This window comes from Micromonospora sp. WMMA1996 (genome assembly GCF_002573675.1).
Taxonomy (GTDB): Bacteria; Actinomycetota; Actinomycetes; order Mycobacteriales; family Micromonosporaceae; genus Micromonospora; species Micromonospora sediminicola.
In genome coordinates this window covers 736,764-1,182,302 of record NZ_PDHU01000001.1, presented here as the reverse complement: position 1 = coordinate 1,182,302, position 445,539 = coordinate 736,764, and the positions used below count along the sequence as shown (strand labels likewise).

Sequence of the window (445,539 nt, the reverse complement as noted above, 5' to 3'; positions counted from 1 at the left end):
GACTGGCCGAGCCGGCGCGCACCGTCGGCGCGATGTTCGACGCCAACGCCTTCCACCCCGGCCACACCGCCCGCGACCACCTGCGGGTCTACGCCGCGATGAGCGGCTGCCCGGACGGTCGGGTCACCGAGCTGCTGGACCTGCTCGGCTTCACCGGGGCCGCCGACCGCCGTACCCGTGGGTTCTCCACCGGCATGCGGCAGCGGCTCAACCTCGCCACCGCGCTGCTCGGCGACCCCCGGGTCCTGCTGCTCGACGAACCGGGCAACGGGCTGGATCCGGCGGGCATGTCGTGGCTGCGCGACCTGCTGCGCCGACTCGCCGACGAGGGGCGCACCGTCCTGATCTCCAGCCACGTGCTCAGCGAGGTCCAGCAGCTCGTCGACGATCTGGTGGTGATCCGGCGGGGTGAACTCGTCGCCGCCGGGCCGCTGTCCCGGCTCGCCGGCCCGCCGACCGTGCTGGTCACCTCGCCCGACGCCGCTGCGCTCGCCGCCGCCCTGCCCGCCGGCGCCGTCGAACCCGCCGGGCCCGGACAGCTCCGGGTACGCGGACTGGACGCGCCGGCCGTCGCCGACCTCGCGGCCGCCCACCGTCTCCGCGTCCACGAGCTGGTCACCGCGCACGCCGACCTCGAACGCCTCTTCCTGGACCTGACCAGCGACCCGGTGGCCGCCCGATGACCTCCCTGATCAGAGCGGAGTCCCGCCGGTTGCTGGCGACCCGGATGTGGCGCGGGCTGCTGCTCGCCGCCGTACTGCTCGGCGGTGGACTGGTCGGCCTCATGGCGCTGGTGGGTCCGGAGAACTTCGACCCGCCCCTGCCCGGGCTGGACACCGAGGTCGGCCTCCGCGCGGTCCTCGGCATCCTCGGCTACACCGCGTTCGTGCCGGCCGCCGCCGGCACGCTCGCGGTCACGTCCGAGTACCGGCACGGCACCGCCGCCGTCACGTTCCTGTTCGCGCCGCGCCGCGGGCGCGTGCTCGCCGCCAAACTCGCCACCCACGCGGTCGTCGGCCTCGCCTACGGGGTCGTTCTCGCCGGCTCCGCCGCGGTGGCGCTGTTCGCCGTCACGGCCGCCCGTGGCGTACCGCTCGGGCTGCCCGCGCCGACCGTGCTGGCGCTGCTCGCCCGGATCGGGCTCGCGATGACGGTCTACCTGCTCGTCGGCGTCGGCGTGGGCGCGCTCCTGCGCAACCAGGTCGCCGCCCTCGCCGTCGTGGTCGGCTACCTCTACCTCGGCGAGCCGGTGCTCATGATGATCCCCGGGGTCAGCGCGCTCTATCCGGTCCTGCCCGGTGGGGCGACCGCCGCGCTGACCGACTTCACCTACCTCGCCGACGCCATGTCCGACCAGACCGGCGGCGACGCCGTCCACCTCCTCCCGCCGGCCGGGGGAGCGCTGCTGCTGACCGCGTACGCGCTGGTTGCCGCGGCGGTGGCGGTGATCGTCCCGATGCGCCGGGACGTCACCTGACCAACCGTGCCGGGGCACGCGAACCGCGAGCGGTACGACGCCTCCGACGTGCACCGAGCGGTGGCGCTCGGGGGCCGACCTCCGAAAGTTTCGGAGCCACTTCTCGAACCGGGTTCCGGTGCTGCCCGGGGCCCTTCTCGCCGTGATCCGGGTGGCCATCGACGTTGACCGATCACGGACCCGCGAGTATCTTGCTGGGCAAGTTACCGGTACGTTTCCGAAAAGTTTCGGAGCCGGGGTCCGAGAATCCTCGCGGCACCGGCTCCCGCACGGCAGGTACGCGGGCCCGCGTTTCCTCATGACCTTGCACATCCCCCGATATGCACAGGAGTGTCATGAAACGTCTACTGAAGCACGGCCGTTACCGTCTGGCTGCGGCCGCCGCCGCCGGCGCTCTGACCCTGGCCGGCGCGGCGCTGATCGTGCCGGGTCCGGCCCAGGCGGCGAGCACGCTGGGTGCGGCGGCGGCGCAGTCGGGCCGCTACTTCGGCACCGCGATCGCGGCGAACCGGTTGAACGATTCGACGTACAGCACGATCGCGGCGCGTGAGTTCAACATGATCACGGCTGAGAACGAGATGAAGCCGGATGCGACGCAGCCCAACCAGGGTCAGTTCAACTTCTCCGCCGGGGACCAGATCTACAACTGGGCGACCCAGCGTGGCCTGAAGGTTCGCGGTCACACCCTCGCGTGGCACGCGCAGCAGCCGGGCTGGATGCAGAACATGCAGGGCAGCACGCTGCGCAACGCGATGATCAACCACATCAACGGGGTGATGGCCCACTACAAGGGCAAGCTGGCCGCGTGGGACGTGGTCAACGAGGCGTTCAACGAGGACGGCAGTCGGCGTAACTCCAACCTGCAGGGCACCGGCAACGACTGGATCGAGGTGGCGTTCCGCACCGCGCGGGCGGCCGACCCGTCGGCGAAGCTGTGCTACAACGACTACAACATCGAGAACTGGTCGTACGGCAAGACGCAGGGTGTCTACCGGATGGTCCAGGACTTCAAGTCCCGGGGTGTGCCGATCGACTGTGTGGGGTTGCAGACCCACTTCACCGGCGGCAGTTCCCTGCCGGGCAACTTCCAGACCACGCTGTCGAGCTTCGCCGCGCTCGGTGTGGACGTGGCGTTGACCGAGGTGGACGTCACCAACGCCTCCACGTCCCAGTACGCCGGGTTGACCCAGGCGTGCCTGAACGTGCCGCGCTGCATCGGCATCACCGTGTGGGGCGTGCGCGACAGCGACTCCTGGCGTTCCAACGAGAACCCGCTGCTGTTCGACGGCGGGGGCAACAAGAAGGCCGCGTACACCTCGGTCCTCAACGCCCTCAACGCCGCCGGCCCGGCGCCGACCGGCACCCCGACGGCGACGCCGACCTCCACGCCGACCACGCCGCCGCCGTCCGGCGGCGCCAACCGGATCCTCGGCAACCAGTCCGGCCGGTGCGTCGACGTGCCCAACGCGTCGCAGACCAACGGCACCCGGGTGCAGCTCTACGACTGCCACGGCCAGACCAACCAGCAGTGGACCTACACCGCGAGCAGGCAACTGACGGTGTACGGCGGCAGCCGCTGCCTGGACGCCGCCGGCTCCGGCAACGGCGCGGCGGTCCAGATCTACAGCTGCAACGGCCAGACCAACCAGCAGTGGAACGTCAACTCCAACGGCACCATCACGGGCGTCCAGTCCGGCCGCTGCCTCGACGTCTGGGGGACCGGCAACGGGCAGCAGGTCCAGCTCTACGACTGCAACGGACAGGCCAACCAGCGGTTCCAGCTCGTACCCGTCTCCTGATCCTCGTCCTTGGTGGGGTGACGGACAGGTGGTGGCTCACCGTCGTGGCCGAGGCCGCGACGGTGAGCCGCTGTCCGAGCCGAACCGCGCGTCACCGGAGATCGCCGGACTCGTACATCGCGATCACGATCTGTGCCCGTTCTCGAGCCCCGAGCTTGGCGAGAACCCGGCTCACGTGGGTCTTCACGGTCCAGATGCTGAGGAAGAGCGCGACGCTGATCTCCTCATTGGTCAGCCCACGGCCGACCAGCCGGGCGATCTGCCGCTCGCGGGGGGTCAACAGGTCGACGGCGCGCACGGCGGAGGTCCCGGCGCCCGCCGTCGGCTCGGTGACGGCCGCCGGGGCCGCGAAGCGTTCGATGACCCGGCGGGTCACCGCCGGGTCGAGCAACGCCTGACCCTCGGCGACCAGCCGGATCGCCCGACGCAGATCGTCGGGGGCCACGTTCTTGGTCAGGAAGCCGCTGGCACCCTCCCGCAACGCACCGAAGACGTACTCGTCGTGGTCGAAGGTGGTGAGCACGATGACCCGCGGCGCCCGGCCCGCCGAATCCGACGCCACGATCCGGCGGGTGGCCGCGATACCGTCCCGACCGGGCATCCGCACGTCCATGAGGACGACATCCGGCCGTAGGTCCGCCGCCAGCCGGACCGCCGCATGCCCGTCGGTCGCTTCGCCGACCACCACGATGTCGTCGGTCCGTTCCAGCAGGGCCCGGATTCCGGCGCGCACCTCCGGATGGTCGTCGGCGATCACCACGCGCACCATCAGGCGTCCCCCACCGGCAGCCAGGCGTCCACGCGGAACCCGCCGCCGTCCGGGCCGGCCTCCAACCGACCGCCCACGCCGCGCGCGCGTTCCCGCATCCCGACGATGCCGTGGCCGCCCGGCGGCTGCCCGCCGCCGCCGGGTGCCGAGGTGCACCTGACCGAACCCGTCGGCACGACACTCACGCCGCCCGGATCGGCGAACCGGAGGTGCAACGCCCTGCCCTCCCGGCGCAGTGTGAGCGACGCCTGGGCGGCACCGGCGTGCTTCAGCGTGTTGGTCAGCGCCTCCTGGGCGATCCGGTACGCCGCCTGAGCCACCGACGCCGGAACGTCGCGCCCCCCGTCGATGTCCACCCGCAGCTCCAGCCCGGCGCGCCGGGCCACCTCCGGCAACAGATGCAGGTCGGCGAGCGTGGGCGCGGGCCGCAGCGGGGCCGGGGTGGGGTCGCGCAGCAGGTGAACCGTCCGTGCCGTCTCGCGGACAGCGTCGTCATGTCCGGCCAGCGCCGCGGCGATGGCCGCCCGGCATGCCTCCGGTTCCGTGTCCACGGTCTCCTCGGCGAGCCGCAGCTGGAAGCCGATCACCACCAGGCTGTGCGCCACCACGTCGTGCAGGTCGGCCGCCACCGACAGCCGCTGCTCGGCCAGCCTGCGCTCGGCCTCCCGGCGCGCCTCCTCGTCGGCCCGGGCCACGCGTCGGCGCACCTCCTCCGCCCAGCGGCGCCGTTGCCAGACCGCCTCCCCGACCGCCAGAGCCAGGCCGAGCACCACGAGATCCCGCGCTTCACCGACGAGCACCCCGAGCGGCCACTCCCGCTCGACCAGCACCCGCCACCCGACGTTGGCCACCGACAACGCCGCCACCAGCGGCACCGCGTACCGCAGGTGGCCCCCGGCGGCCGCACCCAGGAACGGCAGCAACAGCGGCCACGCCGTCCCGACCGCCGGGTATCCGAGCACGTGGTACGCGACGACGACGGTGGTGGACACCAGCAGCACGGCCAGCGGACGCCGTCGGCGGGCGAGCTGGAGTCCGCCGAGGACCGCTCCGACAAGCCAGCCGGCCGGGCCGAGCGGAAGCGACGCGGGTTCCTCCGCCAGCGCCGTGACCGCCCACACCGACACCGCGACGGCTGCCGCCAGAGCCGCGTCCCGGGCGCGTCGGCGGGTCTGCTCAGTCATGGTGAGGAGAATTGTGGTCGACGACCGGGGACGGCGCGACCACCCTCGGGTCCGTGCCCGGCGGGACGAGGACGAACTGTCCCATCATTCCGGCGTCCTCGTGCGCCAACAGATGGCAGTGGAACATGAACGGCCGCGTGGGGGACGGGTACGCCCCGAACTGTACGAGAAGCCGGACCTCGGTGTCGGGTGGCACGTACACGGTGTCCTTGCGTCCCCACCACGCCGCTCCGGGCGGCCGACCCGCGACACCCAGCACCTCGAACGCGGCGTTGTGGATGTGGAAGTTGTGCGGCGTGCCGACGTCGTTGCGCAGCCGCCAGATCTCGGTGCTCCCCAACGGCACCACCGCGTCGATGCGGGACAGGTCCATGGTCCGGCCGTCGATGAGGAAGTCACCGAAGCGCAGCACGCGCTCGCGACGCCCGGCGAGCGGCGGGGCCAGCCGAGGCGGCGCAGGCAGGGCGACCGGTAGCGGTGGAGCCGGACGTAGGGACGGCGTGGCGCGCAACTCCAGGACGTCGAACTCGTCGGCGCCGCCGGCCAGTCGGTCGACGGCCAGGTTGGCACCGAGATCCGGCGGGCGGCTCCGCAGCCGGACCCGCTCGTCGGGACGCAACTCCACCAGCAGCTCGGCCCGCTCCCCGGGGCTGAGCCGCAGGTGGTCGACCGGGACCGGCGCCGGCAGCAGACCGTTGTCGCCGGCCACGACGTGGAAGCCCCGCCCGTGGTCGAGGACGAGGTCGTAGATTCGCGCGTTCGAGGCATTGAGCACCCGTAGCCGCACCCGCTCGGTACGCACGTCGAGCACCGGCCCCCAGACCCCGTTGACCAGGATCTCCGAGCCCAGCAGGCCGGTGACCGACAGTCCGCCGAAGGCGATGCCGTCCTCGTCGAGCCGGCCCTGCCGGGTGAAGTTCCGGTCCTGCACGATCACCGGGATGTCGTCGACCCCGTAGTCGTCGGGGAGCAGACCGTCGGCCTCGCCGTCGTCCACGTACAGCAGGCCGGCGACGCCACGGTAGACGTGCTCCTTGGTGCGCCCGTGCGGGTGCGGGTGATACCACAACGTCGCCGCCGGCTGGTCCACCCGCCAGGCCGGCTGCCACAGCGCGCCGGGGCGGATCATCTGGTGCGGTCCACCGTCGCACTCGGCCGGCAACTCCATGCCGTGCCAGTGCAGGGTGGTCGCCTCCGGGAGGTCGTTGCGCACCCGAGGGGCCAGCACGTCGCCCCGGTTCACCCGGACCGTGGGGCCCAGGTAGCTGCCGTTGATTCCCCAGGTGTCCGCCTGCCTGCCCGGTAGCAGCTCGGTCCGGCCGCTCTGCAACCGTAGGTCCACCAGGAGCCGGCCGTCCGCTGCGCGCACGCCGGCAGCCAGCGGCGGAATGGCCAACGGCCGGTCGAACGACACCCGGCCGACGTTGCTGCGGCGCGTGGTGGTCCACACGTAGCCGGCCAGGCCGGCGGCGGGCAGCCCCACCGTCGCCCCGACGACGGCCGCACCCCGCAGGAGCGCCCGGCGAGAGAGGCCCATCACCCACCGCTGCCGGCGGACCGCCGTCGAGTCGGCCAGACCGCGATCAGCAGACCCATCGCGATGATCCAGATCGCCAGCCAGGATTCCGGCGCAGGCACCACCCGCGGATCTCGCAGGATCACCCGGATCGGTACGAACAAGCCCCCGAACAGCGAGAAGACACCGAAGAGCATGACCGCCACCCCGGCCAGGCGGCGCACCGGAACAGCCCGAGATCGACGTTGCGTCATGAGATCGACGCTATGCCGGCACCGCCCCGCGTCGCATCGCTCCGCAGAGCGATCCGGGTCGCCCGCCAGGGACGCTGTGGTTCCGCCACCCGGGTGACACCACGGTCCGGACCGTCACTCCGTCAGCCACGAGTGGGGCTCGACCGACCACGGCTGGCCGGGGTCCTCCCGGTAGGCCACCTGGCCGAGCGGGAGGTCGGCCAGCCCGGCCACGGCCGCGTCCCGCTCGGCGACGTGCTGGATGCACGTGACGACCACGGCATCCGGCTCGTTCGGATCGTTCACGCCGTCGCCGACGATCCACGCGTTGTCGTCCGTGTGGATGACCTCCCGAGCCGGTTCCACGCCCTCCAGCACGGTGCGTTGCACGACCGCACCGAGCTGGTCCGGGAACCGGTCGTCGGTGAAGGGGAAGGGCAGGGACCGGAACACCTCGTGCTGGTCGTCGTGCTCGTACGACTCGACTGCGTGATCGTCCACGGCGACACCCTAGACCCGACGCGGCGCATCACCGGTTCGCCGTGTCGGTCGCCGTCGCTAGGCTGCTGCCCGTGGAAGACGATGGTCGCGCCCTGCCGGTCGCGCTGACGGAAGCTCACGAGGTCGGCTTCGACTACCGGGACGGGGACGGCGTCGACTTCGAGCCGTACGACCGGTTCCTGGACCCCGGCGAGACCGCCGAGTGGTGGCGGGCCTGGACCGGGAACGCGGCCCAGGACGGATCCGAGTTCCGGGTGTTCGGGCAGGACGGCACCGGTGGCCTGGCCGCGTTCTGGCTGGTGCGTGCCGGCGAGCCGATCGAACGCCAGCCGGTGGTGTTCCTCGGCTCGGAGGGCGAGACGTCCGTCGTGGCGCGGGACCTGTCTGCCTACCTGTGGCTGCTCGCCGACGGCTTCGGCCCCTGGGAGGCAACGGCGTACCCCGATCACGAGCATCAGCCCCGCGCGGACGCCCGCCTCGCCGCGATCGCCCAGCGGTGGGCGGCCAACCGCCGCGCCTCCGCCGAGGAGGTCATCGCGGCGGCGAGGGCGGAGTTCCCCGACTTCGACGACATGATCGGCGGGCTCTGCCGCTAGGTGGCCCCACCTGACCAGGAGCGGGACCACACCCCGAAGGCGCGAGTTGCGTACGAGTGGGGCCGCCCATCCGCTCACCAGTTCCGATTGGCGATCAGCCGTTCGGTGTCCGCGTCCGCGAACCCGTAGCTCGTCGCGACGACCCAGAAATCCTCGCCTATCGCTTCGCGCGCCACCGTCTCGATCTCGCTGCCGGCCGCCTCGAACTCCGCCTCCAACAGGTTGAACTCATCGGTCGCCGCATCGGTCAACGCGTAGAGGGCCGTCAGGTCCTGCGGGCGCTCCGCCTCGATGCGCTGACACAACCGCAGCAGGATCGCCCGGCCCTTGTCGACGACGTGGTCCGGGAAGTAGCCGTCCGCGTACAACTCCTCCAGAAAGGCGTGGCGGGCCATCTGCTGGTTCGCGAGGGGCGCGGTCATCTGTTCCTTCAGGGATTCCACGAACCGATCCTGCGACACGTGACCGACACTTCTCATCGCCTGAAGGCGGCCGCTGCGGACCGGCGGGCGCGGCTCCGCCACCGCGCCGCACGGCGGACTCGGAGCCGGAGTCGGGGAGTGTCAGGCCGGAGTCTGCGGCCAGGGCCGCAGCGCCTCCAGCCGGGTGCCGAGCCGGCCGAGGAAGTCACGGAACCCCGCCTCGCCGTGCGGCGTGTCGATCTCGTCGGTCAACGGGCCGTCGTACCGCAGCGCCTGGACGATGGCGTCCGCGTACGCGTCGGGGCCGGCGCCGAAGTAGCGCCGCTCGACCATCGCCGCGGCCATCTGGCCGGCGGTGTCGTCATCCAGTTGGGGGGTGAACATCAACCCGTACAAAATCTGGTTGACGATGCCCTTCCAGTCGTCACTGGCCACTCGCAGACACCCTTTCCGATTCCGACAGTCAGTTCAGCCGGGTACGGCCGTCGAAGCCGAAGAGCGGAACGTTGTTGACGCCGTTGCGGCCCAGTTCGTCGGTGACCTGTCGCATGTGCTGCGGAGTCGGCTGGTAGTGCCCGCTCGCCGAGGTCACGTACTGCACCTTACCGTCGACCACCGCGATCTCACCGGCCGCGGCGACCGGCTTGCCGTTACCCAGCGTGGAGTGGTGGAACTTACCGACCTCCTGGTAGGTCGACGCGTAGATGTTGCCGCGCTCGTCCATCACGAAGATCGCCCGGCCCCCGTCCTGGCTCCAGTGCGTGCTGGCGTTGCGGGTGTCGAACGGCTGCCCGTCCCGGGCACTGCGCATGATGCCGTCCGAGTCGACGTAGACCCGGTGCTGCTCCAGTTGCGCCTCGTCGAGCCGGCGTACGGAGCTGGGCCGGAACGGGTTGCCCGGGTGGTCGCCCATGGTCTCGTACCGGTACTTGTCCAGCATCGGCTTGCCCTGGTAGCGGATGTCCCGCAGCGGCCCCGGCACCTTGGGCGGCCGCCCCGGGCCACGGCCCGGCTTGCGGGTGAACCGGCGGAGCAGCGTCTTCGCGCGACGGAGCAGCCGCGGAATGATCTCGTTGACGACCCGGTCGATGACTTCCTTGATGATCCGGCGGATCGCGACCCGGGCCAGGCCGATCGTGACCGGGATCTGCGCCAGCGACCCGCCCAGCGTGGGAGCGGCCGCCGCCAGGGCCATCGCGACCTGGACCACCACGATGATCAGCTGGACGATCGTGAGGATCTTCTGGGTCAGCGTGATCACGGCCATCACCAGCAGCGCGGCGGCGATCAGCTCGGCGGCCTCGGCACCGTCCTCGACGCGCCGGGTCGGACCCTCCTCACCCCGCCACATGGTGTCGAACGCGGTGACGTCCCGGCCACGGTTGGCGACGCCGACCGTCGCGGCGCCGGCGTTCGCCTCGGCGCCCGCCGCGCGCAGCGTCCCGGCGAAGGCCGTCCACGCCTGGGCCGCCTCGACCAGCAGTTCCTCGTCGGCCTCGGGCCAGGTGAAGCCCACCCAGTTGAGGGCCTCGGCCAGCTCAGGTGGTAACTGCAGGCCCACCGGGCAGCTCCAGTCCTTTGAAGAGGGCGGCGTTGTCCATGTCGGTGCGCTCGTGGTCGGCGGCGACCGTGTCGAGTCGCCCGGCCACGTCCACCAGCTGGTCGGCCGTCGAGGCGTACACGTCGAGGGCATGCTGGAGCACCTCGGTGTAGGCCATCCCGAAGATGCTCCCGGCCTCGTCGCCGCCCCACGGGTTGCCCGAGCCGCTGACCGTGCCCTGGAGCCGCTGCACCTCGCCGGCGAGCCGCTCGCCGCCGCCCCGGATGGTCCGGGCCGCCGAGCGCAGCGTGACGACGTCGACCTCGATCCCGTCGGTCAACCGGTCACCGCCGATCGCGGTCGAGTCGGCGGACCATCGCGTCCAGGTCACCGATCATCCCGTCGAGCCCTCGCCAGGCCTGCTCGGCGACCCCCTCGAGCTGCCGGTGCAGCGCCGCCTGGTCGACCTCACCGCCGAGCGCCTCCTGGCGCTGCCGCCGCTCGTCGTCCTGGGCGGCGGTCACGGCCTCGACCACGTACTGGGCGATGGCCGTCGTGCCGGAGCGCAGCAGGGTCGGGTTGATCTCCAGCGACTCCAGCCGCCCGTAACCGCCGACGACCGCCTCGACCAGGCCGTCCCCGCCCGTGCCGCGCCCGCGCAGCGGGGTCTCCTCGACCGGGGAGGTGGGATCCGCCGACCTGGTGGGCCCGGTCGCCTGGCCGAGCAGGCGCATGGCGGCCTCCAGGGACCGGCCGACCGCAGCATGATCCGTACGCTCTTGATCCGCCATTCGCACCGCCCCGATCTCCGGCTCGACGAGCAACCCGGCGGATCTTACCGACGTGAACGGCTCGGCACGAGCCCGGCCGGCATGTCCACAATGGTCCATGGTGTGGTCCGGGTGTAACGCTTGTGGACACCGGGACGCCTGACTGACCGACTGGGAAAGATCCCGAACGACTGGCCGACTCCTCCAGTGCGTCCTCGGCCGTCGTCCCATCCCGACCAGACGGGGAATTCATTGTTCAACCACAACGTGGGTACCGGGACCCTTCGCGCGCTGCGGGCGGGGTCCCTCGCGACCGCTGTCGTCGCGTCACTGCTCACCGCTCTGCCGGGCGCGGCCACCGCCGCGCCGCATCCCGCCGACGTCGTCGTGGGCCTCACCACCGACCCGGGCGAGGTGGGACCGGCCGGCGGTCGCGTACGCCTCACCGTTCCGGTACGCAATGCGGGGGGCTCCGAGGCCAGCGACACCACCCTCAAGCTGACCCTGCCGTCCGGTGCCACTCTCGACCTCGGTGACTCCCTCGGCGGCTGGACCTGCGACGCCACGGCCGCCAAGTGCAGGTACGGCACCCTCCCGGCCGGCGCCGACACCGCCCTCGTCCTGAACGTCACCCTGCCGGCCGGCACTGACGGCCACCAGACGACGGTGACGGCAACCGCGTCGACGCGGAGCCGCGAGTCGTCGATCACGAACAACACAGCGTCGGCGACCGTCGAGTACGTCGCCAAGCCGGACCTCGCCTTCTCGTGGGAGTTCGGCAGCGGCGAGATCTCCTACCTGGGCGGCAACGGCTCGCGCGGCTTTGTCCAGGCCAGGGCGACCAACATCGGCACCACGCCGGCGCCCGGCGCCCGCTTCACCTTCCAGATGCCGCCGGACGCCTTCGCCGGTGCGTCGACGGCGGACCCGGAGTGGAACTGCGACTTCTCCACCTCCACCTGGGTCTGCACGAACGACCGGGAGATCCCGGCGGGCGGGATCGCCTACCTGAACTTCTACCCCTACTTCCCGGCCGGGACGGTGGGCGACACCAGGACGGTGACCGGCTCGGTGTCGACCTCGGCCCCCGAGCGGTCGCTGGCGAACAACAGCGGCACCACCACCTTCACCTACGTCGTGCCGACCGAGGGCGATGTGGACCTGTACGGGGCCGACGTGGTCGGCCGCGTGGACGTGCGGGCCGGCGAGGAGTTCGAACTGGCCGTCGCCCTCGGCGTCCGAGGCGGCAGCCCGTCGGAGAACGTCGCCGTCCGCGTGCCGCTCCCGGCGACGGTCGAGCCGACCTCCCTCGACCCCGGCGACGCCAACTGGACCTGCCGACTCGACGACGCGGCGGACGCCCGCTCCATCGGGTGCACCCGCCCCTTCTGGGACATCGGCACGGACGAAGCCCACCTGCACCTGAAGCTCAAGGCGAACCCCGGCACCACTGACGGGCCACTCAGCTTCACCGCGACCGCGTCCGCCACCACCCCCGAGTCGTCGCTGGACAACAACACCGCCACCGGCAGCGTCACCTACATCGCGGAGGGGGTCATTACCGGCCACGCCTGGATCGACACCGACCGCGACGGTCAGCGCGACGCGGACGAACCGAACGCGTACGGGAAGATCGGCAAGATCGAGTTCGTGCTGGAGGGCACCCAGCCGAGCTGGGACGTGCCGAGGGGTTACCCCAACGACAGCGACGGCACCTACTTCACCCGGCTCAAGCCGGGCCGTTACGTGGCGAACGTCTACCTGCAGGACGGGGTGCCGTACAGCTTCACCACCCCGGATGTCGGCGACGACGCCACCGACTCGGACGTCATCGGCAGCACCGGCGGCTACTACAACCGGGGCTGGAGCGCCGTGGTCGAGGTGAAGGACGGCGGGGAGACCGTCGTCGACATCGGCCTCGCCCCGACCGCGTAGTCCTGACCCGTACCGGATGAACCGGCCCCGGCGACACACCGTCGTCGGGGCCGTTCGCATCCACCGGCGGAGGGGCGTACGAGCGCAGCTTCGCCAAGCTGTGCGCGTATCCGCCGGAAGCGGCGCTGGCCACTCCCCGTCGACCAGGCGTACGACGGTCAGCGCGACAGCATCCGGCGGACCCGGCTGCCCACCGCCTGCTTGACCTGCTCGCGCAGTGGCTGCGCGCGGCGTGTCTTGAGCTTCTGCTGCAGCGTCTGGTTCTCGTCCCGCAGCCACTGGATGCGCGTCAGCAGTTCCTCCGCGGTGTAGGCGGAGGCCGGCCGGACCGCCTGCGGGTAGACGGTCTGGCGGACCTGCTCGTCGAAGCGGGTGGCGCTGTCCCCGTCGGCGAACGAGAGGCCGAGGTCGTGCTTGGCGAGGAACGCGGTGATCCGTGCGAACCGCTCCTTGTGGCCCTCGTTCAGGGCCGTGTAGTCGGCTTCCTCATAGAGTTGAGCGGCGTCGACGTCGGCCGGTACGGCGCGCATCAACCGGTGCGGGATGTCGAAGTAGCGGGCCAGTTCCAGGGTGCGCGAGTCGTGTGCGAGGAGATACCCGGGAGTGCCGGAGATCAGCGCCGTGATGGTGCCGTGGATCCGGGTGCCGAAGGCGAAGTCGAACCCGGCGAGATACTCCATCCAGGGCCACGGGTCCATGAACATCCGCACCTTGTCCTCGACGAAGAGCGGGTGTGAGGTGTGGATCGGCATGTCGTCGGTCTTGCCGCGCAACTTCGGTGCGTCGCCGTAGAGCAGGGTGCCGAGGGTGTACAGGCCCTGCGCCACGTAGCACAGGTTCGGGTAGCGCTGGTGGTGGTGGCGGACGATCGGGGCCAACGCGCGGACGTACGGCGAGATGACGAACGCGAGCCGGTCCTCGGTGCCCAGGGTCGCCTTCGCCTTCTCCACCCGGAGGCTGTCGCCGTGCAGGAACATCGACGGGCAGCCGATCTGCTCGACGGCGGAGAAGCCCAGCGTACGCAGATAGCTTTCGGTGATCTCGCCACGTACGCCGATGCTGTGCGATCGGTCCAGCACCGCCCGGCAGAACGCCTTCACCGGCTCGTCGATCGGGCGCAGGTAGTCCCGGTCGCCGTCCACGTCGGTCTGCGCCCCGACCCCGAGCACCACCACCGGGATCTTGAGCCGCTCGATCAGCCGGGTCATCGACTCGAGCCGGTTCACGTAGTCGTGGCGGAACGCGTTCGCCAGCGGGATCACGAAGGCGTCGTACTTCTCGTTGATCTCGTCGGCATCGCGCGGGTCCGTCCGAAACCGCGACGGGGTGATCTCCGCCGTCGAGGTGGCCAGGAGCTTGTGCGCGGCGTGGCTGAAGACCAGGTTGCCGCTGTTCTTGCCGATCCAGTCCCGCTCGTAGGTCTCCTCGGCGGTGACCACGTCGAACGGGCCCTTGCGGGCGCGCAGCAGGATCCGCTGGTGCATCCGGGGTGTCCACCCTTCGTCCCGGACGCCACGGCGCCCGGCGAGGCCGAAGCGGCGCGACCGGCCGAGTCACGGCCCCAATCCGTGCAGGAGCAGAAATCCTACGCCGTCTCCACGCCGGTCCGGATCCCACCTGCCGGCCGTCACGTCCGCCCGGCCCGGTAGAGGGCCGCTGAGCTGGAGCGGAGTGCTGTGGCCAGCGTCGACCTGGACGCTTTCGGTTCCGGCAGTGGAAACACCTCTCGGCACCTCACACCGCTCCCCCGCCTACCGACGACCTTTCGCGGACCAGATGCCGCCGTGGCGGCGACCTGGAGATCGCCGCCTGCCACGGCCACTACCTCGACAAGTAGAGGTGGTGCACGGCGGCGCCCTGCTGCTCCGAGCCCCGGGCAGCCCGACCGATCGTCGATAGGATGCCGCCGTGATTCGTGAGATGCGCTTCGTCGTGTCGGTGCCGGATCAGGTTTCGGCCTATGCCGTCGCCGAGAAGCTGGCCGAGCGCGGCCACCTGCTGGTCGCGGTACGGGAGGTGCCGATCGACCCGCTGGAGAGTCGCTTCGCCGGTTGGTGGCGAGCCCACTCGCTGGCCGTGGACCCGCCCTACGAGGGTCCGCTGGAAGTCTCACCAGCCGAGAAGAAGGCCGTTGCGGCCATTGCCCAGAAGTACGGCGGGCAGGTCAACTCGGCGTGCGGCCAGTTTCCGGACAAGGCGATCGAACGCTTCTCCCGGGAGGGCCTCGCGCATGAGCTCGACCGTACCGAGGCCGACCGGATCCGCGCGGAGGTCGTCGGCGGGCAGACAGCCGCCGTGCCGTCTCTGCCCGCGCCTCCCGGACTCAAGTGCGGTGGTTTCCGTCGCCCTGCCGCCGATCTTCGCGCGGCCGCCGAGGTGGTGCCCTTCGAGGGCCGCACCTTCGACGGTGTGGGCGATCTGATCGCGGCGATCGCGAACGACGCGTTCCCGCAGGGCTCGGTGGTGCCCGCCGCCCCGGGCGCGGTGCCGCGGCTGGCCGCGCTGGCGGGTAACGACGGGGTGAGTGACTTCCACCGGGCGATGACGCTCATGGTGCTGTTCCAGATGAGCACCGCGGGTCGGCGGCGGCTGGCCTATCAAGCGGACGCCCCGGAAGACGGCGGCGCCGAGACGCCCGCGGAGACGGCGACCCGGGCCGCGGTCGCGGCGGTGCTGCCCGGTCTCGCCGTGGGCCGCAGCGAACTGGCCGAGTTCCTCCTCGCCGGGCTGTCCGCGGCCATGCGGGAGGCGGGGGCCGGAATGCCAGCCGGCTTGGAGCGGATCGCCGGGCGGTACGCGGGCACCGCCCGCATCACGGTGGTGAACCTGATCCGGGCCGTGGCCGACGGCGCCGAAGAGCCCCTCCGGACCGCCACCGCAGCGGTGGTGGCGGCCCTGCCCGAGGTGATTGACGGCCTGCAGAGCACAAAGGCCACGGTCGAGGGGCGGGCACTCGACACGCTCGATACCGTGCTGCAGTGGGAGTTGGACAACGCTCGGCTGTCCAAGCTGGGCACGGTCTTCGGCCCCCGCTGATGACCGCCGGCCCACCGCCGCTGGGGCGGCTGGACAACGCCGGCAATCGCGAGGCCGCCCGCTCAGCCGCCTACGAGGTGTCCCGCGTCGCCGTGGACGATGCGGTCGCGGTCACTCCGGCAGCCCCGCCCCGGCGAGATCATGCAGCAGCGCCGCGCGCCTGCGTTGCTCGACGTCAGCGCCGCGGCACCGTCGCCCGCATCAGCGACCACCTCAGCACCATCATGGAGCCATTTTTCATCGTGACGGTGCAGGTCACGGGCGGTACGGGAGGCCGGTGTCCAGGTAGGACGAGGCTCCCCCAGTAAGACAGCAATCGACCAAGATCAGACGCCCCAACCGGGAGCCTCGCTGTGCTGTCTTACCCTGCCGCGATTCCGTTGTCCACCCGCAGCCTGAACCACCTCGCCGACCTCATCCGAACCCGCCGCCAGCAGCGACGGTCCCGATGGCGACGCCTCGACCCCGGCCAGCAAGCCCAGCTCGCCCTGGCCCAGCTGCGCAACGGCGACACCCTGACCCGCCTGGCCGCCGGATCCGAGATCGGCGTCACGACGGCCTGGCGTTATGTCCGCGAGGCCATCGACCTGCTCGCCGCGACCACCGACGACCTGGCCACGGCCATGACCAGGGCAAGCCGGAGCAACTCCGCGTTATGGCCCGAAGACCCCTCCGTTTGAGTATCCGTTTCAGTGGGCCGCCAGGGACTCGAACCCTGAACCTATGGATTAAAAGTCCACAGCTCTGCCATTGAGCTAGCGGCCCGCAGAGCACAGGCTACCCGAAGCGGATGAGCCGGGCGGGCATCGTACGCCGGGCCTCTCGATCTTGTCGACGCTGTCATCCGAGCCGCGCGGGGGCCCTCCGGGCCGTGCGCGGACGGCTACGCTTCGGCCATGTCGAGCTGGCGGTGGCGCGACCGCGCGGCGACGGTGGCCCTGGTGCCGGCAGTCGCCCTGGTGGCCCTCCTCGGCCTGCTGGTGCAGGCGGACGGCCTCGACACCCCGGCCGAACTGGTGGCGCTGCTGGTCGTGCTGGCCGCCGCCGGCGCGCTGTACGCCCGCCGGCGGTATCCGGTGGCGGTGGGGGCGGCGGCACTGGTCGCGGTCAGCGCCTACGGGGTGCTGCTGCACCGGCCCGGGCCGGTCATGCTGGTGTTCGTCGTCGCGTTGTACACGGTCGTCGACGAGGGGCACCTCGCTGTCGCGGTGGGGCTCGGCCTGGCCTCGGTCGTCTCCTTCGCGGTCGCCGACAGCTGGACCCGGACCGGTGCCGGGGGGAACGGGGCGACGCTGCTGCACGCCGGGTGGCTGGTCGCGGTGATCGTCGGGGTGACCCGTAACCGCCGGGCCTACCTGGCCGAGGTGCGGGCCCGGGTGCGCGCCGCCGAGCAGGGCAAGGAGGAGGAGGCCCGGCGCCGGGCCACCGAGGAGCGGCTGCGCATCGCCCGCGAGCTGCACGACCTGCTCGGTCACCATCTTTCGTCGATCAACGTGCAGGCGAGCGCGGCGCTGCACCGCCCGGATCCGGAGCGGGCCGAGGCGGCGCTCACCGCTATCAAGCAGACGAGCAAGGAGACGCTGCGGGAGTTGAGGACGACGCTGGGGATCCTGCGTGCGGAGGCCGCGCCGCCCGCCCCCGGGCTGGACCGCCTCTACGAGCTGGTCACCTCGGCCGGGCGGTGCGGGCTGGTGATCCGGACCGAGGTGGCCGAGACCCGGCCGCTGCCGTCGGAGGTGGACCTGACGGCGTACCGGATCGTCCAGGAGGCGCTGACGAACGTGACCCGGCACGCCGCCGCGACCACCGCGACCGTCCGGGTCCGACCGGACCGCGACGACCTGCTGGTGGAGGTGGAGGACGACGGCGCCGGCACCTCGGCCCCGCCCGGGAACGGGATCCTCGGCATGGGTGAGCGGGTCCGGGCGCTGGGCGGCTCGCTGACCACCGGTGCCGGGTCGGCCGGCGGTTTCCTGGTGCGTGCCCGCCTCCCGCTGCGGCCGGGCCCGCCGCCGGTCCGGGTGCCGGTGGCCCGGTCGGAGCCGGAGGGCGCGGCGTGATCCGGGTGCTGCTCGCCGACGACCAGAACCTGGTCCGTGCGGGCTTCCGCTCCATTCTCGACGGCGAGGACGGTATCGAGGTGGTCGGCGAGGCCGCCGACGGCGCCGCCGCGGTGCGGCTGGCCCGGCAGCTGCGGCCGGACGTCGTCCTCATGGACATCCGGATGCCGCATCTCGACGGCCTGGCCGCCACGCGGGAGGTCACCGCGCGCGGTGACGGCCGGGTGATCATCCTGACCACCTTCGACCTCGACGAGTACGTCTACGACGCGCTGCGGGCCGGGGCGAGCGGCTTCCTGGTCAAGGACACGGAGCCGGCGGAGCTGATCCACGGGGTGCGGGTGGTGGCGCGGGGCGACGCGCTCCTCGCGCCGGCGATCACCCGTCGGCTGATCGCGGAGTTCGCCGCCCGCGCCCGGCACCCGGAGCCGGGGCCACGGCTCAACGCGCTCACCGAACGGGAGCGTGAGGTGCTCGTGCTGGTCGCCGCCGGCCTGTCCAACGACGAGATCGCGGCCCGGCTGGTGCTGAGCCCGGCCACCGCGAAGACGCACGTCAGCCGGATCATGACCAAGACCCGGGTCCGGGACCGGGCGCAACTGGTGGTGCTCGCGTACGAGTCCGGGCTCACCGTGCCCGGCTGGCTCACGTCCTCCTGACCGCGTCGCGGTCAGGTGGTGCGGCGGGCCCGGGCCGACGCCCACCCGCCCAGGCCCGTGCCGACGACCCCCAGCACCACGCCGACGATCGCCCCGGCCCGTCCCTGCCCGTTACCGAACCCGTCGGAGGTCAGGGCCAGGTGCACGGCGCTGAGCACCAGGCCGACCAGCCCAGCCGCCAGCGCCAGCAGGGCCCGGCCACGCCCGCCCGAGGTCGGGCGGGCCACCGCCAGCCCACCGATGATCGCGCCGGCCAGGCTCACCGCGGCGAACGTGGTGGCGCCGAACCGTCCGGAGCCGCCGATCCCACCCGCGGCGACCGAGACGTGCGCCGCGGCCGGGGCGGCGAACCCGAGCCCGCCGGCCAGGGCGGCGGCGGTGGTGGTGGCGAGCAGATGACGGACGGGCATCGGAACTCCCTCGGATCGGGGGCGGCAGGTACAGGCGGCAGCGTATGGAGGGGACCGGCCCCGGGTCGTCCTGCCGGAGTTGCCGATCGGGTTACCACCCTGGGCGTACGCGCCCGGTCGTCCGTACCCCGGTGGTTGTGGTCGGACGAACCCCCGTCCGTGAGCGGTTGCTGTCCGCTTCAGCGGGTACCGCACCGAGTATGCGCATCGTGATCGTGGGGGCCACCGGCAACGTGGGCACCGCCGTGCTGCGTCGGCTGCGGCGGGAGGCGGGTGCGGAACTGGTCGGGGTGGCCCGCCGGCTGCCCGGTCCGGACGCCGGTGAGCCGTACGACGACGTGGAGTGGCACTCGTGCGACATCGGCGCGCCCGGCGCGGCCGACGAACTCGTGCGGATCTTCGCCGGGGCGCGGGCGGTGGTGCACCTGGCCTGGCAGATCCAGCCCAGCCACGACCGGCGCACGCTCTACCGGACCAACGTCGGCGGCAGCCGCGCGGTGATCGAGGCCGCCGTCCGGGCCGGCGTTCCCGCAGTGGTGTACGCCTCGTCGGTCGGCACCTACGCGCCCGGCCCGAAGGACCACCCGGTCAGCGAGAACTGGCCGGCGACCGGGGTGGAGACCTCGTCGTACAGCCGGGACAAGGCCGAGGTGGAGGCGCTGCTGGACGGCGTGGAGCGGGAGCACCCGGGGCTGCGCGTGGTCCGGCTGCGGCCGGGGCTGATCTTCCAGCGCGAGGCCGGCACGGAGATCAGCCGCTACTTCCTCGGCCCGCTGGTGCCGGTGCGGCTGCTCCGCTACGGCCGGATCCCGCTGGTCCCGGCGAACCGGCGACTGCGGATGCAGGCGGTGCACGCCGACGACGTCGCGGACGCGTACGCCCGGGCGGTCGTGGGGGACGCGCGGGGCGCGTTCAACGTGGCGGCCGACCCGGTGCTGACGCCGGAGCTGGTGGCCCGGCACTTCCACGGCTGGACCGTGCCGGTGGCGGTGCCGGTGCTGCGCGCGGCGGCGGCGGTGACGTGGCGGGCCCGGCTGCAACCGGTCGACACCGGCTGGGTCGACCTGGCGCTGAACGTGCCGCTGATGTCGAGCGGACGCGCCGAGACCGAGCTGGGCTGGAAGCCCCGGGTCGACACCGTGACCGCCCTGCGGGACCTGATCGCCGGCATGTCCACCAGGGCCGGCACCGACTCCCCGCCCCTGTCGGCGGACCCGAGCCTTGCCGGCCGCCCCGCCGCCCTCGCCAAGGGCCGCCTCCCCGGCCACCCCAACCCCTACTGACCGGCCCACCGCTCCTTGTTGATCAAGGAGTTCGCGTCCCGGTGGAGATCGACAGGGACGCAAACTCCTTGATCAACGCGCGCGGGAGGCCCGGGGTTAGGACAGGCGGGAGGAGGTGACGGTCGGGGGGCGGGCGCCGAGGAAGAAGATGCCGGGGAAGCCCTTCGTCTCGAAGCCCCGGCTGGGGTTCTTCCGCAGGGTGCTGCCCTCGATGGTCATCGTGCCGGTGCGGTTGTTGCTGACGAAGAAGACCGCGCCGCCGCCCTCGTTGGCGCTGTTGTTCTCGACGACCGTGCCGGCGAGCCGGACCGTGAACTCGTTGCCGTCGCAGTAGATCGCGCCGCCGCTGCCGCCGCCCGGGGTGCCGCCCCGGGCCGGGTTCGCGCCGGTGCCCACCGCCCGGTTGTCGCGGAAGACGCTGTTCAGCACCGTCCAGGAGACGCCGATGCTGCTCAGCGCCGCGCCGTTGGCGCACACCCCGCCGGTGAAGGTGCTGCTCACCACGTACACCGGCTTGTTCTCGAACTGGCTCAGCACCCGCACCGCGGCGCCGCCGAGGTCGGGGCCGGTGCGGTCGCAGCGGTTGTCGACGAACCGGGAGTTGACCACCTTGAGCCGACCGCCCCGGACGAAGATCGCGCCGCCCCCGCCGCCCTCGGCGGTGTCGCCGGTGGAGTTGCCGTCGGCGAACGTCAGGTTCTGCACGGTGAGCTGCGGGTGGTCCTGGTTCTGGCAGTGCGAGGTGGTCCAGCCCTGGGCCTGGTCGCAGGTGTTCATGTAGAGGATCCGCCGGCTGCCGCCGCCGCTCAGCGTGACCTTGCCGCCGCCGTCCAGCACGACGCGGGGGCCGTGCGAGTTCACCACCTTGGCGGTGGCCTTCATCGTGATGGTCACCGGCGCCGGACCGCAGTCGAAGGTGATCACACCGCCGGCCGCGACCGCCTTCACCACCGCCGCGGAGGTGCAGCTCGCCGGCGTACCGCTGCCGACCGTGCGGGTCGGGCGCGAGGTGTCCACCGCCCGCGCCTCGGCCGGTACGGCGGCGCGCCCGTCCGGGTTGCCGGCGCGGAACGCGACAGGGGCCGTGCTGGGGCTCGGTGTGGCGCTGCCGAGGCCGGCCCGGGCGCTCGGCGAGGCGGCCGGGGCAGCGGCCGGACCGGTCGGTGCGCCGGAGCCGGTGGCGGCGGCCGGCGCGGGCGTGCCGCCCGGGTCGTCGCCGCCGCACGCGGGCAGCGTCGCGGTGGCCAGGGCGAGGGCGAGCAGGGAGACAGCGGACTTCACGCGCACCGCCCGATGCTAGGAGGCCCGGCCGTCCCGGCACGACTCCGCCGGCGATCCTTAACCCGCCGCTAAGCCGTCAGGTGTGCGAGAGGGCGAACGCCACCAGGAAGCCGAGCACGGTGATCAGGCCGACCAGCAGGTGGGCGTCCTCGAACGCCTCCGGCACCATGGTGTCGGTGATCATGGCGAGGATCGCGCCGGCCGCGAGCGCGGTGATGGTGGCCAGCACCTCGGGCGGGGCGCCGCCGAGCAGCGTGTACCCGGCCAGCGACGCGGCGCCGGAGAGCAGCGCGATGGCGGTCCACAGCCCGAAGACGTAGCGCCGGGTCCGCCCGGCCTGGCGCATGCCGGCCGCGCTGGACAGCCCCTCCGGCACGTTGCTGAGGAACACCGCGATCACCGTGACCAGGCTGACCGGGCCACCGGCCAGCAGGCTCGCGCCGATCACCACCGATTCCGGTACGCCGTCGAGCAGCGCGCCGACCGCGATGGCCGACCCCGAGCCGGGCTGCTCCTGCTCGGACGGCTGCTCGTCGCCGGAGCGCTTGCGGTGCCGCGCGCCCCGCCGGGCCAGGAGGACGTTCGCCCCGGTGTAGGCGAGCGCGCCGGCCGCCGCACCGATCGCCACCGGCAGCAGGCCGCCCTGCTCGTGCGCCTCGGCGATCAGCTCGAACGAGACGGCGGAGAGCAGCACGCCCGCGCCGAACGCCATCACCGACGCGGTCATCCGGCGCGGCACCCGCGCGAAGAACCCGACGGCCGCCCCGATCAACAGGGCGGACCCGGCGAGCAGGCCCCAGAATCCCGCTTGCAACCACTCCGGCACGCGCAGGACCCTACCCCCGGCCGGGCGCCCCCAACCGGGTCAGAAGTCGGCGAACAGGTAGGGCAGCTCACGGGGGAAGAGCCGGCGCAGCTCCACCGCGGCGTCCACCGGCACCTCGCCGAGGCCGCGCACGGCCACCTCGGCCGGGTCGAGCACCCCGTACGCCAGGGCGGACAGCCCGGCGGCGGTCAGCCGGGCGGCCGGCACGCTGCCCTCGGCGGCGGTCTCCGCCGGCAGCACCGCCAGCTTGCCGGTGGCGCCGTCGAGCAGGTGCCGGCCGGCGAGCCAGCGGTCACCGACCAGCTCGACGAGCGCCCGGCCGACGCCGACCGGCTGGTCGGCGAGCGCGTCCAGACTGAGCAGGCGGGCCATCGGCGCGGTCGGGTCGGGCCGCGACACCCGCGCCTCGACGTGCACGTCGAGGTCGGTGAGCCACAGCTCGGGCAGTTCGTCGGGCGGCAGCTGGACGCTGACCCGGGCCACCTGGTCGACGTGCCGGGCGAAGAACTGGAGCAGCGACGCCCGGGCGTACGGGTCGTCGAAGAGCAGGTCGTCGGCGATCAGCGTGCCGGCGTGGTCGTCGATCCGGTAGGTGACCGCGCCGACCGTCTCACCGTCGCGCACCACGCTGGCCAGCCAGCGGTCGTCCCGGTCGCGCAGCCCGACCGCACGGAAGTCCGGGAAGACCGCGAACCCGTGCCGCTCCCGCAGGCACCGGTCGGTGTAGGCGCGCCACCGCGGGTAGCCCACGCCGATCCGCTCCCAGACCAGCTCGTCGGGCAGCTCGGCCCGCAACAGCGGCGCCAGGTCCGCCGGGGCGAACACCGCGGTACGCCGCCGGGGCAGCCCGACGTAGCCGAAGCGCTCGTAGAACGAGGCGCGGAACGGGTGCAGCGCGGTGAGCTGGTGCCCCTCGTCCCGCATCCCGTCGAGGAGCTGGTGCATCAGCGTCCGGACGTGCCCGCGCCGGCGGGCCAGCGGGTGGGTGGCCACGCCCGCGACACCGGCCATCGGCAGCACCGCGCCGCGCAGGTTCTGCCGCATCGGGATCGCCGAGACCGCCGCCGTGGTGACGTCGTCCTCCTCCACCACCAGCGTGGTGTTCCCCGCGTTGTAGGGCAGGTAGGCGCGGAACTCGTCGGTCCGGGCCGCCGCCATGGGGGACGCCTCGAAGGCGTACGCCTGGAGCGGGAAGCTGGTGGTCAGTCGTTCCTCGGCGGCCAACCGGCGGATGCGCATCCGTTCATCCCAACCCGGGGCGGCGGGCGTCGCAACCCGAATCGGCGCGGATCAGGCCTCGGCGACGTCGGAGATGACCACGGTGACGTTGTCCGGCGCGCCGGCCTGGTGGGCCAGCTTCACCAACTGCTCGCCGCACTGCTGCCGGTCACCGTAGGTGGCGAGCGCCGCGGCGATGGCGGCGTCCTCCACGTAGTCGGAGAGGCCGTCGCTGCACAGCAGCAGCCGGTCGCCGGCGAACACGGTGAGCGCCCCGACCGCCGGGGGCGCGTCCGAGCCCTGCACGGCCCGGGTGACCAGCGAGCGCTGCGGGTGGTGCCGGGCCTGGTCGCGGGAGAGCGCGCCCTGGTCGACCAGCGCCTGCACGAACGTGTCGTCGCGGGTGAGCTGGGTCAGCTCGTGGTCGCGCAGCAGGTAGCACCGGGAGTCGCCGACCTGGGCGAGGACCAGCGTGTCCCCGGCGAGCAGGGCGGCGGTCAGCGTCGTGCCCATGCCGTCGCGGGCCGGGTCGACCGTGATGGCGGCGCGGATGCGCTGGTTGGCGGTGCTGACCACGGCGCGCAGCGCGTCGGCTGCCTCGTCGGCGCCGGTGGGCGGGGTCAGCTCGTCCAGGATGCGGATGACGATCTCGCTGGCCACCTCGCCGGCGGGCAGACCGCCCATGCCGTCGGCCACCGCCACCAGGCGGTCACCGGCGAGGGCGGAGTCCTCGTTGTTGGTCCGGACGAGGCCGACGTCGTTGAGGATGGCCGAGCGGAGGATGAGCGTCATGGGTCAAGCTTGCCAAGAAGACCGGCCCCGCGTCTGCACGCGCTGGCTGGTCGGCTGAAAGAAATGTCATCCGCTTGCATCCTGGGTATGCGTCAACTGTCCGGTGTGGACGGACGCGGATAGCGGAGCAGGAGGCTCGCCCGGACCTCGTCGTCGCCCACCGCCGCGTAGCTGTGCGGCATGTCGGAGGTCCAGCGCAGGTATTCGCCCGGCCCGGCGGTGGACGGGGCGTCCACCGGCCCGGCGCGGAGCACGCCGGAGAAGACCGTCACGTGTTCGGTGACCCCGGCCTGGTGCGCGGGGGAGAGCTGGGCCGGCCCCGGGCTGACCCGCATCCGGTACAGCTCGTAGGTGGCGTCACGGTCGTGGAAGACCTCCAGCAGCGTGGCGCCGACCGCGGCTCCGCGTACGGTCGGCGTCTGCTCGGGCGCGGACAGCACGGCGGTCAGCGGCACGCCGAGCTGCGCGGTGATCGCGTACAGGGTCTCCAGCGTGGGGTTGCGGACGCCGTTCTCCAGGCCGGACAGCGTGGCCTTGCCGACGCCGGCCAGCCGGGCCAGCTCGGACAGGGAGATCCCGCGTTCCATCCGGAGGGCGCGGATGCGCCGGCCGACGTCCATCGGGTTATCGTGCTACATCGCGTCGTTCCGTAAACGGAACACCCGGAGGGGGATGCATGGCCGGTCGACTCCAACCCGTCCTGGCCGGCGTGGTGACCGCCCTGGTCGGCTTCGCCAGCTCGTTCACCGTCGTCCTGGCCGGGCTGCGCGCGGTCGGCGCCGACCCGCGCCAGGCCGCCTCCGGCCTGCTCGCGCTCTGCGTGGCCAGCGGCGCCTGCGCGGTCTGGCTCGGCCTGCGCCACCGGCTGCCGCTCGCCATCGCCTGGTCCACGCCGGGCGCGGCGCTGCTGGTGGCCACCGGGCCGGTCCCCGGTGGCTGGCCCGCCGCGGTCGGCGCCTTCCTCCTCGCCGGCCTGCTGATCGTCGCGGCCGGCCTGATCCCCGCGCTCGGCCGCGCGGTCGCCGCCATCCCCGGGCCCATCGCCTCCGCCATGCTCGCCGGGGTGCTGCTGCCGCTCTGCACCGCGCCGGTACGCGCGCTGGTGGAGGTGCCCCGCCTGGCCGGGCCGGTGGTGCTCGTCTGGCTGCTGCTGCACCGGTTCGCCCGCCGCTGGGCGGTCCCCGGCGCGCTCGCCGTGGCCGTGCTGGCGATCGCGCTGACCACCTCCGGGCCGGCCCGGCTGGACGCGGCCCCCGTGGTCGCGCTGACCGCGCCGGCCTGGACGCTGCCCGCGGTCGTCGGCCTCGCGCTCCCGCTGTTCCTGGTCACCATGGCCGCGCAGAACGTCCCCGGCGTCGCCGTGCTCGCCGGCTACGGCTACCGGGCCCCGCTGGGCTCCGCGCTGCGGGTGACCGGGCTCGCCACCGCACTCGGCGCACCCGCCGGCGGCCACGCGGTGAACCTGGCCGCGATCACCGCCGCGCTCGCCGCCGGCCCGGACGCCCACCCCGACCCGGACCGGCGCTGGATCGCCTCGGTCACCGCCGGGATCGGCCTGGCGCTGCTCGGCCTGGGCGCCGGCGTGGCGACCGCGCTGGTGCTGCTCTCCCCGCCGGTGCTGGTCGAGGCGGTGGCCGGGCTCGCGCTGCTCGGTGCGCTGGCCGGAGCCGTCACGGCGGCGGTCGCCCAGCCGGACGCGCGGGAGGCGGCGGTGGTGACATTCGTGGTCACCGCCTCCGGGGTGAGCCTGCTCGGGGTCGGTGGCGCGTTCTGGGGACTGGTCGCGGGCTGCCTGATGCTGCTGCTCTTCCGCCGCCGGGCCGTCGTATCCGCGCCGGTCGAGCCGCCCCGGACCGAATCCGCTCCGTCGCTTCCCAGCCGGACCGGGTGACGAACTGTTAACCTGGAGTGCGCAGGAGGCCTGCGAGGGTTCCCGCAACCGCCTTAGGGCCCGCTTTCACGCGGGCCCTTCGTGCGTCGGCCGTCCGGTCGGATGCCAGCACCAGGAGTGGTACCGGCGCGGCTCGACCCAGGACCACAACCGCGTGTTGGTCGTCGCCTCCCGAGGATTCGCACCCGCCCCGCTCGCCATCCTTCGGAACAGGAAAGTGACCAGGTCGACGGCCTGTACCAACCGGGAGGCGTGCGACGGGGCGAAGTGCAGGGTGTCCACGATCCGGCTGAGCCGCCGCGAACGGTAGCCCCCGGTTCCGTCGACCCGGTAGCGGGTCAGGTCCGAGCGGTGAGTGGCAGGGTTGTCGACCTCGTCCGCGATCACCAGGGCCAATTCGTCCCGCATCGCCGCGTATCCGTCCACCCGTTCCAGAAGGTGTGACAGCACCACCTCGTGGGCGGGGCGGGTGAGCCCGTAACGCCGGGCGAGGCCGTGCCGGTCGACACCGCGCAGGATGACAGTGACGTCGTAAGTGCCGATCGCCTTGAGTGCCGCGTTGTAGACGGCGATCCGGGCGCGTGGCGGCACGCTCGCCCAGGACATCCGCCCCTGGAACAGGTCGTACCCGTGGAGTTCGGCGGCTCGACCGATGCCGTACGCCTTGGCCGCATCCGTCATCACCTCGTCGAGCGCGGTGCTGAGCGGGATGGCCACAGCCTCCGGGACCAGAAGCGCGCCGACCCAGTACCAGCGATCGGTGTACGACTCGTCCACATAGGTCAGCAGCACCCGACGAGCGTAGGCCGGTTTCCGAGCGTGGCCGGCCTCGACGCGCAGGACCGCCGAAACGGCGCATTCGGCCCTGGCGGTCACTCCTCGGCGGGTAGCTCCGCGGCCGGGACGGTGAGGCGTACCGCGCCGTCGCTCACCCCGGCGATCCGGTCGGCCAGCACGTAGACCGCGCCGGTCGGGGTCAGCTCGGTGGAGACCTTGAGGTAGCCCTCGCGCAGCAGTCGGGCGGCCAGGTCGGCCGGCACCTCCGGCTCGTCGACGGCGGCCGACTCGATCAGCTCGTCGAGGCTGCCGCCCGGGTCGACCGGGGTGGGCGCCTGCACGGTCACCGCCGCCGGGTCGCCGCGTTGGACGAGATCCACGGTGCCCACCTCGACGCCGGTGGAGTCGACCACCCGCATGCCGGTGGTGACGCGGGAGACGGTGTCCTGCTGCTGGCTCATGCAGGAGCGGTTCCCGGGGCGCGCGGGCGCTAAACGGAGGGGGCCCAGCCGCCCGGCGGGCGGGGGGACAGCTCGCGCCAGGTGTCCGGCCCCTCCAGCAGCGCCCGGACTGTCTCCTCGGCCTCCTCCACGCTGGCGTGCTCGTAGAACCGGGAGACCCCCTCGGCGCCGCCGGCGCGCTGCTCCACGTGCCAGCGGTCGCCGTCCACCCGGAGGAAGACGTCCCGCCGGGCGAGCCGTCCCCACTTCCCGTTCCACCAGTGCCTGCGCTGCTCCATGCCGGGACTCTATCGAACATGTGTTCGATACACGTCGGCCCCCGCGGGATTCCCACGGGGGCCGATCGGCTATGGCGTCAGCGCGGGGTCGGCGGCTCCTGCCGGCGGCCGAGCACGTCGTCCAGCGCGCCGCGCTGCGCGGGCGTGCCGTGGCCGCCGGCGAGCAGCGCGTCCCGGATCTCGGTCAGCAGCTTCACCTCTTCGCTGGGCGCGGAGGGCGGGGGCTCCTCGCCGCGCTTGCGCCGCTCGGCGAGCCGGTTCATCGGGTACACGACCAGGAAGTAGAGGGCCGCCGCGGTGAGCACGAACGTGATCGCCGCGTTGACGAACGCCACCCAGTCGAACGGGATGCCCCGGAACTTGGGCGTCGAGCCGCTGAGGCCGTCCTTGCTGCCGGTGATCAGTGCGATGAACACCCGCACCAGCGGTTCCAGGAACGACTTGGTCAGCTGGGTGACCACGCCGGTGAACGCGGCGCCGATGACGACGCCGACCGCCAGGTCGACGACGTTGCCGCGCATGATGAAGTCTTTGAAGCCCTTGAGCATCAGCTCTCCCGTGCTGTCCGAATCTCCGTCGGGGACAACCTATGCCCGGGAGGGTCCTTCGAGAAAAGCACCGGCCTCGATCGCCGCCCGCTGCGGATCGCCGGCCCGGATCGCCTCCACCAGTCGACCGTGGTCGACGTACCGCTCGGGGGTCAGCGCGGTGCCCATGGCCTGGGCGACGGTGCTGCGCAGCGCGGCGCCGACCGAGGCGTAGAGCTCGGCGAGCATGGCGTTGTGCGCGGCGGCCACCACCACGGTGTGCAGCGCGGCGTCGGCCTCGACGAACTCGTCCACCCGGCCGGAGCGCCACGCGGCCTCCCGGGTGGCGAGCGCACCGTCGAGCGCCGCCAGGTCGGCCGGGGTACGCCGCAACGCGGCGAGCCGGGCGGCCTCCACCTCGAACGCGCGCCGGACCTCGATCACCTCGGCCATCCGGTCGTCGGTGAGCCGGCGGGCCACCACCGGGGCCAGCTCGTCGGTCGACACCACGTAGGTGCCGGAGCCCTGCCGGCACTCCAGCACCCCGGCGTGCACCAGCGCGCGGACCGCCTCGCGGACCGTGTTGCGCCCGACGCCGAGCGCGGCGACCAGTTGCGGCTCGGTGGGGATGCGCCCACCGACCGGCCACTCGCCGCCCAGGATCCGCTCCCGGAGCTGCTCGATGGTCTGCCGGACCCGGTGACCGCGCGGTGGCACGGCGACGGAATCCACGGCGGGTGTCACCGGTTACACCTCCTGCCGAAATTCATCCCATGATTGTAGGTTCGAGGTCATGACCCCGCCACCCGTGCCCACCGCGACCGCGCCCACCACCGACGTCACGCCCGGTCCGGCCCCGGCGGCCGCCCCGGCCCCCGGCGTGGGTCCGGCGCGCGGCGGGCTGCTCGTGCTGGCCGGGATGCTGCTCGTCGCGCTGAACCTGCGGGCCGCGGTGACCAGCCTGGGCGCCCTGCTCGACGAGATCCGCGTCGGGCTCGGCCTCTCCGGTGCCATGGCCGGCGTGGTCACCACACTGCCCACCGTCGCGTTCGCCGGGCTGGGCGCGCTCACCCCGTGGCTGGTCCGCCGCTGGGCGGCGCCCCGGGTGCTCGTCCTGGCCATGATCGCGCTCACCGTCGGGCAGGTGCTGCGCGCGGTCACCGGGTCGGCGGCGGTCTTCGTGCTCACCAGCGCGCTCGCGCTGGCCGGCATCGCGGTGGCGAACATCCTGCTGCCGATGCTGGTCAAGCAGCACTTCCCGCACCGCACCGGACTGGTCACCGGGGCGTACACGATGGCCCTGACGGTGGGCACGACGGTGGCCGCCGCGTCCGCCGTGCCGGTGGCCCACGCCTTCGGCTCCTGGCGGGCCGGGCTGGGCGTCTGGGCCGGGCTGGCCGCGCTGGCCGTGATCCCGTGGGTGCCGCTGGCGCTGCGGGCCCGCGCGGCGCGACGGGCCGCGCCCCCGGCGGCGGCGGTCGCCACCCCGACCCGGGTGCGCCCCGGGCGGACCCGGCTCGGCTGGGCCATGGCGGTCTACTTCGGGGCGCAGTCGCTCAGCGGGTACGCGATCATGGGCTGGCTGGCCCAGTTGTTCCGGGACGCCGGCTACCGGCCGGAGGCCGCCGGACTGCTGCTCGCCGGCGTCACCGCGCTGGGCGTGCCGGTGGCGCTGATGATGCCGGCGCTGGCCGGCCGGTTGGCCACGCTGCGACCGCTGGTGCTGTCGCTGACCGTGTTCTCCACCGCCGCGTACCTCGGGTTGGCGCTCGCGCCGCGCGGCCTGGCGCCGCTGTGGGTGCTGCTGCTCGCGCTCGGCCAGGGCGCGTTCCCGCTGATCCTGACCACGATCGGGCTGCGCGCCCGGACCGCCGAGGGCACCGTCGCGCTGTCCGCCTTCGCGCAGAGCACCGGATACGTGATCGCCGCGCTCGGCCCGCTGCTGGTCGGCATCCTCTACGAGGCGACCGGCGGCTGGACCGCCCCCATCGGCTTCCTGCTGGTGGCGCTCGCCGTGCAGACGACCGCGGGCATGGTGATCGCCCGTCCCCGCTACATCGAGGACGAGCGCTGAAAAGTTTCAGTCAGGAGGAGGCCGGGGTGGGGTCGCCGGCGACGGCCTGCTCCACCGTCGGGTAGGTGTGCAGCACCTCGACCAGGCCGCTGACCTCGAGGATGCGCAGCACGCCGCGCTGCGGGGCGGCAAGCCGGACCACGCCGCCGGCCTCGTCGCAGCTGTTCTTGGCGCGGACGAACACCGACAGCCCCGTCGAGTCGCAGAACGACACCTCGGCCAGGTCGAACACGAGCCGGCTGCGCCCCTTGTCCAGCAGATCCGTGATCTGATCCTGGAGCTGCGGTGCCGTGGCCATGTCCAGCTCGCCCGCGACCGACACGACGACCACGTCGCCGCGCTGTTCCGTGTGCACCGTCAGGGACATTCGTCGACCTCCTGTGTTCGGAGGAACGGTATCCCACGACGGGCGTCTCGCGCAGAACGGGAGCCGGCACAGGTGCCGTCGATCATCTCTTTGCTCCGCGACAACTAGTGCGGTGACCCCCGGTGATAGAGTCCGCCCGTCCAGATCAGGGAGGTCACCATGGCGTTGAGCGCCGAACAGGGTGGTCGGCTCGCCCACCTGCTGAACGAGCACGCCGACCGGCTGGCCGAGCGCTGGACGGAGATCGTCGCCAGCTCGCTGCGCGGCCGGCTGAGCCGGGCCGAGCTGAACCGCCAGGTGCAGGAACTCCACCGCGCGCTGGTCGAGGCCGGCCGGCACGGCGTGACCGACCTCGCCGGCGAGCACGGCGGTGAGCTGCGTGCCGTGCTCTCCGAGCTGTCCACCAATCGGGCCCGGCAGGGGTTCAGCGCCACCGAGACCGCGATCAGCGTGTTCGCGCTCAAGGACGTCCTGCTGGAGCTGATGGAGGAGGGGCGGGACGACAACACCCTGCGTGACTTCGTCGCCTTCTCCGCGCTGATCGACCAGATGGGGCTGTTCACCTTCGAGACGTTCGTCCGCGCCCGGGAGAGCCTCATCGCCGACCAGGCGGAGCAGTTGCTGGAGCTCTCCACGCCGGTGGTCAAGCTCTGGGAGGGCGTGGTCGCCGTCCCGCTGGTCGGCACGCTCGACTCGGCCCGCGCCCAGGTGGTGATGGAGCGGCTGCTGCAGACGCTCGTCGACACCGGCTCGCCGTACGCGATCATCGACATCACCGGCGTGCCGGCGGTGGACACCCAGGTCGCGCAGCACATCCTCAAGACCGTGGTGGCCGCCCGGCTGATGGGCGCCGACTGCATCATCTCCGGCATCCGGCCGCAGATCGCCCAGACGATCGTCGCCCTCGGCATCGAGTTCGGGGACATCGCCACCAAGGCGAGCCTGGCCGACGCGCTGCGGCACGTGCTGCGCCTGACCGGGGTCGAGACCACCGCCCGCCGCGCACGCCGGGAGGCGTGATGGAGCGGGTGCCGATCCTCAAGATCGGCGACATCCTGCTGGTCTCGATCCAGGTCGACATGTCCGACCAGACGGCGGTCCAGCTCCAGGAGGACCTGGCCGAGCGGATCGTCGCCACCGGCTGCCACGGCGTGATCATCGACATCACGGCGCTGGACATCGTCGACTCGTTCGTCGGCCGGATGCTCTCCACCATCGCGTCCATCTCCAAGGTGCTGGACGCCGAGACCGTGGTGGTCGGCATGCGTCCCGCCGTCGCCATCACCCTGGTCGAGCTGGGCCTGTCGCTCAACGGCATCCGTACCGCGCTCAACGTCGAGCGGGGCATGGAGCTGATCGCGGCCAGCCGCGCCGACGACTGGGACGAGGCGCCCGGCGACGAGGACGCCGAGACGACGGCGACGCCATGACCACGGGCGTCGACCTGGGGGTGCCGGCGACGCAGGCGATCCGTAGCGACGAGGACGTGGTGCGGGTACGGCAGTTGGTGCGTACCACCGCCGTCGCGGTCCGGCTCTCCCTGGTCGACCAGACCAAGCTGGTCACCGCCGCCAGCGAACTGGCCCGCAACACGCTGATCTACGGCGGCGGGGGCAGCGCCGAGGTGAGCACCGTCTCCGACGGCCGCCGGCGCGGCGTCCGCATCGTCTTCGCCGACCAGGGTCCGGGCATCCCCGACCTCGACCTGGCGCTCACCGACGGCTACACCACCGGCGGCGGACTGGGTCTCGGCCTCAGCGGCGCCCGCCGGCTCGTCGACGACTTCGACATCCGGACCGCCGTCGGCGAGGGCACGACCATCACCGTCACCAAGTGGTCGCGATGACCGCCGACGTGGTCCCCGACCACGGCGTCTGGTTCCGGGTCGACAACGGCGCGACCGCCGGTGGCGTACGCCGGGCGGCCGAGCGCCTCGGTCGGCAGCTCGAACTGAGCGCGGACCGCGTCGCGGACCTGGCCATCGTCACCGCCGAGATCACCAGCAACCTGGTCAAGCACGCCCGCGAGGGCACGCTGCTGCTGCGCCCGGCGCGCCGCAACGGGCGGGCCGGGGTGGAGCTGGTGGCCATCGACGCCGGCCCCGGCATGGCCGACCTCACGCTCTCCTCGACCGACGGTCACTCGACGGCCGGCACGCTCGGCATCGGCCTCGGCGCCATCGTCCGGCAGGCGAGCCGGTTCGACGGCTACTCGCTCAGCGGCCGGGGCACCGTCCTGACCGTCCAGGTGTGGGACGGGCCGCCGCCGGAGCCGGACTGGGCCGGCGGGCTGGCCCGGCCGATCACCGGCGAGCAGGACAGCGGCGACGGGTACGCGGTGCGCGAGGTCGACGGCCGCCGGCAGGTGCTGGTCTGCGACGGGCTGGGGCACGGGCCGCTGGCCGCCGCCGCCACCGGCGCCGCGGTCGCCGCGTTCCGCTCGGCGCCGGCCGGGCCGCCGGACGCCGTGGTGCGGCACCTGCACGCGGGCATGTCGCACACCCGGGGCGCGGCGCTCGCGGTGGCCGAACCGGACCCGGCGGCCGGGCTGCTCCGCTACGCCGGCCTGGGCAACATCGCCGCCATGATCGTCGCGCCGGGCGAGCGGCGGCGGGGCCTGGTCTCCCTGCCGGGCATCGCCGGCCACCAGCGTCCGGCGGTACGCGGGTACGAGTACCCGTTCGCGCCCGGGTCGACCCTGGTCATGCACAGTGACGGCGTGGTGGACCGCTGGGACCTGGACGACTACCCCGGGTTGGCCGGGCGGGCGCCGCTGCTGGCCGCCGCCACCCTGCTCCGGGACGCCGGGGTCCGCCGTGACGACGCCTGCGTCCTGGTCGCCCGGGGCACGGCATGAGCGAACGCACCGAGCGGAGCGAGGGCCGTGAGCGCATGCCCGGTCGGCTCGGCATGAGCGAACGCACCGAGCGGAGCGAGGGCCGTGAGCGCATGCCCGGTCGGCTCGGCATGAGCGAACCCCTTCTGCATCTGGCGCTCCGGGTCGAGCAGGACATCTTCCTGATCCGGCAGCGCGGCCGGGAGGTCGCCGCGGCCGTCGGCCTGGAACACCAGGACCAGGTACGGCTCGCCACCGCGCTCAGCGAGGTCGCCCGGGAGCTGCTGCGCGGGGTCGACGGCGCGGACGTCACGTTCGCGGTCGACCGGGACGTCGCCACCGGCCGGCGGGTGCTCCGGGTGGACCTGGCCCCGGTACGCCCGCTGCCCGAAGGCCGGTACGAGCCGCAGTCCGGCGCGGTGGCGCGTCTGGTGGACACGTTGCAGGTGGTGACCGTCGAGAGCGATACCGTCGTGAGGATGTCCAGACGAGTACCGGACCACGCCGAGGAGCTGACGCCGGACCGCGTCGCCCAGCTCCGCGCCGAGCTGGCCGAGCGCGCTCCGGGCTCCGCGTTGGACGAGTTGGCCGCGCAGAACGCCCAGCTCATCGCCGCGCTGGACGAGGTGCGCAGCCAGCGGGACGAGCTGGCGGTGCTCAACTCCGAGCTCCAGGAGACCAACCGGGGCGTGATGGCGCTCTACAACCAGCTCACCGAGGAGCTGGAGGAGACCAACCGCGGCGTGGTGGCGCTCTACGCCGAGCTGGACGAGAAGTCCGCCCAGCTGCGGGCCGCCAGCGAGTCGAAGAGCCGGTTCCTGGCCAACGTCAGTCATGAGCTGCGCGCCCCGGTGACCGCGATCATCGGCCTGGGGCGGCTGCTGGCCGACTCCGCCTCCGACCCGCTCACCGGTGAGCAGGCCCGCCAGGTGGGCCTCATCCGGTCCTCCGCGGGCGACCTGCTGGCCCTGGTGAACGAGCTGCTCGACCTGGCCAAGGCCGAGTCGGGCCGGATCGAGCCGGACTGGTCCGACGTCGACCTGCGCGCGGTGTTCGGGCAGTTGCGCGGCACGTTGCGGGCGCTGGCCACCCGGCCGGAGGTGGAGCTGGTGGTCGAGGAGCCGCCGGCGCCGGCGACGGTCCGCTCGGACGAGGTGCTCCTCGCCCAGGTGCTGCGCAACCTGCTGCACAACGGCCTGAAGTTCACCGAGCGCGGCGAGGTGCGACTGCGCGCCGAGCGCCGCGACGGCATGTGGACGCTGTCGGTCACCGACACCGGCGTGGGCATCCCGGCGGAGCTGCACGAACGGATCTTCGAGGAGTTCTACCAGGTCCCCGGCACGACGCGGGTCGGCGGCACCGGCCTCGGCCTGCCGTACGCCCGGCGGTTGGTCGCCCTGCTCGGCGGGACGCTGGAGCTGACCAGCGAACCGGGCCGGGGCAGCACGTTCACCGTCGTCCTGCCCGTGGGCGGAGCGTGACGGTGGACGGCGGGCCGGCGACGGTGCTGGTGGTCGACGACAGCGGCCCCAAGCGGTACCTGCTGGTGAACTGGCTGAACCGGGCCGGTTTCGTCACCGTCGAGGCCGAGAACGGCACCTCGGCGCTGGACCTGGTGGCCCGGAAGTCGGTCGACCTGGTGGTGCTCGACGTCCGGCTGCCGGACATGAGCGGTTTCGAGGTGTGCGAGCGGATCAAGGAGGCGCACCCCTCCACCCCGGTCATCCACGTCTCGGCGCACGCGGTGGACGTGGTCGACCGGGCGCAGGGGCTGACCCGGGGCGCGGACGCCTACCTGGCCGAGCCGATCGAGCCGGAGGAACTGGTCGCCACCGCGCACGCGGTGCTGCGCTACTACCAGGCCCGGCGGCGGGCCGAGCAGCTCGCCGAGCGGCTCGCCGCGCTGGCCGACGCCACCGTGGAGATGCACGCCGCGCCGAACTTCGTCCGGCTGCTGGAGGCCGCCGCCAGTGGCGCCGCCCGGATCTTCCGGGCGCCGGCGGCGGTGGTCGCCGAGACGTTCGACGGGGACTGCCTGGCGGGCGTGGCCGCCGACCCGCACACGCCGGCCCGGATCGTGCCGTGGGTGGTGGACGACACCGGCGTGCCGATCGGCACCCGCGTGCGGGTCGACGAGCCGGGCGCCTGGTCGCTCGCCGACTGGCCGGACGGCGACACGGTGACCGTGGCCGCCTCCCGGCTGCGCGAGGACCGGGCCCCGCTCTACGTGGTGGTGCCGACCGCCACCCAGACCGTCCGTACGCCGGTGCTGGTGCAGCTCGCCCAGGCGGTCGCCTCGGCGGTGGAGGCGCAGCGCTCCTTCGACGAGGAGCACCGGATCGCGGTGACGCTCCAACGCAGCCTGCTGCCCCGGCGGCTGCCCGAGGTCGCCGGCCTGGACCTGGCCGTCCGCTACGAGCCGGCGAGCGCGCAGACCGAGGTGGGCGGCGACTTCTACGAGCTGGTGATGCTCGACGGGCACCTGCTGGTGGCGATCGGCGACGTGGCCGGTCACTCGTTGCACGCCGCCACCGTGATGGCCGAGCTGCGGCACGCGGTGCGCGCGTACGCGGTGGAGGGGCACCAGCCCGGCATGATCCTGGACCGGGTCAACGAGCTGATGCGCGCCCTGCTGCCGACCGAGCTGGCGACGATCTGCGTGCTGCTGCTCCATCCGCCCACCGGGCTGGTCCGGCTGGCCAGCGCCGGTCACCTGCCGGCGTTGCTGAGCCGGGACGGGCGGGTGGAGTTCGTGACCCAGTCCGCGCCGCTGCTCGGCGTCCGCGCGCCCCGCCCGCCCGACCTGGAGTTCGTGCTGCCGCCCGGGGCCACGCTGGTGCTCTACACGGACGGGCTGATCGAGCGGCGGGACGCGACCATCGACGACGGCATGGCGGCGCTCGGCGTGGTGGCCACCCGGGTCGACGACAACCTCGACGACTTCTGCCAGCGGCTGCTGGTCGAGCTGGCCCCGCCGGAGATCCACGACGACGTCGCGGTCGTCGCGGTCCGCCGCCGCTGAGGCGGTCGTCCGCCGGGCGTCACCGCCGCATGGTGGCCAGCGAGCGGGCGTACGCCGCGGGGGAGACACCGGCGACGGCGGTGAACTCGCGGACCAGGTGCGCCTGGTCGGCGTACCCCAGGTCGGCGGCGACCCGCGACCAGTCCAGCGGCCCGGCGGCGGCCTGTTCGATCGCCTCCTGGAGCCGGTAGCGGCGGATCACCCACTTCGGACCGACGCCGACCTGGTCCAGGAACAGCCGCTGGAGCCGGCGGGTGGAGACGGCGTGCCGCCGCGCGAAGTCGGCCACCCGCAGCACGCCCCGGTCGGCGCGGATCTCCTCGACCAGCGCGGTGACCTCGGCGGTGAGCGAATCCGGGACCGGTGACGCGGCGGCCAGCAGGTCGTCCAGCCGGCGGCACCGCTCGTCGTCGGTGCCCGGGCAGACCGGCCGGTCCGGCCCGGGCAGGTGCGTCGCGGCGAGCGGGACGCGGCGGCCGGTCAGCTCGGCCACCGGACGCCCCCAGAACGGGCGGAAGCCGCCGGGACGGAACTGGACGCCGGTGACCCGCCCGGCGCCGTGCAGCGTGACGGTGAACAGGCCGGTGTCCACACCGGCCACCACGGCGTGCTCGATCCCGCCCTCCTGCGCCTGGAACACCAGGTTGACCGCCGGGTGCGGCACCACCCGCTGGTCGAACGGCTCGGCCAGGTCCCAGTCGATCAGCCAGTAGTGCTCCACCCAGGGGCGCAGCGCCGGCGCGGGCAGCCGGCGCCGGAACCGGACCTGCCGCAGCAGCCGGTCGGGATCGAGGATCCCCCGGCTGTCCCGCCGCGGTTCGTGTCGCATTTCTTCAAGACCGTCCTCATACGCTGGCCCTATGAGCACGAAGACTAGTGAGCTGCTGTCCGTCGCGTCGCCGGGCACGACGGCGGTGGTGCGTGGCGTCGCCGACGACCAGCTCGACCTGCCCACCCCCTGCCCCGACTACAGCGTGCGCGACCTGCTGAACCACGTGACCGACGTGGTGGTCAACTTCCAGGCGATGGCCCGGCGGGAGGAGGTCGACTGGTCGGGCAAGACCGACCACCTGACCGAGGGCTGGCGGGACCGGTTCGCCACCGAGGCGGCGCGGCTGGTCAAGGCGTGGTCGGACCCGGCGGCGTTGGAGGGTGTCTCGCCCGGCCTGGGCCTGCCGCAGGAGACGGTCGGGCTGATGGCCCTGATCGACCTCACCGTGCACGGCTGGGACCTGGCCCGGGCCACCGGGCAGGAGCTGGTGGTGGACCCGTCCGTGGTGGCGGCGGGGCACGACTTCATGGACCGGATGGGCGACATGGGGCAGCGGATGGGCGCGTTCGGCGCTCCGGTGCCCACCGACGCGGCCCCGACCACGCTGGCGGCGCTGCTCGCCCGCACCGGGCGCGACCCGGCCTGGGCGCCTCCTGCTTGACGGTTCTATTCACTGAGTGAATAGTAGGGGCGTGTCCACCCAGCACGTCCTGCTCGGGCTGCTCGCCGCCGGCCCACGCCACGGCTACGAGCTGAAACGCGCCCACGACGAGCGGCTGCCCCGGGCCCGGCCGCTCGCCTTCGGGCAGGTCTACGCGACGCTGGCCCGGCTGCACCGGGACGGCCTGGTCGCCCCCGCCGGTCAGGCCCGCGAGGGCGGCCCGGACCGCACCGCCTACGCGCTCACCGGCGCGGGCCGGGCCGCGCTCGACCAGTGGCTGGCCACCGTCGAACCGCCGATGCCCTACGTGGCCAGCACGCTCTTCGCCAAGGTGGTGGTCGCGCTCCTGGTGGCCGACGCCGACCAGGCGCGCGCCTGGCTGGTCGCCCAGCGCCGCGCCCACACCGAGCGGCTGCGCGAGCTGACCGCGGTCAAGAGCGCCCCCGGTGCCCGCCTCGACGAGGTGGTCGCCGCCGACTTCGCCATCGCCCATCTCGACGCCGATCTGCGGTGGCTGCACACCACCCTGGACCGGGTCGCCGACTGGCACCGGGAGGTGCACTCGTGACGTTCCTGGAAGCGCGCGGCGTGGTCCGGGCTTACGGCCCGACACCCGCACTGCGCGGCGTGACGCTCGACGTGGCCGAGGGCGAGATCGTGGCCGTCACCGGCCCGAGCGGCTGCGGCAAGTCGACACTGCTGCACTGCCTCGCCGGCATCCTGCGCCCCGACGCCGGTCAGGTCACCTGGCGCGGCGAACGGATCGACCAGTGGTCGGAGGCGGCCCGGTCCCGGCTGCGCCGCACCGACTTCGGGGTGCTGTTCCAGTTCGGCCAGCTCGTCGCCGAGCTGACCGCGGCGGAGAACGTCGCCCTTCCGTTGCTTCTCGCCGGCACGGGGCGGCGAGCGGCACGGACGGCGGCGCTCACCTGGCTGGAACGGCTCGGCGTGGCCGAGGTCGCCGACGCCCGACCGGGCGAGATGTCCGGCGGCCAGCAGCAGCGCTGCGCGCTGTCCCGGGCGCTGGTCACCGAGCCGCGGGTCCTCTTCGCCGACGAGCCCACCGGCGCGCTCGACACGCTCGCCGGCGAGCAGGTGCTCACCCAACTGGTCCGGCTGGCCCGCGACCAACGCACCACGGTCGTGCTGGTCACCCACGAGCCGCGGATCGCCGCGTACGCGGACCGGGAGGTGAGCCTGCGCGACGGGATGGTCGACCACACCGGGCTGGGCCTCGACCCGGCGGTGCCGGGCGGCACGCGGTGAGGCCGGCGACGCTGCTGCGACTCGCGCTCGCCGGCACCCGCACCGATGGCGCGCGGGTGGCGTTGACCGCGGTGAGCGCCGCGCTGGCGACGCTCGCCGGGCTGGCCGCGCTCACCGTGCTGGCCGTGGCCAAGCCGCCCGGTAACGCCTGGACGCAGTCCGAGCAGTACACCAACGCCCTGCTGCGGGAACCGGGCCTGCGCCCCGGCGTCGCCTTCGCCCTGCTGCTGCTCTGCATACCGGTCCTCGGGCTGGCCGGGCAGTGCGCCCGCCTCGGCGCGCCGGGCCGGGACCGGCGGTTGGCCGCGCTCCGGCTGGTCGGCGCCACGCCCGGCCAGGTCACCCGGATCGCGGTCGCCGAGACCGGCGTGGCGAGCCTGCTCGGCACCGTCACCGGCCTCGCCGTCTTCCTGGTCGGGCGCCGGCTGCTGCACCGGCCCGACGCCACCGGCCGGCTGCCCCTGCCCACCGACGTGCTCCCGGCCCCGGCCGCCACGACCGCCGTCGTGCTCGGCCTGCCGCTGGTCGCCGCGCTGGCGAGCGCGCTGCTGCTGCGGCGGGTCACCACCACCCCGTTCGGCGTCGTGCGCCGGGTCCGCACCCGCGCCCCCTGGCCGTGGCCCGGCGTGCTCATCCTGGCCGCGCTGGCCATCTTCGCGGCGATCCGCCCGGTCCTGCTCTGGTACGAGCAGCGCGACGTCGTCGAGCCTGACTGGGTGGCTCCGCTGATGCTGATGGCCGGCGGGCTGACCGCGATGATCGGCGTGGTGTCCGGCACCGGCTGGATCTCGTACCAGACCGGGCGGGTGCTGCACCGGCACGGGCGCGGCGCCGCCGCGCTGCTCGCGGCGCGCCGGCTCACTGCCGACCCGTGGGCCGGCAGCCGCACGTTCGCCGCCCTGCTCGCCGCGCTGATCGTCGGTGCCGGTGCCGCCGGGATCCGCGCCGACTTCCTGGCCCAGGCCGAGCTGACCCGCCGCACCGGTGCGGGGCTGTCCGACCCGGACTTCTACCTCAACGCGATGGGCCTGGTCGACCTGGCGATCGTGGTGGCGATGGCGATCGCCGGCGGTGGGCTGCTCGTCGCCGTGGTCGAGGGCATCACCAGCCGGCGTCGGGCGTACGCGGCCCAGGTGGCCACCGGCGTGCCGCGCGCCACCATCGGCCGGTCGCTGCTCTGGGCGTCGCTCGCCCCGGCCGTGCCGGCGGTCGGGCTCGCGCTGACCGTCGGTTACCTGCTGGTCCGGGGACTGTTCCCGGACCCGAGCGGCGGCGGCTACCGGACCACGGTCTGCGACGCCGGTCCCGACCTGTGCGGCGATCCGGCCACCAGCGCCCGCTACGCCCGTACCGAATGGGTGCCGGAGGTGGTCGTCCGGCCGGACGTGCCGTGGGAGCAGCTGGCCTGGCTCGCGGCGGGTGGGCTGGCGGCGGTGCTGGCCACCGCCGCCGCCGGCCTGCTGGTTCTGCGCGCCAGCACCTCGGTGGAGGAACTGCGCACCACCTAGGACCGGCCGATCAGCGGCCGAGCAGCCCGGCCGAGCCGGCCACGGCCAGCCCGATCACGGTGGAGCAGCAGCAGACCGCCAGCGCGGCGGCGACCACCAGGAAGATCAACCAGGTCGGCCCGCGCCGCGCCGCCGGCTGCTCCTCGTCGGTCATCCCGGCAGTCTAGGTGCGGGCAGGATGGTGCGATGGAGCTGATCACGATCGCCGACGTCCGGACCGCCGCCGACGACCTGGCGGGCACCGTGGTGCGCACCCCGCTGCTGCCGGCGCCCTGGGACGAGGAGCTGTGGCTCAAGCCGGAGAACCTGCAACCGGTGGGGTCGTTCAAGCTGCGCGGCGCCACCCACGCCGTGGCCCGGCTCGCCCCGGACGTCCGGTCCCGGGGCGTGGTCACCCACTCCTCCGGCAACCACGGGCAGGCGCTGGCGTACGCGGCCCGCGCGTTCGGGGTGCCCTGCGTCGTGGTGGTGCCCGCGGGCGCGCCCGAAGTCAAGGTGGCCCGGATGCGGGCGCTCGGCGCGGACGTGCGGACGGTGCCGCCGGCCCGCCGGCTCGCCGAGGCGGAGCGGATCGCGGCGGAGACGGGGGCGGCGCTCGTGCCCCCGTTCGACCACCCGGCGGTCATCGCCGGGCAGGGCACCGTCGGGCTGGAGATCGTCGCCGACCTGCCCGACGTCGACGTGGTGCTGGTGCCGGTGGGCGGCGGCGGTCTCGGCTCGGGCGTCGCCACCGCGGTCAAGGCGCTGCGCCCGTCGGCCGCCGTGATCGGGGTGTAACCGGAGCTGGCCGCCGACGCCGTGGAGTCGCTCGCCGCCGGCGAGGTGGTGGTCTGGGATGTCGACCGCACCTACCGGACCTGCGCCGACGGGCTGCGGACCAACCTGTCCGCGCGGACGCTGGCCCACCTGCGGGAGCGGCTCGACGGCATCGTCACGGTCACCGAGGACGAGATCATGGCGGCCACCGGACGGGTGCTGCGGGACGCGCGCCTGGTGGCCGAGCCGAGCGGCGCGGTCGCGCTGGCCGCCCGGCTGTTCCACCGCGACGAGCTGCCGGGCGGGCGTACCGTCGCGGTGGTCACCGGCGGCAACGCCGACCCGGCAGTGCTCGCCGCCGCGCTTGCGGTGTAAGGAAGGGCCCCTTCTTAACGTCTCCGGTAGAGGAAGGGCCCCTTGTTAACAGGTGCCTGTTAACAAGGGGCCCTTCCTTGCACGGAGGGTCAGGCGCGGCCGAGGCGGTCGAGGGTCCAGGCGTTGACGAACGCCTCCTCGCGCCAGGCGTCGTACCGGCCGCTCGGCCCGCCGTGCCCGGCGCCCATCTCGGTCTTCAGCAGGTAGTCGCCCTGCGGCGCGAGCGCGCGCAGTCGGGCGACCCACTTGGCCGGCTCGTGGTAGAGCACCCGGGTGTCGTTCAGGCTGGTCACGGCCAGGATCGCCGGGTAGTCGGCGGAGGTCACGTTCTCGTACGGGGTGTACGACTTCATGTACGCGTAGACCTCGGGGTCGTCCAGCGGGTTGCCCCACTCCTCCCACTCGGTCACCGTCAGCGGCAGCGACGGGTCGAGGATCGAGGTCAGCGCGTCCACGAACGGCACCTGCGCGACGATCCCGGCGAACGCGTCCGGGGCGAGGTTCGCCACCGCGCCCATCAGCAGGCCGCCGGCCGAGGCGCCCCGGGCGACCAGCCGGTCGCTCGCCGTCCAGCCCGCCTTGACCAGGTGCCGGGCGCAGGCCACGAAGTCGGTGAACGTGTTCTTCTTGGCCAGCAGCTTGCCCTCGTCGTACCAGCGCCGGCCCAGCTCGCCACCGCCCCGGATGTGCGCGACCGCGAAGATGACGCCACGGTCGAGCAGGCTCAGTCGGGCGATCGAGAACCAGGGGTCCATGCTCGCCTCGTACGACCCGTAGCCGTAGATGACCGCGGGCGCGGAGCCGTCGCGCGGGGTGTCGCGGCGGCAGACCAGCGAGATCGGTACGCGGGTGCCGTCGTCGGCCAGCGCCCAGTCCCGGTGCTGCTCGTAGTCGGCCGGGTCGTACGCCCGCCCGTCCGGCCCGGGCCGTACCGGCTTCTGCCGGCGCAGCGTCAGCTCCCGGGTGACCAGGTCGTAGTCGTAGACCGAGTCGGGGGTGACCAGCGAGGTGTAGCGCAGCCGCACCGTGCCCGTGCGGTATTCCGGGTTCGCGTCGAGCCCGACGCTGTAGATCGGCTCGGGGAAGTCGATGTCCCAGCTGTCGTCGCTGCCGACCGGCAGTACGCGCAGCCCGGTCAGCCCGTTGGCGCGCAGCGAGACCACGAGGTGGTGCTCGAACGCGTCGACCGCCTCCAGCCGGGTGCCCGGGGTGTGCGGGATCAGCGGCGTCCACTCGCCCGGCGCGTCCGCCGAGGTGTACGCCAGCGCGAAGTCCTCCGCACCGTCGTTGTGCAGGATCAGGAAGCGGTGGCCGTGGTGCTCCACCGCGTACTCGACGCCCTGGCGCCGCGGGGCCACGACGGCGGGTTCGCCGGTCGGGTTCGCGGCCGGGATCACCCGGACCTCACTGGTGATCTTGCTGTGGATGTCGATGACCACGAAGCGCTCGGACCGGGTCAGCTCGACGCCGACCCAGAACCGCTCGTCGTCCTCCTGGTGGACCACCACGTCCTCGCTCGACGGGGTGCCCACCGTGTGCCGCCACACCCGGTTCGGCCGCCACGCGTCGTCGACCGTCACGTAGAACAGCGTCGAGGCGTCGGCGGACCACGCCGTGCCGTAGAACGTGTCCGGGATCTCGTCCGGCCGCACCTCGCCGGTGACCAGGTCCTTGATCCGCAGCGTGAACCGCTCGTCGCCGGAGAAGTCGGTGGAGTAGGCCAACCACCGCCCGTCCGGGCTGACGTCGAACGCGCCCAGGGAGAAGAAGTCGTGCCCCTCGGCGAGCTGGTTGCCGTCGAGCAGCACCTCCTCGCCGTCGAGCGGGGCGCCGTCCGCGCTGACCGGGGGCGCGGTCTCGTCCGGGCGGACCGCCCGCCGGCAGTGCACGCCGTACTGCTGCCCCTCGACGGTGCGGGTGTAGTACCAGTGGCCGTCCTTGCGGGTCGGCACCGACAGGTCGGTCTCCTGGGTGCGCCGGCGCGTCTCCTCGAACAGTTCCGCGCGCAGCCCGGCCAGGTGCGCGGTGCGCGACTCGGTGTGGGCGTTCTCGGCGTCCAGGTAGGCGATCGTGTCCGGGTCGTCCTTGGCGGCGAGCCACGCGTACTCGTCGACGACCGTGTCGCCGTGGTGGGTCCGCTCGGCCGGAACGCGCTTGGCAACAGGTGGTGGGGTCGTGGTCACGGCGCCACGTTACCGGTCGGCGGGCCACCGCCGGGCGACCGCGCCGCACCGATCCGCCACCAGGTCTTTCGAACATGTGTACGATAACCGCCATGGCGGCTGCTGCACGTTCCACCGACCGACCCGGAGCCCTCGACATCACCCGGAAGCTGGCCGAGATCTGCGGTCCGCCGTTCGCCCGTTTCGCCGGGCCGGCCGACGAGGTGGCCGGCCGCACCGCCCGGTGGGTGGCCGTGCCGGGCGGCCCGCACGCCGCGGCCGAGGTGCTGCGGCTGGCCGCGGCGCACGAACTGACGGTGGTCCCGCGCGGCGCCGGCACGAAGATCGACTGGGGCGCCGCCCCGGGCCAGGTCGACATCCTGCTCGACACCGGTCGGCTCGCCGGGGTGTGGCACGAGCCGCAGGCCGCCGCCGTGGCCGAGATCGGCGCGGGCACCCCGTTGCGGGCGGTCCAGGCCGCACTCGGCCGCACCGGCCGGCGGCTCCCGGTCGACGCGCCCTCACCCGGCGCGACGCTGGGTGGGGTGCTCGCCGCCGACGAGGCGGGCCCGTTGCGCCACCGGCACGGCAGCCCGTGCGCGCAGCTCGTCGGCGTTCGCTACCTGGACGCCGACGGCGAGCTGGTCAGCGTGGGTGAGTCCGGCACGGCGCGGCTCGGGCGGGCGGCGCCGGCGGGCGCCTTCGACATCGGCGGGGGTGCGCTCACCGGCGGTGGCCCGCTGGGCGGGGGTTCCCTGGGCGGGGGTTCCCTGGGCGGTGGTCCGCTGCGTGGCGGTTCCCTGGGTGGCGGGGAGTCGGCGGTCCGGGGTGGTCCGCTCGGTGGAGGTTCGTCCGCTGGCGGTGCGCCGGCCGGGGGCGGCCCGCCCGTCGGCGCCGGCGGTGATGCCGTGCTCGGTCGGGGTGAGTTGCCGGGGCTGGACGTGGCCCGGCTGCTCTGCGGCTCGCAGGGCGGGCTCGGCGTGCTGGTGTCGGCCACCATGCGGGTGCAGGCGCTGCCGGCTGGCCGGCTCTGGGTGTCCCGTCCGGTGTGGACCCCGCTGGAGGTGCACGACCTGGTCCGTGCGGTGCTCGCCGCCGGCGTCGAGCCGGCCGCCGTGGAGCTGGACCTGCCGGTGCCGGTGTCCCTGCCCCGTCGTCGGATTCCGGCGAGCCACCCCTCGGTCGCCGGTCGACCCGACCACCCGGCGGTGACCGGCCGGCCCGCGGCGGGCAGCCTGGTGGTGCTGCTGGAGGGCGGTCCGGCCGACGTGACCGAACGGGCCCAGCGACTGACCGCCGTGCTCGGGGCCGAGGCCGTGGTCAACCACCACGCGCCCGAGTGGTGGGGGCGCTATCCGTTCGCCCCGGGCGACACCGCGCTGCGCATCGAGGTGCCGATCAACGACCTGCACGCCGCCGTCTACGCGCTGCGCGACGCGGCCGGCACGCCCGTGCCGGTACGCGGCTCCGCCGGGGTCGGCGCCGTCCACGCCGCTCTGCCCGGCGCGCTGCCGCCCGCGCGGGTCGCCTCGATCCTCACCGCGGTCCGCAGCGTGCTGATCGCCCGGCAGGGCCGGTGCGTGGTGGTGGCGGCGCCCGCGCCGGTGCGCCACGCCGTCGACCTCTGGGGCGAGTTGCCGGCGCTGCCCCGGCTGCGCAGCGCCAAGGCCCACCTGGATCCGCACCACCGCCTCGCCCCCGGTCGGCTCCCGGGCGGCCTCTGATCACCGTGCTGCGTGCTCGACGGCCGCCCCGGCCTGCTCTTTTCCCGTGACCCGGCGAACGACCGCCCCCACCCGCTCTGGGTGCCATCGACGTCTCGACGCGTTTCAGTTGTGGTGGCGGGCTGACGCCACTCCGGCGGCGTGGTGGCACGCGCCCGGTCGGCGGTGGTGGTCGCGCTCGCCGGGCCGGTGGTGCTGGTCGCGCGCGCCCGCTCAGTTCGGCGGTACTGGTCGCGTGCGCCCGCCAGTTCGGCGTGGTGGCGGTGTCCCGATGGTGGGGATGCCGCCGCTTCGGCGAAGTGGTGTCGGCTCGCGCGAGTTCGGTGCGGGCGGTCGGGGCGATTCATGCGGCCAACTTCATGATCGACCGGCAGGGCTGGGCCGAGGCGGGCTGAACCGGGCTGGGCTGGGGTGGGACCAGGTGGGTTGGGCGGGGAGGAGGGCTGGTCAGGGGGTGTCGTTGCGGAGGACCAGGACGGCTATGTCGTCGCGGGGCGGCTCCACCGAGAACGCGATGGTGGCGGCGCGCAGCCGTGCCGCGACCACGTCGGCCGAGTAGCCGGCCAGCGGCGCCGCCGACTCGCGCAGCCGTTCGGTGCCGAACAGCTCCCGGCCGCGCCGCCGCTCGGTGACCCCGTCGGTGTAGAAGATCAACGAGTCACCGGGCTTGAGCGCCAGCTCGGCGGTGGGGGTGGTGATCGTGTCGAGCAGGCCGAGCGCGGTGCCGCCGGTGCCGACGAACGTCGCGCCGCCACCGCCGTGCAGCAGCACCGGCCGATCGTGGCCGGCCAGGTGCAGGGCCACGTCGAGCTGGTCGCCGTCGCCGGGCGCGACCGCCGCCAGGGCCAGCGTGCAGTAGCGCCCGCCGCCGCGTTCGACGAGCGTCTCGTTGAGCCGGCCGAGCACCTCCGGCAGGGGCTTGCCGTCGCCCACCAGGACCCGGATCACGTCCCGGACCAGGCCGGTCACGGCCGCCGCCTGCACGCCCTTGCCGGACACGTCACCCACGACCACCAGCCAGCGGCCGTCCGGCAGCGGCACCACGTCGTAGAAGTCGCCGCCGACCTCGGCGTCGTCGCCGGTCGGGACGTACTCGGCGGCGAAGCCGATGCCCTCGACCACCGGGAGCACCGGCGGCAGCAGCGACTGCTGGAGCGTCTGCGCGACGCGGCGGCGTTCGGCGTGGATGCGCGCGTTCTCGATGGCCAGCGCGGCCCGCCGGGCCACGTCCTCCAGCACCGAGACCTCGTCCGGGTCGTGCCGGTGCCGTTGGTGCCGGCCCACCGCGAGGGTGCCGAGTCGCTGGCCACGGGCGATCAACGGTACGGCGATGCCCTCCACCGGCCCGGCCAGCGGCACCTGCGCGGCACTGCGGGACGCCTCGCGCAGCCGGGACTGGACCGAGTCCGGGCCGGTCTCCTGGAGCACCCGGTGCAGGTGGGGCAGCATCGCCTCGTCGGCGTGGCTGGACGCGGCGAGGCGCAGCCGCCCCCACTCGTCGGTGGTGTGCACCGCGCACCACTGGCCGAGCCGGGGCACCACGAGCTGCGGGACGAGCGCCATGGTCAACTCGACGTCCAGGGACTGGGCGAGCAGCTCGCTGGCCTCGGCGAGGAACGTGAGCCAGGCGGAGCGGCGTACGTCGGCCCGGCGCAGCCGGTCGTTCTCCAGGTGCAGCGAGAGCCGCTCGGCGGCGAGCACGGCCAGCGGCCGGGCGTACGTCGACGGCGCCGCGTCCAGCTCCAGCTCGCCGGCGTACGGGCGGTGCACGGCGAGCGGGACGCGGAGCAGCTCGTTGCCCTCCCGGGGTTGCCGGCCGTAGCGGGCGAAGACCTGGGTGCCCAGCCCGTCGCCCCGGTCCAGCCGGACGGTGCCGCCGGCGGCGCCCACCATCTCGGCGACCCGGGTGAGCAGTCCGGTGGCGAACTCCGGCAGCGGGTCGTCGGCGTACGGGTCGGGGGTGGTCTGCATCAGCTCGCTCATGGCGGCGGCGCTCGGCGTACCGTCGTCGGACCGTTCCGTCCCGGCGGTCGCCACCCAGGCCCGGGCGCCGGCCGGCCGGCCGGGTCCGCGCGGGCCGGGGCGGTCGAGCCGGAACCAGACGCCCTTGCCGGTGGGGAGGTAGGTGGTGCCCCAGCGGCTGGCGAAGTGGTCGACCAGCAGCAGGCCCCGTCCGCGCGCGGCCACCTCGGTGATGTCGGAGGTGGTGTTGCGCACACCGACGGTCAGCTCGTCGACCGGCCCGGAGGCGAAGTCGGTGACGGTCACGGTGAGGCCGGCGTGGTCGGCCTCGACCTCGATGTCCAGTTCGGTACGCGCGTGCTCGACCGCGTTGGTGGTCAGCTCGGTGGTGAGCAGCAGCGCCTCGTTGAGCAGTTCGGGCAGGCCGGCCTCGAGGAGCATGGCGCGGACCAGCGCCCGGGCGGCCGCGGGCGTGCGCCGGTCGGCGGGGAGGCGGACGCGTCGGACGTGCTCGTCCGTGCCGCCACTCAGGGTCGGCCCCACCTCCGCTGACACCTTCGTATCCTCTACCGCCGCCGCCCCGGGTGCCAAGCGCCCCGGCCGAACCGACCAGTCGGGCGAATACGGCGCGTGACGCGCTGTCGGCGGGCGGTGACCTCGACGGAACGCGCGGCACAATGATGGGATGGCCGCGTGTCGGCACGACCCGGTGGGCCCCGAGCTGAGCGAGGAATGATGACCACGGCGAAACAGTCGGTGACCGCGGATCCGTCCGCGTCCGACCACGAGGTGCTCCTCGGCGAGCTGGTCGAGGCGCTGCAGCGGGTGGCCCGCGGTGACCTCCGGGTCCGCCTGCCCCGGCGGGCGGGTCTGTCCGGCGAGGTCGCCGACGCGTTCAACGACGTGGTGTCGATGCAGGAGCGGCAGCACCTGGACCTGCGCCGGATCAGCCGGATCGTCGGCCGGGACGGGCGGCTCACCGAACGCCTCGACGACGAGGGGCTGGACGGCTCCTGGGCGGAGGGGCAGCGGGCGATCAACTCGCTGATCGACGACCTGGGTCGGCCGACCACCGAGATCGCCCGGGTGATCGTGGCGGTGGCCGACGGCGACCTCTCCCAGCACATGGCGCTGGAGATCGACGGGCGCCCGCTGCGCGGCGAGTACCTGCGCATCGGCCGGACCGTGAACACGATGGTGGACCAGCTCTCGTCGTTCGCCGACGAGGTGACCCGGGTGGCCCGTGAGGTGGGCACCGAGGGCAAGCTGGGCGGTCAGGCCGACGTGCGCGGTGTCGCCGGCACCTGGAAGGACCTCACCGACTCGGTGAACACCATGGCGTCGAACCTCACCGGTCAGGTGCGGTCGATCTCCCAGGTGGCGACCGCGGTGGCGAAGGGCGACCTGTCGCAGAAGATCACGGTCGGGGCGCGCGGCGAGGTGGCCGAGCTGGCCGACACGATGAACTCGCTCACCGACACGCTGCGGCTCTTCGCCGAGCAGGTGACCCGGGTGGCCCGCGAGGTGGGCACCGAGGGCAAGCTCGGCGGCCAGGCCGAGGTGCCGGGCGTGGCCGGCACGTGGAAGGACCTGACCGACAACGTCAACTCGATGGCGTCGAACCTGACGTCCCAGGTGCGCAACATCGCCCAGGTGTCGACGGCGGTAGCGAAGGGTGACCTGTCGCAGAAGATCACGGTGGCGGCGCAGGGCGAGATCCTGGAGCTGAAGGACACCGTCAACACGATGGTGGACCAGTTGTCCTCGTTCGCCGACGAGGTCACCCGGGTGGCCCGCGAGGTCGGCATCGAGGGGAAGCTGGGCGGCCAGGCGCAGGTGCGCGGCGTCTCCGGCACCTGGCGTGACCTCACCGAGAACGTCAACCAGCTGGCCGGCAACCTGACCAGCCAGGTCCGCAACATCTCCCAGGTCTCCACCGCCGTGGCGAAGGGCGACCTGGGTCAGAAGATCACGGTGGACGCGCAGGGCGAGATCCTGGAGCTGAAGAACACCGTCAACACGATGGTGGACCAGCTGTCGTCGTTCGCCGACGAGGTGACCCGGGTGGCCCGTGAGGTGGGCACCGAGGGCAAGCTGGGCGGCCAGGCCCAGGTCAAGGGCGTCTCGGGTACGTGGCGGGACCTGACCGACAACGTGAACTCGATGGCGTCGAACCTGACCAGTCAGGTGCGGAACATCGCGTCGGTCACCACGGCGGTGGCGAAGGGTGACCTGTCGCAGAAGATCACGGTGGACGCCCGGGGCGAGATCCTGGAGCTGAAGTCCACGGTGAACACGATGGTGGACCAGCTGTCGTCGTTCGCCGACGAGGTGACCCGGGTGGCCCGCGAGGTGGGCACCGAGGGCAAGCTCGGCGGTCAGGCCCAGGTGCGCGGCGTGGCGGGCACGTGGCGCGACCTGACCGACAACGTGAACTCGATGGCGTCGAACCTGACCGCGCAGGTGCGCAACATCGCCCAGGTGTCGACGGCGGTGGCGAAGGGCGACCTGTCGCAGAAGATCACGGTGGACGCGCAGGGCGAGATCCTGGAGCTGAAGTCCACCGTGAACACGATGGTGGACCAGCTGTCGTCGTTCGCCGACGAGGTGACCCGGGTGGCCCGCGAGGTGGGCACCGAGGGCAAGCTGGGCGGCCAGGCGCAGGTGAAGGGCGTGTCGGGCACGTGGCGGGACCTGACCGACAACGTGAACTCGATGGGGTCGAACCTGACCAGTCAGGTCCGCAACATCGCGTCGGTCACCACGGCGGTGGCCCGGGGTGACCTGGGTCAGAAGATCACGGTGGACGCGCAGGGCGAGATCCTGGAGCTGAAGAACACCGTCAACACGATGGTGGACCAGCTGTCGTCGTTCGCCGACGAGGTGACCCGGGTGGCCCGCGAGGTGGGCACCGAGGGCAAGCTGGGCGGTCAGGCCCAGGTGAAGGGCGTCTCCGGCACCTGGCGCGACCTCACCGAGAACGTCAACCAGCTCGCCTCGACCCTGACCACGCAGTTGCGCGCCATCGCGCAGGTCTCCACGTCGGTGACCCGTGGCGACCTGACCCAGCGGATCAACGTGAAGGCGCAGGGCGAGGTCGCCGAGCTGAAGGACAACATCAACCAGATGATCGTCACCCTCCGGGAGACGACCAAGAAGAACGCCGAGCAGGGCTGGCTCGACTCCAACCTGGCCCGCATCGGCGGCCTGTTGCAGGGCCAGCGGGACCTGGGCGAGGTCTGCCGCATGATCATGCAGGAGGTGACGCCGCTGGTGGACGCGCAGCTCGGCGCGTTCTTCCTGGCGGACAGCTCCGAGGGCAGCATGCGGCTGCGGCTCACCGCCTCCTACGGGTACGTGGCCCGCGGCCACGACGTGACGTTCGGCCCCGGCGAGGGGCTGGTCGGCCAGGCCGCGCTGTCCCGCCGGACCATCCGGGTCAAGGCCCAGCCGGACGGGCGGCTGGTGGTGCGCTCCGGGCTCGCCGACACGCCGCCGGCCGACCTGGTGGTGCTGCCGGTGCTGTTCGAGGGCGAGCTGCTCGGCGTGATCGAGTTCGCCGGCGTGACCACCTTCTCCGAGTTGCACCTGGCGTTCCTGGAGCGCCTGGTGCTCACCATCGGCGTCGCGGTCAACACCATCCAGGCCAACCGGCGTACGGAGGAGCTGCTGGCGCAGTCGCAGCGGCTGGCGCACGAGATGCAGGACCAGTCGGCGGAGTTGCAGCGCACCAACGCCGAGCTGGAGGACAAGGCGAAGCTGCTGTCGGAGCAGAAGGCCAACATCGAGACGCAGAACCGGGAGATCGAACTGGCCCGGCTCGGCCTGGAGGAGAAGGCGCAGCAGCTGACCCGGGCGTCGGCGTACAAGTCGGAGTTCCTGGCCAACATGAGCCACGAGCTGCGGACGCCGCTGAACTCGCTGCTCCTGCTGGCCCGGCTGCTGGCGGAGAACCCGGAGCGCAACCTCAGCGCGAAGCAGATCGAGTTCGCCCGGACCATCCACGGTGCGGGGTCGGACCTGCTGTCGCTGATCGACGACATCCTCGACCTGTCGAAGATCGAGGCGGGTCGGATGGACGTGGAGCCCACCGAGATCCAGTTCGCCGAGATCCGCGGCTACGTGGAGCAGGCGTTCGCGCCGCAGGCCGAGGAGAAGGGCCTGGACTTCCAGGTCCGGGTCAGTCAGGACCTGCCGTCGGCGCTGGTCACCGACGCGCAGCGGTTGCAGCAGATCCTGCGTAACCTGCTCTCCAACGCGGTGAAGTTCACCGACAACGGCGCGGTGACGTTGCGCATCGGTCCGGCGGCCGACAATGCGGTCTTCGACGTGCCGGCGTTGACCAACGCCCAGCACGTCATCGCGTTCACCGTGATCGACACCGGCATCGGCATCTCGGACGACAAGCTGTCGCTGATCTTCGAGGCGTTCCAGCAGGCCGACGGCACGACCAGCCGCCGCTACGGCGGCACCGGCCTCGGCCTGTCGATCAGCCGGGACCTGGCCCGCCTGCTCGGCGGCACGATCACCGTGTCGTCCGCGCCCGGTCAGGGCTCGACGTTCACCCTCTTCGTACCGGACGTGCTGGCGCCGGACGCGGTGGTGGCGCCGGCACCGCCGTCGCCGAGCCGCGCGGGCCTGCCGTCGTCGCTGCTCATGCCGATGGAGCTGCCGCAGCCGCAGGAGACGCCGACGACCCGGCGGCTGGACGGCGTGACCGTCCTGATCATCGACGACGACGTGCGGAACGTGTTCGCGCTGACGTCCGCGTTGGAACTGCACGGGATGACCGTGTTGTACTCGGACAACGGGGTGGACGGTGTCCGCCAGCTCGCCGAGCATCCGGAGGTGGACATCGTCCTGATGGACGCCATGATGCCGGACCAGGACGGGTACGAGACGACCGCGCAGATCCGCCGCAACCACCGCTTCGCGGACCTGCCGATCGTCTTCCTGACCGCCAAGGCGATGCCCGGCGACCGGGAGTCGGCGCTCGCGGCCGGCGGCAGCGACTACATCACCAAGCCGGTGGATCTGGACGAGCTGATCGAGCTGATGGCGTCCTGGATCGGCCGGAGTCGAGGCGAGGAGAGCGCGTGACGCAGACGGCCAAGGCCCTGCTGGTGGACGACCGGCGGGAGAACCTGATGGCGCTGGAGGCGATCCTCCAGGGTCTCCCGGTGCAGTCGGTCGCGGTGGAGAGCGGGGAGGCCGCGCTCAAGCAGCTCCTGGTGGACGACTTCGCGGTGATCCTGCTCGACGCCCAGATGCCGGACATGGACGGCTTCGAGACCGCCACCCACATCAAGCGGCGGGAGCGGACCCGGCACGTGCCGATCATCTTCCTCACCGCGGCGGACAAGGACGCCCAGCTCGCGCTGCGCGGCTACGCGGTGGGCGCGGTCGACTACCTGACCAAGCCGTTCGACCCGTGGGTGCTGCGGGCCAAGGTGTCGGTCTTCGTCGAGCTGTGGGTGAAGACCCGGCAGCTCGCCGCCCAGTCGGACCTGGTGCGGGAGCGGGACCTGCAGTGGCGGCACCTCACCGACGCGGTCGACGAGGCGACGACGCTGCTGCGGACCGACGACGACCCGGCGACCCGGGAGCGCGCGGCGGACCTGCTGGAGCAGGCCCGCTGGGGCAACACCCGCTGACGGCTCAGCCGTCGGCCGGGCCGCCGTGCCCGGCGGCGGCGCGTCGGGCCCGCCACCGGTCGCCGAGGGCCTCCACCTCCTCCTGGACGAAGAGGAAGAAGTCACGCATCTCGGCGACCCGCTCGCCGGCCGGGGTGCTCCGGCCGCGCAGCGCGTCCACGCCGCCGCCGGCGATGTCGATGAAGGTCTTGTAGAGCGTGGTCTTGGTGATGGTCGCCTCGTACCAGGGGTTGTCCGGCATCCGGTAGCGGTCGCGCCGGGAGCCCTTGACCGGCTCGCGGACCAGCATGGCGAACTGGGTGAGGTAGCGCACCGCACCGCTCACGGCCGCCGCGCTCACGCCCAGCCGTTCGCCGATCTCGCCGGCGGTGAGCGGGTCGTCGGCGCTCATCACGGTGAACAGCACCCGGGCGGCCATCCGGGGGAAGCCGACGTCGGCGAAGGCCATCGCCATCCGCTCGACGAAGAGGTGGACCTCCTCCTCGTCGTGGTGCGACGGCTGGCTCATGGTCGTCTCCTCGGCGCTCATCCCCGCGATCGTCTCTCACGTCTCACTGTCTTCACAAGTTTGTGAAATGAGCGTAGCTTCCGAAGCATGGAAACCACAATCGAGGTGTCCGGCCTGGTGAAGACGTTCGGCCGGACCCGGGCGCTCGACGGACTCGACCTGACCGTCCGCACCGGGGAGGTGCACGGCTTCCTCGGCCCCAACGGGTCCGGCAAGTCGACCACCATCCGGGTGCTGCTCGGTCTGCTGCGGGCGGACGCGGGGGCCGTCCGACTGCTCGGCGGTGACCCGTGGCGGGACGCGGTGGCCCTGCACCGCCGCCTCGCGTACGTGCCGGGCGACGTCACGCTCTGGCCCAGCCTCAGCGGCGGCGAGGTGATCGACCTGCTCGGTCGCCTGCGCGGCGGGCTCGACCCGAAGCGCCGAGCCGAACTGCTGGAGTCGTTCGAGCTGGACCCGCGCAAGAAGGGCCGCACCTACTCCAAGGGCAACCGGCAGAAGGTCGGCCTGGTGGCCGCGCTCGCCTCCGACGTCGAACTGCTCATCCTGGACGAGCCGACCTCCGGGCTCGACCCGCTAATGGAGGAGGTCTTCCAGCACTGGGTCCGCCGGGCCCGCCAGGACGGCCGCACGGTGCTGCTCTCCAGCCACATCCTGGCCGAGGTGGAGGCGCTCTGCGACCGGGTGACGATCATCCGGGCCGGCCGCGCGGTCGAGTCCGGCACGCTCGGCGACCTGCGTCACCTGCACCGCACCGCGATCGACGCCGAGGTCGCCGCCCCGCTCGACGGCCTGGCCGATTTGCCCGGCGTGCACGACCTGCGGGTGGACGGGCAGCGGGTGCGCTTCGACGTGGACGCCGCCGCGCTCGACGCCGCGTTGCGCCGCCTCACCGAGCTGGGCGTCCGCAGCCTGGTCAGCACGCCACCGACGCTGGAGGAACTGTTCCTGCGGCACTACGAGACGACGCCCGAGGGGGTGGCCCGGTGAGCACGCTCACCGGGACCCGCCACCTGGCCCGGCTGATCCTGCGCCGGGACCGCGTCCTGCTGCCGCTCTGGGTGCTGGTCCTCGCCGCGCTGCCGATGTCGTACGCGGCCAGCTTCTTCGAGCTGTTCCCGACCGCGGCCGAGCGGGCCGCGTACACCGAGGGCACCGCCCGCAACCCGTCCATCGTCGCGCTGCTCGGCCCGGTCTACGGCGACAGCGTGGGCGCGCTGACCGCCCAGCGCAGCGGCTTCCTGCTGGTGATCGTCGGCCTGGCCAGCCTGCTCACCGTGATCCGGCACACCCGGACCGAGGAGGAGGCCGGCCGGCGGGAGCTGCTCGGCGGCAGCGTGCTCGGCCGGTACGCCGGGCTGACCGCCGCGCTGCTGGTCACGTACGCGGCCGACCTGCTGCTCGGCCTGCTCACCGCCGCCGGCCTGGCCTCGACCGGGCTGCCGGCCGCCGGCTCGTACGCGTACGGCCTCGCCGTGGCGCTGACCGGGATGGCGTTCGCCACGCTCGGCGGGCTGGCCGCGCAGCTGACCGAGACCGCCGGCGGGGCACGGGGGATCGGCATCGCGGGTCTCGGCGCTGCCTTCGGACTGCGCCTGGTCGGGGACACCGCCGGCAACGACTGGCCGAGCTGGCTGTCGCCGCTGGGCTGGGCGGCGCGGGTGCGCGCGTACGAGGGGGACCGGTGGTGGGTGCTGCTGCTGCCGCTGGCCGCCACGGTGCTGCTCGCCGCGCTCGCGTACCCGGTCTCGGTCCGCCGCGACCTGGGCGCGGGGATGCTCCCGCCCCGGCTCGGGCCGGCCGCCGCGGGCGGCGCGTTGTCCGGCCCGTTCGGTCTGGCCTGGCGGCTGCACCGGGGGCAGATCCTCTGGTGGTCGGTCGGGTTCGGCCTGCTGGGGCTGATCCTCGGTGGCGCCGCCGAGGCGGCCGGCCGGTCGGTGGAGGGCAATCCGCAGTTGGAGCAGATCATGGCGCGGCTCGGTGGGGCCTCCGGGCTGGCCGACGCCTACCTGGGCGCCACGCTGAGCCTGGCCGGTCTGGCCGCGGCCGGGTACGGGATCCAGGCCGCGCTGCGGATGCGCGCCGAGGAGTCCGCCGGGCGGGCGGAGCCGGTGCTCGCCACCGGGACGCACCGGTCGACCTGGCTGCTCTCGCACGTGGTGTTCGCGCTGCTCGGCCCCGTGGTGGTGTTGGCGACGACGGGCCTGGCCACCGGCCTGACCTACGGGTTCAGCGTGGGCGACGTGCCCCGGCAGTTGGGCCGGATGCTCGGCGCGGGCCTGGCCCAGATGCCGGCCGCGTGGGTGCTGGCCGGGCTCGCCGTGCTGCTCTACGGCCTGCTGCCCCGGCTCGCCCCGGCCGCCTGGGCGGTGCTGGCGGTCTGCGTGCTGCTCGGCCAGCTCGGCGCGGTGCTGGAGCTGGACCAGTGGCTGCTGGACCTGTCGCCGTTCACGCACACCCCGCAGGTGCTGCGTCCCACCTGGACCGCGACGCCGTTGGCCGTGCTCACCGTCCTGGCCGCGACCCTGACCACCACCGGCCTGCTCACCTTCCGCCGCCGCGACCTCCCCGTCACGTGACGCCAACCCCGCCGATCTTGCACTTGCCGCCCCGACAAAGGGGGTGAACGCCCCACACCGGGGGCTCGACGTGCAAGATCGGCGAGGGTTGGGGGATCAGCGGATCATCAGGGCGCTGCGGAGGCCGGTGATGTCCAGGACGCGCAGCAGGAAGTCGCCGACGTTGGTGAGGATCAGCAGGCACTGCGTGTGGCTGGCCTTGCGGCTGAGCACCACGAGCGTGCCGAGGCCCTGGGAGTCGCAGAAGGTGACGCCGCCGAGGTCGAGCACGATGCGCGGGGGCGGATCCGCCAGCACCTCGTTGACCACCGTCGAGAGCTGGGCGGCCGTGAGCATGTCGATCTCACCGGCCAGGCGAAGCACGGCTTCGTCACCCGTCCGGTGTACGGTGATGGACAGTTCGGCACGATCCACCCGGTCAGCCTATCGCGATCTCGACGACCGGGCCTGTCGAGCGGTCCGTCGGTCGGTCCTCCACGCCGGCCCGACCAGGCGTGAGCCGGGTAACCCCCGTTGCGGGGTGGCTGCCGGCCACCGGCCGGGCGCTGACACAATGGCCACATCGTGACCGAGACCTTTTCCGCCGGATCCGGCCGTTACCCGGCCGACGCCCCGGCCTCCGAGGCCCTGTTCGACCGCGCCAAGGCCGTCGTGCCCGGCGGGGTGAACTCCCCCGTGCGCGCGTTCCGTGCCGTCGGCGGCACGCCGCGCTTCATGGTCCGGGGGGAGGGTCCCTGGCTCTTCGACGCCGACGGTCGCCGTTACGTCGACCTGGTCTGCTCCTGGGGCCCGCTGATCCTCGGCCACGCCCACCCGGCCGTGGTGGAGGCGCTGCGCGAGGCCGCCGCGCTGGGCACCAGCTTCGGCACGCCCACCCCGGGCGAGGTCGACCTGGCCGAGGAGATCATCGCGCGCACGCCGGTCGAGCAGGTGCGCCTGGTCAACTCCGGCACCGAGGCGACCATGTCGGCGATCCGGCTGGCCCGGGGCTTCACCGGCCGCGCCAAGATCATCAAGTTCGCCGGCTGCTACCACGGCCACTCCGACGCGCTGCTCGCCGCCGCCGGCTCCGGCGTGGCCACGTTCGGGCTGCCCGACTCGCCCGGCGTCACCGGCGCCGCCGCCGGCGACACGATCGTGCTGCCGTACAACGACCTGCGCGCGGTCGAGGAGGCGTTCGCCGCCGAGGGCCCGCACATCGCGGCGATCATCACCGAGGCCGCCGCCGGCAACATGGGTGTGATCGCCCCGCGCGACGGCTTCAACGCCGAGCTGGCCCGGATCGCCCACGCGAACGGCGCGCTGCTCATCGTCGACGAGGTGATGACCGGGTTCCGGGTCTCCCGCGCCGGGTGGCACGGCCTCGACGCCTCCGACGCCGACCTATGGACGTACGGGAAGGTCATGGGTGGCGGCCTGCCCGCCGCGGCGTTCGGCGGGCGCGCGGAGATCATGGCGAGGCTGGCCCCGGCCGGCCCGGTCTACCAGGCCGGCACGCTCTCCGGGAACCCGCTCGCCTGCGCGGCCGGGCTGGCCACGCTGCGGCTGGCCGACGACGCGCTCTACCGCCGGCTCGACGAGACGTCCGCGGCGCTGGGCAAGCTCGCCACCGAGGCGCTGTCGGAGGCCGGTGTGCCGCATCGCCTCTCCACCGCCGGCAACATGTTCTCGATCTTCTTCACCGACGCCGACGTGCGCGACTACGACAGCGCCCGCACCCAGCAGGTGCCGGCGTTCAAGGCGTTCTTCCACGCGATGCTCGCCGCCGGCGTCTATCTGCCGCCGAGCGCGTTCGAGTCGTGGTTCGTCTCGGCGGCCATCGACGACGCCGCGTGGGAGCAGATCGCGGCCGCCCTGCCGGGGGCGGCGCGAGCGGCGGCAGCGGCCGGACACGGGGGGTAACCATGGCGGAGACGGTGGTACACGTGCTGCGGCACGGCGAGGTGCACAACCCGGACGGCATCCTCTACGGCCGGCTGCCCGGGTTCCGCCTCTCCGAGCTGGGCGTGCAGATGGCCAAGGCCGCCGCGCAGGCGCTGGCCGAGCGCACCGTGGTGCACGTGGTGGCCAGCCCGCTGGAACGCGCCCAGCAGACCGCCGAGCCGATCGCCGCCCAGTTCGGCCTCTCCGTCGGCGTCGACGAGCGGCTGATCGAGAGCGCGAACTGGTTCGAGGGCAAGAAGGTCTCGCCCGGCGACGGTTCCTTCCGCGACCCGCGCAACTGGTGGGTGCTGCGGGACCCGGTCACCCCGTCCTGGGGTGAGGCCTACCAGGTGATCGCCGAGCGGATGTTCGCCGCGCTGCACGCCGCCCGGGTGGCCGCCGAGGGGCGCGAGGCGGTGCTCGTCTCGCACCAGCTGCCGATCTGGACGCTGCGCCGGCACGTCGAGCGCAAGCGGCTCTGGCACGACCCCCGCCGCCGGCAGTGCGGTCTGGCCAGCCTGACCTCGTTCCACTTCGACGGGGCGAAGATCGTCGGCATCGGCTACTCCGAGCCGGCCGCCCACCTGATCGCGATCTCGCCGACCGCCCGGACGGCCAAGGGGGCCTGATGCTCACCCGGAGGCTCGCCGCCGCCCTGCTCGCCGCCGTCACCGCCGGTACGGCGCTGGTCGGCTGCTCCTCCAGCACGCAGGAGAGCCGGTGCTCCGCCGACGGCTCCGTCGTCACCTGCGCCCCCGACCAGCGGTCGAAGACCCCGAAGGTCAGCGGTGAACTGCTCACCGGCGGCAGCTACGACATCTCCCAGGACCGGGGCCAGGTCGTGGTGGTCAACTTCTGGGGCTCCTGGTGCGCGCCCTGCCGGGCCGAGGCGGACGACCTGGAGGCCACCTACCAGGCCACCAGGGCCGCCGGCGTGACGTTCCTCGGCATCAACGTGCAGGACAGCAAGGACAAGGCGATCGCGTTCGAGGAGGGGCGGGTCACCTACCCGAGTGTCTTCGACCCGCCCAGCCGCCAGGCGCTCAACTTCGACATCCCGCCGAACACCACGCCGGCGACGGTGGTGCTCGACCGCGACGGCCGGATCGCCGTGGTGATCCGGCGCGCCGTGACCCGGGACGAGCTGCGGCCGATCGTGGAGAAGATCGCCGCCGAGCGGCCGGCGCCGAACGGCTCCCGCTGATGGGCGAGACGTTCGCTGAGCTCGCGTCGTCCGGGCCGTTGCTGCTCGCGGTGGGTGCGGCGGTCCTCGCCGGCCTGGTGAGCTTCCTCTCCCCGTGCGTGCTCCCGCTGATGCCCGGCTACCTCTCCTACGTGACCGGCCTGGCCGGCTCCGACCTGGAGGGTGCAAGGAAGGGCCCCCGCTTAACGCCTCCGGTAGAGGAAGGGCCCCCGCTTAACACCGGGGGCGGCGCCGGGGTGGGCGTCGTGGAACGGGCGCCGGAGCGGACCACCGTCGCCGTCAAGGGGCGGGTGCTCGCCGGCACGCTGCTCTTCATCGCCGGCTTCACCGCCGTGTTCGTCGCCACCGCGATCCTCTTCTCCGGCGTCGGCAAGCTCTTCTTCCGGTACGAGCGCACGCTGGAGATCGTCATCGGCGCGCTGGTGGTGGTGCTCGGGCTCGGCTATCTCGGCCTGGTCCCCGGCATGCAGCGCGAGTTCCGGATCCGCTGGCTGCCCGCCGCCGGTCTGCTCGGCGCGCCGGTCCTCGGCGCGGTCTTCGCGCTCAGCTGGCTGCCGTGCACCGGCCCGACGCTCGGCGCGGTGCTCGGCATGGCGGTCACCGAGGGCGGCACCGACCGGGCCGTGGTGCTCGCCGTGGCGTACTGCCTCGGGCTGGGGGTACCGTTCGTCGCCTTCGGGCTGGGCTTCCAGCGCCTGCTCGGGGTGTTCCGCGCCGTCCGGCGCAACAGCCGCTGGGTCACCCGGATCGGCGGCGCGCTGCTGATCGTGATCGGCCTGGCGCTGGTCACGGGCGGCTGGCAGAACGTGGTGATCTGGTTGCAGACGCACGTCGGGGTGGGCGAGGTGAGCATCTGATGACGACCGTGGACGACCGGCCGGCCACCCCGCCGGCCGAGGCGCCCCGGCGACGGGTCAACCCGGTGCTGGCCCTGCTGCGCAACTCGTGGCGGCAGCTCACCAGCATGCGTACCGCCCTGATCCTGCTGTTCCTGCTCGCGGTCGCCGCGATTCCCGGCTCGGTGCTGCCGCAGCGCGGGGTCAACCCGGAGAAGGTCAACGAGTGGTTCGCCGACCACCCCGACCTGGCGCCCCGGCTGGACCAGATCGGCATGTTCGAGGTCTTCGGCTCGGTCTGGTTCTCCGCGATCTACCTGCTGCTGTTCACCTCGCTGATCGGCTGCATCCTGCCCCGGGCCCGCGACCACGTGCGCGCGCTGCGGATGCGCCCGCCGGCCGCCCCGAAGCGGTTCGACCGGCTGCCCCAGCACGCGGTGCTGGAGGCCCCGGCCGCCGCCGATCCCGAGGCGATCGCGGCGGTGCTGCGCCGCTGTCGGTGGCGGGTCACCGTCCGGGGCAACGAGGTCTCCGCCGAGAAGGGCTACCTCAAGGAGACCGGCAACCTGCTCTTCCACGTGTCGCTGGTCGCCGTCCTGCTCGGGGTGGCGCTCGGTTCCTGGTACGGCTGGCACGGCAACCGGATCCTGGTCGCCGGCGCGGACAACGCGTTCTGCAACACCCGCCAGCAGTACGCCGAGGCGTCGCTCGGCCCCCGCGTGGACAGCGCCGACCTGCCGCCGTTCTGCCTCACGCTGGAGAAGTTCGAGGCCGACTACCTCGACTCCGGGCAGGCGTCCCGCTTCTGGGCCACCGTGTCGGTGGACGAGCCGGGCCGGGACGCCCGGAGCGCCGGTTTCTCGGTCAACTCGCCGCTGCGGCTCGGCTCGGCCAACGTCTACCTGCTCGGCAACGGCTACGCGCCGGTGCTGAAGTACACCGACCGGTACGGCAAGAGCCAGACCAGCGACGAGCCGTTCCTGCGCACCGGCGACCCGAACGCGACCGAGGAGGGGGTGGCGATCTTCCCGGACGCGAACATCGATCCGAAGACCGACACCCGAGCCCCGGACCAGCAGGTCGCCTTCGACGGCCTCTACCTGCCCACCGCGCCGGAGAGCGCGCCGTTCGTCGCGTCGCGGTTCCCGGCCGAGCGGGACCCGGTGGTGAACCTGACCGCCTACCGGGGCAACCTCGGGCTGGACGCCGGCATCCCGGGCTCGGTCTACCAGCTCGACCAGCGGCAGGTCGCCAACGGCAAGCTCAAGCAGATCGGCACCAAGCTGCTCCGGCCGGGCGAGACGTGGACCCTGGACGACGGCAGCACGCTGGAGTTCGTCGGCACCGAGCCGTACGTCACGCTCGCCGTCCGGCACGCGCCCGGGCAGACGCTGCTGCTGGTGGCCAGCGGCACGCTGCTGCTCGGCCTGATGGGCTCGCTGTTCGCCCGCCGCCGCCGGGTCTGGTTCCGGGTTTCGCCCCCCGAGGGTGGATCTCCGACGAGCGGTAGTAGTTTGGTGGAGGCCGGTGGGCTGCCGCGCACCGAGCACCCAGGGTTCGCCGACGAGTTCGCGCAGCTCGTCGCCGCGGTCAGCGGCGGCGGGTCGGACGACCGGCGGGCGCGAGAAGGAGACGAGTGATGTCCGCACTCTCCGACCAGCTGGTCACGTTCGCGATCCTGGCGTACCTGGTCGCGATGATCAGCCACGCCGTCGAGTTCGCGGTGGGCAACGCCCGCAAGGTGGTCGCGGCCTCCCCGGCCCGGGAGCTGGTCGGCGCGGGTGTCGGCGGCGCCGGCGGGAGGGTGGACGAGCCGGTCGCGCCGCAGCGCCCCGACCGCTCCGCCGCGCGGGCCGCCCTGGCCGGGCGGATCGCCGCCTGGCTCACCACGCTCGCCGCCGCGCTGCACCTGGGCGCGGTGGTCACCCGGGGCCTCGCCGCCGAGCGGATGCCCTGGGGCAACATGTACGAGTTCGTGCTGACGGTCACCTGGATCGGGGTGGCCGCCTGGCTCGTGGTGCTCTGGAAGCAGCCGTCGCTGCGCCGGCTCGGGCTGTTCCTGACGCTGGTGATGGTGCTGCTGCTGGCGTTCGCCGAGCTGAAGCTCTACGTGCAGGTGCAGCCGCTGATGCCGGCGCTCCAGTCGTACTGGTTCATCATCCACGTCTCGACGATCATCTTCGCCTCGGGCATCTTCCTGCTGGGCGTGGTGCCCGCCGCCGCGTACCTGATGCGGTCCGGCTGGGAGCAGGGCCGGCGCAGCTTCCCGTACACCCTGGCCCGCCGGCTGCCGGCGGCGGCCGGCCTGGAGCGGCTGACCTTCACCCTGCACGCCTTCGCCTTCCCGATCTTCACCTTCGCGGTGATCGCCGGGGCGATCTGGGCCGAGGCGGCCTGGGGCCGGGCCTGGGGTTGGGACCCGAAGGAGACCTGGGCGTTCATCTCCTGGGTGGTCTACGCGGGCTACCTGCACGCCCGGGCGACGCCGAGCGTGCGGCGCAACGTGGCCACCTGGATCGCGATCGTGGGCTTCCTGACCGTGCTGATGAACCTGTTCGGGGTCAACTTCTTCTTCACCGGTCTGCACTCGTACGCCGGCGTGAACTGATCCCGCTCAGCACCTCGTCCACCCGGCGGGTGACCTGGTAGGCGACCTCGGGCAGGTCGGCCAGGTCGAGGCGGTCGGCCCGCAGCGCGAACTGGGCGTGCAGCTCGCGGGCCACCGCGTCGCGGATCTCGGCCTGGAGCGGGGTCAGGCCGTCCGGATCTCCCACCACGTACGCGTCGTCCATCCGTCCATTCGGCGCCCGCTCCGGACCGCCGGTCAAGGGGTGGAGGATTTCCTCACCCGCCGAACCAGCCGGGCACGTCGAGGCGGAACACGTCGGCCGGGACCATCCGGCGCAGGTCGTCCTCGATGGCCGTGACCCGGTCGGCGCCGAGCGTGGCGGCCCACCGCCCGCGCAACTGGTCGAAGACGGCCGCGGAACGGTGCAGCCCGTCGCGGCCCTTCGCCGTCACCCGGACCAGTTTGCGGCGCGCGTCCGCCGGGTCGTCGACCCGTTCCAGGTAGCCGAGCGCGACCAGCCGGTCCACCGTCTTCCCGGCGGCCTGCTTCGAGACGCCGAGGCGTTGCCCGAGGTCGGAGGCGGTGGTGCCGGCCGGGCCGACGGCCTGGAGGACGAAGCCGTGCGCCGGGCGCAGGTCGGGGTGCCCCTGGCGGGCCAGCTCGGCGTGCAGGTCGTCGACGAGCGTGCGGAAGCCGGCGAGCAGGAGCAGTGGCAGCACGAAGCCGGGGCGGTCAGGCGTTGTCATGTTCGACAACCTCGTTTACTATTTCGTCAACCACGTTGACCATCTTACGAGAGGGGCCCTCCGATGTCCCACTTCACCGCGTACGAACTCGACACCGCGCCCGACGCCGCCCGGCCGGTGATGACCGGCGTCCGCCGCGCCCTGGGCCACCTGCCCGCCGCCGTCGGCCTGATGGCCGGATCGCCCGAGCTGCTCAAGGGCTTCCTCGCCGCCAACGCGGCCTTCGAGGCCACCGACCTCGACCCGGTCGCCCGGGAGGTGGTCGTGCTGACCGTGGCCACCCGCACCGGATGCCACCTCTGCGTGGCCATGCACACCGCGACGCTCACCCGGCACGACGCCGACCCGGCGCTGATCAAGGCGCTGCGCGACGGCACGACGCTGCCCGAGCCCCGGCTGGAGGCGCTGCGCCGATTCACCGTCGCCGTGCTCGACCACCGGGGCGCGGTCGGAGACGCCGAGCTGAACGCGTTCCTCGCCGCCGGCTGGCAGCCCCGGCACGCGCTCGACGTGGTGCTCGGCGTCGGCACGTACACCATCTCCACGTTCGCGAACCGGCTCACCGCCGCGCCGCTCGACGAACCCCTTCAGGAGTACGCCTGGGCGCCGGCCGCCTGAGCCGGGACCGCTGCCCCGGCACTGACCTGCCCGGGCGCTCGTCAGCCCCGCAGGAAGGGAAGCAGCAGGGCGGCGAGCTTCGCCGGTTGCTCCTCGAAGAGCCAGTGGCCGCACTCCTCGACCACCTCGCCGGTGACCGTGTCGGCATAGCGGCGCACCTGCTCGGCCACCTGCCCGCCGAGGCTGGCCTGCGCGCCGACGGCGAGCACCGGCATCGGCAGCTTCGTGGCCCGGTACGCCATGTTGTCCGCGATGTCCTGCTCGAAAGCGCGGAAGTAGGCGAAGCTGGCCCGCAGGTGCGCCTCGTCGCGCAGGTGGCCCGCGTACTCCTCGACGTCGTCCGGGCCCAGGCTGCCCTTGTTGACCATGATGGAGTCGGTGAACCGGTCGACCCAGAGCGCCTCCCGGCCGGCGACGAGCTGCTCGGGCAGGCCGTTGGGGACGTTGAAGAAACCGAAGTTCCAGACCGCCGGGCCGGCGGCGGTCAGCGCGGGGATCGTGTAGATGCCCTCATCGGGGATCGGCGCCTCGCTGAGCACCAGCCGGGCGACGGAGTCGGGGTGGGCGGCGGCGTAGGCGTACGCGACCATGGTGCCCAGGTCGTGACCGACCAGCCGGATGTCCCCGGCCAGGTCGAGCCCGGTGAGCAGCCCGTGCAGGTCGGCGGCGACGGTCTTCTTGTCGTACCCGCCGGGCGGAGCGTCGCTGTCTCCGAAGCCGCGCAGGTCGGGGGCGATCACCTCGTACGACCGCGCCAGCTCCGGCAGCAGGTGCCGCCACATGCGCCAGCACTGCGGATAGCCGTGCAGCAGCACCAGCGTGGGCCCTCGGCCGCCCCGGACGTAGTTCCAGGTCACCTCGCCGACCCGTACCCGCTGCTCGGTGAAGCCCGCTGGCACCCGTTCCCCGCCCATGCCGCGGACTACCCGGCTGACCCCCGTCCATGCGGTCGGGGTGTTAAGAGGGGGCCCCGCCTCTACCGCAGGCGTTAAGAAGGGGCCCTTCCTTGCACCTGAGGGGGTTGGGGGAGGATGGAGGCATGGCGCGTGGCTTCCCGTACACCGATCTCAAGGACTTCGTCGCGGCGCTGGAGCGCGCGGGCGAACTGCGGCGGGTGAGCGTCCCGGTCGACCCCACCCTGGAGATCAGCGAGGTGGTCACCCGGACCGTCCGCGACGGCGGGCCGGCGCTGCTGTTCGAGCGGCCCACCCGGGGCGAGATGCCGGTGGTGATCAACCTGTTCGGCACCGAGAAGCGGATGGCCATGGCGCTCGGCGTCGAGCGGCTCGACGAGATCGGCGAGCGGATCGGCGAAATGCTCAAGCCGGAGCTGCCGCAGGGCTTCGCCGGCATGATGGGCGGGCTCGGCAAGGTCATGCAACTCAAGTCCATGCCGCCGAAGAAGGTCAAGACCGCCCCCTGCCAGCAGGTCGTCTACCGCGGCGACGACGTCGACCTGAACCGGCTCCCCGGGCTCCAGGTCTGGCCCGGCGACGGCGGGATCTTCCACAACTTCGGGCTGACCCACACCAAGCACCCGGAGACCGGCAAGCGCAACCTCGGGCTCTACCGGCTTCAGCAGCACTCGCGCAACACGCTCGGCGTGCACTGGCAGATCCACAAGAACTCCACCGCGCACCACGCGGTCGCCGAACGGCTCGGGCAGCGGCTACCGGTGGCCATCGCCATCGGCGCCGACCCGGCCGTCGCGTACGCGGCCAGCGCGCCGCTCCCCGCCGACATCGACGAATACCTGTTCGCGGGCTTCCTGCGCGGGGAGCGGGTCGAGATGGTCGACTGCCTGACCGTGCCGCTCCAGGTGCCGGCGCACGCGCAGATCGTGCTGGAGGGCTACCTGGAGCCGGGCGAGCGGCTGCCCGAGGGGCCGTTCGGCGACCACACCGGCTTCTACACGCCGGTGGAGCCGTTCCCGGTGCTGCACATCGAGTGCATGACCACCCAGCGCGACCCGGTCTACCACTCGATCGTCACCTCCCAGCCGCCGCAGGAGGACCACGGCCTCGGCAAGGCCACCGAGCGGATCTTCGCGCCGCTGCTGCGCTTCCTGATCCCGGACATCGTCGACTACGACCTGCCGGCCGCCGGGGTCTTCCACAACTGCGCGATCGTGTCGATCCGCAAGCGCTACCCGAAGCACGCGCAGAAGGTCATGAACGCGATCTGGGGCGCGCACATGATGTCGCTGACCAAGCTGATCGTGATCGTCGACGAGGACTGCGACGTGCACGACTACAACGAGGTCGCGTTCCGCGCCTTCGGCAACGTCGACTACGCCCGCGACCTGATGGTCACCGAAGGGCCGGTGGACCACCTGGACCACGCGTCCTACCAGCAGTTCTGGGGCGGCAAGGCGGGCGTCGACGCGACCCGCAAGCTGCCCGAGGAGGGCTACTCCCGGGGCTGGCCGGAGGAGATGCGGATGTCACCCGAGGTGGTCTCGCTGGTCGACAAGCGCTGGAAGGAGTACGGGATCCGATGACGGCGGCAGTTCAGGAGCGGCCCGGCCGGGTCTCGTCCTTCCTCAAACTCGTCGCCATCGAGCACTCGGTCTTCGCGCTGCCGTTCGCGTACCTGTCGGCGCTGACCGCGATGCGGCTCGACGGCGGCCGGGTGCGCTGGCTCGACCTGCTGTTGATCACGGTGGCGATGGTCGGCGCGCGGACGTTCGCCATGGCCGCGAACCGGATCCTCGACCGGCGGATCGACGCGCGCAACCCGCGTACGGCGAACCGGGAACTGGTCACCGGGGCGGTGAGCGTGCGGACGGCCTGGACCGGCGCGGCTGTCGCGCTGGTGGTCTTCCTGGCCGCCGCCGCCCTGCTCAACCCGCTGTGCCTGGCGCTCGCCCCGCTGGCCGTGGTGCCGCTGGTGGTCTACCCGTACGGCAAGCGCTTCACCAACTGGCCGCACGCCATCCTCGCGGTGGCCCAGGCGGTCGGCCCGGTCGGCGCCTGGCTGGCGGTCACCGGCACGCTCGCCGGCTCCGGGCCGGCGTGGCTGCTCGGCGCCGCGGTCGGCCTGTGGATCGGCGGGTTCGACCTGATCTACGCCTGCCAGGACTCCGAGATCGACCGGCAGATCGGCGTGCACAGCGTCCCCGCCCGGTACGGCCGGCGGTTCGCGCTGCACGCCTCCACTGTCGCGCACGTGGTGACCTTCGCGTTGTTCATCTGGTTCGGCGCGCTGGTCGGCTTCGGCTGGCTCTGGTGGATCGGGCTGGCGCTCACCGCGGTCGCCTTCGCCTACCAGCACCTGGTGGTCAGCCCCACCGACCTGAGCAAGGTCAACCGGGCGTTCTTCACCGCCAACGGCTTCGTCGGCATCGCGCTGTTCGTCCTCGCGCTGCTCGACCTCGTGGTGCGGCTCGGCCTGCGTCCGTGACCCGGCCGACCGATCGACGGGTGGCTCAGGTCGCCACGGCGGCCGGGTAGCGGGCGCTCTCCAGCGTCCAGTCGATGGTGCCGCGCACGGCGGCGGCCACCCCGTCGAGATGGGCGGTGACCGCCTCGTCCAGCGCCGGGCCGAACGACGGGACCGCCGCGCGCAGCGCGCTGAACCGGCTCATCTCGGCACGCCAGTGCCCCGCGACCAGGTCGACCGCCACCGGCAGCGGCACGCCCCGCTCGGCGGCCACCGCGAGCACCAGGTTGTGCCCGCCGCCGGTGGCGCGGTCGCGTTCCAGCGAGGCGATGTCGTTGAACCACGACAACAGGTCGTTGGCCAGTTCGGCGAGGCGGCGCAGCGCCGGGTGGTGGTAGACCGCGTCGGGCAGCGGTCGCCGGGCGGCGAACTCGATCAGCGGGTACGACACGAACGCCGCCGAGGTGGCCCGGCGCAGCCGCACGTACTCGGCGACGCCCGGCGGCCGGCCCGCGGTAGTGGCCGCCGACTCCCGGGCGACGCCGTCGAGGTGGTCGGCCACGGCGTCGGCGAACCGCAGCCGCCAGCGCGCCGGCATCCGGCGACGCGGCTCGCGCCAGGCCTGGACCAGCAGCCGGCGCAGCGGGCCGGAGAAGCCGGGATGACGGGCCCGGGGGCCCTCGCGCAGCAGCGCCAGCGTGCCGTCACGCAGCGCCCGGATCTGTTCCGGCGTCAGTCGGTCCGGCCCGTCGCAGGCGTCGTCGACGAGGAAGAACCAGGTGAACAGCGCGGTCAGCACCCGCAGGTCGGGTTCCGTGGCGTCCGGGTAGAGCCGGCCGGCGTAGCGGGCGAAGCCGGCCCGGACGAGCCGCTGCCGGGTGGCCGGGTCCAGTGGCAGGCCGAGCCGGTCGAGTTGACCGACCAGCCAGCCCTGCACGACGTCGGCGTGCGGCGAGATCCCGGGCGCGATGGGGCAGTCGGAGCGCAGCGCCCGCAGCACCGCCGCCGTCATCACCGGGCCCTTCCATGGATGTGGATCGCCGATCAGAGAATCCCATGCCGTGGAAAGGTCCGCCGACCCGGTGGACATCCGGGCCGGGCACGCCGAAAGCGGGACGGTCCGGGCCGCGGTTCCGGGGTCGCCTTCCGGCTGTCCCCGGCGACCAGGCAGGCTTGACGGCATGCGCGAACCATGGGTGGTGGGCGTCTCCGGCGCCTCCGGCACACCGTACGCGGCGGCGGTCGTCCGGGGCCTGCTCGACGCCGGCCAGGCGGTGGACCTGATCGTGTCGCGGGCCGCCCGGCTGACCGTCCTGGACGAGACCGGCCGGCCGTTCCGCGACGCGCACTGGGCCGAGGACCTGGCCGCCTGGCTCGGCCGCGACCTCGCCGGCGCGGACCTGCGGCACTGGCCCGCCGGCGACCTGGCGGCCGGCCCGAGCAGCGGCTCCTACCCGGTACGCGGGATGGCGGTCGTGCCGGCCAGCACCGCGGCCTGCGCCGGCATCGCGATCGGGCTCTCGAAGGACCTGCTCCAGCGCGCCGCCGAGGTGAACCTGAAGGAACGCCGGCCGGTCGTGGTCGTGCCCCGGGAGACCCCGGTGACCCGCAGCCACCTGGAGCACCTCATCGCGCTGCACGACGCCGGCGCCGTGGTGCTGCCGGCCAGCCCGGGCTTCTACGGCGCCGGGGCGGCGGCCTCGGCCGCGCAGCTGGTCGACTTCGTGGCCGGCAAGGTGCTCGACGCGCTCGGCGTCCCGCACACGCTGTTCCGGCGGTGGTCCGGTGAACTGGCCGCGGCCCGGCGGGACGCCGACCCGGCCTGACCGACCCCGGGGACACCGGACGGGGCGCGGCCCGGCCCACCGGCCGCACCGCGCCCCGCTCGTTCAGTACATGCCGGCGTTCGCCGGGCCGGGGCCGGTGGAGGCGGTCGGACCCATGTTGCGGGCCTTGCCCATGTCGTCCGCCTCGTCCAGCATGCCCTCCCCTTCCAGCAGGGCTCGCACCTCGGATTCCCGAAACCGGCGATGCCCGCCTGGAGTCCGGATGCTGCCTATCCGGCCGGCCGCTGCCCATCTGGTCACGGTCTTCGGGTCAACCCGAAACAGCGCAGCGACCTCACCCGGTGTCAGCAGGCGATCTCCAGTGTCCACAGCCCCCTCCTCGCGTCGACGAAGCCCCCGGCTGAACACACTGCCCCCGGCCGGTGCGAGCCCAGAGCCGTCATGAGGGACGTATGGCAATTACAGCACCAGCGACCGGGCGTGTCCGCCAAACGCGAAAAACGCACACACTGAGAAGTTAGTAAATGGTACCGGCGTAGAACCCCCGTGACCGCACGTTTGTGAATGGCGACGTGACGTCATGTTCAACGGGTGCCGAGCGCGTCCGGTGACGCCCAAACGGATAGGGTCACTCTCCGTGGACACGATCGACCTGAGCCTCGTGGAGCTGCTGCGGGGCAACGCCCGCCTGTCGTACGCCGAACTGGCCCGGCAGGTCGGCCTCTCCGCCCCGGCCGTGCACGAGCGGGTCGGCAAGCTGGAGTCCAGCGGGGTGATCCGGGCCTACCGGGCCGAGGTCGAGCCGGAGGCGATCGGGCTCGGCGTGACCGCGCTGATCGGCATCATCGAGGACTCCGACGCGGACACCGACGACGTGCTCGACGCGTTCCGGCAGATCCCCGAGATCGAGTCCTGCTACTTCATGGCCGGCGTCGAGTCCTTCCTGCTCAAGGCCCGGGTGGGCACCATCGCCGAGTTGGAGCAGCTGATCGTCCGGCTCAACCGGACCCCGGGCGTCGCCTCCACCCGCACCGGCATCGCGCTGTCGACCAAGTGGGAGAACCGCCCGCAACCACTCGAACCGCCGCCCGCCTGACCGCCACCCCTGGCCCGGAGGTGGTGCGGACGGCTACGGTGCGCCGATGACGACCTCGGGACGGGGCGCCGCCGTGGTGACCGGGGCGGCCGGCGGGCTGGGTCGGGCGACCGCCGCCGCGCTGCACGCCGACGGCTGGCGGGTGCTGCTCACCGACGTGGACGCCACGGCCGTGGCCGCCGCCGCCGAGCCGCTGGGCGGCTGGTCCCACCCCCTCGACGTACGCGACGAGGCCGCCTGCGCGGCGGTCGCCGCCGAGGCGGCGGACGCGCCGGGTGGCCTCGGTCTCTGGGTGAACAACGCCGGCATCCTGGTCACCGGCCCGTCCTGGGCGCACGACGCGCCGACCCGCCGACGGGTGGTCGAGGTGAACACGCTCGGCGCGATGAACGGCACCCAGGCGGCGTTGGCGGTCATGCGGCGGCAGGGCCGCGGGCACGTGCTCAACATCGTCTCGCTGGCCGGGCTGATCGCCGCGCCCGGGGAGACGGTCTACGCGGCCAGCAAGCACGCGCTGCTGGCGTTCAGCCTCGGCACCCTGGCCGACCTGCGGATGGCGGGCGTCCGGGGCGTACACGTGTCCTGCCTGTGCCCGGACGGGATCTGGACGCCGATGCTGCACGACAAGCTGGACGACCCGGGCGCGCTGGCGTCCTTCACCGGCGCGCTGCTCACGCCGGAACGGGTGGCCGCCCGGGCCGTTCGGCTGGCCCGCCGGCCCCGCCCGGTGGTCAGCCTGCCGCGCTGGCGCGGCGCGCAGGTCCGTCTCCTCGACACCTTCCCCCGGTTGGCCCTGGCCCTCACCCCGGTGGTGCGGGCGGCGGGTCGGGCCGGCCAGCGGCGGCAGGCCCGCCGGGTCCCGGCCGATCCGAGCCCACCTCGCTTGTAACGTTGCCGGCGTGACTCATCTCGACCGGTGCGACGAGGCCAGCCGGCGCTGGGTGACCGAGGCGATCGCCGCGGTCGAGGCGGACGCCAACCGCTCCGCCGACACCCACCTGTTGCCCTTCCCGCTGCCGCGCGAGTGGGGAATCGACCTCTACCTCAAGGACGAGTCGGTGCACCCCACCGGATCGCTCAAGCACCGGCTGGCCCGCTCGCTGTTCCTCTACGGGCTGTGCAACGGCTGGATCGGCCCGGACACCACTGTCGTCGAGGCGTCGTCCGGTTCGACAGCGGTCTCCGAGGCATACTTCGCACGGATGCTCGGCCTGCCGTTCATCGCGGTCATGCCCGCCTCCACCTCGCCCGAGAAGATCGCCCAGATCGAGTTCCAGGGCGGGCGCTGCCACCTGGTCGAGGACCCGGGCAAGGTGGTGATCGAGGCGCGTTGGCTGGCCGAGGACGCCGGCGGCCACTACATGGACCAGTTCACCTACGCCGAGCGGGCCACCGACTGGCGGGGGAACAACAACATCGCCGAGTCGATCTACGCCCAGCTCGCGCTGGAACGGCACCCGGTGCCGGCCTGGGTCGTGGTGGGCGCCGGCACCGGCGGCACCAGCGCGACCATCGGCCGGTACGTCCGCTACCGCCGGCTGCCCACCAAGCTCTGTGTGGTGGACCCGGAGAACTCCGCGTTCTATCCCGCCTGGCAGGCCCGCGACTGGTCGGTACGCACCGACCGCGGCTCCCGGATCGAGGGCATCGGGCGGCCCGGCGTCGAGCCGTCCTTCCTGCCCAGCGTGGTCGACCGGATGGTCCAGGTGCCGGACGCCGCGTCGCTGGCCGCGATGCGGGCCGGCTCGACGGTGCTCGGCCGCCGGGTGGGCGGCTCCACCGGCACCAACCTCTGGGGCGCCTTCGGGCTGATCGCGGAGATGCGCGCCGCCGGCCGCACCGGCTCGGTGGTCACGCTGATCTGCGACCCGGGCGACCGCTACGTCGACACCTACTATTCCGACCGGTGGGTGGCCGCGCAGGGGCTCGACCTCGCCCCGCACCTGGCCACCATCGACCGGTTCCTGGCCGACGGCGTGTGGCCGGCCTGACCGCTCAGCGCGGGTCGACCCGCTCGGCGAGCCCGGGATAGCGCACCACGAAGCCCTCCGGGTCGACCTCCAGGTCGGCGGTGAAGCCGTCGCTGGCGAAGCGGACCCGGCCGGGACCGAGCGACGTGTAGACCTGCTCGGCGGGGATCACGGCCAGCGAGGGCAGCAGCACCCACGCCACCTTCACGCCGGTGGCCAGGTCGGCGGGGAGCCGGCCCAGCCCGATCCGGCGGATGGGCAGCGTGTTGGTCAGCGGGGAACCGCCCAGGTCGACGTCGAGCGCCTCGGCCAACCGGTCCGGGTCGTCCGTGCCGGGCAGGCCCGCCGTGGGGTGCCCGGCCGCGCGCAGCGCCGCGTCCAGGTCACCCTCCTCGCCGGTACGCACGCGCCACCCGTCGCCGGCCCGCTCCAGGCGCACGCTCCGCGACCAGCCGGCGCCGTCGGCGTCGACCTCCAGCCGGCTGGTCGACCAGTCCGGCGCGAGCGTCAGGCGGTAGCGGCAGGTGTAGGGGATCGGGTCCACGGCCAGCGCCACACCGTGCGCGGTCAACCCCTGAGGCTCGTCGAGCACGACGTGTTCGGAGCCGGCGGTGTCGGTCCGGACCCAGAAGAGCGACTTCGGCATGCTCCGGACGTTACGCGAGCCGGCCGGCACCGGCAGCGGATGCGCGAACGCCGCCGCCGAGCGGGTGCTCGACGGCGGCGTTCGCGGTGGTGTCGGTCGTCAGTGGGTGCGGGCCGGCGGGCGCCCGCCGAATCCGCGCCGGTCGTCGCGCGGCCGGTCGTCCCGACCCCGCCCTTCCGGCCGGAACCCGCCCCGACGCTCCGCCGGGCGGAAGTCGCCCCGGTCGCCGTAGCGCCGCTCGCCCTGGCCGTCCCGGTCGCCGAAGCGCCGCTCGCCCTGCGGGCGGTCCTCGTGGCGGCGGTCGCCGAAGCCGTGCCCACCGCTCGGCCGGTCGTCACGCCGCCGGTCGGTGCGGGCGTCCCGGTCGTAACCGGGCCCGCCCGCCGGACGGTGCCGGTCGCCACCGAACGGACGGTCGCCGCCGGTCCGGCCGCGCTCCGCCCGGTCGCCGAAGCGCCGGTCGTCGGACTGCCGGGCGCCGAACCGGTCGTCGGGCCGCCGATCGCCGAAGCGCCGGTCGTCGCGGGCGGGCCGGTCACCGAAGCGGCGGTCGTCCCGACCCTCGGTCCGGTCGAAGCGGCGGTCGCCGCCGAAGCCGCGCTCGCCGGTGGGACGGTCGTCGTAGCGCCGCTCACCGGTCGGCCGGTCGCCGTAGCGTCGCTCGCCCGTGGGCCGGTCGCCGAAGCGTCGCTCGCCCGTGGGCCGGTCGCCGAAGCGTCGCTCGCCCCGCCCGTCCCGATCGCCGGCACCCCGGCCGCCGCGGTCGAAGCCGCGCCCGTCGCGGTCGCCCCGGTCGAAGCCGCGTCCGTCGCGGTCGCCGAAGCGGCGCGGGCCGCCCCGCCGCGGCTCCGGCTCCTCCCGGACCGGCACGCCGCTGGGCTCGCGGGCGCCGGTCAGCTCGGCCAGCACCGCGTCGCCCGCGCGGACCCGCGTCTCGGCCGGCTCGACGCCCGCCTTCTCCAGCATGGCCAGCGTGGTCCGGCGCTGCTTCGGCAGCACCAGCGTCGCCACCGCGCCCGACTCGCCCGCCCGGGCGGTGCGGCCGGCCCGGTGCAGGTAGTCCTTCGGGTCCTTCGGCGGGTCCACGTGCAGCACCAGCGTGACGCCGTCGACGTGGATGCCGCGGGCCGCCACGTCGGTGGCGACCAGCACGTTCGTCCGGCCCTCGCGGAACTCGGCGAGCGTCTTGGTGCGCATCCGCTGGGTCTTGCCGCCGTGCAGCCCACCGGCCCGTACGCCCACCGCGGCGAGCTGCTCGACCAGCCGGTCGACGCCCAGCTGGGTGCGGGCGAAGAACATGGTGCGTCCCTCACGGGCGGCGATGGCCGCGGTGACCGCGAACTTGTCGTGCGGCGGGATCAGCAGCAGGTGGTGGTCCATGGTGGACACGGCGGCGGTCGCCGGGGCGGTCGAGTGGGTGACCGGGTCGGTCATGAACCGCTTGACCAGCGTGTCGACGTCGTTGTCCAGAGTGGCCGAGAAGAGCAGCCGCTGGGCGTCCGCCGGCGTCTTCGCCAGCAGCTCGGTGACCTCGGGCAGGAAGCCCATGTCGGCCATCTGGTCGGCCTCGTCCAGCACCGTGATCTCGACGTCGTCGAGCCGGCAGACGCCGCGCTGGATCAGGTCGCCGAGCCGGCCCGGGGTGGCCACCACGATCTCCACGCCACGGCGCAGCGCGTCGATCTGCCGGTCGTAGGGCACGCCGCCGACGGCGGTCTTGAGGAAGATGCCGACCGCCTTGCCGAGCGGCATCAGCGCGTCGTTGACCTGCATGGCCAGCTCACGGGTGGGCACCAGGACCAGGGCGCGGGGGTGCAGCGGCCGGGCCCGGTTGCGGTCGGCGAGCCGGGCGATCACCGGCAGGCCGAAGGCGAGCGTCTTGCCCGAGCCGGTCTGGCCCCGACCGAGCACGTCGCGACCGGCGAGCGCGTCCGGCAGCGTGGCCCGCTGGATCTCGAACGGGGTGGTGATGCCCTGGCGGGCGAGCGCCTCGACCACCGGCCGGGGCAGGCCGAGGGAGGCGAAGTCGGTGACCTCAGGGATCGGGTCGGTGGACGGGGACGTGCCGGGGGCAGCGAAGGTGGTCAAGAAATGCCTTTCGAGCGGGGCGCATCTTCGCGATGGCCGCCGCGGCAGTCATGCCGTCGAATCGCCCGCAAGATCGCCCATGGGCGCGTAGTCGGTCGCGCCGGGTCAGTGATCCCGACAAGTGTACGGCGCTCCGCCGCACCGGCCACCTCGACGCGAGGTGGTAGTGGGCGGACTCACCCCCGGGTCAGCCGGTCAGCCCGCTCAATGCGTCGTTGGCCAGGAAGACCACGAGCAGACTGATCGCGATCAGCATGGTCAGCGCGACGGCCAGCACGATGATGACCTTGGCGTTGCTGGCCCGGGTGGTCGGGGAGTCCTCGGCCCAGCCCTGGGCCAGGATGTGCCCGGTCAGCGAACCGGAGGTCTCCGAGGGGCCGCCCTGCGGCAGCGAGACGGTGGCGAAGCCGGGGCCTTCGGTGCCGCCGTACACGGTCGAGGCCAGGTCCTGAACACCCGACTGCTGGCGTACCGGACGGGTCGGTTCGGCCTGGTGGGCGGCCGGCGGCGGCCAGGTCGGCAGCGCCGGCGCCGGCACCACCGGGGGCGCGGCGGGTGGTGGCGGCGCCGACACGGGTGCGACGGCCCAGGCCGGCTGCGCGCCGGCCATGGCGGGCGGCGGCGGGAACGGCGGCGCGGGCATCGGGCCGGGCGGCAGCGGGGGCGGGGGTACGGCCGGCCCCGGCGGCGGCGTGGGCGGCCCGGGGATCGGCGGGACCGGTCCGGGTGGGTTCGGCCCCGGAACGGGCGCGGGCGCCGGCGGCGTGGGCACGGGCGGCGCGGGCGTGGGCGCCGGGGGAGCGGGCAGCGGCGGCTCCGGACGCAGCGGCGGCTCCGGCTCGGGCACGGGCGGCGCGGGCGAGGGAGGCGTCGGACCCGGTACCGGGGTCGGCGCCGGCTCGGGCTCCGGGCCGTGCGGCGTCGGGGGCTCCGCCGGCTCCGGCGGCTGTGCGGGCTCCGGCGGTTCCGGGTTGACCGGTCCCGCCCGGTAGATCCGCGCGGCGGCGGGAGCGGCCGCCACCGAGGCCGCGGCCTCGTCGGCCGAGACGGGACTCAGGCCGGGTACCGAGACGCTGGCCCGGGCGTGCGCGACGCCGGTCGGCGGCGGGGCCGTGGCGGTGGGACCGGCCGGCTCGGGCGACGGGTCGCGTCCGGCCGGCACCTCGGCGGCGGCGGAGGTGCCCGGTTCTCCCGACCGGTCGGCGGTGCCCCCGGCGCTCGCCGGGCCGTCCCCCGCGGCCGGGCCACCGGTCGGGGTCTCCGTCCGCGGCGCGGGCACCCGGGCCGAGGCGGAGGCCCGTGGTGGCGGGACGGCGGCGGGCGGCTCGTCGTCGGGTGCGCCGGCCGGGTCGGCGGGCGGCTGGTCGGCCGGTTCGGTGGACGTGGCCGGGTGGTCGGCCGCCGCGAAGGCGGACCAGCTGGACGGCGGGACCGTCGCACCGGGGCGGCGCCGGTCCAGGGGTGGCGGCGCGTCCGCCGGGGCGCCGGCCCGGTAGGTGGTGGCGGTGGCCGGCGGCGCGGGCAGATCCTCGTCCGGTGGCGGCACGGCCGAGCCGGCGACGCTCACCCGGGCCCGGGCGACGGCCACCTGGCCCGGCTGTGCCCGTTCGGCCTGGTCAACGGCGGGGTCGGGCGTGGATCCCGGGTGGACCGTCTCCGCCGGAACCTCGTTATCGCCCATCTCGCCCTCCGCACCCGCGCTCGGCCCCGACCGTGGCGTCGGCCGGAACTGCCCGGATCTCACCGTGCCATATTCCGGCCCGGGAGCACAGCCGGAGTGGACGGTTGGGTCAGTCGGCGCTGCTCGGGCTGGCGGATCCGCTGCCGGACGGCGCGGCACTGCTCGTGCTCGGCTCCGCCGCGGTGCCGGTCGGCTCGGCCTCGGCGGTGCGGCTCGGCGTCGGGCTCGGCGAGTCGGACGGGCTGGCCGGCGGCGTGGTGCTGGTCGACGGCGTGGGCGACGGGCTGGAGGTGGTCGGCGTCGGCTTCGGCGTGTCGGTGGGCTTCGGCGAGCCGGTGGGCTTCGGCGTCGCCGTCTTCGTCGGCTTCGGCGTCGGGGTGGGCTTGGCCGGGGTGGTCGGCGCTGTCGGCACGGTCGGCGGCGGCACGGGGGTGGCCGGAGCGGGCACCGCGCCGACCACGCGGGTGGCGGCGTAGAGCCGGGACCAGCGGACCACCGAGATCTTGACGACGTCGCCGGTGCGCGGCGCCTCGACCATCTTGCCGTTGCCGATGTACATGGCGACGTGGTGGATGCTCGTCCAACTGCCGCTGGAGGCGAAGAAGAGCAGGTCGCCGGGGAGGAGGGCGTTCGGGTCGACGGTGCGGGCGCGGGTCGCGAAGTACTGGTCCCGGGAGACCCGGGGCAGGCCGCGGTAGCCGGCCGACTGGTAGGAGGCGAGCACCAGGCCGGAGCAGTCGAAGCGGTCCGGCCCCTCGGCCGCCCAGAGGTAGGGGTCACCGAGCTGGGCCAGCGCGTAGCGCACGGCGGCGAGCGCCCGCGGGTCGGCGACCATGCCGGCGATGCTCTGGTTGACCACGTACGAGTTGCCGAGCCGCTGCTCGGCCACGTCCTCGCGGCGCTCGATGTCCAGCAGCTTGGCGGCGTTGTCCCGGCGGAGCTTGAGCAGCGCCGCCTCCTGCTTGTGCAGATCCGTCTCGACCTTGGTGTATTCCGCGGTCTTCTCGGTGACCCGCCGCTGGACCGCGTCGTGCGCCTCGCGGGCGACCTGCTCGGCGGTGGTGGCCCGGAGCAGCTCGCCGGTCACCGACGTGGTGGCCGCGCCCTCGGCCCGGTCGCCCCGGGTGATCCGCTGGAGGTTGGCGAACTCACGCAGGCTGCTGCCGAACTCGCCGGGCGGCAGCGCCGCGTCGGCCTTGACCGCGTCGGCGGCGGCGCTCTTGGCGTTGTCGCTGGCGCGCACGAGCGCGTCCTGCGCCTCCTTGAGCCGGCCGGCGGCGGCGGTCAGTTCGGTCTGCGCGGCGTCGCGCTCCCCCTTGACCCGCAGGAGGTTGTCGCCGAGCTGGGCGACGAGCGCGTCGACCTGGTTGATCTGCGCGATGAGCGGGCCGTCGGCGGGGTTGGTGACGCCGGTCGTGGCGCCCGGGAGGCCGGGCGTGCGGCCCGGGCCGGTGGCGCCGGGCAAGCCGGGAACGGCGCCGGGCTGGCCCGGAACCGCGCCGGGCGCGGTGGGCAACTGGAGCGTGCCGGTGACCTGAGGCCGGGAGCCGGTGCTGGGCACGGTGTCGGGGAGCGGGTCGGCCCAGGCGGGGGTGGCGAGCGCCGCGGCCGCGACCGCCCCCAGGAGGGCGGACCAGAGCGCCGGGCGCAGGACCGGTGAGATCACCGGCTGCCGACCTCGTCGCCGTCGGGCCTTGGTGCTGTCGACCATTCCGCTCCCCGTCCGGTCTGGTGCGCGCCACGCGTCGTGGGCGTGTTGGGACAGGACGGCCCCGGTGTGTGTTCCGCCCCACCCTGTCTTACCTCACCGACGCAGCGATGTCGATGTGCGGAGGGTGACGGGAGGTGAACCGGGTCGCTGCCGCCGACCGCGTGGGCGGTCCGTCCGACCCGCGACGTACGCTCGATCGGTACCCCAGGTGGAAGGACGTGGCTTTCGGATGGACGCCGGACTCAAGCGCGAGCTCGAAGCGAAGGTCTACGCGGGGGAGCGCCTGACCCGCGAGGACGGCATCGCCCTCTACGAGAGCGACGACCTGACCTGGCTGGGCCGGCTCGCCCACCACAGGCGTACGGAGCTCAACGGCGACCGGGTGATGTTCAACGTCAACCGTCACCTCAACCTGACCAACGTCTGCTCCGCGTCGTGCGCATACTGCTCGTTCCAGCGAAAGCCGGGCGAGAAGGACGCCTACACGATGCGGATCGACGAGGCGGTGCGCAAGGCCAAGGAGATGGAGGACGAGCAGCTCACCGAGCTGCACATCGTCAACGGCCTGCACCCGACGCTGCCCTGGCGTTACTACCCCAAGGTGCTGAGCGAGCTGAAGGCCGCGCTGCCGAAGGTCAACCTCAAGGCGTTCACCGCGACCGAGGTGCAGTGGTTCGAGAAGATCAGCGGGCTCACCGCCGACGCGATCCTCGACGAGCTGATGGAGGCCGGCCTGGAGTCGCTCACCGGCGGCGGCGCGGAGATCTTCGACTGGGAGGTCCGGCAGCACATCGTCGACCACGCCTGCCACTGGGAGGACTGGTCGCGGATCCACCGGCTCGCCCACTCCAAGGGCATGAAGACCCCGTCGACGATGCTCTACGGCCACATCGAGGAGCCCCGGCACCGGGTCGACCACGTGCTGCGGCTGCGGGAGCTGCAGGACGAGACCGGCGGCTTCCAGGTCTTCATCCCGCTGCGCTACCAGCACGACTTCGTCGACTCGGCGGACGGCAAGATCCGCAACCGGATCCAGGCCAGCACCACGATGGCCTCGCCGGCCGAGTCGCTCAAGACCTTCGCGGTCTCCCGGCTGCTGTTCGACAACGTCCCGCACGTGAAGTGCTTCTGGGTCATGCACGGGCTCTCGGTGGCCCAGCTCTCGCTCAACTTCGGCGTGGACGACCTGGACGGCTCGGTCGTCGAATACAAGATCACCCACGACGCCGACTCGTACGGCACGCCGAACACCATGCACCGGGACGACCTGCTCCACCTGATCTGGGACGCCGGCTTCCGGCCGGTGGAGCGGAACACCCGCTACGAGACCGTCCGCGAGTACGACGCCGCGCCGTCGATGGCCGAGCGTCGCTCCGAGCCGCAGCAGGTCTGGGCCTGACCCGGCGATGAGCACGCGGGAGCAGCAGCGCGCGTTTCCCCGGCGGGACGCCGAGGGGCGCATCCTCACCCTCGGCGACCTGCTCGGGGTGACCCTCGCCGGCCTGGTGATCGGGCTGCTGGCGTTGCTGCTCTTCGAGTGGGCGTTCGCCACCCTGGGCGCCGGCGGTTTCGGGCGCACCAACGGGTGGCTGGCGGTGATCCTGCCGCTCTGGCTGTTCTGGGACGACTTCCGGGCGTGGGAGTTCGGCGCGGCCCGGGTGCTGGCCGCGCTGGTCGGCATCGCGGTCGGCGTCGTTGCCGGTCTGCTGGTGGCCGGGCTGGCCGCCGGCCTGCCGGCGCTGTTCACCGGCGCGCTGGCCGCGGCGGTGTTCACCGTGGTCTACGCGGTCATCTGGTTTCATGGCGTGCACTGGTTGGCCCGGCGGACGGGCTGAGGCGCGGAGAGAGTGGGAATTGCGGGCATGAGCGCGGCGGTCAAGTACACGCTGGGCCGGATCGGGCTGTTCGTCGCCGTGCTGGCAGCCCTCTGGTTCGTCGACATGAACATGTTCCTGCGGCTGATGCTGGCGTTGGTGTTCTCCGCCGCGCTGTCGTTCTTCCTGCTCAAGGGCTGGCGGGACCAGATGGCCGGGGAGATGGCCGACGCGTCGGAGCGTCGCCGCGCGGAGAAGGACCGGCTGCGGTCCGCGCTCGCCGGTGACGACCAGGCCGCGCCGGAGGGCGAGCGCCGGGACGGCTGACGCGCCTCCCGCCCGGAAACGGGGCAGCGGCTGCCCGACCCGGCCGCTAGGGTCAGCCGCCGTGAGTTTCCTGAACAAGATCGACGGATGGCGGACCAAGGTGTTCGTCTGGATCGGCCTGCCGGTGATCGCCGGCATCGGGCTGATGATGGGTGCCACCGACCTCCTGCCCACCTGGCAGGCGCACAACGGTGGCGGCACGGCGGGCACGTTCACCGCCGTGTACGAGGACTGCGGCCGGCGCAACTGCGAGTGGCGCGGCACCTTCGCCGCCGACCAGGGTGACGACCGGCGCGCCGACGTCATCCTCTACGACGCCCCGGACGGCCTCGCCGTGGGCGGCACCGCCCCGGCGCGGGACACCGGCGCCCGGGCCGGCGTCTTCTCCACCACCGGCGGGTCGACGTACCTGCTGGTCACCGGGTTGACCCTGGCGGGCGTCGCCGCGCTGGTGGCGTGGGTGGTGATCATCTTCCGGGCGGTGCGCAACCGCCGCGCCAAGCCCGAGGGCGAGCCCGTCTCGTTCGCCCCGTCCCTCTGATCGCGACGCACCGGGGCCCGGCGCGGGGAACGCGCCGGGCCCCGGTCCGGATCACCAGTTGGTCGAGCCCGGGACCGCCGGCCACGGCCGGTCTGTCGGCTTGATCAGGTACGCGATGCCGCCGGAGCCGGAGGCCACCGTGCCGTTGGCCCGGTAGCGCTTGGTGCGCAGCCAGATCTGCTCGAACTGCTCGCGCTGGTAGACGTTGCGGACCGCCTCGTTGGAGGAGGACGCGGGGTCGTTGACGATCACGTCACCGTCGGCGGTGAAACCGACGATCACGAACAGGTGCCCGGAGGTGCCGTAGTTGGCCCCGTCCAGCTCGCTGGCGAGGAACGACTGCGAGGTGACCACCGGGATGCCGGCCTTGATGAAGCGCTCGGCCTCGTCCAGCGAGTGCAGCCGGGTGACCCGCGCCTCCAGGCCGGGGAAGCCGGCCGCGTACGCGGTGTTGAACGGCCAGTTGCCGGCGCCCTCGTACTCGTGGTCGTAGGTCATCCGGGCGGCGTGGTCGACGGTCGGGTCGGGGTAGGAGGGGTCGACCCAGGAGGTGTCCTCGGCGGAGGGCTTGCGACCCCAGTACTCGACCACCATCTCCGTCGAGGTGGGCGAGCACCACGCCTCACCGCCGCCGTCGTACTCCGGGTACTCGCCGATGTGGACGTTCTGCGAGTAGCGCGGCACGGCCAGCTCGGTGCCCCAGGCGATGCCGCCCCGGCTCGGGGTGACGGTGAACCGGTCCGGCACGTTCGAGGCCATCGCGCCGACCATCCGGACCTGCGGCGCGGCGGCCTGCCCCGGCGCGCGGTAGAGGGTCAGCCGGAGCTGGTACGAGCGCAGCAGCACCCCGGCCGCAGCGTCGTCGATCGAGAACGTGTCGGTCCAGATGCTCGACCAGGGGTCACCCTGGCCGTCCAGCGTGGCGCGTTTGATGTCCTGGTCGCCGGAGGCCCAGCGGCCCATGACGTACCACGGGGTCTGCGCGCCGGTGTTGTAGGTGCCGTGCAGCTCGACCTGGATCCAGGTGCCGGCCGGGGTGCTGGCGTTCCACGACGCGACCAGTTCGGTGGCGTCGAACCCGATCCGCCGCTCGGGCGAGGTCCAGGTGGCGTACTCCCAGGTCCGGGTCGTGCCGGTGTGTTCGTCGGTGAACTCGGTCGTGCCGGCGGGCCGGGCGATGGTCAGCGCGGGGTGGCGGCCCGGGACGGCCCGGGTGCCCTGGTGGGAACCGCCGCGCCAGTCGGAGTAGCGGGAGAACTCCTGGAACGTGATCTGTTCGTCGTGGGTGACACCCGGCCGGTGGCCGTGCGCCTGGGCGGGCGCGGTGGTGCCGAGGAGAGTGAGCGCGGTGAGGCCGGCGAGGGCGACCGCGCGCAGGGGTCTTCCGAACATGGCAGCTCCACAGGGAAACGGCATCGTTGCCGTTCACTGTCGCGCTTGGCGGGAAGTTTCGCCAGATGTTCAGGCATGGAAAATCATTGCCGGCGTGACGATCCGGTCGGGATGCCCCCACAGAAAGACAGATGTTGATATGACCATGTGACTCCTGGTGAAGTGTGCGGACAACGGGATCTCCCGTACCCCCAGGAGGTTGTCGATGGCCTTCCGCACATCCCCGCTCCGCCGCCGGCTGGCGCTCGCCGCCGCCGTCGGCCTGACCCTCGTCACCGCGGCCGCCGGACCGGCCGCCGCCCGCCCGGCCCCGGAGCGGCCCGGTGAACCGGCCGCCGTCGCCTACCGGGTGCTCGGCCCGCGTACCGTCGCCGACCGCAGCGCGGTCGCCCGCACCGGCGCCGCGATCGACTACTCCGAGCACGGTGTGCTGCACGTCACGGCCACCAGCGCCGAGGCCGCCGCGATCACCCGGCTCGGCTTCCGGCTGGAGAAGGACGTCGCGCCGGCGCCGGCCGGCGGCGCGACCGCGTACGCCTTCCCGCCCGCCGACTCCAACTACCACGACTACGCCGAGCTGACCACGGTGGTGAACCAGGTGGTCGCCGACCACCCGAGCATCGCCCGCAAGCTCAGCATCGGCACCTCCTACCAGGGCCGGGACCTGATGGCGGTGAAGATCTCCGACAACGTCGGCACCGACGAGAGCGAACCGGAGATCCTGTTCAACGCCCAGCAGCACGCCCGCGAGCACCTGACCGTCGAGATGGCGATCTACCTGCTCAACCTGTTCACCGACAACTACGGCACCGACTCCCGGATCACCAACATCGTCAACTCCCGGGAGATCTGGATCGTCCCCACCGTCAACCCGGACGGCAGCGAGTACGACATCGCCACCGGCTCCTACCGCTCCTGGCGGAAGAACCGGCAGCCCAACAGCGGCTCCTCGTACGTCGGCACCGACCTGAACCGCAACTGGAGCTACCAGTGGGGCTGCTGCGGCGGCTCGTCCAGCTCGAAGTCGTCGGACACCTACCGCGGCCCGTCCGCCTTCTCCGCCCCGGAGACGGCGGCGCTGCGCAACTTCGTCAACGGCCGGGTCGTCGGCGGCGTGCAGCAGATCAAGGCGAACATCGACTTCCACACCTACTCGCAGCTGGTGCTCTGGCCGTACGGCTACACGTACAGCAACACCGCCACCGGGATGAACGCCGACCAGTACAACACCTTCGCCACCATCGGTCGGCAGATGGCGGCGACCAACGGCTACACCCCGGAGCAGTCCAGCGACCTCTACATCGCCGACGGCACCAGCATCGACTGGATGTGGGGCGCCCACAAGATCTGGGCGTACACCTTCGAGATGTACCCCGGCTCGGCCTCCGGCGGCGGCTTCTACCCGCCCGACGAGGTGATCCCGGCGCAGACCTCGCGCAACCGCGAGGCCGTGCTGCTGCTGTCCGAGTACGCCGACTGCCCGTACCGGGCGATCAACAAGCAGAGCCAGTACTGCTGACCTCACCACCGGGTGGGGACCCCGGTTCCACCCCCGCCGGGGTCCCCACCCACCCCGCCCGTCCGGACGATCTCCGCTGCTCGTGCGCTACCGTGGCACCGACCGTGCCACAGCGAAGCCGGTGCGAAACCGGCGCTGTCCCGCAACTGTGATGCCCCGTACGCGCGGCGTCGGCCTCCCGCCGGCGCCGACGGACGTGGGACGAGCCAGGTCGCCTGCGGCCCGGTCGCGACACGCGCTCTCGAGGAAGGGCGCCTCGCGGACGGGCCTTCCCTCCTGTCGGCGAAGCACCACGCTCCTCGACCGACAGGAGGATCGATGTCCCGACGTACCCCCCGGCTCTTCGCCGCCGCGCTCGCGGCCGGCGCGCTGCTGCTCGCCGGCTGTGCCGAGAAGACCGCCACCGACACCCCCGCCGCCGGCGGCTCCGGTGGCGCCTTCCCGGTCAGCGTGGGCAACCTGACACTGGAGAAGCGACCCGAGAAGATCGTCTCGCTCTCGCCGACCTCGACCGAGATGCTCTTCGCGATCGGCGCGGGCAAGCAGGTCACCGCCGTCGACGACCAGTCGAACTACCCGGCGGACGCGCCGAAGAGCGACCTCTCCGGCTACCAGCCCAACGCCGAGGCGATTGCCGGCAAGAACCCCGATCTCGTGGTGATCGCCAACGACACCAACAAGATCGCCAGCCAGCTCGTCGCGCTCAAGATCCCGGTGCTGCTCGCCCCGGCCGCGAGCACGCTCGACGACACGTACCGGCAGCTCACCGACCTGGGCAAGCTCACCGGCCACCCGGCCGAGGCGGACGCCGTGGTGCGCAAGATGAAGGACGACATCACCGCGCTCACCAAGGACCTGCCCAAGCGCGCCGAGAAGCTGACCTACTACCACGAGCTGGGTCCCGAGCTCTACAGCGCGACCAGCAAGACCTTCATCGGCACCATCTACGCGCTCGCCGGCCTGGAGAACATCGCCGACCCCGCCGACGCCGACGGGAAGAACGGCGGCTACCCGCAGCTGTCCCAGGAGGTCATCGTCAAGGCGAACCCCGACTTCGTCTTCCTCGCCGACACCAAGTGCTGCCAGCAGAACGCGGACACGGTCAAGGCGCGCAGCGGCTGGGGCGGCGTCACCGCCGTGAAGAACAACCAGATCGTGGCGCTGGACGACGACATCGCCTCGCGCTGGGGGCCCCGCGTGGTCGACCTGCTCAAGGCGATCGTCGACGCCACCGCCAAGGTCCCGGCCTGACCGTGGCCCTGCGACCGGTGGACGCCGTGCCGGCCGGGACGCCCGACGCGTCCCGGCCGGGCGGCCGGCTGCCCGGACCCCGCCGGGTCGGACCACGCGTCGGCGCGGCGGAGGTGCCGGGCCGGCCGGCCGGGCTGCGCAAGCGGTGGCTGCTCGCCGGCTTCGCCGCGGTCCTGGTCGCGCTGGTGGCCGGCGTCTCGCTCGGCCCGGTCAACCTGCCGCCCGGCAGCGTCGCGGCCGAACTGCTCAACCTGCTGCCCGGCGTGCACCTGGACAGCGGGCTCACCGAGCGGGAGGTCGCCATCGTCACCGAGCTGCGGCTGCCCCGGGTCGTGCTCGGCCTGCTCGTCGGCGCGCTGCTCGCCCTGGCCGGCGGCTGCTACCAGGGCGTCTTCCGCAACCCGCTGGCCGACCCGTACCTGCTCGGGGTGGCCGCCGGGGCCGGGTTCGCGGTCACCGTGGCGATCGTGCTCGGCGCCGGGGCCGGCGGCGCGCTGACCGGGTTGCCGGTCACCATCCCGCTCGCCGCGTTCGTCGGCTCGCTCGGCGCGGTCGTGCTGACGTACCTGCTCGGCGCGGCCGGCGGGCGGGACCGCTCACCGGCCGCCCTTATCCTCGCCGGGGTGGCGGTCTCGGCGTTCTTCTCCGCCGGGCAGACCTACCTGCTGCAACAGCACTCCGACACCATCCAGCAGGTCTACTCCTGGCTGCTCGGCCGGCTCGCCACCGCCGGCTGGCACGACGTACGGCTGGTCCTGCCCTACTTCGCGCTCACCGCAGTGGTGGTGCTGCTGCACCGGCGCGAGCTGGACGTGCTCTCCGTCGGCGACGACGAGGCCAGCAGCCTCGGGCTGCACCCGCAGCGCTCCCGCTACCTGCTGATCGCCGCCGCCTCGCTCGGCACCGCCGCCGCCGTATCCGCGTCCGGCCTGATCGGCTTCGTCGGCATCATCGTGCCGCACACCGTCCGGCTGCTCGCCGGCGCCAGCCACCGGGTGATCCTGCCGCTGTCGATGCTCTTCGGCGGCGCGTTCCTGGCCCTGACCGACGTGGTCGCTCGCACCGCCGCCGCCCCCGCCGAGATCCCGATCGGCGTGGTCACCGCGGTGCTCGGCGGACCGTTCTTCGTCCTCATCCTGCGTACCGCCCGTCGGGTGGGCCAGTGAGCGCGAGGAGTGAGCCGGGCTCGCGAGCCGGGGAGGCCGAGCCCGCCGCCGCGGTGCGGGTCCGGGACCTGCGGGTCGAGCTGGGCGGCAGCTCGATCCTGGCCGGCGTCGACCTGACTGTGGCGGTGGGCGAGTGGGTCACCGTCATCGGACCCAACGGCGCCGGCAAGTCCACCCTGCTGCGCGCCGTCGGCGGTCTGCTCACCGGCGCGGGCGAGGTCGCCCTCTTCGGTACGCCGATCCGCGCGCTGCGTCGCCGTGACCGGGCCCGGGTGGTGGCCACCGTGGCGCAGTCCCCGGTGGTGCCGGCCGGCATGTCGGTCTTCGACTACGTGCTGCTCGGGCGCACCCCGTACATCCCGCCGCTGGGCCGCGAGTCGGCCGCCGACCTCGCCGCCGTCCAAGACGTGCTGGACGGGCTGGACCTGGGTGGATTCGGCCGACGTGAGCTGGCCACCCTCTCCGGCGGGGAGCGGCAGCGGGTCTTCCTGGCCCGGGCCCTGGCCCAGGGCGCCACGCTGCTGCTGCTCGACGAGCCGACCAGCGCGTTGGACATCGGGCACCAGCAGGAGGTGCTGGAGCTGGTCGACCAGCTCCGCCGCGAGCACGACCTGACCGTGCTCGCCACCATGCACGACCTCTCCATCGCCGGCGAGTACGCCGACCGGCTGGTGCTGCTCGCCGACGGTCGGGTGGCCGCCGCCGGCCCGCCCGAGGAGGTGCTCACGGAGCACCTCCTGGGCCTCCACTACCGCGCCCACGTCCGCGTCATCCCCGGCCCGCACGGGCCGCACGTGGTCCCGCTCCGCCGGCGGTAGAAGGAAGGGCCCCTTCTTAACGCCTCCGGTAGAGGAGGGGCCCCTTATTAACGCCACCTGTTAAGAAGGGGCCCTTCCTTACACGCGGGCGGTCAGCGGAGGGTGGAGACGGAGAAGAGGGCGCCCTGGGGGTCGCGGAGGGCGGCGCTGCGGCCGGCCGGGTTGTCGCGGGGCGGGACGAGGATCGTGCCGCCCAGTTCGGTGGCCCGGGCCGCCGTGGCGTCGGCGTCCGCCACCGCGAAGTAGACCGTCCAGTACGCCGGCAGGTCGGCCGGCAGCGGCTCGGCCTGCGGCAGCATGCCGGCGACGATGCGGGCGCCGCAGCGCCACCCGACGTAGGCGACCGGCCCGGTCGGTCGCTCCTCGGGATGCCAGCCGAAGACCAGCGCGTAGAACTCCCGCGCGCCCTCCGGGTCGGGCGTGACCAGTTCGTTCCAGCACATGGCGCCGGGCACGTTGAACAGCTCCGCCCCGCGCATCGCCATCGGCTGCCAGACGCTGAACACCGCGCCCGCCGGGTCGGCGAGCACCGCCATCCGGCCCTGCCCGGCGACGTCGAACGGGGAGACCACCACCTGCCCGCCGGCCGCCTCGACCCGGGTGGCCACCAGGTCGGCGTCGTCGGTCGCCACGTACGTGGACCAGATCGGCACCTGGTCCGGCATCGCGGGCGGGCCGGCGCCGGCGACGGCCTTGCCGTCCTTGAGGAAGACCGTGTAGCCGCCGGCGTCCGGCTCGGTCGAGACCCGTCCGGTCCAGCCGAACAGCTGCGGGTAGAACCGTCTCGCGTCCTCCAGGCCGGGGGTGGCCAGGTCGGTCCAGCAGGGCGTGCCGGGCTCGACGCCGTTCACGGTTGCCCCTCTCGCCGGGGCGGCCCCCACTGGCCCGCCTGCCGGCATCGTGGCACCGTCGGATCGACCCTCGGGCCGGAACCGGACAAAAGGTCAGCTGAAGCGGCGACCCTCGTCCCGCCGGTAGGCCCAACCGGCCACCGCGGCGAGCGCCACCACCCAGACCACCAGCATCACCAGCGCCCGGGGATCGGGCTGCCAGTCGGTGACGGCCGCCCACATCAGCTCGACGGCGCCCCGGGTCGGCAGGTAGGGGGCGATCGCCTTGATGAAACCGGGTGCGTCGTCCGGCCCGGAGAGCAGGCCGCCGCCGAAGGCGAGCGGGAAGAAGACCACCTGTGCCACCACGATCGCCGCCTTGCTCGGCAGCGAGTAGCCGATCGAGAGGCCGAGCAGCGTGAACGGCACCGAGATCACGGCGACGGCGCCGAGCCCGAGCAGGAACTGCGGCGCGGTCACCCGGGCTGCGGTCGCCACCGCGGCGATCACCACCACCGGGACCATCGACAGGTACGTCAGCACCAGGCCGGCCAGGATCCGCCCGGCCAGCCGCGGTGCCGGCCCGGCCGGCAGGGTCCGGGTGTACGGGTTCCAGGGCTGGTCGCGATCCTCGGAGACACCCACGCCGTACTGGAAGATGTTGGCGGTCATCACGGCGAACGTGACCATGGCGGCGGTGGCGTAGCTGGCACCGGTGGGGTCGTCGCCGGCGAACGGCACCACGAAGAAGAGCATCGAGGCGGCGGGGAAGAACGCACTCCCCACCACGGCCACCGGGACCCGGAGGATCTCCATCAGCTGGTAGCGCGCGTGGACGAGGGCGAGCGGCACGGCGGTCTCCTAGACGGCGGGGGTGGGCGCGGGCCGGTCGTCGGCCGTGATGGCGAGGAACGCCTCCTCCAGCGAGGTGGGGCGGACCTCCAGGTCGCGGAACGCCACGCCGGCGGTGACCAGGTCCCGGACGAGTTGGTCGGCGTCGGCGGTGAGCAGGTGGACCCGGCCGTCGAGGCGTTCGGTTGCCACCACCCCGGGCAGCGCCGGCAGGTCGTCGGCGACCAGGCTGACCCGGCGCACGCCGACGATGCCGCGGACGGCCGTCACCGAGTCGTCGGCGAGCACCCGGCCGTGGCCGATCACCACCACCCGCTGCGCGAGCGCCTCCACCTCCTCCAGGTAGTGGCTGCTCAGCAGCACCGTGCCACCCTCGGCGTGGAAACCCCGGATCGCCTCCCAGAGCGCGTGCCGCGCCTCCACGTCCAACCCGGTGGTCGGCTCGTCCAGCACCACCAGTCGGGGCCGGCCGACGAACGCCAGCGCCACCGCCAACCGGCGCCGCTGGCCGCCGGAGAGACCGCCGGTCTGCCGGCGCACCTGGTCGCCGAGGCCGAACCGGTCGAGCAGCTCGCCCCGGGGCACCGGGTCGGGGAAGTGCGCGGAGACGAAGTCGACCACCTCGCCGACCCGCAACGTGCCGGGCAGGCCGGTCTCCTGCGGGGTCACCCCGAGCTGCCGTCGGCTCGCCGGGTCGCGGGGGTCGCCGCCGAACAGTGCGACCCGGCCGGCGGTGGGGCGGCGCAGCCCCACCAGCAGGTTGATCAGGGTGCTCTTGCCGGCGCCGTTCGGGCCGAGCAGGCCGACCAGCTCCCCGGACCGGACGGTCAGGTCGACCCGGTCCAGTGCCAGCACCTCGCCGTAGCGGCGGCTCACCTGTTCGGCGCGGGCCAGGATCATCGGGGGACTCCTCGGGCGGAGGGGAATGTGCCTCCTCTGTCTACCGTGCGCACGCCAGTCGCACCGCCCCGTGCCCGGGGGTGCGCGTCACCCGGTCCGGGCCCACGACCGCCACGGCCACGACCGATACTGAGCCGATGGACGAGACGGGATACCGCGACCGGATCGACCGGCTCGTCGAGCCGGGCGAGCGGGTGCTGGCCCACGCGACGGCGGGCGTCGCCAACGGCGCCCAGCCGCCCGTGCCACCGGACGCGGCTCCGCCGGAAGCGCCCGGCGGCCGGGTGCACGTCGGGGCGGTGCTGTTCAACCTGATCTCCCCGCTGATCGTCTGGGACCGGGGCGACCGGCTGGTGGACCGGGTGGTGTGGGGGGTCGCCGGACGCGGCGCGCCCGGTTCCGCCGCGTCCCGGCTGTGCCACGCGCTGAACCCGCCCAACCCGGAGCTGGCCGTCCGCGACGTCGTGTTGGCGGTCACCGGCCGGCGACTTCTCGCCTGTCTGAGCGGCCCGACGACGGTGCTGTCCAGCCGGGCCGACGACGCGCGGGCCGTGGCGCGGACCGCGGTCGTCTGGTCGGCGTCGCGCGCCGAGGTCGCCTCGGCCCGGGTGGGCTGGCACCGGCTCAACCCGAAGCGGCTGCGCGTCGACTTCACCGACGGCTCCTGGCTGGCCTTCACCGTGCCGATCGCCGAGTCGGGTCGCCCGCTGCGCGGGATCGCCGCCGCCCTCTCCGCCTGACCGGAGGGCGCGGCGTCCGGCTCAACCGGCCAGCGGCATGGGCAGCGGCTCGCGGTGCAGCACCGCCAGCCGGGAGACGGCCCGGGTCAGCACCACGTAGAGGCGGTGCAGGCCGCGCGGCTCGGCGGCCACGATCGCGGCCGGCTCGACGACCACGACGTGGTCGTACTCCAAGCCCTTCACCAGCGTCGCCGGGACCACGGTGACCCGCGCCGCGGCCTCGACGTCGTCGGCGGTCGCGGTCTCGACGCCCGCCTCGGCGAGGGCCGCGCGGAGGGCGTCCACTGTGGAGTCGGCGGCGATCACACCGACCGAGCCGTCGTGCGCGAGCGCCGCCCGCACCTCGGCCACCGTCGCGGCCGTCAGGTCCTCGGCGGTACGCACGTCGAGCGCGCCGTCGTGGCGCAGCGACCGGGCCGGGGGTACGTCGACGGCGAGCGCCGGCAGCAGCCGGTTCGCGAACGCCACCACGGCGGCCGGCACCCGGAAGCCCACGCTCAGCGGCACCACAGCGGCGTCCGGCTTGCCCAGGTGGGCCAGGGACTCCCGCCAGTCGGTCGCCGCCCACGGCGCGGTGCCCTGGGCCAGGTCGCCGAGGAGCGTGATGGAGCCGTGCTCGCTGCGCCGGGCGATGGCCCGGCACTGCATCGGGGAGAGGTCCTGCGCCTCGTCGACCACCACGTGCCCGAAGCCGGCGGGCCGTTCCAGCAGCCCGGCCACCTCGTCGACGAGCACCGCGTCCGCGGCGGTCCACCGGGTCGCCTTCGCGGTCCGCGCCACCTTCCCGGAGCGGAACAGCTCCTGCTCCTCGGCGGTGAGCAGGCCGTCGGCGGCGGCGGCGGCGAGCGCGTCGGCGTCGGTGCGCAGCCGGTGCAGCAGCCCCTCCGGGGTGAGTGCCGGCCAGACCGCGTCGAGCAGGTCGGTGACCGGCTTGATCCGGCTCATCCGGCGCAGCCAGGCGTCGCTCGGTGACTCCGCCCGGCGGGCCTCGGCCTGGCGTTGCAGCAGTCCCACCACCCGGGCCCGGACGCGCTCCCGGCCGACGGCGTAGGGCAGCCCCTCCTGCCGCGTCTCGGCGACCAGCCGGTGCAGCGGGTCGAGCCCGATCCGCCACCGGAACGAGCCGTCCGAGACCATGATCGGCTCGGTCGGCGTACCGATGTGGGCATCGACGGCGCGGCGCAGCACCTCGGCCATCCGGACGTCGTGCTTGAGCGTCGCGGCGGCCGGGTCGTCGACCGCGCGGACCGGCACCCGGGCGACCAGGTCCTCGACCGTGGCCTGCTCGACCTCGACCTCGCCCAGCGCGGGCAGCACCGACGCGATGTACGACAGGAACGCCCGGTTCGGCCCGACGATCAGCACACCCGAGCGGCGCAGCCGTTCCCGGTGCAGATAGAGCAGGTACGCGGCGCGGTGCAGCCCGACCGCCGTCTTGCCGGTGCCGGGAGCGCCCTGGACGCAGATCGAGTCGGCCAGGTCGGCCCGGACCAGCTCGTCCTGCTCGGGCTGAATGGTGGCGACGATGTCCCGCATCGGGCCGACGCGGGGGCGCTCGATCTCGGCGGTGAGGATGCGGCTGGCGGTGCCGAGTTCCTCACCCCGGTCCAGGTGCTCGTCCTCGAAGCTGGTCAGGACGCCGGCGCTGAACCCGAACCGGCGGCGTACCGCGACGCCCTGCGGGTCGCGGGCGCTGGCCCGGTAGAACGACCGGGAGACCGGGGCCCGCCAGTCCAGCACCAGCGGCTCGCCCCGCTCGTCGGTGACGTGCCGCCGCCCGACGTGGTAGTCCCGCCCGGCGTGGTCCGGGTCCGCCTCGCCGAAGTCGAGCCGCCCGAAGAAGAGCGGGGTGGTGGGGTCGTCGGCCAGTTCCTTGACCCGGCGGGCCATGTGCCGACCGAGCTGCTCGGCGGTGTAGGCGTCGCCGGCCACCTTGTCGCCGGTGGCGAAGAGCGCCTCGGCGCGTTCCCGCATCCGGCGTAACGCGGCGCGGGACGTGTCCAGGTGGGTGCGCTCGGCGGCAAGATCGGCGTCGAGGGTCGTGGCGTCTTCCAGGTCTGTTGCGGGCACTGTGAACTCCCAAGGCTCAACATGATGCTCGCTCGCGTGTCCGGGGCGGTTGGCCTGCTCCCGGCGCGGGGACGTCCGCTGCGGTGCGTGCTCACCGCGGCCGTCGGGCGGCCGTCCACGTTACGGCCCTCCGGGCTGCGGCGCCACCGATTTACGGCTGGTGAAAGGTGGCGTGATGCCCCGCCCCGCGGCGGTCAGCGATGCGCGGATCCCCGCCCGTCCGGCCCGTACGGCGGTCGGTAGACCAGGTCGACGACGTCCCGGCGCTGCTGGCCGATGCTCCAGTCGCTGGCCTGGGTCAGGTCGACGGTGACGCGCAGGGTGCCGACTCGTCCGGGGGCGAGTTCGCCGAGCACCTCGCCCTGCGGCGACACCACCATGCTGGGACAGTGCTGGGCGGGATCGGCAACGTTCACGGCGAAGACGAAGCGCTGGTTCTCGGCGGCCCGGCTGATCAGGTGGCTTCGCCACAGCCCGGCCGGGGCCTCAGGGCTTGCCGCGTTGGTCAGGAAGACGAATGCGTCCACCCCGGCCCGCGCCAGGTACTGCCACTGCTCCGGGTAGCGGATCTCCCGGCAGAGCTGCACGCCGACTTCCAGCCTTCCCTCGGGGAGGCTGAGCGTGTGCGTGGGCAGTTCGTCGCCGGCCCGCAGGACGTCCCGCTCGTTCATCGCCAGATTGATCTTCCGGTAGGTCCACCGCTGGCCGTCCGGCGCGAAGTAGAGGGCGGTGTTCCACCAGGCGCCGCCCTCGCGCATCAGGGAGCCGCAGAAGAGGTGGACGGCATTCTCCCGGGCGAGTGCGGCCAGCCGGGAGATGCCCCGTTCGAGAGCGTCGAGGTCGAGATGCGCCAGGGGTGACAGGTCCGAGGCGTACCCGGAGAGTGCGCCCTCGGGCAGGAGCACGATGTCGCCGGGCCGGGCGGCGGTCACGACCTGGGCGATGCCGGTGAGGTTGCGGGCGAGGTCCCAACCGGTGGGGACCTGGCCGATGACGACGGACGTCCGCATGGTCGGTGTCCTTTCGACGGTGAGCGGAGAGCCTAGGCGGCGCGTCGTCCCCGAGTGCCGTGAGGGACGTGCGGGCGGCAATCATGGAGGCATGACGGAGGCTCGGCCGGAGCAGCGCCGGGTGACGATCAGCGACCCGCAGGTGATGCGGGCGCTCGCTCACCCGGCCCGTATGGCGATCATGGAACACCTCAGCGCGGTGGAGGGCGGTGTGACCGCGACGGAGTGCGCCGAGATCGCCGGCCTGTCGCCGAGCGCGACCAGCTACCACCTGCGCGAGCTGGCGAAGTTCGGCCTGGTGCGGGAGGCGCCGGGTCGAGGCGACGCGCGGGAACGGGTGTGGGAGGCGGTGAACGCCTCCTACTCGGTCGACGCGGGGCCGGACGCCGACCCGGACACGCGAGCGGCCGAGGCGGCGCTGGTCGAGGCGCACCTGGTGCGCGACGCCCAGCGGGTCCGGGACTGGCTGCGTCGCGCGCCGGACGAGCCGCGCGAGTGGTACGAGGCGACCTGGCTCAGCGACAGCGTGCTGCTGCTGACTTCGGAGGAGTTGGTCGAGGTCAACCAGGCGATCCAAGAACTGATCGCGCCCTATCGGCAGCGGGCCCGGACCGATCCCCCGGCGGGGGTCCGCAAGGTCGCGATGCAGTACCGGGCGATGCCGATCGACTGAGCCGGGGTCTTGCGCACGCAGGTGTGAAGGAATATTTTCGAAGTATGTCCTTCACATCTGGTGGGTCGCGCTGGTCCGACGTCTGGCTGGCGACCGCCGCCCGGGGCGTCTCCAGCTGCGGCGACTTCCTCGCGGCCACCGCGCTCACGCTCGCGCTCCAGTCCGCCGGGGCCGGTGGCCTCGCCGTCTCCGGGCTGCTGCTCGCCGCCACACTGCCGCTGGTCGCGCTCGCCCCGCTGACCGGCCGCCTCGCCGACCGGGTGGACAGCCGGGTCCTGCTGGTCACCGCCGGCCTGGTCCAGGCGGGGATCTGCGTGGCGCTCGCGTACGCGCGGGACCCGGTCCTGGTCATCGCGCTGGTGGCGCTGCTCGCCACCGGGCTCGCGGTCACCCAGCCGGTGCTCGCCGCGCTGGTGCCGGTGATGGTCCGACCCGTGGACCTGCCCCGGGCCGGCGCGCTCAACCAGACCGCCGGCACGCTGGGCGCGCTCGCCGGGCCCGCGCTGGCCGGGCTGCTCGTCGGTCAGTTCGGCACCCGGGTGCCGCTGCTCGTCGACGCGGGCACCTACCTCGCGCTGGTGGTGGCGGGGTTGCTCATCCGTACCCGGCGGGGTGGGCGTGGGTCGACGGCGGCCGGGGCCGCGACGGCGGTCACGCCCGCGTGGCGGCTGCGTCGCGACCCGCTGCTGATGATGATGGTCGGCAGCGTCGCCGCGGTGGTCGGCGCGGTCGGGGCGATCAACGTGATCGAGGTCTTCTTCATCCGGGAGACGCTGGACAGCTCCACCACCGTGTACGGCCTGGTCACCGGCGCGTGGACGCTGGGCATCGTGGTCGGCGCCTGGGTGTTCGCCCGGGTCGCCCGGCGACTCGTCGACGACGGCGCGCTGCTCGGGGCCGGGCTGGTGCTGCTCGGCGGCTGCTGCCTGGCCGTTCTCGTCTCGGCGGCGGTGCCGGTGGCGTGGCTGCTCGTGCCGGTCTGGCTGCTGGGCGGCGTGGCCAACGGCGGCAACAACGTCTTCGACCAGCTGCTGTTGGCGCGCCGGGTGCCGGAGGAGGCCCGGGGCCGGGCGTTCGCGGTCTTCGGCGCGGCGGTGCAGGGCGCCGGGATGGGCGGCTTCCTGGTCGGCGGCCTGCTCCTGGAGGTGGCCGGGCCCCGGCCGCTGGTCGCCGGCTGCGGGGTGGTCGGCCTGCTGGTGGTCGTCGGGCTCGCCGGGCCGGTCCGCCGCGCGGTACGCGCCGACCGCTCCGCCGCCCCCGTCGCCGCGCCGTCCCCGGCGGGGGTGGGCGGTTAACAGGGGCCCCCTCCTCTACCTAATGCGTTAACAGGGGGCCCCTCCTTCCCCCCGGTGCGGCATGAACCACTTACCGGCCGGCCCGTGGGGCGGGGCGCGGGCGGCGGGGATACGGTCGGGACATGGCCGACCGCATCGCCCGCCCCCGGGTGGGGCACATCCAGTTCCTCAACTGCCTGCCCATCTACTGGGGTCTGATGCGGTCCGGCGCGCTGCTCGACGTCGACCTGCACAAGGACTCGCCGGACCGGCTCAGCGCCGACCTGGTCGCCGGTGACCTCGACATCGGCCCGATCACGCTGGTGGAGTTCCTGAAGCACGCCGACGAGCTGCTGCTCCTGCCCGATCTGGCGGTGGGCAGCGACGGCCCGGTGCTCTCGGTCAACGTGGTGTCCACCCGGCCGCTGGGCGAGCTGGACGGCGCCCGGGTGGCGCTGGGCTCCACCTCGCGTACCGGGGTGTTGCTGGCCCAGGTGCTGCTCGCCGAGCGGCACGGGGTGCGCCCGGAATACTTCCGCTGCCCGCCGGACCTGACCCAGATGCTGCTGGAGGCCGACGCCGGGGTGCTGATCGGCGACGTGGCGCTGCGCGCGCTGTACGAGGCGCCGGGCAAGGGCCTCGCGGTGACCGACCTGGGTCAGGCCTGGCACGACTGGACCGGGCTGCCGATGGTGTTCGCGGTCTGGGCGGTACGCCGGGAGTTCGCCGCCGCGCATCCCGGCCTGGTCAAGGAGGTGCACGAGGCGTTCCTGCGTTCGCGTGACCTGTGCCTGGCCGAGCTGGACCAGGTCGCCGAGGCGGCGGCCCGCTGGGAGCCGTTCGACGCGGCCACCCTGGCCACCTACTTCCGCACGCTCGACTTCTCGCTGGGCGAGCGGCAGGTGGCCGGGCTGCGCGAGTTCGCCCGCCGGGCGGCCGCGTACGGGGAGGTGCCGGCGCTGCCGGCGGGCGGCCCGGAGTTCTTCCAGGGCTGAGTGCCCGGGGCGCGGGTCAGGTCGCCGGACGCAGCAGCGCCTCGGTGATCTGCTCGCAGGCCTTCATGCCGTAGTCCCACCCGCCGACGCTGAACGGGCTCTTGACCATCACGCCCATGGTCCAGGTGTCACCGATCGCCAGGCAGTTGACGTGGTATTCCTTTTCCTTCTGCCGGTCGATCCAGCCGTTCTTGATGGCGATCTTCTTCTGCTCGCCGGCGGGGAACGCCTTGCGGATGCCGAAGTCACCGGCGCCGCGGACCAGCCGCATCTCGTTGAGCAGCCACTTCGTCCACTTCGGCCCGGCCGCCCGGCCGTCGTCGATGCAGAGTCCGAGCCGCGCGGTGTCGCGCGGGGAGAGCAGAGTCCGGCTCCAGCCACCGTCGGCGGCCACCTTGCTGTCGGTCAGCTTGCACATCGAGATGAGCCGCTTGATCGACGCCGCGCTGCCCACGCTCTCGTAGAACTCCTGGGCCCGGGTGTTGTCGCTGTCCCGAATGATCTTCGTGGCGTCGGCCAGCTTGGCGTCGCTCGGGGTCTTGCCCGCCTCGGCGCTGCGGCGCAGGTAGTCGGCGACCACCCACGCCTTGATCAGCGACGCGGTGGTGCTCGTCTCGCCCATGTTCGTCGAGCCGATGATCTTCCCGGTCCGCTTGTCCAGAACGGACCAGGCGTACCAGCCCTTGAGGTCGAGGTCGTCGAGGTCCTGGGCCGCGAACGGCAGGGGCTCCAGCGACGGCGACGGGGCGGGTCGGGGTCGGGCGTTGCGGTCGGTGGGCTGGGTGGTGGACCGGTCACCGGCCACGTCGGGGTGTGCGGTGGAGGTCGTCCGCAACGGCGAGCCGGGCACCAGCCGCAGCGAGAGGACCAGCAGACCGACCAGGGCCAGGGCCACGGCGCTGAACGCCAGCGGCCGGCGGTGGCTGCCGGGCCGTCGGCGGGCGCCGGCCATCAGAGCTTCCCGACGGGTTGCTGCGGCACCTTGAGCGCCGCGCCGGGCTGCGGGGTGACGAGCTGTGTGGCGACGCTCGCGCAGACCTTCGAGCCGTACGAGAGCCCGGCGCTGCCCGGGTAGCGCATCATCACCGCGAGGCTCCACTTGTCGGTGACCGCGAGGCAGTTGACGTGCCAGTTGTTGTCGTAGACGAGCTGGGTCCAGCCGTTCTTGATGTGCACCGGACCCTGGGCCTTGATCGAGGCGGGCAGGCCGTCGACGATGCCCCACTTGCCGCCGCCGGACTTCAACTGCTGGGTCTTGATGCTGCCCCGGACGTTGGCCATCTCGTTGAGCACCCACTTGGTCCACTTGGGGCCGGCGGCCTTGCCGTCGGCGATGCAGTCGCCCAGCCGGACGGCGTCCCGGGGTGACATCTGGGTGAAGCTCCACCAGCCCAGGTAGTCGGGGACGGTGCCGGCCCGGGTGTCGGTCAGCCCGCAGATCTTGACGGCCCGCTGGAGCACCGGGTTCAGCTTGTTGCCGGGCTGCGGCTTGTAGGACCCGCCGGCCGCCCGGTAGACCATGTTCGCGCCGTCGTCGTTGCTGTCCCGGATGGCCACGCTGGCCGCCTTCTTCAACGCGGCGGTCGGCTGCTTGTCGCCGAGCTGACGCAGGTAGTCGGAGACGATCCAGGTCTTCAGCATCGACTCGGTGGAGCTGGTGCGGTTCATGTTCTGCGCGCCGGTGACGGTGCCGGTGGTGCGGTCCATGAGGGCCCAGGAGAAGAAGTCGCCCTTGAAGTTCACCGAGACCGGGGCGTCGGCCAGCGTCGGGGCCGGCGGCGCGGTCGGGCTCGGCGCGGGCACCTGCTGGCCGCCGCCGATGCCGCCGATGCCGTTTCCGCCGTCGCCGCCGGAGAGCTTCGCGTACGCGGCGGGGACCAGCATGACGCCGCCGATGAGGACCGCCACGATGGCGAGCACCATGGTCACGCGAGGTCGCATGAGTGGGTGAGCTCCAGATGTCTGGCCGGGGGGACCGGCGCTTCCGCATGTCTTCGGCCCCGTCGCCACAAGGCCGGGGGACGGTGGCCTGAGCTGTGGCGATCAACGGCAGCCGATCGGTGTGCCGGGGGAAGTCTACTTCCGGACCGGCCGTACGCCAGACTCCGACGCCCGCCGACTCGCCGGGTGGGCGGGACATTGAACCGCTATGCCGCCCTTGGGGGGTTTCATCTTTGGCAAGTGGTCGACGTCACAGGCGTTTTCCCAGGTCAGCCGCGACCACGGCGGGCGTCCGCCCGGTCACCGAAGGTGGCCGCGGAATCCTGTTACACCCTCTGGTGTCACGCGTCGCGAGCTGTAACACTGGCCTCATGTATGGCAACGACTTCGCCCCGCCCGAGGACGGTCCGGGCGGCGGCCTGCTCGGCGAGGTGGAGGCCGCGGAGGCGGCACTGCGCGAGGCGGCGGCGCGCGCCCGGCGCGGCGGCCCGGCACCGGACGAGGACGTCGAGGCGTACTTCGCCGACGTCATCGGCGCGGACCAGAAGATCGAGCCCCGGGACTGGATGCCGGAGGCGTACCGCAAGACGCTGATCCGGCAGATCGCCCAGCACGCGCACTCCGAGATCATCGGAATGCAGCCGGAGGGCAACTGGATCAGCCGGGCGCCGTCCCTCAAGCGCAAGGCCATCCTGCTGGCCAAGGTGCAGGACGAGGCCGGCCACGGCCTCTACCTCTACGCCGCCGCCGAGACGCTCGGCATCAGCCGGGACGAGCTGGTGGACCTGCTGCTCGACGGCCGGCAGAAGTACAGCTCGATCTTCAACTACCCGACCCTCACCTGGGCCGACGTCGGGGCCATCGGCTGGCTGGTGGACGGCGCGGCAATCGTCAACCAGGTGCCGCTGTGCCGCTGCTCCTACGGCCCGTACGCCCGGGCCATGATCCGGGTCTGCAAGGAGGAGTCGTTCCACCAGCGGCAGGGCTACGAGATCCTGCACACGCTGGCGCACGGCACCCCGGCCCAGAAGGCGATGGCCCAGGACGCGCTGGACCGCTGGTGGTACCCCTCACTGGCCATGTTCGGCCCGCCCGACGGGGACTCGACGCACAGCGCGCAGTCCATGGCCTGGAAGATCAAGCGCTTCTCCAACGACGATCTGCGCCAGCGCTTCGTCGACATGTGCGTCGGCCAGGCGGAGGTGCTCGGCCTGACCATTCCGGACCCGGACCTGCGCTGGAACGACGAGCGGCAGGCGTACGACTACACCCAGCCCGACTACGCCGAGCTGATGCGGGTCATCAAGGGCGACGGGCCGTGCAACCGGGAGCGGATGGCCCACCGGCGGCGGGCCCACACCGACGGCGCCTGGGTACGGGACGCCGCCGAGGCGTACGCCGCCAAGCAGGCCCGGACGAAGGAAAAGGTCGCCGCATGAGCAAGGAATCCTCGCCGCTCTGGGAGGTCTTCGTGCGGGCCCGGCGCGGCCTCTCGCACACCCACGTCGGCAGCCTGCACGCGCCCGACGCGGAGTTGGCCCTGCGAAACGCCCGCGACCTGTACACCCGTCGCCAGGAGGGCGTCTCCATCTGGGTGGTGCCGGCGAGCGCGATCACCGCGTCCAGCCCGGACGAGAAGGACGCGTTCTTCGACCCGGCGGCCGACAAGGTCTACCGCCACCCGACGTTCTACGAGGTGCCGGACGGGGTGGCACACCTGTGAGCGCGAGGAGTGAGCCGGTTCTGCGAGCCCCGCAGTCGCGAACGGAAGGCGGCTCGGTGAGCCTCTTCGGCTTCACGCTCGGCCTCGGTGACGACGCGCTGGTCGCGGCGCAGCGGCTCGGCGAGTGGACCTCCCGCGCGCCGGAGATGGAGGAGGACATCGCGCTGGCCAACATCGCCCTCGACCAGCTCGGCGCGGCCCGGCTGCTGCTCACGTACGCGGGCGAGCTGGAGGGCGCCGGCCGGGACGAGGACGACCTGGCCTACCTGCGCGACGACCGGGAGTTCCGCAACTGCCTGCTGGTCGAGCTGCCCAACGGCGACTTCGGCGTGACCATGGCGAAGCTGTTCTTCCTCGCCGCCTGGCAGCTCCCGCTCTACACCGCGCTGGCCGGTTGCGGGGACGACCGGCTGGCGGCCATCGGCGCCAAGGCGCGCAAGGAGTCGGCGTACCACCTGGACCACGCCTCGCTCTGGGTGAAGCGCCTCGGCGACGGCACCGACGAGTCGCACCGTCGCATGCAGGACGCGGTGGACGAGGTCTGGCCGTACGTGCACGAGCTGTTCGTCCCGGACCCGGCGGCGCCGGTCGACCCGGCCACCCTGCGGGCCGACTTCGACGCCTCCGTGGCCGCCGTGCTGGACGAGGCCACGCTGACCCGCCCGGAGACGAGCTGGACGCCGGGGGGCGGCCGGGACGGCGTGCACACCGAACACCTCTCCTACCTGCTGGCCGAGATGCAGGTGCTGCACCGCGCTCACCCCGGAGCGCGCTGGTGAGCGATGTCAGGGCGGCCGTGGCGTCGGTGGTGGATCCGGAGATCCGGGTCATCACCATCGACGAGCTGGGCATCCTGCGCGCGGTCGAGGAGGAGCCCGGCACCGGTCGGGTCCTGGTCACCATCACCCCCACCTACACCGGCTGCCCGGCCATGGACGTGATCCGCGCGGACATCCGGCGGGCGCTCGCCGCGGCCGGGCATCCGGACGCCGAGGTCCGCACGATCTACAGCCCGGCCTGGAGCACCGACTGGATCTCCGACACCGGCCGGGCCAAGCTCGCCGCCGCCGGCATCGCGCCGCCCGCCCCGCGCGGCGACGACACCGTGGTGCCGCTGACCCTGGCGGTCCGCTGCCCGCGGTGCGGATCGCCGGACACCACGCAGGTCAGCCGGTTCGGTTCCACCGCGTGCAAGGCGTTGTGGCGCTGCCGTTCCTGCTCCGAACCCTTCGACCACCTGAAGGCGCTGTGACTGTCACCATCACCCGGCCGGTCCGTCGCCGGCCGGTCTTCCACCCGTTGCCCGTCGCCGCCGTCGACCGGCTCACCGACGACTCGGTGTCGATCACGTTCGCGGTGCCCGAGGAGCTGCGGGAGACGTTCGCGTTCTCCGCCGGGCAGCACCTCACGGTCCGGCGTCCGGCGAGCGCCGCCGACCCGGAGGCCGGGGAGGCGCGACGGTCGTACTCGATCTGCTCCACCCCGGACGAGCTGGCCCGGCACGGCCGGTTGCGGATCGGGGTGCGCGAGGTCCCGGGCGGGGCCTTCTCCGCGTACGCCTGCGGCGCGCTGCGCGGCGGCGACACCGTCGACGTGCTGCCCCCGCTGGGGCACTTCACCTCCGCGTTCGCCCCGGACCGGGTCCGCCGGTACGGCGCGGTGGTGGCCGGCTCCGGCATCACCCCGGTGCTCGGCCTGGCCGCGACCGCGCTGGCCGTCGAGCCGGGGAGCACCTTCACCCTGGTGTACGGCAACCGCACGGCGAACACGGTGATGTTCGCCGAGGAGCTGGCCGACCTGAAGGACCGCTACCCGACCCGGCTGCACCTGGTGCACGTGCTGTCCCGGGAGATGGGGGAGTCGGCGCTGCTGTCCGGGCGGATCGACGCCGACCGGCTGACCCGGCTGCTGGACTCGGTCGTGCCCGGCGACGAGATCGAGGAGTGGTTCCTCTGCGGCCCGTACGGGATGGTGGTGGACGCCAAGGCGGTGCTGGCCGGTCGCGGGGTGCCCGACTCGGCGGTGCACACCGAGCTGTTCCACGTGGACGCCCCGCCGGAGCCGGTCCGCCGGGAGACCGACCGGCCCGGCGCCGGCGCCGAGGTGACGATCCTGCTGGACGGCCGCTCGTCGAGCTTCACCATGGGTCGGGACGAGCGGGTGCTGGACGCGGCGCTGCGGGTGCGTGGTGAGCTGCCGTACGCCTGCAAGGGTGGGGTCTGCTCGACCTGCCGGGCCAAGGTGACCGAGGGTGAGGTGACCATGGCGCGCAACTACGCCCTGGAGCCGGACGAGGTCGCCGCCGGCTACGTGCTGACCTGCCAGTCCAGCCCGGTCACCGACAAGCTGACCGTCGACTACGACGCCTAGCGGCAACACCACAAGGTGCCGTGGCGGCGCGACCCCCGAAGCCGACGCGGCGCGCCACGTCCATTTCTTGTCCGAACGGTTCGGACAGCGGTAACCTTCAACTGCCAGGGGCACTAGCCCCGTGGAAGTGGACCCGGCAGCCTTCCGGACGGTGGGTGGGCCGGGTCTCGCGCTGTCTGCGCCTCGTCAGACCTGTCGCGACTCACTGACCATGCGACGGATGGAGTTCCTCCAGCGCCCGCCTTTGGCCCAGCACCACGCCAGCGCGTCGGGAATGGCCAGCAGGCACTCCTCGTGAGCACGCAGCTGGTCGTAACGCAGCCTCCCGTCCACCCCGCACTTCCTGACCTGCTCGAAGAGCAGGCGCTGATCGGCTTGGAAGGTCGAGTCGTCGCGTTCCAGGACGAGGCGGGCAGCCCCGATCTTTGCCGCGTGCTCCACCAGAGAGACGAGGCATGCCTCGCGAGCGACCCTGGCGTTGCGATGGTGCTTCGCGTCGAAGATGACGGCGTGCGCGGAGAGCGCGAGAAGCCCGTCGACGATCTGACGGCGCCGGTCGTCCCTCTCCTTGTGGAAGTGGATACGGCGTTGGCCGGGCAGGATGAGATCACGAATCGACCGGCGCGCAGCGGTCAGATCGGCCGGGTGCATGACCACGGCGGCGACAAGAAGCCCTCGCTCCTTGGTCTCGTCGACGAAGACGTGCGCGGTCATGGGACGAGGCCGCCTTCCTGTCGCTGCTCAGACCTGGTCAGGCGTTGACGATTTCCCTGATGCGGTCGAGCTTCTGGCGGGCGGTCAGGCCGGCGGGGTTCTTGGTGCCGATGACGTCCAGCTCTGCCCGGACGTCACAGTCGTCCGGCTGTAGGACGGCATCGATCACACGCGCTCGAGGGCCGCCGTCCCGGACGTAGATCCAGACCGTCTGCGACTGCCGTGGCTCGGCGTTGAGCGCCGCGTCGAGCCGGTGGGAGGGGAAGAAGCCGAGGCCGGTCGCCCTGAGCGTGTCGGCGATCTCGGCCAGGACCCAGCGGCCGAGCTTGCGGTAGCCCAATTCGGTCCGCAACTCGCCGAGGGTCGCTTCCGTTAGTCCTCCGTCCGCTCGGCAACGGGCGGCGATGCCTTGAGCGTTTTCCGTCTCGCTCACATCCCACTCCAGTGCGTCGATGGATCTCGACAAGATGATGCGAGATGCTAAACATCTTGTCAACAACCGCCGAACATTTTATATCGATCTTGGCGATATGATTGAGCAGGTGGGTTCGGCTCACACCGGAGGGCCCGGTACGGCGGCTTCCATCGGTGGCGACGTACGCTCGGGGATGTGACGGCGAACCGGGAGATCGACGACATCCTGCAACGCGGCGCGGACGGCGGGCGGATCACGCCCGAGGAGGCCCTGCTGCTCTACACCGACGCGCCCTTCCACGCGCTGGGCGAGGCGGCCGACGCGGTCCGGCGCCGCCGCTACCCGGACAACATCGTCACGTACCTGATCGACCGCAACATCAACTACACGAACGTCTGCGTGACGGCGTGCAAGTTCTGCGCGTTCTACCGGGCGCCCAAGCACTCCGAGGGCTGGACCCACCCGACCGAGGAGATCCTGCGCCGCTGCGGCGAGGCGGTCGAGCTGGGCGCCACCCAGGTCATGCTCCAGGGCGGGCACCACCCGGACTACGGCGTGGAGTACTACGAGGAGCTGTTCTCCTCGGTCAAGAAGGCCTACCCGCAGCTCGCCATCCACTCGATCGGGCCGAGCGAGATCCTGCACATGGCGAAGGTCTCCGGCGTGAGCCTGGACGAGGCGATCGCCCGGATCAAGGCCGCGGGCCTGGACTCGATCGCCGGCGCCGGCGCCGAGATGCTGCCGGACCGGCCGCGCAAGGCGATCGCGCCGCTGAAGGAGTCCGGCGCCCGCTGGCTGGAGGTCATGGAGCTGGCCCACCGGCAGGGCCTGGAGTCGACCGCGACCATGATGATGGGCACCGGCGAGACCAACGCCGAGCGGATCGAGCACCTGCGGATGATCCGCGACGTGCAGGACCGCACCGGCGGCTTCCGGGCCTTCATCCCGTGGACCTACCAGCCGGAGAACAACCACCTGAAGGGCCGCACCCAGGCGACCGCGCTGGAATACCTGCGGCTGATCGCGGTGGCCCGGCTCTTCTTCGAGACGGTGCCGCACCTCCAGGCGTCCTGGCTCACCACCGGCAAGGACGTGGGCCAGCTCGCGCTGCACATGGGCGTGGACGATCTCGGTTCGATCATGCTGGAGGAGAACGTCATCTCCTCGGCCGGCGCCCGGCACCGGTCCAACCTGCACGAGCTGATCGGCATGATCCGCTCGGCGGACCGGATCCCCGCCCAGCGCGACACGCTCTACCGCCGGCTCGCGGTGCACCACACGCCCGCCGACGACCCGAGCGACGACCGGGTGGTGTCGCACTTCTCGTCGATCGCGCTGCCCGGCGGCGGCGCCGGGAAGTCACTGCCCCTGGTCGAGGTGAACTGACGCGGCTCCACCGTTCGGCTGGACGGCCCGTCGATTCCGGTGAAGCTTCGGCGTGGATCTCGACGGGCCCGTCGGCGGGCCGCTAACGTGCCCGCTCGGCACCGTCCATCAGGGCCGCGAGCTGCCAGGTAACAGGTCGGCGGCGACCCGGTCGAGGGCGGTACCGCGCGCCGTCGCGGCGACTACGCTGGCGGCGTCCGGCGGACCGTCGTCCTCCATCGGCCCATGAGGGCCGTTCACATAACGCACCGCGGCAAGGGCGGGATGGGTGACCATCCCGCCCTTGCTGTCGGTGGCGGTCAGTGGGAATTGCAACCGTACGGCGCTGGCGCGTCGATGCGTCGCTCCGGTACCGTCCGTTCGTTCCGTGCCCGATCGGCACGTCCCTACCCCCGGGGGAACCATGACCTTCCGATACCGCTCCACGCTGGCCCGCGCCGGCGTGGTGGCCCTGCTCTCCACCGCCGCGCCGGTCGCGTTCGGCGTGCCGGCGCAGGCGGCCGACCTGGCCGACCTCGTCCTCGCCCCGATCAGCACCGGGCTGGCCAGGGGCGTCGAGGCGGCCCAGGCAAAGCCGGTCAAGTTCACCGTCACCAACGTCGGCACCGCCACCGCCAAGGACGTCAGCGTCCGGGTCAAGGTGGACGATCTCAACCCGAAGCGGGTGGGCTACCTGCGCCCGGCCGGCTGCCGGGTGGTCTCCCCGCAGCTCTTCGACTGCCTCCTGGGCGACGTGCCGGCCGGCACCAGCGAGGACTTCGGCATCCCGCTGTTCAGCACCGGCGGCAAGGGGGACGGCGGCGTGCTGACCGTCGGCGTCTCCACCACCACCCCGCAGCCGAACACCGCCGACGACATCGTCGAGCTGCCGATCCGGGTGACCAAGCCGGGTTACGACCTCACCGCCTGGGTGCAGGACATCCAGGACAACGTCGTGGTCAACGGCGCGGTGCGGGACGAGCCGGACCTGAAGCCGGTGCGTCGGGGCAGGACGGTCCCGCTGGACTGGGCGGCCTACAACCACGGCAGCCAGTCGGCCACCGGTGTCGTCTACGGCCTCACGCTGCCCGCCGGGGTCGCCTTCGTCGACCTGCCGGAGGGCTGCGTGCGCCAGGAGGTGCTGGGCAAGCAGCAGGCCGTCTGCGAGGACGCGGGCGCGGTGATCCGGCCCGGCCAGTACTACACCGCCGGGGTCACCGTGCGCGTCGGCGACGACGTGACCGAGACCGTGCTGCACGAGGGCGACTTCTTCGCCTACGGACTGGACCGCGCCGAGGGCACGCCGGACGAGGCGCCCAAGGCGGCCAGCCAGGCGCAACGACGCACCTTCGCCGAGGTCGACGAGCTGGACAACCACACCATCTTCGAGGCCTTCGTCGACCTGTCCGCCGAGCCCACGCCCGGCCCCAGCGGCACCCCGCAGCCGACGCCGACCGCCGAGCCGACCCCGAGCGGCGGCGCGACCGCGGTCCCGACCCCGACGGCTGGTGGCGGCAACGGCGGTGGCTCCGGTGACGGCGGCCTGCCGGTGACCGGTGTGCAGGTGGGCCTGATCGGCGGTGTCGGCGCGGTCGTCCTCGCCGCCGGTGCGGCGCTGATGATGCTGTCCCGGCGCCGCAAGGTGGTCCTGGTCGCCCCGACCGAGGAGCGCACCGAGGACTGACCGGAGTCGGTTACCGGACGAGGGCGGGGTGGGCGACCACCCCGCCCTCGTCGCGTACCCGGGGGGAGCCGGGGCCGGCGTGGCTGGCAGAGTGGAGGGGTGAGCCGTACCCCGCAGGGCCAGCGCGCCAGCCTGGACAAGCAGCCGCACGAGGTCGCCGCCATGTTCGACGGTGTGGCGGCCCGCTACGACCTGACCAACACCGTGCTCTCCTTCGGGCAGGACCGGTCCTGGCGGCGGGCCACCCGGGCGGCGCTCGGCCTGCGCCCCGGCGAGCGGGTGCTGGACGTGGGCGCCGGCACCGGGGTGTCGACCGAGGAACTGGCCCACTCCGGGGCGTACGCGGTCGGCGCCGACCTGTCGCTGGGCATGCTGCACGCCGGCAAGCGCACCCGCCCGGCGGTGCCGCTGCTGGCCGGGGACGCGCTGCGGCTGCCGTTCGCCGACGCCAGCTTCGACGCGGTGACCATCTCCTTCGCGCTGCGCAACGTGAGTGACACCGACGCCGCGCTGCGCGAGCTGGCCCGGGTGACCCGGCCGGGCGGACGGCTGGTGGTCTGCGAGTTCAGCACGCCGGTGAACCCGGCGTTCCGCACGGTCTACCTGTCGTACCTGATGCGGTCGCTGCCGGCGGTGGCCCGCGCGGTGTCCAGCAACCCCGACGCCTACGTCTACCTCGCGGAGTCGATCCGGGCCTGGCCGGACCAGGCCGCGCTGGCCGCGCGGATCGGTGCGGCCGGGTGGGGCCGGGTGGCCTGGCGCAACCTGACCGGCGGCGTCGTCGCGCTGCACCGCGCCGTCCGGGACTGATCCCTCGGTCGACTCAAACCGACCATTTCGTGAATATCCGGTTCTGGTCTACTTTGTCCCGTAGGCTCGCCCCCATGACGGGATCGGACCAGGTCGCCACCGACGACGACGCCGCCGAGCTGATCGCCCAGCTCAGGGAGTTGGCCGGGGCGGATCCCGCGGACGTCCGTCAGGTCGTCGCCGAGGTGCTGGCGGCGTTGGACCGCGCCGCCGGGGGCGCGCTGCGCGACCACCTGCCCGAGGCGATCCGCCTCGACGCCGGTCTGGGGCCGGCCACGCCGGCCCGCCCGTGACCGATATCCACATCCTTACCGGCGGGTTTCCGTGAAGTTAGGCACCCCTGGTCGCATACAGGTGTAACGCCGGTCATAGACTCCAACCCGATCGGCTTGTGAAGCATTTCACGAGCATGCGGGAGGAGGCGCGGATGACCGCGGTGGAGAACGACGCCGACGTCATCGTCGTGGGCGCCGGTCCCGGAGGATCGGCCACGGCGTACCACCTGGCGCGGCACGGCGTACGCGTGCTGCTGCTGGAGAAGACGGAGTTTCCCCGGGAGAAGGTCTGCGGCGACGGGCTCACGCCCCGCGCCGTGCGGCAGCTGATCCGGATGGGCGTGGACACCTCGCCCGAGGCCGGCTGGCTGCACAACAAGGGCCTGCGGGTGATCGGCGGTGGGGTACGCCTGGAGCTGGACTGGCCCGACCTGGCCAGCTTCCCCAACTACGGCCTGGTCCGGACCCGGCTCGACTTCGACGACCTGCTCGCCCAGCGTGCCGTCGCCGCCGGTGCGAAGCTGCGCACCGGGGTGAACGTTCTGACCCCGGTGCTCGACGCGGACGACCGGGTGATCGGCGTGCAGGCCGAGGTCGGCCCGGACAAGGAGCCGGCCACCTTCCACGCGCCGCTGGTGGTCGCCGCCGACGGCGTCTCCGGCCGCTTCCCGCTCGCGCTCGGGCTGACCAAGCGGGAGGACCGGCCGATCGGCGTCGCGGTCCGCCGCTACTACCGCTCGCCCGCCAAGCACGACGACGACTACCTGGAGTCCTGGCTGGAGCTGCGGGCCAAGGGCAACGACGCGCTGCTGCCCGGCTACGGCTGGATCTTCGGCCTCGGCGACGGCCGGGTGAACGTCGGCCTGGGCGTGCTCAACTCCTCCTCGGCGTTCGGCAAGACGAACTACCGGCGGCTGCTCACCGACTGGCTGGCCAACACCCCGGAGGACTGGGGGATGACCGACGAGGCCAACGCGGAGGGTCCGATCCTCGGCGCCGCGCTGCCGATGGGCTTCAACCGGGTCCCGCACTACACCCGCGGCGTGCTGCTCGTCGGCGACTCCGGCGGCATGGTCAACCCGTTCAACGGCGAGGGCATCGCGTACGCGATGGAGTCCGGCGAGCTGGCCGCGGAGGTCGCGGTGCAGGCGCTCGCCCGCCCGGCCGGCGCGGAGCGGGAGCGGGCGCTGATGGCCTACCCGCAGGAGCTGAAGGCCCGCTTCGGCGGCTACTACCGGCTCGGCGGCATCTTCGTGAAGCTGATCGGCCGGCCCGAGGTGATGCGGCTGGCCACCAAGCACGGCATGCCGCACCCGATGCTGATGCGCTTCGTGCTCAAGCTGCTGGCGAACCTGACCGACCCGCGCGGCGGGGACGCGATGGACCGGGTCATCAACGCGATGACGAAGGCGGCCCCGGCCGTGTAGGAGACCACCGGCCCGGGGGCCTGCCCACGGGACGGACGGAGATCGACCCCCGCCGACCGAGGTCGTGAGGGACGTGAATAGTGTGATTTTGGCCAACCACCGAGGTCAGGGAAGGACGAGCAGGGGACAACGATGACGCTCTCTCCTTACGCACCCATCATCGGGCTGTTCGCCCTCGCCGCGGGGTTCGCGCTGTTCTCCGTGGCCGCCGCCCGATTCGCCGGCCCCCGGCGTCTGAACAAGGCCAAGCTCGAGGCGTACGAGTGTGGCATCGAGCCGAGCCCGCAGCCGGTTGGCGGCGGCCGGTTCCCGATCAAGTTCTACCTGACGGCGATGCTCTTCATCGTCTTCGACATCGAGATCATCTTCCTCTACCCCTGGGCGGTCTCCTTCGACGCCCTGCCGATCTTCGGCTTCGTGGAGATGGTCCTGTTCATCGTCGCGGTCTTCGTCGCCTACGCCTACGTCTGGCGGCGCGGCGGCCTGGACTGGGACTGAGGAGGTAGCAGATGGGCATCGAGGAGAAGCTTCCCTCCGGCGTCCTGCTCACCAGCGTCGAGAAGCTGGTCAACTGGTCGCGGAAGTCGTCCGTCTGGGGCGCCACGTTCGGCCTCGCCTGCTGTGCCATCGAGATGATGGCGGCCGGCGGCCCGCACTACGACATGGGCCGCTGGGGCATGGAGGTCTTCCGCGCCTCGCCCCGGCAGGCCGACCTGATGATCGTCGCCGGCCGGGTCAGCCAGAAGATGGCCCCGGTGCTGCGGCAGATCTACGACCAGATGGCCGAGCCCCGCTGGGTCATCTCGATGGGCGTCTGCGCCAGCAGCGGCGGCATGTTCAACAACTACGCGATCGTGCAGGGCGTCGATCACGTCGTGCCGGTCGACATGTACCTGCCCGGCTGCCCGCCCCGGCCGGAGATGCTCATCGACGCGGTGCTCAAGCTCCGCGAGAAGATCATGTACGAGCCGCTGGGCCCGAACGGCCGCAAGATGCTGGAGGCCCGCAAGGAGCGCGGTGACGTGCCCGTCGTGCCGTACGGCTCGATGCCGTCGTCGTACCGCAACGACAAGGCTCGGCGCGCCGAGTGGACGAAGGCGGTCCGCGAGGGGCGCGAGGAGCAGTTGCGGATCGAGAACTGGATGAAGGCGCAGAACCACCTCCAGACGCAGGGGGGACCCAAGTGAGCGCGAGGAGTGCAGCGAAGCGGAGCCCCGCAGTCGCGATCGGAGGGCAGGCCCAGTGACCTCGCCGAACGACCGGAACAACGACGGCGGGGTGCCGGTACCGACCACCCCCGCCGGGGCCAGTTCCACCGCGCCGGCCGAGTACCCGCCGGCCTCTCCGGCCGGCAGGGGCATGTTCGGCAACCAGGGCACCGGAGACGTCTCCGGCTACGGCGGCCTGGTCCGCCAGCGCAAGCCCATCGAGGAGGCCGCCCGGCCGTACGGGAGCTACTTCGACGAGGTGCGGGACGCGCTGGAGGAGGCGTACCCGGCCTTCAGCGACGCGATCGAGAAGGTCGTGGTCGACCGGGGTGAGCTGACCCTGCACGTACGGCCGGAGCGGATCGCCGAGGTCTGCCAGGTGATGCGCGACGACCTGTCGCTGCGCTTCGAGCTCTGCTCCTCGGTGTCCGGTGTGGACTACCTGGGCGCCGACGAGCGCCGGCTGCACGTGGTCTACCAGCTGACCTCGATGACCTACCGCCGGCAGGTCCGGCTGGAGGCCGCGGTCTCCGCCGAGGACCCGCACCTGCCGAGCGTCACGGCCGTCTACCCGACCGCCGACTGGCAGGAGCGGGAGGCGTACGACATGTTCGGCATCGTCTTCGACGGCCACCCCAACCTGACCCGGATCCTCATGCCGGACGACTGGGAGGGGCACCCCCAGCGCAAGGACTACCCGCTCGGCGGCGTACCCGTCGAGTACAAGGGTGCGGAAATTCCCCCGCCGGACCGTAGGAGGTCCTACCAGTGAGCGCGAGGAGTGCAGCGAAGCGGAGCCCCGCAGTCGCGATCGGAGGGCTGACACTGTGACCACGTCGAACTACGCGACCGAGCGCGAGACCACCGAGGGCAAGGTCTTCACCGTCACCGGTGGCGACTGGGACCAGGTCGTCTCCGGCACCGACCCGATCAACGACGAGCGGATCGTCGTCAACATGGGTCCGCAGCACCCGTCCACCCACGGCGTGCTCCGGCTGATCCTGGAGCTGGAGGGCGAGACGGTCCGCGAGGCCCGCTCGGTCGTCGGCTACCTGCACACCGGCATCGAGAAGAACCTGGAGTACCGCAACTGGGTCCAGGGCTCGACGTTCGTGACCCGGATGGACTACCTCTCCCCGATCTTCAACGAGACGGCGTACGCGCTCGCGGTGGAGAAGCTGCTCGGCGTCACCGACGAGGTGACCGAGCGGGCCACCACGATCCGGGTGCTGATGATGGAGCTGAACCGGATCTCCTCGCACCTGGTCTGGCTGGCCACCACCGGCATGGAGCTGGGCGCGATCAACATGATGTTGTACGGCTTCCGCGAGCGGGAGTACATCCTCGACATCTTCGAGACCATCACCGGCCTGCGGATGAACCACGCGTACGTGCGGCCGGGCGGCGTGGCGCAGGACGTGCCGGACGACGCGATCCGCAAGATCCGCGACTTCCTGGCGCTGATGCCGAAGAAGCTCAAGGAGTACGAGAACCTGCTCTCCGGCCAGCCGATCTGGATCGAGCGCACCACGAACGTCGCGGTGCTCGACGTGACCGCCTGCCTGGCGCTCGGCGTGACCGGCCCGGTGCTCCGCTCCGCGGGGCTCGCCTGGGACCTGCGCAAGACCATGCCGTACTGCGGCTACGAGACGTACGAGTTCGACGTGCCGACCCACACCGACGGTGACGTGTGGGGCCGCTACCTGGTCCGACTGGCGGAGATCCGCGAGTCGCTGAAGCTGGTCGAGCAGGCGCTCGACCGGTTGAAGCCGGGCCCGGTGATGGTGTCCGACAAGAAGATCGCCTGGCCGGCGCAGCTCGCCATCGGCGTCGACGGCATGGGCAACTCGCTGGAGCACGTCGCGAAGATCATGGGCCAGTCGATGGAGTCGCTGATCCACCACTTCAAGCTCGTCACCGAGGGTTTCCGGGTTCCGCCGGGCCAGGTGTACGTCGGCATCGAGTCGCCCCGCGGCGAGCTGGGCGTGCACGCGGTGTCCGACGGCGGCACCCGGCCCTACCGGGTGCACTACCGGGAACCGAGCTTCATCAACCTCCAGGCCCTCCCGGCCATGGCCGAGGGTGGCCTGATCGCCGACGTGATCGCCGGCGGCGCCTCGCTGGACCCCGTGATGGGTGGTTGTGACCGATGAGTGTGTTCACTGAGGAGACCCGACTGCGGGCGCGGGAGATCATCGCCCGCTACCCGGCGGACCGGTCGCGCTCGGCGCTGCTGCCGCTGCTGCACCTGGTCCAGTCCGAGGAGGGTTACGTCTCCCCGGCCGGGGTCGAGTTCTGCGCCGAGGTGCTCGGGCTGAACAAGGCCCAGGTCGGCGCGGTCGCCACCTTCTACACCATGTACAAGCGCAAGCCGAGCGGTGACTACCTGGTCAGCGTCTGCACCAACACCATGTGCGACGTGCTGGGCGGCCAGGCGGTCTACGACGCGCTCGCCGAGCACCTGGGCGTCGGGCACGAGGAGACCACCGCCGACGGGAAGATCACTCTGGAGCACGCCGAGTGCCTGGCGGCGTGCGACTACGGCCCGGTGATGACCGTCAACTACGACTTCTTCGACAACGTGGAGCCGCAGGGCGCGCTCGGCGTGGTGCAGGAGTTGCAGGCCGGTGGCCGGCCGATGCCGACCCGGGGCGCGCGGCTCTGCACGCTGAAGGAGATGGCGGTCCAGCTCGCCGGCTTCGCCGACGAGCGGGACGGCGCGGTGGCCGACGGCGGGCCGGGCGCGCCGACGCTGCGCGGCCTGCGCCTGGCCGAGGAGCACGGCATCGCGGTGCCGGGCTTCGACCCGAAGACGCCGATCCGCAGCAAGGCCGAGGCCGACCGGGCCGCCGCCGAGGCCAAGGCGAAGGCCGAGGCCGAGAAGCCGGCCCCCGCGCCGGAGCCGGCCAAGGCCGCCGAGCCGGCGAAGGCCGACGGCGCGGACAAGACGGCCGAGCCGGCCAGGGCGGGCACGACGGCCACGACCGGCACCGCCGGCAACGCGGGCGCGGCCGAGCCGGCGACGCCCGCGGCGGCCAGCGGCAGCACCGCGCCGGACGTGAAGGCGCCGGACGACAAGTCGCCGCAGGTGCGTACCGCCGAGACCCGGCAGCCGGACGCGAGCACCCCGGTGCCCGACGCGCCGGGCACCAAGGTCCCGGTGGACGGCCCGGCACCGGCGCCGCGTGACGCGCGGGCGGCGGAGGCGGCCGGCGCGGCGGCGAACCCGCCGGCCGGCGACGGCAAGCCCGCCGGCGACGCGGCCGGCGCGCAGGAGCGCAACCTCAAGGAGGCGGAGGCCGGTACGGACGCCGACGGCGCCGACCCGGCGGACGCGAGCGGAACGGGGGTCCGGAAGTGACCACTCCTCGGCCGGAGACGTTGGCCAAGCTCACGCCGGTGCTCACCAAGCGCTGGCTGTCGCCGGACGCCTGGCGGCTCGGCACCTACGAGAAGCTGGACGGCTACGCCGCCCTGCGCAAGGCGCTCAAGGCGCACCCGGACGACCTGATCCAGCTGATCAAGGACTCCGGGCTGCGCGGCCGGGGCGGCGCGGGCTTCCCGACCGGTCTCAAGTGGGGGTTCATCCCGCAGGGCGACGGCAAGCCGCACTACCTGGTGGTGAACGCCGACGAGGGCGAGCCGGGCACCTGCAAGGACCTGCCGCTGATGACGCACGACCCGCACGCGCTGGTCGAGGGTGTGATCATCGCGTCGTACGCGATCCGGGCCAGCCGGGCGTACATCTACATCCGCGGCGAGGCCGTGCACGCCGCCCGGCGGCTGCGCAGCGCGGTGGCCGAGGCGTACGCCAAGGGCTACCTCGGCCGGAACATCCTCGGTTCGAAGTTCGACCTGGAGCTGGTGGTGCACTCCGGCGCCGGGGCGTACATCTGCGGCGAGGAGACCGCGCTGCTGGACTCGCTGGAGGGCTTCCGGGGCCAGCCCCGGCTGCGCCCGCCGTTCCCGGCGACCCACGGCCTGTACGCCAGCCCGACCGTGGTCAACAACGTCGGCACCATCGCCAGCGTGCCCTACATCGTGCTGGGCGGCGCGGACTGGTGGAAGACCATGGGCACGGAGAAGTCGTCCGGCCCGATGATCTACTCGCTCTCCGGCCGGATCGCCAACCCCGGCCAGTACGAGTGCTCGATGGGCATCACGTTGCGCGAGCTGATCGAGCTGGCCGGCGGGATGAAGCCCGGACACGAACTGAAGTTCTGGACCCCGGGCGGCTCCTCGACGCCGCTGCTCACCGCCGAGCACCTGGACGTGCCGCTGGACTTCGAGGGGGTGGCGGCGGCCGGCTCGATCCTGGGCACCACGGCCACGCAGATCTTCTCCGACCAGGACTGCCCGGTCTACGCGACCTACCGGTGGCTGGAGTTCTACCACCACGAGTCGTGCGGCAAGTGCACCCCGTGCCGCGAGGGCAACTACTGGATGGTCCGGGTCTACCGGCGGATCCTGTCCGGCCAGGGCACCCACGAGGACCTGGACACCCTGCTCGACACCTGCGACAACATCCTCGGCCGCTCGTTCTGCGGTCTGGGTGACGGTGCGACCAGCTCGGTGACCTCGTCGCTGAAGTACTTCAAGCAGGACTACCTCGACTACATCGAGGGACGTACCGCTCCGAAGCTCTCCGACAAGCAGCTGGTTGGAGCCCACTGATGACGGACGTAGCCAAGCAGACCGAGACCGTCACGCTGACCATCGACGGCGTCGAGGTCACCGCGCCCAAGGGAGCGCTGCTGATCCGGGTCGCCGAGCAGTTGGGCACCGAGATCCCCCGCTTCTGCGACCACCCGCTGCTGGCCCCGGCCGGCGCCTGCCGGCAGTGCCTGGTGGAGGTGGAGGGCCAGCGCAAGCCGGTCGCCTCCTGCACCCAGACCGTCGCCGACGGCATGGTCGTGCGGACCCAGCTCACCTCCCCGGTCGCCAAGAAGGCCCAGGAGGGGGTGATGGAGCTGCTGCTCCTCAACCACCCGCTGGACTGCCCGATGTGCGACAAGGGCGGCGAGTGCCCGCTGCAGAACCAGGCCATGTCCACCGGCCGCACCGACTCCCGCTTCCACGAGCACAAGCGGGAGTACCCGAAGCCGCTGCCGATCAGCACGCAGGTGCTGCTCGACCGCGAGCGCTGCGTGCTCTGCCAGCGGTGCACCCGGTTCTCCGAGGAGATCGCCGGTGACAAGTTCATCGATCTGATGGGACGCTCCTCGCACGAGGAGATCAACATCTACCGGGACGAGGAGTACGGCGAGGAGGGCGACGAGGGGGATGTTCCCTTCAACTCGTACTTCTCCGGCAACACCGTGCAGATCTGCCCGGTGGGCGCGCTGACCGGCGCGCAGTACCGCTTCCGCTCCCGCCCGTTCGACCTGGTCTCCTCGCCCAGCGTCTGCGAGCACTGCTCGGCCGGGTGCGCCCAGCGCACCGACTGGCGGCGGGGCAAGGTGCTGCGCCGGCTGGCCGGCGACGACCCGGCGGTGAACGAGGAGTGGAACTGCGACAAGGGGCGCTGGGGCTTCCAGTACACCCGCGCGTTCGACCGGCTCACCACCCCGCTGGTGCGGGACGAGAAGACCGGTGAGCTGCGCGAGGCGTCCTGGAGCGAGGCGTTCGCCCGGGCCGCGGAGGGGCTGCGCGCGGCCCGCGACGGCGGCACCGGCACGGCGGTGCTGACCGGCGGCCGGCTCACCGTCGAGGACGCCTACGCGTACGCGAAGTTCGCCCGGGTGGCGCTGCACACCAACGACATCGACTTCCGGGCCCGCCCGGTCTCCCGCGAGGAGGCCGACTTCCTGGCCAGCAACGTCGCCGGGGTCACCGACGTGACCTACGCGGACGTGGAGAACGCGCCCGCGGTGGTGCTGGTCGGCCTGGAGCCGGAGGAGGAGTGCCCGATCCTCTTCCTGCGGCTGCGCAAGGCGTACCTGAAGAAGAAGCTCACCGTGTACGCGATCGCGCCGTTCGCGACCCGCGGCCTGGAGAAGCTCGGGGCGAAGCTCGCCCGGGTGGTGCCGGGCGAGGAGGCCAGCGTGCTGGCCGAGCACGCCACGGTGGCCGAGGCGCTGGGGCAGCCGGGCGCGATCCTGATCGTCGGCGAGCGGCTGGGCGCGGTGCCCGGCGGACTCTCCGCGGCGGCGGACGTGGCCCGGCGTACCGGAGCCCGTCTGGCCTGGGTGCCGCGGCGCGCGGGTGACCGCGGCGCGGTCGACGCGGGCTGCCTGCCCAACCTGCTCCCCGGCGGTCGCGTGGTCACCGAGCCGGCCGCCCGCGCGGAGCTGGGCGAGGCGTGGGACATCCCGGCCGGGGTCATCCCGAGCCAGGCCGGCCGCGACACCGACGGCATCCTGGGCGCGGCGGCCGAGGGCCGCCTCGGCGCCCTGGTGGTGGCCGGGGTCGACCCCGCCGACCTGGCCGACCCGCGCCTGGCCGAGACGGCCCTGGACGCGGTGCCGTTCCTGGTCAGCCTGGAACTGCGGATGAGCGCGGTGTCCCGGCGGGCCGACGTGGTCTTCCCGGTCGCCCCGGTGGTCGAGAAGGCCGGCAGCTTCCTCGACTGGGAGGGCCGGCTGCGCACCTTCGAGAAGGTGCTGGACACCGGCGCGATGACCGACGGTCGGGTGCTCGACGCCATCGCGGCGCAGCTCGACGTGCGGCTCGGCGCCGGCGACGTGCCGAGCGTGCGCCGCGAGCTGGGCGCGCTGCCCCGGACCCGGGTCGAGCGGCCGTCCGCGCCCTCGGTCGAGCCGGCCACCGTGCCGCAGCCCGGGCCGGGCCAGGCCGTGCTGGCCACCTGGCACCAGCTCGTCGACCTGGGCAGCCTCACCGACGGCGACGAGCACCTCGCCGGCACCGCCCGCCCGCCGGTGGTCCGGCTGGGCAAGGGCACCGCCGAGGCGCTCGGCGTGGCCGACGGGGACCCGGTCACGGTCGGCACCGACCGCGGCGCGGTCACCCTGCCGGCGGCCATCACCGAGATGCCGGACGGCGTCGTCTGGCTGCCGACCAACTCACCCGGCTCGACCGTACGACGCAGCCTCGGCGCGACGTCCGGTCACGTCGTCACGGTGACCGCGGCGCCCGTCGCCGCGGACGCCGCCGCGCGCCCGGGTCCGCTCCTCAACACCGGGGGTGTATCCCAGTGAACGCCGTCATCCTCGCGGCGCAGGACCCGACGCTCGCCGACTTCGGCAAGGACCCGTGGTGGCTGGTCCTCGGGAAGATCGTCTTCGCGTTCGCCTTCGGCCTGCTGGCCACGCTGCTCGGCGTCTGGTTCGAGCGGCGGGTCGTGGGCCGGATGGCGGTGCGGCCCGGCCCCAACCAGGTCGGCCCGTTCGGCCTGCTCCAGACGCTCGCGGACGGCCTGAAGATGGCGTTCAAGGAGGACATCCTCCCGCGCGCCGCCGACAAGGTGGTCTTCTTCTTCGCCCCGACCATCTCGGTGATCTCCGCGGTCACCGCGCTGTCGGTGATCCCCTTCGGCCCGAAGGTGAGCATCTTCGGTCACTGGACGCCGCTGCAGGTCACCGACGTGTCGGTGGCGGTGCTGGTGATCCTGGCCTGCTCCTCGATGGGCGTCTACGGCATCGTGCTCGGCGGGTGGGCCTCCGGCTCGACGTACCCGCTGCTCGGCGGTCTCCGGTCCAGCGCCCAGATGATCTCCTACGAGGTCGCGATGGGGCTGAGCATCGTGGCGGTGTTCATGACCGCCGGCACGATGTCGACCAGCGGGATCGTCGCCGCGCAGGGCGACGCCACCCAACTGAGCATCGGCGGGTTCGACCTGCCCGCCCCCGGCTGGTACGCGATCCTGCTGCTGCCCAGCTTCATCATCTTCTTCATCGCCATGGTCGGCGAGACCAACCGGGCGCCGTTCGACCTGCCGGAGGCGGAGTCGGAGCTGGTCGCGGGCTTCATGACGGAGTACAGCTCGCTGAAGTTCGCGCTCTTCATGCTCTCCGAGTACGTGGCGATGGTGACCATGTCGGCGGTCACCACCACGCTGTTCCTCGGCGGCTGGCGGGCCCCCTGGCCGATCACGCTCTGGTCGGGCGCCAACGAGGGTTGGTGGCCGATGCTGTGGTTCTTCGGCAAGGTGATCCTGCTGGTTTTCGTGTTCGTCTGGTTGCGCGGCACGCTGCCCCGGCTCCGCTACGACCAGTTCATGCGGTTCGGCTGGAAGGTGCTGCTGCCGATCAACCTGGTCTGGATCCTGGTGCTCGCCGGGCTGCGCTCGATCGAGGACTGGCAGACCAACGACCGGCTGCTCGCCACCGCCATCGGCGCGGGCGTGCTGCTGCTGGCCACGCTCTTCTGGCCCGGCAAGAAGAAGCAGCCGAAGCCGTCCCCGCAGGAACAGGTGGACAGCCGGCCGTACGGCAGCTTCCCGCTGCCCCCGATGGATCTTCAGGTTCCGCCGAGCCCCCGTACCCGGCGCGTGGTCGCCGAGCGGGAGCCGGCCAACGTCGTCGCCGGCTCGGACTCCAGGGAGGTGTGACGTGGGCGCGATCACCGGAACGTTCAAGGGCTTCGGGGTCACCTTCTCGCACATGTTCAAGAAGGTCGTCACCACCGACTACCCGTTCAAGCCGCCGGTCTCGGCGCCGCGCTACCACGGGCGGCACATCCTCAACCGGCACCCGGACGGGCTGGAGAAGTGCATCGGCTGTGAGCTGTGCGCCTGGGCCTGCCCGGCCGACGCGATCTACGTGGAGGGTGGCGACAACACCGAGGAGCAGCGCTTCTCCCCGGGTGAGCGGTACGCCAGCACCTACCAGATCAACTACGCCCGGTGCATCTTCTGCGGGCTCTGCATCGAGGCCTGCCCGACCCGTTCGCTCACCATGAGCAACGAGTACGAGCTGGCCCGGGACAACCGGCAGGACCTGATCTTCACCAAGGAGCAGTTGCTCGCGCCGCTGCTCGAAGGCATGGAGCAGCCGCCGCACCCGATGCGGCTGGGCGACAGCGAGAAGGACTACTACGTCGGCGCGTTGACCAACCCGGGCACCTCGGCCGGCGCCGAGCACTCGCCGATGGGCCCGGGCCGGTACCAGGTGGAGGAGCACCCCGGCGTGACCTTCCCCGGCGCCGAGCAGGCCGCGCAGCGGTCCGAGGCGGGCAAGGGAGCAGGGGCATGACCACACAGACGGTGCTCGCCGCGGCGGGCGACGTGACCGGGGGTGAGGAGGTCACCTTCTGGATCCTCGCTCCGCTGGCCCTGATCGGGGCGCTCGGCATGGTGTGGGCCCGCAACGCGGTGCACTCCGCGCTCTGGCTGGTGCTGACCATGCTCTGCCTGGGCGTGTTCTACGTGCTCCAGGCCGGGCCGTTCATCGGCATGGTGCAGATCATCGTCTACACCGGCGCGATCATGATGCTCTTCCTGTTCGTGCTGATGCTGGTCGGCCGGGACGCGTCCGACTCGCTGATCGAGACGCTGCGTGGCCAGCGGGTCGCCGCGGTGGTGCTCGGGCTCGGCTTCGCCGGCCTGGTCGGCACCGGCCTCTACCGCGCGCTCGACGGCGTGCGGGCGGCCGGGCTCGACCAGGCCAACGCCGAGGGCAACGTGCAGGGCATCGCCCGGCTGCTCTTCACCAAGTACGTCTTCGCCTTCGAGCTGACCTCGGCGCTGCTGATCACGGCCGCGGTGGGCGCGATGGTGCTCGCGCACGTGGAGCGGCGCAAGGAGGACCGGATGGACCAGGTCGCCACCATGAAGGCGCGGTTCCGGCCCGGCAACTACCCCGGCCCGAAGCCCGGTCCGGGTGTCTTCGCCACCTCCTCCTCGGTGGCCACGCCGGCCCGCCTGCCGGACGGCCGGCTCACCGACCGCGGCATCCCGGAGATCATGCCGGTGCGCGACATGACGGCCGAGGAGACCGCACTGAAGGGGACCGACAAATGACCCCGGACTACTACCTGATCCTCGCGGCGGTGCTGTTCACCATCGGCGCCGTCGGCGTGCTGGTCCGGCGCAACGCCATCGTGCTGTTCATGTGCGTCGAGCTGATGCTCAACGCGGCCAACCTGACGCTCGTCACGTTCAGCCGGATCAACGGTGACCTAAACGGCCAGATCATGGCGTTCTTCGTGATGGTGGTGGCGGCGGCCGAGGTCGTGGTCGGGCTCGCGATCATCATGGCGATCTTCCGGACCCGGCGCTCGGCCAGCGTCGACGACGCCAACCTGCTGAAGTACTGAGGGGTCTGCGGTGGAACAGACTGTGGAATTCGCTACTGCGGATGGCCTGCTGGGCAGCGTCTGGCTGCTGGTGGCGATCCCGCTGGTCAGCGCGGCGGTCCTGCTGCTGCTCGGCCGGCGGGCGGACCGCTGGGGCCACTGGCTCGGCGTGGCGGCCATCGGCGCCGCGTTCGTGCTCGGCCTGACCTACTTCTTCCAGCTGCGCGGTCTGGAGAACAAGCAGGTCGAACAGAGCCTCTGGCAGTTCATCACGGTCGGCGACCTGAAGGTGGACTTCGGCCTGCTCTTCGACCCGCTGGCCGCGGTGTTCGTGCTGCTGATCACCGGGGTGGGTTTCCTCATCCACCTCTACGCCGTGGAGTACATGGCGCACGACGAGGGCCGGCGCCGGTTCTTCGGGTACTTCAACCTGTTCGTCGCCGCGATGCTGCTGCTGGTGCTCGGCAACAACTACGTGATGCTCTACTTCGGCTGGGAGGGCGTCGGCCTGGCGTCGTACCTGCTGATCTCCTTCTGGTACGGCCGGCCCAGCGCGGCCACCGCCGGCAAGAAGGCGTTCCTGATGAACCGGGTCGGCGACGCCGGCCTGGCCATCGGCATCTTCGTCATGTTCGCCATGCTCGGCACCACCCAGTACGACGAGGTGTTCAACGGGGTCGGCTCGCTGACCTCCACCACGGTGCTGGTGCTCGGCCTGCTGCTGCTCCTCGGCGCGGCCGGCAAGTCCGGCCAGTTCCCGCTCCAGGCCTGGCTGCCGGACGCGATGGAGGGCCCGACCCCGGTGTCGGCGCTCATCCACGCGGCCACCATGGTCACCGCGGGCGTCTACCTGATCGCCCGCTCCAACCCGATCTTCTCCGCCAACGAGACGCTCCAGCTCGTGGTGGTCAGCGTCGGCGCGCTCACCCTGCTGATGGGCTGCGTCATCGGCGCGGCGAAGGACGACATCAAGCGGGTGCTGGCCTGGTCCACGGTGAGCCAGATCGGCTACATGTTCCTCGGCGTCGGTCTCGGCGGCGGCGCGTACGCGCTGGCCATCATCCACCTGCTGGCGCACGGCTTCTTCAAGGCCAACATGTTCCTCGGCGCCGGCTCGGTCATGCACGGCATGAACGACCAGGTGGACATCCGCCGCTTCGGCGGACTGTCGAAGTACATGAAGATCACCTGGCTGACGTTCATGATGGGCTGGCTGGCCATCATCGGCATCCCGCCGCTCTCCGGCTACTTCTCCAAGGAGCCGATCATCGCGTCCGCGTTCGAGCGGGAGGGCTGGACCGCCTGGCTGTTCGGCGGGGCGGCGCTCCTCGGCGCCGGGCTCACCGCGTTCTACATGACCCGGCTGTTCGTGCTCACGTTCCACGGCCCGAAGCGGTGGACCGAGGACATCGAGCACCCGCACGAGTCGCCCAAGCTCATGACGATCCCGCTGATCCTGCTCGCCGCCGGCTCGGTGGTGGCCGGTGGTCTGATGACGCTGAACGACGGCGTGGTGTCGTGGCTGACCCCGGTGCTCGGCGAGGAGGCGGGTGGCGAGGCGCACGGCGTGCTCTCGCACACCGTGATCACCATCCTCTCGATCCTGATCACCGTGCTCGGGGCCGGGCTGGCCTGGTTCCTGTTCCGCAACGGCACGGCCACCGAGCCGCAGCCGGCCGGTGTGGTGGTCACCGCCGCCCGCCGCAACCTCTACACGGACGCCTTCAACGAGGCGGTCTTCGAGAAGCCGGGCATCTTCCTCACCCGGGCGCTGGTGTTCCTCGACAACCGGGGCGTCGACGGGCTGGTCAACGGCCTCGCCGCCGCGGTGGGTGGGGGCTCGGGCCGGCTCCGGCGGCTGCAGACCGGCTTCGTGCGGTCGTACGCGACCTCGATCCTGACCGGCGCGCTGCTCGTGGTGGCGGCGTTCCTGGCGGTGCAGGCGGGGTGGCTGGCGTGATCGACAGCAACGCGGCCGCCCCCGCCGGCGGGCCACGCAGTCACGACGGAGGTAAGGCCGAATAATGTCCAACTTCCCGTTCCTCTCGGTGCTGACCGTGGCGCCGCTGGTCGGCGCCCTGGTGGTGGCGTTGCTGCCGCGCAGCCGGCCGGACCTGGCCAAGCTGGTGGCGTTCGGCTGGTCGCTGCTGGTGCTGGTGCTCTCGGTGGTGATGTGGTTCGCCTTCTCCGCCGGCGGTGACCGGTTCCAGTTCCGCGAGTCGTACCCGTGGATCCCGAACTGGGGCGTGCGGTTCACCTTCGAGGTGGACGGCATCGCGCTGGTCATGCTGATGCTGATCGCGATCCTGGTGCCGCTGGTGATCCTGGCGTCCTGGCACGACGCCGAGTCGTCCAAGCGCTCGGTGCCGGTCTACTTCGCGCTGCTGCTCGTCCTCGAGTGCACGATGATCGGCGTCTTCGCCGCCGCCGACGTCTTCCTGTTCTACGTGTTCTTCGAGGTCATGCTGGTGCCGATGTACTTCCTGATCGGCAGCTACGGCGGCCACCAGCGGCAGTACGCGGCGGTGAAGTTCTTCCTCTACTCGCTGGTCGGCGGTCTGTTCATGCTGGCCGCGGTGATCGGACTCTGGGTGGTCGGCGGGAAGACCTTCGACTGGCAGGCGCTGAGCCAGGCGGAGTTTGCCACGAACACGGCCCGCTGGCTGTTCCTCGGCTTCTTCATCGCCTTCGCGATCAAGGCGCCGTTCTTCCCGTTCCACACCTGGCTGCCGGACGCCGGTGGCGCCGCCCCGGCCGGCGCGGCCGCGCTGCTGGTCGGCGTGCTGGACAAGGTCGGCACGTTCGGCATCCTGCGCTACTGCCTCCCGCTGTTCCCGGAGGCGTCGCGCTGGTTCGCGCCGTGGGCGCTGGCGCTGGGGGTCATCGGCATCATCTACGCCGCGCTGCTGGCGGTCGGCCAGAACGACCTGAAGCGGCTGGTGTCGTACACCTCGATCGCGCACTTCGGGTTCATCGGTGTGGGTATCTTCGCCTTCACCACCCAGGCCGGCACCGGCGCGGTGCTCTACATGCTCAACCACGGGCTCGCCACCGGCCTGCTCTTCCTGGTGGTCGGCATGCTGATCGCCCGGCGCGGCTCGGCGCTGATCAGCGACTTCGGCGGCGCGGGCAAGCTGGTGCCGGTGCTGGCCGGCGTGCTCTTCTTCGCCGGTCTGGCCTCGCTGGCGCTGCCCGGCACCGCGCCGTTCGTCTCCGAGTTCCTGGTGCTGATCGGCACGTTCACGGTCAACAAGCCGGTCGCGGTGATCGCCACGCTCGGCATCATCCTGGCCGCCGCGTACGTGCTGTGGATGGTGCAGCGCACCACCCAGGGCACGCTCAACCCGGCGCTGACCGAGGTCGAGGGCATGCGCCGGGACCTCACGCTGCGCGAGAAGGTCGTCGTCGCGCCGCTGATCGCGCTGATCGTGCTGCTCGGCTTCTATCCGAAGCCGGTCACCGATGTCATCAACCCCGCCGTCCAGGCGACCATGCAGGACGTCGGCAAGTCCGATCCCGCCCCTGAGGTCGGCAGCGTCCAGGAGGCTTCCCGGTGAGCGCGAGGAGTGAACGAGCGGAGCGAGTGAGCCCCGCAGTCGCGAACGAAAGGCCAGCACTGTGAGTGAACTGAAGCTGCCGTCGATCGACTACGCGGCGCTCGCTCCCATCCTGATCATGTTGGGCGCGGCTCTGGTCGGCGTTCTGGTCGAGGCGTTCGTGCCGCGCCGTCTGCGCAACGGGGTGCAGCTCGGTCTCGCCCTGCTGGCGGTGCTGGCCGCGATCGCCATGGTGATCCTGAACTCCGACGACCGGCTGATCACCGCCGGTGGCGCGATCGCGGTGGACGGGCCGACGCTGTTCCTCCAGGGCGCCATCCTGGTCCTGGCCGCCATGGCGCTGCTGCTCGTCGGCGAGCGCACGGTGGAGCGGGGCGGCGCCTTCGTGGCGCACGCCGCGGTCACCGCCGAGTCGCCCGAGGACCGCAAGCAGGCCGAGGGCGTCGGCGGCGCCACCGAGGTCTACCCGCTGATGACGTTCGCCATCGGCGGCATGCTGATCTTCGTGGCGGCGAACGACCTGCTGACCATGTTCATCTCGCTCGAGGTCTTCTCGCTGCCGCTCTACCTGCTCTGCGCGCTGGCCCGCCGCCGGCGACTGCTGAGCCAGGAGGCGGCGATGAAGTACTTCCTGCTCGGCGCGTACGCCTCGGCGTTCTTCCTGTTCGGTGTCGCCCTGATCTACGGCTTCACCTCCGGGATCCCGGGTCGCGGGGCCGGCGTGGACTTCGCCACCGTGCACGCGGCGGTCGGCCAGTCCTCGTCCAGCCAGGTGCTGCTCTTCGCCGGCATGGCGCTGCTCGCCATCGGTCTGCTGTTCAAGGCCGCCGCCGCGCCGTTCCACGTCTGGACGCCCGACGTCTACCAGGGCGCGCCGACGCCGGTGACCGGCTTCATGGCCGCCTGCACCAAGGTCGCCGCGTTCGGCGCGCTGCTGCGGGTCTTCCACGTCGCCTTCGCCGGCGCCGCCTGGGACTTCACCCCGGTGCTCGGCGTGGTGGCGGTGCTGACCATGCTGGTCGGCGCCGTGCTCGCGGTCACCCAGACGGACATCAAGCGCCTGCTGGCGTACTCGTCGATCGCGAACGCCGGCTACCTGCTGGTGGGTGTCCTGGCGCCGACCAAGTCGGGGCTCTCCGGCACGATGTTCTACCTGGCCGCGTACGGCTTCTCGGTGCTCGCCGCGTTCGCCGTGGTGACGCTGGTGCGGGACGCCGACGGCGAGGCCACCCACCTGTCCCGCTGGGCCGGGCTGGGTCGACGCTCGCCGTTCTTCGCGGCGGTCTTCACGTTCATCCTGCTGGCCTTCGCCGGCATCCCGCTCACCAGCGGTTTCACCAGCAAGTTCGCGGTGTTCGGGCCGGCGCTGGAGGCGAACCAGGCGTGGCTGGTGATCGCCGGCGTGCTGACCAGCATGGTGCTGGCGTTCCCGTACCTGCGGGTCGTGGTGATGATGTGGCTCTCCGAGCCGGGCGAGGCGACCCCGACGGTGGCCGTGCCGGGCGCGCTCACCTCCGCGGCCCTGGTCATCGGCGTGCTGGCCACGCTGGTCCTCGGCGTGGTCCCTGGGCCGCTGCTCGACCTGACCACCGGTGCCGCCGAATTCGTCCGATGATCGAACGCATCCTCCGGGGGCCGGTACGCCGTGGCGTGCCGGCCCTCGGCCTCCATCCCCCTCGCCGAGCAGGTCGAACGGGTGTGGCATGGTTGAAGACGTGGTGAACCCGGCTGGCGAGCATTCAGGTCAGTTCGGCGCGCTCGGCCTGCACCTCGCCGACCCGCGCGTCGAAGCCTCCGTGCTGGGCGTGCTCGACCGGGTCGAGGCGCACCTGCGGGCCAGCGTGGCCAGCGCGGACCCACTCGTCACCGAGGCGGCCCGGCACCTGCTCCAGGCCGGCGGCAAGCGGTTCCGCCCGTTGCTGGTGGCGCTGGGCGCCCAGTTCGGCGACCCGGAGGCCGCGCAGGTCGTCCCGGCCGCCGTGGTGATGGAACTCACTCACCTGGCGACGCTCTACCACGACGACGTGATGGACGAGGCGGCCGTGCGGCGGGGCGCCCCGAGCGCCAACTCCCGCTGGACCAACTCGGTGGCCATCCTGGTCGGCGACTACCTCTTCGCCCGGGCCGCGGACATCGCGGCCGACCTGGGCCCGGAGGCGGTCCGGTTGCAGGCGCGAACGTTCGCCCGGCTGGTGCACGGCCAGATCGCCGAGACGGTCGGGCCGCGGGACACCGACCCGGTCGCCCACTACCTGCACGTGATCGCCGAGAAGACCGGTTCGCTGATCGCCACCTCGGCCCGCTTCGGCGGCATGTTCGGCGGCGCGTCCCCCGAGCACATCGAGGCCCTGGCCGGATACGGCGAGATCATCGGGGTGGCGTTCCAGCTCTCCGACGACCTGCTGGACATCGCCAGCGAGTCGGTGGAGTCCGGCAAGACGCCCGGCACCGACCTGCGCGAGGGCGTGCCCACCCTGCCGGTGCTCTACGCGCTCGCCGCCGACGACTCGGACGCGGCCAGCGTGCGGCTGCGGGAGATCCTGGCCACCGGGCCGCTGGTCGACGACGCGCTGCACGCCGAGGCGCTGACCCTGCTCCGCGAGTCCCCGGCGCTCAAGCGCGCCCGGGAGACGGTGCGCAGCTACGCCGAGGACGCCCGCGCCCGCCTCGCCCCGCTCCCCGAGGGCCCGGCCCGCCGCGCGCTGGAATCCCTCTGCGACTACATCGCCGACCGCACCAGCTGACCGTCCGGCCGCTCCCGGGCCGCCCGGCCGGTCCGTCGCTTCCAAGCCGGCCGGGCCGGAACACCGAGCTGACGCCGCGGCACGCGTTCGCCACCACGGCCCGCTCCGCGGGGGATGAGGGCTGCCGGGGTCACCGGGACCAGCGCCCGCGTCGGCTCCTCCACCGTCACGGAACGTAGTCGCCGCTGAGAAGAGATCGCGTTTTGCGCGATATACCGCTGGGTCATAAATATGACCAGGCGGTATATCGCTCGAATGTGGCGTCTTCCTTGTTGCGGCGGCCGGTCACCGGCACCCCGCCCCTTGCGGCGCCAGGGCATCCCAGGGATCACGCCGCTGGCCCGGTCCGCCCGGTGCAGGCCGCCCGCCCGGGCACGCGCCCGCTCGAAACCGACGCCCACCCGCGCTACGCCGACCCCGGCACCCGCCCCCGCGCTACGCCCATCCCGGCGCTACGCCGACCCCGCGCTACGCCCACCCCGCGCCCCGCCCCCGCGGTGCCACGCCCTTCCGGCCCTCGGCCACGTTGCCGGCGCACCGCCCGGGAAGCCGGTTCCGACGACAAGCGAGCCGAGGGCGCCACGGCGGCCCCGGGCGCGGCGGGCCGCGGCGCGACACCCCGGGCGGCCCGTGGCAGGTCTCGCCGAATGCGCCGCACTCCCGGAGGGGTCGGTCAGGCGGTGCGGGACAGGCGGCGGGCGCCGAGGAGCATGAGCAGAGCGGCCAGGAGCATGGCCACGGCGGCGGTCAGCCACATCGCGGGGTAGCCGGCGGCGCCGGCCACCGTGCCGAGGCCGAGCGGGCCGAGGCTGCCGCCCGCGTACACCCCGGTCTGGGTGATCGAGGTGGCGGCGGCCGGGGCCTGCGGGTGGAGGCGGACCACCGCGAAGTTCATCAGCCCGGGCCAGGCCCAGCCGTGACCGAACCCGAGCACCACGCCGGCGACCAGCGGCACCGGGCCGGCCACCGCCAGCAGGACCAGCCCCACGGCGCCGGCCACCAGCAGGCCGGCGATCAACCCGACATGCCCGCGCGCCCGCCGGTCGGCGAACCAACCCACCCCGATCCGCGCGACCACGCACACCGCGCTGCCGAGCGTCAGGGTCAGGCCGGCCAGGGCGGGGGAGAGCCCGCGCGCGGCCGACGAGTCGACCAGGAACGTGCCCAACGCGTTCGCCGCGGCCGCCGCCAGTGTGGCGGCCAGCCCCACCACCACGAGCGGCCCCCGCCCGCCTCCGCCGCGCCCGGAGGCGGCGCGGCCGTCCCGGTTCCGCTCGGACCGGGGTACGGCCGGGAGCGCGGCCAACGCCGCCGCGGCAGCCGCGACGAAGGCCCAGCGCCACCCCGCGGTCAGCGCGACCGTGGGCACCGCCACGCCCGCGAGCAGGGTGGAGACCGGGATGGCGGCCTGCTTCACGCCGAAGGAGAGGCCCTGCCGCCGCGCCGGCACGTGCGCGGCCAGCGCGGCGTTGCTGGCGAGCTGGCCGAGGGCGTTGGCGGCGGCGCCGATCGCGAGCAGCGCCACCAGCACCGGGTACGACCGGGCCAGCGCCGCCACGGCCAGCATCGAGCCGGCGGAGAGCAGGACGCCGGCCCGGGCGACCGGGGCCGGCCCGTACCGCTCGACCAGCGCCCCGGAGGGCACCGACGCCAGGGCGCTCACGCCGAAGTAGACCGAGACCGCCAGGCCCAGCCCGGCGGGGCTGAAGCCCAGCTCGTCGCCGAGTTGCACGGCCAGGCCACCGACCAGGAAGACCGGCAGGACGCAGGCGACGGTGGTGATGGTGGCGCCGGCGCCGACCCGGACCGCTCCGCCGGCCGACGCCGGAGCGGTTCGCGAAATTGTTTCGGTCATCGTCGCCAACCTACGCCTGCCGCGTTTTGGCTGCTGATCGTGTCTGTCGGTGCACGGTGGGTGTCCGGTGATCTGGCATCCTCGATCCGAACAGGCATTTCGCACTCGGCCTGTTTTTCATATGGTGTAAGTCCCCGGCGGCGGAGGTGGTTGTGCGCGACCCCCTGGCGGAACCTTCGGACCTGATCCGCAGCGTCTCCCGCGCGCTTCGAGTGCTCGAGTCGGTCGGCCGTGCGCCGAGAGGGCTCACCGTGAAGCAGATCGCCCGCCGCTGCGAGTTGACCGTCGCCACCACCTACCACCTGGTGCGCACGCTGGCCTACGAGGGCTACGTGATCCGGCGCGAGGACGGGACGTACATCGTCGGGCTGGAGGTGGCCGACCGCTACCGCGAGCTGGTCACCGCGTTCCGGGGGCCGCCCGCGGTGGGCGAGGCGCTGCGGCGCGCCGCCGTGGACACCGGCTGGAGCCACTACCTGGGCCGCTTCGTGGGTGGGCAGGTGGCGGTGACCGCGTCCGCCGAGGGGCCGCGCTCACCGTTCATGGAGGACCTGGTCCCGGGCTTCGACGAGGGCGCACACGCCACCGCCCTCGGCAAGAGCCTGCTCGCCACGCTCACCGCCGAGCAGCGCTTCCGCTACCTGCGCGAATACGGCATGCGCCCGTTCACCACCGCCACCCTGACCACAGTCGAGGCGTTCGAGGCCGACCTGGCCGCCGGCGACCGGCGCGGCATGCAGTTGGAGCTGGGGCAGTTCCGGCAGGGCGTGGCCTGCGCCGCGGTGCTGGTCACCCCGGACAAGGACATCGAGCGGCGGGTGGTGCTGGCCTGCGCGCTGCCGGCCGGCGAGATGATGACCTCCGCCCGGGTGGTCCGCGCGAAGCTGCTCACCGCCGCGCGCTCCATCGCCGACGGGATCGCCACCGAGAACTGATCGGGCCGCCGCCGGTGGGTCCGACGACGGCCCGTCAGCGGGTGGGTCCAGCGCCGGACCCACCCCGGGGATGGCTCAGCTGCCGACCGGGCCCCCGTCGAGGCGCCAGGTGACCACCACGCCGGGCTTGGCGAAGTCGCCGTCCGGCCAGGTGGAGGCCGGGTTCTCCACCGAGGCGCCGGAGATCTCGCCCGGGTGCTGCACGGCCACGAAGACCGACCGGTTGTCCTTGGTGATGAACGGACCACAGGTCTCCGCGCCGAGCGGCACCGTGAGGAACTGCTTCAGGTGCCCCCGCTCCGGGCCCTCGACGGCGGTGGCGAAGAGCCCGTCGTTGCTGCCCAGGGCGTTGCCGTCGGTCGAGATCCAGAGATTGCCGGTGGCGTCGAAGGCGACGTTGTCCGGGCAGGAGATCGGGGAGACCCTGGTCTTGTCGTACCCGGCGAAGTAGGTCGAGGCGTCCGCCGGGTCGCCGCAGACGATCGGCAGCGACCAGGCGAAGGTCTCGGCGGTGTTGTCGCCCCGGTCCTCGACCAGCTCCAGGATCTGCCCGTGCTTGTTGGCGTTGCGCGGGTTCGCCTCGTCGGCCGGCGCCTTGCCGGCCTTGCCCCGGTCGGTGTTGTTGGTCAGCGCGACGTAGACCTTGCCGGTGAGCAGGCTCGGCTCGACGTCCTCGGGACGGTCCATCTTGGTCGCGCCGACCTTGTCGCCGGCCAGCCGGGTGAAGGTGAGCACGTCGGCGGCGGTCATGCCGTCGACGTACGAGCGGTTGCCGCTGACCAGCTTGATCCAGCGGCCCCGGCCGCCGAAGCCGCCGTCCGCGGGGAGCGTGCCGCTGCCGTCGATCTCACCCGGGCTGTCGCCGGTCAGCGCCGCGACGTAGAGCGTGCCCGACTCCAGCAGCGTCAGGTTGTGCTTGCGGGCCACCCAGGAGTTGCCCGGCATGAACTTCTTGTCCGAGACGAACTTGTAGAGGTAGTCGAAACGCTCGTCGTCGCCCATGTACGCGACCACGTGTCCGCTGCGGGCCACGATGACGTTCGCGCCCTCGTGCTTCACCCGGCCCAGCGCGGTGTGCTTGCGCGGCCGGGCCTGCGGGTCGAACGGGTCGATCTCGACCACCCAGCCGAACCGGTGCGCCTCGTTCGGGTGCTTCGCCAGGTCGAACCGCTCGTCGGCCCGGTCCCACTTGCGGCTGCCGCTCGGGTAGCGCACGTCGGTGGGGATGCCGTAGCGGGCCAGCTTCGGCTTCAGCTCCTCCGGCGCGCCGTCGCCGCCGACGAAGTACTGGTTGAAGTTCTCCTCGCCGGAGAGCACGGTGCCCCACGGCGTGACGCCGCCGGCGCAGTTGTTCAGCGTGCCGACGACCGTGCGGCCCTTCGGGTCGGCGGCGGTCCGCAGCCAGGCCGAGCCGGCGGCCGGGCCGGTCAGCTCGAACTTCGTGGCCAGCGCGGTGACCCGGCGGTTGTACTCCCGCCGGCCGCGCCGTGCCGGCCGCCACTGCCCGGTGTTCTCCACCCGCTCCAGCTCGACCACGGACATGCCGTGGGCGGCCATCGCCACCCGCAGCTGCTCCACGGTCAGCGCGTCCTGGCCGGTGAAGCCGGGGAACATCAGGTCCTCGTTGGTGTACTCGTGGTTGACCACGAGCAGCGCGCGCTTGCGGTCGATGGGCAGCACGCCGACGAAGTCGTTGTTGTAGCCGAACTGCTTGGCCTGCGCGGCGGCGCTCTGGTGGCGCACGTCGAACGCGGGCGCGCCGGGGACGACCTCGTCGCCCCACTTGATGACCACGGCGTGGTCGTAGCCGTTCGGCACGACCAGCGTGTCCAGCTTGTTCGGCGGGATGGGCTTGAAGGTCAGCGCGCCGCTGCCCGGGCGTGCGGTCGCGGCGAGGGCCTCGTCCGTGCCCGGTGCGGTCGGGGTGGCGGGCGCGGCGGCGGCGGGGGCGGCGCCGGCGAGTGCGCCGGCGGCGGCGCCGCCGAAGCCGAGCACCAGCGCGCCGACCGCGCCGGCCCGGACCACGCCGCGCCGGGTGACCTCGGCGTCGACCAGGTCGCCGAGGTACGGGTTGTCGGTGGGGTTGGGCACCGGGTGGTCGCAGGCGTTGCCGCACCGGTACAGACAGGTCATCGCGTCGCGGCTGCCGTGGCGGGTGCCACCCAGCAGCGGGAGCAGGCGAGGACGGTCGCTCATGAGGTGGAGCCTCCTGATCGGACGTCGGAAGGCGCACACGGGCGATCGGCCCGCGCGCGTACCTGCCGGACGGTGCCAGGGCGCGGTGAGCGGGTGTCGGCCCGAATGTGAACCGGACGTGAACAGCTCCGGCCTGACCTGCGGCTGAACCGTTCGGCGTCACGGCACGTATGGAAGGACGAACGCACCGCCCGCCACGGGCGGACGCATCGTCGGTCTCCCCGCCGCCGGAAGCGAGGTACCGCCATCAGTGACCACGACGCTCAGCTGCTGCGCGCGCTGCACGACGAGCATGCCGACGCGCTGTTCGCGCACGCCCTGCGACTGGTCAACGGCGATCGGCCGCGCGCCGAGGATCTGGTGCAGGAGACGCTGCTGCGGGCCTGGCGGCACCCGGAGTCGCTGGATCCGCGGCGGGGTTCGGTCCGCGCCTGGCTCTTCACCACGGCCCGGAACCTGGCCATCGACGCGTGGCGTCGCCGCTCGGCCCGGGTCGGCGAGGTCTACACCGACGAGCTGCCCGAAACCGCCGAGACGGTCGACGAGACGGAGCGCGCGGTGGAGGCGTGGACGGTGGCCGAGGCGCTCAACCGGCTGAGCCCGACCCACCGCGAGGTGCTGGTCGAGTGCTTCTACCAGGGGCGGTCGGTGGCGGAGGCGGCCGCCCGGCTGGGCGTGCCGCCGGGCACGGTGAAGTCGCGCACCCACTATGCGCTGCGCTCACTACGGTTGGTGCTGGCCGAGATGGGGGTGACCGGATGACCCGCTGCGAGTTCGCGCACGACGACGGGGCGTACGTGCTGGGCGCCCTCGCCCCGGCCGAGCGCGCCGCCTACGAACGGCACCTGGCCGGCTGCGCCGCGTGCCGGGAGGCGGTCGCCGAGATCGCCGTGCTGCCCGGCCTGCTGGGCCGGCTCGACCCGGCCGGGCTGGAGCAGTTCCTGGAGGTCGGACCGGAGACCAACCGGGTGCCCGCGCTGCTCGACGCCGCGCGGGAGCGGCGGCGCCGCGAGCGGTCCCGCTCCCGCCGGCGGTACGCGGCGACCGCGCTCGCCGCCGCGGTGCTGGCGGTGCTCGCGGGTGTGGGCGTGACGCTGGTCCGGCCGCCGGCCGAGCCGGCCACCCGGCAGGTGGCGCTGACCGCCATGCGACCGGTGGCCGGGACCGCGCCGGTGCACGCCGAGGTGGGGCTGACCGAGACGCCCTGGGGCACCGAGGTCACCATGCACTGCGGCTACGACCGGCGGGCCGGGCACCGCGAGGCGTACACGTTCCGGCTGGTGGCGCACGGCCCGGACGGCGCGACGGAGCAGATCGGCTCCTGGCTGGCCGCCCCCGGTGACGACCTGCGCTTCTCCGGCGTCACCCGGTTCACCAAGGGGGAACTGGTCCGCCTGGAGCTGCAACGAGGCACCGAAACCCCCGTCCTCGCCTACGACCTCCGCTGACCCGCCCCCCCGCCCCCACTGCGGCGATCTTGCACTTTGGGCCATCGTTTCGGGCGCATCGCCCCTTTCGTCCGGGCCGGAAGTGCAAGATCAACGCAGGGGGGTGGGGGCGGGGGTGGGTTGGGGGGTGGGGCGGGTGCGGCGGGTGTTCCGGAGGGCGTCGGCGGTGAAGAGCAGGAGGGCCAGCCAGACCAGGGCGAAGCCGGCGAGCCGGGCCGGGGGCATCGGCTCGTGGAAGATCAGCACGCCGCAGCCGAGCTGGAGGATCGGGGCCAGGTACTGCAGCATGCCGACGGTGGACAGCGGCAGCCGGTTCGCCGCGCCGGCGAAGAGCAGCAGCGGAATCGCGGTGGCGGCGCCGGCCAGCACCAGCAGCGCGGTGTGCCCGGCCGAGACATGCCCGAACGTCGAGTCGCCCCGGCCCGACAACCACGCCAGGTACGCCAGGGCCGGCAGCGCCAGCACCGCCGACTCGACGAAGAGCCCCTCCACCGCGGGCAACCCGAGCCGCTTCTTGACCAGGCCGTAGCCGGCGAAGCTGAACGCGAGCGTGAGCGCCAGCCAGGGCAGCCGGCCGTAGTCGACGGTGAGGACCGCCACGGCGAGCGCGCCGACGCCCAACGCCGCCCACTGCCCGGGGCGCAGCCGCTCCCGCAGCGCGACCACGCCGAACAGCACCGACACCAGCGGGTTGATGAAGTAGCCGAGCGCGGTCTCCACCACCCGGTCGGAGTTCACGCCATAGATGTAGGTGCCCCAGTTGACCGCGATCAACGCGGCCGCGAGCGCGATGCCGGCCAACGCGCGCGGTCGCCGGGCCAGCGTGCGCAGGAAGCCGGCGTGGCGCATCGCGGCCAGCAGCAGCGCCACGAACGCCACCGACCAGACGATCCGGTGCGCCAGGATCTCCACCGGCCCGGCCGGTCGGAGCAGCTTCAGGTAGATCGGGAAGAAACCCCAGAGCAGGTACGCGCCGACGCCGTACAGATAACCGAGGCGGAGCTGGTTCACCCGTCCACCGTAAGTGGCGAATCGGGTCCCTGATCCTTTCCGGTGACCGGCGTCACCCGCTGGTCCAGCTCCATGTACCGGTCCGCCGCGATCGGCCCGAAGCCGATCTTCCCGTATACCCCGTGCGCGTCCAGCGTGGCCAGCACGATGCGGCGTACGCCCAGCTCGGCCAGGTGGTCGCGGACGCCGCCGGCCAGCCACGTGCCCAGCCCGCGACCGCGTTCGGCCCGGTCCACGTAGACGTCGCAGAGCCAGGCGAAGGTGGCCCGGTCGGTCACCACCCGGGCGACCGCGACCTGCCGGCCGTCACCGGGCCGGTAGACGCCGAAGCCGATCGAACCGGCGAACGCGCGGACGACCGTCTCCCGCTCCCGCCCGAGCGCCCAGTAGGCGTCCGTGGCGAGCCAGGCGTGCACCCGGTCCAGGTCGAGCCGGTCCGGGTCGGTGCTGAGCTGGTAGCCGTCGGCGCGGGTCACTGTGAACACCCGGCCGACGTTAGTACCGCCGCCCGGGTCGCTCGCCAGCCAATTCCCGCTCGCTGGCCCGGCCGGCGCCGTGGGCGCCGGCCGGGCTCGCCGGGCCTCAGTCGCGGTCGAGGACGGCGCCGAGGATCCAGGTGACGATGCCGACGAAGAGCGCGCCCAGCACCGCCGCCGGCCAGAACCCGTCCACGTGGAAGGGCAGCCCGGCCTCACCGGCGATCCAGCTCGTGAGCAGGAAGAGCAGCCCGTTCACCACCAGCGCGATCAGGCCGAGGGTGAGCAGGTAGAAACCGCAACCCACGGTCTTGATGATCGGCTGGAGCACCGCGTTGACCACCCCGAAGATCACCGCGACGAGGACCAGCGTGGTCACCGTCTCGGTGGCCGAATCGGAGTCGAGCGTGATGCCCGGGATCAGCAACGTGGCGAGCCAGAAGGCCACCGCCGTCGTCGCGACCCGGATCAGTAGACCCTTCAGGAAATCCATGGCGGGGATCGTGCCACGCCCGTTCCCCGGGCGGAACCCGTGCGACCGGCTCAGCGGCGGGTCGGACGACCGACCAGTTGCGACTCGACCGGCGTCGGTGAGAGCAGCGCCCAGCGCAGTGCCCGCCGGTTGACCACCGCCACCATGTCGTCGCGGATCCGGGTGAGCCAGTCGGCGGAGCCGCCGAGGCCGAGCGCGGTGCCGGCCAGGGCGGCCTCGGCCGGGTCGAGGGGTTGCAGGACGGCGAGGTCGGCACGGGCCAGCGTCGGGGCGTCCGCCGGGGTCAGCTCGTCGCGGACCACGAGCACGGACTGCCAGGCCGCCGCCGGGCCGACCTCCGGCGGCACCGGGCCGGCGTCGACCACCAGCAGCAGCGGGCGCAGCGGCGACCCGGGCGCGCCGCCGGCCGGCCGCCCCGGCGGGAGCAGCGGCACCCCGCCGGCCGGCGCCCCGAGCCCGCGCACGAACCCCTCCCAGGCGCGCGGCCGCGCGGTCTGCACCGCCACCCGGGCGCCGAGGGCCAGCGCCCGCAGCGCCAGCAACTGTGCGGCGGGCACCCCGCCGACCAGCACCATCCGGGTCGTCGTGGGCCGGAACAGACGTACGGTGAGCGGGCCGCCGCGCCGGTTCGCGCCCACCACCAGCCCGCACCCGCCGACCGGCAGGTCCAGACCCGTCGGCGGCGAACCGGTCGCGGGCGCGCCGGCACCGCCGACCGCCAGTGGCAGGGTCGCGGCCAGCCCGGCCAGGTGCTCGCCGTCCAGTCGCCGCAACTCCGCGCCCGCGTCGCCGGCCACCCGGCGCAGCGCCCGCTCGGCCAGCGTCAACGCCGACGCGTCGTCGGTGGCGACCCGCACGGTCAACCCGGCCGGCGTCGGTGCGGAGCCGGTGTGCGGGCCGACGCAGAGCGCGATGGTGGTGGCGGTGCCCGGAGTGGCCAGCAACCGGGACAGCAGGCCCCGGGCGGCCTCGCCGCGTGGATCGGGCCACCGGCGCAACCGCCAGGTGGCCTGCGGCAGCCCGCCCACGGTGAGCAGCGGCCACGTCTCCCGGACCGGTGCGCCGGCCTCGTGGTGGGCCATCTCGGCGATCACCCGCAGCGCCGCCGGCGCCCCGAGGGGATGTCCACCGAGCGGGCCGAGCCGGCGGGCCGTGCGTCGGACGGTGCCGGCGAGCGCCCGCAGCAACTCGTCGTCCGACCAACCGTCGGCCCGGAGCACCCGGATCGCCAGCACGACCCGGGTCCGCCCGGCGGTCCGGCCGTCGGTGAGCTGCCGGTAGGACGTGCCGGCCGGACCGGCCGCGACGGCGGGCGTCGGTGCGGGCGACGCCGAGAGGACCAGTTGCAGCCGGACCGGCGGACTCTCCGGACCCGTCGGGGGAAGCAGGTCGAACGGGGACGGCAGTGCCTCCGGGCGGTCGCCGAGCAGATCGTCCGGATCGCCGAGTTCCAGCAGCGCGGTCAGCCCGGCCGCGTCGTGCAGCACGGCGGCGGGCCCGCCGGCCGGTTCCGCGGCCTGCACCACCGTGCCGGGAGCGACCAGGTCGAGCAGCGCCGCCGGATCGGCGGCCGGCGGCAGCGCACGCCGACGGCTCAGGTGGGCGGCGCCGACGCGGAGCCACTCGTGCAGCCAGCGGCCCCGGACCCGGACCCAGGCGGCGGGCAGCAGCAGCGTGGCCAGGAGCAGCGCGACGGCGGTCACCACCACGCCGCGCCCGATCGCGGCCACCAGCACGGCCGCCGCGACCTGGGTCGTCACGACCTGACCGGCGCGCACCACGGGTGCGCTCACCCGGGTCCACTGAGGAGGAGCGCCCGGCGCGGGTCGCTCGGTCGTGCTCGCGGTCACCGTACCTCCCCGCCCGGTCCGCCCTGTGACGCCGCCGTGGCTCATCGTAGTGGGAGCGTTGTCCACAGGGGAGGCCCGGGGGGTAGCAGAACTGAAGTGAGACGGCTACCGTCAGCGACGAAATCGTCGTTCGTGCGCCCCGCCGTCCCTCTTCCCCCTCCGGGGACGGCGGGCGCGCACCGGCGAGTCCACGGTGGTCACACGGTGACCGACCACGACCGAGGAGACGAGGTGACGTCCGGGATGTCCCAGACCCAGGCAGAAGCCGCGGTGATGCAGCAGACCGCCGGGAGGTTCGAGCAGGTCGACCAGTCGCTGCAGACCATGTTGAGCGGCCTGATGGCCGAGCTGGAGGTGCTGCAGCAGGCCTGGCGGGGCGCCGGCGGGCGCTCGTTCGAGCAGGTCAAGCAGCAGTGGGCGCAGGACCAGGCGACCCTGCAGCGGGCCTTGCGCGAGACCGCCACGGCGATCCGCACCGCGGGCCGGCACTACGACGTCTCCGACACCGAGGCCGCCGGCCGGGTGGCGGGCACCAACCGCGGCATCCAGCTGCCGCTCTGACCACCGGAAGGATCGAACCCATGGAGCACGGTGTGCTGGTCGTCAACTTCGCCGCCCTGCAACAGGCCGGCGCGGACATCCAACGGGCGCTGACCACTCTGGAGAGCCAGCTCGGGCAGCTCGAACGGGACGCGGCGCCGTTGGTGTCGAGCTGGAACGGCGCGGCGCGGGAGGCGTACGAGCAGCGGCAGGCCCGGTGGCGGGCCGCCTCGCAGGACCTGCAGGCGATGCTGCGTGACATCAAGCTCGCCGTGGAGGACTCCGCGGCCGACTACCTCGACACCGAGAAGCGCAACGCCAACCTGTTCCAGTGAGCCCCGGGCGCGGCCCGGGTGCGGTCCCGGGCCGCGTCCGGTGATCAGGCCGGGCCGGCCGGGTTCCAACGCCGCCGCGCCCCCCGGGGCAGCACCACCGCCAGCAGCGCCACCAGCGCCGCCGCCCCGCCGGTCACGCCGGCCACCAGCAGTGCCCGGTCCCGGGCCGTGGCGCGACGGGACCGGCGGTCGAGCGCGGCCGGATCCGGCCGCTCGGCCGGCAACGCCACGCCGGCACGAGGGCGGGCGGATGCCTCGCCGGGCGACTCGGTCACCGCGCGGTACGGGTTGAGCACCCCGGCGCCGTAGCCCTCGCCCCGCCCCGGCGCCGGATCGGTGCCGGCCACGATCCGCCCTGCCACCCCGGCCGCGCTCAAGCCGGGGCGATACTGCCGCAGCAACGCCGCGGTGCCGGACACGAAGGGCGTGGCATAGCTGGTCCCCTCCGCCCGGTGGTGGCCCTGCCGGGGCGCCGCCATCAGCACCTCGCTGCCCGGGGCGACCAGGTCGACGTAGGGGCCGGTCTGGGAGAAGGCCGCGCGTGCGCCGTCGCGACCGATCGCGCCCACGCCGAGCACCCCGTCGTACGCCGCCGGGTACGGTCGGGGGTCGCCGCTGTCGTGCAGGTTGCCGGCGGCGGCCACCACCACCACGTCCCGCCGCACCGCGTAGGCGATCGCGGCCCGGACGGCCGGGTCGTCCGCGTACAGCACGACCGACAGGTTGAGCACGTCGGCGTCGTGGTCCACCGCCCACCGGATCGCCCGGGCGAAGTCGGCCGCGTCGACCGTACGCCCCGACTCCCGCCCCTCGACCACCTGCTGCTCGCTCACCCGTACCGGGAGGACGCGCGCGTCCGGCGCGAGCCCGCGGAAGGCGACCCCGGGGCGCGGCGCGGCGGCGATGATGCTCGCCACGCCGGTGCCGTGCCCGGCGCAGTCCCGGGTGCCGTCGCCCCCCGGGTCGAGGAAGTCGGCGCCGTCGAGCACCCGGCCGGTGAGTTGCGGATGCGACCGGTCGACCCCGGAGTCGACCACCGCGACCACCACGCCGGCGCCGGTCGCGAGCGGGGCGAGCCGGTCCGGCGCGTACCGTTGCTGGGGCCACGGTTGCTCGGCCACCGGCCGGGCGGGCGCGGGCGGCGCCGCGCATCCGGACGGGGCGCGGGCCGCCGCCGGAGTGGCCGGCAGGCCGGCGACGAGGAGGGTCGCCAGGGCGGCCAGGGCCGGGCGGACGAGGGGCCGGGACATCGACGACCTCCGTAACGTGTCGACTCCGGAACGGGATGTTAGCGCCTCGCCGAGGTCACGGCCGACCGTCGATGGCCAGGCATTGTGATCTTGTTACCACCTTGTAGGTTGTAGGCGATGCCTGTGGCCTGTTCGCGGAAGGAGAGGTGGCCGTGACCGGATGGGAGCCGGCCACCGAGGCCGAGGTGGCGATGCGGGACGCGCTGCGCGCGCAGGACCAGCAGCAGTACTTCCGCGTGCTGACCCGCGTCGATCTGGTGCTGCCGGTCGCCGGCGGCTCGACCGCCGGGTGGGGCACCTGGACCTCCGGGGGCCGCACCCACGTGTTGGCCTTCACCTCCGTCGCCGCGCTACGGGCCAGTCTGGGTGAGAACGCCGGGGCGACGCGCGTCGTGGCATACCCCGACCTGGCCGCCGGCTGGCCCAATCAGGAGTGGTGGTTGGCGGTCGATCCGGGGCTGCCGATCGAGGGCTACCTGCCCGCCTGGTATGTCGCGCAGCTCGCCCGGGGAGACGTCCGGCTGCCCGGGCGGACCATGGGCGCCCGAGCCCGCCTGGACCGGGTGGAGAGCGCGGCCCGGGCCGCCCGCAACGGGGTTCCGGAGACCGCACGGGAGGCGCCGCTCCCCCGGGTGCCGGCCGCTCCCGCGCCGCCGCCCCCGGTTCCGCCGACCCGCGCTGGCCGGGTGGCGGAGGCCGAGGAGCCCTCCACCGTGCCGATGCGGACCGTGCCGGTCCTCGGTCGGCGCGTACCCACCGTGCCGCCCCGCCGGAGAACGCCGGAGGCGCCCGAGGCGGGCCGGCCCGCCTCGGGCGACGAGCCCGGCTCCGACGCCCTCGACGGTTGGCTCACGGACCTGCGTCGACGGCCGGACGAGCCGGACCCCTTCGCCGCCGGACGGGACGCGTCGGTGGACGATCCGCCCCCGGCTCCCGCGCCGCCCCCGGCCCGCTCCTTCTTCGAACCCTCCTCCGGGCGCTCCAGCCGGCGGCCCTCGCCGTTGGACGCGCCCCGCCGGTCCGCCGAACGGGCGACGCCGCCCTCCCGGTTCGCCGGTGGCCAGCCGTTTCCCCGCCGCCGCCCGCTGAACGAGCCGGTGCGGGAGGATCCGACCCGCGCCTTCCCGATCGGGGCGGACCAGCCACCCCCGGCATCGCGTCCGGACGACCCGACCCGGCCGTTCCGGCCGGCCCGCCCGGCCGAGGACGCCACCGGCACGCTGCCCCGGCGGCATGCCGGCCCCGCCACGCCCGCGCCGGACCAGTGGGCCGGGGAGAACCCGGTCGCCGACCTCGCGGAGGCGGAGGAGTTGCCGCCGTCGGTCGCCGAGCCGGTGTCCGCGCCGCCGACGCCACGGCGTGACTTCACACCGATCGTCATCGAGGGCACCGTCATCGAGGCCCGCGACCTGACCGAGCCCACGCCGGCCTGGTCCCCACCGCGCGCCGATCCCGTGGTCCCGGTTCCGGGCGGCGACGCGGCGGCGGCCTGGGCGGGCGCCACGGACCCGACCGTGCCGCTCCCCGTCGACCCGGTGGTCGACGACACCGCCGATCTCGCCGCCCACCTCGGCGCCACCGGCACGGGCGAGCCGGTCGACGGCAGGTCGCCGTTCGACCGGTCCGGCGTCGGGGACGAGCCGACGACGCCGCTCTCGCCGGCGGCCGCGCCTCCGGTGTCGCTCTTCGAGCCGTCGTCGGGAGCCTCACCGTCGTTCGCGTCGACGGCCCCGTTCGGGTCCACCGCTTCCGAGCCGACGACGGCGTTCGAGACCGCGTCGGCCTTCGAGCCCACGACGGCGCAGCCCACGACGTCCTTCGAGACTGCGTCGGCGCAGCCCACGACGTCCTTCGAGACTGCGTCGGCGCAGCCCGCGTCGGCGTTCGAGCCCGCGTCGGCGTTCGAGCCCGCGTCGGCGTTCGAGCCCGCGTCGGCGTTCGAGCCCGCGTCGGCGTTCGAGCCCGCGTCGGCGTTCGAGCCCACGACGGCGTACGGGCCGGAGTCGACGACGGCGTTCGAGTCGCCGGGATCGGGTGAACCGACGGTGTCGCTGTTCGAGCCGCCGTCATCGTCGGCCGAGCCGACGGTGTCGTTGTTCGAGTCCACGGCACCGCTCTCCGAGTCGTCGAACGGCGCCCCGGCCTCGCTGTTCGAGCCGCCGACCGAGCCGCTGTTCCCACCCGACCCGTCCCCCGCCGAACCGGACACCACACCGCTGCTCGGGACGCCGACACCCGGGTCGACGTCGGTGCCGGCCGAGTCTCCGGTGTCGTGGTCCGCCCGCTCCGATGTGGAGGACGGCTCGCCGCGCTCCACCGCCTCCGAGCGGCCGGTCGACGAGCCGACGTCGGCCGGTGCGACGACGCCCTCCGCCGGGCGGCCGGAGTTCGTGCCGGCGAACGAGGTGGAGGAGGAACTGCTCTCCGCCGCCGGCAGCGGAAACACGGACGGCTTCCTCACCACCCTGCTGCTGGCCCGGGTGCTGCTGCCGGTCGCGCCCGACTCGGTCCCCGGCAGTCGGCCGGGCGACCCCGGCTTCGTCTGGCACACCCGGTCGATCGGCGGTGGCGCGTACGTCGTGGCCTACACCTCGCCGGAGCGGCTCGCCGAGCACGCCGACGGGCCGGTCGACACCGTACGGGTCAAGTTCGTCCAGCTCATCCGCCGGTGGCCGGACGCCGCCTGGTCGTTCCTGGTCAACCCGGGCAGTCCGGTCGGTGCGGCGTACCCGGGGGAGCAGGTTCTCGCGCTCGCCAACTGGGCCGCCGAGGTGGGCCTCGGCGACGAACCGGAGCCCTCCGCCGCCGCGCCGGCCCCGGCGGCCGAGCCCCGACCGGCGGCGCCGCCGACGGACCCGAGTTTGCCGGTGACCATGCAGAAGGCGATCGCGGCGAGCCAGCTCGCCTACTACCTGGAGCGGGGCTACGACCGGGTGTCCGGGTTCGTGCACCGGGCCGGTGAACTGGCCCACCTGCGGACCCCGGCGGAGCTGTACGACGCGCTCGGCCTCGGCCATCCCGGCTCGCCGTTCTCCCGGGACGACGAGGAGGTCTACCTGCTGCGCTGGCCGGCCCACCGGCCCAGCCTCTACCGGATCCCGTACGGCGGGCAGAACGAGGCCGCCATGCGGGCGATGGAGGGCTGGGTGATCGAACGGCCCCCGTTCCGCGGCAACGGCTTCGCGCCGGGGGAGAGCACCGACGTGGTGGCGGAGTTCAAGGTGGACAGTGCCCGGCTGCCGCACGGGGCGGAGCTGTGGCGCGTCGGCGCCGACGCCGCCGCCCGGCTGGTCGCGGTCCTCGACACGGACGCGCTGGTGTGGCGGAAGGCGGACGAGGCGTGACCCGCGACGGGTATGTGGCCCGCTGGCGGGGCCGGGAGTACCAGGCCAGCCCGGACGGGACCGACGTCCGCCTCTACCAGCCCGAACCGGACGACGGCTTCGCCGAGGTACGCCCCGGCCGGTACGTCCGGGTGGTGCCGGCCGCCGAGGTGGAGGACCTGGCGTACGTCCGGACCACCTGCACCTGGCAGGGGCAGCCGTTCATCGTGCTGGCCGAGCACGAGGGCTGGCTGCGTGTGGAGTACACCGGTGGACGCTGGCCGGTGGCCGAGGCGATGGGGTTGGAGGCGTTCGACTTCGGCGTCTACCAGGGGTGGGCGCCCGCGACCGAGGTGGCCGACCTGGGCGAGCAGCGGGTCTGAGTCAGGACTTCGCCCAGCGCAGGATCTCGCCGAGCACCACGTCGCGGGCCTCCACGTGCGGGAAGTGGCCCACGTCGTCGAGCAGCCGCCACTCGTACGGGGCGGTGACGTAGCGGCCCGAGCCCTGCGCGGTGCGGGGCAGCGAGGCCCGGTCCAACGCGCCGTGCAGTTGCAGGGTCGGTGTGACCAGTGGCTTCTGCATCAGCTTCACGAACCGGTAGCCGTGCAGCCGCAGCACCGAGCGGAACGCCCAGCGGTAGCCCTCCATGGCGCAGAACGCGGCCTGCGGGATCTGCATGGCCACCCGGCAGCAGCGGGCGTAGTCGGCGAAGTCGGGTCCGTCGACCCAGCGCGGCCCGCCCCACCGGCGCAGCATGTCCTCCACCTCGGCGGCGCCGTCCCGGGTCAGCACGTGCTCGTAGCGGGGGAGCTGGAACTTCAGCGTGGCGGTGGCCGAGGTGAACTGGCCGCGCGGGTCGGCGAAGATGGCGGCCCGCAGCCGGAGCGGGTGCGGTGCGCCGAGCACCACGAGCCGCCGGACCAGGGTGGGGTGGAACGAGGCGGCGGTCCAGCCGATGAGCCCGCCCGCGCCGGTGCCGACCACGGTGGCCGACCGTTCGCCGAGTGCGCGGATCAGGCCGGCGACGTCGGCGGCCAGCGTGTAGCCGTCGTACCCCCGGGGTGGCTTGTCGCTCGCGCCGTAGCCGCGCAGGTCGACGGCGACCGCGCGGAAGCCGGCGTCGGCGACCGCCGGGAGCATCTCGCGCCAGGCGTACCAGTATTCCGGGAAGCCGTGCAGGAAGAGCACCATCGGGCCGGTGCCGGCCTCGACGACGTGGAACCGGCTGCCGTTGGCGCCGACGAACCGGTGCGTCCACGGCCCCTCGGGCAGGACGCAGGACTCGTCGGCGAACCCGCCGCGCTGGTCGGTCATGGGGCACAGCCTAGGGCCGGCAGTCGCCCGCCGGCCCCGCAGGTGCCCAGGATCAGGGGATTCTCCGGGAGAACCCGCCGGAGGGCGGGCCGGCGACGGTCGTCGCCGGCCCGCGACGGTCAACGGAGGTAGGTGCCGAACACCCGGTTCGCCACCGCGTCGCCGGTGGCCAGGCCGGCGTCGGCGTCCCAGCGGTAGTGCACGCCCAGCCAGAGCCGGCTCAGGGCGTTCTCGTTGGCGGCGGCGGAGAAGGAGGTGAAGGTGCGCTGCACCCCGACCGCCTTGGGGTCCTCGGTGGTCGCGGTGAAGGTCACCGCGTCGGTGCCGTAGAACCGTTTCATGATGCCCGCCCAGGCCCCGGCGAAGGTGGCGTGGCCGGAGATGTACGCCGGGAAGTTCGGCGAGAAGTGCGAGCCGTCGGCCGCCGTGGAGAGCGGCTGCCAGGCGGCGTTCGGCGTGGTCGCGGCGTTGCCGTCGCTCTGCGGCTCCTCGATCGCGGTGTCCGGGCGCCACAGGTCGATGGTGGTCTCGTACTTGGCGTCCCAGGCGGCGATGGCCGCGTCGGCCATGGCCATGGCGACCAGCGCGAAGAGCTTGATCGTCGGGGTGCCCTTCGCCTTGGCGATGATCTGGGTGTGGGCGAAGAGCTGGCCCGGGGGCTTGTAGGTGCCGTCCAGGTCGTTGGCCCAGAAGAAGGCCGCCTGGGTCTGGTCCGTGGTGCGGGTCGACCCGGTGGCCGCGCCCAGTTCGCGGACGTCCCTGACCTGTGCCGCGTACTCGCTGCTGGTCAGCATCCTGGTGATGTCGGTGAAGCCGCCGGGCAGCGAGGGCCGGAACTGCGAGCCGGAGGTCAGTGCGAACGGCGTGACCCGGCCCCAGTTCGGGCTGGCCGCGACGGTGTTCGGCTCGGTGGGACGCCACTGCCCGGCGGTGGTGCCAGGGGTGTAGCCGGTGTTGACCGTCGAGCGGTCGTTCGCCCTGGCGTTGATCATGTTCTGTGCCGCGCCCTCACCGACGCTGGTGCTCCAGCCCTCGGGTCCCGGGGAACCGACCGGGGGGTAGACCCGCGAGCCCTGGTAGTCGGCGGTGAAGTCTCGGCTGGGGAAGACCGACTGCAGCACCTTGAACGCCGCCATGTCGACGTTCATGTCCACGTCGTAGCTGAAGTTGGGGACCGGGGCGACCCGGGCCAGGTAGGTCGGTCCGCTGGACAGCGAGGCCGAGGCGTCGTACATGGCGAGGTGCATCATGGCGCCGGCCCGGGACAGGACGGTGGGCGGGCCGCCCACGGCCCGGTAGGTCTTGAGCAGGACGTTGTTCCAGTAGATCGTGTGGTCGAATCCGGCCGGTACGGCGGCGGCCGGGGCCTGGACGGCCACCAGCCCTCCGACCAGGGTGACGGCGCTGAGCGCGAGCGCGGCGAGCCGCCGCAGAGACGTCCTTCGCAAGGTGATCCTTCCCCGATGACCGATGGAACTTCCATCGATGTCTATCGATCATGCGGGGTGCTGGTGGCGCGGCGGCAGGGCAGAGTTGCCCGCGTCCGCAAGCTGCAAGATCAGATCCAGCCGCGGCGGACGGCGGCGATGCCGAGGGTCATCCGGTTGGTGGCCCCGAGCTGTTCCTCCAGCAGCTCGAAGTGGCGCCGGACCCACCGGGTGCTGCGTCCGAGGCTGCGGGCGATCGTGTCGTCCTTCGCCCCGACCGCCGCCAACCGCAGGATCTGGAGCTGAACCTCCGACGGGCGGTCGTCGCCGGTCGAGCGGCGCGCCCCCAGTGGGAGGGCGTCCGCCCAGGCCGCCTCGAAGAGCTGGGTTCCCAGCGCGACCAGCTCCGGGTGGCGCATCAGCAGTCCCGCCGGCCCGGCGGGCTGCTGGAGGGAGAACAACGCGACCCCGTCGGCGAGCTGCATGGTGGTGCCGAGGCGGGGCAGCACCCGGACCCGGTGCGCCGACCGTACCGCTTCCTCGACCGCCTGTCGGTAGGTGGGATCCTCCAGCCGGGCCTGGCCGACCACGCTGCGATGGCCGGCGTCGCCGGGGCTCGGGAGGGGGTGCGCGTGCGGTTCCCGATCGGCCGGGTCCCCGTGCAGGAGGCGGCAGCCCTCCGTGTCCCGGGCGCACAGCCGCGCGGAGAGCTGGCGGAACTCCCCGGCGTCCGGCACGCCGTCGACCAGGAGCGTGGTGCCCGCCTCCCGGGACGCGCGGTCGGTCCACCGGGCCAGCTCGGCACCGGCCTCGGTGAGCTGGCGTTGGGCCCGGTCCAGATCGTGCTGACTGGCGGCGATGGCCTGGCGCAGCTCGTTCAGGAGTGGCACGTTCCGGGCCGCCGCGGCGTCGCGACCACGGTCGCCCGATGGGTTCTCGGTGTCGTCGGACAACACTTCCGTGGACATGGCCGCCACCCCCCGTGGATGACGGGGGCCGGTGGCCGACGTCCTCGTGAGACGGCGGCGTGCCTGGCCCCCGAACCAGACATCCACGAGCATGGTTTCCTGTGCCGGCCGGGTCAATGGGCCGTTCCGCCCTTGCCCGCACCTGCCGGGTGTGCTTTCGGTGATCGTGCCCGCACCCGGGGTGAGGGGCTACGGGCCGACGACCCGCATCGGTACGCCGGGACCGCAGTCGACCGACCGGTCCCGCGAGGTGAGTCGCAGCGTGACGAAGTCGCCCTCGCGCAGCTCACCGGCCTCCGGGCCGTGCACGGCGTACTCCCGTCCGTTCTCGTCGACCAGGCCGTAGCACGGGCCGGACCCGCCGCGCGTGATCCACCCGGCGACGACGCCGGTGGGGCGGTTGTCGGTGGGCTTCTTCGGTGGCCCGGCGGGGCGCCGCAGAGTCGGCAGTTCGGTGGCGGAGAGCGGGGTGGGACGGTCGGCGGGGGCGCCGCTGGCGGCCGGCGCGTCCGCCGCCGGGGTGGTCGGCGCGGCCGGTGCGGCAGAGGTGGGCGGCGCGGTCGGGCTGGACGGCCGGGTCTCGTCGGGCACGGATCCTCCGTTCCCGGCGCAGCCGGCGGTGGCGAGCAGTGCCACCGCGAGGGCGGCCGGTAGGGCGGTGCGAGGTGTCACCCGGATGGGACGCGGGCGGGGGTCGGCCGGTTCCCCGCCGGAAAGGGCGATGCCCGGGCGGTCAACCGCCCGGGCATCGCTGTGGTGCGTCGATCCGTTGATCAGGAGATGCGGATCTTCATCGAGGTGCCGTTCTGCTCCACCACGCGGATCTTGACCCCGTTGTTCGGGACCTTGACGCCGTGGTTCGGCAGTTCCGGGAACCAGTACTGCTTGCTGTCGTCGAACACCGGAGCAGCGGCCTGACCGCGGATGTACTGCGGCTGGCTGTTGATGTGCAGGGTGAACGAGTCGGCCTTCTTCAGGCTGAACGGCGCGTCGTAGACCTGGACGCGGGCCCGCCAGGGCTGCCCGGTCAGGTTGTAGAGCGGCCGCGGACGCGAGTCGATGTACAGGTTCCGACCCTCACCGGGGTGACCACCCGGGTTGGTCGCCGACGCCGGAGCGGTGTTGTTGTCCGCCCAACGCAGGTTCCAGTACGAGATCAGCAGACCCTCCTGGTACGCGTAGTGGTCCACGTAGTCCGGGCGGGTGTTCGCGTAGCCGAAGTAGTACGGGCCGGTCTTCAGGTACTTGTCGTACGAGACGTACGACCGGTTGCCGGCGATGTAGTAGTTGTCGAACATGCGGGTGTAGCTCTCCTCGACGATGCTCCAGCCGGCGAGGGCCCAGTCGCCCGCACCCGCCTCGGCGCCGTCGCTGAGCAGCGTCTGCCCGTCGGCGGTCACGGTGATCGCGTCACCGAAGAAGCCGCCCTCGGAGACACCGCCGTCCGTCTGGTAGCGGAGCCGGAACTGCACGACCTTGCCGGCGACCGCGTCCATCGGGATGTTGATGTCGACCCACTGGTTGTCACTGGAGCCGTCCAGGGCGAAGCGCCCGGGCGAGATCTCCTTGAGCGCGTTGCCGTTGGCCGTACCGGGGAGCGTGGCCCAGGTCTGGCCACCGTCGGTGGACGCCTCGAAGAAGAGGTAGTCGTAGTCCTCTTCGATGCTGTAGCGACCCTTCATCGACAGCGCGGCACTGCTCTTCCCGGTGAGGTCGAGGGTGCGCGTCATCGTGGTGTTCAGGTCGTCCGCGTTGCCCGAGAAGAACTGCTTGGTGCCCTCGAACGGCTTGCCGTTGTCGAAGGTGTACTCGCGCTGCGGAAGCACGACCACGGCGGCCTGCGCCTTGGCCGAGTTGTACTCCTGCGGCCCCAGGTTCAGGGTCCGCTTCTGACCGGCGACGACCGTCTCGTAGTCGAGCCAGCCGAGCTGGAGCTTGTTCCAGGCGCCCAGGTCGCCACCGCGCTCGCCGATGCCACCGTCGTTCTTCGCGCCGAGCCGGCTCTGGGCCATCAGGGTCCAGTGCTCGTTGTTGTTGTCGGCGCTGGTGCCCACGTTGTAGTCGTCCGGCAGACCGAGGTCGTGGCCGTACTCGTGGTAGAAGACGCTGCGTCCACCGTTCTCCGGCTGGATCGTGTAGTCACCGATCCAGACGCCGGTGTTGCCGATCTGGGTGCCGCCGGCCGGGAAGTTCTCCGGGCCGGTGCTGCCCTGGTCGCTGGCGAACGCGTACCACCGGTGGCTCCAGATGGCGTCCTCACCCTGGTAGGGGTCACCGTCGGCCTGGTCGCCGCCGGCGTGGACGATCTGGAAGTGGTCGATGTAGCCGTCCGACTCGTTGAAGTTGCCGTCGGCGTCGTAGTCGTAACGGTCCCACTGGTCCATCGACTTGACGTCGGCCGCGATCTCCTCGTCGGAGCGACCCTGCGCCTTCTGGTCCTCGACCCACTGGTTGGCGGCGTCGCGGACCAGGGCCCAGGTGTTGGTGCAGACGTTCGAGGCGCACGGGTAGCCGTCGGAACGGCCGTAGCGAGCCTCGTTGTACTTCACCTTCACCCAGTTGGTGACCTCGCCGTCGACGCTGTACCGACCCGACGACTGGGCCTCGTAGTACTGCTTCAGCGACTCGTCACCCGGCTTGGTGCCGAAGTACAGCTGCCGGTAGTGATCGGCGCTGAAGTCCGGCTGCCAGACCGTGGAGTTGTCCACCGCCCGGTTGGGCTGGGGGATCTCGTTGACGCGCGGACCGTCGAACCGGGACGGGCCCGGGGTGTCCGGGTCGGTGTCCTGGTCCGGGTAGTTCGGGTGCCGCTCGTCGCCGAACTCCGCAAGGATGACGAAGATCTTGTCAGTCTGCTTGCGGGAGAGCTCGACGTACTGGTCCTTCACGGGACCCTTGCCGGCCTTGGTGCTCTTGGCGGACCTGCCCGCCGCGGCACCCTCGGCAGCCTGCTCGCCGACCTTGACGACCGTGCTGCCGTTGATCTTCTGGGCCTTCGCCCTGCCGGAAAGGACCTCGCTCAGGCCCTCCTGGCGCAGCGCGCGCCGCTTCTCTTCGAGCGGGTTGGGCAGGTCGTGCTCAGCCTGCGCAGGCTCGGCCACCGACGGGGCGGCGGCCGGGAGCTTCGGCGTCGGCGCGGCGCTGGCGGACGTGCCCGCCATCAGCCCCGTCGCGGTCAGCGAAAGCCCGAGCAGACCCACTGCGACTTTGCGCACGTGGTACCTCCGGTGTGAGGGAACCGGCCCAACTGGGGGTACGGGCCGGCGGAACGTCCCACAAGTGGGACCCACGGTGAACATAGACACTGCTGGGACTGGTGGGAAGATGTGTGCGTCGATTTGTAGCAACTTTTTGTTGGTGACGCCGTTGCCCGTCACACGTCGATCTGTTGCCGACGCGCTGACCAGCGCCGATGTCCGCCGAGCCGAAGGCAACGACATCGATGGATACAGAAGGGCCGGGAGCGCTTCCGCTCCCGGCCCTTCGGTCGTCCGGCCCGTTCAGCTCATTTTTCGGTCATTCCGGTTCCGGTTTGGCGTCTCCGATTCAGCCCTTCGGCGGGACCACCATCACGGTGGCGTACGCGTTGTCCTTGGCGGCCCGCACGAGCACGATCGAGGTGCCGTACGCGACACCCGCGTCACGCGGGTTGCCGGTGCCGAGCACGATCGCGCCGCCACCCAGCTCCTCGCCGTACCAGTCGGTCGCCGGGGAGCCGTCCGGGTTCACCACCCGGGTCGTGTACTGCTGGTTGCCCCGCGACGGGACGACCACCGAGGCGTCGTTGTCCCGGGCGTACGGCGAGCCGTCCCGGATCTCGATGCCCGGGTACCAGCCCTTGGCGTCGGTGAAGGCCCGCACCGGGGACTGCGCCGGGAACTTCGTGCAGTACGCGCTGTACGGCTCGTCCGCCGCCTCCAGGCACTCCTTGAACGGGTACGTCGGCTGGAGCGAGAAGGCCGCGTTGGACGACTGCGGACGGCTGGGCAGGTTGTCCAGCACCGACGGGTCCTTCTCGGCCGCGGTCCACTTGCGGCGCAGCGGGTCGTTGTGCGAGTCGACGATCAGCAGCCCGCCCTTGGCGCCGTAGCTGGGCAGCGCGGTCATCTGCCCGGTGACGTGGTTGACGTCGCCGAGCTGGGTGTCCCGGTACCAGACCAGCATGCCCGGGGCGTTGTAGGCGATCCGGTCGACCTTCCACGCCTCGTGCGAGTAGACGGTGTCGTAGGCGTACTTCAGGCCCTTGTCGAAGCCGTCGAAGTTGCGCCACTCGGCCAGGTAGTAGTGCGACTTGACCTGGGTGCCCGAGTCGACGTGCCAACCCGCGCCGCTGGTGTCGGTGAAGGTGCCACCGGTCTGGGTCCAGCCGGCGGTGCCGCCCTCGACGTCGTCGCTCCAGGTGGTGGCGCCGCCGCCGGTCACCGAGAAGTCGTCGGCGAACCAGCCGCGCTCCACGAACGCCTCGTCGGTCGCGTACCGCAGGCGCACCTGCACGGTCTGCCCGGCGTACGACGACAGGTCGACGTAGTCGTGCCGCCAGCCGTCGGTGGCGCCGGTCAGGCCGTACTTCTTGTTGCCGAAGTCGACCATCCGCCCGTTCGGGTCGGCGTAGCCGTCGTCGGTGGTGACCAGCGCGCCGGAGGCGTCGTACACCTTGCGTTCGGTCCAGGTGGCGCCGCCGTCGGTCGAGACCTCGACGAAGCCGTAGTCCCAGTCCTCCTCGATGACGTAGTTGTTCCACATCCAGAACTTCGCGTCGGCGGCGTTCGGGACGGTCACCGTCCGGCTCAGCTTGACGTCCGCCCAGTTCTGGTCGGCACCGGAGTACCACATGTTCCCGCCGCTGTGCGGCTCGGCCAGCGTGATCACCTTGTCCGGCAGGTCGATCTTGATGCCGTCCTCGGTGCCGACGGGCGTACGCGAGGTCTGCCCGAGCTTGACCAGCTTGGCCCGGTCGCCCGGCCCGAACGTCTTCGGCTCGGCCCAGCCGAGCACCCACTTGTCCCAGAGACCCATATGGGTGGGGAGCGCCTGGAAGATCTCGCCGGAGTGCGAGCCGGACGCCATCAGGTCCCAGAAGTCGACGTCCGAGTCGGCGTTGCCCGAGGTGTCGTAGAGGTCCGGCAGGCCGAGGTCGTGCCCGAACTCGTGGGCGAAGACGCCGACGCCGGCGTCCTCCGGCTGCACGATGTAGTTCGACACCTTCAGGTTCGTGCCGGGGATGGTGTAGCCACCGGCCACGGTGGAGGAGTGCGCCCACACCGAGTAGATGCCGACGTCGCCGCCACCCCGGGACTTGCCCTGGTTGGCGTGCACCAGCACCAGGTGGTCGATCACGCCGTCCGGCTCGTGGTAGTTGCCGTCGCCGTCGCGGTCGCTCTGGTCCTCGATGTCGTAGTCGGCCCACGGGAAGTTCGGGTCGGCGGCGGCCAGCGCGTCGATCGCGTCGGTGGCGAGGCGGCCGGCGCCCTGCGGGTTGTCCGGGTGGCCGTTCATCGACTGCTCACGCCCGGCGACCCAGTTGCCGTTCTCGTCCTGGAAGCAGCGCGAGGCCGCGTACCAGCCCTCCGAGTGCGGCACCGTGATCCACGGGCTAGCCTGCCCGTCCACGGTGTACGCGCCCTTGGACATCTCCAGGTACATGTTGTGCATGGTCCGCCCGGCGAGGCTGATGCCCGGCTTGCCGTCCGGCCCCTTGAGGTCCTTGCGGACCCGCTCGGTGATGCCCTTCTTGGTGTAGAGCATCTTGTCGTAGTGGGCCGGCGAGAAGTCCGGCACCCACATCGAGTTGTTGTCCTTGTGCGGCAGGGTGGCCGGGTTCGGGATGGTGTTGTGCCGCGGCCCGTTCTGCACCGTGCCGGGCACGCAGGTGCGGTCCTCGAAGACCGTCTTCGGGACCATCACGTCGGTGAAGTCGTCGTTGGCCTTGTCGTTGAACTCGACCAGCAGCGTCAGCAGCTTGGCGGTCTGGGTGCTCTTGGCCTGCTTGATCTTCCGCGGGCTCTGCCCGGTCCGGATCGACTTGGCCTCCAGCTTCGCCAGCTCCCGCGCGGTCATCGGGTTGCCGCCGGCGTACTTCCGGTCGTAGGCGCGGGCCTCGTCGGCCGGGGAGGAGAAGACCCCGTCCCGACCCTTGGTCTCCTTGCCGCCGGTGTCCGGCTGCACCTCGGGCTCGGCGTAGTTGATGTAGTACTCGTCCGCCCCGATGGTGGCCGGGGCGGACCGGGACGGCTGGGCCGCCGCGCTGCCCGTCACGGTCAGCGACGTGGCCGCGAGGGCGATGGCGGGCAGCGCGACGAGTAGGCGTCTGCGTGCCCTGGACTGCGAAATGAGGAGCATGCCACTCCGTTCGTAGGGAATGGTGAGGGACCGGCCGTCTCAGTGACAGATGTCGAATTGCGCCGGTGTGGCTGAACGTAGTCGACCGGGCGCGGCATAGACAGGGGTGAACAGGCCCTCTGCCCGTTCAGGTCAGTGCCTCCTCCGCCGATCGACCAACCTCGTCCCGGGTACGACGAGGGGCGGGTCGCCGTGGCGACCCGCCCCTGGTGTTCCGCGTCGATCAGTCCTCGTCGGACTTGCCCCCACCCATCCCCGAGGAGATCATCTCCATCACCGAGGAGTCCTGGAGCGTGGTCACGTCACCGAGCGACCGGTTCTCCGCCACGTCCCGCAGCAACCGGCGCATGATCTTCCCGGAGCGGGTCTTCGGCAGCTCCGGCACCAGCATGATCTGCCGCGGCTTGGCGATCGGGCCCAGCGTCTTCGCCACGTGGTTGCGCAGCTCGGCGATGAGCTGCTCGCCCGCGTCACCCGAGATCTCCGCGCTGCCGCGCGGAATGGCGAACGCGACGATCGCCTGGCCGGTGGTCGGGTCGGTCGCGCCGACCACCGCCGCCTCCGCCACCGACGGGTGGCTCACCAGGGCCGACTCCACCTCCGTGGTGGAGATGTTGTGGCCGGACACCAGCATCACGTCGTCCACCCGGCCGAGCAGCCAGATGTGCCCGTCGTCGTCCTTCTTCGCGCCGTCACCGGCGAAGTAGACCCACTCGTCGCCGGTGTTGGCGCCCGCGCCGAACCGGGACCAGTACGTCTCCAGGAACCGGTTGTCGTCGCCCCAGATGGTCCGCAGCATCGACGGCCACGGCTCCTTGAGCACCAGGTAGCCGCCACCGCCGTTGGGCACCGACTGGCCCTGGTCGTCGACCACGTCGGCGACGATGCCGGGCAGCGGACTCATCGCCGAGCCGGGCTTCGCCTCGGTCACGCCGGGCAGCGGCGAGATCATGATGGCCCCGGTCTCGGTCTGCCACCAGGTGTCCACGACCGGCAGCTCACCCCGGCCGACGTGCTGCCGGTACCAGATCCACGCCTCCGGGTTGATCGGCTCACCGACGCTGCCGAGCAGACGCAGCGACGACAGGTCGTAGCCGGCCGGGATGTCCTCGCCCCACTTCATCATGGTGCGGATCAGCGTCGGCGCGGTGTACAGGATGGTCACCTTGTACTTGTCGACGACCTCCCAGAACCGGCCCTTGTGCGGGGTGTCCGGCGTGCCCTCGTACATGACCTGGGTGGCGCCGTTGGAGAGCGGGCCGTACACGATGTAGGAGTGCCCGGTCACCCAGCCGATGTCGGCGGTGCACCAGTAGACGTCCGTCTCCGGCTTCAGGTCGAACACCGCGTGCGTGGTGTACGACGCCTGGGTCAGGTAGCCGCCGGTGGTGTGCAGGATGCCCTTCGGCCGGGCGGTGGTGCCGCTGGTGTAGAGGATGAACAGCGGGTGCTCGGCGTCGAACGCCTGCGCCTCGTGCTCCGGCGACGCCGTCTCCACCGTCTCGTGCCACCAGTGGTCCTTGCCCGACCAGGCGACCTCCTCGCCGGTGCGGCGGACCACCAGCACGTGCTCCACCGACGGGCAGTTCGCCACCGCCTCGTCCACCGTCGGCTTGAGCGCCGACGGCTTGCCCCGGCGGAAGCCGCCGTCCGCGGTGATCACCACCTTGGCGCTGGCGTCCTGGATCCGGTTGGTCAACGCGTCGGCCGAGAAGCCGCCGAACACCACGCTGTGGGTGGCGCCGATCCGGGCGCAGGCGAGCATCGCCACCGCGGCCTCCGGGATCATCGGCAGGTAGATCGCCACCCGGTCGCCGGCGGTCACGCCCAGCTCGGTCAGCGCGTTCGCCGCCTGACAGGTGAGCTTGTGCAGGTCGGCGTAGGTGACGGTACGGGTGTCGCCCGGCTCACCCTCCCAGTGGATCGCCACCTTGTCGCCGAGACCCGCCTCGACGTGCCGGTCCAGGCAGTTGTACGCCACGTTGAGCCGGCCACCGGTGAACCACTTCGCGAAGGGCGCGTTCGACCAGTCGAGCACCTGCTCCCACGGCTGGGCCCAGGCCAGCCGGCCGGCCTGGCGCTCCCAGAAGGCGAGCCGGTCGGCGGCCGCCTCGTCGTACGCCTCCGCGGTCACGTTGGCGTTCGCGGCGAGCTCGGCCGGCGGCGGGAACTGGCGCGTCTCGTTCAGCAAGTTGGCCAATGCCTCGCTCATGCGGTGACTCCTTCGTCGCGTGACCTGCGTCTCCTACTCCGGGGAAGGTTAGCCCCGGCCCCGCCGGGCCGCGACCGCCCGCCCCGCTCCGCGCGCTCAGCGGCGCCCCCTCCGCGCTGAGGTGTAAGGAAGGGCCCCCTATTAACGCTTCCGGTAGAGGAAGGGTCCCCTCTTAACACCCCGGGCGTACGCGGGGCCCGGCGGTCGCTAGCGTGACGATGTGACCGCCGATCCGCTCGCCCCGCTGCTCGCCCTCGCCGACGTCGCGCCCGCCGTCGAGCGGGCCCGCGACCTGGTCGACCAGGCCCACCGGCACCGGGCGCTGCGCCGCCAGGGCGGGCAGGTCGCCGCCGAGGTCAGCCTCCGTTCGGCAGTGGCCAGCGCCGCGCTGGAGGGCCGCGACCACGACCGCGAGGAGGTACGCGCCGGCACGGTCACCGACCCGGTGCTCCAGGGCGCGCTGCGGGTGGCCGGCGCGCTGCCCGGGCTGAGCGACCTCTGGACCAGGGCGCCCCGGCAGGTGCTGGCCCGGCTGCACGTGCTCGCCGCCCGGGACGTGCTGACCGAGGAGGAACTGGGCCGCCCGGTCGCCGACCCCGTGGTGGCGGCCCGGCTCGACGGCCTCTCCGGCCTGGTGGCCGGGGGCACGAAGGTGCCGCCGCTGGTGCTCGCCGCAGTGGTGCACGGCGAGCTGCTCAACCTGCGCCCGTTCCCGGGCCCGTCCGGCGTGGTGGCCCGGGCCGCCGCCCGGCTGGTGCTGATCTCCACCGGGTTCGACCCGCGTGGGCTGGTCGCGGTGGACGTCGGGCACCGCGAGCGGGAACCGGAATACGTCGGTGCGGCCGGCGCGTTCGCCACCGGCACCCCCGACGGCCTGCGCTCCTGGCTGCGCCACTACATGGCGGCGGTGGAGGTCGGGGCGGACCAGATCACGCTCATCGGCGACGAGATCCTCGCCGCGTCCTGACCGCCGGCCCGGCGACCCTCAGGCCGTGGGCGCGGCGGCGCGGGTGCGGCGGTGCCGGCCGTACCAGGCGATGCCGATGGCCACCCCGACGCCCACGCCGAGCGCCGCCGCCGCGACCGGCACCGCCGGCCGCTCGCGCAGCCGGCGGCCCAGCGGGATCGGGTGCCGGAACTCCAGCACCGGCCAGGCGTTCTCCACCGCCAGCTTGCGCAGCGCCCGGTCCGGGTTGACCACCGTCGGATGCCCCACGCACTCCAGCAAGGGCCGATCGCTGTACGAGTCGGAGTACGCGTACGAGTCGCTCAGGTCGTAGTCACGCTCCAGGGCCAGCTCGCTGACGCCCTCGACCTTGCTCGGCCCGGCCGCGTAGAACTCGACCTCGCCGCTGTAGCGGCCGTCGACCACGGCCATCCGGGTGGCGATCACGTCGGTGATCCCGAGCAGCTCGCCGATCGGCCGGACCATCTCCTCGCCCGAGGCGGAGACCAGCACCACGTCCCGCCCGGCCGCCTGGTGCTCCTCGATCAGGGCGGCGGCCTCGGCGTACACGTAGGGGTTGATCAGCTCGTGCAGCGTCTCCGCGACGATCTGGCGGACCTGTTCCACCGGCCAGCCCTTGCAGAGCGTGGCCAGGTAGTCCCGGGTCCGGGCCATGGTCTGCTCGTCGGTGCCGCCCAGCCGGAACATCAGCTGCGCGTACGCCGACTTGACCACGTCACGCCGAGTGATCAGCCCGTCCCGGTAGAACGGCCGACCGAACGCCAGGGCGCTCGACTTGGCGATGACGGTCTTGTCGAGATCGAAGAAAGCGGCACTGCGGCCCACGGCGCGAAAGTCTAGCCGGACAGGCTCGGTGGAGCCGCCCGGCCGGGGTCAGGAAGACCGAGGTGCACCCGGCGGAGTGACGGCGGTCACATCCGTTGCGGTGGGAATTAGCTTTGCGTGGAGTGAACACCACTCGACGTATAAGGGTCCGCTGCGGCATGCTTGTCCTCACGACAGGAGTTCACGTCCCGTCGCCGCAGGCCCTCGGCGGTTGCACCCCCCGTGACCGCTGAGTCGGTTCGGCTCGACCCCCCCGGAGCCGAACCACAGACGACCCCCGTCTCCCCCCGACGGGGGTCGTCCCTTTGTGGGCTGAGCGTTCCGCCGCAGGTCACAGGTCATCTCCGTCCCCGTCGAGCAGGCTTCCCGAGGGCGTTTCTTCGGCCGGAGGCAGCAGAGAGGCAGCAGAGCGGTTGAATGCCTCCAGGACGCGGGCGGCGTAGTCGGCGGGGGTGTGGGTGTAGCGGTTGAGTGTCGTCGACGCCTGTTCGTGGCCCATGACCCGCTGCACCAGGTTGATCGGAACGCCGTCGGTGACCAGCCAGGTTGCGTAGGCGTGCCGCAGATCGTGGAACCGCATCCCGCCGGCAGCCTTGGCCGCGACGCAGGCAACCGCTTCCCGCTCGGTGGTGAACTCGGCGGACCACTCGACGCCTTCCCGGTCCGGCCAGGTGGCGCGGTATCGGTGCGGCCCGGTGTTGGCGACCTGGCCGAGCAGCCCGGCGCGGACCAGCGACGGTAGCCACACCCGACGACGAAAGTTTGAGCGTCGGAGCGGCCGGCCGACCCGGTCGCGGAAGACCAGAGTTCGCGGATTCGGATCGTCGCCGGCGGCGTGCAGCTGGCGGAGCGCCGCCAGGAGGAAGTCGGGCAGCGGCACGGTTCGGACCCCGGCGCGACTCTTCGGGTACGGGCGGAGCACGATTCCGCCGTGCGTTTCCTCGGCTACCTGGACCACGCGCAGCGATGCGCGGTCGAGGTCCACCGACGACCACGTCAGCCCAGCGCACTCTCCCCAGCGGAGACCGGCCCCAGCAGCAGCGGAGACGATCCCACGGTGCCGAGCGGGGACAGCGGGCAGGAGCCGGCCGAAGAGGTCCTCCCGGCTGATGGTGACCGGCTTGACGTCGCGGGACCGGTCACGCGGCAGCTTGACGCCCTCGGCGGGGTTGGCCGCGATCAGCCGTGCCTGAACGGCCGTCTTGAGGATCATCGACAGCAGTTGGTAGCACTTGGCCACGGTGGCGGGGGCGAGTTCCCGACCGAGGCCGGTCACCCACTCCTGCACCGACATGAAGTCGACCTTCCCGAGCGACCAGTCACCCCACTTCGGCAGAACGTGCGTGCGGAGCATGGAGACAGTGCGCTCGGTCGTCCGCGCCTCCACAGACCGGCTGGCGAGCCACTGCTGAGCGAAGTCACCGAGACGGATACGGCCGGCGTGCGGGTTGACATACGTGCCCCGGTTGAGGCTGCCCTCGACATCTGAGAGGAACGCGTTGGCCTCCCGCTTAGTGCGGAAGCTCTTGGATCTCTGCCCGCCGGCAGGATCGCGCCAGCAGGCGCGAAAGGTGCCAGCCGGGGTCTTACGGACGAAGCCCATCAGCGCCTCCGACCGTGCTCAGTGCCGGTGGCGGCGGGTTGCTCGGTGACGCCGTCGAGCCAGGAGTGGAACCGGGCACGCGGGATCAGCCAGCGACCGCCGAGGCGGGTCGCCGGAATCGTGCCGTCGCGGACAAGCGCGTACGTGCTGCCGAGCGAGAGGCCGAGCAGCGTGGCGACCTCGCGGACGGTGTAGGTGACCGGCTCGACGACGACGGCCCCGGTACGAGGGACGAGCCGAACGACCGGCGTGGGGCGGGCGATGGCGCTCATGACGGGGTGACCTCCTCAGGTCTGTCGGATCAGGCGGCGACCGGCACGACGCCGGCCGGGGTGGTGCCGAGTTCGTGGGCGAGTTCTTCGCGGCCGGTGGTTCGTCGCTCGCGGGCCATGGCGGCTGCGCTGTTGGCGAGCAGGGCATCACCTGAGGTGTGCCAGCCGACGCCGGCAAAGGTGAGGGTGCCGACGATGAGCGTGGTGTCCTCGGCGGGCGGGTCGGCGGGTGGTCCGCCGGCGGTGGGGTGCTCGTGGTCCTGGTGCTCGTGGCGCCGGAACGCGACGCGGGTATCGCGCAGGAGTTGGAAGGTCACCGAGTAGCGGCGGGCTTTGGTGAGGAAGTGGCCGCCGTAGCCGAGCATGTGCGCCCATCGGCGCAACCGGGCGTAGGGGTTGGCCGTCGCTGGTTTCGCCGGTTCGGTGTCAAGGACGGCTTGACGCTGGGCGACGCAGACGGGGCAGGCGGCGTATCGGGTGTGGGTGCCGCAGTCGGGGCACTCCCAGCGCTGTCCGAAGCCGGGCCGGGGCCGGCGTTCCCGTGGCCGCTCGGACAACGGGGCCGGGGTGTCGGTGGGTCGGCCGATGTGCCAGCAGGCGTCGATGAGGCGGGCGGTGTGGTCGCCGTCGGGGTCGGCGTAGTCGCCGATGGTGTCGGCGGTCAGGCGGGTGGAGGTGTGCCCGGTGGCCTCGGTGCTTTTGGTGGCGTACTTGGCAAGGTAGCCGGCGACGATGCCGTCGGTGACCTCACCTGCTCCGGTGGTGCTGATGGGTCGGATGTCGAGGCCCTTGGAGGTGTCGCCCCAGGCGATGACCCAGCCGTGCGGGTTGTCCGGGTGCGGCGGCGTGCGGAAGTGGATCTGCGCGGCGGCGTGGCGGAACGCGTCGACGAGGTCATCGGTGGTGAACCCGGCTGGTGGCGGAACGATGGCGTCGGGGTCGTCGGGGTGGACGCCGTCGAGGCGGGCGATGGCGTGGAAGTGCACCGCGGCTCGTGCCTGAAGTTCGGCGACCTTACCGGGAGAGAGCCGGACCGGGGCGACGGTGCGGGTCTTGCCGGAGGCGGTGGGGATCTCGACGCGGGGGATGCCGCGCTGCTGGGCGAGCTTGGTGAGGTACCGCTGGGCGGCTTGCTTGGTGCGGTGCCACAGCTCGCCGGAGAAGAGGTTCCACACGACCTGGTGGGCGTGGTCGTAGCAGTCCAGGCACAACGGCCGCCCCAGTACGGTGTCGCCGGTTTCGTGGCGTGCCCAGCAGACCGAGGGTCGGCCGTGGGGGCAGAGGCCGGCGGCAGGGTCGGTGGCGCGGCGGGCATGGCAGGGCTCAGCGCGGCAGTTGCAGCGGCGACGGTTGCGGCAGGTGTGCCGCTTCACGTTGCGGGTGTGGACAGTGCCGAAGGATGGTGCGGTGAAGGTGGCGAACACGGCCGGATGCTGGGCGACCGATTCCGGGATGCCTTTGCCGCCGACGAGGCCGGCGCGTAGGAGTTGGAAGGCGTCACGTTGGTAGGTCTGGGCGCAGGCCGGGCAGACGGTGGCGCGTCGGTTGCCGCAGGCGGTGTAGATCGCGGCGTCGGGCATGGCGTCGGTGTGCCGGGAGGCCAGGATCCGGCCGGTGGTGGGGTCGACGGTGTGGAGGCTGCCGGACAGGCGGATGGGTCGGGTGCAGCCGGCGGCGGCGCGGACGTGTTCCAGCCAGCCGAAGTAGTCGGGGCGCGTGGCGCGTTGGAACGCTGCTCCGGCGGCGGTATAGCCGTAGACGGGCGTGATGGTGTCGGCGTTCGAGCCCACCCCCCGGGCCGAAGCGCGGGGGGTGAGGTCCAGCGTCGAGGCCATCAGGCGGCGTCCTTGACGGGACGCATGTGCTCGGGGCCGTGGTAGCCGACGAAGGTGTCGGTGATGGTCCGTTCCACGACGGTGATGCGGCAGGCGCCGCACTGGCGGTGGGTCGGCTCGTGCCGGCCGCATCGGATCTGGGTGATGGTGTCGCCGCAGCGGATGGTGATCGGGTTGCGGCAGGGGCCGCCGTCGATGACGTCGATGACGGTGCGGCGGGTGTCGTAGGGGTGGGGGAGTCGGTCGGCCGGGCAGGTGTGCACGAGCTGGGCGAGGTCGACGGTGTGGATGCTCATCGGGCACCACCGCCGATGGTGGCGAGGAGTTGCCCGGCGACGGGTGGGGTGACGTCGAGTCGGTCGGCCAGCTCGGCCGGGGTGATGGGGCGGCCGTTGGTCTGTTCGTGCTGCACGGCGGCGAAGCGGGCCATGGGCAGCAGGTGGGTGGGGACGTCGACCGGCTCCCGTGCCGGCGCGGTGACGGGTTCCGGCTCGACAGCCGGGGTGATGGCAGCCGCTGGGGTCGGCTCTGTGGTGATCTGCTCGGCCACCTGGACGCGGATGGGTTCGGCCGGTGCAGCCGGCGGGGTGATGCCTTCCCCTGACGGGGCGGGGGCGAGGACGAGTTTGACCAGGGCCATGAAGGCCAGGGCGGGGACGGCGGACAGGAGCCAGCCAGAGATTCCCGGCTTGGCGACGGCCAACTGTGCGGCCAGGGAGAGGCCGGCGGCGGCGATGAGCAGGAACAGCGGGTAGCCGATGGGTGCACCGCTGCGGCGGCGTCGGCGGATGGTCAGCAGGCAGGCGATGGGGACCAGTTCGGAGATGACAGCGTTGGCCCAGCCGAACCATGCCCCGGTCCCGGCCGGGCTGTTGGCGAGGGTCCAGTCTTTGACGTGGGTGAAGGAGGCGGCGCCGGCGAAGCCGGCGACGGCGATGAGGATGAGGACCAGGACCAGGCCCTCGATGCGCGGTGCGGCGGGTTGACGGTTCATCGGACACCACCCATGTAGGCGAAGGCGATGCCGATGAGCAGGACGACGGCGAAGGTGATCAGGGCAGCCATCAGTGGCCTCCGTGGCAGTCGAGGCAGCAGCCGTATCGGCGGGGGATGTAGTAGGGCTTCACCTGGCCGCAGTCGCGGCAGGTCCGCCGGGCAAGCAGGGCTTTGGCGATGGCCTCCCGCTGCGCGGGGGTGGCGATCCGCTTGGGCTTGGCCCAGTCGAGGCGGTAGAGGTAAGCGACGCGCTTCCCGCGACGCCACAGGATCTGCGCGACGGCGTGGTGTCCTCCGGGACGGAGGCCGGCGGCGCGCAACTGTCGACGGGTGGCCAGCCCATCGGGGGCGAGGCGGAACGGGTAGGTGGGGAACTCGTCGGCGGGGTTGGCCGGGTCGTAGGTGTAGGTGGTCATGGCCGGTCTCCCCAGCGCTGCTGGGCGGCTTGGCGGGAGATGCCGAGCCGGGAGCCGATTTCGGCCCAGGAGTAGCCGAAGGCCCGCAGACCGACGACGGCGTCGGTGATGGCGTCGTCGATGACGGCGGAGAGGGCGACGAGGTCGCGGAGGGCTTCGACGTCGCCGTCTGCGACGCGGCGGCCGTGGGCGCGGATGATGCGTCGGGCGAAGGCGGCGAAGGCGTCGTTCTCGACGACGTCGCGGCGACGCTGCCTAGGCAGGTGAGGCGTCAAGGGCTTCTTGACGGTGTTCATCGGTTCCCGCCTTCCTGGATGTGGAGGCGGTCCCACTCGTCAGCCGCGCTCTCAAGCGCGGTGATGACCTGCTCGGCGGTGCGGGCGGGGTCGTCGTTCCAGGAGTAGGGGGAGGTGTGCTCGTCGAGGAGGTAGCCGTCTTCGTCGATGTGGAAGACCGGGGCGAAGTTGTCGAGGTAGTCGACGAACGTGGCCATGGCGGCGAGGTAGTCGGTGAGGGTGTCGGGGTCGAGCTGGGAGAAGTGCTCGACCTTGTGGCCGGCGCTGGCGATGCCGATGGCCCCGGCGGCGCAGGCCGGCGGGGTGGGGTGGTCGGTGGGGAAGAGGTTGTTGTAGTAGGTGCCCTGGTGCCAGCCGTGCCGGCGCAGGTAGAGGGCAGCCATCCGGAGCAGGTCAGCGGGTGTGACCTGGACTTCGGTGGTCGGGTGTTGGGTAGCCTTCATGGCAGCCACGTCCTTTCAGAAGGGCTTGGTGGGAGGTCGGCGGAACCGGACTGCTTTCCACGGCTGAGGCCGGTTCCGTCGGCCGGTTATCGGGTGCGTAGCCGCAGGTAGCGGCGCTGTCGGGTGTCGTCGCCGCCCACCGGTTGGGGTGGGCCGAGGTAGACGAGTCGGCCGCTGGCCGAGGCGACCTGGACCATCGAGGCGATCTCGCCCGGTTGGGCGATGACCCAGATCTCGACGTATTGCGCGGCGCGCTGCTGGTTGGCTTTGGCGTATGCCTGTTCGCGGGTGGTCATGCCGCCACCTCGAAGTCCGCCCGGGTCAGGTCCGGGATCAGGGTCGGTAACGGTCGGGGTCGGCGGATCCAGGCGGCGTAGTCGGCGATGCCGGCGATCTGGGTGTCGGTGAGGTAGGCGACCTTGATGCGTTTGGGGGTGCCGCCTTCGGCGATGAGGTAGGCCGCGCCCTGGTTGGTGGGGGCGATGTCGGTGGCGGTGTAGCCCTGCTCGGCCCAGCCGTGCCCGAGGACGATGTTGGAGGTGTTCGGGGTGGTGCAGCGGAACGCGGCGCGGTAGCCGAACAGGTCCCGCAGGCTGGTGGGGATGATGTCGAACGACGGCCGCTGAGTCGCGGCCACGACGGGGATTCCGGCGGCACGGCCGCGTGCGACCAGGTCGCGCAGGAGAGCGACGAACTCTTCTTGTTCCTGCTTGGTGCCGACGGTGGCGGAGTAGTAGGCGATCTCGTCGACGAGGACGGTGATGACCGACAGGCCGTCGGCGGCGGTCACCTTGCGGCGCCCGTGGGCGCGGAGCCAGGCGTAGCGGTTGTTCATCACCAGTTGCAGCCGGCGCAGGATGTCGAGGGCGGCGGTGATGTCGGGGCCGATGAACGCGTCGGCGCAGTCCTCCCACTGCCCGAGTTCGACGAGCTTGCCGTCGAGCAGCACCAGGCGGCTGTCGACGGACAGGGCGGCGTGGGCGGCGATGGTGTTCAGGAGCCCGCTCTTGCCTCCGCCGGGTTCGCCGCCGGCGAGCAGGTTGCGGTAGGCGAGGGTGATGTAGACGGGGTGACCGAACTCGTCGATGCCGACGAAGATGGGGTCGAACATCGACAGGCCAGGCCCCACCGGAACGGGGGCCGTTTCGGCGTTCGTGGTCATGGGTGCCCTCCTTGGGCTGGGTGGGCGCGGAGAGCCACACGAACGAGCCGCATTGGCTCTCCGCGACCGGGTTGGGTTGGGTTGGGTCAGATCCAGTCGGAGACGTCGTCGACGTCGCTGGCGGTGGTGGATGCCGCGGGCTTGCTGCCGTTGGCAGTGGTGGCCGGCTTCTTGACCGCCGGCTTGCCCTGCTGGGCGGGCAGGGTGACGGTGGGCATGTCGACGTCGGGCAGGTCCAGGGCGGTGGGCACGGTGGCCGGGATCCGCTCGGTCGCCGGGACGGAGTCGTCGATGACGTCGACGAGCGGGGAACTCACCTGGGCGGTGAGGACCTCGCGGCGCTTGATGTCGAAGCGCAGGTAGGCGGCGTTGCCGTCCGAGGCCCGCTCGATCAGCGCGGTCGAGGCGTGGCAGGCGACCGCGATGCGGTCGAGACGGCCCTCCAGGTCGGCCAGGGACAGGCCGGGGCGCAGGTAGACCCAGACCCGCTCACCGACGGGCGTGGGCTTGGCCCACAGGATCAGTGGCAGGCTTCCGGACTGGTTGGCGATGATGAACTGCGCGAAGCACACGCGCAGCCGGTGCCGCACGATCAGGCACCACGTCCAGGCGACCACCGTCCGGCGCGATGCCGGCACAGCGGCCGGGACGCCGACGACCAGGACGACGACGGCCAGGGTGATGGGCATCGGGGTGTGGTTGGCCAGCTGCACCCAGCAGACACCGAGGAACGTGGTGATCCCGATCTCGGGGGTCCACCACCACAGCAGCCGCAGGACCGGCCAGATGCGGACGAGGACCCAGGCGAGGCCGCCGAGGGGAACCCCGATGAGCGCGCCGACGATGACGGCGAGGATGGGGTGGATGTAGGAAGCGGCCACCACGGCCGACAGAAGGCCGACGATGACCGCCGTGAGGATGAACGCCAACCGGGCGTTGCGTGCCGAGGACCGGTGAACCTTGGCCTCGATCACCGTGATCGTGTTGTTCGACCTGCCGCCGAACGGGCGGCGGGGGCTAGACTTGGACACGACGAGTCCTCCCAATCGCGAGTTGGGTCGGATGAGTTGGAGGGCACGGGGTCGGCAGATGTAGGAGTCGGACCGACCCCGCGCCAGCTCTTGCGGGGTTGCCACCACCACGACGTGGTGACCGGGCCGGGAGCACAGGAGTCGGAACCACTCCCGGACCGTTTCTTCACTTGTCGTTGTCAGCGGACCTCAGGCCGCTTCACGCGCGGATGCGCGTCAGACACCAGAAGCTCACGCAGCACAGATGGATCGAGGGACTACTTCGCCGCCGAGGTGCCAGCCTTCGGCTTCAGCGTGATCGCACGGAACGCGACGCCGTTGCGCCCGTTGGTCGCCCACGGGATGGCCTCCAACTGCTCGACCGCGACGAGCTGCCCCACCGTCACGTTCGGCTTCTCTCCCGCCGTGGTGATGGTGATGATCTCGCCGCCGGTCTCGTCGAGCACGAAGACCTGGGTCGACCACATGAGCCGGCCGGTGTTCTTCTCCGACCGCTGGTTGCCGTTCTGGTCGTTCTTCGGCTCCGGGTCCTTCGTCACCTGGACCTGCTTGCTCGCGGTGTCCACGTACAGCTTCATTTCTGCTCCTAAGGGAGAGGGCTTGTCGCCCCGGGTGTCCATCACCCGTGCATTCATGAAACTCCGCCGCCGCTCATCTCGGGAGACTGACGGCACGGGTCGCGAGAGACTGCGCATGGCAGATGGTGACGGGGGATGACTCATGCCTTGCATTGAGTGTGGAGAATGGTGCATGGTGAAGCGGGCAGACTCTTAAGCTGGCCACCGAATCGGGGATGAGGCATGACGCCACTACGGCAGGCTCGACAAGTGCGCGGCTGGTCAAAAGCGCGCCTAGCCCATGAGCTTGAGCGTCGAGCGGAGGGCCGGCACGCCCTCGCTACGCGCACGAGTCTATTGCGGATGATCTCGGCGTGGGAGAGCGGCGAACGGGATGCCTCTGATCCATACCGTTCCTTGTTGTGCGAGGCCTACGGAGAAGGCGCTGACCAACTCGGCCTGAGCGGAGGGACCGACCGGGCGCGCTCAGACGTCGGCCTCGCCTACATCGCCTCGCTCGGTCAGTCCGCGTCCACGCTCGGCGATCTGTCACGCTTCGACGAGATGAAGCACACGGCGGTTGTCGCCGGCAAATACGCGCCGGATGCGCTGAACGCGGCGTGCTTAGATTGGCTCTTCGGCGGTGCGGTCATGGATTTGCCAAGCGAAGGCAAGCAGGTTGCGCCTGAAGATGTAGAAGAAATTCGGACCATGACAGGCATGTTCGACGGGCTCGATCGCAGATTCGGTGGAGAGCACTGTCGGATGATGGCGGTTCGATACCTACGAGATCGAGTGCTGCCTCAAGTTCGGGCACCGAAGCCTGAGAAGTTGGAGCGTGAGGTATTCAGCGCAACGGCTGTGCTGTGCGAACTGATTGGATGGATGGCCTACGACACGTCGCGCCACTCGCTTGCGCAACGCTATTTCACGCAGGCACTACGTTTCGCCGAAGCCGCCGGCGATCGGGCTTACGCCTCGTACGTTCTGACGAGCATGGCCGATCAAGCGCTGTACCTGGGGCGATCGGCGCAGGCGCTCCGGCTCGCCCAGGTCGCACGTGACGTAAGTCTTCGCGCAGGCGTCCCGGTCGTAGTGGCGGAAGCCTCCATCTTTGAAGCGCGGGCCTACGCCGTCCAAGGTGACGAAGCCGGATGCAGGGTTGCGCTGAGCAGAGCTGAGGAGAGCTTCCACCGCATCGTGCCTCAGGAAGGACCCGACTGGGCGAAGCATTGGGGCGACGTGCTCTTCGCCAGTCACACCGGTACCTGCTGGATCGACCTGGGCCGGCCGAAGCAGGCACGCCCCCTCATGCAGTCCGTCTGGGACAGCGGCAAGGACCAGGCGCGGCGCCGGGTGTACGCCGCTTCCCAGCTGGCGCGCGTGGCGCTGCTCGACGGCGACATCGAGGAAGCCACCGCCCTCGGCACCACAGCCATCGAATCAGCCAGCGGTCTCACCTCGCACCGGTCACACCAGCAGCTCAAGCAGCTCCGGCAGAAGTTCGTTCCCCATGCCCGTCACGCATCCGTCGAGGAGTTCAAACAGCGTGCTGACGTCCTCCTGGCAAGCTGAGGCACCCATCACGCTCGTCGGCGCGGTTCAGTACGGTGATGCTGTGACGCTGGCCGACGACCTCGCCGCCGAGGGCGAACCGGAACGCGAATTCAATCCCGGCATCGCTCAGCGACTACCGCGGAAGCGGGTGGCAGGCGGGGCGCTGATCCGCGACCGAGCCGGACGAATCCTGTTCGTTGTCCCCGGCTACAAGCCCTTCCTCGACATACCCGGAGGGATCGCCGACGGCGACGAGTCACCCTTGGCCGCTTGCCGCCGCGAGATCCGGGAAGAGATTGGACTAGACCTCCCGATCAGCAGGCTTCTGGTGGTCGACTGGATCCCAGCACACGGCGTCTGGTCGGACGGACTGATGTTCATCTTCGACGGCGGACAGCTCGACGACGACCAGGCCGAGGCCCTCAGGCCTACCGACGATGAGCTAACCGGCCTCCGGCTTCTCCCCTACGAAGAGGCCATACCTCACCTGCGCCCCTCAATGGCACGACGAGTCGAGTCGGCCCTCTCCGCTCTAGCCGAGGGCCAGCCCCGCTACACCGAATTCGGCCGCTCCTAGTCCTAGCCGGCCGGCCGCCGGCGATGCGTTCAAAGTTTCTGTACGTCTTCAAGGCGGCCCTGAACGGGCCGCACGCGCCGCCGCCTGGGCGCGCGTCCGTCGCTCCGCTGGCGCTCCGACTCCGGCCACGCAACACGCCCGGCGGCTGGCGCGGAAGCGGGAAGCCCAAGGGGCCGCCGCAGAACGACAGGAGCGTTGACCGGGGCGGTGGTGGGCCGGCAGCCGGCCGGGCCGCGCGGCCACGAGCCCGCGCGGCGTAGGGGAGCGCACGCCGGCCGCGTCGGCGAACTGGCGGCGGTCGCGGCGTTGCGGTTACCGCGCCTCCGGCGGGGGCGCTCCGGCTCCAGGATGGCCGGGGCTGCGTCGGCGGGTCGCGGTCCGTGGGTGGTTGCGCTAGGCCATCCCGTCTGCCATCGACCCGGGCAAGCCGAGCAGACCACCGCCCGACCCGCCAGCGTCCGAACGTGCGTCAAGGCCGTCTTGACATGGCGGGCCGGGCGGCGGCCCGCTCCCCAGGAAGGGCGGGTCGACGGCAGACGGGATGGCAGGGCGAGGTGGTAAGGCGGTGTCACACTGCCACCGTGTCCGAATTCTGGTCTGGCGTGGCAAGTGGTCTGATCGGCGCTATTATTGGCGGTCTTTTTACTGCCGCAGGCGTCAGGGTTCAAGTCAAGGCATCTTTGCAGGCGGCCCAACTGCAGGTTAATGCCATGATCGAACAGCAGTCGATAAGCGCCGTACTCTCGATGAGGCAGTGGGCCGTAATGCAGGTAACCGCCGGTCTTGAAGCTGTCAAGACTGAAGTGGAAGCCCTGTATCAGTCGCATGAACATCCAGAGCGTGAGGCCGCAGACGGCGCGCGCTGTCGCGGGCATGACTTCCGCCGCGACGCACTTAACTATGCGCGGAATTGGCGACGTCAGTTGAACCATTCCCTGGCGGCCTACGGCGGATATCTGAATCGAGAATCGATTGCCACGGTCGATAGAGTGTTCGAGTACTTGCCGGCCGAGAATTCCGTCGATCGGATGGCCGGGAGCCTAAAAGGGGATTGCCTCTATTCGTTCTGGCTTGATCGTCTCGATGATCTCCTCTTGGAGGCTATGGATGAGATCCCGTACAGGATGGGACTCTCTAACCAGGTGCCAAGTCACGTCAGGTCCTAGCCTCCGAGGCGTTGAAGAGTGGATCTAGGAGTTGTCCCGGGATTTCTTGAACGATTCAATTTGGTCACCGATAAGGTAGACCTGAGACAAAAGCGCTACAGTGAACCTGATTGCACTTTCGGCGTCGCTGTAGGTTGTGGCGTAGTTGGTGTGGGCGACTTTATTTGTGAGCTGCAGGATTGACTTCCCCCACCGCATCAAGTCGTCATTAATTAATTTCCGGCCATTCAGGAATGCAAGTCCAGCGCTGGGCGCAGAATCGCCGTTGATTCCCTTATCGACGCAGACTACTTCCACAGCCCACCTTGTCAGGACTAGGCATGTCCTGTACTCCGATTCCCTCATGGCCCCCCACATGCTGCCGACGGCATCCAGCACGTTGGCGGGCACGCATTCTTGGAAGATGGAAATCAGTGCCTCATACTGGGCTGGCACCTGGATGCTGACGAATCCTGAAGACGATGCGGAAGGTCTCCTTCTCGACTCTTCCGCGAGTAGGACTTCCTGATAGAGCTTCCTGAAATGCTCTATGTCTCCGTTGCACAAACGCACAAAGCGCTCCACGAGATCCCACTTGGGGAGGCTTGCCCCGGTTTCTGCGGCACTAATAGAAGAAGGGCTATACCGGGCTTGCTGAGCAACTGAACGGAGCGAAACCCCCTCTTTCTTCCTTAGAGTTCGAAGCGCTTGACCGAACGCGATCCTTGCGGAATCAGCGCTATCTGATGTGCGATTTCCGGGACGACGTAAATCGGAGAGATCTGCGGCGGCAATCACCCCTTTCTGGCGCAGGGAAGCTCGCACTCGACGGGCGACCGCTGGCTCTACGCGAGTGACTGAAGACTTGAATGGGATGCCAATGTCTGTCAGTTCGCCCTTAACGACCTCCTCTTCGACGCCGAGATTGAAAGCGAGGTCGGAGATGGTGAGCGAGTCCCAGTAGACGGGCAAATCCGAAAAATAACTATTATTCATGAAGCACCTAGGGCGTTGCAGGGAGAGTGTTCGGTGATGTACGGTGTGTTCGCCGAACAGTCAGTACGGCGTCGTGAGCGTCGTCGTACTCGGCCTGTCCTCCGATGAAAGGTGTCCCAGCTGTGCTGGTCGACGTGCGCTGGATCATGCTGGTCGTAGTCTTCATGCTCGTGCTCCTGATGGTGCGCCGGCGCAAGGAGTGGGCGGAGCCTCTGCTGGTAGCAACCGCCGTGGCCACGTTCCTGATCACCATCTTGTTCTTTATTGCCGCGCCGCTGGGTGTTCCGTCTTAGCTGCTGTCGACCGAACGGACCGAACAGCACCGAACACATGGTACAGCGGCGTCTGCGGTAAGCCCGTCGGAAGCCCTGCTCATGCAGTGCGTGGTCGCGTTCAGCGGCACGCCGCGAGGCAGCAAGGAAGCAGCGCGAGCCCCGGTGCGGGTCGACTTCGTACCGGAGTCGACGGTGGGGGGTACGTGCTTGTCGATGTGGATCACTACCGCGCGACTGTGGCTGACAGCCTATGGCCGCATCCCCCCGACGGGGGTCGTCCCTTTCCGGGCTGCGCGTTGCGCCGCCGAGTGGCGGACGAACTGGTCACCCGCTCAGGGAACGGCACCTGGGTGCGGCTGCCCCCCGGACGAAGCGCCCAGAACTTACGAGCGAGCGGTGCGATGGCCGCTGTCATCGGTCGACGCCGGAGCGTTGAGCCAGGTAGCGAGGCGGGCGGGCCAGTCCTCGTCACCGAAGTCGGCGCCGACCAGGAGATCACGCCAATCGTCTCGGGCCAGACGTGAAGCATGATCGAGTTTGTCGAGTCGGCCGTGGGCGAGGCGCACCACCGCTGCGAACATCCGTTCTGGATCCTGACGAGAATCGGTGATCAGCCGATCGAGGCTGTGCAGCCTGGCCACGACCACGTCGGCGTGGCGGGGGAAGTCGCTGTCGATGCGGCGTCGTAGTCGAGGCGAGATGTCCGGCATCGATGGAGCCTACGTAGCCGCCAGGTCGAGCCGGTACCGCCAGAAGGCGACCGCACGACCCGCCGCACCGGTCTGGCTGTCAGGTGAGACGTCACCGACGATCCACGACCGGCCTCCGACGCCGCGCAGTGGTGGATCCCTGTGATCCCGGTCGGGGTCTGTCACATCGTGGCGTGCTGTCTCGACCTGTGGGTGCACGGTCCGCCGACACCAGGGAGAGGCACCCATGTTCGCCGCGTATGTCACGGTCACCGTCGTCGCCGCCGTCCTCACCGGGTCCGCGGCCGTGACCTACCTGGTCGGTCACCCGTACCCGAAGGCCCAGTTGGACATGAAGCGCCTGCCCCACTCGTGGGCGCCGGTGCTGGGCACGCTGCTCGCGGCGGGTTCGTCGGGGTTGCTGGCCGGGTTCGCCGTGCCGCTGCTGGGCACGCTCGCCGCCGTCGGCCTGGTGCTCTACTTCGTCGGCGCGTTCGTCGCCCACCTGCGGGTGGGCTCCCGCCAACTCGTCGGACCGGCCGTGTTCCTCGCCGTCTCGGTGGCTGCCCTGGCCCTGGGCCTCGGTCACCGCGGCCCGTGGTGATCCGCCGCGCCAGGTGGCAACGGTGGTGGAGCGCGACCGGATGACCCGGCCGGTCGTCAGCGGACCACGGCGCGCAGCGTCTCCCGCGCGGGTTCGAAGCAGACCAGGGCCCGCCCGCGCTCGTCGGTCACCACCCACGGATGCCCCACGTACGTCTGCTGCCGGTGGGTCTGCCCCGCCTGGAGCACCGCGTACCGGCGGCGTTGGCCGTCGTAGTCGAGCCAGTACACGACGACGGGCGCCGTCCGGGCGTTGACGAAGTCGACGAAGGTCTCCGGCCCGCCGCCGCTGGAGCGGAGGGTGGACTCGCGGGACGCCGGGAGCGGGGTGAGTTCACCGGGCCGGGGCGCGGGCGGCCGGGCGCTGGTGACCGACGGCCTCGGCGTCGGCGGGCGGCCGGTCGGGGTGGTGCGGCGGGGTGGTGCCGGCGGCCGGGTCGGCAGCGCGGCGCGGGTGGAGAGCGACACCGGCGCCGGCGAGTACGAGTCGGTCGGCAGCTCGGCCGCCGACGTGGGGTGCTCCGGGGACGCCAGGATCGCCTCGCCGCCGATCGGCGGGGGCAGGTCGGGGCGGCGGGGCATGGCGAAGAAGGTGAGCGCCCCGGCCAGCACCACGACCACGATGCCGACCGCCACGGAGGCGCGCGTGGCCGGCGACAGGTCCCGCAGCCAGGCATCCCTGTCGGCCGGCCGCGCTGCCCGGGCGTGACGCCGGGTGGGCGGGGTTCCGGTGCCGTGCGGTGGATCGGTCATGGCCTCGATTCCACGAGCCGGTGCCGTCCGTGTCGCGGCAGGGGGATCCGATTATGCGCGACGGGCGAGGGCGGACGTCAATGGCTGGCGGTGCCACCCGCCCTGTCCGGTGGGTCCGGGTGGACCGACCGCCCGGCCAGCGCTTTCGGACGATCGCCGCCGTCGGGTCGCGCGCCCGTCCTTAACAGATCCACTCGTTCGGCGCGGTCTGTCCACAACCACTTTCGTCATCCACAGGGGAGCGCCGGCGGGAGGCGCCGGCCCGTCCGGGTGGGCAGGCTCCTGCACGGCACGTCCGAGTCCGACCGATGGAGGCCGCCATGCCGCCCCGCACCCCGCTCCCGCCGTACCGTCGCCTGCCCCTGCTCGTGACGGCCGACGGTGACCTGCTCGACGAACTGCTGCGGCTCGCGGCCGCCGGCGGCACCGAGGTCGAGCTGGCGGCCGACCCGGCCGCCGCGCGGGCCCGGTGGGCGCCGGCCCCGCTGGTGCTGGTCGGCGCCGACCAGGCGGCGGCCTGCCTGCGGGCGCGCCTCCCGCGCCGCCCCCGCACGGTCCTGGTCGGTCGCGCGGGGCAGCTCGACCCGGGTACGGAGCTGGCCGAGCTGCTCGGCGCCGAACACGTGGCGACCCTGCCCGCGGCGGAGCCGTGGCTGGTCGACCGGCTCGCCGAGTGTGCGGTCGGGCCGGCCGGGGCGGCTCCGGGACGGGTGGTGGCGGTGCTGGGCGGGCGTGGCGGTGCCGGGGCGAGTGTGCTCGCCGGCGGGCTGGCCGTCAGCGCCGCCCGGGCTCGGCTGCGCACCCTCCTGGTCGACGCCGACCCGTTGGGCGGCGGGCTCGACCTGGTGCTCGGGTGGGAGCAGCTCGACGGGCTGCGTTGGCCCGAGCTGGCCGGCGCCGACGGTCGGGTCGACCCACCGTCACTGGTCCGCGCCCTACCGAGCCGGGGCGACCTGGTGGTGCTCTCGTGGGATCGGGGCGATCTGCGGCACCTGCCGGCCGAGGCGATGGCCGCCACGGTCGACGCCGGCCGGCGCGGGCGCGACATGGTGGTGCTCGACCTGCCCCGGCACCTGGACGACGCGGCCGTGATCGCCCTCCAGGCCGCCGACCGCGCGTTCCTGGTGGTCCCGGCGGAGCTGCGGGCCACCGCCGCCGCGGCCCGGGTGGCCGCCGCGGCGACCCCGCACTGCGCCGACCTGGCGGTGATCGTGCGCGGTCCGGCGCCGGGCCGGCTACGCGCGGCCGAGGTGTCCCGCGCACTCGGTCTGCCCCTGGCCGGCACGCTGCGGCCCGAGCCCGGTCTCTGCCGAGGGCTGGAACGGGGCGAGGCGCCGGGCGCCACCGGCAAGGGCCCGCTCGCCGCGCTGTGCCAGCGGCTCGTCGACGAGCTGACCGGCCGGTCCGAGGCGGGTGCGGCGTGACCGGGCCTGCCCGCCCGGCGGAGCTGGCGGTCCGTGTCCGGCACCGGTTCGTCGCCGAGGACGCCCCGGTCACCGCCGCCGCGGTCGTCTCGGCCGTACGCGCCGAGCCGTCCGCCGGTGTGCTCGGCGACACCAGCCTGCTGCGGATCGCCGACCGGGTGCACGACGACCTCGTCGGCGCCGGCCCGCTGGCGCCGCTGCTGGCCGACCCGGAGGTCACCGACGTGCTGGTGAACGGCGTCCGGGTCTGGGTCGACCGCGGGCGAGGGCTGCACCAGGTGGCCGTGCCGCTCGGCACCGTCGACGACGTACGCCGACTGGCGCAGCGGCTGACCTCGGCCGCCGGTCGCCGGCTGGACGACGCCTCGCCCTTCGCCGACGCGCGGCTGCCCGACGGCACCCGGCTGCACGCGGTGCTGCCGCCGGTGGCGACCGACGGTCCCTACCTCTCGCTGCGGACCTTCCGTCAGCGACCGTTCACCCTGGACGAACTGGTCGCCCGGGGCACCGTGCCGCGTCCGGTCGCCCCGCTGCTCGACGCCGTGGTCGCCGCCCGGCTGGCCTACCTGGTCACCGGCGGCACCGGCTCGGGCAAGACCACGCTGCTCAACACGCTGCTCGGGCTGGTGCCCGGCACCGAACGGATCGTGCTGGTGGAGGACGCCGCCGAGCTCCGGCCGGTGCATCCGCACGTGATCGGCCTCCAGGCGCGCACCACCAACGTGGAGGGCGTCGGGGCGGTCGGGCTGGGCGACCTGGTCCGGCAGGCGCTCCGGATGCGACCGGACCGGCTGGTGGTCGGCGAGTGCCGAGGCGCCGAGGTGGTCGACCTGCTGGCCGCGTTGAACACCGGCCACGACGGCGGGGCGGGAACGCTGCACGCCAACGCCCCGGCGGACGTGCCGGCGCGGCTGGAGGCGCTGGGCATGCTCGGCGGGCTGCCCCGGGTGGCGTTGCACGCCCAGGTCGCGGCCGCCCTCCAGGTCGTCCTCCAGGTACGCCGGACCGCCGAGGGTCGGGTGCTCGACTCGATCGGCCTGCTCCTGCCCGAGGGGCCCGACCGGGTGGTCACCGTCGTACCGGCCTGGATCCGGGGGCGGGGCCTCGGTCTGGCCGCCCGGTCCCTCGGCAACCTGTTGCGCGAGCGGGGTGTGTCCGTGCCGCCGGTCCTCCGCGTCGCGTGGCCCGGCTCGGCGGGCCCGTCGTGACCGGCGGGCTCTGGCTGGTGGTCGTGCTCCTGGCCGGCGCCGCGGCGACCGTCGCCTGGCCGGCCCGTACCGGCCGGATCCGGCGACGCGCGATCCTCGGCCTGCGGCCCGGCCCCAGATGTCCGCCGGCCGGCAACCGCACCCCACCGGTGGTCGCCCGGGCTGCTGGCGCGCGTGGCCGCCGCCCGGCCACCGACCCGCACGCTTCGGGATCCGGCCCCGGTCCGACACCCGTCCGGTGGCCGTTCGGTCCGGCGCTCCCCGCCCGGCACGCGTTGCCGGTGGCGGCGCTGCTCGGCGGTGGGACCGGGATGCTGCTCGGCGGTCCGGTGGCCGCACTGGTACTGGCCGCCTACGGCACGCTCGCGGCCCGGGCGGTGTTGCGGCGGCGCACCCGCCGGGCGGCCGGCCTCGTGCACCGCCGCGATCTCGACCGGCTCGGCGCGGCCGCCGCCGACCTGCGGGCCGGCCTGCCCGTCGACGGGGTGCTCGACGACGGTGCCGGGCGCACCGCCCGTCTCGCCCGGGCCGCCGTGCGGCTGGCCGACCGCACCGGAGCGCCTCTGGCCGACCTGCTCGAACGCGTCGAGGCCGACGCCCGCGCGGCCGACCGGGGCCTGGCGTCGGCGGCGGCACAGGCGGCCGGCGCCCGGGCGACGGCGTGGCTGCTCGCCGCGCTGCCGCTCGGCGGGATCGGTCTCGGCTACGCGATCGGCGTCGACCCGGTGGCGGTGCTCCTGCACACCCCGGTGGGCGGTGGCAGCGCCGTGGCGGCGGTCGTGCTCCAGATCGGTGGGCTCCTCTGGGCGGAGCGGCTCGGTGCGGGGCCCGGGCGGGCGGCCTGATGGCCCGCCAGGCGGTCGCCGCTCTCTGTCTCGTGGGCGCCGCGTCGTTCCTCGTCGTGGCCGGGCCGGTCGTCCGGCCGGTCCGGCGGCTGCGCCGGCTCGCACCCGCTCCGGTGCGGGCCCGCCCGGCCTGGTGGCCGGACCGGGTCCGCTGGGCCGCGATCCTGGCCGGGGTGGCGATGTCCGTCGTCGTCGGCGGCGTGGCGGGCCTGGCCGCCGGGTCCCTGGCCGGCGTCGCCGCCGACCGCCTGCTGCACCGGATCGAGCCGCGCGCGGCGCGGGAGCGGCGCCTGCGCGAGGTCGCCGACCTGCCGCTCGCCGCCGACCTGCTGGCCGCCGCGCTTCGCGCCGGCGCACCCGTCGACCGTTCGGCGCTCGCGGTGGCGGAGGCGCTCGGCGGGCCGCTCGCCGACCGGCTGGGCCGGGTGGGCCGCACGATCGGCCTGGGCGGTACGGCGACCGAGGCCTGGGCACACCTGCGCACGGTCGTCGGCGCGGAGGGCCTGGTCCAGGCGGCGATCCGCTCCTCGAACAGCGGCGCCGCGCTGGCCGGCGCGCTCACCCGCCTCGCCGACGACCTGCGGGCCGAGCGGTCCACCGCCGCCGAGGCGGCGGCCCGCCGCGCGGGTGTGCTCATCGTGCTGCCGCTCGGGCTGTGCTTCCTGCCCGCCTTCATTCTCGCCGGTCTGGTGCCGGTGATCGTCGCCGTCCTCGGCGACGTGCTCTGAACCATCGAGAAAGGACGTACGAGATGCGCAAGCTCCTCGCCCGACTGCGGGGCGACGCCGGCATGAACACCGCGGAGTACGCCGTGGGGACGCTCGCCGCGGTCGCCTTCGCCGGGATCCTGTTGAAGGTGCTCACTTCGGGGAACGTGCAGTCCGCGTTGACCGCCGTCATCGACCGGGCCCTGAAGTGACCGGACGCCGGTGGGCCGGCCGGCGGCGCGGTCGGCGTGCGGCTGCTCCGACGTCCCCGTCGGGCGACGTCGCGGTGCCGGGCCCCGGCCCGGCCGGTCGACGACGCTCGCGCGAGCGCGGATCGTTCACCGCCGAGCTGGCGGCCGGCCTGCCGGCGTTGATGCTCCTCCTCCTCGCCGGGCTCACCGCGGTCGACGCGGTCACCACCCGGGCGGCATGTCTCGACGCGGCCCGGGAGGCGGCGCTCGCCGCCGCGCGCGGCGGGTCCGGGTCGGCCGCCGGCGCCCGGTACGCCCCCGCCGGTGCGGAGGTGGCGGTGAGCGTGGCCGACGACCGGGTGACCGCGTCCGTCCGGGTACCGGTGCGGACGTTCGGGGCGCGGCTGCCCGGGTTGACGGTGTCCGGTGTCGCGGTGGCCGCCGTGGAGCCCGGGCTTCCCGGGCCCGTGCCGTGAGATCGCGGAGGCGGTCGTCGGCGTCCCGGCGGGCGTCGGACGAGCGGGGCGGCGCGACGGTGTGCCTGCTCGCGATCGGCCTGGTGTTCGTGCTCGTCGGGCTGTTCGGGGCCGGGCTCGGCGCCGCCCGGTGCGCCCGCCACCAGGCCCGCGTCGCGGCCGACTTCGGCGCACTCGCGGGGGCCGTCCGGGTGCTCGACGGTGTCGACGCCGCCTGTGCGCGGGCTGCCGCGCTGGTCTCGGCCAACGGCGGTCGGCTGGCCGGGTGCCGGGTCGACGGCCTCGACCTTGTCGTCACGGCCCAGGTGCGGGTGGCGCCGCTGCCGGGGCTGGCCCGCGTCGCCACCGCCACGTCGCGGGCGGGCCCGGTCCAGGCCGACGGGGGGTGAGACCAGCTCGGCCGGCGGCGCGGGTGACGGCCTCGCGCCGCCGGCCGGTGGAGGGGTCAGCGGGACTGGAGCGCGTCCAGGCCGATTGCCATGGCGATGACCAGACGACGGTCGATCTGCGGGTGCTGGATGTCGACGACGTACCGGTCACGCAGGCCCCACTTCTTGTCGACCGAGAACACCGGCTGACCGCCGGCCACGAAGTCGAAGTGGTAGGGCAGCCAGGAGAGCGAGTCGACGAAGCGGCGCAGCAGCGCCACCGGCAGGCTGCGCTCCTGACCGGTCGCGGGCGGCAGGCCGGGCTGCTCGACGTGCCAGGTGGACCGCAGCAGCGACTGGGCGAAGTCCTTGCGGAACAGGCCGATCGGGGTGCCGGCGTGATCGGTCACGTCGTAGGTGGCGCCGAGGTCGAGCCGCTGGCGGGCCTTGAAGCCGAGGAGGGGGTACTGCTTGGTGTCGTCGGTGTAGATGGTCACCTGCTCCTTGAAGGCGAGCCGCTTCTGCTGCGCGAACGCGAGCAGCCCACCCTCGGAGCCGTCCGGTGCCACAGCGTGCACCTCGTACTGGTTGACCATCATCCGGATCCGCTGACGGACGATGAACCGGTGCTGGGCCTGCAGGTTGTCGAGCGACATCTGATCTCCTTCGAGGGGTCGCCGGAGTCTCGCACAGCACGGCGACCACCGCCCGCCCGCACGTCGTCACGCCCGCCCGCACGTCGACGCGTCCGCCCGCCCGTACGTCGACGCGTCCGCCCGCCCGTACGTCGACGCGTCCGTGCGCCCGCCCGTACGTCGACGCGCCCGTCCGCGCGGTCGTCCCGGGCTGTGCGCTCCGGCGGGTCGGCGCTGCCGACCGTGCCGGGGCCGCCGGTTCGGCGAGCGGGCGGACGCGGGTCAGCGCCCGTCGACCGTGGCTTTCATGGCCCAGCTGTTCAGCACCTGGTGGATGCCGCGCAGGCGTTCGTTGATCTGTTCCAGCCGCTCCGCCTGGGCCAGGTTCGCCAGCGCCGTGCCCAGCGCGATCTGCTGGTCCGGGGTGAGGTTCTCCTGGTCGATGGTGTAGAGCAGCTCGACGGTCTCGGCGATCGTGTCGGCCACGGCGGCACCTCCGGCGGGACGGGTCTGGTTTCTCGGCGCTACCGGAATGATGCATGGAAGCGCTCCCATGCATCAATGCCCCGACACCGCCGCGGTCATGCACGCGTCCCACCCACCAGACACGGACGAGCCCCGTCCCTCATGATCGACACCGGTACGGGGATCCGGCGGGATCAGCGGCCTGTCGATATCGCCATCTCCCCGAGATGGCGGCCGGAGGTCAGGCGAACCGGTCAGTCCGGCGAGCCGGGCCCGGTGGGAGCGGGGTGGACCGTCCGTTCGCCCTGGCGAGGCAGCGAGTCGGCCCGCCCTGGGCATGGACCGTCGGACCGCTCACCCGCACCGCCGGCGGCAGCCCCGGTCGCACCGCCGGCGGCAGCCCCGGTCGCACCGCCGTCCGTTGCCGTGCCGGCGGCAGCGCCGGTCGCACCGCCGGTGGCAACCCCGGTCGCACCGCCGTCCGTCGCCGTGCCGGCCGCCTCGCCGTCTGCCGCATCGCCGGCACCGGGCCCGTCCCCGCCGGCCGTGGCGAGGTTGGCGAGCACCACGTCGAGGGCCTTGACCGCCTCCGGCTTGGCCAGCGGGTTGTTGCCGTTGCCGCACTTCGGGGACTGGACGCAGGACGGGCAGCCGGTCTCGCACCCGCACTCGACGATCGCGTCCCGGGTGGCGCGCAGCCAGGCGGCGGCCGTCCCGTAGGCCCGCTCGGCGAACCCCGCCCCGCCCGGGTGTCCGTCGTAGACGAAGACGGTCGGCGCCTCGGTGTCCGGGTGCAGCGCCGTGGAGAGGCCGCCGATGTCCCACCGGTCGCAGGTCGCCATCAGTGGCAGCAGGCCGATCGCGGCGTGCTCGGCGGCGTGCAGCGCGCCCGGTACGTCAGCCGCCTCCACACCGGCTGCCGCCAGCGACCCGGGGGAGAGCGTGAACCAGACCGCGACGGTGCGCAGCTCCCGCGCGGGCAGGTCCAGCGGGCGGGTGTCGATGACCTCGCCGGTGGTGATGCGTCGCCGCTGGTAGGACACCACCTGGCTGGTCACGTCCACCTCGCCGAGGAACAGCCCGACCGGGCCGGCGTCGACGTACGAGCGGACCGAGACCACGGACAGTGAGGTGACGTCGCGGGCGTGGGTGGACCAGTCCGGCTCCTCGGCGTGCACGAGCGCGCACCCGTCGGCCAGGTCGAGGGAGTCGACCACGTAGGAGACGCCCTGGTGCAGGTAGACGGCGCCGGTGTGCAGCAGGAAGTGCGCGGACCCGCCGTCGACGGTGCCGAGCAGCCGGCCGGTGGACTCCTCCACCACGCACACCGGGGCGCCGCCCTCACCGCGCAGGTCGACCTCGGGGCGTTCGCGGTGCCGCCAGTACCAGCCGGTGGGCCGCTGCCGCAGCGCGCCCGCCTCGACCAGCGAGTCCACCGCCTCCTTCGCGCCCTCGCCGAACAGGTCCAGGTCGGCCGGGGTGAGCGGGGCCTCGTGCGCGGCGCAGGCGAGCTGCGGCGCGAGCACGTACGGGTTGGCCGGGTCGAGCACTGTCGCCTCGACCGGCCGCCCGAACAACGCCTCCGGGTGGTGCACCAGGTAGGTGTCCAGCGGGTCGTCCCGGGCCACCAGCACCGCCAGGGCCTCGTCCCCGGAACGCCCGGCCCGGCCGGCCTGCTGCCAGAGCGACGCCCGGGTGCCCGGCCAGCCGCAGATCAGCACCGCGTCCAGCCCGACCAGGTCGACGCCGAGTTCGAGCGCGTTGGTGGAGGCGAGGCCGAGCAGGTCGCCGTGCAGCAGCGCCCGTTCCAGCTCGCGGCGTTCCTCGCGCAGGTAGCCGGCCCGGTAGGCGGCCACCCGGCCACCCAGCCCGGGCACCGCCTCGTCGAGCGACCGCCGGGCGTTCGCGGCGACCACCTCGGCGCCCCGGCGGGACCGGACGAATGCGAGTGTGCGTACCCCCTCGACGACGCTGTCGGCGAGCAGGTCGGCGGTTTCCCGCAACGCGGAGCGGCGGACCTGGACGAGGTCGGCGTCGACGGACGGGTCGGTGGGCGGCAGCAGCGGCGGTTCCCAGAGCGCGAACGTCACCCCGCCGCGCGGCGACGTGTCCTCGGTGACGGCGGTGACGGGCAGACCGGTGAGCCGCCCGGCCGCCGTCGCCGGGTCACCCGACGTCGCCGAGGCCAGGAGAAAGACGGGGGTACGCCCGAAGCGGGCGCACTGCCGCCGCAGCCGCCGCAGCACATGGGCGACGTGGGAGCCGAAGACGCCCCGGTAGGTGTGGCACTCGTCGACCACCACGTACGCGAGGCGGCGCAGGAAGCCGGACCAGTGCGCGTGCCCGGGCAGGATGCCGTGGTGCAGCATGTCCGGGTTGGTCAGCACGAACCGGGAGTGCCGGCGGATCCACTCCCGTTCGGCGCGTGGCGTGTCCCCGTCGTAGGTGGCGGGGCGTACCCCCTCCAGCTCCAGGCCGGCGACGGCGCGCAGCTGGTCGGCGGCGAGCGCCTTGGTGGGGGCCAGGTAGAGCACGGTGGCGCGCGGGTCGGCGAGCAGGGTGCCGAGCGCCGGCAACTGGTAGGCCAGGGACTTGCCGGACGCCGTGCCGGTGGCGACCACGACGTGCTGGCCCGCGTACGCCAGCTCGGCGGCCTCGGCCTGGTGCCGCCACGGGGCGGCGACGCCGCGGCGCGCGAACGCCGCCCGCAGCTCCTCGGGCGCCCAGCCGGGCCACCCGACCGGCTCGCCCGCGCGGGCCGGCACCCGCTCGACGTGGGTGACCGGGTCGGTGGCGTGCCGCAGCCGCAACCGGTGCAGCAGCTCGGCCGGCGCGCGCCGGGGGCCGGGCCTGTCGTCGGTCACGTCCTGCACTCTCGCACTGGTGTTCGGAATTGGGAACCGCAGGGTGGGGGTATGGGGAGGGCCTCGACCGGTGACCCGAGAGGTCGCACGGCGGGGATGGTTAGATGCCCAGGAGAGTTTACCGAGGAGGGGCCGATGGAGCTGTCGCTGGCGACCCGCACCGTGGGGGAGCACACGGTGCTCGAGGTCGGCGGTGAGGTGGATGTCTACACCGCCCCCCGCCTGCGGGAACGACTCCTGGAGCTGATCGACGGCGGGGCCCACCGCGTCGTCGTGGACCTGGGTCGGGTCGACTTCCTCGACTCGACCGGGCTCGGCGTGCTGGTCGGCGCGTTGAAGCGGCTGCGCGCGGCCGGCGGCTCGTTCGCCCTGGTCTGCGACAAGGAGCCGCTGCTCAAGATTTTCCGGATCACCGCCCTGGACCAGGTCTTCCCGTTGCACCCGACGGTCGACGCGGCCATCGCCGCCGACACCACCGGCGCGTGATGGCGACCGTCAAGCTGTCCTTCTCCCCGGCCCCGGTGCACGTGCGCACCGCCCGTCTGGTCGGCGTCGCGGTGGCCCGGCGGGCCGGCGTGCGCGAGGACCTGCTCGACGAGGTGCGCCTGGCCATCGGTGAGGCGTGCACCCGGGCGGTGGCGCTGCACCGGCAGTACGGGCTGGCCGAGCCGGTCTACGTGGAGATGTCCGACGGCGGCGGCTACTCGGTGCGGGTGGTGGACCGGGCCCCGATCGAGGCGGGCCTCGGGCTGGCCGCGCTCGGCCCGGACGAGCTGGCGAAGGAGTCGCTCAGCGAGGACGCGCTCACCACCGGGGTGGGCTTCGCCCTGCTCGCCGGTTTCGTGGAGGACCTCCAGGTCCGCCCGGTCGACGACGGTGTCGGCACCGAGGTCCGGATGTCCTGGCCGGCCGGCCGCGCCTGACCCGTTCCACTCGCAGGCCGCGTTCCCCGACGGGGAGCGCGGCCTCGTCGTGTCGACCGCCCTATATATCAGATTTCCTCGTATAACACAGTTACGAAGATCATCGAGACACGGTGCCCCCTCGGTGTGACCCTCACCACGCCGGAGGGCTACAGTACCCGGGTTGTCAGCAAGTGATCGCTGCCCGCAGCCAGCGGAAACGGGTGGATGGCGCGCGCTGGCGAGTTCGCATCCAGGCGTCGGCCCGTGCGTCTCCACGAGCCGGCGCGAGTGTTCGGTACAGGAGGACATAGATGTCCGGGACCTTGGCCGCCGACGGCGGCGCCCTGTCCCTTACCGGAGCCAACGTGACGTACGTCGTCATCGCCGCGGTCATCGCGCTGGTGGCGCTCGTCTTCGCGGCCGCCCTCACCAGGGCGGTCCTGGCGGCCGGTACGGGAACCACCAACATGCAGGAGATCTCCGGGGCGGTGCAGGAGGGCGCGTCCGCGTACCTGCTGCGGCAGTTCCGCACCCTGGCGATCTTCGTGGTGATCGCCGTCGTGCTGCTCTTCCTGCTGCCGGTGCACGACACCGACGGCAACGAGACCCTGGTGAAGATCGGCCGGTCGGCGTTCTTCGTGGTGGGTGCGCTGTTCAGCGCGTTCATCGGCGGCGCCGGCATGTGGCTGGCCACCCGGGCCAACCTGCGGGTCGCCGCGGCCGCCCGGGAGCGCGAAGGCGGGCGCGAGGGCGCCATGAAGATCGCGTTCCGCACCGGCGGCGTGGTCGGCTTCCTCACCGTCGGCCTCGGCCTGTTCGGCGCGGCGCTGGTCGTCATCCTGTTCCGGGGTGACGCCCCCACCGTGCTGGAGGGCTTCGGCTTCGGCGCCGCGCTGCTGGCCATGTTCATGCGGGTCGGCGGCGGCATCTTCACCAAGGCCGCCGACGTCGGCGCCGACCTGGTCGGCAAGGTCGAGCAGGGCATCCCGGAGGACGACCCGCGCAACGCCGCCACCATCGCCGACAACGTGGGCGACAACGTCGGCGACTGCGCCGGCATGGCCGCCGACCTGTTCGAGTCGTACGCGGTCACGCTGGTCGCCGCGCTGATCCTGGGCCGCGCCGCGTTCGGCGAGGACGGCCTGGTCTTCCCGCTGATCATCTCCACCATCGGCGTGCTGGTCGCGATCGTCGGCGTCTTCATCACCCGGCTGCGCACCAGCGACCGCAACGGCCTGACCGCGATCAACCGGGCCTTCTACCTCTCCGCGGTGATCTCCGCGGTGCTGGTGGCGATCGCCGCGTTCGCGTACCTGCCGGCGACGTTCGGCGAGCTGGAGGGCGGGCTGACCGACGTCGACCGCAACCCGCGGCTGGTGGCCATCGGCGCGGTCGTGATCGGCATCGTGCTGGCCGCCGCGATCCAGGCGCTGACCGGCTACTTCACCGAGACCAACCGGCGCCCGGTGCAGGACATCGGCAAGAGCTCGCAGACCGGCGCGGCCACCGTCATCCTCGCCGGCATCAGCATCGGCCTGGAGTCGGCGGTCTACTCCGCGCTGCTCATCGGCGCCGGCGTGTTCGGCGCGTTCCTGCTCGGCGGCAGCTCCATCACGCTCTCGCTGTTCGCGGTCGCGCTGGCCGGCACCGGCCTGCTCACCACCGTCGGCGTCATCGTGGCCATGGACACGTTCGGCCCGATCTCCGACAACGCGCAGGGCGTGGCCGAGATGTCCGGCGACATCGACGAGCACGGCGCGCGGACGCTGACCGAGCTGGACGCGGTCGGCAACACCACCAAGGCGATCACCAAGGGCATCGCGATCGCCACCGCGGTGCTGGCCGCGACCGCGCTGTTCGGCTCCTACACCGACACCCTGCGGACCTCGTACGCGGACGCGGGTGTGGGCGACGTCGGCACCGAGATCCTCAACGCGCTGAACGTGGCCAACCCGCGCAACCTGGTCGGTCTCATCATCGGCGCCGCGGTGGTCTTCCTCTTCTCCGGCCTGGCCATCAACGCGGTGTCCCGCTCGGCCGGCGCCGTGGTGATGGAGGTACGGCGGCAGTTCCGCGAGCTGCCCGGCATCATGGACCGCACCCAGCGGCCCGAGTACGGCAAGGTCGTGGACATCTGCACCCGGGACGCGCAGCGCGAGCTGATGACCCCCGGCCTGCTGGCCATCCTGGCCCCGATCGCGGTCGGCTTCGGCCTCGGCCCGGGCGCGCTGGCCTCCTACCTGGCCGGCGCGATCGGCGCGGGCACGCTGATGGCGGTGTTCCTGGCCAACTCCGGTGGCGCCTGGGACAACGGCAAGAAGCTGGTCGAGGACGGCGCGTACGGCGGCAAGGGCTCCGAGGCGCACGCCGCCACGGTCATCGGCGACACCGTCGGCGACCCGTTCAAGGACACCGCCGGCCCGGCGATCAACCCGCTGATCAAGGTGATGAACCTGGTCTCGCTGCTGATCGCCCCGGCCGTGGTGGCCTGGAGCGTGGGCGAGGACAAGAACCCCGCGCTGCGCATCACGATCGCCGTGGTGGCCGCGCTGATCATCGCCGCGGCGGTGGTGTTCAGCAAGCGCAAGGGCGTCGCCATGGACAACTCCGACAGCGGTGCGGGCACCCCGGACCAGCGCCCGGAGACGGTCAACGCTTGAGTGACGCGACGGTTCCCGGTCGGCCCCGGCCGGCCGGGAACCTCGTCGTCCGGTGGTCCCGTGCACGAAACCTGACCGGTGGCGGTTCCTCCCGGAGGTCGTACGCTGCAACGCATGCGTACGCGCCGGGCGGCAACCGCCGGAAAGCTCACGGTGGTCCTGGCCACGCTGGTCCTCGTCGTCGCCGGGTGCGGTGGTCCCAGCCCGCGTGCCTGGGCGGCGTCGGTCTGCCAGGCGCTCACCCCCTGGCGGGCGGAGATCTCCAAGCTCACCAGCAGCACCCAGCAGCAGATGACCGCGCAGACCACGCCGGCGCAGGCCAGGGAGAACCTGGTCCGGCTGTTCGCCGGCGCCGAACAGGCCAGCGAGACGGCCCGGCGCAAGGTCGAGGAGGCGGGCGTGCCGGAGGTCGAGCACGGCGACGAGGTGTCGGCCGGGTTCCGCGGCTCGCTGAGCAAGATGCGGGACGCGTACGGGCGGGCCCGGGACACCATCGACGGGCTCGACACCGCCCAGGCCGGTCCGTTCTACGACGGCGTGCGCGCCGCCGTGGACACGCTGAACAAGGAGTACGACGCGAGCGCGCTGGACACCAGCAAGCTCAACTCGCCCGAACTGAAAGAGGCCTTCGACGAGGTCCCGGAGTGTCGCTGACCCCTCCCACCCCGAACCCGGCCCGCCAGCCCTCGCTCTTCTCCACCGAGGCGGCCGACCCCGCGCTGGCGGATCTCGCCGGCCTGCTCGCCGGGCCGGGCGAGGTGGTGCGGATGGGCGGCACCGCCCGGATCTCCGTGGTGGTGGACGCCGCCTGGCGGGTGCACGTGCTGGTGGCCGAGCTGGGCGCGCGGGGCGTGCCGGCGAGCTGGGAGCCGACCGGGGACGGCCGGCACCGGGTGCGCACCGCGTACTCGACCACGCTGGCGCCGCTCGCGCGGGCCTGGCTGCGCGGTGCGGCGAAGCGGCCGCCGGCCCGGTTCCACCTGGACGGGCGGCGGCTGCGGCTCTGGGCGGCGGCGGCCGGGACGGCCGAACCGGCCGGGTTCCGGCTCCGGCTCGGCCCGGACGACGAGCCCTGCTGGCCGCCGGTGCGGGCGGCGCTGGCGGCGGTCGGGCTGCCGGCCGCGTTCGTCGAACCGGGCGAGGGCGGGCCCGCGTACCGGATCGGGGGACGGCGGGTGAACCGGCTCGCGGAGCTGGTCGGGGAGCGTCCGCCGGCCGCGCCGGCGGCCGAGTGGCCGGGCCCGCACGCCTGATCCACCGGCGCAACCCCACCGGCTGTCCGATCCCGGACACGCCCGGCGGTGGTTTGGGCCGGAAAACGACCGGTGCCCCCTCCGCCGGGGGTGCGCGATCGTCACAGTGACCCGCCCGGCGCCCTACCCACGGTGTACGGTGGCGCCGTCCGGCAGGGTGCGGCCGGGGCGCCGGGGGAGGCGGCCCGTTTGCCGCCCACGAAACCCGGGACGCGGACGGCGCGTTACGTTGGACATCCGGACCGCCGGCGGTCCGGAGGGGCGAAACACGGCCCGAAGCGGGCATGGCGTAGGAGTGAGGTCGGGGAGAGACGTGCCGAGCAACGCTGGAACCACCCGTCTGGTCATCGTCGAGTCACCGGCGAAGGCCAAGACGATCTCGGGCTACCTCGGCCCGGGGTACGTCGTGGAGGCCAGCTTCGGCCACGTCCGGGACCTGCCCCGCAACGCCGCCGACGTGCCGGCCAAGTACAAGGGTGAGCCCTGGGCCCGGCTCGGCGTCGACGTCGACAACGGCTTCCACGCGCTCTACGTGGTCTCCGCCGACCGCAAGCAGCAGATCAGCAAGCTGGTGAAGCTGGCCAAGGAGGTCGACGAGATCTTCCTGGCCACGGATGAGGACCGCGAGGGCGAGGCGATCGCCTGGCACCTGGTGGAGACCCTCAAGCCCAAGGTGCCGGTCAAGCGGATGGTCTTCCACGAGATCACCAAGCCGGCGATCCAGGCCGCGGTGGCGAACCCCCGGGAGATCGACCGCGACCTGGTGGACGCCCAGGAGGCGCGGCGGATCCTGGACCGGCTCTACGGCTACGAGGTCTCCCCCGTGTTGTGGAAGAAGGTCATGCCGAAGCTCTCGGCGGGCCGGGTGCAGTCCGTGGCGACCCGGATCGTGGTCGAACGGGAGCGCCAGCGGATGGCGTTCCGCACCGCCGAATACTGGGACATCCTGGCCACCCTGGCGGTGGCGAAGCCGGGCGAGGGGCCGCGTACCTTCAACGCCACCCTGGTCGCGCTGAACGGCGACCGGATCGCCACCGGCAAGGACTTCGAGCCGACCACGGGCCGCGTCCGCGCCGGCGCGGGCGTCGTGCACCTCGACGAGAGCGGGGCCCGGGGGCTGGCCGCCCGCCTCGCGGACCGGCCGTTCACGGTCACCCGGGTCGAGGAGAAGCCCTACCGTCGCCGCCCGTACGCGCCGTTCATCACCTCCACGCTCCAGCAGGAGGCGGCCCGCAAGCTGCGGTTCTCGTCGCAGCAGACGATGCGCACCGCGCAGCGGCTGTACGAGAACGGCTACATCACCTACATGCGTACCGACTCGGTGAACCTGTCGGAGACCGCCATCACGGCGGCCCGCCGGCAGATCGTCGAGCTGTACGGCGAGCGCAGCGTGCCGCCGGAGCCGCGCCGGTACACCGGCAAGGTGAAGAACGCCCAGGAGGCGCACGAGGCGATCCGCCCGGCGGGGGACAACTTCCGCACCCCGGGCGACGTGGCCAAGGAGCTGTCCGCCGAGGAGTTCAAGCTCTACGAGCTGATCTGGCGGCGCACCATCGCCTCGCAGATGACCGACGCGGTCGGCTCCAGCGTCTCGGTGCGGATCCGGGCCGTCTCCTCCGCCCAGGAGGAGGCCGACTTCGGCGCCACCGGCAAGACCATCACCGACCCGGGCTTCCTGCGCGCGTACGTCGAGTCGAGCGACGACGAGAACGCCGAGGCGGAGGACGCCGAGCGGCGGCTGCCCACGCTGGTCAAGGACCAGCCGCTGACCGCCGACGAGCTGGCCGCGCAGGGCCACCACACCCAGCCGCCCTCGCGTTACACCGAGGCGTCGCTGGTGAAGGCGCTGGAGGAGCTGGGCATCGGCCGCCCGTCCACGTACGCGTCGATCATGCAGACCATCCAGGACCGCGGATACGTGGTCAAGCGCGGTCAGGCCATGATCCCGTCGTTCCTGGCGTTCGCGGTGATCGGGCTGATGGAGCGGCACTACCCGCGTCTGATCGACTACGACTTCACCGCCAGCATGGAGAACGAGCTGGACGAGATCGCCGGCGGCGACCACGCCGCCGTCGACTTCCTCACCTCCTTCTACTTCGGCAGCGCCAACGGCACCGGCGACCAGGCCATCGCGCACGCCGGCGGGCTGAAGAAGCTGGTCACCGAGAACCTCAGCGAGATCGACGCGCGCAGCGTCAACTCCATCCCGCTGTTCACCGACGACGAGGGCCGCGAGGTCGTCGTCCGGGTCGGTCGGTACGGGCCGTACCTCCAGCGCGCGCTCCCCGGCGAACAGCAGGTTTCGACGCCGGCACCCTCGGGCGAGGGCGAGGAGGGCGGCTCGCAGGGTGACCGGGCGCCGATCCCGGAGGGCCTGGCGCCCGACGAGCTGACCCCGGAGAAGGTGCACGAGCTGTTCCTCGGCGGCGGCGGCGAGCGCAAGCTCGGCGACGACCCGTCGACCGGCGAGCCGATCCTGCTCAAGTCCGGCCGGTTCGGCCCGTACGTGGCCAGCGGCGAGCGCAAGTCGTCGCTGCTGCGCTCGCAGTCGCCGGACAGCCTCACCCTCGACCAGGCGTTGCAGCTGCTCAGCCTGCCCCGGCTGGTCGGCGTGGCCCCGGACGGCGTGGAGGTCTTCGCCAACAACGGTCGCTACGGCCCGTACGTGAAGCGGGGCGAGGAGTTCCGTTCGCTGGAGTCCGAGGACAAGATGTTCACGGTCACCCTCGACGAGGCGCTGGCCCTGCTCGCCGCCCCGAAGACGCGTGGTCGTCGCGCCGCCGCGCCGCCGCTGCGGGAGATGGGTGCCGACCCGCTGACCGAGAAGCCGCTGGTGATCAAGGACGGGCGCTTCGGGCCGTACGTGACCGACGGCGAGTTCAACGCGTCGTTGCGGCGCGGGCAGACGCCGGAGGAGCTGACGCTGGAGCAGGCGTCGGAGATGCTCGCCGAGAAGCGGGCGAAGGGTCCGGCCCCGAAGAAGAAGGCGGCGAAGAAGGCCGCCCCCGCCAAGAAGACCACAGCGGCCAAGAAGACCACAGCCGCCAAGAAAACCCCAGCGAAAAAGGCCGCCCCCAAGAAGGCGACCTCCACCCCGAAGGAATGACCCGTCCCCGAGATCTTGGAAGGAAACGGCCTCTATGGGGGCCCTTTGCTTCCAAGATCTCGTGACTGTCCACAGGGGCGGCGAGGGAGTGGCGTCGGGGGGCACCGTGGGTAGGTGGGGAACTCCTGGGCGGGGATGCGGCGGGCGCTGCCGTCGGATGACGCGGACGAATTGACCTGGCTGCTCTTCCGGCAGGAGGACGTGCTCAGCCTCCAGCAGGCACGGGCGCACTTCACCCGTAGGGCGATCCGTCACCGGGTGACGACCGGCCGGTGGCGGCAGGCGCATCGCGCGATTCTCGTCGCGCACAACGGTCCGGTCGGTCCCGCCCAGCTCCGGTGGATCGCGGTGCTGGCGGCCGGCCCCGCAGCGCTCCTGGGCGGCATGACGGCTGCTCAGGCGGGCGGCCTGCGTGGGTTCCCGGACCAGGTGGTCCACCTGCTCCTGCCCGCCACGACCCGTCGATCCCCGCTGCCGACCGGTGTCCTGGCGCACCGGGCGACCCATCTGCCCGACACCGATGTGGTGCCGGTCGCGGCGCCGCCCCGAACGGCGGCGGCCCGATCGGTGGTCGACGCGGCGCAGTGGGCGTCGACCGACACGCAGGCCCGCACGATCGTCGCGGCCGCCTTTCAGCAGCGGCTGGTGGGTGGTGACGACCTGCACGAGGTGGTGGAGCGGATGCCCAGGATCCGTCGCCGGCGTCTGATCCTGTCCACCGCCACCGATGCGGCCGGCGGTGCACACTCCCTCGGCGAACTGGACCTGCTCGGTCTCGTACGCGATGCCGGCCTGCCCGAACCGACGCGCCAGGTGATCCGTCGCGACTCCTCCGGCCGCCGGCGCTACCTCGACGCATACTTCGAGCAGTGGCGGGTGCACGTCGAGGTGGACGGCGGGCAGCATCTGGATCCGGCGCACGCCTGGGCGGACATGCGGCGGCAGAACGATCTGTGGGTCGAGGGCGACCGCGTGCTCCGCTTCCCCTCGTGGGCCCTGCGCGCCGATCCGACAGCAGTTGTCGCCCAACTCCGCGCCGCACTGAGGGCCGCCGGGTGGCCGGGATGACGACCGGAGCAGATCTTGGAAGATGAACGCCCCCTGGAGGGCCCTCCGCTTCCAAGATCTGGTCAGGAGCCGAGGACCTGGCGCAGGTAGGGGTTCGTGAAGAGGTTGTGGGGGTCCAGGCGGGTGCGGAGGGACTGGAACGCGGCGAACTTCGGGTAGGCGGTGGCCAGGGACTCCGCGTTCCGCCAGTGCAGCTTGCCCCAGTGCGGTCGCCCACCCAGCTCGGTCGCCACCTGCTCGAACGCGCGGAAGTACGGCTCGTACGGCATCCCCACGTACTGGTGCACGGCGATGTACGCGGAGTCCCGGCCGTAGGAGTGGGACAGCCAGATGTCGTCGGCGGCGGTGAACCGCACCTCGACCGGGAACAGCACCTTGAACGGCATCCGGTCCACGATCCGGCGCAGCTCGGTCAGCGCGGTGGGCAGCGCGTCGCGGGGCAGCCCGTACTCCATCTCCACGAAGCGGACCCGGCGCGGGGTGCAGAAGACGTGGTCGGAGCGGCCGGTGTAGATGCGTTCGGTGAGCGCGCGGGCGGAGACGGCGCTGATCCGGGGCGCGAGAGCGGGCACGGCGCGGCCGAGCCGGCAGGCGCCGGCGAAGACGGTGTTGGACAGGAACTCGTCGTCCAGCCAGCCGCGCCAGCGGGGCAGCGGCCGGTCGTCGGCGGGTACCCGGTCGTTGGCCTTGACCTGCACCCGGTCGGTGTAGGGGAACCAGTAGAACTCGGCGTGGTCGTGCCGCTCGTGCAGGCCCGGGAGGTCGGCGAGCACCTCGGCGAGCGGGGCCGGCCGCTCGTGCGCGCGCAGCACGAAGGCGTCCACGCAGCGCAGCGTGACCTCGACCAGCACGCCGACCGCGCCGAGCCCGACCCGGGCGGCGTCGAACACGTCGCGGTGCTCGTCGGCCGAGCAGCGCAGCACCTCACCGGTGCCGGTGACCAGCGTCAGCGCGGTCACGAAGGTGGAGAGGCAACCGAGCCTGCCGCCGGTGCCGTGGGTGCCGGTGGAGAGCGCGCCGGCGATGGTCTGGGCGTCGATGTCGCCGAGGTTGGGCATGGCCAGCCCGTGCCCGGCGAGCAGGTCGTTGAGGGTGTGCAGCGTCATCCCGGCCGGTACGGTGACCAGGCGGCGCGCCACGTCGACGGTGACGTCGGTCTCCAGGTCGGCGAGGTCGAGCCGGTGACCGTCGGCCACGGCGGTGGCGGTGAAGGAGTGGCCGCTGCCGATCGCCCGGACCGTCCGGCCGGCGGCGCCGGCCTGGCGGACCGCCTCGGCGACGTCGTCGACCGTCCGCGGACGCGTGGTGAGGAGCGCCGTGCTGTGCTGGTTGCCGGCCCAGTTGGACCAGGCGACGGGGGTACCGGTCATGACGGCCACTCCTCGACATGAATATGAACTGAATTCATATCAGGAACGTTGTGCCTGGTAAATACCGCAATCGAGCCCGGCTCGTTGTACCGGTAGTCACAGACTCGTGACGTGCAGATATGTTCATCCGTCGAAGGGGGGTGGCGCCGAGTGTCCACACCAGCCGCCACGACCGGGCCGCTGCGTCGGGTACCGGTGCAGGGTCGAAGTGTCGCGCGGGTCCAGCGGATGCTGGACGCCTGCGCCGAGCTCGTCGACGAGGTGGGGTACGAGGGGCTGACCACGACCCTGCTCGCCGAGCGTGCCGAGGTGGCGATCGGGTCGGTCTACCAGTTCTTTCCGGACAAGCGGGCGATCGTGCAGGCGTTGACGCTGCGCACCATGGAGTCCTACCTCCAGCGGCTCGACGAGCGGTTCGCCTCCGACGACCTGACCCACTGGTGGGACGGCGTCGACGCGGCGATCGACGAGTACATCTCGATGCACCGCACCGTCCCCGGTTTCCGTACCCTGCACTTCGGCGACGTGGTCGACCTGCACCTGCTGGACGACCAGCGGGACAACAACGGCGTCATCGCGGAGCAGCTCGCCCGCGTGCTCACCGAACGGTTCGGTCTGGCCGGCGTGCCCGACCTGCGGTTCCACCTGGAGGTCGCGGTGGAGGCCGCGGACGCCCTGATCAAGCTGGCGTTCCGCCGGCGCACCGACGGCGACGAGCGGGTGCTGGTCGAGGCGAAGGCGCTCATCCGGGAATACCTGCACCGGCAGGTCGACGCTCCGACGGGGGTCGTCCACCAGGGTTGAGCGGCACGCCGAGCGGCGGGTTCTGCGAGTGCGCCGGGCCCCGCCGTCGTCACGTCCCGGCCCGGTCAGAGGAAGGCCCGCCCCTCACCCCGGTAGGTGGGCACGGTCGCGACCACCGCGTCGCCCTCGACCAGGTGCACCTCGTTGACGTGCTCGCACACCTCGCCGGCCTTCGCGTGCCGGAACCACACCCGGTCGCCGACCCGCAGGTCGCTCGCGGCGTCCCCGGCCAGCGGGGTCTGCACCTCGCCCGCACCCTCGGCGCCGAGCAGCGTCAACCCGGCCGGCAGCCAGGGCCGGGGCAGCCGGCTGTCCGCCGCCGGGCCGGAGGCGATCCAACCGCCGCCGAGCACGGTGGCGATCCCCGGCGTCGGCCGGCGGACCACCGCGCAGGCGAAGAACGCCGCGGGGGTCGGCCGCCAGGCACGGTACGCGTCGAACAGCGTCGGCCCGTACAGGCCCGAGCCGGCGGTGACCTCGGTGACCGCCGGGTCCGCGCTGGTGGCGGCCACGCTGCCGGTGCCGCCGCCGTTGACGAACTCCAGGTCGGCGTGCTCGCGGACCGCGGCGACCGCCGCCGACCGGCGGGCCAGCAGTTCCCGGTACGACCCGCGCTGGGCGACCCGGATCGCCGAGCCGAGCACCGCCTTCCCGGGCGGGGCGTCGCCGAGGCCGGCGATCTGCGCCTCGTACGACATCAGGCCGACCAGCCGGAAGCCCGGCCGGCCGGCGACGGCGGCGGCGAGCGTGCCGGCCGCCCCGGCGCTGTGCACCGGGGAGCGGCGCACGCCGACGTGGACCCGACCCCGCAGCGGTCGCCAGGAGGCGTCGAGGTCGAGGCAGATCCGCAGGGCGGGGCGGCGCCCGGGCGGGCAGACCCGGTCGATCAGGTCGAGCTGCCCGGCGTCGTCGACCATCAGCGTCACCGCGTCGGCGAGGGCCGGGTCGGCGGCCAGCTCCGCGAGCGCCGCCCGGTGGGCGGTCGGGTACGCCACCAGCACGTCGTCGCTGACGCCGGTCCGGGCGAGCCAGACCGCCTCGGGCAGGGTGAAGGCCATCACACCGTGCCAGCCGGGGCGTGCGAGCGCCCGGGTCAGCAGCTCGCGGACCCGCACGGACTTGCTTGCCACCCGCAGCGGCTTGCCGCCGGCCCGGCCGACCAGCGCGTCGGCGTTGGCATCGAACGCGGAGAGATCGACCACCGCGTACGGCGGGTCGAGGTGGGCGGTCGCCCGGTCGAGACGATCGCGAAGTTCGGCACGGTCGATGGCCACGTCTGCACGCTAACTGTCTGGACGGCAATGCGAAATACCCTCGCGTCTGTCCGGGCTGCGGGCGGTGGTCCCGGCGGCCTAGGCTCGGCGAGCAGGTGAATGTCGCGGGGGGCGACGCCCTCTGCGCGACTAGAGTGTTCCACCGGGGATGCCCACATCTGGGCCGGCACGTGGAGGTACGGCCATCGAAAGCCAGAAGAACGGCGAGTCGCCCGGCGTGTCGTCGCCCGGCACACAGGCCGACCGCTCCGGGATCGCCGCCATCCGCTCGGTGCTGCGCATCCGGCCGTTCCGCCGGCTGTGGATCGTGCTCAGCGCGGCCTCCTTCGGCGACTGGCTCGGCCTGCTCGCCACCGCGCTCTTCGCCGCCTCGCAGGTGTCCGGCAGCACCGCCCAGGGCGCGGCCTTCGGCGGCGTGACCGCCATCCGGCTGCTGCCGGCGCTGGTGCTCGGCCCGGTGGCGGGCGTCTTCGCCGACCGGTTCGACCGGCGGTGGACGATGGTCATCTGCGATCTGCTGCGCTTCGTGCTCTTCGCCTCGATCCCGCTCTACGCGCTCACCGGCGCGGCCGGCGGCCTGGTGGTCGGCTGGGCGCTGATCGCCACCTTCCTGATCGAGTCGATCACCCTGATGTGGATCCCGGCCAAGGAGGCGGCGGTCCCCAACCTGATCCCGCGTACCCGGCTGGAGGCGGCCAACCAGCTCACGCTGATCACCACGTACGGGCTGACCCCGGTGGCCGCCGCCGTCGCGCTGGCCGTGCTCGACCGGGGCGTACGCGGGGCGGTCGGTGGTGACCTGCCCGACTGGGCCGAGCCGGCCCAGCTCGCGCTCTGGTTCAACGCCTTCTCCCGGCTGGCCACCGCGCTCGTGGTGGCGTTCGGGATCAAGGAGATCAGCGAGGCCCAGCGCGGCGAGGGGGAGCGCGCCGAGCAGAGCATGTTCCGCCAGTTCGCCGAGGGCTGGAAGTTCATCGGCCAGACGCCGCTGGTGCGGGGCCTGGTGCTCGGCATCTTCGGCGCCTTCGCCGGCGGCGGCATCGTGGTCGGCACGGCCAAGTTCTTCGCCAACTCGCTCGGCGCCGGCGACGCCGCGTTCTCGCTGCTCTTCGGCGCGATCTTCGTCGGTCTGGCGCTCGGCATCGGGCTCGGCCCGATGATCGTGCGGGACATGTCCCGCCGCCGCTGGTTCGGCATGAGCATCGTGCTGGCCAGCGCGTCCGTGCTGGTGCTCGCGTTCGCCATCCACCTGTCCATGGCGATCGTCGGCGCGATCCTGGTCGGCGCCGGCGCCGGCATGGCGTTCCTGGCCGGCACGACGCTGCTCGGCGGCGAGGTCGCCGACGAGGTGCGCGGCCGGGTCTTCGCGGTGGTGCAGATCGGCACCCGGCTGGTGCTGATCCTGGCCATCGCGCTGAGCAGCCTCCTGGTCGGCGTCGGCGGCTCCCGCCAGCTCACCATCGCCGACCTGGGCATCTCCATCTCGTCGACCCGGCTGCTGCTGCTCGCCGCCGGCGCGGCCGGCATCTTCGCCGGGATCAGCGCGTTCGGGCAGATGGACGACAAGAAGGGCGTACCGGTCCTCGCCGACCTCTGGGGCTCGATCCGGGGCCGCCCGCTGATGCCGGCCGAGCCGTTCGTCTCCAGCGGCCTGTTCGTGGTCTTCGAGGGTGGCGAGGGTGCCGGCAAGTCGACCCAGCTCGCGGCGCTCGCCGAGCGGCTGCGCGGCCAGGGCCGGGACGTGGTGGTCACCCGCGAGCCGGGCGCCACCGGGGTCGGCGAACGGATCCGTTCGCTGGTGCTGGGCACCACCCACGACGACGCGCCGTCGCCGCGCGCCGAGGCGCTGCTCTACGCCGCCGACCGCGCCCACCACGTGGCCACCGTGGTCCGCCCGGCGCTGGTCCGCGGCGCGGTGGTGGTCAGCGACCGCTACGTCGACTCGTCCCTGGCCTACCAGGGCGCCGGCCGGACGCTGCCGGTCGACGAGGTCTCCTGGCTCTCCTCCTGGGCCACCGGCGGCCTCAAGCCCGACCTGGTGGTCCTGCTCGACGTCGACCCGCGCACCGGTCTGGGCCGGGTGGAGTCCCGCAACGAGGGCGCCGACCGGCTGGAGGCCGAGTCGCTGGCGTTCCACGAGCGCGTCCGCTACGCCTTCCTCGACCTGGCCGCCGGCGACCCGAAGCGCTACCTGGTGCTGGACGCCTCCCGGCCGGTCGAGGAGATCGCCGACGCGGTCGCCCGGCGGGTGGACGAGTTCCTGGTCGATCCGGCCGCGATCGTGCACCCGCGCCCGGCGCAGGGCCCGGACACCTCGGTCCAGCCCGAGTTATCCGACGCGGAGCTGGTGACGATGGAGCAGACCCGCCGATGACGGACGTCTTCGGCGACCTGGTCGGGCAGGACGAGGCGGTGGCGACGCTCCGGCGGGCCGCCGCCTCGGCCGCCGCGCTGCTGCGTGCCGCCGCGCCCGTCGCGGCCCACGCGGGCGCACCGGCCGGCGCCGGGGACCCCGAGGGGCACGACGACCTCGACGCGCTCGCCGAGGAGTTCGACGAGCCCGGCGCGGACGGCCCGGTGGCTCCCCCCGCCGCCGACCCGGGCGCCGGGATGACCCACGCCTGGATCTTCACCGGGCCGCCCGGGTCCGGCCGGTCGGTGGCCGCCCGCGCCTTCGCCGCCGCCCTCCAGTGCGTCCACGGCACCGGATGCGGTCGCTGCCCGGGCTGCCACACCACGTTGGCCGGCACGCACGCCGACGTCCGGCTGGTGGTGCCCGAGGGGCTCTCCATCGGCGTCGGCGAGATGCGCGCGCTGGTGCTGCGGGCGGCGAGCACGCCGTCCGGCGGCCGGTGGCAGGTCGTCATCATCGAGGACGCCGACCGGCTGACCGAGGCCGCCGGCAACGCGCTGCTCAAGGCGGTCGAGGAGCCGCCACCGCGTACCGTCTTCCTGCTCTGCGCCCCCTCGACCCACCCGGACGACGTCTCCGTGACCATCCGCTCCCGGTGCCGGGTCGTGCCGCTGCGCCAGCCGCACGCCGGCGCGGTGGCCGAGGTGCTGGTCCGCCGGGACGGCATCGCGCCGGACGTCGCGGAGTGGGCCGCGGCGGCGGCGCAGGGGCACGTGGGCCGGGCCCGGCGGTTGGCCCGTGACCCGGAGGCGCGGCAGCGGCGGGACGCCGTGCTCGCGGTGCCGCGCCGGCTCACCGGCGTGGGCGCCGCGTTCGACGCGGCCTCGGCGCTGATCGAGGCCGCCGAGGCGGAGGCCGCCGCCTCGGTCGCGGAGGCCGACGAGGCAGAGCGGGCGGCGTTGCAGACCGCGCTCGGCGCGGGCGGCACCGGCCGGGGCGCCGCCGGCGCCATGCGGGGGGCCGCCGGCCAGCTCAAGGACCTGGAGAAGCGGCAGAAGTCGCGGGCCACCCGGGCCCAGCGGGACGCGCTGGACCGGGCGCTCGTCGACCTCGCCGGGTTCTACCGGGACGCGCTCACCATGGCGCTGCGGGCGCCGGTCGCCCCGGTGCACACCGACACCGCGGCGCTGGCCGGGGCCGGTGCGCAGAAGTGGGAGGCCGAGGGCGCGCTGCGCCGCCTGGAGGCGGTGCTCGAGTGCCGGGCGGCGATCGAGGCGAACGTCAAGCCGCGGATCGCGGTGGAGGCGATGATGCTGTCCCTCTGGCGGGGCTGACCCCACCCCACCCCGGGCCTGTCCACAGGGCATCGACAGGCGCGATTGACGTGCGGTACGGTCCGGTGATGCCGTGGTGACGAAGGCGGCACGCTCAGTAAGGGCGACGCCGGGGGCCGGCGCCGCCGACCGGCCGGGAGGAGTCCGCCGATGCCGCGGGGGGAGATCGACGAGGCCTGGGTCGAGGAGGCGGTGCGGCGCTACCGCCGCATCGAGACCCTGCAGGCCGAGTTCGACCAGGCGGTGGCCACGGTCGAGGTCACCGTCCGCTCACCCGACGGGCTCGTCGAGGTGGTGGTGACCGCTGGGGGGCGGATCACCGACGTGCGCTTCCTCGGGCCGCTGCACCAGCGCAGCCCGCGCGACGTGGCCGGCTCGGTGCAGGCCGCGGTGACCGCCGCCGCCGACGCGGCGCAGTGGGCCCGGGAGAAGCTGCACAACGAGACCTTCGCGGCCTACCGGCCGCTGGCGGGAGCCTGACATGGAGACGCTTCGCGCGCTCGCCGCCCGCCTCGACGAGGCCGGCGCGACCCTCGCCACGCTGGCCCGCACGGTGACCGCCACCGACCCGCCACACCCCGCGTTCGGCGCCCACGCCGCCGGCCGGCCCGGTGAGGTGGGGCGCGCGCTGCACCGGCAGTGGACCGCCGCCACCGCCGACCGGGCGCGCGAGGCCCAGGCCGCCGCCAACCGGCTGGCCGCCGCCGCGGCCGCCCTGCGCAGTGCCGCCGACCGTTACGCGGCGGCCGACGACGCGGTGGCCCGCCGGCTGGCCCGGGAGGCCTGATGGACGCAGTCGACCGCCTGGCAGAGCCGGGCCTCGACCTGCTCGCCCGGGTCGACGCGCTGCTCGCCGCCGGCGCGCCCGAGGGGCACCGGCTCTGGCCGTTGCTGCGCCGGATGCAGGTCCTCCCCGGTGCGGCCGTGCGCGAGTTCCTCGACCTGCACCCCGCGCCGCTGACCGGCGCCGGCCACGCCGTGCGCCGGCTCGTCCGGGGCTACGACGACACCTGCGCCCTGCTCACCGACCAGGTCGCCTGGTCCGGGTCGGCCGCCGCGGCCTACGACGAGGCCCGTGGCGCACTGCTGCGGCACCTCGACGAGGGGCCGGAGAGCCTGGTCGGGCGGCTGGAGTCCACCGCGGGCTACGCCGACGCGCTGGCCGGCTGGGTGGAGAGCAGCCGGGCCGCCCTGGCCCGGGTGCTCGCCGAGGTGCTGGGTTCGGCCGAGGCGGTCACCGTGCACGCGGCCGGTCGGCCGGGCGGCGAGGCGGGCCGGGTCGGGGCGTCGGCGGCGGCGGAGATCGCCACCCGTGTGCTCTCGGTGCTCGGTGTGGCCTACGACGGCGCCGAGACGCTGCTGCGCCAGTGGGGGCCGAGCCTGGCCGAGACGACGTGGCGGGACCGGGCCGCCACCGCGCCGCGCTACGGCGGCACCACCCGGATCGGCTACTGACGGTCCACGGCGTCGCGCGCCGATCCGGCCGTGGCCGGGCACCGGCGGCGACGCCGTGGCCTTCCCCTGCACCCCCCGCAGGTATGCCTTCACTCAACGCGGTCGGCCGGGGTTTGTCCCGCACCCGGCCCAGGATTCAGCCGTCCGGGCGAGGCGCGGGAGGCGTTTCGGTCGGGTCGATCGGGATGGATCGCTGCGCCGGGTGACCGGACGGCGACCGGTCGGCGTACCTCCGCGTAGGGTGGGGCGCATGGGCATGCTCTGCGCGGTCAGCTTCAACCGGTACGGGCGCCTCTACTACCTGGACCCGGGCGAGCTGCGCCCACAGGTGGGCGACCGGGTGCTGGTGCCCACCGACGAGGGGCCCGAGGTGGCCGAGTGCGTCTGGGCCGCGCAGTGGGTCACCGAGGACACCGAGGGTTTCCCCAAGCTGGCCGGGCTGGCCGGCGACGACGACATGCGCCGCGACGAGCTGCTGCGCCGGCGCAAGGCCGAGGCCAAGGTGGCCGCCAAGCGGCTGATCCGCGAGCACGGCCTGCCGATGAAGGTGGTCGCCGTCGACCACGTGCTCGCCACGCCGGAGAACGGCAGCGACCGCACCACGATCTACTTCACCGCGCCGCACCGGGTGGACTTCCGCTCGCTGGTGCGCGACCTGGGCGCGACGCTGCACTGCCGGGTCGAGCTGCGGCAGCTCTCCGCCCGCGACTCCGCGCGGGTGCAGGGCGGCATCGGCTCCTGCGGGCGCGACCTGTGCTGCGCCACCTTCCTCACCGACTTCGAGCCGGTGACGATCCGGATGGCGAAGGACCAGGACCTGCCGCTCAACCCGTTGCGGATCTCCGGCGCGTGCGGGCGGCTGATGTGCTGCCTGAAGTACGAGCACCCGCTCTACCAGCGGTTCCAGGAGTCCGCCCCGGCGGTCGGCAGCCGCGTCTCCACCCCCGAGGGTGAGGGCAAGGTGGTCGGCCACAGCGTCCCGCGGGACGCGGTGACGGTCCGGCTGGACGCCGACGGCTCCCGCTGCCAGTGCAGCCGCGCCTCCGTCTGCGCCCCCCGCCAGGCCCACGACCAGCACTACAACACCCCCTCCTCCTAGGTGTTGACCATGAAGTTGGCGGCAAAGTTGATCGCTTTCCGTGCCGCCAACCTCATGATCAACGCGCTTGGTCAGCGGAGGGTGACGGGGGGTTCGGCCAGGCGAGGGGTCAGGGGGGTCTTCGGGGTCAGCCAGGGGGCGGTGGGGGAGTCGTCCGGGTTGAGCTGCCAGGCGTGGGCCACCCGGTCCAGCGCGATCGGGTAGATGGTCAAGCTGCCGTCCGGGTCGATCCGGAACCGGAGGAACGCCTTCGAGTCCTCGATGCCCTGGGCGGCGAACAACTCGTTCAGGTTGACCCCGAACGCGCCCGCCACCAGCAGGTAGAGCGCCACGACCTGGCTGGCGACCAGCCCACTTGCCGGACCGTAGAGGACGACCGCGGCGACCGCCGGCCACGGCCACGGCCAGTCGTAGAACGGCAGGTGCAGCCAGACCCAGGTGCCACCGGCCGCCAGCGCCACCTGCGCCACCCCGTGTGTCACGCCGAGGATCCAGTGCCGGGCGTGCCGTTTCCCGCCCGCGCTGGGCGGCTTGGCGAAGAACGCCGCACCCAGCAAGGTCACCACCAGCATCGCCACCAACGGCACGCTGAACAGCCGCTGCGCGGTGGAGTCGGCCCGCTGCGCGGCCACCCCGGCCATCGCCAGCATGAGCAGCGTGTGCACCGTGCCGAGCAGCGTGGTGAAGCCCGGGTTCCGGAACGGCAACCGGCCGAAGATGCCCCAGCCGTACCGCCGGGAACGGGCCCGGTCCGGGTAGCGGGCGGCCAGGTCGTACTCGCGGGTGCGGCTGGCGCGCCGGGTGAGCGTGTCGCGCGGCGGCACCTCCAACCGCTCCGGCAGGTGGTGGGTGGGGTAGAGGTAGGCGCCGCCGCCACCGCAGGTGATGAGCTGCCGCTCCGGGCCGGCGTAGCGGGCGTAGTGGTGCAGGTCGCCGGAGACCAGCACCCGTACCTGCGCCCCGGTGGGCGCGACGATGGTCCGGATGAAGTAGTCGATCGAGTCGTACGCGTTGGGGTGGTCGACGGCCTTGACCCACGTCGGCGCCGGCACCGCCAGGATCACCTTGGACCGCGGGGTGAGCTTGCGGGCGACCTGGTCGAAGTAGGTGAGCTGCGGATCGTCCAGGTACGACCCGGACTGGTCGTCCAGGCCGAGCAGCCACCAGTCCGCCGGCAGTTCCACGGCGAAGTACGAGCGGGACTGGCCGGTGCCCCAGCCGGCGAAGTGCCGGTCCCGGGAGCGCACGAACAGCCGTAGGAACGCGGTGAGTCCGTCGTACCAGTCGTGGTTGCCCGGCACCGCGAAGAGCGTCGGCCGCTCCGGCGGGGCGACCGGCAACGCCGCCTGGTAGGGACCCTTGCACCGGTCCTCGTACGCCTCGTAGCCCGCCGACGGGTAGACCTGGTCGCCGCCCATCACCAGCGTCTGCGCGCGGGGCAGCCGGTGCCCGTCCACCGTCAGCTCCGGCTGCGCCACCAGGTACGCGATCGAGTAGGTGGCGTCGAAGCCGTCCCCCAGGTCGGCCACGTAGTCGAGCCAGAGCCCGCCGTCCGGCCCGACCTGCCGGAACGTGTCGTCGCCGAAGGCGTTCTGCAGCTCACGCTTGTCCAGGTACGCGCCGAACAGCATGGCGAGCAGCGTCCGCAGGCCGGTGCTGATCAGCAGCAGCGGCGCGAGCCAGGGGACCGGTGGGCGCGGGGTGAAGCCCAGCTCCCGGGGGTCCATGCTCAGCGGCCGGCGGGAGGCCCGCTCGCCCGGGTGCGCCGCGGGGGACGGTCGGGGTGGTTCGTGGTCCTCGCTCACCCGCCGCAGGGTAGTCCGGTCCGGACGGGAAGTCTCTCCCGTACTCGGGCAGATGTGCCCGATGTCCGGTTCTGGTGCGGGGGTATCCCGTTCGGCTTCCGGCGGGGCGTGCCGTACACTTGACGATCGTTGCCGCCTTAGCTCAGTCGGCTAGAGCGACGCACTCGTAATGCGTAGGTCGACGGTTCGATTCCGTCAGGCGGCTCGGTACAGAAGCCCAGGTCATCGGCCTGGGCTTCGCCGTTTCTCAAGGTCCACGAGACCGCCGCCGGGCGTGCCGGTCCGCAGATGGTCCGCATCCCGCGCCGCGACTGCTGGCCGGTTGGGGACGGCGTCCAGGTCGTCACCGAACAGGCCCGCGTACACGTCCATCGCGACGAGGAAGCCGCGGCGTACGTCAAAGCCATGGAGAAACTCTGGATGGAGGCGGCTACGCGAGGATGCTCGCAAGCTCATCGTGCGGGCGGCTCACGCCGTCGGAGCTAGTCGCTCGATCGCCTGGCGGACGCGTGGGGCAGACCGGGGAGCAGGGGATCTCGCCGATGACAGCCAGTCGCGGGCCCCCGTACCTTGGCGTCATGGCGACTCTTTGGACCTTGGGATGCGATGCCGACGATCCGCAGCGGATAGCTGCCTTCTGGGCGCTCGCCCTCGGCTATGTCAAGGAACCTGGCTTCGACGAGCCCGACAACGCCTCCATCGTCGACCCGGACGGCCAAGGCCCTGCCATGAGCTTCCTGAAGGTGCCCGAGGGCAAGTCCAGCAAGAACCGCATGCATATCGACCTCCGGGTGGCCGGTCCAGGCCCCTGGGACATGGCCGAGCGGGCACGACTGATCCAGCAGAAGGTCCCCGCGTTGGTATCCGCCGGCGCGACGGTAATCCGGGAGGAGTGGTACGGCGACGTGCTCGGTCACGTCGTCATGCAGGACCCCGAGGGCAACGAGTTTTGCGTCGCTTGACGCCACGGCCAGCGCCCGCGATTGGGTATCCAGATCTGCTGCCACTCGCGCATGTCGCAGATCGCCTGGCGTGTCGCACGTCAGCCGACGGAGGACACGCAGTACCTACGTTGCGTTGCGGAATTCCGCTTTATCGGATCAAGGCGGCCCGCAAAGCGGGCCGCGCCGGCCCGGCCCCGGCCTGCTGGCGACCTCCGGCCGGCATCGGCCGGGCCGGCCGGCCACGCTTCGGGATTGCCAGACGTTGAAGACCTCGGGGCGCTGCCCCGAACCCCGGCCCTCCTCAGAGATGCCGCCTGCCCGACGAGGAGATCCGCACTATCGCTTCTGCCCAGCCCAGCACCCGCCGATCAGGGCTTCACGTATTGCTGGCGGGGGAACATGCGCGCGAGGCGCGGCAGACGTTGTTCGATCTGGGCGAGGCTGTCGCTGTTCCAGGGTTGATCGGTTGGTTCCGGGTCGGAGTACGTGCGGTGGCCCCGGGCATCCAGCGCTTCTTCGAGGCTGTCTTCACGCCCGGTGATGTGGTCGTAGGCGCGGGGTGCCACGTAGGCGAGTTCTTCCCAGTGCGGCCATTCCGCGTTGGGCCATTCACGGGGGCTGCTGCCGGCGAGCGCACGAACGGCGGGCAGGTCGGCGAGGTTGTCGGGGTTTTGGGCGGCGTGATGCCACCAGCGCTGCCCCTGGCCGATGAGCCATGGTTGGAAGTACCAGAACGCGTCGCTGCTACAGAGGCCGTCCATGATCTGGTTGGCCGCGCCCCACATGGCGTAGGTGTCGATCGGGCGACGTGCAGCCTCTAGGTGGAGCTGGAAGTCCGCGATGTGGTCAAGAGAGACGTGGCTAAGTCGGTATGCCAACCAGTCGAGCCTTTGGGCCGGGTCGGTCGTCTCCGCGGCTGACCGCTCCAGGAACTGCCAGAATTCCGCCATGTTCACGTCGAGGACGGTAGCGGTCTGGCCGTCGCGCATCTAGCGCTGGTTGCCCTATGGCCCAGGACCCGGCCATACAGCCATCTGTACAGCCAAGCCCGCCCGCCGACCCGGACAGTGGCCGACAATGACGGACAGGCTGACCAGGGCGCAGTCACCCGACCAGCCATCCCTGATCTTCTTCTGACCTCCAGGCCGTAGCTCAGTTGAGCAGTCCCGGAAACCGCTCCTGAAGTTTGGCCATCACCCTGGATAGCCCGGTGTCCAAGTCGTCGCCGTCCCACCGCACGAATTCCCCGCCCAGCGGCTTGCCCGAAACCAGAACGGTCCAGCGCCCGCGTTCGCGCTCGCCGTCCATCTTGACGATGGCGACCAGGCCGTGATCCCCGAGCTGGACCAGCAACTCCGTCAGGCACTCATCCAACCCCATAGCCGCGTATTCGATCACGACGGCTCAGGGACGTGCAGTCCGCATCTGGTCCGCAAGAGGCCGATGGACGGTGGGGGAGTGATGAGAGGTGCCGAGAGGCATTTCCGCTGCTAGGAGCCCATCCGCGCAGCTCGTCGGGTTGCCCATCTTGATCTCGTAATGCGTAGGGCGACGCTTCGATTCCGTCAGGCGGCTCGGTGCAGAACCCCAGGTCATTGGCCTGGGCTTCGCCGTTTCTCAAGGTCGACAGCGGGCTCGTCAAGGCTGTGGACCGGTGGTGTCGGGGCTGGAAGTGTGATCGGGACGGCGCTACTCGCGGCCGACCCAGGTGGCGACGCATGCCTCGTTGCCCTCGGCGTCGGCGAGGATCCACCACTTCGGCGCGTGCGCGTCGGAGACGAGGTGGCCGCCCGCGGCCAGGGCGGCGGCGACGCGGGCCTCGGCTTGTTCGTGCGGGACGGCGACATCGAGGTGCATGCGGTTGCGTTGTGGACGCGCCTCGTCCATCTTCTGCACCCCGATGCCTGGGCCGCGGCGTGCCGGGTCGGCCAGGTAGTCGTCGCCGATCTGGCGGTAACCGAGCAGCGCCCGCCAGAACGGCAGCACGTTCGCGCTGACGAGTACGTCGAGGGTGACGTTGATGAGCTGCACGGCGGTCGGGTCGGCGGGGATGTCCAGTGCCCTGGCGGCGGCCGAGATCCGGCGGGCCAGCCCGATGTCGCGCCGGGACAGGGACACGGTGACGCCGGTGGGGCGCAGGTCGATACTCAGGTATTGCTGCTCGGTCTCGCCGGCGAGCTGACCGATCTCGTCGACGAGCGCAACGCCGTCGGCCAGCGAACCGGTCCGGAAGTGGGCCGAGACCAGGTGGTAGAGGGACCGCCAGTCCTCGACACCGTCGGCCTCGTGGAACTGCCCGGCGGTGATCTGCTCAGTCATGCCAGCGAAGCTAACAGGGCCGCTGGTGGCCGGGTCAGCGGCCGTGACCGCGATGTCGAGGCTCATTCCGTACTCCCGACGGGTCGGATCATGGTCAGTGCAGGAGGCTTCTGCCCGGTTGCGGGCCGGGCCGGCGGCGAGGGCAGCCGGATCGACCGTATCGACGCCGGTCGGCGTGGTCTGGGATCGTGGCCGCATGGAGAGCGTGGATCCGGGCGGGCCGCTGACCGACGCGGAGGTCCGGGAGCTGGTGCGGTTGCTGGCCCGGTTCGCGTCGCACGATCTGGACCAGTGGGAGAACTGGCGTGTCGACACCCCGCACGGTCCGGTGTTCATGTCCCTCAGTCGCACGGTGCTGCCGGACTGGCCGGAGGACGCGTTCGTCCCGATCTGGCCCCCGCCCGCGGACCGTCGCCACGGTTGGACGCCACAAGCAGACCTACAGGGTTAGCCGATCAGGCTGACCGCCGCGCCGGCGAGGGCCGGAGGCCTGCCCGTGCCCGCCCGATGGGCGATCATGGATGGCGTGCAGGACACGGTCGCCGTAGCGCTGATCACCTCCATGTCCACTCTGGCCGCCGCCGGCATGACCGGGGTGATCGGTGCGTGGGCCGCCCGTCGCCAGGTCACGAGCCATCTCACCGGGGGTCGGGAGGAGCGGGCGGAGCAGCGGGCGACGGAGAGGGCGCAGCGGCGCCGGGACGCGTACGTCGGGTTCCTCGGCGCGTGCGACCAGGCGTACCGCAGTCTCGACCGGAACTGGCGGCAGGAGAGTGGGGCGGGCCACGGGGAGACGTACCAGGCGCTGCGGGGTCTCGACGAGGCGTACAACATCGTCCTGCTCGAAGGGCCGGAGGAGGTCGCCCGGGAGGCGGAGCTGGTCACCGCGAGCATCAACGGCGAGTCCCGTGAACAGCGGCGGCTGGTCGGCGAGGCCGCCGCGGAGTCGGACGGCGTTGCGCCGGCTGACGTCCACGGGCCGTGGCGACGTACCGCGATCGAGGAACGGGCGAGGCGCCGGGACTCCTTCGTCGACGCGGCCCGGGCTGCCCTGGAGCAGACCAGGTAGCGCGGGAGATCGTCGGCGGGCGTCAGGCCGTCCGGTTCCGGTACGCCCGGGGCGAGAGCCCGGTGACCCGCTTGAACGCCACGCTCAGCGCGCTCTCCGAGCCGTACCCGACGGCGCGGGCGATGGTGGCCACGGTGTCCTCGGAGCGGCGGAGCCGGTCGGCGGCCAGCTCGATCCGCCACCCGGTGAGGTATTCCAGCGGGCCGCACCCGACCACCTGCTTGAACCGGGCGGCCAGGGTCGAGCGGGACACGGTGGCGGAGCGGGCCACCGCCGCCACGGTCCACGGCCGTTCCGGGTGGGCGTGCATCGCCCGCAGGGCCGGGGCCACCACGGGGTCGGTCAGACCGGCCAGCCAGCCGGACGGGGTTCCCCGGTCGAGGTGCAGGCGCAGGATCCGGATCAGCATGACCAGCGCGAGGTGTTCGGCGACCAGCCGTCCGCCGGGGCGACCCTGGCGGAGTTCGGCGTCGATCTCCCCGACCGCCCACCTGACGGTTTCCGCCTCCTTCGTCGTCGCGGGCACGTGGATGACCGGTGGAAGGCCGTCCAGCAGCAGGTCACGGGAACGGTCGGTGAAGGAGAACGCGCCGCCGACCAGCAGGACCTCGTCGCCGGAGCCGGCCCGGGCCGGCCCGTCGGCCGCCGCCCGGAAGATCGGTCCGGCCGGTTCGGCCGGCACGTCGGGGTCGCTGGCCAGGGTGTAGCCGACCGGCCGGGTCAGCAGGAAGCAGTCGCCCTCGTCGAGCGGCACCGGCTCCGGCGCGGCGTCCACCCGCAGCAGGCAGCGTCCGCGCCGTACGGCGTTGAACTTGACCCCGGTCGGCGGGTCGAAGCGCACCGCCCAGCGCCCGCCGGCGGACAGGGCGGCCGAGACGTGGCTCGTCGTGTCGAGCAGCGCGAGCACGTCGTCCAGCGGATCCACGCGACCTCCCTCCCTGGACGCCCGCTAAAGAGTGGCGGATTCCAGAGTACGGACAGTCCAGCGGTCCCGCCCCTAGCGTGGAGGTCATGACAGAGACCTTCCGACTGAGCACCCCGTTCACGGCCCGCACCACGGCGGCCGAGATCCTCGACGGCGTCGACCTGACCGGCCGCCGCATGATCGTCACGGGCGGAGCCTCCGGTATCGGCACCGAGACGGTCCGGGCGCTCGCCGGCGCGGGCGCGGAGGTCACGGTCGCCACCCGTGCTCCGGCCCGGGCGGAGCCGCTGGTGGCGGAGTTCGCCGGCCGCGTCCACGCCGCCGCGCTCGACCTGGCGGACCTGACCTCGGTGGACGCGTTCCTCGCCGGCTGGGACGGCCCGCTGCACGCGCTGGTCGCCAATGCGGGCGTGATGGCGATTCCCGCCCGGCAGCTCACCGCCGAGGGGTGGGAACTCCAGTTGGCCACCAACTACCTGGGCCACTTCGCGCTCGTCCGGGGCCTGCACCCGCACCTGCGGGCGGCCGGGTCGGCCCGGGTGGTGCTGGTCAGCTCCGGCGCGCACCTGCGGGAGGCGTTCGACTTCGACGACCCGCAGTTCGAGCGGCAGCCGTACGACACCTGGGCCGCGTACGGCCGGTCGAAGACCGCCGAGGTCCTGCTCGCGGTGGGTATCGCCCGCCGGTGGGGTGGCGACGGGATCACCGCCAACGCGTTGAACCCGGGCTTCATCACCACGAACCTCCAGCGCCACATGGACGACGAGACGCTGCGCGCCTTCGGGGCGATGGACGAGGCGGGCAACCGCATCGAGCAGCCCTACTACAAGACGACCGCCCAGGGGGCGGCGACGTCCGTGCTGCTCGCCGCGTCGCCGCTGGTCGAGGGCGTCACCGGTCGTTACTTCGACGACAACCAGGAGGCCGACGTGGTCGCCGGCGGTCCGGAGGCGACCGGCGGGGTGGCGGCCCACGCCGTCGACCCGGCCGCCGCCGACCGGCTCTGGGAGTACGCGGAGGCGGTGCTCGCCGGCCGCCGGTGACCGGTCACCGCCACCAGCGCGGTTCCCGGATCGGGTGCAGGGTGAGCCCGAGCTCCTCGGCGAACCAGCGACGCAACTGGGTCTCGACGACCAGGTGCTCGCTGGCCGCGTGGGAGACCCCGATCAGGGTCATGCCGGTGGTGGCGGCGAAGGCCCGGACGGCGGCGAACTTGCTCCGCCCGTACTCGCCCTCGATCCGGACGTGCAGCTCGCCGGTGAGGTACGCCTGCGCGCCGAGTCGTTCGGCGAGCGCCATCTGCTCGACGTGGTCGCCGATGCCGCCGACCACCGCCACCCGGGTCACGACGTCCCGGGTGGCGCCCTCCACCTCGACGGCGGTCACGCCGAACAGCTCCCGCGCCCGCCGCACGAGCGCGGCGGAGCTGACCGGTGGGACGTCGGCCACCAGCCCGGCGTGGCCGTCGCCGTACGGCCAGAACCGGTCGACGACGGTGCCGTCCAGCGCCTCCACCACGGCGGCGGCCGTCCCGACCCGCAGCGAGACGTCCATCGGCGCGTGGCAGGAATACAGGGAGAGCCCTCGTTCGGCCACGGCCCGCAGCCGCGCCGGGTCGATGGGTACGAAGCCCTCCGCCCAGGTGTCGTCCTCCGGGGAGCCGTTGCGGACGTCGATGGGGTGGTGGGTGACCAGCAGGTCACCCGGCTCGGCCACGGCCAGCCAGGCGTCGAGCACCTCGGCCGACGGGAAGCAGGCGCCGTACACGGTTCCGACGTCGGGCCGTCCGCGCCGCATCAACCCGTTGAAACGCTCGGCGAACCTGGGCTCGACGAAGCCCCGCCAGTCGGTGCCGACCTCCTCGTGGACGCGGGGCAGGTGGCGGGCCATCGCGGTGTCCGGCGGCGCCGTGTCGAGTTCGAACAGGCGGTCCAGGGCGGCGACGATCCGGTCGAGATCCACGCCCCGGAGTCTCGCCGCCCGCGGCGGGAGCGGCAAGCGTGAATACGCGGAACGAAGCGGGCCCGGCGGGCACGGCCACGCGGCCGGTCCGCCGGGCCCACTCCGGCAGGGAGGAAGAAAGGTCTATCGCGGGCTGTCGGCGCCCCGCGAGGCCGGGATCCGAGCCGTCGCCTCCTCGGGCTCGGTCTCCGGCGGCGGCGGTTCCTCGTCGGTGTCCGCACGGTGCCGCGCCGCCGGATCGGGCAGGTCGGCCTCCTCGGACGGGTCGGGGAGGCCGCCCGGAGCGATCGTGCCGCGCCACCCGCCGGACTCCACCTGCCGGCCCTCGATGTACTCCTTGAACCGCGCCAGGTCGGACTCGGCCTGCCGGTCCACCAGGTGCAACCGCTCGCCGGCCTGCTCGACCAGCCCCTCCGGCTCGTACTCCAGGAGCAGGTGGACCTGGGTGCGTTCGGTGTCGAGCGGCGCGAAGCGGACCGTGCCCGCGTTGGTGGTGCCGTCGGTGGCCGCCCAGGCCACCGTCCGGTCCGGCACCTGCTCGACGATGGTGGCGTCCCACTCGCGTTGCACGCCCGCGATCTCGGCGATCCAGTGCGTCCGCCGGTCGTCCAGCTGGCGCACCTCGCGCACGCCACCCATGAACCGGGGAAACTCCTCGAACTGGGTCCACTGGTTGTACGCGGTGGTGACCGGCACGTCGACGTCGATGGACTTCTCGACCTTCCTGGTCATGACCACTCCTTTGCGTCCCGTCGTCTGCACCGGGATCGGTACCCCCGCAGATCAGGCCTAACCGGACGCCCGCCGAATGTCTCGACGGGGCCGCCGACGCGGATCGACCACAATTGCCCGCTCACCTGACGAGCCGCTATCGTTCCCTGGCCAGTGCCCTGAGACTTTTGAGGACCGCGATGACTTCCCCGGAGTTGACGAGAGTTGCCGCACGGGAAGGTCTCCCCCTCGAGGGGTCTGGTGTCCCGGCCCCCAGAGCGGGCGCGGCGTCCGGACACGAGCCGCGGCGGGAGTCGACGCCCAGCCGCTTCCGGGCGGACGTCGCCGGGCTCCGTGCCGTGGCGGTCGGGCTGGTGCTGCTCTACCACGCCGGGTGGTCGTTCCTCCCCGGCGGCTTCGTCGGCGTGGACGTCTTCTTCGTGATCTCCGGCTTCCTCATCACCGGGCAGATCGTCAACGAGATCGAGCGGACCGGCCGGCTCTCCCTGATCGGTTTCTACGCACGGCGGGCGAAGCGGATCCTGCCCGCCGCGACGGTGGTGCTCGCGGCCACCGCGGCGGCGGTGTGGCTGTTCGTGCCCCGTAGCGACTGGCAGGTCATCGGCGGCGACATCGCCGCCGCGGCGGTATACGTGGTCAACTGGCGCTTCGCCGACCGCGCCGTCGACTACCTCGCCGCCGACAACGCCGTGACCTCGCCGGTGCAGCACTTCTGGTCGCTGGCCGTCGAGGAGCAGTTCTACCTGCTCTGGCCGTTGCTGATCGTGCTGGCGATCCTCGCGGCGCGCACGCTCCGGCGGTCGAACGTGCGTCCGGTCCTCTGGGTCGGTCTCGCGGTCCTGGCGGTGCCGTCGTTCGTCTGGTCGATCCTGGAGACGGCGAACTCCCCGGCGCGTGCGTTCTTCGTCTCCACGACCCGGCTGTGGGAACTCGCCGTCGGTGCGGGCATCGCGCTGATCGCGGTCCGGGCAGCGCGGATGCCGCGGGCGGCGGCGCTCGTCCTGGGATGGCTCGGGCTCGCCGCGATCGTGGCGGCGGCGCTGCTGGTGACGGCGAAGACGGCATGGCCCGGGTACGCGGCCGCGCTGCCCACGCTCGGCGCGGCGGCGGTGATCGCGGCGGGTGCGGCGGCGGGCTCGCGTGGTCCGGTCCTGCTCCTCGGCACGAGTCCGTTCCGGTGGGTCGGTGACCTGTCGTACTCGCTCTACCTGTGGCACTGGCCGATGCTCGTCGTGGCCGAGGCCTACTGGGGGAACCTGTCGTTGACCCGGGGCCTGCTGGTGGCGGCCGCGTCGGTCGTGCCCGCCTGGCTCACCTTCCGACTGGTGGAGAACCCCCTCCGCTACTCGCGCAAGATCTCCACCTCGCCGCGTCTCGCGCTGAGTCTCGGCGGCAACTTCACCCTGGCCGGGATCTGCGCCGGCCTCGCCCTGCTCCTGATCGGCGCGTGGGCGGCCGCGGCGACGCCGACCAAGAACCGGTACGCGCCGGGTGCCGCGTTGCTGTCGACCACCCCCGGCATCGCCCCGATCGGTCCGGTCCCGGAGCAGTTCGATGTCATCACGCCGGATCCGCTGCGGATCCGGCAGGGTTTTCTGGACGTGCCCGACACCAAGAAGGACAAGTGCTTCCAGGAGGTCCTCGGCGCCGAGGTCCTGTCCTGCACCTACGGCAACCCGAACGGGGCGACCACCGTCGCCCTGGTGGGTGACTCGAAGATGGACCAGTGGCTGCCGGCGTTCCAGGTGCTCGCCGAGCAGAACGACTGGAAGGTGGTGGTCAACGCCAAGGCGGGTTGTGCGTTCACCAGCGCCCAGGTCATGAAGGGCGACGGGTCCGGGCTGCCCAACGCCGACTGCATCGAGTGGAACCGGACGCTGCTCGACAGGCTGGTTCAGGAGCGCCCGGACTACGTGGTCACCTCCCAGTCCGCGGCGACCGCCCTCGACGCGGCCGGCAAGGGGCCGACGGTCGACGCGATGATCGCGGGCGTCCGGTCGTCGTGGAAGAAACTCCAGTCCGCGGGGGTCAAGATCGTCGTGATGGCCAACAACCCCTACCCGGGGCCGGCCGTGCCGTGCGCCGACAAGAACCGGAAGCGCCTGTCGGCCTGCGCGTTCGACCGCGCGCGCCACGACCAGGACCCGTCCTACCAGATGCAGCGGAAGGCGGTGGCCGGGCTGCCCGGGGTCAAGATGATCGACCTGTTCGACGCTCTCTGCCCGACGGACCGGTGCCCGGTGGTGTTCGGCAACGTCCTCATCTACCGCGGAGGTTCGCACATCGGCGCGGCCTACGTCCGGACCACGGCCCCGCACCTCGCCCGGGCGTTGTCGGACGTCGGGGTGCCGACACGTTTCACGCCACCCAGCTGACCGACCCGCCCGGGCGGGCGGCGTGGGTCAGGTGTAGAGGGTTCTGGCGTAGCCCGGGCCGTAGTGCCGTTCCAGGTCGGCCAGACTCTCCGCCACCGCCTCCACCTCCTTGACCAGCCGGGGCCGGGACGGCAGCACGTCCGGCTGCCAGGTCTCCGGCTGCCACAGCGCGGAGCGGAGGAACGCCTTCGCGCAGTGGTAGAAGATCTGCTCGACCGCCACCTCCACGGCGAGCACCGGCCGGTGGCCCTTGACCTCCATGTCGGCGAACCAGGGCGCGTCGCCGACCAGCCGGGCCCGGCCGTTGATCCGCAGCGTGTCGGTGCGGCCGGGGATCAGGAAGATCAGCCCGACGTGCGGATTGGCCAGGATGTTGCGGTAGCCGTCGGCCCGCCGGTTGCCGGGCCGCTCCGGGATGGCGATGGTGGTGTCGTCGAGCACGAGCGCGAAACCGGGCGGGTCGCCCTTCGGCGAGACGTCGCAGCTGCCGTCCGCGCCGGCGGTGGCGATCAGGCAGAACGGTGAGGCGGCCAGCCACTCCCGGTCGCGGGCGTGCAGCGTACGGCGTTCCTTCGTCACCGCCCGGGGCATCGGCGCGCCCAGCAGGTCGCGCAGTTCCTCAGGGTTGGTGATCTCCCTTGTCGTCACGTCTTCCTCCCCCGTCCGTTGACCTTGATGACGGTTTCGGCCCACAACGGGCCGGGATCCGCCAGGGTCAGCCTAGGAGAGCGCGTCGAACGCCGGGTTTGCCCCCGGTGCCGACGGGTAGGGACCGGATCGCAGCGCGTGTCCGGACGCGACGGATGGAGGCCGTGATGGAGAGCCGACTCAAGGTGCTCGGCCATCCCGTGCATCCGATGCTGGTGATGTTCCCGGTCGGGCTCTTCGTGACCGCGGTGATCTTCGACCTGATCGACATCGTGGGCGGGCCGGACTTCCTCGGCGAGGTGGCGTACTGGAACGTCACGGTCGGGCTGATCGGCGGCCTGCTGGCCGCGGCGGCCGGCGCCTTCGACCTGCTGGCCCTGCCCACCGGCACCCGCGCGAAGCGGGTCGGGCTCACCCACGCCGCCGCCAACGTGGCGGTGATCCTGCTCTTCGCCGCGGTCTGGGCGGTCCGGCTCAACGCGGACTCACGGGCGGCCGGCGGCGCGCTGTTCGCGATCGAGGTGGTCGCGGTGGCGATCCTCGGCATCAGCGCGTGGCTCGGCGGGGAGCTGGTCGACCGGCTCGGCGTCGGGGTCGACCCGGACCACGACCTCAACGCGCCCAGCTCGCTGCGACCCCCCTCGGCCACCCAGCGGATCGGAGACGTGCGATGACGGAACAGCGGGGCTGGCGGGGACGCCAGCAGGGCTGGGACCCGATGGGCGAGTTGCAGTCACTGCGCTCCGAGCTGAGCCGCCTGGTCGGCGGCCGCTCCGGCACCCCGGACGTGGAGATGGCCGAGGTCGCCGACGGCTGGGAGGTGGTCGTCCGGCTGCCCGGCGTGGCGCCCGAGGAGGTGGCCGTCGAGCTGGACGACCGCGAGCTGTGCGTACGCGCCCGCTCGGAGGCCGAGGTCAACGCCGACCAGGGCATCCCCGGCGGGTTCACCACCCGCGGCTTCGAATACCGCGTCGACCTGCCGTCCCGGGTGGACCCGGAGCGGATCGACGCGGTGATGGACCACGGCCTGCTGCGGGTGCACCTGCCCCGGGCGGCCCGGCCCGCGCCGCGCACCATCACCGTCGGCCGCACCGGCCCGCGCGCCACCTCCGGCCGTACGCCGAGCCCGGCCGACCCGGCCGCGGACCGGGAGCTGCACCACCCGGACACCACGGTCGACGAGATCGACCGGCCGTAGGGGCCGCGTGACCACCCCGCCCGACGACTCCAGCTCGGCGCGTCTGTCGCCGCGCCGCGACCTGGAGCCGTCGCCCGACGATCCCAGCTCGGTGCGTCTGTCGCCGCGCCGCGACCCGGAGCCGTCGCCCGACGATCCCAGCTCGGTGCGTCTGTCGCCGCGCCGCGACCTGGAGCCGTCGCCCGACGATCCCAGCTCGGTGCGTCTGTCGCCGCGCCGCGACCTGGAGCCGTCGCCGTCCTCGGTGCTCGGTCCGGTCGGCGCGCGCGTGCCGGACGTCGAGCGGATCGCCGTGCTGCGCGCCAACGCGCTCGGCGACTTCATCTTCGTGCTGCCGGCGCTGGACGCGCTGCGGGCCGCGTACCCGTCGGCGGAGATCGTGCTGCTCGGCGCGCCGTGGCACGCGGCGCTCTGGCGCGACCGGCCCGGCCCGGTGGACCGGGTGCTGGTGGTGCCGCCCGCGCCCGGCCTCCGGGACCCCGGCCCGGACGAGAGCCCGGCGGACCCGGCGGAGTTCCTGGCCGCCGCCCGGACCGAACGGTTCGACCTGGCGTTGCAGGTGCACGGCGGCGGGGCCAACTCCAACCCGTTCGTCACCGGGCTCGGCGCCCGGGTCACCGCCGGGCTGCGGGCGGACGGCGCGCCGCCGCTCGACCGTTGGCTGCGCTACGTCTACTACCAGCACGAGGTGATCCGCTATCTGGAGGTGGCCGCCCTGGTCGGGGCGCCGGCCACCACGATCACCCCGGCGCTGGCGGTGACCGACGCCGACCGGGCCGAGGCCGTCGAGGTGCTCGGCGCGCCCGAACGGCCCCGGGTGGCGCTGCACCCGGGCGCGACCGACACCCGGCGGCGCTGGCCGGCGGAGAGCTTCGCCGAGGTCGCCCGGGCGCTGGCCGGGGACGGGTACGAGGTGCTGGTCACCGGCACCCCGGCCGAGCGGGAGACGGTCGACGCGGTGGTCGCGGCGGCCGGCGTGCCGGTGCGCCCGCAGGTCGGCACGCTCAGCCTCGGCGCGCTGGCCGCGGCCTACGCGGACTGCGCGCTGGTGGTCTCCAACGACACCGGCCCGCTGCACCTGGCCGCCGCGGTGGGCGCGCCCACCGTCGGGATCTTCTGGGTCGGCAACCTGATCAACGGGGCCTCTCCGCTGCGCGGTCGGCACCGCCCGATCGCCGCCTGGACCACGCTCTGCCCGGTCTGCGGCGTCGACTGCACGCCGGGGATCTACCCGCACCGCCCGGGCGACGGCGAGTGCCCGCACCGGGTGTCGTTCGTGGCCGACGTGCCGGTCGCCGAGGTGGTGGAGGCGGCCCGGGAGCTGCTCACACCTCCGCCGTCGACTCGCTGAGCACGACCTCCCACGCCTCCACGTCCCGCTCGGTGACGGTGGTCGGCGACTCCAGGTGGTAGGCCCCGCTGGGTAGCACACCGGCGCCGCCGTGGCGCTCCAGCACGGCGAGCTGGGCGGCCACGTCCTCACCCTGGTGCCGCTCGGGCAGCCGCTCCCAGAAGTCGAAGCCGCCGGACTCGACCAGCTTGGCCCGGTCGTAGAGCACGCAGCCGCCGATCCAGGAGATTTTGTACGCCCGCCACGCGCCCGCCGGCAGGTCCAGCTTCTCGGTGACGTGCAGCAGGTTCGCCGCCGGGTGGATCGACGCCCGGTGCCACTCCGGGGTGCCGGGGCGGATCCGCTCCGGCTCCGGCCGGCCCGGCCACTCCTCGTAGTGCCGGTGGGTGTCGGGGCGGACGTCGTCGGTGTAGGAGAGCCCGTGCACGGCGTTGCCGACGAACCCGCAGCCCAGCTCGTCCAGCGCGGTGACCAGGCGGGACAGGGCGCCCGGCTCCAGCCACACGTCGTCGTCGAGGCAGAGCACCGCCTCGGCCGCCGACCGGGACAGCAGGTAGGAGCGGTGCTCGGCCAGCCCGCGCCGGGGCAGCCGCCGGGTCAGCAGCACCGGGTGCCCCCGGTGGCGCAACGCCCGCACCATGGTGGCCGCCGCCGGGTGCGCGTACGCGGGTTCCCCGTCGGACTGGTCGCTGACCACCACCCCGAACCCGGGCACACCCTCCTGGGCGGCCAGCCCGGAGAGGGTGACCGCCAGCTCGGCCGGCCGGTTGCGGGTGGGGATCAGCACGTCCAGCCGGCGGGGCCGGCGGAACTGTTCGGGCGTGCCCGGGTCCAGCGGTCGGGTCACGCCGGCCTGCCCTCGCCCACGGCGGGAAGGTGCGGGTCGGGCGCGGCCTCACGGTGCTCGCTGGCCGCCTGGGCGCGGATGCGGTCGATGATCGCCGAGGTGGAGCGGTCCGGCACGTACCCGAGCGTGCGCACCTGGCCGCCCAGCCGGCGGACCAGCGGCGCCTCCGGGACCATCTCCGGCGGGTAGTCGCCGCCCTTGACGTAGACGTCCGGGCGGACCGCCTCGATCAGGCGGGCCGGCGAGTCCTCCTCGAACACCACCACGTGGTCGACGCAGGCCAGCGCGGCCAGCAGGGCGATGCGGTCCTCGACCGGGTTGACCGGCCGGTCCGGGCCCTTGAGCCGCCGCACGCTGCCGTCCGAGTTGACCGCCACGATCAGCAGGTCGCCGAGCGCGCGGGCCTGGGTCAGGTAGCGGACGTGCCCGGGGTGCAGCACGTCGAAGCAGCCGTTGGTGAACACCACCGAGCGGCCGGCCCGGCGGTGGTCGGCGACGAGCGCGGTCAGCTCCTCGGCGCCGACCAGGGCCGGGTGCCCGGCTTCCTCACCGCCGGTGCCCAGCGCGGCGAGCAGGTCCTCCCGGCGGCACACGCAGGTGCCGGTGTCGGCGACCGTGATGGTCGCGGCGAGCTGGGCGAGCTGGGCGGCGGTCGGCAGACCCGCGTCGGCGGCGAGCGCCAGCGTCATGGCCGCCAGGTACGCGTCCCCGGCGCCCACCGCGTGGCTCGCCGGGACCGGGGTGCTGTGGCTGCGCCGGGGCGAGCCGTCGGCGCCGCCGACCACCGCGCCCTCGGTGTCCAGGGTGACCGCCACCACGTCCGCGCCGGTGTGGGCGCGCAGCTCGGGCAGGCGCGACTCGGCCAGCACCGCCCGGTCCACGCCCTCGCCGGCCGCCGCGTTCACCGTCACCCCGGTGCCGGTGACGCTGAGACCGTCCCCGGTCAACGCCACCCGCTCCTCACCGGGCGTCGGCTCACCCGTCGGCCCGGCCGGACCGCCGGTGGCGGCCGTCGCGGCGGGCGCTCCGGAGGTCGGGTGCGGGCCGCCCGTGGTCCGCTCGCCGGCCCCGCCGGGCGCGGCGCCCACCACCAGCTCGGACGGGCCGTCGGCCTCCGCCGGGTGGTCGAGGTGCAGGTCGCCGCCAGCGCGGACGGCACCCCGTTCGGCGTGCGCGAAGCCGGCGGCGGCGCGGGCCAGCAGCCGGGTCGCCTCGGCGAAGCTCGGGGTCACCACGGTCGGGTTGAGCCCGCGCCAGTCGGCCAGGTCGTGTGCGTCCAGCGCCACCGTGCCGTACCGGTCCCGGTTTGCGACCAGCCAGGCGCGGACCGCCGAGGGCAGCGCGCCCAGTCCGTAGTCGCAGACCACCAGCGTGAGCGGATGCCCGGCGGCCACCGCGCGCAGCTCCTCGGTGGCGCAGTGCAGCGCGGTCAGCAGGCGGGCCACGCCGTCTTCGTCGAGCGCGTCCTCCGGGCCGCCGGAGTCCTCCCGGAGCAGGATCTGATTGCCGGCGAGCATCCGCCGCTTGACCGGGGTGGGACGGCCGGGCTGGCTCACCGTCCGGTCCCAGACCGCCGCGCGGTCCAGGCAGTCGTGCAGCTCGTCACCGGCCACGTCGGCGCCGACCGGGGCGACCAGCGCGGCCCGCCCGCCGAGGGCGGCGACGTTGACCGCGGTGTTCGCGGCGCCGCCGGCCGCGGAGATCCGGCGGCGCAGGGTGAGGACCGGTGCGGGCGCCTCCCGGCAGAGCCGCTCCGACTCGGCGAACCGCCACTCGTCCAGCATGGCGTCGCCGACGACCAGCACGGGACGCCCCTGCCAGCTCGCCACCACGGTGGCCAGCCGGCGCTCTTCCGCTGCTGCTCCTGCCATGCCCCTCCGGGTCCCCCCGCACCGACCGGCCAAACCTGCGCGCCGGGCGGGCGGGAGTGCGACGCGGGCCACCGGCGGCGTCCGGTTTCGGGGTATCGGCCGGGGGAACCGTGCAGACACACCCCGGAGAGGAGAGAGCAGCATGGCAGCGACACTTCAGGGCAAGCGGATCGCCTTCCTGGCCGCCGACGGCGTCGAGGAGGTCGAGTACACCAAGCCCCGGGAGGCGGTGGAGAACGCCGGCGCCCAGGTGGAGCTGGTCTCCATCGAGTCCGGCTCGATCCAGGCCTTCAACCACCTCGACCACGGCAAGCAGTACCAGGTGGACGTCACCACCAAGGAGGCGGACGCCGGGGCGTACGACGGGTTGGTGCTGCCCGGCGGCGTGGCGAACCCGGACTTCCTGCGGACGGACCCGGAGGCGGTCCGGTTCGTGAAGGCGTTCTTCGACGCCGGCAAGCCGGTCGGGGTGATCTGCCACGGCCCGTGGACGCTGGTCGAGGCGGACGTGGTGCGGGGCCGCACCATCACCTCCTGGCCGAGCCTGCGCACCGACCTCACCAATGCCGGCGCCACCTGGGTCGACCAGGAGGTCGTCACCGACAACGGCCTGGTCAGCAGCCGTAAGCCGGACGACCTGCCGGCGTTCTGCGCCAAGATCGTGGAGGAGTTCGCCGAGGGCCGGCACACCGCCCGCTGAAACCCGACCACCCACCGGGGGCATGATCCGCCCCCGGTGGGATAGGAAGCGGGATGACCGCCCAGGCCGCTCGTCCCGCCCTGCCCGCTCGCCAGATCCGCCTGCTGATGTTCGGTCTGATGACCGGAATGCTGCTGGCGGCGCTCGACCAGACCATCGTCGGCACCGCGTTGCCCACCATCGTCGGCGAGCTGGGCGGGATCAACCACTACTCCTGGGTGGTGACGGCGTACCTGCTGGCGTCGACCGCCTCGACGCCGCTCTACGGCAAGATGGCCGACCTGTACGGACGCCGGCCGGTCTTCCTCTTCTCGATCGGCACGTTCCTGCTCGGCTCGTTGCTGGCCGGCCTGTCGCAGGACATGACCCAGCTGATCGTCACCCGGGGGGTGCAGGGCCTGGGCGCGGGTGGCCTGATGACGCTGGCGTTCACCATCATCTCGGACGTGGTCTCCCCCCGGGAGCGGGGCCGCTACCAGGGTCTGTTCGGCGCCGTGTTCGGCCTGTCGTCGGTGGCCGGTCCGTTGGTGGGCGGCTACTTCGCGGAGACCAACTGGCGCTGGATCTTCTACATCAACGTGCCGCTGGCGATCCTCGCCATCGTGGTCTGCTGGCACGTCATGCGGCTGGTGCCGTTCCAGCGGCGCGAGCACACCGTCGACTGGGTCGGCGCCGCGCTGCTGGTCGCCGGCGTGAGCTGCCTGCTGTTGGCGCTGAGCTGGGGTGGCAACGAGTACGGCTGGGGCTCCGGCGTGATCGTCGGGCTGTTCGTGGCGGGCGCGGTGCTGGGCGTGCTGTTCCTGCTCCAGGAGGCCCGGACCCGGGAACCGATCCTGCCGCTGCGGCTGTTCCGCAAGCGGACGTTCGCGCTGGCCAACTCGGCCGGCTTCGTGCTCGGCCTGGTGATGTTCGGGTCGATCATCTTCATCCCGCTCTACCTCCAGATCGTCAAGGGCGCCTCGCCGACCCGCAGCGGCCTGCTGATGCTGCCGATGATGGCCGGCATCATCGTCACGTCGATCGTCACCGGCCGGGCGATGAGCCGGATCGGCCGGTACAAGTGGTTCCCGGTGGCCGGCGCGGCCGTGCTGGTGGTCGGCATGCTGCTGTTCCGGCAGCTCCAGGTGGGCACCTCGCTCTGGGCCGCGTTCGGCTACATGGTGGTGATCGGCGTCGGGCTGGGCCTGTGCATGCAGTCGTTGATCCTGGCGGTGCAGAACGCGGTGGACGTCCGCGACCTGGGCGCGGGCACCTCGTCCGCGACGTTCTTCCGGTCGCTGGGCGGGTCGTTCGGGGTGGCGATCCTGGGCGCGGTGCTGTCGTCGCGGCTCACCGCCGAGCTGTCCGACCGGCTGCCGGGCGCGATCGCCCAGCTCCCGCCGCAGCAACGGGCGGCGGTGGCGGCCGGCGGCACGGAGAACATCTCGATCAACGACCCGGCGACCATCCTCGCCCTGCCCGGTCCGGTACGCGCCGCGATCCAGGCGTCGTTCGTCGAGTCGCTGCACCTGGTCTTCCTGACCACCGGCCTGATCGCCGTGCTGGCGGTGCTGGTCACCCTCGCCATGCCGAACCACCAGCTGCGCGGCGCCGGCCCGCAGGGCTCGACCGGCGGCGCGGACCCGCTGGGCGGGAAGGCCGCCGCGCCGGGCGGCAAGCCGCTGCCGAAGGAGTCGAAGGACGAGGCCGCCGCCGACATGGAGGCGAAGTCGCAGACGATGCTGTGACCGGTGGCGCCGGCGGCCCGGCGCCGGGTCACTTGAGGATCAGGCGGTTGGTCTGCTCGAAGACGTCCAGGTCGGCGAGCGTCTCGTGGACGCTGGACGAGAGCGGGGTCGGGAATTCGTCCGGGTGGAAGAAGCCGGCGTCGGTGGTCTCGTCGGTGAAGCGGGACAGCTCCCCGTCCCACTCGTCGACCCGGAACGCGGTGGTGAAGACCTGGTAGGTGTGCCCGTACATGTTGGTGTGGGTGCGGTCCGGGCCGGTGTAGAGCGCGAACGCGCTGACCCGCAGCGCGCGCAGGCCGGTCTCCTCGCGGACCTCCCGGACCGCGCAGTCGGCGATCGACTCGCCCAGCTCCATCGCACCGGCCGGCAGCGCCCACTGGCCGTTGTCGGAGCGCTGGATCAGCAGCACCCGGGCGGCGTTGTCGCGCACCACGGCGCGGGCGCCGACGAACATCAAGGTGCGGTCACCGGCCAGGGCGCGGAGCTGCCCGACGTACGAGTCGGCCCACGAGATGCTCACCCGGACAATCTACGCACCGATCCCGGCCGGGCTCGGCCGATCCGGGGGGTTCCGTTCGTGTGACCGGCGACACTACGTTGTTACCCATGCGTAGCACGATGATGGAAGCCCCCCTCCAGGTCGCCCGGATCCTCGAACACGGCTCCACCGTGCACGGCGCGGCGGAGGTGGTCACCTGGACCGGTGCCGAGCCCCGCCGGATGACGTACGCCGAGGTGGGTCGCGCCGCCGCCCGGTTGGCCCACGCGTTGCGCGACGAGTGCGGCGTGACCGGCGACGAGCGGGTCGCCACGTTCATGTGGAACAACAACGAGCACCTGGTGGCCTACTTCGCGGTGCCGAGCATGGGCGCGGTGCTGCACACGCTCAACATCCGGCTCTTCCCCGACCAGGTCGTCTACATCGCGAACCACGCCGAGGACCGGGTGGTGCTGGTCGACACCACGCTCATCCCGCTGCTCGCCCGGGTGATCGGCGACATGACCACGGTGCGGCACGTGGTGGTGGTCGGCGGTGGCGACCCGGCCCCGCTGCTGGCCGCGGCCGGCGACCGGATCACCGTGCACCACTGGGACGCGCTGCTGGCCGACCGCCCGGACCGCTACGACTGGCCCGAGGTGGACGAGCGCGACGCGGCGGCGCTCTGCTACACCTCCGGGACCACCGGCAACCCCAAGGGCGTGGCCTACTCGCACCGCTCGATCTACCTGCACTCGCTCCAGGTGTGCATGCCGGAGGGCTTCGGCCTCGGCCCGAAGGACCGGGAGCTGGCCATCGTGCCGATGTTCCACGCCATGTCCTGGGGCCTGCCGTACGCGGCGTTCCTCTCCGGCGCCTCGCTGATCATGCCGGACCGTTTCCTCCAGGCCGAGCCGATCGCCGCCATGATCGCCGCCGAGCGGCCCACCCTGGCCGGCGCGGTGCCGACCATCTGGACCGACCTGCTGGCCTATCTGGACAGCCACGACGTGGACACGTCCTCGCTGACGGAGGTGATCGTCGGCGGTTCGGCCTGCCCGCCGGCGCTGATGCACGCGTTCCACGACCGGCACGGCATCGAGGTCATCCACGCCTGGGGCATGACCGAGATGTCCCCGCTCGGCTCGGTCTCCCGCCCGCCGGCCGGCGCGACCGGCGACGACGCGTGGGGCTACCGCTACACCCAGGGCCGGGTGCCGGCCGGCGTGGCCGCGCGGATCGTCGGCCCGCTGGGCGAGTCGCTGCCCGCGGACGGGACGTCCGTGGGCGAGCTGGAGGTCCGCGGGCCGTGGGTGACCGCCCGGTACGTCGGGGACGACGTGCCGGACGAGGAGAAGTTCCGGGACGGTTGGCTGCGTACCGGTGACGTCGGCACGCTCTCGCCGGACGGCTACATCACGCTGACCGACCGCGCGAAGGACGTGATCAAGTCGGGCGGGGAGTGGATCTCGTCGGTCGAGCTGGAGAACGCCCTGATGGCGCACCCGGCGGTGCTGGAGGCGTGCGTGGTGGGCGTGCCGGACGAGCGGTGGGACGAGCGTCCGCTGGCCACCGTGGTGGTCCGCGAGGGCGCCTCGGTCACCGCGGAGGAGCTGCGGGACTTCCTGGCCACGTCGGTGGCCCGCTGGCAGTTGCCGGAGCGCTGGGCGTTCATCGACGCGGTGCCGAAGACCAGCGTGGGCAAGTTCGACAAGAAGGTCGTGCGCTCGCGGTACGCGGACGGCGGGCTGGAGGTGCGCGAACTGACCGCGCCGTAACACTTTCCGGCGTACCGTCGCCAACACGGGTAGGAACACGTTTCCAACGGACATTCCTCCCCAGAGGGCGGCCCCGGCGTTCGCACCGCGCCGGGGCCGCCCGTCCGTTACGGGGTGACCCGCACCGTCATTGTTGCGAAACTTGTTCGCCTCTGTCCCGATGTCGGGGAAATCCGGTTGCCTACTCGTCGGCGGTGCTCACGAGCACCTTGCCCACCACGCTGTCCTGCACCGCCTGCTGCGCGGCGGCGGCCTGCGCCAGCGGATACCGGTGCAGCGGCAGGCCCGCCTGTTCGCCGACCCGGATCGCGCCCTGCGCCACCGCGGCGGCGATGTCGGTGACCGCCTGCGCCTTGGCCACCTTCGGCGCGGTGTAGACCAGCACGAACTGCCAGCGCGCGTTCGGGCCCATCAGGGGCCGGATCGGCAGCGTCACCTCGTCGCCGCCGTCGTCGGCGTACACGCAGACCGCCGCGCCGGTGCGCAGGATCTGCACGTCGGCCGCGGCGTTGCGGGCGGCCGAGACCTCGACGATCGTGTGCACCCCGTCGGGCGCGACCTTGCGGACCTCCTCGACCACGTCCTGCTCGCGATAGTTGATCACGAAGTTGGCCCCGGCCGCCGCCGCCAGCTGTGCCTTCTCCGGGCTGCTCACCGTGGTGATCACGCAGGCGTCGGCCCAGCGGGCGAGCTGGATCGCCGCGTTGCCCACCGCGCCCGCCCCGCCCTGCACCAGCACCACGTGGTCGCTCAACGCGCCGGCGTGCAGCTTGTCCGGCATGAACTCGCCGGCGGTCAGGCACCGGTGCGCGGTCATGAACGGGATGCCCAGCGCCGCGCCCAGGTCGAACGAGGCCGAGCCGAGCGGCACCGCGTGCCGGACCGGCACCACGGTGTACTCGCTGGCGGTGCCCCAGGGTCGCTGCCAGGCCGCCTCCCAGACCCAGACCCGCTCGCCGATCAGGATCCGGTCCACGCCCTCGCCGACCGCCTCGACCACGCCGGCGCCGTCCTGGTGCGGGATCTGCCAGCCGGCCGGCAGGGGCCACGCCTGGCGGGCCTTCCAGTCGGTCGGGTTCACCCCCGACACCGCCATCCGCACCAGCACCTCGCCGGGGCCGGGCTCCGGCACCGGCCGGTCCACCAACTGGAGCACCGAGGCGTCCCCGCTGCGCTCGTACACGATCGCCTTCATCGTCGTCCCTCCGCCGTCGTCGTGGGTGCGCTACCCGAAGGTCGCGCGAACATGCCGGGCCCGCCTCAGCGCAGGTCCGCCAGCAGCTCCGGGGTGAGCGCGCCGATCGAGGGCAGCAGCACGGCCGCGAGCGCCTCGGCGTCCGGGTCGAGCGGGTACGACCCGTGCGGCACCGCCACCACCCGACAGCCCGCCGCGGCGGCCGAGCGGACGCCGTTCGAGGAGTCCTCCACCGCCACGCACCGGGCCGGGTCGACGTCCAGCCGCTCGGCCACCGCCAGCCAGACGTCCGGCGCCGGCTTGCCCCGGGCGGTCTCCTCGGTCGACAGCGTCGCGCCGAACGCGCCCGCCAGGCCCGTCGCGTCGAGCGCCGCGGCGATCAGCCGGGTCGGCGAGGAACTGGCCAGCCCGAGCGGCCACCGCGCGGCCGTCCGGCGCACCACCGCGTCCGCGCCGTCGATCAGCGGTACGCGTCGCGCGTACCGGTCGGTCATCTCGGCCACCACCTCGGCGGCGACCTGCTCGGCCGACCGGTCGACGCCCAGCTCGCCGCTGAGGTACGCCGCCCACTCGCCGGTGCTCATGCCCATCAGCCGGCGCTGGGTGTCGGGCTGCCAGACGCCGCCGTGCGTCGCCACGTACGCCCGGCGGACCTCCTCCCAGACCGGCTCGGAATCCACGATCACGCCGTCGAGGTCGAAGAGCACCGCGTCCACCATGACGTCATCCTGCCCCAGCCGGCGGCCCGGTTCAGCCCGGCAGGGTCACCCCGGCGGAGCGCTGCGCGGGCAGACCGATCGGGGCCTGCGGCGGGATGATCGTGCGACACCGGGTGGCGATCGGGTCGAGCAGCTCCCGCAGCCGCGCGGTGCGCTCCGCGCCCAGTGCCCGCCACGGGCCCGACGCGGCCCGGTCGGTGGCGTCCTCGACGCTCCGGAACGTCTCGGTGGCGTGCGCGGTGGGCTTCCGCTCGGGGGTCAGCCACCCCTTCTCGACCAGCCGCTCCTCCGCGGCGGACCACTGCTCGTCGGTCCAGCCCCGGGCCGGCTGGTGGAACTCGCGCGACTGGTCGACCCGGCACCGCCAGGCCACCACCTCGACCGGCTCCAGCCCGGTGGTCACCAGCGCCGCCACGTGGCCGTCGCCCCGGTGCTCGCGCAGCGTGGCGGCCGCCTGCCAGAGGCGGGCCAGCGGGTACTCCCCGCGGGGCAGGGCGGCGTTGACCGCGCCGAGCACCCGACCCGCCGTGTCCACCCGCCCGGCCGCCTCCTCCAGCAGTTCGGCGGCCTCGACGAGGTGGGACTCGGGCAGCTCGTAGGTGAACTCGGCGAGCGCCTGCACCGCACCGGTGAGCCGGGCGCGCAGCGCCTCCTCCGGCGTGGCCAGCCGCCACACCGACGGCAGCGCGCGGGCCACCATCGGCGGCGCGAAGCTGAAGAAGGCGGCCGTGACCGTCGGCGCGTCCACCGGCCCGAGCGGCGCGGCCCGGCCGGCGAAGTAACCGCGCCAGTAGCCGCGCAGCCCGACCGCCTCGAACGCGGCCCGGGCGCGCGGGTGGAAGTAGGTCACCGCGTGGACCGGCTCGAAGAGCGTCCACATCCGCCGGGCCATCCCGGCATCGTCCAGCGCCGCCACGTTGCACCTCCGCGTCGGTGGGCAGTCGCCGTGGACGGACGTGCCGCCCACGGTGACCACGAACCTACTGCCGGTGGGTGACCGGGCGGAAGCCTGGAGTGATCTACTGCGCAGCCAGCACGTCGACGACGAAGCGCAGCGGCCCGGCCGGACGGCCGCCCGAGGCGTCGTTGCCGTAGGCCAGGTCGGCCGGGAGGTCCAGCTGCACCCGGCTGCCCACCGGCACGCCGACCAGGCCCTGGTCCCAGCCCTTGATGACCTGGCCCACGCCGATCTGGAAGGTGGCCGGCTGGCCGTTGTCCCAGGACGCGTCGAACTGCTTGCCGCCCTTGTAGAACACGCCCACGTAGTTCGTGGTGATGGTCTGGCCGGCCTTCACCGCCGGGCCGGTGCCCTTGACCAGCGTGGTGACGGTCAGCTTCTTCAGGTCACCCGAGCCGGCCTGGACGGTCGGCTTGGTCTTCAGCGCCGGGTCGGTGCCCGCGGGCAGCTCCGGGGCGGGCGGCGCGGCGGGCTCGACCGGGGCGCTGGGGCTGGCCGAGGTGGCGGTGGCGGGCTTGTCGTCGTCCCCGCTGTTCAGCCAGACCAGACCGCCGACCAGGGCCACCACGGCGAGCACACCGGCGGCCGCGCCGAGCATCGACTGCCGGCGGCGGCGCGCCTCGGCGGCCTTCTTCTCGGCCAGCTGGGCGGCCAACCGCCGCTGTGCCTTGGTGGCCGGGGCCTGGCCCGCCGTCCGGTTCTCCACACGCTCGCTCACGTCGACTCCCTGCAGGTGGGTGGATGCGCGCAAACGGTACCCGCCCACACGCCCACTGTGAGAAAAGGCGGGGGCCCTTCTTAACGCATTCGGTATGGGCGGGGCCCCTTCTTCACACCTCAGTCCTCGACGGGCACCACCATGAAATCGGTGACGAACCTCGCGACCCGGTCGTCCGCGTCCCGGCCGATCCAGGTGCCGTAGCAGCCGTCCCCCCAGCCCGACCAGACCGCCACCACGTTCGCGCCGGTCTCCTCGTCCACGACCGCGTCGACCAGGCCGGGCACCGGACCAGGGGCGGAGCCCTCGTCCCCGGCGATGAAAACCTCCTCGATCCGCTCGTAGTCCCAGTCCTCGATCACGGCGAGAGCGTCGCGGTCGGCGAGCGTGCCGGTGCCGGCGTCCACGCCGTACCCGAAGAAGCCGTCCGGGCCCAGCTCGCCGATGTCCTGGCCGTCGACGACGGCCATCTCCCACCGCGAGACCGGCTCGTCCCGGACGACGACCTCCAGCGCCGCGACCCGCCGGTCGGTCTCGTCGCCGTCGCGGCGGACCGACGACACCCAGGCACGTGCCGGGTAACGGCCGGGCGCGACGGCGACCGTGTACGGGTCGCTCTCCGGGCAGACCAGCGGATCGCACGCCACCAGCCGGCCGGTCGGCAGCACGACCTCACCGGCGGGGTGCGCCTCGATCACGTGCACGGCCGTGCCGTCCTCGAACCGGGCGCCGGGGGTGAGCAGTCGCTCGAAGTCTGGGGTGTACGGCATGGGAAGTGTCCTTTCGTCGGCCGACGGCCGGCGGAGCGTACCGGCGGCGGCGGGCAACCCACCGAGGTACGTTCTCGACCATGGCGATCCTCACCGAAGAAGATCTGGCCCTGCTCGGCGAGCCCCAGCTCGCGCACGTGGCCACGATCGAGTCCGACGGCACCCCGCACGTCACCCCGGTCTGGGTGGACACCGACGGCGAGCACATCCTGTTCAACACGGCAAAGGGCCGGCAGAAGTACCTCAACATGGCGCGCAACCCGGTGGTCGCGGTGTCGGTGGTGGACAAGGCGGACGACTTCCGCACGCTCTGGGTGAAGGGCACCGCCGAGTTCGTCACCGAGGGCGCCGACGAGCACATCGACCGGATGGCGAAGAAGTATCTGAACCAGGACGCGTACCCGTGGCGCCGTCCCGGCGAGGAACGCGTCATCGTGCGCGTCACGCCGACGGAGAAGCTCGGCCGTGGGTGACAAGAGGGGGCCCCGCCTATACCGGAGGCGTTAAGCGGGGGCCCCTCCTTGCACCTCAGGCGGTCTTCTTCTTCGCGGCGGTCTTCTTGGCGGGGGCCTTCTTCGCGGCGGTCTTCTTGGCCGGTTCGGCCTTCTTCGCCGCGGTCTTCTTGGCGGGGGTCTTCTTGGCGGGGGCCTTCTTCGCGGCGGTCTTCTTCGCCGAGCGGGCCGACGAGATCGGGGTCGGCTCGGCCCCGCCGCCGGACGGCGCCTCACCCCGGGCCGCCCGGGCCCGCTCGACCGACGCCTTCAGCGCGGCCATCAGATCCACCGCGGCGGCCGGCGCTGCCTCTTCCTCCTCCGGCTGCACCACCTCACGGCCCTCGACCTTGGCGTCGATGACCTCCTGCAACGCGGCCCGGTAGTCGTCGGTGAACGCGTCCGGCTCGAACTCGCCGGCCATCGAGTCGATCAGTGAGCTGGCCATCGCCAGCTCCGGCGGGCGGACCTTCAGGTCCTCGTCCAGGAAGCCGAAGTCCGGCTGGCGGATCTCGTCCGGCCAGAGCATGGTGTTGAGCAGCAGCACGCCCTCGCGGACCCGCAGGGTGGCCAGTTGCTCCCGCTGGCGCAGCGCCACCTTGACGATCGCCACCCGCTCCGAGTCGGAGAGCGCGTCGCGCAGCAGCACGTACGGCTTGGTGGCCGAGCCCTCCGGCTCCAGGAAGTAGGCCTTGTTGTAGAGGATCGGGTCGACCTGCTCGGCCGGCACGAACTCCAGCACGTCGATCGCGTGCGAGGTGCTCAACGGCAGGTCGGCGAAGTCCTCGTCGGTGAGGATCACCATCTCGCCGCCGCCGATGTCGTAGCCCTTGGCGATGTCGTCGTAGGTGACCTCCTCGCCGCAGACCGAGCAGGTGCGCTTGTAGCGGATCCGGCCGCCGTCCTCCCGGTGCACCTGGTGGAACCGGATGTCCTTCTCCTCGGTGGCCGAGTAGACCTTCACCCCGATCGACACCAGGCCGAACGACACCGCTCCTTTCCAGATCGCCCGCATCCCGCGCTCCTCTCCCCGGTTGACCACCAGAATCGCAAACGATCGAACGGGACGCACGCGCTTCCGCGCGCAACTACAGTCAGGAGGTGCCCGGCGCGCCGTTGAAGCCGATGCTCGCGATGACCGGGCAGCTCCCGGCCGGTGCCGCGTGGGCGTACGAGTTCAAGTGGGACGGGGTCCGCGCGCTCGCCGACATCTCCCACGGCGACCGGCACTTCTACGCCCGGTCCGGCGTCGAGATCACCACCGCGTACCCGGAACTGCTCAACCTGGCCGAGCAGGTCGACGACGCGCTGCTCGACGGCGAGGTGGTGCTCTTCGCCGACGGGCAGCCGTCGTTCACCGCGCTGGCCGAGCGGATGCACGTGCGCAACCCGGTCAAGGCGGCGCGGCTGGCGGCGACCGTGCCGGTCACGTACATGATCTTCGACCTGTTGCGGCTCGACGGCGTGGACCTGACCGCCCGGCCCTGGCGGGAGCGGCGGGCGGCGCTGGAGTCGCTCGGGCTCGGCGCCGCCCGGTGGGCGGTGCCGCCGGTCTTCGGCGACGGCCCGGCCACCTACGCCGCGGCCGGCGAGCACGGGCTGGAGGGCGTGATGGCCAAGCGCGTCGAGTCGGTCTACCGACCCGGGGTGCGCTCGCCGGACTGGGTGAAGGTCAAGCTGGAGGTCACCGGCGACTTCGTGGTCGGCGGCTGGCGACCGGGCGCGCGCCGGGTCGGTGGCCTGCTGGTCGGGGTGCCCGGCCCGGACGGCCGGCTGATCTACCGGGGCCGGGTCGGCGGCGGGATCGGCGCGGCGATCGAGCGGGAGCTGCTGCGTGAGCTGGAGCCGCTGCGTGCCGACGCGTCGCCGTTCGCCGCCGGCGTGCCGCGCGAGGATGCCCGGGGTGCGATCTGGGTATCACCCCGGGTCGTGGTGGAGGTGAAGTACGGCCAGCGCACCCCGGACGGCCGGCTGCGCTTCCCGCGGATCCTGCGCCTGCGCCCGGACAAGCCGCCCGAGGAGGTCGACGATGCCGGCTGACCGTTTCAAGGTCGAGGTCGAGGGGCGCTCGCTGGAGCTGTCCAACCTGGACAAGGTGCTCTTCCCGCAGGCGGGTTTCACCAAGGGCGAGGTGATCGACTACTACACCCGGATCGCCCCGGTGCTGCTGCCGCACCTGCGCGACCGGGCGCTCACCCGGATCCGCTTCCCCAACGGCGTGGACGGCGGGTCGTTCTTCGAGAAGAACGCGCCCGCCGCGACCCCCGGTTGGGTACGCACCGAGAACCTGCCCGCCCCCGGGTCGAGCAAGGGACGGGAGACCATCGACTACGTGGTCTGCGACGATCTGCCCACGCTGGTCTGGCTGGCCAACCTGGCCGCGCTGGAGCTGCACACGCCGCAGTGGAAGATCGGCGCCCACCCGGACATGATGGTGGTCGACCTGGACCCGGGCGCCCCGGCCGCGTTGAAGCAGTGCTGCCAGGTGGCGCTGCTGATGCGCGACCGGCTGGCGGCCGACGGCGTCGAGGCGTACCCGAAGACGTCGGGGAAGAAGGGCATGCAGCTGTGCTGCCCGATCGCCGGGACCCAGGACGCCGACGTCGTCTCCGACTATGCCCGGCGGATCGCGCAGGAGCTGGAGAAGGCGCACCCGAAGCTGGTGGTGTCGAAGATGGCGAAGAACCTGCGGCCCGGCAAGGTCTTCATCGACTGGAGCCAGAACAACGCGGCGAAGACGACTGTCGCGCCGTACTCGCTGCGCGCTCAGCCGGTGCCCGCCGCCTCCACGCCGCTGACCTGGGACGAGGTCGAGGCCGGCGCGGCCGGCAAGCGCCCGTCGACGAAGCCGTACACGGCCACCGAGGTGCTCAGGCGGGTGGAGAAGCAGGGTGACCTGCTGGCACCGCTGCTCGACGGCGGTCCCGAGCTGCCCGCCCGCTGACCCGCCACCACGCGCCGCCGACCAGGAGCAGCACGATCGCGCTGACCGCCACGTCGCCGACCAGGGCCGCCGCCGGGCTTGCCGGGGAGTAGGTCGGCCCGTCGTACGCGAACGCGGCCGCGACGACCAGGCTCGCCGAGCCGGCGGCGAGCACCTGCCGCTGTCCCCAGCCGGGCCGCCGGGACCAGCGCATCAGCAGGACGGCGGTGACCGCGGCGAGCGCGGCCGCGAGCCCGACGCCCGGCCAGCCCGGCACGATCCCGGCCCCCACGTACGTGACCAGCACGACCAACGCGGGCCACACCGGGTGCGGCGCGGCCGGCGGGCCGGCGTCGGTGGGCGGTCGCCCGGCGTCGGCGTGCCGGCGCCCGGCGTACCGGCGGCGGAGCAGGGCGGCGGTGACCAGGGCCAGCGCCAGGCCGGTGGCGAACGCCAGCTGGAGCGGCGCGGCCAGGAAGCCCTTGCGGCCGCCGTCGTCGGCGAAGACCAGCAGACTGCCGCCGAGCCAGAGCAGCGCGGCCGCGACCAGCCCCGGGCGGCCCAGCCAGGGCCGCGACCGGCGGCCCGCCCCGAGGTACGACTCGACGAGTGCGATCGACGCGCAGATGGTCAGCGCCACGTGGTTGCCCACGTAGTCGACCGCCTGCCGGGCGCTGAACCCGAGGCCGGGCACGAGCGTCGCCTCGGCGGCGGATCGGGTGTCGGCGAACTGGGTGTCGTCGAGGAACCCGGGATTGAACAGCGACTGGTCGACCAGGCCGGCCTGGACCACGCCGAAGGCGGCGGCGAGCAGGACGATCCCGGGCCAGCCCAGCCCGAGCCGGCGGGCGGTCTCGCGGATCAGCAGCGCGGCGCCGCCGTACATCGGGGCGAGCACGAGCACGACGAACGGCATGCCGGTGAGGGTGAATCCACCCCAGGAGCATTCGGCGGTCCAGGGTGCGAGCAGCAGCAGCGCGACCGCCGGCGCGAGTCGCCGGCGCAGGGTTTCGGTCGTCATGCCCGCACCGTCCCGCAGCCACCCGGCCCGCCGATACGGCCATCGGCCGACCGGGCCCGCGACCAAAGTCGACGGTCGCGGACCGGCCGGCAGCGGGCCCGGTCTAGAGCGCGAACAGCAGGGCGGCGTCGACGAGGATGACCACCGCGGTGGCGAAGTGGACGCCGAAGGCGACGGCCCGGGTGCCGCCGTTCCGCAGCACCACGACGGTGTCGCCCAACGGGTTGAGCGCGACGACCAGCATGTACCAGGCGACGGCGTCGGCGCTGGTGAACGCGATCAGCGCGAGGCCGAGCAGGCCGTAGCTGAGGTCGCGCAGGCCCTTGACGGTGAGGTAGGCGGTGCCGCCGTCCGGGGTGGCCGCGACGCCGTAGCCGGCGGCGGAGGCGCGCGGTGCCAGGAGGAACCGGGCGCCGATGAAGACGCAGAAGAGGCTGAGGACGATGGCGAGCCCGTAGGCGACGGGGGTGAGCATGACCGACTCCGAATCTAGCGACGCTAGGAATGGTGGCGACGCTAGCAGAGCGTCGGCAGGTTGGCTAGCAGTGCTAGAGTCGGGGTCATGTCGATTCAGGCCCGCCGGGAGCGGGAGCGGGCGGAACGCGAACGGGCGATCATCGCCGCCGCCCGGGACCTGGCCGAGTCGGAGGGCTGGGACGCGGTCACCACCCGTCGCCTCGCCGCCGAGATCGAGTACAGCCAGCCCGTGCTCTACAGCCACTTCACGGGCAAGGACGCGATCATGGCGGCGGTCGCCGTGGAGGGCTGCGGCGACCTGGCCGCCGAGCTGGCCGCCGCCCGGGCCGCCGCGACCGACGCGCGGCAGGCGGTGGCCGGCATCGCCGCCGCGTACGCCGCCTTCGCCGAACGCCGGCCCGCGCTCTACGACGCGATCTTCACCCTCCCCGTCGCCCTCTCCTTCGCCAGCCAGGACACCCCGGTCGAGCTGGCCCGTGCCTTCGCCGAACTGGCCGAGACGCTGCGGCCGTTCGCCGGTGACGACGACCTGGAGACCTTCACCGAGACGTTCTGGAGCGGGCTGCACGGCCAGGTCACGCTGATGCGCGGCGGCCGGCTGCGGCGGGCGGAACACGAGCGGCGGTTGGCCCTCCTGGTCGACCGGTTCGCCCGGCTAGGGTGAGCTGACCGCCAGGGAGGAGCACGCCCGATGGCCACCCACGCACCAGCCGCCGTCGCGACCGACGAGCCGCTGCTCAGCTATGTCGACGACGCCACCGGCGAACGCACCGACCTGACCGCGCCCCAACTGGGTGAGTGGGCGGCCCGCAGCGCCGCGCTGCTCCGGGACGGCTGCCGGCTGCGCCCCGGCGACCGGGTGGCGGTGCTGCTGCCGCCGCACTGGCGTAGCGCGGCGGTGCTGATCGGCGCCTGGTCGATCGGGCTGGCGGTCTCCTTCCGGCCCCGCGCGCTGGCCGGGTTGCCGGTGCTGGAACCGGGGGCGGACCGGCCCTACGACGCGGTGTTCGTGACCCCGGAGCGGCTCGACGACTGGCTGGAGGACGTGCCCGAGGGCACGCACCGCTACCTGGTGGGCACCGGGCCGGGCCCGCTCGGCGAGGTGCCGCCGGGCTGGCTGGACTGGTCGGCCGAGGTGCTCCGGCACCCCGCCGACACGCCGGACCACACCGCCGTCGACCCGGCCGACCCGGCTACGGCGGACGGCACCAGCTTCGGCGCGTGGCGGCGACTCGCCGCCGAGATCGCCGAGCAGCTGCACCTCCGCCCGGGGGACCGTTTCCTGGTCGACCTCACCGAGCACGAGCACCCCCTCACGTGGCTCCTGGCCCCCCTCTCCGCTCGCGCCACGATCGTCATCCACTCCCCGTCGCGCTGATCTCGCACGTGTCGCCCCTCCGCCGGGGGATCGACGGCCCCTGCCGGGCGCCCGATCGCATGATCGACGGCGCGATGGGGAAGCGGGCCTGATGACGGAGGCGTGGGGAGAGGTTCGGCGGGTCGAGGCCGGGGAGCTGAGCGTCGGATACGTCGACGCGGGACCGGCGGACGGGGACGTGGTCGTACTGCTGCACGGGTGGCCCTACGACATCCACAGCTTCGCCGACGTCGTGCCCCGGCTGACCGACGCCGGACGGCGGGTGATCGTGCCCTACCTCCGCGGATTCGGGCCGACCCGGATCCGGGACGCCGGCGCGCCGCGCAACGGCCAACCGGCGGCCCTGGCGCAGGACACCCTGGACCTGATGGACGCGCTCGGGGTGCAACGGGCGACGCTCGCCGGGTTCGACTGGGGCGCACGGACCGCCGACGTGATCGCCGCCCTCCGACCGGAACGCTGCGCCGGGCTGGTCTCGGTGAGCGGCTACCTGATCGCCGGCCAGGAGGCGGGCCGCGCGCCCCTGCCCCCGCCGGCGGAACTGTCCTGGTGGTACCAGTTCTACTTCGCCACCGACCGGGGACGCGACGGGTACGACCGGAACCGGCGGGACTTCGTCCGGCTCATCTGGCGGACCGCGTCGCCGCGGTGGCACTTCGACGACGCCACGTTCGACCGGAGCGCGGCCGCGCTGGACAACCCCGACCACGTCGACGTGGTGATCCACAACTACCGGTGGCGGCTCGGGCTCGCCGAGGGCGAGGCGCGGTACGACGAGTGGGAACGGCGGCTGGCGGCCAACCCGGACATCACGGTCCCCACTGTCACGCTCGAAGGCGACGCCAACGGCGCCCCGCACCTCGACCCGTCCGTCTACGCGGCCCGCTTCACCGGCCCGTACGAGCACCGCACCGTGACCGGCGGTATCGGCCACAACCTCCCCCAGGAGGCGCCCCGGGACTTCGCCCAGGCCATCCTCGACCTCCCCTGACGCACCCCCGCGCCCGCCCCGCACCGCGTCGAGCCCGCCCTCGGGCTCGCCCGGTATTCGCCGATCTTGGACTTGTGGCACCTGTCAAAGGCTGCGAAGCCGACATTCGAGGCGCCACAACTCCAAGATCGACGGCGGTGGGGTGGGGTGAGGGCGGGGGAATGGGGTTGACCTGAGGGAGGGGGTGGGGCCTACTGCCGGAGGGCCGGGCCGTGGGGTCGGGCGTGACGGCGGTGGTGACAGGGGTGGACTGTGGACGGGACGGACGGGCTGGTCTGGCGGGAGTTCGGCGACGAGGACCTGCCCGCGCTGACCGGCCTGGTGCAGGCGTGCCTCGCCACCGACGGCGGGTTGCCGCTGTTCGCGCGTACCCCGTTGCTGCGGGCGCGGCTGGTGCAGACGCGTACCCACGGCGCCTGGTCCGGTGACGGACCGGTCGCGGCCGTCGGGGTCGGCACCGGGCGGACACCCGTCACCGCCACCGGGCTGGTGCACCCGGCGTGGCGCGGGCGTGGGCTCGGCGGCGCGCTGCTGGACTGGGCGCAGGAGCAGGCGGGCGACGCGGGACTGCTGCACACCACCGAGACGTGGACCGTCGGCGCGGAGGAGTTGTTCACGGCGCGCGGCTGGACGCGGACGTTCCTGGAGTGGGTGCTGCGCCACGACCTCGACGCGTTGCCCGACGTCCCCGCGCCGGACGGCGTGACGGCGGAACGGGCCACGCTCGGGCCGGAGCTGTTCGCCACCTACCGTGCCTCGTTCGCCGACCGGCCCGGCTTCGTCGAGCCCGACGCCGAGGAGTGGTTGGGCGACCTGCGGGACGACGAGGACCACCGGCCGGAGCTGACCCTGATCGCACGCGGGTCGGACGGCCACGCGGCCGGTTTCGTCACCGTGCTCGACACCTGGATCGACCAGGTCGGCGTGGTGCCCGGGTGGCGGGGCCGGCGGGTCGGGGCGTACCTGGTGGCGCGCGTGCTGCGCGGGCTCGCCGGGGCGGGCGCGGACGCCGCGTGGCTCTGCGTCAACGACGACAACCCGGCGGCCGGGCTGTACCGGCGACTCGGCTTCGCCGACGCCGGCCGCCGCGCCCGCCACCTGCGCCGCTGAGGGCGCACTGAGTGAGTCGTTTCCGGCATCAGCTCGAAAGGGAGCGGACAGCGGCCACCCTCGGGGGGTGTTGTGAACGCCGGTGACGTGGTCTTATGTCGGGACGACGACGTCATCGACCCGCAGCTTTGACAACCCCGCGTCGGTACTCCTTTCATGCCTCTCGAAAGGTGCAACGATGCACAGGAAACCGACGATCCACCTGGCGGTGCTCGCCGCTGCCGCCGCCACGTTCCTGACCTCCGGGGGAGCGTCCGCCACGGCCGCACCCGTGAGCCCCTCCGCCGAGGTCGCCGCCTGCGAGCCGGGCGCCGACACGCACAGCGTCGCCCGGGTGAGCGAGGGCGCCACCGCCCAGGAGCCGGAGCTCTACTCGAAGAACGAGGCGAACGCGTACGGCGTGATCAAGGACGCCCCGCGCCTGGCCGACGGCAGCGTCACCATCCCCACCGTGTTCCACATGGTCTCGGACCACCCGTTCAGCGCGGCCGAGACGGCCCGCTGGAACACGCTCATCGCCGCGCAGATGACCGTGCTCAACGACTCGTTCGCCGGGCGCACCGCGGCCGACGCCTCGGACACGCCGTTCCGGTTCTCGCTGGTCGACACCACCTGGACCGTCAACAGCGCCTGGTACACGGTGGTGCCGGGGAAGAACGAGCGCGACATGAAGAAGGCGCTCTACACCGGCGACTCCCGCACGCTCAACGTCTACGCCGCGAACATCGGCGGCGGGCTGCTCGGCTGGGCGTACTTCCCGAAGGGCTACAACAACGGCCGCGACTACATCGACGGCGTGGTCATGCTCGACGAGTCGATGCCGGGCGGCACGGCCGGCAAGTACGCGCTCGGCGACACGCTCACCCACGAGGTGGGGCACTGGCTGATGCTGGAGCACACGTTCGCGCACGGCTGCTCCGCCTCCGGCGACTTCGTCGCCGACACGCCGCGTGAGGCGGCGCCGCAGTTCAACTGCCCGGTCGGCGCGGACACCTGCACCGCGCCGGGGCTCGACCCGATCCACAACTTCATGGACTACACGCAGGACTCCTGCATGAACATGTTCACCCCGGGCCAGGCCGACCGGATGAGCGACGCCTGGGTCGCCTTCCGCGCCAGCGGCCAGGGCTGACCGCGGAACCGGGCGGGCCGCACGAGAGCGGCCCGCCCGGCCCGCGCGCCGATCAGTCGACCGTCGGCAGCTTCGGGCCGAGCACGTCGTCGGCGTCCACGATGGTGTACGCGTACCCCTGCTCGGCCAGGAACCGCTGCCGGTGCGCGGCGTACTCGGTGTCGATGGTGTCCCGGGAGACCACGGTGTAGAAGTGCGCCTGCCGGCCGTCGGCCTTCGGCCGCAGCACCCGGCCCAACCGCTGGGCCTCCTCCTGCCGCGAGCCGAAGGTGCCGGACACCTGGATCGCCACCGCCGCCTCCGGCAGGTCGATCGAGAAGTTCCCGACCTTGGAGATCACCAGGGTGCGCACCTCGCCCGAGCGGAACGCGTCGAACAGCCGCTCGCGCTCCTTGTTCGTGGTCGAGCCCTGCACGATCGGCGCGTCCAGGTATTCGCCGAGCTGGTGCAACTGGTCGAGGAACCCGCCGATGACGAGGACCTGCTCGTCCGGGTGCCGCTCCACCAGAGCCCGGACCACCGGCAGCTTCGTGCGGGCGGTCGCCGCCATCCGGTAGCGCTCCTCCGCCTCCGCCGTCGCGTACGCCATCCGCTCCGCGTCGGTCAGCGTCACCCGTACCTCGGTGCACTCCGCCGGGGCGATCCAGCCCTGCTGCTCGATGTCCTTCCACGGCGCGTCGTACCGCTTCGGGCCGATCAGGCTGAACACGTCACCCTCCCGGCCGTCCTCGCGTACCAGCGTCGCGGTGAGGCCGAGCCGGCGGCGGGCCTGGAGGTCCGCCGTGAAGCGGAAGATCGGCGCGGGCAGCAGGTGCACCTCGTCGTAGACGACCAGGCCCCAGTCGCGGGCCCCGAACAGGTCCAGGTGGGTGAACGCGCCGCCGCGCCGCGAGGTGAGCACCTGGTACGTGGCGATGGTGACCGGGCGGATCTCCTTGCGCTCGCCCGAGTACTCGCCGATCTCCTCCTCGGTCAGCGAGGTGCGGGCGATCAGCTCCCGCTTCCACTGCCGTCCCGCCACCGTGTTCGTCACCAGGATCAGCGTGGTGGCCTTCGCCTCGGCCATCGCCGCCGCCCCGACCAGCGTCTTGCCGGCGCCGCAGGGCAGCACGACCACCCCGGACCCGCCGGCCCAGAACGCCTCGACGGCCTCCCGCTGGTACGACCGCAGCGTCCACGGCCTGCCGCCGTCCTTGCCGGACTCGGCCAGGTCGATCGGGTGCGCCTCACCGTCCACGTAGCCGGCCAGGTCCTCCGCCGGCCAGCCGAGCTTGAGCAGCGCCTGCTTCAGCCGGCCCCGCTCGGACGGGTGCACCGCGATCGTGTCGTCGTCGAGCTTCGCGCCGAGCATGCCGGCGAGCTTCTTGCTCTTCGCCACCTCGATCAGCACCACCCGGTCCAGCGCGCGCAGCACCAGCCCGTGCACCGGGTCGTTGGCGAGCTGGAGCCGGCCGTACCGGTCCATCGTCTCCGCCACGTCCACCAACAGCCCGTGCGGCACCGGGTAGCGGGAGTACTTGATCAGGGAGTCGACCACGCCCTCGGCGTCGTGGCCGGCGGCCCGCGCGTTCCACAGGCCCAGCGGGGTGAGCCGGTAGGTGTGCACGTGCTCCGGGGAGCGCTCCAGCTCGGCGAAGGGCGCGATGGCCATCCGACAGGCCTGCGCGTCCGGGTGGTCGATCTCCAGCAGCAGCGTCTTGTCCGACTGCACGATCAGTGGTCCACCGCTCACGCCAGCGTCCTCTCGCATCGCCCGGAATCTCTGCCCGCACCACAGCTGACCTGCCGAAGGCGGACCATCCAGTGTTACACGCCGGGGACGGTCCGAAAAAAGTCTTGCTGGACAGGCAACGTCATACTCGTCCCACACGTCTAGCAAGCGGGACAACTGTCCAGGGAGGGCCCATGCAGCGTGTCCGGTTTCTCGCCCGGGTCGCCGGCCTGGCGGTGGTCGTGCTGGTCGGCGTCGGCGCGTGCGCGCTCGATCCGCAGCCGGAAGGCGCCGGGGTCACCACCCCCGCGCCGGTCGGGCTGACGGAGGGAGCATCGGGGGCGAGCGCGCCGCCCACGTCCGAACGGCCGGCGACGTCCCCGTCGGCGCAGCCGAGCCGGACGGCCACGCCGAAACCCTCCCGGTCGCCCGGGGCGACCGCCTCCCCGAAGCCCACCCCGAAGCCGAGCCGGTCCAGCGGATGCCCGCAGGGGGAGCACCAGCGGGCCGTGGAGAGCTACCTGAGCCGGCTGGGCGGTTTCGGGACGCTGACCGTGGACGGCGCGCAGTCCGCCGCCGACTGCGCCGCGATCAAGAAGTTCCAGACCCGGTACGGCATCAGCCCGGCCTCCGGCCGCGCCGGCCCCACCACGTACGACGTGGCGAAGCGGCTGGCGAACACCGACGTGTCGCGCTGCCGGGCCGGTTCCCGGCTCACCTTCTGCGTCGACCTGACCCGGCAGACCGTGTGGGCGATGCGCGGCGGCACGGTGGTGATGGGCCCGACCGTCACCCGCACCGGCATGTCCGGCTACGCCACGCCCGCCGGCACCTACTCGGTGGGGCGGAAGAACCCGCGCGAGTGGTCCAACCCGTACGAGGTGTGGCTGCCCTACTGGCAGCAGTTCAACGGCGGCATCGGCTTCCACGAGACCACCACCTACCTGCACAACGGGGCGATCGGCTCGCACGGCTGCGTCAACCTGCTGCACCGCGACGCGGTACGCCTCTGGGAGCTGGGCTCGGTCGGCACCCGCGTGGTGGTGGTCGGCCGCCGCCCCGGCACCTGAGCCCCGCCCCGCCCGCACCCGTGACCGGACCGCCCGGATCAGGGTTTTAACCCCTGTCCGTGCGATCCGCTCGGTGTCACGCTGGAAGCCGGGTCCACCACGGGGCGGGGAGGGGCTGACATGACCGTCGACCAGGACGTGCTTCCCGAGGACGAGCGGACGGGGCAGCACGAGGTCTCCACGGCGGTGATGGTTGGCTACGCGGCCGCCGCCGCCGGCGTGTTCGGCTGGTTCCTGTTCGGGCTGCTGGTGCAGCGGCAGGGCTTCGTCGACTCGGTCGGGGAGTCCGCCGGCGCGGCCTTCGCGCTGCTGCTGGCCGTCTCGGTGATCGGCACGTTGCGCCGCAACGGGGAGTGACGCCTCACTCCTCCAGCACGGCGGCCGTGATCCGGTGCAGCGCGAAGGTGTGCAGCATCTCGGTGCGGTCGTCCTCGGCGCGCAGATAGCCGGCGCCGATCGACACCGGCCGCACCAGCCGGGACGCGGTCGCCCCGTGCGCGTCGACGTAGCCCACCCAGACCAGCGCCCGGTCCCGTACCGCCTGCTGGAGCACCGCCAACGCGTCGCCGTGCCCGGGCACCGGCGTCGGACCGCCGGGCGGCGTGCCACCGCGGACCACGGCCGGCGCCCGCCGCGCCGCCCGGGCCGCCGCGTCACCCCGGCGGATCTGCTCGACCACGCCGAGCAGGCGGGGCATCGGCAGCTTCGGGGTGGCCAGCGGGTCCACCGGGCGTCCGGTGACCGGCGTCCGGGCCGGCGCCCGCCGGGTCTTCGGCCGGGCCAGCACCGTCGCGCCGCTCGCGTCCTCCGGCACCGGCGCGTAGCCGGCGTCACGCAGCGCGAGCAGCATCCGGTTGACCTGGTACGGGGTGACCAGCACCGTGGGCGCCAGCCGACGGAACGCCAACGACTCCAGCCGACGGTCCGCCTGGACCTCGGTGAGCAGGGCCTCGTCGTCGCTGCGCACGTAGCCACCGGCCGAGCCGACGCGCAGCCCGCCGTGCTTGCGCGCCACGTCGTCCACCAGGTAGCTGAGGCCCTGCGGCACCGGGGTGCGGGACCGGCGGCGGAACAGCGCGTGCAGGTCGTCGGCGGTGTAGCCGGCGTCCAGCGCCCGCCGGACGCTGGCCGTGGTGACCCGGTGCACGCTCGCCCCGCCCGCCGACTCGTGCTCGGCCACCACGTCCAGCTCGGCGGCGAGCGCCGGGTCGGGCGGGCCGGGCACCACCACGGTCAGGTCGGCCTGCACCAGGACGTGGTCGACCGGAGCGGGCAGCAGCCCGTCCAGCGCGCGCACCGCCGTCGACGGGTCACCCGACTCCGCGTCGGAGCGCAGCCCGAGCGGGTCGTCACCCCGCTCGTCGGCGTCGTTCAGCTCGGCCAGCAGCAGCCGCCCGTACGAGGTGAGCGCACCGAGCCCGGTCACGCCGAGCCGGGCGGCCTCGGCCAGCACCTCCCGGTGCGCCGACTCGCGGCCCCGGGCCCGCCGGGGCGCCCGCCAGTCGAGCAGCTCCAGCACCTCGTCGGGGGTCGGCGCGGTGCCCTGCGGCAGGTCGGCGAGCACGGCGAGCACCGCGCGCCGGGCGGGCGGCGCCCCGGCCCGTTCCGCCTCGGCCGAAAGCACCGAGATCGGGCGGTCCCGGTCGTCCCGCTGCCCGACCAGGCCCACCTGGCGCGTCATCGCCAGCCAGGCGCGGGCGAGTTGCTCCCAGCGTTGGGCGAGCGACGCGGCACGCCACACCTCGTACCCGCCGGTGGGCAGGATCTGCTGGTCACCGCCGTACCGGGTGCTGGCTCCGCCGGTCAGCTCCAGCTCGCCGACGAGCCCCGCCGCGTACGCCACCTCGAACAGCAGCGCGGTGGTCGGCTCGTCCTGGCCGAGACCGCGGGCGAGTCGGCGCAGGTCGCGCACGCCCACCCCGCCGGAGCGCAGCACCGGCGCCGGCTCGACGACCAGCGCCTCCAGCAGCGCCTCGGTGTGCCGGACCACCTCCATGGTCTGCCCGGCGCCGGCCGAGTCGACGGCCTTGACCTCCCGGGGCGGGCCGGACACCAGCGGCGGGCTGGTGCGCAGCGGGCCGAGCGGGCCGGCGTCGCGGCGCAGCACCAGCCCCACCTCGCGGGGCAGCTCGACGGTGCCGCCCTTGCCGCCGGACATCCGCACCAGCAGCCGGTGCTCGACCAGCCAGCGGATCGGCGAGCCGGTGGGCGCGCCGCCGTTGACCAGGTCGGGCGGGAGCACGTCCTCGCCGCCGGTGGCGGGCGCCTCCAGGGCCCCCGGGGCGACCGTGCCGACAGGTGGCCCGGCCGCGAGCCGGTCGAGCACCGCGCGGGCCGAGGGCGGCGCGGCCAGCAGCGTGCGCCGGAGCTTCGCCGGGTCCGCGCAGAGGGCCGCCGCGCGCGCGTCCAGCTCCGCCGCCGGCCGGCCGAGCCCCGCCGGGTACGGGGACACCTCGTCGACGCCGCCCACCACGCACAGGTCGTGCTCGGGGCCGTAGAGCAGGAACCGGGCCCGGAGCCGGTCCACCGCGGCGCGGACCGCGGTCGGGGCGGGCGGGTGCGGCCCGGCGGTGGCCATGGCCAGGATCTGGTCGGTGGAGGTGGCGCCCTCGGGGCCGCGGGTGAGCCGGGCGGCGTCGAGGATCTGCAGGGTGAACTGGTCCAGCCCGTCGAGCGCCCGGGCCACGGAGACCCGGGACTGGGCGCGCAGGGCGAGGGCGGACACGTCGGCCGGCACCGGCACGACGAGGTCCGGCCGCAGCTGGAGCAGCGCGGCCAGGGACTCGTCGGGAAGGGCCCGCAGGTGGTCGGCGAGTGAGGTGGTCATCGTCGTACCACGCTAGCCCGCTGGGTAGGTTCTCGGCATGTCTCCGCTGATGGTCGGCTTCGACCTCGACATGACCCTGGTCGACTCCCGCCCCGGCATCGCCGCGGCCTTCCGGGCGCTGACCGCGCGCACCGGCGTGCCGGTCGACGAGGAGCTGGCCGTCTCCCGGCTGGGTCCGCCGTTGCGCACCGAACTGGCGTACTGGTTCCCACCGGAGCGGGTCGAGGAGGCGGTGACGCTCTACCGGGAGCTCTACCCCGCGTACGCGATCACGCCGACCGTGCCGATGCCGGGCGCGGCGGCGGCCCTGCGGGCGGTGCACGCGCGCGGCGGGCGGACGATGGTGGTGACGGCCAAGATCGGGCGGCTGGCGCAGCTGCACCTGGACCACCTCGGCCTGCCGGTCGACGAGCTGGCCGGCGACCTGTTCGCCGAGCAGAAGGCGACCGCGTTGCGCGAGCACGGGGCGACGCTCTACGTGGGCGACCACGTGGCCGACATGGCCGCGGCGCGGGCGGCCGGGATCCCCGGCGTGGCGGTGGCGACCGGCCACTGCACGCCGGACGAGCTGAGCGCCGCCGGCGCGGAGGTGGTGCTGGATGATCTCGCCGAATTCCCGGCGGCGGTCGACCGGATCATCGGGCTAGCCTTGGAGGGGTAGACGGTTCGAGTGGAGCGGGGTTCGACAGGTGCCGACGGGTCGAGTGAAGTGGTACGACGCGGCCAAGGGATACGGGTTCGTCACCAGTGACGAGGGTGGCGACGTGTTCCTGCCGAAAGGCGCGCTACCGGCGGGTGTCGCCGACCTGAAGGGTGGTCAGCGGGTCGATTTCAGCGTGGTGGACAGCCGGCGGGGCGCCCAGGCGATGGGGGTCAAGCTGCTGGAGGCGCCGCCGTCCGTGGCGGAGCTGCGCCGGCGACCGGCCGAGGAGCTGCACGGCCTGGTCGAAGACATGATCAAGGTGCTGGAGGCGAAGGTCCAGCCGGACCTGCGCCGGGGCCGCTTCCCGGATCGCCGGACCGCGCAGAAGATCGCTCAGCTGGTCCACGCGGTGGCGCGCGAGCTGGAGGTCTGAGGGACGAGCCCGGCGTCGGCGGCCCGGCCCAGCAGCGCCTCCACGGCGGCGAAGCCGGCCTCACCCAGGTCGGCGGTGAACTCGTTGACGTAGAGGCCGATGTGCCGGTCCACCACGTCGGGCTCCATCTCCTGCGCGTGCGCGAGGACGTACTCGCGGCTGGCCTCGGGGTCGGCCCAGGCCTGCCGCACCGACTCGCGGATCCAGGCGGCGGCCTCGACCGGGTCCACCGCGCCGCGGCGGGCCAGGATCGCGCCGAGCGGGATCGGCAGGCCGGTGTCGCCCTCCCACCACTCACCCAGGTCGACCAGGGCGGTCAGCCCGTGGCGCGGGTAGGTGAAGCGCGCCTCGTGGATCACCAGCCCGGCGTCGTACCGGCCCGCGGCCACGCCCGGCATGATCTCGTGGAACGGCACCACCTCGATCCGCGCCGGCGCCTGGTCCGCAGCCCAGAGCCGGAACAGCAGGTACGCCGTGGTCCGCTCACCGGGCACCGCGACTGTCGCGCCGGACAGGTCGGCCCGGTCGCCCCGGGTCAGCACGAGCGGCCCGCAGCCCCGGCCGAGCGCGCCCCCGCAGGGCAGCAGGTGGTAGTCGTCGAGCAGCCACGGCAGCGCCGCGTAGCTGACCTTCACCAGGTCGAACGCTCCCCGCTCGGCGGCCGTGTTGGTGACGTCCACGTCCGCGTAGGTCACCTCGACCGGCGGTGCGCCCGGCACCCGGCCGTGCACCAGCGCGTCGAAGACGAACGTGTCGTTGGGGCAGGGGGAGATCGCCAGGGAGAGCGCCACGCCCCCACCGTAACCCCGGCCACCGCCGTGCCCCATAGCCCGGCCGCGGGTGTGAAACGTCACCGCGCGGCGGTCGAGACGCTGTTCCGCTGGGGGCGGCGCGTCGACCTGGTCCCGCCGCCGGCCGGGTGGCAAGACCTGGCACGGGCCGGCGAAGACGGTCATCGCTGGCACGCCTTTCGAGCTGATATCAGAAACGACTCACAGCGCCTCACCCCGCACCGGCGCCGGCACGGGAGCGACCGCCGTGCCGGGACGCTCCTTCGCGCTGGGACGGCCTTCCGCGCTGGGACGGCCTTCCGTGCCGGGACGGCCTTCCGTGCCGGGACGGCCTTCCGTGCCGGGACGGCCTTCCGCGCTGGGACGGCCTTCCGTGCCGGGACGGCCTTCCGCGCTGGGACGGCCCCGGCCCAACCGCCCTGCTGCCGACCGCCCGTGGTGTCGGTCTGCCCGTGGTGTCGGTCCGCCCGTGGTTCCGAAACGTGCGCGGGGCCGGCGATATCACCGACGACTCAGCTCCAAAGGCGCTCGTTGTCCACACACCCTGCCGCTCGCAGGCGGATGTCCACAGGGTTATCCACAGGTGGAGGGCGGCTGTTGAGAAGTACCGTCCGGGGCCGGCACGCTACCGGTGTGGCTGAACCGACTCCGTCCTCGCGCGGCACCGACCTGGGCGATCTGCTCCGCAGGCTGCGGCGGCGGGCCGACCTCAGCCAGCGGGAGCTGGCTGCCCGGGCGGGGGTGCCCCAGCCGGCAGTCGCCCGCATCGAGTCGGGCCGGGCCCCGGATCCCCGCTACCGGACGGTCGAGCGCCTGGTCCGCGCGGCCGGCGGCCGGATGCGGGTCGATGTCGAGCCGTCGGCGGCGGAGCAACCGACCGCGCCGGAGCAACCGACCGCGCCGGAGCAACCGACCGCGCCGGAGCAACCGACCGCGCCGGTCCCGCACGACGACATGCGGGACCGGGCGGGTCGTCGCTATCCCGCACACCTCGACGTCTGGGAGGTGCACGAGCCCCGGGACTGGCCGGGCGCGTGGTGGGCCGAGTGGTATTCGCTGCCGGCTCGGCTGTACCCGTTGCCCCTGCCGCCGGCGACCTATCGGCTGAACCGGGACTACCGCGACGAGCGTCGGGAGCGCGAGGCGGTCCGGCAATCGGTGACGGTACGGCGGGTCACCGGCCCGACCGTGCCGGCGACGGCGTGGCGTTTCGTCGCCGAGCTTCGCGACGGTGAGCTGATCGGTGAGCTGCGGGCGCACGAGGAGAGCCCTCACCTGCGGTGGGGCGACGGCGAGCGTGCGGAGGAGCGGGAGGCCGTCCTGGACGGCGTGCTGGTCCTGGCCCGGTACCGACGGTTGGGCATCGGGCGGCGCCTCGTGCAGACGTTGCTGGAGGCGCTCGGCCCGGTCCGCGTCCGTGCGCTCACCGAACAGCCGGGAATCAGTTTCCTGCACGCGTGCGGCTTCGGCATCGAGGCGAGCCGGCCGGCTGCTATGCGGTTCGAGGCATCGGTCAGCGGAGCGCGGCCGCGGCGGTGGTGAGCGCGGTGAACGCCTCGCGCATGCGCCACGAGCTGCGGTCCCGGGGGCCGACCGGGTTCGAGATCGTCCGCAGCTCGGCGAAGGGGACGCCGGCCTGGGCGGCGGCGACGGCGACGCCGTACCCCTCCATGGCCTCGGCCACGGCGTCGGGGTGCCGGTCGGCGAGGGTCGCGGTGCTCTCGGCGGTGCCGGTCACCGTGCTGACCGTGAGCACCGTGCCGACGGTGGCCGCCGGCAGGGCGGCGCGCAGCGCGCCCAGCAGGCCCGGGTCGGCGGGCACGACGCGTCCGCCGCCCAGCAGCTCCGGGGGCATGCCCAGGTCCTCGACCGGGATGAACCCGGCCGGCGACTCGGCGCCCAGGTCGGCGGCGACGCTGCGGTCGGCCAGCACGGTGCCGCCGACGGCGACCCGGCCGACGAAACCGCCGGCGATGCCGGCGCTGACCACCGCCCGGTACGGCTGCCCGGCCGCCTCGGCCAGCGCCAGCACCCGTGCGGTGGCGGCGCCGGCGACCGCCGGGCCGACCCCGACCGGCAGCACCGTCACGGTCGCACCGGTGAGGCCGGCGCGGACCGCCTCGGCCTCGGCGGGCACCGCCGTGACCACCAGCAACCCGGTCACGCCACCGGCCCCCGGGGGTCGCGCCGGTTCTCGTCCTCCGCCGTGCCCGGCCCGCCGACCGACGAGGAGGGGCGGTAGATGTGGAATCCGGGCGGCGCGAGTTCGTCGTCGTCCGGTCGCGGTTCGACGCGCTGCGGCGCCGGCGAGGTCGGGGCCGGGTCGTCGAACGAGGTCGGGGCCGGGTCGTCGGGGCGGCTGACCGGCTCGACGCCCGGCTCGTCGGCACCCAGTTCGTCGTCGCCCAGCGGTCGGCCGGCCAGGTGCTCACCGCGCAGCCGGCTGGCGACCAGCACCCCGCGCAGGGCCACCAGCGAGGCCACGGCGGCGGCGACCGCCACGCCGATCAGGCCGGTGAACGGCACCAGCCCGAGCCCGCCGCCGGCCACGAAGGCGAGCATCAGCGCGGTCTCCGAGTGCGCGAAGGAACTGGCCCGCAGCCGCTCCGGGATGCGTTCCTGGATCGAGGCGTCCACCGCCAGCTTGGCGATCCCGCTCATCAGCGCGGCCACCAGGCAGAGCAGCGCCACCATCGGCAGCGAGAACTTGAGCGTGGCGAGCACCGCCACGCCGGCGACGACGACCGTGCCGCTGGACTGGATCGCGGTCGGGCGGTGGATGCGCAGCCGGGTGCCGAGCGCGGTGGCCAGGAAGGTGCCCACCGCGAGCGCGCCGCCGACCAGGCCCAGCGCGGCCTGCGCACCCAGCTCCCGACCGAAGAAGTCGGTGGTCAGGTCGCCGCCCTTGATGGCGAACGCGAGGAAGAGCAGCAGGAAGCCGTAGAGCCCGCGCAACGCCGCCGCGCCGATCAGCGTGGCGATCACCAGCCGGCCGGCCGGGCGCCCCCGGCCCAGCGGGCGTTCGCCGTCGCGGCGGCGCATCGCCCGCAGCGGGTGCGGCAGCCGCTCCGGCGGCTCCGAGTCGGCCTTCGGTGGCAGCCGGAGCGAGATCACCATGCCGATCAGGAAGATCACCGAGGCGACCCGCAGCGGCCACTGCGGTCCGAACCAGAACGCGGCCAGGCCGATCGGGGCCACCAGCGCGCCGGCCACCGTGCCGTAGACGCTGGCCCGCGCCCCGACCTGGGACAGCCCCAGCCCATCGGGAAGCAGTCGGGGCACCGCGGCGGACCGGGCCACCCCGTAGGCGCGGGAGAGCGCGAGCACCCCGAACGCGGCCGGGTAGAGCCCGAAGCCGCCGATGTAGTCGGAGATCAACCAGGCCAGGAAGGCCCGGCCGAGCATGGTCGCGGCCAGGGCGTAGCGGCGGCCGTGACGGAAGTGGTCGAGCAGCGGCCCGACCACCGGGGCGAGCATGGCGAACGGGACCATGGTCACCAACAGGTAGAGCGCGACCTTGTTGCGCGCCTCACCCAGCGGTACGTCGAAGAAGATCGTCCCGGCCAGGCCGATGGCGATCAGCGTGTCGCCGGCGCAGGAGAGCGCGTGCAGGTCGAAGAGGCGGACCATGCCCACCTCGTTGCCGGCGCTGCGGGCCCGGGCGGTGCCGGCCCGGCGGGTCATCCAGCGCCCACCGTGCACCGAGCCCCGCAGCAGCAGCCGGGTGGCGCGGATGCCGGTGCCGACGGTCCGCCCGAGAAAGGAGCGGCCGGAGCGGGAGGACAGCGCCATGTGTCCCATCCTCGCCCATCTGCTCCGCGCGCGCCGCATCACCCGGAGAGAACGACTCCGGGGAGTGCCTGTCACCGTTCCACGGGCATGGGGAACAATGGACCGGTGACCAGGCCCGCCTCCGCCCGTGCTCCCCGGCTCGACCAGGCCTGCGCCGCCGCCGTCGAGGTGGCCCGCGACGCCATCACCGAGGTGGAGCCGACCGACGTCGGCGACCACCTCCAGGCCGTCGCCGAGGGCGACCGGGTCGTCACCCACTACTTCGACTGCCGGATGGCCGGCTACCGCGGCTGGCGCTGGGCCGTCACGGTGACCCGGGTGCCGCGCAGCAAGCACGTCACCATCTGCGAGACGGTGCTGCTGCCCGGCCCCGACGCGCTGCTCGCCCCGGGCTGGCTGCCCTGGCAGGAGCGGCTCAAGCCGGGCGACCTCGGCCCGGGCGACCTGCTGCCCACCCCGGCCGACGACGAGCGACTCGCCCCCGGCTACCTGCTCTCCGACGACCCGGCCGTGGAGGAGACCTCCTGGGAGCTGGGCCTCGGCCGGGCCCGGGTGCTGTCCCGCGAGGGACGCGCCGACACCGCCCAGCGCTGGTACGACGGCGACCACGGGCCGGACGCCCCGATCTCCGCCGCCGCGCCGGCCGCCGCCCGCTGCGGCACCTGCGGCTTCTACCTGCCGCTGGCCGGTGCGCTCCGGCTGGCCTTCGGCGCCTGCGGCAACTTCTTCGCCCCGGACGACGGCCGGGTGGTCAGCGCCGACCACGGCTGTGGCGCGCACTCGGAGACGCTGGTCGAGGCGGCGGCCGAGACGCCGGTCGACGAGCTGCCCACGGTCTACGACGACAGCGCGGTCGAGGCCATGTCTGTCAGCCGCGCCCCGGGCTCGGTGGAGGCGGCCGAGCCGGCGGAGCCGTACGGCCACTCCTGACCGGTCAGCGCTGAACTTCGGCGGCCGCCCGGCGGCGGCGCCGGTTGGCGTCGTGCCGCATCATCGTGGCCAGCCCGGGAAAGCCCCACAGGAAACCGGCGAGGCAGGTCCAGAGCCAGTTCTGGTGGCCGTGCGCGGTGAGCCAGTCGCGGAAGAAGAGCAGCAGCACCAGTCCGGCCACCGCCCAGGCGATCAGCCCGGCAACGGCGAACGGCACCATCGGCGGGTCGAGCGGCTCGGGCCGCGGCTGCTGCTCTCGGGGCACCGGTCCAGCGTACGTGATCGTCCTTCCCTGCCCGCCGGGTGATCTGGGACGATGCGCGCGACAAAACCGGTCGATGAACACGATGAGGACCCGATGTCCATTGCTCCGCCGCCGGATCACGGCACGCCGCCCGACCCCGCGCACCCGCGCAACGCGTTCGACCGCTACTTCGAGATCTCCGCCCGCCGGTCCACCACCGGCCGGGAGATCCGGGGCGGGTTCGCGACGTTCTTCACGATGGCGTACATCGTGGTGTTGAACCCGCTGATCCTCGGCGGCGCGGAGGACGCCGACGGGCGCACGCTGGCCATCCCGGCGCTGGCCGCGGCCACCGCGCTGGTGGCCGGTCTGATGACCATCCTGATGGGGGTGGTGGCCCGGTTCCCGATCGCGCTGGCCGCCGGGCTGGGCGTGAACGCGCTGGTCGCCTTCGAGATCGCGCCGCAGATGACCTGGGCGGACGCGATGGGCCTGGTGGTCATCGAGGGTGTGCTGATCGGCATCCTGGTGCTCACCGGGCTGCGTACCGCCGTGTTCCGGTCCGTGCCGACGCAGCTCAAGACCGCGATCGGCGTCGGCATCGGCCTGTTCCTGACCATCATCGGCCTGGTCGACGCCGGGTTCGTGCGCCGGGTGCCGGACGCGGCGAACAGCACCGTGCCGGTCGGGCTGGGCATCAACGGCAAGATCGTCAGCTGGCCGATGCTGGTCTTCGTGGTGGGCCTGCTGATCACCGTGGTGCTGGTGGTCCGCCGGGTCCGTGGCGCGATCCTGATCGGCATCCTGGCCTCCACCGTGCTGGCCGTCGTGGTCGAGGCGATCGGCAACATCGGCCCGTCCTTCGTCGACGGCAAGCCGAACCCGAAGGGCTGGGCGCTGAACGTGCCCGAGCTGCCGAAGCAGGTGGTGGACCTGCCGGACCTGTCGCTGCTGGGCAACTTCAACGTGCTGGACTCGTGGACCCGGGTCGGCTGGCTGGTCCCGCTGATGTTCGTCTTCACGCTTCTGATCACGGACTTCTTCGACACCATGGGCACGATGGTCGCGATCGGCCAGGAGGGGGACATGCTCGACGAGCAGGGCACCCCGCCGCGCGCCAAGGAGATCCTGCTGGTCGACTCGATCGCCGCCGCCGCGGGTGGCGCGGCCTCGGTGTCGAGCAACACCTCGTACATCGAGAGCGCGGCCGGGGTCGGGGAGGGCGCCCGGACCGGCGTGGCCAACCTGGTCACCGGCGCCCTGTTCCTGCTGGCCATGTTCCTGGCGCCGCTGTCGGCGATCGTGCCGTTCGAGGCCGCGTCGACGGCGCTGGTGGTGGTCGGCTTCCTGATGATGACGGCGGTCCGCACGATCGACTGGACCGACTACGAGATCGCCATCCCGGCGTTCCTCACCATCGTGCTGATGCCGTTCACCTACTCGATCTCGAACGGCATCGGGGCCGGCGTGATCAGCTACGTGCTGGTGAAGCTGGCGAAGGGCAAGGCGCGGGAGGTCCACCCCCTGCTGTACGGCGTGGCCGCGCTCTTCATCCTCTATTTCCTGCGCGGGCCGATCGAGTCCGTGCTGCTCTGACGCTGGTGAGCCTGGTCATAACGCATGTCGTTAGCCAGGCTCATTAGTTAAGCTAACGAGTGTGACGGAGCGGACGGTGACGGCGAAACGCGTGCCACCGGCGCAGCTGGCCCCCCAGCTGCGAGATGCGATCACCCGACTCAACCGGCGGGTCCGACAGGCCCGGCCGGTCGGCGACCTCACGGTCACCCAGCTGTCGGCGCTCACCAGCCTCAAGCTGGCAGGCGCCCTCACGCCCCGGGAACTGGCCGACGTCGAACGGGTGCAGCCGCCCACGATGACGAAGATCGTCGCGAAGTTGGAGGAGCGGGGCCTCGTGCAGCGCACCCCCCACCCGACCGACGGACGGCAGGTCATCCTGGCGGCGACCGAGGGGGGACGGGCCGTGCTCGACCAGTTCGAGCGGGCCCGCAACGAGTGGCTGGCCAGCCGGCTGGCCGCGCTCAGCGAGGAGGAACGCGACACGCTACGGCGGGCCGCGGACATCCTTCAGGCAATCGCCCGCGCCTGACACCGCGTCGCGCGGTTCGCTTCGTCCGTTGTGGATGAGGCGTACCCGACGCGAGGAGGCGCACCTAGAGTGCAGGCCAAGCTGAGCACGATGTTCCAGTCCCTACGAGTCCGCAACTACCGACTCTTCGCCACCGGGCAGCTGATCAAACTGATCGGCGTCTGGATGATGTTCATCGCCCAGGACTGGCTCGTCCTCGAGCTCAGCGACAACTCCGCGACCGCGCTCGGCGTGGTCACCGCGTTGCAGTTCACCCCCGTACTCCTGCTCACCCTGCTCTCCGGCCGGCTCGCCGACCGCTACGACAAGCGGATGCTGCTCTTCGTCGCCAACGCGTTCTGGACCGTGCTGGCGCTCGGGATGAGCCTGCTGGTCGTCACCGGCGTCGTGCAGCTCTGGCACGTCTTCGCGTTCGCCGCCCTGCTCGGCGTCGCCAACGCGGTGGAGACCCCGGTCCGGCAGGCGTTCGTCTCCGAGCTGGTCGGCATGCCGCTGCTGCCGAACGCGCTCTCGCTCAACGCGGCCGTGTTCAACTCCGCCCGGATCGTCGGCCCGGCCGTCGCCGGCCTGGCCATCGCCGCCTTCGACGTCGGCCCGGTCTTCCTGGTCACCGCGCTCAGCTCGATCGCCCCGCTGGTCAACGTCGTGCGGATGCGCCCGCAGGAGCTGCACCGCAAGGACCTGCCGCCGGCCGGCGAGCGGGACCAGGCGCGGGTGGTGGACGGCCTGCGCTACGTGGCGCGCCGCCCCGACCTCCTGCTGCCGATGGTCGTCATGTCGGTGATCGGGATGAGCCTGTTCAACTTCCAGCTCACCCTCGCCGCGCTGGCCAAGACCGTGTTCCACACCGGCGCCGCCTCGTTCGGCCTGTTCAGCACCGCGCTGGCGGTCGGCGCGCTGGTGGGTGCGCTGGCCGGGACCGGCCGGCGCAGCCGGCCCTCGGTCTGGCTGGTGCTCGGCGCGGCGATCGGCTGCGCCAGCTTCGGCACCCTGGTCGGGCTCGCCCCGGCGTACTGGATGGTGGTCTCGCTCCTGCTGCCCACCGGGTTCTTCATGGTCTTCTTCGCCCAGGCCGCCAACCAGCGCGTGCAGCTCGGCGTCGACGCCTCCTTCCGGGGACGGGTGATGGCGCTGTGGGTGCTGGTGTTCCTGGGAACGAACCCGGTCGGCGCGCCGATCATCGGGTGGGTGGCCGAGCGGTTCGGCGCCGGCGCGAGCATCTGGATGGGTGGCCTGATCTCACTGGCCGCAGCGCTGCTGGCGCTCACCTGGCAGCTGCGCCGCTCCGGCGCCCGGCTGCGGATGCGGGTGCTGCCGATGCCCCGCTTCTACGTGGTGTCCCCCGGGGCCGAGTGAAAGGAGGGGCCCCCTCTTAACGCATTCGGTAGAGGAGGGGTCCCCTTTTAACACCCGTACCAGTCGGATTCCCGGAACGGGTGGCAGCCGGGTGCGGCAGGGCTTAGCGTCGATGTGTGGGATTGGGGCAGGAGCTGCTACTCGCGCTGACGATCCTCGCCGTCTGCTGCCTGCCCGCTCTGATCGCGCTGGTCTTCTGCGCCGACGAGATCCTCGACCGGGTCGCCTGCGGCTGGGCCGACTGGCGCGACCGACGCCGCGAACGCCGCACCGTCGCCCGACTCGACCGGGCCATCGAGGCCGAGGCGCTGACCCGCGACATCGACCTCACCGAGTTCGACCGGGAGGGCCGCCGCCCGCTGGAGCAGCTCGCCACCGATCTGCGCCGGCTCGGCGGCCACCGGCTCGCGGCCGCCGACCGCTCGGTGGTGTGGCACGGCGCGGTCATCGAGGCGTACGACGAGCGGCTGCGGGCCGCCTGCCGGGCCCTGGGCATCGCCGAGCACCTGGCCGAGCTGGACGGCGTCGACCGGGAGATCGAACGGGTACGCGTCGAGGGGCTGCTGCACGCCGCCGGGCTGACCCTGCCCGCCGCGCGGGCGGCGCACCACCAGCGGCACCGCTGACCGGGTGCGCCTCTTCGTGGCGGTCTACCCGCCTCCGGCGGCGGTCGCCGACCTGGCCCGGCGGATCACCGGGCTGCGTGTCGGCGCCGCCTCCGCCGCCGGCGTCAAGGTGCGGCTCGCCGACCCGGATCACCTGCACCTGACGCTGGCCTTCCTCGGCGAGGTGCCGGACGACCGGCTGGTCGACGTCGAGAGCGCGCTCGGGCTGGCCGCGCAGGCGTTCCGCGACGGCCGGGCCGGCTCACCTCGGCTGCGCCTCGGCGGTGGTGGCAGCTTCGGTCAGGGGCGTTCCACGGTGCTGTGGGTGGACGTGCGGGGTGAGGCCGACGCGCTGGACACGCTCGCCCGGTTGGTGCGCGCCGGGCTGCGCCGGGCCGAGCTGCCCCACGACGACAAGCCGTTCCGTGCCCACCTGACCATCGCCCGTCCCGGTGACCGGGTCGCCGCCGCCGACGTCTGCGCCGACCGCGAGGATCTGCACAGGTACGAGGGTCCGGAGTGGCCGGCCGACGAGCTGGTCCTGGTCCGCAGCCACCTCGGGCGGAACGCTCGCCACACCCGCCTCGCCGCCTGGCCGCTGTGACAGCTCGCCGCCTGGCGGCTGTGACAGCTCGCCACCGGCATCCGCAGCGTTGAGCTGCCGGCTGCCGGCTGCCCGTCACCCGTCATGCGGCGCCGTGTTAACAAGGGCCCCCGCCTATACCGGAGGCGTTAAGCGGGGGCCCTTCCTTGCACCTACCAGGCCCAGGCCTCGGGGCCGGGGCCGCCGTTGCCGACGGGCGGGAACAGCTCGTCGAGGCGGGTGAGGGTGGGGTCGTCCAGGTGCACGTCGAGGGCGCCGAGGTTCCGGTCGAGTTGGTCCATGGTGCGCGGACCGACGATCGGGGCGGTCACGCCCGGCCGGGACAGCAGCCACGCCAGCGCCACGTCGGCCGGGTCCTGGCCGAGGTCAGCGCAGAGCTTCTCGTACGCCTCGATGGTGGTCCGGTGCTCGGCCAGCGCGTCGGCCGAGCGGCCGCTGGCGCCCCGGGCCGCGCTGCCGTCGGCCATCTTGCGGATGATCCCGGAGAGCAGCCCGCCGTGCAGTGGCGACCAGGGGATGATGCCCAGGCCGTAGTGCTGCGCGGCCGGGATCACCTCCAGCTCGACGTGCCGGGTGAGCAGGTTGTAGATGGACTGCTCGGAGACGAGGCCGAGGAAGTTGCGCTTGCCGGCCGCCGCCTGTGCCTGCGCGATGTGCCAGCCGGCGAAGTTGGACGACCCGACGTAGAGCACCTTGCCCTGGGCGACCAGCGTCTCCATCGCCTGCCAGATCTCCTCCCACGGCGTGGTCCGGGAGACGTGGTGCATCTGGTAGAGGTCGATGGTGTCGGTCTGGAGCCGCCGCAGCGAGTCCTCACAGGCCCGGATGATGTGCCGGGCGCTCAAGCCCTGGTCGTTGGGCCACTCGCCCATCTTGCCGTAGACCTTCGTGGCCAGGACGACCTTGTCGCGCCGCCCGCCGCCCTGGGCGAACCAGCGGCCGACGATCTGCTCGGTCACGCCCTCGCCGAGCTTCCAGCCGTAGACGTTCGCGGTGTCGAAGAAGTTGATCCCGTGTTCGAGCGCCCGGTCCATGATGGCGAAGCTGTCCGGCTCGTCGGTCTGCGGCCCGAAGTTCATCGTGCCGAGGCAGAGCCGGCTCACCGACAGTCCGGTGCGTCCCAGGTTCGTGTACTCCATGGGTCCACCCTGGCACGCGGGCACTTCGAGTGCCTTGTCGACGAGCCAGGGCGGACCGGAGGATCAGGAGGACTCGCGGGCCGCCGGGCCGCTGCCGAACAGCACGTCGTCCCAGCTCGGGAGCCGCTTGCGCGGCTTGCCGGCGGCGTCGGTGGACTCGTTGCCCGAGCCGCCGGACGCCGCCGCCGGACCGGTGCGCCGAGGCCGCAGCACAGCCAGCGACGGCACGGCCGGGACCTCCTTCGGCGCGTCCGAGTCGTCGTCGAACGCCGAACCCTGCCCGCCGCCGAGCAGCGCGGCGGCACCACCGGCGACCGCCCGCTGGCGGGGGGCGTCCGACCCGGCCAGCGCGGCCGGGGACCGGGTGTCGAGGCCACGACCGGACGTGCCGCCGAGCGGCCGGTCCAGCGAGGCGAGCAGCGCGTCCCGGCCGGCGCGGATCGGGTCCCGCCCCGGACGGGCGTGGTCGGACGCGGCCGGCAGGCCGTGCCCGCCCCGGCTCGGCTCGCCGCGCGACGGACCGGGCAGCGCGTGGCCGCCCCGCTCCGGCGCCGGCTCCTGGCCGAGGATCGGCGTCGGACGCTCGGCGCACAGGTATTGCGCCATGTCGTCGTGCGGGGCGACGTTCTGCCGGGTCTTGTCGAGGTCCCAGACCGCCTGGGCGGTGGCCTTGCCGGACGGCCAGGTGGCGATGATCCGCCAGGTGCCGTCGTCGCGGCGGTAGGCGTCCCAGGAGATCTTCTCGGTGTCGATCCCGTGCTGGGCCAGCCGGCCGTTGACCACCTCGGCCAGCGGGGTGGGCTTCTCCGCGCCCTTGAGCCGGGTGCGGCGGGCGTGCTGGGCGAGCATGGCCCGCTCCTGGAGCACCGGGCCGGCGTAGCGCAGCACCCGGTCGACCGGCACGCCGGCGATGCGGGCGACGTCCTCCGCGGACTCGCCGGAGCGGATCCGGGCCTGGATGTCGCGCGGGGACAGGGACGGCGTCGGGTCGGTGGCGGACGGCACCACGGCGAGCGGGGGCGCGCCCGGCTCGGCGTGCAGCGCCGAGGCGATGCGCTCGTCGATGGGCAACGCGAGCAGGCGCCCCACCTCGTCGGCGAGCACCAGGGCCTGGCCGTCCTCGGAGAGGGCGACGAAGCGTACTGGGCGCATGGGCTTGCCTCCGTCCCGCTTCGCTGGCCGTCACGCCACGGGAGCCGGCCACCCGGGCGTCTCGCACCACCGTACGCTCATCTACCCGGACATGGGGACTGCGACACCCCGGCATGTCGCGACTGAGCTGCGGCAATGATCACGGTGGGTGGCCGCCGGAGCCCCGACGACCACCCACCGTGACGGAACGATCAGAGTCGCTCGACCACGTAGTCGATGGACGCGGTGAGCGCCTCGACGTCGGCCGGCTCGACGGCCGGGAAGAGCGCCACCCGCAGCTGGTTGCGGCCGAGCTTGCGGTAGGGCTCGGTGTCGACGATGCCGTTGGCGCGCAGCGCCTTGGCGATCGCGGTGGCGTCCACCCCGTCGGCGAAGTCGACGGTGGCGACCACGTTGGAGCGCAGCGCCGGGTCCGACACGAACGGGGTGGCGAACGACGAGCGCTCGGCCCAGCCGTACACTATGCCGGCGCTCTCGGCGGTGCGCTTGGCCGCCCAGGCCAGGCCGCCCTGGGAGTTCATCCAGTCGGTCTGCTCGGCGGCCAGGAAGATGGTGGCCAGCGCGGGCGTGTTGTACGTCTGCTCCAGCCGCGAGTTGTCGATCGCGGTGACCAGGTCGAGGAAGGCCGGGATGTAGCGACCCGAGGACTTGATCTCGGTGGCCCGGGCGAGCGCGGCCGGCGACATCAGCGCCAGCCAGAGGCCGCCGTCGGAACCGAAGCACTTCTGCGGGGCGAAGTAGTAGACGTCGGTCTCGCCGACGTTGACGTCCAGGCCGCCGGCGCCGGAGGTGGCGTCGACCAGCAGCAGCGAGCCCTCGTCGGCGCCCGGCACCCGGCTGATCGGCACCGCCACGCCGGTCGAGGTCTCGTTGTGCGGGGTGGCGTAGACGTCCACGCCCGCCTCGGCGACCAGGGACGGCGCGCTGCCCGCCTCGGACTTGCGCACGGTCGGCTCGCCCAGGAACGGGGCGTCGGAGACCGACTTGGCGAACTTGGCGCCGAACTCGCCGAAGCTGGCGAACTGGGCCCGGTCACGGATCAGGCCGAACGTGGCGACCTCCCAGAACGCGGTGGTGCCGCCGTTGCCGATCACCACCTCGTACCCCTCGGGGAGGGAGAAGAACTCGGCCAGGCCACGGCGCAGCCGGGCGACCTGGTCCCGGACCGTCTTCTGCCGGTGCGACGTGCCCAGGTAGCTGGTGGCGACGTCGGCGAGCGCGGAGACCGCGGCCGGACGGACCTTGGAGGGCCCGCAGCCGAAGCGTCCGTCGGCGGGCCTGAGGTCGTCGGGAATCCGGATGGTCGGTGCGTCAGCCACGGTTGTCTCGATCCTTCCGCATGGGCGAGGGCGGGCCCTTCCTGCGGGCGCGGACCGGCGACCGGCTCGTGCGTCGGGCGCACGGGACGGCCGGGATCCGAACCCGGCCGGCAGCGCTGCCGGCCTTCATCCTCGCACCCGACCGGCCGCGACCGGCCGCTGGTCCCACGCCCGGCCCTGAGGCGTACGCCACAGCGCGGGCGTTAAGAAGGGGCCCCGCCTATGCAGAATGCGTTAAGAAGGGGCCCCTCCTTGCACCTCAGACGCCGTGGGGGATGGCGTCCCAGCCCTCGACCTGCTGCGGCTTGCGGGTGCCCGGGCCGACGTAGGTGGCGGACGGGCGGACCAGCCGCTGGAGCTTCTTCTGCTCCAGGATGTGCGCGGACCAACCGCCCATCCGGGCGCAGGTGAACATCGAGGTGAACATGTGCGCCGGCACCTCGGCGAAGTCCAGCACCACGGCCGACCAGAACTCGACGTTGGTGGCGAGGACGCGGTCCGGGCGGCGGGCCTGAAGCTCGGCCAGGGCGGCCTTCTCCAGCGCCTCGGCCACCTCGAAGCGGGGCGCGCCCAGCTCCTTGGCGGTGCGCCGGAGCACGCGGGCGCGCGGGTCCTCGGCCCGGTAGACCCGGTGCCCGAAGCCCATCAGCCGCTCGCCCCGGTCGAGCACGCCCTTGACGTAGCCCTCGGCGTCGCCGCTGCGCTCGACCGCCTCCAGCATGGTCAGCACCCGCGACGGCGCGCCGCCGTGCAGCGGGCCGGAGAGCGCGCCGATGCCGGAGGAGATGCAGGCCGCGGCGTCCGCGCCGGTGGAGGCGACGATCCGGGCGGTGAAGGTGGAGGCGTTCAGGCCGTGCTCGGCGGCCGAGATGAAGTAGGCGTCGACGGCCTTGACGTGCCGCGGGTCGGGCTCGCCCCGCCAGCGCTTCATGAACCGCTCGACGATCGTCTCCGCCTTGTCGATCTCCTTCTGCGGCACGGCCGGCAGGCCCAGCCCGCGCGCCGACTGGGCGACGAAGGAGAGCGCGGTGACCGACACCCGGGCCAGGTCCTCGCGGGCCTGCTCGTCGGAGATGTCGAGGAGCTGGTTGAGACCCCAGTAGGGGGCCAGCATGGCAACCGCGGACTGCACGTCGACGCGGATGTCGCCGGAGTGCACCGGCACCGGGAACGGCTCGGCCGGCGGCAGGCCGGGGCCGAACCGGCCGTCCACCAGCAGCGCCCAGACGTTGCCGAAGGAGACCTGGCCGATCAGATCCTCGATGTCCACGCCCCGGTAGCGCAGCGATCCGCCCGCGCGGTCGGGTTCGGCGATCTCGGTCTCGAAGGCTACGACGCCTTCGAGGCCCGGCTTGAAATCGGACATGTCGTCTCCTGGCTTGGGCTCGGTGCGCCCGGGCGGGCTGATCCGGCCCCGCAGCTCAGGCGACCCTCAGGGAAGTGGTTCGTGACATCTTGCCCGGTGGGTAACCAGGTGCGCGACCCGCGGGCGGTGTGCGCCACGTGACATCCCCGCCGGTGGACACGCGGGCGGGGAGGAGAAGACTGGGTGGCGGGGCCTGGCCAGCGTCGGGGGACGCGGGCGCGCCCGGGAGAGGAACGGCGAGAGTGACAGGCGACACACCCGCCCCGGCCGGCATGCGTAACGAGTACGCCGCCGACCTGGGCCTTTCCGAGCCGGACCTGGCGCCGGACTGGCACACCCAGTTCGGCCGCTGGTTCGCCGACGCGGTGGCCCACCCGCTGCCCGAGCCGAACGCGATGGTGGTGGGCACGGCCGACGCGCAGGGTCGGCCCAGCGGACGCACCGTGCTGCTCAAGGGGTACGACCCGGAGGGGTTCGTCTTCTTCACCAACTACGGCTCGCGCAAGGGCGTCGAGGCGACCGCCAACCCGTGGGCCAGCCTGGTCTTCCCCTGGTTCCCGATGCAGCGGCAGGTCACCGTCACGGGCCGGGTGGAGCGGGTCGACCGGGCCGAGACCGAGGCATACTTCGCCGACCGCCCGCGCGGCTCCCAGCTCGGGGCGTGGGCCAGCACCCAGTCCGAGGTGGTGCCGGACCGGGCCGCGCTGGACGCGGCCTACCGGGCGGCGGCGGAGCGGTTCGCCGGCGTGGAGCCGATTCCCGCGCCGCCGCACTGGGGCGGCTTCCGGGTCCGCCCGGAGACGGTGGAGTTCTGGCAGGGCCGGGCCGGCCGGCTGCACGACCGGCTGCGGTTCCGGCGTACCGGCGACGGGGTCTGGGTCGTCGAGCGGCTCGCACCGTGACGGAGGTCACCAGGACCCGGCCGCGCGGGGCGCGCCGCTGGGCGATCGACCTGCGCCCGCTGGGCGTGCCCGCGTACCGGCGGGTGTGGCTCGGCAACGCGGTGGCGATGTTCGGCTTCCAGTTCACCGCCGTCGCGGTGCCGGTGGAGATGTTCGACCTGACCGGCGGCTCGTTCTGGGTCGGCCTGCTGGGCATCGCCGGGTTCGTGCCGCTGCTGGTCTTCGGGTTGTGGGGCGGAGCGGTCGCCGACGCGCGGGACCGGCGGCGGGTGCTGCTCGCCGCCGGCGCCCTGCTCTGGGCCGCCACGCTGGGGCTGCTGGTGCAGTCACTGGCCGGGGCGGGCAGTCCGATGCTGCTCCTGCTGCTGGTGGCCGTGCAGACGGTGGCGTTCGCGATCACCTCGCCGGCCCGCAGCGCGATCCTGCCCCGGCTGGTGCCGGCCGAGCTGGTCCCGGCCGCCACCACGCTGAACTACACCACGTTCACCGCCGCGGCCGTCTTCGGCCCGCTCGCCGCCGGCCTGATCTTCGCCGCCTGGCGGGTCGACGTGGCGCTGCCCATCGCGTACGGGGTGGACGCGCTGCTGTTCACCGTCTCGCTCTGGGCCACCCTGCGGCTGCCGGCGATGCCACCGGAGCCGGACCCGGACGGCGGCGTCCGCAAGGCCGGGCTGGCCAGCATCGTCGACGGTTTCCGCTACCTGGCCACCACGCGGGTGCTGCTGCTCTCGTTCGCCATCGACCTGATCGCGATGATCCTGGCCATGCCGCGGGCGCTCTTCCCGGAGCTGGCGCAGGAGCGGTTCGGCGGTGGCGCGGCGGTCGGCTGGCTCTACAGCTCGATCGCCATCGGCGCGATGCTGGGCGGCCTCACCTCCGGCTGGATCGGCCGGGTCCGCCGGCAGGGGCTGGCGCTCACCGTGGCCGTGGTCGGCTGGGGCGTGGCGATCGCGTGCGCCGGCCTGGCCGGCCAGCTCTGGCTGGCGGTGCTGCTGCTCGGCGTGGCCGGTGCCGCCGACCTGGTCAGCGCGACGCTGCGGCAGTCGATGCTGCTGGTCTACGCGCCGGACCGGATGCGCGGCCGGCTCCAGGGCGTGAACACGGTGGTGGTGGCCGGTGGGCCACGGCTGGGCGACCTGCGGGCCGGCACCATGGCCGCCGGTTTCGGCACCGGGTTCGCCATGATCGGCGGCGGTCTCGCGGCGGCCGTGCTCGCGACGCTGCTGGTGGTGGCGTTCCCCGCGCTGCTGCGCTATCGCGCGACCACCCACGCCGACGACGGTCGCTGACGGTAGGGTCCCGGACATGGGGATCGACGTGCAGCCACCGTCCGGGACACAGTGGACCATCGCCGCCGACGGCCACGAGGCCGTCGTGGTGGAGGTGGGCGGTGGGCTGCGGGCCTACCGGCACGACGGCCGGGACTACCTCGACGGGTACGCCGAGGACGAGCTCTGCCCGGGCTCGGCCGGGCACGTGCTCGCCCCCTGGCCGAACCGGATCCGCGACGGCGTCTACACGTTCGGGGACCGCTCGTTGCAGCTCGACCTGACCGAGCCGGAGCGGCACAACGCCCTGCACGGCCTGGTCAACTGGGTCCGGTGGGAGCTGGTCGAACGGTCGGCGGAGAGCGTGACGCTCGGCTACGACCTGCCGCCCACCCCCGGTTACCCGTGGGCGCTGCGGCTGCGCAGCCGGTGGAGCGTCGGCCCGGAGGGTCTGCGCGCCGAGCACGAGGTGACGAACCTGTCCGCCGAGCCGGCGCCGTTCGGCTTCTCCGTGCACCCCTACTTCCAGCTGCCCAAGGTCGGCGTCGACGAGCTGCTGATGCGCGTACCGGGGCGGAGCCGGGTGCAGGTGGACGGCCGGCTGCTGCCGCTGGCGGCGAGCGCGGTGAGCGGCACCGAGTTCGACTTCACCGCCCCCCGCCCGATCGGTGACCTGGTGCTCGACATGGCCTTCGGCGACGTGGAGCGGGAGGCCGACGGCGGCTCGGCGGTGACGCTCGGCGCGCCGGACGGCTCGTCGTCGCTGCGGATCTGGGCGGACCGCGAGTTCGGCTGGTGGCAGGTCTTCACCGGCGACACGCTCGGCGGCGAGCGGCACCGTCGGTCGGTCGCGGTGGAGCCGATGACCTGCCCGCCGGACGCGTTCCGGTCCGGGCGGGACCTGATCACGCTCGACGCCGGCCAGACGTGGCGGGGCGTCTGGGGCGTCCGGCCGGCGGCCTGACCGTGGAGTTCGCCGAGGTCGTCCGGCGACGCCGGATGGTGCGCAACTACGACCCGGACCGGCCGGTGCCGCCCGAGGTGGTGGACCGGCTGCTGGCACACGCGCTGCGGGCGCCGTCGGCCGGGTTCGCGCAGGGCTGGGGCTTCCTGGTGTTGGAGGAGCCGGACGACCGGGCGCGGTTCTGGTCGGCGGCAACGCCGGACGGCGGTGGCCGGGAGCGGTGGCTGACCGGCATGCGCCGGGCCCCGCTGATCGTGGTGCCGCACGCCAACCGGGACGCCTACCTCGACCGGTACGCCGAGCCGGACAAGGGTTGGGCGGACCGCGCCGAGGAACGCTGGCCGGTGCCCTACTGGTACGTGGACACCGGCTTCGCCGCGCTGATGATGCTGCTCACCGCCGTGGACGAGGGGTTGGGCGCCTGTTTCTTCGGCATCCCGCCGCAGCGGACCGGGGCGTACCGGGAGGCGTTCGGGGTACCGCCGGAGCTGCACCCGATCGGCGCGATCACCATTGGTTACCGAGCCGTCGACCACCGGTCACCGTCGCTGCGCCGGGGGCGGCGTCCGGTGCAGGATGTGGTCCGGCGGGGACGGTGGAGTTGAGCGGTTAGGCTGGCAGCCACATCGTCAGCCGGGCCTGGGGGAGGAGAGCGCGCCGTGATCTTCAGGGCGGTCCGGGACGGGCGTCCCTACCCGGAGCACAACTTCACGCTGAAGCAGTGGGCCGAGATCCCACCGCGCCCGCTGCGGCTGGACCAGCTCATCACCACCAAGCGGGAGCTGGCGCTGGACAAGCTGCTCGCGGAGGACTCCACCTTCTACGGCGACCTCTTCCCGCACGTGGTGCAGTGGAACGGCGGGCTCTACCTGGAGGACGGCCTGCACCGGGCGCTGCGCGCCGCGCTCCAGCAACGCAACCAGATCCACGCGCGGGTGCTGGTCCTCGGCGACCAGGGCGAGTGACGCCCGGCTGAGGCTTGGTTAAGGTGACGCCATGACTCCTCTCGACCTGCTCGACATCGACGCGTCGCTGAGCGAGGAGGAGCGGCAGATCCGCGCCGTCGTGCGCCAGCTCGTGACCGACCGGGTACGCCCGCACGTCGCCGGGTGGTACGAGGACGGCGAGGTGCCGGCCCGCGAGCTGGCCCGCGAGTTCGGCAAGCTGGGCCTGCTCGGCATGCACCTGACCGGGTACGGCTGCGCCGGCGCGTCCGCCGTCGCGTACGGGCTGGCCTGCCTGGAGCTGGAGGCCGGCGACTCCGGCGTCCGGTCGCTGGTGTCGGTGCAGGGTTCGCTGGCCATGTACGCGATCTGGCGTTTCGGCAGCGAGGAGCAGAAGCAGCGGTGGCTGCCGGCCATGGCGTCCGGCGAGGCGATCGGCTGCTTCGGGCTGACCGAGCCGGACCACGGCTCCGACCCGGCGTCGATGGCCACCCGCGCCCGCCGTGACGGCGACGACTGGATCCTCACCGGCGGCAAGATGTGGATCACCAACGCGCCGATCGCCGACGTCGCCGTGATCTGGGCCCGCACCGACGACGGTGTGCGCGGCTTCGCCGTACCGATGGACACGCCGGGGGTGACGGCGCGCGAGATCCGGCACAAGATGTCGCTGCGCGCGTCGCTGACCGGCGAGATCACCCTCGACGACGTGCGGCTGCCGGCGGACGCCCAGCTGCCCGGCGCGACCGGCCTGAAGGCGCCGCTGAGCTGCCTGACCGAGGCCCGCCACGGCATCGTCTGGGGCGCGCTCGGCGCGGCCCGCGACTGCCTGGAGACCGCCTTGGCGTACGCGACCACCCGTACCCAGTTCGGCCGGCCGCTGGCCGGCTTCCAGCTCACCCAGGCCAAGCTCGCCGACATGGCGGTGGAGTGGAACAAGGGGATGCTGCTCGCGCTGCACCTGGGCCGGCTGGCCGAGGCCGGGAAGCTGCGCCCGGAGCAGGTCAGCGTGGGCAAGCTGAACAACGTGCGGGAGGCGCTGGCCATCGCCCGGCAGTGCCGCACGATCCTCGGCGCGAACGGCGTCTCGGGGGAATATCCGGTGATGCGGCACGCCAACAACCTGGAGAGCGTGCTCACCTACGAGGGCACCTCGGAAATCCACCAGCTGGTCATCGGGCAGCGGCTGACCGGGCTTTCCGCCTTCGCCTGACCTGCCCGTTCACCCGATCGGGTCGCTCGACGAGCGACTGTCGCACGGTGCCCGTACCGTCATTGTCAGTCGATGTGTCGGACGAGGACGGTGAGGGGCGATGGCCCGCGACGGTGACATCAACCAGCCCACCAGGGAGTTCCCGGAATACCCGACCAGCGAGTCCCTGCGCGACCGGGCGGATTCCCCGCTCGAACCCGAGCCGGGTGGCCGGGCGCCTGGCGGCGGCCCGGCACGCGGTCTGCTCTGGGTGCTCGGCGCGGCCGCGCTGGCGGTGGTGGTGCTGCTCGGCGTGCAGGCGACCGGCCTGCTGCCCGACTTCCGCAACCCGTTCGCCAAGGAGCAGACCGACCGCAGCCAGCCGCCGCTGCTCAAGTCGATCCGTGACCTGAGCCGCTACGTCGCCGCGGAGGGCAACTTCCAGGTGGTGGTCGACGTGCAGAACGACCGGCGCAACGTGCCCGACTTCCTGCTCAACGAGCGCACGCTGTTCGTCGGGGCCGGCCGGGTCGAGGCGTACGTCGACTTCACGAAGATCGCCGACGGCGCCGTGGTGGTCTCCGACGACGGCAAGTCCGTCGAGATCAAGCTGCCCGCGCCGCAGCTCGGCGAGACCGATCTGGACATGGACAAGAGCTACGTCTTCGCCGAGGAGCGGGGCCTGATCAACCGGCTCAACGACCTGGTGTCCGGCGACCCCAACCGGCAGCAGCAGGTCTACAAGCTGGCCGAGGACCGGATCACCGCCGCCGCCCGGGACAGCGGGCTCGGCGCGCGGGCCGAGGCGAACACCCGCAAGATGCTGGAGGGGCTGCTGCGCTCCCTCGGCTACGAGAAGGTGACGGTCACCTACACGGCACCCTGACCTGTCACGACGCGCCCCGCCCCGGTCGTTCCGGAGCGGGGCGCCGTCGTGTCCGCCACCCGCTCCGGCCGCCGCGCGGCGGCCTGTCCCGTCCCCGCCGCCCCGTCCCCGCCGCCCCGTCCCCGCCACCCCGTCCCCGCCACCCCAGGCTCAGCGTGTCGGCCCCGCCACCCCCGGCTCAGCCGCGCCGCCCCGGGCTCAGCGTGTCGGCCGCGCTGCCCCGGGCCCGCAGCCCCCGCCCCAGCGCCCCGCCCCAGCGCCCCCGCCCCAGGGCCCTAGGCCCCGACGGCGCGGTCCTGGCATCCCGGGCCCCGGCCGCTCGGCATCCCGGCGGCTCGGCCCTGGCGTCTACGGGGGCACATGAGTTCGGAGCGATATACCGCTGAGTCATAAATATGACCCAGCGGTATATCGGTCTTCGGGGGAATCGACCAGTGACTCACTACGGACAGTGACCCGGCTTCCCGCCACCCGTTCTCATTAGGCCGCGCAGCTCGGGCCGCGCAGCTCGGGCCGCGCAGCTCGGGCCGCGCAGCTCGGGCCGGGCGGCGTCGGGTCAGCGGGTGGCGAGGTAGCGGTCCTCGTTCGGCATCAGGATCCACAGGACCAGGTAGACGATCACCTGGGTGCCGGGCAGCAGCAACGACAGCAGGAACAGCAGCCGGACCATGCCGGCCGACATGCCGAACCGCTGCCCCAGGCCGGCGCAGACACCGGCGATCATGCGCCCCTGGCGGGGCCGGACCAGTTTGCGACTCATCGTCGTCTCCCACTTCTGCGGCGATCCGCCGCGCTGATTCCACGGTAGAAAGGGGTGCGCGCCGCGCCCTCGGCCCCGAGGAGGATCGGCGACCCGGGCACCCGTAGGTGCTTACCCCGGCGCACCCCCGCCGACGCGTCCACCGACGCTCGTCGATGCGCGCCGTGGGGCTGACTGCTCGGGTCCTTCAGCGCGGGCCGCGGGGGCATGTGGCGGGGTGGGGCGGGTAGTGAGCTGGGGAGGTAGGCTCGCCGGTCGGGCGTCCACACCCCGGGCGCCGGGCCGTCGAACCCGCCGAGCGGGCACACGGCACGCACCGGTTCGGATCCGCACAACGGGGACGACGGCGAGGAAAGTGCAGCCATGATCAGTGTTTTCGATCTTTTCAGCGTCGGTATCGGGCCGTCCAGCTCGCACACCGTCGGGCCGATGCGGGCCGCCCGGACGTTCGTGGCGGGCCTCAAGGCCGACGGGCAGCTGGCCGACGTGACCCGGGTGCAGGCGGATCTGTTCGGCTCGCTCGGCGCCACCGGCCACGGTCACGGCAGCGACCGCGCGGTGCTGCTCGGGCTGGAGGGCGAGGCCCCGGAGACGGTCGACACCGACACGGTCGGGCCGCGGGTGGAGCGGATCCGCGCCGACCGGCGGCTCCGCCTGGTCGGCAGCCAGGAGATCGACTTCGACCCGGACCGGGACCTCATGCTGCACCGGCGGCGCTCGTTGCCGTACCACCCGAACGGGATGACGTTCGCGGCGTTCGACGCCGCCGGGAACGAGGTGCGTACGCGCACCTACTACTCGGTGGGCGGCGGGTTCGTGGTGGACGAGGCGGCCGCCGGGGCGGACCGGATCAAGCCGGACAGCACCCAGGTCCGGCACCCGTTCCTCACCGGCGCGGAGCTGCTCGACGTCACCACCCGCACCGGCCTGTCGATCAGCGAGGTGATGCTCGCCAACGAGCTGTCCTGGCGCAGTGAGGCGGACGTGCGCGCGGGGCTGCTGGAGATCTGGCGGGTGATGCGCGAGTGCGTGGAGAACGGGTGCACCCGCGACGGCGTACTCCCGGGTGGGTTGAAGGTCCGCCGCCGCGCGGCCGAGCTGCGGCGCGGCCTGGAGGCGGAGGACGAGCGCAACGACCCGCTGCGGGCCATGGACTGGGTGACGCTGTTCGCGCTCGCGGTCAACGAGGAGAACGCGGCCGGCGGGCGGGTGGTCACCGCGCCGACGAACGGGGCCGCCGGGATCATCCCGGCCGTGCTGCACTACTACACCCGGTTCGTCCCGGGCGCCTCCGAGGAGGGGGTGGTGCGGTTCCTGCTGGCCGCCGGCGCGATCGGCGTGCTGTTCAAGGAGAACGCCTCGATCTCCGGCGCGGAGGTCGGCTGCCAGGGTGAGGTCGGCTCGGCGTGCTCGATGGCGGCGGCCGGGCTGGCCGAGGCGCTGGGTGGCACGCCGGAGCAGGTGGAGAACGCGGCCGAGATCGGCATGGAGCACAACCTCGGGCTCACCTGCGACCCGGTCGGCGGCCTGGTGCAGATCCCGTGCATCGAGCGCAACGCGGTGGCCAGCATCAAGGCGATCACGGCGGCCCGGCTGGCGCTGCGCGGCGACGGGGTGCACCACGTGTCGCTGGACAAGGTCATCAAGACCATGCGGGAGACCGGCGCCGACATGAAGGTCAAGTACAAGGAGACGGCGCGGGGCGGCCTCGCGGTCAACGTGATCGAGTGCTGACCCCGTTGGGGTGACCCCCGGTCGACGGCCGCCACGCCGACGACGAACGGCGCGACGATGGCCCGGTGACGTCCGCCGTCGCGGCGCTCTGGTCCGCCCGCACCTCGCTGCGCATCCTGGTCCGGCGGGATCTCGCGGTGAAGTACCAGCAGTCGCTGCTGGGCTACTTCTGGTCGCTGATCGAGCCGCTGGGCATGGGCCTGATCTACTGGTTCGTCTTCGGGGTGCTCTATTCCGGCGCCACCCGACGGCACCTGGGCGAGGCGGCCGGTTCGTACCCGCTGTTCCTGATCACCGGGATCTTCGCCTGGATGTGGGCCAGTTCGGCGCTGACCGAGGCGGCCAACGCGCTCACCGGGCAGTCCCGGCTGATCACCACGATGAACCTGCCCCGACCGATCTTCCCGATCGGGCGGGTCGCCGGCCGGTTCGCCGAGTATCTGGCCGGCCTGCCGATCCTGGTCGCCATCGCGGTGCTCTACGCGGCCCACGGGAAGATCCGCCCGGGGTGGAACCTGCTCGCCCTGCCGCTGGCCGTCGCGGTGCAGTTCACGCTGCTGGTGGGCCTGGCCCTGCTGCTGTCGGCGGGCAACGTGCTGATGCGGGACATCGAACGGATCATGCGGCTGGTGATCCGGGTGCTGTTCTACGCCACCCCGATCATCTATCCGCTGAACCTGGTCCGGGACTCCGGCATGCCGGGCTGGCTCAAGGTCGCGTACGAGCTGAATCCGCTGGTCGGGATCTTCCAGTTGCACCACGCGATCTGGTATCCGGACGAGTTCCCGGACGCCCGGCTGCTCACCGTCACGGTGGTGGGCAGCGGGCTGGTCCTGGCGCTCGGCTGGTGGGCGTTCCACCGCCTCGAACCGGCCGTGCTGAAGGAACTCTGAATGACGGCGATCATCGAGGCGGACGGGCTGGGTATCCGGTTCGTCCGCAACCGGCGCCGCCAACTGCGGCTGCGGGAGCTGATCGTGCACCGGGGCGCGCGCGACCCGGACGCGGGCCGGTTCTGGCCGCTGCGCGACCTGTCGTTCCGGGTCGAGCCGGGTGAGACGGTCGGCGTGGTGGGGCGCAACGGCACCGGCAAGAGCACGCTGCTGCGGCTCATCGCCGGCGTGCTCATCCCGGACGAGGGCACGATCGCGGTGCGCGGCCGGGTGGCGCCGCTGCTGGAACTCTCCGCCGGCTTCTCCGGCGACCTGACCGGCCGGGAGAACCTCTACCTGGTGGGCGGGCTGCACGGGCTCTCCCCGGCCTACCTGCGGCGACACTTCGACGAGATCGTCTCGTTCGCCGGTGAGCAGGTGGAACGCGCCATCGACACGTCGGTGCGGCACTACTCGTCCGGGATGAAGGTGCGGCTCGGCTTCGCGGTGATCGCGCACCTGCCGCACCCGGTGCTGTTGGTGGACGAGGTGACCGCGGTCGGGGACGCGGAGTTCCGCGCGAAGTGCTATGCGACCATCGAGCGACTTCTCGCGGAAGGGCGCACGCTGGTGCTGGTGTCACACAACGACAAGGACCTCACCCGGTTCTGCCGTCGGGGGCTCTACCTCGACGCCGGACGACTGATCGTCGACGGGACGATCGACGAGGCGCTGGCCGCCTACGCCGACGCGGCGCAGCGGTGACGCTCGCGATCGTGCTCGCCGCCGGACCGGCGGCGGGCCGCCCCACCGAGGACGGGGAACCGCCGGCCGACCGGCTGGCCGCGCAGTGGCGCCGGGCCGGGGCGGACGACGTGCGGATCGCCGCCGACCTGGCCGAGCTGGCCGACCTGGTGGCCGGCGCGACCGGCCCGGTGCTGGTCAGCGGCGTCGACCTGGTGGCGCACACGGCCGTACTGAAGCACCTCGCGACCAGCCCGGTCGGGCCGACGGTGGCGCTGGTGCTCACCGATCCGCCGGCGGCCGGGCAGGCGACGGTGCGCGAGGAGCGCGGGCAGGTGGTCGAGGCCGGCGCGGTCGCGGACGCGACCGGCGTGTTCGGCGGCGCGCTGCGGGTCGGCCCGGCCGACCTGCCGGCCCTCGCCGAGGCCGCCCGTCGGGCCGCGGGCGGCATCCCCGCTCCGGCGTCCGCGCCGGACCCGCGACCGACGGAAACGGCGTCCGCGCCCGGGGTCGGCGCCGTCGGGGGCGGGCCGCTCGCCGACCTGGACCGGTTGGTGGCCGACCTCGCCGCCCGGGGCACCCTGATCTTCGCCCACCGGGTACGCCTGCTCGTGGCGCACCGGGCCGGCGACGCGGCGCAGCGGCAGGCCGCCGAGGCGCAGGTGGCGGCGGTCGACGAGGACCGGGCCGAGCTGAAGCTGTCGGTGAAGGAGCGGGACGACTTCTTCACCACGTTCTTCGTCAGCACCTGGTCCCCGTACGTGACGAAGGCCGCCGCCCGGATCGGGATCGGCCCGACCGGCGTGACCATGGTGTCGGTGGCGTTCGCGGTGACGGCGGCGGTGCTGTTCGGCGTCGGCGGACGGCCCGCGCTGGTGGCCGGCGCGGTCCTGCTCTACCTGGGCTTCGTGCTCGACTGCGTGGACGGGCAGTTGGCCCGCTACACCCGGCACTTCAGCGCCTGGGGCGGCTGGCTGGACACCATGGCCGACCGGTTCAAGGAGTACGTGGTCTACGCCGGCCTCGGCTACGGGGCCACGCACGCCGGGTTCCGGTACGGCTGGGCGCTGGCGCTGGCCGCGATGACGGTGCAGACCGTGCGGCACATGACCGACACCTGGTACGGCGCGCTGCACGACGAGGCCGCGCGCCGGCCGAAGGTGGTGACCGGGGACGCGGGCGGCATCGGCGGGAAGCTGAACGCGGCGTCGACCCGGGTGCAGGCGGACACCGGCTCGGTCTCGTACTGGCTGAAGCGGACGGTGGTGTTCCCGATCGGCGAGCGGTGGGCGCTGATCGCGCTGGCCGCCGCGCTGTTCGGCCCGCTGGTGGCGCTCTGCGCGGTGCTGGTCTGGGGCACGTTGGCGTTCGCGTACACCGGGGCGTTGCGGACGCTGCGGGCCCGCTGGATGAAGGTGCCGGTGCTGACCACGGTCGACGCCGGCCTGCACCGGGACGACGGCCTGCTGACCCGGACGCTGCCGACCGCGCGCCGGCCGCTGCTGGTGGCGGTGGTGGCCGCGCTCGGCGCGGCGGGGCTGCTGGTCTGGGCGCTGTGGGCGGTGCACGGCGGGCGGGACCTGCCGCACTGGGCGGCGGTCTTCGTCCTCGTGCTGCTGCTGGGCGCCGCCCAGGGCGCGCGGGCGCCGCACGCCGGGGCGTTGGACTGGCTGGTGCCGGCCGCGCTGCGGGCCGCGGAGTATCTGTTCGCCATCGCGGTCGGGGTGGCCGGGCGCGCGCCGGCCTGGCTGATCTTCGCCTACGTCCTGGTGCTCACGCTGCACCACTACGACCTGACCGCCCGGCTGGAGAAGCGGCAGTCGGCGCCGCCGCTGCACGCCGTCACGCTGGGCTGGGAGGGGCGTTCACTGCTGCTGGGGATCGCGCTGATCGCCGGAATTGCGAGTATCGCTCTGGCTACACTCGGTACGTACCTTCTTGTGGTTTTCGTCGCGAGTGTGGTCCTCGCCTGGGTGGTCCTGCCGGCCCGTGCCCGTGGGGGTGCCCCCTCGCCGGGCTGACGGAGGGCGGGCCGGGATGACGCTGATCAGCTTCGTCGTGCCGGCCTACCGGGTGCAGGGCTACCTGCGGGAGTGTCTCGACTCGATCCTCGACCAGCCGTTCGGCGACCTCGAGGTGATCGGGGTGGACGACGCGTCCCCGGACGACAGCGGCGAGATCCTGGCCGAGTACGCGGCCCGCGACGCCCGGGTCCACCCGGTCCGGCTCGCCGAGAACGTCGGGCTCGGTCCGGCCCGCAACATCGGGCTGGACCGGGCCGTCGGCGAGTACGTGTGGTTCGTCGACGGGGACGACTGGCTGGTGCCCGGCTGCCTGCCGCACGTCGCCGACCGGCTCCGCGACACCCGCCCGGACGTGCTGCTGGTGGACCACGTCCGGGCGCACTGGAACAACGTCGGCACCCGCAGCGCCATGCGTGACGTCTTCCCGGAGCCACCCGGCGCGACCACGTTCGCGCTGCGGGACCGGCCGGAGACGCTGCGGCTGCTGCACACCGCCTGGAACCGCCTGGTCCGCCGGGAGTTCCTGGTCGAACGCGGGCTCCGCTTCGAGCCGGGCTGGTACGAGGACGTCTCGTTCAGCTATCCGGCGTTGATGGCGGCCGACCGGATCGGGGTGCTGGACCGGGTCTGCCTGAACTACCGGCAGCGCCGCACCGGGGCGATCACCCGGACCCGGGGCGACCGGCACTTCGAGGTGTTCGCCCAGTGGCACCGGGTGTTCCGGCTGATGGACCGGTGGGGTCCGGCGGTGGCCGGGCTGCGGCCGGCGATCTTCGAGCGGATGGTCTGGCACCACCTGACCGTGCTCGGCAACGGCGACCGGATCGCGCCGGAACTGCGGGCCCCGTTCTTCGCCCAGATGCACGCCGACTACGTCCGCTTCCTGCCGCCCGAGGGTTATCCGGTCCCGCCGGGCGTGGAGGGGCTCAAGCACCGCCTGGTGGCGGCCGGGCGGTGGCGGACGTTCAGCGCGTTGCGCGAGGCCCACCAGGCGGGGGAGGTCGCCCGGCGGACCGCCGTGGGAGCCCGCCGGCGGGTGGCGCCGGTGGTCCGGCGTACCGCCCGGCGGGCGCGGGACACCGCGTTGCGCGAGTACTACCGGGCCGAGCTGCGCCGGCCGATCGACCCGACGCTGGCGGTCTACGCGGCCTACTGGTACCGCGGTTACTCGTGCAACCCGGCCGCGATCTACGAGGCCGCGCGGCGGCTCGCGCCGCAGGTGCGCGGGGTGTGGATCGTGCGGCGGGACCGGGTGGCCGCGTTGCCGCCGGGGGTGGAGTACGTGATCGCCGGGACGCGGGAGTACCACCGGGTGCTGGCCCGGGCGCACTGGCTGGTCAACAACGTCAACTTCCCGGACTTCGTCCGCAAGCGCCAGGGTTCGGTGCACGTGCAGACCCACCACGGCACGCCGGTCAAGGTGATGGGGTTGGACCAGCAGCGCTTCCCGGTCGGCGCGATGGGGATGAACTTCGCCGGGCTGCTGCGCCGGGTGGACCGCTGGGACTACAGCATCACCTCGAACAGCTTCTCGACGCAGATGTGGGAGCGGGCGTACCCGGCGGACTACACCACGCTGGAGGTCGGCTACCCGCGCAACGACCGGCTGGTCCGGGCGACGCCCGAGGAGTGCCGCCGGGCCCGCGCCGCGCTCGGCCTGGGAGCCGACGAGTACGTGGTGCTCTACGCGCCGACGCACCGCGAGCACCTGCCCGGCTGGCGGCCACCGTTCGACCCGGACCGGATGCGCGACGTGCTCGGCCCCGCCGGACGGCTGCTGATGCGCAGCCACTACTTCCACGACCGGGAGCGTCACCCGGGGGGACCGGCGGCGGACGGCGTGCTGGACGTGAGCGCCCACGACCGGGTGGAGGACCTCTATCTGGCCGCCGACGTGCTGGTCACCGACTACTCCTCGGCGATGTTCGACTATGGCGTGCTGGACCGGCCGATCGTGGTCTACGCCCCGGACTGGGACGCCTACCGGGTGGCCCGGGGCGTCTACTTCGACCTGCTGGCCGAACCGCCGGGTGCGGTGGCGGTGGACTTTCCCGGGCTGCTCGACGTGTTCCGCTCCGGCGCGGTCGACGACGAGACGGCGCGGCGCGCGCGGGCGGCGTTCCGGGACCGGTTCTGCGCGCTCGACGACGGGCACGCCGCCGAGCGGGTGGTCCGGCGGGTCTTTCTCCACGAACCGGCGTGAAAAACGGTTACTGGCCGGTCACTTAACGGTGAGGTCCGGCGAAGACCGCTTAATAGGACTGTCACGAGACGAACATGGCACGTTTACCCGATGTGCGGATCCGATGATCCTGGTCACAGTCATTGCCGGGTTCGGGCGAGCGACTGGGGAGGTGACGGTGACCACCGTCGCGCTCAAGGATGTCACCAAGGTGTTCCAGGACGGAACGATCGCGGTCGACACCATCAATCTGGACGTCAACGACGGCGAGTTCATGGTGCTGCTCGGCCCGTCGGGCTGCGGCAAGTCCACCGTGCTGCGGATGGTGGCCGGGCTGGAGGATCCCACCTCCGGCGCGGTCATGCTCGGTGGTGAACTCGCCAACGACCTGCCGCCGCGGGACCGGAAGATCGCCATGGTCTTCCAGGACTTCGCGCTCTATCCGCACATGACCGTCGGTGACAACATCGGCTTCCCGTTGCGGCTCTCCGGGGTCGAGCCCGGGCCGCGTGGCGAGCGGATCCAGGACGTGGCCGGCGCGCTGGGCATCGGCGACGTGCTCGCGCGCAAGCCCAGCCAGCTCTCCGGCGGCCAGCGGCAGCGGGTCGCCATGGGCCGGGCGATAGTGCGCCGCCCCGGCCTCTTCCTGATGGACGAGCCGTTGTCCAACCTGGACAGCGGGCTCCGCGCCGAGCTGCGGGCGGAGATCTCCGGCCTCACCCGCGAGCTGGGCGTCACCACCATCTACGTCACCCACGACCAGGCCGAGGCGCTCACCATGGCCGACCGGGTCGCCATCATGCGCAAGGGCGTGCTCCAGGACGTGGGCACCCCCACCCAGGTGTACGGCCGGCCGGCCACGCTCTACGTCGCCGCCTTCCTGGGCAGCCCCCGGATGAACCTGCTGGAGGCGTCCGTCTACGTCCACCTCGACCGGTACGTCGCGCTGAACCTCGGTGAGCAGGCGCTCTACCTGCCGTGGGACGACATCCGCAGCCGGGCCGTGGCGCACTACCACGGCGAGCGGATCGTGGTCGGCATGCGGGCCGAGGCGCTCACCCCGGTCGCCCCGGACACCCCGGGCGACGTGCTGCACGGCCGGATCCGCTACCTGGAGCACCACGGCCACGAGTCGCTGGCCTTCCTCGACATCGGCGCCACCGCGATCGTGGTCGACGAGATGGGCACCCCGGTCGAGCGGGCCGCACCCGGGCAGCGCAGCCTGCGCCGGTTCGGCCAGGTGATGCAGCGGCTGACCGGTCGCGCGGCGGAGTCCGCGCCCGCCGCGGCCCCCGCACCCAACGGCGGTGGCGGTGGCAACCGCACCAGCGTGCTGCCCGACCCGGGCCGGCACCACCGCCGCCCGGCGGAGCTGGCGGTACGGCTGGCGCCGTACCCGCAGGTGGCCTCCGGGCACCCGCTCGCGGTGCAGGTGCGGATGGACGCGCTGCACTTCTTCGACGAGCGCGGCGACCGCATCGACGTCGGCTGGCGCTGAGATGTAAGGAGGGGCCCCCTGTTAACGCATTCTGCATAGGAGGGGGCCCCTGTTAACACCCCTTCAGGCCGGCGAAGACAACCGCGAGTGTGCGGGCTTGCAGGTGGTCGTCCCACCCGCCGTGCAGGGCGCCCTGACACAGGCTGGCCAGCAGCGCCATCACCTCGGGCAGCCGGACCGACGCGGCTACCGCCCCGGCGTCCTGGGCCTGGGTCAGCAGCCTCCCCACCGCGTCGCTGAGGTGGCCCAGCGCGTCCGGAACCCGGATGTCGATCCCGGATCCGGCGAGCAGGTCGACAGCGGCCTTCTTCGCCGCGGCCTGGGCCACCACGTGCCTGAAGAACGCGAGGAGGTCGCGCTCCGCGGCCTCCTCGACGAGCTGCGCGAGCAGCCTTTTCATGATCGCGGCGAGCAGGTCGTCCTTGGTGGGAAAGTGGCGGAAGACCGTGCCGATGGCGAGGCCCGCCCGCCGGGCCACCTCCTCGGTGGAGGCGCGCGTGCCGAACTCGGCGAAGACCGCCTCGGCGGCGTCGAGGATGCGTGCCCGGTTGCGCTGCGCGTCGGCGCGTAGCGACGATCCCTCTACCAAAGTGAGTCTCCACTCATTATTGTCGGGGACAAGTCGAGTCATCGCTCATTATCCAGGAGGCGGACATGACGCCAGCCGAGGTCTTCGACCGCATGCGAGCCCGGTGGCTCGCGAACCTGCCCACCTACGAGGCGGACTCCCTCGCCGACGACGTGGTGATCGAGACGCCGTTCGCCGCACCCGGTCACCCGACGCGCACCGAGGGGAAGCGGCAGGTCCTCGACTGGACCCGAGCCGCTCGGGCGGAGTTCCCGGTCCGGTTCGACGACTGCCGCAACGTGGTCGTGCACGAGACCGTCGACCCCGACGTGATCGTGGTCGAATACGAACTGGTCGGCACGCACACGACGACCGGGGTGACCGCTTCGGCGCCGTTCATCGGGGTGCTGCGGACCCGGGACGGCAAGCTCGCCCACTGGCGCGAGTACCAGCACACGCTCGCCATCGCGCAGGCCATGCAGCCTCCGCGATGACGCCTACCACCCGCCGGGCGGCGCGACGATCGGGCGGCGGTGCGGGCCCCAGGCGACGAACCGGGTGAACATCTCGGTCGGCGACGGCGCGTCGTCGGGATTGAGCCGGTAGAGGTCGCGCGTCGCCTCGTAGAGCAGCCCGCACAGGTAGATGGCCAGGCCGATCCGGTTGTCCTCGTACTCGTTCCTGAGCAGCAGGCGGGCCAGCGGGCACGGCCACGGCCGGCCGCAGGCCCGGCAGCACCACATCGGACGCAGCGGCGTGTGCGGGGTGGCGTGCAGGGGTACGGGCGGGGGCGGTCCGCCGCCGGCCCGTCCGGTGGCTGCCCGAGCTGGTGGCTGATCACGGGCGCTCCTCTCGGTAGCGGGAACCGGACGAGTTCGGCTCCACTGCGTGACAGTGTCGTCACCGCGTGGCTAGGGTCGGAAGGCGTTCCGCCCCCACCGTCCCGGCCGTCCGACCGGCCGACTTCCGTGTGCAGCCGTGTGCAGAGGTGTGCAGATGATCCGTGTGCCGTTGTGGGACCTCTTCGCCGGTGAGCTGCGGCGGTTACGCACCGATGCGGGGCTGACCCAGGAGGCGCTGGGCGAGCGGGTGAGCTATTCCGCCTCGCTGGTCGCGGCCGTCGAGCAGTGCCGACGCGCGCCGCGCGCCGAGTTCACCGAGCGTTGCGACGAGGTGTTGCACGGCGGCGGGCTGCTGGTGCGCATCCGGGACGCGCTGGTGCGGGAGGCGCTGATGCCGTGGTTCCGCGAGTGGGTGAGCATCGAGCAGGAGGCGTCCGCGCTGCGCAGCTTCCAACCGCTGGTGGTCCCGGGCCTGCTACAGACCGAGGAGTACGCCCGGGCGTTGCATGAGGGTGCGAGCCCGCTTGTCGGCGAGGCGCTGGAACAGCAGGTGGCCGCTCGACTGGCTCGGCAGGCGGTGCTGGACCGGCCCGCGCCGCCGCAGTTCGTCGCGGTGCTCGACCACTCGGTCCTGGCCCGCCCGGTCGGAGGGCCGAAGGTGATGCGGGAGCAGTTGACGCATCTGGTCGAGATGGGCCGTCGACCGCGGATCCACCTGCACCTGGTGCCGGAGACCGTCGGCGCTTACCCGGGGTTGAACGGTGCGTTCGTGCTCGCCATCCCGGCGGACGGTGACGATGTGGGCTACCTCGACAATCAGTTGCACGGCACCATTGTGGAGCGGACGGCGGACGTAAACTCGCTGCGGCAGACCTGGGAGTCCGTCCGCGCGGAGGCGATGCCGCACGGGGCGACCCTGGCGGCGATCTCGGAGGCGGCGAAACGATGGAGCTGACCGGCGCGACCTGGCGGAAGAGCACCCGCAGCAGCGGCAACTCCGGTGACTGCGTCGAGGTGGCGGACAACCTGCCCGGCGTGGTCGGGGTCCGCGACAGCAAGGACCGGCAGGGGCCCGCGCTGACGTTCACGGCGGATAGCTGGGCGGCTTTCGTCGCGTACACCAAGCGCTCCTGACCTGAGTCGCCGTCGCCGCTGGGCGATCTGTGTCAGCCAGCCGGTCCCACCGACGCGTCTTCGCGTGACCTGGCGACCCTCAGCACGAACCGATCCGCTCGATCGGAATCGTCATGCTCGCGCTCAGGACCATGGCGAGCACCGAGACCGCGAGCCACGGCCAGGGGTTCGGGAAGTGGCTCCACCTGCCGCCCCAGGCAAGCGCGATCGACAGGGCCGCTGCCAGCAGCATCACCACGCTGAGCAGGAAAAGGACAATCTGCGCCTGTTGGAAGGAGTCCGCAGTGTCGTTCGGACACGGTGCGGTGGGCGCGAGGAACGGCAGGCAACTCAGACAGCCGAGCAGGGTGAGCAGCCCCGACAGCACGGTGACCACCGTCGCCGCCGTCGTGGCCACACGGGATCGCATGTCCCGGAGCGTAGGCAGCGAAGGTCTCGCGGGTGACACGACCGGGCAACGGTGTCGGCCTCACCCGGCGTCGGTGCTCCGTTGTCCCGGCGCGAACGGCCACTCCTCGAAGGACCTGCACCGGCCGTCCTCGGCGAACCGCATGATCCACAGATCCTGCCACTCCTGGTCGGCCGGGTCGCCGTAGCGCACCCGCACCCGGACGACCCCGGTGTCGCCGTCGACGGCGACGATCTCCGCGGTCATGTCGAAGACCTCGTCGGGTCCCTCGCGCTCGCTCTCCCACATCCGGGCGATGGCGGGAAGGCCGACGACCGGTTCCCGGTACGGCCCCTGCCGGTAGCTCGCATCGTCCGTGAAGATCGAGGCGAGCGCCGCCGTTCCCGGTGTCCGCCACGCCTGTTCGTACGCCGCGACCCAGTCGGCCACCTGCTTCCTGTCCATGGTCGCCAGCCTGCCACCCGAGGAGCGCGGGGCGGGGGAGGTCCGGGTCTGCCAGGCCGGTTGCCGCGGGTCGTCGTTGTGCACGACGACGTCGGCGTGCTCCGTCGGGCAGGCCCGGGCGAGGTAGAGCCGCTGGGCGGGGAGGTAGCGCTCGCGCCACCGCCGTTCGACGTCGGCCCGGGTCGACACGTGGCGCTCCCGGACCACCGCACGGTCCACGGTCCGGTCGGGCGCGGTCGACACGAAGACGCGCAGCTCCCACCGGTCGACCAGTTCCGGCCGCAGGAGGAAGACGCCGTCGACGATCAGCACGGCGTCGGCGGGTGCGGTCATGACCGGCGGGGTGAGCACCGTGTCGGTGCGGTGGTCGTAGACCGCGTGCTGGAAGCGTCGATCCCCACCCGGGCCGAGCGGATCGAGCAGGACCCGGCGCAGCGACCTGTGGTCGTGGGTGTCGACGTAGCAGCCCTCGGCCGAGTACTCGCCGCGCCGGTAGCGCAGCGCCCTGGGGAAGAGGAAGTCGTCGACCGTGGCCCGGATGACGGTTCGGCCTCGTGCGCGCAGGACCGCCGCCAGCTCGTCGGCGAGCGTGGTCTTGCCGGTGGCCGGCGGCCCGTCGACCGCGACGCGGGTCGGGTGCGCCACGGTGACCGCTCCGACCGCGTCGGCCAGGTGGCCGAGCAGGTCCGCGCGGGTGCCTTCGGCCATGTCCGCCCCCGTCCCGGTCGCTGCGAGCCGTCGTGTCGAGTGGAGCATGTGCGCGCCGCCCGTGGGGCACCCGGGCCGACAACTCGGTTGCCGGACCGCCGGGCGCAGGGATTGACTACCTGCCATGCCGTCCCCCTTTCCGGTCTTCGTCGCCGGTACGGGCCGTTCGGGAACGTCACGGATCGCCGACATCATCGGCCAGCACCCGTTGATCCACCGGATCCCCATGGAGACCAGGTTCCTCGTCGACCCGGGTGGCCTGCGGGACCTGACCGACGCGCTCACCTATCGGTACGACCCGGTCGTGGCCGAGGACGCCCTGCGGCGACTCGCCGAATTCCTCACCGTGCGACTGCCCGGCCGGCGGGACGATCGTGGCAGGACCGTCCCCGAGTTGGTCGGCGAGCGGTGCTACCGGGACGCCGTACACCAGCTCTGGCCCCAGTTGATCGCGGAAGCGTACGACGAACCCGCGCCGCGGGAGGGGTTCGGGAACGGCGACCGGCCCGCGGGACCGTTCGCGCCGGTGAGTCGCCGGCGGGTGCTGCCCCGATACTTCCGTGACCGGAGCGATCTGGTGGCGATCCTCCGGGGCCTGGTCGACACCCTGTTCGGTGGGGCGGCCGCCGACGCGGGCAAGCCGACCTGGTGCGAGAAGACGCCGTTCAACCTGCTCAACATGGACTTCCTCTGGGAGCTGGTGCCCGAGGCGACCATCGTGCACATCACGCGTCACCCGGTCTCGGTGCTCGCCTCCCACCTGGACCAGCCGTGGGCGCCGCCGACCGTGGACGGCGTGCTCGCCTACCTCAAGCCGGTCTATCACCGGTGGCTGACCTGGAAGCAGACGGCCGACCTGGCGGGCCGGCGTTACGTCGAGGTGAAGGCGGAGGACCTGGCCGCCGACTGGCCCGGGCAGCGGCGCGCCCTGTTCGCACGGCTCGGGGTGGACGACGTCGTCACCGCGTCCACGTTCCAGTCGCACCGGCTGACGCATCGCGCCGACCCGTTCGACGACGAGACCCGCAGATCCATCGAGGAAGCTCTCGGCCCGGTCATCCCCGCCATGGGATACGGGTACAGCACGGCTTCCTGACCTGACCCGAGCAGCACCGGGCCTCACCCACGGCGTAGTTCGCGGAGCACGCCGTGTCGGCGCAGCGCCCACGCCAGGCGCCGCGCGCTCGGGTGCCGGACGAACAGCACCGCCGCCCGACGGATCAGGCCGAACCGGTTGTCGCGCACCTGGTCGTCGACCGCCCGCCAGATCAGCTCGCGCACGTCGGCGCTGTCCAGCACGGCCCGCATCTCCCGCCGTACCGCGGGGTCTTCCGCCGCCGACGTGACGGCGGTGACCTGGGCCGGCCGGTCGGCGATCGGCTCCACCGCCGCGGCGACGAGCGGCCGGCGTACGGTGTCCCGCTCCAGCAGCAGCAACACCGCCTCCCGGACCTCGGTGGTCTCCAGGCCGGAGCGCAGCAGGCCCAGCAGGCTCCGCTCGACCTCGCGGTCGCGGTCCGGGAGTGACAGCGCGGCCAGCAGCACGGTCACCTCGTCGAGGTCGACGAGGTGGCGCAGCCCGTCGCGGAACTCCGGCAGGGCCCACGCCACCGTCAGCCCGCGTGCGAGATCGCGGTTCATGGCGTCTGGCTACCCGGAGTCGGCGGTCGCCGAAACGCCGTGCGGGCGTTGCCATACCGCTTGGCTGGTGTTCTACTTAACCATAACAATCTGACGGAGGGTCACCAGTGTGATCAACTTTCATGTCGACCGGTCCAGCAGCGTCCCCGCGTACGCCCAGCTGGTGCGTCAGGTCCGCGAGGCGCTGCGGATCGGGACGTTGCGGCCCGGGGACCAACTCCCCACCGTGCGCAGCGTGGTGACGTCGTGCACGGTCAACCCGACCACCGTGCTCAAGGCCTACCGGGAGCTGGAGCTGTCCGGCCTGGTGGAGGCGCGGCAGGGGGCGGGCACCTTCGTCAGCGGGACGCTCGGCCACGCCGATCCCCATGTCATGGCCCGACTGCGGGGCAGCCTGGCCCGGTGGCTCGGCCAGGCCCGGGAGGCCGGCCTGGAGGACGAGGACGTCCAGGCGCTGCTCGCCTCGGTGATCGGGGAGAACGAGGCGCTCCGGAACAAGGAGGGCGCGGCGTGAGCGGCCAGCCGGTCGCCGTCGAGGCCCGCGACCTCAGCCGGCGCTACGGCGCGGTGTGGGCGCTGCGGGAGTGCGACTTCGCGTTGCCGGCGAACCGGATCGTCGCGCTGGTCGGCGCGAACGGCGCGGGCAAGTCGACGCTGCTGAGCATCATCGCCGGCACGTTGGCGGCCACCGGCGGCACGCTGCTCGTGCACGGCCGGCCGGTGGCGCGGGGCCGGTCCACCGACGGGGGGAGCAGGGTCGCGATCCTGGCTCAGGACAAGCCGCTCTACCGCGACTTCACCGTGTCGGACATGCTCCGCTTCGGCCGGTCGACCAACCGCGTGTGGGACCAGCGGCGCGCGCTGTCGTGGCTGAGGCGCTTCGACGTCCCCCTGGACCGGCGCTGCGGCAAGCTGTCCGGCGGGCAGCGGGCGCAGGTCGCGTTGGCGGTCGCGCTGGGCTCCCGCCCGGCGGTGCTGCTGCTGGACGAACCCCTCGCCAACCTGGACCCGGTGGCCCGCACCGAGGTGACCGGCGAGTTGATGGCGGAGGCCGCCGAGGACGACATGACGGTCATGCTGTCGACGCACATCATCGCCGAGCTGAGCGGCGTCGGTGACCACCTGCTGCTGCTCGACGCGGGTCGGCCCGTGCTCACCGGCGACGTCGAGGACCTGCTCGACGGCCACGTCCGGATGACCGGACCCCGCGCCGACCAGCCGCCCGGCCCGGGCACGGTCGTTCAGGCGCAGCACACCGAACGCCAGTCCACCTTCGTCGTCCGGCGGCCGGCGGCACCGACGGCGCACGCCGTCGTGGCACCCGGCTGGACCGTCCAGCCCGTCGCCCTGGACGAGCTGATCCTGACCTACCTCCGGGCATCGTCCCGGGCGCCGCACGAGCGGGAGGCAGCCGCATGAGCCAGGCCACCGAGGTGTCCACCGCCGCGAGCCACCAGGACGACCTCGGGTACGCCGGTGGCGTACGCGGTCTGCTCTGGCTGACCTGGCGTCAGCACCGCTGGACCCTGATCGGCACGTTGATCCTGGCGGCGGTCCTGGTGGGCTGGATGACCTACCTGTCGGTGGAGCTGACCAGCCTGTGGCACCAGTGCCACGAGACGTTCTGCCCGGAGGACTCGCCGCAGGGCCGGCGGCTCGGGGGATCGTCCCCCCTGGTCATGACCCTGGCCGCCCTGTCGTTGGTGGTGCAGTGGATGCCGCTGCTGATCGGCGTGTTCGTCGGCGTCCCGGTGCTGACCAGGGAGCACGAGCAGCGCACCCTGCTGCTGGCCTGGAGTCAGGACGTCTCCCCGCAGCGCTGGCTGTGGACCAGGCTGGCGCTGCTCGGCCTGTTCGTGGCCGCCGTGACCTCGGCCGTCGCCGGCGTCAGCGACCATCTGGAGCGACTCCAGGCCCGGCTCGCCCCGGTGACCCTGTTCGACTACGGGCCGTTCGTCAACACCGCGATGCTGCCGGCCGTGACCAGCCTCTGCTGGTTCGCGGTGGGAGCCGCGCTCGGCGCCGCGATCAGGCGCACGCTCCCCGCCGTGTTCGGCGTGATCGTGGGCTTCGTCGGCCTGTCCTACCTGGTCCGGTGGCGCTACCCCACGCTGCGCGAGCCGCTGACCGCGCACCGGCCCATCGGCGGGCCGAACCTCGACGTGCTGCGCGACAACGCCCTGGTGGTCAAGGGCGGCATCATCGACTACGGGGTCGACGGGCCGTCCGGCGCGTTCGACGCCTCCGGGCGCGAGCTGAGCGGCGTCGAGCTGCAACAGCTCTGCCCGCCCGACAACGGCACCGGCCGGACCTTCGCCTGCTTCGCCGAGCACCACCTCCAGCAGCACCTGCAATACCAGCCGGGCAGCCGGATCCCCGAGTTCCACCTGATCGTCGCCGGCGGCTACCTGGGCCTGACGGCGCTGGCGCTCGTCGCCGTCTGGTGGCTCGTCCGCCGCACCGACCTCAGCGCGGGTTGACCCTCAGGTCCCGGCGGGCCGCGGGGTGAAGAAGCGGACGATGTCGTCGGCGGCGGTGGGGGACAGCATCATCGCGTGCACCCGAGCCGACATCTCGGCGATCGGGCGGATCCGGGCGAACATCGCCTCCTCGTACGCCCGGATCGCCGCATCGGGGTCGGCGGGCGCGGCGGCCAGGCGGGCGGCGAGGTCGGCGGCGTCGCGCATCGCCTGGTTGGCACCCTCGCCGACCGGTGGCAGGAGGTGCGCGGCGTCACCGATCAGGGTCACGCCCGGGCGGTGGGCCCAGCGGATGTCGGTGGACATGGCCTCGATGGTGCGTGGCGCCGGCGAACCGTCGGCGGCGTGGATGAGCGCGGTGAGGCGGGGGTGCCAGCCGTCGAACAGGTCGAGCAGGGCGCGCTTGCTGCGGTAGGTGTCGACCGGGTGGTCCACCGCCGGTAGGGAGACGCCGACGCGGATGCGGCCGTCGCCGAGGCGTTGCGCGGACAGGACCCGCCGCGCGCCCATGCCCCAGAGGTTGCCGGGGCCGACCATCTCGGCGACGTCCGGGTGGTCCCGGTCCGCGTTCCGGATCGTCAGCTCCACCAGGGTCGAGATGGCGGACGGTGCGGCGTCGGTCAGCAGCGACCGGACGACCGAGCGTGCGCCGTCCGCGCCGATCAGGAGGTCGCAGTCGGCGCGGTGACCGCCGTCGAACGTCAGCCCGAAGCCGCCGGCGGCGTGCGGTGACACGGCGACGAGCCGCCGGTGCCAGGTCACCGCGTCGGCGGGGAGCGAGTCGAGCAGGAGGTCCCGGAGCGCCCCGCGGTCGATCTCGGGGCGGCCGGCGAAGGAGCCCGGATCCGGCCTGTGGTGCACGAGGGTGCGTCCGGCCGGGTCGAGGATGCGGTGTTCCTCGCCCTGCGGTCGCGCCTCGGACCGGAAGCGCTCGGTCAGCCCCGCGTCGGCCAGGGCCCGCTGCCCCGACTCCGGGTGCAGGTCGAGCGAGCCGCCCGAGGCCCGTGCGGACCGGGTCGCCTCACGTTCGTAGACCACGGCGTCGATGCCGTGCCGGTGCAGGATCCGGGCCAGCGTCAGGCCGCCCAGGCCCCCTCCGACGATCGCGATGCGCATCCACGCCTCCCTTGCCGTACACTGTATTTCGTGGATACACCGTACGGTAGCGTGCCGTTGCCGGTCTGGGAACGGCCCGAGCCCCGGCCGCGGGCGACGCCGGTGCCACTGACCCGCGCGCAGATCGCCGACGCCGCCGTCCGGCTCGCCGACGCGGGCGGCCTGGAGGGGTTGTCGGTCCGCAAGCTGGCCAAGGAGCTGGGCGTCGGGCCGATGCGGCTCTACGACTACGTGGCGAACCGGTCCGAACTGCTCGACCTGATGGTCGACGCCGTCTACGCCCAGATCGCCGACGCCGACCGGCACAGCGGATGGCGCGACACGGTGCTGGCGGTCATGCGCCGGACCCGCGCCGCCGCGCTCGACCACGAATGGTTCCCCGACCTGCTCGGCGCGCGGCCCCACCTGGGCCCGCACGCGCTCGCCGTGGCCGAGACGACCGCCGCGGCGCTCAGTCAGGCCCCGGGGGTACGCGACGTGGACGACCTCCAGCGGGCCCTCGGCGCGCTCAACGCGTTCCTCGTCGGTGCGCTCCGCCGGGAGATCGCCGAGCGGCGCACCGCCCGCGCGACGGGGGCCGACCTGTCCGCCTGGCAGGCCGCCCACGGCCCGTACCTGACCCGCATGCTCGACACCGGCCGCTATCCCACCGTCGCCCGGCTCGTCGTCGACGGCGCCCACCTCGACGCCGAGGACACCTTCCAGCGCAACCTGACCACCGTCCTGGACGGCGCCGCCGGCCGTCCGCGGAGGTGACATCGAGGGGTGTCGCCTACCGTCACGACGATTTCTCGACGTCGGTCGAGGCGGCTTCGGTCGCGAGAGTGATCGGCATCTTCGGGTAGGGATCCTTCACCGGCGCCCTGCCCGCTCGGGCTCGTGCGCGTAGTTCGACCAGCGAGGAGCCGGCGACGTAGTGCCGTCCGCGCCGCTCACCCCGTGCTTCCAGCAGGCCCTGCTCGGCCAGGTGGGTCAGGTCCCGTGTCGCGGTCCGTTCCTCGATGCCGGCGAGCTTGACATAGCCGGACCGCCGGACGCGGTATCCCAGGACCGCCTCGTAGAGCAGGTCGGTCACCCGCTCGGGGAGCCTTCTCTCCGCGACGATCGAGTCCAGTTCCGACCAGATCCCGGACGCTTCCTGGAACCGTCGGGCGACCGTCTGCGCCTGCATGTGATGGGCTCGCAGATTGAACGACACCCAGAGGTGTGCTGATCCTTCGGGATTCCAGTGCCCACGACCGGTCGCGGCCAGCACCCGGTAGTAGTCCTCCGTGTTGCTGCCCAGCCATTCCTCAATGCTGGAGAAGGCCGGCTCCACGATCGCCCGCCGGGAGAGCACCAGAGTCTGCAGTGCCCGTGCCATCCGTCCGTTGCCGTCCCGGAACGGATGGATCATGACGAGATTCAGATGCGCCATGGCCGCCTTGACGAGCGGTGAGGCAGTGGCATCCGACCGCAGGTCATCGGCCAATTCGTCCATGAGGTGAGGCACGTCGTCGGCGTCTGCGCCCTCGTAGACCCGTTCGTCGGTTCGCTCGTCGTGCACGTAGATCGGGCCGGTGCGGTACTGCCCCGGGCTCTTGCCCAGGTCATGGGACAACATCATGTAGTGCATGCTCCGGATCACCGACGGTTCGAAGCGGAAGTGCGGATCACCGGCGGTTTGCAGCACGTAACCCAAAGCCTGTCGATAGCCTCTGATCTCGGCGAAGGTGCGCTCGTCGGCGCTGAGCGGCTCCTCGTCGTCCAGCGCTGCTGCGGCGTCGTCCTCGGCGACGACATAACCCTCGATGCTGTTCGAGCCGAGAATGGCGCGGGCCAGCATCGTGCGCCGCAGCCCACCGGTCCAGCGTCGTGGCGTGCGGAGGACGTCGGCCAGTGAGCGACGCATCTCGTGCACCTCGGCCAGGACGCTCCGGTCGTGGTCGTCGAGGTGGGGGGTGGCGTAGATCATCTAAGGTCCTAATGTCTCTTTGTTGGAGACAACTTTACCCCTCATCGTGGGCCGATGGCTTTTACAAAGAGACATTGAGCCAGCGTGTCTTGCCCGTGTTGTTACTGGCGAGTAGCGTTCGGGCATGTCCATCGACTCTCGCCAGGTGGCGGCCGGTCTCCTCGAAGCCGTGCCGTTCGCCCGCACGCTCGGAATCGAAATCGTCGAGGTGGCGCCCGAGGCCGAGGGTGGGGTCCGGGCCGTGGTCCGCCTCCCCGACGACCCGGCGCACCACAACCACGTGGGCGGCCCGCACGCCGGCGCCATGTTCACGCTGGGTGAGACCGCCTCCGGTGCGGTGGTCCTGGCCGCGTTCGGGCAGGTGCTCGACCGGGCCGTACCCCTGGCCGTGACCGCGACCATCCGCTACCTCAAGGTGGCGATGGGGCCGGTGCGGGCCACCGCGCGGCTCGGGCGTCCGCCCGCCGACGTGCTGGCCGAGCTGGACGCCGGCACGCGGCCCGAGTTCCCGGTCGAGGTGGAGATCGGCACCGAGGACGGCACCGTCACCTCCGCGCTCACCGTCACCTGGACGCTGCGCCCCAACCGCTGACGCGTCGAATCGGGTTTGCCCGGCCGACGGCCTGGATAGATTCAGGCAATGCTGGGCCTACCCGCGCACGTGACCGCGTGTCTCTTCGATCTGGACGGTGTGCTGACGCAGACCGCCAAGGTGCACAACGCCGCCTGGGCCGAGACGTTCGACGCGTTCCTGCGACGCCGGTCGGCCGAGACCGGCGAGCCGTTCCGCCCGTTCGACAGCGGACCGGACTACAACCGGTACGTGGACGGAAAGCCCCGCGCCGACGGCGTGCGATCGTTCCTGGCCTCACGCGGCATCACGCTGCCCGAGGGCGCGCCGGACGACCCGCCGGAGGCGGACACCGTCAACGGCATCGGCAACCGCAAGAACGTCGTGCTGCTCCAACGGATCGAGCACGACGGGGTCGAGGTCTACGACGGCTCGGTGCGCTACCTGGAGGCCGCGACCCGGGCCGGGCTGCGCCGGGCGGTCGTCTCGGCCAGCGCCAACTGCGCCGCCGTGGTGCACGCCGCCGGGCTGGACCGCTGGCTGGAGGCCCGGGTGGACGGGGTGGTCGCCCGCGAACGCGGGCTGCGGGGCAAGCCGCACCCGGACACGTTCCTCCAGGGCGCGCGGCTGCTCGGCGTCGAACCGGCGAACGCCGCCGTCTTCGAGGACGCGCTCGCCGGGGTGGCGGCCGGTCGAGCCGGCGGCTTCGGGTGCGTGGTCGGCGTCGACCGGGTCGGCCAGGCCGACGAGCTGCGCGCGCACGGCGCCGACGTGGTGGTCACCGACCTCGCCGACCTGCTCGCCCCGGAGCCGGCCGCGTGATCCGGGAACGGGCGTACCCGGTCGAGCCCTGGCACATCCGCGAGGTGCGCCTCGACATGGACGTGCTGGCCCAGTCCGAGTCGGTCTTCGCGCTCTCCAACGGGCACATCGGCCTGCGCGGCAACCTCGACGAAGGGGAGCCGCACGGCCTGCCCGGCACCTACCTGAACTCGTTCTACGAGCTGCGTCCCCTGCCGTACGCGGAGGCCGGCTTCGGCTTTCCCGAGTCCGGGCAGACCATCGTCAACGTCACCAACGGCAAGCTGATCCGGCTGCTCGTCGACGACGAGCCGCTCGACGTCCGCTACGGCGAGCTGCTCGCCCACGAGCGGGTCCTCGACCTGCGCGCCGGCACGCTCCAGCGGGAGGTGCACTGGCGCTCGCCCGCCGGCCGCGAGGTCAAGGTCCGCAGCACCCGGCTGGTGTCCTTCACCCACCGCTCGGTCGCGATGATCAACTACGAGGTAGAGGCGGTCGACGGGCCGCTGCGGCTGATCCTCCAGTCCGAGCTGGTGGCGAACGAGTCGCTGCCGCCGCAGAGCCGCGACCCCCGGGTCGCCGCCGTCCTCGAATCGCCGTTGCAGGCCGAGGAGGAGCTGACCACCGACGACGGTGGCCTGCTCATCCACCGCACCAAGGTCAGCGGCCTGCGGGTCGCCGCCGCGATGGGGCACGACGTGCACGGCCCGGAACGCACCACCATCGAGTCCGAGGGCTACCAGGACTGGGTCCGCACCACCATCGGCTGCGTGCTCAAGCCCGGCGAGAAGCTGCGGGTGGTCAAGTACCTCACGTACGGCTGGTCCAGCCGCCGGTCGCTGCCGGCGCTGCGCGACCAGGTCGGCGCCGCGCTGTCCTCCGCCCGCCTCGACGGCTGGGACGGAATGCGCCGGGCGCAGCGGGAATACCTCGACACGTTCTGGGACGCCGCCGACGTGCGGGTGGAGGGTGACCCGGAGGTCCAGCAGGCCGTCCGGTTCGGGCTGTTCCACGTGCTCCAGGCCGGCGCCCGCGCGGAACGGCGGCCGATCTCCGCCAAGGGCCTCACCGGCCCCGGGTACGACGGGCACGCGTTCTGGGACACCGAGATGTTCGTGCTGCCGGTGCTCACGTACACCCAGCCGGGCGCGGTGCGGGACGCGTTGCAGTGGCGCTACGCCACGCTCGCCCAGGCGCAGGAGCGGGCCCGCACCCTCAACCTCGACGGCGCCGCCTTCCCGTGGCGCACCATCGAAGGGCCCGAATCGTCCGCGTACTGGCCGGCCGGGACCGCCGCGTTCCACATCGCCGCCGACATCGCCGACGCGTTGCGCCGTTACGTGCTGGTCACCGGCGACGAGGCGCTGGAACGGGAGATCGGGCTGGAACTGCTGGTGGAGACCGCCCGGCTGTGGCGGTCGCTCGGCCACCACGACCGCGCCGGCCGGTTCCACATCGACGGGGTGACCGGCCCGGACGAGTACACCGCGGTGAAGAACGACAACGTCTACACCAACCTGATGGCCCAGCGGAACCTGCTCACCGCCGCCGACTGCGCGATGCGCTACCGGGACCAGGCGCTCGACCTCGGCGTCACCGAGGAGGAGGCCGCCGCCTGGCGGGACGCCGCGAACGACATGCACGTCCCGTACGACGCGGACATCGACGTGCACGAGCAGGTGGAGGGTTTCACCCGGTTGCAGGAGTGGGACTTCGAGCACACGCCGCCGGAGAAGTATCCGCTGCTGCTGCACTACCCGTACTTCGACCTGTACCGCAAGCAGGTGGTCAAGCAGGCCGACCTGGTGCTGGCCATGCACTGGCGGGGCGACGCGTTCAGCCCCGCCGAGAAGCTGCGCAACTTCACCTACTACGAGCGGCGCACCGTCCGCGACTCGTCGCTGAGCGCCTGCACCCAGGCGGTGCTGGCGGCCGAGGTCGGCTTCCCCGAGCTGGCCCACCGCTACCTGCGCGAGGCCGCGCTGATGGACCTGCACGACCTCAACGAGAACACCCGCGACGGGGTGCACATGGCGTCCCTGGCCGGCGCCTGGATCGCGCTCGTCGCCGGCTTCGGCGGGCTGCGCGACCACGACGGGACGCTCTCCTTCACGCCCCGGCTCTCCAGCCGGCTCAGCCGCCTGGAGTTCTCGCTCCAGTGGCGGTCCATGCGGTTGCGGGTCGACGTCCGGCCGCACCAGACCACCTACTCGCTGCGCAACGGCGGCCCCGACACGGTGCTGGACCTGCTGCACCACGGCCAGCCGCTGCGGGTCACCTGCGCCCGACCGGTCACCGTGCCGGTGCCGCCGGCCCACCCGTCCGGCCCGCAGCCGGAACAGCCGCAGGGTCGGGCTCCGCTGATGCACCTGCCGGAACACCTGAGCTGAGCGGCCCCACCGTTCGTGTCGGCGGGGCCGCCCGGTGCCCGTACCTCAGAACTGAGGGCCGTTGGACGGACGCCCGCCGGCGTCCCGCGGCGCGGTCGCGCGCGGGTCGTCGGAGGTACGCGCCACGGCGGCGCGGTCGGCCCACTCCGGCGAGCGCTCCAACTCCTGCTTACGGCGTTCCTGGTCGCTGAGTTCCCGCTCCCGGGACCTGTCCTTCTTCGCCATCGGAGATCCTCGCGATCGGTCGGGGTCCGTGGTCACCCCGCGCGTTCCCGCCCGGCGGCGGCTCAACCGTCCAGGTGACCGGCGAAGCTCTGCCGGAGGTGGTTCTTCGGCCGCGACCCGACGATGGAGCCGACCACCTCGCCGCCGCGGAAGACCAGCATCGTCGGGGCGGACATCACCTGGTAGGCCCGTGTGGTGGCCGGATTCTCGTCGGTGTTGACGGTCACGAAGCGCAACGCGTCACCGAACTCCTCGGCCAGCTCGGCCAGGTGCCTCGACACCACGCGGCAGGGCGGGCACCACTCGGCCCAGAAGTCGACCACCACCGGCCGGTCGGCGGCCAGCACGGCGGTCGCGAACGTGGCGTCCGTGACCGCCGTCAACCGGCCGGTCTGCGTGTCCTGAGGCATGTTTCCTCCCGATGGGCGATCGCGCGGGCGAGCTGGTCGTGCAGCCGGCGGCGGACCACGCCGAGCCGGTCGAGGTAGTCGTCCACCTCGGCCAGCTTGCGGCGCAGCACCGCCACCGAGTCGGGACAGACGTCGCCGGAGTCGTGGCCGGCGCGCAGGCAGGCGACGAACGGCCGGATGTCGTCCAGACCGAACCCGATCGCCAGCAGGGAGCGGATCTCGTGGACGACGCGCAGCTCCGCCTCGTCGTAGACCCGGTATCCGTTGGCCGACCGGCGCGGTCGGACCAGCCCCTGCGTCTCGTAGTAGCGCAGGGTCCGGGCGCTCGTGCCGGCCCGCTCCGCCAGCTCACCGATCCGCATGGGCGTTCCCCCGTCCGTCTCTGGTGCCGACGCTAAACCTTGCCGCCGACGTCAAGGCAACCCCGCCGACCAGTCGACAGGACGCGTCACCTGCCCTGCGCACGGCAAGGTGGGGATGCGCGGTCACCGTCAGTAGCGAGCTCGTGGGGCGATCGCCGAATGACTGATATACCGCTGAGTCATTTTCATGACCCAGCGGTATATCGGCCAGAGGTGACGTGTCGCCGCGCGAGCCGGGGCCGTCGGCATGTGGCCGGTGGGCCGAGGGCCGGCCGCGAGTCGGGTCCGGCCGCGAGTCGTTCGTGCTATCAGCTCGAAAGGCGGTGCGAACCCAGTCCTCGTCCGAGCCGGGCAGCCCGGCCCGGTCGCGGGCCACGTCAGGTTCGATGCGGAGTCGGGCCGTCGCCGCACGGCGGAGCTGAGGGTTGACCTCATGATCGCGGGAGAGGGGGGTATGGGGGAGCGGGGGTGAGGGGTGTGCGTGAGGTTTCGGTGCCGGTTGTCGAGGGTGGGCTGGTGGGGGACGTGTCGGTGCCCTCGGGGGCCGGCGGGGTGGTGCTGTTCGCGCACGGGAGCGGCAGCTCCCGGCACAGTCCGCGCAACGTCGCGGTCGGGCAGGCGCTGAACGCGCGCGGGCTCGCCACCGTGCTGGTGGACCTGCTGACCGTCGACGAGGAGGCGCGCGACGAGGTCACCGCGGAGCTGCGCTTCGACATCGGGATGCTCGCCGAGCGGCTGGCCGGGATCGTCGACTGGATGAGTGCCGACCCGGAACTCGGGCGGCTCCCGATCGGGCTCTTCGGCGCCAGCACCGGGGCGGCCGCCGCCCTGGTCGCGGCCGCCACCCGACCCGAGCGGGTGGGCGCGGTGGTCTCCCGGGGCGGCCGACCGGATCTGGCGGGCAGCTCCCTGACGGCGGTACGCGCGCCGACGCTGCTGCTCGTCGGCGGGCTGGACGAGCAGGTGATCGTGCTCAACGAGCAGGCCCGGGACGCGCTCGGCGAGGTGGCGGAGCTGCGGATCGTGCCCGGCGCCACGCACCTGTTCGAGGAGCCCGGCACGCTGGAGCAGGTGGCCGACCAGGCCGGCGCCTGGTTCGTCACCCACCTGCGCCAGCCGCACCCGGCCTGACGTCAGCCGGTGGCCTCGGCCCGACGGGTGACCTCGCTGGAGCGGTGCCGTTGCACGGTGTCCAGCACCCGCCAGAGCACGGCGGCGATCGGCACCGAGACGAACGCGCCGGCCACCCCGGCGACCAGCGTGCCGGCGGTGACCACGACCAGGATGACCGCCGGGTGCAGCTGCACCTGCCGCCGCATCACCAGCGGCTCCAGCAGGTTGCCCTCGATCTGCTGCACCGCGATCACCGCGGCCAGCGTGAGCAGCGCCGTGGTGGGACCGTTGGCGGCCAGCGCGACCAGCACCGCCACCGCGCCGGCGACGGTGGCGCCGATGATCGGGATGAACCCGCCGAGGAACGTGATCAGGGCCAGTGGCAGCGCCAGCGGGACGCGCAGCACGACCAGCGCCAGCCCGATGCCGAGGGCGTCGATCGCCGCGATGATCATCGTGCCCCGGCTGTACGCGCCGAGCGTCCGCCAGCCGGCCCGGCCCGCCTCGGCGGTCAGGTCGCGGCGCGGGCCGGCCAGCCGGCGCAGCACCCAGCGCCACATCGAACGGCCGTCCTTGAGCAGGAAGAAGAGCAGCACCAGCCCGAGCAGGAGCGAGCCGACCACCTCGGCGGCGCGGCGGGCGCCGGAGACGGGATCGGGCGCGCCGCTGCTCAGCCCCTGGCGGACCTGCTCGACCAGCCGGTCGAGCTGCTGGTCGGTGACCGGGAGGGTCGAGGTGACGAAGTCGCGGCTGCGTTGCAGGCCCTCGTCGAGCTGCTGGCTCAACTCGCCGAACTGGCTCGCCGTGAGGTTCCAGACCAGGGCGCCGACGCCGACCAGGATGCCGAGCAGCAGCAGGATGGAGAGCAGGGCGGCGAGCGCGGCCGGCACCCGCAGCCGGCGCAACCGGACCAGGACCGGGTCGAGCAGCGCGGCGAGGAAGAGCGTGCCGGCCAGCGCCACGGCCAGCGGCGCCAGCAGCACCGCGACCTGCCCGAGCAGCCACAGCCCGGCCGCGATCACCAGGAGGCAGGCGCTCCAGGTGACCGCCGTGCGTACCGGCCAGGGCAGCCCGGCCCAGGTCTGCCGGGGTCCGGTCGTCGGGGCCGGCCTCGCCGGCTCGGGCGTACCAGCGTCGTCCACGTCGCCTCCTCGATCGTGGCCGTTGGTACCCGACGGGCGCGAATCCGACACCCGGGCGGTGACCGCCCGTCCGGTGTTTGTGCCCCCGGCCTCAGGGAAGGCTTTCAACGTACCGAAGGGAGAACCGACATGAGCGACTTCATGGACAAGGCCAAGGACTTCGCCGACAAGCACGACGAGCAGGTCGACAAGGGGCTGGACAAGGCCGGCGACATGGCCGACCAGCGCACCGGCGGCAAGTACGACCAGCAGATCGACAAGGGCGTCGACATGGCGCAGCAGCGCACCGGCGAGGGCGACACCGGCCGCTGACCACCCGACGGATCACGGGCCGGCCTCCACGCGGAGGCCGGCCCGTTCGGATCCGGTGGTCAGGAGCTGTAACCGCGGCCGGCGATCCAGTTGGCCAGCTCGGTCACGTCCATCCAGTACGTCGGCTCGTCCGGTCGGGCCGGATCGGCGATCAGGACCTTGTTCCCGTCGTCCTCGTACCGCACGACGGTCAGGTAGTGGCCCGGGTAGCTGTGCTCCACCCCGTCGACGTCCCGCGCGCCGCCCAGGATGTTCGCCACCACCGGCCGGTCCGCGTCCACGGCGGCCCGGATGTCCGCGCGCAGGCGCTCGACCTGCTCCCGGGTGGCCACGTCGTCGCGGATCTCGGTGGTCTTGTACTTGCCGCCGGTGTACTCGTTCAGCACCCGGGTGATGTCGATGGCCGAGTCGGTGCCGTTCTCGGTGGTGCCGAGCTTGGCCGCCAACTCGTCCTGGCTGACGTCCTTGCCCTCGGCCGACAGCGCGATCCGGGTCGAGGCCGGACCGCAGTAGAAGAAGTTCGGCTGCGCCTGGTACTCGAAGTCGGCGCTGCGGTCGCCCTTGCCCTTCACCGGGGCCGGGGCGGCGTGGGCGGCGGCCGGACCCGCCACGGCGCTGCCGGCGGCGGCCAGGCCGGCGACGGAGAGCAGGCACCTACGGATGATCGGGTTCATGGCGAGGCTCCATTCGGGGGTCGACGCTCCGGTCGGGGAGACGCGGCACCGGGAGTGGCGCTCGGCGTACGGAGAGTGCAACCGCCCTGCTCGGCCGCCCATTTCCGGCCGTGGTCCGGACCACGGTGGAAACGGACAGACGGCGCGCCCGGGCCTCAGTCGGGCAGGCTGCCGAGCAGTCGGGTCACCGCGATCTCGATGACCACCCGCTCGGGGTTCGGGCGCGGCGTGCGGTAACGCTCGGCGTACCGGCGCTCGGCCTCGGCCACCGACCCCGGGTCGCGACGCACCACCGCACGGCCCTCCACGGTGAGCCACCAACGGCCGTCGACCTGGCACACCGCCACCGGCGTGCCGGCCGTGCCGGCCGCCGCCACGTGCCGTGCCTTCGCCGAACCACCCGAGGTGATCACACGGGCCAGGCCCGCACCGGGGTCGAAGGTCACCCCGACCGGTACGACGTGCGGGGAGCCGTCGGCCCGCAGCGTGGTCAGCGTGGCGAGGTGCCGGTCGGCGAAGAAGCGGGCGACCCGCTGGTCGTGCGGATCCAACCGGTGGTCGCCGGGCATGCCGTCTCCTCGCTCGCCGTGCTCCTGTCGAGCTGATGATCGGTCATCGACGCGGCGTGACACCCGGCGGGGCGGGCAGAGTGGCGGCCGGGGCGGGACCCGCCGCGCGCTGCGCCGCCCGGTGCTTCGCGGCCAGCCGGCCCAGGTAGAACAGCGCGCCGGCGAGCACACCCATGTCGTCCAGGTAGATCGGGTCGGGGAGCAGGTCCACCGGCAGGATCGTGTAGATCAACGCGCCGTAGAACGCGACCTTTCCACCGGCGCCGAGCGCACCGAGCATGCGGCGGGTGCGGACCACCCGGACGGCGAGCAGCACCGCCCCGACCAGCGTTGCCGCCGCGACGACGGCGGCGAGTGCGACCAGCACCCAGGCTTCACGGGACACACCACCACGCTAGCCGAGCCGGGCCGGCGCCGCCCGACGGTCAGTACGCCGCCACGGCCGCCCGGCCCCGGGCCACCGGGCTCAGCTCCCGGGTGATCTCGGCACCCGCCGCCCCGGTCGGCAGCTCCCGGGTCGTCTCCGGCCCGGCGAAGCCCACGATGGAGAGCGCGGCCTGCGGCTCGGCGACCGGGTGCAACGCCGCGAACGCCTCCTCGCGCAGGCTCCGCGCGGCGGCCGCGGCCGTCTCGGCGGCCCGCCATGCGGCCTGTTCCCGCTCGGCGGCGGCGCGGTGGCGGGCGAGCAGGTTGTCCCGGACCAGGCGACGCAGCAGCAGCTCCTGCTCCACCGGGTGCCGGCTCGGGTCCCAGCCGTTCCCGCCGAGGATGTCGCTGAGCTGCCGCACGGTGATCTCCTTGCGCCACTGGGCGTCGAGCGCCGCCCGGTGCAGCCAGCGCTCCCGGTCCGCGTACTCGGCCGGGGTGCGGGCGGTCCGGGGCAGCGGCAGCGCCGCGGCGGCGGCCAGCCGGTCCACGTCCTTCTCCGCCGCCTGCCAGGACCGCCACGCCTCCTCGGCCTCGTCCTGGGCGGCCAGCCACTCGGTCCGGCTCCGCTCGGCGGTGGTCGCCGCGCGGGACGCGGCCACGGCCACCTCGTCGGCGTACCGGCGGCGTTCCCGGGCCCGCTCGCGAGCCTGCTCGGCCAGGTCGATGCTGCTCGGTCGGGCGGCCTCGCTGATCCGCTCGCCGAACACCGAACGGAACCGGGTCGGGCGGACGACCAGCGCGGCGACCACGACGGCCGCCACCGCGAGCAGGGCCAGCCAGATCACGGCGGCGGCGGGGACGTCCGGCAGGACGGTGGAGAAGACGGTCTGCATCACCAGCACCTCGGGTGGAACGATCGACGATCAACAGTTGGGGGCCCGGAAGTCGGGCGGAGTGCGTCGTGGCGGACGCGATGGGACGCGCGGCAGGGCGGGGAGCGTCGGGGCGTACCGGAGAGGTGGCCCGGTCAGGCGCGCGGCGGCCCACGCCGGGCGATCGCGGCGCGACCCGGCTCGGTGACGGCCCCGACCTCGACGGCCGGGACCGGCGCGGAGGCGTCGGCGCCGGACAGGCCGACGACGGCCGGACCGGTGGAGGCCTGTGCGGTGGCCCCGGCGGTGAGTGCCGTGGCTGCGTCGGTGGCGATCCCGGTCGACGCCGGGGCAGCGAGTGTCAGCCCGACGGCGCTGGTCACGGACGCCTCGACCGCCGTGACGGCGGAGCGTGCGGGCGCGGCCGGAGCGGGCGCGGCGGCCAGGCCCTGAAGGCCGGCGATGAGCACCAGGCTGGCCACGGCCGTGCGGGCGATCCGGCGCAGCGTCGCCGTCCAGGTGGACGGGGCGAACGCTACGGGCAGCACCGTCTCAACCTATCGGGTGATGCCGGCTCCCGCAGCTCGACGATCTTGCGGGTTACGTGAGCCGGCCCACGGGTCGCTGTGGACGGACCTTCTTCTTCGCTCCGGACCGGCCCTACGGATGCATCGACAACGATGAGATTGTCGATAGTTTTCCGCCGCCCCGGTCGGGCACACTTCCGCCGTCGACCCCCCGATCGCGAGGAGAAGCCATGGGAGCACGCCGCACCACGACCGCCCTGGTCGCCGCGCTGGCCGCCGCCACCGTCACCGCCCTGGGCGCCACCCCCGCGCAGGCCGCGACCACGTCGGTCGACACCGGTCCGCTGCGCCCGGTGGCCGACGTCGACGTGACCCGGTACGCGGGCGACTGGTACCAGGTGGCCGCGATCCCGCAGTGGTTCGAGATCCAGTGCTTCAAGAACGTCAAGGCCCGGTACGACGTCCAGGCCGACGGCACCGTCGGCGTCCGCAACACCTGCCGGACGATCGTCGGCACCACCAGCACGGTCACCGGACGCGCCCGGAGCGAGAACCCGCCCGCCGACTCGGCGCTGACCGTCTCCTTCATCAACCTCGGCGGCCGGTGGATCTACCTGGGCGGCCCGAACTACGTGGTGATCGGCCTCGATCCCGACTATCGCTGGGCGGTCGTCGGCGACCCCGACCGCAGCAGCGGCTTCGTGCTGTCCCGGGAGGCGGCGCTGGACGCGGCGCAGCTCGCCGACGTCAAGGCGACGCTCACCGACAACGGCTACGACCTCTGCGACTTCCGCACCACCCGGCAGGACGGCGGCGCCAGGGCCGGCGCCTTCTGCTGACCGGGCGACGACGACCCGCCCGGCTCCTGGGCTGCCGGGCGGGTCGTCGACTCACTCCACCCGCAGGCCGTCCGGTCGGGTGAGCCGCCACAGCACCGGCAGGCTCGCCGCGGTCACCAGCAACACCACCGCCGCGCCGAGGCTCGTGCCGAGCCCGACCACGGGCCAGGTCACCACCACCGGCGCGCCGACCATGACGAGCAGAACCGCACCGGTCGCCGTACCGACACCGGCCGCGAGCACCAGACCGACGAGCACCGGTACGCCCGTCTGGGCGAGCACGGACCAGCCCAGCACCCGCCGGGGGGTCCCCACCGCGACCAGGGCGGCCAGCAGCGGTCGCCGGTCCCGGAGCTGTTCCAGGACGCCGACCAGCAGGCTGATCCCCAGCAGCAGCAGGGTGATCACGGCGCCGGCGGTCAGGCCGGTCCGCACCTTGGTGAAGCCCGGGTCCTCCTGCACCGCCCGGAACTCCAGCACCTGCCCGATCGGCGGATCGATCGTCGCCACCGTGGCGCGGACCCGCTCCACGGCGTCCCGGTCGGCCGGGTCGAAGGTGAGCAGCGTGGTGGCGTTCAGGTCGCGTTCCGGCAGGCCGGTGGCGGCCGTCGGGGTGAGCAGCAGCGCGGACTGGGCCCGTCCGCCCGCCGGGTCGGTCCGGGCCGGCACGATCCGGGTCGCCACCGGGATGGTCCAGTCCTCGTCCAGGCGGAGCCGGCCGCCGGGCTCGACGCCCGCCTCGGGGTCGCCGGAGCGGGCGAGGAACACGTCGCCGTCCGCACATCTGTCCACCTCGGCGTACTCGGCCAGTGCCGCGCAGTCGCCGACCCGTACCGTCACGACCGCGTCCGGGCTCGTTTCCCCCGCCGGGGCGGCGGCGGTGTGCAGCGTGGCCGCACTGCCGGTCACGCCCTCGACGGCGGCGAGCCGGTCCAGCGCGGCGCGCGGATCGGCGACGCCCGGGAGGTTCACCATCGCCTGGGCGCGCGTGAGGTCCTGACCGGACGGCCGGCGGAAGTCGTCCTGGACGCCGGCGATCAGCATCTGCAACCCGATCGTGCCGGCCACCGCCACCGCCACCCCACTCACCAGACGCGCCGAGGTGGCGCTGTCGAGTTGGAGCCGACGTACCGCGAGCTGCCAGCCCGGCGGGCCGCCACGCAGCGGCCGCACCACCAGGTCGACCAACCAGGGCAGCACCGTGACCGTGCCGGCCAGCAGCAGCACCGCGCCCGCCGCGATCCGCCAGTCGGCGGTCGGTGACCGCTGCGCCCCGGTCGCCGGGTGGAGCAGGCCGAGACCGACGACGGGGAGCAGCAGCCGCCACCAGAGCCGGCGGCGTGCCGGGCGACCCCGGCGGGTCACGCCGAGCGGCTCCACGGCGACCCGGCGCAGCGCGAGCAGCGCCACCGCGATCGCGAGCGCCGGCACGGCCAGGACCACCAGCGCCACCAGGGGAACCGCCGGTCGCAGGTCCGCCGGGTAGACGCTGTAGTCGGCGAACGAGACGAACCAGGCCAGCTGCCGGCCGGCCAGGAACAGCCCGCCGCCCACCACCAGGCCGAGCAGCGCGGCGGCGGTCGCCTCCCCGGCCGCGATCCGCCGCACCATGCCGTGGTCGGCGCCGAGCAGGCGGATGGCGGCGAGCCGGCGGTCCCGTTGGTCGCCGCCGAACCGGACCGCGGCGCCGAGGAACACCACGACCGGCAGCAACAGCACCACGAACACGACCACCACGAGCAGGTTGAGCGTCGGACCCAGTTCCTCGCCCGGGCCGCCACCACCGAACCGGTCCAGGCGGCCCGCCCACTCCTCGGTCAGGTCGGCCCGGCCCGCGTACCAGGCCAGCTCGTCGGGGCCGGAGAGGCCGGCCGCGCCGATGACGCCGACCACGCGGGCGCCGCCGAGACGGGCGGCGAGCAGCGGCCCGTCCGGGGAGTCGAGCACGGCACGCAACGCCGGGGAGACGACCGCCTCACCCGGGCCGGGCAGGGCCGTCAGGCCGGGTGGCACCGGCGCGTCCGGACCCTCCGGGCGGACGAGCCAACCCCGCACCATGCGCTGCCGGAACTGGCTGTCGGCGTGCAGGACCAGCAGGGTGTCCGGACCGGCGGGTAGCGCGGCGCCGGCGAACGGCTCGCTCCTCGCGGCGGTGCGTTCGCCGCGGCTGTCGATCGCCCCCGGCACCGCGGCGGCGAGCAGCAGCATCGCCACGCCCACCCCGACGCCGAGCGCGGTGAGCAGCGTGCGCGTCCATCCGGCACGCCCGCCGGTGACCGCCATCCGCGCGCCCATCAGCAGGTCACCGAGGCCGGCGCCGACCGGTCGGCCTGGCACTGTCGCGCTCACGCCACCTGCTCCAGGCTGCGGGTCCGCCCGTCGCGGACCACCACCTCCCGGTCGGAGTACGCCGCCACCCGGGTCTCGTGCGTCACCAGCAGCACCGCCGCTCCGGTCTCCCGGGCGGCACCGGCGAGCAGGCGCATCACCCGTTCGCCGTTGAGCGAGTCCAGCGCGCCGGTGGGCTCGTCGGCGAAGACCACCCGGGGGCCGGTGACCAGCGCCCGGGCCACTGCGACCCGTTGCCCCTGACCGCCGGAGACCTCACCCGGCCGCTTGCCGGCCACGTCGACCACCTCCAGACGGTCCAGCCACTCCCGGGCCCGCCGCTCCGCCTCACGCCGGGCGACCCGCTCCAGCCGCAGCGGCAGCGCGACGTTCTCCAGGCAGGTCAGCTCCGGTACGAGCTGCCCGAACTGGAAGACGAAACCGAACTCCCGGCGGCGCAGGGCACTGCGCTCGGCGTCCGACATGGCGGTCAGGTCGGCGCCCCGGTAGCGCACCCGGCCGGTGTCCGGCGGCACGATTCCGGCGAGACAGTGGAGCAACGTCGACTTGCCGGACCCGGACGGCCCCATCACGGCCACCACCTCGCCGGCCGCGACGGCCAGCGACGCGCCGGCGAGCGCCGGGGTCGGGCCGAAGGAGCGGTGCAGGTCCTCCGCCACCAGCAGCGCGTCCGCGCTCATCGGCCGACCTCCCGGGCCAGCTGGTCGAGCCGGGACGCGGTCAGCTCCAGCCAGCGCAGGTCCGCCTCCAGGTGGAACAGCGCATGGTCGCAGACGAGCTGGTCGGCCAGGTCGCCGTGCGTCTTCCTGCGGGTCAGCTCCCGCATCAGCCGCAGATGCTCGGCGCGCTGGACGTCCAGCAGATCCGCGGCCGGGCGGCCGGTCAGCAGCGCGAGCACCACCTTGGTGTAGAGCACGCTGTGCAGGTAGGGCTCCGGCTTCTCCGGCTGGGCGAGCCACCGCTCCACGTCGGTGACACCGGCCTCGGTGATCGCGTACCGCTTGCGTTCCGGGCCCTCGCCGGGCTCCACCGCGTCGACCTCGACCAGTCCGTTGCGCAGCAGCCGGGAGAGCGTGGAGTAGACCTGCCCGAAGGCGAGTGGACGGGCCTGGCCGAAGCGCTCGTCGTACGCCCGTTTCAGGTCGTAGCCGTGGCGGGGACTGGCTTGCAGCAGCCCGAGGAAGGTGTGACCGATCGACATGACCGGCACTATACACAGTATGTATACGCTCTAGGTATACCCGCCCGCGCGACGGCGAACGGCGCGACTCCCGCCGGGGAGCCGCGCCGTTCGTCCGTGTCGACGTCAGATGCCGCCGAGCACCGGCGGCGGGGCCGACCCGGCGTCGCCCCAGACCATCTCGTCCTCGGTGAGCCAGGTCAGCCGGCCCTCCGACTCGTCGTCGTCGGCGGCGCCGCGCCCACCCAGCACGCCGTTGCGGCCGGCCATGGCGGGCCGACCGCTGGCACTGGTCGTGCGGCCGGTGGACCTGCTCTCGGCGTCGACGGTCAGGCCGCGGCCGGACGTGAGCCGCCCGGTGCCGGCGGCCGAGCGGTTCTCCGCGCCGGGCACGCCGCCGAGTCGCCCGGAGGACGCCGCGTTCGTGGGGCCCGTCCCGGCCAACGAGCCGGTGCTCAGCACGCCGGGGCCGCCGTAGAGCGTGCCGCCACCCCCGCCGGCCGTCATCGTCGGGTTGGCGCTGCCGGGACCGAAGCCCGGGCCGCCACCGATCTGCGGACCGCCGGTGGTGGCGGTGAGCGGGCCGGCGCCGGCCAGCGAGGTGCCGGTCGGGTCGAGCGTGCCGCCGGTCGTCACGGAACCCGGCGTGCCCGCGCCGGGGTGGCCGCCGGGGATGCCGTCGCCCGGGCCGCCGTCGCCGGGCATGCCGCTGGTCGGGGCGGTGTGGTGCACGCCCGAGGTGGTCGCGGTGCCGTTCGCGCCCGGGCCGAAGCTGCCCAGGGTCGGACCGGCCGACGGCGTCTGCACCGACGGGCCGCCGTGCAGCGTCGGGTCGCTCCCGTCGTGGTGGCGGGGCAGCTCGATGGGGGGCGGCTCCGGCACCACGATCCGGCCGTACGCCGAGAAGTCGTAGCCCTCGGCCAGCTTCGCCACGACCTGCACCATCCGCTGGTGGGCCTTCTCCTGCTCGGCCTCGTCCTGCTGGTGGCCGACGATGCCGCCGATCAGCGCGCCGGGGGCACCGCCGATCAGGAAGCCCTTGCCGGCGCCGGAGAGCAGCTTGTCGTTGTCGTCGGTCTTCTCCGGGCTCTCCGCCTTGGCCTGGGCGGCGCGCAACTCGCTGGCCATCATGTCGAGGCCCTGTCGGATGCCCGTCATGCCCTCGGCCAGGTTGCCGGAGTAGCCGACCACCATGTCGAGCCGGCGGTGGAACTCGCGGGCGGCGTCACCGGTCCAGGTCTTCGTCAGCGCGTCCAGGTCGGCGGCGAGGTCGCGGCCGAGGTCGTCGAGGGTGCCCTTGAGCGACGTCCACTGGGCGCTGAGCCCCTCGATCTGCAACGGGTCGCCGGCGTTGACGCCCTGGTAGAGCTCCTCGTGGCTGACGTGCTCGTAGCGCTGGGTGTATTCAGACACGCGGATCCTCCTTCGGCTGCTTCATCGCCTCGTTGAGCCCGGAGAGGGCGGCGGCGATGTCGGCCGCGGCGGCGGCGTTGCGGGCCTCGGCGGTCCTGTAGTTCGTCATGATCGTGTGGGTCGCCTCGCGGGCGGCCAGGATCGCCCGGCGCAGTCGGTCGACGTGGTTGACGTAGCTCTGGTGCGTCTCGGAGTAGCGACGGGAGTTGTCGGTCGCGTCGGTGAACGTGCCGAGCGCCGGCGGGCGGCACTGCATCTCGGTGTTGAGCTTGCGCAACACCGACTCCGCCTCGTGCAGACGTCGCTCGAGCCGCTGGTGAAAATCCTCCAAGGACAGTACGTCGACTGTCGTGCGCCCCGTCATGGCTGCATCCCCGTAGTCATCGTCCGGAACCGTTGGCCATGCTCAGGTTAGTCGAACCGGACCAACCCGGGCGACCCGTCGCCGCTCTCCTCCACTTCGGACCTCTCGCCCCTCGCTCAACCGCCCTGGACCTGGGCCGCCCCGCCGTCCGTCGAGGGCGTCGCGCCGGCCGTCGGGGTGTCCGCCGCATCGAAGTACGCCAACGCGTCCTGCCGGGCCAGCGTCGGGCCGGTCGGCACCAGCGCCAGCAGCGAGGCGGGCACCGCCAGCGGGGTCACGTCGCCGTAGCCGAGCGCGCTCCTCGCGTCGCCCCCGGCGGCGCCGAGCGGGTAGCGGATCCCCTGCGCGGTGATCAGGTAGACCGTCGAGCCGGCCGCCGGCTTGCCGCTCTCGCCGGCCGTCGCCTGCACGAGCACGCCCTTTCCGCCGGGCAGCAGCACGCTCTCGGCGGTGCGGACGGCGTCCCGGGCGCCCTGCCGCGCCGGCATCGCGGTCGTCCCGGCCAGCTCGGCCGGCGGCGAGTCGAAGACCTCCAGCGTGGTGGTCGGCGGCTGACCGGCCGGCCCGGAGCGGTAGGTGGCGCAGAGCACCGTGCGCCCGGGGCGGACGTCGTGCAGCGTCGGCGTCCGGGCCGGCAGCCCGTCGGCGTCCAGCCGCTGGTCGGTGAGGAGCCGGCCGGCCTCGTCCGCCGTGATCTCGGTCACCGTGCCTCCGCCGCCGAGCAGCAGGCGGGCGGTGACCTCCCGGATCGTGGCCAGACCCTGCCGGGTCAGCACGTAGTACTGGCCGGCGGCCTGGTAGACCTGGCCGATCCGGGCCGGCCGGTCGGCGACGGTCAGCCCGCTCGGCCCGCCGTCCCCGTCGATCGCGGGCTTGCGCAGCGCCGGGCCCACCGGCACCGCGTTGAGCAGCTGCTGCCCGACGGTGAGGTTGGTGGCGCCCGCCATCTGCAACGCCACCAGCGCCTGCTCGTCGCCGACCACGCGTAGGCGGGCGCCACCGGTGAGCAGGTAGCGCGCGTCGCTGGTGCGGACCAGGACGGCCCGGTCGGTGAGCGGGGTGCCACCGGGCAGCGGGCGGTCGACCACCAGGCGGGTGGTGGAGCGCTGCGGGTCGTTCGGGTCGGGCACGTCGCAGACCGACCACGGCAGCCCGACCAGGGACTTGCGGTCCGGCAGGTCGTCCGGCGCGCCCACGATGCCCACCATCCGGCCCCGCGGCCGGTCCTTGATGGAGGCCTGCGACATGGTGCGGACCGTCGCCGACGCGTCGTTCACGATCAGCCGGGCCGAGGCGTAGTTGAGCGTCGGGTGCAGCACCTGGTCTTCGCCGAAGTAGTAGGTGGCGCCGGTCTCCCGCTCGATCACCACGGTGTTCGCCTCGAGCGGCGCGGAGTTGCTGGTGAGCTGTCCGTACGCGCCCACACCGCCGAGCACCACGGCCGCGGCGACGACGCTGCCGAACACCGCCATGCCGAGGCGGCGCATCGGCAGGTCGTTGGTCTCCGGGTCGCCGGAGAGCAGCGCGGAGACGATGCGGCGGGTGACGAAGCGGTACGCCTGCACCTGATCGCGGCGGGTCCGCATGACTAACCTCCGGCGGGGGTGGGTCCGCGGCGATCAGGTCCGAACAGCGCCGCGGGCTTCCCTACGATAAGGGGCCGTCGGGGGTCTGCCGGGACCCCGTCCGCCACCCGACGACGCACCCCGCCGGCGGATGCCCAGGATGTCCAGAAGGGACGCTCACCGATGACGCAGCTCCAGGCGCCACCCGGTCGTACGGCCACCGCCCCCGCCGTGCCGGTGGACCGGCCGGTCACCCCGGCGGACCGGCGCCGGCGCGGCCGACTCGGTCCGGTCGTCGTCGGTCAGCTCGTGGTGGTGGAGTGCGCGGCGCTCGCGGTCTGGTTCGCCACCGCCGGCCCGACCTGGCTGCTCGCCGTGGTCGCCGGGCTGGCGCTGCTGGCCGTGGTGGCCGCGTTCGCCCGCCGGGGCGGCCGTTGGTGGTACGAGGACCTGATGCTCCGCCGCCGGCTGCGCCGACGTCGGGACCGGTCCCGGGGCGCGGTGCCCGGCGGTGACCCGCGGCTGGCCGCGCTCGCCCCCGAGCTGACCGTGGTGGAGCTGACCGAACGCGGCACCCGACTCGGCGTCGGGCAGGACGACCGGGGCTGGTTCGCCGCCCTGGCGTTGACCGGCCGACCCGGCGCGCCCGCCGGGTCGATCGAGGCGTCGACGGTGGACCGGGCGCTCGCCGTGCTGGCCGACTTCACCGGCCCGGTCACCCAGACCCAGGTGGTCTCGCACACCCTGGTCTGGTACCCGGCGCCCGGCGCGCCGCCCGCGGCGCACCGCACGGTGTGGGTGGCGCTGCGACTGTCGGTGGGGGACGCGCGCGCCGAGACGGTGAGCCGTGGCGGCGGCCTGCGCGGCGTGCACCGCACGGTCGCGGCCGGAGTGGGGCGGCTCGGCAAGGCGCTCACCGCCGCCGGCCTCGGCCACCGGGTGCTCGGCCGGGACGAGCTGCACGCGGCGGTGGTCTCCGGGGCGGGGCTCGACCTGGCGCCGGAGTCCCCGGTCGAGACCTGGACCAGCCTGCGCGGGGGCGGCTGGACCCAGCGCTGCCTGGCCCTGCGGGTCCGCCCCAGCGGCTCGCTGGGCGCGCTGGTGGACGCGGTCACCTCGACCTCCGCGCCCTCGCACACCGTCGCGGCCGTGGTGCTCCCCGGCGGCCGGCGGGTCCCGCCGCTGCTGCGCGTGGCGGCCATGGACGGGCACGCCGAGGCGCTGGTGAAGGTCGTGCGGGAGATGGCCCGGCGGGCCGGTGTGCCGGCCCGCCCGCTGGACGGCCAGCACGGCCCCGGCGTCTACGCCACCGCGCCGGTCGGCACCGCGATGGGCACCGTCACGGTCGAAGGTTGACGATCCAGCCGTACATGCCGCAGACCCAGACGGCCAGCGGCACCAGCGCGACGATCAGCAGGATCTCGACGATGTCGAGGGTGCGGCCCCAGACCGGGGAGATCCGCTTGCCGGCCACGGTGAGGCCGTAGACCAGGCTGATCACGGCAACCACGGTCAGGCCGCCCAGGACCAGCCCGAGCCGGACCGGCGTCGAGCCGGCCGCGAAGACCGCCAGGGCGGTGAGGCCGAGGCCGACGGTGCCGGCGAGCAGCACCGGGGTGCGCTGGCCCCGGCCGAGGAACGGGCGCGCCCGCAGCAGCGACAGCAGGGCCAGCACCAGGCAGAGCAGGACGGCCGGGAGCCGGCCGTCGAGCGCGAGCACCACCTCGCCGCCGAGCACCAGCAGCGAGACGGTCCAGAGCAGGCCGGTGAGGAATCCGTCGGCGCGCTCGCTGTCGCGCAGCACCGACGGCCCGTCCACCGACTCGGTGTCGGTCTTCAGGTCCTCCGGGCCGGTCGGGATCGACGGCACCGGCAGTCGGGCCAGTCGGTAGGCCAGCATCGGCAGCGCGGGCAGCGCGCCGAAGGCCACCGTCGCCACCACCGCCGCCGAGGCCGCCGCGCCGATGCCGAAGGCCAGGCTGAGCACCGCGCCGAGACCGACCGCCGCCCCCACGCCCACCGCGCCGAGGAACAGCGGCAGCCGGTCGCCGACGGCGAGCGCGGCCACCGCGCCGAAGACCACCACCGCGGTGGCGGCGAGCAGCACGTGCGGGCCGGCCAGGTCGTCGAGCGGCCGGTCCCCGGCGAGCACGAGCAGGCCGCCGACCGCCGCGTAACCGACGCCGACCAGGGCCAGCACCGCGCCGGTACGGCTGTCGCCGGCCGCCCGGGACAGCACGGCGGCGCCGACCAGCAGGGCGACCGCGACCACCAGGGCGGCCAGCGCGCCGGGGAGCTGCGGCGGCCCGGTGAACAGCGCCGCGACCGCGCCCGCGGCCAGCGTCGACCCGGCGAGGAGAACGGCGAACGAGCGCGTGGTGCCCACCTGCCAGGCCCCGGCCCGCTGGGTGGTGGAGGTGGCGACCGCGTCCACCACGTCGTCGAAGACGATCTCGGGAGCGGTGGCGGCCCGGGGGTTGAAGTAGAGGACCTCCCCGTCGCGGACGCCGAGCTGCGCGGCGGTCCGGCCACCGTCGAGCGGCTGCCCGCCCAGCCGGGACAGGCTCCAACCGCCGTGCCGCACGCCCTCGTCGGCGAGGTCCTCGCCGGCGTAGCGCAGCAGCGTGGGCAGCAGGTCGGCCAGCGGCACGTCGGACGGCAGCGCCAGATCCATCCTGGTGCGCGGCGCCACGATGGTGATCCGGCTCAGCCCGCCGGTCGCCGCCTTCGTCGCCACTGTGGCCTCCTCGTGCTCGCCCTACGATCCACCCGGCCGTCGGCGTCGCCCCCACGGGTCCACGACGCCTCCGGGAGATTACCTACGATGGCGGTCGCACAGGTTGCCCACCCGACGCTCACCGCCGGTGGCAGACCACGATCACTGCCACTTCTGGGGAGGGGAGAGCCGTGAGTACGGTGGTGTTCCGCCGACTTCCGCGTCAACCGGGACCCGCGCTGCCGCGCGGCGAGGTCCTGCTGGAGTCCCCGCCCGAGCTGCCGGAGCCGCAGGCCAAGGGCATGGGGCAGGTGCTGATGATCCTGCCGATGCTCTGCGGCGTCGGTGCGATGGCCTTCCTCTACGCCGGCCGTGGCGGCGGCATGATGACGTACGTCGCCGGTGGCCTGTTCGGGGTGTCCATGTTGGGCATGGCGATCGGCACGCTCGGCAACGGCGGCAACGACAAGGCGGAGCTGAACGCCCAGCGGCGCGACTACATGCGCTACCTGGCGCAGATGCGCAAGCGCACCCGGCGGGCGGCCGAGCAGCAGCGCGCCGCGATGACCTGGCGGCACCCGGAGCCCGACGCGCTCTGGTCGATCGCCGCCTCGCGCCGGCTGTGGGAGCGGCGGATCACCGAGGACGACTTCGGCGAGGTGCGGATCGCGCTCGGCCCGCAACGGCTGGCGGTGGAGATCGTGCCGCCGGAGACCAAGCCGGTGGAGGACCTGGAGCCGATGAGCGCCATCGCGCTGCGCCGGTTCGTCCGGGCCCACTCCAGCGTGCCCGACCTGCCCACCGCCCTGTCGCTGCGCGCGTTCAGCCGGATCGCGTTGCGCGGCGACCGGGAGCCGGTGCTCGACCTGGCCCGGGCCGCGCTGGGTCAGCTGGTCACCTTCCACGCCCCGGAGGACCTGCTGGTCGTCGTGGTGGCCGCACCGGACCGGCAGCCGGTCTGGGACTGGGCGAAGTGGCTGCCGCACGCCCAGCACCCGGGGCGTACCGACGCGGCGGGCGCGCGCCGGATGGTCTTCGCCAGCCTGGCCGAGGCCGAGTCGGCGCTCGGCAACGAGCTGGGCGGCCGGCCCCGGTTCGCCCCGGAGGCGAAGCCGCTCACCACCGCGCCGCACGTGGTGGTCGTGCTCGACGGCGGCGAGGTCTCGGCGACCTGCGCGCTGACCGGCGCGGGGCTGCTCGGCACGACCGTGTTCGACCTGTCCGGCGCGGTGCCCCGGGACGCCGGCCGGTGGCTGCTCTGCCTGGACACCGGCGACGGCAGCGGGCTCGACCTGGTGCGCGGCGCCACCACCACCCGACTCGGCCGGCCGGACCGGCTGTCGCTGGCGGCGGCCGAGGGGTTGGCCCGGCAGATCGCCCCGTTCCGGCTGTCCCAGCAGCAGGGCGCCAGCACCGAGGAGCCGCTGGCCCGCAGCATGGAGCTGCCCGACCTGCTCGGCGTCGGCGACGCCGCCACCGTGGACACCCGGCAGACCTGGCGCCCGCGCAGCCACCGGGACCGGCTGCGCATCCCGCTCGGCCTGGGGCCTGACGGCAACGTGGTCGAGCTGGACTTCAAGGAGTCCGCGCACGAGGGCATGGGCCCGCACGGCCTGGTCATCGGAGCGACCGGTTCCGGCAAGAGCGAACTGCTGCGTACGGTGGTCGCGGCGCTGGCCGTGACGCACTCGTCGGAGGAGCTCAACTTCGTCCTGGTCGACTTCAAGGGTGGCGCCACGTTCGCGTCGCTGGACGCGTTGCCGCACACCAGCGCCGTGATCACCAACCTCTCCGACGAGCTGCCGCTGGTCGACCGCATGCGGGACGCGCTGGCCGGCGAGATGAACCGCCGCCAGGAGGTGCTGCGGGCGTCGGGCAACTACGTCTCCCGCTACGACTACGAGAAGGCGCGCGCGGCCGGTGAGCCGCTGGAGCCGATGCCCAGCCTGCTCATCATCTGCGACGAGTTCTCCGAGCTGCTGGCCGCCAAGCCGGACTTCATCGACCTGTTCGTGATGATCGGCCGGCTGGGCCGGTCGCTCGGCGTGCACCTGCTGCTCGCCTCGCAGCGACTGGAGGAGGGCAAGCTGCGCGGTCTGGACACGCACCTGTCGTACCGGATCGGTCTGCGGACCTTCTCGGCGGTGGAGAGCCGGATCGTGCTCGGCGTGCCGGACGCCTACGAGCTGCCGAGCGCGCCGGGCCACGGCTACCTGAAGACCGACACGGCGACCATGCTGCGGTTCCGTGCCGCCTACGTCTCCGGCCCCTACCGGGCGCCGGGGCAGACGCAGCGCTCCAGCCGGGCGCAGGTGCAGCGCCGGATCGTCCCGTACGGCATCGACTACGTGCCGGTGCCGAAGCTGCCGACCCCGGCGGAGACCGCGCCCGAGCCGGAGCAGACCGGTGACGGCAAGGCGGTGGCCATGCTGGACGTCCTGATCGACCAGCTCAAGGGCCGGGGCCGGCCGGCGCACCAGGTCTGGCTGCCGCCGCTGGCGGAGCCGTCCGGGCTGGCCGAGCTGCTGCCCAAGCTGAGCGTGCACCCGACGTTCGGCCTGACCACCGCGGACTGGCCGGGCCGGGGCCGGCTCGCGGTGCCGGTCGGCATCGTCGACCGGCCGTACGAGCAGCGGCGGGACCCGATGATGGTCGACCTCTCCGGCGCCGGTGGCAACGTGGTGATCGTCGGCGCCTCGCTGAGCGGCAAGAGCACCATGCTGCGCTCGATGCTGGCCTCCCTCGCGCTCACCCACACGCCGCGTGAGGTGCAGTTCTTCTGCCTCGACTTCGGCGGCGGCGCGCTGCGCAGCCTGGACGGGCTGCCGCACACCTCCGGCGTGGCCGGTCGACGCGACACCGAGGCGGTCCGGCGGACCGTCGCCGAGGTGGTCGCCGTGATCGACGAGCGGGAGAACCGGTTCACCCAGCACGGCATCGACTCGGTGGCGAGCTACCGCCGGCGGCGGGCCGCCGGGGAGTTCGCCGACGACCCGTTCGGGGACGTCTTCCTCGTGGTGGACGGCTGGAACACGCTGCGCCAGGAGTACGAGGAGCTGGAGCAGACCATCACCAACCTGGCCAACCGGGGGCTGGGCTTCGGTGTGCACGTGGTGATCACGGCGGTGCGCTGGGCGGAGATCCGGATCAACATGCGGGACCTGCTCGGCACCAAGCTGGAGCTGCGGCTCGGTGATCCGTCCGAGTCGGAGATCGACCGGCGGGCCGCGCAGAACGTGCCGGTCGGTTCGCCGGGTCGGGGCCTGACCCGGGACAAGCTGCACTTCCTCACCGCGGTCTCGCGGATCGACGGCAGGCGCGACATCGAGGACCTGACCGAGGCGTCGGTCGCGCTGGCCGGCCACGTGGCGGCGAACTGGCCGGGCCGGCCCGCGCCGAAGGTGCGGCTGTTGCCGCGCAAGCTGGCGCTGACCGACCTGGCCCAGGTGGTCGACCGGTCCGCCCCGGGCATCCCGATCGGGGTCAACGAGTCGGCGCTCGCCCCGGTCTACCTGGACCTGGCGAGCGAGCCGCACCTGACCGTCTTCGGCGACGCCGAGTGCGGCAAGACCAACCTGCTGCGGCTGATCGCCCGGGGGATCGCCGAGCGCTACACCCCGGCCCAGGCGCGGCTGGTCATCGCCGACTACCGGCGGGGCCTGCTGGGGGCGGTCGAGGGCGACCACCTGCTCGACTACGCGCCGTCCAACCAGGTGTTCAGCCAGGGCCTCGGCTCCATCCGCAGCGCGTTGCAGAACCGGCTGCCCGGCCCGGACGTGACCACCGCCCAGCTGCGCGACCGCAGCTGGTGGAAGGGGCCGGAGCTCTACATCCTGGTGGACGACTACGACCTGGTTGCCTCCGGCGGCAACAACCCGCTCAGCGCGCTGCACGAGCTGCTGCCGCAGGCGCGGGACATCGGCCTGCACCTGATCATCACGCGGCGGGTGGGCGGCGTGGCCCGGGCCCTCTACGAGCCGGTGCTGCAACGCCTGCGCGAACTGGATTCGCCGGGCCTGCTGATGTCGGGCAGCCGGGAGGAGGGTGCGGTGTTCGGCAACCTGCGGCCGACCCCGCAGCCGCCGGGCCGGGGCACCCTGGTCCGCCGCCGCGACGGCCAGCAGCTGATCCAGACCGCCTGGACGGAGCCGGCCTGACCGGGCACCGTCCAACTCGTACGGTCCACGCCGGATCGCGGTGTCCTGTCGGAATTCGACGATGGGAAGGGAGGGCTGCGCGGGTTGGACGTCGTCCGCTACGGTTCGGATGAAGTGTCCGTCGGTGGGGTGTGTTCGCCTTGCCGCGGGGGAGGGGCGCGGCGGAACCGCCGCCACTAGATGACGGAAGGGTGTGAAGCATGGCGTTCGAGGTCAGTGCAGCGACTCTGCACACCGCCGCGAGTGACGTGCGGTCCACGCGCAGCGACGTCGACGGCGAGCTCAAGAAGCTGTGGAACGTGGTCGACGACCTGGCCATGGCCTGGAAGGGCCAGGCTTCCACGGGCTTCCAGGGCCTGATGAACCGCTGGACCGAGGACACGGCGAAGCTGCTCACGGCGATGGACAACATCGCGGACCTGCTCGACAAGTCCGGCACCACGCACCAGGTCAACGACGAAGAGCAGCAGCAGATGCTGGACAAGTTCCACGCTGCGCTCAACCCGTGATCCGCGAAGACAGGCAGAGGAGGAATCGATGAGCATCAAGGTTGACTACGCTGTCCTCGAGAGCAGCAACCAGCAGATGCAGGCCATCTCGCGGACCATCGACGAGAAGCTGGACACGCTGCGGGCGATGCTGAGCAAGCTCGAGTGGGAGGGCCAGGACCGGGCCGCCTACGAGCAGCACCAGGCCCAGTGGGACGCCGCCGTGCGGGACATCAACAAGGTCCTCAACGAGATCGGCGGCGCGGTGGGCATCGCGCGCGAGAACTACATGACCACGGAGATGAGCAACTCCAAGGTCTGGGGCAACTGACCCGACCGGTCCACGACGGCTCCGCTCCGGCTCGCGCCGGGCGGAGCCGCTGCGTTTCCCCGTGCGGCGGGGAGGCGGAGCGCTCCGGGAGGTGACGGGGCCGGGTCAGGCGCCGCGGGGGAGGTCGCGACGGCCGGGGCGCCAGCCGCGTCGTCGCCCGCGTACCAGGATCGGGCGCAGCGTGAGCAGGACGCCGGCCAGCAGCCCGCCGACGACGGCGACCCAGATCGCTACCGTGCGCTGCCAGGCCAGTGGGTCGGCGGCCGGCGCCGGCGGCGGCATCGCGCCCAGCGGGGGGTCGTCGCGGGTGCCCAGCAGGTTCGTCACCGCCCGGTAGGGATTGACCATTCCGTAGCCCACCTCGGCGTTGTGCCCGTCGGGCGGGTTGTCCGCCGTGCGGGTCAACCGGTAGGCCACCTCCTCGGGGCTGATCTCGGGGTGCGCGGCCCGCACCAGCGCGGCCACCCCCGAGACGTACGCGGTGGCGAAGCTCGTCCCGCCCTGCGGCTCGGCGCGGTAGCCCGCACCCTGCGGGGCGGGGCCGACGATGTTCAGGCCCGGGCCGGCGATGTCCACATAGTCCGCGCTGACCGAGCTGCCCACGTGGCCGCCCTGCTCGTCGATGCCGGCCACGGCGATGACCCCCGGGTACGCCGCGGGATAGGCCGGCCGGTCCTCCCGGTTCTCCTGCCGGTTGCCGGCGGAGGCCACCACGATCACGCCCTTGCCCAGGGCGTAGTCCACGGCCGACCGGAGGGCCGGGTCGTCGAGCGTGACCAGGGACAGATTGACCACGTCGGCGTCGTGGTCGACCGCCCAGCGGATCGCCCGGCCGATCTCGCCCGGCACGTCCGGGTCGAAGTTCTCCTTGTTCTCGGCCAGCACGCGCAGCGGCAGGATGCGGGCCTCGGGCGCGACGCCCGTGTACGGCGAGCCGGTGCCCTCCCGGCCGGCGATGATGCCCGCCACCATGGTGCCGTGACCGACCAGGTCGCACTGCCCGCGCAGGTGGACCAACTGGTTGAAGTCCTCGCCGGGCAGCACCCGGCCGCGCAGCAACGGGTGGCTCGGTGAGACGCCGGAGTCGACCACCGCGACCGTGACGCCCTGCCCCTTGCCGACCCGCCAGGCGGCCGCCGGGTCGAGCCGGCTCAACGCCCAGGGCATCTCGGTGGGGGCCGGGCCGCCGGTGGGCCCGCACGCGGGGGCCCCGACCGCCGGCGTCGGCACCGCCAGCGCGCCACCGACCAGGGCGGCCACCGCCGCTCCGGACAGGACGGACCTGATCCGGTGTCCGGCACGGACGCGCCCCGTCGTCCCGTTCGGCCGCAAGCTGTCGCGCACGCGGTGAGATTACCGTCGCGGCCGCGGGCGCGTGGGAACGGGCGGTCGCGCGCGGACGGTCAGCGGTCGGCGGTGTCGCCGGTCGGCTCGGCGCCGAACAGGTCGAGCAGCGCACCCACCTGCTGGTCGGCCTCCGCCGGGTGCCGGAAGCGCCCGTTCGGGTTGACCGTGTATTCGTTGCGCCGGCCCACCCGGGTGCGGCGGAGGTAACCACCGGCCTCCAGATCGGCGACGATGGCCTGGGCCGCCCGCTCGGTGACACCCACCTCGTCGGCCACGTCCCGCAGGCGCGCGGTGGGGTTGCGCGCGATGGCCAGCAGGACGTGCCCGTGATTGGTGAGGAAGGTCCAGTTCTTGCGGCTCCCGTCCTCGGCCGGTGTGGTCGCCATGGTGGTCATCGTAGGACTCCTTCCGTCGGCGCCCCGACCCGGCGCGGTCCGCGACGGTGACGTATGAAATGCGTATCACGAAATCTTGACGTGCCATGGGTCGCGTGTGACGGTGGGTCGCGGGGCCGACACCGCCGCCGGCCGGCCTGACGGCGCCGCGCGAGGACGAGGTGAGCAGCATGATCCCGACCACCCCCGACGAGGCACTCGCCGAACTGCGTGCCGGTAACCACCGGTTCGTCACCGGTGTGCCGCAGCACCCGAACCAGGACGCCGGGCACCGGGCGGCGGTCGCCGACGGTCAGCACCCGTTCGCGGTGATCGTCGGGTGCTCCGACTCGCGACTCGCCGCCGAGATCATCTTCGACCGCGGCCTCGGTGACCTCTTCGTGGTGCGCACCGCCGGCCACACCGCCGGCCCGGAGGTGCTGGGCAGCGTGGAGTACGCGGTCACCGTGCTCGGCACGCCGCTCGTGGTGGTGCTCGGCCACGACTCGTGCGGCGCGGTCCAGGCGGCCCGCGAGGCGGTCCGCACCGGCTCCGCCCCGGCCGGACACCTGGGCGCGGTGGTGGACGCCGTCTCACCCAGCCTGCTCCGGGCCGGCCGCCAGGGCGTCGAGGACCTCGACGGCATCATCGACGTGCACATCGCCCAGACGGTGGAGGCACTGCTGGCCCGCTCCTCGGTGCTCGCCGCGAAGGTGGCCGGCGGGGCCTGCGCGGTGGTCGGCATGTCGTACCGGCTCAGTGGCGGCGAGGTCCGGACGGTGGCGCAGTCCCCGGCCCCGCTGCCGGCACCGGCCGCGTCGGCGGACGCGGCGCTCGCCGGCTGACCGGGAACCGATACGCGAAAGGGGCCGCCCACGGGCGGCCCCTTGTCGTACGCGCGCGTCAGAGCAGCGACATGTGCACGTGGTCGGTGTGGTTGGAGGGCCCGCTGTAGGAACTCCAGCCGGTCGCCGGGAACCAGATCTGCCGGTTCCAGATCACGTAGTAGATGCCCAGCCGGTCGGCGTTGCGGATGAGGAAGGCGGCCACCTCGTTGCCGTACCGGCGGGTGTCGTTGTTGTGCCACGGTGCGAAGCCGCTGTTCTGCAACGACCAGTCGCACGCCTTGCCCTTGGGGTGCTCCCACGGCCCGCCGGGGCGGTAGCAGCCCACGAAGCGGTTGAAGCCGGCGCGCTTGACCTCCTTGTACGCGTGCAGCGTGCGCGGCGTGACGCAGCCCGAGGTGGTCGGGTCGTTCTCGCTGCACGACTCGGACTTCCACCCGCCGTCGGCGGTGCGGCCGGGGCCGATCTTGGCAACCGGCGAGGTGGCCGAGACCAGGCCACCGGTGAAGTCCAGCCCGCCGACCAGCTTCAGCGCCTTCTGCGCCTCGACCTTCTCGCGGGCCATCGCGTTCGCCTGCTTCTCCTGCTCCCGCACCTCGGCGTCGAGCGCGATCTTGGCCCGCTCGGCGCGGCCCTTCACCTCGTTGATGGCGGCGAGGCGCTGCGCGTTGAACAGGTTCAGCTCGTCGAGCGCGCTGGCCCGCTGGACGAACGAGTCGGGGGAGTCGCTCTCCAGCAGCATCGCCATGGCGCCGACGCGACCGGTCCGGTAGGACTGTGCCGCGATCTCGCTCACCTGCGGGCTGAGCGCGTCGAGCTGGCTCTGCGCCGCCTTCACCTCCAGCGCGAGCTGGAGCTGCCGCTTGCGCGACGTGTCCAACTTCGACTTGGCCTGGAGGTAGGCGCGGTTGGCGGCGGTGACGGCCTCGCTGATCAGCGGTGGGTCGTCGTCCTCCGAGTGGCCCGAGGGGTTCGGGGCGGCGGTGCCGGGGGCCGCCGAGGCCGGCGTCGGCCCGGCCAGCACGGCGAGAGCGGCGAGCACGGCCACCACGGGTGTCAGCCAGCGGCGCAGGGGTGCCGTCACAGTGTTCCCTTCCGTCGACCGCCGACCGGGTTAGCTGACGGGTTCGGGACGGAAGCGGCCCCTTCCGCTGGCGCGGATTCACCCCATGTACCTGGTTCCCCGGCTCGCCCGGAGGCGATTGGGCGGCGGCACCGCAGGCGCCGGTGCGCGCCTTCGGCGGTGACCGGCAGCGAGGTTACCCGAGACCACTCCCGGGGATCTACGTCCGGAAGCCGACCAATCGCGAGAATTCGCCACCGCCCAGCGTGACCAGCATCGCGTTTGGAATCGGCCGTCACGCTGCGGAGTGTCACCATGCGGCCTCCGTGCTCCTGCCCCCGCCGGACCGGCCCTCGCCGAGCGCCTCCCACGCGTCCTCCCGGGGCGACGGCGGCCGGGGCGTCGCGGGTCCGGCGGCCCGCCCGGCGCGGCCGGCGGTGGTCACGACCGCGGCCAGCGCGGTGGTCAGCGGTACGGCGGCGATCAGGCCGAGCGTGGCCACCGCGCTACGGACGATCTCCTGGGCGAGGAACTCGCTGGTGAGCAGCTGACCCACCGGGCGGGAGTCGGCGACCAGCAGGAGCAGCAGCGGCAGCGAGGCGCCCGCGTACGCCAGCACGATGGTGTTGACGGTGGACGCGATGTGCGCCCGGCCCACCCGGGTGGCCGCCCGGTAGAGCTGCCGTCGGGACAGCCCCGGGTTGGCGTGCGCCAGCTCGGTGACGGTGGCCGCCTGGGTGACGGTGACGTCGTCCAGCACGCCGAGCGAACCGATGATGATGCCGGCCAGCAACAGTCCGTGCAGGTCCACGTCACCCTGGAACATCGACAGCGTGGTGGCGTCCTCGCTGCCGAAGCCGGTCAGGTGGGTGGCGGCGGTGGCCAGCGTGCCCAGCACTCCGGTGATCACCAGGCTGCCGAGCGTGCCCAGCACCGCCACCGACGTCTGCGCGGTGATCCCGTGGGTCAGGTAGAGCACCACGAACATGATCAGTGCGGCGCCGACGATCGCCACCAGCAGCGGCGACTGCCCGGCGCCGATGCCGGGGAGCACGAAGCCGAGCAGGATGGCGAAGCTGGCCACCAGTCCGCCCAGCGCGGCCAGCCCGCGCCAGCGGCCGAACGCCACGATCGCGGCGGCGAAGAGGGCCACCAGCCAGATCAGCGGCGTACCGCGCTGGTGCTCGGCGATGTTGTAGGTCTTCACCGACGGGTCGCCCGGGTCGACCAGCTCGACCAGGACCACCTCGTCGCCGACCGCGACCCGGGGCGCGCCGGGTCCGGTGGGGACCGGCGTCTCGACCTGCCGGCCCGCGTCCGGCCCCTGCTCGGCGGCGACGGTCACGGTGCCGCAGGGGCCGCCGGTGTCGCCCTCGGGCGACTCGGGCGTCGGCGGGCAGGGCTCGGTCACCACCCGGGTCACCGTGCCGTGGTAGCGCGGCACGTCCGCGCCGCCGTCCACCGGGTCGCGGTCCGCCCGGGGCCAGAGCACCAGCGCCGCGATCACGGTGAGCACGAAGAGCGGCACCACGGTGGCGATCAGGAGCCGGCGTACGCCCGGCGGCGCGGCGGCTGCGGGACGGGTGTGATCGGCGCCCACGGCGTCTCTCCCAACGGTCGCGGCGGAACCGGGTCACCGGACCGGTCGGGTCACCGGGGCCGGCGCGGACGCGTGGGGATCACGCCCGGGTCGTCGCCCGGCCATGGTAGCCAGGCCGGCCCGCGCCGCCGGTGGACGCCGGGTCAGGCCAGGCCGGCGCGTCGCCGTCGGTAGTCGTCCTCGTCGATCTCACCGCGGGCGTACCGCTCGTCGAGAATGCGCCGGGCCGTGCCGGGCGACGCGCGGTCCGGACCGGGCATCCGCACCACGAACCAGACGAGCCCCGCCAGCACCGCCAGCACCAGCAAAGACCAGATCCACATCCAGCCCATCATCGGGCCCGACCACATCATCCGGCCGCCCTCCGTCCGTCGGCTCCGGGTCGGCGCGGTCGCCGGGCCCGGCCACCTCGACGGTACGTCTCCCGGCCGGTCGCCGGACCGGGTCGGGCGGCCCGTCCCGGGGGCCGGAGGTCCCGGTCAGCCGCGCTTCATCAGGCGGCCGACGGCGGCCATCATCTCGGACGCCATCTCGTCGGCCCGGCCCTCGGCGGCCCCCTCGTGCATGCAGTGCCGGGCGTGCCCGTCCAGCAGGCCCAGGCCGACCTTGTCCAGCGCGGCCTGGATGGCCGAGATCTGGGTCAGCACGTCGATGCAGTAGCGGTCGTCCTCGACCATCTTCTCGATCCCCCGGACCTGACCCTCGATGCGGCGGAGCCGGGCGAGGAGCTGGTCCTTGCTGGCGGTGTAGCCCCGGGTCGGGGTGGGCGGCGTGGTCATGAGATCGAGGATAGCGTACCCCTCGGGGGTATGCTAACGTGCGATGAGTACCCCAGGGGGGTATGAGATCGGAGGGACGCGATGGAGACCACCTACCAGGTGCGGGGCATGACCTGCGGGCACTGCGTCACCGCGGTGAGCACCGAGCTGAGCGCGCTGCCGGACGTCACCGACGTCCAGATCGACCTGGCCACCGGCCGGGTCACCGTCACCAGCCGGAGTCCGCTGGACGCGGACGCCGTACGCGCCGCCGTGGACGAGGCCGGTTACGACCTCGTCGGGGCGTGACGGGTCCACGGACCCGACGACACGAGGAGACACCATGAACACGGCGACGAAGCTGAGCGGCTTCGCCCTCGGCCTCGTGGCGGTGTTCGGCGCGGCGTACGGGATCGGTCACGTGGCCGGTCCCGACGCCCCGGCCGCCGACACCCGCCACGACGACACCGACGCCGGCCACGGCGACCAGGGTCACGCCGGGGAGGCGGCCGCCCGCCTGCCCGGCGGGCTGCTCGTCTCCGAGCGCGGCTACACGTTCCAGCCGACGGCCGCGCCCGAGGGGCAGTTCGCGTTCCGGATCACCGGGCCGGACGGCCGGCCGGTCACCCGCTACGACGTGGCCCACGACAAGCTCATGCACCTGATCGTCGCCCGCCGCGACCTCTCCGGCTTCCGGCACGTGCACCCGGAGCTGGCCGACGACGGCACCTGGCGGGTCGCCTCACCGCTCGCCGGGCCGGGCGTGTGGCGGGCGTTCGCCGACTTCACCCCGACCGGCGGCGAGCCGTTGACGCTCGGCGTCGACGTCACCGTCCCCGGCACGCTGGCCGCGCGACCGTTGCCGCCACCGGCCACCAGCACCACGGTCGACGGCTACACCGTCACGCTCACCGGCGCGCCGGAGCCCGGCCGCACCAGCCGGCTCACGCTCTCGGTCAGCCGGGACGGCCGGCCGGTCACCGACCTCCAGCCCTACCTCGGGGCGTACGGCCACCTGGTGGCGCTGCGCCAGGGTGACCTGGCCTACCTGCACGTGCACCCGGAGGGCACGCCCGGCGACGGGCGCACGCCGGCCGGGCCGGCGGTCACGTTCGCGGCGGAGGTGCCGTCGGCCGGCGCGTACCGTCTCTACCTGGACTTCCGGCACGGCGACGCGGTGCACACCGCCGAGTTCACCGTCGTGGCCGGCGACCAGGCCCCGCCGGCGCCCACCGGGCCGGCGACCACCACCGCACCGACCCCGGACGCCGGACACGGCACCCCGGGGCACGGGCACAGTTGACCGGGGAGGTGCCGCGATGACCACCACGGGAAAGACGCTCCCGACCGCGCCGAACCTGATCGAACTCGCGATCGGCGGCATGACCTGCGCGTCGTGCGCCGCCCGGATCGAGAAGAAGCTCAACCGGATGGACGGCGTCGAGGCCACGGTGAACTACGCCACCGAGAAGGCCACCGTCCGGTACGCCGACGAGGTCACGCCGGACGACCTGATCGCCACCGTGGAGAAGACCGGCTACACGGCCGCGGTGCCGCCGCCGCCCGCCCGGGCCGACGCGACCATGAGCGCCGAGCCGGTGGACGAGCTGCGCGGGGCGCGTACCCGGTTGTGGGTCTCGGCGGTGCTGACCCTGCCGGTGATCGTGCTGGCCATGGTGCCGGCCTGGCAGTTCGACCACTGGCAGTGGGCCTCGCTCACGCTGGCCGCTCCGGTGGTGGTGTGGGGCGGGCTGCCGTTCCACCGGGCCGCGCTGGTCAACCTGCGCCACGGCGCGGCGACCATGGACACCCTGGTCTCGCTCGGCACGCTGGCCGCGTTCGGCTGGTCGCTCTGGGCGCTCTTCCTCGGCGACGCCGGCATGCCCGGGATGACGCACCCGTTCCGGTTCGACATCACCCGGGGCGACGGCGCCGGCAACATCTACCTGGAGGCCGCCGCCGGGGTGACCGTCTTCATCCTGGCCGGGCGTTACTTCGAGGCCCGTGCCAAGCGCACCGCCGGCTCCGCCCTGCGTGCCCTGCTCGAACTGGGCGCGAAGGACGTGGCGGTGCTGCGCGGCGGGCAGGAGACCCGGGTCCCGGTCGACCAGCTCGCGGTCTCCGACCGGTTCGTGGTCCGGCCCGGGGAGAAGATCGCCACCGACGGGGTGGTCGAGGAGGGCACCTCCGCGGTCGACGCCAGCATGCTCACCGGCGAATCCGTGCCGGTCGAGGTCGGGCCGGGCGACGCCGTGGTGGGCGCGACCGTCAACGCCGGTGGTCGGCTGGTGGTCCGCGCCACCCGGATCGGCGGGGACACCCAGCTCGCCCAGATGGCCCGGCTGGTGGAGCAGGCACAGACCGGCAAGGCGGCCGTGCAGCGGCTGGCCGACCGGATCTCCGGGGTCTTCGTGCCGATCGTGATCGCCCTGGCCGCCGGCACGCTGGGCTGGTGGCTCGGCACCGGCGCCGGTCCGACCGCCGCGTTCACCGCCGCCGTGGCCGTGCTCATCATCGCCTGCCCCTGCGCGCTCGGCCTGGCCACCCCGACCGCGCTGCTGGTCGGCACCGGGCGCGGCGCGCAGCTCGGCGTGCTGATCAAGGGGCCGGAGGTGCTGGAGTCCACCCGACAGGTCGACACCGTGGTGCTGGACAAGACCGGCACCGTCACCACCGGGCGGATGGCGCTGGCCGAGGTGCTGCCCGCCGACGGCGAGGACGCCGGGGAACTGCTCCGGCTGGCCGGCGCGCTGGAGGCGGCCTCCGAGCATCCGATCGCCCGGGCGGTGGCCGAGGCGGCGGTCGACGCCGGGCCGCTGCCGGCCGTCACCGACTTCGCCAACGCCGAAGGGCTCGGCGTGACCGGCACGGTCGACGGCCGCGGCGTGGTGGTCGGTCGGGCACGGCTGCTGGGGGAGCGTGGTCTCGACGTACCCGAGGAGGTCGCGCGGGCGGCGACCGGCGCGGAGGCCGCCGGCCGCACGGCGGTCCTGGCCGGCTGGGACGGCCGGGCCCGGGGGGTGCTCGCGGTGGCCGACGCGGTGAAGCCGACCAGCCGGGCGGCGGTCGACCGGCTGCGCGACCTGGGGCTCACCCCGGTGCTGCTCACCGGCGACAACGCCACCGTGGCGAACGCGGTGGCCGCCGAGGTGGGCATCGACGAGGTGATCGCGGAGGTGCTGCCCGCCGACAAGGTGGCCGTGGTCGAGCGGCTCCAGGGCGAGGGCCGGGTGGTCGCCATGGTCGGCGACGGGGTCAACGACGCCGCCGCGCTGGCCCGGGCCGACCTCGGGCTGGCCATGGGCACCGGCACCGACGTGGCCATCGAGGCCGCCGACCTGACCCTGGTCCGGGGCGACCTGCGGGCCGCGGCGGACGCCATCCGGCTCTCCCGCCGCACCCTGGCGATCATCAAGGGCAACCTGTTCTGGGCGTTCGCCTACAACGTGGCGGCGCTGCCGCTGGCCGCAGCCGGGCTGCTCAACCCGATGCTCGCCGGCGCGGCGATGGCCTTCTCGTCGGTGTTCGTGGTGGCGAACAGCCTGCGTCTGCGGCGGTTCCGCCCGATCGGGTGACAGGTGATTGGGCCGGCGGCCGGCGGGGTAACCAGTTGTCGTCACGCAACTGCTGAGTGGAGGTTCACCATGGGTCTCGACGACAAGATCGACAACGCGTCCCAGGACACCGCGGGCAAGGTCAAGGAGGGCGTCGGCCGGGCGACCGACAACGAGCGCCTCGAGGCCGAGGGCCGCAACGACCAGGCCGGCGCCAAGCTCAAGCAGGCCGGCGAGAAGATCAAGGACGCCTTCAAGAGCTGACGTACGACTCGCACACCCCACCGGGCCGGCCTTCGGGCCGGCCCGGCGTGCGTCCGGGTCAGCGGCGCACCCGGTAGCGGATGTGCGTGACGGTGGGTGCGGCGACCACCCGATCCTGCTCCAGGGCGACGTCCAGCGGCCCGTCGAACAACGGCGTGCCGCCGCCCAGCACGATCGGCACCACGTGCAGCCAGAGCGAGTCGAGCAGGCCCGCCGCCAGGTAGCCGCGTACCGTGCCGCCGCCTCCCGCCACGCAGACGGACCGGTCACCGGCCGCCGCCCGGGCCCGCTCCAGCGCCGCCTCGATCCCGTCGGTGACGAAGTGGAACTCCGTACCGCCCGCCATCGGCAGCGGTTCCCTCCGGTGGTGGGTCAGCACGAAGACCGGGACCCGGAACGGTGGGTCGTCCCCCCACCATCCGGTCCACCCGAGGTCCCACCGGCCCTCGCCGCCGCCGAACATGCGCCGGCCCATCACGTACGCGCCGACGCCCTCGATCATCTCCTCGACCAACTCGGCGTCGACGTCGCGCTCGCCGCCGTTCAGGCCGTGCTCCGCGCGCCAGCTCTCGGTGGCGAAGAGCCACTCGTGCAGCCGCAGGCCGCCACGCCCGAGCGGGTCCTGCAGGCTCTGCCCCGGGGCCGCCACATAGCCGTCCAACGACATCGACAGTTGACTGAAGACCTCTCCCATGACGGGTGGACCTCCCGGGACGCCGGAACTCATCGGTCGGCGGCCAGGCGGGCGGCGCGTACCTCCAGGTAGCGGCGCTCGGGCAGGCTGGTGGTGGCCCGCGCGGCAGCCAGGTAGGCGGCCCGGGCGGCGACGCGGTCGCCGGCCAGCTCGAACAGGTGCGCGCGGACGGCGGCGAGCCGGTGGTGGCCGGCCGTGCGGTCGTCGGCGTCCAGCGGCGCGAGCAGTGCGAGGCCGGCGCGGGGCCCGTCCACCATCGCCACCGCGACCGCCTGGTTCAGCGTGACCATCGGGTTCGGGGCGATCCGGGCCAGCACCCGGTAGAGCGCCACGATCTGCGGCCAGTCCGTGGTGGCGGCGGTGGGCGCCTCCGCGTGCACCGCCGCGATGGCCGCCTGCACCTGGTACGGGCCCGGCGCCGACCAGGTCAACGCCTCGGTCACCAGCGCGATGCCCTCGTCGATCCCGGCCCGGTCCCACCGGGTGCGATCCTGCTCGGACAGCGGTACCAGCTCCCCGTCCGGGGCGGTGCGCGCCGCCCGGTGCGCGTCGGTGAGCAACATCAGGGCCAGCAGCCCGGCCACCTCGCCGTCGGTCGGGAGCAGCCGGTGCAGCTCCCGGGCCAGCCGGATCGCCTCCCCGGTCAGCTCGACCCGGTGCAGCGCGTCGCCGCTGGACGCGGTGTAGCCCTCGTTGAAGATCAGGTAGAGCACGCGCAGCACCGCGCCCAGCCGCTCGTCCCGGTCGGCCGGCGAGGGCAGCGTGAAGCGCGCCCCGCTCGCCTCGATCCGCTGCTTGGCGCGGCGGATCCGCTGACTCATGGTGGCCTCCGGCACCAGGTACGCCCGCGCGATCTCGGCGGTGCTCAGGCCGCCCACCGCGCGCAGCGTGAGCGCCACCTGGGCATTCACCGGCAGTGCCGGGTGGCAGCAGAGGAGCAGCAGCCGCAGCGTGTCGTCGCCGCTCGGCGGCTCCTCGTCGGCGGCCGGCGCGACGGCGGCGTACGCCGGTTGCCGGACCGCCACCGCGACCTCGCGCTCCCGGCGGGCGTGCTCGCTGCGCCACTCGTCGGTGAGCCGGCGGGTGGCCACCGTGACCAGCCAGGACCGGGGATGGTCCGGGACGCCCTGCGCCGGCCACTGGGTGGCGGCGGCGAGCAGCGCCTCCTGGACCGCGTCCTCGCAGGCGTAGAACTGGCCGTGCCGGCGCACGAGCACGCCGAGGACCTGCGGCGCCAGCGTGCGCAGCAGATCCTCGACCGCCCGGTCGGTCACATCTCCGTCCCGGCCTGCTCCATCACCGCGCGCACCTCCAGCACGCCGAAGCCGTGCCGCACGTCCGGCCAGCGGGCGGCGATCTCGGCGGCCCGCTCCGGGGTGTCGCAGTCCACCGTCAGGTAGCCGGCGAACTGCTCCTTGCTCTCCACGAACGGCCCGTCGGTGATCTCGGTGCCGCCGGCCGCCGGCCGCACCGTCCGGGCTTGCGACGGATGGGCCAGCGCCTCCCCGCCGACCAGCTCACCGGACTCGGTCAGCTCCTTCATGATCTCGTCGACCTCGCCGAAGATCGCGGTGCGCTCCGCCTCGGACAGCTCCTCCACGAAGCCGGGCCGGTTCCAGATCAGCAGCATGTACTTCACGTCTCACTCCTCGGGTCGGGGCCACCGTCGGTGGCGCCTCGCAGACGGGTCGGAGCCGGGCCGCCCGATCCGACATCCCGAGCCGGCTCTTTATTCGGGCTCGGCCACGAAGACGCCCTGACCCTGCTGCCCGTAGATCAGATTCCGGGCGTGCAGTTCCTTCACGGCCCGGTAGGCCGTCGATCGGGCGACGTTGTACAGCTCGCCGATCTCGGACACCGAGGGCAGCTGTTGCCCGGGCGCGTAGTCGCCCGTACGAATCTTGGCTTCGATGTCGTCGGCGACGCGCAGGTAGTGCGGCGGTCTGGTGGGCATGATCGGCTCTCCTGGACTTCAGCGAGGATCATGCTTCCAGCCCGTACCTGATCAGGACAAGCGGGCAGCCCGGCAAAGTGGAGACAGTGAGAACTTGACTACAGTGAGACAGTGGATACAGTGAGACAGAGGCCGGTCGCTCCTGGACTTCAGCAATCCGAGGGGTTCCGTCCGTCCCGCCGTGGGGGAGCTCGACGCGAGGACTCTGCCCCCTGCGGCGGTCCACTCGTGATCGCTCGGGGAAGGTTGACCGCAATGCCGATCGACGAGCCGGGTGCGGCCTCGGAGGCGCGCGAGGTCTTCGAGGCTCATCGCATCATCGAAGCTCACTGGACCACTTCAGCCGCCCGGCCGAGGCGCGGCTGCCTGCAGTGCCAGGACTGGTACGCCTGCGCTCAGCTCGACTGGGCGGTCGAGCGATTCGCGCACTACGCGTCGATCATGTTGCGGAAGCGATGACTCCAACGGCTCTCGCCGCTCGCCCCCACCCCGCCCATCCCGCGTCGATCATGAAGTTGACGGCGGAAAAACGGACAACATGCGCCGCCAACTTCATGATCAACGCGGAAGGTGGGGCCGGTGCGCCGGGGCGGTCGGGTCGAGGGAGGCGCGGTCGGCGGCGCTGGTGCCGGAGGTCCAGCCGTCCGCGTCGCGGACCTGGAGCCGGTGCCGGGTGGTGCCGGGGAAGAGCTGGTCCAGGCGCTCCCGGACGGCGTCCGAGCGGGCCGCGAGCACCGGCAGCAGACGGTCGTCGTCGCGCTCCTCGGCCGCCGCCGTGCTGGCCGCCCGCAACCGCTCGCCGATCCGCAGCGCGAACGCGTTGAGGAACGACTCGTCGTAGACCTTGGTGCGCCGCCCACCGGCCCGGCCGCGTTCCGCCCGCCCGCGCAGCATCGCGGCGGTGGCCTGCACCAGTAGCGAGGTGTGCAGCAGCTCCACCGCCGCCAGGTCGGCCGGGAAGCCGAGCACGGTGGCGAAGCCCAGGTCGTCGGACCACACCGACTCGCACCGGTTCGCCGCCGCCACCTCCTGGATCAGCAGCGCCTTCGCCGCCGCGTACGGGGCGTCGGTGCCGAGGCGTACCCCGCCCGGGCGGTCCGGCCGGTCGGCCGCGGCGTCGAGCAACGCCGCGTCGATGCTGTGCCGGGCCATCAGCTCCTGCGCCTTGGCGGTGAACGCCTCCGCCTCCGCCGGGTAACCGGTCGACTCGGCCTTGGCCAGCAGCGCGCGTACCCGGTCGAGCATCCGGGAACCGGTGGCCGGGACGGCGGCGCGGGAGACGGCGGCCGAGCCGGGCGGCGGGCGCAGCGACGCGATCGGCGGCAGCCCCTCGACCAGGACGAGCGCGTCGACGGCATCGCGCAGGGCGGTGATCCGGTCGCCGTCGGCGCGGCGGTCCAGCCAGCCCGCGTCCGTGTCCCAGCGGGCGCCCAGGTCGGTGACCTGCTCGTCGAACCAGGCCGGGACGGGGTCGGGGAGCGTCCGCCGCTGGGCGGCCACGCCGTCGCGCAGCAGCCGGGCGCCGCGCGGGGTCAACCGGCGTACGGCGAGGCGGTCCAGGTCGACCGGTTGCCAGCCGCGCGGCCAGAGTCGGCCGACGGCCCGGGTGAGTCGGGCCAGCAGGGCCGCGTCGACGTCCGCCCCGGCGCCCACCACCAGCCGGTCGAGGGCCCGCTCGGCGGCGCGTACGTCGGTGCCGCGCGCCGCCGCGAGGGCGTCGTCGAGCAACTGCTCGGCTGATGACACGGGTGGCTCCCCCTGACTCCGACAGGCGGCAGGTCGCTCACCCCACCACCGACGGTACCCGGCCCGCGGGTTCAACCGTCCGGCCCTGGCATCCGTACTCCTGCCCGGAGCGGGGGCGGCGCGACGGACGGAGATCGACGTGGGCGGGTACGACCGGGGTCTGCACCGACGGCGACGGCGGTCCCGGGCCGGCGTCCCGCTCCTGGTGGCGGCCCTCGTCGCGGCCGGTCTCGCGGCCGGCGGCGGATACACCCTGCGCCGGCACCCGGACCTGCTGGCCTCGACCGGCGTGGAGCGGACCGTGCCGGCGCAGGTGCCCGGCCCGCGCCCGACGGCGACGGCTGCCCCGGCGTCGCCGGTCCCGGCGGCCGGTCGGGTGCCGCCCCGCATCGCCTACCCGCTGCGGGGCGGCGGCGGCTTCCGGACCGCCGACACCACCGGCGCGGTGGCCGGTCGCTCCGGTGAGCTGCTGCGCTACCGGGTCGCGGTCGAGGACGGCATCCGCAACGTGGACGTGGAACGCTTCGCCCGGGAGGTCGCCGCGACGCTGGCCGACCCGCGCGGCTGGACCGGGGACGGCCGGTGGCGGTTGCAGCGGGTGGGCCGGGACGGGCCGGCCGACTTCACCGTGCTGCTCACCACACCGCTGACCCGGGGTGGGCTCTGCGGCGACCCCACCGACCGCTACACCTCCTGCCGCAACGGCGACCGGGTCGTGATCAACGTGGCCCGCTGGGTGTACGGGGTGCCACACGTGGCCGACCTCGACCTCTACCGGCAGTACCTGCTCAACCACGAGGTGGGCCACCGGCTGGGCCGGGGCCACGAGCGCTGCCCCGCCGCCGGCGGTCCGGCGCCGGTGATGGTGCAGCAGACGCTCGGGCTGCACGGCTGCGCACCCAACGCCTGGCCGCTGGTGGGCGGGGAGGCCCTGGTCGGCCCGTCCGGCCAGTACGACGACCCGATCCCGGCCGAGGACCACTGACCCACGCGGACTGCGGTCGCCGCCCGTCGGTGGTGGGATGGACGCCATGGATTACGTCAAGTTCGGGTCCACCGGCCTGGAGGTGTCCCGGCTCTGCCTGGGCTGCATGAGCTACGGCGAGCCGAGCCGGGGCGGCCACCCGTGGTCGCTGCCGGAGGACGCCGCCCGCCCCTTCATCCAGCAGGCGCTGGAGCTGGGCGTCACCTTCTTCGACACCGCGAACGTCTACTCCGACGGCACCAGCGAGGAGATCGTCGGCCGGGCGCTGAAGGACTTCGCCCGCCGCGACGACGTGGTGATCGCGACCAAGGTGCACGGCCGGATGGGGCCGGGTCCGAACCGGGGCGGGTTGTCCCGCAAGCACATCATGAGCGAGATCGACGCGAGCCTGCGCCGGCTCGGCACCGACTACGTGGACCTCTACCAGATCCACCGCCTCGACCCGGGCACGCCGATCGAGGAGACGCTGGAGGCCCTGCACGACCTGGTCCGGGCCGGCAAGGTCCGCTACCTCGGCGCCTCGTCGATGTACGCGTGGCAGTTCGCCAGGGCGCTCTGGCTCGCCGAGCGGCACGGCTGGACCCGGTTCGTCTCGATGCAGAACCACTACAACCTGCTCTACCGGGAGGAGGAGCGGGAGATGCTGCCGCTCTGCCTCGACCAGGGCGTCGCGGTGATCCCGTGGAGCCCGCTGGCCCGGGGGCTGTTGACCCGGGACCCGCAGGAGCGGACCGCGCGGGCGGAGACCGACGAGTTCGGTCGCACGCTCTACGCGCGTACCGAGGAGCACGACCGGGCGGTGATCGACGCGGTGGCCCGGGTGGCCGAGCAGCGGGGTGTGCCGCGGGCCCAGGTGGCGCTGGCCTGGGTGGCCCGCAACCCGGCGGTGACCGCGCCGATCGTGGGCGCCACCAAGCCGCACCACCTGACCGACGCGGTGGCCGCGCTGGACCTGGAGTTGACCGACGAGGAGGTGGCGGCGCTGGAGGCGCCGTACGTCCCGCACCCGGTGGCGGGCTTCTAGTCCGGCGGGTCCGCCGGCGGCTCGGCGTCGGGCGCCGGCGGGCCCACCCACCGCGCCGTCCCGTCGACCGGCCGTGGCCACCTCACCGGGAGAACGACGCCCAGATGTTCTTGGTGGTGGCGGTGGCGTACCAGCCGACGTCGAGCGAGATCGACTGGGCCAGGAACAGCCCTCGCCCACCCGAGTCCAGCGGATGGATGTCGGACAGCTCCGGCACCGAGCTGACGTCGTGGTCGGCCACCTCGAGCAGGAAGCAGTCGTCGGTGGCGCGCAGCGTGACGATGGTGGGCGGTCGGCCGTGCCGGAGGGCGTTGCTGGCCAGCTCGGTGACGACGAGCAGCACCATGTGCGGCACCTCGTCCAGGTCCTCGCCCTGCACCAGTCCGTGCCGGTTCAGCGCGTCGCGCAGCGAGGCGCGGACGTCGCGCAGTTGCTCGGGGGTGTCGAGCACCCACCGCTCCAGCTCGGTGGCCTGCGGCGGCGGCGGCGAGGTGCGCAACTGTCCCATGATCTGGCTTTACCCTCCGTAGCGATCCGCTAAGCCCGGCCGACGCGCGTCGACCGGGCGTCGGGCGGCGTCAGCGACGAAGCAGCGCGAAAACTCCCCAACCCAGATGTTCGCGTTGGAACCGGACGTACCGCAGCGGGTCCTCGGTGAGTTCCCGCCGCAGCTCCGCGGCCAGTTCGTCGTCCGGGTTGGCGTCCAGCCAGCGGCGCAGGTTCAGCCAGTGCGCGGCGGCGTACCGGTCCCAGCTGTCCTGGTCGGCGAGGACCATCTCGACCAGGTCCCAGCCGCACGCGCCGAAGAGCGCGACCAGGCCGGGCAGGTCGCGGAACTCGTCCCGGGACCGGGCGTGCGACCCGACCACCGTCTCCTCGTCGGGCGGGTCGATCCGCCAGTACGGCTCGCCGACCAGCGCCATGCCGCCCGGCCGCAGCGCGCGGTCGAGCAGTTCCAGGGTGCCGGGGACGCCGCCGCCGATCCAGGTGGCGCCGACGCAGCAGGCCACGTCGACCGGATGCTCCGGAACGTACGCGGTGGCGTCGCCGTGCACGAACCGGACCCGGTCGGCGACGCCCAGCTCGGCGGCGCGGTCCCGGGCGGCGGCGGTGAAGACGGTGCTGATGTCGACCCCGGTGCCGGTGATCCCGTGGTCCCGGGCCCAGGTGCAGAGCAGCTCGCCCTTGCCGCTGCACAGGTCGAGCAGCTCGGCATCGGGCACGAGGCCGATCACCCGGCCCAGCGTGGCCAGCTTGGCCTCGTCGATCGGGTTGAGGACGCGAAGGTCACCCTCGCGGATGGTGAAGCTACGTGGCAGGTCCATGGTGGTCGCTCCGAGTGCGGAAGAGGGTTGCGGGCGGGTCGATCCGGTTCGGCGCGGTCGGCACGGGCACCAAAACACCCTCTTCACGGTCTCGAAGTGACGTCGTCCGGACGCTAGCCCGCGCGGCGGCGACGATCCAGGAGTTTTCGGGGGTGGTCGGCCCACACCGCCGCCTCGGGCGAGGTGTCGACGGTGCGGATATCTGCTGTGGTCAATGTCACGCTACGGTGCCGGCACGCCGGTCGTCCCACCGGCACTCCGACGGGAGAACACCATGAAGACACCGTGGAAGGCCGTCACCACCCTCGCCGCCGCACTCCTGCTCGTCCTGCCCGGCGGCGTCGCCGCCCTGGCCGCGAGCACCCCCTGGACCAAGACGCCGGTCGCCGGTTCGCTGCGCTCGTACCCGGTCTCGGCCGTCTACGTCGCCGGGGTCTCCTCCGGCGGCTACATGGCCACCCAGCTCCAGGTCGCCTACTCGGCCCGCGTCCGGGGCGCGGCGATCTTCGCGGCCGGGCCCTACTACTGCGCGCAGAACACCATCCCGCAGGCGCTCTACGGCTGCGGCGACAACATCTACCCGACGTACCTGGGCAACCTGGAGACGTACACCCGCGCCTGGGCCGGGTACGGCTGGATCGACGGCACCGGCAACCTCTCCGGTCAGCCGGTGTACGTCTACCACGGCAACAACGACGCCACCGTGAAGAAATCGGTCACCGACGACCTGGTCCGGTACTACCAGGACTTCGGCGCCAGCGTCCGCTACGACTCCGGCAGCGCCGCCGGGCACTCCTGGGTCACGCCCTACGGCACGGTCGGCTGCACCACCACCGCCTCGCCGTACCTCGCCGACTGCGGCACCGACCCGCAGGGCGCCTTCCTCGGCAAGCTGCTCGGCTCGGTCGCCGCGCCGAACACCGGCCCGCTCGGCGGCACCCTGATCCGCTTCGGCCAGGACAGCTTCGCGGTCAACGGCTGGGCCAACGGCCTGAGCATGGACGGCAACGGCTTCGCGTACGTGCCCAGCTCCTGCGCCGCCGGCACCACCTGCCGACTGCTGGTGGCCCTGCACGGCTGCGCCCAGGGGTACGCCAAGGTCGGCACCGCGTTCGTCGACCGGGCCAACCTCAACCAGTACGCCGACACCAACCGGCTGATCGTGCTCTACCCGCAGGCGACCGCCACCCCGGTCAACCCGAACGGCTGCTGGGACTGGTGGGGATACCTCGGCGCCACGAACTACCCGATCAAGGGCGGTGCCCAGGTCGAGACCATCATGAACATGGTCCGACGGCTGGACGGCTGACCCCGGCGAGGTCCGGCCCGCGGATCTGGTGTGGGCCGGACCATACCGGCTGCGGTACGGTCACGTCATGGTGGTGGAGGAACACTGGTGGAACGGCGTCAGCAACCCGCGTGGTCGGCGCGACGTCTACATCCGCACCGACGGGAGCCAGTGGCAGGTGCAGGCGCAGATCGGCGGCGCCGCCGGCCGGTCCAAGATCCAGCAGTGCCCGAGCCGGGGCTCGGCGAGCATCCTCGCCGGGGCGTGGCGGGCGAGCGGCTCCGGCTGGCGCGCGATGCCGCGCTGACCGGCGACCGCCGCTCAGTCGCGACCGCCGTGCACCGCCCGGTCGACGAGTGACTCGGCGACCTCCCGCAGCTTCCGGTTGGAGTCCTGCGACACCCGGGCCAGGATGGCGAACGCCTCCTCGGCCGAGCACCGGCGCTGACCCATGATGATGCCCTTGGCCTGCTCGATCACGGCCCGGCTCTGCATCGCCTCCTGCATCTGCTGCGCCAGCGTGGCGGTGCTCTCGTAGAGGTGGACGTTGGCCAGCGCGATGGCGGCGTACCCGGCGAGCGTCTGCGCGAGGTCGACCTGCTCGTCGAAGACCCGCGGGGCCGCGCCGTAGATGTTGAGCGCCCCGACCATGGCCTCCTGGATGGGCAGGCCGATCGAGAGGGAACTCGCGGCGCCCGCCCGGTGGGCCCGGACCGCCCACTCCGGCCACCGGCTCTCCGCCGCCATGTCCGGCACCAGCATCGCGGCGCCGGTGGTCGCGGCGTCCAGGCAGGGGCCCCGGCCCTGCTCGTACTGCCACTCGTCCAGGGTCAGGGCCAGCTCGCCGGTGTGCGCGGCGGTGTACGCCGTCGCGCCCTGGACCAGCGTGACCGAGACCTCGGCCGTGCCCGGGATCGCATCCTTGGCGACCTGGGCGATGATCGACAACACCACGTCGACGTCGACCTCGTCGTACTTGATCCGCCCGAGTCTGATCAAGGCTGCGGCGAGGTCGGGGTGGGCCTGCGGCATGAGCTGTGACGTCCTTGTGGGAAGCGACGCCGTCGACCCCGAACCCGGGGGACGGCTGGTGGCGGGACGGCCCGCGACAACGGACCGCTGTCCCGATCCGGGAAGGATCGGGGCCGGCGCCGCTTCTTGACGCTCGTTCGTGACGCCCCGCTCGGGACGTCAGCTACCGGACAACTCTACGACCCCCGCTCGGTCGGGGGCGACCGGACGTGCCGGCCGCTGGTCGACCCCGTCCGGCGGGAGACGGGTGACGATCTCGAAGCCGGGAAGCGTGCCGGTGACGTCGAGCACGCGGCGCACCGCCCGGGAGGGGCGGTGGAGCACCAGTTTTCCGCCCCGCTCGGTCAGCAGCCGCCGGGCCCGCACCAGCGCCTCGGTGCCGTGCGCGCCGAAGAAGGTGACCTCCGCGAGATGGACCACCACCAGCGGGGCCCGCACCCCGGCGACGTTCTCCAGCAGTTCGGCCAGCAGGTGCGCGTTGCTGAGGTCGACCTCGCCGGCGACCGAGACCGTGGTCACGTCCCCGTGGACCTCGCAGCTCAACCACATGATCGGCTCGTCCGGTCGCCACGATCCGGACGCGGTGGGAACGTGATGACGGCCGAAAACCGGCAAATCCTCCAACATGGCACCTCCCACACGACGAACTCGCGCGACGCTCCCGGCCGTGATGCGGCCGTGAGCGGGTGGAGGGCACATGTCTTGACCCGGTCTCCGACGTTACGTCGGTCCGCGCGGCTTCGCACGCCCGGGTTCCCGTGCCGGCGTCCGGCCCGGCGGGTAGCTTGGCGGTGACAGCCGTCCCCGCATCGACAAGGATCGCCATGGCAGCCCCGAGCACGGACCCCGGCGAGGCGCTCGCCGAGCTGAGCCGGATCAGGCTGGACGAAGTGAGCCTGGAGGACGTCCTGCGGCGGGTCGCCGAGCTGGCCAACCAGACCGTCCCGGGCAGCGCCCACGTCACCGTGACGCTGGCTCAGGGCGGCCGGAACTCCAGCGCCGCCTGCACCAGCGACCTGGCTCGGCAACTCGACGAGTGGCAGTACCGGAACGAGCGGGGGCCCTGTCTGGACGCCGCCGCCAGCGCGGCCAGCATCTCACTGCCCGACCTGGCCGTGGAGGAGCGCTGGCCGGAGTGGGCCGCGCACGCCCAAGCGGCGGGCATCGGCAGTTCGCTGTCGGTCGGGCTGCCGATCCAGGAGGCGGTCACCGGCGCGCTCAACATGTACGGTGTGGCCCCGCACGCCTTCGACAGCGTGGCCGTCCGCAGCGCCGAGAACTTCGCCGCGTACGCCGCCGTCGCGCTGGCCAACGCCCACCTCTACGACAGCGCCGCCACGCTGGCCCGGCAGATGCAGGAGGCGATGCGCAGCCGGGCGGTGATCGAGCAGGCCAAGGGCATCATCATGGGCGAACGGCGCTGCTCGGCGGACGAGGCGTTCGCGCTGCTGTCGAAGCTGTCCCAGGACGCCAATCGCAAGGTGCGCGAGGTCGCCGAGGCGCTGGTCGCGAACGCCGGCCGCTGAGTGCCCGCTGCGCCCGCCCGGCGTGCCGCAGGATTGCTCCGCCGGGGAGCGGGTACGCGCGGCCGTGGCCGGTGCGGGAACACGGGGAAGCGGTGGGCTGGCCGCCGGTGACCGGCCGCTCTTCCGCCGGCTGCGGTCCGCGCCGGCGCTGCTGGTCGACCGGTTCCGGCGGGTACGCGCGGGCGCCGGGCTGGCCGCCCAGGCCGGGCTCGCGGCCGGCCTCTCCTGGTGGGTCGCGGACTCGCTGCTGGACATCACGCAACCCGTCTTCGCCCCGATCTCGGCGGTGGTGGCGCTCGCCGCCTCGGTCGGCCAGCGGGTGCGCCGCACCGTCGAACTGATCATCGGCGTGGCGGTCGGCATCCTGATCGGAAACCTGCTGATCAGCGTGGTCGGGGTCGGCGCCTGGCAGCTCGGTCTGATCGTCGCGCTGGCCGTGGTGGTGGCGGCGTTCGTCGGACGCAGCCCGGCGCTGGTGGTCCAGGCCGGGGCGACGGCGGTGCTGATCGGCACGCTGACGCCGACGGTGCCGGACCTGGAGGCGCCCCGGGTGCTCGACGCGCTCATCGGTGGCGGGGCCACCCTCCTGGTGACCGCGGTGCTGCTGCCGCTCAATCCGTTGCGGATCATCAACCGGGCCGCCGGCCCCGCCCTGGACCTGCTCGCCGAGCAGCTGGACCGCACCGCCGACGCGCTGCGCGAGCGGGACGCGGAGGCGGCGCGCGCCGCCCGGGACCGGTTGCGGGACAACAAGAAGGAGATGGGCTCCTTCGGCGAGGCGGCGCAGGGCGCACGGGAGGCCGCCACACTCTCGCCGGTCTACTGGACCTCCCGGGAGGGGCCGCTCGGCCGGTACGCCAAGGCGGTCGAGCCGGTGGACCGGGCGATGCGCAACAGCGGCACGCTGATCCGGCGGGCGGTCACGTTGATCGCGGACGGCGAGCGGGTGCCGGAGCCCATGCCGGACGCGGTGTCCGCGCTGGCCGACGCGGCCCGCACGCTGCGCAAGGAATTCGCCCGGGGCACGCCGGAGCCGACCCGGTGCCGGGAGTCCGCGTTGCGGGCGGTCGCCGAGGCCGGTCACGCCTACCGCGCCGGCGTCGACTTCTCCGGGGCGGTGGTGGTCGCCCAGGTGCGGACGGCGGCCAGTGATCTCCTGGTCGCCACCGACGTCGACCAGGAGGAGGCGAACCGCCTGGTCCGTTCGGCGTTCGGCCCGCTCGACCCGCCCGGGACGGGCGATCGCACGTCGCGTGCCGGCGGGTGACCGCCTCCACCCCCGCCCACACGGGTGGCGTGAAAAGCGCGTCAAGAATCCCCCGGCCGGCGTGATGGTCGCGTTATAGCCCCTGTCCGTACGCCCGACCTGGCGTTTTGATTGCCCGGCGCGACCGGGAGGCGGTCGCGAGGACATCGCCCGCTAGGAGAGGTCAGCCGTGTCTGACGTGCTGTTCGTGTTGCTGACGGTGGGGCTGTTCGCGGCTCTCGCCCTCGTGGTGAGGGGTGTGGAGAAGCTGTGAGCGCCGTCAACGCCGTCGGCCTGGTGCTGGCGATCGGACTGGGCGTGTTCCTGGTCGTCGCCCTGCTGTTCCCGGAGCGCTTCTGATGAGCATGACAACAGCCGGGGTGCTCTTCGTGCTCTCGCTGGTGGTGGCGCTGGTCGCCGTCTACCGGCCGTTCGGCGACCACATGTACCGGGTGGTCTCCGGCACCCGGTCCGCCCGGGTTGAGCGGGGCATCTACCGCCTGGTCGGGGTCAACCCGGCCGCCGAGCAGACCTGGGGCGTGTACGCCCGCAGCGTGCTCGCCTTCTCGGCCGTCTCGATCCTGTTCCTGTACGCGTTCCAGCGGCTGCAGAACCATCTCTGGCTCTCGCTGGGCCTCGACCCGGTGGTCACCCACGGCGCCTGGAACACCGCGGTGTCGTTCGTGACCAACACCAACTGGCAGTGGTACTCGGGTGAGTCGACCATGGGTCACCTGGTGCAGATGGCCGGCCTGGCGGTGCAGAACTTCGTCTCCGCCGCGGTGGGCATCGCCGTCGCGGTGGCGCTGGTCCGGGGCTTCGCCCGCAGCCGCACCGGCGAGCTGGGCAACTTCTGGGTCGACCTGACCCGGATCACGCTGCGGATCCTGCTGCCGATCGCGGTGCTCGGCGCGCTCGCCCTGATGATCGGCGGCGCGGTGCAGAACGTCTCCGGCGGCACCGACGTGACCACGCTGACCGGCGGCACCCAGACGGTCACCGGCGGGCCGGTGGCCAGCCAGGAGGTCATCAAGGAGCTGGGCACCAACGGCGGTGGCTTCTACAACGTCAACAGCGCCCACCCGTTCGAGAACCCGACCACCTGGACGAACTGGATCGAGATCTTCCTGATCCTGCTCATCCCGTTCAGCCTGCCCCGGGTCTTCGGTCGGATGGTCGGGCAGAACCGGCAGGGCTACGCGATCGCCGCGGTGATGGCGATCCTCGCGCTGGCCAGCATCACCCTGACCAACGTGTTCGAGCTGACCGGTCACGGCACGGTGCCGCAGGCGGTCGGCGCGGCGCTGGAGGGCAAGGAGGTGCGGTTCGACGTGTCGAACTCGGCCACCTTCGCCGCCGCCACCACGCTCACCTCGACCGGCGCGGTCAACTCGTTCCACGACTCGTACACCGCGCTGGGCGGGATGATGACGCTGGGCAACATGATGCTCGGCGAGGTCGCCCCCGGCGGTGTCGGCGCCGGCCTGTACGGGCTGCTGATCCTCGCGGTGATCACGGTGTTCGTCGCCGGCCTGATGGTCGGCCGCACACCGGAGTACCTGGGCAAGAAGATCGGCTCCCGCGAGATCAAGTTCGCCTCGATGTACTTCCTGATCACCCCGGCGCTGGTGCTCACCGGCACCGCCGCCGCGTTCGCCACCGGCAACGACTCGACCGCGCTCAACGTCGGCCCGCACGGGCTCTCCGAGGTGCTCTACGCGTTCACGTCGGCGAGCAACAACAACGGCTCGGCATTCGCCGGCATCACCGTGAGCACGCCCTGGTGGAACACCGCGCTGGGCCTCTGCATGCTGCTCGGCCGGTTCCTGCCGATCATCTTCGCGCTGGCGCTCGCCGGTTCGCTGGCCCGCCAGCAGCCCACACCCGCGTCCGAGGGCACCCTGCCGACCCACAAGCCGCTCTTCGTCGGCATGGTCGTCGGCGTCACCGTGATCCTCGTCGCGCTCACCTTCCTGCCCGCGCTCGCGCTCGGCCCGCTGGCCGAAGGGCTGTGACCACCATGAGAGACAAGGACATGACGGCACCTCTCGACACCGTCGACGCGCCGACCCCCGGCACACCGGCCCGACAGGGCGACCGGGTCGGCGGCGGACTGCTCGATCCGCGCCAGCTGATCGCGTCCCTACCGGACGCGCTGCGCAAGCTCGACCCGCGGACGCTGTGGCGCAACCCGGTGATGCTGATCGTCGAGATCGGCGCGCTGTTCACCACCGTCCTCGCGATCGCCGATCCCTCGGTGTTCGCCTGGGCCATCACGATCTGGCTCTGGCTGACCGTGGTGTTCGCCAACCTGGCCGAGGCGGTCGCCGAGGGTCGGGGCAAGGCCCAGGCCGACACGCTGCGGCGAGCCAAGCAGGACACCATCGCCACCCGCCTGCTCGGCTGGACGCCGGGCGCGGCGGCCAACCGTTACCGCGACGAGGCGGTGCCCGCACCGCAGCTCAGGCAGGGCGACGTCGTTCTGGTCGAGGCCGGACAGATCATCCCGGGCGACGGCGACGTCGTCGAGGGCATCGCCAGCGTCGACGAGTCGGCGATCACCGGCGAGTCCGCTCCGGTGATCCGGGAGTCCGGCGGCGACCGCAGCGCGGTCACCGGCGGCACCCGGGTGCTGTCCGACCGGATCATCGTGAAGATCACCCAGAAGCCGGGAGAGAGCTTCATCGACCGGATGATCGCCCTCGTCGAGGGCGCCAACCGGCAGAAGACCCCGAACGAGATCGCGCTCAACATCCTGCTGGCCGCGCTGACGGTCATCTTCCTGCTCGCGGTCGTCACGCTCCAGCCGTTGGCGATCTTCGCCAAGGGTTACCAGGCCGCCGCGCCGGACACCCAGGCGATCACCGACTCCGGTGTCACCGGCATCGTGCTGGTCTCGCTGCTGGTCTGCCTCATCCCGACGACCATCGGCGCGCTGCTGTCCGCCATCGGCATCGCCGGCATGGACCGCCTCGTCCAGCGCAACGTGCTCGCCATGAGCGGGCGGGCGGTCGAGGCGGCCGGCGACGTCAACACGCTGCTGCTGGACAAGACGGGCACGATCACCCTGGGCAACCGGCAGGCCGCCGAGTTCCTGCCGGTGGCCGGCGTGGACGCGGCCACGGTCGCGGACGCGGCGCAGCTGTCCAGCCTGGCCGACGAGACGCCCGAGGGGCGCTCGGTGGTGGTGCTGGCCAAGAACGAGTTCGGGCTGCGCGAGCGTGAGCCCGGCCTGATCCCGCACGCCACCTTCGTGCCGTTCACCGCGCAGACCCGGATGAGCGGCGTCGACCTGGCCGGTGACGGCGGCGTCGGCGACCGGCGGATCCGCAAGGGCGCCGCCGCCGCGGTGATGAAATGGGTACGCGAGAACGGCGGCCACCCGACCGAACAGGTCGGTGAACTGGTCGACGCGATCAGCGGCACCGGCGGCACTCCGCTCGTGGTCGCCGAGCACACCGCCGGCGAACCGGCCCGAGCGCTGGGCGTCATCCACCTCAAGGATGTCGTCAAGGCCGGCATGCGGGAGCGCTTCGACGAGATGCGCCGGATGGGCATCCGGACCGTGATGATCACCGGCGACAACCCGCGGACCGCGAAGGCGATCGCCGACGAGGCCGGCGTGGACGACTTCCTCGCCGAGGCCACGCCGGAGGACAAGCTCGCCCTGATCAAGAAGGAGCAGGAGGGCGGCCGGCTGGTCGCCATGACCGGTGACGGCACGAACGACGCGCCGGCGCTGGCCCAGGCGGACGTCGGCGTCGCGATGAACACCGGCACGTCGGCCGCGAAGGAGGCCGGCAACATGGTCGACCTCGACTCCGACCCGACCAAGCTGATCGAGATCGTGGAGATCGGCAAGCAGTTGCTGATCACCCGGGGCGCGTTGACGACGTTCAGCATCGCCAACGACATCGCGAAGTACTTCGCGATCATCCCGGCCATGTTCGCCGGCATCTACCCCGCGCTGGACACGCTGAACGTGATGCGGCTGGCCAGCCCGGCGTCGGCGATCCTCTCCGCGGTCATCTTCAACGCGATCGTCATCGTCGCGCTCATCCCACTGGCCCTGCGGGGCGTCCGCTACCGCCCGGCCAGCGCGTCGGCGCTGCTCAGCCGCAACCTGCTGCTCTACGGCCTCGGCGGCATCGTGGTGCCGTTCGTCGGCATCAAGCTCATCGACCTGCTCGTCCAGTTCATTCCGGGGATCTCGTGATGCGCCTTCCCAGTTGGCTCTCCCAGCACGTGGCCGCCCTGCGCGCCGTGCTCGTCTTCACCGTGCTGCTCGGTCTGGCCTACCCGCTCGCCCTGGTCGCCGTCGGCCGGATCCCCGGCCTCGACGGCAAGGCGGACGGGTCCCTGATCGAGGTCGGCGGCAGGACCGTCGGCAGCTCGCTGATCGGTCAGTCGTTCACCGACGCGGACGGCAACCCCGTGCCGCGCTACTTCCAGTCCCGCCCGTCCGCCGCCGGCGACGGCTACGACCCGACCTCCACCGCGGCCAGCAACCTCGGCCCGGAGAGCGTCGTGGACACGCTGGCCACCGACCCCGCCGACTCCACTCCGAGCCTGCTCACCCAGGTCTGCGCGCGCAGCAGGGCGGTCGGCGAGCGGGACGGCGTGGACGGACGGCGCCCCTACTGCACGCCGGACGGGGTGGGCGCGGTGCTGGCCGTGTTCCGCGCCGACGGTCTGACCGGCAGGATCACCCGCGTGGTCAGCGTCAACCAGGTCGCGCCGGCGACCCCGTTCGTGTCGACGTGGCAGGGCGTACCGGTCGAGCTGGCCCGGCCCGGTCAGGACTACGTGGCCGAGGGCGGGGTGGTCACCCCGATCCGGGGGGACGCCCCGGCGGAGCCGGCCGTGCCGGCCGACGCGGTCACCGCCAGCGGCAGCGGCCTCGACCCGCACATCTCCCCGGCGTACGCGGAGATCCAGGTGGCCCGGGTGGCGCGCGAGCGCGGCGCGGACCCGGCGGCGATCCGCCGGCTGGTCGAGGAGCACACCACCGGCCGGTCGCTCGGCTTCATGGGCGAGCCCGGGGTGAACGTGCTGGAACTCAACCTCGCGCTGGACGGGGCGTTCCCGGCGCGCTGACGCCGGCAGCTGTTAAGAAGGGACCCCGCCTCTACCGCAGGCGTTAAGCGGGGGCCCTTCCTTTCACTCAGGGAGGATGGGGGCGTGGGCAGAGGCGAGCTGCGGATCTACCTGGGCGCCGCCCCCGGGGTCGGCAAGACGTACGCCATGCTCGAGGAGGCCCAGCGCCGGGCCGAGCGTGGCACCGACGTGGTGGTCGGCCTGGTCGAGACGCACGGCCGGCCGCACACCGCGGCGATGGTCGGCGACCTGGAGGTGGTGCCGCGCCGGGCGATGACCTACCGGGGCGTCGACCTCACCGAGATGGACCTCGACGCGGTGCTGGCCCGCCGTCCCGAGGTGGTGGTGGTCGACGAGTTGGCGCACACCAACGTGCCGGGCTCCCGCCACGACAAGCGCTGGCAGGACGTCCAGGAGCTGCTGGACGCCGGGATCAGCGTGCTCTCCACGGTCAACGTCCAACACCTGGAGTCGCTCACCGACGTCGTCGCGCAGATCACCGGCACGATTCAGCGGGAGACCGTGCCGGACCAGGTGGTCCGCGCCGCGGAGCAGGTCGAGCTGGTGGACATGACGCCGGAGGCGCTGCGCCGCCGGATGGCGCACGGCAACATCTACCGGCCCGACAAGATCGACGCCGCGTTGGGCAACTACTTCCGGGTCGGCAACCTCACCGCGCTGCGCGAGCTGGCGCTGCTCTGGCTGGCCGACAAGGTCGACGAACAGCTCGACGCGTACCGGGCCCAGCAGGGCATCTCCGACACCTGGGAGGCGCGGGAGCGGGTGGTCGTCGCGCTCACCGGCGGCCCCGAGGGCGAGACGTTGATCCGCCGGGCCGCCCGGATCGCCGCCCGCAGCAAGGGCGCCGACCTGCTCGCCGTGCACGTGGCCCGCAGCGACGGGTTGGCCGACGCGGACCCGGTCCAGCTGGCCCGGCAGCGGGTGCTGGTGGAGAGCCTCGGCGGCACCTACCACCAGGTGCTCGGCACCGACATCCCGGCCGCGCTGCTCGACTTCGCCCGGGGGGTCAACGCCACCCAGCTCGTGCTCGGCGCGAGCCGGCGGGGGCGGTTCGCGCAGATCCTCTCCCGGGGCGTCGGCGTGACCACCACCGCGCTCTCCGGCGCCATCGACGTGCACCTGGTGACCCACCCCGAGGCGGGGCGCGGGCGGCGCGGGGCCGGGGTGCCCGCCGCGCTGTCCCGCCGTCGCCGGCTGCTCGGGTACGCGCTGGCCGTGCTCGGCATGCCGCTGCTGACGCTGCTGCTGGAAGCGCTGCCCGACCTCACCCTGACCAACGACATCCTGCTCTTCCTGGCCGGCGTGGTCGGGGTGGCGCTGGTCGGTGGGCTGTGGCCGACGCTGGTCGCCGCGCTCGGCGGATCGTTGCTGCTCAACTGGTTCTTCACCCCGCCGTACCGCACGCTGACCATCGCCGAGGCGGACAACCTGCTCGCGCTCGGCGTGTTCGTCGGCGTCGCCGTCGCGGTGAGCTGGGTGGTGGACGTGGCGGCCCGGCGTACCCGGGAGGCGGCCCGCGCCTCCGCCGACGCGCAGACGCTGGCCACCGTCGCCGGCAGCGTGCTGCGCGGCGAGCGGCCGCTGCCCGCCCTGCTGGACCGGCTCCGGGAGACGTTCGGGCTGCGCGCGGTGAGCGTCCTGGAGCTGACCGCCGAGGCGGAGGGGCGGCCGGCCCGGTCCCGGGCGGAGGGCGCCTGGCGGGTGGTGGCCGGCGTCGGCGACGCCCCGCCGGGCAGCCCGAGCGCCGGGGAGACCGTGGTGCCGGTGGACGACCGGCTCAGCGTGGTGCTCGCCGGCCGGCGGCTGGAGGCGGCCGACCGCCGGGTGGTCGAGGCGTTCGCCGCCCAGGCCGCCGTCGCGCTGCGCCAGGAACGCCTGGCCGAGGAGGCGGCCACCGCCCGCCCCCTGGCCGCCGCCGACCGGATGCGGACCGCGCTGCTCGCCGCGGTCAGCCACGACCTGCGGACGCCGCTGGCCTCGGCCAAGGCCGCGGTGAGCAGCCTGCGCAGCCACGACGTGGAGTTCGACGCGGACGACCGGGAGGAGCTGCTGGCCACCGCCGACGAGTCGCTGGACCGGCTGGGCCGCCTGGTGGCGAACCTGCTCGACATGAGCCGGTTGCAGGCCGGCGCGCTGGGCGTCACCGCCACCGCGGTCGGGCTGGAGGACGTCGTACCCCGGGCTCTGGACGAGCTGGGCGCGGCGGCGGCCGAGGTGACCACGGACATCGCGCCGGACCTGCCGGCGGCGCTGGCCGACCCCGGCCTGCTGGAGCGGGTGCTGGTCAACATCGTGGCCAACGCGCTGCGGCACAGCCCGCCGGGGCAACCGCCGACGATCACCGGCAGCGCGCACGCCGGCCAGGTCGAGCTGCGGGTGATCGACACCGGGCCGGGCATCCCCGAGGACCAGTGGGAGCACGTGTTCCTGCCGTTCCAGCGCCTCGGCGACCGGGACAACCAGACCGGGGTGGGGCTGGGCCTGGCGCTGTCCCGTGGTCTCGCCGAGGCGATGGGTGGCAGCATCACCCCGGAGACCACGCCGGGCGGCGGTCTCACCATGGTGCTGCGGCTGCCGGCCGCCACCGAGCCGGAGGGGCCGCAGGAATGACCCGCATCCTGGTCGTCGACGACGAGCCGCAGATCCTGCGCGCCCTGCGGATCAACCTGCGCGCCCGGGGTTACGACGTCGAGGTGGCCGACACCGGCGCCGCCGCGCTGAAGGCCGCCGCCGCCCACCCGCCGGACCTGGTGGTGCTCGACCTCGGCCTGCCCGACCTGGACGGCACCGAGGTGATCCGGGGCCTGCGCGGCTGGACCGGGGTGCCGATCATCGTGCTCTCCGGCCGGGCCGGCAGCGAGGACAAGGTGGCGGCGCTCGACGCGGGCGCCGACGACTACGTCACCAAGCCGTTCGGGGTGGACGAGCTGCTCGCCCGGATCCGCGCGGTGACCCGGCGGCTCGCCCCGGCCGCCCCGGCCGTGCCGACGCTGCGGATCGGCCGCAACACGGTCGACCTGGCCGACCGCACCGTCACCCGGGACGACGGCGTCGAGGTCAAGCTCACCCCCACCCAGTGGGCGATGCTGGAGAAGCTGCTGCGCAACCCCGGCAAGCTGGTCAGCCAGCGGCAACTGCTGCACGACGTGTGGGGGCCGGAATACCAGCAGGAGACCAACTACCTCCGGCAGTACATGGCCCAGTTGCGCCGCAAGCTGGAGGACGACCCGGCCCGGCCCCGGCACCTGATCACCGAGCCGGGGATGGGCTACCGCTACCGGCCCTGACGTTTGCGCCGGCCCCGGCGGGGGACTCGGCGAGCCGGCCGAGCAGCGGGGGAGGGGCATGGCGGACAACCGGTCCTCGGAGGGGTTCGGCCGGCAGCTGGACGAGCACGCCATCGACGCCGGCGCGGCCGAGCCGGAGCGGCCCGCCGGGCTGGTCGACAGCGGGGTCTACGTCGACGGGGTCCGGCGGGCGTCGCCGGTCAGCCTCGCCGACACGTTCCGCTGCCTCCAGCAGCTCGACGCCGCGATGGCCTGGATCGGGCTGCGCCGGCCGAGCCGGGAGCAGGTCGCCTCGCTGGCCGCCGAGTTCCAGCTCCCCGAGCTGGCCGTCGAGGACGCCATCAACGCCCACCAGCGGCCGAAGCTGGAACGCTACGGCGACACCCTGTTCGTGGTGCTGCGCGCCGCCCGCTACCTGGACGCCCGGGAGGCGGTCGAGTTCGCCGAGCTGCACCTCTTCCTCGGGCCCGGCTTCGTGATCACCGTCCGGCACGGCGGCACGCCCGACCTCGTGGCCGTCCGCCGGCGGTTGGAGGCGGAGCCGGGCGTGCTGGCGCTCGGCCCCGAGGCGGTCCTCTACGCCGTGCTCGACCGGGTGGTCGACGGCTACGCGCCGGTGGTGGCCGGGCTGGAGAACGACATCGACGAGATCGAGACCGAGGTGTTCGGCGGCGACCCGAACGCCAGCCGCCGCATCTACGAGCTGAGCCGCGAGGTGATCCAGTTCCAGCGGGCGACCCGGCCGCTGCTGAAGGTCGTCGACGCGCTCACCCACGGCTTCGACCGCTACGGCACCGACGAGGAACTGCGCCGGCGACTGCGCGACGTGGCCGACCACCTCACCCAGGTGGTGGAGCGGATCGACGGGTTCCGGCACCTGTTGCAGAACATCCTCACCGTCAACGCCACCCTGGTCTCGCAGGCGCAGAACGAGGAGATGCGCAGCCTGACCGCGGCCAGTTTCGAGCAGAACGAGGAGATCAAGCGGGTCTCCGCCTGGGCGGCGATCCTGTTCGCGCCCACCCTGATCGGCACCGTCTACGGGATGAACTTCACCCACATGCCGGAACTGGGCTGGCGGTACGGCTATCTCTTCGCGGTCGTGCTGATGCTCGCCGTCTGCGGCGCGCTCTATCTGCTGTTCAAGCGTCGTGGCTGGCTGTGAGCGACGCCGTCGTCCGGTCCCGCAGCGCGATCGCACCCAGCGCGGCCGTGCCGAGCAGCGCGGCGACGGGCGCGACCAGCAGCCCGTACCGGACGCCGGCCGACGCGCCGGCGAGCGCCGACCCGGCGGCGCTGCCCACCACGAACGCCGTGCTCACCCACGCGAACGCCTCGGCCACCGTGCCCGGTCGGGCCAACCGCTCGGCGGTGAGGAAGACGGCGGTCAGCACCGGGGGCAGCGCCAGCCCGCTCACCGCGAGCAGCGCGGCCATCGGGGCCGGCGCGGGCGCCAGCAGCAGTGGCAGGAACCCGGCGGTGAGCGCGGCGGCCAGCAACGGCAGGCGGCCCGGTCCGCCCGGACGGACCCGGGTCCAGAGCAGGCCACCGACGAGCGCGCCGCCCGCCTGCGCCGCGAGCAGCCAGCCGCTGAGCCGCCGGTCGCCGGCCGCCTCGGCGTAACCGGTCACGGCCACCGCGATGCTGCCGACCGCCGCGCCGACGCCGACCACGCCGAGCAGCATCACCCCGAACCCCGGTACGCGCAGCGGCCCGGCCCAGTGCCGGACCGCGGCCACCCCGCGCCAGGCCCGGGCGGCCGGGCTGAGCGCGTACAGGGCGGTGCCGGCGAGCTGCGCCACGGCGGCGGCGAGCAGACCGGCGGTCGGCCCGCCGACCGTCACCGCGAGCAGGGTGACCAGCGGCCCCACCACGAAGATCACCTCCTGGAGGGCGATGTCCAGGGTGTACGCGGTGGGCACCGTCGCCGGCGGCAGCAGGGCCGGCCAGAGCGTCCGCAGGCACGCCTCCAGCGGCGGCGTGCCGAACCCGGCGACCGCCGCGCCGGTGATCGCGCCGGCCAGGTGCCCGCCGGTGAGTGCCACCGCGCCGAAGCCGAGGCCGGAGACGGCGGCGGCGGCCCACAGCACGGGCGGCTGCCGCCAGCGGTCCACCGCCCGGGCGAGCAGCGGCGTGCCGGCCGCCATCCCGGCCGTGTACGCGGCGACGAGCAGGCCGGCGGCGGCCAGGCTGAGCGACTGGCGGGCGAAGAGCAGCAGCGCGAGCGGGCCGCTGGCGGTGGGCAGCCGGCCGATCTGGCTGCCGAGGAGCACCCGGGCGACCTGCGGCGCGCGCAGCACCGCCCGGATCGAGGTGTCGACGGACATGGGGCATCGCTCCCGGAGAAGGGGTCGGGTGAGAGAGGCGTGGCATCGGGGCACGCGTCTCAGGGAGCGAAGTCGGCCCGCTCGTGGTCGTCGCCGTAGAGCGGGAGGGCAGGGGTGATCCACTGCGCGTACGTCTCGGCCCGGATCACCCGCCGACGGTAACCCAATAGGGTGTCGGGATGGTCGACCGGCGAACCGACGTGCCGACCCAGCGGGGTGTACGCCGCCCGGGCGGCGCGGAACGGGGGCCGGCGGCCCGGTGCGCCCGGATCGTCGCGTCCCGGCCGTTCGAGATCGCGATCGTCGTGCTGATCATGGCCAACGGGGTGGTGCTGGGCATCGAGACGTACCCGCACGCGGGCACCACCGCGTCGGTGCTGCGCTGGACCGAGTGGATGTTCCGGCTGGTCTTCGTCGTGGAGATCACCATCCGGGTGCTCGCGTACGGCCGCCGGCCGCAGGACTTCCTCCGGCACGGCTGGAACGTGTTCGACCTGCTGGTCACCGTCGCGATCTTCATACCGTGGCTGCACGGCGACCCGGCCGTGCTGCGGTTCGTCCGGGTGGCCCGGGTGCTGCGCCTGGTCCGCTTCTCACCCGGCCTGCGCACCATCGTCACCGCGCTGTGGCGCAGCCTGCCCGGCGTGGCGGCGTTTCTCGCGCTCGCCGGCGTAACGCTCTACGTCTACGGCATGGCCGGCTGGCTGATCTTCGGTGACCGCTATCCCGAGCAGTACGGTGACATCGGCCGCTCGCTGGTCACGCTCTTCGTGCTGCTGTCCCTGGAGACGCTTCCCGACCTGCTGGAACAGGGCCTCGAGGTGTCGCCGTGGACGCTGCTCTACTACGTCAGCTTCGTCATGATCGCGGTCAACCTGCTGCTGAACATCCTCATCGCCGTCATCGTCAACTCGATGGAGGAGGCGCGCCGGCTGGAGATGACCGAGGGGCTGTCGCCGGACTACGACTCCGACGGCGACGGCGTGCCGGACGAGGTGGACCGGATCGCGATCAGCCAGCGCCTGGACGACCTGCGTACGGTCATCGCCGAGTTGGAGCGGGAACTGCGGATCGACCGCGAGGACACCCCCGGCGCGACCCGCCGCCGGCACCTCACCGAGCGCTGAGGGCTGCGCCGCTGTGCCACAGTGGCGAGTTGTGGACCTCCTCAGCGTGCGCGGCCTGACCCGGCGGTTCGGACAGTTGGTCGTGCTGGAGGACGTGTCCTTCGACCTCGCCGCCGGGCGGCTCGCCGTGGTGGTCGGGCCGAACGGCAGCGGGAAGACCACGCTGCTGCGCTGCGTGGTCGGCGCGGACCGCCCCGACGCGGGTGAGGTGCTGGTGGACGGACGCCGGTGCTACGAGACCGATCCCGAGATGCGCGCGCTGCTCGCCGCCGCGCTCGACGACATCGACTTCTTTCCGGACCTGTCCGTGGCGGAGCACCTCGAACTCGTCGCGTACGCCCACGGCGGCTCCGGTCGGGCGGTGGCCGAGGTGGTCACGGAGCTGGGGCTGGACCGGGCCCGCGACCAGCTCCCGTCGACGCTGTCCAGCGGGCAGCGCCGCCGGCTGGCGTTGGCCTCGTGCTTCGTGCGCCCCCGCCGCCTGCTCGTGCTGGACGAACCGGAGCAGCGCCTCGACGCCCGGGGCCGGGAGTGGCTGGCCGATCGGCTGTTGCGCGAGAAGGCCGAGGGCACGGCCGTGCTGATGGCGACGCACGACGCCGAACTGGCCGCGACGGTCGCGGACGACCGGCTCGAGATCGGCGTCGGTGCGTGACCACCGAGCTGCGGATCCGGGTTGGTGACCGGCCCGACGCCCGCCGGCTGCGGAGCTGGCTGCGGCGCACCCGGCGGCGCCACCGGGAGGCCTCGCTCGGTGACCTGTTCACCGACACGTACGTCCTCGTGCTCTTCTGCGGCATGTACGGCTGGGCGCTGTTCGACGGGGTCCGCGACTACCTCGGCTCGCCGTCGGGACGCCAGGGTGATCCGGGGGACCGGTACTGGATCGGCGTCGCCGCCGCGCTGACCGTCGTCGGGCTGGCCTGGCGGGGCCTGCGGGCGGTGGGTCCGCTGGTGGTGGCGCCGGCAGCGCAGTCCTGGGTGGTCAGCTCGCCGGTCGACCGCCGGGCGTGGCTGCTGCCCCGATTCGTCGGGCTTCTCGTCGCGGCGTTCGCCGGTGGCGGCCTGCTCGGGCTGGCCTCGGCGGCGGCGACCGGTGGCGGCGGGGCGCACCGGCTCGCCGGTTCGGCGACGGCCGGCGCCGCCTGCGCGACCGCGGCCGTGGCCCTGGCCGTCGTCGCCCAGGCCAGCCCGCGTACCTCGGGGTGGGTCCGGGTCCTCGACCGGGCGCTGTTCGGCGTCGGCGCGGCGGTGGCGGCGATGGTGGTCGCGGGTCACCTGGCCGGTCGGTCCGTACCGCCGCCGGCCGGCTCCGTCATCGGGGTGGTCGCGCTGGTGGCGTGGCCGCCGACCGTGACGGCGGTGGTCCTGGCGTACCGGGCGCTGCCGTTCGTGGACCGCGCCTCGCTCGCCACGGGTGCGCAGGCGGCGGGCGCGGCGGCGGGCGCCACGGTGATGCTCGACCCCTCGATCCTCACCGACCTGGTGGAGAGCCGCCGCTGGCGGTCGATCGGCCGGGTGGCGAGCCGCCGTCTCCGTCCCCTCGGCCGGTGTCGGCGTGCTCGTGCAGGTCGAGCTGTGGCGTCCGGTACGCCATCCCAGCGCGCTCGTGGTGTGGGCGGCGCTGCTGCTGACGACGTACGCGGTCGCGGTGGCGCTGCCGGCGTCGGCCGGCCCGGCGCAGGTGGTCCTCGGGTTCCTGGCGGCCGGCCGGCTGACCGGCGGGCTGCGTGCCGTCAACCGGTCCGCCGGGCTGCGGCGTGCGCTGGGCGGCGGCGACACCCTGGTGACCCTGGCCCATCTCGTGGTGCCGGCCGTCGCCGTGGTGGTCTGGTACGCGGCGACGCTGCCGGCGGTGCGGTCCGGCGTCGGCGTCATCGACGGGGTGCTCGTGCTCGGCACCGTGGCGGCGGCCTACCGGGCGGGCACCCGACCACCCATGACGTACGGCGGCGCCGCGGCCGACACCCCTTTCGGGATGATCCCGGTCGATCTGGTGCGGCAGGTGGTACGCGGCCCGGACGTGGTCGGCGCGCTGGTCGTCGCGCAGATGCTCTGGGGCTGAGGTCCGCGCCGACCCGCCGCCCATGACAGTTCCGTGAAGAATCGGCTCTCGCGTTTCGTGCGGTGGTTGATCGGGGCAACCACCTTGGTGCCAACACATCCGAGGGAAAAGGACGGCTCTCGTGGAAGTCACGGGTTTCTTCACCGCGATCGTCATCGGCCTCGTCATCGGCGCGCTCGGCCGCCTGGTGGTGCCGGGCAAGCAGAACATCCCGATCTGGCTCACCCTGCTCATCGGTGTGGTCGCCGCGATCCTGGGCACGTTCGTCGCCGGCGCGTTCAACGTCGACGACACCGCCGGCATCGACTGGATCGAGCTGGCGCTCCAGGTCGTCTTCGCCGCGATCGGTGTCGCCATCGCGGCGGGGGCCTACGGCCGCCGCCGCGTCTGAGGTGTAAGGAAGGGGCCCTTCTTAACGCATTCTGCATAAGAAGGGCCCCCTCCTAACGTCTACTCCCGCCAGCCGGTCAGCTCGACCCCCTTGGCCAGCTCCACCCGGAAGCCCAGGGCGATCTCGCCGCTCTCACCCGGCGCGAGCGACAACCGCCAGATCAGTTCCCCCAACTCGGTCCGCTCGGCCGGCGACGGCGTCACCGTCGTCTCCCGGACCACCACCGCCTCGTCGCGGGACACCGGCACCTGGTCCCGTACCTCCACCGTCGCCGGCCGGGGCGTGTGGTTGGCGACGGTGATCCGGTAGTCCACCTCCCGCCGCCGCGTCGACCCCAGCGCGGCCCTGGTCTCCGACCGCCGGTGCAGCTTCCGCTCCACCCGCAGCCGGTCGTCCACCCCCAGCGCCAGCTCCGTCTCCTCGCCCGGCGCCCAGGTCGGCAGTCGGGTGGCCGCCACGAAGTCCGCCCCGTGGAACACCGCCGCCGCGCCGGGGAGCAGCGTGTGGTCCGACGTGTTGCGTACCGTCGCCCGCAGGTGCGCCTCGGCGGCGCGCACCGGAACGGTCACGTGGTCCAGCCGGGCCGGCAGCTCCAGCACGGCGATGGTGGCCCGGTGCTCGCTGCCGTCCGCCGGCACCGCCACCGCCCGGGCCGGGCGGTAGGTGGCCGCGCTGACACCCTGCTCGACCTCGGCGACGCTCTCCCGCATCCGCGGGCGGGGGGCCGCGGACCGGGCCGCCCCGCCGCCACCGGCCGGCGCCGCTCCCGGCGCCGGCGGCGGCATCCCGACCGGCATGGGCGCCGCCGCGGCCCGGGGTGTCGCGGGCCGGAACCGGTCGAGATACCAGGGCGACAGCTCGGGTACGCCGACGGTCGCCGCCGGCCGCGCGGTCGAGAGCGCCAGCTCGCACTCCGGCCAGTCCTCCCCGGTGCTCTGGCTGACCAGCCCGAACCAGGTGACGGTCACTGTGTCGTCGACGAGCCGCAGGTCGTAGGAGGACTGCCAGCGGGCGCCGTCCACCAGGTAGGTCAGCTCCAGCTCCACCTCCGCGTCGTCGGCCTCCACCGCGACGGTCACGTCGGCGGCCAACCGGTCCGGGGCGCGCTTGCCGTGCGCCGCGTCGAGGTCGCGCTCGACCGCCGCCATCTCCTCCGCCAGCTCGTCGCGTCGTCGGGCCAGGCCGCGCCGCCGGCGGCGTGACTCGGCGAGCTGACCGGCCACCGAGTCGGTGAAGGCCGCGACGTCGGCCGGCGTCAGGTCGCCGGCGGCCAGCGCGCGGGCGTACGTCCCGCCGGCGCGCTCGGCCAGCCGGGTGAGGAAGTCCCCGCGCTGGTCCTCGATGCCGTCGGCGTCCTCGATCTCGACCAGCTCGTCGGCCAGCTCGCGCCGCCGCCGCTCCAGGCCGACCACCTGGGCGTCGGTGCTGCGGGGCTGCCGCCAGGCGCTGACGTCGACGCCGAGCACGGTGGCCGCGCCCCGCCCGCCGACCCGGATCGAGTCGCGGCGCAGGCCGAGGGGGAGGGGGGCGACGCGTACCCGGTGTTCGCCGGCGGTCAGCCGGATGCTGCCGCGACGGGTGACCCGGGCGCGGTCCGGATAGACGGTGACGCCGACGACGGGGGCATCGATCTCCGTGGTGTCCACGCCGGCGAGGGTAGTTCAGACGCGCTCAGGTGCGGGCCCACCGGATTTTGCACTCGCAGTGCACTTGTCTCCGGTCTCGCGGCTGCCTACCGTCGGACCATGGCTGAGTCGTGGACGTTCGCCGTGGCCCGTGACGACCGCGCCCGTACCACGCTCGCCGACGGTCCGGTGCCGGCCCTCGTCGACGGGGAGGCGTTGCTGCGCGTGGACCGCGTCGGGCTCACCGCCAACAACGTGACCTACGCGGTGCTCGGCGAGTCGATGCGGTACTGGGAGTTCTTCCCGCCCGAGCGGCGCGGGCTCGACCGGCAATGGGGGCTCCCGCCACTGTGGGGCTTCGCCGAGGTGGCCGCGTCCGCCGTGGCCGGCGTCGAGCCGGGTCAGCGCGTCTACGGCTACCTCCCGCCCGCCGGCCACCTGGTGGTACGCCCGGAGCGGGTGGACGCTTCGGGCTTCCGCGACGCCAGCCCGCACCGGGCCGACCTGCCCTCGCCGTACAACGCCTACCGGTCGACCATCGGCGACCCCGCCTACCGGCCCGAGCAGGAGGACCTGCTGATCCTGTTCCGGCCGCTGTTCTTCACCTCCTTCATGCTCGCCGATCAGGTCGTCGACAACGACTGGTACGGAGCACGGTCGCTGGTGCTGTCGTCGGCGTCGAGCAAGACCGCGTACGCCGCCGCGTTCGAGCTGCACGGCCGCGGCCCACGCCTGGTCGGGCTCACCTCGCCGGACAACCTCGGGTTCACCCGGTCGCTGGGCTGCTACGACGAGGTCCTGCCCTACGGCGACGTCGCGGCGCTCGACGCCGTCCCCACGGTCTACCTCGACCTGTCCGGCGCACCCGCACACCGGGCTGCCCTGCGCGCTCACCTCGGCGACCGGCTCGTCCGGGACATCGCGGTCGGTCTGACCCGGCAGACGCCGAACGCCGACGCCGCCGAGGAGGTCTTCTTCGCGCCGGTGCAGATGCGCAAGCGCGGCCGGGACTGGGGCCGTGACGGCCTCGACCACCGGTTCGCCGACGCCTGGCAGCGGTTCTCGCGGGTGGTGAGCGGGTGGCTCGACGTGCGGGTCGGCCACGGCCCCGAGGCGCTGCGGGACGCGTGGCTCGACGTCCTCACGGGCCGTACGCCGCCCCGGGTGGGTCACGTCATCCAGCTCTGACGCGCCCGCCGTCGGCGGCCCGGTCGCCGACGCAGTGACAACTTTGCATATTGGCAGCGGCCCACGCCTCCGCTACCGTCTTGGGAACGCTCCCATGAAGACAGACACATCTATGTGATCAGGAGGAAACACGTCGTGGCTATCCTCTCCCCCCGGCGCCGCCGGTCGGCGGCGGTCAGCGTGGCGGCCGTCGCGGTCACCGCCGCGGCCGGCGTCGCCTTCGCCGTCGGCGGCGCGTCCGCCGGCACGGTCTCCGGCACGCTCTACCGCGATCCGAGTTCGGCCGTCGTCCGCTGGGTCGCGGCCAACCCCGGCGACTCGCGTGCCGCCGTCATCCGCGACAAGATCGCGAGCCAGCCGCAGGCCCGCTGGTTCGCCAACTTCAACCCGTCGACGGTGCAGTCCGAGGTCTCCGGGTTCGTCGGCGCCGCCAACGCGGCGCAGCAGATCCCGGTGCTCTCGGTCTACGAGATCACCAACCGGGACTGCGGCGGGGCCAGCGCCGGCGGGGCCCCGGACCTCAACCAGTACCAGACCTGGGTGTCCAACTTCGCCCGAGGACTCGGTAACCAGACCGTCCTGATCATCCTGGAGACCGACTCGCTCGCCCTCCAGACCTGCCTGAGCGGCGCCGAGCTGAACGCGCGCAACCAGGCGCTCACCACGGCCACGCAGGCCATCAAGTCGGCCAACCCCAACGCCAAGGTCTACCTCGACGGCGGCCACTCCACCTGGAACAGCGCGAGTGACACGGCCAACCGGCTCCGCGCCGCCGGCGTGCAGTACGCCGACGGCTTCTTCACCAACGTGTCGAACTTCAACCCCACCTCCAGCGAGGCGAACTTCGGCCGGGCGGTCATCTCCGCCCTCAACGGCATGGGCATCTCCGGCAAGCGCCAGGTCATCGACACCAGCCGCAACGGCGGCGCCAGCGGGGACTGGTGCGCCGACGACAACACCGACCGGCGGATCGGGCAGTACCCGACGACGAACACCGGTGACAGCAACATCGACGCGTACCTCTGGGTGAAGCCGCCGGGTGAGGCGGACGGCTGCCGCTACGCGGCCGGCTCGTTCCAGCCGGACCTGGCCTACAGCCTGGCCAACGGCGCGCCCAACCCGCCCACCACCGCGCCGCCGACGACCACCCCGCCGACCACGACGCCGCCGACGACGACTCCGCCGACCACCACCCCGCCGACGACCACCCCGCCCACCACGACGCCGCCGACGGGCAACGGCTGCTCGGCGTCGGTGTCGCTCAACCAGTGGGCCGGTGGCTTCACCGCGAGCGTGAACGTCACCGCCGGCTCCGCGGCCATCAACGGCTGGACCGTGACCATCACGCTGCCCGGCGGCGCCGCGATCACCGGCGCCTGGAACGCGCAGGCCAGCGGCACCAGCGGGACCGTCCGGTTCACCAACGTGAGCTACAACGGGCGCGTCGGCGCCGGCCAGACGACCAACTTCGGCTTCCAGGGCACCGGCACCGGCCCCGGTGCGACGGCCAGCTGCACGGCCAGCTGACCCGGCCCCCGGCCCGGCGCGGAGATCGACACTTCGCGCCGGGCCCGGGCGCGCCCGGCCGGCGCGTCAGTAGCGGCCGAGGCTGTCCAACGGGGACAGCACGATGCGCGGCTGGGCCGCCGGGTCGAGCCAGCGGAGCACGCCGACCAGGTCGGCGTGGGACAGGCTGACGCAGCCGGCGGTGGGCCCCGACGGCGTCCGGCTGAACTCGTGCAGGAAGATGCCGCTGCCCGCGTTCGGCACCGGCTTCGGCACGTTCGGCGGCATGTTGTAGGTGATCACCGCGAAGTGCGTGTAGGCCGGCTTCTCCTTCCACAGCGCCTCGCTCAGCCCGCCAGGGCTGGTGGCCGTGTGCTGGAAGGTGTTGTAGCCGGCCGAGTTCGGGTTCTCGTTCCACCAGTCGTCGGTGACGATCCGGTGGTAGGGGTGCTTGACACCCGGGTTCGCGGCGATGCCGTAGATCGTCGGACCGAACGAGTAGACGCCCGTCGGCGTGGTCGGCACCCCCTCGACGTGGTGGTCGCTGAAGAACTGGGAACCGATCCGCGCGGACAGCGCCGTGGAGACCGGGACCCAGCGACCGTCGGTCCTCGTGAACGTCTCCAGCGTGGCGTAGCTCGTGCTCCAGCTCGCCGCCGTCACGATCACGACCTGACGGGTGGCCGTCGGCAGGGTGGTGAGGCCGTCGGCCTTGTTGGCCGGCGTCCAGGTGCGCGGCCGGGGGCGCGGCGGGTCGGTGCCGACGCCGGGTGCCGCCGCCGCCGCGCCGGAGGCCACTACGGGCGCGGCGACGCCCGCCGCCGCGCCGATGAGCAGGGATCTCCGTCGCATGGACAGATCCTCCCACCCGGCGCACCGCAGCGGTGCCCCGCTGCGACGCACGCTCAGCCGGGCCGGCCCGCCACCGACGCGCTCACGCCGTCGCGCACGGCCGCGGCCCGATCGGCTCGGACCCGGGGCCGGCCCGTCACTGAGCGGGAGGGCTCGGATTCTGGCACCGTGGACCGGTACGCGCAGTGGCGGAACCACGCGGCATGTCGCGGGAGGGAGGTCGGATGGACCTGGTGCTGTCGACCCGGCAGGGAAGTGTCGGCACCGTGATCGAGGTCGCCGGTGACCTGGACATGAGCACCACGTCGCGGTTGCGTGACCGGTTGGACGAGGTCGTGCGGGGCGGCGCCCGGGCGGTCGTGGTCGATCTGGCCGGCGTGGGTTTCATGGACTCCAGCGGCCTGGGCGCGCTCGTGGTCGCGCACAAGGACCTGCGAGCGCGGGACGGCTGGCTCGCGCTGGCCGGCGTCGGCGGATCGGTCCGGCGGGTGCTGTCGGTCACCTCGGTCGACCGGGTCATCGGCGTCTTCGACACCGTGCGGGACGCCGAGGAGGCGTCGCCGGTGGTCTCGTGACGCCGTCACCGCTGTCCGGTGCTCGCGCGTGCGGTGTCCGCGCCGCCGATGCTGCGTCGCCGCTCGTGCGTGCCGTACCAGTCGATGACGAGCAGGGTGGCGTCGTCGGCCAGCGTCGGCCCGGTCGCGGCCAGCAGCGCGTCGGACAGGGCACGCACCGCCTCGCGGGGATGCAGGCCGGTGATGCCGAGCAGGGCGGCGGACAGGTCGAGGTCGGCCGCGTTGCGTTCGCGCATGCCGTCGGTGACGACGACCAGCCGGTCGCCGGGTCGGAGGGTGATCTCGCCGGCGCGGCAGGGCTCCTCGGGGAACATGCCCAGCGGGAAGTTGGCCGGGAGATCCACCTCGGTCACCCGGCCGTCGCGGACCAGTAGCGGCGGGATGTGCCCGGCGTTGAGCAGCTCGCAGCGTCCGGTGCCCAGGTCGACCCGGCCGAGCACGGCGGTCACGTAGGCCCCACGTACGTTGGCGTGCTCAGCGACGGCCCGGTTCGCCTCCTCGGCCTGCACGACCAGGGTGTGACCCCGGCGTCGGGTGTTGCGCAGGCTGCCGACGCCGAGGGTGGCGGTCAGCGCGCTGGCCACGCCGTGGCCCATGGCGTCGGTGACGCTGAAGTGCAGCAGGTCCCGGGCCAGGCTGTAGTCGAAGGTGTCCCCGCCGACGCTCGCGGCGGGCTCCAGCCAGCCGGAGAGGGTGAACGCACCGGATTCGCAGGTGAAGGAGGCGGGCAGCAGGCGGCGTTGGATCTCGGCGGAGAGCGTGAACGGGATGCTGCGCTGCCCCCACTCGAACAGGTCCGTGTGTCGGCGGTTGGCGATCACCACGAACGCCAGCGCGTGCGCGGCCCGGGCGATCTGGGCGACCACTGAGGCATCCGGCTCGGCGGGCAGATCGATCTCCAGGAGCCCCATGGCCTCACCGCGTTCGGTGACCGGAGCGAGCACCGTCCATCGTCCGTCAGCCGGGAGCACCTTGCTGGTCTGATGGCGCAGGGCCTGCTCGTAGGGCCCGCCGTCGAACGGCAGGATCTCGGCGGCCTCCTGGCCGTGACGCCGGTCCGGCCCGTCGGCCGCCGGGTGGTGGGTCAGCCGGACCAGCGCCCGTCCGCTGAGGTCGGCGACCAGCAGCGAGACGGCGAGCGCGTCCAACGCGGTGGCGAGCACGCCGGTGACGGCCTCGACGGCCTCGACCGGGGCGAAGTCCTCGGCCGACTGCAGCATTCCGGCCAGCACGGCCTGCTCGCTGTGCTCCACCCGACGAGCATAGGCATCCCGCCCGACGGAGGCCTCGCAGGCCGGTGCCGGGTGGTCGGTCCGCACCGCCGGCGGAAGACGGACGTTTCACCGTCGCACGGTGGGTAAGCAGCCGGCCCGGTACAGGGCGAGCGGACGCACACGGCTCCGCCGAAGCCAAGGAGCGGATGTCGTGCCAGATCAGGAACTGACCCTCGTCCTCGTACACGGCGCGTTCGCCGAGTCGGCCAGCTGGAACGGCGTGATCGAACGGCTCGGTGCCGACCGGTCCGTCGTGGCCGCCGCCAACCCGCTGCGCGGCGTGGCCGGCGACGCCGCGTACGTGCGGGACGTGGTGCGCGGGATCGGCGGCCCGGTGATCCTCGTCGGTCACTCGTACGGCGGCATGGTGATCACGGAGGCGGCGGCGGGGGAGTCCTCGGTGCGTGCCCTGGTCTACGTCAACGCGTTCTGCCCGGACACCGGCGAGTCGGCGCTGGCGCTGTCCGGGCAGTTCCCCGGCAGCACGCTGGCCGACACGCTGGTCTCCTACCCGGTCGCGACCGGCGGCAAGGAGACGGCGATCCGGCAGGACGCCTTCCACGCGCAGTTCGCCGCCGACGTGTCCGACGACCTCGCGGCCCTGATGGCGCGGACGCAGCGGCCGGTGACCGAGCAGGCGCTCGGCGACGGACTCGCGGCGACCACCCCACCGTGGCGGTCGCTGCCCACGTGGTTCGTCTTCGGTGACGCCGACCGGAACATCCCGGTCGCCGCGCACCGCTTCATGGCCGAGCGGGCCGGCGCCCGTGGGGTCCGGGAGGTCGCCGGCGCCTCCCACGCGATGGCGGTGTCCCGGCCCGACGAGGTCGCCCAGTCCGTCGTCGAGGCGGTGCGGGGCGTCGGATCCGGGCCGTCCTGAGGCGTCGGCGGGCCACTCCCGGCGTCCCCGGTCGCTAGACTCAGCCCGCACGCCCTCTCCGCCGGGTGAGCGCGGTGGACCAACCCTCTTCGTCGGCGCATGCGCAGGCAGCGCAGGTCGGGGCAGACCAGGCCCGGCGCCACCCAGCGACGTCGAGGGGAACCATGGAGTCAGCGACCACCCGGCCCGCCGCAGCGGACGATCCCGACGCGGGCGGCCCGCCCGCGGCACTGCGACTGTCCGGCCTGCACAAGACGTTCGGCGCGAACACAGCCGTCGACCACGTCGATCTCGTGGTGCCGCAGGGTTCCTTCTTCGGGCTGGTCGGCCCCAACGGCGCGGGCAAGACGACCTCGTTGTCCATGGCGGTCGGGCTGCTACGCCCGGACGAGGGCGCCTCGCAGGTGTTCGGCGTGGACGTGTGGTCCGACCCGGTCGAGGCCAAGGCGCTGATCGGCGTGCTGCCCGACGGGCTGTCCATGCCGGAGCGGCTGACCGGACGCGAACTGCTGACGTACATCGGGCAGTTGCGCGGCATCGAGGCCGGCGTGCTGGCCGGCCGGGTGCAGGAGCTGCTCGACGTGATGGAGCTCGGCGCGGCCGAGCGCACCCTGGTGGTCGACTACTCGACCGGCATGCGCAAGAAGATCGGGCTGGCGACCGCGCTGTTGCACGGGCCCCGGCTGCTCGTGCTGGACGAGCCGTTCGAGGCGGTCGACCCGGTGTCCGCGGCGGCCCTCAAGGCGATCCTGACCGGTTTCGTGGCGAGTGGCGGCTCGGTGGTGCTGTCCAGCCACGTGATGCCGCTGGTCGAGCAGCTGTGCGACACCGTGGCCGTGATGGCCGGGGGGCGGGTCGTGGCGGCCGGTCCGCTCGCCGAGGTCCGCGGCGGCGGCACGCTGGAGCAGACGTTCGTCCGGCTGGTCGGCGGCGACGAGCAGGGGCGGAGAGGGCTGTCGTGGCTGGCGTCCTGATCCGGATGAAGCTGACGGTCGTCAAGAACTCGATGACCGGTGGCCGGGCCGCGTGGATGCTGGTCGGCGCGGTTCTCGGTCTGCTGTTCGCGGCCGCCACCATCTGGCTCTCCCTGGTCGAGCTGCCCAACCCCGTGGTGCTCGGCGACCTGCTCGCGGGCGTGTTCCTGATGTGGACGCTCGGCTGGCTGGCCGGCCCGCTGTTCGGCGGCTCGGCGGTGCTGCGCGCCGACCACTTCACGCTGCTGCCGGTGCCGCGCCGCCGGCTCGCGCTGGGGCTTCTCGGCGCGGCCTTCGTCGGGATCACCACGGCGGTCACCGCGCTGGGCTTCGTCGGCCTGATCACGTACGGCGCCCGGCAGGGGCTCGCCCCGGCGCTGCTGGCGGTGCCGGTCGCGGCGCTGCAACTGGTCTTCGTGGTGCTGCTGTCCCGGGTGGCCTACGCGCTGTTCGGCGTCGTCGCGGCGTCCCGGGCGGGCGCCGCGGTCACCGGCGTGCTGTTCGCGGCGATGCTCGTGCTCACCCAGTCCGGCTGGATGATCGTCGTGGCCGTCATGTACTCCGACATCCTCGAGACCGGGTTCTCCCACCCGACCACCGTCGCACTGCGGTCGATCCCGTCGAGCTGGGGCGTGGTGGCGGTGGACGCCGCCGGCCGGGGGGACTGGCCGCTCGCGATCGCCGCGCCGGCCGGGCTGGCCGCGCTCTGCGTCCTGCTGCTGCTCGTCTGGTCGGTCGAGCTGGGCACTCCGCGCCGGGCCCGGGCCACCATCCGGGGCAGCGCCGACCGCCCCCCGGTGAGCGGCGGCCCGCTCGGCGGCACGACCGGCGCGGTCGTCCGCAAGGAGCTGCGCACCTGGTGGCGCGATCCGTTGCGGACCACCACGGCGGTGGTGCCGATCGTCTGGGCGCTGGGCACCGCGCTGCTGCCGCTGACCTTCGACGCCCGTCTCCTGCTGCCCTGGGCCGGCCCGGCGCTCGCGCTCTTCGCGATCACCTCGGCCTGCAACCTCTACAGCCAGGACGGCACCGCGCTCTGGCAGACCCTGACGATCGGCTCCCAGCGCGCCGACGTGCGCGGCCGGCAGTGGGCGTACCTGATCGTCTTCACGCCGCCGGCGATCGTCCTGAGCATCACCCTCACCTGGTGGAGCGGCTCCACGTGGACGTGGCCGTGGGTCGCCGCGGCGGTGCCCGCCCTGCTCGGCGGCGGCGCCGGCCTGATCGTCCACTCGTCGGTGCACGGCCTGGTCCCCGGCCCCGACGCGCACAAGCGGCCGAGCAACCCGCTGGAGCGCGCAGACACCACCGGCCGGTCCAACGTGCTGTTCTGGATCGGGCTGGTGCCGCCGGCGCCCGCGCTCGCCGTGGTCTACCTCGGCACGCGCCTGGACCAGCCGTGGGTGAGCTGGGCCGGGCTGCCGGTCGGCGTGCTGACCGGCGTCGCCGTCGCCTGGGTGCTGGGCGGCCTGGCGATCCGGAAGCTCACCGAGGACGGACCCGACCTGCTGCACACCATGCGCACCGGTCGGCCCACCGTGGTCCGGGCCGCCGACGGCGCCGTGGCCAGGACGGGCGGGACGGTCGAGGGACTGAGCTGGGCCCTCGGCTCGATCCTGCTCATCCCCCAGGGGATCGTTCCGCTGGTCTTCATCCTGTCCGACATCGACGTCAGGTCCTGGTTCCTGGCGATGTACGTGCGGCCCCTGCTCGGAGTGCCGATCGCCGTGGCCAGCATGCTGGCCGGCATCGCGCTGTATGCCCGGGCCGTCATGACCAGGGTCGACAACCGGGCCGGACGGGCCGCAGCTCCCTCGCCGACCGAGGATCGCGAGCTGGAGTCGGTCTGACCGGCGAGGCAGGCGCGATCATCCCCGCCCGCGTGTCCGCACGGCCAGCATGAGCAGGTCGGGGAGCCAGGGCTGATCAGTGAGCAGAAGCACGGCGGCCTCGGCGACCGGCACCGCCCGGACCTCGACGATCTGTTCCGCGTCCGCCGGCATCGTCGGCGCCTGGACGATCGCGGCGTCGGCGGCACACCACAGCCAGGCCTTCTCCGGATGCGGCTGGTGCGGCCGGTACGGCAGCGGGCGGTCGGTGACGCAGTGGTGCGCGCCGACCACGGTCAGCGGGCCGGTGAGCACCGCGCCCGCCTCCTCCAGCAGCTCCCGCCGGGCGCAGTCCTCGACGCTCTCACCGGGCTCGCGCGTGCCTCCGGGCAGGAACCACACGTCGCGGTCGTCGCGGCACAGGATGACCTGGTCGCCGCTGAACCCCACGAGGTGCACGTTGGTGACCAGCTCGTCCGGTGGCGCTCCGGTGCTGAACTGGGCGTCGAGCCCGCCCCACTCCCATCGCTGCGGGGCGAACAGCCGGGGGTACGCGGCTTCGAGGCCGGATTCGGTCGGCATGGGCTGAAATCCCCTTCTGGCCGGTGGGTCAGCGACTCGGCGCGTCAGGTCGCCGCGGACGCCCGGGGTGCGACGCGCCGGCGGGGGCCCGCGGAGGAGCGCCGCCGGGCGTCCGCTGGGCAGGCGGCCGGGCCACCGCGCCACCGGCCGCGGGCGTGATGCCCCGCAGCCACGGCTGACCGTCCTCGGCCCGGCGGTGCGAGGCGTCGACCTCCCCACGCGGCGTGCCCGCGCCGTCCGGGGCCTGCTGCGTCGCGTTCCGGAACCGCTCGATGAAGTCCTTCTTGTCGTCGAGCGAGGACACCTTGTCGAACGTCGTCCAGAACTGGGATCTGGTGTCCTCGGGAAGGCGCGCCTCGTGCATGAGATCGTCCAGGCGGCGAACGAGGCGGTGGTCGTCCCGGTGGACGAAACTGTCCAGGATGCGGTTCAACCGCGGGTCCACGTCGGTACCGCGGTTGATCCAGGAACGCACCTGCGCGGTGAACTGCTCGCGCACCGTCGCGGTGTCGAGCGGGGCGCCGTCGCGTACGTCGACCGCGCTGTCGTGCACGGCGAGCAACGCGGCCACCTTGCTGGCCTCGCGCACGGCGGGATCGCGGTAGGGCTCGGCGATCAGCACGGGATTGCAGCCCCACGTCCGGTCCGGGGTGTCGATCAACCGGGTCTGGTCCGGCGCGTCGTCCCGGATCCTCTTCGGACTGCTCAACGGGCCCTGCAACGCGTTCTCGATGACGCGGATAGCCGGAATGCTGCCGAAGGTCAGATCCGGATCGTCCGGCAGCGTCTTCAGGCCCCCGCCGAGGGCGCCCTCGCGGTGCAGGGCATAGCCCTTCTTGCTCCCGGGATGCGGATCGCCCTCGATGCCGTAGTAGAACATGTAGCGGCCGGTGAACTCGCTCTTGGGATAGATCGCGGCGCACAGTTCCTGGATGGTGCCCTTCAGGCAACTGTCGACGAAGGTGATGCGGCTGCCTTCCCTGCCCACCGGGATCCCGTTGCCCCGCAGGTAGCGGGTGAGCCGCTGGTAGGCGCCGTCGATGTCCCGGTCGTCGACCGACCCGGAGATCTCCCGGTAGGGCTGGAGCTGGGGATACTCGGCCCCGCTGTTGCGCTCCTTGTCCTGCACGGCGGCCTCGGCGAGCGCCCGGGAGAGCACCACGTTGTGACAGTGCGCGTCGAAGAAGTCGGGGTCCATCGCGCGGACGGCCACGCCGAGGCTGAACCCGTCCCGTCCGACGAAGACGATCCGCTCGTTCGGGTCGGCGTCGACGGAGGCCCGCAGGTCGTCCAGCATCTCCGCGGCGATGGAGGTGACATAGGGCCCGTGGTGCTCACGGAAGACGTCGTACGCCTCCGCGACCGCGGCGCGGTCGCTCGCAGTCTCCAGCCCGTACGCCTCGTAGATCGCCTCGAGCCCGGTGAACTCCTCGGTGGCCGACACCCGGGTCACGCCCCCCGGTCCGGCCGCGACGGCTCGATGACCCGGCTGAGCCAGCGGACCAGCGGGTCATGGTCCTCGATCGTCCCCCACCACAGGGGCACCCCGTCGTGGCCGCGCCGGAAGACGCCCTCGCCGTCGACCGCCGTGCCGGCCTGCTCCACGTCGACGAAGGGCAGCATCACGGCGGCGCTCAGGACGACGGAGCCGCCGAGCACGGCAGCCGCGGCCGACGTGTCCACGGTGTCGTCCAGCGCCTCGACCAGCACCATGGCCTGCCGGCGGCTGTGGTCGACCGACGGCTCGCCGTCCCCCGGCCCGGTGACCACCAGGTCGAGCCCGGCGATCCGTCCCTCCCGCGCCGCGTCCAGCACCGTTCGCGCGGCATCGGCGCTCGCCGACCGCTCGCTGCCGGCGGCCGACTGCGTGACGCGCAACCGGCCGGCGAGGTCCGGAGCGTGCTGGATCACCTGCGCCAGGTGACGAGGCTCGCCGAGGCTCGCCCAGCGGATCGGCTGCCCGTCGGCGCCGCAGGCGGACCGCACGGCCGACGGCACCTCGGCGGGCCGGTACGCGACACCGACCTCGGGGCGGCCCACGCGGTCCAGGAGGCGGCGTGCGGCCGATCCGGCCGTCTCGTCGCCCACGACCACCAGGGCGAGCCGCGGTACGCCGCGCGCGGCGGCCGCCACCGCGAGGACGGTGCCCGGGCCCCAGGTCGAGCCGGCGTCGACGACGAGCGGGGAGTCGCGCAGGTTCTCCGGCCAGTCGCCACCCCGTCCGAGCTGCCGGCTGCTCTCCGCCAGTGCGGTGCCCGGGAACAGCTCGCCGACGGCGCGCAGAGCGTCGTAGTCCTGTCGCGCCTCGTCGATGGCCTTGCCCTCGTGCGTCGGACTCTCCGATGTCATCGTCTGCCCCTCGATGGCTGTGGTGACGTCGGCGGACGGACCGCCGCCGTCGTCGGCTGGTACGGCTGCTGCTGGTGCCGGCGCGCGGCGGGCCTCGGCAGGTAGGCGACGGCGGCCGGCCGTCGCTCGTGCAGCTCCGCCACGGACCTGCTCACCCGCGTGACCCGCTCGTACAGGGCGTCCGGGCCGTCGCGTAGCAACTGATCGTAGGGGACCCGCTCGGCCTGCCCGTCGTGACCGAAGGCGACGGTCAGGTCGCTGGACGTGTCGCGGCGGTCGGCGCGGACGGAGACCTGCACCAGCGGGCCGGACGGGCCCAGCTGGATCGAGCGGTGGGTGCGTTGGATGTCCGGGCTGATGCCGAGGTCGGCCACCGCGGAGTCGACGAGCAGTTGGATCCGCGGGCCGGCGTCGCGGTCGGGTGTCTCCCCGAGGACGAGGCGGTACGAGTCCTTGGCGTGCGCGACGTCGCCGCGCTCGGGCCGGGCGGCGCGCAGGGCGGCCCGGTCGGCCCAGACCGTCGCCGCCGCGCCGTCGCCCCGGAGGAACCGGCGGAAGGACTGGCGGACGAACTCGTCGGTGGGACGCACCCCCGACCCGCCGCCGTGCTCGGCCGTGACCGCGCTCGCGCAGCGGTCCCACAGCGAGACGGTCAGGTCCCGCCGGTCGAGACCGGCCGCCCGGTCGGGCAGGGCGTTGCAGGTGCGCGCGAACCAGTCCGCCCGCTCCCGCGCCACCGGGTCCGCCGACAGGTGCGGGGTACGCCGCAGCAGCTCCCCACCGGTGAGGACACCGGGGCCGCTGGTGCTCCGCGCCCACGAGCGCACCTGGTCGAGGTGGTCGGGAAGCAACCCGACCGCCGGGTCGACCGGCACGAGCAGCGTGGGGACCCCGTTGTCGAGGACACGCGCCTCGGCCCACCGCCGGTCGGCGTCGGTGAGGAAGTCGTCCAGCCAGGCGAAGGGCACGCCGTCGGCCTCGGCCAGCACGCTCGCGGCCTTCCAGTTGACGCCGAACGGCACCGGACCGGCCAGGGCCCGGTCGATGACCAGGACGGGCAGCGGACCGGTCAGGCCGACGGCGGGCGCGACGTAGGCGTTCGCGGCGTGGTTCCAGGTCGTCGCCCACCGCAGGTCGACCAGTCCCTCACGGTCGAGCTCGTTCAGCATCCGCCCGTGCTCGCGGCTGAGCTGCACCCGGTAGCCGTGCAGGTGGTGCGCGGTGAAGCCACGGTCGGCATGGTCGCCGGTGGGGTTGAGGACCCCGTCGATGTCGAGCAGCAGCCACGGCTTCGCGGTCCCGCTCACCGGCCGCGCCCCGGCGGCCGGAGGCCCTCCTGCCAGGCCTGCGGCCGGCGGGGCGGCGCGGCCGGGGGACGGGTCTGCTGGTGCGCGGCCTGCAACGCGGCCGTCGCGGCGGTGGTGCCGCGCGTGGGTGGCGCCAGGGCCCGGATGTGCTCCGCCACCCCTTCGGCGGCGTGCCGCCAGGTGTGGTTCTGCCCGAGGTGCTCGCGCAGCTCCGTGGCCCGACGCCGGGTCTCCGGCAGATCCTTCAGGACGGCCTCGGCGTGGTCGGCCCACACGGTGGGCAGCGTCGCCTCCGAGCGCCCCCTGGTGTTCACCACCGACGGTGCGCCCAGAGCCGCCGGCACCCGGTTCGGGTCGCCGAGGAACATCCCGACCCCGGTGTGGTTCCCGACCAGGACCGGCACGCCGTAGCCGGCGGCCTCCAGCGGGGCCAGGCCGAAGTCCTCGTGCCGGGCCGCGTGGATCACCAGGTCCGCCCCCCGGAGTTCGGCGGCCATGACGCCCGGGTCGGAGGTGTAGCCCCGCACCCGCACCGGGAAGCCGGCGATGTCGGACAGCACGCGTTCCTGTTCCGCGACGTCGGACTTGTGCGCCCCCAGCATCGTCAGCCGTACGTCCAGGCCGCGGTTGTGCAGTTCGCCCACCGCGGCGGCGGCGATGTCGGCTCCCTTGAGGCGGTCGTCAGTGCGCGTGAACACCAGCAGGTTCAGCCGGGTCTGCTCGGGGTCGTACCGGGGCGGCGTCTCCAGGACCACGCCGGGCGTCATCTCCACCACCGGGGGCGGCTTCTCGCACATCCGGGCCAGCCGGCGGCCCTCGGCGGTCAGCAGCGGGCCCACGCCGACCACCAGGTCGGCCCGGGACACCAGGGCGCGCTCGGTCTCGGTGTGCTGGTTCGACTCCAGCGGCTCACCCCGGCCGCGGTCCATCTCGTCCGCCGTCACGTGGACGAAGTGGACCACCTTCGCGTGCGGATAGAAGTTGTCGCGCAGGTAGGAGGCGGCTCCACCGGAGAACCGACCGTGGCCCATGATGACGTCGACGTCCGCCGGAAGCCCGTCCGCCCGGAGCAGTTGCGCCCGGGTGTCCGACACCCCCGGGACCGGGTCGAGCACCTGGACGTCGACCAGGGGATGCGACGGCGACGGCACACTCACCCGGGTGGTCACCCGGTGCCCGAGCTCGGCGAGCGCCACGGAGATCTCCCGGTTGACGGCGATCGGGCCGCCGCCGATCCACTTGTCGCACAGCGTGAGCACGTTCAACGGCCGGGCCTGCGCCTCCGCCCGGGCCGGCGGCAAGGGCACTGTCATCTCTGCTGCCTTCTTCTGGTGTCGCTGCGGATACCTGGTCGGCGGTCAGGACGCCGGAACCGTCCGGCGCTCGGTCACGCCGGGTCGACGGCGTCAGCCACGCATGCCCGTCGCCGCGTAGAGCCGGCCGACGAGATCGTCGGTCACGTCGGCCAGCTCCGCGGCGTCCGGACTCACCGCCCCGGTGGTGACGCCGTGGCGGAGCCGGGCCGACAGCTCCCGGAGCAGGGACGCGGCCACGAGCGCCTCGGTGCTGGCGATCTCGACGGTGCGCGGCGGCTCGGCCTCACCCGCACCGGCCAGCGTGCTCCGGGACGTGGCGGCCTGGTCGGCGAAGGTGACGTTCTGCCGTACCGGTTCCTCCCGCTCGTCCCACCGGTAGCGGTGGGTGCTGAGCATGCATCCCCAGGAATCCGACACCTTCGTCACGTCTGTCATCTCCATGTGCACATCCTGACGGCAGCGGAATCGTCACGGACTCGTGAGTCACGGGGCGCCGAGGCGCGCGACGAGCGGGGGGAGGCCGGGGGCACGGCGACACCGGCGACGGCTCCGGCGGCCCGGACGTCCACGCACGGCGAACTCATGCAGTGCCCTCCCCCGAACGCACGACTGCATCGGCACGCCCGAGCGGCGGGCAGACGCCGATGCCGCTCACGATGCGTACCGGGAGCAGCATAGATCGCGCTGTCCACTGAGAACAGACCGGTTGGTCCACCGCGACACGCGCCGGTCACCGACGGTCGCCCGCCCGATCGCTGCCCGTTGCTACGCTACGGGGCCGGACGGTCGCGGAAACGGGGGATCCAGTGGTGCGAGCGCGGCTCCAGGCGGCGGCGGTCATCGTTGCGCTCGCGGCGGCGGTCGCCGGATGTGGGGACGACGACCCGCCGTCAGCGCCGGCCTCCGCTGCCGCACCGTCACCCGCCGCCACCCCGTCGGCGCCGGCGTTCGACCCGCCGACCCGGTTCGGGCCCACCGGCACGGCTCTCGGCGAGGCCCGCCCCGGGGACGTCCTCCTGCGCGGGACGACCGCATTCGTGGCCGGCGACGCCCGGACCACGGTGGTGGACGTGGCCGGCGGACGCCAGCTGTCCGTGCTCACCCCGAAGCAGGCACCGATCACCCGCAACCCGGCCGCGGCCGGGCACCGACCGGTGCTGATCGACCCCTCCGGTCGGCCCACCGTGGTGGTGCCGTACGCGGTGGAGATCCCCGCCTCCGGCACCGTCGCGTCCCGGCAGGCCGTCGAGCTGCTCGTGATCGACGCGACCGACGGCCGGCTGACGACGACCGTGACCGTGGACGCCAAACCGGCCGAGGGCGACTTCAGCCTGGTCGCCGCCGATCCGGTACGCGTGGTCGGCGGCCGCGGCACCGCTGTGGTGCTCGGCATCGGCAAGCAGGTGACGGTGGTCGTCGACGTCAGCACCGGCAACACCCTGTGGCGCGACGACGACTTCGCCGCCTCGGCGCTGCTGGGGGACACCGTCGTCGGCCTCACCGCTCCGGACGCCCGCTACCGCCGGTCCGTCACCGGGCTCGCGCTGCTCGACGGCGCCGAGCGCTGGTCGGCGCTCTCCGTCGCCGACGCCGAACTCGCCGCCGCCGGTCCGTCGTTCGTCGTCGCGGTGGGTCGGCAGAACGACGGCAAGCGCTTCTACGCGCTCGTCAAGAAGGACGGAGCCCTGGTCAACCGCACGACCGGCGAGTACCGGGTGGGACTGCGCTGCGCCTACGACGAGGCCGCGGTCACGGTCTGCGCTCTCGGCAACTCGGAGCCGCTGTTCGCCCTGGACTCCACCACCGGCGACGACCTGTGGCAGTTGCCCGCGACCGGTCGGCGCGCCCCGCGGATGACCGCGGCGTGGCACGGCGCGGTCTACGGCACGGTGAACGGGGCCGCCGTCGTCCTCGACGCGCGCACCGGCCTGGACCGGTCGGTGTCTCCCGGGGTGGCGCCGGTGGCCGTCACGGCCCACGGCGGCCTCGCCGCCGACCCGTCGGACGGCAACGCGATGGTTTTCCACCCGGCCGTCGGCTGAGGCTCTCGCGGTCGTCCTCAGTCGCCCGCTGGGAGGCGACAGGCCCCACTCCCTTGCCGGGGACAGCAGCCTCGGCCCTGTGGTGCAGCAGTTGCGGCTCGCGTGCGTCGGGCAGCGGGCTGACCTGATCGCCCGGCACCTTGGGCCAACGAGCAATTCGTGCAGCCCGGATTGCGGCCAGGTGGCGGGCGAATGAATTCATTATCGCCTTTCTGTTGAGTGGATCATTTTCCAGATACGCTCGCGTCTCATTCGACCCGGTCATTGGGAGAGCAAATGCGGGGAATCAGAACAGCGTTGGCGTGGCGCAAACTCCTCCTTCGCGCGGCGGTCGTACTCGCTGCTTCAGCGGTGATCCTGCCGACGTCAGGGGCTCCGGCCCAGGCAGCTGAGCAGTCCTACTGTGGAGCGCTGTCCGGCAGTTACGCGAACGGCAACCGGATCGGGTTGTGCATGAACATCTTTTGGTACGTACCGTCCGGAGGCGGGCAGGCGTTCTACCTGACGTCTGACGTTTTGATCGATCCGGCAGCAACGGGCGCGACCGGCTGCAAGGTCACGGCGTGGGTTTCGTTGGACAAGCCGAACTCCAACCAGTGGCAGTCACCGAAGAACACGCAGAGTTGCACTTCAGCGCTGAGTGAGCGAGGAACCTGGCAGAACTCCTACCACTTCTCGACCGGAACGTCCGCGACCGAGGCCCAGCGTCATGCATGCATCGATCTGTACTACAACGGCTCATCGAGCTCTGGCTGGCAGCGATGCATGTCGAGCGGCTGGGAGCAGATGCAACTGGGGTGAGCGTCGCTGAACCAGGCCCCGAAGGATGTCCTCCTGAGGGGCCCGGTTCCGGCTGAGCCATACGCGCCGGTGGGACGGACGGGCGGGTGACTCAGGATCACCGCGCCGCCCACGAGCTGCCGGTCAGCGGACGCCAGTGCCGGTGACCCGGCGAGCACACCACCGCCGAGAAGCACCATCGTCGCCCCGCGCCGGCGGCGATCACTCGGCCGCCCGACGCTCAGCCCTCGGGCAGCTGATCGAGGATCTCCCGTGGAGCGGGGAGGGTCGGCAGGGTGCTGGGCTCGCTGTGCCGGCCGGGTTCGCACTTGGCGAACGGCCCGTACTCGGTGGTCATGGCCATCAGGTGCGGATCGAGGTGGTGCAGCCACCACGTGCTCATCGTGTCGTCGAGGCGGGCCTTCTCCCACTCGCGCCACATCGCGTAGAGGCGCGAGATCGCCTCGGGGTGCGCCCACCACCGGTCGCACCAGTGGATGCCGCTCTTGGGCCCGCTGAGGACGCGGCGCTCGACGACCTCGGCCAGATACAGGCGCATGAACTCGTCGAGGTTGCGGAACGCCGGCTCCGGCACCTCGTCGGCGGCCGGCTGCGGCTGCGGGGTGGCAGCCGTGGCCGCCTGCGGGTCCGGCGGCGGGTCGCCGGGCGGCATGGCGCCGGACAGCTGCTCCAGCAGGGCGGACAGTTCGGCGACGGCCCGCTCCGAACCGCTCCGGTCGGTGGGCGTGGTCATCGCGGCTCCTGCACCGAGTTGTCGAACGACTGCAGTTGAGGGGTGTCGGCCTGGAGATTCCAGTCCCTGCGGCGGTCCGGATCCCAGCGGGCGATGGAGGCCCGGACGGCATCGGCGTACGGGCCGGTCTGCCAGGGCGCGGTGCGGGCCAGCACCGGCGGCGCACCGGAGCTGTAGACCACCATCCGGCCGCGGGGCAGCGCGTGCAGCTCCGCGACGTCGAGCACCCGCTGGCGGCGGGTCTGCCGGGACACGGACCGCTGGCCGAAGCCGGAACCGCTGCTCGACGTGGATCGGGTCATGACGTCGTGCTCACCGATGAGGCGGGACAGTTCCTCGAGGAACTCGGGGTCCGCGACGCCACCGCCGTAGGTGCGCACGTTCGCCGCCGACCACAGCTTGCGCATGCCCTCGCGGCCCCACACGTCGACGCCCTGGGCGTACGACTGCAGCACGGTGATGATCGGGAGGCCGTGCGAGCCGTAGTAGGAGTACAGGGCCGGCAGCTGCCGGATGCGGCAGATGTTGGCCGCCTCGTCGAGCACCGACACCAGCGGCGGGTCGAGGCGCCGGCCCGGCGAGGTGCGGGCGCGCATCTCGCCCGCTCGCAGCACCGCGTCGGTCAGCGCGGCGATCAGTGGTGCCGGTGATCCCGGACCGCCCTGGCTGAGCAGGTAGACGGTGTCGCACGTGGCGACGAAGTCCTCGGGGCGGAACTGCCGGATCATCGGTGAGGACGGCGGACTGACCCATGCGGTGACACTCGGCTCGGTCAGGCACATGAGCATCTTCTGGGCGCCGGCGTAGACGCCGCCCCGGGTCTGTTCCGGCATGTTGATCACACCGACGATCGAGTCGGCCGGCAGTTGGAAGCCCGCACCGGTCAGGATGTCGGCCGGCGACTCGTCGCGCGGGTTCACCGCCCAGCGGTAGACGTCGAGGACGGACCGTCCGCCGACCGCGGCCGCCAGCAGCAGGTTGGCCACCAGCTCCTCGGAGCTGGGGTCGAAGAACGCGTCGCGCTGCATGCCGGGTTCACGCTCGGCCGAGGCGAAGTGCTCGGCCAGCCGACGCGCGTCGGTGATGGTGGCGATCCCGCCGAGCGGGTTCCACCACAACTGCTGCGGCTGCCCCCAGACCTGCTGCGGGTCGAACACCCAGATCTCGCCTCGGGTCGCGCGCAACTCCCGGGTGGCGTCGATGATGTCGCCCTTGACGCTGGTGACCAGCGTCGGCCCGGGGTTGGACACGGTGGCCGGGATCGCGCGGGCGGTGGTCTTGCCGGTACGCGGCCCCCAGATGTCGACCGCCATGTCCTCCCAGGACTGGCGCAGCTCCATCCCGCCCACCACGGCGTGTCCGATCAGGACGCCGGCGTCGTCGGGGGCGACGGTCCCGGCGTCGGCCAGACTGGCCCGCAGTCGCCTGGCGGACGCGGTGACCCCGTCGGGGCTCAGGTGCGCCAGGTCGCCGCGGCGGGCCATGTGCCGCGCGGCCCGGTCGACCCGGCTGCCCCGGAGACGGCGTCCCCGGACCAGCAGCGACACACCCGCGCCCAGTGCCGTCACCACCAGCACCTCGGCGACCGCCACCAGCGTGCACGCGACGGTCCAGGTGATCGTGCCGGAGATCAACCCCGCGGCGGCGCTGAACAGCCCCTCGCCGTCGTAGCCGGGCGGATCGGTCAGCCGCAACGGCAGCCACACCGCCCCGGCCGCCGCCAGTGCGAGCCCGGCCAGCCCGCCGGCGACCAGGCCCGAGGAGTCACTGCTTCCGCCCGGTCCCACCGCCCGGCTCATGTGCGCCGCCACCGGAAGTCGGTGTTGCCCAACTGCTTCTCGATCTCGGTGGGTTCCAGGTGCACCGGGATGCCGGGACGGGTCCCGACCTTGATGAGGAAGTTCCCCCGGCCGATCAGGACCTCCTCCTCGTCCGGTCCGGTCGTCCACGACGGCGGCGCGGACCACGACAGCACCTCGGCGCGTTCGGCCTGCGCGAGGGGCCGTACCCGGGCGACGGCGTCGAGCTCCTGCTCGGAGCAGGCGCCGATCATGAGCACCGCGCACCGGTCGGCGAAGCCGCGCGCCTTGGCGCGGTCCTCCTCGTTCGGCAACGCCTGCAGGTCACCCAGCGAGTGGGTGATGAACGCGGTGCCGGTGCCCTTGGAGCGGTTCAGCCGGGTCAGCGCGTCGATGCGGTCGACCATGCCGTGCCCGACCCGCAACGCGCGCCACATCTCGTCCAGGACCAGGAAGAAGCGCCGCGGCGGGGCCAGGCCCAGGTCGGACATCCGGTGCGCGGCCTCGACCTGACCGAAGCCGGCGGCCCACGTGGTGACCAGGGTGGCGGCGGTCAGCATCTGGTTGGTCTCGCTGATGCCGGAGATGTCCACGCAGAGCGCGGTGGTGTCCAGGTCGATCGAGGCGGTGGTGTGACCCTCGACGGTCGAGCCGAGCGGCCCGTGGATCAGCGCCCGCAGCGTACGCCGCAGGTTCTCCGTCTCCAGGCGGTAGCGGTCCAGGTCGTGGTCGTCGTGCCACAGCGTCACCCACCGCACCGGCATGGGCGCCTCCTCGATGACCCGCAGCACGTCCGACAGCAACGGCTGGGCGGCGCTCTCCCGCTCGGTCAGGAAGCGCAGCGCGGCCGCCAGGACGGTGATCTCGTCCGACGCGAGCGGCGCACCCCGAGTCAGTGTCGCCAGCACCAGGGCGGCGTTCAGCCGACGGTCGACGATCTCCGCGTGCAGCTGCTCGATCTCCTTGGGATCGCGCACGTGCGCCAGCACCTGCTGCCACGGGCCGATGTCGAGCGGGTTGATCCGGTGCAGCCCGGGGCCCACCCGCAGCACCCGGCCGCCGAGCGCGGCGACCAGCTCGGCGTAGTCGGGTTTGAGGTCGCCCAGGATCAGCGGGGTCACCCCCTGGGCGACCAGGCTCAGCAGCATCCGCCGCACGCTGGTGGACTTGCCCATTGCCGGCTCCGCCTGGATCCACACCGACGGGTTGTTGATCAGCTTGGCGCGTTCGTACCAGGAGATCGGGTCGAAGCACACCGTCGCGTTGGTGTAGCGGTGCCGGCCCAGCGGGGCGCCGATCGTCGGGGTGGACGAGCCGGTGCCGAACGGCCACAGGCCGCACACCTGCACCGTGGTGCCGCGGTATTCCGTGGGCGACTCGACCCACGACATGTAGCCACCGCCGGGGCCGGTGTAACCCAGTCTGCTGGGACGTCGGATCGGGATGACGGAACGGGGCATCGGGGCCGCCTCCTAGAACGGCACGGTGGCGTGCACGGGCAGCACCACCCCGGTCGGCAGGGTGGCGGCGAAGGTCGCCGCCTGGGCCCCGTACATCGGGCGGAGCATGAGCCGGGCCTCGGCGGCGCGCGAGTCGATGATCCGGGTCGCCTCGTCGAGCTGCTCGACCGAGGAGACGGTGGCGGTGACCAGCACCGTGAACCGCACGACGCCGGCCCCGGAGGCCTCCTCCTGCGCGGCCTGCTCGGCCGCGTTGAGGTCGGCCAGGTCCCGGGCGGTGGCCTGGGCCTTCTTCGTCGCGTTGAACCGGGCGTCGCGCTTGTCGGACTCGACGAGCTTGGCCGACTCGGCCGGCGAGTACGGCCGGTAGATCAGCGACACCCGCTTGCGCAGCAGCTGCGGGTCGGGATCGGTCAGCCGGGCGAACGTGTTGGCGAAGGTGACACCGCGCGGGGCCTCGACCATTCCCCAGGTCCGCGAGACGCCGGAGTCGTGCCGGTAGTAGTCCCAGCTCTCCCGCGCCGAGACCGGGCCGGCGTTCTCCCACGTGAGGTCCAGGTCTGGAGTACGCGACAGCTCGATGCCCACGCCGGGGTCGTACGCGGCGCGCACGGCCCGGACCAGCGAGCGCGGCATCATCGGGCGCACGCCGCCGGCGCCGGCGGCCGAGAGCCCGGAGTGCAGGTTCGGCAACCGGGCGGCCACCTCCCGGCACATGTCCTCGTGCGAGAGCTGCCGCCGGTTCGGCGGCAGCGTGTAGGTGAGCGAGACCCGAGTCTCCACGGTCGCCGACCCGGCCGGGTAGCTGCGTACCACCTCCGCGAGGACGCGGCGGGCCAGCTCCGGCGCCTCCGGCGACATCGTGTCGTCGACCTCGGTGGCCAGCTGCGTGCCCGGGTCCGGGGTGCTCTCCACGGTGACCGCGGCCTGCACCAGGCCCGGTTCGCGGCTGAGGTTGGACAGCCAGGCCGCCAGGTGCGCCACGCGGGCGTCGATGGCGCTCTGGTCGACCAGGTCCATGCCCTCCGGGTAGCAGCGCAGCGTGACGGTGTAGTGCCGCGACTGCGGGATGACCACCACGCCGATGCGCCCGGAGCGGCCCGTCTCCACCTCGTAGACCTGTGAGCGGGCCAGGATGCCGGGCAGCTGGTGGGTCTGCGTCACCTTGGAGGCCACGCCGGACAGGTAGAGGTGCTGCCGCCGTGAGCGTCCCCGCCACCAGGCGAACCGTGCCGCCATGACCTGCAGCCCGGTGCGCCCGTTGACCCGGACGGCCAGCGGGACCAGGACGGCGGCGCCACACAACGCGGTCACCAGGGCGGCCAGGAGCGACACGGCGAGCATCAGCACGGTCAGCAGCGCCAGGCCGAACATGATGAGCGTGCCGACGGTGCCCAGACCGAACAGTCCGGCCGACACACCACGGCGCCAGTTGCCGTACGCGCGCTGCTGCGGCGGGTTCGGCGGCGCGGCCGTCGTCGTCACTGCTCAGCTCCTGTCGGTCCGGTCGCGCCCGCGGCGGCGCCACCGATCTTTCGGACCGCCGCCGGCCCGGCCTTCGCGGCGGCCTGCCCGACCATGATTCCGGCGCCGATGGGGCCTGCCGCCGCGGCCATTCCGCCGGCCGCCGCCGCGCCTCCGCCCGCCGCCGCGCCTCCGCTGGCCGCCGCGCCTCCGCCCGCGGCCGCGCCACCTCCGCCGGCCGCCGTGCCTCCGCCGGCCGCGCCTCCTCCGCCGGTCGCGGCGCCGCCGCCTCCGGTGGGCGTCCCACCGCCGGACGGTGCCGGTGCGGCGGCGGGTCCGGTGCCGGCCCCGGAGGGGCGCACCGGGGCGCCCGGTCCGCCCCCGTCACCACCGCCGGCTCCGCCACCGCCACCGCCACCGCCTCCGCGGGTGGAGTTGAGCAGCATCGCGCCGGTGGCGATGGTTCCGGAGGCCGCCATGCCCCCGCCGCCGCCACCGCCCATGGCGATCTGGCTGGTCGCCGGAGCCAGCAGCTTCAGCAGGGCAGGCATCGCCACGATGCCCATGCACATCAGCACGATGCCGGTCAGCACGGTGGTGAGGTCCTCGCCGTCACCGATCATCCAGAACGCGGCCGCGTACACGGTGGCGGCGGCCGGCTTGTAGAGCAGGGCCGCCATCAGCCAGCTCAGGTAGCGCGCCAGCACGGCACGGCCGGTGCCGGTCATGGCCGCCGCCGCGGCCAGCGGCATCAGCCCGCTCAGCAGCACCTTGATCGCGGCGATGCCGATGCTCAACAGGATCTGCGTGAACGAGATGAGCAGCAGCATGAACGAGACGGTGATCAGCGCGATGGACGTGAGTCCGTTGAAGGCGGCCGCGCCGGCCACCGGCGCGAACATCAACAGGCGCTCGCCGAGATCACCGCCCGTCGACGCGTCCACGATCCACTTGGAGTAACCGTCGCCGAACTCGCTGAGCAGCGCGACCGTCGGCACCCCCGCGGCGCTGATCAGCGTCAGTTGGACGAGGCCACGCCCGGCGTCGGTGGCGGCCTTGGCGTTGCGCTCCCACACGATTCGCCCGGCCGCGACGAGAAGGGAGAACACCGCGACGGCGCCGGTGATCCAGTAGGTGTACTCGCGCAGCCGGTCGACCGATCCTCCGGTGAGCACCGGGGACGGCACCGCGATCCAGCCGGCGATCAGGGTCTTCAGGGCCCAGGCCGCGGTGTCGCCCATGGCCTTCGCCAGACCGTCGAGCATGGATTCCGCGACGTTGCCGGCGACCGAGTTGGCGACTCCGCCGAGGAAATCTCCGACGCCGCAGTCCGGCTGGGTGATCGGATTGCACATCAGCGGGCCCCCCACTCCACGACGCCGCTCAGGTCGGTCACGGTGCGGCTCAGCGATGTCCAGGCGCCGCCGGGCGGTGCCACCATCTTCCAGTCCCCGTCGCTCCACCGGAGGGTGGTCGTGACGATGAACCAGCGTGCGGTGGCGCCGTTGACCGCCCGGTAGGCCAGACCGATCACCGCGGTGTCCGGTGAGTAGCTCTGGTACAGATAACCCGCCAGCGGCGCGAGGTCGCCCGGCTGGGCCGGCTGCTCCGGCTCCGCCTCGAGTGCCCGCTGGAGCCTGTCCCGGTCGGCGCTGGGCAGGAACTGCCGGGTCAGGGTGGGCTCCCACGACGCCCGGCCGGCGGCGGCGCCCACACGGCTGGTCAGTTGCGCGGCGGCGATCAGCGCGCCCTCCGGGGCGTGGGCGAAGCCCTTGGCCTGGGTGTCGCTGTGGTCCCGTGGCCCGGCCCGATCGCTGAACGGCAGCGCGGTGCCGCGGACGACCTGCCAGGTGACACCCGCCGGTGCGGTCGTGGGGACCGCCGTGGGCAGCTCGCCGGTCGTCTGCGGCTGTGCCGCCGGCGTCTCACTGACGGCGGCCACCGGGGGCGTCGCCGGGCCGGGTTCGTCGTCGTCGCCGGACCGCACGGCGACGACGACCCCGAGTGCGACGATCACCAGCAACAACGCGGCGGCCAGCACGAAGCCCGGCCGGGTCCACGGCGACGGCTCCTCCGCGTAGTCGGCCTCGTAGTTCCTCGAACGCATGGCGGTCCTTCCCCCCGGTGAGTGCCGCGCTCAGGTCAGTGCGTCGACCAGCTGCGGCCCCACTCCGAGCAGCACGCAGCCGGCCAGCCACCAGCCCAGCGCCGAGGTGTTGGTGTCGTCACCACGGCGGTGGGCGATCGCCATCTTGGCGCCGATGAACATGGCGCCGCCGACGGCGACGGCCGTGACGATCCACTTCACCCAGCCGAGGATCGTCAGGATCTTGTCCGATCCGGGGGGCGCGATGTTGCCCGGGTCCGGAGCGGCGATGACATCGGTCGCAACGCCCTGCACGCTGGCGACCGCGGCGTGCAGATGCAGCAACATCGACATTGGTAATTCTCCTAGGTCGAGACGACTTCGACAACGGAATCGCGGAGCGCGGCGATGTCGGGTGGGGGAACGCCCAGATCGGTGGGTAGGTCGGCGGCCAGCAGAACCTCCTGCCAGCCGACGCGCCAGACGTTCGGCACCCATCCGCCCAGCAGTTGCAGGCGCTCGTTGACGATTCTGGGCGGTCGTTTCGGCGACGCGGCGACCGCGACGACTCCCTGCACCCGGACGTGCGCCGGGACGGCCCGCCGACGCCACTGCTCCACCGCGCCCGTCGCCGCCAGCGTGCCCGTGGCGCTGGCCCGACAGACCAGGACGACGTTGATCATCGGGGCGTGCTGCGGCAGCAGCGGCCACGCCGAGCCGTGGTCGTAGCCGACCCGGGTCAGCGCCGCCAGCGTGCTGGCGCCGCTGCCGCCGTGACAGCCGACCCACCACACCGGAGGCCACCCGTCGGCGAGAGCCTGCGGCGGCACCGGCACCGCGGAAAGAACCGGCAGCGCGTCGTGCCGCGTCCGAATGGGCGCATTGACCGATGGCACGTCAGAATCCGCCCTGCACTCGACCGTACATGTAACTTTCCCCCGTACCTGACCTGCTCCGCGGCGAACAGTAGCACCCGGCTGCACGCCGATCGATATTGTGATTCCACATTGGCACGTGCGGAGCCGGGCCATGACCAGCCGGTCCATGATGGACGCGAGACGAATGGTTGACACGGGGGTAGAACGGTCATGGGCAATGAAATAGGGATACGGGTACTGGTGTCCGCGATCGCGATACCGATGCTGCTCGCGACACTGTCCGGATGTTTCCGTTCCGGGGACCCGGACAACGCGGCACCGCCGACCACCGGCCCCGCGCCGACCGTCGGCGGCGCGGTCGCCGGCGTGCCGACACCGGAGGCCCTCGGTCGCGACGACGAGGACGACGAGGGACCCACCGCGCCCGTCGCCGGGGCGGCACCCGCGGCGGCCGCCTTCGCCACCGCGTGGGCGAGGCCGCGGCTCGACGCGGCGAGCTGGCTGAAGGGCGTCACGCCGTTGTGCGTCCCGCGGTTCGCCGCGCAGCTGCGCACCGTCGACCCGGCCAACCTGCCGGCGTCCCGGATCACCGGCCGCCCCGAGGCGACCCACCCCGTCCGCGACGGCGGCGGGCAGTTCGCGATCCCCACCGACCGAGGCACGCTGCTGGTCAGCGTCGCCGACGTCGAGGGCCGCTGGCTGGTCACCGGCAACGACTTCGTACGGGCCCCGCGATGACCGACCGGAAGACGTCAGGTCTGGTGGCCGCCTTCGTCGCGATCACCCTGGTGCTGGCCGGGTGCGTGGTCGGGCTGCCGCTGTTCCTGATGGCCGGCTCAGTCAGCGCCTCACCGTGCGGGACGCTACCCGTGCCCGGCCCCTCCGGAGGTGGCACGGCGACCACCGAGTGGGACCAGAGCCAGGTCGCCAACGCCGCGATCATCGTCGCGGTCGGCCAGGAGATGCAGGTGCCGCCCCGTGGCCTGGTGATCGCCCTGGCCACCGCCATGCAGGAGTCGACGCTGCGCAACCTCGACTACGGCGACCGCGACTCCGTGGGCCTCTTCCAGCAGCGTCCCAGTCAGGGCTGGGGAACCGTGGCCCAGCTGACCGACCCCCGGTACGCCTCCGGCAAGTTCTACACCGCGCTGCTCAAGGTCGAGGGCTGGCAGGGCATGCGGCTCACCGACGCCGCCCAGGCCGTGCAGCGCTCCGGCCTCCCCGAGGCCTACCAGAAGTGGGAGGACGACGCGTACGCCCTCGCCGCCGCCGTCCTGAACGTGGGCAGCATCGACGAACTGGGCGGCGGGCCGCCCGGCGCACCCTGCGGTCCCGGTGCCTTCGAACCCGTCCCCGTCGGCCCGGGCGGCTGGGTGCAGCCGGTACGGGCGGGCATCGTCGCGCCGTGGGGCCAGGACCGCGGCGACCACAAGCACGCCGGCGTCGACCTGGGCGCCCCGAAGCTCACGCCCATCCGGGCCGTCGCCGCCGGCGTGGTGTCGACCAGCACGTGCAACGCCCCGGAGTGGCACGGCTGCGACACCGACGGATATCCGGGCCTCGGCGGGTGTGGCTGGTACGTCGACGTCCGCCACGACGGCGACATCGCCACCCGCTACTGCCACATGGTCCGGCAGCCCTTCGTCCGGGTCGGGCAGAAGGTCGCCGCGGGTGAGGTCCTGGGCCTGAGCGGCAGTTCCGGGAACTCCTCCGGCCCGCACCTGCACTTCGAGGTGCACCGCGGCGTCGCCCCCGGTCAGAGCCTGAACTTCGGCAACTCCGTCGACCCCGTCGCGTTCATGGCGGCCGTGGGAGCACCGCTGGGCGGCTGACCGCCGGCGCGGCCGGTCGAGCGGACGCGCTGGCGACCCGTCGTCGTGCCGGCGCGCCTCAGCGGACGGCCTGTCGGGGCGTCCGGGCGGGTACCCGTGGCGGCTGCGCGGGCCCCCGGGCGGCCGGGCGGGCCGTGCCCCGACCCAGCGCGCCGCGTGTCGGAGCCGGGTAGGCCCTGGCGGCGGCCTGCGCGCCCCGGCCCTCCGCGGTTCGCGGCGCAGGCGCGGCAGCCTGGCCGGCGCCGGCCGCCGTCCGGCCGGCCGCGTCGGCCATCCGGTCGTGGTGCGTCGCCTCGGCGGTCAGGTCCTGCTCCCGCACGGAGGCATGGTCGGCCCGCGCCTCGGCGTGGGCGGGCACGTCGGTGCCGGGCGCGAGCCCCTGCTCGGCGTCCAGCCGGACGTCGCGCCACACGCCGGCGAGGTTCCGGTCGTCGTCGGCCGCCGCCCGGTGCCGGTTCGCGTCGGCGTCGGCACCGGTCCGGCGCTCGTCCTCCTCCCGCCGCCGCGACGAACGCTCCGCGGGACCCCGGCCGTCGGCCGCGGCGCGCTCCGCCGCCGTTCGCGCCGCGCGCGGGCCGGCGGCGTGTCCCTGCCGTTCCGCGGCATCCCGCACGGCCCGGGACAACGCGTCACCGGTGTGGGTGCGTCCGCCCGGGGCGGGCACCCGTACGCCGCTCGCGGCGAGTCGCTCGCCCGCGGCCCGACGCGCCGTGTCAGCCGCCGGGTCGACGCCCTGCCAGGCGGTGGAGGCGCGCCAGACCTGGGCGACGTCGGCGTCCGTGGCGTCCTGCCACCACGTCGGGTCGGCCGCGCGGCCCCAGGTCGCCGCGTCCTGCCGGTACTGCGCGTACAGCTGGTCGTGCACGTCCCGGGCGCGGTGCGGGTCGAGCCGGCCGGCCTGCGCGGCCAGCTCACTGCGGACGTCGAACTGCCGGTCGCCGACGGCCTGCGCGAACTCGAGCTGCCGCTCGGTCACCTCACGCTGCTGGAGCAGTTGTCGCTGCCGCTGCTCGGCCAGGAACCGCCGGTACTCCACGATCGCCGCGACGAGCTGCACGACGCTGCCCGCGATCTCCGAAACCGCCACGTGTCCGCCTCCGCCGCGACCGAATGGTGTGACCGCCCGTGCCGGCGGCGTCAGGAGCGCCGGGCACGCCTGGCACGCCTGGCACCGTAGCGTGCGGGATCGAAACGCCGCAGCCCCCGGACGCCGACGGCCAGGCACCGGTCACGGGCCGCCCAGGAGGCGACTCGTCCCGTGGTCACTTGCGGTTCCAGACCGCTTCCTGGCCGGTGCTCGGGTCCTTGACCGTGAGGGTCTTGCCGTCGGCGCTCAGGACGCCGTCGGCCGAGATCTTGGTGATGCCGCAGTCCAGCTCGAGCCGGTATTCCCGGTCGCCCTGGTCCTTCGTGGCGCCGGTGCAGGGGACGTCGATGTTGGCCGACACGGAGCCGTCGTCGCGCACCGTCATGGTGCGGGACTGGTTCTCCGCCATGATCCATGTGCCGGTCAGCGACGGTCCACTGCCGCAACCCGCCGCCAGCAGAGCGAGCCCGAGCGCCAGCCCGGCAGGTCCCCAGCGCTTGACCACGTTCCCTCCCCGGTGTGCCACGTACCACCCTAACGGGCGGCACCGCCCCCGGCCCGCCCGTAGGCACCGGCCGGGCGGCGGACCCCGACCCGGCGCCGCGCGGCCCCTCGTCCCGGAGCTGCGCCGCCACGCACCGGCAGCGCCCGCACGGGACTCCACCGTGGAGGGCGATGGCGTACCGTATGTCGACCGCGCCGCACCCGGTGCTTCCTGGGGCGGCCGACGGGCCGTCACACGGGGGAGGTCTGATGGCGCAGTTTCCCATGGGCGACTTCGCCGCCTCGACCGACCGCTTCGTGGCGTCCTGGGTCGCGGGCATCTCCGAGCGCGCCGCCCGGGCGCAGGCGTTGTCCGACGAGGTGGCGGCGATGTCGGCGACCGCCGAGGGCGCGCAGGGCGCGGTCCGGGTGACCGTCGCCGCGTCCGGCGCCATGACCGACCTGCGGCTCGACGACCGGGTGCTGCGCTGGCGGCCGGACGAGATCGCCGCCACGGTGCTGGCCGTGATGCGGCGGGCGCAGGGCCGGCTGGCCGCGCAGGTCGCCGACGCCGCCGCCGGCACCGTCGGCGCGGACTCCGAGACCGCGCGCGCCGTCGTCGGCAGCTACGCGGCGCGCTTCCCGGAGGTGCCCGAGGAGGACGACCCGGGGTACGCGGGCTGGAGCGGCAGTGGGCGCTGAGGCACGCGGCTTCGAGGTCACCGCGACGGCGCTGACCGGGCACGCCCGCTCGGTCGACCGGATCGCCGGGGAGATCGGCACGGCACACGACGCGGGCGCGCACGTCCGGATGGGCGCCGAGGCCTACGGGCAGATCCCGGTCTGCCAGGCGATCCCCTTCCTGCTCGACTTCCTCCAGGGTCCGGCGGTGGACGCCCTCGCGGCGGCGCGGGAGGCGTTGCAGAGCGCGGCCAGGGCGCTCGACACGACGGTCACCGCCTACCACGACACCGACGGGACGGTCTCCGCCCTCTTCCAGCGGCTGCACCGGTGAGCACCGCGGCGGCGAACCCGCTGGTCGCGGCCCGGCAGGACACGACCACCGGCTACAGCGGCATCGGCATCGTCGAGAGCCTCGTCGACCTGCGCGACGGCATCGAGAGCGGCTCCTGGATCGATTCGACCATCGGCGGCGTGGGGACGTCCCTGGAGGTGCTGGCGACCTGCGTCGACCCGATCGGGTCGGTCGTCTCCTGGGGCGTCGCCTGGCTGATCGAGCACGTCAAGCCCCTCTCCGACGCGCTGGACTGGCTGGCCGGCGACCCGGACCAGATCACCGCGTACGCCCAGACGTGGCACAACGTCTCGCGGCACGTCGCCGGCCAGGTCACCGCCCTGTCCGAGGCGGTACGCACCGAGATCGCCACCTGGACGGGCCCCGCCTCCGAGGCCTACCGCCGCTACAGCGACCAGCACGTGCGTCACCTCGCCGGCCTGGCCGACGCCTCGGGCCTGATCGGCACCGTCGTCGAGGGCGCGGGACTGCTGGTCGCCCTGGTCCGGGAGCTGGTCCGGGACCTGATCGCCGACTTCGTCTCCGTCCTCGCCGTCCGGCTCTGGCAGTGGCTCGCCGAGGAGGCCCTCACCCTGGGCGTGGCCACCCCGCTGGTCGCGGCGCAGGTCTCCGCGCTGGTCGCCAAGTGGGCGGCGAAGGTCGCCGGGCTGCTCACGGCGTTGGCCCGCAGCGTCAGCCGGCTGCGGCCGATCCTGTCCAAGCTCGGCGAGCTGCTCGACACCCTCCGTGCGGCGTTGCGGGGCCTTCGGCGTACCCCCACCGGGACCGCCACCCCCGACACGCCGGCTGCCGGCCCCCGGCCGCGGGCTTACGACGCCCCCGCCGGTGGCGGCGGCCAGCCGCCGCCGTGGGCCTGGGCGAACCCGCCCACGCACGGCGGACCCGCCAGTGGGCCGCCGCACGACGGGCCGCCTGCGTCGCCCGGACCCGCCGGCGGCCCGTCGCACGACGGTGGGCCGCCGTACGCAGGCGGCCCGGCGAACGGCGGTGGGCCGCCGCACGCAGGAGGCCCGGTGAACGGCGGGCCGGCGCACGACGGCGGTTCGGGGAGCGAGGGCGGCTCGGGGAGCGACGGCGGTTCGGCGCACGACGGCGTCGATCCAGCGGAGTCCGGGTCCGGCTCCGATCCGGCCGTGCCGCATCATGCGAGCGAGGCCGAGTTGCGGCTGCTCGGCAGGGAGGTGCACAGCATGGTCGAACTCAAACCCGGTGAGCACGTCAACGACGCCTACGACGTGACGTTCACCGACGGCACGCACGGCGTCTACAAGCCGAACGTGCCGGAGAACGAGTTCGTGCAGGTGCGCTCCACCATCCCGGAGAACCAGCTGGCCGCCCGTGAGGTCGCCGCCTCCCGCCTCGACGAGGACCTGGGCTTCGGCCTGGTGCCGACCACCGCGCGGTGGGACGGCCCGCACGGCGCCGGCTCGATGCAGGAGTTCGTGGAGAACGCGCACCCCGGCCGTCCCGTCACCGACTACTCCCTCGCGGAACGAGAGCGGATGGCGGTGCTCGACTACATCAGCGGCAACACCGACCGGCACATGGGTAACTACCTGACCGGTCCGGACGGCCGCCTGGTCGCCATCGACCACGGCTACTCCTTCCCGGAGTCGAACGCCGAACCGCTGCGCTCGGACTTCGTCGCGCAGCAGCGGAACCAGCCGCTCAGCCCGGACACGATGGCCCGGCTCCAGAGCACCGACCCGGCCGTGCTGGCCGACCGGCTGCGCGCCACCGGCCTGAACGAGAGCGCGGTCTCCGGGGCGATGGACCGCTTCAACGAGATACGCAGCCGAGGCATGATCACCGGCGAGGCGTGGGGGGCCTTCCGCCCGCCGAGCCCGTGGTGAGCGCAGGACCGTCGGTGAGCGGAGGAGTCGTGGTGATCCAGGAGGCAGGCATGACCGAGCAGGCACCGACCCGCGTGGGGCTGTACACGTTCGCGCAGCACACCAGCCGGCGGGTGGCCGAGTTCCGCTGGGAGCCCGGCCGGCCGGTGACGCTGTCCGTGCTCGACCCCGAGTGGGGGGCGCTGGCGCAGGACTTCTACGACAACGGGGTACCGGCCGGGGCGGAACGGGTGCGACCGGAGACCGGCGCGGAGTTCATGCGGGCGTTGCTGCAGCGCTTCCGGATGAGCTACTACAAGTTCGTCGACGAGAGCGACTGAGCCGGCTGTTCCCGTTTCGTCTCCCGGCGGGTCGACTCAGCAACGGCGCCAGCCGCCCACACGAAGCCGTCGGGGTCGACGAAGGTGCCGGCGCTACTGCCGATGACGAGTCGGTGTGATCCGTCGCCGTCGGGCGAGACGCCCGCGTCCTTGGCCGCGGCACGGCGGCCGTACAGCGCCAGCTTGATGTTCGAGGTGGCGAACTCGACGTACTTGCGGCCGAAGCTCTTGGCCACGGTCAGGCCGCGATCGACGTAGAACCGTTTGGTCACGGCGACGTCCCGCACCCCCAACAGGAGCACGATCTCGTCGACGTGCCGGCTGGCCGGTCCGGTGTCCTTCTTCGACGATGTCGCGATCTTCCAGATCGTGCCGTACGGGTCGCGCAGCACCCCGCCATAGCCCCAGAAGCTCTTCGCGGCCGGCTTCAGGGTGGTCGCTCCGCCGTCGAGGGCGGCGCCGAAGAGGCGGTTGACGGTTCCCGGCTGGGACACCACGAGCGACACGGCGAACCCGCGAAAACCGGTCGTGGGTTCGCGTGACGCGTCGACGCGCAGGCGGGGGCCCAGTCCGAAGGCTCCGGTGTAGAAGTCCTGGGCGGTTGCCGGATCCGGCACTTCGAGCGTGACGGAGTCGATGGCGAGCATGGTTGTTTCCCTTTCGTGTGGTTCGGAACGTGGTCGGCGGCTCGGGCGAGCCGGTCGCTCAGCTGTCCTGGATCAGGCCCAGCAGGTTGCCGTCGGGGTCGGCGACGGTGGCCACGAGGCGACCGCCGCCGACATCGTGGGCGGGCTCGGTCACGGTGGCGCCGGCGGCGCTCAGCTCGGTCAGCTTCGCTTCGACGTCCGGAACGTGCCAGTAGGCCACCGGCGAGGTCAGGCGCTGCGGTCCACCGCCCGGCACCAGGCCGATGTGCTGACCCGCGGCGTCGAAGCCGACGTAGTAGGACGAGTCGACCGTGGGCGGCACGCCGAGCAGGGCCGCGTACGTCGCCTTGGCCCTGCCCAGATCGGACACCGGATGCAGTACGGTCCTGATCCCCTGCGCGGAAGAACTCCCCATGATCACTCCTTCGGTCCGCGGGCCTCGGCCGGCCCGGACGGGTGTGTGCGCACAGCATCTCCTCGGGCAGGTCCCGCCCGGATCCGTGCCGGCCACGGAGTCGACCACGGAACCGGCACACGGAGAGACGTGCGACAGAATGGGGTGATGGTCGACGTCTCCCCTCGCGAAGCCGAGGTGCTTGCGCTGGTCGGAGACCACCTCAGCAATGCGGAGATCGGAGCGCGACTCTTCATCTCGGTGCGTACCGTCGAGACGCACGTCTCCTCGCTGCTGCGCAAGCTGGAGGTCCCGGACCGCCGTGCGCTCGCGCAGCGGGTGCCGGAGCTGACCGGCAGAGGCGCCGCCCTTCAGGCGCCGGTCCTACCGGCCCCGCTGACCCCGTTCGTGGGGCGGGCGCGCGAGTGCGCCGAGCTGACCGAACTCATCCGGGCACACCGTCAGGTGAGCGCGGTCGGTCCGGGCGGAGTGGGCAAGACCCGGCTCGCGCTGGCCGTCGCCTCGCGGGCCGGTGGCGAGTATTCCGACGGTGTGTGGTTCGTCGATCTGGTCCCGGTGGCCGACTCCGGCATGATCGCCGCCGCGGTGGGCGTGGCGCTGGGCCTGGGTGAGCAGCCCGGCCGGGACATGACCGAGTCCGTCGTCACCGCCCTGGCCGACCATCACGCGTTGCTGGTGCTGGACAACTGCGAACACGTGCTGGACGGGGTGGCGCTGTTCCTCGAGCGGCTGTTGGCGGCGTGCCCCGAAGTGACGGTGCTGGTGACCAGCCGGGCACGGCTGATGGTGCCCTTCGAGCGGGTCTATCCGGTGCCGCCGCTGTCGCTGGCCGTCGACGGCGAGTCGGACGCGGTCGCGCTGTTCGTGCAGCGGGCGGCAGCGGTGGGCTGGCCACTGGATCCTCCGTTGCGCGACCAGGTCGCCGCTATCTGCGAGCGGCTGGACGGAATGGCGCTGTCGATCGAGTTGGCCGCCGCGCGGTATCCGACGCTGGGGCTGGACGGCATCACCGCCGCCCTGTCCCATCCCCTGCGGATGCTCACCGGGGGCGCCCGGGCCGACGACCGGCACCGATCGGTGCGCGCGACGCTGGACTGGAGTCACGCCCTGTTGGAGCCGGCCGACCGGACGCTGCTGCGCCGGGTGTCGGTCTTCGTGGCGCCCTTCTCCACATCGGCGGCGACGGAGGTCACCGGCGCGGAGGAGGGCATCGTCGCCGACGGCCTGGCCCGGCTCGCCGAACAGAGCCTGTTGACGGTGCGGGCCTTCCCCGGCGGAACCGAGTACCGGCTGCCGGAAACCATCCGCCAGTACGGCACGGAACGGCTCGCCGAGGCCGGCGAGTTGACCGACACCCGGTCCCGGCACCTTCGCTGGTGCCTGACCAGGGCCACCGACCTGGCCGAGGTGCGGGCGGACTGGCGAGCCCGGTTCGACCCGGTGGCGGACGACCTCCGCGCCGCCCTGTCGTGGGCGGCCGACCGTCCGGAGCAGCGCCCGGACGCCTACCGCCTCGCCCGTCACCTGGCGGAGCTGACCTTCGTCCGAACCCTGATCGGCGAGTCTCAGCTGCGCTACGAGCAGGCGGCCGCGCTCGCCGGCGAGCCCACCGCCGAGGCGGCGATGCTCAGACAGGCCGCAGCCGTGGCCGGATGCCGCATGCGCGGCGACGACATGTACCGCCTCTACCGGGCGGCCGCCGGGGCCGCCCGCCGAGCGGGAGACGACGCCGGCGCCGCCGCCGACCTGGCGACCGCCGCCACCAGCTCCTACCGGTTCTGGAGCAAGTTCGCACAACTCCCGCCGGCGCAGGAGGCGATCGCGCTCACCACCGAGGCGCGGGACCTGGCCGGCGACGACCCGGCCGCCCAGGCCGCGGTGGCGCTCGCCGAGGCCGGGGTGCTCACCGACGCGTTCGGCGCCGCGCAGGGCCCGCCCGACAACGACGTACCCGAAACGATCGCGCGTGCCGAGCGGGCGGTCGCACTCGCGCACCGCACTCGCGACCCGCTCGCCGAGTCCGCCGCGCTCGACGCGCTCACCGGCGCCCAGTGCTGGGCCGGCGAGACGTTCGCCAGCGCGGCCACGGCGCGGCGCCGGGTCGCGCTGCTCGCGTCCCTGCCGGCAACTCCGGCCACCACCCACGAACTACTCGACGCTCTCGGCAATGCCGCCGAGGCCGGCCTCGGGGCGGGAGACCTGCCGGCCGCCCGCCGGTGGGCGCGGCAGATCGCCGACCACCCGCTGCTCGCGGAGGTCGGTCACCGTGCCACGAGCTGGCTGCTGGTTGCCGACGCGCTCGCGGGCGACACCGACGAGGTGCTCGCCGGCAGTGTGCGGTTCCTCGACGCGTGGCAGCGGGCCGGCCGCCCCGCCAGGTCGGTGCTCGGTCCCGCGGCAGCCGGTGTCGCGATGATCCACGGGCTCCGCGACGACCGGGAGTCCCGAAGTGTCTGGGTCGATGTCCAGAGTCGGCTCGGCACCTCGCCGGAACAGATCCACGGCTACGGCGCGGTCTTCGATGCGATGCTCCTGCTGCACCGGGGGCAGGCGGCAGAGGCGCTGGAACGGATGGCGCCCGATCCCGGCTCGGTCTGGAAGTCGGTCACGTGGGTGTGGCTCCACTGGTATGTCGCACTACGCGCCGAGGCGGCGGTGCTCGCCGGGAGCCCGAGCGCTCGTGACCACCTGGCCGGGGCCTGGACCGTCGTGGCCGGCAACCCGGTCGCCGAAGCCATGGTGCAACGAGCCGCAGCCCTACTCGACGGCGATCAACGGGCGCTGCTCACCGCGGTCGACGCGTTCGACGTCGCCGGCTGCCGATACCAGTCCGCACGAACCCTGATGTTCGCCGGTGGCGTCCACGCCACGCGCGGCGCGGCCACACTCGGCGACCTCGGCCTCGCCCCGATGGGTTCTTGCCGATTCCCGATCGCCTCACCCTGAGTCAGTGGCGTATCCGTCGCGGTTTCACCCGTTGGTCGGCGTCGATAGGCTGTGGTTTTGTGAAGAATCACGACGACCCGATGGAATCCGAGAAAGTGCCGGCGGCGGCCGGCGGCCGGCTTTCGTGGTTCAACCGCAACGGCGCAGGTCTTCAGGCAATTGCCGCGCTTACCGCCATCCCCGTCAGTGCCGTGGCGGCGGTCTTCGCCGTCCAGGCGTTCAAAGATCAACAGCAGGTCAACCGTGACCAGATCAGGTTGAACCAGATCGCCCGGGAGCGGTACGAACGGCGCTACGCCTCCCGCGTCGCTTTCTGGATCGCCGACGACGACACCTCCGCGTCCGCGAAGCCGCAGTCGTCCGGCCTCGTCGTCGTCGCGACGGTCTCGATGCTGAACAGGTCACCCGTCCCGCTCCGAGATGCCGCGATCTTCGCCATCGCGCAATCCGGGGAAGCGGTCTTCTGGCAGCAGCAGGACCTCAGACCATGCGAGACGGTGGACGTGGAGCTTCTGGCCCACGCCGGCACAGCCGGGCGTCTGAAGGATGCCGGCAACAGGTTCGTGCTGTCGCTGGCGTTCCGAGACCCCACCCGGCTTTGGCACATGACCAACGACGGCCTGTTCCCCTTGGACGGCTACGGAAGCCATGTGGAGAACTACATCTGGGAGGGCGTCAAGTCCGGGAACACGCTCACCGGATCCCCGCTCATCTACTCGTCCCTGATCCGGAAGCGGGCCGGCGTCACCGACTGCGGCGAATCGGGCTGACTCGTCACCGCAATTCGTCGTACGTTCTCCTCGCGCGCCTGCTACCCGAGCGGCGGACGCCGTGGCGACGCCGGCTGTGGGCCACGCGGCGGGCGGCGAGGCCGACCCGAGCACGTGGTCCACAGCCGGCGAGTGTCAGAGCTGCCGAAGGACAGCCACCTTGTCGTACGCGACGGCGACGACGTCCGGCTTCCCGTCCCCGGTGACGTCACCGATGGCCAGGGAGTCCGCCTGGGGCCCGACCCCGTCGACCCCGTTCGTCGTGTACCCGGCGAGATTCCCGGTCGACCGCTGCAGATAGACGCTCACCGCGAGCCAACTGTTGTGTGCGACGACCAGGTCCTCGCGGCCGTCGCCGGTCAGATCGCCGACAGTGAGGCCAGAGGGACTGTCGTATGCGGGATACCTGGTCGGCGCCGTCGCGAGCCCATCGGCTCCCTGCGCGAATACCTGGACGCCGGCGTCCGGCCTGTTGCCGTCAACGCTGGTCACCAGGTCGGCCCGGCCGTCGCCAGTCACGTCACCGACCGCCGCCCCGGAGCCGATGCGGCGAAAGCCGCTGTCATCGGCCGGCGTCCGGTAGGTCGTCGCCGGCCCGAAGGAACCATCCGCGCGGCGCAGCCGCACCCACGTGCCGTGACGGTAGAACTGTGCGAGGTCGATGCGGGCATCTCCGTTGAGGTCGGCGGCGAACACCTGGTTCACGGGTGCGCCGGTGATGATCGGCCCGGTGACCGTCCGATATGGCTGGAACGCATGCGCCGCAGTCTGCCGGTAGATCCTGACCTCGCCCTGTCGTGCGCCGACGACAAGATCCGGTCGTCCGTCCCCGGTCATGTCCCCGATCGCCACGTCCCCGGCACCCCCGGAGACCAGCAGCGGCGCGGCGAGGCGCCCGCCACGCTGAAACAGCACATCGACGCCGGCAGAGGACGACATCGCTACGTCCGTACGGCCGTCGCCGTCGATGTCGGCGACCGCGAGTTGCACGTTGCTGTTGTAGCCGCCGTGCGCCTTGATCCTGGTGGGAGCGCCGAAACTGTGGTCGGCTCGCTGGTCGAAGACCAGCACAGAACTCGTCTGCGAGCCGTCAACGGCATCAACGCCGACCACGATGTCGCGTCGCCCGTCACCGGTGACGTCGGCGACAGCGACGGCGTTGGTCGCGGTCGACCCCGTGGCGAGGTACGTAGCGGCCGCGAATGTCCCCGCACCCGCCGCCTCAGCGGCCATCGGCACCGCGGCCCCGGCCGCCATGGCCAGCGTCGCGGCGATACCTACTCTTGCACCTTTGTCCATCATGCCCCCGTTGCGTCATGGCTCTCGATCGATGCTTGTTCACGCGCCACGTGCCCTGATCACCGGCGCGGCAAACCCCTGCCGGCCTGGGAGACCGTGGTCACCCGGGTCGCTGTGCGAAGACCCCGATGTTTCCCTCGATCCAGATGGGTCGGGCTACCAGCCTGCTGATTCGCCATCGCTCGCCTGCGCGGCGCAGTTCGAACTCGTACGTGCCGCCGTTGTGCCACAGCCGTCCGCCCGGCACGTTGTCGCGTCGTAGCCGGGCCAGCACGTTCGCGGTTGCGGTGGCGGTATCGCCCGTCACATCGGCGATCACCCCGGTGACCACGTGCTGTGTGCCATCCAACACGCCAAGCTCCCGTCGCCACCGATCTACCTGCTCGGGGCCGGGGAGAGTCTCTGCTTCGCCGCCGCTCATCGCGGTGTAGTCAACGACCACGGTGTCGGCGAGCGTCGCCACCAGGGCGTCCCAGTCTCGGCGATCCACGAACCAGGCGTACTCGGTGATCACCCGCTGGATGGCCAACTGGTCAACAAGATCCTCTTGATGCATGCCGTGACTCCTTTTGTGGTGGCCGGCGTGAAGGGGCGCCGTGACTCGAGGCGCCCCTTCATGCCGATGGGTCAGCTGGCGTCGAAGGCCGCGTACAGGCTGCTGTCGCCGGTCGCGTTGAGCGCTTCGGCCGCGACCAGCGGGTTCCAGAAGTCGACGTAGCGGCTGATTTTTCCCTCCGCCGTCTCCACGACGGAGATGTAGGTCTGGTTGTACGGCTTGCCGGTGCTCAACGCCTGGCCCACGGACGTGAACTCGGCGATGACCAGGGTGGGGTCGATGGTCTCGTGGAAGCGCAGGTCGACGAACTCCACCTTGAAGTGCTCGGGGAAGTTCCGCATGTAGTCGAACAGGGCCTGCTTGCCTTCGACCTTCTTCGGGAAGTCGGCCGGGCCGTACGGGAACTCCAGGACTCCGTCGTCGGTGAACAGGTCCACCCACTCCTCGATCCGCCCGGACGACAGGTACTCCAGGTGGTTCTTGAAGGCTTGCTGGGCGGTTTCGCGAACGCTCATGGCGTTTGTCCTCTCCTTTGTGTTTCCGATGGGTGTTGAAGGGGCCCGGGTCGCGGCGGGCCGGCCTCCTAACGCGAACATCTTCGCGTCAAACGATAGCCCGTGCGTAGGCAAACGCCAAACGCCTCGCGTTAAGCTTGCTCCGTGAGTGACCAACACCAGTCCCGCCCCGGTGGACGCACCGCGCGAGTCCGCGCCGACGTCCTACGCGCAGTCGACGACCTGACCACCGAACAACCGCTGGCCCAACTCACCCTGGCCCAGGTGGCGGAGCGTTCGGGAGTACACCTGGGCACCCTCTACCGGCGCTGGGGCACCCTCGACGGCCTACTGCTCGACGCGGTCGCCGAGCGCCTCACCACCGGCTCGCCGATACGCGACACCGGCAACCTCCACGCCGACCTGGAGGACTACGCCCACCGCGTCGCCGAAGACCTGTCCGGCCCAGATGGACAACTACTGCTGCGCACACTGGTCGCCGTCCGTCTCGGAACGAGGGCGGAACTACCACCCGCCCTCACCCGACGGTTCGACGAAATGCAGGCACTACTCGATCGGGCTCGCGCACGCGGCGAGAATCCACCCACACTCCAACAGGTCGTCGACATCGTCGTGGCGCCGCTGTACACAGCCCTGCTGTTCGGCACCACACCAGCCGATCCAGCCACCCTCGCCGACCGCCTGATGAGGCTTCACCCCGACCAGTGACCCGGACGGGCGCCGCTGCGTCATCCCCTAGCGATGCCCGTCCTCGTCGGCCGTCAATTCAGGTCGCAGCGGCCTTCGCCGGCCAGGTCGGCCTCGATGCGTCGGACGCGATCAGCAGAGGCCGGTGGGGCGACGCGCAGGGCCTCGTCGCGGAGCACAAGGGCATGACGGGCGCAGGCCAGAGGCTCGAGTGGGCCCGGGCGATCGGCGACAGGCAAACGAGCGTCACCGATCCGGTTGAACGCACGCGACCGCAGAACCTGGTCGATGCAGTCGTCGACTGCTGACCGGCGACGGCGGACGAGCGGCGGCCCCAGGTCCGGGGCCGCCGCTGCCCCGTCACGACCGTGTGTGGCGTGGCGACGTACTGCGGCCCGCGGTAAGTGCTGGTCCTGTCTTTCGGGTACGCCACCAGATGGTTGCGGTGATGACGACGACCGCAAAGGTGGGGACGAGCTGGTACGGCGTGCCGACTCCGGCTGAGCGGTCCTGCAGTGCGCTACCGAGGTCCACCCGCAGGGACACGGCCAGGATGAGGCTGAACGTGTTGAGTACGGCGTGCAGCATGACCGCGATCTCAAGCCCGCCGGTGCGCCAGGTGATGATGGCCAGACCGGTCCAGAGCGTGAAATACCAGACGATGATGTACGGATCCGTCGCGCCGTGTGCGGCCGTGAACAGTACGCTCGAGAGCAGCACCCCGGCGATCAGCCCCGCCCGTGGGCTGCGGGTCCAGCTTCCGATCACGCGGAAGATCAACCCACGCACGCCGTACTCCTCGCCCGCCGACTGGAGCGGGGTGAGGAGGATCGTGGCGAGGAAGATGGCGACGAGGTCGGTCTGCGACCAGGGGACCTCATCGACGGGCGTGAGGGCTCCGAGGGCGTTGACCACCAGCCAGGCGGGACCGAAGATGAGCAGCGACTTGCCGAGCAGGTCGAAGCGGAACCGAGACGTCACGGAGTGCAGGGACGCACCGGGCACGCCGTAGAGCCACCGCTGGATGAGCATGCTCCACGGAACGAGCAGGCCGAGGGCGAACATCGAACTGGCATGGTAGAGCGGCGTGTAGTCGGTGCCGCCCAGGATCGGCGGGATGTTCCCCATCCGTACGTCGATGAGCGCAGCCGCTCTGCCGATGGCCGTCGGGAAGACGACGAGCCCTGCCAGCAGGAGGAGGATGGCGAGAACGCCGCGACCGATGCGGCGTTCTTCGCCGGCGAGTACCCGGTGGTATTCCACTCCGGTGGGGACTGACGGCCCGTTGCGGGGCTCGGCCGGAATGGGTAGTGAGGTCGGCTTGATCGTGGTGGTCATGGCTTCCTCCGGTGGATGGGGTCACTTCCCGGCGTGGTCGAGCACGCTGTGACGCAGGCGGAGTGCCCGCTCGGTGCTCCCCAGTGCGGCCCCGACGGCGAGGGCGAAGTTGAGCCAGATCGGCAGGTGAATGGGCGACTCGAAAGTTCCGATGTTCTCGGCGATCGGGGGGATCCGCGACATCGGTTCGGCGAGTTGCAGCAGGTTCAGGCCCACGCCGACGAGGAGCATCAGCGCGGAGAGGAAGCTGAGCGAGCGGCTCAGCGTCGGGTGTTCGTGTTCGACGCGGGCGCGGCGTCCTTCGGCGGACTTCGGATCCGGAATGAGCGGGTGCTCCGCGCCGGCGGTGGTGACGTAGTGGCAGCGCTTGAGCCCGAATGCACTGATCGCCACTTCGATGAGGCCGCCCTCGACGGGGAAGACTGCCGGGAGCTTGGACTCGGCGTGGTGTCTGCCGTCGAGATACAGGTGCGCTCTCGCCTTGCCGCCTTCCGGGTCGGTCCGGCGTGGGATGTCGACGGCGTACACCGTCTGCCGGCCATCCCCGTTGGGCAGTGGGAGGTAGAACAGTGCGCGGAAGGGTAGCTGCCACCAGCGGAGGCGTTTCAATGCCCGCCCGTCTCCGCTCTTGATGCGCTTGGCTGCCCGCCGATGTCGCCAGTCCTCGATCACGTTCCCTCGCTCGCCGTCGACCGCTGCTTCTCACTAACACGCTGTACTAGTGGCAACGCTAGCACGGCGTGCTAGTACGATGTGACAGGAGGTGGCGGATGACACGGGACGACGGGAGCACCGGCTCGCGGGAACGGATCCTCGCGGCCGCGGCGGCGATGCTCGCAGAGGATGTGACCGCACGGTTGAGCGTGCGTGCGGTCGCGGCACGGGCCGGGGTGAGCACGGGCTCGCTCAGATTCCACTTTCCGACCCAGCGCGCGCTGCAGGACGCCGTGCTCGCCAGAATCTACGACCACATGTTCCCTGATGACCCGATCCACGACCGATCGCTGCCCGTCCGGGATCGACTGGTCAACTGTCTCCGGCAAGTGCTCGCCCCCGCCGGCGTCGGGGAGCAAGCACGTGAGGCGTGGGGCAGGGCGTACCAGATGTTCATCGCACCCGAACCAAGCGAGGAGGTGCGCGCGGCGTATCTCGCCCTGGAGCGAGGCGGGTGGCGCCGTATCGAGTACTGGCTGACGGTTCTCGCTGACGAAGGCGCGCTTCCCAGGGAGGACCACGCACGCCGAGTGCGATTCCTGCTCACCGTCCTCAATGGGCTCTCCATCGCACGAGCCCTACCCACCGAGGACTCGATCCTGAAGTCCGAAACCGAAACTCTCTATACGGCCGTTGACTGCGTCCTCAGCGCCCCGACCGCATGAGCGAGTAAGCCGCGCTGCCCCTGTCCGTCAGGGTGAGTTGAGGTCAGCGGCTCGTGGCAAGTCGGACAGAGCGAGTTCAGGATCGAGAAGCGTTGACACTGCTGTTGACGTCGCGACGGCCCAGGATGGGGTCATGAGCCGCACGAAGGGTGCGCGTTCCGGCGGGCCGCGGGCACGCCGGTCGTTCACGCCGGGGCAGGAGCTGGAGCTGCTGGCCACATATGAGCAGGCCGTCGCGGCTGGTGAGGGCGGTGCGTTCCTACGGCGTGAGGTGGTCCTGGGCTGGGCGAACGGGGGTCGGGGGAACGTGGGTGAACGCGGGCCACTCCCGCCACCCCAGGTGAACCCCCAGGTCGCTAGACTGGGCCCTCGCGCCCTCGTAGCTCAGGGGATAGAGCATCGGTTTCCTAAACCGTGTGTCGCAGGTTCGAATCCTGCCGGGGGCACCAGATCAGAGCCTTGATCGGCGATCACTGTTCCGCTTGCGTGCCCGCTGCCGGCCCGATCGCCCCGTAGCCGTGACCCCGGGCGGACGAACCGGAACCGCTCAGCCGACCTTGGAGACGATCTCCACGAGGTTTCCGTCCGGGTCCCGCAGCAGGGCGTTGCGGTTGCCGTTGCCCGAGTCGTGCGGATCCTGAACCGTCGGTACGCCGGCGGCGGCCAGCCGGGCGAAGGCCTCGTCGACGTCGCGCGTCCACACGACCAGCGCCATGGCGGGCCGTCCCGGCTCGGCGGCGACGCCGTGGGCGCGCCGGGCCGCCTCGACGGTGCCGAGCCCGAGCGTGAACCCGCCGAGGCGGAACTCGACGTGCTCCGGGACGCCCTCGGTGGGCGTCCGGAACGTCTCGACGAAGCCGAGCAGGTCGCGGTAGAAGCGGATGCCGGCCTCGATGTCGGAGGTGTAGAGATTGACGAGGGCGCTTTCGAACATGCGTCCGACTCTACCCGCCGGCGAGGCGCTCCAGGTGCCCCACGACGCTCTCGACCGGCGCCGACGCGTCGACCTCGGCGGTGGCGGTGGCCCGCAGCAGGGGCTCGACCTCGGCGAGGTTGCGCAGGATCTCGGCCCGTTCCTCGGCCCGCTTGCCGTACGGGTTGTCGGTGCGGTCGGCGATGCGCGTCAGCAGCACCTCGGCCGGGGCGCTGAGCAGCACGACGTGGTCGAAGCTCGGGTAGAACCGGCCCTGGTTGCTCCTGCACCCGGCGACGAACAGGTGCCCGGCGCGGTGCCCGGTGAGCAGGTCGGTTATCGCGTCCTCGCGCCAGATCCAGTCGGACGAACCGTCGGGCAGGGGCACCCACCGGCTCCAGCGGTCGGAGTCGGTGTCGACGGTGCGGTGGCCACGCGCGGCCAGCATCCGCAGCGCAGTCGACTTGCCGGTGCCGGACATGCCGGTGACGAGAACCTTCGCCATGGCCGGGAGCGTAGGTCAGCCGGGCAGTCGGTAGACCGACACGTGCGAGCGCGACTCTCCGGTGAACTCGGCGCCGGTCCAGTCGGCGTGCCGACTCTCCAGGGCGAATCCGGCCAGCTCGCCCATGAGGTCCAGCTCGGACGGCCAGACGTAGCGGTGCGGGGTGCGGAAGATCTGCGCCTCCCGGCCGGCGCCGAACCGGACGTGGTGCGACACCACCCGCTGCCGCAGCACGTCGTAGGTGTCCAGGCCGATGTATCCGTTCTCGGTGTGCCACACGGTCGCCTGCCGGCCCGGGGGGAGCTGACGCAGCTCGGGCACCCACAGCTCGATCACGAACCGCCCGCCCGGCCGGAGGTGGCGGGCGGCGTTGCGGAAGCAGGCCACCTGTTCGGCCTGGGAGAGCAGGTTGGCGACGGTGTTGTAGACCAGGTAGACCAGGCTGAACTCACCGGGCACGGTCGCGCTGGCCATGTCGCCGACCACCACCGGGATCGTGGCCGCGTCGACCTTCGTCCGCAGTCGCTCCACCATGGGTACGGAGAGCTCGATCCCGCTGACCGGCACGCCGCGTTCGGCCAGCGGTACGGCCACCCGGCCGGTGCCGACGGCGAACTCCAGGGCGCGTCCGTCACCGGCGAGCGCGGCGAGGCGGTCGACTGTGGGCCCGAGCACGTCCGGCGCGAACATCCCGGTGCCCGGGGTGTCGTAGCGCCGGGCTGCCTCGGCGTCCCAGATCTCCTCCTGGCGCATCGGTCCACCATGGTCGCGTCCGGTGTGCCTGTCGACCGGTTTACCCCGTCAGCCGGCGAGGTGCGCCCGAACGTCCCGGTGCAGGCTCGGGTTGGCGATGGCGAGGATCCGGTGCCGCCGCACCTCGCCACGCCCGAGGCCACGGACGATCGCGCCGAAGTCGATCGGCTCACCGGCCGGGTCGGTCACCCTCCCGCCGGCTCGGGCCACCAGCTCGTACGCCAGCGTCTCGTAGGACGGCTGGCCGAACTCGTGGTCGACGAAGCCGTCCACCTCACCGACGGCGATGCGGGCGGCGACGATGGCGCCGTCGACCGTACCGAGCAGCTTGGGGCCGGCGAGCAGCGTCAGCGGCGGGTGCTGGCGGCGGTTGCGCTTCAGGAGCGACACGACCAGGAACGCGTCCTCGACCCGCTGGACACTTGAGCAGGCCGCCGCCCGGGTGTCGCCGCTCAGGTTGGAGACGTGTGCCCCGGTGTCCGGGTCGGCCCAGACGACGCGGGGGATCTGGATGTCCGCGATGGCGCCGCTGAGGAACTCCCCCTCGACGGTGTACTCGTACACCGCCACCGCCGACTCCCGCACGCCGTGGAAGGTCAGGGTGGTGTTGCAGTACGGGTCGCAGACGATCATCCGGGGTTCCGCGCCCAGTCGCACCAGGCCGGCTTCCTCCGAGAAGACCTGGCCCTGGAAGCCCCGCCGGCGCAGGGCGTCGAAGAGGACCTGCTCGGCGACGTCGTCGACCTTGTGGGCGGTGTGCCCACCGCCCTTGTCCTGGGTGACCTCGCCGAGGTCGGTGGTCGCGACGGCGTCGGACAGGGCCGGCCGCACGGTTTCGGCGATCTCGGCGGCCAGGTCGAACGTCAGCGGTCGGTGCGCCACTTCCTCAGCCTCTCGCCTGCTCGTCGGCTTCGATGTCCGCGAAGCATCTCTGGCACACCGTACGCCTGCTCGCGCGGTGCAGCCGGCTCCGGCGCCGCCAGATCAACCGCGTCGTGCACACGTCGCAGTAGTGCGGGGGCAGGATCTGTTCCCGCACGGCGACGAGGATCGCCGTGCCGAGCAGGCCGAGCAGCACACCGAACGCGTAGCAGACGACCTGGCTCACCCGGCGCAGCTCGCTGAGGTCGGTGATGGTGAGAACGGCGAACAGCGTGGCCGGCGCGTACAGCGCGATCGACGTGGCGAAGATCCAGGCGCCGGGGCTGCGGCTGTGGATGTCGGCCGACCGGTAGAAGCCGGTGGACGGCCGCACGGCCTGGAGGACGGGCGGCGCCAGGGCGAGCGCGAGGGTGACCGCGGCCATGTCGGTGTAGCCACCGAAGACGAGCGCGATGGTCAGGGCGGAGGAGAACAGCCCGACGCATCCGGCGAACGGCAGCATCGCCAGGTTGCGGAAGCGCGATTCGCTGTGCAGCCCGAAGAGGTACGTGATTTCGGCCCGCCCGGACGGATAGAACCCGATCTTCCGTACCGTGCCGGGCCCCACTCCCTGTGCCAGCGAGTGGTATTCGGAGGAGTCCACCCGGCACCGCAGCGACAGTTCCGGCGAGTGCTCGAGGTTGATGACGGTGCGGGGGACCGAGGCGGTGCGGACGGCGAAGCCGAGCCGCCAGGTCTGGAGCACGCCGTCGCCACCGACCAGGAAGAACAGGCTCGCGCTCGTGAAGGTGATGTGCAGTCTCCCCGGTACGCCCCGCAGTTCGCGTGACGGCACCTGGACGACCAGGCAGGAGTCCGTGGTGACCGGACGTGTGCTGAGGGCACGTCCGCCGCCGGTGACGCTCAGGTCGGTGACGCGGGGCGGCGCGGTGCCGGTCGCCCGGAGGGCGTCCAGAGGAAGGGGCACCGCCAGTTCGACGAGTGGCGTCCACGGGCTGCGGCTGCGGGCCGGCACGGGCATGTCGATGTCGACGTGAACGGTGCCGACGTAGGTGGCCGGCGCGTCCGCCACGCGAAGGCGGACCACGGCCGCTCCGCGCTCGGCGTATTCGTGCAGGAGGTCGTGCACCCGAATTCCGTCGAATCGCTGCAGATTGGCGCTGAGGTCTGATGAGACAGGGGATGACACCATCGGCCTCCCTCGACCACGGAAACAGCCGGGCGGGTATTGACGACGGTAGCGCGGGACGCAATAACGTCTTCTCGTCGAACCATTCCAAAGTGGTAGGAGAATGGCCGTGCCGGTCCGTTCCGTCGTGTTCGCCACCGCCGAGGATCTCGCGACCCAGACGGCACTGGAGATCGCCCGCGGCCTACGCGCCGCCGCTTCGGCAGGCCGGCTCTACCTTCTGGGCTGTCCCTCCGGACGCAGCGCCACCCGTACCTTCCGGGTGCTCGCCGAGGTGGTGGCGGAGCGGCGCATCCCCGTCTCCGGTCTCGTGGTGGTAGCGCTGGACGCGTACGTCCAGACCGTGGCCGGCCGCTTCGTGCCGGTGCCGGCGGATCGGCACCACAGTTGCGAGCGGTACGTCACGACGGAGGTCGTCGGACCGCTCAATCGAGGGCTGCGGCCGCCGGATCGGATTCCCGCCGCGCAGATCTGGGTCCCCGGGCCCGACCGTCCCGCCGATCTCGACGCGCGGATCCGCGAGCACGGGGGGATGGACCTGCTGATCCTGGCATCCGGTTCGGGCGACGGTCATGTCGGCTTCAACGGGCCGGGCTCGGCTCGGCAGAGCGTGACGCGTGTGGTCCGCCTGGAGGATTCCACCCGCCGGGACAACCTCCGCACGTATCCCGCCTTCGGGTCCGTGGGCGAGGTGCCCACGCACGGCGTCACGATGGGGATCGCCACCATGGCCGACCTGGCCCACCGGGCCGTGCTGCTCCTGCCCGGGGCGGAGAAGGCGGCCGCCTTCCGACGCGTGCGGCGGTGCCGGGACTACGACCCGGAGTGGCCCTCGTCGGTGGTCGCCGCGTGCGCCGACGGGGTGGTCTACGCGGACGTTTCCGCTGCCCACGGCCGCGACTGAGCGGCGGAGGCGATAGCCTGCGACCAGAAGGCTGCGTGGCGTGACGATCGGGGCTCGCGGACGCCGGAGGGTCACCGTCGGTACCCTGCTAGTCCTGGCCTGCCCGCGACGACATGAGGTGTTCGTGAACGATCTTCGAGTGGTGGCGTTCGACCTCGACGACACCCTGGCGATTTCCAAGTCCCAGATCGATCGTCGGATGGCGGATCTGCTCGGCCACCTGCTCACCGAGGTGGACGTCCTGATCATCTCGGGTGGGCGGTTCGAGCAGTTCCAGTCGCAGGTGCTGACCCACCTCGACCTCACCGAGGAGCAGCGCGCCCGCCTGCACCTGATGCCGACCTGCGGCACCCGCTACTACCGCTGGTCGGACGGGGACTGGCGGCAGGTCTACGCCGAGGACCTGACCGAGGCCGACAAGGCCCGGGTCGTCGCGGCGCTGACCGAGTCGGCGCAGGCGCTCGGCCTGTGGGAGGCGAAGACCTGGGGCGACATCATCGAGGACCGGGGCAGCCAGATCACGTTCTCGGCGTTGGGGCAGTCCGCGCCGCCGGCCGAGAAGTACGGCTGGGACCCGGACGGCGACAAGAAGAAGCGGCTGCGGGACGCGGTCGCGGCGAAGCTGCCGGACCTGGAGGTCCGTGGTGGCGGCTCGACCTCGATCGACGTCACCCGCAAGGGTGTGGACAAGGCGTACGGCATGCGGAAGCTGCTGGAGTGCCTGGACCTGAAGATCGACAACGTGCTCTTCGTCGGTGACCGGCTCGACGTGGGTGGCAACGACTACCCGGTCAAGGCCATGGGCATCCGCAGCGTCGCCGTCACCCGCTGGGAGGAGACGGCCGACTACGTGGAGAGCCTGGTCGACGACCTGGTGAAGCAGCGCGCCGAGCGCGCCTGAACGACGCGGCGCGCCTGGCCGCCGCCACGGGCGGCCAGGCGCGCCGACCGGTCCTCAGAGCGCGGCGCGGATCGCCTCGGCCAGGGTGGTCGGCTCGCGGCCGAGCAGCTTCGCGAGGTCGTCGCCGACCTCCAGCTCGCCGCGGGCGATCCCCCGGTCGGCGTCGGCGAGGACTGCCGCGTACCCCTCGGGCAGGCCGGCGGCGACCAGCGCCTCGGTGAAGCGGTCCGCCGGCAGGTCGGTGTAGCCGACCGGAACGCCGGTCTGGCGGCTGACCTCGGCGGCCAGTTCGGTGAGGCTGAACGGCGCGCCGCCCAGCTCGTACACCGGGTCGTGGTCGTCGCGGGTGAGCACCACGGCGGCGGCCTCGGCGAGGTCCGCGCGGGTGGCGGCGCTGACCCGCCCGTCGCCCGCCGCGCCGGTCACTCCGTGCTCCCGGTACGCGTCGAGCTGGCCGGTGTAGTTCTCCAGGTACCAGCTGTTGCGCAGGAACACCGACGGCAGGCCCGAGTCGTGCAGGAGCTGCTCGGTGTCCCGGTGTTCGGCGGCGAGCAGCAGGCCGGAGGTGTCGGCGTGGGCGATGCTGGTGTAGACCACCAGCCCGACGCCGGCCTCCCGGGCGGCGGTCACCACGTTGGCGTGCTGTGGTCGGCGACGGCCGACCTCGCTGCCGGAGACGAACATCAGCTTCTCGGCGCCGGCGAAGGCGGCGCGCAGGGAGTCGGGGTCGTCGTAGTCGGCCGGGCGGGTGGCGACCCCGTGGCCGGCGAGGTCGGCGAGCCGGTCGGTGTCGCGGCCGACCGCGACGATCTCCCCGGCCGGTACGCCGCGGTCGAGCAGCGCGGTGACGATGAGGCGGCCGAGCTGGCCGGTGGCCCCGGTGACGACGATGGACATGGGCGCGCTCCCTGTTGTTGCGAGTTCAACTTCCTTGAGGCGCAACCCCCGCGGCGTCGAGATCCTTCCCGGTTCCGGAACCGGCGGGCTCTGGCGGGATCGACGGCGATGAGGTAGGAACGGCCAGAGAGCGCTCTCCCCACCATCACCGAACAGGCAGGCAGATGCGATCACCCGACCCCTCCCGCCGCCGTTTCCTCACGCTCACCGCCTCGGCGGCCTCGCTCACCGCCCTCGGCCTCCCGGCCGGCGCCGCCGTCGCGTCCCCGCCGGCACGCCCGACCCGGGAGCCCGACTTCGGGCCCCACGTGCACGTCTTCGACCCGAGCACGCCGGTCGCGGAGATCCAGTCCACCCTGGACCGGATCTTCACCGCCCAGGAACACAACGAGATGGGCTTCGACCGCTACGCCGTGCTGTTCAAGCCCGGCCGCTACGAGGTGGACGCCCGGCTCGGCTACTACACGACCGTCGCCGGGCTCGGCGCGCACCCGGACGACGTGGAGATCCACGGTGCGGTCCGGGTGGTCGGGCAGCCCGACCCGAACTCACCCGCCGGCATCTCCGCGCTGACCAACTTCTGGCGCTCGGCGGAGAACCTCGCCGTGAGCCCCACCGACTGGTCGAACCAGTGGGCCGTCTCGCAGGCGTCCCCGATGCGCCGGGTGCACATCAAGGGCGTGCTGTGGCTGGAACCCGGCAACGGCGGCTACTCCAGCGGCGGCTACATCGCCGACTCCAGGGTGGACGGGATCACCATCAACGGATCCCAGCAGCAGTGGCTCACCCGGGACAGCGAACTCGGCGGCGACTGGACCAACGGAGTCTGGAACCAGGTCTTCTCCGGTGTGGTCGGCGCGCCCGCGCAGGGTTTCCCCGACCCGCCGTACACCACGCTGCCGACCAGCCCGGTGACCCGGGAGAAGCCGTACCTCTTCGTCGACGGCGCGGGCCGCTGGCGCGTCGCCGTGCCCCGCCTGCGCCGGGACACCGCGGGCACCACCTGGGGCGCCGGTGGCGCGCCGGTGCCCTCGCTGCCGCTGTCCGACTTCTACCTCGCCCGGCCCACCGACTCCGCCCGACGGATCAACACCGAACTCGCCCGGGGCCGGCACCTGCTGCTCACCCCCGGCGTCTACCACCTGGACCGGGCGCTGCGGGTCCGCCGGCCGAACACCGTCGTGCTCGGCCTCGGCATGCCGAGCCTCGTGCCGACCGGCGGCGACGCGGCGCTGCGGATCGAGGACGTCGACGGGGTACGGATCGCCGGCGTGCTGGTGGACGCCGGGCCGGTCGAGTCGGAGGTGCTGGTCGAGGTCGGTGGACGGCACTGCCACCGGTCGCACGCCACGAATCCGATCTCGCTCCAGGACGTCTTCTTCCGCATCGGCGGCCCGTACGCCGGGCGCGCGGTGACCAGCCTGGTCGTCAACAGCCGGCACACGCTGATCGACAACATCTGGGCCTGGCGGGGCGACCATGGCCGGCCGGGCACCATCGGCTGGACCGTGAACACCGCCGCCACCGGCGTGGTCGTCAACGGCGACGACGTGACCGCGTACGGGCTCTTCGTGGAGCACTACCAGCGCTGGCAGACGATCTGGAACGGCGAGCGCGGGCGGACCGTGTTCTACCAGAGCGAGTTGCCCTACGACCCGCCGAGCCAGGCGGCCTGGCGCAGCCCCACCGGCAACGGCTGGGCCTCCTACAAGGTGGCCGACCACGTCCGCACGCACGAGGCGTGGGGGCTCGGCGTCTACGCGTACTTCAACCAGGGCGTGGACATCCGCTGCGACCGGGCGATCGAGGCGCCGCGCCGGGCCGGCGTGCGGTTCCACGACGCGATCACCGTGTTCCTGAACGGCAGCGGCGGGATCGAGCGGACGATCAACGAGGCCGGCACCCCGGTGGTCGGCTCCTACGGCACCAGCCCGGTGGTCAGTTACCCCTGACCGTGGCGGACGGCCCGGCCGGCGCGACCGGCCGGGCCGTCCGGCTCAGGCGGCGAGCTGGTCGACGCGGGAGAGCACCTGGTCGACGAGGCCGTAGTCGCGGGCCTCCTCGGCGGTGAACCAGCGGTCCCGGTCCCAGTCCCGCTGGATCTCCTCCAGCGTGTGCCCGCTGTGCTCCGCGATCAGCTCCTGCATCGTGCGCTTCACGTGCAGCATGTTCTCGGCCTGGATGGTGATGTCGGCCGCCGTGCCGCCCATCCCGCCGGAGGGCTGGTGCATCATGATCCGCGCGTGCGGCAGCGCGAACCGCTTGCCCGCGGCCCCGGCGCAGAGCAGGAACTGCCCCATCGACCCGGCCATCCCCAGCGCCAGCGTGGCCACGTCGTTGTTGACGTACCGCATGGTGTCGTAGACGGCCATGCCGGCGCTGACCGAGCCGCCCGGCGAGTTGATGTAGAGGAAGATGTCCCGCTCCGGGTCCTCCGCCGCGAGGAGCAGGATCTGCGCGCAGATCTGGTTGGCCGAGGCGTCGGTGACCTCGGTGCCGAGGAAGATGATCCGCTCCTTCAGCAGCCGCTCGAAGACCCGGTCACCGAAGGCCGGCTGCCCCTCGTCCAGCATCCAGATGCCACCACCCATGACCGCCCACCTCCGTGCCGCCGGTGGGCGGGGAACCGCCCGGCGAGCCGGCGGTCTCCAGCGTCCGTCGGGCGCACCCCCGCGGCCCAGGCTTTCTGCCCGGGGCAGATTCGCCCTGGGCAGAAGCTACGCGGCGACCGCGCGCCGCCGGCCGGCGCGGGCCCGCCGCCGGGCCACCGCCGGCGAGGTACGCGGACGCGGGCGGACGGTCGGGGCGGAGGGGGTCGGCCAGATCCGGATGCCGCCGCCGAACCCGATCGGCGTGGTGGCGTCGAGGGCGGGGCCGACCGGCGTCGGCCCGAGCCGCACGGGGCGCCGCGCGCCACCGAGCAGGGGCGTGGCGGTGACCGGTCGACGGGCGACCGGCGGGCGGAGCGAGACGGCCGGCCGCTGAGCCACCGAGGTCCGGGGCGACGTGGTGGGCCGGCGGGTGACGGACAGCCGGGGCGGGCCGACCCGCAGGTGCGGGCCGGTGCGGGTGGCCGGCGCGCGGTCGAGGCGGGCCAGCGGAATGGCGGTGCCGACCGGCGTGGGCCGCTCGCGGCGCAGCTCGTCGCGCGCCTCTTCCAGCAGGTCGGCGAGGTGGATCCCGAGCGCCCGGCAGATCGCGGCCAGCACCTCGGAGGACGCCTCCTTGCGGCCGCGCTCGACCTCGGAGAGGTAGGGCAGGGAGACCCCGGCGGCCTGGGCCACCTCGCGCAGCGTGCGGCCCTGACGCAGGCGGATCCGCCGCAGCACTCCGCCGATCACCCGTCGCAGCAACGACATGCCGGCCTCCTCGCGGTCGCCGTTCGCCGACGCCACCCATCATGCCCTGTCCCGGCGGGTCGGACCGGCCCGGTCGGCCCCCGTGGTGCCGACCGGACCGGTTCCGGTCACCGCCAGACGACCGCTCGGCTGTGCCAGCTCGGCGAGACGAAGTTCGCCTGCCCGGCGATGACACCGGCGTCGTTGACGTTGATCGCGACGCTGCTCACCGCCCCGTCCGGCAGCGGCAGCAGCTGCGAGCTCGCCGTCGGCGACGGCCAGATCATCGCCCGGCTGCCGGTGCCGTCGGTGCCGATCACCAGACCCGAGTCGTTCAGCGACTGTGCCGTCGGGGAGGCCGAGCTGGTGGCCAGCCGGCGCATCGTCGCGCCGTCCCAGAAGAACGCGGCGAACTGGCCGTCGGCGGTCCAGCTCGTGCCGACCACCTGACCGAGATCGTTGATGCCGTTCGCGACGCTGGTGGGCCCGCCGAGCGTGCCGAGCGACCGGAGGACGCCGTCGCGCCAGACGAACGCCTGGTTGACGAACGGAGGGTCGGTCCACTCCTTGAAGCCGTAGGTGCCGGTGACCGTACCGGCCTCGTTGACCGCGGCGGCACTCGCGCCCGGCGGCGCGTCGATCGTGACCTCGGTGTCCCCGGTCCGGACGAATGCCCGCCGTCCGGTGAAGCTGTCGGTCACGTGATAGACGCCGACGATCCGGTCCCCGGCCGTGTCGAACGCGATCGAGAAGATGCCGCCGGTCAGCCCGAGGTCCTGGATCTTCCCGTCCACCCAGGCGACGGCGTGGCTGCTGCCGTCGGCGGCCTGGGCCGTGCCGACGATACGACCCCGCTCGTCGATCGCCTGGGCCTGACTGGTGCGGCCGCCGAGCGTGCCCAGGTCCTCGATCCGCCCGTCGACCCACCGCACCGCGTGCCAGTCGCCGTTGGCCAGTTCCGCCGACCCGACCACCACCCCGGCCGAGTTGACGTCGTAGGCCGTGGTGCTCCGGCTGTCGTCCAGCCCCGGCAGCACCTCGGCGGTCCGCTTCGCCGTCGGCATCGGTGCCGGAGTGCTGGGGGCCGGCGTGCCGGACGGCGACGGCGAGGCGGTCGGCGTCGGGCGCGCGGTGGGCGAGGGGGACACCGTCGGCGTGGGCCGCACGGTGGGCGTCGGCGAGGCGGTCGGCCGGGGGGAGACGGTCGGTGACGGGACGGGGGTGGGCTTCGGCCGCGTGGGCCGGGTCGTCTCCGGCGGGCGGTCCCCGGGCCGACCCGCCACCGCGGGCGACGCGCCGGCCAGGGCCGTCCCGAGGACCACGGCCAGCGTGGTCAGTGCCGCACGTGTACGCATCCGACTCCCCCTCGTCACGATCGGTGGGTTACGAGTCTTGCCCAGCGGCACGTCGATGAATGTGACGAGATCCTTACCGCTCGTGCGGTGGAGGGCCGGTCCCCGGCCCGGCCGGCCGGTTCGAGGCGTACCCGCTATCTTGAGGGCGTGCAGGCGACGGTGGCGGAGCGGGACCGACGGTGATCCATTTTCCCGCGCAACGGCGGGGGCCGCTGAGCGCGCTGAGTCTGCGCCTGCTCGCCGCCCTGGGGCTGGTCCTCGCCACCGTCTTCGTGGTCTGGCTCGACCGCGACGGCTACCGCGACGTCAACGGGGACGGCCTGACGCTGCTCGACTGCTTCTACTACGTGGTGGTGTCGCTCTCCACCACCGGTTACGGCGACATCGCCCCGTCCAGCCCGTCGGCGCGACTGGTCAACGTCCTGTTCGTCACCCCCGCCCGGGTGCTCTTCCTGATCATCCTGGTCGGCACCACCCTGGAAGTCCTGACCGAGCAGTACCGGACCGGCCGTCGCCTGTCGCGGTGGAGGAGAACCGTGAAGGACCACGTCATCATCTGCGGGTACGGCACCAAGGGCCGCAGCGCGGTCTCCGCGCTGCTGGAGAACGGGGCGGACAAGTCCAAGATCGTGGTGGTCGAGCGGAGCGGCCCGGCCCTGCGGCAGGCCACCTCGAACGGGCTGGTGACGATCGAGGGTTCGGCGACCCGCTCGTCGGTGCTGGAGGAGGCGCACGTCCGCACCGCCAAGTCGGTCATCATCGCGACCGACAGCGACGACGCCTCGGTGCTGGTGGCGCTGACCGTCCGGCAACTGACCGCCGGTCAGGTACGGATCATCGCGGCGGTCCGGGAGGCGGAGAACGCGCCCCTGCTCAAGCAGAGCGGCGCGCACCACGTGATCGTCTCGTCGGCCACCGCCGGCCGGCTGCTCGGCCTCTCCACCTCGGCCCCGCCGCTGATCGACGTGGTGGAGGACCTGCTCACCCCCGGCCAGGGCATGGCGCTGGCGATGCGGTCGGCCGAGCGCAGCGAGGTGGGCCGGTCGCCGCGTGAACTGGAGTCGCTGGTCATCGCGCTGGTCCGCCGGGGCAAGGTGGTCACGCTGAACGACCGCGCGGGCGCGGTGATCGAGACCGGCGACATGCTGGTCCACGTCCGCGACGACCGGCCGCAGGCCACCACCACCGTCTGAGCCGGCCGCCGGGCCGGGTCACCGGCGGCGGTCAGCAGGCGTCCGGGCCGTCCGCCGAGACCACCTCGGCGCAGGACGACGACCGGCCCTGGCTCGCCCGCCGCAGCAGCTCGTAGAGCAGGTCCCGCTCGCCCGGCTCCAGCGCGCCGAGCACCTCCTCCTCCGCGCCGGCGAGCGCGCACTCCGCCTCGCGGAGTCGGGTCGTGCCCACCTCGGTCAGGCTGACCACGTGCCGGCGGCGGTCCTCCGGGGAGCGGCGCCGTTCGACCAGGTCGTCCGCCTCCAGGTCGTTGAGCAGCCCGACCACGTTCGTGCCGTCGATCTGGAGCGTGGCGGCCAACCCCTGCTGGCTGATCCCGCCCGAGTCGCGCAGCACGGTGAGCGCGACCAGGTGCCGGGGGCGCAGACCCAGCGGCGCCAGCACCGACTCGGAGCGCAGCCGCATCCGGCGGGCCAGGTGCTGCAGCAGCGGCCCGGAACGGCGCTCCGACTCCTGGGCGGGCACGGCGGACATGTGACCCAGTTTACGCGGCCCGCGGAACATCGCCCTGCTATAAATAGTTGGTCCTACACGAACGATCGATGGAGGAGGAACAACCAATGGCACACCTGTTGCACATCGACTCGAGCATCACCGGCGAGCGGTCGGTCAGCCGGCGCCTCACCGCCCGCGCGGCGGCCGCCTGGCGCGCCGCCCACCCCGGCGGCACGGTGACCTACCGGGACCTCGGGCAGAGCCCGGTGCCGCACCTGGACGCCGCCGGCGGTCTCGCCCGGATGGTGCCGCCGGACCAGCACACGCCCGAGCAGCGCGCCTCCTGGCAGCTGACCGAGGAACTGGTGGGGGAGGTGACCCGGGCCGACACGATCCTGCTGGGGCTGCCGCTCTACAACTACGGCGCACCGAGCGTGGTGAAGTCCTGGGTCGACCACCTGATCGCCCCCGGCATCGCGTACGACCCGGCGACCGGGGCCGGGCTGCTCGGCGGTCGCGAGTTCGTGGTCCTGGTCAGCCGGGGCGGCGGCTACGGCGCGGGCACCCCGAAGGAGGGCTGGGACCACGCCGCGCCGTGGCTTCCGCACGGCATCTCGATGACCGGCCTGGAGCCGCGGTTCATCTGCGCCGAGCTGACCCTGGCCCCGGTCAACCCGGCGATGGCCGAGCTGATCCCGCTGCACGAGCAGAGCCTGGCGTCCGCCGAGCGGGCGGTCGACGAGCTGTGGGTGCCCGCCGCGGCGGCGGCCTGACCGGGTGCCTCCACGCCGAAGGGCGGGCCGTTCCGCGGGGGAACGGCCCGCCCTTCGCGTCGGCGGGTCAGTGACCGGTCAGAGGATGGTCCAGGTGTCGCCGCTGCCGAGCAGCGCGGAGAGCTGCTGCTCCGGGGTCTGGTCGACAGCGGCCCGCGCCGCGGCGACCTGCTCCTGCACCACGCTGTCGTAGGACGGGCGGCCGACCGACCGGAACACCCCGATCGGGGTGTTGCGCAGGTCGAGGCCGGGCAGGCGGGACAGCGCGAACGCGTACGCCGGGTCGGCGACCGTGGCGTCGTGCACGACGATCTCCTCGGCCGGGGTGGCCGAGGTCTCCCGGACCTCCAGCCCGAAGCCGCCCGGCGGGTGGACGACGCAGAACTGGCCGTCCTTGCCGAACGTGATCGGCTGCCCGTGCTCCAGCCGGATCAGGAAGTCGTCCCGGGTGGCCGGCTCCTTGAGCGGGTCGAACGCGCCGTCGTTGAAGATGTTGCAGTTCTGGTAGATCTCCACGAACGCCGAGCCCTGGTGCTCCGCCGCCGCCCGCAGCACCGACTGGAGGTGCTTGCGGTCCGAGTCGATGGTCCGGGCCACGAACGTGGCCTCGGCGCCCAACGCCAGCGACAACGGGTTGAACGGGGCGTCCGCCGACCCGACCGGGGTCGACTTGGTGACCTTGCCGACCTCGGAGGTGGGCGAGTACTGACCCTTGGTGAGGCCGTAGATCCGGTTGTTGAACAGCAGGATCTTGAAGTTCACGTTGCGGCGCAGCGCGTGGATCAGGTGGTTGCCGCCGATGGAGAGCGCGTCGCCGTCACCGGTGACCACCCAGACCGACAGGTCCGGCCGGGACACCGACAGGCCGGTGGCGATCGCCGGGGCGCGGCCGTGGATCGAGTGCATCCCGTACGTGTTCATGTAGTACGGGAAGCGTGACGAGCAGCCGATGCCCGAGACGAAGACGGTGTTCTCCCGGGCGATGTTCAGCTCCGGCATGAAGCCCTGCACGGCGGCCAGGATGGCGTAGTCGCCGCAACCGGGGCACCAGCGCACCTCCTGGTCGGACTTGAAGTCCTTGGCGGTGAGCTTCAGGGCGACGGGCTCAGACATTCTTCAGGACCTCTTCCAGCATCGTCTCCAGCTCCGCGGCGGTGAACGGCAGGCCGCGGACCTGGTTGTAGCCGATCGCGTCGACCAGGTACTTCGCCCGGATCACGTGGGCGAGCTGGCCGAGGTTCATCTCGGGGACGACCACCCGGTCGTAGGAGCGCAGCACCTCGCCGAGGTTGGCCGGCATCGGGGCCAGGTGGCGCAGGTGCGCCTGGGCCACCGACAGCCCGCGCTGGCGCAGGCCCCGGCAGGCGGCGCCGATCGGCCCGTACGTCGAGCCCCAACCCAGCACCAGCACCCGGGCGTCGCCGTCCGGGTCCTCCACCTCGACGTCGGGCACCGGGATGGTCTCGATCCGCGCCGCCCGGGTCCGCACCATGAAGTCGTGGTTGGCCGGGTCGTACGAGATGTCGCCGGTCTTGTCGGCCTTCTCCAGGCCGCCGATCCGGTGCTCCAGGCCCGGGGTGCCGGGCACCGCCCACGGGCGGGCCAGCGTCTGCGGGTCCCGCAGGTAGGGCAGGAAGCTGGTGCCGTCCTCGCCGTTGGGCTCGGTGGCGAACTCGACCCGCAGGTCGGGCAGGGACTCCACGTCCGGCAGCAGCCACGGCTCGGAGCCGTTGGCCACGTAGTTGTCGGAGAGCAGGATCACCGGCGTGCGGTAGGTGAGCGCGATCCGGGCCGCCTCCAGCGCCGCGTGGAAGCAGTCCGACGGCGACTTCGGCGCGACCACCGCGACCGGTGCCTCACCGTGCCGGCCGTACAGGGCCATGTTCAGGTCGGCCTGCTCGGTCTTGGTGGGCATGCCGGTGGACGGCCCGGCCCGCTGCACGTCGACGATGACCAGCGGCAGCTCCAGCGCCACCGCCAGGGAGATCGTCTCGCTCTTGAGCGCCACGCCCGGACCACTCGTGGTGGTGATGCCGAGCGCGCCGCCGTACGACGCGCCGAGCGCCGCCCCGACCGCGGCGATCTCGTCCTCGGCCTGCATGGTGACCACGCCGAACTTCTTGTGCTTGCTCAGCTCGTGCAGGATGTCCGAGGCCGGGGTGATCGGGTAGGCGCCGAGGAACACCGGCAGCCCGGAACGCACCCCGGCGGCCACCAGGCCCAGCGACAGCGCCGCGTTGCCGGTGATGTTGCGGTAGGTGCCCGGCAGCATCTTCGCCGGCTTGACCTCGTACCGGACCGAGAAGTCCTCGGTGGTCTCGCCGAAGTTCCAGCCGGCCCGGAACGCGGCCACGTTCGCCGCCACCAGCTCGGGGCGGGCCGCGAACTTGCGCTCCAGGAACCGCAGCGTCGACTCGTACGGGCGGGAGTACATCCAGCTCAGCAGCCCGAGCGCGAACATGTTCTTGGCCCGCTCGGCGTCCTTCTTGGACACGTCGTGCGCGGCCAGCGCGCCGATCGTCATCGAGGTGAGCGCGACCGGGTGCACCGCGTAGCCGGCGAGCGAGTCGTCGTCCAACGGGCTGGTCGCGTAGCCGACCTTGGCCAGGTTGCGCCGGGTGAACTCATCGGTGTTGACGATGATGTCCGCCCCGCGCGGCAGGTCGGCCAGGTTCGCCTTCAACGCGGCCGGGTTCATCGCCACCAGCACGTTCGGCGCGTCGCCCGGCGTCAGGATGTCGTAGTCGGCGAAGTGCACCTGGAAGCTCGACACACCCGGCAGCGTGCCGGCGGGAGCGCGGATCTCGGCCGGGAAGTTGGGCAACGTGGAGATGTCGTTGCCCAGCTGCGCCGTCTCCGAGGTGAACCGGTCGCCGGTGAGCTGCATGCCGTCGCCGGAGTCGCCGGCGAACCGGATGACCACCCGGTCCAGTTGACGGATCTGCTTGGTCACGCCCGCACCTCGCTTCGCTGAGCGCCGTCGCCCTCACCGGCGCGGCCCGCTCCGTTTCTCACGTCAGAGCCTACGTCGCCCGGTTAGGGCCCCCTTGGTGGAGGTCCGACGTGTGGGACCCGAACGGGCCGGTGTATGCCCCGCTTTGCAGCGTTTAGTACCGGCGGCCGTAATTCAGATCACCGCCGGATTCGTCTCACCGCTCCGCGGTCGACGGCCCGGCCGGGTCCGGCGCGCCGATCTCGCTGCGACGGCGCAGCGAGCGCGTGGCCAGGGCCAGCGCCAGCACGACCAGCAACCCGGACACGGTGATCAGGGCGATCGCGGTGCGCTGCACCGACGACTCGTCGTCGTCGGCCCGGCTCTCCGCGGCCAGCACGCCCTGCGACCCGGTGGGGGTGGGCGCGCCGGCCGCCGGCGTGGCCTGCGCCGCCGCCGCGCTGATCCGGAAGCTCATCTGCACCTGCCGGTCCCGCCCGCTGCGCGGGTCCAGCCGGCCGATCACCGCGCCGGCGAGCGGCGCCATCCGCTGCGCCTCCGGCGAGGCGGTCACCGGCAGCCGCAGCGTGGCGGTCCGGCCCGAGGGCAGGCTGCCCAGCTCGCACCGCGCCCGGTCCGGCGCCAGCGCGGCGCAGCCGGTGTCGCCGGCCCCGACGGTCACCCCGGCCGGCAGCAGCACCTCCACCCGGCCGGTGGCGTCCACCTCGCCGGTGTTGCCGAGCCGGACGGTCAGCGTGCTCGGCGCGCCACTGATGTCGAAGAGCACCTCGTCGGCCCGCAGCGAGATGCCCGGCACCGGGGGCCCGGGCGGGAACAGCACCGCGAAGCCCTCGTCGTCGTACGCCGCCCCGGTGGCACCGGGCGCGACGGCGGTCACCTGGACCACGCCGCTCAGCGGCATGGCCCGCCAGGCGTCCGCGGCGACGCGTACCCGGATGGTCGCGCTGAACCGGGCGCCCGGCGCGGCGGTCCACCCGCCGCACCGGTGGTTGCCGCCGCCGGCGGGCGCGCAGCCCGGCGTGCCGGCGTCGGTCAGGCCGGCCGGCAGGCTGTATCCGAGGCTGATCTGCTCCGCCCGCCCGCCGGTGTTGGTCACCGTCACCCGCAGCGTGGTCACCGTGCTGTCGGCGTTCCAGTAGTCCGGGGTCAGCACCACGTCGTCGGTGGAGACCTGCACGCCCAGCGGGCCGCCGGCCGGCTGGGTCGGCGGCGGGGGCGGGGGCTGGACCGGCGGCACCACGGGCGGCGGCGCCGGCGCGGTGGTGGTGGGCGCCGTGGTGGTGGGCGCCGGCACGACCGGGGCCGTGGTCGGCGGCACGGGGGCGGTGGTGACCGGCGCCGGCGGCGTGGTGGGCGGCGGGGCCTCCTCGGTCGGGGGCGGGGTGGTCGGTTCCGGCGCGGTGGTGGTCGGGTCGCCGGTGGGCGTCGGCTCGGTCGGGTCGCCGCCGGGCTCCCCGCCCGGACCGTCCGGGTCACCCGGGTCGCCGGGCGCCGCCGCGCGGACCACGCCGGCCAGCGGGGAGGGGGAGGCCGCGGCCCACCCCGGCGCCACCGCCACGACCGTCGCGGCCGCGGTGAGCAGCGCGGGAGCGAACAGCGCGAGGGTACGGCGGTGCGCGACCCGCCGAGCGGGTCGAACGCGGGGGCGGGTCATCTGTCCTCCGGACGTTTCAGCGAGGTCTCATTATTCGGCGACAGTTGCCATCCGGCACTAGTCCCGCCAGGAAACGAATTCGTAACGTGTCCGGGACGTCTGGACGGGACCGGTACGCTCCGCTCGTGACCGGATATCTCGGCTCGTACGCCACACTCGGTCTGCTGCTGCTCGCCGCCGTGCTCTTCTTCGTCACGGCGTTCTCGGCCAACCGGGTGTTACGTCCCCGCCGGCCGGCCGAGCCGTGGGGCAAGCGGGCCACGTACGAGTGCGGTCTCGACCCGGTCGGCGGCGACTGGGCCCAGATGCAGATCCGCTACTACGTCTACGCCTACCTCTACGTGCTCTTCGCGGTCGAGGCGGTCTTCCTCTTCCCCTGGGCGCTGGTCTTCGACCGCCCCGGGTTCGGGGCGACCACCGTGGTGGAGATGGGCGTCTTCGTGGCGATCGTGGCGCTCGGGATCCTCTACGCCTGGCGGCGCGGCGTCCTGCGCTGGACCTGACCCTAGGCCAACCCGCGCCGGGTCGCCGCCGGGGGCCGGTCGCCCCGGATCGAGGCCACCATGTCCAGCACCCGGCGGGTCTGACGCACCTGGTGGGCCCGGAACACCCGGGCGCCCAGCCACGCCGAGACCGCGGTGGCGGCCAGCGTCCCCTCCAGCCGCTCGGGCACCGGCAGGTCCAGCGTCTCGCCGATGAAGTCCTTGTTCGACAGCGCCACCAGCAGCGGCCACCCGGTGTCGGTCAGCTCGCCCAACCGACGGGTGATCTCCAACGAGTGCCGGGTGTTCTTGCCGAAGTCGTGCGCCGGGTCGATCAGGATGCCGTCCCGCCGCACCCCCAGCCCCACCGCCCGTTCGGCCAGCCCGGTGACCGTGCCGACCACGTCCGCCACCACGTCGTCGAAGGCCGCCCGGTGCGGTCGGGTACGCGGGGCCAACCCGCCGGCGTGCGAGCAGACCAGCCCCGCGCCGGTCGCCGCGGCGACCCGGGCGAGCGCCGGGTCCGCCCCCGACCAGGTGTCGTTGAGCAGGTCCGCGCCGGCCGCGACCGCCTCCACCGCCACCTCGGCCCGCCAGGTGTCGATCGAGATGACCACGTCCGGGAAGGCGGTCCGGACCGCGGCGATGGTGTCCACCGTCCGGCGGATCTCCTCGGCCACGTCCACCTCGTCGCCGGGGCCGGCCTTCACCCCGCCGATGTCGATGATCTCCGCGCCCTCGGTCACCGCCCGCTCCACCGCGCGCAGCGCGCTGTCCTCGGCGAAGGTGGCGCCCCGGTCGAAGAACGAGTCCGGCGTCCGGTTGACGATCGCCATCACCACCAGCTCGCCGGGAGCGAAGGTCCGCCCACCGAGCCGTAGCGCTCCCGTCATGCCCGCCTCCTCGTCTCCCCGCCCGGGTGGCCGTCGTCGCGGGCCGACCCGACGCTATCCGGTCCGGAGCCTCCGCCCTCCGCTGGTCCCACCGGCCCGATCCGTGGTCGCCCCGCTCGGGGGAGTGCGGCGTTTCCGAGTCGGAGGTGGCGGAGGGCTCGCCCGATCCCGGCCCGCATGCCACGATCTCTGCATGGGTCAGGTTCTGCTCCTTCTGGTGGTCGCGCTGACCGTCGCGGCGGTGGTGCTCGGGGTGACGGTGCTGGTCTCCGGGCGTGATCCGGGCCTGGTCCCGACCGAGCCGGACGGGCGGGCCGTACCCCTGCCCGGCACCCGACCGCTCGACGAGTCCGACGTGAGCGAGGTCCGTTTCGACACCGCGCTGCGCGGTTACCGGATGGCCCAGGTCGACGCGGCGATGCGACGGGCCGCGTACGACATCGGCTACAAGTCCGAGCTGATCGGCGTGCTGGAGGCCGAGAACGCGGCGTTGCGGGAGGGGCGCACCGAGGAGGCCGACGCGCTGCGCCGGGCCCGCGAGGAGGCCGCCGCGAGCAGCTGCGAGCCCGCCCCGTCGATCGCCGATCCGACGACCGCCGGGCCGGTGACCATCGACCTCTCGGCGCCCGCGCCGGGATCCGGCACCGGGCCGGAGACGGACGCCGGGGGCGCCCCGGCCGAGGCGGGCGTGGCGGAGGCTCCGGCCGCCGCGGCCGTCGAGGACACCACCTCACCCGGCGACGGGATCATCACCGGACCGTCCGCCGGGAGCGTGCCGGCCGCCGATGCCGACGACCGGGAACGCGGTCCGGTGGTCCGGTCGGAGTCGGCGTGACCGGCACGGAGGGTTCCGCCGACTTCGCCGAGGCGGCCCGGCGCGGTGCCGCCGAGGTCACCGCGACGGTGATCGTCGACGCGCCGGCCGAGCGGGTCTTCGCGGCGCTGACCGCGTGGGAGCGGCAGTCGGACTGGATCCCGCTCACCACGGTCCGCGTGGTCGAGGGCGACGGCGGCGAGGGCAGCCTGGTCGAGGCGGTCACCGCGCTGGGTCCGGCCGTGCTGCGGGACGAGATGCGGGTGGTGCGGGTCGACGCCCCGTACGAGGTCGGGGTGGTCCACTGCGGCAAGCTGCTGCGTGGCCCGGGGGTCCTGCGCTGCACCCCGATGGACCGGGACCGGACGCAGGTGGTCTGGCACGAGTGGTTCCACCTGCCGGGCGGCGCGGCGGGCCGGGTCGCCTGGCCGGTGCTCTGGCCCGGCTCGAAGTTCAGCCTGACCCAGGCGTTGAAGAAGTTCGCCCGCCTGGTCGAACAGGGCCGCCTGCCCTGACCCCGTGTCCGATCCGTCCGGATGCCTGCTGGGACACGCGTCCCATCAGGTAGGAGTCGCGGAGATCTTGGAAGAGTAGCGCCCCTATGGGGGCCGTTCGGTTCCAAGATCTCGAAGCCGCGAGCCGCGAGCCGCGAGCCGCGAGCCGCGCATGGGGAGCCTGTCGGTGGGCTGACCTACCGTGTAGGGCGTGACTGACCTGGTGATCGGGGCCGACGGGCTGGCCCGCTGCGCGTGGGGAGCGAGCACCCCCGACTACGCCGTCTACCACGACGACGAGTGGGGGCGGCCGCTGCGCGGCGACGACGCGCTCTACGAGCGGCTCACCCTGGAGGCGTTCCAGTCCGGCCTCTCCTGGCTGACCATCCTGCGCAAGCGCCCGGCGTTCCGGCTCGCCTTCGACGGGTTCCGGATCGAGACGGTGGCCGGCTACGGCGAGGCCGACGTCGCCCGGCTGATGGCGGACGCCGGGATCGTCCGCAACCGGGCGAAGGTCGAGGCGGCGATCGCCAACGCCCGGGCCGCGCTGGAGCTGCCCGAGGGGCTCTCCGCGTTGCTCTGGTCCTACGCGCCGCCGCCCCGGGCCGCGCGACCCGGCTCGTTCGGCGAGGTGCCCGCGATCACCCCGGAGTCGACGGCCATGGCCAAGGCGCTCAAGAAGCGTGGTTTCCGCTTCGTCGGCCCCACCACCGCCTACGCGCTGATGCAGGCGACCGGGATGGTGAACGACCATCTCGCCGACTGTCACGTGAGTGGCGACCGGGCCGGGGTGTGACCCGACGGCGTGATGGGATTGGGGCATGACCGACACCGAGCCGCGTACGAGCGCGACGACCGACGGTGACACCGGGCCGGGCGCCTGGGCGGTGCTGCTGCCCGCCGAGCGCTACGAGGCCGAGCGGCTGGTGCACCACGACGTGCTGGAGCTGACCGGCCTCCCGGCGGGAGCCGCGCCCCGGCCCGGCGACCGGGTGGCGGTGCTGGTCGAGGAGCCGCTGCGCCTGGTGGCGCTCGGCCGGGTGGCCCCGGCCACCGCCACGACCCACGACGCCCCGGCGAGGCCGGCTTCCGGGCCCCGGACCGCCCCGGCGACGGCCGCCCCCGGGAGCCGGGACGCCGGGACCCAGGAGGCCCCGACCGCCGGGGGGAGCTGGGAGGACCCGGACGACCCGCAGTCCGACGCGACGGCGGGGCTCGTGGTGACGTACACCCGGCGGGTGCTGGACGAGCCGGTGCCGGTGGACGGCCCGGCCCCCGACGGCCCAGTGGCCGCGCTCGACCCCGCGCGGTGGCGGGCGCTGGCCGACCGGCTCGGCCCGCCGCCGGCGCGGCGCACCTGGCTGGTCAGCCTCGACCTGCCGATCGAGGCGGCCACCCGGGCCGAGGCGGTCCGGATCTTCTGGTCGTACGTGCAGGAGCTGGGCCCGCGTGAGCTGCCCGCGTTCGTCTCGCCCTCCGGCGACGAGCTGGCCATGCAGGCGTTCGTGCTCGGCGTGGAGGCCAACCAGGACCCGGAGGAGGACGACTGACCGGCCTCAGCGCCCCTCGAACACCGGCTTCTGCTTGTTGACGAACGCCATGGTGGCGGCGCGGTGGTCGGCGGTGCCGCCACAGATCGCCTGCGCCTGCGCCTCCGCGGCCAGCGCGTCGGCCAGCGTGCCGGCGTCGGCGATGGAGAGCTGGCGCTTGATCGCCCCGTACGCGACGGTCGGCCCGGCCGCGAGCCGCGCGGCCAGTTCCTGCGCGGTCGGCAGCACCTGCTCGTCGTCGTCCACCAGGCGGGTGAGCAGGCCGAGCCGGCACGCGTCCTCGGCGCCGACCGGTTCGGCGAGCATCAGCAGCTCGACCGCCTTGGCGTGGCCGACCAGTCGGGGCAGGGTCCAGGAGGCCCCGGTGTCGGCGGCCAGCCCGACCCCGGCGAACGCCATCAGGAACCGGGTCTTCGGGCCGCCGATCCGGAAGTCGGCGAGGAACGCCAGCGAGGCGCCGGCCCCGGCGGCCATCCCGCGCACCGCGGCGACCACCGGCTTCGGCAGGTTGGCCAGGCGGGCGGCGATCGGGTTGTAGTGCGCCCGGACCGTGCCGAGCGGGTCGGCGTCGGCCGACTCCAGCGTCTGCACGTGCTCCCGCAGGTCCTGCCCGGCGCTGAACGAGCCACCCGCGCCGGCGAGCACGACCGCCCGGCAGGAACGGTCGGTCTCCAGTTCGGCGAGGGCGTCCCGGAGCGCCTCCTTGAGCGCCACGTCGAGCGAGTTCATCGCCGTCGGGCGGTTCAGCGTCAGGGTGACGACGGCGTCGGTGCGGTCGACGAGCAGCGGCTCGGTCACGTGTCTAACGACCCTTCTGTCGGGCGAGGCGGTTGCTGGCGTCGAGGCACTGCTCGACGTACCGGTCGGCGGCCGGCCGGAGCCGGGCCGCGTGCCGGTCGAAGAACCCGGCCGCGCTGGTGCCCGGCCAGCGCTCGGGGAGCAGCGCCGGGGGCAGCTGCGGGTCCTGGAACAGGAAGGTACGCCACGCGTGCACGAGCCGGAACCGGGCCGCGTACGCGTCCTCGTCGCTGCTGCGCACGGTGACGCCGGAGAGCAGCGGCTTCTGCTCGGCGACGAAGCGTTCGTACGCCCGGCCGATCTCGGACAGGTCCCAGGCCCGGCGGACGACGCCCATGGCGCCGGGCGTGCCGGCGGCGTGCGCGGCGGTGAACCGCTCGTAGCGCACGCCGGCCTCGGCGAGCAGCAGGTCGACGTCCTCGCCGGGGCGGGTGGCCACCCAGGTGCAGTCGTCGAGGGTGCCGTAGCCGAGGAAGCTGAGGTTGGCGGCGAGCCGTTGCCGGTCCCGGCGGGACGGGGGCGCCGTCAGCACCAGGAGGTCGAACCGTCCGTCCCAACTGTGCCGACCGGTCCGGTAGATCCGGGAGGCCGCCTCGTCGAGTCGACGGCCCGCCTTCGGGGTGATCGAATATCCCGGTCCGGAGGCCAGCCGGAGCGGTTCCAGCCAGCCCTGGCGGACCATCCGGGAGACCGCGGTGCGCACCGCCGGTGGGGCGATGCCGAGGGGTGCGAGCAGCTTGACCAGGGCGGCGACCGGTGCGCGGCCACCCCTGGCGCGGAGGTGGTCGCCGTACAGGTCGAAGAGTGCCGACCGTGCCTGCATGACCGCACATTGTGACAGGCCTATCCAAGATAAGCTAGATGCTGTTACATCAATGCTGCTTCGGTTTGGGTCCGGCGGTGTTCATCAGGGAAAATCGTTGGTCGACGCCTCCGCGACGCTTGCGGGTGGCGATGGCGAAGTGGCTGTGGGGCAACCCACCGACCCTGGTGTAGGTCTGAGGGGAGACAACATGGCGGCGATGAAGCCGCGGACGGGCGACGGTCCGCTGGAAGTCACCAAGGAGGGCCGGGGCATCGTCATGCGGGTCCCGCTGGAGGGTGGTGGCCGGCTCGTCGTCGAGATGACTCCCGACGAGGCCACCGCGCTGGGTGACGCACTGAAGGCGGCTGCCGGCTGATGCGAGGAGCGGGTCGCGCGGCGTTCGCCGCGCGGCCGGTTCGTCCTACCCTGAGCCACCGGCTTGGCCGGTGGCTCAGGGCCTTCATCGGCCAGTGAGCGGCAAACTGTCCCGCTAAGAGCATTTTCGGAGGTACGGTCCAGCGTGCTGGCCATTCGTCTGGTGAGCGGGTCCGTGCGACCCGACACCCTCGTCCTGCCCGTTCGTCCCGGAGGGCCGGACTCCCCGGCCGTGCTGGTGCCGACCGCCGCCCCGTCCGCCGACGACGTCCGGGCCGAGGCGGGCGCGCTGCTGCCCGCCGCCCGACTCACCGGCGCCGCCGGCGAGGTACGCGAGCACCTGCGCCCCGGCGCCGCCCCGGACCGCCTCTGGCTGCTCGGTGTCGGTGCCGGCGACGAGCAGGACTGGCGGATCGCCGGAGCCGCGCTGGCCCGCGCCGCCAAGGATGAGACGCAGATCACCATCGCGCTTCCCGACGACGCCGGGACGGCGCTGCGCGGGCTCGCCGAGGGCCTGCTGCTCGGCTCCTACCGCTACCGCCTCACCGACGCCGGGGCGCGGCCGTCCCTGGCCGGGGTGGACCTGCTGGTGACCGACCCGCAGGCGCACGCCGACACGCTGGCCGCGGCCCGGACCACGGCCGAGATGACCGTGCTGGCCCGGGACCTGACCAACACCCCCTCGTCGACGAAGCACCCGGAGTGGTTCGCCGACCAGGTGGCCGCCGCCGCGTCCGGCCGACCCGACCTGCACCTGCGCGTCCGCGAGCCGCGGGAGTTGGCGGCCGAGGGCTTCGGCGGGCTCCTCGCCGTCGGCGGCGGCTCCGCCCGCGGCCCGCGCCTGGTCGAGCTGGACTGGCGCCCGGCCGGCGCGCGTACCCACGTGGTGCTGGTCGGCAAGGGCATCACGTTCGACACCGGCGGCATCTCGATCAAGCCGGTGCCCGCCATGAAGCTGATGCGCAAGGACATGGCCGGAGCGGCCGCCGTGGTCGCCGCGACGCTCGGCGCCGCCGCGCTGGGCCTGCCGGTACGGGTCACCACGCTGGCCCCGCTCGCCGAGAACATGGTCAGCGGCTCGGCGTTCCGCCCCGGCGACATCATCCGGCACTACGGCGGCCTGACCAGCGAAAGCACCAACTCGGACGCCGAGGGCCGGCTGGTGCTGGCCGACGCCATGGCGTACGCGGTGCGGGAGCTGAAGCCCGATCTGCTGGTCGACCTCGCGACCCTGACCGGGGCGAACGCGGTGGCCCTGGGCAAGCGGCACGCCGCGCTCTACAGCGAGAACGACGACCTGGCCGCGGGCCTGCTGGCCGCGATCTCGGCGGCCGGGGAGCGGGCCTGGCGGATGCCGCTCGCCGACGACTACGTGGAATACCTGGCCAGCGACATCGCCGACCTGCACAGCTCCCCGGCGCGGGGCGCGGGCTCGGTGGTGGCCGCGCTGTTCCTCCGCGAGTTCACCGGCGACCTGCGGGACCGCTGGGCGCACCTGGACATGTCCGCCCCCTCGTGGTCCGACGACGTGCACGGCGAACTGGTCAAGGGCGCGACCGGCTGGGGCGTACGCGGGCTGCTGCGCTGGCTGGGGACGCTGGGCTGACCGGCGGCGGGTCAGCTCCGCACGGCGGCGAGCAGGCCGTGGCCGACCGGCAGCAGCGCCGGCACCCAGTGCTCGGACTCGCGGATCGCCTTGACGGTCTCCCGCACGGTGACCGTCTCCACGTCCCGGGCGGCCGGGTCGCCGATCCGGCCGCCGGCCAGGGCGCCGTTGAGCGCGAGCACGCCGCCGGGCCGCAGCAGCCGCAGCGCCGCGTCCACGTACGCCGCGAAGCCGGTCGCCGCGGCGTCGGCGAAGACCAGGTCGTAGGCGCCGTCGGCGAGGCGGGGCAGCACGTCGAGCGCCCGGCCGGTGATGATCCGGGTACGTCCCGACGGGAAACCCGCCTCCTGGAACAGTCGGCGGGCGAGGCGCTGGTACTCGACCTCCACGTCGATCGTGGTGAGCACGCCGTCGGGGCGCATGCCGCGCAGCAGCCAGACACCGCTGACCCCGGTGCCGGTGCCGATCTCGACCACCGCCCGGGCGTTGCCGGCGGCGGCGAGCAGTCGCAGCGCGGCGCCGGCGCCGGGCGTCACCGCCTCGACGCCCACCTCGCGGGCGAGCGCCCGGGCGGTGCGCAGCACGAGGTCCTCGGTGACGTACGACTCGGCGAACTGCTGCGCCTGGGCCGTCGAACTGCCGTGACCGGCGACCGTGGCGATGGGACACCTCCGGGGGCGGGCTGGTGCGAGGGGTCGGTTGGCACTGTGAGCGTAGAGGCGACCCGGTACGGGCGCAGCCGCGAGTCGGCGGTGGGACGATCACGGGCGGCAACCCCTGACTCCACGCGGGGCATCCGTGCAATCCTGGAGGTGTCCCGCGCGTCACGGTCGTCCGGCTCCGCCGGCGCCCGGCACGGGGCGTGCGGGACGGAGTGGGAGGCACGGACGTGACCGACGGCTGGGACTGGCGCCAGCCCGGCGGAGCGCCGGCACCGGCGGGAGGGCCGGGGCCCGGGCAGCCACCGCAGGGTTCCGCGGGTGGGACGACGTCGCCCTGGTGGTCCGACGCGTTGGCCGACCCGTGGCGGGATCCGTACGCGCCGGCGGCCGTGGTGGTCCCGGCCGCCGCGCCCGACGGGGCGGGTGAGCCGGAGCCGGTCACCGACCCGGACCTGCCGACCCGGCCGGGGCTGCGCCAGGTGGTGCTGATCTCGTTGATCACCGCGTTGCTGGCCGGCTCGCTGGGCAGCGCGCTGACCTACGCTCTGATGCGCAGCGGCGACGTGCCCACCCTGGGCGCGCAGGCCGGGCAGGCCCCGGCGCTGGCCCAGCGCAAGCCCGAGTCGCTCGCCGGGGTCGCCGAGCGGGTGCTGCCCAGCGTGGTCACCATCCGGGTGGCCAGTCTCGGCGGCATCAGCGAGGGCTCCGGCTTCGTGGTGAGCACCGACGGGCACATCGTCACCAACGACCACGTGGTCGCCGACGGGCCCGGCAAGGCCACGGTGATCTTCAACGACGGCAGCACCGCCCCGGCGACGGTCGTCGGGCAGGACCCGGAGTCGGACATCGCGGTGGTCAAGGTGACCCGCAGCGGGCTGACCCCGGTGCAGTTCGGCGACTCCGACGCGCTCGCCGTGGGCGACCCGGTGCTCGCCATGGGCTCGCCGCTGTCGCTGGCCAACACGGTCACCGCCGGCATCGTCAGCGCGCTGGACCGCACCATGCAGGCCGGTGAGCCGGGCGGCCCGACCCGCTACTACGCGGCCATCCAGACCGACGCCGCGGTCAACCACGGCAACTCCGGCGGTCCGCTGGTGGACGGCGGCGGCCGGGTGGTCGGCGTGAACTCGACGATCAAGTCGTTGGTGGCGGACGGGCAGGAGGCCGGCAACATCGGCCTCGCCTTCGCCATCCCGATCAACCAGGCGAAACGGGTCACCGAGGACATCATCGGCACCGGCAAGGCCCGGCGTACCGTGATCGGCGCCCAGGTCGGCGGCACCGGCGTCACCGGCGGCGGCGTACGCCTCAACGCGGTCGAGCCGGCCGGCCCGGCGGCGGCGGCCGGGATGCGCACCGGGGACGTGGTGCTCCGGCTGAACGGGCATCCGATGACCGATCCGACGGATCTGGTGGCCCTGGTGCGCAAGTACGCGCCGGGTTCGGTGGTGACGGTGGAGTACCGGCGCGGGTCGTCGCGGCAGAACGCGTCGGTGACGCTCGCCGCCGACGCGAAGTGAGGAGGGGTCACCCCCTCCCCGTCGGCCACCTCACGTGCGTAGTCTTGCCCTGGACACGGACGAGGAGGCCGCGGTGTTCGAGAACCTGAACTGGTGGGAGATCGGCGTCCTGCTGCTCCTGGCGCTGTTGATCTTCGGGGACAAGCTGCCCAACGTGATCAACGACGGCCTCCGGATGGTCCGCAACCTCCGCAACATGGCGCGGAACGCCACCGGCGACCTGAGCCGCGAGCTGGGCACCGACATCCAGCTCGAGGATCTGCACCCCAAGGCGTTCATCCGCAAGCACCTGCTCAGCGAGGAGGACGAGCAGGCGCTCCGCAAGCCGCTGCAGAGCATGTACGACAACCTGCGCTCCGACGTCACCGGCGTGCACGACGAGCTGAAGGACGTCGCGAAGGCCGCGGACCTGCGCAACCCGGGCCCCCGCCCCGCCGTTGCGACCCCGGCCGCCCCCACCCCGCCGGCCCCGCGCCCCTCCTACGACGACGCCACCTGACCCACCCCGTCCCGGCGACCGGCACGGGCGGGGCGGGGCGGACGTGAACCGCCCCCTCCCGGGCGGACCGGAAGGGGGCGGTGGGGGAGCGGTGGATCGAGGTCTAGCGGCCCGCCGGCTTCAGGCCGAGCGGCTTGCCGAGCAGTGACTCGCGGCGCACCGCGAGCCGGTCGGCCACCTGGAACAGGGCCTTCGCGGCGGGCGCGTCCGGCTGGGCCAGCACGATCGGCTGGCCGGCGTCGCCGCCCTCGCGGACCCGGGTGTCCATCGGGATCTGCCCCAGCACCGGCACCTGGGCGCCGATGGTCCGGGTCAGCGACTCGGCCACGGCCTCGCCGCCACCGGCCCCGAAGACCTCCATCCGGGAGCCGTCCGGCAGCTCCAGCCAGGACATGTTCTCGATCACGCCGACCACCCGCTGGTGGGTCTGCAGCGCGATGGCGCCGGCCCGCTCGGCCACCTCGGCGGCGGCCGCCTGCGGGGTGGTGACGACCAGGATCTCCGCGTTCGGGAGCAGTTGTGCCACCGAGATCGCGATGTCGCCGGTGCCCGGGGGCAGGTCGAGCAGGAGCACGTCCAGGTCGCCCCAGTAGACGTCGGCGAGGAACTGCTGCAGCGCCCGGTGCAGCATCGGGCCGCGCCAGACCACCGCCGCGTTGCCGGGGGTGAACATGCCGATCGAGATCACCTTCACGCCGTGTGACTGCGGTGGCATGATCATGTCTTCGACGCGGGTCGGCGCGCCGTCGGCGCCGAGCATCCGGGGCACCGAGTGGCCGTAGATGTCGGCGTCCACCACACCGACCGACAGGCCCCGGGCGGCCAGCGCGGCGGCCAGGTTGACCGTGACGCTGGACTTGCCGACGCCGCCCTTGCCGCTGGCGACCGCGTAGACCCGGGTCCGGGAGCCGGGCTGGGCGAACGGGATCACCGGCTCGGCGGTGCCGCCGCCGCGCAGCTTGGACTGCAGCTCCTGGCGCTGCTCCGGACTCATCACACCGAAGATGATCTCGACGCCGCTGACGCCGGGCACCGCGCCGACGGCGGCGGTGATGTCGGTGCGCAGCTTGTCCTTCAGCGGGCAGCCGGCCACGGTGAGCAGCAGTTCCACCCGGACCACGCCGTCGTCGTCGCGCTCGGCGGAGCGGACCATGCCGAGTTCGGTGATCGGCCGACGGATCTCCGGGTCGTTGACGGTGGCCAGGGCGGCCTGGATCGCGTCGGAGACGGTGCTGACGGGTGCTGACATGCCCGCAATGTTACGTCGGGCTCTCCTGCCGGCCGTCGTGGGCGTAGTCACCGTCGAACTCGTCGCGGGGCTCGTCGAGCGGGTCGCCGCCGGCCCGGCGCCGGGTCTCCTGCCCCTGCTGCCGCCGTTCCAGCTTGCGTCGCCGCTCGGCCGCCTCGTCCAGTTCCTCGGCCAGCCGGGCCAGCTCGGAGCGGAGGAAGTCGCGGGTCGCCACGTCGCCCATCGCGATCCGCAGGGCCGCGATCTCCCGGGCCAGGTATTCCGTGTCCGCCTTCTGCATGGTCGCCCGGCGCCGGTCCTCGTCCAGCGCGATCCGGTCCCGGTCCGCCTGCCGGTTCTGCGCGAGCAGGATCAGCGGGGCAGCGTACGAGGCCTGGAGCGAGAGGATCAGGGTCAGGAACGTGAAGGTGTACGGGTCGAAGCGCAGGTCGGCCGGGGCGAGCGTGTTCCACAGGAACCAGGCGGCGAGGACCAGGGTCATGTAGACCAGGAAGTTCGCCGTGCCCATGCCCCGGGCGATCCCCTCGGCCCACCGGCCGAAGGAGTCCGCGTCGATCCGGGGCAGATGCAGGCCCCGGGGGGCGCGCGGCTGGTCCAGCCGCTCGCCGCGTCGCTGCTCAGTCATCGTCCACGGTCCCGTCGTCGGTGGCGGACGGGGTCGGCGCCGCGTCCCGGTCCCGCCAGTCGCGCGGCAGGGAGTGGTCCAGCACGTCGTCCACGGTCACCGCGCCGACCAGCCGGTTGTTCCCGTCCACCACCGGCATCCCCACCATGTCGTAGGTGGCCATCCGGCGGGTGATCTCGGGCAGCGGGGTCGACGTGCGGAGCGGGTCGATGTCGTTGACCACGATCCCGCCGAGCATGTCGGCCGGGGGTTCGCGGAGCAACCGCTGGAAGTGCACCATACCCAGGTAGCGCCCGGTCGGCGTGGTCAACGGCGCCCGGGTCACGAAGACCTGCGCGGCCACCGCGGGCGAGAGCTGCACCTCGCGGATCCGGGCCAGCGCCTCGGCGACGGTGGCGTCCGGCGGCAGGATCACCGGCTCCGACGTCATCACGCTGCCGGCGGTGCCGGAGGCGTAACGCAGCAGTTGGCGTACCGGGTCGGCCTCGTCCGGCTCCATCAGGTCGAGCAGCACGTCCTGCTCTGGCGGGGGCAGTTCGTTGAGCAGGTCGGCGGCGTCGTCCGGGTCCATCTCCTCCAGCACGTCGGCGGCCCGTTCCCGGTCCAGCGCGGCCAGGATCTCCACCTGGTCGTGCTCGGGCAGCTCGCTCAGCACGTCGGCCAGGCGCTCGTCGTCGAGCGCGGCGGCCACCTCGTTGCGCCGGGCGTCGGGCAGGTCCTGGAGGGCGTTGGCCAGGTCGGCCGGGCGCATGTCCTCCAGCACGGCGAGCAGGTTGGCCGTACCCCGGTTGTCGCCGACCGCGCCCAGGCCGCGGACCCGGTCCCACTCGACCTGGTGGAGGTGGCCGCGGCGGGTGAGCCGGTTGGTGTGCTCGCGGACGGCGACCCGGGTCAGCGCCCACTCGCCGCCCCGGCTGCACTCCATGGCCACGTCCACCACCGAACCGGCCGGACCGGAGTCGAGCTGGACCCGCCGGTCGAGCAGCTCCTGAAGGACCAGCAGCTCGTTCGGACGCTTCTCGAAGCGGCGCAGGTTGAGGGTGCCGCTGCCGAGCACGACGGCGTCCGGGTCGATGGAGGTGATCCGGTTGATCGAGAGGAAGATGCGTCGCCGCATCGGCATCTCGGCGACCAGCCCCACCACCTCCGGCGGTCGCTGGGTCGGACGCATCCGGGCCACGGCGTCACGGATCCGGCCGACCTGGTCGCCGTTCGGGTCGAAGACGGCGACTCCGGCGAGTCGAGCGATGTAGACCCGGTTCGGCGTGCTCACGGGCACCAGCCTAAGGGCCTAGTGTCTACCAACATGTCGACCCTGTCCTACGAGATCGTGGACGTCTTCACCGATCGCCCGTTCGCCGGCAACCCGCTGGCCGTGGTGTTCGGCGCGGAATCGCTCGCCACCGAGCAGATGCAGGCGCTCGCGCAGGAGTTCAACCTGTCGGAGACGGTCTTCGTGCTGACGCCCACCCAGGTCGGCGCGACCTACCGGGCCCGGATCTTCACCCCGGTCGACGAGCTGCCGTTCGCCGGGCACCCGAGCGTCGGCGCCGCGGTGACGGCGAGCCGGCGCGGCGTGTTCGGTGTGGGCAGGGTCACCCAGGAGTGCGGCGCCGGGGTGCTGCCGATCGAGGTGACCGCCACCGGCGCGACGCTGACCGGCGGCACCCCCACCCTCGGCCCGGAGCTGGACCCGGAGCCGCTGCTGGAGATCGTCGGGCTGACCGCGGCCGACCACGCCGGGCCGCCACCCCGGGTCGCCGGGTGCGGCCTGGAGTTCCCGTACCTCCCGGTGCGGTCGGACGCGGTGGCCCGGGCCAGGCTGGACGCGGCGGCGGCGGAGCGGTACGGCGTGGAGCACGTCAGCCTCTTCTCCTGGGACGCCGACGCGCAAACCGCGCACGCCCGGGTCTTCGTGCCCGGCCTCGGCGTCCCGGAGGACCCGGCGACCGGTTCGGCCGCCCTGGGCCTGGGAGTCTGGCTGGTCGCCAGCGGCCTGCTGCCCGGGGAGGGGCGCTCGGCCTACGCGGTACGCCAGGGCGTCGAGATCAACCGCCCGTCGTCGCTGGCCTGCACGGTGACCGCGGCCGGCGGGACGGCGGTGGGCGCGACGGTGTCCGGCCAGGTGGTGCCGGTGGCCCGCGGCGAGATCAGCGTCCCGCCCTTCGTCGGCTGAGCCGTCCCCGCCCTTTCGTCGGCTGGGCCGTCCCGGTCAGGTGACGGCCCGGACGCGGCCCGGGGCGGTCCCTCTTTCGGATGCCTTTCGAGCTGAGTCGATGATGATGTCAGGGTCCGTCGTGCGGTGGTCGCGGACGGACGGCCGCTATGCCGGGCCCGTGCTCCGGGTCTGCTTCCGGCTGAGTCGTTTCTGATATCAGCTCGAAAGGGCGACGAGCGCCGCCCCATCGGCCCGGGCGGAGACGCCGGAGCCGGGCGGGGCCGCCGGCTCCGGGCTGTGCGCGCCGGGGCGCGGGATGCGGGAGGATGGCGGGGTGAGCGACGAGGTGGACGAGCGGGTGACCCCGCCACTGGTGGACGAGGCGGTGAAGAAGGCCGCCGTCTGCTGGGTGAGCGTTGCCGGAGGCCCGGCGTACGCGCTCTGGTGCCTGCCGCTGGACGGCGCGCTGCTGGTGGTGACCGGGCCCGGCGAGCAGGCCGCGCCCGGGCTGGCCGACGCCGACACGGCCGACGTCACGCTGCGCGGCGACCACGGCGGGCGGATCGTCAGCTGGCCGGCCCGGGTGACCCGGCTGCGGCCGGGCGCCGGGGAGTGGGACACCGCCGCCCCGCTGGTCGCGGCGAAGCGGCTCAACGCGTCCGGGTCGGCCGCCGAGCTGGTGGCCCGGTGGGCGGCCGAGGGCTGTGCGCTCAACCGGCTGACGCCGGCCGGCACGGCGGTGACCGGAGCCGACCTGCCGGCCGACTCGTTGGCCGAGCAGCCCCGCCCGGCCCCGGCGGTCCGGGCCGTCCGCAAGCCGTTCCGCCTGCACCGGGTCCGCCGCCGCTGATCGTCCGCTCAGTCCCTCAGGGGCGCGGCGTCGGCCGGCACCGGCACCGGCTCGACCCGGCGACCGGCGCGCGCCCCACCGAGCACGACCACGGCCACGCCGGCCAGCAGCAGCGCCAGTCCGGGCAACGCGAGCGGTCGGGGCAGCTGGCCCAGCCAGACCCAGCCGATCAGCGCCGCGCCGGGCGCCTCCAGCAGGATGAGCACGCTGACCGTGGTCGCGGAGACCCGGTGCAGGGCGTAGTTGAACATCGAGTGCCCGAGCAACTGGGCGCCGGCCACCAGGCCGATGATCGCCAGCCACGTCGCGCCGTCCCAGCCGTGCAGGCGGACCCCGCCGAGCAGGCAGACCACCAGCAGGATCACCGCACAGACGCCGTAGCAGATCGTGGTGTAGGTGGTGGTGCTGATGCTGGCCCGGGCGCGCTCGCCGAAGGCGGTGTAGACGGCCGCGAACATGCCCCCGACCACGGCCAGCAGGTCACCGCCGAAGGCCCGGCCGGAGACGGCGAAGTCGGCGCCGGTGGCGAGCGCCGCGCCGAGCACCGCCACCCCGATGCCGGCCCAGACCGCGACCGGGAGCCGCCGCCCCTGCCAGCGGGCGATCAACCCCTGCCACACCGGCTGCGTCGCGCCGAGCGCGGTCGCGGCCGCCACCGTGGTGAGCTGCGCGCTCGGCATCCAGGTGGCGAAGTGCGCGGCCAGCGCCGCCCCGGAGAGAACGCAGTAGAACCCCTCCCGCCGGCCCGGCCCGACGGTGAGCGAGCGGAGTTCGGCCCGCCGTCGGGCCAGCGCCACCGGGCCGAGCACCGCGACCGACAACGTGTTGCGCCAGAACGCGATGGCCAGGGCCGGGGCGGCGGCGAACGCCACCAGCGGCGCGGAGGAGGAGACAGCGGCGACGGCCAGGGCGAGCGCGCCGAGGGTCGGCGCGCCCAACGGTGGGCGGTGCGGAGCGGTGGGCACGGAAAGCAATCCTCACACGGACACCCGACACCACGGAACGTCAGCGCTCCGTTACGATCACGCATCATGCTCAGGTTCCGCGCGGTGCTGTTCGACTTCTTCGGCACCCTGACCCACAGCGTCCAGCGCGGAGCCGCCCACGGCACCATCGCGGAGCTGCTCGGCTGCTCCACCGAGGCGCTGGTCGAGGTGCTCGACGGCAGCTTCTACGAGCGGGCCAGCGGGTTCTTCGGCGACGCCGAGTCGACCATGCGGTGGGTCTGCGCGCAGGTCGGCGTACGCCCCTCCGACGCGGCCGTCCGCGCCGCCGTCGCCTCCCGCCACCGGGCCGTACGGGCCGACACCCGGCTGCGCCCGGAGGCGGTGCCGGTGCTGGCCACGCTGCGCCGCCGGGGCGTACGCACCGGGCTGGTCAGCGACTGCACCCACGAGCTGCCGGCGTTCCTGCCCCAGCTCGCGGTCGCCCCGCTGCTCGACGCCCAGGTGTTCTCGGTGCAGGTGGGCCGCTGCAAGCCGGACGCGGCGCTCTACCTCGCCGCCTGTCACCGGCTCGGCCGCGCCCCGGCCGACTGCCTCTACGTGGGCGACGGCGGCAGCCAGGAACTCACCGGCGCGGAGCGGGTGGGGCTGCGCGCGTTCCGACTGGCCGCGCCGGACCTCGCCGGGCACATGGTCTTCAACGCCGACGACGGCTGGGACGGGCCGGAGCTGGCCTGCCTCACCGACGTGCTCGACCTGCTCGAACCGGTCGCCGTCGGCTGATTCCGGTCGGCCGAACTGTGGCCGTTCCGGCCACCGGCCGGGCCGCCGTGCACGACAGTGCGGGGGTGGGGGCGGACCGGCACGACGCGGCGGAGCAGGGCACCGTCGTCACGCCCTCGGCCGAGTTCCCGCCGCTGGACGACGCGGAACGGGCCGCGCTGGGCCGGATCGGCGCCCGCTGGCACGGCCCGCGCCGGGCCGACGACCTGCCCGTGGACCCGACGCCGGGCCGGCGCGCGGGCCGCCCGGCGCCCACCCGGTTCGGCCGGCTCACCCCGATCGACCTGTTCACCGTGGCGCAGCCGGACGAACTGGTCGCCACCGGCGCGGCGCACCTGCCCGGCAACCGGTTCGGCCGGGCGGTCACCCGGATCCGCCGCACCCTGGTCGGCCCGCCGCTGGCCAGCTCCTCGGTGCTCTACGAGCGGATGCGCAAGCTGGTCGCGCTGCCGGTGCTCTCCTCGGACCTGCTCAGCTCCGTCGCGTACGGGCCGGAGGCCATGCTCGTCGTGCTGGTTTTGGCCGGCAGCGCCGCGCTCGGCCTCGCCCTGCCGCTGGCCGCGCTGCTCGTCGTGCTGATGGTCGCGGTCGGGCTCTCCTACCGGCAGACCATCCCGGCCTACCCGCACGGCGCCGGGTCGTACATCGTGGCCGGGGACAACCTCGGGCGTACCCCGGGGCTGGCCGCCGCGGCCGGGCTGATGCTCGACTACGTGCTGACCGTGTCCGTGTCGGTGGCCGCCGGGGTGCACGCGGTCACCTCGGCGCTGCCCGGCCTCACCCCGTGGACCGTGCCGCTCGGGGTCCTGGTGATCGGCGTCCTGCTCGCCGGCAACCTGCGTGGCGTGCGCACCGCCGGCAACATCTTCGTGCTGCCCACGTACGCCTTCGTGGTGGTGGTCCTCGCGGTGCTGGCGGTCGGCTACGCCAAGGCCGCGGCGCGCGGCTTCGCGCCGGTGCCGCCGCCGGCGGTGCCCGCCACGGAAGGGCTGGGCCTGCTGCTGGTGCTGCGCGCGTTCTCCTCCGGGGCGGTGTCGATGACCGGCATCGAGGCGGTCTCCAACGCGGTGCCCGCGTTCCGCCCGACCGAGTGGCGCAACGCCCGCACGACGCTGGGCTGGATGGTCGCCATGCTGGTCACGCTCTTCGCCGGTCTGGTCGGGCTGATCCACCTCGACGGCCTGGTGCCGCGCGCGGACGAGACGCTGCTGTCCCAGCTCGGCCGGGTCACCTTCCCCAGTGGGCCCGGGTATGCGATCCTCCAGGCCACCACCGCGCTGATCCTGCTGCTGGCGGCGAACACCGCGTTCAACGACTTCCCCCGGCTGCTCTTCTTCATGGCCCGCGACGGCCACGCGCCGCGCCGGTTCCTGCACATGGGTGACCGGCTGGCGTTCAGCAACGGCCTGGTGGCGCTCGCCCTCGCCGCCGCGGGCGTCTTCGTCGCCTTCGGCGGGCACACCGAGCGGCTGATCCCGCTCTACGCGGTCGGCGTCTTCCTCGCCTTCACGCTGTCGCAGACCGGGATGGTGGTGCACTGGCACCGCCGGCCGGGCCCGGGGCGACGCCGCCGGCTCGCGGTCAACGCGGTCGGCGCGACGCTGTCCGGGCTGGTGCTGGTGACCGCCGCGGTCGCCAAGTTCACCGAGGGCGCCTGGGTGGTGGTGGTCGCGGTGCCGCTGCTGGTGCTGCTCTTCCGGCGGATCCACCGGCACTACGCCACGCTGCACCGGGCCCTCGCGCTGCACCCGCCCCCGCCGGGTCCGTCCGGCCCCGCCGGGTCCGCCGAGGGCGAGGAACTGCCCCAGCAGGTACGCCACCTGGTGATCGTGCCGGTGGCCCGGCTGAACCGGGCCTCGCTGCGGGCCCTGGCGTACGCGACCTCACTCGGTCGGCCGACGCTGGCCGTGCACATCGCGCCGGAGGAGGCCGAGGCGGACCGGTTCCGCGAGCAGTGGCGGGCCTGGGGCGACCACCTGCGGCTGGAGACCATCGTGTCGCCGTACCGGTCGGTGATCGGGCCGCTCGCGCACTATCTGGAGGCGTTGCACAGCAGCCGGCCGGAGCTGACGCTGACCGTCATCGTGCCGGAGGTGGTGCTGCGGCGACGCCGGCACCGGCTGCTGCACAGTCGGGCCGAGCAGCGGTTGCGGGCGGCGTTGCGGGCCCTGCCCGGCGTCGTGGTCACCAGCGTCCCGGTGCACGTGTCGCAGTGACGTTTCACAGGTACCCGGCGAAGTGGTCGGTGACCAACGCGGCGATCGCCGCGGCGTCCCGACTGCCGTCCACCTCGACCACGCGGATCCCGAGCGCGTGCGCGGCGGCGACCGCGTCGGCGGCGACCAGCTCGTCGCGGGCGATCCGGTTGCGCCGCGCCCGTTCCGGGTCGCTCACCCCGGGGTGCCGGGCGGTCGCCCGGGGCAGCCGTTCCACCTGGTACGCGCGGAACTCCGGCGTCGGCACCAGCACCACCATCTGCCGGGTCGACCCGACCACCGGCGCGACCAGTTCCGGACGCAGCCCCCAGCCCTCGGCGATCACCCGGCCTCCGCTGACCAGGGCGCTCAGGTCGTCCAGCACCCACTCGAAGCGGCGCGGGAACCCGGCGAGGGTCTCGGCCGCCATCCGCCGTGGGTCGGTCGCCACCCACGTCTTCTCCGGGTCGGGCCCGTCCGGCGGTTCTCCTCGGCGGATCCGGTCGGCGATCCGCCGGTCGTCGTGTCCCCGCGCGTCGTGGCGGTCGTAGAGGTAGGCGGTCAGCCCGTGCCGCAGCGCCAACGTGACGGCGAGCGTGGTCTTGCCGGCCCACTGCCCGCCGCCGATCCAGAGGGCACGGCGGGCGGTGGCCAGGGGATCGAAGTCCATGCCCCGACCCTGCTCCCCGCCAGCGCCAAGATCAAGTCTTGTTCTCGGCGTCGGAGCGTGATGAAGTGAGGGAGGAGCGGCAGGTCAGACGTCGTGGACCTCCAACACCCGGGTGGTGGGGGCGGCGTCGCCCAGCTCGGCCCGCAGCGCGGCGCGCTCCGGGTCGGCGAGGAACGCGTCCAGCCCGGCGCGGGCGGTGAAGCGGATGACGTGCACCTCGGTCTGCCCGTCCCCGGTGCGCAACCGCCGTTCCAGCCGGCCGCCGTGCCGGTCGAGCAGCGCCAGCACGGCGTCCTCGTAGCGTCGCCCGGCCGGCGCGTCGGCGCTCAGGTCGACCAGCGCGACCAGCAGGACCTCGTTCCCCGTCGTCATGGGCCGAGTCTGGCAGCGCGGGCGACCCGCGGCGACCCCCGCCGGCGACGTGCCGGGGCGGCGACGCCTCGGGCGGCGATCCGGTGGGCGGATCCCCTCAGGCGTCGATGCCGACCGCCTTCGCGCTGGCCGTCCAGAGCCGCGCCGCCAGCGCCGGGTCGGCCGCCTTCGGCCGGGGCCGGTGCGGCTTGCGGTCGGCGTAGTAGCCGCCGTCCACCAGCCGGGACGGGTCCTGGCGGGCGAGCCAGACCAGCGTCTCCGCGCCCTTCTCCGGGCTGCGGAACGGCAGCAGGCGCATGCCGAGCGCCACCAGGCGGCTCTCGTTGCCGAAGCGGGTGCGCACCACGCCGGGGTGGAACGCGTACGCCGGCAGCTCCGGCCAGCGCCGCGCGGCCTCGGCGGTGAACAGGATGTTCGCCTGCTTGCTGGTGCCGTAGGCGCGGAACGGCCGGTAGTGGCGCAGCGACGCGTTCAGGTCGTCGGGGTCGAGCACGCCGCTGCGGTGCGCGTCGGAGGCGGTCACCACCATCCGGCGGACCCGGTCGGCGAGCAGGTTGCTGAGCAGGAACGGGGCCAGGTGGTTGGCCTGCATGCTCAGCTCGAAGCCGTCGACCGTGGTGATCGGTTCGAGGGCGATCGCGCCGGCGTTGTTGGCCAGCACGTCGATCCGGTCGTAGTGCTCGCGCAGCCGCTCGGCGAGCCCGCGTACGTCGTCGAGCACGGCGAAGTCGGCCCGGAACAGCTCCGGCTGCTCGCCGCAGGACTCGCGCACCCGCTCCCCGGCGGCCCGCAGCCGGGCCGGGTCGCGGCCGACCAGCACCACCTGGTCGCCACGGCGGGCCAGCTCGACGGCGGCGGCCAGCCCGATGCCCGAACTGGCCCCGGTCAGCACCACGATCCGACGCTCAGTGAGATCTTCCACAGGTCCATTCACCCCGGTCACGGCACGAGGTTACCGTGGCGTCACCACGCCCTTTGGGATCGTTAAGTTCTCGACATCCACCGCCCGCGTCGGCCCCGTACGGCCGGACGCTGGAAGGAGCGCATCCATGGCCGTTGTCGGTCGCCCCCGCCGGTCCTGCCTCGCGGTACCCGGCTCCAGCGTCAAGATGCTGGGCAAGGCCCAGGGTCTCCCCGCCGACCAGGTCTTCCTCGACCTGGAGGACGCGGTCGCCCCGCTGGCCAAGCCGGACGCGCGCAAGAACATCGTGGCCGCGCTGAACGACGGCGACTGGACCGGCAAGACCCGGGTGGTCCGGGTGAACGACCTGACCACGCCGTGGACCTACCGGGACGTCATCGAGGTGGTCGAGGGCGCCGGGGCGAACCTGGACTGCATCATGCTGCCGAAGGTGCAGAACGCGGAGCAGGTGCACTGGCTGGACCTGCTGCTCACCCAGATCGAGAAGACGCTCGGTCTGGAGGTGGGCCGGATCGGCATCGAGGCGCAGATCGAGAACGCCGCCGGTCTGGTCAACGTGGACGCCATCGCGGCCGCCTCGCCCCGGGTGGAGACCATCATCTTCGGTCCGGCCGACTTCATGGCCTCGATCAACATGAAGTCGCTGGTGGTCGGCGCGCTGATCCCGGACTACCCGGGCGATCCCTACCACTACATCCTGATGCGCATCCTGATGGCCGCCCGGATGCACGACAAGCAGGCCATCGACGGCCCGTTCCTGCAGATCCGGGACGTGGACGCGTTCCGCGAGGTGGCGAAGCGCTCGGCCGCGCTGGGCTTCGACGGCAAGTGGGTGCTGCACCCCGGCCAGATCGACGCGGCCAACGAGGTCTACTCGCCGGCGCAGGCCGACTACGACCACGCCGAGCTGATCCTCGACGCGTACGACTTCTACACCTCGGAGGCGGGCGGGAAGCTCGGCGCGGTGATGCTCGGCGACGAGATGATCGACGAGGCGTCCCGCAAGATGGCGCTGGTGGTCGCGGCCAAGGGCCGGGCCGCGGGCATGACCCGTACCTCGTCGTTCACCCCGCCCACCGAGTGACCGCACGCCGCTGACGTCGCCGGGCCGCCCCCTCGCCGGGGGCGGCCCGCGCGCGTCAGTAGCTGCTGGAGCTGTCCGAGTTGACCGCGATCACGATCATCACGATGTAGAAGACGATCAGGGCGACCAGCAGGGCGGTGAGGATCCAGCCCACGATGATGGCCGCCTTGGCCATGCCCTCGCCCTGCTCGCCGGTCTCCCGGATCTGCTTGCGGGCGACATGGCCCATGATCGCGCCGATCGGCGCGGTGATGCAGGAGGTGAAGCCGACCAGCGAGAGCACCAGCGCCACGATGGCCAGTGAGTTCGTCTTGCTGGTCGGCGGCGCGTAACCCGGGTAGGCGCCCGGCGGCGGGTACGCCCCGGGCGGCGGGTAGCCGCCGGGCACCGCGTGCGGGTCTCCGGCGGGCTGCGGGTAGGGCGACTTCGCGACCGCGTACGGGTCGACCGGCGCGTACGGGTCGACCGGCGGGCTCGACTGCGGGTCCTGCCAACCACCGGGGGGTGGGGGATAGCTCATCTGATCATCTCCAGGTACGTGGTCCGGGTCAGGGTAGCCACCCGGGCGCAACACGGAGGACCCCCTTTCCGGGTGCCGCATTGCCCGGAAGGTCCACAGCGGGCAGGATCCTCGGCATGGCACTTGACGCGCGTGGTGGTCGGTCGCGACGGGACATGAGCCGGCCGGGGTCGGTGCGCCGCCCGCGCGGCGGCGAGCCGACGGGCGTCGCCGACCAGGAACGGTCCGAGCCGCTCCCGGAGCCGGCCACCATGCGCCTGGACGGCCGGGTCGCCCTGGTCACCGGCGCGGGCAGCGCCGACGGCATCGGGTACGCGACCGCGCGCCGGCTGGCCGACCTGGGCGCCCGGGTGGCGATCGTGTCGACCACCCGCCGGATCCACGACCGCGCCGGCGAGCTGGGCGTCACCGGCTTCGTCGCCGACCTCACCGACGAGTCCGAGGTCGGCGCGCTCGCCGACGCCGTGGCCGAGCAGCTCGGCGACGTCGAGGTGCTGGTCAACAACGCCGGCCTGGCGAGCCGGGCCAGCCCGGAGGTGCTGCGGCCGGTGGCCCAGCTGACCTACGACGAGTGGCGCGGCGAGATCGACCGCAACCTGACCACCGCGTTCCTGTGCAGCCGCGCGTTCATCGTGGGCATGGCCGAGCGGGGCTGGGGGCGGATCGTCAACCTGGCCGCCACGGCCGGGCCGGTCAACGCGCTGCCCACCGAGGCGGGCTACGCGGCGGCGAAGGCCGGCGTGGTCGGGCTGACCCGGGCGCTGGCGATGGAGATGATCGCCGACGGGGTGACCGTCAACGCGGTGGCGCCCGGCATCATCCACACCGCGGCGTCCACCCTGGCCGAGATCAAGCAGGGGCACGGCACGCCGGTGGGGCGCCCGGGCACGCCGGACGAGGTGGCCGCCGCCATCGCCTTCCTCTGCTCACCGGCCGCGTCGTACATCACCGGGCAGATGCTGGTGGTCGACGGCGGCAACAGCGTCCGCGAGGCGCAGTTCCGCTGAGCGGTCAGTAGCCGGTGCTGTTGTCCGAGTTGGCCCAGATGGCCAGCCCGATCCAGCCGCAGCACGCGATCACGCCGAGCACGGTGAAGACGTAGCTGAGGATCAGGCCCCAGGTGGCGAGCTGCTCGCCCTCCTCGCCGGTCTGCCGGATCTGCCGCTTGGCCAGGTGGCCGCAGACGATGCCGGCCGGCGCGAAGACGAACGCGAAGACCAGGGACAGGATGGCGAGCACGTTCGGGCCGCCGCGGGGGCGCTGCCCCGGGCCGGACGGGCCGTACTGGCCGTAGGGCGGCTGCGGGGCGTACGGCGGCTGCTGTCCCCACTGCGGGTGCTGCTGCCCGTACTGCGGCTGCCCGTAGGGCTGGCCGTGGCCCGGCGGCTCGTACGGGGACGGTGGCTGCTCGTCGGTCACGTACGCCCCCCGATCGCAGGTCAACGGCCCTCTCTCTTGCGGACGCTACCCGCAGCGGTGAACCTTTTCACAGCGGTTGTGTGGACTGGTCACCTTGGCGCGGCCGGTCCCGGGGCCGATACTGACCGAGCGTTCAGTTACCCATGAGTAATGCGCCGACCCCGGAGGCTGAGATGGCCCGACTCGCCCAGACGCCCGGCCTGACCGACGTGCAGCGGTCGATCCTGGAAACCGTCCGGGAGTTCGCCGACAAGGAGATCATTCCGCACGCCCAGCGGCTGGAGCACGCCGACGAGTACCCCGCCGACATCCTCGACGGGATGCGCGAGATGGGGCTGTTCGGCCTCACCATCGACGAGGAGTACGGCGGTCTGGGCGAGTCCCTGCTGACCTACGCGCTCGTGGTCGAGGAGCTGTCCCGGGGCTGGATGTCGATCTCCGGCATCGTCAACACCCACTTCATCGTGGCGTACCTGATCTCGCAGCACGGCTCGGCCGACCAGAAGGCCCGGCTGCTGCCCCGGATGGCGACCGGCGAGGTGCGCGGCGCCTTCTCCATGTCGGAGCCCGAGTGCGGCTCGGACGTGTCGGCGATCAAGTCGAAGGCGGTCCGCGACGGCGACTCCTACGTCCTGAACGGCCAGAAGATGTGGCTGACCAACGGGGCGTACTCCTCGGTGGTGGCCACCCTGGTCAAGACCGACACCGGGGCCGACTCGGTCTACGGCAACATGAGCACCTTCCTGCTGGAGAAGGAGCCCGGCTTCGGCGAGACCGCGCCCGGCCTGACCATCCCCGGCAAGATCGACAAGATGGGCTACAAGGGCGTCGAGACCACCGAGATGGTGCTCGACGGCGTCACCGTCCCGGCCTCCGCCGTGCTCGGCGGCGAGGAGAAGGTCGGTCGCGGCTTCTACCAGATGATGGACGGCATCGAGGTGGGCCGGGTCAACGTCGCCGCCCGCGCCTGCGGCATCTCGATCCGCGCGTTCGAGCTGGCCGTCGCGTACGCCCAGCAGCGCAAGACGTTCGGCCAGCCGCTCGCCCGGCACCAGGCGATCGCGTTCAAGCTCGCCGAGATGGGCACCAAGATCGAGGCCGCGCACTCCCTCATGGTCAACGCGGCCCGGCTCAAGGACGCCGGTCAGCGCAACGACGTCGAGGCGGGCATGGCCAAGCTGCTCGCCTCGGAATACTGCGCCGAGGTGGTCCAGGAGGCGTTCCGCATCCACGGCGGCTACGGCTACTCCAAGGAGTACGAGATCGAGCGCCTGATGCGCGAGGCGCCGTTCCTGCTGATCGGCGAGGGCACCTCGGAGATCCAGAAGACGATCATCTCCCGCGGCCTGCTCAAGGAGTACAAGCTGTAAGGAAGGGCCCCTTCTTAACGTTTCCGGTAGAGCAGGGGCCCCCTCTTAACGCGTCGGCCGGCGCGTGACGTGGTCGGTGGCGGGCAGGTGCCGGCGGGCGCGTTCGACCAGTGCGGCCGGCTCGTCGGCGTACAGCCGGATCTCCCGCACCGGCGCGCTCGGTCCCTTCGGCAGCGGCACCGACAGCGGCTCGCGCAGCACCACGTCGATCGCGGTCTGGCTGCCGACGCCGAGGTTGAGCACCGCCGGGTCGTCCGCGTCGTACTGGACGGCCCGGCTGGACGGCAGCGAGCGGCGACGGAACGACACCTCGGCGACGGCGGTCCACGGGATCGTGACGTCGATCGAGACGCCGTTGCGCACCCGCAGGCCGGCGTCGTCGACGACGTGCGGGTGGATTCGGAGGCTGGCCAGCAGCCCGACCATCCACAGCACGCCCCACACGCCGAGCCCGATCGCCGCGTGCCGCACCGTCGGCTGGTCGACGGTGTGCCGCAGGATCACGTCGAGGACCGGGATCTCGATCGTGGACAGGACGATGAAGGCCAGCAGGATCGCCTGCACCCCGCCGACGTAGGCGTAGGTCTCCGCGCCCGGCGCCACCGGGTACGGCCGACGCAGGATCCACCGGGTGAGGCTGCGCCACATGCCCCACTCGTACGCCACCACGCGCCGCGCCAGCCGGAACGCCCGCCCCATCACCGCACCCCCTCGTTTTCAATGCAGTCGTAATGTAAAACGTCCTCGGCGGCGTGTCAATGCAGTCGTATTGTGAAACTATGGGGGCATGCCGAAGCGGGTCGACCACCGGGAGCGTCGCGCGCTGATCGCCGACGCGTTGATGCGGGTCGCGGCCGAGCAGGGGCTGGAGGCGGTCAGCCTGCGTCACGTCGCCGCCGCGGCCGAGGTCAGCCCCGGGATGGTGCAGCACTATTTCCGTACCCGGGACGAGATGATGGTCTTCGCGCTCGCCGTGGTGCGCGAGCGCAACGAGGCCCGGATCCGCCGGGCGGTCGAGCCGCTCGGCGCGACGCCGGCGCCCCGCACGCTGCTGCGGACCATGCTGGCCGAGCTGCTGCCGCTGGACGAGGAGCGGCGTGCGGACGGCCGGGTGGCCCTGGCCTTCCTCGCGTACACCGCCGTCCGGCCAGCGGTGGCCGCCGCGCTGCACGACGAGACGGCCGCGCTGCTGGCGTTCGTGACCGGGCAGATCGCCGCCGGGTCACCGCTCGTGGCGGACGGCCGGCTGGACCCGGAACGGGCCGCGGTCGGGCTGCTCGCCGTGATGGAGGGGCTCGGCATCTACGTGCTCGGCGGCCACTATCCCCCGGAGACCGCGCTGGCCGCGCTCGACGCCCAGCTCGACCTGCTCTTCGGCCCCGAGCCGTCGCCCGGTGCCGTCAGCGGCGACGGGTCAGGCCGGCGGCGGCCCGCTCGACGATGAGGCACCTGTCCTCGACGTAGTCGATGCCGGCCTCCTCGGCGATCCGCCGCGCCTCGGCGGAGACGATCCCGAGCTGCAACCAGACCGCCGGCGCGCCGATCGCCACCGCCTGCCGCACCACCTCGACCGCGTCCCGCGCGGGCCGGAACACGTCCACCAGGTCGACCGGGTGCGGGATGTCGGCCAGCGTCGGGTAGGCCTTCTCGCCGAACAGCTCGTCCACCGTCGGGTTCACCGGGATGATCCGCCAGCCGTGCCGCTGCATCTCCAGCGGTACGCGGTGCGCGGCCTTGCCCGGGTCGCGGGAGGCCCCGACGACGGCGATCACGGCGGAGTCGGCGAGGAGCTGCTGGGCGGAACGCATTCGCCGAGACTAACCCGCCGACCCGGTCACAGCAGCGAGAGCTGTTCGGCGGCCGGGGCCGGCGGCGGCGTCTCCGGCAGCCGGTGGTTGTCGCCGGTCTCGCCCCGGTGCAGCCCGTGCCGGCGGGCCGCCATCCGCACCCGCGCGGTCACCTCCCGCTGGTAGGCCTGCGGCGCGTAGGCCCCGGCCCGGTAGAGCTGGCGGTAGCGGGGCACCAGGTGCGGGAACTCCCGGGCCAGCCAGCGCGCGTACCACTCCCGCGCGCCCGGGCGCAGGTGCAGCGCCAGCGGGGTCACGCCGGACGCGCCGGAGGCGGCGATCGCGGCCACGGTCGCGTCGATCGACTCCTCGTCGTCGCTGAGGCCGGGCAGGATCGGGGCCATCAGCACCCCGACCGCGAAGCCGGCGTCGGTCAGCCGGCGGACCGCGTCCAGCCGCCGGCGCGGGCTGGGCGTGCCCGGCTCGGCGACCCGCCAGAGCGCCTCGTCGACGAAGCCCACCGAGTAGGACAACCCGACCCGGGTCACCTCGGCGGCCTGGCGCAGCAGCGGCAGATCGCGCAGCAGCAGCGTGCCCTTGGTGAGGATGGAGAACGGGTTGGCGAAGTCGCGCAGCGCCTCCAGGATCGGCGGCATCAGACGGTAGCGCCCCTCGGCCCGCTGGTAGCAGTCCACATTGGTGCCCATGGCGACGTGCGCGCCGCGCCAGCGTGGGGCGGACAGCTCCCGGCGGACCAGCTCGCCCGCGTTGACCTTGACGACCACCTTGCGGTCGAAGTCCGCCCCGGCGTCGAGGTCGAGGTAGGTGTGCGTGTTGCGGGCGAAGCAGTTGTGGCTGACCACCCCGTTGGCGATGAAGTCGCCGGTGCCGGTGGTGATGTCCCACAGCGGCAGCTCCAAGCCGAGATCCTCGACCGCTGTCACCTGGAGCCGGGCCGCGCACTTGAGCGCCGTGCCCTCGATCGAGCGGCGCCCGGTGGCGGCCGGGTCGGTCAGGTGGAAGAAGCGCAGTCGCTCCGGCAGGCCGCCGGTCAGCCGGAGCTGGCACGACCCGGTGCGGTTGCCCGGCTCGTCGCGCACCCAGCGGAAGGCGAACCGGTCGAGGGCCTCGGCGGCGTGGCGGCAGCGCCGGTCGTCGGCGACGCCGATCCGAAACACGCCTCGGCGGCAACTCCCGGCGGCGTCGAACAGCCCGGCGAGGAAACCCAGCCGCCAGTCGTCGGTCGGCTCGTCCGGCGGCCGGACCAGCCCGGCGACGGCCTCGACCCCCGCCGGCCCGGTCGTCCGCAGCGCGGTCGCCGACCGTCGACCCACCCGGGCGGCCGACCGCTCGACGTCGATCCCGGCGTCGGCGAGGAACCGCTCCGCCCGCTCCAGCGCCTCGGTCGCGGAGGTGGCCAGCCGGAACCGGGTGCCGGGCCGGTCGGCGCCGCGCACCAGCGCGTGCAGGTAGCCCCGGCGGTAGTCGGTCGAGCGCTTCGGCGCGACGGCGAACCGCCCGGTGCCGAGCAGGCGGTTGCGGGTGGTCAGGTAGGGGCGTCGCGCCCCGCCCCGCATGCTGCCGGTGACGTGCTTCCAGCCGCGTTCGGTCAGGAACCGGTGGTCGCCGCTGGCCACCAGCGTCGTGCCGTCGGCCAGCGTGACCCGGTGGGCCCGCTTCACCGTCGACCACTTGTCGAGCACCGTGGTGACGACGTAGTGGCGGTAGGCGCCCCGCCGCTCGGTGCCGTAGATCCGGTCGCCGGGCTCCAGCTCGCTGATCGCCCGGGTGCGACCGTCCGCCATCAGGATCGGCGTGTCACCGGACAGGCAGTAGGTGCACGCGTGGGAGCAGCCCCGGTAGGGATTGATCGTCCACTCGAACGGCACGCGGGACTGCCCGGGCACCCGGTTGATGATCGACTTTGCCTGCACCTCGTAGAAGGTCATGCCGGCGAAGTCGGGGGTGTCGAACGTGCGGGCGACCGCGTGGGGCAGCGCCAGCGGCAGGGGTGGAGCCGCCGGCGCTGCCCGGTCAGGAGCCCCCTCGTCCGGGGGAGCGGAGAGGTTGTCCCAGCGCATGGGCTTCATTCGAACACGTGTACGAACGATGCGCAAGTGACGCGCCGGACACCGGCCGCCGCCACGCCCGGGGCGGGTGCAGGATGGAGGCATGGAGACGTCGACCTTCGTCTACGACGGCGACTGCGCGTTCTGCACCAGCTGCGCGCAGTTCATCGAGCGCCGGATCCCCACCGGGGCTCGCGTGGTGCCGTGGCAGTTCGCCGACCTGTCGGCGCTGGGCCTGACGGAGGCCGAGTGCGAGGAGGCGGTCCAGTGGGTGGGCGCCGACGGCTCCCGCGCCGCCGGGCCGGACGCCATCGCCCGGCTGCTCGGCGACAGCGGGCCGATCTGGCGGTTCGCCGGGGCCGGGCTGCGCTTCGCGCCGGTGCGCGCCGCCGCCTGGCCGGCGTACCGCTGGGTGGCCCGCAACCGCCACCGGATGCCCGGCGGGACGGCCGCGTGCGCGCTGCCCCAGGAGGCCCGGGAGCGGTTGTACGGCCCGACCGGCCGCCCCGACCCGACCCCCTGACCGGTCGGCCGTCCCTCAGCCGCCGGAAGTGGAACCGGCGGTCGGGTCCGATGCGGCCGTCCGGGCCGTCGAGGCGGACGCGGCGGGAGCCGGATCGGCCGACGGCGCGGAGCGGGGGCCGTCGGCGACGGCGGGAGCGGCCGGGCGGTCGCCGCGGCCGAGCAGGCGCCGGGCCAGCACCACCGGGCGGACCTTCTCCAGCGGCAGGAAGCTGGTCATCGCCACCAGGTGCGGCGCGAACGAGATGGTGATCGTCGCGACGGTCACCAGGTGGAACGAGTAGAAGAAGCCGACGACGGCCGGCCGCCACCGGGCCGGGAGCACGAACACCAGCGGGCTGAGCAGCTCGAACGCCAGGATGCCGAACTGGGCCACGATCAGCAGGTGCGGGACCTGCGCGATCAGGTCGGCGAGATCGGTGCCGCGGCGGATGATCGCCCGGGCCAGCACGGAACCGGTGGCCCAGTCCAGGCCGCCGAAGCGGAACTTGGCCCAGGCGGCGAGGAAGTAGGTGCAGATGACCGCGATCTGGGTGACGCGCAGCGCCCATCCGCCCGCCTCGGTGCGGGTCGGGTCCCCGTGGCGGGCCCGGCCGGCGGTGGGCAGCACGGCCAGCGCCACGAGGAGCCCGAACCGGTCGTGGTCGACCTTGCCGTAGCTCATCGCCACGATCATCCACTCGAAGTAGAGCGCGAAGACCGTCCAGCCGAGCAGCCGTGGCGCGCGGCCGGTGGCGGCCAGCAGCGCGGCGACCAGCAGCACCCAGAAGACCACACCGACCAGGGCGGGGGTGGGCGTGGGCAGCGGGAGCAGCCGGCCCACGAGCAGCGGCTGGTAGAGGTCGCCCGGGACGTCGACGCGGGTGCGTACCCAGGGGGTGAACACGACCAGGTCGGCGGCGACGAAGAGGTAGACGAGGGTGCGGAAGGCGGCCACCCGGCCGCGCGGCACCGCCTCGGTGAGCCAGCCGGTCATCCGGTCTCCCACCGCACGGCGGTGCGGTCGGTCCACTCGCCGGTCGGGCGTCCGCCCTGGATGTCGTACCAGCGGACCACGATCCGCACCTCGACCAACGCCGGGGCGTCGGGGTGGCGTTCGGCGTACGCCTCGGCGACGGTGCGCAGCAGACTCGGGTCGCTCGCGTACCGGTCCTGCTGGCCCTCGATCTCGGCCCGGCGGATGCCGGTGGCCTCCTGGCCGAGGGACACCACCGCCCCGGTGCGGTCGACGCCCTCCACCCGGGTGTCCGGCGCGGGCGCGTTCGGCGGGTCGGAGGTGGAGTACATCCGGAACGGTCCGAACGGGAAGTCGTCGTCGGTGCCGTAGACCGTGCCGAGAAGGAGCAGCGCCGCCCCGAGCAGGGTGGCGCCCAACCGGACGGCGCGCCCGCGGGTGGTCAAGGTCTCCATCGCGTCGTGACGCTACGGGAGGGAAGCGCCCGAATCTGTCCCTCAATCGGCCAATTCTCGCTGCCCGTCCCGACCGTGCCACGCGGACGTGACACGCCGCCGGCCGGGCCCGTGGTCGGGCCCGGCCGGCGGCGGAAAGTGCTCAGTGCTTGTGCTCGGCCAGCTTCTTGCGGACGTCGTCCATGTCCAGCTGCTGCACCTGCTCGATCAGGTTCTCCAGCGCCGACTCGGGCAGGGCGCCGGGCTGGGCGAAGACGATCACGCCGTCCCGGATCGCCATCACGGTCGGGATGGAGCTGATGTTGAACTTGGCGCCCAACTCCTGCTGCGCCTCGGTGTCGACCTTGCCGAAGACGATCTCCGGGTGCTTCTCCGAGGAGCGCTCGTAGACGGGGGCGAAGCGCTTGCACGGACCGCACCAGTCCGCCCAGAAGTCGAGCAGGACGATGCCGTCGCGCCCGGTCACCTCGTCGAAGTTGGCCGTGGTCAGCTCAACCGTTGCCATTGCTCTCTCCGATCACCGCGGATTGCTGTACGTCCGGTGGAACCAGGGTCGATCCATGGGAATTCCCGTGACCTGCGCGACGAAACGCTGCGCAGCCCGACGGTGACCCAGGGCACATCGAGGTCCATCTGTACAAGCGGCCGTGCGGAACGCAAGTGCAGGCCGCATTTGCGTGACGGGACGTGATGGGAGCGTTTCCAAGGAGATCGCGCTCTGTTTCGGCTACGAATCGGTAACTTGCGCTCTGACGAGCGGGGATCGGGCCTGCGGAGATCGCTTCCCGGGGGGTCGACGGTGACGGTGAGTAGTGTTACGAAAAGATAAATGTGACGTCCGTCTCTGTCGTCACCGTACCGTCGTACGGCAGAATCTCTCACATCAGAGCGTGGGCGGCGGGTGCCGGGGAGGGCCCCGCCGCTCATTGCGTCTCCACCCAGGTGGCGCCCGGTGTGACTTTTCCGCCGGGGGAGCGCCCCCGTCCTCGCCTTAACAAGCGGTAAGGCATGCTGTGCCGAACTCCATCGCCGCCCGTCGAAGGGGACAAGGATGCAGTTCGGCCGCTACTACGAGGAGTTCGAGGTCGGCGCGGTCTACCGGCACTGGCCGGGCAAGACGGTCACCGAGTACGACGACCACCTCTTCTGCCTGCTCACGATGAACCACCACCCGCTCCACATGGACGCCCACTACGCGGAGTCCGCCTCCCAGTTCAAGCGCAACGTGGTGGTCGGCAACTACATCTACTCGCTGCTGCTCGGCATGTCGGTGCCCGACGTCAGCGGCAAGGCGATCGCCAACCTGGAGATCGAGTCGTTGCGGCACGTCGCACCGACCTTCCACGGCGACACGATCTACGGCGAGACCACCGTGCTGGACAAGCGGGAGTCGGCCTCGAAGCCCGACCGCGGCGTGGTCGCGGTGGAGACCCGCGGCTACAACCAGGACGGCACGATGGTCTGCGTGTTCCGTCGCAAGGTCATGGTCCCGAAGAAGGAGTACGCGGCCGCCGCCGTCCCGGACGGCGTCGACCCGGAGCGTCCGAGCTTCCCCGAGCCGCGCTGATCCGCGCACCCCGGCCGGCAGGGCCCCGTACCCGTTCCGCGGGGACGGGGCCCTGACCCTCTTCCGGGGCATATGCTCTGGCTGGAGGTCCCCATGAGCCACTCCGTCGCCGGAGAGCCGCCCTCTGCCGGTCGCCGTGCCGCACCGCTCACCACCGCCGCCTACTCGGCCGCGGAGTGGGACCTGCTCACCGACCTGCCGGGTCGAGTCCTCGTCGCCGCCGCCTCGCCCGGTCCCGGGCGTCCGCCCCGCGGCGTCGCCGCCGGACTGGCCGGCCTGGACGCGGTGGCCGCCGGCCGGGCCTTCGACAGCGATCTGGTCCGGGCCGTGGTCACCGCCATCTACGCCCGCCA

The 445,539-nt window shown here is 73.0% G+C and carries 444 protein-coding genes, 3 tRNA genes, 8 pseudogenes and 2 riboswitches (2 of these 457 running past the window's edge); of the genes and pseudogenes, 243 read left to right on the top strand and 212 right to left on the bottom strand.

Translation table 11 applies throughout. The features are described from left to right. From COO58_RS05770 to COO58_RS05760, 3 genes are all read left to right on the top strand, one after another. Positions 1–683, top strand: partial view of an ABC transporter ATP-binding protein gene (locus COO58_RS05770; protein ID WP_098744103.1) — the 3' portion only. The gene continues 217 nt to the left of window position 1, outside the view; 683 of the gene's 900 nt are visible here — the last part of the coding sequence; its start codon lies beyond the left edge, outside the window; its stop codon occupies positions 681–683. Continuing rightward, complete coding sequence (locus COO58_RS05765) at positions 680–1,477, top strand: ABC transporter permease subunit (protein ID WP_098744102.1); 798 nt, start codon at positions 680–682, stop codon at positions 1,475–1,477. The genes COO58_RS05770 and COO58_RS05765 overlap by 4 nt, the downstream gene beginning before the upstream one ends. A gap of 335 nt (positions 1,478–1,812) precedes the next feature. Next, positions 1,813–3,276, top strand: a complete 1,464-nt coding sequence (locus COO58_RS05760; RefSeq protein WP_098744100.1) for an endo-1,4-beta-xylanase — start codon at positions 1,813–1,815, stop codon at positions 3,274–3,276. A gap of 91 nt (positions 3,277–3,367) precedes the next feature. Here COO58_RS05760 and COO58_RS05755 read toward each other — a convergent pair whose 3' ends face one another. The 5 genes from COO58_RS05755 to COO58_RS05735 all read right to left on the bottom strand — a co-directional run bounded on the left by COO58_RS05755 (position 3,368) and on the right by COO58_RS05735 (position 7,479). Further along, entirely contained in the window at positions 3,368–4,045 is a 678-nt protein-coding gene (locus COO58_RS05755) for a response regulator transcription factor (RefSeq protein WP_098744099.1), read from the bottom strand. Next, entirely contained in the window at positions 4,045–5,229 is a 1,185-nt protein-coding gene (locus COO58_RS05750; RefSeq protein WP_098744097.1) for a sensor histidine kinase, read from the bottom strand. The genes COO58_RS05755 and COO58_RS05750 overlap by 1 nt, the downstream gene beginning before the upstream one ends. Further along, complete coding sequence (locus tag COO58_RS05745) at positions 5,222–6,766, bottom strand: multicopper oxidase family protein (RefSeq protein WP_098744096.1); 1,545 nt, start codon at positions 6,764–6,766, stop codon at positions 5,222–5,224. Before COO58_RS05745 ends, COO58_RS05750 begins: the two co-directional genes overlap by 8 nt. Next, entirely contained in the window at positions 6,766–6,969 is a 204-nt protein-coding gene (locus COO58_RS05740; protein WP_091565481.1) for a hypothetical protein, read from the bottom strand. The genes COO58_RS05745 and COO58_RS05740 overlap by 1 nt, the downstream gene beginning before the upstream one ends. 144 nt (positions 6,970–7,113) lie before the next feature. Further along, positions 7,114–7,479 carry a hypothetical protein gene (locus COO58_RS05735; RefSeq protein WP_091565477.1) on the bottom strand — a complete coding sequence of 122 codons (366 nt, stop codon included), beginning with the start codon at positions 7,477–7,479 and terminating at the stop codon, positions 7,114–7,116. 71 nt (positions 7,480–7,550) lie between these two features. On the opposite strand from COO58_RS05735, the gene COO58_RS05730 reads away from it, so the two are divergent. Then, positions 7,551–8,075, top strand: a complete 525-nt coding sequence (locus COO58_RS05730; protein ID WP_091565474.1) for an SMI1/KNR4 family protein — start codon at positions 7,551–7,553, stop codon at positions 8,073–8,075. Positions 8,076–8,149: 74 nt separating this feature from the next. Here COO58_RS05730 and COO58_RS05725 read toward each other — a convergent pair whose 3' ends face one another. From COO58_RS05725 to COO58_RS05705, 5 genes are all read right to left on the bottom strand, one after another. Then, positions 8,150–8,518 (bottom strand): DUF5713 family protein, encoded by a 369-nt coding sequence (locus COO58_RS05725; RefSeq protein ID WP_245666091.1) that lies wholly within the window; start codon positions 8,516–8,518, stop codon positions 8,150–8,152. Positions 8,519–8,638: 120 nt separating this feature from the next. Beyond that, positions 8,639–8,932: a hypothetical protein gene (locus tag COO58_RS05720; protein WP_091565469.1), complete on the bottom strand. Its 294-nt coding sequence runs from the start codon at positions 8,930–8,932 to the stop codon at positions 8,639–8,641. Between the two features lie 28 nt (positions 8,933–8,960). Then, a complete protein-coding gene (locus COO58_RS05715) occupies positions 8,961–10,058 on the bottom strand; it encodes a hypothetical protein (protein ID WP_091565464.1) in 1,098 nt (365 codons plus the stop codon). Continuing rightward, a complete protein-coding gene (locus COO58_RS05710) occupies positions 10,036–10,428 on the bottom strand; it encodes a WXG100 family type VII secretion target (RefSeq protein ID WP_098744094.1) in 393 nt (130 codons plus the stop codon). Before COO58_RS05710 ends, COO58_RS05715 begins: the two co-directional genes overlap by 23 nt. Further along, entirely contained in the window at positions 10,382–10,828 is a 447-nt protein-coding gene (locus COO58_RS05705; RefSeq protein WP_176558746.1) for a YbaB/EbfC family nucleoid-associated protein, read from the bottom strand. The genes COO58_RS05710 and COO58_RS05705 overlap by 47 nt, the downstream gene beginning before the upstream one ends. Before the next feature lie 246 nt (positions 10,829–11,074). On the opposite strand from COO58_RS05705, the gene COO58_RS05700 reads away from it, so the two are divergent. After that, positions 11,075–12,742, top strand: coding sequence for a DUF11 domain-containing protein (locus COO58_RS05700; protein ID WP_176558745.1), 1,668 nt, complete (start codon positions 11,075–11,077; stop codon positions 12,740–12,742). 158 nt (positions 12,743–12,900) lie between these two features. On the opposite strand, the gene COO58_RS05695 is transcribed toward COO58_RS05700, so the two are convergent. Next, the gene (locus COO58_RS05695; protein ID WP_098744088.1) at positions 12,901–14,226 is read right to left on the bottom strand and encodes a polysaccharide pyruvyl transferase family protein; all 1,326 of its coding nucleotides are present in this window, start codon (positions 14,224–14,226) and stop codon (positions 12,901–12,903) included. A 424-nt stretch (positions 14,227–14,650) separates the two neighbouring features. Between COO58_RS05695 and COO58_RS05690 the strand changes: the two genes are divergently transcribed. Both COO58_RS05690 and COO58_RS05685 read left to right on the top strand, forming a co-directional pair. Next, complete coding sequence (locus COO58_RS05690; protein WP_141561861.1) at positions 14,651–15,778, top strand: hypothetical protein; 1,128 nt, start codon at positions 14,651–14,653, stop codon at positions 15,776–15,778. Positions 15,779–16,131: 353 nt separating this feature from the next. Continuing rightward, positions 16,132–16,419 (top strand): annotated as a pseudogene (locus COO58_RS05685) (transposase family protein); the annotation flags it as partial. A 52-nt stretch (positions 16,420–16,471) separates the two neighbouring features. Here the strand turns inward: COO58_RS05685 and COO58_RS05680 are convergent. Beyond that, a tRNA-Lys gene (locus COO58_RS05680) sits at positions 16,472–16,543 on the bottom strand. A gap of 131 nt (positions 16,544–16,674) precedes the next feature. Between COO58_RS05680 and COO58_RS05675 the strand changes: the two genes are divergently transcribed. Further along, a complete protein-coding gene (locus COO58_RS05675; protein ID WP_098744085.1) occupies positions 16,675–17,838 on the top strand; it encodes a sensor histidine kinase in 1,164 nt (387 codons plus the stop codon). Further along, on the top strand, positions 17,835–18,497 hold the full coding sequence (locus COO58_RS05670) for a response regulator transcription factor (RefSeq protein ID WP_091565420.1): 663 nt from the start codon (positions 17,835–17,837) through the stop codon (positions 18,495–18,497). The genes COO58_RS05675 and COO58_RS05670 overlap by 4 nt, the downstream gene beginning before the upstream one ends. A gap of 11 nt (positions 18,498–18,508) precedes the next feature. On the opposite strand, the gene COO58_RS05665 is transcribed toward COO58_RS05670, so the two are convergent. Next, positions 18,509–18,907, bottom strand: a complete 399-nt coding sequence (locus COO58_RS05665) for a DUF6223 family protein (RefSeq protein WP_091565416.1) — start codon at positions 18,905–18,907, stop codon at positions 18,509–18,511. Between the two features lie 200 nt (positions 18,908–19,107). Here COO58_RS05665 and COO58_RS05660 point away from each other — a divergent pair, with 200 nt between their 5' ends. Beyond that, on the top strand, positions 19,108–20,190 hold the full coding sequence (locus COO58_RS05660) for an NAD-dependent epimerase/dehydratase family protein (protein WP_091565411.1): 1,083 nt from the start codon (positions 19,108–19,110) through the stop codon (positions 20,188–20,190). A 96-nt stretch (positions 20,191–20,286) separates the two neighbouring features. Here the strand turns inward: COO58_RS05660 and COO58_RS05655 are convergent, their stop codons facing one another. From COO58_RS05655 to COO58_RS05635, 5 genes are all read right to left on the bottom strand, one after another. Continuing rightward, the gene (locus tag COO58_RS05655; protein ID WP_098746127.1) at positions 20,287–21,471 is read right to left on the bottom strand and encodes a hypothetical protein; all 1,185 of its coding nucleotides are present in this window, start codon (positions 21,469–21,471) and stop codon (positions 20,287–20,289) included. A 76-nt stretch (positions 21,472–21,547) separates the two neighbouring features. Beyond that, positions 21,548–22,297 carry a ZIP family metal transporter gene (locus COO58_RS05650; RefSeq protein ID WP_098744083.1) on the bottom strand — a complete coding sequence of 250 codons (750 nt, stop codon included), beginning with the start codon at positions 22,295–22,297 and terminating at the stop codon, positions 21,548–21,550. Positions 22,298–22,336: 39 nt separating this feature from the next. After that, positions 22,337–23,536 (bottom strand): enhanced intracellular survival protein Eis, encoded by a 1,200-nt coding sequence (gene eis, locus COO58_RS05645; protein ID WP_091565401.1) that lies wholly within the window; start codon positions 23,534–23,536, stop codon positions 22,337–22,339. A 51-nt stretch (positions 23,537–23,587) separates the two neighbouring features. Further along, positions 23,588–24,307, bottom strand: a complete 720-nt coding sequence (locus tag COO58_RS05640; RefSeq protein ID WP_091565397.1) for a PP2C family serine/threonine-protein phosphatase — start codon at positions 24,305–24,307, stop codon at positions 23,588–23,590. Positions 24,308–24,399: 92 nt separating this feature from the next. Further along, a complete protein-coding gene (locus COO58_RS05635) occupies positions 24,400–24,927 on the bottom strand; it encodes a helix-turn-helix domain-containing protein (RefSeq protein WP_098744082.1) in 528 nt (175 codons plus the stop codon). A gap of 56 nt (positions 24,928–24,983) precedes the next feature. On the opposite strand from COO58_RS05635, the gene COO58_RS05630 reads away from it, so the two are divergent. Continuing rightward, positions 24,984–26,198 (top strand): benzoate/H(+) symporter BenE family transporter, encoded by a 1,215-nt coding sequence (locus COO58_RS05630; RefSeq protein WP_091565387.1) that lies wholly within the window; start codon positions 24,984–24,986, stop codon positions 26,196–26,198. Between the two features lie 66 nt (positions 26,199–26,264). Here the strand turns inward: COO58_RS05630 and COO58_RS05625 are convergent, their stop codons facing one another. The 5 genes from COO58_RS05625 to COO58_RS05605 all read right to left on the bottom strand — a co-directional run bounded on the left by COO58_RS05625 (position 26,265) and on the right by COO58_RS05605 (position 28,985). Beyond that, positions 26,265–26,990 (bottom strand): DUF3800 domain-containing protein, encoded by a 726-nt coding sequence (locus COO58_RS05625; protein WP_091565383.1) that lies wholly within the window; start codon positions 26,988–26,990, stop codon positions 26,265–26,267. Between the two features lie 80 nt (positions 26,991–27,070). Then, the gene (locus COO58_RS05620) at positions 27,071–27,436 is read right to left on the bottom strand and encodes a hypothetical protein (protein WP_091565379.1); all 366 of its coding nucleotides are present in this window, start codon (positions 27,434–27,436) and stop codon (positions 27,071–27,073) included. A 29-nt stretch (positions 27,437–27,465) separates the two neighbouring features. Next, positions 27,466–27,714: a hypothetical protein gene (locus tag COO58_RS05615; protein WP_091565374.1), complete on the bottom strand. Its 249-nt coding sequence runs from the start codon at positions 27,712–27,714 to the stop codon at positions 27,466–27,468. 77 nt (positions 27,715–27,791) lie between these two features. Next, a complete protein-coding gene (mscL, locus tag COO58_RS05610; RefSeq protein ID WP_091565370.1) occupies positions 27,792–28,262 on the bottom strand; it encodes a large conductance mechanosensitive channel protein MscL in 471 nt (156 codons plus the stop codon). A gap of 39 nt (positions 28,263–28,301) precedes the next feature. Then, entirely contained in the window at positions 28,302–28,985 is a 684-nt protein-coding gene (locus COO58_RS05605) for a FadR/GntR family transcriptional regulator (protein WP_098744080.1), read from the bottom strand. A 49-nt stretch (positions 28,986–29,034) separates the two neighbouring features. Here COO58_RS05605 and COO58_RS05600 point away from each other — a divergent pair, with 49 nt between their 5' ends. Continuing rightward, positions 29,035–30,315 (top strand): MFS transporter, encoded by a 1,281-nt coding sequence (locus COO58_RS05600; protein WP_091565361.1) that lies wholly within the window; start codon positions 29,035–29,037, stop codon positions 30,313–30,315. Positions 30,316–30,325: 10 nt separating this feature from the next. Here the strand turns inward: COO58_RS05600 and COO58_RS05595 are convergent, their stop codons facing one another. Further along, positions 30,326–30,682: an STAS domain-containing protein gene (locus tag COO58_RS05595; protein ID WP_088642031.1), complete on the bottom strand. Its 357-nt coding sequence runs from the start codon at positions 30,680–30,682 to the stop codon at positions 30,326–30,328. Between the two features lie 159 nt (positions 30,683–30,841). Between COO58_RS05595 and COO58_RS05590 the strand changes: the two genes are divergently transcribed. The 6 genes from COO58_RS05590 (at position 30,842) to COO58_RS05565 (ending at position 36,539) form a co-directional block, all read left to right on the top strand. Beyond that, positions 30,842–31,702 carry an STAS domain-containing protein gene (locus COO58_RS05590; protein ID WP_091565356.1) on the top strand — a complete coding sequence of 287 codons (861 nt, stop codon included), beginning with the start codon at positions 30,842–30,844 and terminating at the stop codon, positions 31,700–31,702. Continuing rightward, a complete protein-coding gene (locus tag COO58_RS05585; protein ID WP_091565353.1) occupies positions 31,702–32,112 on the top strand; it encodes an STAS domain-containing protein in 411 nt (136 codons plus the stop codon). Before COO58_RS05590 ends, COO58_RS05585 begins: the two co-directional genes overlap by 1 nt. Further along, the gene (locus COO58_RS05580) at positions 32,109–32,528 is read left to right on the top strand and encodes an ATP-binding protein (protein ID WP_098744079.1); all 420 of its coding nucleotides are present in this window, start codon (positions 32,109–32,111) and stop codon (positions 32,526–32,528) included. Before COO58_RS05585 ends, COO58_RS05580 begins: the two co-directional genes overlap by 4 nt. Then, the gene (locus tag COO58_RS05575) at positions 32,525–33,538 is read left to right on the top strand and encodes a SpoIIE family protein phosphatase (RefSeq protein WP_098746125.1); all 1,014 of its coding nucleotides are present in this window, start codon (positions 32,525–32,527) and stop codon (positions 33,536–33,538) included. The genes COO58_RS05580 and COO58_RS05575 overlap by 4 nt, the downstream gene beginning before the upstream one ends. A 110-nt stretch (positions 33,539–33,648) precedes the next feature. After that, positions 33,649–34,998 carry a sensor histidine kinase gene (locus tag COO58_RS05570; protein ID WP_091576687.1) on the top strand — a complete coding sequence of 450 codons (1,350 nt, stop codon included), beginning with the start codon at positions 33,649–33,651 and terminating at the stop codon, positions 34,996–34,998. A 2-nt stretch (positions 34,999–35,000) separates the two neighbouring features. Further along, entirely contained in the window at positions 35,001–36,539 is a 1,539-nt protein-coding gene (locus COO58_RS05565; protein ID WP_098746123.1) for a SpoIIE family protein phosphatase, read from the top strand. Positions 36,540–36,558: 19 nt separating this feature from the next. Here the strand turns inward: COO58_RS05565 and COO58_RS05560 are convergent, their stop codons facing one another. Continuing rightward, positions 36,559–37,368, bottom strand: coding sequence for an AraC family transcriptional regulator (locus tag COO58_RS05560; protein WP_098744077.1), 810 nt, complete (start codon positions 37,366–37,368; stop codon positions 36,559–36,561). Positions 37,369–37,399: 31 nt separating this feature from the next. On the opposite strand from COO58_RS05560, the gene COO58_RS05555 reads away from it, so the two are divergent. From COO58_RS05555 to COO58_RS05540, 4 genes are read left to right on the top strand one after another with little or no spacing between them, the layout of a single operon-like run. After that, on the top strand, positions 37,400–37,972 hold the full coding sequence (locus COO58_RS05555) for a TIGR03086 family metal-binding protein (RefSeq protein ID WP_098744076.1): 573 nt from the start codon (positions 37,400–37,402) through the stop codon (positions 37,970–37,972). A 31-nt stretch (positions 37,973–38,003) separates the two neighbouring features. Further along, entirely contained in the window at positions 38,004–38,540 is a 537-nt protein-coding gene (locus COO58_RS05550) for a PadR family transcriptional regulator (protein ID WP_098744074.1), read from the top strand. After that, the gene (locus COO58_RS05545; RefSeq protein WP_091565335.1) at positions 38,537–39,238 is read left to right on the top strand and encodes an ABC transporter ATP-binding protein; all 702 of its coding nucleotides are present in this window, start codon (positions 38,537–38,539) and stop codon (positions 39,236–39,238) included. The genes COO58_RS05550 and COO58_RS05545 overlap by 4 nt, the downstream gene beginning before the upstream one ends. After that, entirely contained in the window at positions 39,235–40,746 is a 1,512-nt protein-coding gene (locus COO58_RS05540) for an FtsX-like permease family protein (RefSeq protein WP_098744073.1), read from the top strand. The genes COO58_RS05545 and COO58_RS05540 overlap by 4 nt, the downstream gene beginning before the upstream one ends. A gap of 10 nt (positions 40,747–40,756) precedes the next feature. Here the strand turns inward: COO58_RS05540 and COO58_RS30110 are convergent, their stop codons facing one another. Further along, on the bottom strand, positions 40,757–40,900 hold the full coding sequence (locus tag COO58_RS30110) for a hypothetical protein (RefSeq protein ID WP_176558744.1): 144 nt from the start codon (positions 40,898–40,900) through the stop codon (positions 40,757–40,759). Between the two features lie 32 nt (positions 40,901–40,932). On the opposite strand from COO58_RS30110, the pseudogene COO58_RS05535 reads away from it, so the two are divergent. Next, positions 40,933–41,877 (top strand): annotated as a pseudogene (locus COO58_RS05535) (threonine/serine dehydratase). Between the two features lie 89 nt (positions 41,878–41,966). On the opposite strand, the gene COO58_RS05530 reads toward COO58_RS05535, so the two are convergent. Further along, entirely contained in the window at positions 41,967–44,060 is a 2,094-nt protein-coding gene (locus tag COO58_RS05530) for a S9 family peptidase (protein ID WP_098744072.1), read from the bottom strand. A 92-nt stretch (positions 44,061–44,152) separates the two neighbouring features. Between COO58_RS05530 and COO58_RS05525 the strand changes: the two genes are divergently transcribed. After that, positions 44,153–45,763 carry an FAD-binding oxidoreductase gene (locus COO58_RS05525; protein WP_098744070.1) on the top strand — a complete coding sequence of 537 codons (1,611 nt, stop codon included), beginning with the start codon at positions 44,153–44,155 and terminating at the stop codon, positions 45,761–45,763. A gap of 447 nt (positions 45,764–46,210) precedes the next feature. On the opposite strand, the gene COO58_RS05520 is transcribed toward COO58_RS05525, so the two are convergent. Beyond that, on the bottom strand, positions 46,211–48,280 hold the full coding sequence (locus COO58_RS05520) for a SpoIIE family protein phosphatase (protein ID WP_098744069.1): 2,070 nt from the start codon (positions 48,278–48,280) through the stop codon (positions 46,211–46,213). A gap of 180 nt (positions 48,281–48,460) precedes the next feature. Here COO58_RS05520 and COO58_RS05515 point away from each other — a divergent pair, with 180 nt between their 5' ends. Continuing rightward, complete coding sequence (locus tag COO58_RS05515; protein ID WP_091576683.1) at positions 48,461–52,825, top strand: HAMP domain-containing protein; 4,365 nt, start codon at positions 48,461–48,463, stop codon at positions 52,823–52,825. Further along, positions 52,822–53,379, top strand: a complete 558-nt coding sequence (locus COO58_RS05510) for a two-component system response regulator (RefSeq protein WP_091565313.1) — start codon at positions 52,822–52,824, stop codon at positions 53,377–53,379. Before COO58_RS05515 ends, COO58_RS05510 begins: the two co-directional genes overlap by 4 nt. A 4-nt stretch (positions 53,380–53,383) precedes the next feature. Here COO58_RS05510 and COO58_RS05505 read toward each other — a convergent pair whose 3' ends face one another. Continuing rightward, complete coding sequence (locus COO58_RS05505) at positions 53,384–53,908, bottom strand: GbsR/MarR family transcriptional regulator (RefSeq protein ID WP_245666088.1); 525 nt, start codon at positions 53,906–53,908, stop codon at positions 53,384–53,386. Positions 53,909–53,974: 66 nt separating this feature from the next. Here COO58_RS05505 and COO58_RS05500 point away from each other — a divergent pair, with 66 nt between their 5' ends. Together COO58_RS05500 and COO58_RS05495 are read left to right on the top strand one after the other, a co-directional pair. Continuing rightward, the gene (locus tag COO58_RS05500; protein WP_098744067.1) at positions 53,975–54,877 is read left to right on the top strand and encodes an ABC transporter ATP-binding protein; all 903 of its coding nucleotides are present in this window, start codon (positions 53,975–53,977) and stop codon (positions 54,875–54,877) included. After that, positions 54,874–56,466: an ABC transporter permease gene (locus tag COO58_RS05495; protein ID WP_098744066.1), complete on the top strand. Its 1,593-nt coding sequence runs from the start codon at positions 54,874–54,876 to the stop codon at positions 56,464–56,466. Before COO58_RS05500 ends, COO58_RS05495 begins: the two co-directional genes overlap by 4 nt. 96 nt (positions 56,467–56,562) lie before the next feature. Here the strand turns inward: COO58_RS05495 and COO58_RS05490 are convergent, their stop codons facing one another. Further along, on the bottom strand, positions 56,563–56,880 hold the full coding sequence (locus tag COO58_RS05490) for an STAS domain-containing protein (RefSeq protein WP_091565301.1): 318 nt from the start codon (positions 56,878–56,880) through the stop codon (positions 56,563–56,565). Positions 56,881–57,030: 150 nt separating this feature from the next. On the opposite strand from COO58_RS05490, the gene hemL reads away from it, so the two are divergent. From hemL to ccsB, 6 genes are read left to right on the top strand one after another with little or no spacing between them, the layout of a single operon-like run. Next, positions 57,031–58,368: a glutamate-1-semialdehyde 2,1-aminomutase gene (hemL, locus tag COO58_RS05485; RefSeq protein ID WP_091565297.1), complete on the top strand. Its 1,338-nt coding sequence runs from the start codon at positions 57,031–57,033 to the stop codon at positions 58,366–58,368. Positions 58,369–58,370: 2 nt separating this feature from the next. Next, entirely contained in the window at positions 58,371–59,018 is a 648-nt protein-coding gene (locus COO58_RS05480; RefSeq protein WP_091565295.1) for a histidine phosphatase family protein, read from the top strand. Further along, positions 59,018–59,593, top strand: coding sequence for a TlpA disulfide reductase family protein (locus tag COO58_RS05475; protein ID WP_098744064.1), 576 nt, complete (start codon positions 59,018–59,020; stop codon positions 59,591–59,593). Before COO58_RS05480 ends, COO58_RS05475 begins: the two co-directional genes overlap by 1 nt. Next, positions 59,593–60,450, top strand: a complete 858-nt coding sequence (locus tag COO58_RS05470; RefSeq protein WP_098744063.1) for a cytochrome c biogenesis CcdA family protein — start codon at positions 59,593–59,595, stop codon at positions 60,448–60,450. Before COO58_RS05475 ends, COO58_RS05470 begins: the two co-directional genes overlap by 1 nt. Continuing rightward, on the top strand, positions 60,450–62,069 hold the full coding sequence (locus tag COO58_RS05465) for a cytochrome c biogenesis protein ResB (protein WP_098744061.1): 1,620 nt from the start codon (positions 60,450–60,452) through the stop codon (positions 62,067–62,069). Before COO58_RS05470 ends, COO58_RS05465 begins: the two co-directional genes overlap by 1 nt. After that, a complete protein-coding gene (ccsB, locus tag COO58_RS05460) occupies positions 62,069–63,037 on the top strand; it encodes a c-type cytochrome biogenesis protein CcsB (protein WP_098744060.1) in 969 nt (322 codons plus the stop codon). Before COO58_RS05465 ends, ccsB begins: the two co-directional genes overlap by 1 nt. Here ccsB and COO58_RS05455 read toward each other — a convergent pair. Both COO58_RS05455 and COO58_RS05450 read right to left on the bottom strand, forming a co-directional pair. Next, positions 63,003–63,221, bottom strand: a complete 219-nt coding sequence (locus COO58_RS05455; protein WP_091565288.1) for a hypothetical protein — start codon at positions 63,219–63,221, stop codon at positions 63,003–63,005. The genes ccsB and COO58_RS05455 overlap by 35 nt on opposite strands. Positions 63,222–63,273: 52 nt before the next feature. After that, the gene (locus tag COO58_RS05450; RefSeq protein ID WP_091565285.1) at positions 63,274–63,744 is read right to left on the bottom strand and encodes a MarR family winged helix-turn-helix transcriptional regulator; all 471 of its coding nucleotides are present in this window, start codon (positions 63,742–63,744) and stop codon (positions 63,274–63,276) included. A gap of 63 nt (positions 63,745–63,807) precedes the next feature. On the opposite strand from COO58_RS05450, the gene COO58_RS05445 reads away from it, so the two are divergent. Continuing rightward, complete coding sequence (locus COO58_RS05445) at positions 63,808–64,362, top strand: carboxymuconolactone decarboxylase family protein (protein ID WP_098744058.1); 555 nt, start codon at positions 63,808–63,810, stop codon at positions 64,360–64,362. A gap of 41 nt (positions 64,363–64,403) precedes the next feature. On the opposite strand, the gene COO58_RS05440 is transcribed toward COO58_RS05445, so the two are convergent. After that, complete coding sequence (locus COO58_RS05440; protein ID WP_091565272.1) at positions 64,404–65,276, bottom strand: alpha/beta fold hydrolase; 873 nt, start codon at positions 65,274–65,276, stop codon at positions 64,404–64,406. Between the two features lie 125 nt (positions 65,277–65,401). Here COO58_RS05440 and COO58_RS05435 point away from each other — a divergent pair, with 125 nt between their 5' ends. Together COO58_RS05435 and mqnP are read left to right on the top strand one after the other, a co-directional pair. Next, a complete protein-coding gene (locus tag COO58_RS05435; protein ID WP_091565268.1) occupies positions 65,402–66,862 on the top strand; it encodes a menaquinone biosynthesis decarboxylase in 1,461 nt (486 codons plus the stop codon). Continuing rightward, complete coding sequence (gene mqnP / locus COO58_RS05430; protein ID WP_369700192.1) at positions 66,838–67,764, top strand: menaquinone biosynthesis prenyltransferase MqnP; 927 nt, start codon at positions 66,838–66,840, stop codon at positions 67,762–67,764. The genes COO58_RS05435 and mqnP overlap by 25 nt, the downstream gene beginning before the upstream one ends. Before the next feature lie 25 nt (positions 67,765–67,789). Here mqnP and COO58_RS05425 read toward each other — a convergent pair whose 3' ends face one another. Beyond that, positions 67,790–68,755, bottom strand: a complete 966-nt coding sequence (locus COO58_RS05425) for a terpene synthase (protein WP_091565261.1) — start codon at positions 68,753–68,755, stop codon at positions 67,790–67,792. 169 nt (positions 68,756–68,924) lie between these two features. Between COO58_RS05425 and COO58_RS05420 the strand changes: the two genes are divergently transcribed. Beyond that, the gene (locus tag COO58_RS05420) at positions 68,925–69,569 is read left to right on the top strand and encodes a UbiX family flavin prenyltransferase (RefSeq protein ID WP_091565258.1); all 645 of its coding nucleotides are present in this window, start codon (positions 68,925–68,927) and stop codon (positions 69,567–69,569) included. A gap of 63 nt (positions 69,570–69,632) precedes the next feature. On the opposite strand, the gene COO58_RS05415 is transcribed toward COO58_RS05420, so the two are convergent. Beyond that, positions 69,633–69,899, bottom strand: coding sequence for a BldC family transcriptional regulator (locus COO58_RS05415; protein WP_091565253.1), 267 nt, complete (start codon positions 69,897–69,899; stop codon positions 69,633–69,635). A gap of 268 nt (positions 69,900–70,167) precedes the next feature. On the opposite strand from COO58_RS05415, the gene COO58_RS05410 reads away from it, so the two are divergent. Genes COO58_RS05410 through COO58_RS05400 form a run of 3 tightly spaced genes read left to right on the top strand, consistent with a single transcriptional unit; the run spans position 70,168 to position 72,617 of the window. Further along, positions 70,168–70,626, top strand: a complete 459-nt coding sequence (locus COO58_RS05410) for an Lrp/AsnC family transcriptional regulator (RefSeq protein WP_091565250.1) — start codon at positions 70,168–70,170, stop codon at positions 70,624–70,626. A gap of 46 nt (positions 70,627–70,672) precedes the next feature. After that, on the top strand, positions 70,673–71,515 hold the full coding sequence (locus COO58_RS05405; protein ID WP_091565247.1) for an SDR family oxidoreductase: 843 nt from the start codon (positions 70,673–70,675) through the stop codon (positions 71,513–71,515). A 10-nt stretch (positions 71,516–71,525) separates the two neighbouring features. After that, a complete protein-coding gene (locus COO58_RS05400; protein WP_098744057.1) occupies positions 71,526–72,617 on the top strand; it encodes a PLP-dependent cysteine synthase family protein in 1,092 nt (363 codons plus the stop codon). A gap of 4 nt (positions 72,618–72,621) precedes the next feature. On the opposite strand, the gene COO58_RS05395 is transcribed toward COO58_RS05400, so the two are convergent. The 4 genes from COO58_RS05395 to COO58_RS05380 all read right to left on the bottom strand — a co-directional run bounded on the left by COO58_RS05395 (position 72,622) and on the right by COO58_RS05380 (position 78,722). Next, positions 72,622–73,242, bottom strand: coding sequence for a putative glycolipid-binding domain-containing protein (locus COO58_RS05395; RefSeq protein ID WP_098744055.1), 621 nt, complete (start codon positions 73,240–73,242; stop codon positions 72,622–72,624). 99 nt (positions 73,243–73,341) lie between these two features. Further along, positions 73,342–75,330 carry a DEAD/DEAH box helicase gene (locus COO58_RS05390; protein WP_091565235.1) on the bottom strand — a complete coding sequence of 663 codons (1,989 nt, stop codon included), beginning with the start codon at positions 75,328–75,330 and terminating at the stop codon, positions 73,342–73,344. Between the two features lie 187 nt (positions 75,331–75,517). Beyond that, entirely contained in the window at positions 75,518–77,011 is a 1,494-nt protein-coding gene (locus COO58_RS05385; RefSeq protein ID WP_098744054.1) for a hypothetical protein, read from the bottom strand. A gap of 109 nt (positions 77,012–77,120) precedes the next feature. Beyond that, positions 77,121–78,722 carry a C40 family peptidase gene (locus tag COO58_RS05380; protein WP_176558743.1) on the bottom strand — a complete coding sequence of 534 codons (1,602 nt, stop codon included), beginning with the start codon at positions 78,720–78,722 and terminating at the stop codon, positions 77,121–77,123. 229 nt (positions 78,723–78,951) lie between these two features. On the opposite strand from COO58_RS05380, the gene mqnE reads away from it, so the two are divergent. The 4 genes from mqnE (at position 78,952) to COO58_RS05360 (ending at position 81,404) form a co-directional block, all read left to right on the top strand. Next, on the top strand, positions 78,952–80,121 hold the full coding sequence (gene mqnE / locus COO58_RS05375) for an aminofutalosine synthase MqnE (protein ID WP_091565229.1): 1,170 nt from the start codon (positions 78,952–78,954) through the stop codon (positions 80,119–80,121). A gap of 7 nt (positions 80,122–80,128) precedes the next feature. Continuing rightward, positions 80,129–80,557: a hypothetical protein gene (locus COO58_RS05370; protein WP_091565226.1), complete on the top strand. Its 429-nt coding sequence runs from the start codon at positions 80,129–80,131 to the stop codon at positions 80,555–80,557. Between the two features lie 27 nt (positions 80,558–80,584). After that, entirely contained in the window at positions 80,585–80,863 is a 279-nt protein-coding gene (locus tag COO58_RS05365) for a DUF4229 domain-containing protein (protein WP_098744053.1), read from the top strand. A gap of 61 nt (positions 80,864–80,924) precedes the next feature. Beyond that, positions 80,925–81,404 (top strand): hypothetical protein, encoded by a 480-nt coding sequence (locus COO58_RS05360; RefSeq protein WP_091565217.1) that lies wholly within the window; start codon positions 80,925–80,927, stop codon positions 81,402–81,404. Between the two features lie 51 nt (positions 81,405–81,455). Here the strand turns inward: COO58_RS05360 and COO58_RS05355 are convergent, their stop codons facing one another. Beyond that, complete coding sequence (locus tag COO58_RS05355; RefSeq protein WP_091565215.1) at positions 81,456–82,796, bottom strand: C39 family peptidase; 1,341 nt, start codon at positions 82,794–82,796, stop codon at positions 81,456–81,458. A gap of 205 nt (positions 82,797–83,001) precedes the next feature. Here COO58_RS05355 and COO58_RS05350 point away from each other — a divergent pair. The 4 genes and pseudogenes from COO58_RS05350 to COO58_RS05335 form a co-directional block, all read left to right on the top strand. Then, a pseudogene (locus COO58_RS05350) lies at positions 83,002–84,312 on the top strand (M14 family metallopeptidase); the annotation flags it as partial. Positions 84,313–84,432: 120 nt separating this feature from the next. After that, positions 84,433–84,526, top strand: a riboswitch (cobalamin riboswitch). A gap of 107 nt (positions 84,527–84,633) precedes the next feature. Then, a complete protein-coding gene (locus tag COO58_RS05345; RefSeq protein WP_091565211.1) occupies positions 84,634–85,566 on the top strand; it encodes an ABC transporter substrate-binding protein in 933 nt (310 codons plus the stop codon). 68 nt (positions 85,567–85,634) lie between these two features. After that, the gene (locus COO58_RS05340; protein WP_098746119.1) at positions 85,635–86,732 is read left to right on the top strand and encodes an iron ABC transporter permease; all 1,098 of its coding nucleotides are present in this window, start codon (positions 85,635–85,637) and stop codon (positions 86,730–86,732) included. 53 nt (positions 86,733–86,785) lie between these two features. Beyond that, complete coding sequence (locus COO58_RS05335; RefSeq protein ID WP_098744049.1) at positions 86,786–87,550, top strand: ABC transporter ATP-binding protein; 765 nt, start codon at positions 86,786–86,788, stop codon at positions 87,548–87,550. Positions 87,551–87,642: 92 nt separating this feature from the next. Here COO58_RS05335 and COO58_RS05330 read toward each other — a convergent pair whose 3' ends face one another. Genes COO58_RS05330 through COO58_RS05320 form a run of 3 tightly spaced genes read right to left on the bottom strand, consistent with a single transcriptional unit; the run spans position 87,643 to position 90,132 of the window. Next, positions 87,643–88,449, bottom strand: coding sequence for a VOC family protein (locus tag COO58_RS05330; RefSeq protein ID WP_369700170.1), 807 nt, complete (start codon positions 88,447–88,449; stop codon positions 87,643–87,645). Between the two features lie 45 nt (positions 88,450–88,494). Further along, complete coding sequence (locus COO58_RS05325) at positions 88,495–89,232, bottom strand: ABC transporter permease (protein WP_091565198.1); 738 nt, start codon at positions 89,230–89,232, stop codon at positions 88,495–88,497. A 9-nt stretch (positions 89,233–89,241) separates the two neighbouring features. Then, complete coding sequence (locus tag COO58_RS05320) at positions 89,242–90,132, bottom strand: ABC transporter ATP-binding protein (RefSeq protein ID WP_091565194.1); 891 nt, start codon at positions 90,130–90,132, stop codon at positions 89,242–89,244. A 137-nt stretch (positions 90,133–90,269) separates the two neighbouring features. Between COO58_RS05320 and COO58_RS05315 the strand changes: the two genes are divergently transcribed. Further along, positions 90,270–90,872 carry a hypothetical protein gene (locus COO58_RS05315; RefSeq protein ID WP_091565190.1) on the top strand — a complete coding sequence of 201 codons (603 nt, stop codon included), beginning with the start codon at positions 90,270–90,272 and terminating at the stop codon, positions 90,870–90,872. A gap of 21 nt (positions 90,873–90,893) precedes the next feature. On the opposite strand, the gene COO58_RS05310 is transcribed toward COO58_RS05315, so the two are convergent. Next, positions 90,894–92,942: an AAA family ATPase gene (locus tag COO58_RS05310; protein ID WP_098744046.1), complete on the bottom strand. Its 2,049-nt coding sequence runs from the start codon at positions 92,940–92,942 to the stop codon at positions 90,894–90,896. A gap of 194 nt (positions 92,943–93,136) precedes the next feature. Continuing rightward, a complete protein-coding gene (locus COO58_RS05305; RefSeq protein WP_098744044.1) occupies positions 93,137–93,952 on the bottom strand; it encodes a carbon-nitrogen hydrolase family protein in 816 nt (271 codons plus the stop codon). Between the two features lie 91 nt (positions 93,953–94,043). On the opposite strand from COO58_RS05305, the gene COO58_RS05300 reads away from it, so the two are divergent. The 3 genes from COO58_RS05300 (at position 94,044) to COO58_RS05290 (ending at position 96,894) form a co-directional block, all read left to right on the top strand. Beyond that, on the top strand, positions 94,044–94,625 hold the full coding sequence (locus COO58_RS05300; RefSeq protein WP_098744043.1) for a winged helix-turn-helix domain-containing protein: 582 nt from the start codon (positions 94,044–94,046) through the stop codon (positions 94,623–94,625). A gap of 44 nt (positions 94,626–94,669) precedes the next feature. After that, positions 94,670–95,920: an MFS transporter gene (locus tag COO58_RS05295; protein WP_098744041.1), complete on the top strand. Its 1,251-nt coding sequence runs from the start codon at positions 94,670–94,672 to the stop codon at positions 95,918–95,920. Between the two features lie 122 nt (positions 95,921–96,042). Then, positions 96,043–96,894, top strand: a complete 852-nt coding sequence (locus COO58_RS05290; protein WP_091565178.1) for a menaquinone biosynthetic enzyme MqnA/MqnD family protein — start codon at positions 96,043–96,045, stop codon at positions 96,892–96,894. A 16-nt stretch (positions 96,895–96,910) separates the two neighbouring features. Here the strand turns inward: COO58_RS05290 and COO58_RS05285 are convergent, their stop codons facing one another. Both COO58_RS05285 and COO58_RS05280 read right to left on the bottom strand, forming a co-directional pair. Beyond that, entirely contained in the window at positions 96,911–97,846 is a 936-nt protein-coding gene (locus COO58_RS05285; RefSeq protein ID WP_091565176.1) for a hypothetical protein, read from the bottom strand. Further along, on the bottom strand, positions 97,846–98,835 hold the full coding sequence (locus tag COO58_RS05280; protein WP_098744040.1) for a hypothetical protein: 990 nt from the start codon (positions 98,833–98,835) through the stop codon (positions 97,846–97,848). Before COO58_RS05280 ends, COO58_RS05285 begins: the two co-directional genes overlap by 1 nt. Positions 98,836–99,206: 371 nt before the next feature. Between COO58_RS05280 and paaA the strand changes: the two genes are divergently transcribed. The 5 genes from paaA to paaE are packed head-to-tail and all read left to right on the top strand — an operon-like array spanning position 99,207 to position 102,928. Further along, on the top strand, positions 99,207–100,274 hold the full coding sequence (paaA, locus tag COO58_RS05275; RefSeq protein WP_098744038.1) for a 1,2-phenylacetyl-CoA epoxidase subunit PaaA: 1,068 nt from the start codon (positions 99,207–99,209) through the stop codon (positions 100,272–100,274). Next, complete coding sequence (gene paaB / locus COO58_RS05270) at positions 100,271–100,558, top strand: 1,2-phenylacetyl-CoA epoxidase subunit PaaB (protein ID WP_088959289.1); 288 nt, start codon at positions 100,271–100,273, stop codon at positions 100,556–100,558. The genes paaA and paaB overlap by 4 nt, the downstream gene beginning before the upstream one ends. 20 nt (positions 100,559–100,578) lie before the next feature. Next, positions 100,579–101,337, top strand: coding sequence for a 1,2-phenylacetyl-CoA epoxidase subunit PaaC (paaC, locus tag COO58_RS05265; protein ID WP_369700191.1), 759 nt, complete (start codon positions 100,579–100,581; stop codon positions 101,335–101,337). After that, positions 101,334–101,810, top strand: coding sequence for a 1,2-phenylacetyl-CoA epoxidase subunit PaaD (paaD, locus tag COO58_RS05260; protein ID WP_098744034.1), 477 nt, complete (start codon positions 101,334–101,336; stop codon positions 101,808–101,810). Before paaC ends, paaD begins: the two co-directional genes overlap by 4 nt. Further along, positions 101,807–102,928 carry a 1,2-phenylacetyl-CoA epoxidase subunit PaaE gene (gene paaE, locus COO58_RS05255; RefSeq protein WP_098744033.1) on the top strand — a complete coding sequence of 374 codons (1,122 nt, stop codon included), beginning with the start codon at positions 101,807–101,809 and terminating at the stop codon, positions 102,926–102,928. Before paaD ends, paaE begins: the two co-directional genes overlap by 4 nt. A gap of 186 nt (positions 102,929–103,114) precedes the next feature. Here the strand turns inward: paaE and COO58_RS05250 are convergent, their stop codons facing one another. Together COO58_RS05250 and COO58_RS05245 are read right to left on the bottom strand one after the other, a co-directional pair. Next, positions 103,115–103,642, bottom strand: a complete 528-nt coding sequence (locus COO58_RS05250) for a hypothetical protein (protein WP_091565150.1) — start codon at positions 103,640–103,642, stop codon at positions 103,115–103,117. A gap of 37 nt (positions 103,643–103,679) precedes the next feature. Further along, entirely contained in the window at positions 103,680–104,075 is a 396-nt protein-coding gene (locus COO58_RS05245; protein WP_091565149.1) for a hypothetical protein, read from the bottom strand. A 19-nt stretch (positions 104,076–104,094) separates the two neighbouring features. Here COO58_RS05245 and COO58_RS30105 point away from each other — a divergent pair, with 19 nt between their 5' ends. The 21 genes and pseudogenes from COO58_RS30105 (at position 104,095) to COO58_RS05145 (ending at position 127,321) form a co-directional block, all read left to right on the top strand. Then, positions 104,095–104,256, top strand: coding sequence for a hypothetical protein (locus COO58_RS30105; RefSeq protein ID WP_176558742.1), 162 nt, complete (start codon positions 104,095–104,097; stop codon positions 104,254–104,256). Then, a complete protein-coding gene (gene mqnC, locus COO58_RS05240) occupies positions 104,253–105,443 on the top strand; it encodes a cyclic dehypoxanthinyl futalosine synthase (protein ID WP_091565148.1) in 1,191 nt (396 codons plus the stop codon). Before COO58_RS30105 ends, mqnC begins: the two co-directional genes overlap by 4 nt. 403 nt (positions 105,444–105,846) lie before the next feature. Further along, complete coding sequence (locus COO58_RS05235; RefSeq protein WP_091565147.1) at positions 105,847–107,106, top strand: cell wall anchor protein; 1,260 nt, start codon at positions 105,847–105,849, stop codon at positions 107,104–107,106. A 99-nt stretch (positions 107,107–107,205) separates the two neighbouring features. Beyond that, entirely contained in the window at positions 107,206–107,916 is a 711-nt protein-coding gene (locus COO58_RS05230; RefSeq protein ID WP_091565145.1) for a demethylmenaquinone methyltransferase, read from the top strand. Positions 107,917–107,990: 74 nt separating this feature from the next. Next, complete coding sequence (locus COO58_RS05225) at positions 107,991–108,209, top strand: hypothetical protein (protein ID WP_091565146.1); 219 nt, start codon at positions 107,991–107,993, stop codon at positions 108,207–108,209. A 134-nt stretch (positions 108,210–108,343) separates the two neighbouring features. After that, complete coding sequence (locus tag COO58_RS05220; protein ID WP_098746117.1) at positions 108,344–109,618, top strand: geranylgeranyl reductase family protein; 1,275 nt, start codon at positions 108,344–108,346, stop codon at positions 109,616–109,618. A 132-nt stretch (positions 109,619–109,750) separates the two neighbouring features. Further along, positions 109,751–110,116 (top strand): NADH-quinone oxidoreductase subunit A, encoded by a 366-nt coding sequence (locus COO58_RS05215; protein WP_073834101.1) that lies wholly within the window; start codon positions 109,751–109,753, stop codon positions 110,114–110,116. An 11-nt stretch (positions 110,117–110,127) separates the two neighbouring features. Continuing rightward, positions 110,128–110,805 (top strand): NADH-quinone oxidoreductase subunit B family protein, encoded by a 678-nt coding sequence (locus tag COO58_RS05210; RefSeq protein WP_091062855.1) that lies wholly within the window; start codon positions 110,128–110,130, stop codon positions 110,803–110,805. A gap of 55 nt (positions 110,806–110,860) precedes the next feature. Further along, positions 110,861–111,598, top strand: a complete 738-nt coding sequence (locus COO58_RS05205) for an NADH-quinone oxidoreductase subunit C (protein WP_091583704.1) — start codon at positions 110,861–110,863, stop codon at positions 111,596–111,598. 55 nt (positions 111,599–111,653) lie between these two features. Continuing rightward, a complete protein-coding gene (locus tag COO58_RS05200; protein WP_091583700.1) occupies positions 111,654–112,979 on the top strand; it encodes an NADH-quinone oxidoreductase subunit D in 1,326 nt (441 codons plus the stop codon). Then, positions 112,976–113,839, top strand: a pseudogene (gene nuoE / locus COO58_RS05195) (NADH-quinone oxidoreductase subunit NuoE); the annotation flags it as partial. The gene COO58_RS05200 and the pseudogene nuoE, both read left to right, overlap by 4 nt. A 344-nt stretch (positions 113,840–114,183) precedes the next feature. Continuing rightward, the gene (gene nuoF / locus COO58_RS05190) at positions 114,184–115,500 is read left to right on the top strand and encodes an NADH-quinone oxidoreductase subunit NuoF (RefSeq protein WP_091583693.1); all 1,317 of its coding nucleotides are present in this window, start codon (positions 114,184–114,186) and stop codon (positions 115,498–115,500) included. Next, positions 115,500–117,983: an NADH-quinone oxidoreductase subunit G gene (locus COO58_RS05185; protein WP_098744031.1), complete on the top strand. Its 2,484-nt coding sequence runs from the start codon at positions 115,500–115,502 to the stop codon at positions 117,981–117,983. The genes nuoF and COO58_RS05185 overlap by 1 nt, the downstream gene beginning before the upstream one ends. Then, positions 117,980–119,335, top strand: a complete 1,356-nt coding sequence (gene nuoH, locus COO58_RS05180; protein WP_091583686.1) for an NADH-quinone oxidoreductase subunit NuoH — start codon at positions 117,980–117,982, stop codon at positions 119,333–119,335. The genes COO58_RS05185 and nuoH overlap by 4 nt, the downstream gene beginning before the upstream one ends. 1 nt (position 119,336) lies before the next feature. After that, the gene (gene nuoI, locus COO58_RS05175; protein WP_091583682.1) at positions 119,337–119,978 is read left to right on the top strand and encodes an NADH-quinone oxidoreductase subunit NuoI; all 642 of its coding nucleotides are present in this window, start codon (positions 119,337–119,339) and stop codon (positions 119,976–119,978) included. Continuing rightward, positions 119,975–120,745, top strand: a complete 771-nt coding sequence (locus tag COO58_RS05170) for an NADH-quinone oxidoreductase subunit J (protein WP_091583679.1) — start codon at positions 119,975–119,977, stop codon at positions 120,743–120,745. The genes nuoI and COO58_RS05170 overlap by 4 nt, the downstream gene beginning before the upstream one ends. Beyond that, a complete protein-coding gene (gene nuoK, locus COO58_RS05165; protein WP_089154544.1) occupies positions 120,742–121,041 on the top strand; it encodes an NADH-quinone oxidoreductase subunit NuoK in 300 nt (99 codons plus the stop codon). Before COO58_RS05170 ends, nuoK begins: the two co-directional genes overlap by 4 nt. A gap of 10 nt (positions 121,042–121,051) precedes the next feature. Beyond that, positions 121,052–122,980, top strand: a complete 1,929-nt coding sequence (gene nuoL, locus COO58_RS05160; RefSeq protein ID WP_091583674.1) for an NADH-quinone oxidoreductase subunit L — start codon at positions 121,052–121,054, stop codon at positions 122,978–122,980. 64 nt (positions 122,981–123,044) lie between these two features. Continuing rightward, positions 123,045–124,577: an NADH-quinone oxidoreductase subunit M gene (locus COO58_RS05155; RefSeq protein WP_098744030.1), complete on the top strand. Its 1,533-nt coding sequence runs from the start codon at positions 123,045–123,047 to the stop codon at positions 124,575–124,577. A 61-nt stretch (positions 124,578–124,638) separates the two neighbouring features. After that, positions 124,639–126,192, top strand: a complete 1,554-nt coding sequence (gene nuoN, locus COO58_RS05150; protein ID WP_091583667.1) for an NADH-quinone oxidoreductase subunit NuoN — start codon at positions 124,639–124,641, stop codon at positions 126,190–126,192. A gap of 88 nt (positions 126,193–126,280) precedes the next feature. Then, the gene (locus COO58_RS05145; protein ID WP_091583663.1) at positions 126,281–127,321 is read left to right on the top strand and encodes a polyprenyl synthetase family protein; all 1,041 of its coding nucleotides are present in this window, start codon (positions 126,281–126,283) and stop codon (positions 127,319–127,321) included. A gap of 673 nt (positions 127,322–127,994) precedes the next feature. Here COO58_RS05145 and COO58_RS05140 read toward each other — a convergent pair. Beyond that, positions 127,995–129,176, bottom strand: a complete 1,182-nt coding sequence (locus COO58_RS05140; protein ID WP_098744028.1) for an MFS transporter — start codon at positions 129,174–129,176, stop codon at positions 127,995–127,997. Between the two features lie 152 nt (positions 129,177–129,328). Here COO58_RS05140 and COO58_RS05135 point away from each other — a divergent pair, with 152 nt between their 5' ends. Beyond that, positions 129,329–130,111, top strand: a complete 783-nt coding sequence (locus COO58_RS05135) for an IclR family transcriptional regulator (protein WP_091583655.1) — start codon at positions 129,329–129,331, stop codon at positions 130,109–130,111. A 75-nt stretch (positions 130,112–130,186) separates the two neighbouring features. Here the strand turns inward: COO58_RS05135 and COO58_RS05130 are convergent, their stop codons facing one another. Then, positions 130,187–132,307, bottom strand: coding sequence for a PhoX family phosphatase (locus COO58_RS05130; protein WP_098744027.1), 2,121 nt, complete (start codon positions 132,305–132,307; stop codon positions 130,187–130,189). A gap of 246 nt (positions 132,308–132,553) precedes the next feature. Between COO58_RS05130 and COO58_RS05125 the strand changes: the two genes are divergently transcribed. Then, positions 132,554–133,069 carry a sigma-70 family RNA polymerase sigma factor gene (locus tag COO58_RS05125; RefSeq protein ID WP_091583649.1) on the top strand — a complete coding sequence of 172 codons (516 nt, stop codon included), beginning with the start codon at positions 132,554–132,556 and terminating at the stop codon, positions 133,067–133,069. Continuing rightward, a complete protein-coding gene (locus COO58_RS05120; protein WP_091583646.1) occupies positions 133,066–133,755 on the top strand; it encodes an anti-sigma factor in 690 nt (229 codons plus the stop codon). The genes COO58_RS05125 and COO58_RS05120 overlap by 4 nt, the downstream gene beginning before the upstream one ends. 90 nt (positions 133,756–133,845) lie before the next feature. Here COO58_RS05120 and rarD read toward each other — a convergent pair whose 3' ends face one another. The 4 genes from rarD to eccE form a co-directional block, all read right to left on the bottom strand. Beyond that, the gene (gene rarD, locus COO58_RS05115; protein ID WP_098744025.1) at positions 133,846–134,766 is read right to left on the bottom strand and encodes an EamA family transporter RarD; all 921 of its coding nucleotides are present in this window, start codon (positions 134,764–134,766) and stop codon (positions 133,846–133,848) included. Continuing rightward, complete coding sequence (locus COO58_RS05110; RefSeq protein WP_098744024.1) at positions 134,763–135,251, bottom strand: GNAT family N-acetyltransferase; 489 nt, start codon at positions 135,249–135,251, stop codon at positions 134,763–134,765. The genes rarD and COO58_RS05110 overlap by 4 nt, the downstream gene beginning before the upstream one ends. Before the next feature lie 97 nt (positions 135,252–135,348). Then, positions 135,349–135,735 (bottom strand): phage holin family protein, encoded by a 387-nt coding sequence (locus tag COO58_RS05105; RefSeq protein ID WP_091583634.1) that lies wholly within the window; start codon positions 135,733–135,735, stop codon positions 135,349–135,351. A gap of 50 nt (positions 135,736–135,785) precedes the next feature. Beyond that, positions 135,786–137,585 carry a type VII secretion protein EccE gene (gene eccE / locus COO58_RS05100; protein WP_098744022.1) on the bottom strand — a complete coding sequence of 600 codons (1,800 nt, stop codon included), beginning with the start codon at positions 137,583–137,585 and terminating at the stop codon, positions 135,786–135,788. 243 nt (positions 137,586–137,828) lie between these two features. On the opposite strand from eccE, the gene COO58_RS05095 reads away from it, so the two are divergent. Both COO58_RS05095 and COO58_RS05090 read left to right on the top strand, forming a co-directional pair. Further along, positions 137,829–138,146, top strand: coding sequence for a WXG100 family type VII secretion target (locus COO58_RS05095; protein WP_091584343.1), 318 nt, complete (start codon positions 137,829–137,831; stop codon positions 138,144–138,146). Positions 138,147–138,166: 20 nt separating this feature from the next. Next, positions 138,167–138,460, top strand: a complete 294-nt coding sequence (locus tag COO58_RS05090) for a WXG100 family type VII secretion target (protein ID WP_091583628.1) — start codon at positions 138,167–138,169, stop codon at positions 138,458–138,460. 44 nt (positions 138,461–138,504) lie between these two features. Here COO58_RS05090 and mycP (COO58_RS05085) read toward each other — a convergent pair whose 3' ends face one another. After that, entirely contained in the window at positions 138,505–139,710 is a 1,206-nt protein-coding gene (mycP, locus tag COO58_RS05085; RefSeq protein WP_098744020.1) for a type VII secretion-associated serine protease mycosin, read from the bottom strand. A gap of 152 nt (positions 139,711–139,862) precedes the next feature. Here mycP (COO58_RS05085) and COO58_RS05080 point away from each other — a divergent pair, with 152 nt between their 5' ends. Next, a complete protein-coding gene (locus tag COO58_RS05080; RefSeq protein ID WP_255292527.1) occupies positions 139,863–143,054 on the top strand; it encodes an SseB family protein in 3,192 nt (1,063 codons plus the stop codon). Beyond that, on the top strand, positions 143,051–143,416 hold the full coding sequence (locus COO58_RS05075) for a hypothetical protein (protein ID WP_098744019.1): 366 nt from the start codon (positions 143,051–143,053) through the stop codon (positions 143,414–143,416). The genes COO58_RS05080 and COO58_RS05075 overlap by 4 nt, the downstream gene beginning before the upstream one ends. 1 nt (position 143,417) lies before the next feature. On the opposite strand, the gene COO58_RS05070 is transcribed toward COO58_RS05075, so the two are convergent. The 7 genes from COO58_RS05070 to acs form a co-directional block, all read right to left on the bottom strand. Next, positions 143,418–144,350: an alpha/beta fold hydrolase gene (locus COO58_RS05070; RefSeq protein ID WP_091583618.1), complete on the bottom strand. Its 933-nt coding sequence runs from the start codon at positions 144,348–144,350 to the stop codon at positions 143,418–143,420. A gap of 119 nt (positions 144,351–144,469) precedes the next feature. After that, positions 144,470–145,798: a vanadium-dependent haloperoxidase gene (locus COO58_RS05065; protein ID WP_091583613.1), complete on the bottom strand. Its 1,329-nt coding sequence runs from the start codon at positions 145,796–145,798 to the stop codon at positions 144,470–144,472. A 110-nt stretch (positions 145,799–145,908) separates the two neighbouring features. Next, a complete protein-coding gene (locus COO58_RS05060) occupies positions 145,909–146,745 on the bottom strand; it encodes a hypothetical protein (RefSeq protein WP_141561860.1) in 837 nt (278 codons plus the stop codon). A gap of 189 nt (positions 146,746–146,934) precedes the next feature. After that, on the bottom strand, positions 146,935–147,336 hold the full coding sequence (locus COO58_RS05055) for a hypothetical protein (RefSeq protein WP_255292526.1): 402 nt from the start codon (positions 147,334–147,336) through the stop codon (positions 146,935–146,937). 182 nt (positions 147,337–147,518) lie between these two features. Continuing rightward, on the bottom strand, positions 147,519–149,945 hold the full coding sequence (locus COO58_RS05050; RefSeq protein WP_091583607.1) for an immune inhibitor A domain-containing protein: 2,427 nt from the start codon (positions 149,943–149,945) through the stop codon (positions 147,519–147,521). Between the two features lie 346 nt (positions 149,946–150,291). Next, positions 150,292–153,084: an immune inhibitor A domain-containing protein gene (locus tag COO58_RS05045; protein ID WP_091583605.1), complete on the bottom strand. Its 2,793-nt coding sequence runs from the start codon at positions 153,082–153,084 to the stop codon at positions 150,292–150,294. Positions 153,085–153,307: 223 nt separating this feature from the next. Continuing rightward, a complete protein-coding gene (acs, locus tag COO58_RS05040) occupies positions 153,308–155,296 on the bottom strand; it encodes an acetate--CoA ligase (protein WP_098744014.1) in 1,989 nt (662 codons plus the stop codon). Positions 155,297–155,516: 220 nt separating this feature from the next. On the opposite strand from acs, the gene COO58_RS05035 reads away from it, so the two are divergent. Continuing rightward, positions 155,517–156,263 (top strand): oxidoreductase, encoded by a 747-nt coding sequence (locus COO58_RS05035; protein WP_091583597.1) that lies wholly within the window; start codon positions 155,517–155,519, stop codon positions 156,261–156,263. Positions 156,264–156,281: 18 nt separating this feature from the next. Here COO58_RS05035 and COO58_RS05030 read toward each other — a convergent pair whose 3' ends face one another. From COO58_RS05030 to COO58_RS04970, 13 genes are all read right to left on the bottom strand, one after another. After that, the gene (locus tag COO58_RS05030) at positions 156,282–157,088 is read right to left on the bottom strand and encodes an HAD family phosphatase (protein ID WP_091583594.1); all 807 of its coding nucleotides are present in this window, start codon (positions 157,086–157,088) and stop codon (positions 156,282–156,284) included. A 331-nt stretch (positions 157,089–157,419) separates the two neighbouring features. Then, a complete protein-coding gene (locus COO58_RS05025) occupies positions 157,420–158,691 on the bottom strand; it encodes a site-specific integrase (protein ID WP_255292525.1) in 1,272 nt (423 codons plus the stop codon). After that, complete coding sequence (locus COO58_RS05020; protein WP_098744013.1) at positions 158,691–158,963, bottom strand: helix-turn-helix domain-containing protein; 273 nt, start codon at positions 158,961–158,963, stop codon at positions 158,691–158,693. The genes COO58_RS05025 and COO58_RS05020 overlap by 1 nt, the downstream gene beginning before the upstream one ends. A gap of 29 nt (positions 158,964–158,992) precedes the next feature. Beyond that, positions 158,993–160,798 carry a replication initiator gene (locus COO58_RS05015; RefSeq protein ID WP_098744011.1) on the bottom strand — a complete coding sequence of 602 codons (1,806 nt, stop codon included), beginning with the start codon at positions 160,796–160,798 and terminating at the stop codon, positions 158,993–158,995. Further along, positions 160,798–161,094 (bottom strand): hypothetical protein, encoded by a 297-nt coding sequence (locus tag COO58_RS05010; protein ID WP_098744009.1) that lies wholly within the window; start codon positions 161,092–161,094, stop codon positions 160,798–160,800. Before COO58_RS05010 ends, COO58_RS05015 begins: the two co-directional genes overlap by 1 nt. Next, positions 161,091–161,792: a hypothetical protein gene (locus COO58_RS05005; protein ID WP_098744008.1), complete on the bottom strand. Its 702-nt coding sequence runs from the start codon at positions 161,790–161,792 to the stop codon at positions 161,091–161,093. Before COO58_RS05005 ends, COO58_RS05010 begins: the two co-directional genes overlap by 4 nt. A 70-nt stretch (positions 161,793–161,862) precedes the next feature. Then, positions 161,863–162,210 (bottom strand): RRQRL motif-containing zinc-binding protein, encoded by a 348-nt coding sequence (locus tag COO58_RS05000; RefSeq protein WP_098744006.1) that lies wholly within the window; start codon positions 162,208–162,210, stop codon positions 161,863–161,865. Next, the gene (locus tag COO58_RS04995; RefSeq protein WP_098744005.1) at positions 162,207–162,506 is read right to left on the bottom strand and encodes a hypothetical protein; all 300 of its coding nucleotides are present in this window, start codon (positions 162,504–162,506) and stop codon (positions 162,207–162,209) included. Before COO58_RS04995 ends, COO58_RS05000 begins: the two co-directional genes overlap by 4 nt. Further along, positions 162,503–162,949 carry a hypothetical protein gene (locus tag COO58_RS04990; RefSeq protein ID WP_098744003.1) on the bottom strand — a complete coding sequence of 149 codons (447 nt, stop codon included), beginning with the start codon at positions 162,947–162,949 and terminating at the stop codon, positions 162,503–162,505. Before COO58_RS04990 ends, COO58_RS04995 begins: the two co-directional genes overlap by 4 nt. An 86-nt stretch (positions 162,950–163,035) precedes the next feature. Next, positions 163,036–163,245 carry a hypothetical protein gene (locus COO58_RS04985; protein WP_098744002.1) on the bottom strand — a complete coding sequence of 70 codons (210 nt, stop codon included), beginning with the start codon at positions 163,243–163,245 and terminating at the stop codon, positions 163,036–163,038. After that, the gene (locus COO58_RS04980) at positions 163,242–164,111 is read right to left on the bottom strand and encodes an FtsK/SpoIIIE domain-containing protein (RefSeq protein WP_098744000.1); all 870 of its coding nucleotides are present in this window, start codon (positions 164,109–164,111) and stop codon (positions 163,242–163,244) included. The genes COO58_RS04985 and COO58_RS04980 overlap by 4 nt, the downstream gene beginning before the upstream one ends. An 86-nt stretch (positions 164,112–164,197) precedes the next feature. Beyond that, positions 164,198–165,142, bottom strand: a complete 945-nt coding sequence (locus COO58_RS04975; RefSeq protein WP_255292524.1) for a hypothetical protein — start codon at positions 165,140–165,142, stop codon at positions 164,198–164,200. 257 nt (positions 165,143–165,399) lie between these two features. Continuing rightward, positions 165,400–165,720: a hypothetical protein gene (locus COO58_RS04970; protein ID WP_091583472.1), complete on the bottom strand. Its 321-nt coding sequence runs from the start codon at positions 165,718–165,720 to the stop codon at positions 165,400–165,402. A gap of 342 nt (positions 165,721–166,062) precedes the next feature. On the opposite strand from COO58_RS04970, the gene COO58_RS04965 reads away from it, so the two are divergent. The 3 genes from COO58_RS04965 to COO58_RS29880 all read left to right on the top strand — a co-directional run bounded on the left by COO58_RS04965 (position 166,063) and on the right by COO58_RS29880 (position 168,999). After that, positions 166,063–167,274, top strand: coding sequence for a hypothetical protein (locus COO58_RS04965; protein ID WP_141561859.1), 1,212 nt, complete (start codon positions 166,063–166,065; stop codon positions 167,272–167,274). A 43-nt stretch (positions 167,275–167,317) separates the two neighbouring features. Continuing rightward, positions 167,318–167,833, top strand: coding sequence for an NUDIX hydrolase (locus COO58_RS04960; protein ID WP_098746112.1), 516 nt, complete (start codon positions 167,318–167,320; stop codon positions 167,831–167,833). A gap of 581 nt (positions 167,834–168,414) precedes the next feature. After that, positions 168,415–168,999, top strand: coding sequence for a hypothetical protein (locus tag COO58_RS29880; RefSeq protein ID WP_141561858.1), 585 nt, complete (start codon positions 168,415–168,417; stop codon positions 168,997–168,999). 24 nt (positions 169,000–169,023) lie between these two features. Here COO58_RS29880 and COO58_RS04955 read toward each other — a convergent pair whose 3' ends face one another. Next, on the bottom strand, positions 169,024–169,950 hold the full coding sequence (locus tag COO58_RS04955; RefSeq protein WP_176558741.1) for a helix-turn-helix domain-containing protein: 927 nt from the start codon (positions 169,948–169,950) through the stop codon (positions 169,024–169,026). 146 nt (positions 169,951–170,096) lie between these two features. Here COO58_RS04955 and COO58_RS30100 point away from each other — a divergent pair, with 146 nt between their 5' ends. Next, positions 170,097–170,267: a hypothetical protein gene (locus COO58_RS30100; protein WP_176558740.1), complete on the top strand. Its 171-nt coding sequence runs from the start codon at positions 170,097–170,099 to the stop codon at positions 170,265–170,267. A gap of 365 nt (positions 170,268–170,632) precedes the next feature. On the opposite strand, the gene COO58_RS29875 is transcribed toward COO58_RS30100, so the two are convergent. Continuing rightward, the gene (locus COO58_RS29875; RefSeq protein ID WP_141561857.1) at positions 170,633–170,959 is read right to left on the bottom strand and encodes a hypothetical protein; all 327 of its coding nucleotides are present in this window, start codon (positions 170,957–170,959) and stop codon (positions 170,633–170,635) included. 226 nt (positions 170,960–171,185) lie between these two features. On the opposite strand from COO58_RS29875, the gene COO58_RS04950 reads away from it, so the two are divergent. Beyond that, entirely contained in the window at positions 171,186–171,542 is a 357-nt protein-coding gene (locus COO58_RS04950; protein WP_091583591.1) for a DoxX family protein, read from the top strand. A gap of 56 nt (positions 171,543–171,598) precedes the next feature. On the opposite strand, the gene COO58_RS04945 is transcribed toward COO58_RS04950, so the two are convergent. After that, the gene (locus tag COO58_RS04945; protein ID WP_091583588.1) at positions 171,599–172,294 is read right to left on the bottom strand and encodes a hypothetical protein; all 696 of its coding nucleotides are present in this window, start codon (positions 172,292–172,294) and stop codon (positions 171,599–171,601) included. A gap of 320 nt (positions 172,295–172,614) precedes the next feature. Here COO58_RS04945 and ssd point away from each other — a divergent pair, with 320 nt between their 5' ends. From ssd to COO58_RS04910, 7 genes are all read left to right on the top strand, one after another. Continuing rightward, positions 172,615–173,718, top strand: coding sequence for a septum site-determining protein Ssd (gene ssd / locus COO58_RS04940; protein WP_098746109.1), 1,104 nt, complete (start codon positions 172,615–172,617; stop codon positions 173,716–173,718). Next, entirely contained in the window at positions 173,715–174,926 is a 1,212-nt protein-coding gene (locus tag COO58_RS04935; protein WP_091583585.1) for a TadA family conjugal transfer-associated ATPase, read from the top strand. The genes ssd and COO58_RS04935 overlap by 4 nt, the downstream gene beginning before the upstream one ends. After that, a complete protein-coding gene (locus tag COO58_RS04930; protein WP_255292523.1) occupies positions 174,923–175,771 on the top strand; it encodes a type II secretion system F family protein in 849 nt (282 codons plus the stop codon). Before COO58_RS04935 ends, COO58_RS04930 begins: the two co-directional genes overlap by 4 nt. Further along, on the top strand, positions 175,771–176,499 hold the full coding sequence (locus COO58_RS04925) for a type II secretion system F family protein (protein WP_098743996.1): 729 nt from the start codon (positions 175,771–175,773) through the stop codon (positions 176,497–176,499). The genes COO58_RS04930 and COO58_RS04925 overlap by 1 nt, the downstream gene beginning before the upstream one ends. 23 nt (positions 176,500–176,522) lie before the next feature. After that, positions 176,523–176,690 (top strand): DUF4244 domain-containing protein, encoded by a 168-nt coding sequence (locus COO58_RS04920; protein ID WP_076470820.1) that lies wholly within the window; start codon positions 176,523–176,525, stop codon positions 176,688–176,690. Positions 176,691–176,764: 74 nt separating this feature from the next. Beyond that, positions 176,765–177,145 (top strand): TadE family type IV pilus minor pilin, encoded by a 381-nt coding sequence (locus tag COO58_RS04915; protein ID WP_091583579.1) that lies wholly within the window; start codon positions 176,765–176,767, stop codon positions 177,143–177,145. Beyond that, positions 177,142–177,534, top strand: coding sequence for an Rv3654c family TadE-like protein (locus tag COO58_RS04910; protein WP_098743994.1), 393 nt, complete (start codon positions 177,142–177,144; stop codon positions 177,532–177,534). The genes COO58_RS04915 and COO58_RS04910 overlap by 4 nt, the downstream gene beginning before the upstream one ends. 56 nt (positions 177,535–177,590) lie before the next feature. On the opposite strand, the gene COO58_RS04905 is transcribed toward COO58_RS04910, so the two are convergent. From COO58_RS04905 to COO58_RS04895, 3 genes and pseudogenes are all read right to left on the bottom strand, one after another. Next, positions 177,591–178,169, bottom strand: coding sequence for a hypothetical protein (locus COO58_RS04905; RefSeq protein WP_091583573.1), 579 nt, complete (start codon positions 178,167–178,169; stop codon positions 177,591–177,593). A gap of 261 nt (positions 178,170–178,430) precedes the next feature. Then, entirely contained in the window at positions 178,431–178,634 is a 204-nt protein-coding gene (locus COO58_RS04900) for a hypothetical protein (protein WP_091583570.1), read from the bottom strand. A gap of 530 nt (positions 178,635–179,164) precedes the next feature. Further along, a pseudogene (locus COO58_RS04895) lies at positions 179,165–181,477 on the bottom strand (DEAD/DEAH box helicase); the annotation flags it as partial. 135 nt (positions 181,478–181,612) lie between these two features. On the opposite strand from COO58_RS04895, the gene COO58_RS04890 reads away from it, so the two are divergent. The 7 genes from COO58_RS04890 to COO58_RS04860 all read left to right on the top strand — a co-directional run bounded on the left by COO58_RS04890 (position 181,613) and on the right by COO58_RS04860 (position 190,469). Next, positions 181,613–181,963: an STAS domain-containing protein gene (locus COO58_RS04890; RefSeq protein WP_091583567.1), complete on the top strand. Its 351-nt coding sequence runs from the start codon at positions 181,613–181,615 to the stop codon at positions 181,961–181,963. Beyond that, positions 181,963–182,400 (top strand): ATP-binding protein, encoded by a 438-nt coding sequence (locus COO58_RS04885; protein ID WP_091583564.1) that lies wholly within the window; start codon positions 181,963–181,965, stop codon positions 182,398–182,400. The genes COO58_RS04890 and COO58_RS04885 overlap by 1 nt, the downstream gene beginning before the upstream one ends. A gap of 293 nt (positions 182,401–182,693) precedes the next feature. After that, the gene (locus COO58_RS04880; RefSeq protein WP_091583561.1) at positions 182,694–185,042 is read left to right on the top strand and encodes a sodium-translocating pyrophosphatase; all 2,349 of its coding nucleotides are present in this window, start codon (positions 182,694–182,696) and stop codon (positions 185,040–185,042) included. A 114-nt stretch (positions 185,043–185,156) separates the two neighbouring features. Then, positions 185,157–185,696 carry a hypothetical protein gene (locus COO58_RS04875; protein WP_098743993.1) on the top strand — a complete coding sequence of 180 codons (540 nt, stop codon included), beginning with the start codon at positions 185,157–185,159 and terminating at the stop codon, positions 185,694–185,696. After that, positions 185,687–186,295: a hypothetical protein gene (locus COO58_RS04870; protein ID WP_098743991.1), complete on the top strand. Its 609-nt coding sequence runs from the start codon at positions 185,687–185,689 to the stop codon at positions 186,293–186,295. Before COO58_RS04875 ends, COO58_RS04870 begins: the two co-directional genes overlap by 10 nt. Positions 186,296–186,608: 313 nt before the next feature. Continuing rightward, a complete protein-coding gene (topA, locus tag COO58_RS04865) occupies positions 186,609–189,401 on the top strand; it encodes a type I DNA topoisomerase (protein ID WP_098743990.1) in 2,793 nt (930 codons plus the stop codon). Positions 189,402–189,515: 114 nt separating this feature from the next. Continuing rightward, positions 189,516–190,469 (top strand): DUF559 domain-containing protein, encoded by a 954-nt coding sequence (locus COO58_RS04860; RefSeq protein WP_255292521.1) that lies wholly within the window; start codon positions 189,516–189,518, stop codon positions 190,467–190,469. 62 nt (positions 190,470–190,531) lie between these two features. On the opposite strand, the gene COO58_RS04855 is transcribed toward COO58_RS04860, so the two are convergent. Continuing rightward, positions 190,532–191,848, bottom strand: a complete 1,317-nt coding sequence (locus tag COO58_RS04855; RefSeq protein WP_369700169.1) for a D-arabinono-1,4-lactone oxidase — start codon at positions 191,846–191,848, stop codon at positions 190,532–190,534. A gap of 219 nt (positions 191,849–192,067) precedes the next feature. On the opposite strand from COO58_RS04855, the gene COO58_RS04850 reads away from it, so the two are divergent. Continuing rightward, positions 192,068–192,643, top strand: a complete 576-nt coding sequence (locus COO58_RS04850; RefSeq protein WP_091583544.1) for a TetR family transcriptional regulator — start codon at positions 192,068–192,070, stop codon at positions 192,641–192,643. A gap of 65 nt (positions 192,644–192,708) precedes the next feature. Here the strand turns inward: COO58_RS04850 and COO58_RS04845 are convergent, their stop codons facing one another. Next, positions 192,709–193,917 carry an amino acid deaminase/aldolase gene (locus COO58_RS04845; protein WP_091583541.1) on the bottom strand — a complete coding sequence of 403 codons (1,209 nt, stop codon included), beginning with the start codon at positions 193,915–193,917 and terminating at the stop codon, positions 192,709–192,711. Positions 193,918–194,224: 307 nt separating this feature from the next. Here COO58_RS04845 and tmk point away from each other — a divergent pair, with 307 nt between their 5' ends. The 6 genes from tmk (at position 194,225) to COO58_RS04815 (ending at position 200,158) form a co-directional block, all read left to right on the top strand. Beyond that, the gene (tmk, locus tag COO58_RS04840; RefSeq protein WP_245667013.1) at positions 194,225–196,291 is read left to right on the top strand and encodes a dTMP kinase; all 2,067 of its coding nucleotides are present in this window, start codon (positions 194,225–194,227) and stop codon (positions 196,289–196,291) included. After that, complete coding sequence (locus COO58_RS04835; protein ID WP_091583537.1) at positions 196,288–197,604, top strand: DNA polymerase III subunit delta'; 1,317 nt, start codon at positions 196,288–196,290, stop codon at positions 197,602–197,604. The genes tmk and COO58_RS04835 overlap by 4 nt, the downstream gene beginning before the upstream one ends. 150 nt (positions 197,605–197,754) lie before the next feature. Continuing rightward, the gene (locus tag COO58_RS04830; RefSeq protein ID WP_091583532.1) at positions 197,755–198,084 is read left to right on the top strand and encodes a YbaB/EbfC family nucleoid-associated protein; all 330 of its coding nucleotides are present in this window, start codon (positions 197,755–197,757) and stop codon (positions 198,082–198,084) included. Position 198,085: 1 nt separating this feature from the next. Next, positions 198,086–198,391: a hypothetical protein gene (locus COO58_RS30445; RefSeq protein ID WP_091583528.1), complete on the top strand. Its 306-nt coding sequence runs from the start codon at positions 198,086–198,088 to the stop codon at positions 198,389–198,391. Then, a complete protein-coding gene (locus COO58_RS04820; protein WP_098743988.1) occupies positions 198,391–199,059 on the top strand; it encodes a hypothetical protein in 669 nt (222 codons plus the stop codon). Before COO58_RS30445 ends, COO58_RS04820 begins: the two co-directional genes overlap by 1 nt. A 250-nt stretch (positions 199,060–199,309) precedes the next feature. After that, a complete protein-coding gene (locus COO58_RS04815) occupies positions 199,310–200,158 on the top strand; it encodes a regulatory iron-sulfur-containing complex subunit RicT (protein ID WP_091583521.1) in 849 nt (282 codons plus the stop codon). Positions 200,159–200,229: 71 nt separating this feature from the next. On the opposite strand, the gene COO58_RS04810 is transcribed toward COO58_RS04815, so the two are convergent. Next, positions 200,230–201,963 carry a metallophosphoesterase gene (locus COO58_RS04810; protein ID WP_098743987.1) on the bottom strand — a complete coding sequence of 578 codons (1,734 nt, stop codon included), beginning with the start codon at positions 201,961–201,963 and terminating at the stop codon, positions 200,230–200,232. A gap of 131 nt (positions 201,964–202,094) precedes the next feature. On the opposite strand from COO58_RS04810, the gene COO58_RS04805 reads away from it, so the two are divergent. Beyond that, a tRNA-Thr gene (locus tag COO58_RS04805) sits at positions 202,095–202,168 on the top strand. Between the two features lie 373 nt (positions 202,169–202,541). Next, the gene (locus COO58_RS04800) at positions 202,542–202,925 is read left to right on the top strand and encodes a VOC family protein (RefSeq protein WP_091584312.1); all 384 of its coding nucleotides are present in this window, start codon (positions 202,542–202,544) and stop codon (positions 202,923–202,925) included. Positions 202,926–203,275: 350 nt separating this feature from the next. Here COO58_RS04800 and COO58_RS04795 read toward each other — a convergent pair whose 3' ends face one another. The 3 genes from COO58_RS04795 to COO58_RS04785 form a co-directional block, all read right to left on the bottom strand. After that, positions 203,276–203,896 (bottom strand): DUF4240 domain-containing protein, encoded by a 621-nt coding sequence (locus COO58_RS04795; protein ID WP_098743985.1) that lies wholly within the window; start codon positions 203,894–203,896, stop codon positions 203,276–203,278. Between the two features lie 163 nt (positions 203,897–204,059). Continuing rightward, positions 204,060–204,305, bottom strand: coding sequence for a hypothetical protein (locus COO58_RS04790; RefSeq protein ID WP_245666930.1), 246 nt, complete (start codon positions 204,303–204,305; stop codon positions 204,060–204,062). A gap of 291 nt (positions 204,306–204,596) precedes the next feature. After that, a complete protein-coding gene (locus COO58_RS04785; protein ID WP_098743984.1) occupies positions 204,597–205,226 on the bottom strand; it encodes a VOC family protein in 630 nt (209 codons plus the stop codon). 196 nt (positions 205,227–205,422) lie between these two features. Between COO58_RS04785 and COO58_RS04780 the strand changes: the two genes are divergently transcribed. Both COO58_RS04780 and COO58_RS04775 read left to right on the top strand, forming a co-directional pair. Continuing rightward, positions 205,423–205,677, top strand: coding sequence for a hypothetical protein (locus tag COO58_RS04780; RefSeq protein ID WP_098743982.1), 255 nt, complete (start codon positions 205,423–205,425; stop codon positions 205,675–205,677). 75 nt (positions 205,678–205,752) lie between these two features. After that, entirely contained in the window at positions 205,753–206,295 is a 543-nt protein-coding gene (locus COO58_RS04775; protein WP_141561856.1) for a hypothetical protein, read from the top strand. A gap of 22 nt (positions 206,296–206,317) precedes the next feature. Here the strand turns inward: COO58_RS04775 and COO58_RS04770 are convergent, their stop codons facing one another. Continuing rightward, a complete protein-coding gene (locus COO58_RS04770) occupies positions 206,318–207,220 on the bottom strand; it encodes an AraC family transcriptional regulator (RefSeq protein ID WP_091583434.1) in 903 nt (300 codons plus the stop codon). An 86-nt stretch (positions 207,221–207,306) separates the two neighbouring features. Between COO58_RS04770 and COO58_RS04765 the strand changes: the two genes are divergently transcribed. Further along, a complete protein-coding gene (locus tag COO58_RS04765; protein WP_098746100.1) occupies positions 207,307–208,263 on the top strand; it encodes an SDR family NAD(P)-dependent oxidoreductase in 957 nt (318 codons plus the stop codon). Positions 208,264–208,267: 4 nt separating this feature from the next. Here COO58_RS04765 and COO58_RS04760 read toward each other — a convergent pair whose 3' ends face one another. Beyond that, the gene (locus tag COO58_RS04760; protein ID WP_098743979.1) at positions 208,268–209,182 is read right to left on the bottom strand and encodes a Nif3-like dinuclear metal center hexameric protein; all 915 of its coding nucleotides are present in this window, start codon (positions 209,180–209,182) and stop codon (positions 208,268–208,270) included. A 285-nt stretch (positions 209,183–209,467) separates the two neighbouring features. Further along, positions 209,468–209,914: pseudogene (locus COO58_RS04755) on the bottom strand (SRPBCC family protein); the annotation flags it as partial. A gap of 179 nt (positions 209,915–210,093) precedes the next feature. Here COO58_RS04755 and COO58_RS04750 point away from each other — a divergent pair. Next, positions 210,094–212,289 carry an acyltransferase family protein gene (locus COO58_RS04750; RefSeq protein WP_091583422.1) on the top strand — a complete coding sequence of 732 codons (2,196 nt, stop codon included), beginning with the start codon at positions 210,094–210,096 and terminating at the stop codon, positions 212,287–212,289. A gap of 27 nt (positions 212,290–212,316) precedes the next feature. On the opposite strand, the gene COO58_RS04745 is transcribed toward COO58_RS04750, so the two are convergent. Continuing rightward, a complete protein-coding gene (locus COO58_RS04745; protein ID WP_091583417.1) occupies positions 212,317–212,937 on the bottom strand; it encodes a pyridoxamine 5'-phosphate oxidase family protein in 621 nt (206 codons plus the stop codon). Between the two features lie 167 nt (positions 212,938–213,104). Here COO58_RS04745 and COO58_RS04740 point away from each other — a divergent pair, with 167 nt between their 5' ends. From COO58_RS04740 to COO58_RS04730, 3 genes are all read left to right on the top strand, one after another. Then, a complete protein-coding gene (locus COO58_RS04740; RefSeq protein WP_091584301.1) occupies positions 213,105–213,611 on the top strand; it encodes a DUF2231 domain-containing protein in 507 nt (168 codons plus the stop codon). Next, positions 213,608–214,135, top strand: coding sequence for an Hsp20/alpha crystallin family protein (locus COO58_RS04735; RefSeq protein ID WP_091583413.1), 528 nt, complete (start codon positions 213,608–213,610; stop codon positions 214,133–214,135). The genes COO58_RS04740 and COO58_RS04735 overlap by 4 nt, the downstream gene beginning before the upstream one ends. A 223-nt stretch (positions 214,136–214,358) precedes the next feature. Next, on the top strand, positions 214,359–215,486 hold the full coding sequence (locus COO58_RS04730) for a glycosyltransferase family 9 protein (protein WP_176558854.1): 1,128 nt from the start codon (positions 214,359–214,361) through the stop codon (positions 215,484–215,486). Here COO58_RS04730 and COO58_RS04725 read toward each other — a convergent pair. Both COO58_RS04725 and rfaE2 read right to left on the bottom strand, forming a co-directional pair. Then, the gene (locus tag COO58_RS04725) at positions 215,461–216,333 is read right to left on the bottom strand and encodes a glycosyltransferase family 2 protein (RefSeq protein WP_091583409.1); all 873 of its coding nucleotides are present in this window, start codon (positions 216,331–216,333) and stop codon (positions 215,461–215,463) included. The genes COO58_RS04730 and COO58_RS04725 overlap by 26 nt on opposite strands. Further along, positions 216,330–218,204 (bottom strand): D-glycero-beta-D-manno-heptose 1-phosphate adenylyltransferase, encoded by a 1,875-nt coding sequence (gene rfaE2 / locus COO58_RS04720; protein WP_255292519.1) that lies wholly within the window; start codon positions 218,202–218,204, stop codon positions 216,330–216,332. Before rfaE2 ends, COO58_RS04725 begins: the two co-directional genes overlap by 4 nt. 142 nt (positions 218,205–218,346) lie before the next feature. On the opposite strand from rfaE2, the gene COO58_RS04715 reads away from it, so the two are divergent. Continuing rightward, on the top strand, positions 218,347–218,904 hold the full coding sequence (locus COO58_RS04715; protein WP_091583405.1) for a type 1 glutamine amidotransferase domain-containing protein: 558 nt from the start codon (positions 218,347–218,349) through the stop codon (positions 218,902–218,904). Between the two features lie 53 nt (positions 218,905–218,957). Further along, a complete protein-coding gene (locus COO58_RS04710) occupies positions 218,958–220,631 on the top strand; it encodes an MDR family MFS transporter (protein ID WP_091583402.1) in 1,674 nt (557 codons plus the stop codon). A gap of 28 nt (positions 220,632–220,659) precedes the next feature. Here COO58_RS04710 and COO58_RS04705 read toward each other — a convergent pair whose 3' ends face one another. Beyond that, positions 220,660–221,151, bottom strand: a complete 492-nt coding sequence (locus tag COO58_RS04705; protein ID WP_091583400.1) for an NUDIX domain-containing protein — start codon at positions 221,149–221,151, stop codon at positions 220,660–220,662. An 86-nt stretch (positions 221,152–221,237) separates the two neighbouring features. Here COO58_RS04705 and COO58_RS04700 point away from each other — a divergent pair, with 86 nt between their 5' ends. Continuing rightward, the gene (locus COO58_RS04700; RefSeq protein WP_098743977.1) at positions 221,238–222,887 is read left to right on the top strand and encodes a fatty acid--CoA ligase; all 1,650 of its coding nucleotides are present in this window, start codon (positions 221,238–221,240) and stop codon (positions 222,885–222,887) included. A gap of 181 nt (positions 222,888–223,068) precedes the next feature. Here the strand turns inward: COO58_RS04700 and COO58_RS04695 are convergent, their stop codons facing one another. The 5 genes from COO58_RS04695 to COO58_RS04675 all read right to left on the bottom strand — a co-directional run bounded on the left by COO58_RS04695 (position 223,069) and on the right by COO58_RS04675 (position 227,247). Then, complete coding sequence (locus COO58_RS04695; protein ID WP_091583390.1) at positions 223,069–224,082, bottom strand: NADPH:quinone reductase; 1,014 nt, start codon at positions 224,080–224,082, stop codon at positions 223,069–223,071. 65 nt (positions 224,083–224,147) lie between these two features. Continuing rightward, entirely contained in the window at positions 224,148–224,801 is a 654-nt protein-coding gene (locus tag COO58_RS04690) for an HAD family phosphatase (RefSeq protein WP_098743975.1), read from the bottom strand. 31 nt (positions 224,802–224,832) lie between these two features. Continuing rightward, entirely contained in the window at positions 224,833–225,681 is an 849-nt protein-coding gene (locus COO58_RS04685) for a hypothetical protein (protein WP_176558852.1), read from the bottom strand. Positions 225,682–225,820: 139 nt separating this feature from the next. Continuing rightward, positions 225,821–226,510 carry an FKBP-type peptidyl-prolyl cis-trans isomerase gene (locus COO58_RS04680; RefSeq protein WP_369700190.1) on the bottom strand — a complete coding sequence of 230 codons (690 nt, stop codon included), beginning with the start codon at positions 226,508–226,510 and terminating at the stop codon, positions 225,821–225,823. Positions 226,511–226,596: 86 nt separating this feature from the next. Beyond that, complete coding sequence (locus tag COO58_RS04675; protein ID WP_098743972.1) at positions 226,597–227,247, bottom strand: DUF4241 domain-containing protein; 651 nt, start codon at positions 227,245–227,247, stop codon at positions 226,597–226,599. Positions 227,248–227,327: 80 nt separating this feature from the next. Between COO58_RS04675 and COO58_RS04670 the strand changes: the two genes are divergently transcribed. After that, positions 227,328–227,720 carry a PPOX class F420-dependent oxidoreductase gene (locus tag COO58_RS04670; protein ID WP_091583372.1) on the top strand — a complete coding sequence of 131 codons (393 nt, stop codon included), beginning with the start codon at positions 227,328–227,330 and terminating at the stop codon, positions 227,718–227,720. A gap of 55 nt (positions 227,721–227,775) precedes the next feature. Here the strand turns inward: COO58_RS04670 and COO58_RS04665 are convergent, their stop codons facing one another. Beyond that, entirely contained in the window at positions 227,776–228,753 is a 978-nt protein-coding gene (locus COO58_RS04665) for a Ku protein (protein WP_091583369.1), read from the bottom strand. An 86-nt stretch (positions 228,754–228,839) separates the two neighbouring features. Here COO58_RS04665 and ligD (COO58_RS04660) point away from each other — a divergent pair, with 86 nt between their 5' ends. Further along, a complete protein-coding gene (gene ligD, locus COO58_RS04660; protein ID WP_091583364.1) occupies positions 228,840–229,778 on the top strand; it encodes a non-homologous end-joining DNA ligase in 939 nt (312 codons plus the stop codon). After that, positions 229,768–230,682, top strand: coding sequence for a non-homologous end-joining DNA ligase (gene ligD / locus COO58_RS04655; RefSeq protein ID WP_091583361.1), 915 nt, complete (start codon positions 229,768–229,770; stop codon positions 230,680–230,682). Before ligD (COO58_RS04660) ends, ligD (COO58_RS04655) begins: the two co-directional genes overlap by 11 nt. On the opposite strand, the gene COO58_RS04650 is transcribed toward ligD (COO58_RS04655), so the two are convergent. Then, the gene (locus tag COO58_RS04650; RefSeq protein ID WP_098743971.1) at positions 230,609–231,682 is read right to left on the bottom strand and encodes a hypothetical protein; all 1,074 of its coding nucleotides are present in this window, start codon (positions 231,680–231,682) and stop codon (positions 230,609–230,611) included. The two genes, ligD (COO58_RS04655) and COO58_RS04650, sit on opposite strands and share 74 nt — an antisense overlap. A gap of 103 nt (positions 231,683–231,785) precedes the next feature. Next, positions 231,786–232,157: a DUF4267 domain-containing protein gene (locus tag COO58_RS04645; RefSeq protein ID WP_091583353.1), complete on the bottom strand. Its 372-nt coding sequence runs from the start codon at positions 232,155–232,157 to the stop codon at positions 231,786–231,788. 87 nt (positions 232,158–232,244) lie between these two features. Here COO58_RS04645 and COO58_RS04640 point away from each other — a divergent pair, with 87 nt between their 5' ends. From COO58_RS04640 to COO58_RS04620, 5 genes are all read left to right on the top strand, one after another. Continuing rightward, complete coding sequence (locus COO58_RS04640; RefSeq protein WP_091583348.1) at positions 232,245–232,823, top strand: TetR/AcrR family transcriptional regulator; 579 nt, start codon at positions 232,245–232,247, stop codon at positions 232,821–232,823. A gap of 27 nt (positions 232,824–232,850) precedes the next feature. Continuing rightward, positions 232,851–233,537: a TIGR03089 family protein gene (locus COO58_RS04635; protein ID WP_091583343.1), complete on the top strand. Its 687-nt coding sequence runs from the start codon at positions 232,851–232,853 to the stop codon at positions 233,535–233,537. A 91-nt stretch (positions 233,538–233,628) separates the two neighbouring features. Continuing rightward, positions 233,629–234,528, top strand: a complete 900-nt coding sequence (locus tag COO58_RS04630) for an alpha/beta fold hydrolase (protein WP_098743969.1) — start codon at positions 233,629–233,631, stop codon at positions 234,526–234,528. A gap of 252 nt (positions 234,529–234,780) precedes the next feature. Continuing rightward, positions 234,781–235,638, top strand: a complete 858-nt coding sequence (locus COO58_RS04625; RefSeq protein ID WP_098743968.1) for a GNAT family N-acetyltransferase — start codon at positions 234,781–234,783, stop codon at positions 235,636–235,638. Positions 235,639–235,816: 178 nt separating this feature from the next. Then, positions 235,817–236,770: a zinc metalloprotease gene (locus COO58_RS04620; RefSeq protein ID WP_091583331.1), complete on the top strand. Its 954-nt coding sequence runs from the start codon at positions 235,817–235,819 to the stop codon at positions 236,768–236,770. A 52-nt stretch (positions 236,771–236,822) separates the two neighbouring features. Here COO58_RS04620 and COO58_RS04615 read toward each other — a convergent pair whose 3' ends face one another. Next, the gene (locus COO58_RS04615) at positions 236,823–238,502 is read right to left on the bottom strand and encodes a DNA repair helicase XPB (RefSeq protein ID WP_098743966.1); all 1,680 of its coding nucleotides are present in this window, start codon (positions 238,500–238,502) and stop codon (positions 236,823–236,825) included. A gap of 173 nt (positions 238,503–238,675) precedes the next feature. On the opposite strand from COO58_RS04615, the gene COO58_RS04610 reads away from it, so the two are divergent. Both COO58_RS04610 and COO58_RS04605 read left to right on the top strand, forming a co-directional pair. Next, entirely contained in the window at positions 238,676–239,551 is an 876-nt protein-coding gene (locus tag COO58_RS04610) for a L,D-transpeptidase family protein (RefSeq protein WP_098743964.1), read from the top strand. Positions 239,552–239,671: 120 nt separating this feature from the next. Further along, complete coding sequence (locus COO58_RS04605; protein ID WP_091583320.1) at positions 239,672–239,908, top strand: hypothetical protein; 237 nt, start codon at positions 239,672–239,674, stop codon at positions 239,906–239,908. 4 nt (positions 239,909–239,912) lie between these two features. Here COO58_RS04605 and COO58_RS04600 read toward each other — a convergent pair whose 3' ends face one another. Next, complete coding sequence (locus COO58_RS04600; RefSeq protein ID WP_098743963.1) at positions 239,913–242,378, bottom strand: helicase-associated domain-containing protein; 2,466 nt, start codon at positions 242,376–242,378, stop codon at positions 239,913–239,915. A gap of 37 nt (positions 242,379–242,415) precedes the next feature. Between COO58_RS04600 and COO58_RS04595 the strand changes: the two genes are divergently transcribed. Both COO58_RS04595 and COO58_RS04590 read left to right on the top strand, forming a co-directional pair. Further along, positions 242,416–243,039 (top strand): HAD family hydrolase, encoded by a 624-nt coding sequence (locus COO58_RS04595; protein WP_091583314.1) that lies wholly within the window; start codon positions 242,416–242,418, stop codon positions 243,037–243,039. Positions 243,040–243,067: 28 nt separating this feature from the next. After that, a complete protein-coding gene (locus COO58_RS04590) occupies positions 243,068–243,454 on the top strand; it encodes a cold-shock protein (protein WP_091583311.1) in 387 nt (128 codons plus the stop codon). On the opposite strand, the gene COO58_RS04585 is transcribed toward COO58_RS04590, so the two are convergent. Then, positions 243,415–244,245: a 1,4-dihydroxy-6-naphthoate synthase gene (locus COO58_RS04585; protein WP_091584294.1), complete on the bottom strand. Its 831-nt coding sequence runs from the start codon at positions 244,243–244,245 to the stop codon at positions 243,415–243,417. The two genes, COO58_RS04590 and COO58_RS04585, sit on opposite strands and share 40 nt — an antisense overlap. Positions 244,246–244,878: 633 nt before the next feature. Here COO58_RS04585 and COO58_RS04580 point away from each other — a divergent pair. Then, complete coding sequence (locus COO58_RS04580) at positions 244,879–245,787, top strand: GNAT family N-acetyltransferase (protein ID WP_255292518.1); 909 nt, start codon at positions 244,879–244,881, stop codon at positions 245,785–245,787. Here COO58_RS04580 and COO58_RS04575 read toward each other — a convergent pair. Both COO58_RS04575 and COO58_RS04570 read right to left on the bottom strand, forming a co-directional pair. After that, positions 245,759–246,409, bottom strand: coding sequence for a futalosine hydrolase (locus COO58_RS04575; RefSeq protein WP_098743960.1), 651 nt, complete (start codon positions 246,407–246,409; stop codon positions 245,759–245,761). The two genes, COO58_RS04580 and COO58_RS04575, sit on opposite strands and share 29 nt — an antisense overlap. Next, positions 246,406–248,037: an MFS transporter gene (locus COO58_RS04570; RefSeq protein ID WP_098743958.1), complete on the bottom strand. Its 1,632-nt coding sequence runs from the start codon at positions 248,035–248,037 to the stop codon at positions 246,406–246,408. Before COO58_RS04570 ends, COO58_RS04575 begins: the two co-directional genes overlap by 4 nt. A gap of 87 nt (positions 248,038–248,124) precedes the next feature. Between COO58_RS04570 and COO58_RS04565 the strand changes: the two genes are divergently transcribed. Continuing rightward, the gene (locus tag COO58_RS04565; protein ID WP_098743956.1) at positions 248,125–248,967 is read left to right on the top strand and encodes a DUF3027 domain-containing protein; all 843 of its coding nucleotides are present in this window, start codon (positions 248,125–248,127) and stop codon (positions 248,965–248,967) included. Between the two features lie 4 nt (positions 248,968–248,971). Here COO58_RS04565 and COO58_RS04560 read toward each other — a convergent pair whose 3' ends face one another. Then, positions 248,972–249,187 (bottom strand): DUF2530 domain-containing protein, encoded by a 216-nt coding sequence (locus COO58_RS04560; RefSeq protein WP_369700189.1) that lies wholly within the window; start codon positions 249,185–249,187, stop codon positions 248,972–248,974. Between the two features lie 138 nt (positions 249,188–249,325). Here COO58_RS04560 and COO58_RS04555 point away from each other — a divergent pair, with 138 nt between their 5' ends. The 5 genes from COO58_RS04555 to thpR all read left to right on the top strand — a co-directional run bounded on the left by COO58_RS04555 (position 249,326) and on the right by thpR (position 253,883). After that, on the top strand, positions 249,326–250,807 hold the full coding sequence (locus tag COO58_RS04555; RefSeq protein WP_091583290.1) for an NCS2 family permease: 1,482 nt from the start codon (positions 249,326–249,328) through the stop codon (positions 250,805–250,807). Between the two features lie 61 nt (positions 250,808–250,868). Further along, positions 250,869–251,318, top strand: a complete 450-nt coding sequence (locus tag COO58_RS04550) for a MarR family winged helix-turn-helix transcriptional regulator (RefSeq protein ID WP_176558738.1) — start codon at positions 250,869–250,871, stop codon at positions 251,316–251,318. A gap of 69 nt (positions 251,319–251,387) precedes the next feature. Next, positions 251,388–252,674, top strand: a complete 1,287-nt coding sequence (locus COO58_RS04545; RefSeq protein ID WP_091583287.1) for an MFS transporter — start codon at positions 251,388–251,390, stop codon at positions 252,672–252,674. A 116-nt stretch (positions 252,675–252,790) separates the two neighbouring features. Then, positions 252,791–253,300, top strand: coding sequence for a hypothetical protein (locus tag COO58_RS04540; RefSeq protein ID WP_098743953.1), 510 nt, complete (start codon positions 252,791–252,793; stop codon positions 253,298–253,300). Positions 253,301–253,304: 4 nt separating this feature from the next. Then, a complete protein-coding gene (gene thpR / locus COO58_RS04535) occupies positions 253,305–253,883 on the top strand; it encodes an RNA 2',3'-cyclic phosphodiesterase (protein ID WP_098743951.1) in 579 nt (192 codons plus the stop codon). Between the two features lie 152 nt (positions 253,884–254,035). On the opposite strand, the gene COO58_RS04530 is transcribed toward thpR, so the two are convergent. The 4 genes from COO58_RS04530 to COO58_RS04515 all read right to left on the bottom strand — a co-directional run bounded on the left by COO58_RS04530 (position 254,036) and on the right by COO58_RS04515 (position 258,859). After that, the gene (locus COO58_RS04530) at positions 254,036–255,022 is read right to left on the bottom strand and encodes an aldo/keto reductase (RefSeq protein ID WP_091583275.1); all 987 of its coding nucleotides are present in this window, start codon (positions 255,020–255,022) and stop codon (positions 254,036–254,038) included. Between the two features lie 63 nt (positions 255,023–255,085). Next, positions 255,086–256,174, bottom strand: a complete 1,089-nt coding sequence (gene sepH, locus COO58_RS04525) for a septation protein SepH (protein WP_091583270.1) — start codon at positions 256,172–256,174, stop codon at positions 255,086–255,088. A gap of 191 nt (positions 256,175–256,365) precedes the next feature. Further along, a complete protein-coding gene (serC, locus tag COO58_RS04520) occupies positions 256,366–257,493 on the bottom strand; it encodes a phosphoserine transaminase (protein ID WP_098743950.1) in 1,128 nt (375 codons plus the stop codon). 259 nt (positions 257,494–257,752) lie between these two features. Then, positions 257,753–258,859, bottom strand: coding sequence for a citrate synthase 2 (locus COO58_RS04515; RefSeq protein ID WP_091583263.1), 1,107 nt, complete (start codon positions 258,857–258,859; stop codon positions 257,753–257,755). A 272-nt stretch (positions 258,860–259,131) separates the two neighbouring features. Here COO58_RS04515 and pdxH point away from each other — a divergent pair, with 272 nt between their 5' ends. From pdxH to COO58_RS04480, 7 genes are all read left to right on the top strand, one after another. Next, positions 259,132–259,761, top strand: coding sequence for a pyridoxamine 5'-phosphate oxidase (gene pdxH / locus COO58_RS04510; RefSeq protein ID WP_098743948.1), 630 nt, complete (start codon positions 259,132–259,134; stop codon positions 259,759–259,761). Continuing rightward, positions 259,758–261,050 carry an MFS transporter gene (locus COO58_RS04505; protein ID WP_098743946.1) on the top strand — a complete coding sequence of 431 codons (1,293 nt, stop codon included), beginning with the start codon at positions 259,758–259,760 and terminating at the stop codon, positions 261,048–261,050. The genes pdxH and COO58_RS04505 overlap by 4 nt, the downstream gene beginning before the upstream one ends. 16 nt (positions 261,051–261,066) lie before the next feature. Next, complete coding sequence (locus COO58_RS04500; protein ID WP_098743945.1) at positions 261,067–261,993, top strand: aldose 1-epimerase family protein; 927 nt, start codon at positions 261,067–261,069, stop codon at positions 261,991–261,993. 2 nt (positions 261,994–261,995) lie between these two features. Beyond that, entirely contained in the window at positions 261,996–262,598 is a 603-nt protein-coding gene (locus COO58_RS04495) for a nitroreductase family protein (protein ID WP_098746097.1), read from the top strand. Between the two features lie 54 nt (positions 262,599–262,652). Next, entirely contained in the window at positions 262,653–262,958 is a 306-nt protein-coding gene (locus COO58_RS04490) for a type II toxin-antitoxin system VapB family antitoxin (protein WP_089154454.1), read from the top strand. 31 nt (positions 262,959–262,989) lie between these two features. After that, positions 262,990–264,150 carry an acyl-CoA dehydrogenase family protein gene (locus tag COO58_RS04485; RefSeq protein ID WP_098743943.1) on the top strand — a complete coding sequence of 387 codons (1,161 nt, stop codon included), beginning with the start codon at positions 262,990–262,992 and terminating at the stop codon, positions 264,148–264,150. A 100-nt stretch (positions 264,151–264,250) separates the two neighbouring features. After that, positions 264,251–265,015 (top strand): DUF4230 domain-containing protein, encoded by a 765-nt coding sequence (locus COO58_RS04480; RefSeq protein ID WP_091583246.1) that lies wholly within the window; start codon positions 264,251–264,253, stop codon positions 265,013–265,015. Between the two features lie 556 nt (positions 265,016–265,571). Here the strand turns inward: COO58_RS04480 and COO58_RS04475 are convergent. Further along, on the bottom strand, positions 265,572–265,775 hold the full coding sequence (locus tag COO58_RS04475; RefSeq protein ID WP_026267959.1) for a PspC domain-containing protein: 204 nt from the start codon (positions 265,773–265,775) through the stop codon (positions 265,572–265,574). A 363-nt stretch (positions 265,776–266,138) separates the two neighbouring features. On the opposite strand from COO58_RS04475, the gene COO58_RS04470 reads away from it, so the two are divergent. From COO58_RS04470 to COO58_RS04445, 6 genes are all read left to right on the top strand, one after another. Beyond that, entirely contained in the window at positions 266,139–267,509 is a 1,371-nt protein-coding gene (locus tag COO58_RS04470) for an L-serine ammonia-lyase (RefSeq protein WP_098743942.1), read from the top strand. Positions 267,510–267,574: 65 nt separating this feature from the next. Continuing rightward, entirely contained in the window at positions 267,575–268,402 is an 828-nt protein-coding gene (locus COO58_RS04465; RefSeq protein WP_098743940.1) for an ABC transporter permease, read from the top strand. Then, the gene (locus COO58_RS04460) at positions 268,403–269,146 is read left to right on the top strand and encodes an ABC transporter ATP-binding protein (RefSeq protein ID WP_098743939.1); all 744 of its coding nucleotides are present in this window, start codon (positions 268,403–268,405) and stop codon (positions 269,144–269,146) included. Beyond that, complete coding sequence (locus COO58_RS04455) at positions 269,143–271,146, top strand: DUF5941 domain-containing protein (protein ID WP_098743937.1); 2,004 nt, start codon at positions 269,143–269,145, stop codon at positions 271,144–271,146. Before COO58_RS04460 ends, COO58_RS04455 begins: the two co-directional genes overlap by 4 nt. Positions 271,147–271,162: 16 nt before the next feature. Further along, on the top strand, positions 271,163–273,352 hold the full coding sequence (locus COO58_RS04450) for a bifunctional glycosyltransferase family 2 protein/CDP-glycerol:glycerophosphate glycerophosphotransferase (protein ID WP_098743936.1): 2,190 nt from the start codon (positions 271,163–271,165) through the stop codon (positions 273,350–273,352). A 157-nt stretch (positions 273,353–273,509) separates the two neighbouring features. Beyond that, entirely contained in the window at positions 273,510–274,829 is a 1,320-nt protein-coding gene (locus COO58_RS04445) for an ABC transporter ATP-binding protein (RefSeq protein ID WP_091584281.1), read from the top strand. Positions 274,830–274,881: 52 nt separating this feature from the next. Here the strand turns inward: COO58_RS04445 and COO58_RS04440 are convergent, their stop codons facing one another. After that, positions 274,882–275,418: a TetR/AcrR family transcriptional regulator gene (locus tag COO58_RS04440; protein ID WP_255292517.1), complete on the bottom strand. Its 537-nt coding sequence runs from the start codon at positions 275,416–275,418 to the stop codon at positions 274,882–274,884. Between the two features lie 65 nt (positions 275,419–275,483). Here COO58_RS04440 and COO58_RS04435 point away from each other — a divergent pair, with 65 nt between their 5' ends. After that, positions 275,484–275,891: a nuclear transport factor 2 family protein gene (locus COO58_RS04435; RefSeq protein WP_098743933.1), complete on the top strand. Its 408-nt coding sequence runs from the start codon at positions 275,484–275,486 to the stop codon at positions 275,889–275,891. 3 nt (positions 275,892–275,894) lie between these two features. Here COO58_RS04435 and COO58_RS04430 read toward each other — a convergent pair whose 3' ends face one another. Continuing rightward, positions 275,895–276,140: a hypothetical protein gene (locus tag COO58_RS04430; protein ID WP_369700168.1), complete on the bottom strand. Its 246-nt coding sequence runs from the start codon at positions 276,138–276,140 to the stop codon at positions 275,895–275,897. A gap of 253 nt (positions 276,141–276,393) precedes the next feature. On the opposite strand from COO58_RS04430, the gene COO58_RS04425 reads away from it, so the two are divergent. Together COO58_RS04425 and COO58_RS04420 are read left to right on the top strand one after the other, a co-directional pair. Next, positions 276,394–277,194: a helix-turn-helix transcriptional regulator gene (locus COO58_RS04425; protein ID WP_098746095.1), complete on the top strand. Its 801-nt coding sequence runs from the start codon at positions 276,394–276,396 to the stop codon at positions 277,192–277,194. Next, positions 277,185–277,373, top strand: coding sequence for a DUF397 domain-containing protein (locus tag COO58_RS04420; RefSeq protein ID WP_098743931.1), 189 nt, complete (start codon positions 277,185–277,187; stop codon positions 277,371–277,373). The genes COO58_RS04425 and COO58_RS04420 overlap by 10 nt, the downstream gene beginning before the upstream one ends. 79 nt (positions 277,374–277,452) lie before the next feature. Here COO58_RS04420 and COO58_RS04415 read toward each other — a convergent pair whose 3' ends face one another. From COO58_RS04415 to COO58_RS04405, 3 genes and pseudogenes are all read right to left on the bottom strand, one after another. After that, positions 277,453–277,782: a hypothetical protein gene (locus COO58_RS04415; protein ID WP_141561855.1), complete on the bottom strand. Its 330-nt coding sequence runs from the start codon at positions 277,780–277,782 to the stop codon at positions 277,453–277,455. 60 nt (positions 277,783–277,842) lie between these two features. Next, entirely contained in the window at positions 277,843–278,226 is a 384-nt protein-coding gene (locus COO58_RS04410; RefSeq protein WP_098746093.1) for a nuclear transport factor 2 family protein, read from the bottom strand. A 42-nt stretch (positions 278,227–278,268) separates the two neighbouring features. Further along, positions 278,269–278,934 (bottom strand): annotated as a pseudogene (locus tag COO58_RS04405) (hypothetical protein); the annotation flags it as partial. A 124-nt stretch (positions 278,935–279,058) separates the two neighbouring features. Between COO58_RS04405 and COO58_RS04400 the strand changes: the two are divergent. After that, positions 279,059–280,030, top strand: a complete 972-nt coding sequence (locus tag COO58_RS04400) for a sulfotransferase (RefSeq protein WP_255292516.1) — start codon at positions 279,059–279,061, stop codon at positions 280,028–280,030. Between the two features lie 23 nt (positions 280,031–280,053). On the opposite strand, the gene COO58_RS04395 is transcribed toward COO58_RS04400, so the two are convergent. Further along, entirely contained in the window at positions 280,054–280,575 is a 522-nt protein-coding gene (locus tag COO58_RS04395) for a hypothetical protein (protein ID WP_098743928.1), read from the bottom strand. A gap of 109 nt (positions 280,576–280,684) precedes the next feature. On the opposite strand from COO58_RS04395, the gene COO58_RS04390 reads away from it, so the two are divergent. From COO58_RS04390 to COO58_RS04380, 3 genes are read left to right on the top strand one after another with little or no spacing between them, the layout of a single operon-like run. After that, entirely contained in the window at positions 280,685–281,089 is a 405-nt protein-coding gene (locus tag COO58_RS04390; RefSeq protein WP_098743926.1) for a GntR family transcriptional regulator, read from the top strand. After that, positions 281,086–281,994 (top strand): ABC transporter ATP-binding protein, encoded by a 909-nt coding sequence (locus COO58_RS04385; protein WP_098743924.1) that lies wholly within the window; start codon positions 281,086–281,088, stop codon positions 281,992–281,994. Before COO58_RS04390 ends, COO58_RS04385 begins: the two co-directional genes overlap by 4 nt. Further along, positions 281,991–283,055: an ABC transporter permease gene (locus tag COO58_RS04380; RefSeq protein WP_098743923.1), complete on the top strand. Its 1,065-nt coding sequence runs from the start codon at positions 281,991–281,993 to the stop codon at positions 283,053–283,055. Before COO58_RS04385 ends, COO58_RS04380 begins: the two co-directional genes overlap by 4 nt. Positions 283,056–283,058: 3 nt before the next feature. On the opposite strand, the gene COO58_RS04375 is transcribed toward COO58_RS04380, so the two are convergent. Then, positions 283,059–284,171 (bottom strand): NAD(P)/FAD-dependent oxidoreductase, encoded by a 1,113-nt coding sequence (locus COO58_RS04375; RefSeq protein ID WP_098746087.1) that lies wholly within the window; start codon positions 284,169–284,171, stop codon positions 283,059–283,061. A gap of 30 nt (positions 284,172–284,201) precedes the next feature. Between COO58_RS04375 and COO58_RS04370 the strand changes: the two genes are divergently transcribed. After that, positions 284,202–284,927: a TetR/AcrR family transcriptional regulator gene (locus COO58_RS04370; RefSeq protein WP_255292515.1), complete on the top strand. Its 726-nt coding sequence runs from the start codon at positions 284,202–284,204 to the stop codon at positions 284,925–284,927. A gap of 22 nt (positions 284,928–284,949) precedes the next feature. Here COO58_RS04370 and COO58_RS04365 read toward each other — a convergent pair whose 3' ends face one another. Next, entirely contained in the window at positions 284,950–286,125 is a 1,176-nt protein-coding gene (locus COO58_RS04365) for a Fic family protein (RefSeq protein ID WP_098743921.1), read from the bottom strand. Positions 286,126–286,249: 124 nt separating this feature from the next. Here COO58_RS04365 and COO58_RS04360 point away from each other — a divergent pair, with 124 nt between their 5' ends. Genes COO58_RS04360 through COO58_RS04350 form a run of 3 tightly spaced genes read left to right on the top strand, consistent with a single transcriptional unit; the run spans position 286,250 to position 289,887 of the window. After that, positions 286,250–286,717, top strand: a complete 468-nt coding sequence (locus tag COO58_RS04360) for a DUF4442 domain-containing protein (RefSeq protein WP_091583186.1) — start codon at positions 286,250–286,252, stop codon at positions 286,715–286,717. A 48-nt stretch (positions 286,718–286,765) separates the two neighbouring features. Then, positions 286,766–287,518: a beta-phosphoglucomutase family hydrolase gene (locus tag COO58_RS04355; RefSeq protein WP_098743920.1), complete on the top strand. Its 753-nt coding sequence runs from the start codon at positions 286,766–286,768 to the stop codon at positions 287,516–287,518. Further along, positions 287,515–289,887, top strand: coding sequence for a glycoside hydrolase family 65 protein (locus COO58_RS04350; protein ID WP_098743918.1), 2,373 nt, complete (start codon positions 287,515–287,517; stop codon positions 289,885–289,887). The genes COO58_RS04355 and COO58_RS04350 overlap by 4 nt, the downstream gene beginning before the upstream one ends. A 45-nt stretch (positions 289,888–289,932) precedes the next feature. Here the strand turns inward: COO58_RS04350 and COO58_RS04345 are convergent, their stop codons facing one another. The 3 genes from COO58_RS04345 to COO58_RS04335 all read right to left on the bottom strand — a co-directional run bounded on the left by COO58_RS04345 (position 289,933) and on the right by COO58_RS04335 (position 290,884). Beyond that, entirely contained in the window at positions 289,933–290,112 is a 180-nt protein-coding gene (locus COO58_RS04345; protein WP_091583174.1) for a hypothetical protein, read from the bottom strand. A 62-nt stretch (positions 290,113–290,174) separates the two neighbouring features. Further along, the gene (gene trxA, locus COO58_RS04340; RefSeq protein ID WP_091583171.1) at positions 290,175–290,522 is read right to left on the bottom strand and encodes a thioredoxin; all 348 of its coding nucleotides are present in this window, start codon (positions 290,520–290,522) and stop codon (positions 290,175–290,177) included. Beyond that, entirely contained in the window at positions 290,492–290,884 is a 393-nt protein-coding gene (locus COO58_RS04335) for a MerR family transcriptional regulator (RefSeq protein ID WP_098743917.1), read from the bottom strand. Before COO58_RS04335 ends, trxA (COO58_RS04340) begins: the two co-directional genes overlap by 31 nt. Positions 290,885–291,352: 468 nt before the next feature. Between COO58_RS04335 and COO58_RS04330 the strand changes: the two genes are divergently transcribed. Next, entirely contained in the window at positions 291,353–292,015 is a 663-nt protein-coding gene (locus COO58_RS04330; RefSeq protein ID WP_098743915.1) for a dienelactone hydrolase family protein, read from the top strand. A 2-nt stretch (positions 292,016–292,017) separates the two neighbouring features. Here COO58_RS04330 and COO58_RS04325 read toward each other — a convergent pair whose 3' ends face one another. Beyond that, positions 292,018–293,139 (bottom strand): AI-2E family transporter, encoded by a 1,122-nt coding sequence (locus tag COO58_RS04325; RefSeq protein ID WP_098743914.1) that lies wholly within the window; start codon positions 293,137–293,139, stop codon positions 292,018–292,020. Positions 293,140–293,268: 129 nt separating this feature from the next. Here COO58_RS04325 and COO58_RS04320 point away from each other — a divergent pair, with 129 nt between their 5' ends. Beyond that, complete coding sequence (locus COO58_RS04320) at positions 293,269–293,451, top strand: antitoxin (RefSeq protein ID WP_091583159.1); 183 nt, start codon at positions 293,269–293,271, stop codon at positions 293,449–293,451. 59 nt (positions 293,452–293,510) lie between these two features. Here COO58_RS04320 and COO58_RS04315 read toward each other — a convergent pair whose 3' ends face one another. From COO58_RS04315 to COO58_RS04295, 5 genes are all read right to left on the bottom strand, one after another. Beyond that, positions 293,511–294,125, bottom strand: a complete 615-nt coding sequence (locus COO58_RS04315; protein ID WP_091583156.1) for a C39 family peptidase — start codon at positions 294,123–294,125, stop codon at positions 293,511–293,513. 155 nt (positions 294,126–294,280) lie between these two features. Beyond that, a complete protein-coding gene (locus COO58_RS04310; RefSeq protein WP_098743912.1) occupies positions 294,281–294,694 on the bottom strand; it encodes a pyridoxamine 5'-phosphate oxidase family protein in 414 nt (137 codons plus the stop codon). Between the two features lie 43 nt (positions 294,695–294,737). Then, positions 294,738–295,079, bottom strand: coding sequence for a YkvA family protein (locus COO58_RS04305; protein ID WP_098743911.1), 342 nt, complete (start codon positions 295,077–295,079; stop codon positions 294,738–294,740). Between the two features lie 40 nt (positions 295,080–295,119). Next, on the bottom strand, positions 295,120–295,956 hold the full coding sequence (locus COO58_RS04300; RefSeq protein ID WP_098746086.1) for a hypothetical protein: 837 nt from the start codon (positions 295,954–295,956) through the stop codon (positions 295,120–295,122). Between the two features lie 134 nt (positions 295,957–296,090). Then, complete coding sequence (locus tag COO58_RS04295) at positions 296,091–296,483, bottom strand: hypothetical protein (RefSeq protein ID WP_098743909.1); 393 nt, start codon at positions 296,481–296,483, stop codon at positions 296,091–296,093. A 209-nt stretch (positions 296,484–296,692) separates the two neighbouring features. On the opposite strand from COO58_RS04295, the gene COO58_RS04290 reads away from it, so the two are divergent. Next, a complete protein-coding gene (locus COO58_RS04290) occupies positions 296,693–297,301 on the top strand; it encodes a lipocalin family protein (RefSeq protein ID WP_098743908.1) in 609 nt (202 codons plus the stop codon). A gap of 51 nt (positions 297,302–297,352) precedes the next feature. On the opposite strand, the gene COO58_RS04285 is transcribed toward COO58_RS04290, so the two are convergent. The 6 genes from COO58_RS04285 to eccB form a co-directional block, all read right to left on the bottom strand. Next, a complete protein-coding gene (locus tag COO58_RS04285; RefSeq protein ID WP_218012335.1) occupies positions 297,353–299,650 on the bottom strand; it encodes an FtsX-like permease family protein in 2,298 nt (765 codons plus the stop codon). Next, the gene (locus COO58_RS04280) at positions 299,647–300,330 is read right to left on the bottom strand and encodes an ABC transporter ATP-binding protein (RefSeq protein ID WP_091583138.1); all 684 of its coding nucleotides are present in this window, start codon (positions 300,328–300,330) and stop codon (positions 299,647–299,649) included. The genes COO58_RS04285 and COO58_RS04280 overlap by 4 nt, the downstream gene beginning before the upstream one ends. Next, positions 300,327–300,851, bottom strand: a complete 525-nt coding sequence (locus COO58_RS04275) for a PadR family transcriptional regulator (RefSeq protein ID WP_098743906.1) — start codon at positions 300,849–300,851, stop codon at positions 300,327–300,329. The genes COO58_RS04280 and COO58_RS04275 overlap by 4 nt, the downstream gene beginning before the upstream one ends. A 105-nt stretch (positions 300,852–300,956) precedes the next feature. Beyond that, positions 300,957–302,243: a WXG100 family type VII secretion target gene (locus COO58_RS04270; RefSeq protein WP_098743904.1), complete on the bottom strand. Its 1,287-nt coding sequence runs from the start codon at positions 302,241–302,243 to the stop codon at positions 300,957–300,959. Beyond that, positions 302,236–302,574: a hypothetical protein gene (locus tag COO58_RS04265; RefSeq protein ID WP_255292514.1), complete on the bottom strand. Its 339-nt coding sequence runs from the start codon at positions 302,572–302,574 to the stop codon at positions 302,236–302,238. The genes COO58_RS04270 and COO58_RS04265 overlap by 8 nt, the downstream gene beginning before the upstream one ends. A 149-nt stretch (positions 302,575–302,723) precedes the next feature. Then, positions 302,724–304,193, bottom strand: coding sequence for a type VII secretion protein EccB (gene eccB / locus COO58_RS04260; RefSeq protein ID WP_091583122.1), 1,470 nt, complete (start codon positions 304,191–304,193; stop codon positions 302,724–302,726). 162 nt (positions 304,194–304,355) lie between these two features. Between eccB and COO58_RS04255 the strand changes: the two genes are divergently transcribed. After that, a complete protein-coding gene (locus COO58_RS04255) occupies positions 304,356–305,528 on the top strand; it encodes a type VII secretion protein EccE (protein WP_091583118.1) in 1,173 nt (390 codons plus the stop codon). Here the strand turns inward: COO58_RS04255 and eccD are convergent. Next, entirely contained in the window at positions 305,512–306,909 is a 1,398-nt protein-coding gene (gene eccD, locus COO58_RS04250; RefSeq protein WP_098743903.1) for a type VII secretion integral membrane protein EccD, read from the bottom strand. The two genes, COO58_RS04255 and eccD, sit on opposite strands and share 17 nt — an antisense overlap. A 170-nt stretch (positions 306,910–307,079) precedes the next feature. On the opposite strand from eccD, the gene eccCa reads away from it, so the two are divergent. The 3 genes from eccCa to COO58_RS04235 all read left to right on the top strand — a co-directional run bounded on the left by eccCa (position 307,080) and on the right by COO58_RS04235 (position 311,864). After that, positions 307,080–311,045: a type VII secretion protein EccCa gene (gene eccCa, locus COO58_RS04245; protein ID WP_098743901.1), complete on the top strand. Its 3,966-nt coding sequence runs from the start codon at positions 307,080–307,082 to the stop codon at positions 311,043–311,045. Positions 311,046–311,245: 200 nt separating this feature from the next. Then, complete coding sequence (locus COO58_RS04240; protein WP_091583107.1) at positions 311,246–311,554, top strand: WXG100 family type VII secretion target; 309 nt, start codon at positions 311,246–311,248, stop codon at positions 311,552–311,554. 28 nt (positions 311,555–311,582) lie between these two features. Then, positions 311,583–311,864, top strand: a complete 282-nt coding sequence (locus COO58_RS04235; protein ID WP_091583103.1) for a WXG100 family type VII secretion target — start codon at positions 311,583–311,585, stop codon at positions 311,862–311,864. Positions 311,865–311,969: 105 nt separating this feature from the next. Here the strand turns inward: COO58_RS04235 and mycP (COO58_RS04230) are convergent, their stop codons facing one another. Together mycP (COO58_RS04230) and COO58_RS04225 are read right to left on the bottom strand one after the other, a co-directional pair. Continuing rightward, positions 311,970–313,124 (bottom strand): type VII secretion-associated serine protease mycosin, encoded by a 1,155-nt coding sequence (gene mycP / locus COO58_RS04230; protein WP_091583098.1) that lies wholly within the window; start codon positions 313,122–313,124, stop codon positions 311,970–311,972. Positions 313,125–313,267: 143 nt separating this feature from the next. After that, entirely contained in the window at positions 313,268–313,606 is a 339-nt protein-coding gene (locus COO58_RS04225; protein ID WP_091583095.1) for a helix-turn-helix domain-containing protein, read from the bottom strand. Between the two features lie 170 nt (positions 313,607–313,776). On the opposite strand from COO58_RS04225, the gene COO58_RS04220 reads away from it, so the two are divergent. Next, the gene (locus COO58_RS04220; protein WP_091583092.1) at positions 313,777–314,430 is read left to right on the top strand and encodes a carbonic anhydrase; all 654 of its coding nucleotides are present in this window, start codon (positions 313,777–313,779) and stop codon (positions 314,428–314,430) included. A 58-nt stretch (positions 314,431–314,488) separates the two neighbouring features. Here the strand turns inward: COO58_RS04220 and COO58_RS04215 are convergent, their stop codons facing one another. From COO58_RS04215 to COO58_RS04200, 4 genes are all read right to left on the bottom strand, one after another. Then, positions 314,489–315,514: a hypothetical protein gene (locus tag COO58_RS04215; RefSeq protein ID WP_091583088.1), complete on the bottom strand. Its 1,026-nt coding sequence runs from the start codon at positions 315,512–315,514 to the stop codon at positions 314,489–314,491. A gap of 4 nt (positions 315,515–315,518) precedes the next feature. Then, positions 315,519–315,649, bottom strand: a riboswitch (cyclic di-AMP (ydaO/yuaA leader). Positions 315,650–315,803: 154 nt separating this feature from the next. After that, a complete protein-coding gene (locus tag COO58_RS04210; protein WP_098743900.1) occupies positions 315,804–317,093 on the bottom strand; it encodes a YibE/F family protein in 1,290 nt (429 codons plus the stop codon). Positions 317,094–317,236: 143 nt separating this feature from the next. Then, entirely contained in the window at positions 317,237–317,416 is a 180-nt protein-coding gene (locus tag COO58_RS04205) for an SHOCT domain-containing protein (RefSeq protein ID WP_246247961.1), read from the bottom strand. 156 nt (positions 317,417–317,572) lie between these two features. Further along, entirely contained in the window at positions 317,573–317,872 is a 300-nt protein-coding gene (locus COO58_RS04200) for a metal-sensitive transcriptional regulator (RefSeq protein ID WP_091583077.1), read from the bottom strand. 81 nt (positions 317,873–317,953) lie between these two features. Between COO58_RS04200 and COO58_RS04195 the strand changes: the two genes are divergently transcribed. The 4 genes from COO58_RS04195 to COO58_RS04180 all read left to right on the top strand — a co-directional run bounded on the left by COO58_RS04195 (position 317,954) and on the right by COO58_RS04180 (position 321,669). Next, on the top strand, positions 317,954–318,160 hold the full coding sequence (locus COO58_RS04195) for a heavy-metal-associated domain-containing protein (RefSeq protein ID WP_091583071.1): 207 nt from the start codon (positions 317,954–317,956) through the stop codon (positions 318,158–318,160). A gap of 34 nt (positions 318,161–318,194) precedes the next feature. Continuing rightward, positions 318,195–319,154 carry a hypothetical protein gene (locus tag COO58_RS04190; RefSeq protein ID WP_098743897.1) on the top strand — a complete coding sequence of 320 codons (960 nt, stop codon included), beginning with the start codon at positions 318,195–318,197 and terminating at the stop codon, positions 319,152–319,154. 16 nt (positions 319,155–319,170) lie between these two features. Next, the gene (locus COO58_RS04185) at positions 319,171–321,426 is read left to right on the top strand and encodes a cation-translocating P-type ATPase (protein ID WP_091583063.1); all 2,256 of its coding nucleotides are present in this window, start codon (positions 319,171–319,173) and stop codon (positions 321,424–321,426) included. A gap of 69 nt (positions 321,427–321,495) precedes the next feature. Then, positions 321,496–321,669, top strand: a complete 174-nt coding sequence (locus tag COO58_RS04180) for a CsbD family protein (RefSeq protein ID WP_013283784.1) — start codon at positions 321,496–321,498, stop codon at positions 321,667–321,669. A gap of 58 nt (positions 321,670–321,727) precedes the next feature. Here the strand turns inward: COO58_RS04180 and COO58_RS04175 are convergent, their stop codons facing one another. The 4 genes from COO58_RS04175 to COO58_RS04160 form a co-directional block, all read right to left on the bottom strand. Beyond that, positions 321,728–322,363, bottom strand: a complete 636-nt coding sequence (locus COO58_RS04175) for a dihydrofolate reductase family protein (RefSeq protein WP_091583060.1) — start codon at positions 322,361–322,363, stop codon at positions 321,728–321,730. Between the two features lie 29 nt (positions 322,364–322,392). Continuing rightward, complete coding sequence (locus COO58_RS04170) at positions 322,393–323,637, bottom strand: RNA polymerase sigma factor (protein WP_091583056.1); 1,245 nt, start codon at positions 323,635–323,637, stop codon at positions 322,393–322,395. Continuing rightward, entirely contained in the window at positions 323,634–323,993 is a 360-nt protein-coding gene (locus tag COO58_RS04165) for a YciI family protein (RefSeq protein WP_245667010.1), read from the bottom strand. The genes COO58_RS04170 and COO58_RS04165 overlap by 4 nt, the downstream gene beginning before the upstream one ends. A gap of 99 nt (positions 323,994–324,092) precedes the next feature. Further along, positions 324,093–324,317, bottom strand: a complete 225-nt coding sequence (locus COO58_RS04160) for a GntR family transcriptional regulator (protein ID WP_098743895.1) — start codon at positions 324,315–324,317, stop codon at positions 324,093–324,095. A gap of 255 nt (positions 324,318–324,572) precedes the next feature. Between COO58_RS04160 and COO58_RS04155 the strand changes: the two genes are divergently transcribed. Continuing rightward, positions 324,573–324,776 carry a hypothetical protein gene (locus COO58_RS04155; protein ID WP_098743894.1) on the top strand — a complete coding sequence of 68 codons (204 nt, stop codon included), beginning with the start codon at positions 324,573–324,575 and terminating at the stop codon, positions 324,774–324,776. A gap of 99 nt (positions 324,777–324,875) precedes the next feature. Here COO58_RS04155 and COO58_RS04150 read toward each other — a convergent pair whose 3' ends face one another. Beyond that, the gene (locus COO58_RS04150) at positions 324,876–326,063 is read right to left on the bottom strand and encodes a DUF2786 domain-containing protein (protein ID WP_098743892.1); all 1,188 of its coding nucleotides are present in this window, start codon (positions 326,061–326,063) and stop codon (positions 324,876–324,878) included. Positions 326,064–326,202: 139 nt separating this feature from the next. Here COO58_RS04150 and COO58_RS04145 point away from each other — a divergent pair, with 139 nt between their 5' ends. Then, complete coding sequence (locus tag COO58_RS04145) at positions 326,203–327,048, top strand: DUF3152 domain-containing protein (RefSeq protein ID WP_098743891.1); 846 nt, start codon at positions 326,203–326,205, stop codon at positions 327,046–327,048. A 46-nt stretch (positions 327,049–327,094) separates the two neighbouring features. Further along, on the top strand, positions 327,095–328,072 hold the full coding sequence (locus COO58_RS04140; RefSeq protein WP_098746081.1) for an aldo/keto reductase: 978 nt from the start codon (positions 327,095–327,097) through the stop codon (positions 328,070–328,072). Positions 328,073–328,154: 82 nt separating this feature from the next. On the opposite strand, the gene COO58_RS04135 is transcribed toward COO58_RS04140, so the two are convergent. Both COO58_RS04135 and COO58_RS04130 read right to left on the bottom strand, forming a co-directional pair. Next, positions 328,155–328,580 (bottom strand): ATP-binding protein, encoded by a 426-nt coding sequence (locus COO58_RS04135; RefSeq protein ID WP_091583038.1) that lies wholly within the window; start codon positions 328,578–328,580, stop codon positions 328,155–328,157. A gap of 70 nt (positions 328,581–328,650) precedes the next feature. Next, complete coding sequence (locus COO58_RS04130) at positions 328,651–329,397, bottom strand: cyclopropane-fatty-acyl-phospholipid synthase family protein (RefSeq protein WP_098743889.1); 747 nt, start codon at positions 329,395–329,397, stop codon at positions 328,651–328,653. A 274-nt stretch (positions 329,398–329,671) separates the two neighbouring features. Here COO58_RS04130 and COO58_RS04125 point away from each other — a divergent pair, with 274 nt between their 5' ends. Both COO58_RS04125 and COO58_RS04120 read left to right on the top strand, forming a co-directional pair. Beyond that, a complete protein-coding gene (locus tag COO58_RS04125) occupies positions 329,672–330,706 on the top strand; it encodes a PHB depolymerase family esterase (RefSeq protein ID WP_098746078.1) in 1,035 nt (344 codons plus the stop codon). Between the two features lie 67 nt (positions 330,707–330,773). Next, positions 330,774–330,992, top strand: coding sequence for a hypothetical protein (locus COO58_RS04120; protein ID WP_091584256.1), 219 nt, complete (start codon positions 330,774–330,776; stop codon positions 330,990–330,992). 14 nt (positions 330,993–331,006) lie between these two features. Here COO58_RS04120 and COO58_RS04115 read toward each other — a convergent pair whose 3' ends face one another. Then, on the bottom strand, positions 331,007–331,717 hold the full coding sequence (locus COO58_RS04115) for a GAF and ANTAR domain-containing protein (RefSeq protein ID WP_091583030.1): 711 nt from the start codon (positions 331,715–331,717) through the stop codon (positions 331,007–331,009). Positions 331,718–331,876: 159 nt separating this feature from the next. Next, positions 331,877–332,266: an STAS domain-containing protein gene (locus COO58_RS04110; protein WP_255292513.1), complete on the bottom strand. Its 390-nt coding sequence runs from the start codon at positions 332,264–332,266 to the stop codon at positions 331,877–331,879. 275 nt (positions 332,267–332,541) lie between these two features. On the opposite strand from COO58_RS04110, the gene COO58_RS04105 reads away from it, so the two are divergent. The 9 genes from COO58_RS04105 to COO58_RS04065 all read left to right on the top strand — a co-directional run bounded on the left by COO58_RS04105 (position 332,542) and on the right by COO58_RS04065 (position 344,059). Continuing rightward, complete coding sequence (locus COO58_RS04105; RefSeq protein ID WP_098743888.1) at positions 332,542–333,243, top strand: ANTAR domain-containing protein; 702 nt, start codon at positions 332,542–332,544, stop codon at positions 333,241–333,243. A 97-nt stretch (positions 333,244–333,340) separates the two neighbouring features. Continuing rightward, complete coding sequence (locus COO58_RS04100; protein ID WP_218012371.1) at positions 333,341–334,510, top strand: aromatic acid exporter family protein; 1,170 nt, start codon at positions 333,341–333,343, stop codon at positions 334,508–334,510. 249 nt (positions 334,511–334,759) lie between these two features. Next, positions 334,760–334,849: a K(+)-transporting ATPase subunit F gene (gene kdpF, locus COO58_RS04095; RefSeq protein ID WP_036343797.1), complete on the top strand. Its 90-nt coding sequence runs from the start codon at positions 334,760–334,762 to the stop codon at positions 334,847–334,849. Beyond that, positions 334,849–336,504: a potassium-transporting ATPase subunit KdpA gene (gene kdpA / locus COO58_RS04090; protein ID WP_098743886.1), complete on the top strand. Its 1,656-nt coding sequence runs from the start codon at positions 334,849–334,851 to the stop codon at positions 336,502–336,504. Before kdpF ends, kdpA begins: the two co-directional genes overlap by 1 nt. Positions 336,505–336,524: 20 nt before the next feature. Next, complete coding sequence (kdpB, locus tag COO58_RS04085; RefSeq protein WP_098743885.1) at positions 336,525–338,705, top strand: potassium-transporting ATPase subunit KdpB; 2,181 nt, start codon at positions 336,525–336,527, stop codon at positions 338,703–338,705. Then, positions 338,705–339,586, top strand: coding sequence for a potassium-transporting ATPase subunit C (locus tag COO58_RS04080; RefSeq protein WP_098743883.1), 882 nt, complete (start codon positions 338,705–338,707; stop codon positions 339,584–339,586). Before kdpB ends, COO58_RS04080 begins: the two co-directional genes overlap by 1 nt. Positions 339,587–339,670: 84 nt before the next feature. After that, entirely contained in the window at positions 339,671–342,217 is a 2,547-nt protein-coding gene (locus COO58_RS04075) for a DUF4118 domain-containing protein (RefSeq protein WP_098743882.1), read from the top strand. Next, positions 342,214–342,894, top strand: a complete 681-nt coding sequence (locus tag COO58_RS04070; RefSeq protein ID WP_098743880.1) for a response regulator — start codon at positions 342,214–342,216, stop codon at positions 342,892–342,894. Before COO58_RS04075 ends, COO58_RS04070 begins: the two co-directional genes overlap by 4 nt. Positions 342,895–342,952: 58 nt before the next feature. Continuing rightward, positions 342,953–344,059, top strand: coding sequence for a magnesium and cobalt transport protein CorA (locus COO58_RS04065; protein ID WP_091583000.1), 1,107 nt, complete (start codon positions 342,953–342,955; stop codon positions 344,057–344,059). Here COO58_RS04065 and COO58_RS04060 read toward each other — a convergent pair. After that, positions 344,037–345,221, bottom strand: a complete 1,185-nt coding sequence (locus COO58_RS04060; RefSeq protein WP_091582997.1) for an MFS transporter — start codon at positions 345,219–345,221, stop codon at positions 344,037–344,039. The two genes, COO58_RS04065 and COO58_RS04060, sit on opposite strands and share 23 nt — an antisense overlap. A gap of 179 nt (positions 345,222–345,400) precedes the next feature. On the opposite strand from COO58_RS04060, the gene COO58_RS04055 reads away from it, so the two are divergent. The 5 genes and pseudogenes from COO58_RS04055 (at position 345,401) to COO58_RS04035 (ending at position 348,804) form a co-directional block, all read left to right on the top strand. Then, entirely contained in the window at positions 345,401–346,348 is a 948-nt protein-coding gene (locus COO58_RS04055; protein WP_245666914.1) for an ion transporter, read from the top strand. A 31-nt stretch (positions 346,349–346,379) separates the two neighbouring features. Then, positions 346,380–347,003 carry a heme ABC exporter ATP-binding protein CcmA gene (gene ccmA, locus COO58_RS04050; protein ID WP_091582994.1) on the top strand — a complete coding sequence of 208 codons (624 nt, stop codon included), beginning with the start codon at positions 346,380–346,382 and terminating at the stop codon, positions 347,001–347,003. Positions 347,004–347,146: 143 nt separating this feature from the next. Next, a pseudogene (locus COO58_RS31195) lies at positions 347,147–347,836 on the top strand (DUF6297 family protein); the annotation flags it as partial. Positions 347,837–347,906: 70 nt separating this feature from the next. Further along, entirely contained in the window at positions 347,907–348,413 is a 507-nt protein-coding gene (locus COO58_RS04040; RefSeq protein ID WP_098743877.1) for a DUF6297 family protein, read from the top strand. A gap of 121 nt (positions 348,414–348,534) precedes the next feature. Continuing rightward, the gene (locus COO58_RS04035; protein ID WP_091582988.1) at positions 348,535–348,804 is read left to right on the top strand and encodes a GlsB/YeaQ/YmgE family stress response membrane protein; all 270 of its coding nucleotides are present in this window, start codon (positions 348,535–348,537) and stop codon (positions 348,802–348,804) included. Between the two features lie 59 nt (positions 348,805–348,863). Here the strand turns inward: COO58_RS04035 and COO58_RS04030 are convergent, their stop codons facing one another. Beyond that, positions 348,864–350,450, bottom strand: coding sequence for a mucoidy inhibitor MuiA family protein (locus COO58_RS04030; protein WP_098743875.1), 1,587 nt, complete (start codon positions 350,448–350,450; stop codon positions 348,864–348,866). 99 nt (positions 350,451–350,549) lie between these two features. Between COO58_RS04030 and COO58_RS04025 the strand changes: the two genes are divergently transcribed. Together COO58_RS04025 and COO58_RS04020 are read left to right on the top strand one after the other, a co-directional pair. Further along, on the top strand, positions 350,550–351,617 hold the full coding sequence (locus COO58_RS04025) for a DUF2855 family protein (RefSeq protein ID WP_091582981.1): 1,068 nt from the start codon (positions 350,550–350,552) through the stop codon (positions 351,615–351,617). A gap of 135 nt (positions 351,618–351,752) precedes the next feature. Next, positions 351,753–353,144 (top strand): glycoside hydrolase family 6 protein, encoded by a 1,392-nt coding sequence (locus tag COO58_RS04020; RefSeq protein WP_098743874.1) that lies wholly within the window; start codon positions 351,753–351,755, stop codon positions 353,142–353,144. Between the two features lie 66 nt (positions 353,145–353,210). Here COO58_RS04020 and COO58_RS04015 read toward each other — a convergent pair whose 3' ends face one another. Then, complete coding sequence (locus COO58_RS04015; RefSeq protein WP_091582974.1) at positions 353,211–353,975, bottom strand: L,D-transpeptidase family protein; 765 nt, start codon at positions 353,973–353,975, stop codon at positions 353,211–353,213. Between the two features lie 224 nt (positions 353,976–354,199). On the opposite strand from COO58_RS04015, the gene COO58_RS04010 reads away from it, so the two are divergent. Further along, a complete protein-coding gene (locus COO58_RS04010; protein WP_098743870.1) occupies positions 354,200–354,550 on the top strand; it encodes an STAS domain-containing protein in 351 nt (116 codons plus the stop codon). A gap of 5 nt (positions 354,551–354,555) precedes the next feature. Here COO58_RS04010 and COO58_RS04005 read toward each other — a convergent pair whose 3' ends face one another. Then, positions 354,556–355,803 (bottom strand): PP2C family protein-serine/threonine phosphatase, encoded by a 1,248-nt coding sequence (locus COO58_RS04005; RefSeq protein ID WP_098743869.1) that lies wholly within the window; start codon positions 355,801–355,803, stop codon positions 354,556–354,558. 172 nt (positions 355,804–355,975) lie between these two features. Between COO58_RS04005 and COO58_RS04000 the strand changes: the two genes are divergently transcribed. The 3 genes from COO58_RS04000 (at position 355,976) to COO58_RS30090 (ending at position 359,528) form a co-directional block, all read left to right on the top strand. Then, the gene (locus COO58_RS04000; protein WP_098743867.1) at positions 355,976–356,704 is read left to right on the top strand and encodes an alpha/beta fold hydrolase; all 729 of its coding nucleotides are present in this window, start codon (positions 355,976–355,978) and stop codon (positions 356,702–356,704) included. A gap of 164 nt (positions 356,705–356,868) precedes the next feature. Beyond that, positions 356,869–357,678, top strand: a complete 810-nt coding sequence (locus COO58_RS03995) for an ABC transporter ATP-binding protein (RefSeq protein ID WP_098743865.1) — start codon at positions 356,869–356,871, stop codon at positions 357,676–357,678. Then, on the top strand, positions 357,663–359,528 hold the full coding sequence (locus COO58_RS30090; protein WP_098743864.1) for a hypothetical protein: 1,866 nt from the start codon (positions 357,663–357,665) through the stop codon (positions 359,526–359,528). Before COO58_RS03995 ends, COO58_RS30090 begins: the two co-directional genes overlap by 16 nt. Positions 359,529–359,546: 18 nt before the next feature. On the opposite strand, the gene COO58_RS03985 is transcribed toward COO58_RS30090, so the two are convergent. The 6 genes from COO58_RS03985 to COO58_RS03960 all read right to left on the bottom strand — a co-directional run bounded on the left by COO58_RS03985 (position 359,547) and on the right by COO58_RS03960 (position 365,502). Continuing rightward, positions 359,547–360,089: an NUDIX domain-containing protein gene (locus COO58_RS03985; RefSeq protein WP_091582950.1), complete on the bottom strand. Its 543-nt coding sequence runs from the start codon at positions 360,087–360,089 to the stop codon at positions 359,547–359,549. 28 nt (positions 360,090–360,117) lie between these two features. Next, on the bottom strand, positions 360,118–361,542 hold the full coding sequence (locus COO58_RS03980; protein ID WP_098743862.1) for an ABC transporter permease: 1,425 nt from the start codon (positions 361,540–361,542) through the stop codon (positions 360,118–360,120). Then, positions 361,539–362,438 carry a hypothetical protein gene (locus COO58_RS03975; RefSeq protein WP_098743861.1) on the bottom strand — a complete coding sequence of 300 codons (900 nt, stop codon included), beginning with the start codon at positions 362,436–362,438 and terminating at the stop codon, positions 361,539–361,541. Before COO58_RS03975 ends, COO58_RS03980 begins: the two co-directional genes overlap by 4 nt. Then, positions 362,435–363,745: an HAD domain-containing protein gene (locus COO58_RS03970; RefSeq protein WP_098743859.1), complete on the bottom strand. Its 1,311-nt coding sequence runs from the start codon at positions 363,743–363,745 to the stop codon at positions 362,435–362,437. Before COO58_RS03970 ends, COO58_RS03975 begins: the two co-directional genes overlap by 4 nt. Further along, the gene (locus COO58_RS03965; protein ID WP_098743858.1) at positions 363,742–365,058 is read right to left on the bottom strand and encodes a glycosyltransferase family 4 protein; all 1,317 of its coding nucleotides are present in this window, start codon (positions 365,056–365,058) and stop codon (positions 363,742–363,744) included. Before COO58_RS03965 ends, COO58_RS03970 begins: the two co-directional genes overlap by 4 nt. Positions 365,059–365,151: 93 nt before the next feature. Next, a complete protein-coding gene (locus COO58_RS03960; protein WP_141561854.1) occupies positions 365,152–365,502 on the bottom strand; it encodes a hypothetical protein in 351 nt (116 codons plus the stop codon). Positions 365,503–365,870: 368 nt separating this feature from the next. Here COO58_RS03960 and COO58_RS03955 point away from each other — a divergent pair, with 368 nt between their 5' ends. Then, positions 365,871–367,103 carry a PQQ-binding-like beta-propeller repeat protein gene (locus tag COO58_RS03955; RefSeq protein WP_141561853.1) on the top strand — a complete coding sequence of 411 codons (1,233 nt, stop codon included), beginning with the start codon at positions 365,871–365,873 and terminating at the stop codon, positions 367,101–367,103. Positions 367,104–367,379: 276 nt separating this feature from the next. Continuing rightward, positions 367,380–367,904: a hypothetical protein gene (locus tag COO58_RS29865; protein ID WP_141561852.1), complete on the top strand. Its 525-nt coding sequence runs from the start codon at positions 367,380–367,382 to the stop codon at positions 367,902–367,904. 220 nt (positions 367,905–368,124) lie between these two features. Here the strand turns inward: COO58_RS29865 and COO58_RS03950 are convergent, their stop codons facing one another. The 8 genes from COO58_RS03950 to COO58_RS03915 all read right to left on the bottom strand — a co-directional run bounded on the left by COO58_RS03950 (position 368,125) and on the right by COO58_RS03915 (position 376,342). After that, the gene (locus COO58_RS03950; RefSeq protein ID WP_098743853.1) at positions 368,125–368,637 is read right to left on the bottom strand and encodes a DUF4913 domain-containing protein; all 513 of its coding nucleotides are present in this window, start codon (positions 368,635–368,637) and stop codon (positions 368,125–368,127) included. Further along, on the bottom strand, positions 368,634–370,436 hold the full coding sequence (locus tag COO58_RS03945) for a type IV secretory system conjugative DNA transfer family protein (RefSeq protein WP_098746076.1): 1,803 nt from the start codon (positions 370,434–370,436) through the stop codon (positions 368,634–368,636). The genes COO58_RS03950 and COO58_RS03945 overlap by 4 nt, the downstream gene beginning before the upstream one ends. Continuing rightward, a complete protein-coding gene (locus tag COO58_RS03940) occupies positions 370,433–371,827 on the bottom strand; it encodes an ATP/GTP-binding protein (RefSeq protein WP_255292512.1) in 1,395 nt (464 codons plus the stop codon). The genes COO58_RS03945 and COO58_RS03940 overlap by 4 nt, the downstream gene beginning before the upstream one ends. Before the next feature lie 81 nt (positions 371,828–371,908). Beyond that, the gene (locus COO58_RS03935) at positions 371,909–373,381 is read right to left on the bottom strand and encodes an SCO6880 family protein (RefSeq protein WP_091582920.1); all 1,473 of its coding nucleotides are present in this window, start codon (positions 373,379–373,381) and stop codon (positions 371,909–371,911) included. Continuing rightward, on the bottom strand, positions 373,378–374,715 hold the full coding sequence (locus COO58_RS30085) for a hypothetical protein (protein WP_141684647.1): 1,338 nt from the start codon (positions 374,713–374,715) through the stop codon (positions 373,378–373,380). The genes COO58_RS03935 and COO58_RS30085 overlap by 4 nt, the downstream gene beginning before the upstream one ends. Beyond that, positions 374,715–375,467: a hypothetical protein gene (locus COO58_RS03925; protein WP_091582914.1), complete on the bottom strand. Its 753-nt coding sequence runs from the start codon at positions 375,465–375,467 to the stop codon at positions 374,715–374,717. Before COO58_RS03925 ends, COO58_RS30085 begins: the two co-directional genes overlap by 1 nt. 30 nt (positions 375,468–375,497) lie before the next feature. Next, positions 375,498–375,800 carry a hypothetical protein gene (locus COO58_RS03920; RefSeq protein WP_091582909.1) on the bottom strand — a complete coding sequence of 101 codons (303 nt, stop codon included), beginning with the start codon at positions 375,798–375,800 and terminating at the stop codon, positions 375,498–375,500. An 11-nt stretch (positions 375,801–375,811) separates the two neighbouring features. Continuing rightward, a complete protein-coding gene (locus COO58_RS03915; RefSeq protein ID WP_176558737.1) occupies positions 375,812–376,342 on the bottom strand; it encodes a hypothetical protein in 531 nt (176 codons plus the stop codon). Between the two features lie 222 nt (positions 376,343–376,564). On the opposite strand from COO58_RS03915, the gene COO58_RS03910 reads away from it, so the two are divergent. Continuing rightward, a complete protein-coding gene (locus COO58_RS03910; RefSeq protein ID WP_091582905.1) occupies positions 376,565–377,062 on the top strand; it encodes a hypothetical protein in 498 nt (165 codons plus the stop codon). Then, positions 377,059–378,156 carry a M23 family metallopeptidase gene (locus COO58_RS03905; protein WP_098743852.1) on the top strand — a complete coding sequence of 366 codons (1,098 nt, stop codon included), beginning with the start codon at positions 377,059–377,061 and terminating at the stop codon, positions 378,154–378,156. The genes COO58_RS03910 and COO58_RS03905 overlap by 4 nt, the downstream gene beginning before the upstream one ends. A 58-nt stretch (positions 378,157–378,214) precedes the next feature. Here COO58_RS03905 and COO58_RS03900 read toward each other — a convergent pair whose 3' ends face one another. Together COO58_RS03900 and COO58_RS03895 are read right to left on the bottom strand one after the other, a co-directional pair. Next, positions 378,215–379,243: a hypothetical protein gene (locus COO58_RS03900; protein ID WP_098743850.1), complete on the bottom strand. Its 1,029-nt coding sequence runs from the start codon at positions 379,241–379,243 to the stop codon at positions 378,215–378,217. A gap of 175 nt (positions 379,244–379,418) precedes the next feature. Further along, positions 379,419–379,769 (bottom strand): hypothetical protein, encoded by a 351-nt coding sequence (locus tag COO58_RS03895; protein ID WP_141561851.1) that lies wholly within the window; start codon positions 379,767–379,769, stop codon positions 379,419–379,421. Between the two features lie 227 nt (positions 379,770–379,996). Between COO58_RS03895 and COO58_RS03890 the strand changes: the two genes are divergently transcribed. Genes COO58_RS03890 through COO58_RS03875 form a run of 4 tightly spaced genes read left to right on the top strand, consistent with a single transcriptional unit; the run spans position 379,997 to position 382,935 of the window. Beyond that, on the top strand, positions 379,997–380,428 hold the full coding sequence (locus COO58_RS03890; protein ID WP_176558736.1) for a YbaB/EbfC family nucleoid-associated protein: 432 nt from the start codon (positions 379,997–379,999) through the stop codon (positions 380,426–380,428). Continuing rightward, positions 380,418–380,741, top strand: a complete 324-nt coding sequence (locus COO58_RS03885) for an ESX-1 secretion-associated protein (RefSeq protein ID WP_098743846.1) — start codon at positions 380,418–380,420, stop codon at positions 380,739–380,741. Before COO58_RS03890 ends, COO58_RS03885 begins: the two co-directional genes overlap by 11 nt. Continuing rightward, positions 380,738–382,615 carry a hypothetical protein gene (locus tag COO58_RS03880; protein ID WP_098743844.1) on the top strand — a complete coding sequence of 626 codons (1,878 nt, stop codon included), beginning with the start codon at positions 380,738–380,740 and terminating at the stop codon, positions 382,613–382,615. The genes COO58_RS03885 and COO58_RS03880 overlap by 4 nt, the downstream gene beginning before the upstream one ends. Positions 382,616–382,665: 50 nt before the next feature. Further along, entirely contained in the window at positions 382,666–382,935 is a 270-nt protein-coding gene (locus COO58_RS03875; protein WP_091582880.1) for a hypothetical protein, read from the top strand. Here the strand turns inward: COO58_RS03875 and COO58_RS03870 are convergent. Beyond that, positions 382,908–383,582 carry a glyoxalase gene (locus COO58_RS03870; RefSeq protein ID WP_091582877.1) on the bottom strand — a complete coding sequence of 225 codons (675 nt, stop codon included), beginning with the start codon at positions 383,580–383,582 and terminating at the stop codon, positions 382,908–382,910. The two genes, COO58_RS03875 and COO58_RS03870, sit on opposite strands and share 28 nt — an antisense overlap. A 58-nt stretch (positions 383,583–383,640) precedes the next feature. Then, entirely contained in the window at positions 383,641–383,997 is a 357-nt protein-coding gene (locus tag COO58_RS03865) for a VOC family protein (protein WP_091584244.1), read from the bottom strand. 147 nt (positions 383,998–384,144) lie between these two features. Between COO58_RS03865 and COO58_RS31095 the strand changes: the two genes are divergently transcribed. Both COO58_RS31095 and COO58_RS03855 read left to right on the top strand, forming a co-directional pair. Next, the gene (locus COO58_RS31095) at positions 384,145–386,943 is read left to right on the top strand and encodes a LuxR C-terminal-related transcriptional regulator (RefSeq protein WP_098743841.1); all 2,799 of its coding nucleotides are present in this window, start codon (positions 384,145–384,147) and stop codon (positions 386,941–386,943) included. Between the two features lie 59 nt (positions 386,944–387,002). Next, the gene (locus COO58_RS03855) at positions 387,003–387,713 is read left to right on the top strand and encodes a hypothetical protein (protein WP_141561850.1); all 711 of its coding nucleotides are present in this window, start codon (positions 387,003–387,005) and stop codon (positions 387,711–387,713) included. Between the two features lie 135 nt (positions 387,714–387,848). Here the strand turns inward: COO58_RS03855 and COO58_RS03850 are convergent, their stop codons facing one another. From COO58_RS03850 to COO58_RS03840, 3 genes are all read right to left on the bottom strand, one after another. After that, positions 387,849–389,015, bottom strand: coding sequence for a VCBS repeat-containing protein (locus COO58_RS03850; protein ID WP_098743838.1), 1,167 nt, complete (start codon positions 389,013–389,015; stop codon positions 387,849–387,851). A 97-nt stretch (positions 389,016–389,112) separates the two neighbouring features. Then, positions 389,113–389,568, bottom strand: coding sequence for a nuclear transport factor 2 family protein (locus tag COO58_RS03845; protein ID WP_098743836.1), 456 nt, complete (start codon positions 389,566–389,568; stop codon positions 389,113–389,115). A 71-nt stretch (positions 389,569–389,639) separates the two neighbouring features. Further along, positions 389,640–390,164: a nuclear transport factor 2 family protein gene (locus COO58_RS03840; protein ID WP_255292511.1), complete on the bottom strand. Its 525-nt coding sequence runs from the start codon at positions 390,162–390,164 to the stop codon at positions 389,640–389,642. Positions 390,165–390,227: 63 nt separating this feature from the next. Here COO58_RS03840 and COO58_RS03835 point away from each other — a divergent pair, with 63 nt between their 5' ends. After that, positions 390,228–390,791, top strand: coding sequence for a TetR/AcrR family transcriptional regulator (locus COO58_RS03835; RefSeq protein ID WP_098743834.1), 564 nt, complete (start codon positions 390,228–390,230; stop codon positions 390,789–390,791). A gap of 339 nt (positions 390,792–391,130) precedes the next feature. Here the strand turns inward: COO58_RS03835 and COO58_RS03825 are convergent, their stop codons facing one another. After that, entirely contained in the window at positions 391,131–392,108 is a 978-nt protein-coding gene (locus tag COO58_RS03825) for a CPBP family intramembrane glutamic endopeptidase (RefSeq protein ID WP_098743833.1), read from the bottom strand. 21 nt (positions 392,109–392,129) lie between these two features. After that, on the bottom strand, positions 392,130–392,780 hold the full coding sequence (locus tag COO58_RS03820) for a hypothetical protein (RefSeq protein ID WP_098743831.1): 651 nt from the start codon (positions 392,778–392,780) through the stop codon (positions 392,130–392,132). A gap of 98 nt (positions 392,781–392,878) precedes the next feature. On the opposite strand from COO58_RS03820, the gene COO58_RS03815 reads away from it, so the two are divergent. Together COO58_RS03815 and COO58_RS03810 are read left to right on the top strand one after the other, a co-directional pair. Continuing rightward, positions 392,879–393,487, top strand: coding sequence for a TetR/AcrR family transcriptional regulator (locus tag COO58_RS03815; protein ID WP_098743830.1), 609 nt, complete (start codon positions 392,879–392,881; stop codon positions 393,485–393,487). Positions 393,488–393,860: 373 nt separating this feature from the next. Beyond that, positions 393,861–393,936: transfer RNA gene (locus tag COO58_RS03810), tRNA-Arg, on the top strand. Between the two features lie 98 nt (positions 393,937–394,034). Here COO58_RS03810 and COO58_RS03805 read toward each other — a convergent pair. The 5 genes from COO58_RS03805 to COO58_RS03785 are packed head-to-tail and all read right to left on the bottom strand — an operon-like array spanning position 394,035 to position 397,669. Next, positions 394,035–394,421: a VOC family protein gene (locus COO58_RS03805; protein ID WP_098743828.1), complete on the bottom strand. Its 387-nt coding sequence runs from the start codon at positions 394,419–394,421 to the stop codon at positions 394,035–394,037. 10 nt (positions 394,422–394,431) lie between these two features. Then, positions 394,432–394,905: an AAA family ATPase gene (locus COO58_RS03800; RefSeq protein WP_091582819.1), complete on the bottom strand. Its 474-nt coding sequence runs from the start codon at positions 394,903–394,905 to the stop codon at positions 394,432–394,434. A 15-nt stretch (positions 394,906–394,920) separates the two neighbouring features. Next, positions 394,921–395,658, bottom strand: coding sequence for a class I SAM-dependent methyltransferase (locus tag COO58_RS03795; protein WP_091582815.1), 738 nt, complete (start codon positions 395,656–395,658; stop codon positions 394,921–394,923). Positions 395,659–395,706: 48 nt separating this feature from the next. After that, on the bottom strand, positions 395,707–396,540 hold the full coding sequence (locus COO58_RS03790) for an inositol monophosphatase family protein (protein WP_098743827.1): 834 nt from the start codon (positions 396,538–396,540) through the stop codon (positions 395,707–395,709). Between the two features lie 4 nt (positions 396,541–396,544). Further along, positions 396,545–397,669, bottom strand: a complete 1,125-nt coding sequence (locus COO58_RS03785) for a hypothetical protein (protein ID WP_091582807.1) — start codon at positions 397,667–397,669, stop codon at positions 396,545–396,547. A gap of 169 nt (positions 397,670–397,838) precedes the next feature. On the opposite strand from COO58_RS03785, the gene COO58_RS03780 reads away from it, so the two are divergent. Together COO58_RS03780 and COO58_RS03775 are read left to right on the top strand one after the other, a co-directional pair. Then, entirely contained in the window at positions 397,839–398,633 is a 795-nt protein-coding gene (locus tag COO58_RS03780) for a 6-phosphogluconolactonase (protein WP_176558735.1), read from the top strand. A 124-nt stretch (positions 398,634–398,757) separates the two neighbouring features. Continuing rightward, positions 398,758–399,534 (top strand): HAD-IIB family hydrolase, encoded by a 777-nt coding sequence (locus COO58_RS03775; RefSeq protein WP_091584240.1) that lies wholly within the window; start codon positions 398,758–398,760, stop codon positions 399,532–399,534. A gap of 54 nt (positions 399,535–399,588) precedes the next feature. Here the strand turns inward: COO58_RS03775 and COO58_RS03770 are convergent, their stop codons facing one another. Beyond that, positions 399,589–400,431: an SDR family oxidoreductase gene (locus COO58_RS03770; RefSeq protein ID WP_098743824.1), complete on the bottom strand. Its 843-nt coding sequence runs from the start codon at positions 400,429–400,431 to the stop codon at positions 399,589–399,591. A 164-nt stretch (positions 400,432–400,595) separates the two neighbouring features. On the opposite strand from COO58_RS03770, the gene COO58_RS03765 reads away from it, so the two are divergent. Continuing rightward, positions 400,596–402,383 (top strand): adenylyl cyclase, encoded by a 1,788-nt coding sequence (locus COO58_RS03765; RefSeq protein WP_098743822.1) that lies wholly within the window; start codon positions 400,596–400,598, stop codon positions 402,381–402,383. A gap of 45 nt (positions 402,384–402,428) precedes the next feature. Here the strand turns inward: COO58_RS03765 and COO58_RS03760 are convergent, their stop codons facing one another. From COO58_RS03760 to COO58_RS03750, 3 genes are all read right to left on the bottom strand, one after another. Next, on the bottom strand, positions 402,429–403,022 hold the full coding sequence (locus COO58_RS03760; protein ID WP_091582790.1) for an ATP-dependent Clp protease proteolytic subunit: 594 nt from the start codon (positions 403,020–403,022) through the stop codon (positions 402,429–402,431). A gap of 126 nt (positions 403,023–403,148) precedes the next feature. Further along, on the bottom strand, positions 403,149–403,790 hold the full coding sequence (locus tag COO58_RS03755; RefSeq protein ID WP_098746073.1) for a helix-turn-helix domain-containing protein: 642 nt from the start codon (positions 403,788–403,790) through the stop codon (positions 403,149–403,151). Positions 403,791–403,897: 107 nt separating this feature from the next. Beyond that, entirely contained in the window at positions 403,898–405,124 is a 1,227-nt protein-coding gene (locus tag COO58_RS03750; protein ID WP_091582786.1) for a hypothetical protein, read from the bottom strand. Between the two features lie 179 nt (positions 405,125–405,303). Between COO58_RS03750 and COO58_RS03745 the strand changes: the two genes are divergently transcribed. Continuing rightward, positions 405,304–406,317, top strand: a complete 1,014-nt coding sequence (locus COO58_RS03745; protein ID WP_091582781.1) for a TrkA family potassium uptake protein — start codon at positions 405,304–405,306, stop codon at positions 406,315–406,317. Between the two features lie 31 nt (positions 406,318–406,348). On the opposite strand, the gene COO58_RS03740 is transcribed toward COO58_RS03745, so the two are convergent. Further along, a complete protein-coding gene (locus tag COO58_RS03740) occupies positions 406,349–406,831 on the bottom strand; it encodes a MarR family winged helix-turn-helix transcriptional regulator (protein WP_245666909.1) in 483 nt (160 codons plus the stop codon). 86 nt (positions 406,832–406,917) lie between these two features. Between COO58_RS03740 and COO58_RS03735 the strand changes: the two genes are divergently transcribed. After that, a complete protein-coding gene (locus COO58_RS03735) occupies positions 406,918–407,565 on the top strand; it encodes an FMN-dependent NADH-azoreductase (protein WP_091582771.1) in 648 nt (215 codons plus the stop codon). A gap of 78 nt (positions 407,566–407,643) precedes the next feature. Here the strand turns inward: COO58_RS03735 and COO58_RS03730 are convergent, their stop codons facing one another. The 3 genes from COO58_RS03730 to COO58_RS03720 all read right to left on the bottom strand — a co-directional run bounded on the left by COO58_RS03730 (position 407,644) and on the right by COO58_RS03720 (position 412,172). Further along, positions 407,644–408,678, bottom strand: a complete 1,035-nt coding sequence (locus tag COO58_RS03730; RefSeq protein ID WP_091582768.1) for a 2-oxoacid:ferredoxin oxidoreductase subunit beta — start codon at positions 408,676–408,678, stop codon at positions 407,644–407,646. Beyond that, positions 408,671–410,518 (bottom strand): 2-oxoacid:acceptor oxidoreductase subunit alpha, encoded by a 1,848-nt coding sequence (locus COO58_RS03725; RefSeq protein ID WP_091582764.1) that lies wholly within the window; start codon positions 410,516–410,518, stop codon positions 408,671–408,673. The genes COO58_RS03730 and COO58_RS03725 overlap by 8 nt, the downstream gene beginning before the upstream one ends. A 196-nt stretch (positions 410,519–410,714) precedes the next feature. Beyond that, positions 410,715–412,172: a hypothetical protein gene (locus tag COO58_RS03720; RefSeq protein ID WP_098743821.1), complete on the bottom strand. Its 1,458-nt coding sequence runs from the start codon at positions 412,170–412,172 to the stop codon at positions 410,715–410,717. Positions 412,173–412,297: 125 nt separating this feature from the next. Here COO58_RS03720 and COO58_RS03715 point away from each other — a divergent pair, with 125 nt between their 5' ends. Continuing rightward, positions 412,298–412,675, top strand: coding sequence for an NADH-quinone oxidoreductase subunit A (locus tag COO58_RS03715; protein WP_098743819.1), 378 nt, complete (start codon positions 412,298–412,300; stop codon positions 412,673–412,675). 2 nt (positions 412,676–412,677) lie between these two features. Here COO58_RS03715 and folP read toward each other — a convergent pair whose 3' ends face one another. Next, a complete protein-coding gene (folP, locus tag COO58_RS03710) occupies positions 412,678–413,547 on the bottom strand; it encodes a dihydropteroate synthase (RefSeq protein WP_098743817.1) in 870 nt (289 codons plus the stop codon). 193 nt (positions 413,548–413,740) lie between these two features. Here folP and COO58_RS03705 point away from each other — a divergent pair, with 193 nt between their 5' ends. The 4 genes from COO58_RS03705 to COO58_RS03690 all read left to right on the top strand — a co-directional run bounded on the left by COO58_RS03705 (position 413,741) and on the right by COO58_RS03690 (position 416,405). Then, positions 413,741–414,382 carry a DivIVA domain-containing protein gene (locus tag COO58_RS03705; protein ID WP_098743816.1) on the top strand — a complete coding sequence of 214 codons (642 nt, stop codon included), beginning with the start codon at positions 413,741–413,743 and terminating at the stop codon, positions 414,380–414,382. Beyond that, a complete protein-coding gene (locus COO58_RS03700) occupies positions 414,379–414,876 on the top strand; it encodes an SRPBCC family protein (protein WP_091582751.1) in 498 nt (165 codons plus the stop codon). Before COO58_RS03705 ends, COO58_RS03700 begins: the two co-directional genes overlap by 4 nt. A gap of 190 nt (positions 414,877–415,066) precedes the next feature. Continuing rightward, complete coding sequence (locus COO58_RS03695) at positions 415,067–415,651, top strand: DNA-3-methyladenine glycosylase I (RefSeq protein WP_098743814.1); 585 nt, start codon at positions 415,067–415,069, stop codon at positions 415,649–415,651. 25 nt (positions 415,652–415,676) lie between these two features. After that, positions 415,677–416,405: a hypothetical protein gene (locus COO58_RS03690; protein ID WP_098743813.1), complete on the top strand. Its 729-nt coding sequence runs from the start codon at positions 415,677–415,679 to the stop codon at positions 416,403–416,405. A 6-nt stretch (positions 416,406–416,411) separates the two neighbouring features. On the opposite strand, the gene COO58_RS03685 is transcribed toward COO58_RS03690, so the two are convergent. Both COO58_RS03685 and COO58_RS03680 read right to left on the bottom strand, forming a co-directional pair. Then, on the bottom strand, positions 416,412–417,203 hold the full coding sequence (locus tag COO58_RS03685) for an enoyl-CoA hydratase/isomerase family protein (protein ID WP_091582740.1): 792 nt from the start codon (positions 417,201–417,203) through the stop codon (positions 416,412–416,414). Positions 417,204–417,207: 4 nt separating this feature from the next. After that, entirely contained in the window at positions 417,208–418,026 is an 819-nt protein-coding gene (locus COO58_RS03680) for a PaaX family transcriptional regulator C-terminal domain-containing protein (protein ID WP_091582737.1), read from the bottom strand. A gap of 190 nt (positions 418,027–418,216) precedes the next feature. On the opposite strand from COO58_RS03680, the gene COO58_RS03675 reads away from it, so the two are divergent. Then, a complete protein-coding gene (locus COO58_RS03675; RefSeq protein WP_013283866.1) occupies positions 418,217–418,384 on the top strand; it encodes a DUF3117 domain-containing protein in 168 nt (55 codons plus the stop codon). A 144-nt stretch (positions 418,385–418,528) separates the two neighbouring features. Next, positions 418,529–419,989 carry a M17 family metallopeptidase gene (locus COO58_RS03670; RefSeq protein ID WP_091582732.1) on the top strand — a complete coding sequence of 487 codons (1,461 nt, stop codon included), beginning with the start codon at positions 418,529–418,531 and terminating at the stop codon, positions 419,987–419,989. An 11-nt stretch (positions 419,990–420,000) separates the two neighbouring features. On the opposite strand, the gene COO58_RS03665 is transcribed toward COO58_RS03670, so the two are convergent. Further along, positions 420,001–420,651: an O-methyltransferase gene (locus tag COO58_RS03665; RefSeq protein WP_255292681.1), complete on the bottom strand. Its 651-nt coding sequence runs from the start codon at positions 420,649–420,651 to the stop codon at positions 420,001–420,003. 212 nt (positions 420,652–420,863) lie between these two features. Here COO58_RS03665 and COO58_RS03660 point away from each other — a divergent pair, with 212 nt between their 5' ends. Both COO58_RS03660 and COO58_RS03655 read left to right on the top strand, forming a co-directional pair. After that, positions 420,864–422,171: a S1C family serine protease gene (locus tag COO58_RS03660; RefSeq protein ID WP_176558734.1), complete on the top strand. Its 1,308-nt coding sequence runs from the start codon at positions 420,864–420,866 to the stop codon at positions 422,169–422,171. Positions 422,172–422,244: 73 nt separating this feature from the next. Then, positions 422,245–422,670 (top strand): preprotein translocase subunit TatB, encoded by a 426-nt coding sequence (locus COO58_RS03655; RefSeq protein WP_091582719.1) that lies wholly within the window; start codon positions 422,245–422,247, stop codon positions 422,668–422,670. Positions 422,671–422,773: 103 nt separating this feature from the next. Here the strand turns inward: COO58_RS03655 and COO58_RS03650 are convergent, their stop codons facing one another. Genes COO58_RS03650 through COO58_RS03640 form a run of 3 tightly spaced genes read right to left on the bottom strand, consistent with a single transcriptional unit; the run spans position 422,774 to position 425,817 of the window. Further along, the gene (locus COO58_RS03650; protein WP_091582715.1) at positions 422,774–423,919 is read right to left on the bottom strand and encodes an Mrp/NBP35 family ATP-binding protein; all 1,146 of its coding nucleotides are present in this window, start codon (positions 423,917–423,919) and stop codon (positions 422,774–422,776) included. Positions 423,920–423,929: 10 nt separating this feature from the next. Then, a complete protein-coding gene (locus COO58_RS03645) occupies positions 423,930–424,544 on the bottom strand; it encodes a DUF1003 domain-containing protein (protein ID WP_091582711.1) in 615 nt (204 codons plus the stop codon). Next, on the bottom strand, positions 424,537–425,817 hold the full coding sequence (locus tag COO58_RS03640; RefSeq protein WP_091582706.1) for a magnesium transporter MgtE N-terminal domain-containing protein: 1,281 nt from the start codon (positions 425,815–425,817) through the stop codon (positions 424,537–424,539). Before COO58_RS03640 ends, COO58_RS03645 begins: the two co-directional genes overlap by 8 nt. 33 nt (positions 425,818–425,850) lie before the next feature. Here COO58_RS03640 and COO58_RS03635 point away from each other — a divergent pair, with 33 nt between their 5' ends. Together COO58_RS03635 and COO58_RS03630 are read left to right on the top strand one after the other, a co-directional pair. After that, the gene (locus COO58_RS03635; RefSeq protein ID WP_098743810.1) at positions 425,851–426,720 is read left to right on the top strand and encodes a PhzF family phenazine biosynthesis protein; all 870 of its coding nucleotides are present in this window, start codon (positions 425,851–425,853) and stop codon (positions 426,718–426,720) included. A gap of 298 nt (positions 426,721–427,018) precedes the next feature. Further along, positions 427,019–427,552 carry a hypothetical protein gene (locus COO58_RS03630; RefSeq protein WP_176558733.1) on the top strand — a complete coding sequence of 178 codons (534 nt, stop codon included), beginning with the start codon at positions 427,019–427,021 and terminating at the stop codon, positions 427,550–427,552. 8 nt (positions 427,553–427,560) lie between these two features. On the opposite strand, the gene COO58_RS03625 is transcribed toward COO58_RS03630, so the two are convergent. Further along, positions 427,561–428,517 carry a DMT family transporter gene (locus COO58_RS03625; RefSeq protein WP_098743807.1) on the bottom strand — a complete coding sequence of 319 codons (957 nt, stop codon included), beginning with the start codon at positions 428,515–428,517 and terminating at the stop codon, positions 427,561–427,563. A gap of 66 nt (positions 428,518–428,583) precedes the next feature. On the opposite strand from COO58_RS03625, the gene COO58_RS03620 reads away from it, so the two are divergent. Both COO58_RS03620 and COO58_RS03615 read left to right on the top strand, forming a co-directional pair. Further along, the gene (locus COO58_RS03620) at positions 428,584–429,279 is read left to right on the top strand and encodes an HAD family hydrolase (RefSeq protein ID WP_091582694.1); all 696 of its coding nucleotides are present in this window, start codon (positions 428,584–428,586) and stop codon (positions 429,277–429,279) included. A 65-nt stretch (positions 429,280–429,344) separates the two neighbouring features. After that, positions 429,345–431,495: an APC family permease gene (locus COO58_RS03615; RefSeq protein ID WP_098746071.1), complete on the top strand. Its 2,151-nt coding sequence runs from the start codon at positions 429,345–429,347 to the stop codon at positions 431,493–431,495. A 4-nt stretch (positions 431,496–431,499) separates the two neighbouring features. Here COO58_RS03615 and COO58_RS30595 read toward each other — a convergent pair whose 3' ends face one another. From COO58_RS30595 to COO58_RS03600, 3 genes are all read right to left on the bottom strand, one after another. Further along, on the bottom strand, positions 431,500–432,144 hold the full coding sequence (locus tag COO58_RS30595; protein ID WP_098743805.1) for a hypothetical protein: 645 nt from the start codon (positions 432,142–432,144) through the stop codon (positions 431,500–431,502). An 84-nt stretch (positions 432,145–432,228) separates the two neighbouring features. Next, the gene (locus COO58_RS03605) at positions 432,229–432,516 is read right to left on the bottom strand and encodes a hypothetical protein (RefSeq protein ID WP_091582686.1); all 288 of its coding nucleotides are present in this window, start codon (positions 432,514–432,516) and stop codon (positions 432,229–432,231) included. Positions 432,517–432,613: 97 nt separating this feature from the next. Next, on the bottom strand, positions 432,614–433,438 hold the full coding sequence (locus COO58_RS03600; protein ID WP_176558732.1) for an SDR family NAD(P)-dependent oxidoreductase: 825 nt from the start codon (positions 433,436–433,438) through the stop codon (positions 432,614–432,616). Positions 433,439–433,565: 127 nt separating this feature from the next. Here COO58_RS03600 and COO58_RS03595 point away from each other — a divergent pair, with 127 nt between their 5' ends. Continuing rightward, on the top strand, positions 433,566–434,522 hold the full coding sequence (locus COO58_RS03595; RefSeq protein ID WP_091582678.1) for a CoA ester lyase: 957 nt from the start codon (positions 433,566–433,568) through the stop codon (positions 434,520–434,522). 55 nt (positions 434,523–434,577) lie between these two features. Here the strand turns inward: COO58_RS03595 and COO58_RS03590 are convergent, their stop codons facing one another. Beyond that, positions 434,578–435,042 carry a DUF4190 domain-containing protein gene (locus COO58_RS03590; RefSeq protein ID WP_098743804.1) on the bottom strand — a complete coding sequence of 155 codons (465 nt, stop codon included), beginning with the start codon at positions 435,040–435,042 and terminating at the stop codon, positions 434,578–434,580. Between the two features lie 116 nt (positions 435,043–435,158). Between COO58_RS03590 and COO58_RS03585 the strand changes: the two genes are divergently transcribed. Next, entirely contained in the window at positions 435,159–436,049 is an 891-nt protein-coding gene (locus COO58_RS03585; RefSeq protein ID WP_098743802.1) for an SDR family NAD(P)-dependent oxidoreductase, read from the top strand. 4 nt (positions 436,050–436,053) lie between these two features. Here the strand turns inward: COO58_RS03585 and COO58_RS03580 are convergent, their stop codons facing one another. After that, on the bottom strand, positions 436,054–436,461 hold the full coding sequence (locus tag COO58_RS03580; RefSeq protein ID WP_098743801.1) for a DUF4190 domain-containing protein: 408 nt from the start codon (positions 436,459–436,461) through the stop codon (positions 436,054–436,056). Positions 436,462–436,634: 173 nt separating this feature from the next. On the opposite strand from COO58_RS03580, the gene COO58_RS03575 reads away from it, so the two are divergent. Then, complete coding sequence (locus COO58_RS03575; protein ID WP_098743800.1) at positions 436,635–437,831, top strand: acyl-CoA dehydrogenase family protein; 1,197 nt, start codon at positions 436,635–436,637, stop codon at positions 437,829–437,831. Positions 437,832–437,876: 45 nt separating this feature from the next. Here COO58_RS03575 and COO58_RS03570 read toward each other — a convergent pair whose 3' ends face one another. Beyond that, entirely contained in the window at positions 437,877–438,530 is a 654-nt protein-coding gene (locus COO58_RS03570) for a PH domain-containing protein (RefSeq protein ID WP_098743798.1), read from the bottom strand. Between the two features lie 88 nt (positions 438,531–438,618). Here COO58_RS03570 and COO58_RS03565 point away from each other — a divergent pair, with 88 nt between their 5' ends. Next, positions 438,619–439,275, top strand: coding sequence for a TetR/AcrR family transcriptional regulator (locus COO58_RS03565; RefSeq protein WP_098743797.1), 657 nt, complete (start codon positions 438,619–438,621; stop codon positions 439,273–439,275). Here COO58_RS03565 and COO58_RS03560 read toward each other — a convergent pair. Together COO58_RS03560 and COO58_RS03555 are read right to left on the bottom strand one after the other, a co-directional pair. Next, positions 439,232–439,639, bottom strand: a complete 408-nt coding sequence (locus tag COO58_RS03560) for a CoA-binding protein (RefSeq protein ID WP_098743795.1) — start codon at positions 439,637–439,639, stop codon at positions 439,232–439,234. The genes COO58_RS03565 and COO58_RS03560 overlap by 44 nt on opposite strands. Before the next feature lie 26 nt (positions 439,640–439,665). Then, positions 439,666–441,699 carry an intein-containing Rv2578c family radical SAM protein gene (locus COO58_RS03555; RefSeq protein WP_098743794.1) on the bottom strand — a complete coding sequence of 678 codons (2,034 nt, stop codon included), beginning with the start codon at positions 441,697–441,699 and terminating at the stop codon, positions 439,666–439,668. Between the two features lie 91 nt (positions 441,700–441,790). On the opposite strand from COO58_RS03555, the gene COO58_RS03550 reads away from it, so the two are divergent. Continuing rightward, on the top strand, positions 441,791–442,210 hold the full coding sequence (locus tag COO58_RS03550) for a thiol-disulfide oxidoreductase DCC family protein (RefSeq protein WP_098743792.1): 420 nt from the start codon (positions 441,791–441,793) through the stop codon (positions 442,208–442,210). A 15-nt stretch (positions 442,211–442,225) separates the two neighbouring features. Here the strand turns inward: COO58_RS03550 and COO58_RS03545 are convergent, their stop codons facing one another. The 3 genes from COO58_RS03545 to trxA (COO58_RS03535) all read right to left on the bottom strand — a co-directional run bounded on the left by COO58_RS03545 (position 442,226) and on the right by trxA (COO58_RS03535) (position 444,124). Next, positions 442,226–443,185, bottom strand: coding sequence for an MFS transporter permease (locus COO58_RS03545; RefSeq protein ID WP_255292510.1), 960 nt, complete (start codon positions 443,183–443,185; stop codon positions 442,226–442,228). Next, positions 443,182–443,619 (bottom strand): hypothetical protein, encoded by a 438-nt coding sequence (locus COO58_RS03540; protein ID WP_091582640.1) that lies wholly within the window; start codon positions 443,617–443,619, stop codon positions 443,182–443,184. Before COO58_RS03540 ends, COO58_RS03545 begins: the two co-directional genes overlap by 4 nt. A 142-nt stretch (positions 443,620–443,761) precedes the next feature. Further along, on the bottom strand, positions 443,762–444,124 hold the full coding sequence (gene trxA / locus COO58_RS03535; RefSeq protein ID WP_091582637.1) for a thioredoxin: 363 nt from the start codon (positions 444,122–444,124) through the stop codon (positions 443,762–443,764). A 546-nt stretch (positions 444,125–444,670) separates the two neighbouring features. On the opposite strand from trxA (COO58_RS03535), the gene COO58_RS03530 reads away from it, so the two are divergent. Together COO58_RS03530 and COO58_RS03525 are read left to right on the top strand one after the other, a co-directional pair. Continuing rightward, positions 444,671–445,186, top strand: coding sequence for a MaoC family dehydratase (locus COO58_RS03530; protein ID WP_098743791.1), 516 nt, complete (start codon positions 444,671–444,673; stop codon positions 445,184–445,186). Between the two features lie 93 nt (positions 445,187–445,279). Beyond that, positions 445,280–445,539, top strand: the 5' portion of a protein-coding gene (locus tag COO58_RS03525) for a hypothetical protein (RefSeq protein ID WP_098746069.1). Its footprint extends 232 nt past the window's final position; 260 of the gene's 492 nt are visible here — the first part of the coding sequence; the start codon lies at positions 445,280–445,282; its stop codon lies beyond the right edge, outside the window.

Excerpts from the sequence above, each read along its gene's own strand:
- COO58_RS05765 (WP_098744102.1), top strand. The coding sequence starts at position 680 with ATGACCTCCCTGATCAGAGCGGAGTCCCGCCGGTTGCTGGCGACCCGG.
- COO58_RS05760 (WP_098744100.1), top strand. The coding sequence starts at position 1,813 with ATGAAACGTCTACTGAAGCACGGCCGTTACCGTCTGGCTGCGGCCGCC.
- COO58_RS05755 (WP_098744099.1), bottom strand. The coding sequence starts at position 4,045 with ATGGTGCGCGTGGTGATCGCCGACGACCATCCGGAGGTGCGCGCCGGA.
- COO58_RS05750 (WP_098744097.1), bottom strand. The coding sequence starts at position 5,229 with ATGACTGAGCAGACCCGCCGACGCGCCCGGGACGCGGCTCTGGCGGCA.
- COO58_RS05745 (WP_098744096.1), bottom strand. The coding sequence starts at position 6,766 with ATGGGCCTCTCTCGCCGGGCGCTCCTGCGGGGTGCGGCCGTCGTCGGG.
- COO58_RS05705 (WP_176558746.1), bottom strand. The coding sequence starts at position 10,828 with ATGGCGGATCAAGAGCGTACGGATCATGCTGCGGTCGGCCGGTCCCTG.
- COO58_RS05695 (WP_098744088.1), bottom strand. The coding sequence starts at position 14,226 with ATGCACCAGCGGATCCTGCTGCGCGCCCGCAAGGGCCCGTTCGACGTG.
- COO58_RS05675 (WP_098744085.1), top strand. The coding sequence starts at position 16,675 with ATGTCGAGCTGGCGGTGGCGCGACCGCGCGGCGACGGTGGCCCTGGTG.
- COO58_RS05665 (WP_091565416.1), bottom strand. The coding sequence starts at position 18,907 with ATGCCCGTCCGTCATCTGCTCGCCACCACCACCGCCGCCGCCCTGGCC.
- COO58_RS05660 (WP_091565411.1), top strand. The coding sequence starts at position 19,108 with ATGCGCATCGTGATCGTGGGGGCCACCGGCAACGTGGGCACCGCCGTG.
- eis (WP_091565401.1), bottom strand. The coding sequence starts at position 23,536 with ATGCGCATCCGCCGGTTGGCCGCCGAGGAACGACTGACCACCAGCTTC.
- COO58_RS05640 (WP_091565397.1), bottom strand. The coding sequence starts at position 24,307 with ATGACGCTCATCCTCCGCTCGGCCATCCTCAACGACGTCGGCCTCGTC.
- COO58_RS05635 (WP_098744082.1), bottom strand. The coding sequence starts at position 24,927 with ATGGACGTCGGCCGGCGCATCCGCGCCCTCCGGATGGAACGCGGGATC.
- COO58_RS05630 (WP_091565387.1), top strand. The coding sequence starts at position 24,984 with ATGGCCGGTCGACTCCAACCCGTCCTGGCCGGCGTGGTGACCGCCCTG.
- COO58_RS05620 (WP_091565379.1), bottom strand. The coding sequence starts at position 27,436 with ATGAGCCAGCAGCAGGACACCGTCTCCCGCGTCACCACCGGCATGCGG.
- COO58_RS05615 (WP_091565374.1), bottom strand. The coding sequence starts at position 27,714 with ATGGAGCAGCGCAGGCACTGGTGGAACGGGAAGTGGGGACGGCTCGCC.
- mscL (WP_091565370.1), bottom strand. The coding sequence starts at position 28,262 with ATGCTCAAGGGCTTCAAAGACTTCATCATGCGCGGCAACGTCGTCGAC.
- COO58_RS05600 (WP_091565361.1), top strand. The coding sequence starts at position 29,035 with ATGACCCCGCCACCCGTGCCCACCGCGACCGCGCCCACCACCGACGTC.
- COO58_RS05595 (WP_088642031.1), bottom strand. The coding sequence starts at position 30,682 with ATGTCCCTGACGGTGCACACGGAACAGCGCGGCGACGTGGTCGTCGTG.
- COO58_RS05590 (WP_091565356.1), top strand. The coding sequence starts at position 30,842 with ATGGCGTTGAGCGCCGAACAGGGTGGTCGGCTCGCCCACCTGCTGAAC.
- COO58_RS05585 (WP_091565353.1), top strand. The coding sequence starts at position 31,702 with ATGGAGCGGGTGCCGATCCTCAAGATCGGCGACATCCTGCTGGTCTCG.
- COO58_RS05580 (WP_098744079.1), top strand. The coding sequence starts at position 32,109 with ATGACCACGGGCGTCGACCTGGGGGTGCCGGCGACGCAGGCGATCCGT.
- COO58_RS05575 (WP_098746125.1), top strand. The coding sequence starts at position 32,525 with ATGACCGCCGACGTGGTCCCCGACCACGGCGTCTGGTTCCGGGTCGAC.
- COO58_RS05570 (WP_091576687.1), top strand. The coding sequence starts at position 33,649 with ATGAGCGAACCCCTTCTGCATCTGGCGCTCCGGGTCGAGCAGGACATC.
- COO58_RS05560 (WP_098744077.1), bottom strand. The coding sequence starts at position 37,368 with ATGCGACACGAACCGCGGCGGGACAGCCGGGGGATCCTCGATCCCGAC.
- COO58_RS05555 (WP_098744076.1), top strand. The coding sequence starts at position 37,400 with ATGAGCACGAAGACTAGTGAGCTGCTGTCCGTCGCGTCGCCGGGCACG.
- COO58_RS30110 (WP_176558744.1), bottom strand. The coding sequence starts at position 40,900 with ATGACCGACGAGGAGCAGCCGGCGGCGCGGCGCGGGCCGACCTGGTTG.
- COO58_RS05525 (WP_098744070.1), top strand. The coding sequence starts at position 44,153 with ATGGCGGCTGCTGCACGTTCCACCGACCGACCCGGAGCCCTCGACATC.
- COO58_RS05515 (WP_091576683.1), top strand. The coding sequence starts at position 48,461 with ATGACCACGGCGAAACAGTCGGTGACCGCGGATCCGTCCGCGTCCGAC.
- COO58_RS05505 (WP_245666088.1), bottom strand. The coding sequence starts at position 53,908 with ATGAGCGCCGAGGAGACGACCATGAGCCAGCCGTCGCACCACGACGAG.
- COO58_RS05500 (WP_098744067.1), top strand. The coding sequence starts at position 53,975 with ATGGAAACCACAATCGAGGTGTCCGGCCTGGTGAAGACGTTCGGCCGG.
- COO58_RS05480 (WP_091565295.1), top strand. The coding sequence starts at position 58,371 with ATGGCGGAGACGGTGGTACACGTGCTGCGGCACGGCGAGGTGCACAAC.
- COO58_RS05475 (WP_098744064.1), top strand. The coding sequence starts at position 59,018 with ATGCTCACCCGGAGGCTCGCCGCCGCCCTGCTCGCCGCCGTCACCGCC.
- COO58_RS05470 (WP_098744063.1), top strand. The coding sequence starts at position 59,593 with ATGGGCGAGACGTTCGCTGAGCTCGCGTCGTCCGGGCCGTTGCTGCTC.
- COO58_RS05465 (WP_098744061.1), top strand. The coding sequence starts at position 60,450 with ATGACGACCGTGGACGACCGGCCGGCCACCCCGCCGGCCGAGGCGCCC.
- ccsB (WP_098744060.1), top strand. The coding sequence starts at position 62,069 with ATGTCCGCACTCTCCGACCAGCTGGTCACGTTCGCGATCCTGGCGTAC.
- COO58_RS05455 (WP_091565288.1), bottom strand. The coding sequence starts at position 63,221 with ATGGACGACGCGTACGTGGTGGGAGATCCGGACGGCCTGACCCCGCTC.
- COO58_RS05450 (WP_091565285.1), bottom strand. The coding sequence starts at position 63,744 with ATGACAACGCCTGACCGCCCCGGCTTCGTGCTGCCACTGCTCCTGCTC.
- COO58_RS05445 (WP_098744058.1), top strand. The coding sequence starts at position 63,808 with ATGTCCCACTTCACCGCGTACGAACTCGACACCGCGCCCGACGCCGCC.
- COO58_RS05440 (WP_091565272.1), bottom strand. The coding sequence starts at position 65,276 with ATGGGCGGGGAACGGGTGCCAGCGGGCTTCACCGAGCAGCGGGTACGG.
- COO58_RS05435 (WP_091565268.1), top strand. The coding sequence starts at position 65,402 with ATGGCGCGTGGCTTCCCGTACACCGATCTCAAGGACTTCGTCGCGGCG.
- COO58_RS05425 (WP_091565261.1), bottom strand. The coding sequence starts at position 68,755 with ATGACGGCGGCGGTGCTGCGGGCGCTGCGCTCCGACTGCCCCATCGCG.
- COO58_RS05420 (WP_091565258.1), top strand. The coding sequence starts at position 68,925 with ATGCGCGAACCATGGGTGGTGGGCGTCTCCGGCGCCTCCGGCACACCG.
- COO58_RS05405 (WP_091565247.1), top strand. The coding sequence starts at position 70,673 with ATGACGACCTCGGGACGGGGCGCCGCCGTGGTGACCGGGGCGGCCGGC.
- COO58_RS05395 (WP_098744055.1), bottom strand. The coding sequence starts at position 73,242 with ATGCCGAAGTCGCTCTTCTGGGTCCGGACCGACACCGCCGGCTCCGAA.
- COO58_RS05385 (WP_098744054.1), bottom strand. The coding sequence starts at position 77,011 with ATGGGCGATAACGAGGTTCCGGCGGAGACGGTCCACCCGGGATCCACG.
- COO58_RS05380 (WP_176558743.1), bottom strand. The coding sequence starts at position 78,722 with ATGGTCGACAGCACCAAGGCCCGACGGCGACGAGGTCGGCAGCCGGTG.
- mqnE (WP_091565229.1), top strand. The coding sequence starts at position 78,952 with ATGGACGCCGGACTCAAGCGCGAGCTCGAAGCGAAGGTCTACGCGGGG.
- COO58_RS05370 (WP_091565226.1), top strand. The coding sequence starts at position 80,129 with ATGAGCACGCGGGAGCAGCAGCGCGCGTTTCCCCGGCGGGACGCCGAG.
- COO58_RS05365 (WP_098744053.1), top strand. The coding sequence starts at position 80,585 with ATGAGCGCGGCGGTCAAGTACACGCTGGGCCGGATCGGGCTGTTCGTC.
- COO58_RS05355 (WP_091565215.1), bottom strand. The coding sequence starts at position 82,796 with ATGTTCGGAAGACCCCTGCGCGCGGTCGCCCTCGCCGGCCTCACCGCG.
- COO58_RS05345 (WP_091565211.1), top strand. The coding sequence starts at position 84,634 with ATGTCCCGACGTACCCCCCGGCTCTTCGCCGCCGCGCTCGCGGCCGGC.
- COO58_RS05330 (WP_369700170.1), bottom strand. The coding sequence starts at position 88,449 with ATGCCGGCAGGCGGGCCAGTGGGGGCCGCCCCGGCGAGAGGGGCAACC.
- COO58_RS05320 (WP_091565194.1), bottom strand. The coding sequence starts at position 90,132 with ATGATCCTGGCCCGCGCCGAACAGGTGAGCCGCCGCTACGGCGAGGTG.
- COO58_RS05315 (WP_091565190.1), top strand. The coding sequence starts at position 90,270 with ATGGACGAGACGGGATACCGCGACCGGATCGACCGGCTCGTCGAGCCG.
- COO58_RS05305 (WP_098744044.1), bottom strand. The coding sequence starts at position 93,952 with ATGCGGACGTCCGTCGTCATCGGCCAGGTCCCCACCGGTTGGGACCTC.
- COO58_RS05300 (WP_098744043.1), top strand. The coding sequence starts at position 94,044 with ATGACGGAGGCTCGGCCGGAGCAGCGCCGGGTGACGATCAGCGACCCG.
- COO58_RS05295 (WP_098744041.1), top strand. The coding sequence starts at position 94,670 with ATGTCCTTCACATCTGGTGGGTCGCGCTGGTCCGACGTCTGGCTGGCG.
- COO58_RS05290 (WP_091565178.1), top strand. The coding sequence starts at position 96,043 with ATGGCCGACCGCATCGCCCGCCCCCGGGTGGGGCACATCCAGTTCCTC.
- COO58_RS05285 (WP_091565176.1), bottom strand. The coding sequence starts at position 97,846 with ATGGCCGGCGCCCGCCGACGGCCCGGCAGCCACCGCCGGCCGCTGGCG.
- COO58_RS05280 (WP_098744040.1), bottom strand. The coding sequence starts at position 98,835 with ATGCGACCTCGCGTGACCATGGTGCTCGCCATCGTGGCGGTCCTCATC.
- paaA (WP_098744038.1), top strand. The coding sequence starts at position 99,207 with ATGTATGGCAACGACTTCGCCCCGCCCGAGGACGGTCCGGGCGGCGGC.
- paaB (WP_088959289.1), top strand. The coding sequence starts at position 100,271 with ATGAGCAAGGAATCCTCGCCGCTCTGGGAGGTCTTCGTGCGGGCCCGG.
- COO58_RS05250 (WP_091565150.1), bottom strand. The coding sequence starts at position 103,642 with ATGACCGCGCACGTCTTCGTCGACGAGACCAAGGAGCGAGGGCTTCTT.
- COO58_RS30105 (WP_176558742.1), top strand. The coding sequence starts at position 104,095 with ATGGATCTCGACAAGATGATGCGAGATGCTAAACATCTTGTCAACAAC.
- COO58_RS05235 (WP_091565147.1), top strand. The coding sequence starts at position 105,847 with ATGACCTTCCGATACCGCTCCACGCTGGCCCGCGCCGGCGTGGTGGCC.
- COO58_RS05225 (WP_091565146.1), top strand. The coding sequence starts at position 107,991 with ATGACGGGATCGGACCAGGTCGCCACCGACGACGACGCCGCCGAGCTG.
- COO58_RS05220 (WP_098746117.1), top strand. The coding sequence starts at position 108,344 with ATGACCGCGGTGGAGAACGACGCCGACGTCATCGTCGTGGGCGCCGGT.
- COO58_RS05215 (WP_073834101.1), top strand. The coding sequence starts at position 109,751 with ATGACGCTCTCTCCTTACGCACCCATCATCGGGCTGTTCGCCCTCGCC.
- COO58_RS05210 (WP_091062855.1), top strand. The coding sequence starts at position 110,128 with ATGGGCATCGAGGAGAAGCTTCCCTCCGGCGTCCTGCTCACCAGCGTC.
- COO58_RS05185 (WP_098744031.1), top strand. The coding sequence starts at position 115,500 with ATGACGGACGTAGCCAAGCAGACCGAGACCGTCACGCTGACCATCGAC.
- COO58_RS05170 (WP_091583679.1), top strand. The coding sequence starts at position 119,975 with ATGACCACACAGACGGTGCTCGCCGCGGCGGGCGACGTGACCGGGGGT.
- nuoK (WP_089154544.1), top strand. The coding sequence starts at position 120,742 with ATGACCCCGGACTACTACCTGATCCTCGCGGCGGTGCTGTTCACCATC.
- COO58_RS05155 (WP_098744030.1), top strand. The coding sequence starts at position 123,045 with ATGTCCAACTTCCCGTTCCTCTCGGTGCTGACCGTGGCGCCGCTGGTC.
- COO58_RS05145 (WP_091583663.1), top strand. The coding sequence starts at position 126,281 with ATGGTTGAAGACGTGGTGAACCCGGCTGGCGAGCATTCAGGTCAGTTC.
- COO58_RS05140 (WP_098744028.1), bottom strand. The coding sequence starts at position 129,176 with ATGACCGAAACAATTTCGCGAACCGCTCCGGCGTCGGCCGGCGGAGCG.
- COO58_RS05130 (WP_098744027.1), bottom strand. The coding sequence starts at position 132,307 with ATGAGCGACCGTCCTCGCCTGCTCCCGCTGCTGGGTGGCACCCGCCAC.
- COO58_RS05120 (WP_091583646.1), top strand. The coding sequence starts at position 133,066 with ATGACCCGCTGCGAGTTCGCGCACGACGACGGGGCGTACGTGCTGGGC.
- COO58_RS05105 (WP_091583634.1), bottom strand. The coding sequence starts at position 135,735 with ATGGATTTCCTGAAGGGTCTACTGATCCGGGTCGCGACGACGGCGGTG.
- COO58_RS05095 (WP_091584343.1), top strand. The coding sequence starts at position 137,829 with ATGTCCCAGACCCAGGCAGAAGCCGCGGTGATGCAGCAGACCGCCGGG.
- COO58_RS05090 (WP_091583628.1), top strand. The coding sequence starts at position 138,167 with ATGGAGCACGGTGTGCTGGTCGTCAACTTCGCCGCCCTGCAACAGGCC.
- mycP (WP_098744020.1), bottom strand. The coding sequence starts at position 139,710 with ATGTCCCGGCCCCTCGTCCGCCCGGCCCTGGCCGCCCTGGCGACCCTC.
- COO58_RS05070 (WP_091583618.1), bottom strand. The coding sequence starts at position 144,350 with ATGACCGACCAGCGCGGCGGGTTCGCCGACGAGTCCTGCGTCCTGCCC.
- COO58_RS05060 (WP_141561860.1), bottom strand. The coding sequence starts at position 146,745 with ATGTCCACGGAAGTGTTGTCCGACGACACCGAGAACCCATCGGGCGAC.
- COO58_RS05045 (WP_091583605.1), bottom strand. The coding sequence starts at position 153,084 with ATGCTCCTCATTTCGCAGTCCAGGGCACGCAGACGCCTACTCGTCGCG.
- acs (WP_098744014.1), bottom strand. The coding sequence starts at position 155,296 with ATGAGCGAGGCATTGGCCAACTTGCTGAACGAGACGCGCCAGTTCCCG.
- COO58_RS05025 (WP_255292525.1), bottom strand. The coding sequence starts at position 158,691 with ATGGGCTTCGTCCGTAAGACCCCGGCTGGCACCTTTCGCGCCTGCTGG.
- COO58_RS05020 (WP_098744013.1), bottom strand. The coding sequence starts at position 158,963 with ATGAGCGCCATCGCCCGCCCCACGCCGGTCGTTCGGCTCGTCCCTCGT.
- COO58_RS05015 (WP_098744011.1), bottom strand. The coding sequence starts at position 160,798 with ATGGCCTCGACGCTGGACCTCACCCCCCGCGCTTCGGCCCGGGGGGTG.
- COO58_RS05010 (WP_098744009.1), bottom strand. The coding sequence starts at position 161,094 with ATGAGCATCCACACCGTCGACCTCGCCCAGCTCGTGCACACCTGCCCG.
- COO58_RS05005 (WP_098744008.1), bottom strand. The coding sequence starts at position 161,792 with ATGAACCGTCAACCCGCCGCACCGCGCATCGAGGGCCTGGTCCTGGTC.
- COO58_RS05000 (WP_098744006.1), bottom strand. The coding sequence starts at position 162,210 with ATGACCACCTACACCTACGACCCGGCCAACCCCGCCGACGAGTTCCCC.
- COO58_RS04995 (WP_098744005.1), bottom strand. The coding sequence starts at position 162,506 with ATGAACACCGTCAAGAAGCCCTTGACGCCTCACCTGCCTAGGCAGCGT.
- COO58_RS04990 (WP_098744003.1), bottom strand. The coding sequence starts at position 162,949 with ATGAAGGCTACCCAACACCCGACCACCGAAGTCCAGGTCACACCCGCT.
- COO58_RS04985 (WP_098744002.1), bottom strand. The coding sequence starts at position 163,245 with ATGACCACCCGCGAACAGGCATACGCCAAAGCCAACCAGCAGCGCGCC.
- COO58_RS04980 (WP_098744000.1), bottom strand. The coding sequence starts at position 164,111 with ATGACCACGAACGCCGAAACGGCCCCCGTTCCGGTGGGGCCTGGCCTG.
- COO58_RS04970 (WP_091583472.1), bottom strand. The coding sequence starts at position 165,720 with ATGAAGCTGTACGTGGACACCGCGAGCAAGCAGGTCCAGGTGACGAAG.
- COO58_RS04965 (WP_141561859.1), top strand. The coding sequence starts at position 166,063 with ATGATCTCGGCGTGGGAGAGCGGCGAACGGGATGCCTCTGATCCATAC.
- COO58_RS29875 (WP_141561857.1), bottom strand. The coding sequence starts at position 170,959 with ATGCCGGACATCTCGCCTCGACTACGACGCCGCATCGACAGCGACTTC.
- COO58_RS04950 (WP_091583591.1), top strand. The coding sequence starts at position 171,186 with ATGTTCGCCGCGTATGTCACGGTCACCGTCGTCGCCGCCGTCCTCACC.
- COO58_RS04945 (WP_091583588.1), bottom strand. The coding sequence starts at position 172,294 with ATGACCGATCCACCGCACGGCACCGGAACCCCGCCCACCCGGCGTCAC.
- ssd (WP_098746109.1), top strand. The coding sequence starts at position 172,615 with ATGCCGCCCCGCACCCCGCTCCCGCCGTACCGTCGCCTGCCCCTGCTC.
- COO58_RS04925 (WP_098743996.1), top strand. The coding sequence starts at position 175,771 with ATGGCCCGCCAGGCGGTCGCCGCTCTCTGTCTCGTGGGCGCCGCGTCG.
- COO58_RS04920 (WP_076470820.1), top strand. The coding sequence starts at position 176,523 with ATGCGCAAGCTCCTCGCCCGACTGCGGGGCGACGCCGGCATGAACACC.
- COO58_RS04905 (WP_091583573.1), bottom strand. The coding sequence starts at position 178,169 with ATGTCGCTCGACAACCTGCAGGCCCAGCACCGGTTCATCGTCCGTCAG.
- COO58_RS04890 (WP_091583567.1), top strand. The coding sequence starts at position 181,613 with ATGGAGCTGTCGCTGGCGACCCGCACCGTGGGGGAGCACACGGTGCTC.
- COO58_RS04885 (WP_091583564.1), top strand. The coding sequence starts at position 181,963 with ATGGCGACCGTCAAGCTGTCCTTCTCCCCGGCCCCGGTGCACGTGCGC.
- COO58_RS04880 (WP_091583561.1), top strand. The coding sequence starts at position 182,694 with ATGTCCGGGACCTTGGCCGCCGACGGCGGCGCCCTGTCCCTTACCGGA.
- COO58_RS04875 (WP_098743993.1), top strand. The coding sequence starts at position 185,157 with ATGCGTACGCGCCGGGCGGCAACCGCCGGAAAGCTCACGGTGGTCCTG.
- COO58_RS04850 (WP_091583544.1), top strand. The coding sequence starts at position 192,068 with ATGCTGGACGCCTGCGCCGAGCTCGTCGACGAGGTGGGGTACGAGGGG.
- COO58_RS04835 (WP_091583537.1), top strand. The coding sequence starts at position 196,288 with ATGACGGACGTCTTCGGCGACCTGGTCGGGCAGGACGAGGCGGTGGCG.
- COO58_RS04830 (WP_091583532.1), top strand. The coding sequence starts at position 197,755 with ATGCCGCGGGGGGAGATCGACGAGGCCTGGGTCGAGGAGGCGGTGCGG.
- COO58_RS30445 (WP_091583528.1), top strand. The coding sequence starts at position 198,086 with ATGGAGACGCTTCGCGCGCTCGCCGCCCGCCTCGACGAGGCCGGCGCG.
- COO58_RS04820 (WP_098743988.1), top strand. The coding sequence starts at position 198,391 with ATGGACGCAGTCGACCGCCTGGCAGAGCCGGGCCTCGACCTGCTCGCC.
- COO58_RS04815 (WP_091583521.1), top strand. The coding sequence starts at position 199,310 with ATGGGCATGCTCTGCGCGGTCAGCTTCAACCGGTACGGGCGCCTCTAC.
- COO58_RS04800 (WP_091584312.1), top strand. The coding sequence starts at position 202,542 with ATGGCGACTCTTTGGACCTTGGGATGCGATGCCGACGATCCGCAGCGG.
- COO58_RS04795 (WP_098743985.1), bottom strand. The coding sequence starts at position 203,896 with ATGCGCGACGGCCAGACCGCTACCGTCCTCGACGTGAACATGGCGGAA.
- COO58_RS04785 (WP_098743984.1), bottom strand. The coding sequence starts at position 205,226 with ATGACTGAGCAGATCACCGCCGGGCAGTTCCACGAGGCCGACGGTGTC.
- COO58_RS04780 (WP_098743982.1), top strand. The coding sequence starts at position 205,423 with ATGGAGAGCGTGGATCCGGGCGGGCCGCTGACCGACGCGGAGGTCCGG.
- COO58_RS04765 (WP_098746100.1), top strand. The coding sequence starts at position 207,307 with ATGACAGAGACCTTCCGACTGAGCACCCCGTTCACGGCCCGCACCACG.
- COO58_RS04750 (WP_091583422.1), top strand. The coding sequence starts at position 210,094 with ATGACTTCCCCGGAGTTGACGAGAGTTGCCGCACGGGAAGGTCTCCCC.
- COO58_RS04740 (WP_091584301.1), top strand. The coding sequence starts at position 213,105 with ATGGAGAGCCGACTCAAGGTGCTCGGCCATCCCGTGCATCCGATGCTG.
- COO58_RS04735 (WP_091583413.1), top strand. The coding sequence starts at position 213,608 with ATGACGGAACAGCGGGGCTGGCGGGGACGCCAGCAGGGCTGGGACCCG.
- rfaE2 (WP_255292519.1), bottom strand. The coding sequence starts at position 218,204 with ATGGCAGGAGCAGCAGCGGAAGAGCGCCGGCTGGCCACCGTGGTGGCG.
- COO58_RS04715 (WP_091583405.1), top strand. The coding sequence starts at position 218,347 with ATGGCAGCGACACTTCAGGGCAAGCGGATCGCCTTCCTGGCCGCCGAC.
- COO58_RS04710 (WP_091583402.1), top strand. The coding sequence starts at position 218,958 with ATGACCGCCCAGGCCGCTCGTCCCGCCCTGCCCGCTCGCCAGATCCGC.
- COO58_RS04700 (WP_098743977.1), top strand. The coding sequence starts at position 221,238 with ATGCGTAGCACGATGATGGAAGCCCCCCTCCAGGTCGCCCGGATCCTC.
- COO58_RS04695 (WP_091583390.1), bottom strand. The coding sequence starts at position 224,082 with ATGAAGGCGATCGTGTACGAGCGCAGCGGGGACGCCTCGGTGCTCCAG.
- COO58_RS04690 (WP_098743975.1), bottom strand. The coding sequence starts at position 224,801 with ATGGTGGACGCGGTGCTCTTCGACCTCGACGGCGTGATCGTGGATTCC.
- COO58_RS04685 (WP_176558852.1), bottom strand. The coding sequence starts at position 225,681 with ATGTGGACGCTCTTCGAGCCGGTCCACGCGGTGACCTACTTCCACCCG.
- COO58_RS04675 (WP_098743972.1), bottom strand. The coding sequence starts at position 227,247 with ATGCCGTACACCCCAGACTTCGAGCGACTGCTCACCCCCGGCGCCCGG.
- COO58_RS04670 (WP_091583372.1), top strand. The coding sequence starts at position 227,328 with ATGGCGATCCTCACCGAAGAAGATCTGGCCCTGCTCGGCGAGCCCCAG.
- COO58_RS04665 (WP_091583369.1), bottom strand. The coding sequence starts at position 228,753 with ATGCGGGCGATCTGGAAAGGAGCGGTGTCGTTCGGCCTGGTGTCGATC.
- ligD (WP_091583361.1), top strand. The coding sequence starts at position 229,768 with ATGCCGGCTGACCGTTTCAAGGTCGAGGTCGAGGGGCGCTCGCTGGAG.
- COO58_RS04650 (WP_098743971.1), bottom strand. The coding sequence starts at position 231,682 with ATGACGACCGAAACCCTGCGCCGGCGACTCGCGCCGGCGGTCGCGCTG.
- COO58_RS04645 (WP_091583353.1), bottom strand. The coding sequence starts at position 232,157 with ATGCTCACCCCCGTCGCCTACGGGCTCGCCATCGTCCTCAGCCTCTTC.
- COO58_RS04640 (WP_091583348.1), top strand. The coding sequence starts at position 232,245 with ATGTCGATTCAGGCCCGCCGGGAGCGGGAGCGGGCGGAACGCGAACGG.
- COO58_RS04635 (WP_091583343.1), top strand. The coding sequence starts at position 232,851 with ATGGCCACCCACGCACCAGCCGCCGTCGCGACCGACGAGCCGCTGCTC.
- COO58_RS04630 (WP_098743969.1), top strand. The coding sequence starts at position 233,629 with ATGACGGAGGCGTGGGGAGAGGTTCGGCGGGTCGAGGCCGGGGAGCTG.
- COO58_RS04620 (WP_091583331.1), top strand. The coding sequence starts at position 235,817 with ATGCACAGGAAACCGACGATCCACCTGGCGGTGCTCGCCGCTGCCGCC.
- COO58_RS04610 (WP_098743964.1), top strand. The coding sequence starts at position 238,676 with ATGCAGCGTGTCCGGTTTCTCGCCCGGGTCGCCGGCCTGGCGGTGGTC.
- COO58_RS04605 (WP_091583320.1), top strand. The coding sequence starts at position 239,672 with ATGACCGTCGACCAGGACGTGCTTCCCGAGGACGAGCGGACGGGGCAG.
- COO58_RS04600 (WP_098743963.1), bottom strand. The coding sequence starts at position 242,378 with ATGACCACCTCACTCGCCGACCACCTGCGGGCCCTTCCCGACGAGTCC.
- COO58_RS04595 (WP_091583314.1), top strand. The coding sequence starts at position 242,416 with ATGTCTCCGCTGATGGTCGGCTTCGACCTCGACATGACCCTGGTCGAC.
- COO58_RS04570 (WP_098743958.1), bottom strand. The coding sequence starts at position 248,037 with ATGGCGCTGTCCTCCCGCTCCGGCCGCTCCTTTCTCGGGCGGACCGTC.
- COO58_RS04565 (WP_098743956.1), top strand. The coding sequence starts at position 248,125 with ATGGGGAACAATGGACCGGTGACCAGGCCCGCCTCCGCCCGTGCTCCC.
- COO58_RS04560 (WP_369700189.1), bottom strand. The coding sequence starts at position 249,187 with ATGGTGCCGTTCGCCGTTGCCGGGCTGATCGCCTGGGCGGTGGCCGGA.
- COO58_RS04555 (WP_091583290.1), top strand. The coding sequence starts at position 249,326 with ATGTCCATTGCTCCGCCGCCGGATCACGGCACGCCGCCCGACCCCGCG.
- COO58_RS04530 (WP_091583275.1), bottom strand. The coding sequence starts at position 255,022 with ATGGAGTACACGAACCTGGGACGCACCGGACTGTCGGTGAGCCGGCTC.
- sepH (WP_091583270.1), bottom strand. The coding sequence starts at position 256,174 with ATGCGCCCAGTACGCTTCGTCGCCCTCTCCGAGGACGGCCAGGCCCTG.
- COO58_RS04515 (WP_091583263.1), bottom strand. The coding sequence starts at position 258,859 with ATGTCCGATTTCAAGCCGGGCCTCGAAGGCGTCGTAGCCTTCGAGACC.
- pdxH (WP_098743948.1), top strand. The coding sequence starts at position 259,132 with ATGCGTAACGAGTACGCCGCCGACCTGGGCCTTTCCGAGCCGGACCTG.
- COO58_RS04500 (WP_098743945.1), top strand. The coding sequence starts at position 261,067 with ATGGGGATCGACGTGCAGCCACCGTCCGGGACACAGTGGACCATCGCC.
- COO58_RS04485 (WP_098743943.1), top strand. The coding sequence starts at position 262,990 with ATGACTCCTCTCGACCTGCTCGACATCGACGCGTCGCTGAGCGAGGAG.
- COO58_RS04480 (WP_091583246.1), top strand. The coding sequence starts at position 264,251 with ATGGCCCGCGACGGTGACATCAACCAGCCCACCAGGGAGTTCCCGGAA.
- COO58_RS04475 (WP_026267959.1), bottom strand. The coding sequence starts at position 265,775 with ATGAGTCGCAAACTGGTCCGGCCCCGCCAGGGGCGCATGATCGCCGGT.
- COO58_RS04470 (WP_098743942.1), top strand. The coding sequence starts at position 266,139 with ATGATCAGTGTTTTCGATCTTTTCAGCGTCGGTATCGGGCCGTCCAGC.
- COO58_RS04460 (WP_098743939.1), top strand. The coding sequence starts at position 268,403 with ATGACGGCGATCATCGAGGCGGACGGGCTGGGTATCCGGTTCGTCCGC.
- COO58_RS04450 (WP_098743936.1), top strand. The coding sequence starts at position 271,163 with ATGACGCTGATCAGCTTCGTCGTGCCGGCCTACCGGGTGCAGGGCTAC.
- COO58_RS04435 (WP_098743933.1), top strand. The coding sequence starts at position 275,484 with ATGACGCCAGCCGAGGTCTTCGACCGCATGCGAGCCCGGTGGCTCGCG.
- COO58_RS04430 (WP_369700168.1), bottom strand. The coding sequence starts at position 276,140 with ATGTGGTGCTGCCGGGCCTGCGGCCGGCCGTGGCCGTGCCCGCTGGCC.
- COO58_RS04425 (WP_098746095.1), top strand. The coding sequence starts at position 276,394 with ATGATCCGTGTGCCGTTGTGGGACCTCTTCGCCGGTGAGCTGCGGCGG.
- COO58_RS04420 (WP_098743931.1), top strand. The coding sequence starts at position 277,185 with ATGGAGCTGACCGGCGCGACCTGGCGGAAGAGCACCCGCAGCAGCGGC.
- COO58_RS04415 (WP_141561855.1), bottom strand. The coding sequence starts at position 277,782 with ATGCGATCCCGTGTGGCCACGACGGCGGCGACGGTGGTCACCGTGCTG.
- COO58_RS04410 (WP_098746093.1), bottom strand. The coding sequence starts at position 278,226 with ATGGACAGGAAGCAGGTGGCCGACTGGGTCGCGGCGTACGAACAGGCG.
- COO58_RS04400 (WP_255292516.1), top strand. The coding sequence starts at position 279,059 with ATGCCGTCCCCCTTTCCGGTCTTCGTCGCCGGTACGGGCCGTTCGGGA.
- COO58_RS04395 (WP_098743928.1), bottom strand. The coding sequence starts at position 280,575 with ATGAACCGCGATCTCGCACGCGGGCTGACGGTGGCGTGGGCCCTGCCG.
- COO58_RS04380 (WP_098743923.1), top strand. The coding sequence starts at position 281,991 with ATGAGCCAGGCCACCGAGGTGTCCACCGCCGCGAGCCACCAGGACGAC.
- COO58_RS04375 (WP_098746087.1), bottom strand. The coding sequence starts at position 284,171 with ATGCGCATCGCGATCGTCGGAGGGGGCCTGGGCGGCCTGACGCTGGCC.
- COO58_RS04365 (WP_098743921.1), bottom strand. The coding sequence starts at position 286,125 with ATGATCTACGCCACCCCCCACCTCGACGACCACGACCGGAGCGTCCTG.
- COO58_RS04360 (WP_091583186.1), top strand. The coding sequence starts at position 286,250 with ATGTCCATCGACTCTCGCCAGGTGGCGGCCGGTCTCCTCGAAGCCGTG.
- COO58_RS04355 (WP_098743920.1), top strand. The coding sequence starts at position 286,766 with ATGCTGGGCCTACCCGCGCACGTGACCGCGTGTCTCTTCGATCTGGAC.
- COO58_RS04345 (WP_091583174.1), bottom strand. The coding sequence starts at position 290,112 with ATGGCGAAGAAGGACAGGTCCCGGGAGCGGGAACTCAGCGACCAGGAA.
- trxA (WP_091583171.1), bottom strand. The coding sequence starts at position 290,522 with ATGCCTCAGGACACGCAGACCGGCCGGTTGACGGCGGTCACGGACGCC.
- COO58_RS04335 (WP_098743917.1), bottom strand. The coding sequence starts at position 290,884 with ATGCGGATCGGTGAGCTGGCGGAGCGGGCCGGCACGAGCGCCCGGACC.
- COO58_RS04320 (WP_091583159.1), top strand. The coding sequence starts at position 293,269 with ATGAGCGACTTCATGGACAAGGCCAAGGACTTCGCCGACAAGCACGAC.
- COO58_RS04315 (WP_091583156.1), bottom strand. The coding sequence starts at position 294,125 with ATGAACCCGATCATCCGTAGGTGCCTGCTCTCCGTCGCCGGCCTGGCC.
- COO58_RS04310 (WP_098743912.1), bottom strand. The coding sequence starts at position 294,694 with ATGCCCGGCGACCACCGGTTGGATCCGCACGACCAGCGGGTCGCCCGC.
- COO58_RS04300 (WP_098746086.1), bottom strand. The coding sequence starts at position 295,956 with ATGCAGACCGTCTTCTCCACCGTCCTGCCGGACGTCCCCGCCGCCGCC.
- COO58_RS04290 (WP_098743908.1), top strand. The coding sequence starts at position 296,693 with ATGGGAGCACGCCGCACCACGACCGCCCTGGTCGCCGCGCTGGCCGCC.
- COO58_RS04280 (WP_091583138.1), bottom strand. The coding sequence starts at position 300,330 with ATGAGCGCGGACGCGCTGCTGGTGGCGGAGGACCTGCACCGCTCCTTC.
- COO58_RS04275 (WP_098743906.1), bottom strand. The coding sequence starts at position 300,851 with ATGTCGATCGGTCACACCTTCCTCGGGCTGCTGCAAGCCAGTCCCCGC.
- eccB (WP_091583122.1), bottom strand. The coding sequence starts at position 304,193 with ATGCGGACCCGCCGCGATCAGGTGCAGGCGTACCGCTTCGTCACCCGC.
- COO58_RS04255 (WP_091583118.1), top strand. The coding sequence starts at position 304,356 with ATGACGCAGCTCCAGGCGCCACCCGGTCGTACGGCCACCGCCCCCGCC.
- COO58_RS04240 (WP_091583107.1), top strand. The coding sequence starts at position 311,246 with ATGGCGTTCGAGGTCAGTGCAGCGACTCTGCACACCGCCGCGAGTGAC.
- COO58_RS04235 (WP_091583103.1), top strand. The coding sequence starts at position 311,583 with ATGAGCATCAAGGTTGACTACGCTGTCCTCGAGAGCAGCAACCAGCAG.
- COO58_RS04225 (WP_091583095.1), bottom strand. The coding sequence starts at position 313,606 with ATGACCACCATGGCGACCACACCGGCCGAGGACGGGAGCCGCAAGAAC.
- COO58_RS04220 (WP_091583092.1), top strand. The coding sequence starts at position 313,777 with ATGATCCCGACCACCCCCGACGAGGCACTCGCCGAACTGCGTGCCGGT.
- COO58_RS04205 (WP_246247961.1), bottom strand. The coding sequence starts at position 317,416 with ATGTGGATCTGGTCTTTGCTGGTGCTGGCGGTGCTGGCGGGGCTCGTC.
- COO58_RS04200 (WP_091583077.1), bottom strand. The coding sequence starts at position 317,872 with ATGACCACGCCGCCCACCCCGACCCGGGGCTACACCGCCAGCAAGGAC.
- COO58_RS04195 (WP_091583071.1), top strand. The coding sequence starts at position 317,954 with ATGGAGACCACCTACCAGGTGCGGGGCATGACCTGCGGGCACTGCGTC.
- COO58_RS04190 (WP_098743897.1), top strand. The coding sequence starts at position 318,195 with ATGAACACGGCGACGAAGCTGAGCGGCTTCGCCCTCGGCCTCGTGGCG.
- COO58_RS04185 (WP_091583063.1), top strand. The coding sequence starts at position 319,171 with ATGACCACCACGGGAAAGACGCTCCCGACCGCGCCGAACCTGATCGAA.
- COO58_RS04180 (WP_013283784.1), top strand. The coding sequence starts at position 321,496 with ATGGGTCTCGACGACAAGATCGACAACGCGTCCCAGGACACCGCGGGC.
- COO58_RS04175 (WP_091583060.1), bottom strand. The coding sequence starts at position 322,363 with ATGGGAGAGGTCTTCAGTCAACTGTCGATGTCGTTGGACGGCTATGTG.
- COO58_RS04165 (WP_245667010.1), bottom strand. The coding sequence starts at position 323,993 with ATGCTGCTGATCTGGAACCGGCCCGGCTTCGTGGAGGAGCTGTCCGAG.
- COO58_RS04160 (WP_098743895.1), bottom strand. The coding sequence starts at position 324,317 with ATGCCCACCAGACCGCCGCACTACCTGCGCGTCGCCGACGACATCGAA.
- COO58_RS04155 (WP_098743894.1), top strand. The coding sequence starts at position 324,573 with ATGCCGATCGACGAGCCGGGTGCGGCCTCGGAGGCGCGCGAGGTCTTC.
- COO58_RS04140 (WP_098746081.1), top strand. The coding sequence starts at position 327,095 with ATGGATTACGTCAAGTTCGGGTCCACCGGCCTGGAGGTGTCCCGGCTC.
- COO58_RS04135 (WP_091583038.1), bottom strand. The coding sequence starts at position 328,580 with ATGGGACAGTTGCGCACCTCGCCGCCGCCGCCGCAGGCCACCGAGCTG.
- COO58_RS04130 (WP_098743889.1), bottom strand. The coding sequence starts at position 329,397 with ATGGACCTGCCACGTAGCTTCACCATCCGCGAGGGTGACCTTCGCGTC.
- COO58_RS04125 (WP_098746078.1), top strand. The coding sequence starts at position 329,672 with ATGAAGACACCGTGGAAGGCCGTCACCACCCTCGCCGCCGCACTCCTG.
- COO58_RS04120 (WP_091584256.1), top strand. The coding sequence starts at position 330,774 with ATGGTGGTGGAGGAACACTGGTGGAACGGCGTCAGCAACCCGCGTGGT.
- COO58_RS04115 (WP_091583030.1), bottom strand. The coding sequence starts at position 331,717 with ATGCCGCAGGCCCACCCCGACCTCGCCGCAGCCTTGATCAGACTCGGG.
- COO58_RS04110 (WP_255292513.1), bottom strand. The coding sequence starts at position 332,266 with ATGTGGTTGAGCTGCGAGGTCCACGGGGACGTGACCACGGTCTCGGTC.
- COO58_RS04105 (WP_098743888.1), top strand. The coding sequence starts at position 332,542 with ATGGCAGCCCCGAGCACGGACCCCGGCGAGGCGCTCGCCGAGCTGAGC.
- kdpA (WP_098743886.1), top strand. The coding sequence starts at position 334,849 with ATGAGCATGACAACAGCCGGGGTGCTCTTCGTGCTCTCGCTGGTGGTG.
- kdpB (WP_098743885.1), top strand. The coding sequence starts at position 336,525 with ATGACGGCACCTCTCGACACCGTCGACGCGCCGACCCCCGGCACACCG.
- COO58_RS04080 (WP_098743883.1), top strand. The coding sequence starts at position 338,705 with ATGCGCCTTCCCAGTTGGCTCTCCCAGCACGTGGCCGCCCTGCGCGCC.
- COO58_RS04070 (WP_098743880.1), top strand. The coding sequence starts at position 342,214 with ATGACCCGCATCCTGGTCGTCGACGACGAGCCGCAGATCCTGCGCGCC.
- COO58_RS04065 (WP_091583000.1), top strand. The coding sequence starts at position 342,953 with ATGGCGGACAACCGGTCCTCGGAGGGGTTCGGCCGGCAGCTGGACGAG.
- COO58_RS04060 (WP_091582997.1), bottom strand. The coding sequence starts at position 345,221 with ATGTCCGTCGACACCTCGATCCGGGCGGTGCTGCGCGCGCCGCAGGTC.
- COO58_RS04055 (WP_245666914.1), top strand. The coding sequence starts at position 345,401 with ATGGTCGACCGGCGAACCGACGTGCCGACCCAGCGGGGTGTACGCCGC.
- COO58_RS04025 (WP_091582981.1), top strand. The coding sequence starts at position 350,550 with ATGGCTGAGTCGTGGACGTTCGCCGTGGCCCGTGACGACCGCGCCCGT.
- COO58_RS04015 (WP_091582974.1), bottom strand. The coding sequence starts at position 353,975 with ATGCGACGGAGATCCCTGCTCATCGGCGCGGCGGCGGGCGTCGCCGCG.
- COO58_RS04010 (WP_098743870.1), top strand. The coding sequence starts at position 354,200 with ATGGACCTGGTGCTGTCGACCCGGCAGGGAAGTGTCGGCACCGTGATC.
- COO58_RS03995 (WP_098743865.1), top strand. The coding sequence starts at position 356,869 with ATGGAGTCAGCGACCACCCGGCCCGCCGCAGCGGACGATCCCGACGCG.
- COO58_RS03985 (WP_091582950.1), bottom strand. The coding sequence starts at position 360,089 with ATGCCGACCGAATCCGGCCTCGAAGCCGCGTACCCCCGGCTGTTCGCC.
- COO58_RS03975 (WP_098743861.1), bottom strand. The coding sequence starts at position 362,438 with ATGACATCGGAGAGTCCGACGCACGAGGGCAAGGCCATCGACGAGGCG.
- COO58_RS03965 (WP_098743858.1), bottom strand. The coding sequence starts at position 365,058 with ATGACAGTGCCCTTGCCGCCGGCCCGGGCGGAGGCGCAGGCCCGGCCG.
- COO58_RS03960 (WP_141561854.1), bottom strand. The coding sequence starts at position 365,502 with ATGGAGATGACAGACGTGACGAAGGTGTCGGATTCCTGGGGATGCATG.
- COO58_RS29865 (WP_141561852.1), top strand. The coding sequence starts at position 367,380 with ATGCGGGGAATCAGAACAGCGTTGGCGTGGCGCAAACTCCTCCTTCGC.
- COO58_RS03950 (WP_098743853.1), bottom strand. The coding sequence starts at position 368,637 with ATGACCACGCCCACCGACCGGAGCGGTTCGGAGCGGGCCGTCGCCGAA.
- COO58_RS03945 (WP_098746076.1), bottom strand. The coding sequence starts at position 370,436 with ATGAGCCGGGCGGTGGGACCGGGCGGAAGCAGTGACTCCTCGGGCCTG.
- COO58_RS03940 (WP_255292512.1), bottom strand. The coding sequence starts at position 371,827 with ATGTCGTGGGTCGAGTCGCCCACGGAATACCGCGGCACCACGGTGCAG.
- COO58_RS30085 (WP_141684647.1), bottom strand. The coding sequence starts at position 374,715 with ATGTGCAATCCGATCACCCAGCCGGACTGCGGCGTCGGAGATTTCCTC.
- COO58_RS03925 (WP_091582914.1), bottom strand. The coding sequence starts at position 375,467 with ATGCGTTCGAGGAACTACGAGGCCGACTACGCGGAGGAGCCGTCGCCG.
- COO58_RS03920 (WP_091582909.1), bottom strand. The coding sequence starts at position 375,800 with ATGTCGATGTTGCTGCATCTGCACGCCGCGGTCGCCAGCGTGCAGGGC.
- COO58_RS03905 (WP_098743852.1), top strand. The coding sequence starts at position 377,059 with ATGACCGACCGGAAGACGTCAGGTCTGGTGGCCGCCTTCGTCGCGATC.
- COO58_RS03890 (WP_176558736.1), top strand. The coding sequence starts at position 379,997 with ATGGCGCAGTTTCCCATGGGCGACTTCGCCGCCTCGACCGACCGCTTC.
- COO58_RS03875 (WP_091582880.1), top strand. The coding sequence starts at position 382,666 with ATGACCGAGCAGGCACCGACCCGCGTGGGGCTGTACACGTTCGCGCAG.
- COO58_RS03870 (WP_091582877.1), bottom strand. The coding sequence starts at position 383,582 with ATGCTCGCCATCGACTCCGTCACGCTCGAAGTGCCGGATCCGGCAACC.
- COO58_RS03865 (WP_091584244.1), bottom strand. The coding sequence starts at position 383,997 with ATGGGGAGTTCTTCCGCGCAGGGGATCAGGACCGTACTGCATCCGGTG.
- COO58_RS31095 (WP_098743841.1), top strand. The coding sequence starts at position 384,145 with ATGGTCGACGTCTCCCCTCGCGAAGCCGAGGTGCTTGCGCTGGTCGGA.
- COO58_RS03850 (WP_098743838.1), bottom strand. The coding sequence starts at position 389,015 with ATGATGGACAAAGGTGCAAGAGTAGGTATCGCCGCGACGCTGGCCATG.
- COO58_RS03845 (WP_098743836.1), bottom strand. The coding sequence starts at position 389,568 with ATGCATCAAGAGGATCTTGTTGACCAGTTGGCCATCCAGCGGGTGATC.
- COO58_RS03840 (WP_255292511.1), bottom strand. The coding sequence starts at position 390,164 with ATGTTCGCGTTAGGAGGCCGGCCCGCCGCGACCCGGGCCCCTTCAACA.
- COO58_RS03825 (WP_098743833.1), bottom strand. The coding sequence starts at position 392,108 with ATGACCACCACGATCAAGCCGACCTCACTACCCATTCCGGCCGAGCCC.
- COO58_RS03815 (WP_098743830.1), top strand. The coding sequence starts at position 392,879 with ATGACACGGGACGACGGGAGCACCGGCTCGCGGGAACGGATCCTCGCG.
- COO58_RS03805 (WP_098743828.1), bottom strand. The coding sequence starts at position 394,421 with ATGTTCGAAAGCGCCCTCGTCAATCTCTACACCTCCGACATCGAGGCC.
- COO58_RS03800 (WP_091582819.1), bottom strand. The coding sequence starts at position 394,905 with ATGGCGAAGGTTCTCGTCACCGGCATGTCCGGCACCGGCAAGTCGACT.
- COO58_RS03795 (WP_091582815.1), bottom strand. The coding sequence starts at position 395,658 with ATGCGCCAGGAGGAGATCTGGGACGCCGAGGCAGCCCGGCGCTACGAC.
- COO58_RS03770 (WP_098743824.1), bottom strand. The coding sequence starts at position 400,431 with ATGTCCATCGTCGTCACCGGGGCCACCGGCCAGCTCGGCCGCCTCATC.
- COO58_RS03765 (WP_098743822.1), top strand. The coding sequence starts at position 400,596 with ATGCGATCACCCGACCCCTCCCGCCGCCGTTTCCTCACGCTCACCGCC.
- COO58_RS03760 (WP_091582790.1), bottom strand. The coding sequence starts at position 403,022 with ATGGGTGGTGGCATCTGGATGCTGGACGAGGGGCAGCCGGCCTTCGGT.
- COO58_RS03755 (WP_098746073.1), bottom strand. The coding sequence starts at position 403,790 with ATGTCGTTGCTGCGACGGGTGATCGGCGGAGTGCTGCGGCGGATCCGC.
- COO58_RS03750 (WP_091582786.1), bottom strand. The coding sequence starts at position 405,124 with ATGCGTACACGTGCGGCACTGACCACGCTGGCCGTGGTCCTCGGGACG.
- COO58_RS03740 (WP_245666909.1), bottom strand. The coding sequence starts at position 406,831 with ATGTCCGCCGTGCCCGCCCAGGAGTCGGAGCGCCGTTCCGGGCCGCTG.
- COO58_RS03735 (WP_091582771.1), top strand. The coding sequence starts at position 406,918 with ATGGCACACCTGTTGCACATCGACTCGAGCATCACCGGCGAGCGGTCG.
- COO58_RS03730 (WP_091582768.1), bottom strand. The coding sequence starts at position 408,678 with ATGTCTGAGCCCGTCGCCCTGAAGCTCACCGCCAAGGACTTCAAGTCC.
- COO58_RS03720 (WP_098743821.1), bottom strand. The coding sequence starts at position 412,172 with ATGACCCGCCCCCGCGTTCGACCCGCTCGGCGGGTCGCGCACCGCCGT.
- folP (WP_098743817.1), bottom strand. The coding sequence starts at position 413,547 with ATGACGGGAGCGCTACGGCTCGGTGGGCGGACCTTCGCTCCCGGCGAG.
- COO58_RS03705 (WP_098743816.1), top strand. The coding sequence starts at position 413,741 with ATGGGTCAGGTTCTGCTCCTTCTGGTGGTCGCGCTGACCGTCGCGGCG.
- COO58_RS03690 (WP_098743813.1), top strand. The coding sequence starts at position 415,677 with ATGACCGACACCGAGCCGCGTACGAGCGCGACGACCGACGGTGACACC.
- COO58_RS03680 (WP_091582737.1), bottom strand. The coding sequence starts at position 418,026 with ATGCAGGCACGGTCGGCACTCTTCGACCTGTACGGCGACCACCTCCGC.
- COO58_RS03675 (WP_013283866.1), top strand. The coding sequence starts at position 418,217 with ATGGCGGCGATGAAGCCGCGGACGGGCGACGGTCCGCTGGAAGTCACC.
- COO58_RS03650 (WP_091582715.1), bottom strand. The coding sequence starts at position 423,919 with ATGTCAGCACCCGTCAGCACCGTCTCCGACGCGATCCAGGCCGCCCTG.
- COO58_RS03645 (WP_091582711.1), bottom strand. The coding sequence starts at position 424,544 with ATGACTGAGCAGCGACGCGGCGAGCGGCTGGACCAGCCGCGCGCCCCC.
- COO58_RS03635 (WP_098743810.1), top strand. The coding sequence starts at position 425,851 with ATGTCGACCCTGTCCTACGAGATCGTGGACGTCTTCACCGATCGCCCG.
- COO58_RS03630 (WP_176558733.1), top strand. The coding sequence starts at position 427,019 with ATGCGGGAGGATGGCGGGGTGAGCGACGAGGTGGACGAGCGGGTGACC.
- COO58_RS03620 (WP_091582694.1), top strand. The coding sequence starts at position 428,584 with ATGCTCAGGTTCCGCGCGGTGCTGTTCGACTTCTTCGGCACCCTGACC.
- COO58_RS30595 (WP_098743805.1), bottom strand. The coding sequence starts at position 432,144 with ATGGACTTCGATCCCCTGGCCACCGCCCGCCGTGCCCTCTGGATCGGC.
- COO58_RS03605 (WP_091582686.1), bottom strand. The coding sequence starts at position 432,516 with ATGACGACGGGGAACGAGGTCCTGCTGGTCGCGCTGGTCGACCTGAGC.
- COO58_RS03595 (WP_091582678.1), top strand. The coding sequence starts at position 433,566 with ATGGCCGTTGTCGGTCGCCCCCGCCGGTCCTGCCTCGCGGTACCCGGC.
- COO58_RS03590 (WP_098743804.1), bottom strand. The coding sequence starts at position 435,042 with ATGAGCTATCCCCCACCCCCCGGTGGTTGGCAGGACCCGCAGTCGAGC.
- COO58_RS03585 (WP_098743802.1), top strand. The coding sequence starts at position 435,159 with ATGGCACTTGACGCGCGTGGTGGTCGGTCGCGACGGGACATGAGCCGG.
- COO58_RS03575 (WP_098743800.1), top strand. The coding sequence starts at position 436,635 with ATGGCCCGACTCGCCCAGACGCCCGGCCTGACCGACGTGCAGCGGTCG.
- COO58_RS03570 (WP_098743798.1), bottom strand. The coding sequence starts at position 438,530 with ATGGGGCGGGCGTTCCGGCTGGCGCGGCGCGTGGTGGCGTACGAGTGG.
- COO58_RS03565 (WP_098743797.1), top strand. The coding sequence starts at position 438,619 with ATGCCGAAGCGGGTCGACCACCGGGAGCGTCGCGCGCTGATCGCCGAC.
- COO58_RS03560 (WP_098743795.1), bottom strand. The coding sequence starts at position 439,639 with ATGCGTTCCGCCCAGCAGCTCCTCGCCGACTCCGCCGTGATCGCCGTC.
- COO58_RS03555 (WP_098743794.1), bottom strand. The coding sequence starts at position 441,699 with ATGCGCTGGGACAACCTCTCCGCTCCCCCGGACGAGGGGGCTCCTGAC.
- COO58_RS03550 (WP_098743792.1), top strand. The coding sequence starts at position 441,791 with ATGGAGACGTCGACCTTCGTCTACGACGGCGACTGCGCGTTCTGCACC.
- COO58_RS03545 (WP_255292510.1), bottom strand. The coding sequence starts at position 443,185 with ATGACCGGCTGGCTCACCGAGGCGGTGCCGCGCGGCCGGGTGGCCGCC.
- COO58_RS03540 (WP_091582640.1), bottom strand. The coding sequence starts at position 443,619 with ATGGAGACCTTGACCACCCGCGGGCGCGCCGTCCGGTTGGGCGCCACC.
- trxA (WP_091582637.1), bottom strand. The coding sequence starts at position 444,124 with ATGGCAACGGTTGAGCTGACCACGGCCAACTTCGACGAGGTGACCGGG.
- COO58_RS03530 (WP_098743791.1), top strand. The coding sequence starts at position 444,671 with ATGCAGTTCGGCCGCTACTACGAGGAGTTCGAGGTCGGCGCGGTCTAC.